319 protein-coding genes, 11 tRNA genes, 1 rRNA gene, 1 other RNA gene, 9 pseudogenes, 1 riboswitch and 1 other annotated feature are annotated in these 351,573 nt (G+C 42.6%); of the genes and pseudogenes, 65 read left to right on the top strand and 276 right to left on the bottom strand.

Annotated elements, in window-relative coordinates; translation table 11 throughout:
* Window positions 1-49 precede the first annotated feature (49 nt).
* From guaA to C0979_RS05385, 11 genes are all read right to left on the bottom strand, one after another.
* The gene (gene guaA, locus C0979_RS05340; RefSeq protein ID WP_101695032.1) at window positions 50-1,597 is read right to left on the bottom strand and encodes a glutamine-hydrolyzing GMP synthase; all 1,548 of its coding nucleotides are present in this window, start codon (window positions 1,595-1,597) and stop codon (window positions 50-52) included.
* A gap of 218 nt (window positions 1,598-1,815) precedes the next feature.
* Entirely contained in the window at window positions 1,816-2,046 is a 231-nt protein-coding gene (locus C0979_RS05345; protein WP_101695033.1) for an HPr family phosphocarrier protein, read from the bottom strand.
* A 90-nt stretch (window positions 2,047-2,136) separates the two neighbouring features.
* Window positions 2,137-3,318: a helix-turn-helix domain-containing protein gene (locus C0979_RS05350; RefSeq protein ID WP_159459853.1), complete on the bottom strand. Its 1,182-nt coding sequence runs from the start codon at window positions 3,316-3,318 to the stop codon at window positions 2,137-2,139.
* A 102-nt stretch (window positions 3,319-3,420) separates the two neighbouring features.
* A complete protein-coding gene (spoIIID, locus tag C0979_RS05355) occupies window positions 3,421-3,678 on the bottom strand; it encodes a sporulation transcriptional regulator SpoIIID (protein ID WP_101695035.1) in 258 nt (85 codons plus the stop codon).
* A gap of 165 nt (window positions 3,679-3,843) precedes the next feature.
* Window positions 3,844-5,823 (bottom strand): InlB B-repeat-containing protein, encoded by a 1,980-nt coding sequence (locus tag C0979_RS05360; RefSeq protein ID WP_101695036.1) that lies wholly within the window; start codon window positions 5,821-5,823, stop codon window positions 3,844-3,846.
* A 116-nt stretch (window positions 5,824-5,939) separates the two neighbouring features.
* Complete coding sequence (locus C0979_RS12425) at window positions 5,940-6,383, bottom strand: CPBP family glutamic-type intramembrane protease (protein WP_101695037.1); 444 nt, start codon at window positions 6,381-6,383, stop codon at window positions 5,940-5,942.
* A complete protein-coding gene (locus C0979_RS12205; RefSeq protein WP_278336532.1) occupies window positions 6,355-6,486 on the bottom strand; it encodes a hypothetical protein in 132 nt (43 codons plus the stop codon). Before C0979_RS12205 ends, C0979_RS12425 begins: the two co-directional genes overlap by 29 nt.
* 194 nt (window positions 6,487-6,680) lie before the next feature.
* The gene (locus C0979_RS05370; RefSeq protein WP_101695038.1) at window positions 6,681-8,711 is read right to left on the bottom strand and encodes an immunoglobulin-like domain-containing protein; all 2,031 of its coding nucleotides are present in this window, start codon (window positions 8,709-8,711) and stop codon (window positions 6,681-6,683) included.
* A 144-nt stretch (window positions 8,712-8,855) separates the two neighbouring features.
* Window positions 8,856-10,598, bottom strand: a complete 1,743-nt coding sequence (locus C0979_RS05375; RefSeq protein ID WP_101695039.1) for an ABC transporter ATP-binding protein — start codon at window positions 10,596-10,598, stop codon at window positions 8,856-8,858.
* A 1-nt stretch (window position 10,599) separates the two neighbouring features.
* Entirely contained in the window at window positions 10,600-12,324 is a 1,725-nt protein-coding gene (locus C0979_RS05380) for an ABC transporter ATP-binding protein (protein ID WP_101695040.1), read from the bottom strand.
* Between the two features lie 17 nt (window positions 12,325-12,341).
* Window positions 12,342-12,890, bottom strand: a complete 549-nt coding sequence (locus tag C0979_RS05385) for a GNAT family N-acetyltransferase (protein ID WP_101695041.1) — start codon at window positions 12,888-12,890, stop codon at window positions 12,342-12,344.
* 83 nt (window positions 12,891-12,973) lie between these two features.
* Here C0979_RS05385 and C0979_RS05390 point away from each other — a divergent pair, with 83 nt between their 5' ends.
* Window positions 12,974-13,786 (top strand): MerR family transcriptional regulator, encoded by an 813-nt coding sequence (locus tag C0979_RS05390; RefSeq protein WP_101695042.1) that lies wholly within the window; start codon window positions 12,974-12,976, stop codon window positions 13,784-13,786.
* On the opposite strand, the gene C0979_RS05395 is transcribed toward C0979_RS05390, so the two are convergent.
* The 3 genes from C0979_RS05395 to tig all read right to left on the bottom strand — a co-directional run bounded on the left by C0979_RS05395 (window position 13,770) and on the right by tig (window position 17,369).
* Window positions 13,770-14,813: an alcohol dehydrogenase gene (locus C0979_RS05395; RefSeq protein ID WP_101695043.1), complete on the bottom strand. Its 1,044-nt coding sequence runs from the start codon at window positions 14,811-14,813 to the stop codon at window positions 13,770-13,772. The genes C0979_RS05390 and C0979_RS05395 overlap by 17 nt on opposite strands.
* A gap of 127 nt (window positions 14,814-14,940) precedes the next feature.
* A complete protein-coding gene (locus tag C0979_RS05400; RefSeq protein WP_101695044.1) occupies window positions 14,941-16,281 on the bottom strand; it encodes a sodium-dependent transporter in 1,341 nt (446 codons plus the stop codon).
* Between the two features lie 29 nt (window positions 16,282-16,310).
* Window positions 16,311-17,369, bottom strand: coding sequence for a trigger factor (tig, locus tag C0979_RS05405; RefSeq protein WP_101695045.1), 1,059 nt, complete (start codon window positions 17,367-17,369; stop codon window positions 16,311-16,313).
* A 205-nt stretch (window positions 17,370-17,574) separates the two neighbouring features.
* Here tig and C0979_RS05410 point away from each other — a divergent pair, with 205 nt between their 5' ends.
* Window positions 17,575-18,015, top strand: coding sequence for a hypothetical protein (locus tag C0979_RS05410; protein ID WP_101695046.1), 441 nt, complete (start codon window positions 17,575-17,577; stop codon window positions 18,013-18,015).
* Window positions 18,016-18,074: 59 nt separating this feature from the next.
* Here the strand turns inward: C0979_RS05410 and C0979_RS05415 are convergent, their stop codons facing one another.
* Window positions 18,075-18,641 carry a glycerol-3-phosphate responsive antiterminator gene (locus tag C0979_RS05415; RefSeq protein WP_101695047.1) on the bottom strand — a complete coding sequence of 189 codons (567 nt, stop codon included), beginning with the start codon at window positions 18,639-18,641 and terminating at the stop codon, window positions 18,075-18,077.
* Between the two features lie 160 nt (window positions 18,642-18,801).
* On the opposite strand from C0979_RS05415, the gene C0979_RS05420 reads away from it, so the two are divergent.
* Window positions 18,802-19,587 carry a hypothetical protein gene (locus C0979_RS05420; protein WP_101695048.1) on the top strand — a complete coding sequence of 262 codons (786 nt, stop codon included), beginning with the start codon at window positions 18,802-18,804 and terminating at the stop codon, window positions 19,585-19,587.
* On the opposite strand, the gene C0979_RS05425 is transcribed toward C0979_RS05420, so the two are convergent.
* The 26 genes from C0979_RS05425 to murB all read right to left on the bottom strand — a co-directional run bounded on the left by C0979_RS05425 (window position 19,584) and on the right by murB (window position 37,304).
* The gene (locus tag C0979_RS05425; protein WP_101695049.1) at window positions 19,584-20,465 is read right to left on the bottom strand and encodes a DUF2238 domain-containing protein; all 882 of its coding nucleotides are present in this window, start codon (window positions 20,463-20,465) and stop codon (window positions 19,584-19,586) included. The genes C0979_RS05420 and C0979_RS05425 overlap by 4 nt on opposite strands.
* 73 nt (window positions 20,466-20,538) lie before the next feature.
* On the bottom strand, window positions 20,539-21,465 hold the full coding sequence (locus C0979_RS05430) for a SufB/SufD family protein (protein ID WP_101695322.1): 927 nt from the start codon (window positions 21,463-21,465) through the stop codon (window positions 20,539-20,541).
* Between the two features lie 32 nt (window positions 21,466-21,497).
* Entirely contained in the window at window positions 21,498-22,220 is a 723-nt protein-coding gene (locus C0979_RS05435) for an ABC transporter ATP-binding protein (RefSeq protein ID WP_101695050.1), read from the bottom strand.
* The gene (gene yfcE / locus C0979_RS05440) at window positions 22,192-22,749 is read right to left on the bottom strand and encodes a phosphodiesterase (RefSeq protein WP_101695051.1); all 558 of its coding nucleotides are present in this window, start codon (window positions 22,747-22,749) and stop codon (window positions 22,192-22,194) included. Before yfcE ends, C0979_RS05435 begins: the two co-directional genes overlap by 29 nt.
* 142 nt (window positions 22,750-22,891) lie before the next feature.
* On the bottom strand, window positions 22,892-23,752 hold the full coding sequence (locus tag C0979_RS05445; RefSeq protein WP_101695052.1) for a YitT family protein: 861 nt from the start codon (window positions 23,750-23,752) through the stop codon (window positions 22,892-22,894).
* Window positions 23,753-23,774: 22 nt separating this feature from the next.
* Complete coding sequence (gene malQ / locus C0979_RS05450; protein WP_101695053.1) at window positions 23,775-25,271, bottom strand: 4-alpha-glucanotransferase; 1,497 nt, start codon at window positions 25,269-25,271, stop codon at window positions 23,775-23,777.
* Between the two features lie 109 nt (window positions 25,272-25,380).
* Window positions 25,381-25,460 (bottom strand) — tRNA-Leu (locus tag C0979_RS05455).
* Between the two features lie 44 nt (window positions 25,461-25,504).
* Window positions 25,505-25,577: transfer RNA gene (locus C0979_RS05460), tRNA-Lys, on the bottom strand.
* A gap of 8 nt (window positions 25,578-25,585) precedes the next feature.
* Window positions 25,586-25,657, bottom strand: a tRNA-Gln gene (locus C0979_RS05465).
* Window positions 25,658-25,697: 40 nt separating this feature from the next.
* Window positions 25,698-25,771: transfer RNA gene (locus tag C0979_RS05470), tRNA-His, on the bottom strand.
* Window positions 25,772-25,839: 68 nt separating this feature from the next.
* Window positions 25,840-25,913 (bottom strand) — tRNA-Arg (locus tag C0979_RS05475).
* Between the two features lie 49 nt (window positions 25,914-25,962).
* Window positions 25,963-26,033, bottom strand: a tRNA-Gly gene (locus tag C0979_RS05480).
* A gap of 8 nt (window positions 26,034-26,041) precedes the next feature.
* Window positions 26,042-26,116, bottom strand: a tRNA-Pro gene (locus C0979_RS05485).
* Between the two features lie 133 nt (window positions 26,117-26,249).
* Window positions 26,250-26,729, bottom strand: a complete 480-nt coding sequence (locus tag C0979_RS05490) for a metallophosphoesterase family protein (protein ID WP_101695054.1) — start codon at window positions 26,727-26,729, stop codon at window positions 26,250-26,252.
* Window positions 26,710-27,345: an RdgB/HAM1 family non-canonical purine NTP pyrophosphatase gene (gene rdgB / locus C0979_RS05495; protein ID WP_101695055.1), complete on the bottom strand. Its 636-nt coding sequence runs from the start codon at window positions 27,343-27,345 to the stop codon at window positions 26,710-26,712. The genes C0979_RS05490 and rdgB overlap by 20 nt, the downstream gene beginning before the upstream one ends.
* Before the next feature lie 39 nt (window positions 27,346-27,384).
* Window positions 27,385-28,533: a THUMP domain-containing class I SAM-dependent RNA methyltransferase gene (locus C0979_RS05500; RefSeq protein WP_101695056.1), complete on the bottom strand. Its 1,149-nt coding sequence runs from the start codon at window positions 28,531-28,533 to the stop codon at window positions 27,385-27,387.
* A 150-nt stretch (window positions 28,534-28,683) separates the two neighbouring features.
* A complete protein-coding gene (locus C0979_RS11845; protein ID WP_159459855.1) occupies window positions 28,684-28,899 on the bottom strand; it encodes a hypothetical protein in 216 nt (71 codons plus the stop codon).
* Between the two features lie 292 nt (window positions 28,900-29,191).
* Entirely contained in the window at window positions 29,192-29,653 is a 462-nt protein-coding gene (locus C0979_RS05510; protein ID WP_101695058.1) for a DUF1700 domain-containing protein, read from the bottom strand.
* 116 nt (window positions 29,654-29,769) lie between these two features.
* The gene (locus C0979_RS05515) at window positions 29,770-31,881 is read right to left on the bottom strand and encodes a glutamine synthetase III family protein (protein ID WP_101695059.1); all 2,112 of its coding nucleotides are present in this window, start codon (window positions 31,879-31,881) and stop codon (window positions 29,770-29,772) included.
* A 132-nt stretch (window positions 31,882-32,013) separates the two neighbouring features.
* Entirely contained in the window at window positions 32,014-32,877 is an 864-nt protein-coding gene (gene fba, locus C0979_RS05520) for a class II fructose-1,6-bisphosphate aldolase (RefSeq protein WP_101695060.1), read from the bottom strand.
* 192 nt (window positions 32,878-33,069) lie between these two features.
* Window positions 33,070-33,141, bottom strand: a tRNA-Glu gene (locus C0979_RS05525).
* Window positions 33,142-33,314: 173 nt separating this feature from the next.
* A complete protein-coding gene (locus tag C0979_RS05530; protein WP_101695061.1) occupies window positions 33,315-34,247 on the bottom strand; it encodes a diacylglycerol/lipid kinase family protein in 933 nt (310 codons plus the stop codon).
* Between the two features lie 85 nt (window positions 34,248-34,332).
* Window positions 34,333-34,590, bottom strand: a complete 258-nt coding sequence (locus tag C0979_RS05535; RefSeq protein WP_101695062.1) for an HPr family phosphocarrier protein — start codon at window positions 34,588-34,590, stop codon at window positions 34,333-34,335.
* A 16-nt stretch (window positions 34,591-34,606) separates the two neighbouring features.
* Complete coding sequence (whiA, locus tag C0979_RS05540; protein ID WP_101695063.1) at window positions 34,607-35,488, bottom strand: DNA-binding protein WhiA; 882 nt, start codon at window positions 35,486-35,488, stop codon at window positions 34,607-34,609.
* 9 nt (window positions 35,489-35,497) lie between these two features.
* The gene (gene rapZ / locus C0979_RS05545; protein WP_101695064.1) at window positions 35,498-36,379 is read right to left on the bottom strand and encodes an RNase adapter RapZ; all 882 of its coding nucleotides are present in this window, start codon (window positions 36,377-36,379) and stop codon (window positions 35,498-35,500) included.
* A gap of 1 nt (window position 36,380) precedes the next feature.
* Window positions 36,381-37,304 carry a UDP-N-acetylmuramate dehydrogenase gene (murB, locus tag C0979_RS05550; protein WP_101695065.1) on the bottom strand — a complete coding sequence of 308 codons (924 nt, stop codon included), beginning with the start codon at window positions 37,302-37,304 and terminating at the stop codon, window positions 36,381-36,383.
* 187 nt (window positions 37,305-37,491) lie between these two features.
* On the opposite strand from murB, the gene C0979_RS05555 reads away from it, so the two are divergent.
* Entirely contained in the window at window positions 37,492-38,781 is a 1,290-nt protein-coding gene (locus tag C0979_RS05555) for an HlyC/CorC family transporter (protein ID WP_101695323.1), read from the top strand.
* Between the two features lie 60 nt (window positions 38,782-38,841).
* Here C0979_RS05555 and C0979_RS05560 read toward each other — a convergent pair whose 3' ends face one another.
* From C0979_RS05560 to rpiB, 3 genes are all read right to left on the bottom strand, one after another.
* Window positions 38,842-39,576, bottom strand: a complete 735-nt coding sequence (locus C0979_RS05560) for a sigma-70 domain-containing protein (RefSeq protein ID WP_101695066.1) — start codon at window positions 39,574-39,576, stop codon at window positions 38,842-38,844.
* A gap of 43 nt (window positions 39,577-39,619) precedes the next feature.
* Entirely contained in the window at window positions 39,620-40,381 is a 762-nt protein-coding gene (locus C0979_RS05565) for an N-acetylmuramoyl-L-alanine amidase (RefSeq protein ID WP_101695067.1), read from the bottom strand.
* 122 nt (window positions 40,382-40,503) lie between these two features.
* Entirely contained in the window at window positions 40,504-40,944 is a 441-nt protein-coding gene (rpiB, locus tag C0979_RS05570; protein WP_101695068.1) for a ribose 5-phosphate isomerase B, read from the bottom strand.
* A gap of 97 nt (window positions 40,945-41,041) precedes the next feature.
* Here rpiB and C0979_RS05575 point away from each other — a divergent pair, with 97 nt between their 5' ends.
* A complete protein-coding gene (locus tag C0979_RS05575; RefSeq protein ID WP_101695069.1) occupies window positions 41,042-41,821 on the top strand; it encodes an HAD family hydrolase in 780 nt (259 codons plus the stop codon).
* A 94-nt stretch (window positions 41,822-41,915) separates the two neighbouring features.
* On the opposite strand, the gene C0979_RS05580 is transcribed toward C0979_RS05575, so the two are convergent.
* From C0979_RS05580 to C0979_RS05620, 9 genes are all read right to left on the bottom strand, one after another.
* Window positions 41,916-42,533 (bottom strand): HAD family hydrolase, encoded by a 618-nt coding sequence (locus C0979_RS05580; RefSeq protein WP_242962652.1) that lies wholly within the window; start codon window positions 42,531-42,533, stop codon window positions 41,916-41,918.
* Window positions 42,534-42,548: 15 nt separating this feature from the next.
* Entirely contained in the window at window positions 42,549-43,811 is a 1,263-nt protein-coding gene (uraA, locus tag C0979_RS05585) for a uracil permease (protein ID WP_101695071.1), read from the bottom strand.
* A gap of 119 nt (window positions 43,812-43,930) precedes the next feature.
* Window positions 43,931-45,388 (bottom strand): xylulokinase, encoded by a 1,458-nt coding sequence (gene xylB / locus C0979_RS05590; RefSeq protein ID WP_101695072.1) that lies wholly within the window; start codon window positions 45,386-45,388, stop codon window positions 43,931-43,933.
* Window positions 45,389-45,584: 196 nt separating this feature from the next.
* Window positions 45,585-46,778 (bottom strand): elongation factor Tu, encoded by a 1,194-nt coding sequence (gene tuf, locus C0979_RS05595; RefSeq protein WP_101695073.1) that lies wholly within the window; start codon window positions 46,776-46,778, stop codon window positions 45,585-45,587.
* Window positions 46,779-46,897: 119 nt separating this feature from the next.
* Window positions 46,898-49,015 carry an elongation factor G gene (gene fusA, locus C0979_RS05600; protein ID WP_101695074.1) on the bottom strand — a complete coding sequence of 706 codons (2,118 nt, stop codon included), beginning with the start codon at window positions 49,013-49,015 and terminating at the stop codon, window positions 46,898-46,900.
* 14 nt (window positions 49,016-49,029) lie between these two features.
* Entirely contained in the window at window positions 49,030-49,500 is a 471-nt protein-coding gene (gene rpsG, locus C0979_RS05605; RefSeq protein WP_207653806.1) for a 30S ribosomal protein S7, read from the bottom strand.
* A 184-nt stretch (window positions 49,501-49,684) separates the two neighbouring features.
* A complete protein-coding gene (gene rpsL, locus C0979_RS05610) occupies window positions 49,685-50,107 on the bottom strand; it encodes a 30S ribosomal protein S12 (protein ID WP_101695076.1) in 423 nt (140 codons plus the stop codon).
* A 117-nt stretch (window positions 50,108-50,224) separates the two neighbouring features.
* Window positions 50,225-50,701 carry a VanZ family protein gene (locus tag C0979_RS05615; RefSeq protein ID WP_101695077.1) on the bottom strand — a complete coding sequence of 159 codons (477 nt, stop codon included), beginning with the start codon at window positions 50,699-50,701 and terminating at the stop codon, window positions 50,225-50,227.
* A gap of 9 nt (window positions 50,702-50,710) precedes the next feature.
* Window positions 50,711-51,274: an HD domain-containing protein gene (locus C0979_RS05620; RefSeq protein WP_101695078.1), complete on the bottom strand. Its 564-nt coding sequence runs from the start codon at window positions 51,272-51,274 to the stop codon at window positions 50,711-50,713.
* A 160-nt stretch (window positions 51,275-51,434) separates the two neighbouring features.
* Between C0979_RS05620 and C0979_RS05625 the strand changes: the two genes are divergently transcribed.
* On the top strand, window positions 51,435-52,196 hold the full coding sequence (locus C0979_RS05625; protein ID WP_101695079.1) for a sulfite exporter TauE/SafE family protein: 762 nt from the start codon (window positions 51,435-51,437) through the stop codon (window positions 52,194-52,196).
* Between the two features lie 13 nt (window positions 52,197-52,209).
* Here C0979_RS05625 and C0979_RS05630 read toward each other — a convergent pair whose 3' ends face one another.
* From C0979_RS05630 to C0979_RS05695, 14 genes are all read right to left on the bottom strand, one after another.
* Window positions 52,210-52,377 carry a FeoB-associated Cys-rich membrane protein gene (locus C0979_RS05630; protein WP_101695080.1) on the bottom strand — a complete coding sequence of 56 codons (168 nt, stop codon included), beginning with the start codon at window positions 52,375-52,377 and terminating at the stop codon, window positions 52,210-52,212.
* A gap of 49 nt (window positions 52,378-52,426) precedes the next feature.
* Entirely contained in the window at window positions 52,427-54,616 is a 2,190-nt protein-coding gene (gene feoB, locus C0979_RS05635; RefSeq protein WP_101695081.1) for a ferrous iron transport protein B, read from the bottom strand.
* A 19-nt stretch (window positions 54,617-54,635) separates the two neighbouring features.
* Window positions 54,636-54,854 carry a FeoA family protein gene (locus C0979_RS05640; protein ID WP_101695082.1) on the bottom strand — a complete coding sequence of 73 codons (219 nt, stop codon included), beginning with the start codon at window positions 54,852-54,854 and terminating at the stop codon, window positions 54,636-54,638.
* 51 nt (window positions 54,855-54,905) lie between these two features.
* Window positions 54,906-55,115 (bottom strand): FeoA family protein, encoded by a 210-nt coding sequence (locus tag C0979_RS05645; protein ID WP_101695083.1) that lies wholly within the window; start codon window positions 55,113-55,115, stop codon window positions 54,906-54,908.
* Window positions 55,116-55,300: 185 nt separating this feature from the next.
* The gene (gene rpoC, locus C0979_RS05650) at window positions 55,301-58,969 is read right to left on the bottom strand and encodes a DNA-directed RNA polymerase subunit beta' (RefSeq protein ID WP_101695084.1); all 3,669 of its coding nucleotides are present in this window, start codon (window positions 58,967-58,969) and stop codon (window positions 55,301-55,303) included.
* 14 nt (window positions 58,970-58,983) lie between these two features.
* Window positions 58,984-62,850, bottom strand: coding sequence for a DNA-directed RNA polymerase subunit beta (rpoB, locus tag C0979_RS05655; protein ID WP_101695085.1), 3,867 nt, complete (start codon window positions 62,848-62,850; stop codon window positions 58,984-58,986).
* 284 nt (window positions 62,851-63,134) lie between these two features.
* Entirely contained in the window at window positions 63,135-63,512 is a 378-nt protein-coding gene (rplL, locus tag C0979_RS05660; RefSeq protein ID WP_101695086.1) for a 50S ribosomal protein L7/L12, read from the bottom strand.
* A gap of 47 nt (window positions 63,513-63,559) precedes the next feature.
* Window positions 63,560-64,123, bottom strand: coding sequence for a 50S ribosomal protein L10 (gene rplJ / locus C0979_RS05665; protein ID WP_101695087.1), 564 nt, complete (start codon window positions 64,121-64,123; stop codon window positions 63,560-63,562).
* A gap of 33 nt (window positions 64,124-64,156) precedes the next feature.
* Window positions 64,157-64,294 (bottom strand) — a sequence feature (ribosomal protein L10 leader region).
* Between the two features lie 157 nt (window positions 64,295-64,451).
* The gene (gene rplA / locus C0979_RS05670) at window positions 64,452-65,144 is read right to left on the bottom strand and encodes a 50S ribosomal protein L1 (RefSeq protein ID WP_101695088.1); all 693 of its coding nucleotides are present in this window, start codon (window positions 65,142-65,144) and stop codon (window positions 64,452-64,454) included.
* A gap of 56 nt (window positions 65,145-65,200) precedes the next feature.
* A complete protein-coding gene (gene rplK, locus C0979_RS05675) occupies window positions 65,201-65,626 on the bottom strand; it encodes a 50S ribosomal protein L11 (protein WP_101695089.1) in 426 nt (141 codons plus the stop codon).
* A gap of 64 nt (window positions 65,627-65,690) precedes the next feature.
* On the bottom strand, window positions 65,691-66,206 hold the full coding sequence (gene nusG, locus C0979_RS05680) for a transcription termination/antitermination protein NusG (RefSeq protein WP_101695090.1): 516 nt from the start codon (window positions 66,204-66,206) through the stop codon (window positions 65,691-65,693).
* Between the two features lie 33 nt (window positions 66,207-66,239).
* Window positions 66,240-66,431: a preprotein translocase subunit SecE gene (gene secE / locus C0979_RS05685; RefSeq protein ID WP_101695091.1), complete on the bottom strand. Its 192-nt coding sequence runs from the start codon at window positions 66,429-66,431 to the stop codon at window positions 66,240-66,242.
* 24 nt (window positions 66,432-66,455) lie between these two features.
* Complete coding sequence (gene rpmG, locus C0979_RS05690; protein WP_076781083.1) at window positions 66,456-66,605, bottom strand: 50S ribosomal protein L33; 150 nt, start codon at window positions 66,603-66,605, stop codon at window positions 66,456-66,458.
* Window positions 66,606-66,755: 150 nt separating this feature from the next.
* The gene (locus tag C0979_RS05695; RefSeq protein ID WP_101695092.1) at window positions 66,756-67,991 is read right to left on the bottom strand and encodes a threonine/serine exporter family protein; all 1,236 of its coding nucleotides are present in this window, start codon (window positions 67,989-67,991) and stop codon (window positions 66,756-66,758) included.
* A 124-nt stretch (window positions 67,992-68,115) separates the two neighbouring features.
* Here C0979_RS05695 and C0979_RS05700 point away from each other — a divergent pair, with 124 nt between their 5' ends.
* Genes C0979_RS05700 through C0979_RS05710 form a run of 3 tightly spaced genes read left to right on the top strand, consistent with a single transcriptional unit; the run spans window position 68,116 to window position 71,926 of the window.
* On the top strand, window positions 68,116-69,255 hold the full coding sequence (locus C0979_RS05700; protein WP_101695093.1) for a glucose-1-phosphate adenylyltransferase: 1,140 nt from the start codon (window positions 68,116-68,118) through the stop codon (window positions 69,253-69,255).
* Between the two features lie 2 nt (window positions 69,256-69,257).
* Window positions 69,258-70,373 carry a glucose-1-phosphate adenylyltransferase subunit GlgD gene (gene glgD, locus C0979_RS05705; protein WP_101695094.1) on the top strand — a complete coding sequence of 372 codons (1,116 nt, stop codon included), beginning with the start codon at window positions 69,258-69,260 and terminating at the stop codon, window positions 70,371-70,373.
* Complete coding sequence (locus C0979_RS05710; RefSeq protein WP_101695095.1) at window positions 70,370-71,926, top strand: ABC-F family ATP-binding cassette domain-containing protein; 1,557 nt, start codon at window positions 70,370-70,372, stop codon at window positions 71,924-71,926. Before glgD ends, C0979_RS05710 begins: the two co-directional genes overlap by 4 nt.
* A 47-nt stretch (window positions 71,927-71,973) precedes the next feature.
* Here C0979_RS05710 and C0979_RS05715 read toward each other — a convergent pair whose 3' ends face one another.
* Window positions 71,974-73,395, bottom strand: coding sequence for an alanine/glycine:cation symporter family protein (locus C0979_RS05715; RefSeq protein WP_173814986.1), 1,422 nt, complete (start codon window positions 73,393-73,395; stop codon window positions 71,974-71,976).
* A 293-nt stretch (window positions 73,396-73,688) separates the two neighbouring features.
* Between C0979_RS05715 and C0979_RS05720 the strand changes: the two genes are divergently transcribed.
* Genes C0979_RS05720 through C0979_RS05735 form a run of 4 tightly spaced genes read left to right on the top strand, consistent with a single transcriptional unit; the run spans window position 73,689 to window position 77,712 of the window.
* Window positions 73,689-74,090 carry an RrF2 family transcriptional regulator gene (locus C0979_RS05720; protein WP_101695097.1) on the top strand — a complete coding sequence of 134 codons (402 nt, stop codon included), beginning with the start codon at window positions 73,689-73,691 and terminating at the stop codon, window positions 74,088-74,090.
* A 54-nt stretch (window positions 74,091-74,144) separates the two neighbouring features.
* Window positions 74,145-76,028: an anaerobic carbon-monoxide dehydrogenase catalytic subunit gene (gene cooS / locus C0979_RS05725; RefSeq protein ID WP_101695098.1), complete on the top strand. Its 1,884-nt coding sequence runs from the start codon at window positions 74,145-74,147 to the stop codon at window positions 76,026-76,028.
* A gap of 11 nt (window positions 76,029-76,039) precedes the next feature.
* Window positions 76,040-76,492 (top strand): 4Fe-4S dicluster domain-containing protein, encoded by a 453-nt coding sequence (locus C0979_RS05730; RefSeq protein ID WP_173814988.1) that lies wholly within the window; start codon window positions 76,040-76,042, stop codon window positions 76,490-76,492.
* The gene (locus tag C0979_RS05735) at window positions 76,489-77,712 is read left to right on the top strand and encodes an NAD(P)/FAD-dependent oxidoreductase (protein ID WP_101695099.1); all 1,224 of its coding nucleotides are present in this window, start codon (window positions 76,489-76,491) and stop codon (window positions 77,710-77,712) included. The genes C0979_RS05730 and C0979_RS05735 overlap by 4 nt, the downstream gene beginning before the upstream one ends.
* A 78-nt stretch (window positions 77,713-77,790) precedes the next feature.
* On the opposite strand, the gene C0979_RS05740 is transcribed toward C0979_RS05735, so the two are convergent.
* The 9 genes from C0979_RS05740 to C0979_RS05780 form a co-directional block, all read right to left on the bottom strand.
* A complete protein-coding gene (locus tag C0979_RS05740; protein WP_101695100.1) occupies window positions 77,791-78,702 on the bottom strand; it encodes an NAD(P)-dependent oxidoreductase in 912 nt (303 codons plus the stop codon).
* A gap of 18 nt (window positions 78,703-78,720) precedes the next feature.
* The gene (locus tag C0979_RS05745) at window positions 78,721-79,332 is read right to left on the bottom strand and encodes a M48 family metallopeptidase (protein WP_242962653.1); all 612 of its coding nucleotides are present in this window, start codon (window positions 79,330-79,332) and stop codon (window positions 78,721-78,723) included.
* 3 nt (window positions 79,333-79,335) lie between these two features.
* On the bottom strand, window positions 79,336-79,809 hold the full coding sequence (locus tag C0979_RS05750; protein WP_101695101.1) for a MazG family protein: 474 nt from the start codon (window positions 79,807-79,809) through the stop codon (window positions 79,336-79,338).
* Window positions 79,796-80,815 (bottom strand): helix-turn-helix transcriptional regulator, encoded by a 1,020-nt coding sequence (locus tag C0979_RS05755; RefSeq protein WP_101695102.1) that lies wholly within the window; start codon window positions 80,813-80,815, stop codon window positions 79,796-79,798. Before C0979_RS05755 ends, C0979_RS05750 begins: the two co-directional genes overlap by 14 nt.
* A gap of 283 nt (window positions 80,816-81,098) precedes the next feature.
* The gene (locus C0979_RS05760) at window positions 81,099-81,458 is read right to left on the bottom strand and encodes an arsenate reductase family protein (protein WP_101695103.1); all 360 of its coding nucleotides are present in this window, start codon (window positions 81,456-81,458) and stop codon (window positions 81,099-81,101) included.
* Window positions 81,459-81,576: 118 nt separating this feature from the next.
* Window positions 81,577-82,932, bottom strand: coding sequence for a GntP family permease (locus C0979_RS05765; protein WP_145995104.1), 1,356 nt, complete (start codon window positions 82,930-82,932; stop codon window positions 81,577-81,579).
* The gene (locus C0979_RS05770) at window positions 82,913-83,662 is read right to left on the bottom strand and encodes an SDR family NAD(P)-dependent oxidoreductase (RefSeq protein ID WP_101695105.1); all 750 of its coding nucleotides are present in this window, start codon (window positions 83,660-83,662) and stop codon (window positions 82,913-82,915) included. The genes C0979_RS05765 and C0979_RS05770 overlap by 20 nt, the downstream gene beginning before the upstream one ends.
* Before the next feature lie 20 nt (window positions 83,663-83,682).
* A complete protein-coding gene (locus C0979_RS05775; RefSeq protein WP_159459856.1) occupies window positions 83,683-85,155 on the bottom strand; it encodes an MFS transporter in 1,473 nt (490 codons plus the stop codon).
* Window positions 85,156-85,201: 46 nt separating this feature from the next.
* On the bottom strand, window positions 85,202-87,130 hold the full coding sequence (locus tag C0979_RS05780; RefSeq protein ID WP_101695107.1) for an NAD(P)/FAD-dependent oxidoreductase: 1,929 nt from the start codon (window positions 87,128-87,130) through the stop codon (window positions 85,202-85,204).
* A gap of 215 nt (window positions 87,131-87,345) precedes the next feature.
* On the opposite strand from C0979_RS05780, the gene C0979_RS05785 reads away from it, so the two are divergent.
* Complete coding sequence (locus C0979_RS05785) at window positions 87,346-87,945, top strand: TetR/AcrR family transcriptional regulator (protein WP_101695108.1); 600 nt, start codon at window positions 87,346-87,348, stop codon at window positions 87,943-87,945.
* 57 nt (window positions 87,946-88,002) lie between these two features.
* On the opposite strand, the gene C0979_RS05790 is transcribed toward C0979_RS05785, so the two are convergent.
* The 11 genes from C0979_RS05790 to C0979_RS05840 all read right to left on the bottom strand — a co-directional run bounded on the left by C0979_RS05790 (window position 88,003) and on the right by C0979_RS05840 (window position 102,100).
* Entirely contained in the window at window positions 88,003-90,291 is a 2,289-nt protein-coding gene (locus C0979_RS05790; RefSeq protein WP_101695109.1) for a leucine-rich repeat domain-containing protein, read from the bottom strand.
* A gap of 211 nt (window positions 90,292-90,502) precedes the next feature.
* Window positions 90,503-92,251, bottom strand: a complete 1,749-nt coding sequence (gene dhaL / locus C0979_RS05795) for a dihydroxyacetone kinase subunit DhaL (RefSeq protein WP_101695110.1) — start codon at window positions 92,249-92,251, stop codon at window positions 90,503-90,505.
* A 26-nt stretch (window positions 92,252-92,277) separates the two neighbouring features.
* Complete coding sequence (locus C0979_RS05800) at window positions 92,278-92,841, bottom strand: SIS domain-containing protein (RefSeq protein ID WP_101695111.1); 564 nt, start codon at window positions 92,839-92,841, stop codon at window positions 92,278-92,280.
* 11 nt (window positions 92,842-92,852) lie between these two features.
* Window positions 92,853-93,743, bottom strand: a complete 891-nt coding sequence (locus tag C0979_RS05805; RefSeq protein ID WP_101695112.1) for a sugar phosphate isomerase/epimerase family protein — start codon at window positions 93,741-93,743, stop codon at window positions 92,853-92,855.
* A 29-nt stretch (window positions 93,744-93,772) separates the two neighbouring features.
* Window positions 93,773-94,780: an ABC transporter permease gene (locus tag C0979_RS05810; RefSeq protein WP_101695113.1), complete on the bottom strand. Its 1,008-nt coding sequence runs from the start codon at window positions 94,778-94,780 to the stop codon at window positions 93,773-93,775.
* A 19-nt stretch (window positions 94,781-94,799) separates the two neighbouring features.
* Window positions 94,800-96,281, bottom strand: a complete 1,482-nt coding sequence (locus tag C0979_RS05815; RefSeq protein ID WP_101695114.1) for a sugar ABC transporter ATP-binding protein — start codon at window positions 96,279-96,281, stop codon at window positions 94,800-94,802.
* A gap of 93 nt (window positions 96,282-96,374) precedes the next feature.
* Window positions 96,375-97,367 carry a substrate-binding domain-containing protein gene (locus C0979_RS05820; RefSeq protein ID WP_101695115.1) on the bottom strand — a complete coding sequence of 331 codons (993 nt, stop codon included), beginning with the start codon at window positions 97,365-97,367 and terminating at the stop codon, window positions 96,375-96,377.
* 114 nt (window positions 97,368-97,481) lie between these two features.
* Entirely contained in the window at window positions 97,482-98,885 is a 1,404-nt protein-coding gene (locus tag C0979_RS05825) for a sugar ABC transporter ATP-binding protein (RefSeq protein WP_101695116.1), read from the bottom strand.
* Complete coding sequence (locus C0979_RS05830; protein ID WP_242962654.1) at window positions 98,860-99,897, bottom strand: sensor histidine kinase; 1,038 nt, start codon at window positions 99,895-99,897, stop codon at window positions 98,860-98,862. The genes C0979_RS05825 and C0979_RS05830 overlap by 26 nt, the downstream gene beginning before the upstream one ends.
* A 12-nt stretch (window positions 99,898-99,909) precedes the next feature.
* Window positions 99,910-101,511, bottom strand: coding sequence for a response regulator (locus C0979_RS05835; RefSeq protein WP_101695117.1), 1,602 nt, complete (start codon window positions 101,509-101,511; stop codon window positions 99,910-99,912).
* A gap of 145 nt (window positions 101,512-101,656) precedes the next feature.
* Window positions 101,657-102,100: an RpiB/LacA/LacB family sugar-phosphate isomerase gene (locus C0979_RS05840; protein ID WP_101695118.1), complete on the bottom strand. Its 444-nt coding sequence runs from the start codon at window positions 102,098-102,100 to the stop codon at window positions 101,657-101,659.
* Window positions 102,101-102,447: 347 nt separating this feature from the next.
* On the opposite strand from C0979_RS05840, the gene C0979_RS05845 reads away from it, so the two are divergent.
* Complete coding sequence (locus tag C0979_RS05845) at window positions 102,448-103,230, top strand: DeoR/GlpR family DNA-binding transcription regulator (protein ID WP_101695119.1); 783 nt, start codon at window positions 102,448-102,450, stop codon at window positions 103,228-103,230.
* Window positions 103,231-103,244: 14 nt separating this feature from the next.
* Here the strand turns inward: C0979_RS05845 and C0979_RS05850 are convergent, their stop codons facing one another.
* The 21 genes and pseudogenes from C0979_RS05850 to C0979_RS05945 form a co-directional block, all read right to left on the bottom strand.
* Window positions 103,245-103,853 (bottom strand): hypothetical protein, encoded by a 609-nt coding sequence (locus C0979_RS05850; RefSeq protein ID WP_101695120.1) that lies wholly within the window; start codon window positions 103,851-103,853, stop codon window positions 103,245-103,247.
* A gap of 740 nt (window positions 103,854-104,593) precedes the next feature.
* Window positions 104,594-108,109 (bottom strand): choice-of-anchor I family protein, encoded by a 3,516-nt coding sequence (locus C0979_RS05855; protein ID WP_101695121.1) that lies wholly within the window; start codon window positions 108,107-108,109, stop codon window positions 104,594-104,596.
* Window positions 108,110-108,232: 123 nt separating this feature from the next.
* Window positions 108,233-109,123 (bottom strand): YitT family protein, encoded by an 891-nt coding sequence (locus C0979_RS05860; protein ID WP_101695122.1) that lies wholly within the window; start codon window positions 109,121-109,123, stop codon window positions 108,233-108,235.
* Window positions 109,124-109,284: 161 nt separating this feature from the next.
* Complete coding sequence (locus C0979_RS05865; protein WP_101695123.1) at window positions 109,285-110,028, bottom strand: EFR1 family ferrodoxin; 744 nt, start codon at window positions 110,026-110,028, stop codon at window positions 109,285-109,287.
* Between the two features lie 44 nt (window positions 110,029-110,072).
* On the bottom strand, window positions 110,073-111,263 hold the full coding sequence (locus C0979_RS05870; RefSeq protein WP_101695124.1) for a cation:proton antiporter domain-containing protein: 1,191 nt from the start codon (window positions 111,261-111,263) through the stop codon (window positions 110,073-110,075).
* Between the two features lie 130 nt (window positions 111,264-111,393).
* A complete protein-coding gene (locus C0979_RS05875) occupies window positions 111,394-111,648 on the bottom strand; it encodes a hypothetical protein (RefSeq protein ID WP_101695125.1) in 255 nt (84 codons plus the stop codon).
* Between the two features lie 256 nt (window positions 111,649-111,904).
* Window positions 111,905-112,057, bottom strand: coding sequence for a hypothetical protein (locus tag C0979_RS11850; RefSeq protein ID WP_159459857.1), 153 nt, complete (start codon window positions 112,055-112,057; stop codon window positions 111,905-111,907).
* 283 nt (window positions 112,058-112,340) lie between these two features.
* Window positions 112,341-112,691 (bottom strand): HEPN domain-containing protein, encoded by a 351-nt coding sequence (locus tag C0979_RS05880; protein WP_101695327.1) that lies wholly within the window; start codon window positions 112,689-112,691, stop codon window positions 112,341-112,343.
* Between the two features lie 34 nt (window positions 112,692-112,725).
* Window positions 112,726-113,067: a nucleotidyltransferase family protein gene (locus C0979_RS05885; protein ID WP_101695126.1), complete on the bottom strand. Its 342-nt coding sequence runs from the start codon at window positions 113,065-113,067 to the stop codon at window positions 112,726-112,728.
* A 317-nt stretch (window positions 113,068-113,384) separates the two neighbouring features.
* Window positions 113,385-113,894, bottom strand: a pseudogene (locus tag C0979_RS05890) (lysine--tRNA ligase); the annotation flags it as partial.
* Window positions 113,895-114,101: 207 nt separating this feature from the next.
* Window positions 114,102-115,328, bottom strand: a complete 1,227-nt coding sequence (locus tag C0979_RS05895) for a site-specific integrase (protein ID WP_101695127.1) — start codon at window positions 115,326-115,328, stop codon at window positions 114,102-114,104.
* Between the two features lie 30 nt (window positions 115,329-115,358).
* The gene (locus tag C0979_RS11975; RefSeq protein WP_004843915.1) at window positions 115,359-115,535 is read right to left on the bottom strand and encodes a hypothetical protein; all 177 of its coding nucleotides are present in this window, start codon (window positions 115,533-115,535) and stop codon (window positions 115,359-115,361) included.
* Between the two features lie 89 nt (window positions 115,536-115,624).
* Window positions 115,625-115,849: a DUF6462 family protein gene (locus C0979_RS05900; RefSeq protein WP_009245419.1), complete on the bottom strand. Its 225-nt coding sequence runs from the start codon at window positions 115,847-115,849 to the stop codon at window positions 115,625-115,627.
* Window positions 115,850-115,958: 109 nt separating this feature from the next.
* A complete protein-coding gene (locus C0979_RS05905) occupies window positions 115,959-116,726 on the bottom strand; it encodes a hypothetical protein (RefSeq protein WP_101695128.1) in 768 nt (255 codons plus the stop codon).
* The gene (locus tag C0979_RS05910; protein ID WP_101695129.1) at window positions 116,726-117,658 is read right to left on the bottom strand and encodes a MarR family transcriptional regulator; all 933 of its coding nucleotides are present in this window, start codon (window positions 117,656-117,658) and stop codon (window positions 116,726-116,728) included. The genes C0979_RS05905 and C0979_RS05910 overlap by 1 nt, the downstream gene beginning before the upstream one ends.
* Before the next feature lie 582 nt (window positions 117,659-118,240).
* The gene (locus C0979_RS05920; protein WP_101695131.1) at window positions 118,241-119,254 is read right to left on the bottom strand and encodes a DHH family phosphoesterase; all 1,014 of its coding nucleotides are present in this window, start codon (window positions 119,252-119,254) and stop codon (window positions 118,241-118,243) included.
* A 33-nt stretch (window positions 119,255-119,287) separates the two neighbouring features.
* Window positions 119,288-119,545: pseudogene (locus C0979_RS05925) on the bottom strand (DUF1653 domain-containing protein); the annotation flags it as partial.
* Between the two features lie 70 nt (window positions 119,546-119,615).
* Window positions 119,616-119,931: pseudogene (locus C0979_RS05930) on the bottom strand (arsenate reductase family protein).
* A gap of 1 nt (window position 119,932) precedes the next feature.
* Entirely contained in the window at window positions 119,933-120,388 is a 456-nt protein-coding gene (locus C0979_RS05935) for a YaiI/YqxD family protein (RefSeq protein ID WP_101695133.1), read from the bottom strand.
* 10 nt (window positions 120,389-120,398) lie between these two features.
* Window positions 120,399-120,533 (bottom strand): annotated as a pseudogene (locus tag C0979_RS12380) (VOC family protein); the annotation flags it as partial.
* Between the two features lie 169 nt (window positions 120,534-120,702).
* The gene (locus C0979_RS05945) at window positions 120,703-122,271 is read right to left on the bottom strand and encodes a PucR family transcriptional regulator (RefSeq protein WP_159459858.1); all 1,569 of its coding nucleotides are present in this window, start codon (window positions 122,269-122,271) and stop codon (window positions 120,703-120,705) included.
* Between the two features lie 168 nt (window positions 122,272-122,439).
* Between C0979_RS05945 and C0979_RS05950 the strand changes: the two genes are divergently transcribed.
* The 3 genes from C0979_RS05950 to C0979_RS05960 all read left to right on the top strand — a co-directional run bounded on the left by C0979_RS05950 (window position 122,440) and on the right by C0979_RS05960 (window position 126,225).
* The gene (locus tag C0979_RS05950) at window positions 122,440-123,729 is read left to right on the top strand and encodes a cytosine permease (RefSeq protein WP_159459859.1); all 1,290 of its coding nucleotides are present in this window, start codon (window positions 122,440-122,442) and stop codon (window positions 123,727-123,729) included.
* A gap of 28 nt (window positions 123,730-123,757) precedes the next feature.
* The gene (locus C0979_RS05955; RefSeq protein WP_101695136.1) at window positions 123,758-124,846 is read left to right on the top strand and encodes an S-methyl thiohydantoin desulfurase family protein; all 1,089 of its coding nucleotides are present in this window, start codon (window positions 123,758-123,760) and stop codon (window positions 124,844-124,846) included.
* Window positions 124,847-124,947: 101 nt separating this feature from the next.
* Entirely contained in the window at window positions 124,948-126,225 is a 1,278-nt protein-coding gene (locus C0979_RS05960) for a Sapep family Mn(2+)-dependent dipeptidase (protein WP_159459860.1), read from the top strand.
* A 322-nt stretch (window positions 126,226-126,547) separates the two neighbouring features.
* Here the strand turns inward: C0979_RS05960 and C0979_RS05965 are convergent, their stop codons facing one another.
* From C0979_RS05965 to C0979_RS05975, 3 genes are all read right to left on the bottom strand, one after another.
* Window positions 126,548-126,811, bottom strand: a complete 264-nt coding sequence (locus C0979_RS05965; protein ID WP_242953077.1) for an ArsR/SmtB family transcription factor — start codon at window positions 126,809-126,811, stop codon at window positions 126,548-126,550.
* Window positions 126,812-126,858: 47 nt separating this feature from the next.
* On the bottom strand, window positions 126,859-128,745 hold the full coding sequence (locus tag C0979_RS05970; protein WP_101695139.1) for a heavy metal translocating P-type ATPase: 1,887 nt from the start codon (window positions 128,743-128,745) through the stop codon (window positions 126,859-126,861).
* Window positions 128,746-128,837: 92 nt separating this feature from the next.
* Window positions 128,838-129,056 carry a cation transporter gene (locus tag C0979_RS05975; protein ID WP_101695140.1) on the bottom strand — a complete coding sequence of 73 codons (219 nt, stop codon included), beginning with the start codon at window positions 129,054-129,056 and terminating at the stop codon, window positions 128,838-128,840.
* A 171-nt stretch (window positions 129,057-129,227) separates the two neighbouring features.
* Between C0979_RS05975 and C0979_RS05980 the strand changes: the two genes are divergently transcribed.
* Both C0979_RS05980 and C0979_RS05985 read left to right on the top strand, forming a co-directional pair.
* Window positions 129,228-129,602: an ArsR/SmtB family transcription factor gene (locus tag C0979_RS05980; RefSeq protein ID WP_173725174.1), complete on the top strand. Its 375-nt coding sequence runs from the start codon at window positions 129,228-129,230 to the stop codon at window positions 129,600-129,602.
* Between the two features lie 8 nt (window positions 129,603-129,610).
* Window positions 129,611-130,531 carry a helix-turn-helix transcriptional regulator gene (locus C0979_RS05985; protein ID WP_101695142.1) on the top strand — a complete coding sequence of 307 codons (921 nt, stop codon included), beginning with the start codon at window positions 129,611-129,613 and terminating at the stop codon, window positions 130,529-130,531.
* 418 nt (window positions 130,532-130,949) lie between these two features.
* Here C0979_RS05985 and C0979_RS05990 read toward each other — a convergent pair.
* From C0979_RS05990 to C0979_RS06065, 18 genes and pseudogenes are all read right to left on the bottom strand, one after another.
* A pseudogene (locus C0979_RS05990) lies at window positions 130,950-131,447 on the bottom strand (lysine--tRNA ligase); the annotation flags it as partial.
* Between the two features lie 158 nt (window positions 131,448-131,605).
* Window positions 131,606-132,835 carry a site-specific integrase gene (locus C0979_RS05995; protein WP_101695144.1) on the bottom strand — a complete coding sequence of 410 codons (1,230 nt, stop codon included), beginning with the start codon at window positions 132,833-132,835 and terminating at the stop codon, window positions 131,606-131,608.
* Between the two features lie 104 nt (window positions 132,836-132,939).
* Window positions 132,940-133,137: an excisionase gene (locus C0979_RS06000; RefSeq protein ID WP_009263219.1), complete on the bottom strand. Its 198-nt coding sequence runs from the start codon at window positions 133,135-133,137 to the stop codon at window positions 132,940-132,942.
* Entirely contained in the window at window positions 133,103-133,273 is a 171-nt protein-coding gene (locus C0979_RS11855) for a hypothetical protein (protein WP_155882750.1), read from the bottom strand. Before C0979_RS11855 ends, C0979_RS06000 begins: the two co-directional genes overlap by 35 nt.
* 184 nt (window positions 133,274-133,457) lie before the next feature.
* Window positions 133,458-134,801, bottom strand: a complete 1,344-nt coding sequence (locus tag C0979_RS06005; RefSeq protein WP_101695329.1) for a virulence-associated E family protein — start codon at window positions 134,799-134,801, stop codon at window positions 133,458-133,460.
* A 37-nt stretch (window positions 134,802-134,838) separates the two neighbouring features.
* Window positions 134,839-135,435, bottom strand: coding sequence for a CHC2 zinc finger domain-containing protein (locus tag C0979_RS06010; RefSeq protein ID WP_101695145.1), 597 nt, complete (start codon window positions 135,433-135,435; stop codon window positions 134,839-134,841).
* 58 nt (window positions 135,436-135,493) lie between these two features.
* A complete protein-coding gene (locus C0979_RS06015) occupies window positions 135,494-136,891 on the bottom strand; it encodes a serine/arginine repetitive matrix protein 2 (RefSeq protein WP_101695146.1) in 1,398 nt (465 codons plus the stop codon).
* Entirely contained in the window at window positions 136,878-137,183 is a 306-nt protein-coding gene (locus C0979_RS11980; protein ID WP_200816243.1) for a hypothetical protein, read from the bottom strand. The genes C0979_RS06015 and C0979_RS11980 overlap by 14 nt, the downstream gene beginning before the upstream one ends.
* An 89-nt stretch (window positions 137,184-137,272) precedes the next feature.
* Entirely contained in the window at window positions 137,273-137,842 is a 570-nt protein-coding gene (locus tag C0979_RS06025) for a DUF6560 family protein (RefSeq protein ID WP_101695147.1), read from the bottom strand.
* A 352-nt stretch (window positions 137,843-138,194) separates the two neighbouring features.
* Window positions 138,195-138,968: a DUF6560 family protein gene (locus tag C0979_RS12110; protein WP_242962655.1), complete on the bottom strand. Its 774-nt coding sequence runs from the start codon at window positions 138,966-138,968 to the stop codon at window positions 138,195-138,197.
* A 254-nt stretch (window positions 138,969-139,222) separates the two neighbouring features.
* Window positions 139,223-139,513 carry a molecular chaperone gene (locus C0979_RS06035; RefSeq protein ID WP_101695148.1) on the bottom strand — a complete coding sequence of 97 codons (291 nt, stop codon included), beginning with the start codon at window positions 139,511-139,513 and terminating at the stop codon, window positions 139,223-139,225.
* 605 nt (window positions 139,514-140,118) lie between these two features.
* A pseudogene (locus C0979_RS06040) lies at window positions 140,119-140,631 on the bottom strand (lysine--tRNA ligase); the annotation flags it as partial.
* A gap of 153 nt (window positions 140,632-140,784) precedes the next feature.
* Window positions 140,785-142,020, bottom strand: coding sequence for a site-specific integrase (locus C0979_RS06045; RefSeq protein WP_004606460.1), 1,236 nt, complete (start codon window positions 142,018-142,020; stop codon window positions 140,785-140,787).
* Window positions 142,021-142,053: 33 nt separating this feature from the next.
* A complete protein-coding gene (locus C0979_RS11985) occupies window positions 142,054-142,227 on the bottom strand; it encodes a hypothetical protein (RefSeq protein WP_004606461.1) in 174 nt (57 codons plus the stop codon).
* Window positions 142,228-142,338: 111 nt separating this feature from the next.
* Entirely contained in the window at window positions 142,339-142,548 is a 210-nt protein-coding gene (locus tag C0979_RS06050; protein WP_008976866.1) for a DUF6462 family protein, read from the bottom strand.
* Window positions 142,549-142,743: 195 nt separating this feature from the next.
* On the bottom strand, window positions 142,744-143,016 hold the full coding sequence (locus C0979_RS06055; RefSeq protein WP_008976867.1) for a hypothetical protein: 273 nt from the start codon (window positions 143,014-143,016) through the stop codon (window positions 142,744-142,746).
* Window positions 143,017-143,046: 30 nt separating this feature from the next.
* A complete protein-coding gene (locus C0979_RS06060) occupies window positions 143,047-143,151 on the bottom strand; it encodes a peptide deformylase (RefSeq protein ID WP_242962656.1) in 105 nt (34 codons plus the stop codon).
* Window positions 143,152-143,199: 48 nt separating this feature from the next.
* Window positions 143,200-144,078, bottom strand: a complete 879-nt coding sequence (locus C0979_RS06065; protein ID WP_101695149.1) for an SPL family radical SAM protein — start codon at window positions 144,076-144,078, stop codon at window positions 143,200-143,202.
* A gap of 475 nt (window positions 144,079-144,553) precedes the next feature.
* Between C0979_RS06065 and C0979_RS06075 the strand changes: the two genes are divergently transcribed.
* From C0979_RS06075 to C0979_RS06100, 6 genes are all read left to right on the top strand, one after another.
* The gene (locus C0979_RS06075; protein WP_016439442.1) at window positions 144,554-144,946 is read left to right on the top strand and encodes a plasmid mobilization protein; all 393 of its coding nucleotides are present in this window, start codon (window positions 144,554-144,556) and stop codon (window positions 144,944-144,946) included.
* Entirely contained in the window at window positions 144,918-146,465 is a 1,548-nt protein-coding gene (locus C0979_RS06080; RefSeq protein ID WP_016439441.1) for a relaxase/mobilization nuclease domain-containing protein, read from the top strand. Before C0979_RS06075 ends, C0979_RS06080 begins: the two co-directional genes overlap by 29 nt.
* Before the next feature lie 27 nt (window positions 146,466-146,492).
* On the top strand, window positions 146,493-146,819 hold the full coding sequence (locus C0979_RS06085) for a hypothetical protein (protein ID WP_004606466.1): 327 nt from the start codon (window positions 146,493-146,495) through the stop codon (window positions 146,817-146,819).
* A complete protein-coding gene (locus C0979_RS06090; RefSeq protein WP_009247023.1) occupies window positions 146,806-147,585 on the top strand; it encodes an FAD-dependent thymidylate synthase in 780 nt (259 codons plus the stop codon). The genes C0979_RS06085 and C0979_RS06090 overlap by 14 nt, the downstream gene beginning before the upstream one ends.
* A complete protein-coding gene (locus tag C0979_RS06095) occupies window positions 147,575-147,988 on the top strand; it encodes a dUTP diphosphatase (protein WP_009247024.1) in 414 nt (137 codons plus the stop codon). Before C0979_RS06090 ends, C0979_RS06095 begins: the two co-directional genes overlap by 11 nt.
* Before the next feature lie 83 nt (window positions 147,989-148,071).
* Window positions 148,072-148,281 carry a helix-turn-helix domain-containing protein gene (locus tag C0979_RS06100; RefSeq protein ID WP_009247025.1) on the top strand — a complete coding sequence of 70 codons (210 nt, stop codon included), beginning with the start codon at window positions 148,072-148,074 and terminating at the stop codon, window positions 148,279-148,281.
* Between the two features lie 104 nt (window positions 148,282-148,385).
* Here C0979_RS06100 and C0979_RS11990 read toward each other — a convergent pair whose 3' ends face one another.
* Complete coding sequence (locus tag C0979_RS11990) at window positions 148,386-148,562, bottom strand: glycine zipper domain-containing protein (RefSeq protein WP_008976817.1); 177 nt, start codon at window positions 148,560-148,562, stop codon at window positions 148,386-148,388.
* 182 nt (window positions 148,563-148,744) lie between these two features.
* Here C0979_RS11990 and C0979_RS06110 point away from each other — a divergent pair, with 182 nt between their 5' ends.
* The 5 genes from C0979_RS06110 to C0979_RS06140 all read left to right on the top strand — a co-directional run bounded on the left by C0979_RS06110 (window position 148,745) and on the right by C0979_RS06140 (window position 153,189).
* Window positions 148,745-149,095, top strand: a complete 351-nt coding sequence (locus tag C0979_RS06110; RefSeq protein ID WP_035102904.1) for a TnpV protein — start codon at window positions 148,745-148,747, stop codon at window positions 149,093-149,095.
* Between the two features lie 366 nt (window positions 149,096-149,461).
* Window positions 149,462-151,381, top strand: a complete 1,920-nt coding sequence (gene tet(O) / locus C0979_RS06115) for a tetracycline resistance ribosomal protection protein Tet(O) (protein ID WP_000691758.1) — start codon at window positions 149,462-149,464, stop codon at window positions 151,379-151,381.
* A gap of 54 nt (window positions 151,382-151,435) precedes the next feature.
* Window positions 151,436-151,606, top strand: coding sequence for a cysteine-rich KTR domain-containing protein (locus C0979_RS06120; RefSeq protein ID WP_004614788.1), 171 nt, complete (start codon window positions 151,436-151,438; stop codon window positions 151,604-151,606).
* A gap of 203 nt (window positions 151,607-151,809) precedes the next feature.
* Window positions 151,810-152,472: a relaxase family protein gene (locus C0979_RS06130; RefSeq protein WP_002909884.1), complete on the top strand. Its 663-nt coding sequence runs from the start codon at window positions 151,810-151,812 to the stop codon at window positions 152,470-152,472.
* 294 nt (window positions 152,473-152,766) lie between these two features.
* Complete coding sequence (locus tag C0979_RS06140; protein WP_002801797.1) at window positions 152,767-153,189, top strand: hypothetical protein; 423 nt, start codon at window positions 152,767-152,769, stop codon at window positions 153,187-153,189.
* Between the two features lie 32 nt (window positions 153,190-153,221).
* On the opposite strand, the gene C0979_RS06145 is transcribed toward C0979_RS06140, so the two are convergent.
* The 4 genes from C0979_RS06145 to C0979_RS06160 all read right to left on the bottom strand — a co-directional run bounded on the left by C0979_RS06145 (window position 153,222) and on the right by C0979_RS06160 (window position 154,977).
* A complete protein-coding gene (locus C0979_RS06145; RefSeq protein ID WP_009247027.1) occupies window positions 153,222-153,455 on the bottom strand; it encodes a PF20097 family protein in 234 nt (77 codons plus the stop codon).
* A 28-nt stretch (window positions 153,456-153,483) separates the two neighbouring features.
* Window positions 153,484-153,726 (bottom strand): hypothetical protein, encoded by a 243-nt coding sequence (locus tag C0979_RS06150; protein ID WP_009247028.1) that lies wholly within the window; start codon window positions 153,724-153,726, stop codon window positions 153,484-153,486.
* 21 nt (window positions 153,727-153,747) lie between these two features.
* Window positions 153,748-154,119 carry a DUF2500 domain-containing protein gene (locus C0979_RS06155; protein ID WP_009247029.1) on the bottom strand — a complete coding sequence of 124 codons (372 nt, stop codon included), beginning with the start codon at window positions 154,117-154,119 and terminating at the stop codon, window positions 153,748-153,750.
* Between the two features lie 204 nt (window positions 154,120-154,323).
* A complete protein-coding gene (locus tag C0979_RS06160; protein ID WP_009247030.1) occupies window positions 154,324-154,977 on the bottom strand; it encodes a streptococcal pilin isopeptide linkage domain-containing protein in 654 nt (217 codons plus the stop codon).
* Between the two features lie 1,206 nt (window positions 154,978-156,183).
* Between C0979_RS06160 and C0979_RS06175 the strand changes: the two genes are divergently transcribed.
* Window positions 156,184-157,404, top strand: a complete 1,221-nt coding sequence (locus C0979_RS06175) for a Mef(A)/Tet(V) family efflux MFS transporter (protein WP_002584949.1) — start codon at window positions 156,184-156,186, stop codon at window positions 157,402-157,404.
* An 80-nt stretch (window positions 157,405-157,484) separates the two neighbouring features.
* Here C0979_RS06175 and C0979_RS06180 read toward each other — a convergent pair.
* The 39 genes and pseudogenes from C0979_RS06180 to C0979_RS06370 form a co-directional block, all read right to left on the bottom strand.
* Window positions 157,485-157,811, bottom strand: a pseudogene (locus tag C0979_RS06180) (helix-turn-helix domain-containing protein); the annotation flags it as partial.
* Window positions 157,792-158,040 (bottom strand): hypothetical protein, encoded by a 249-nt coding sequence (locus C0979_RS12115; RefSeq protein ID WP_101695151.1) that lies wholly within the window; start codon window positions 158,038-158,040, stop codon window positions 157,792-157,794. The gene C0979_RS12115 and the pseudogene C0979_RS06180, both read right to left, overlap by 20 nt.
* A gap of 10 nt (window positions 158,041-158,050) precedes the next feature.
* A complete protein-coding gene (locus C0979_RS06190; protein WP_101695152.1) occupies window positions 158,051-159,049 on the bottom strand; it encodes a DUF6017 domain-containing protein in 999 nt (332 codons plus the stop codon).
* Window positions 159,050-159,139: 90 nt separating this feature from the next.
* A complete protein-coding gene (locus C0979_RS06195; protein ID WP_101695153.1) occupies window positions 159,140-160,045 on the bottom strand; it encodes a ParB/RepB/Spo0J family partition protein in 906 nt (301 codons plus the stop codon).
* Window positions 160,035-160,820 carry a ParA family protein gene (locus tag C0979_RS06200; RefSeq protein ID WP_101695154.1) on the bottom strand — a complete coding sequence of 262 codons (786 nt, stop codon included), beginning with the start codon at window positions 160,818-160,820 and terminating at the stop codon, window positions 160,035-160,037. Before C0979_RS06200 ends, C0979_RS06195 begins: the two co-directional genes overlap by 11 nt.
* Window positions 160,799-161,056, bottom strand: coding sequence for a DUF6462 family protein (locus C0979_RS06205; RefSeq protein ID WP_072447189.1), 258 nt, complete (start codon window positions 161,054-161,056; stop codon window positions 160,799-160,801). Before C0979_RS06205 ends, C0979_RS06200 begins: the two co-directional genes overlap by 22 nt.
* 32 nt (window positions 161,057-161,088) lie before the next feature.
* Window positions 161,089-161,325, bottom strand: coding sequence for a DUF6462 family protein (locus tag C0979_RS06210; RefSeq protein ID WP_072447191.1), 237 nt, complete (start codon window positions 161,323-161,325; stop codon window positions 161,089-161,091).
* Window positions 161,326-161,564: 239 nt separating this feature from the next.
* On the bottom strand, window positions 161,565-163,538 hold the full coding sequence (gene lysS, locus C0979_RS06215) for a lysine--tRNA ligase (RefSeq protein WP_101695332.1): 1,974 nt from the start codon (window positions 163,536-163,538) through the stop codon (window positions 161,565-161,567).
* 144 nt (window positions 163,539-163,682) lie between these two features.
* Complete coding sequence (gene greA / locus C0979_RS06220; RefSeq protein WP_101695155.1) at window positions 163,683-164,165, bottom strand: transcription elongation factor GreA; 483 nt, start codon at window positions 164,163-164,165, stop codon at window positions 163,683-163,685.
* A gap of 237 nt (window positions 164,166-164,402) precedes the next feature.
* Entirely contained in the window at window positions 164,403-165,359 is a 957-nt protein-coding gene (gene dusB / locus C0979_RS06225; protein WP_101695156.1) for a tRNA dihydrouridine synthase DusB, read from the bottom strand.
* 63 nt (window positions 165,360-165,422) lie between these two features.
* Window positions 165,423-166,193: a type III pantothenate kinase gene (locus C0979_RS06230; RefSeq protein WP_101695157.1), complete on the bottom strand. Its 771-nt coding sequence runs from the start codon at window positions 166,191-166,193 to the stop codon at window positions 165,423-165,425.
* Window positions 166,194-166,526: a DUF6145 family protein gene (locus C0979_RS06235; protein WP_101695158.1), complete on the bottom strand. Its 333-nt coding sequence runs from the start codon at window positions 166,524-166,526 to the stop codon at window positions 166,194-166,196.
* Window positions 166,519-167,499 (bottom strand): biotin--[acetyl-CoA-carboxylase] ligase, encoded by a 981-nt coding sequence (locus C0979_RS06240; RefSeq protein WP_101695159.1) that lies wholly within the window; start codon window positions 167,497-167,499, stop codon window positions 166,519-166,521. Before C0979_RS06240 ends, C0979_RS06235 begins: the two co-directional genes overlap by 8 nt.
* Before the next feature lie 16 nt (window positions 167,500-167,515).
* Complete coding sequence (gene argF, locus C0979_RS12385) at window positions 167,516-169,609, bottom strand: ornithine carbamoyltransferase (RefSeq protein ID WP_101695160.1); 2,094 nt, start codon at window positions 169,607-169,609, stop codon at window positions 167,516-167,518.
* A 1-nt stretch (window position 169,610) separates the two neighbouring features.
* Entirely contained in the window at window positions 169,611-170,555 is a 945-nt protein-coding gene (locus C0979_RS06250) for an SPFH domain-containing protein (protein WP_101695161.1), read from the bottom strand.
* Window positions 170,548-170,991, bottom strand: a complete 444-nt coding sequence (locus C0979_RS06255; protein ID WP_101695162.1) for an NfeD family protein — start codon at window positions 170,989-170,991, stop codon at window positions 170,548-170,550. Before C0979_RS06255 ends, C0979_RS06250 begins: the two co-directional genes overlap by 8 nt.
* A 128-nt stretch (window positions 170,992-171,119) precedes the next feature.
* Entirely contained in the window at window positions 171,120-171,914 is a 795-nt protein-coding gene (locus tag C0979_RS06260; protein WP_101695163.1) for a TrmH family RNA methyltransferase, read from the bottom strand.
* A gap of 74 nt (window positions 171,915-171,988) precedes the next feature.
* Entirely contained in the window at window positions 171,989-172,630 is a 642-nt protein-coding gene (locus C0979_RS06265) for a potassium channel family protein (RefSeq protein WP_101695164.1), read from the bottom strand.
* Between the two features lie 29 nt (window positions 172,631-172,659).
* Complete coding sequence (locus C0979_RS06270) at window positions 172,660-174,039, bottom strand: TrkH family potassium uptake protein (protein WP_101695165.1); 1,380 nt, start codon at window positions 174,037-174,039, stop codon at window positions 172,660-172,662.
* Between the two features lie 172 nt (window positions 174,040-174,211).
* Complete coding sequence (locus C0979_RS06275) at window positions 174,212-174,901, bottom strand: response regulator transcription factor (protein ID WP_101695166.1); 690 nt, start codon at window positions 174,899-174,901, stop codon at window positions 174,212-174,214.
* The gene (locus C0979_RS06280) at window positions 174,894-176,390 is read right to left on the bottom strand and encodes a sensor histidine kinase (RefSeq protein ID WP_101695167.1); all 1,497 of its coding nucleotides are present in this window, start codon (window positions 176,388-176,390) and stop codon (window positions 174,894-174,896) included. The genes C0979_RS06275 and C0979_RS06280 overlap by 8 nt, the downstream gene beginning before the upstream one ends.
* A 168-nt stretch (window positions 176,391-176,558) precedes the next feature.
* Entirely contained in the window at window positions 176,559-177,746 is a 1,188-nt protein-coding gene (metK, locus tag C0979_RS06285; RefSeq protein WP_101695168.1) for a methionine adenosyltransferase, read from the bottom strand.
* Window positions 177,747-177,866: 120 nt separating this feature from the next.
* Window positions 177,867-177,965, bottom strand: a riboswitch (SAM riboswitch).
* Between the two features lie 143 nt (window positions 177,966-178,108).
* On the bottom strand, window positions 178,109-179,401 hold the full coding sequence (locus C0979_RS06290) for a UDP-N-acetylglucosamine 1-carboxyvinyltransferase (RefSeq protein WP_101695169.1): 1,293 nt from the start codon (window positions 179,399-179,401) through the stop codon (window positions 178,109-178,111).
* A gap of 139 nt (window positions 179,402-179,540) precedes the next feature.
* Window positions 179,541-180,038, bottom strand: coding sequence for a shikimate kinase (locus C0979_RS06295; RefSeq protein ID WP_101695170.1), 498 nt, complete (start codon window positions 180,036-180,038; stop codon window positions 179,541-179,543).
* A gap of 202 nt (window positions 180,039-180,240) precedes the next feature.
* Window positions 180,241-180,609, bottom strand: a complete 369-nt coding sequence (locus tag C0979_RS06300) for a hypothetical protein (protein WP_101695171.1) — start codon at window positions 180,607-180,609, stop codon at window positions 180,241-180,243.
* A 48-nt stretch (window positions 180,610-180,657) separates the two neighbouring features.
* Entirely contained in the window at window positions 180,658-181,182 is a 525-nt protein-coding gene (locus tag C0979_RS06305) for a methylated-DNA--[protein]-cysteine S-methyltransferase (RefSeq protein ID WP_101695172.1), read from the bottom strand.
* A 98-nt stretch (window positions 181,183-181,280) separates the two neighbouring features.
* Window positions 181,281-181,940, bottom strand: a complete 660-nt coding sequence (locus C0979_RS06310) for a V-type ATP synthase subunit D (RefSeq protein WP_101695173.1) — start codon at window positions 181,938-181,940, stop codon at window positions 181,281-181,283.
* A gap of 174 nt (window positions 181,941-182,114) precedes the next feature.
* Window positions 182,115-183,488 (bottom strand): V-type ATP synthase subunit B, encoded by a 1,374-nt coding sequence (locus tag C0979_RS06315; RefSeq protein ID WP_101695174.1) that lies wholly within the window; start codon window positions 183,486-183,488, stop codon window positions 182,115-182,117.
* A 2-nt stretch (window positions 183,489-183,490) separates the two neighbouring features.
* Entirely contained in the window at window positions 183,491-185,260 is a 1,770-nt protein-coding gene (locus C0979_RS06320; RefSeq protein ID WP_101695175.1) for a V-type ATP synthase subunit A, read from the bottom strand.
* A 51-nt stretch (window positions 185,261-185,311) separates the two neighbouring features.
* Complete coding sequence (locus tag C0979_RS06325) at window positions 185,312-185,632, bottom strand: V-type ATP synthase subunit F (protein WP_101695176.1); 321 nt, start codon at window positions 185,630-185,632, stop codon at window positions 185,312-185,314.
* Window positions 185,625-186,593 (bottom strand): V0D/AC39 family V-type ATPase subunit, encoded by a 969-nt coding sequence (locus C0979_RS06330; protein WP_101695177.1) that lies wholly within the window; start codon window positions 186,591-186,593, stop codon window positions 185,625-185,627. Before C0979_RS06330 ends, C0979_RS06325 begins: the two co-directional genes overlap by 8 nt.
* A gap of 9 nt (window positions 186,594-186,602) precedes the next feature.
* Window positions 186,603-187,196 (bottom strand): V-type ATP synthase subunit E, encoded by a 594-nt coding sequence (locus C0979_RS06335; RefSeq protein WP_101695178.1) that lies wholly within the window; start codon window positions 187,194-187,196, stop codon window positions 186,603-186,605.
* A 31-nt stretch (window positions 187,197-187,227) separates the two neighbouring features.
* Window positions 187,228-187,713: a V-type ATP synthase subunit K gene (locus tag C0979_RS06340; RefSeq protein WP_101695179.1), complete on the bottom strand. Its 486-nt coding sequence runs from the start codon at window positions 187,711-187,713 to the stop codon at window positions 187,228-187,230.
* 38 nt (window positions 187,714-187,751) lie between these two features.
* Window positions 187,752-189,776 (bottom strand): V-type ATP synthase subunit I, encoded by a 2,025-nt coding sequence (locus tag C0979_RS06345; RefSeq protein WP_101695180.1) that lies wholly within the window; start codon window positions 189,774-189,776, stop codon window positions 187,752-187,754.
* Window positions 189,777-189,809: 33 nt separating this feature from the next.
* Window positions 189,810-190,118 (bottom strand): hypothetical protein, encoded by a 309-nt coding sequence (locus tag C0979_RS06350; protein ID WP_101695181.1) that lies wholly within the window; start codon window positions 190,116-190,118, stop codon window positions 189,810-189,812.
* Window positions 190,119-190,282: 164 nt separating this feature from the next.
* Window positions 190,283-190,777: a tRNA (cytidine(34)-2'-O)-methyltransferase gene (locus C0979_RS06355; protein ID WP_101695182.1), complete on the bottom strand. Its 495-nt coding sequence runs from the start codon at window positions 190,775-190,777 to the stop codon at window positions 190,283-190,285.
* Window positions 190,778-190,863: 86 nt separating this feature from the next.
* Entirely contained in the window at window positions 190,864-191,760 is an 897-nt protein-coding gene (locus tag C0979_RS06360; protein ID WP_101695183.1) for an AIR synthase-related protein, read from the bottom strand.
* A gap of 13 nt (window positions 191,761-191,773) precedes the next feature.
* Complete coding sequence (locus C0979_RS06365; RefSeq protein ID WP_242962657.1) at window positions 191,774-193,312, bottom strand: VanW family protein; 1,539 nt, start codon at window positions 193,310-193,312, stop codon at window positions 191,774-191,776.
* Between the two features lie 272 nt (window positions 193,313-193,584).
* Window positions 193,585-195,366 carry a B12-binding domain-containing radical SAM protein gene (locus C0979_RS06370; RefSeq protein WP_101695184.1) on the bottom strand — a complete coding sequence of 594 codons (1,782 nt, stop codon included), beginning with the start codon at window positions 195,364-195,366 and terminating at the stop codon, window positions 193,585-193,587.
* 113 nt (window positions 195,367-195,479) lie between these two features.
* On the opposite strand from C0979_RS06370, the gene ffs reads away from it, so the two are divergent.
* Window positions 195,480-195,742, top strand: an RNA gene (gene ffs, locus C0979_RS06375) — signal recognition particle sRNA large type.
* A gap of 16 nt (window positions 195,743-195,758) precedes the next feature.
* On the opposite strand, the gene tadA is transcribed toward ffs, so the two are convergent.
* From tadA to C0979_RS06405, 6 genes are all read right to left on the bottom strand, one after another.
* A complete protein-coding gene (gene tadA / locus C0979_RS06380; protein ID WP_101695185.1) occupies window positions 195,759-196,241 on the bottom strand; it encodes a tRNA adenosine(34) deaminase TadA in 483 nt (160 codons plus the stop codon).
* 5 nt (window positions 196,242-196,246) lie between these two features.
* The gene (locus C0979_RS06385; RefSeq protein WP_101695186.1) at window positions 196,247-197,179 is read right to left on the bottom strand and encodes a hypothetical protein; all 933 of its coding nucleotides are present in this window, start codon (window positions 197,177-197,179) and stop codon (window positions 196,247-196,249) included.
* Window positions 197,180-197,243: 64 nt separating this feature from the next.
* Window positions 197,244-198,671 carry a deoxyguanosinetriphosphate triphosphohydrolase gene (locus C0979_RS06390; protein ID WP_101695187.1) on the bottom strand — a complete coding sequence of 476 codons (1,428 nt, stop codon included), beginning with the start codon at window positions 198,669-198,671 and terminating at the stop codon, window positions 197,244-197,246.
* Between the two features lie 24 nt (window positions 198,672-198,695).
* Window positions 198,696-199,991, bottom strand: a complete 1,296-nt coding sequence (locus C0979_RS06395; protein WP_101695188.1) for a hypothetical protein — start codon at window positions 199,989-199,991, stop codon at window positions 198,696-198,698.
* 160 nt (window positions 199,992-200,151) lie between these two features.
* Entirely contained in the window at window positions 200,152-200,823 is a 672-nt protein-coding gene (locus C0979_RS06400) for a 4'-phosphopantetheinyl transferase family protein (RefSeq protein WP_101695189.1), read from the bottom strand.
* 164 nt (window positions 200,824-200,987) lie between these two features.
* On the bottom strand, window positions 200,988-202,019 hold the full coding sequence (locus C0979_RS06405) for a YeiH family protein (RefSeq protein WP_101695190.1): 1,032 nt from the start codon (window positions 202,017-202,019) through the stop codon (window positions 200,988-200,990).
* A 200-nt stretch (window positions 202,020-202,219) separates the two neighbouring features.
* Between C0979_RS06405 and C0979_RS06410 the strand changes: the two genes are divergently transcribed.
* Window positions 202,220-203,146: a LysR family transcriptional regulator gene (locus C0979_RS06410; RefSeq protein ID WP_101695191.1), complete on the top strand. Its 927-nt coding sequence runs from the start codon at window positions 202,220-202,222 to the stop codon at window positions 203,144-203,146.
* Window positions 203,147-203,451: 305 nt separating this feature from the next.
* Here C0979_RS06410 and C0979_RS06415 read toward each other — a convergent pair whose 3' ends face one another.
* The 3 genes from C0979_RS06415 to nrdD form a co-directional block, all read right to left on the bottom strand.
* Window positions 203,452-204,195: a NifB/NifX family molybdenum-iron cluster-binding protein gene (locus tag C0979_RS06415; protein WP_101695192.1), complete on the bottom strand. Its 744-nt coding sequence runs from the start codon at window positions 204,193-204,195 to the stop codon at window positions 203,452-203,454.
* A 110-nt stretch (window positions 204,196-204,305) separates the two neighbouring features.
* Window positions 204,306-204,833, bottom strand: coding sequence for an anaerobic ribonucleoside-triphosphate reductase activating protein (nrdG, locus tag C0979_RS06420; protein ID WP_101695193.1), 528 nt, complete (start codon window positions 204,831-204,833; stop codon window positions 204,306-204,308).
* Window positions 204,834-204,956: 123 nt separating this feature from the next.
* Complete coding sequence (gene nrdD / locus C0979_RS06425; RefSeq protein ID WP_101695194.1) at window positions 204,957-207,140, bottom strand: anaerobic ribonucleoside-triphosphate reductase; 2,184 nt, start codon at window positions 207,138-207,140, stop codon at window positions 204,957-204,959.
* Window positions 207,141-207,463: 323 nt separating this feature from the next.
* On the opposite strand from nrdD, the gene C0979_RS06430 reads away from it, so the two are divergent.
* Complete coding sequence (locus tag C0979_RS06430; RefSeq protein ID WP_101695195.1) at window positions 207,464-212,269, top strand: right-handed parallel beta-helix repeat-containing protein; 4,806 nt, start codon at window positions 207,464-207,466, stop codon at window positions 212,267-212,269.
* Window positions 212,270-212,394: 125 nt separating this feature from the next.
* Here the strand turns inward: C0979_RS06430 and C0979_RS06435 are convergent, their stop codons facing one another.
* Window positions 212,395-212,619 (bottom strand): hypothetical protein, encoded by a 225-nt coding sequence (locus C0979_RS06435; protein ID WP_101695196.1) that lies wholly within the window; start codon window positions 212,617-212,619, stop codon window positions 212,395-212,397.
* A gap of 83 nt (window positions 212,620-212,702) precedes the next feature.
* On the opposite strand from C0979_RS06435, the gene C0979_RS12430 reads away from it, so the two are divergent.
* Both C0979_RS12430 and C0979_RS06440 read left to right on the top strand, forming a co-directional pair.
* Entirely contained in the window at window positions 212,703-212,813 is a 111-nt protein-coding gene (locus C0979_RS12430) for an SDR family oxidoreductase (RefSeq protein WP_242962658.1), read from the top strand.
* A 46-nt stretch (window positions 212,814-212,859) separates the two neighbouring features.
* Window positions 212,860-213,615 carry a DUF169 domain-containing protein gene (locus C0979_RS06440; RefSeq protein WP_101695197.1) on the top strand — a complete coding sequence of 252 codons (756 nt, stop codon included), beginning with the start codon at window positions 212,860-212,862 and terminating at the stop codon, window positions 213,613-213,615.
* A 96-nt stretch (window positions 213,616-213,711) separates the two neighbouring features.
* Here C0979_RS06440 and C0979_RS12240 read toward each other — a convergent pair whose 3' ends face one another.
* From C0979_RS12240 to C0979_RS06510, 14 genes and pseudogenes are all read right to left on the bottom strand, one after another.
* Window positions 213,712-215,394 carry a PD-(D/E)XK nuclease family transposase gene (locus C0979_RS12240; protein ID WP_306346032.1) on the bottom strand — a complete coding sequence of 561 codons (1,683 nt, stop codon included), beginning with the start codon at window positions 215,392-215,394 and terminating at the stop codon, window positions 213,712-213,714.
* 402 nt (window positions 215,395-215,796) lie between these two features.
* Complete coding sequence (locus C0979_RS06450; RefSeq protein ID WP_408608326.1) at window positions 215,797-221,193, bottom strand: glycoside hydrolase family 2 TIM barrel-domain containing protein; 5,397 nt, start codon at window positions 221,191-221,193, stop codon at window positions 215,797-215,799.
* Between the two features lie 254 nt (window positions 221,194-221,447).
* Complete coding sequence (pnuC, locus tag C0979_RS06455; RefSeq protein ID WP_101695199.1) at window positions 221,448-222,146, bottom strand: nicotinamide riboside transporter PnuC; 699 nt, start codon at window positions 222,144-222,146, stop codon at window positions 221,448-221,450.
* 11 nt (window positions 222,147-222,157) lie between these two features.
* Window positions 222,158-224,779, bottom strand: coding sequence for an alpha-L-rhamnosidase (locus C0979_RS06460; RefSeq protein ID WP_101695200.1), 2,622 nt, complete (start codon window positions 224,777-224,779; stop codon window positions 222,158-222,160).
* A gap of 20 nt (window positions 224,780-224,799) precedes the next feature.
* Entirely contained in the window at window positions 224,800-225,420 is a 621-nt protein-coding gene (locus C0979_RS06465; protein ID WP_200816244.1) for a DUF4867 family protein, read from the bottom strand.
* Window positions 225,421-225,451: 31 nt separating this feature from the next.
* A complete protein-coding gene (gene rbsK / locus C0979_RS06470; protein WP_101695201.1) occupies window positions 225,452-226,357 on the bottom strand; it encodes a ribokinase in 906 nt (301 codons plus the stop codon).
* Window positions 226,358-226,360: 3 nt separating this feature from the next.
* A complete protein-coding gene (locus tag C0979_RS06475; protein ID WP_101695202.1) occupies window positions 226,361-228,277 on the bottom strand; it encodes a PfkB family carbohydrate kinase in 1,917 nt (638 codons plus the stop codon).
* Between the two features lie 304 nt (window positions 228,278-228,581).
* Window positions 228,582-230,750: an IdeS/Mac family cysteine endopeptidase gene (locus C0979_RS06480; RefSeq protein WP_101695203.1), complete on the bottom strand. Its 2,169-nt coding sequence runs from the start codon at window positions 230,748-230,750 to the stop codon at window positions 228,582-228,584.
* Window positions 230,751-230,925: 175 nt separating this feature from the next.
* Entirely contained in the window at window positions 230,926-231,633 is a 708-nt protein-coding gene (locus tag C0979_RS06485; RefSeq protein WP_101695204.1) for a hypothetical protein, read from the bottom strand.
* A gap of 13 nt (window positions 231,634-231,646) precedes the next feature.
* Window positions 231,647-232,192: a hypothetical protein gene (locus C0979_RS06490; RefSeq protein ID WP_101695335.1), complete on the bottom strand. Its 546-nt coding sequence runs from the start codon at window positions 232,190-232,192 to the stop codon at window positions 231,647-231,649.
* A 71-nt stretch (window positions 232,193-232,263) separates the two neighbouring features.
* Window positions 232,264-232,839 (bottom strand): hypothetical protein, encoded by a 576-nt coding sequence (locus C0979_RS06495; protein WP_242962659.1) that lies wholly within the window; start codon window positions 232,837-232,839, stop codon window positions 232,264-232,266.
* Window positions 232,839-238,403 (bottom strand): metallophosphoesterase, encoded by a 5,565-nt coding sequence (locus C0979_RS06500; RefSeq protein ID WP_101695205.1) that lies wholly within the window; start codon window positions 238,401-238,403, stop codon window positions 232,839-232,841. The genes C0979_RS06495 and C0979_RS06500 overlap by 1 nt, the downstream gene beginning before the upstream one ends.
* Before the next feature lie 235 nt (window positions 238,404-238,638).
* Window positions 238,639-239,139: pseudogene (locus tag C0979_RS06505) on the bottom strand (SPASM domain-containing protein); the annotation flags it as partial.
* 517 nt (window positions 239,140-239,656) lie between these two features.
* Window positions 239,657-239,729: transfer RNA gene (locus tag C0979_RS06510), tRNA-Lys, on the bottom strand.
* Window positions 239,730-239,866: 137 nt separating this feature from the next.
* On the opposite strand from C0979_RS06510, the gene C0979_RS06515 reads away from it, so the two are divergent.
* A complete protein-coding gene (locus C0979_RS06515) occupies window positions 239,867-240,385 on the top strand; it encodes a DUF6512 family protein (protein ID WP_101695206.1) in 519 nt (172 codons plus the stop codon).
* Window positions 240,386-240,433: 48 nt separating this feature from the next.
* Here the strand turns inward: C0979_RS06515 and C0979_RS06520 are convergent, their stop codons facing one another.
* Genes C0979_RS06520 through C0979_RS06560 form a run of 9 tightly spaced genes read right to left on the bottom strand, consistent with a single transcriptional unit; the run spans window position 240,434 to window position 248,952 of the window.
* A complete protein-coding gene (locus C0979_RS06520) occupies window positions 240,434-241,048 on the bottom strand; it encodes a V-type ATP synthase subunit D (RefSeq protein ID WP_101695207.1) in 615 nt (204 codons plus the stop codon).
* A gap of 21 nt (window positions 241,049-241,069) precedes the next feature.
* Complete coding sequence (locus C0979_RS06525) at window positions 241,070-242,461, bottom strand: V-type ATP synthase subunit B (protein WP_101695208.1); 1,392 nt, start codon at window positions 242,459-242,461, stop codon at window positions 241,070-241,072.
* A 15-nt stretch (window positions 242,462-242,476) separates the two neighbouring features.
* The gene (locus C0979_RS06530; protein WP_101695209.1) at window positions 242,477-244,249 is read right to left on the bottom strand and encodes a V-type ATP synthase subunit A; all 1,773 of its coding nucleotides are present in this window, start codon (window positions 244,247-244,249) and stop codon (window positions 242,477-242,479) included.
* A complete protein-coding gene (locus tag C0979_RS06535; protein ID WP_101695210.1) occupies window positions 244,242-244,829 on the bottom strand; it encodes a V-type ATP synthase subunit E in 588 nt (195 codons plus the stop codon). The genes C0979_RS06530 and C0979_RS06535 overlap by 8 nt, the downstream gene beginning before the upstream one ends.
* Window positions 244,830-244,865: 36 nt before the next feature.
* Window positions 244,866-245,174, bottom strand: a complete 309-nt coding sequence (locus tag C0979_RS06540) for a V-type ATP synthase subunit F (RefSeq protein WP_101695211.1) — start codon at window positions 245,172-245,174, stop codon at window positions 244,866-244,868.
* Window position 245,175: 1 nt separating this feature from the next.
* Window positions 245,176-245,607 carry an ATP synthase subunit C gene (locus tag C0979_RS06545; RefSeq protein WP_101695212.1) on the bottom strand — a complete coding sequence of 144 codons (432 nt, stop codon included), beginning with the start codon at window positions 245,605-245,607 and terminating at the stop codon, window positions 245,176-245,178.
* Window positions 245,608-245,653: 46 nt separating this feature from the next.
* Window positions 245,654-247,594 carry a V-type ATP synthase subunit I gene (locus C0979_RS06550; protein ID WP_159459861.1) on the bottom strand — a complete coding sequence of 647 codons (1,941 nt, stop codon included), beginning with the start codon at window positions 247,592-247,594 and terminating at the stop codon, window positions 245,654-245,656.
* Window positions 247,591-248,637 carry a V0D/AC39 family V-type ATPase subunit gene (locus tag C0979_RS06555; protein ID WP_101695214.1) on the bottom strand — a complete coding sequence of 349 codons (1,047 nt, stop codon included), beginning with the start codon at window positions 248,635-248,637 and terminating at the stop codon, window positions 247,591-247,593. The genes C0979_RS06550 and C0979_RS06555 overlap by 4 nt, the downstream gene beginning before the upstream one ends.
* Before the next feature lie 3 nt (window positions 248,638-248,640).
* On the bottom strand, window positions 248,641-248,952 hold the full coding sequence (locus C0979_RS06560; protein WP_101695215.1) for a hypothetical protein: 312 nt from the start codon (window positions 248,950-248,952) through the stop codon (window positions 248,641-248,643).
* A 192-nt stretch (window positions 248,953-249,144) separates the two neighbouring features.
* Between C0979_RS06560 and trmB the strand changes: the two genes are divergently transcribed.
* The 3 genes from trmB to C0979_RS06575 all read left to right on the top strand — a co-directional run bounded on the left by trmB (window position 249,145) and on the right by C0979_RS06575 (window position 251,844).
* Window positions 249,145-249,798, top strand: coding sequence for a tRNA (guanosine(46)-N7)-methyltransferase TrmB (gene trmB / locus C0979_RS06565; protein ID WP_101695216.1), 654 nt, complete (start codon window positions 249,145-249,147; stop codon window positions 249,796-249,798).
* Between the two features lie 234 nt (window positions 249,799-250,032).
* On the top strand, window positions 250,033-250,356 hold the full coding sequence (locus C0979_RS06570) for a thioredoxin family protein (RefSeq protein WP_101695217.1): 324 nt from the start codon (window positions 250,033-250,035) through the stop codon (window positions 250,354-250,356).
* Between the two features lie 231 nt (window positions 250,357-250,587).
* Window positions 250,588-251,844 carry a DUF1002 domain-containing protein gene (locus C0979_RS06575; protein ID WP_101695218.1) on the top strand — a complete coding sequence of 419 codons (1,257 nt, stop codon included), beginning with the start codon at window positions 250,588-250,590 and terminating at the stop codon, window positions 251,842-251,844.
* An 89-nt stretch (window positions 251,845-251,933) separates the two neighbouring features.
* Here the strand turns inward: C0979_RS06575 and glgB are convergent, their stop codons facing one another.
* Together glgB and C0979_RS06585 are read right to left on the bottom strand one after the other, a co-directional pair.
* Complete coding sequence (gene glgB / locus C0979_RS06580; RefSeq protein ID WP_101695219.1) at window positions 251,934-253,844, bottom strand: 1,4-alpha-glucan branching protein GlgB; 1,911 nt, start codon at window positions 253,842-253,844, stop codon at window positions 251,934-251,936.
* A gap of 231 nt (window positions 253,845-254,075) precedes the next feature.
* Complete coding sequence (locus C0979_RS06585; protein WP_242962667.1) at window positions 254,076-257,018, bottom strand: hypothetical protein; 2,943 nt, start codon at window positions 257,016-257,018, stop codon at window positions 254,076-254,078.
* A gap of 1,145 nt (window positions 257,019-258,163) precedes the next feature.
* Here C0979_RS06585 and C0979_RS06595 point away from each other — a divergent pair.
* Window positions 258,164-258,745: a biotin transporter BioY gene (locus C0979_RS06595; RefSeq protein WP_101695222.1), complete on the top strand. Its 582-nt coding sequence runs from the start codon at window positions 258,164-258,166 to the stop codon at window positions 258,743-258,745.
* A gap of 75 nt (window positions 258,746-258,820) precedes the next feature.
* On the opposite strand, the gene C0979_RS06600 is transcribed toward C0979_RS06595, so the two are convergent.
* From C0979_RS06600 to C0979_RS06630, 7 genes are all read right to left on the bottom strand, one after another.
* Complete coding sequence (locus tag C0979_RS06600; RefSeq protein ID WP_101695223.1) at window positions 258,821-262,939, bottom strand: immunoglobulin-like domain-containing protein; 4,119 nt, start codon at window positions 262,937-262,939, stop codon at window positions 258,821-258,823.
* A 200-nt stretch (window positions 262,940-263,139) separates the two neighbouring features.
* Window positions 263,140-265,419 (bottom strand): hydratase, encoded by a 2,280-nt coding sequence (locus C0979_RS06605; RefSeq protein WP_101695224.1) that lies wholly within the window; start codon window positions 265,417-265,419, stop codon window positions 263,140-263,142.
* A 12-nt stretch (window positions 265,420-265,431) separates the two neighbouring features.
* Window positions 265,432-266,514, bottom strand: coding sequence for a PucR family transcriptional regulator (locus C0979_RS06610; protein ID WP_101695225.1), 1,083 nt, complete (start codon window positions 266,512-266,514; stop codon window positions 265,432-265,434).
* A gap of 88 nt (window positions 266,515-266,602) precedes the next feature.
* Complete coding sequence (locus C0979_RS06615; RefSeq protein ID WP_101695226.1) at window positions 266,603-266,935, bottom strand: hypothetical protein; 333 nt, start codon at window positions 266,933-266,935, stop codon at window positions 266,603-266,605.
* A 383-nt stretch (window positions 266,936-267,318) separates the two neighbouring features.
* Window positions 267,319-268,011, bottom strand: a complete 693-nt coding sequence (gene pnuC / locus C0979_RS06620; protein WP_101695227.1) for a nicotinamide riboside transporter PnuC — start codon at window positions 268,009-268,011, stop codon at window positions 267,319-267,321.
* A complete protein-coding gene (locus C0979_RS06625; protein WP_101695228.1) occupies window positions 268,004-268,912 on the bottom strand; it encodes a PfkB family carbohydrate kinase in 909 nt (302 codons plus the stop codon). The genes pnuC (C0979_RS06620) and C0979_RS06625 overlap by 8 nt, the downstream gene beginning before the upstream one ends.
* Window positions 268,894-269,904, bottom strand: coding sequence for an ADP-ribosylglycohydrolase family protein (locus C0979_RS06630; RefSeq protein WP_101695229.1), 1,011 nt, complete (start codon window positions 269,902-269,904; stop codon window positions 268,894-268,896). The genes C0979_RS06625 and C0979_RS06630 overlap by 19 nt, the downstream gene beginning before the upstream one ends.
* A gap of 201 nt (window positions 269,905-270,105) precedes the next feature.
* Between C0979_RS06630 and C0979_RS06635 the strand changes: the two genes are divergently transcribed.
* Entirely contained in the window at window positions 270,106-270,828 is a 723-nt protein-coding gene (locus C0979_RS06635; RefSeq protein WP_101695230.1) for a GntR family transcriptional regulator, read from the top strand.
* Between the two features lie 53 nt (window positions 270,829-270,881).
* Here C0979_RS06635 and C0979_RS06640 read toward each other — a convergent pair whose 3' ends face one another.
* The 10 genes from C0979_RS06640 to C0979_RS06685 form a co-directional block, all read right to left on the bottom strand.
* Window positions 270,882-271,994 (bottom strand): ABC transporter ATP-binding protein, encoded by a 1,113-nt coding sequence (locus C0979_RS06640; RefSeq protein WP_101695337.1) that lies wholly within the window; start codon window positions 271,992-271,994, stop codon window positions 270,882-270,884.
* A 129-nt stretch (window positions 271,995-272,123) separates the two neighbouring features.
* Entirely contained in the window at window positions 272,124-272,960 is an 837-nt protein-coding gene (rsmI, locus tag C0979_RS06645; protein WP_101695231.1) for a 16S rRNA (cytidine(1402)-2'-O)-methyltransferase, read from the bottom strand.
* 13 nt (window positions 272,961-272,973) lie between these two features.
* On the bottom strand, window positions 272,974-273,738 hold the full coding sequence (locus tag C0979_RS06650) for a tRNA1(Val) (adenine(37)-N6)-methyltransferase (protein ID WP_330403460.1): 765 nt from the start codon (window positions 273,736-273,738) through the stop codon (window positions 272,974-272,976).
* Window positions 273,739-273,767: 29 nt separating this feature from the next.
* Window positions 273,768-274,679: a PSP1 domain-containing protein gene (locus C0979_RS06655; protein WP_101695232.1), complete on the bottom strand. Its 912-nt coding sequence runs from the start codon at window positions 274,677-274,679 to the stop codon at window positions 273,768-273,770.
* Window positions 274,680-274,683: 4 nt separating this feature from the next.
* Window positions 274,684-275,673 (bottom strand): DNA polymerase III subunit delta', encoded by a 990-nt coding sequence (gene holB / locus C0979_RS06660; RefSeq protein WP_101695233.1) that lies wholly within the window; start codon window positions 275,671-275,673, stop codon window positions 274,684-274,686.
* The gene (locus C0979_RS06665; RefSeq protein WP_101695234.1) at window positions 275,660-276,247 is read right to left on the bottom strand and encodes a nucleoside/nucleotide kinase family protein; all 588 of its coding nucleotides are present in this window, start codon (window positions 276,245-276,247) and stop codon (window positions 275,660-275,662) included. Before C0979_RS06665 ends, holB begins: the two co-directional genes overlap by 14 nt.
* Window positions 276,240-277,664 carry an aminotransferase class I/II-fold pyridoxal phosphate-dependent enzyme gene (locus C0979_RS06670; RefSeq protein ID WP_101695235.1) on the bottom strand — a complete coding sequence of 475 codons (1,425 nt, stop codon included), beginning with the start codon at window positions 277,662-277,664 and terminating at the stop codon, window positions 276,240-276,242. The genes C0979_RS06665 and C0979_RS06670 overlap by 8 nt, the downstream gene beginning before the upstream one ends.
* Entirely contained in the window at window positions 277,664-279,010 is a 1,347-nt protein-coding gene (locus tag C0979_RS06675; RefSeq protein ID WP_101695236.1) for a glucose-6-phosphate isomerase, read from the bottom strand. Before C0979_RS06675 ends, C0979_RS06670 begins: the two co-directional genes overlap by 1 nt.
* Before the next feature lie 94 nt (window positions 279,011-279,104).
* Window positions 279,105-280,061, bottom strand: a complete 957-nt coding sequence (locus C0979_RS06680) for a hypothetical protein (RefSeq protein ID WP_101695237.1) — start codon at window positions 280,059-280,061, stop codon at window positions 279,105-279,107.
* A gap of 140 nt (window positions 280,062-280,201) precedes the next feature.
* Window positions 280,202-280,894, bottom strand: a complete 693-nt coding sequence (locus tag C0979_RS06685; protein ID WP_101695238.1) for a 5'-methylthioadenosine/adenosylhomocysteine nucleosidase — start codon at window positions 280,892-280,894, stop codon at window positions 280,202-280,204.
* Window positions 280,895-281,352: 458 nt separating this feature from the next.
* On the opposite strand from C0979_RS06685, the gene C0979_RS06690 reads away from it, so the two are divergent.
* The gene (locus C0979_RS06690) at window positions 281,353-281,595 is read left to right on the top strand and encodes a TIGR03905 family TSCPD domain-containing protein (RefSeq protein WP_101695239.1); all 243 of its coding nucleotides are present in this window, start codon (window positions 281,353-281,355) and stop codon (window positions 281,593-281,595) included.
* 261 nt (window positions 281,596-281,856) lie between these two features.
* Here the strand turns inward: C0979_RS06690 and C0979_RS06695 are convergent, their stop codons facing one another.
* Window positions 281,857-282,318 carry a DUF6147 family protein gene (locus C0979_RS06695; protein ID WP_101695240.1) on the bottom strand — a complete coding sequence of 154 codons (462 nt, stop codon included), beginning with the start codon at window positions 282,316-282,318 and terminating at the stop codon, window positions 281,857-281,859.
* 73 nt (window positions 282,319-282,391) lie between these two features.
* Window positions 282,392-283,303 (bottom strand): DUF4367 domain-containing protein, encoded by a 912-nt coding sequence (locus tag C0979_RS06700; RefSeq protein ID WP_101695241.1) that lies wholly within the window; start codon window positions 283,301-283,303, stop codon window positions 282,392-282,394.
* A 132-nt stretch (window positions 283,304-283,435) separates the two neighbouring features.
* Here C0979_RS06700 and C0979_RS06705 point away from each other — a divergent pair, with 132 nt between their 5' ends.
* The gene (locus C0979_RS06705; RefSeq protein WP_101695242.1) at window positions 283,436-284,500 is read left to right on the top strand and encodes an undecaprenyldiphospho-muramoylpentapeptide beta-N-acetylglucosaminyltransferase; all 1,065 of its coding nucleotides are present in this window, start codon (window positions 283,436-283,438) and stop codon (window positions 284,498-284,500) included.
* A gap of 58 nt (window positions 284,501-284,558) precedes the next feature.
* Here C0979_RS06705 and C0979_RS06710 read toward each other — a convergent pair whose 3' ends face one another.
* Window positions 284,559-285,119: an RNA polymerase sigma factor gene (locus C0979_RS06710; protein WP_101695243.1), complete on the bottom strand. Its 561-nt coding sequence runs from the start codon at window positions 285,117-285,119 to the stop codon at window positions 284,559-284,561.
* Between the two features lie 51 nt (window positions 285,120-285,170).
* A pseudogene (locus C0979_RS06715) lies at window positions 285,171-285,584 on the bottom strand (HIT family protein); the annotation flags it as partial.
* A 95-nt stretch (window positions 285,585-285,679) separates the two neighbouring features.
* On the opposite strand from C0979_RS06715, the gene C0979_RS06720 reads away from it, so the two are divergent.
* Window positions 285,680-286,447: a sensor histidine kinase gene (locus tag C0979_RS06720; RefSeq protein WP_101695245.1), complete on the top strand. Its 768-nt coding sequence runs from the start codon at window positions 285,680-285,682 to the stop codon at window positions 286,445-286,447.
* Here the strand turns inward: C0979_RS06720 and C0979_RS06725 are convergent.
* The 12 genes from C0979_RS06725 to C0979_RS06780 form a co-directional block, all read right to left on the bottom strand.
* Entirely contained in the window at window positions 286,391-287,002 is a 612-nt protein-coding gene (locus C0979_RS06725) for a rhomboid family intramembrane serine protease (RefSeq protein ID WP_101695246.1), read from the bottom strand. The two genes, C0979_RS06720 and C0979_RS06725, sit on opposite strands and share 57 nt — an antisense overlap.
* Window positions 287,003-287,201: 199 nt before the next feature.
* Window positions 287,202-287,951, bottom strand: a complete 750-nt coding sequence (locus tag C0979_RS06730; protein ID WP_101695247.1) for a DUF6382 domain-containing protein — start codon at window positions 287,949-287,951, stop codon at window positions 287,202-287,204.
* 2 nt (window positions 287,952-287,953) lie between these two features.
* Window positions 287,954-288,373 (bottom strand): TadE family protein, encoded by a 420-nt coding sequence (locus C0979_RS06735; RefSeq protein WP_101695248.1) that lies wholly within the window; start codon window positions 288,371-288,373, stop codon window positions 287,954-287,956.
* A 36-nt stretch (window positions 288,374-288,409) separates the two neighbouring features.
* A complete protein-coding gene (locus tag C0979_RS06740; RefSeq protein ID WP_101695249.1) occupies window positions 288,410-288,841 on the bottom strand; it encodes a prepilin peptidase in 432 nt (143 codons plus the stop codon).
* Window positions 288,829-289,641 (bottom strand): hypothetical protein, encoded by an 813-nt coding sequence (locus tag C0979_RS06745; protein ID WP_101695250.1) that lies wholly within the window; start codon window positions 289,639-289,641, stop codon window positions 288,829-288,831. The genes C0979_RS06740 and C0979_RS06745 overlap by 13 nt, the downstream gene beginning before the upstream one ends.
* Window positions 289,642-289,724: 83 nt before the next feature.
* Window positions 289,725-290,969, bottom strand: coding sequence for a DUF5702 domain-containing protein (locus tag C0979_RS06750; protein ID WP_242962660.1), 1,245 nt, complete (start codon window positions 290,967-290,969; stop codon window positions 289,725-289,727).
* 133 nt (window positions 290,970-291,102) lie between these two features.
* Entirely contained in the window at window positions 291,103-291,297 is a 195-nt protein-coding gene (locus C0979_RS06755) for a Flp1 family type IVb pilin (protein ID WP_101695252.1), read from the bottom strand.
* A gap of 54 nt (window positions 291,298-291,351) precedes the next feature.
* Window positions 291,352-292,554 (bottom strand): type II secretion system F family protein, encoded by a 1,203-nt coding sequence (locus C0979_RS06760; RefSeq protein ID WP_242962661.1) that lies wholly within the window; start codon window positions 292,552-292,554, stop codon window positions 291,352-291,354.
* Window positions 292,555-292,559: 5 nt separating this feature from the next.
* Entirely contained in the window at window positions 292,560-293,315 is a 756-nt protein-coding gene (locus C0979_RS06765; protein ID WP_101695253.1) for a type II secretion system F family protein, read from the bottom strand.
* Window positions 293,242-294,474: a TadA family conjugal transfer-associated ATPase gene (locus C0979_RS06770; RefSeq protein WP_101695254.1), complete on the bottom strand. Its 1,233-nt coding sequence runs from the start codon at window positions 294,472-294,474 to the stop codon at window positions 293,242-293,244. The genes C0979_RS06765 and C0979_RS06770 overlap by 74 nt, the downstream gene beginning before the upstream one ends.
* Window positions 294,471-295,403: a P-loop NTPase family protein gene (locus tag C0979_RS06775; protein ID WP_101695255.1), complete on the bottom strand. Its 933-nt coding sequence runs from the start codon at window positions 295,401-295,403 to the stop codon at window positions 294,471-294,473. The genes C0979_RS06770 and C0979_RS06775 overlap by 4 nt, the downstream gene beginning before the upstream one ends.
* Window positions 295,404-295,624: 221 nt before the next feature.
* The gene (locus C0979_RS06780) at window positions 295,625-295,843 is read right to left on the bottom strand and encodes a pro-sigmaK processing inhibitor BofA family protein (RefSeq protein ID WP_101695256.1); all 219 of its coding nucleotides are present in this window, start codon (window positions 295,841-295,843) and stop codon (window positions 295,625-295,627) included.
* 144 nt (window positions 295,844-295,987) lie between these two features.
* Here C0979_RS06780 and C0979_RS06785 point away from each other — a divergent pair, with 144 nt between their 5' ends.
* On the top strand, window positions 295,988-296,224 hold the full coding sequence (locus C0979_RS06785; RefSeq protein WP_101695257.1) for a DUF2508 family protein: 237 nt from the start codon (window positions 295,988-295,990) through the stop codon (window positions 296,222-296,224).
* A gap of 77 nt (window positions 296,225-296,301) precedes the next feature.
* Here C0979_RS06785 and C0979_RS06790 read toward each other — a convergent pair whose 3' ends face one another.
* The 6 genes from C0979_RS06790 to C0979_RS06815 form a co-directional block, all read right to left on the bottom strand.
* The gene (locus C0979_RS06790) at window positions 296,302-296,790 is read right to left on the bottom strand and encodes a deaminase (RefSeq protein WP_101695258.1); all 489 of its coding nucleotides are present in this window, start codon (window positions 296,788-296,790) and stop codon (window positions 296,302-296,304) included.
* 31 nt (window positions 296,791-296,821) lie between these two features.
* The gene (gene upp / locus C0979_RS06795) at window positions 296,822-297,451 is read right to left on the bottom strand and encodes a uracil phosphoribosyltransferase (protein WP_101695259.1); all 630 of its coding nucleotides are present in this window, start codon (window positions 297,449-297,451) and stop codon (window positions 296,822-296,824) included.
* A 44-nt stretch (window positions 297,452-297,495) separates the two neighbouring features.
* The gene (locus C0979_RS06800; protein ID WP_101695260.1) at window positions 297,496-298,545 is read right to left on the bottom strand and encodes an L-threonylcarbamoyladenylate synthase; all 1,050 of its coding nucleotides are present in this window, start codon (window positions 298,543-298,545) and stop codon (window positions 297,496-297,498) included.
* Between the two features lie 20 nt (window positions 298,546-298,565).
* Complete coding sequence (locus tag C0979_RS06805) at window positions 298,566-299,291, bottom strand: N-acetylmuramoyl-L-alanine amidase family protein (protein WP_101695261.1); 726 nt, start codon at window positions 299,289-299,291, stop codon at window positions 298,566-298,568.
* Between the two features lie 151 nt (window positions 299,292-299,442).
* On the bottom strand, window positions 299,443-301,362 hold the full coding sequence (locus C0979_RS06810; protein ID WP_408608327.1) for a glycosyl hydrolase family 18 protein: 1,920 nt from the start codon (window positions 301,360-301,362) through the stop codon (window positions 299,443-299,445).
* Window positions 301,363-301,635: 273 nt separating this feature from the next.
* Window positions 301,636-301,857 carry a hypothetical protein gene (locus C0979_RS06815; protein WP_101695263.1) on the bottom strand — a complete coding sequence of 74 codons (222 nt, stop codon included), beginning with the start codon at window positions 301,855-301,857 and terminating at the stop codon, window positions 301,636-301,638.
* A 503-nt stretch (window positions 301,858-302,360) separates the two neighbouring features.
* Between C0979_RS06815 and C0979_RS06820 the strand changes: the two genes are divergently transcribed.
* Complete coding sequence (locus C0979_RS06820) at window positions 302,361-303,098, top strand: adaptor protein MecA (RefSeq protein ID WP_173814836.1); 738 nt, start codon at window positions 302,361-302,363, stop codon at window positions 303,096-303,098.
* A 125-nt stretch (window positions 303,099-303,223) separates the two neighbouring features.
* Here the strand turns inward: C0979_RS06820 and C0979_RS06825 are convergent, their stop codons facing one another.
* Both C0979_RS06825 and C0979_RS06830 read right to left on the bottom strand, forming a co-directional pair.
* Window positions 303,224-303,424, bottom strand: coding sequence for a hybrid cluster protein-associated redox disulfide (seleno)protein (locus tag C0979_RS06825; protein WP_101695265.1), 201 nt, complete (start codon window positions 303,422-303,424; stop codon window positions 303,224-303,226).
* A gap of 497 nt (window positions 303,425-303,921) precedes the next feature.
* A complete protein-coding gene (locus tag C0979_RS06830; RefSeq protein ID WP_101695266.1) occupies window positions 303,922-304,824 on the bottom strand; it encodes a C40 family peptidase in 903 nt (300 codons plus the stop codon).
* Window positions 304,825-305,096: 272 nt separating this feature from the next.
* On the opposite strand from C0979_RS06830, the gene C0979_RS06835 reads away from it, so the two are divergent.
* The 4 genes from C0979_RS06835 to trhA all read left to right on the top strand — a co-directional run bounded on the left by C0979_RS06835 (window position 305,097) and on the right by trhA (window position 307,809).
* Window positions 305,097-305,510, top strand: coding sequence for a Fur family transcriptional regulator (locus C0979_RS06835; RefSeq protein WP_101695267.1), 414 nt, complete (start codon window positions 305,097-305,099; stop codon window positions 305,508-305,510).
* 98 nt (window positions 305,511-305,608) lie between these two features.
* On the top strand, window positions 305,609-306,151 hold the full coding sequence (locus tag C0979_RS06840) for an NADH peroxidase (protein ID WP_101695268.1): 543 nt from the start codon (window positions 305,609-305,611) through the stop codon (window positions 306,149-306,151).
* Window positions 306,152-306,289: 138 nt separating this feature from the next.
* The gene (gene rbr / locus C0979_RS06845) at window positions 306,290-306,826 is read left to right on the top strand and encodes a rubrerythrin (RefSeq protein WP_101695269.1); all 537 of its coding nucleotides are present in this window, start codon (window positions 306,290-306,292) and stop codon (window positions 306,824-306,826) included.
* 293 nt (window positions 306,827-307,119) lie between these two features.
* A complete protein-coding gene (gene trhA, locus C0979_RS06850) occupies window positions 307,120-307,809 on the top strand; it encodes a PAQR family membrane homeostasis protein TrhA (RefSeq protein WP_101695340.1) in 690 nt (229 codons plus the stop codon).
* A gap of 22 nt (window positions 307,810-307,831) precedes the next feature.
* Here the strand turns inward: trhA and C0979_RS12390 are convergent, their stop codons facing one another.
* The 6 genes from C0979_RS12390 to C0979_RS06880 form a co-directional block, all read right to left on the bottom strand.
* Window positions 307,832-308,143 (bottom strand): GIY-YIG nuclease family protein, encoded by a 312-nt coding sequence (locus C0979_RS12390; protein ID WP_101695270.1) that lies wholly within the window; start codon window positions 308,141-308,143, stop codon window positions 307,832-307,834.
* Window positions 308,144-308,235: 92 nt separating this feature from the next.
* Window positions 308,236-309,003 carry a M23 family metallopeptidase gene (locus C0979_RS06860; protein WP_101695271.1) on the bottom strand — a complete coding sequence of 256 codons (768 nt, stop codon included), beginning with the start codon at window positions 309,001-309,003 and terminating at the stop codon, window positions 308,236-308,238.
* Window positions 309,004-309,047: 44 nt separating this feature from the next.
* A complete protein-coding gene (locus tag C0979_RS06865) occupies window positions 309,048-309,944 on the bottom strand; it encodes a SpoIID/LytB domain-containing protein (RefSeq protein ID WP_101695272.1) in 897 nt (298 codons plus the stop codon).
* 96 nt (window positions 309,945-310,040) lie between these two features.
* Window positions 310,041-312,485, bottom strand: a complete 2,445-nt coding sequence (locus C0979_RS06870; protein ID WP_101695273.1) for a glycogen/starch/alpha-glucan phosphorylase — start codon at window positions 312,483-312,485, stop codon at window positions 310,041-310,043.
* A 31-nt stretch (window positions 312,486-312,516) separates the two neighbouring features.
* Window positions 312,517-315,681 (bottom strand): isoleucine--tRNA ligase, encoded by a 3,165-nt coding sequence (gene ileS / locus C0979_RS06875; protein ID WP_101695274.1) that lies wholly within the window; start codon window positions 315,679-315,681, stop codon window positions 312,517-312,519.
* Window positions 315,682-316,107: 426 nt separating this feature from the next.
* Window positions 316,108-317,571: a D-alanyl-D-alanine carboxypeptidase family protein gene (locus C0979_RS06880; RefSeq protein ID WP_101695275.1), complete on the bottom strand. Its 1,464-nt coding sequence runs from the start codon at window positions 317,569-317,571 to the stop codon at window positions 316,108-316,110.
* Between the two features lie 199 nt (window positions 317,572-317,770).
* Between C0979_RS06880 and C0979_RS06885 the strand changes: the two genes are divergently transcribed.
* Entirely contained in the window at window positions 317,771-317,971 is a 201-nt protein-coding gene (locus C0979_RS06885) for a CsbD family protein (protein ID WP_101695276.1), read from the top strand.
* A 98-nt stretch (window positions 317,972-318,069) separates the two neighbouring features.
* Here the strand turns inward: C0979_RS06885 and C0979_RS06890 are convergent, their stop codons facing one another.
* Window positions 318,070-320,685, bottom strand: coding sequence for a LamG-like jellyroll fold domain-containing protein (locus C0979_RS06890; RefSeq protein ID WP_101695277.1), 2,616 nt, complete (start codon window positions 320,683-320,685; stop codon window positions 318,070-318,072).
* Between the two features lie 306 nt (window positions 320,686-320,991).
* On the opposite strand from C0979_RS06890, the gene C0979_RS06895 reads away from it, so the two are divergent.
* Window positions 320,992-323,388 (top strand): InlB B-repeat-containing protein, encoded by a 2,397-nt coding sequence (locus tag C0979_RS06895; RefSeq protein WP_200816245.1) that lies wholly within the window; start codon window positions 320,992-320,994, stop codon window positions 323,386-323,388.
* A gap of 92 nt (window positions 323,389-323,480) precedes the next feature.
* Here the strand turns inward: C0979_RS06895 and C0979_RS06900 are convergent, their stop codons facing one another.
* From C0979_RS06900 to rpmH, 17 genes are all read right to left on the bottom strand, one after another.
* A complete protein-coding gene (locus tag C0979_RS06900) occupies window positions 323,481-324,464 on the bottom strand; it encodes a helix-turn-helix transcriptional regulator (protein ID WP_101695278.1) in 984 nt (327 codons plus the stop codon).
* A gap of 165 nt (window positions 324,465-324,629) precedes the next feature.
* Window positions 324,630-325,139 carry an exonuclease domain-containing protein gene (locus tag C0979_RS06905; RefSeq protein WP_242962668.1) on the bottom strand — a complete coding sequence of 170 codons (510 nt, stop codon included), beginning with the start codon at window positions 325,137-325,139 and terminating at the stop codon, window positions 324,630-324,632.
* A gap of 242 nt (window positions 325,140-325,381) precedes the next feature.
* Window positions 325,382-325,657 carry an HIRAN domain-containing protein gene (locus C0979_RS06910; RefSeq protein ID WP_101695279.1) on the bottom strand — a complete coding sequence of 92 codons (276 nt, stop codon included), beginning with the start codon at window positions 325,655-325,657 and terminating at the stop codon, window positions 325,382-325,384.
* Between the two features lie 274 nt (window positions 325,658-325,931).
* Window positions 325,932-326,003 (bottom strand) — tRNA-Arg (locus C0979_RS06915).
* 133 nt (window positions 326,004-326,136) lie between these two features.
* Complete coding sequence (locus tag C0979_RS06920) at window positions 326,137-327,009, bottom strand: DUF3881 family protein (protein ID WP_101695280.1); 873 nt, start codon at window positions 327,007-327,009, stop codon at window positions 326,137-326,139.
* A 35-nt stretch (window positions 327,010-327,044) separates the two neighbouring features.
* Window positions 327,045-328,331 (bottom strand): serine--tRNA ligase, encoded by a 1,287-nt coding sequence (gene serS, locus C0979_RS06925; RefSeq protein WP_101695281.1) that lies wholly within the window; start codon window positions 328,329-328,331, stop codon window positions 327,045-327,047.
* 63 nt (window positions 328,332-328,394) lie between these two features.
* Window positions 328,395-328,946, bottom strand: coding sequence for a DUF4446 family protein (locus tag C0979_RS06930; protein ID WP_101695282.1), 552 nt, complete (start codon window positions 328,944-328,946; stop codon window positions 328,395-328,397).
* A gap of 6 nt (window positions 328,947-328,952) precedes the next feature.
* Window positions 328,953-329,867, bottom strand: coding sequence for a ParB/RepB/Spo0J family partition protein (locus C0979_RS06935; RefSeq protein ID WP_101695283.1), 915 nt, complete (start codon window positions 329,865-329,867; stop codon window positions 328,953-328,955).
* A 32-nt stretch (window positions 329,868-329,899) separates the two neighbouring features.
* Window positions 329,900-330,670, bottom strand: a complete 771-nt coding sequence (locus C0979_RS06940) for a ParA family protein (protein ID WP_101695284.1) — start codon at window positions 330,668-330,670, stop codon at window positions 329,900-329,902.
* A gap of 194 nt (window positions 330,671-330,864) precedes the next feature.
* Window positions 330,865-331,578: a 16S rRNA (guanine(527)-N(7))-methyltransferase RsmG gene (gene rsmG, locus C0979_RS06945; protein WP_101695285.1), complete on the bottom strand. Its 714-nt coding sequence runs from the start codon at window positions 331,576-331,578 to the stop codon at window positions 330,865-330,867.
* Window positions 331,579-331,645: 67 nt separating this feature from the next.
* Complete coding sequence (gene mnmG / locus C0979_RS06950; protein WP_101695286.1) at window positions 331,646-333,562, bottom strand: tRNA uridine-5-carboxymethylaminomethyl(34) synthesis enzyme MnmG; 1,917 nt, start codon at window positions 333,560-333,562, stop codon at window positions 331,646-331,648.
* Window positions 333,528-334,937, bottom strand: a complete 1,410-nt coding sequence (mnmE, locus tag C0979_RS06955) for a tRNA uridine-5-carboxymethylaminomethyl(34) synthesis GTPase MnmE (protein ID WP_101695287.1) — start codon at window positions 334,935-334,937, stop codon at window positions 333,528-333,530. Before mnmE ends, mnmG begins: the two co-directional genes overlap by 35 nt.
* 108 nt (window positions 334,938-335,045) lie before the next feature.
* Complete coding sequence (gene jag / locus C0979_RS06960) at window positions 335,046-335,873, bottom strand: RNA-binding cell elongation regulator Jag/EloR (protein ID WP_101695288.1); 828 nt, start codon at window positions 335,871-335,873, stop codon at window positions 335,046-335,048.
* Between the two features lie 11 nt (window positions 335,874-335,884).
* Window positions 335,885-336,952, bottom strand: coding sequence for a membrane protein insertase YidC (yidC, locus tag C0979_RS06965; protein ID WP_101695289.1), 1,068 nt, complete (start codon window positions 336,950-336,952; stop codon window positions 335,885-335,887).
* A 32-nt stretch (window positions 336,953-336,984) separates the two neighbouring features.
* On the bottom strand, window positions 336,985-337,197 hold the full coding sequence (yidD, locus tag C0979_RS06970) for a membrane protein insertion efficiency factor YidD (protein ID WP_101695290.1): 213 nt from the start codon (window positions 337,195-337,197) through the stop codon (window positions 336,985-336,987).
* A 12-nt stretch (window positions 337,198-337,209) separates the two neighbouring features.
* Complete coding sequence (gene rnpA, locus C0979_RS06975) at window positions 337,210-337,545, bottom strand: ribonuclease P protein component (protein ID WP_101695291.1); 336 nt, start codon at window positions 337,543-337,545, stop codon at window positions 337,210-337,212.
* A gap of 50 nt (window positions 337,546-337,595) precedes the next feature.
* Window positions 337,596-337,730 carry a 50S ribosomal protein L34 gene (rpmH, locus tag C0979_RS06980; RefSeq protein WP_101695292.1) on the bottom strand — a complete coding sequence of 45 codons (135 nt, stop codon included), beginning with the start codon at window positions 337,728-337,730 and terminating at the stop codon, window positions 337,596-337,598.
* A gap of 336 nt (window positions 337,731-338,066) precedes the next feature.
* On the opposite strand from rpmH, the gene dnaA reads away from it, so the two are divergent.
* From dnaA to gyrA, 6 genes are all read left to right on the top strand, one after another.
* Complete coding sequence (gene dnaA / locus C0979_RS06985; protein WP_101695293.1) at window positions 338,067-339,452, top strand: chromosomal replication initiator protein DnaA; 1,386 nt, start codon at window positions 338,067-338,069, stop codon at window positions 339,450-339,452.
* A gap of 291 nt (window positions 339,453-339,743) precedes the next feature.
* The gene (dnaN, locus tag C0979_RS06990; RefSeq protein ID WP_101695294.1) at window positions 339,744-340,853 is read left to right on the top strand and encodes a DNA polymerase III subunit beta; all 1,110 of its coding nucleotides are present in this window, start codon (window positions 339,744-339,746) and stop codon (window positions 340,851-340,853) included.
* A gap of 22 nt (window positions 340,854-340,875) precedes the next feature.
* Window positions 340,876-341,082 carry an RNA-binding S4 domain-containing protein gene (locus C0979_RS06995; protein ID WP_101695342.1) on the top strand — a complete coding sequence of 69 codons (207 nt, stop codon included), beginning with the start codon at window positions 340,876-340,878 and terminating at the stop codon, window positions 341,080-341,082.
* Window positions 341,072-342,163 (top strand): DNA replication/repair protein RecF, encoded by a 1,092-nt coding sequence (recF, locus tag C0979_RS07000; protein WP_101695295.1) that lies wholly within the window; start codon window positions 341,072-341,074, stop codon window positions 342,161-342,163. Before C0979_RS06995 ends, recF begins: the two co-directional genes overlap by 11 nt.
* Window positions 342,164-342,173: 10 nt before the next feature.
* Window positions 342,174-344,108 (top strand): DNA topoisomerase (ATP-hydrolyzing) subunit B, encoded by a 1,935-nt coding sequence (gyrB, locus tag C0979_RS07005; RefSeq protein WP_101695296.1) that lies wholly within the window; start codon window positions 342,174-342,176, stop codon window positions 344,106-344,108.
* 12 nt (window positions 344,109-344,120) lie between these two features.
* Window positions 344,121-346,616 (top strand): DNA gyrase subunit A, encoded by a 2,496-nt coding sequence (gene gyrA, locus C0979_RS07010; RefSeq protein WP_101695297.1) that lies wholly within the window; start codon window positions 344,121-344,123, stop codon window positions 346,614-346,616.
* 204 nt (window positions 346,617-346,820) lie between these two features.
* On the opposite strand, the gene C0979_RS07015 is transcribed toward gyrA, so the two are convergent.
* A complete protein-coding gene (locus C0979_RS07015) occupies window positions 346,821-348,095 on the bottom strand; it encodes a glycoside hydrolase family 3 protein (protein ID WP_242962662.1) in 1,275 nt (424 codons plus the stop codon).
* 24 nt (window positions 348,096-348,119) lie between these two features.
* Window positions 348,120-348,581 (bottom strand): C-GCAxxG-C-C family (seleno)protein, encoded by a 462-nt coding sequence (locus C0979_RS07020; protein ID WP_101695298.1) that lies wholly within the window; start codon window positions 348,579-348,581, stop codon window positions 348,120-348,122.
* Window positions 348,582-348,816: 235 nt separating this feature from the next.
* Between C0979_RS07020 and C0979_RS07025 the strand changes: the two genes are divergently transcribed.
* The 5 genes from C0979_RS07025 to C0979_RS07045 form a co-directional block, all read left to right on the top strand.
* Window positions 348,817-349,659, top strand: coding sequence for a fumarate hydratase (locus C0979_RS07025; RefSeq protein ID WP_101695299.1), 843 nt, complete (start codon window positions 348,817-348,819; stop codon window positions 349,657-349,659).
* Window positions 349,660-349,661: 2 nt separating this feature from the next.
* Window positions 349,662-350,213: a Fe-S-containing hydro-lyase gene (locus tag C0979_RS07030; RefSeq protein ID WP_101695300.1), complete on the top strand. Its 552-nt coding sequence runs from the start codon at window positions 349,662-349,664 to the stop codon at window positions 350,211-350,213.
* On the top strand, window positions 350,210-350,923 hold the full coding sequence (locus C0979_RS07035) for a lysophospholipid acyltransferase family protein (protein ID WP_101695301.1): 714 nt from the start codon (window positions 350,210-350,212) through the stop codon (window positions 350,921-350,923). Before C0979_RS07030 ends, C0979_RS07035 begins: the two co-directional genes overlap by 4 nt.
* Before the next feature lie 69 nt (window positions 350,924-350,992).
* Window positions 350,993-351,080: transfer RNA gene (locus C0979_RS07040), tRNA-Ser, on the top strand.
* Between the two features lie 376 nt (window positions 351,081-351,456).
* Window positions 351,457-351,573: ribosomal RNA gene (locus tag C0979_RS07045) — 16S ribosomal RNA — on the top strand; the annotation flags it as partial.

Genomic DNA, 351,573 nt, shown 5'->3' on the forward strand with positions numbered 1-351,573 from the left:
TCTACTTTGCCCTTGAGAGGATAGTGGAGTGTGCCTCGGAATAAATATATTATTCAAATTCAATCGTTCCCGGCGGCTTACTGGTCAAATCATAAAATACTCGATTGACCCCTTTCACCTCATTGATAATTCTACTCATTACCTTCTGAAGTACTTCAAATGGAATCTCCGCCGCCTCTGCAGTCATAAAGTCCACCGTATTCACAGCTCTTAATGCCACCGCATAATCATAAGTTCTCTCATCCCCCATAACACCGACACTTCTCATATTAGTAAGGCCGGCAAAATACTGACCGATGCTGCGGTCCATTTTCGCATTCGCAATCTCCTCACGGTAAATGGCATCTGCATCCTGGACGATACGTACTTTTTCCGCTGTCACTTCTCCCACAATGCGAACCCCAAGTCCCGGTCCTGGGAATGGCTGACGGAATACCAGATACTCCGGAATTCCCAGTTCCAGTCCGGCTTTTCTCACTTCATCTTTAAAGAGATCGCGGAGAGGCTCGATGATCTCTTTGAAATCAACATAGTCCGGGAGACCTCCTACATTATGATGGGATTTGATTACCGCAGATTCTCCACCCAGACCGCTTTCTACGACATCCGGGTAAATGGTTCCCTGTACAAGGAAATCCACAGCGCCGATTTTCTTCGCCTCTTCTTCAAATACACGAATAAATTCTTCTCCGATAATTTTTCTTTTCGCTTCCGGATCTTCCACTCCTGCCAGCTTATCGTAAAATCTCTGCTGTGCATTTACACGCACAAAATTCAGATCATAGTTTCCTTCAGACCCGAACACAGCTTCCACCTCATCGCCTTCATTTTTACGAAGAAGTCCGTGATCAACGAACACACAGGTCAGCTGATCTCCAACAGCCTGGGAAAGAAGCACTGCTGCCACAGATGAATCCACTCCGCCGGATAACGCACATAATACTTTTCCACTTCCAACTTTCTCTCTGATCTGTCGAATAGACTCTTCCACAAAGGAATCCATCCTCCAATCGCCTGCGCATCCGCAAACGTTCAACACAAAGTTGGACAACATATCCTTTCCCTGTTCGGTGTGAAGAACTTCCGGATGGAACTGAATTGCATACAGTTTGCGTGCTTCACATTCAGCTGCCGCTGTTGGACAGTCTGCCGTATGAGCTGTAATTTCAAACTCTGGTGCCACTTCGGAAATATAATCGAAATGACTCATCCAGCAAATCGCTTTTTCGGACACTCCTGTGAAAATCTTGGAACTTGTTTTGTCAATCAGGACTTCTGTTTTTCCATATTCTCTGACATCTGCCCTCTCTACTTTTCCACCTAGAACGTGCATCATCAACTGAGCGCCATAGCAGAGCCCCAGTACTGGAATTCCCAACTCAAAGAGCTCTTTCTGGTAGGTCGGGGAATCCGCCTCGTAGCAGCTATTTGGCCCACCGGTCAGAATAATTCCCTTCGGATTCATTTCCTTGATCTTCTCAAGATCTGTTTTGTAAGAGTAAATCTCACAGTATACATTGCATTCTCTGACGCGCCGTGCTACAAGCTGATTATATTGGCCACCAAAGTCAATAACAATCACTAATTCTCTTTTCACAAGATGATCCTCCTTTTATTTTACTACTTATGATTCTTCTATTTTATTACCATATAGGAATTTCCTGTAAAGTAAAAACAAATTTTATTATATGACAGATCCCCTCTATTTGCAAGAAAATCTGTTGTTTTCGCCCAGTTTATTCCCACATTCTTAAACACAAAAACTCCTCATCGTAACTATTGTACGCTGAGGAGCCTGATTTTTCGAGTTATATCTTATGCTGCCAAATATTCTTCAATTTCTTTCCACAGATCTTCGCATTCGTCTTCATATACTTTCAACTCAATTTCTCTATGAAAACCAAGATTCATAAGTCCTAACAGAGATTTTGCGTCTACAATACATTTTCCGCGTTTCATATCCATATTATAAGGATACTTTTCCACCTTTTTTACGAATGCCAGAACATCCTCAGGGTTTCTAAATACTACGTTCTTCTTGTTCATAAAAATCTCTCCTTTTCTACACTTTCCTATCTTAACACACTTGTTTCGACAAAAAAGTGGAAATTTCTTGGAAAAGTGGCAATATTTTAATCAATCTTTCTGTTTTCTATACTCTGTTGGTCGCATCCCAACCTCCGTTTTGAATACTTTACTCATATATTTCGGATCTGAATAACCTACCATCTTTGCAATTTGATTCAATTTCAAAGTGGACATTCGCAATAACTCCTTAATCTTTTCAATTCGAAATTTTCGTATTGTTTCCGTGAATGATTTTCCTGTCTCTTTCTTAAATTGCGTACTCAAATACTCCCCAGATACGTGAAGCCTAGAGGCAATCTCTTCCAGCGTAATACCCTGATTATAATATTCATGAATATATTGCTGCGTCTTTCTAACCAAGAGACTAACCTCGTCCTTTCCTTTTTGCATATCCGACAGCATTTGCTCAAAACATGCCCATGCCACGCGTTCAATTTCTTCCCAAGTAATTGCTTCTATAATTGCAAAAATTGCATCCTTGGCTTGATAAGCTTTATTCAAAGGCCCCAATTCTTTCGCCACACTGATTGCCGTCAAAAAATATCGAACGCACGCCTCTTTTATTTCTCCCGGACTACATGGAGTGTTAATACAATAATCCCGGAAAAGATCCAAATTATGTTGAAACTGCTCTCTATTCACCTCTACAAAGGCTTCTCTTATCTTCTTTTCCAAATCGATCGGATAACGGATCGGCAGCACTTTTGCCTCTTCAATCTTTGATTGACTAATCAGCACGCCTCGTCCAAATATGAGATTCCATTCTACATTTTTGCTCATTTCCAGCATTACATCTCGTATCCCCCAAATCCCCTCGCAAGTTCCCCATGTACAAATAAGTGTTTCTCTGATCTTCCCACACAACATCGGCACAACTTTCCGTTCAAAATAAGTACGCATTTCCTCCAAATCATCAATTTTATAGATGACCATCAAAAATGCCTGCTTATAAGGAAACGAAACAACAAACGAGCGAAATGTTTGATTCCGACTGCTGATATCTTCCAACATAATGTTTACCACTTCAGCCGCCTTACAATAGTCTTCCCGCAGACCGACTCCGAATACCGCAAGCTTTTCTTTCTTTTCCATCTCATATCTGCTTTTTAAAATATTTTCAATTTGTTCATTTTCTTCTAATTGCCCGGTAATTGCATTTAATAATAAATATTTCAACGAAAAAACAATTCCCAGTCCCTCTTCTTCATATTGACTTTTATGTTCTTCCATCTCTATCCTCTCCAACCTTTCCGGTTCTATCATCATCTATCTGCAATGATTATATCATATCATAAAAAAGGTTGGGAACCCTATGTTTTCCCAACCTTTTTCTTACCGTTGTCCTATATGAAGATATTTTTCCCGTGTCGCCATTCCTCCGCGAATGTGTCGCTCAGATTTGTTAAGATCCAATACTTTTCTGGCTTGATTCGCAAGCGCCGGATTAATCTGCAAGAGACGTTCTGTAACGTCTTTATGTATCGTACTTTTACTCACTCCAAACTGCTTCGCCGTCTGCCTCACCGTCGCTTTATGTTCAATGATATAATATGCGATCTCTACTGCCCTCTCCTCAATATAGTCCTTCATAGATAACCCCTGCGTAGTTCGTTTTTACAATGTATGCAGGGGAAATTGTGAGTATGTATGGATTGACGGATTGGGAGAAAAATCATCGAAACAGCTTTCCTCACGACCAATCCATTGTATAAAGCAAAAAAGGCCGCATTTCTGCGACCTTTCTCTTCTCTCATTTTATTGTACCCACGCTCCAGATGCGTTCACATAGCTTCCATCTATCCAGGTATCAGCTGCCATATGCCCATCTCCGTAAAAATAGTAACAGCTTCCGCCAATCCATTTCCACCCGGTCTGCATTGCTCCACTTGATGCCATATAGTACCACGTTCCGCCTAAATTCAACCAGCCGGTCTGCATTACTCCACTTGATGCCATGTAGTACCACGTTCCGCCTAAATTCAACCATCCGGTCTGCATTGCTCCACTTGATGCCATATAGTACCACGTTCCGCCTAGATTCAACCAGCCGGTCTGCATGTAACCATCTGCCGCAAAATAATACCATACTCCACCAATATACTGCCAACCTGTTACATAATTTCCACTTGCATTATTGTACCACCAACCTACACTATTAGACTGCCAGCCACTGGAAACCGGATTTGTCACCCATGCTCCAGATGCATTCACATAGCTTCCATTTATCCAAGTATTAGAGGCCATATGTCCATCCCCGTAGAAATAATAACAACTTCCGCCAATCCATTGCCAACCAGTCTGCATCGCTCCGTTTGCAGCCAAATAATACCACGTTCCGCCTAGATCGAGCCAGCCAGTTTGCATCACTCCATCAGCTGCCAAATAGTACCATGCACCGCCTAGGTTCTGCCAGCCAGTCTGCATATACCCATCTGTTGCGAAATAGTACCACACACCTTCAATCTTCTGCCAACCAGTTACATAATTCCCATTTTCATCGTTATACCAACGACCTCTATCATCCGATTGCCAACCGGTTTGCTTCTTCTCCTCAAAAGGTTTGTACGTCGCGCGAACGATCACCTCTTCCTCTGGCATCGTAAAGCTGCACTCTTTATCTTCCGGAGTATCCAACTGTACATTACCTTTAGCCACTTCCCATTTTGCAAACTCCATTCCTTCCGGAATCAACTCTTCCTCGCAACAAGCCCAAATTTGATCCCCCGGTGCAGCTATATCAATATACCAATCAAATTGATTATCCGGAAGTGTTTTACTTGTAACTCCTCCCTCTACACTGACTGCATGTCCGGGAACAAACTCTGCTGCAATTTCCAAATCTTCACTCGGCATGATAAATGGGCATTCATAGGACGAATATGGACTATCTAGTTTCACATTACCTTTTGTTACTACCCACTTGGAAAAAGCCATTCCTTCCGGTCTTGTATAGGGATTTACCTTCAAGTACATCTGTCTTCCCGGCACACCTCTGGACGTTAACCAAATATACTCTCCATTCGGCAGCTCATATTGTGCGTATCCATTCTCTACAGAAATATTATATGCATCCTCATAGATCACACCAATTTCCACGTTTTCACTTGGAACTATAAATTTACAGTTATCCATACTAGTTGGATCACTCAATTCTACCTTTCCAGATTTCACATACCACTCTTTAAACGCCTTTCTGCTTGGCGTCATAGAATCGCTATAATATAATGAAACTTCTTTTCCAGTTGCTACAGTAGATGATTCTAGTACCATAAAATCCGAACCATATTTAACCTTTAATCCGCCATTATCTACGGTAACTACAGAACTATTTTCCGTCAATTCAGCATGAATACTTACTTTACCGGCGGGCATCGTAAAACTACAATCATAATAACTATCTTCATTCGTCAAATCTGTCAGATTCCCATTATCGTCAACCCACTTAGAAAAAGCAAGCCCTGAAGACATATCTACATCCTCAAATCTTAAATATAGCTTCTCACCCGGCACTGCGTTCAATACCTGCTCCACATCTCCATTTTCTTTAAATCTGACAGCTGAAACCCTCCCATGAGACGAAGTCACTGAAATAGAATAAGTATTTTCGCTCACTTTCTCCATTTTACTCTCTGTAGATTGTGCATGCACTACACACCCATTGTTCAAAACACAAAAACAAGAGAGGCCCAATGCCAATGCCGCAACACCTACTTTTTTACATGTTGTTTTTCTCACAAAAATTCCCCCTTTTCTCCTATTTCCGGCCGATTTATTATATCTAATTTTATATTACTCTCATCTTTTTTGAAAGTCAAGCTTTCATATTTCCCTAAAACTCAAAACACTTCTCTTTAAATCGCTGCAAAACCAAATCCAATAAACATCTCCCCCAAAACCAAATGCAAAATAACACAGTTCCATATATTACGATTTTTTCGATAATAAAATTCTAACACGGTAAGGTAAAGGGAACATCCCACCATAAAGAGGAAGCCATAGTGCAAATGCAGCCCCCCAAACATAATGGAAGATATAAAAATGGCAATGATTGAGCCTCTCGAACCCACAAATATTTCTTCCATGGTCTCCTGTGCAACCTTTCTTGCCAGCACTTCCTGAAAAAATGTAAAACTAAACTTTTTGGATGTACTATAAGATAAAAAAACAGTTAAGACAAAAGAAATCAGCATAATGATCCAGTTATATAGGGCTTTCGGGAACAAATCTCCCCATACCATCTTGGTCATAGCATAAAAAAACACATAACTACACAACAAGCCTTTCTGCCACCTCATTGATATAAGTAACCATTCCCGTCTTATTTACAGATATCTCGCCATCTTGCATGGTGTTTAAAATATACTTTGTTTCTGGAGCAGTCAAATATTTCATTCCCATCTTCCTTCTCCCCTCTCCCATCTACTCTTTTTTTATTGTATCTTGTAAATTCCAAAAAAGTAAGCACCCTCTGATATCTGATCCATCTTCTCCTGTACTCACGATTTAAAACGCGAGGCTGTCGCACTTAGTACGACAGCCCCCCTTTTATCTCTTGTTTCAACTTCCTTGCTAAAACACCTACTTATGAATATTTATAAAGCACGTTTTTTCTTCCAGCTTGCTAAAACAACAATTCCTAAAACGCTCATCGCTAACAGTGATACATACAAGCCCACATCTGCATGATCACCTGTTGCCACAGCTCCTTTTCCAGTGTTTGCCTGATTCGCATTCGGCTTTCCTGAATTCGGACCTTGATTTGATGCGGCTCCCTTAAGCTTTACGGTAACTGTACGTGTCATCTTTGTAATATTTCCAGCCAAATCGCTTGCAGAATATTCTAATTTATAAACTCCAACAACGTTCGTATCAATGGATGGCGTCACTTGTATCTCTTTGATCTCACCACATTGATAGTCATAAGCATAGATTCCTTTCAACGGATCAAATTTCTCGCCCTGCACTAAAGTAATATCGCTTACCCCTCTGATTTCCGGCGCCTGTTTGTCGATATTCTTTACAGATACGATAACCTTAACCAAATTTCCTGTCCTGTCTTTTACTTCGACATCTTCATGCTCATTATCTGCATAAACTTTCGTAAAGGTCTGTTCATCAACCTTTGTCCATCCCTGGATATCTTCTATCGGCTCACTTGCTTTAATGGTTACCGTAACGTCAGCATTTGTCCAGTTTCCTTCATTGGAATATGTAACTTCAACCGTTGGGATTTCATCAATTGTAATACTTTCATTATCTTTGATAATCTCACCATTTACTGTGACATCATTTCCGGTTTTGTTTTCTACGGTTACACCATCAGGAAGCTGAACATCTGTAACATTCTGAAGAAGATCAACTTTATCCCCGTTTGTTACATTTCCCAAAGCCTCTTCCACTTTTTCTTTTCCAATATAATAGTCCGTCTTATCATCTTTTGTTACTGCAATGGCTTCTTTCCCTTCGCCAACCTTATTCATAACATCTAAATCAAAGACTCCGCCTTCGATTTGTACATTATTCTTGCTATCAAGTGTTGCTTCCGTTAAGCCATTAAAGCTTCCACCATTCACAGTAATATTTTCTATTCCCGTATTGGTTCCCGCTAATAAATCGCCATGAAATTCGCCATTATGAACGATAATATTTGCCGGATTATTGTAAGTTCCTTTGTCAACATCAGCTCTTAATGCCGCTTTGGTTCCTGCAAAGCTTCCACCTTCAATAGTTACGGTTCCTCCTGAAGTATAAATATAGACGCCATAACCTTCATTTGCTTTCATAAAGTCGGAGTCCGCATGATATTTACCACTCTGAATTGTTACGTTAGCCCCATATCCAACACCGACTGCCGCTCTTGCCCAGGAGTATCCTCCTTCATAATCGCCTGTTACGGTCCAATCGTTGTTTGATAAAACGGTATTCCCTCCGCTCACTTCAATAACCGGACCTCTTGCGGCAACTGCCTTGGTATTGTCAATTGTGATTGTACTTGCTTCCGTCGTATCAATGATGTCAAAATACAAAGCTCTTAAATCTGTATCGAACTGTGAATTTCTAATAGAACCGCTATAACTTGCAAAAGTTCCCTTATGCCCAATGATTTCATTATTGGTATTTACAACAATACCATCGACATTTATAGTCCCGGTTCTGCTCTCAGGCGCATTAATTCTAAATAATCTTCCATTATCTGTATTTCCTGTATAATTACCGCCTAGAATCGAAAAATTATTAACATATGCTTCAACGAAACCGTATGCCTGCTTATTTGATTCTGGTATTACCATACCGCCATTATTGGCTTTGATTGTAAAATTCTCTGCGCGGACTACAAAAGGTCTTGCTGCCGCATTATCCGTAATCGTAAAATCTCCCAAATCCAAAGTTGTATCGTTCGTGATTTCCATAATTTCATTCACAGATACATCTTTTAGTAATTGAACTTCCCCGCCAATCGTCAACGCTTCCCCTAAGGTTTCATAGAAGGTTTCTCCAATCTTAGCCTCATACGTCACCTCTTTTGCATTTGCAGCATCTGCATTTTCTTCTGCATACACCGTTGCTGTGAACATCGTCAGCATCAAGGAAAAACTTAAAAGCACTCCTAAAAATTTTTTCATCAAAAGCTCCCCTCTCTTTTTATTAATCAGCCTTACATTCTGTATTAGAATAACCACAGTAATCCTAATAGCAAAAATGTATACTACTTATAATTATACTCTTATTTCTCCCTCAATTTCAATAAGCTAATTTTAAATTTTTCACTATCCAAACTGACTCAGATAAAGTGCCGCATACTTCCCGTTCTTTCTCATCAATTCTTCATGGTTTCCAACCTCTTTAATATCTCCGTCTTCCATATAAAGAATCATGTCTGCATCCCGAATTGTGGAGAGACGATGCGCAATCACAAAGCTCGTACGACCTTTCATAAGCTCTGCCATGGCTTTTTGAATCAGTACCTCTGTATGCGTATCGACGTTACTGGTAGCCTCATCCAAAATCATAATTTCCGGATCGGATGCAATTGCCCGTGCAATCGTTAGAAGCTGACGTTCTCCCTGTGAAATATTCTCAGCGCCTTTACTAAGAACCATGTCGTAACTTCCCGGAAGCGTCTTGATAAAACTATGTGCACAAGCAGAGCGTGCCGCCTCTACAATTTCTTCTTTATTCATATGCTCCTTCGCATATCCGATATTTTCTCCTATGGTTCCCTCGAAAAGCCAGGTATCCTGTAAAACCATACCAAATCGATCCCGAAGCTCTTTTCGTGACATATCTGTAATTTTAACACCATCTACTTTAATCGCCCCTTCGTTCACCTCATAAAAACGCATTAATAGATTGATCAAAGTTGTTTTTCCTGCTCCCGTTGGCCCCACTACCGCAACCTTTTGTCCTGGCTGTACGGTCAGATTAATCCCATTCATCAAAAGGTGATCCTGCGTATATCCAAATTTTACATTTTCAAATGTTACTCGTCCGCTGTGATCACTTGGAGTCACGCACTGCTCACGATCTGGAATTTCTTCTTCTGCATCCAACAGGCCGAAAATACGATTTCCCGCAGCTGCCGCAGCTCCGAAGCTTCCTATCATTCCTGCAATTGCAGAAAATGGCTCTGCAAACCGCCAGGTATACTCCAGCATAGCCTGTACATTTCCAACCGCAATTTTCCCGGCGATTGCCCAAAGGCAGCCGATCGCAGCGCACAGAACGTATCCCAAATCATTCACAAGCGTAGTAATTGGACTAATTGCTCCCGCAGTGGTTTCCGCCTTTCTTGAGCTGGTTTTAAGGGCCTCATTCAACTGGGCAAATCTACTTTTGGCACGTTCTTGATAATTAAACGTCTGCACTACTGACTGTCCATTATACATTTCTTCTACATATCCGTTCAGTTTTCCCAACAAATCCTGCTGTTCCCCATAATATTTTTCACTCGCCCTCATGACTCCTGCTGCACTCAAAAGAGACAGCGGAACCATAATAATAGGAATGAAAGATAATTTCGGACTAATCATCAACATCATTACCAATACGCCAATAGCCGTTGTAACCTGCGTTACTACTGCAGTTAGATTCTGACTGATGGTATTGTTAATCGTATCCACATCATTTGTAATAACGCTCAAGATATCTCCATGCGTATGCGTATCATAATAATCTAATTTTAAATGATGCATTTTCTCATCAATTTCACGGCGCAGTGTCTGCATAACATTGGCCGTAATCTTCGCCATTCCAAACCCTTGCAAAAAAGAGAATAGCTGTGAAACCAGGTATAGAACAACCAGCCCCGCCAAAAGCCAAATCAGCGTTTCCCAATAAAATACCCCCTCCGCGATGCTCTCAAAAAGAGTTGTCGTTACTTTTCCAACGAGAAACGGCGCCAAAACCATAAAAGCTGTACTGATAACAGCGGACAATAATACCAAACACACTTTCATCCGATATGCTTTCAAATACCGAAGCAGCCTTTTAAATATTGTTGTATTCTTCATCCTAAACAGCCTCCTTTCCCAATTGAATCTCTGCAATTTCACGATAAAGCGGACAAGATTTCAGTAATTCCCCATGGGTTCCGTTTCCGACAATCTGACCGTCATCTACCACCAGAATCCGATCTGCATCCATAATTGTACTGACTCTCTGTGCCACCATAATAACCGTCGCATCTCCAATGTTTTCTTTTAAATTTTGTCTAAGCTGTCGGTCTGTCTTCATATCCAAAGCTGAAAAGCTGTCGTCAAACACATAGATTTCCGGCTTTTTCATCATTGCTCTGGCAATTGCCATACGCTGTCTTTGACCACCGGATAAATTGGTGCCGCCCTGCGCGACTGCATCGTGGTACCCTTGTTTTTTCTTAAGAATAAACTCTTCTGCACAGGCTGTCTTTGCCGCCTTTTGCCACTCTTCTTCCGTACCGTTTTCATTTCCAAAATTAAGATTATCCGCAATGTCTCCGGAAAAGAGCACATTTTTCTGTGGCACATAGCCAATCAAAGACCGAAGATCTTCCGTGCGATATTCTTTCGCATTGACTCCATCGATCAGCACCTCTCCAAACATCGGATCATAAAGTCTTGGAATGAGTTTCAGAATACTGGACTTTCCTCTTCCGGTTCCGCCTATAATGGCAGTGATCTCTCCGGGACGAGACACGAAGCTTACATCCTTCAAAATCGGCTCATCCGCTCCCGGATAAGCGAAATTCACATGTCGAAATTCTACCGTTGCATGAGTCTTCCGGTTTTCCAAGGAAAGACCTCCATCACGAATGGAGCTTTCCGTCTCTAACACTTCCGAAATACGTTTTGCGCAGGCATAACTTGTAGGGAACATCATAATTACCAGCGAAAGCATCATTACAGAAGTCAGCACCATACTGATATACTGACTGTTAGCCACCAAAGATCCGACTTCCATTGCACCCGTGTTGACATAATAGGCTCCCATCCCCAATACAGCCGCCGTAGTAACACCGAAGATCACGCTGATAACAGGCATCAAAAGACTGGTAATACGACCTGCCGTCATCGCTGTCATCGCATAGTCCATGTTCGCTTCCTCAAAGCGATCCGTCTCTACCTTCTGCTTATTAAACGCTCGAATCACACGAACGCCTTCCAGCGACTCCAAAAACAGGCGGTTGATCTGATCCAGTTTTTTTCTCAGGCGAATCGAATAACGAGATGCTAATACCATAATCATCGTCAGCGCTCCAAGGAGTACCGGAATCGCAACTAAAAGAACGGAACTGACTTCTCCCCCTGTCGCCGCCGAGAACACAAGGCCTGCCACCGCCATCATGGGAGCAAGCAGCCCGACTCTAAGAAGAAGCGTCAGAAAGTTCTGTACATTCGTAATATCCGAAGTGCTTCTCGTAACAAGACTGGCTGTGCCAAATCGATCCATTTCTGCCGCAGAAAAACTCTGCACCTTAGAAAACACCTGATTTCTAAGCTGCGCTGCAAAATCGGTAGAAATGTAAGACGCAATTTTAACGGATAAAAAACTAATGATACATGAAAACACAGTAACTCCTGCCATGATAAACGCATATGTCCAAATCACTCGTTCGTCCCCTGCCGCCACACCATGACTGATCATCTGTGCCAAAAAGGAGGGCAGAAGCATCTGGCCTACCGCAGACAATAGTACCAGTGCAAATAATTTTACAATCTGTCCCGGCTTTAATTTTACTTTTGAAAAAATAGTTTTCATTTCCTTTCCCTCTCTTTCTATCTTGCCGCACGCTCTGTTATTTTGATTTTCGACAATTTAAAAAACAATGTTCCCAAAGCATATTCCTGCAAACTAAGATACTCTTCTTTTGAAATCTTTTCTCCAAACTTCAGAATCTCCATCTCCCCACTTGCTCCTTCTATAAAAATTTCCGAAGATGTAAATCCATTTTTCATATAAAATTTTCGCCTTGCAATTCGCTGCTCCCGATTATCTGCCTGATCGTCCAGACACTCAATAAGGAGGACAATCTTTTTATCCGCATACTGTCTGCATACATTTTCCATAATATAACTACCGGTTCCTTTGCTTCGGATTTTAGACGACACTGCCAGGTAATCTACCATAACCATATTTTTATAGGGAATCAGAACCACGAATCCTAACAGCTTCTGCTCTTCTGTCGCCGTCATAAGTACAGCTTTTCCCGTTCTAACCGAATGACGAAGTGTAAGATATGGTTTTCTTTCCCGTTTCGGAAACGCCTCCATATAAATTTCTTTTATTTCCGGCCACTGATGCTTCTTTATCACTGTGAATTCCATATGAATCTCCTCTTCTAATTGATTTTTCCTTTTCCATGGCGTATCATATAATGTACAGTAACTGTACAGTCAAGAGGTGTTTTATGAATCGAAAAAATTATTTATATTCATCCGGAGAATTTGCCAAATTTACCGGTGTCAACAAGCGTACACTCCACTACTACAACGATATCGGTTTGTTCTGCCCGGAAGTTATCGGCGAAAATGGATATCACTACTATACCTGTTTTCAATTTGCGCAATTAGAGCTGATTCTGACCCTGCGAAAAATCGGTCTTTCCATTGAAGAGATCAAAGACTATGTAACCAAACCTTCTGATGAATCTTTTTCTCAGATGATGACAAAAAAGAAAAAGCTGATCGACGAATCCATCGAACAGCTTTTATCTGCGCAGGCTTTTTTAGAGCAAAAAGCAGAGCGCTTAAAACTTGGAATGCAGTCAAAGCACGGCTCCATTGAATTATGTACTCTTCCCGAAAGAAAAATTGTTCTCTCCTCTCCTATTTCCGGAAAATACGATGAGGAAGACTTTTCTGTTGCGGCCGAATTCTCGCTTCGCCTCAAAAAACACTTCCACCTTTATGACAATTTTGGAAGCCGCATCTTAGTTGATAATATCCAGAAAGATTATTTTAATCGTTATGATTCTTTCTTCGCCTATTGTCCACCTTCTTCCGACACTTATGACTTCATTCTGCCAGCCGGAAGATATCTGCGTGCCTTTTGTATCGGCAGCTGGAGACAGCTTCCTGACATCTATCAGTCAATTCTTTCCTACGCCGATCATCAGGGGCTCACCCTTGACGGTCACGCTTACGAGGAAGGCTTAAATGAAATGTCTATTGAAGACCAGAACGATTACATTACCATGATCACGATCAAATGCAGCGAATAGCCACCTTGATGACCTTCTCCTTGCGATTCTCAAAAATCTCATATGCCTTCTCAATCTCCTGCAGTGGAAATTCATGGGTAATTAGCGGCGTTGTATCAATCTTTTTCTCTTCGATCAACCGAAGGATCTCATCACAGTCACAGCCATCTACGCCTCCCGTCTTAAAGATCAGATTCTTCCCATACATCCTAGGAAGAGGAAGACTCTGTGCTTCCTCATAGAGTGCAACCACCGTCACAATCGCATTTTGGCGCGCCAGCTTCCAGGCCAGTTCAAAGGTCTGCGGACTCCCTGCTACTTCCAAAACGCGATCTGCCCATCCATGCTCACTATGCTCTCTCACAAAGTTCTCTACGTCCACTTCTTTGGGATTTACCACCAGCACATCCGGGTAATGCTCTTTTACAAACGCAATCCGATCTGGATCTACCTCGCATAAAATAATACTTTTTGGATTTTTCAACATCACACATAAAAGGGTACAGATTCCCGTTGGACCTCCGCCAAGAATCACAACGGTATCCTGATGTCCAATCTCAGAAATCTTTGCCGCCCAAAAGCCCGTTGCAAGAACATCCCCCACAAACAACGCTTCTTCATTCGTCACTGAATCTGCAATCCGATTCAATCCCTGATCTGCATAGGGCACTCGAACATATTCAGCCTGCCCTCCGTCGATCCGGCAGCCCAAAGCCCATCCGCCATTTTCATCCGTACAGTTATTCACATATCCATTCTCACAGAAGAAACATTCTCCACAAAATGTCTCTACATTCACCGTAACACGATCTCCCGGCTTTACACTCGTCACTTCACTTCCTACTTTTTCCACGATTCCCACCATCTCATGTCCAATGGTAATCCCCGGAACCGCTCTTGGAACAACTCCGTGTTTGATATGAATATCACTGGAGCAGATACTGGCCAGTGTTACCTTTACAATCGCATCCTGCAGATTTTGAAGTTCCGGCTTTTTCTTCTCCTCTAACACAAATTTCCCCGGTTCCCGATACGTATATGCCAACATATTGACTTCCTCCTTTTATAAGGCTTATACCCTTTAGAAATTCTAATTTCATTTGATTACAGTGCACCACACAAAAAAGATACCGGAAATGGTTTTCCATCCCCGATATCTTTTTCTCTCATATTCTCTATCCAATTCCTCCGAAGAAGATTCCCAGCACATACACCACCAGCGTAATGCCGACAAACACATACTTCGTCACTGGCTCAAACCATTTTCCAAGAGGCTTTTCCCGCCCCTCTTCTACCTGCCCTCTGGCATAACCCTTTGGGCACACCCAGAAGAACATAATTCCGGCAAGCAGGGCGCCAAGTGGAATAATGTAGATCGATACCGCATCCATCCACATGCCTACCGCGTCACCACTCTCAATAAAGATTCCCACTGCCGCGGAGATCACTGCGATAATACCAACCGCCATCCCGCGAGACAGATGAAACTGCTCCTGCAAAGCCTCTATCGGCGTCTCAAATAAGTTCATCAAGGACGTAATTGCCGCAAACAGTACTGCAATAAAGAAAATCACTGCAAACACGGCTCCAAACGGCATCTTCTGGAATACAACCGGAAGCGTAATAAACATCAGCGGCGGTCCGCTTGCAGCGTCCAGTCCGAAAGCAAACACAGCCGGGATCACTACCATTCCTGCTAGAAGTGCCGCGCAGGTGTCAAAAAACGCCACATTTTTCGCGCATCCCACAATGTCAATATCCTTCTTCAGATAGCTTCCATATACAATGGTTCCGGATCCTGCCAGAGACAGGGAGAAAAATGCCTGCCCAAGCGCATACACCCAGGTCTTGATATTTCCAAGCTGCTCCCACTGCGGCACAAACAGATAGCGATAACCATCTGCCGCTCCCGGAAGCGTCACCACGCGGATCATCAATACAATGAAGAAGACGAAGAACACAGGCATCATAACCTTATTCATCTTCTCAATTCCCTTCGTCACACCCAGGAGCATAATTAAAAATGTAATTCCCAGACCCAGCATCTGCCATCCGATACTTCCAAAATCAACGGCCAGTTCTCCAAAATAGCCGCCCATATCTTCTACTTTGGTAAGGCTTCCGGTTAGTGCGCTGCACAAATACTTCAGAAACCAGCCGACAACAACCGAATACCCAATCGCAATTCCCAGTGAACCCAGAACCGGAACCAGACCGATCAATCGTCCCGGAACCTTTCCTTTTGATCCAAACCGCATCTCCATTGCCTTGGAGAATGCTCCAAGCGGTCCTGTCTTCACACCACGGCCAAACGCCATTTCTCCGATCACACCGGAAAATCCCAATAGTATCACAAAGATAAAATACGGAATCAAAAATGCTGCTCCGCCAAACTTTCCAGTCCGGTATGGGAACATCCAGATATTTCCCATTCCTACAGCCGAACCAATACACGCTACAATGAATCCCATTCTAGTTCGGAATTCATCTCTTCCCTTTTCTTTTCTCTTTCCCATAACACTATAAACTCTCTATGTAACACTCTCTATTTCTCTGATTTTACCTGAACACAGTTATCTGTCAGCCATTCTTTTACCATATTATTCAGAATGATATCCTTCAGATCTTCCTCTGGTACAGCCTTCTTCAATTCGTCAACGTCTGCATATCCGTAATCCTTTGCCAGCTGCTTTGATTCGGATTTATATGTCTTATCGTCCAGTTTAATCTTTTCTTTCTCTGCGATTGCTTCCGTAACCATCGTCTGCTTCACGCTGGACTTTGCCGCCTCGTCTACCTGCTTCTCAAAGTCTTCTACCGTAGTATTCATCTGATCCTGGATAAACGTCTCATAATCGCTTCCGTAAAATTCTGCTGCAGATTTATACTGATCGATCAGATCACCGGAAATCTTCTCAATCTCCTTCTTCGGATACTTCGTTACTTCCGTATTGTCCAGAACCGTCTGCCATACTTCCTGGCTTAAAGAATCTTCGTACATAGCCTTAGCATCTTTTTCCAGAGATTTTTTCACTTCTTCTTTATATTCTTTTACCGTCTTCGATTCTTTGGATACCTTCTTTACAAATTCATCATTTAACTCAGGCAGAACCTGTTCCGTCACTGATTTTACTGTAATCGTAAATGTAACCGGCTTTCCTGCCACATCGGTATTCTGATAATCCTCTGGAAAGCTTCCTTCCCAGTCATAAGTATCACCGATGTTGTGACCAATCACACTGTCTTCAAATCCTTCGATAAACTGACCCGATCCGATTGTCAGCGGATAATCCGTACCAGATCCCCCTTCAAATTCTACGCCATCCATCTTTCCTACAAAATCGATGGTTGCCGTATCACCTTCCTGCACCGGGCGATCGGTTACATCCTTTACCTCTGCATTTGCCTGCAGATTCGCTGTAACTGCATTCTCCACATCTTCATCCGTGATCTCTTCCGGCTTTTCTACTTCATCTACTTCCACCCCTTTATACTGGGAAATCTTAAGTTCATCCGTCTCAAGTCCTTTGCTTGCCGCACATCCGGATAATAACATAGACACTGTCATTGCTCCTGTCAGCAGCACTACCATTCTCTTTTTCATATTGCACCTCTTCATAATAATATCATTTTAACACTATTATGTTATAGCACATTCCCCAGTCCTTTCATAGGGGTTTCACATATATTTCATTCTTTTATCGGAATATCTACACGAAAACCGATCTGAAAACCGCAAATTGCTTGCACTCATCCACAAACAATGGTACAATGTACTCTATGAAAAAGGATAAATTAGGAGGTTCACCGTGAGTAAAGTAACAATCGTATTGCTTGTAATCTTAGCAGTGCTAATTATTGCGAGTATCGCATTATATTTCTTTGGAAAGAAAGCCGAAAAGAAGCAGGCAGCACAGCAGGAGCAGTTAGACGCGGCAGCACAGACCGTATCCATGCTGATCATCGACAAAGGAAAGATGAGACTGCGCGATGCCGGTTTCCCACAGATCGTTATCGATAATACACCAAAGTATCTGCGCCGTTCCAAAGTACCGGTTGTCAAGGCAAAGGTTGGTCCAAGAGTGATGACCCTGATGTGCGATGCACAGATCTTCCCTTTGATTCCTGTAAAAAAGGAAGTAAAAGCCACCGTCAGCGGTATCTACATTATGAATGTCAAAGGATTACGTGGACATCTTGAAACACCACAGAAGAAAAAAGGGTTCTTTGCAAGATTACGAGGAAAATAAGCAGGACACAAAGGCTGTCGCTTTACGATTCATAAATCGTAAAGTGACAGCCTCTTTTCTTACACAAACCACAGCTCCTGCTGCGTCGTAGACACCGCTGCCGCTCCGGCTTTTAGCGCCATCATTACATCTTCTTTACTTTCAATCATTCCACCCGCAATCACAGGAAGCTTCTGCGCTTTCACCGCCCGCTCAATCACACGGGGTATCAGCCCCGGCAGAATCTCAATACAATCCGGTCCTCCTGGCATACTCTGCTTGTAGATATTCTCCAGTGACCGGGAATCCAATGCAAAAAATCGATGAATTGCATACAATCCCTTCTCCTTTGCATACCGGATCTGCGTTGTTTTCGTAGAGATAATGCCATCCGCCCCGGTTTTCTCTTTGATATAATCCACTGCAATCTCTCTGCCATCCAGACCCGTAATCAAATCCAGATGCACCATTGCCACTCTTCCTTCTTCCTTAATCCGTGATACGATCTGTCCTACATTGCAGATATCTCCATATAATACAAAGATAATCTGGCAAGGCGACCGAAAGCTTGCCTCCAAAGCCTGATCATCCTTCACTGCCGCAATCACCGGACAATCTTCCAAAATCCGATAAAAAGATGGTTTCATTTCCGCCACTCCCTTTTTTTCTATCTTATTTTATTATAACAGATTTTTCTTTCAATTCTAAAGAAAACCTTATGTCTTCGTGAACATTTCGTGATCCCTATTGAGTCCTTCCTGAAAAAGGACTAGAATAAAGAACGTTCATAAGGAGGGTATAAAGATTATGACTAAAAAACATATTAAAGACGCATATGATCATTCCGATGATTTTGATTTTTTCGATGGTAATTTTGAAGTAACCTACGACGAAGACCTCTTCGACATTCCGGACCGACAAGATTCCGACAACAGGAACTCTCGCAAAGGCAGCTACGAGGACGACTATGAAGATACGCTTTCCTGTCTGGACGAATTAGATCCTTACGATTCAGAAAGCTCCGAAGACTCTGAAGCTGGCAAACGCAAACGACGCAAGAAAAAGAAACGCAAGAAACTTCCCAATCTTCTCTCACCGGTCGCAAAGACTGCCAAAACAGGTGGGAAAATCATTTACAAGGTGGTAAATCTGCTTCTTCGATGCGCAACACTAATTCTGATGGCGCTGATTTTTTACAAATTAGCCCTCGCCTTTTGGCAGAACCACTCTGCTCTTGGCAACGCATTTACCATGATAAACGGCAAGAACTACACGCTTGCCGCCTACTTTGGCGTAGCTCTCTTTCTGCTTCTGTTCGAGCTGATTGCATTCCTCCTGGTTCTGACCGGCAGCAAAAAAGGCAGCCACAAGGGCCGCCCTGCTGATAAAGGCCGAGGCCTTTTCTCCTTTATTTTCATTGGAGGATGCTCTTATCTGGCGTGGATGCTGAACCCACTGGTGCCAACCTCCCCAGAGCCCCTTCAGGGTATGAAAGCTGCACTGATTGTGTACGGCTCCCTTCACACTGCACTGATCGGCCTTTGTATTGCCGGAGTGATCAGCTGCCTGATTCGGAAATTTTTCATCCGCTAATTTTGACTTGTTTCCTTCGCCTGAAGTTCTTCCTTGCGTTCTTCTTCCTCTGCTTTTTCAAGGAAGTCCGCATCTTTGGATTTCAGGCGTGGGATAAAGCGTTTTGCCAAAATTCCTTTCCCACGCTTTTTCACATAGAAATATCCCAGAATCGAAAATACAACGGCGCCGATAAAGTTGACGAACAAATCTTTCATCGTATCCAAAAGGCCAATATCTAGATATCCGCCCAATCCCAGATCCTGTCCATTTACCATAACAGACTGAATATCCCGGATTCCTACCGGACGATTACTCTTTGTCGGATCCAGCATAACAGACTTAATTGTATGTACAATCGTATCCTTCTGCATATCCAGCCCAAATAACTGATCCATCCCGCACTCAAAAAATTCCCATACGACACCGATCGTCATGGAAAAACAAAACGCCACAATCGCCACAAAGGCCGGTGATAATTGAATCGAAAACTTCTTACTTCGGTTCAAAATATCTACCAGCGCAAATCCAATTGCCGCCATCAAAAAGCCATTCACTGTGTGCAGCACCGTATCCCAAAACGGGAACTTCAGATAATATGCCTGAATTTCTCCTAAAATCTCCGCCGCAAAAATAAAAAGCAATATTGTAATCTCCAACGCGGTGGGCAGCTCAATTTTTAAATTAATCTGGATAAAACTCGGAATGATCAACAAAATCAATGTCAGAATACATAAAAATACATTTTCATAATTCCGGTTAAAGATCTGCAAGATCATCATCAGGATTACCAAAAGTCGCAGCACCACATAGACGATAAAAGAACTCTTGTGCTCTCTCAGCTCCATATGCAGCGCCTTTTTCATCACTTTCATTCGTTTTTTCAGCTTTAATTTCATGCAAAAATTCCTTTTCCTCTGTATGTTTTCTATTCGTTTCCCGATTGCAAAAAACGAGCAATAGTCACCATTTCTAATTTAAGAAATTATCGATAATAACAGCCTCTGCTTCCTCTTCTGTCAATCCAAGCGTTCTTAACTTCACCAGCTGCTCATCGTTAATTCTTCCAATGGCTGCTTCGTGAATAATTGCCGCATCTAGATGTTTGGCATTGATCTCCGGAATGGAGCTCACCTCTGCCTGATCCATAATAATAGAGTCGCACTGCACATGAGCGGAACATTTTGCGCTGCCGACTGCCTTCGGGTGAAATACCTGTCTGGACTCGCCCTTGGCAACAGATCTGGATATGATCTGCGCGGAACTTCCCGCACCATTCATCTGTACTTCCATGTTGGATTCCGCCACCTGCTTATCATGCGTCATCAGCTTCTCCATCACGTACAGTTTTGCGTTTTCTCCCATTTCTACATCCGTTTCACGAATCGTAGAATCCACGCCCTTAATCTGGACGGTATCCAGGGTAAAGACCGCGTCCTCCTCCAGATAAATCTTCGTTACCGGATTTAAGATTCTGGATCCGCTTCCTTCCCCTTCTCCATAATGCTTTTCCTCATAACGTACATTTGCCCCTTTTCCGACATGGAACGCATGGATTCCGTCATGGCGGCTGTCATTACATCCGCTGTTATGAATCCCGCATCCTGCCACAATCGTAACTTCCGCTCCGGGCGCAATAAAGAAGTCATTATAAACCACGTCCACGATTCCCGAAGTGCTGACTACTACCGGAATATGCACATATTCTCCTTTTGTATTCTCATCAATATAGACATCGATTCCCTGCTTGCCTTCTTTTCTCTTAATTTTAATATGCTCACTGTCTCCATGGCAGAGGGAAATCCCATTCTGCCGGAGATTGTAGGCTCCCTCCTGCCGGAAACCGTCTCCATCTATCTGCTTTAACACCTGCTCGGTGATATGATCTAACTCCGTCATCTTACCTTCTCCTTCTTTCTCCATCTTTGTTCTTACTTCCGGCCTGCGCACTTACAATCAGAACTCTCGCCAAAGAGCTTTGGCACCATTTCTTCTTTGGAGCCAATACTTCTGATCTTACCGTCTTCAATTACCATAATGCGATCTGCCATCTTAATAATCTTCTCCTGATGAGAAATCAGAATCAGTTTCTGGTCCTTCTTGCTGTGAATCTTCTCAAACTGATCCACCAGCATAGAAAAGCTCCACAGATCGATGCCCGCCTCCGGCTCATCGAACACGCACAGCTTATGCGGCTTTGCAAGTACCGTCGCAATCTCCAGACGCTTCATCTCGCCACCAGAAAGCGTTCCATCAATCTCACGTTTTAAATACTCGTTCGCGCAAAGTCCAACTCCGCTTAAAAGTTCACAGCAGTCACACTCTGCCAACGGCTTTCCTGCCGCCAAAGACAGAAGCCTCTCCACCGTCATTCCCTTGAAACGCGGCGGCTGCTGAAACGCAAATCCTACACCTGCATTTGCCCTGTGGTCAATATCATATTCTGTAATATCTTCCCCGTCCAGAACAATCTGCCCTGCATCGGCCTTCTCAATTCCAATCAGCACCTTAGCAAGCGAAGATTTTCCTCCTCCGTTCGGACCAGTAATCACCAACATTTCTCCATCTTCTACCGTAAAGCTGATATCCTGAACAATGCTTCTTTCCACACCGTTCTCATCAACCTTAAATGTCAAATTCTTTACTTCCAGCATAATTGTATTCCTTTCCTTCCAGCGTCTTCCACGTAAAATCTCCCTCTTCCAGCATTAGGTATCCATGCGGACTTTCTTCCTTCGGTATGGATACAGAACCTGGATTCAGATAATATTTCCCATCAAATTCCTGTTTTGCCGGCACATGGGTATGTCCGTGCAGCAGAATATCTCCCCGCTTCATCATCGGAGGATTCTCCATATGATACACATGTCCGTGCGTAGCGTAAATCATGCGTGTTCCGGTATACAGAATCGCATAATCCGCCAGAATCGGAAATTCCAGCACCATCTGATCCACCTCGGTATCACAGTTTCCTCTCACACACAGAATCTCTTCTTTGATCCCATTCAACATGGAAATCACCTGCTTGGGGTCATATTCTCTTGGCAGATCATTTCTTGGTCCATGATAAAGAATATCTCCTAACAGCAGAAGCTTGTCCGGTTTTTCTTTTCTATATTGTTCCAACAGCTGACGACAGTAATAAGCGCTGCCGTGAATGTCAGATGCAATCATAATCTTCATTCTCTTATGTTTCCTTTCCTCGCATGCCGTTTGGCACCACGCATGCATATCTTCCATTATATCGGCACTCGTTCGATTTTAAAAGGGGTTTTTCCAAGATTTCCCCAAACCTGCCCTCTGCCAACCATCTTATCTCTTTACACTATTCATTCGGCCGCTGATAAAAACGTCCTGATAGTTGCTCTGTCTTCAACACATTTACGAACGCTTCCGGATCTGCGTCTTTGATTTCCCGAATCACATCTTTACTCTCGGCACTCGATACAACAGAGTAGACCACCTTGCGCTCACAATGCTCATAGGATCCTTCTCCCTGAATAATCGTTGCGCCGTGATTGGTCGTCCTGGCAATAGCTTCATATACCCGTTTTGCATGATTGGTCACTACGAACAGCGTCTGTTGTTGATATTTCTTATACAAAATGTGCAGCACCTGTGTGGAAGTGTATTGAAAAATAATCGAATACAGAGCTTTGTCCCATCCAAACAGAATACCTGCCACTCCTAAAATCACCACGTTAAGCCCCAAAACCATATTCCAGGAATCAATTCCTTTGCGCTCCGACAGAAAAATAGCAATAAAATCCGTTCCGCCCGATGTCGCATTTACCATCAGACACAGACTGATCACGCATCCGTTAATCAATCCTCCAAAAATACTGATCAGCAAAGTATCATAAGTAATTGCATATCCCGGCAGCATATCCGTCAGCACGCTGGTCAGCACAATCATCAGACAAGAATACAGTGTGAATTTCTTCCCGATAAACCGAAAGCCAATCCAAATCGGAATCGCATTCAACAGTATGTTAATCAGCGTATAGGGAAGTGTCAAATCAAAAAACATCTCTACCGCGCGCTGAATTAAAAGCGACAGTCCCGTCGCTCCGCCCGGATATAATCCTCCTGTCCGTACAAATGATTTAATATTCAGCGCCATAATTACTGACGCAAGACATACCACAAGAATTCTCTTAATATTTTCTCTTGCATTGAATTTCACAACCTGTTCCCCCGTTACAATCCTATCTTCTTTTTGGTTCCTTACATGCTTTCCGGCTTAAACCGACGCGGTATTTAGAAAGCCCGGACTTCAACCTAGCCATATCAGGCATACGCCATTCCCAGTTGGGGGATCCAACCGTTCCCGGTGTATTCAGATGTCCTTCTTTTCCTAGTCCTAGAATGTCCGCCATTGGCACAATCACATATTCGGCACAGCTTTTCCAGATATAAGCCAGCAGGCGATCCTGCACAGACCCCTGACGAATTCCCTGACGCGCCAAAAAACGACGTACCTTACGCCTGCCCGGACATGTCAGCCCCTCATACCACTGACGCAGCGTATCATTATCGTGTGTTCCCGTATAGAAAATCATATTTTCCCGATCTTCTTCCCGATCATAAGCGTATTTTCCATCTGTATCAATCGAAAACACCAGAATTTTCATTCCTTTCAGATGATAGTGATCCCGAAGCGTTAAAACTTCCGGACGAAGCAGTCCCAAATCCTCTGCCACCAGCTGGATTCCCGGAATCTTCTCATACAATGTATCCATCACCTCATATCCCGGCGCTTCCACCCATTCTCCTTCAATCGCAGTCGGACAAGATGCCGGAATCTTCCAAAATGTATCAAACGCCCGGAAATGATCGATGCGAACCAGATCAAACATCTGGCTGCTGCATCCGATTCTCTCCACCCAGAATTTATAGTCATCCTTCTGAAGCTTCTCCCAATCGTAGATTGGATTTCCCCAGCGCTGCCCCGTTTTACTGAAATAATCCGGCGGAACTCCGGCAATAAAGACGGGTCTTCCGTCTGTATCAAGCAGAAAGTTATCCTTTCCCGCCCATACGTCTGCCGAATCCAATCCCACGTAAAATGGCACGTCACCCATAATACGAATCCCCAGATCATTTGCCGTACGCTTAATCTTCATCCACTGATGATGGAAAAGATACTGAACAAAGATCTGATACCTTGCTTCCTCTTCAAGTTCATCTGAAAGGGGATATTGATTTTCCGGCCAATTTCTCTCTTCTTCCGTCCATTCATTCCAGCAAAGACCGCCGTTCTTTTTCCGAAATGCCTGGAATACGCCATAGTTATGCACCCATTTCTGCTTCTCAAACTCCTGATATCCGGTATCTTTCTGCTCTGCATCCGCATTGGACGAGAACTTCAAAAAAGCGCTTCTTAGATATTCTTCCTTCCAGCTTCTTACTCCTTCATAATCTACCGTTTTGGCATTCTGTCTTAGCGCCGGCGGCCGTTCCAAAAGAAGTCCTTCTTCATACATATCATCCAGACTGATATAAACGGGGTCTCCTGCAAATGACGAATACGGCTGATAGGGGGAATTCCCATATCCCACCGGATTTAGCGGCAGAATCTGCCAAATCGTCACTTTATTTTCTCTTAACAATTTTAAAAATTCTCGTGTCTGTGCACCCAGCTCCCCGATTCCTGTCCGGGAGGGAAGTGCAGAGACTGGCATTAAAATTCCTGACTCTTTCATGTAACAACCTTCCTATGCAATATTATTAACCATTGTAGCACAGACTGCAAAAGTATTCTAGGAAAAGAAAAAAGCCGTAATCTTATTCAAAGATTACGACTTTTTTTACTGCGGATGACAGGAATCGAACCTGCACGGTCTCCCACTAGATCCTAAGTCTAGCGCGTCTGCCAGTTCCGCCACATCCGCAAGGAAAAAGAGTCAAAGAAAGCTTTTCTCTAACTCTTTTTCAGTGAGCGTGCGGGGATTCGAACCCCGGACAACTTGATTAAAAGTCAAGTGCTCTACCACCTGAGCTACACGCCCATAATAACCTGGGCTAGTTGGATTCGAACCAACGAATGCAGGAGTCAAAGTCCTGTGCCTTACCGCTTGGCGATAGCCCAATAATATTCTCTCCCCAATTCTTTATGAGAAAGAAAAAAAGGTGGGTAATGGGACTCGAACCCATGATATCCAGAACCACAATCTGGCGCGCTAACCAACTGCACCATACCCACCATATATATTACTTATCGAACTATGTTGTCCAACTAAGTACCACCATATTCAATTTTTGTGGTTCTAACGAGCCTGGGGGGATTCGAACCCTCGACCTACGGCTTAGAAGGCCGTTGCTCTATCCAGCTGAGCTACAGACTCACAAGACTAGCTCTTTAGAACTATTTCTCAAAGCCTCAGGCTTTAAGAAAGCGGGTGATGGGAATCGAACCCACGTATCCAGCTTGGAAGGCTGGTGTTCTACCATTGAACTACACCCGCATGGATTATCGGGGTGACAGGATTCGAACCTGCGACCTCCTGGTCCCAAACCAGGCGCTCTAGCCAAGCTGAGCCACACCCCGATGTTATGTTGTCCTGTCACTTTTTTGTCTATCTCGCCGTGACACAAGAGTTATTATATAGCAAGGTCTGCAGGTTGTCAACCACTTTTTTCATTTTTTTTAAAAACTTTCTACTCCCTGGTTTTTGTCGCCTTTATACGAACTTTTGTTCCACCTCAACTCCATCCTTTTCACTGGCATACATCACCATGTAACTTCCCCTTCGTCCCTCCTGTCTCGGATACGTAACACTTCCGGGATTCAGGGTAATCAAACCATCCTCTTTTATAAAACATGGTCTATGGGTGTGTCCATACATCACGATGTCCGCTCCTCGTCCACGTGCTTCCTGTTTCAGGCGTTCCTCATTCATGGACACATAATAATAGTGTCCATGGGTAATAAATACATGCTGTCCTTCAATAAAGAATTCCTCTTCTGCAGGAAGCTCCGAAAAGAAGTCATTATTTCCACGCACTATATGAACCGGACAATCTGCCACCGCCTCAATATAGTCCGCGCATCCTTCTACATCTCCCAAGTGGATCAGCATATCAATTGGCGCCTCTCGCTCAATGATCAGATCCAGATTTCGATGCGATTTATGCGTATCACTAACGATCAATACCTTCATTTTTCTCCCTCGCTTCCAGGCGTAACCTCATTTTGCGAAGCCCTTCTCCTCTGTGGCTTAACGCATTCTTTTTCTCCGGTGAAAGCTCGGCGCTGGTGCATCCATACTGTGGCAGCACGAAAATCGGATCATAGCCAAAGCCATTTTCACCGGCAATTTCATAACCAATCCGCCCTTCCATCGTTCCTCTTACTACCTCGCTGCTTCCATCCGGGTACGCAGCCGCAATCGCACACACAAATCGCGCAGTCCTTTCCTCATCCGGCACACCAGAAAGGCGATCAATCAACGCCTGATTTTTGATATCATAAGAAGTATCCTCTCCCATATATCTGGCAGAATAAATGCCCGGCTCTCCTCCAAGATAATCGATCTCCAAGCCCGAATCATCCGCAAGCACAACTGCGTCTTGGTACGCTTCATATTTAGCCGCTTCCTGTGCGATTTTCGTAGCCTTAATCAGCGCATTTTCTTCAAATGTCGTTCCATCCTCTACCACATCCACATCAATCCCCGCTTCTTTCTGCGAAAGAATCTCTGCTCCTAAATCCGAAAGAATCATCCGAATTTCTACCATCTTATGTTCATTTCCTGTTGCAAATATAATCGTTCTCATGTTCGTCCTTCTTTCTGTCTTATCCGTCTTTTAAGGCGCCTATTTCTTGATTCTCGGCGGTCTCGGTCCCTGATACTGATAAAAGTACGTCTTTAACATTCCATTGTAAATTTTTCGATTCTTGTCTGCCTTGCGTCCAAAGTAGCGCTCCGCCTCCTCATAAGAGGTAATCATATATGCCGACCAGCTGTCTAACCTTTGATAGCTTTCCCCAAACGCCCGATAAAGCGCCGGCAAATCCTTTTTCTCTTCCAATCGTTCTCCATAAGGTGGGTTCGTAATAATAAACCCATACTTTTTCGGATGATTTAACTTGCTTACATCTCGCTCCTGAAAATGAATCAGATGATCCACTCCGGCCTCTCTTGCATTTCTTCTTGCGATCTTAATGACAGAACCATCCACATCATAGCCTTGAATATCTGTCTCAATCTCATCGTCTATCAGGTCATTTGCTTCATTAATACCATCATACCAAAGCTTCTTCGGAATCAGGTTTGTCCATGCTTCTGCCGTAAAAGACCGATTCATTCCCGGCGCAATATTCGCCGCCATCATCGCCGCTTCAATCGGAAATGTCCCGCTTCCACAGAATGGATCCACCAAAATCCGATCTTTCTTCCACGGAGTCAGCATAATCAGAGCCGCAGCCAATGTCTCCGTAATCGGCGCCTTGCCGGACACCTCACGGTACCCTCTCTTGTGAAGAGAGATTCCCGAAGTATCAATACCAACCGTCACTACATCCTTCATTAAGAATACGCGAACCGGATAAGACGCCCCATCCTCCTGAAACCAGGAAATGCCATAATGCTGCTGCATCCGTTTGACCATTGCCTTCTTCATAATTGATTGAATATCCGACGGGCTGAATAACTTACTTTTTACAGAAGCGGCTTTCGCCACCCAAAACTTCCCGTCTTTGGGAATGTAATCTTCCCACGGAAGTTCTGCTGTCCGGTCAAACAGTTCCTCAAAACTCCTTGCCGTAAAACTTCCCACTTTCCATAGAATTCGCTCCGCCGTCCGAAGGAAGATATTGGCTCTGCATACCGCATCTGCATCTCCATAGAAAGTAACTCTTCCATCCTCTACCGATGAAATCTCATAACCAAGATCTATAATTTCTCTTTTTAATACCGCTTCCAGGCCAAAGTGACAGGGAGCGATCAACTCTGCTTTTTTCATATATTTCTCCATATGTATCCTATTTTTACAACTTTATCTTACTGGCAATACTTCCTCTTTGTCAATCAGAATTTACAGCTTCAAAAATCTCCACATACAATAACAGGAGGTATGCGAAATCCCGCACACCCCCTGCCACACCATTTTCAATTAGTAACGACTGCTCTCACTGCCAGCGGAAGCATTTTTGTTAGATGCATTTTTGTCAGACGCGTTTCTGTCAGATGCATTCTTATCGGAAGCATTTCTACCTGCTGCATTCTTATTAGACGCATTTCTGTCAGATGCATTTCTGCCCGCTGCATTCTTATTAGAAGTGTTCTGTGCAGACATTTTGTCGTTTGATGCATGATAATTCTTAGCCATGTCAATTCCTCCTAATCTTTTCTTGGTACACTGTTATTTTGATCCATCTTTCCACTTTTTATGTATCATATTCAGAAAATCTTAAGGAGAATTAGATTTTTTTAATTTTTAACTTGCTTTTTGACCTTTCCTATATTATACTAACACATGTAGAAAGGATGCTTTCTACAACCCCTTATTAATTATTTATACTCCCCTCAAAAGACCGATGGCTCCCCCATCGGTCTTTTACTTTATCTTTATTCTTTTACATCAAACTGTTCTCATCTTCTTCGTGCTTTTCGCGCAGTTCTCACCGCCGTCTTCCTCCAATGATACGAAGAATCAGCCAAATCAACAACAACGGCATTATAATCGGCGCTACCAGGCTAAAGATCCCGCCAATCACTGCCACAACAATTACGATTACACCTATAATTCCAAGTATCAGGAACAGCTTCTTCCACCAGGTGTCAAATCCAAACACATGCACTTTTCCCGCTGCCTGCTCCTTACCATTTCCTCCTGAACTTCTTTTAGGCTCATAAGAATATTCCTCGTAAGCCTGCCCTCTATTCTCCACAGAATCCACAATCGTCTTCGCAATCGCCCATGGATCCCCTAATTCCGCCGTCACTTCCTCCTCACTTCTACCTTTTCCAATCTCATCATCAATATAACTGCTGTAATATTCTACATTTTCCTGTACTACAGCGCCACTTAAATCATTGCCGAGTGCGCGTTTTAATCTGATTAAAAATTCCTTCTTTGTCATCAATCTCCTCCTGGTAAAACTAAAAACCCTGCATTTAGAATAGCATATCCAATTGCCCATTCCAAGTGCAAGGTTCTTAAAATTTTCTAATGTATTTCTAAAGTTCTTTTCTCTTTTTATACTTCAAAGATCAGATCTCCATAAGACGGCATCGGCCATGCCTCTTTATCAACGATCATTTCCAGCTTGTCAATTGGCGCACGAAGGGCTTCCATAGCAGTGCACACTTCAAAGTGATAGTATCTTGCCCGCTCTTCTCCGTCTTCCATTCCTGCTGCCGTCTCCGCCACCTGTTCCAAGTTCTGAAGCGCTCGTTTTGCTTCTATAAGAAGCCCCGATGTCTCTTCCAGAAGTTCTGCCTGTACTGTCGCTTTCACACCAGCTTCCCGAACAGCCAAAACCGTATCAGCCAGCGTCTTGGTATATCCGATCACAGCCGGAATGAACTGCTTGCCCGCCATATCAATCATCGTACGCGCCTCAATATTGATGGCCTTTGAATAATTTTCAAACTTAATCTCCGCGCGGGACTCAAGCTCTGCTCGTGTAAATACGTGGAACCGCTCAAACATTTCTACCGTTTTCTCCGTCGTCAGCGCCGGAATCGCCTCTACCATCGAGCCAAGGTTTGGAAGTCCACGGCGTTTTGCTTCAGCTACCCAATCCTCAGAATATCCGTCTCCGTTGAAAATAATCCGCTGATATTTGGATGCATATTCCTTAATCAGGTCATGGACCGCCATTTCAAAGTCCTCTGCCTTTTCCAGTACCTCACAGGCATCCGCAAATGCTTCCGCCACGATGGTGTTCAGCACCACATTCGGACCTGCCACAGAATCTCTGGAACCAACCATTCGGAACTCGAATTTATTTCCTGTAAATGCAAACGGAGACGTCCGGTTACGATCTGCCGTGTCCTTCGCAAAATCCGGAATAGCACGCACACCGGTTTTCATCTTTCCGCCCTTTAAGCTATGAGTTGCCTCTCCTGTATCTACTAGCTGCTGGATTACATCCTCCAGCTGTTCTCCTAAGAACACAGAAATAATTGCCGGCGGAGCCTCTGCCGCCCCAAGCCGGTGATCATTTCCCGGATTCGCTGCAGATTCCCGCAAAAGATCCGCATGTTCATCTACTGCTTTTAAGATACATGTCAAAACCAAAAGGAACTGAATATTTTCATGCGGTGTCTTCCCCGGATCCAGCAGATTCTTTCCATCGTCTGTTGTCAAAGACCAGTTGTCATGTTTTCCGGATCCATTGACTCCCGCAAATGGTTTTTCGTGGAGGATGCATTTCAGTCCATGTTTTCCTGCCACCCGTTTCAATGTCTGCATCACAATATGGTTGTGATCAACCGCCACATTTGCCGCTGCATATATCGGTGCAAGCTCATGCTGTGCCGGAGCAGCCTCATTATGTTGAGTTTTAGCAGAAACGCCCACTTTCCAGAGCTCTTCGTTGACATCTTTCATAAATCCCGCAATTCTCTGGCGAATGGTTCCAAAATAGTGATCATCCAACTCCTGCCCCTTTGGCGGCATCGCGCCAAACAGGGTACGCCCCGCATAAATCAGGTCCTTTCTCTCTTTAAACTTTTTCGCATCTACAAGAAAATACTCCTGCTCCGCACCTACGCACGGTGTTACTTTCTTAGATGTCGTATTTCCGAACAGACGGATCAGGCGAAGCGCCTGCTCATTGATGACTTCCATAGAACGAAGCAATGGTGTCTTCTGATCCAGTGCTTCTCCTGTATAAGAACAGAATGCCGTCGGAATACACAGAGTCGCACCTGCTGCATCATGGCGTACAAACGCCGGAGAAGTACAATCCCACGCCGTATATCCTCTTGCTTCAAATGTCGCCCGCAACCCTCCAGACGGGAAGGAAGAAGCATCTGGTTCTCCCTTGATCAGTTCTTTCCCCGAAAAACTCATCAGTACTTTACCGCTCGGAAGTGGAGCAGATATAAACGAATCGTGTTTCTCAGCCGTAAATCCCGTCAATGGCTGGAACCAATGCGTATAATGCGTCGCACCTTTCTCAATTGCCCACTCCTTCATCTCATGCGCAATGACATCGGCCGTCACAAGATCCAATTCCTTGCCTTCCTCAATCGTCTTCTTCAGATCTTTATAGACTTTTTTCGGCAGACGTTCCTGCATCACGGCATCATTAAAAACATCTTCCCCAAAAATATCTGCTACATTAAATGCTTCACCCATGTTTCCTTCGTTTCCTTTCCCGTTACTTTTCTCTCTTCTTTAGTATCTCATTCCTATCTCATGCCCCTCCCGGAGAGGGATTAGAAAAAGGCACTCCAACCCTCGTTGGAACACCTTTGTTCTCAAGAAGTCTTAAGCTTTTCCTACAGAACCGAATAACTCCATCTTCTCTTTTACAGTCGCCATAATTGCATCTGCACCTGGTTTTAATAACTTACGTGGGTCAAACCCCTTGCCTTCCAGGTCTTTTCCTGCTTCGATATATTTGCGTGTAGCATCTGCAAATGATAACTGACACTCTGTATTTACATTGATCTTAGCTACTCCAAGATCGATTGCTTTCTTGATCATATCTTCCGGAATACCTGTACCTCCGTGAAGAACTAATGGCATCTTTCCAGTCAGTTTCTGGATTGCATCCAATGTCTCAAAACTAAGTCCTGCCCAGTTAGCCGGATATTTTCCGTGAATATTTCCGATACCTGCTGCCAGCATATCTACACCGAGGTCAGCAATCATCTTACACTCCTGAGGATCTGCGCACTCGCCCTGTCCTACAACACCGTCTTCTTCTCCACCGATAGAACCAACTTCTGCTTCCAGAGACATCCCCTTCTCTCTGCAGATCTCAATCAGTTCTTTTGTCTTTGCAACGTTCTCTTCGATCGGATAGTGAGATCCATCAAACATGATAGAAGAAAATCCTGCTTCGATACATTTCTGACATCCTTCATAAGAGCCGTGATCCAAATGTAATGCTACCGGCACGGTAATTCCAAGCTCCTCGATCATAGCTTTTACCATAGCTGCTACTGTCTTAAAGCCTGTCATATACTTTCCTGCACCTTCAGACACACCTAAGATTACCGGTGATTTGCACTCTTCTGCTGTCAAAAGAATACTCTTTGTCCACTCCAGGTTATTGATATTGAACTGTCCTACTGCGTAGTGACCTTCGACTGCTTTTTCAAGCATCTCCTTTGCTGATACTAACATGATTAATTCCTCCAATCTTTTCTTGCCCAAAGGCGCGGCAGCTGTTTGTCTGCCGTGTATAATTTCGCTTGTTCTATTATATCTCATTCCCAGAGAAATGACAACTAAAAAACTTTCAGCAAGTGTTTTTGAAAGACAAAATCTCAGCCAAAGCAAAAAAAGATCTGTGAAAACTTCACAGATCTTTTCAAATGACTCCAAGGGGAATCGAACCCCTGATTCCAGCGTGAGAGGCTAGCGTCTTAACCGCTTGACCATGGAGCCTTGTCGTTTCGTACTTGCTCAGTATAGCAAACCCTTCCGGAAAATGCAAGCACTTTTTTTACTTTTTTTATATTTTCTACTTTTCCAGTCTTTTGAAGGCTTCCGGGAAGAGAGCCTTTTCTCTGTTTCGACTTCCTTCCCGGGATGATCCTGATTCGATTCTTTTGTTCTTTCTACTCTTCTTCGTCCTTCTTCTCCATCAGATCCTTCACATGTTCTTTGGGTACCATGATATGGAGCTGCTGCTTTAGATTTTCAATCTCTACCCGATCATGCTCCCCGCCAAATTCTCCATCCAGCGTCCAGGGAATCTCTTCTAGTGACTCAAACACAATCTTCCCTGTCTTGAACGTGTACATATGCTTCGTATCCACCTGCTCAATCAAAAGCGCTGCAATAATCTCCTGAAGTGCAATCGGATTCTTCGGTGTACGAATCAGCGTCACCTCAAAGACTCCATCATCGAATACAATCTGTTTTCCGACCATGCTTCGAAATCCTCCTACCGACCGGGAGTTCGTTACCATTCCAAAGATAAATTCATCCTCAATCACTTCCCCGTCATGGGTCACCTTAATTCGATAAGACGGTACATTGAACAGCCGCTTTGTTCCTTCCAATACATAGGCTAGATGACCTAACACATTCTTCATCCCCTGCTTCGTCTGGTAGGACACGTCCGTAAACAGTCCAAAAGCCGCAATATATACAAAAATATCATCATTAAATCTTCCCACGTCACAAGGGAATTCCACCCCATTCACAGCATTGTCCGCCGCTCCTAAAAGATTCTTTGGAATATGCAGACTATTTGCGAAGTCATTGGTTGTTCCGGTAGGAATATAGCCGATAGGATTACGATCTGTACGCTGCATCATCCCGGTCACCACCTCGTCAATGGTTCCGTCTCCGCCGCTGCACACAATCAAATCAAATTCCTGTGACTGGTAAGAACAGATCTTCTTATAAGCATCCTTATACGCCTGCGTTGGGTAGGCAACCACTTCATATCCTGCTTTCACAAAAATGTCGATCACATCCGACAGCTTCGGTTTTAGCAGTTCCTTCCCCGCATGCGGATTATAGATAAATAACAAGCGTTTCATTGCCCTTCCTCCTTCATGTATCTATTCTATATGAAAAAAGACTGCTGTAAATCACTTTACGGCAATCCTCTTACACCTCTATGTATTAGCCACGGGCAGCCAGAAATCTCTCAACGCCGGCCGCAGCCTCTGTCTCGTCTTTCCCGTCTGTGATCACAACAATATTTTCTCCCTGCTGTAGGCGCAGACTCATCATTCCCATGATACTCTTTGCGTTGATCTTCTTACTGCCAACTTCGAAGTACACAGTGCTGGAATACTGGCTTGCTTCCTGAACCAGATGCGCAATCGGCATATCTTCCTTTTCCATATCCTTCTCAATCGTAACAGGCTTCTTAATCATAATCTATTGCTCCTCCTTACTGATCCCTTAACTTTTCTGCTAACTCACTTAACTTCCTAAGACGATGATTCACTCCCGACTTTCCAACGGGATTCTCCATCAACCGTCCCAGTTCTTTCAATGTTGCTTCCGGATATGTCAGACGTGTAAGGGCAACGTCTTTCAGTCCTTCCGGCAACTTATCAAACCCAAGGGTATCTCTGATATATGCAATATCCTCCAGCTGTCTTACCGCAGCCGATACGGTTTTGTTGATATTGGCTGTCTCACAGTTTACCTTTCGGTTCACACTGTTGCGCATCTCCTTCATAATCCTGACATTCTCAAGCTCCATCAGAGAAACGTGCGCCTCCATAACGTTTAGAATATCTACAATCTGGGAACCTTCCTTCAAGTAGACAACATACATCTTCTTGCGCTTTACAATCTTTGCATCCATACCAAAGCTGTTGATCATATCTTTTAAGTGCTCCGCCTGTTCTTCTTTATCACAGACAATCTCAAAATGATAGGATTTGCTCGGATCACTTACCGACCCTGCCGCAAGGAACGCACCTCGTATATAGGCTCTCTTACAGCATACAGACTGCGTCATTGCATTACGCACCGCTAAAAGTTCTTCCCCTTTTGCATAGAGGAAATAACTGCAATTTCCGGTTGCCATATTTCGGCGAACCACAATATCATTTCCTATATTAAAGGTTTTTCTCAATAATGTAAAGCATTTTCTTGCCACCCCAAAATTTTCCATATGCACGCGAAGAGCGCATCCACCGTTTTTTTTGTCCGCAAAGATTCCCGACAGCCGCACAATCGCGGACAATTCTGCCAGATTACAGTGCCTTGCCGTTGCAAAATGCTCCGCCAACTCTTCTTTTATTTTACTCGAAAACGACATGTTACACCTCTATTTTTCCTTCGTAATCGCGTCTTTCCCAATGTCCCGGTGCTCCACGCGGATTCCGTAATCTTCATTTCCTTTGATCGCATCGTAAAGCTCATTGGCTAGTGTTACCGAACGGTGCTTGCCGCCCGTGCACCCAATTCCGATTACCAGCTGCGTTTTCCCTTCCTGCACATAATTAGGAATCAGGAACTCCACCATATCCACCAATTTCTCCAAAAAGCAAACCGCCTTTTCATTGTCCATCACATAGCGTCTGACCGGTTCATCATTGCCGCTCATCGGGCGTAGCTCGTCAATATAATACGGATTCGGAAGAAAACGCACGTCAAATACCAGATCTGCATCTGCCGGAATTCCATACTTAAACCCAAAAGACAACACAGAGATATATAAATTCTTGTACTCCTTATTCTGAACGAAAATTTTAGTCAACTCTGCCTTCAATTCCCGCGTCAGCATATGGCTGGTATCAATTAAGTAATCCGCCCGTTCCTTTAGAAAGGCAACTTTGCTTCGTTCTCTTTGAATCCCTTCATCTACCCGGCCGCCGTTTCCTGACAGCGGATGAAAACGCCTGGTCTCTTTATAACGTTTAACCAGCACATTGTCACTGGATTCCAAATAGAGGATCTCATACTTCATCCCCATATCATCCAGCTCTTCCAATACATGTTTCAGTTCTTTAAAAGTCTCTCCGCTTCGAATATCCACACCCAAAGCCGCCTTATTAATCTCCGTTCCTGATACCCTCCACAGATCCGCCATTTTGGGAATCAACGGCACCGGAAGATTATCCACACAGAAATACCCCATATCTTCCAGCATTTTAAGGGCTGTACTTTTTCCTGCTCCCGACATTCCTGTCACGATTACAAATCTCATCTTAGAATTCTCCTAATCTCTTTACTTCCGGTTCCAGCTTCACGCCAAACTGCGCTTCCACCTTCTCTGATACCTGGCGTATCAGTTCTGCAATCTCTGCTGCCGTTGCATGATCCTTATTGATTACAAATCCGCAATGCTTTTCAGAGACTTGAGCGCCGCCCACCTGAAAGCCGCGAAGCCCTGCATCCTGAATCAATTTCCCTGCAAAATATCCTTCCGGACGTTTAAAGGTACTTCCAGCGCTTGGATATTCCAATGGCTGTTTTGTAATCCGACGTTCCTTAAGATCGTCCATCACTGCCTGGATTTCTTCTTTCTTCCCTTCGGAAAGGGCAATCTCTGCCTCCAGCACAATATAATGCTTTCTTGCAATCACACTTGTCCGATAACCAAGCTCCAACTCCTCATTTGAAAGCGTCAGTACCTCTCCTTCCTGTGTCAGCACCGTCACTGCCTTCAGCACATCTTTCATCTCTCCGCCATACGCTCCTGCGTTCATCACGCAAGCGCCTCCAAGCGTTCCCGGAATGCCCGCTGCAAATTCAAATCCGGTAAGTGATTCCGAAAGCGCCCGATTAGCAACCGCTGATAAAAGTGCACCTGCCTGTGCACGAAGCAGTGTTCCCTCCACAGAGATATCATTCATTTCCTTATAAAATTGGATGATCACTCCGCGGTACCCCTGATCGGACACCAAGAGATTACTGCCATTTCCCATGATATAATATGGGACACCTTCCTCACGGCAAAGCGCTGTCACCTTGCACACTTCTTCCACGGAATTCGGGCTAACGAATAAATCTGCCGGTCCGCCCACACGGAACGTCGTATGCAGCCGCATCGGCTCCTCCTTTTTCACACGTTCTTCCGGCATCCATTCTGTTAATTTCTGATACAAATTTTTATATACATACTCACTCATAGATCCTTACTCCATCATTCTAATTCTATCTTATTTTCTACTAATCCTTTTGATTCACCGTTCATCATACACTATCTACCAGGTAAATTCAACGTGCACTTGCAAATTCACTCCAAATGCGGTATATTAAATCCGTATAACATTTTCAAATGATAAGATTATTATGAAAAAAGGAGTGGATTATTCATTGGACTCGAGTGACGTCACGCAACTAATTATACTGATTCTTTTATTGGGGCTGTCTGCATTCTTTTCATCTGCAGAAACAGCGCTTACAACTGCAAACCGGATTCGGATGCGCAGCATGGCAGAAGAGGGCAATAAACGTGCCCAGGCCGCAATGCAGGTAACCGACAATTCCGGGAAAATGTTAAGTGCGATATTAATCGGGAACAACATTGTTAACCTGTCAGCCGCATCATTGACCACAAGCTTAGCTTATAGCTTCGGTGGCTCCATGGTCGCGATTGCCAGTGGTATTCTGACAGTATTAATTCTTTTATTTGGTGAGATTACACCAAAAACCATGGCTACCATTCACGCTGAAAAGATGGCGCTTATCTATGCTCCTATCATACGCGTGTTTATGAAAATTATGACTCCGCTTATTTTTGTAATCAACGGATTATCCATGGGCATCTTATTCCTTCTTAGGGTCGACCCTTCTGCAAAGAATAAGGCCATGACCGAGACAGAGCTTCGTACTATCGTGGATGTCAGCCACGAAGACGGTGTCATTGAATCCGACGAGCGGGAAATGATATATAACGTGTTCGATCTGGGTGATGCCAAGGCAAAAGATGTTATGGTTCCCCGGGTTCACGTAACCTTCGCCGATGTTAACAGCAGCTACGATGAGCTGATCGACATCTTCCGCGAAGACAAATTCACAAGACTTCCGATTTTTGAAGATACCACGGACAATGTAATCGGAACCATTAACATGAAAGATCTTCTGTTGTACGATAGTTCCAAAGAATTTCATATCCGTGACATTTTAAGGGAAGCTTATTTCACTTACGAATATAAAAGCATTTCTGAACTTTTGGTTGAAATGCGTCAGGCCTCTCTTAATATCGCCATCGTTTTAGACGAATACGGCGAGACAGCCGGTCTTATTACACTGGAAGATATTCTGGAGGAGATCGTCGGAGAGATTCACGACGAATATGATGAAAACGAGGAAGAATATGTCAAAGAAGTAGGGGAGCGTGAATATCTGGTTGAAGGCTCTCTGAATCTGGATGACTTAAATGACCGTCTGGATCTTGACCTTTCTTCTGAAGAATATGATTCTCTGGGCGGATTCATTATCGAACGATTGGATCGTCTGCCAGAAGCCGGAGATGAAATCACAACTGACGAGGGCATCCGTATGGTGGTCGAGAAGTTAGATAAAAACCGAATCGAACGCGTTCATCTTTATCTACCGGAAAAAGAAGAGACCGAAGAGGAAGAAAGCGAAAAAGATTCCTAAATCATCGATTGCAATAAAAAAGCTGGAACAGATTTTTACTGCTCCAGCTTTTCTTTTGCCTTATTCATCTTCTGCGCTATCAATCTCTTCTCCCGCAAGCTTCAGGATATCTGCAATCTGAGCCTCTGAAATTCCAAGCTTTTCTGCCACCTCATCTACTGCTACTTTTCTTCCCATTTCTTCACTCATAGACTGAATGGTCTCATCCAGCTCCGATACCTGTTCCACCATCTTCTTATCCTGGCGTTTCACTTCTGTCTGTTCTTCCACCAGCGCAAGCATTCCGGCGCGAACCTGATCCATAATCTCTTGCTCCTCCAGCTCCCGGTCATTTCGGCTGTCATATTCCTTCAATGCAAGCATCAAGCTGACATTTCCTTCCTGAATTACATCTCCGATAAATACCTGTGATCTGTTAATCTTCACCGCCAGCTCTACTACCTTCGGAAAATAATAAAGCAGCCTTGCTTCCTCTTCGCTTCCCGCCTTCATTTCTCCTAGCTCTTCAAGATAACTCTCTACATATCTCTGCTCTTCTTCCGTAAGAATCGGACATGGTTCTTCCTGCGCCTCCACCTGCTTAGGTCCGCTAAGAATGCCGCCCATCTTCTCATAGCCACTCACAGCAACCTTTTGAGACAATAGATAATCGCAAACCAAATCTATCTGCTCTCGGCTTAACTGCTCATCTTCAAAGTAAGTTTCAACCTCTTCTAAGGTTATCTTCTTCTCCTGAGACTCTGCCAATTCCAGAATCCTCTGCAGCTTTCCTCTAAACTCTAATCTATCTGACACACTTTGTTCCTCCAATTTCTTTCGTGTGATTCCTTATCTTCCTCTACTTTACAATAACCGCCGGATAACCTGCACGCTTTATCTTACGCTCCATCTCTGCCGCTTCATTCAGATCCTGATACGAGCCTATCTGCACACGATAGTACGGCCCGTCATCATTGATATAAGCCGGATAATCCAACTCCATTAGTTCAGCAAGCAGACGTTCCGCATACACCCGGTTCCGGAATGCTCCCACCTGCACACGATAATCAGAATCTCTAATAACGCCTGCATTATCTAGAGAATCTAAGACTCCTTCCGCAATCGCCTGTGCAATCGAGTCCAAATTCTTATCAAACAGATTATTATCCACATCCGAATTGATAAACCCGGCTTCCACCAGTACCGCCGGCATCTTCGTCCTCTTCAGAACCACAAGATTCGGCCTTTCCTTCACGCCCAGATTCACAAATCCAATGGACTCTAGCTGTTCATTAATATCCTGCGCCATCTGATACTTCAAACCCGACAAATTGTAAACCAAAGATTCCACTCCCGACACCTGATTATCCGTCGGGAAAGAATTACGGTGAATAGACAAAAAGAAGTCCACTCCCGCATTGTTCGCTTCCATCGCCTTCTGAAAAGGTGTTTCATAGACATCTTCTGTACGGGTATACAACACATCAATTCCATGGTTCTGAAGGATCTCTCCAACCGCAAGTGTCAGACGCAGCGTATCTTCTGCTTCCTTTCGTCCTTCGTACACTGCTCCCGGATCACGCCCTCCGTGTCCGGCATCCAGCATCATTGAATATGGCATATTTTGACACCTCCTGTGTAATCAGCCTGATAGACCTTATCTGATATCAGCTTATGCCTTCTTCGCAAAATATGCCACACACAATCGGTAATCCTTTCAAGCAATCTCTTTTTCAGCTGTATCTATGCATTCTCAATCTCAGAGATCATATCCACGCGCGTCTGATGGCGTCCGCCAAGGAAACTTGCATCCAAATACTCTTTTACAATCGTTTTCGCCAGTTCCTCTCCAACAATTCTTGCGCCAAAAGCAAGAATATTTGCATTGTTATGTTCTCTTGCCAGCCTTGCAGAACATGGCTCCGAGCAAACAACCGCACGGATTCCTTTAACCTTATTCGCTGCAATAGAAATTCCCACGCCAGTTCCACAGATCAGAATTCCCAGATCCACTTCTTTTGCCACAACGGCACGCGCAACCTTCTCGCCATATTCCGGATAATTACAGCTGTCATTGGTATCCGTTCCAAAGTTTACTACTTCATGTCCCAATTCTTTTAAATAATCCCCAATCGCAAATTTCAGTTCTGTTGCTGCATGGTCATTTCCAATTCCAATTTTCATTCCTAAGATTCCTCTCTTCCATTCATTTTCTTTTTATATTATAATAGCTACAGATTGAATACGCAACCGTACAATCTTGAAACAAAGGAGAATTGCTATGATAAAACTAATTGCCAGCGATCTGGACGGTACACTTCTTAGAAACGGCGCTCAGGAAGTGGACCCGAAAGTCTATGATCTTATAAGAACTCTAAAGGAGAAAGGAGTTCATTTTGCCGCCGCAAGCGGACGCCAGCTCTACAGCCTGAGACATCTGTTTGAACCAGTCAAGGATGAGATTTCTTACATTGCCGAAAATGGTTCCCTTTGTATCTCAGGGAATCAGGTAATCTCTAAAGGCCTGATTTCGCGCGAGTTAAGCTTACGCATTTTTGAAGCCGCAAGGGAATATGGCTCCTGCCACATTCTTCTTTCCTGCGAATCGGCCTGTTATACAGACTCTCAAGACCCTGTTTTCAACCATCACATGCGTGACGTGGTGCATTACGATATCAAAACAGTAAATCGCCTGGAAGAAGTCAACGAACCGTTCTTAAAAATTGCACTGTGCGACTTTGACGGTACCAAAAAGCTGCTCCCTTATTTTCAGGAGCGTTTTGGCGATGAAATCAAAGTCGTTACTTCCGGTAATTTATGGGTAGACTTTATCGCTCCCGGTGCCAACAAAGGAACGGCGCTTCAGGCTCTTGCCAGCCATCTTGGCATCACGCCGGAAGAATGCGTTGCCTTTGGCGATCAGTATAACGATACGGAAATGCTTCAGTTTGCAGGCACCAGCTACGCCATGTCTACTGCAGCGCCAGGCATTGCCTATTATGCCACATATGTAACCAACTCTGTGGAAGAAGTCCTGGAGGATATTGTAGATACTTTATAATCCTGCCGGAACCCTCAAAATCAATCTATATGTTACCACAAAAATGCTCAGATCTTACGATCTGAGCATTTTTATAAACCTTGTACAGCCTTATTTAAAACATTTGCAGCAACTCCCGGAACTTATGAAGCGTCGGATATTCTCCTTCTACTTCTCCAAATCCATATGCCGCATAAATCATCGGAACGCCCGCTTTTTTACACGCATCTGCATCTCCTTGGGTATCCCCCACATACACAGCCTCCCGAATATGATTTCTCTCCATAATGATCCGGATGTTTTCCGCCTTCAGCTTCCCCGTATCTCCCGGACAGGTATGATCTGTAATCACATCTTGAAGTCCTGTATTCTTTAAAAAGGCTTCAATATATCCTTCCTGACAATTGCTTACAATGCAGAGTTTATACGTTTGCGCCAATTGTCTAAGCACTTCCGGAACGCCTTCATACACCTTACACGGCGCTGTCTCCATCCATTTATTCTGATGACGAAACAGCACTTTTGAAAGTTCCAGCTGCTCTTCTTTGGTCAGTTCCACAAACAAATCTGCCATAATTTCTTCTAATGGCTTACCGAACTCTTTCTTCAATTCTTCTTGTGTCACCCTGCGTTTCACTTTTGTCTCTTTCTCTAACGCATCATTCCAGGCAACCGCTACTTCTTTTGTCGAATCCCACAATGTACCATCCACATCAAAGATAATTGCTTCCATAATCCTTTATTTCCCCTATGCTTCTTCCCGGTCATTCGTTAATTTCAGCCGATCCAGAATATAGAATACCAGACTCAAAATCATTCCTACAATACATGCCAGTACCATTCCCGTTAGCTCAATATCTCCAAACTTCACCGCAATTCCTGACAATCCTGTTACAAATACCACGGATGTCAGAGTCAGATTTCTTGAAAGTCCATAATCCACCTGAGAATCCACCAGAATCCGGATACCGGACGCTCCGATCATTCCATATAACAAGAACGAAATTCCTCCGATTACAGGTCCTGGTATCGTCTGAATCAGCATAGAAAGTTTTCCTACAAAAGAACATATAATAGAAAGGAAGGCTGCTCCGGCAATCACCCGCACACTGTACACTCTTGTCACTGCCATCACGCCAATGTTCTCTCCATACGTCGTTGTTGGAACAGAACCGATCAATCCTGAAATCATAGTGGAGAAATTGTCTCCAAAAAGAGATCTATGAAGACCTGGTTTCTTCAGAAGATCCCGGCCGACAATTTTACTGGTTACGACCTGATGTCCGATATGTTCAGAGGTAATCACCAGAAGTACCGGCAAAATCATCATAATAGCTCCCATATCGAATTTAGGCATCTGGAAATTCGGCAGTGCAAACCAGGAAGCTGACGCCACCTGTGAAAAATCCAGAATTCCGCAGGCAAGAGCTGCAACATATCCTGCAATAACCGCAATTAAGATAGGAATTACCGATAAAAATCCCCGGAACAGAATATTTCCAAATATCGCAACACCAAGTGTCACTGCAAATACAATCACATTTCTAGGATCTACCTTATCCGCCAGAAGACCTGCGTTATCCGCTGCAGATCCGGATAATTCCAATCCAATCAATGCAACTACCGGTCCCATAGCCGCAGGCGGCAATACAACATCAATCCAATCTGTTCCACATTTATAAATAATAAAGGATAAAATACAGCCGAAAAATCCGACTGCCACAAAGCCACCCAACGCATATTCGTATCCTAATTTGCTGATTACAATTCCTGCCGGAGCAAGAAACGCAAAGCTAGAGCCCAAATAGGCCGGAGCCTGTCCTTTTGTTACTGCAATAAACAATAATGTTCCCACACCGTTCATAAACAACACGATTGCCGGGTTAATCCCAAACACGAACGGCACCAGTACCGATGCGCCAAACATCGCAAACATGTGCTGAATACTCAGCGGCAGAAGCAGTTTAAATGGAACCTTATCTTCTACCTGAATAATCTTACGACTTTCCATCTTTCATTTCCTCCTGTGTCTCTCCTGACATACCTTGCGCTGGTCTGTATCACAAAGGCCAGCGCGTTACATTCTTGTATATTCTATCACACCAGACCCCAAAAGGAAACGAAAAATCTTTAAAATAGTTCTTTCACCGCTGGATAAATTTTCCGGAATTCCTGATATCTTTCCTCGTATTTTTGAACCAGATCTGCCTCAGGTTCAATGGTATCGATTACCTTAACCACCTTCTCGGCAACGGTCTCTACATCTGGATACGCTCCACATCCGACTGCCGCAAGCATCGCTGCTCCCAGAGCCGGACCTTCCTCACTCTCAATTACATCCACCTTGAGATTCATAATATTTGCAATCATTTTCTTCCAGAGAGGGCTTTTGGCTCCGCCACCGCAAATCTTTGTCCGTTCAAGCTGAATTCCCAGACTTCTGGCAACTTCCAGAGAATCTCTAAGACCAAATGCTACACCTTCCAGCACAGCCTGCGTCATTTCCTCCCGCGTGGTATCCATAGACATTCCGATAAACATTGCCCTTGCATCCGGATTGTTATGCGGAGAACGTTCCCCCATTAGATACGGCAGATAAAAGACATGATTTTCTCCAAGGCGGCAAATGCCTTCCTGTTCTGCTTTGAAATCTTTTGTCTTCAAAATCTCTTCGCTCCACCACTTATTGCAGGAGGCTGCGCTAAGCATACATCCCATCAAATGATAATTTCCATCCGCATGAGCAAAGGAATGCAGTGCATTATGCTCATCCACTCCAAAATTCCTGCTGGAGATAAAAATCGTCCCGGAGGTTCCAAGCGAAATATTGCAGCGTCCATCTCCGACCGTCCCGGTTCCCACAGCTGCAGCTGCATTGTCCCCCGCACCCGCAATTACTTTCACATTTTCAGACAGACCAAGATCCTTTGTAATCTCTGCTTTCAGCGTACCTACTACCTCATAGCTTTCATAGAGTTTCGGAAGCATTTCCTCCGTGATTCCACAGATCTTTAGCATTTCTTCCGACCATCTTCGATTCTTCACATCCATCAAAAGCATTCCAGATGCATCCGATACATCCGTGCAAAAACTTCCAGACAAGCGATAGGCCAAATAATCCTTCGGCAGCATAATTTTTCTGATTTTCCCAAAATTCTCCGGCTCATGTTCTTTCATCCAGAGAATTTTCGGAGCTGTAAATCCTGCAAATGCAATATTTGCCGTGTATTCTGACAGCCGTTCTTTTCCAATCACCTGGTTGAGATATTCGGTCTCCTTACCGGTTCTTCCGTCATTCCACAAAATTGCCGGACGAATCACCTGATCTTGTTCATCTAATACTACCAGACCATGCATCTGCCCCCCGAAACTGATGCCTGCCACTTCTTCCTTCGGATATCCTGCCAATAATTCTTTGATTCCTTCCATAGACTGATCAAACCAGTCCTGCGGATTCTGTTCAGACCATCCTGGATTCGGGAAATAGAGCGGATACTCTCTTGAAGCGATATTCTCAATCTTTCCGTCCTCATTCATCAGCAAAAGTTTTACCGCCGATGTCCCAAGATCTACTCCAATGTACAGCATATTTATGTCCTCCTTCTTATCATGTCTCCATTATGATCTAATTCTAACACAGCCAGATCTAAAACTCTATCATATATATTTTTTCAGCACATAAAAACAATCCTGTCTTTTAGAATACAAAAACAGGGACCCTCAAATCAATGAGAGTCCCTGTGATAATCTTATCTATCGCTTAACACAAAGTTATTGCAAAAGATTACTCGATGATGTCTTTAACAACACCAGATCCTACTGTACGTCCACCTTCACGGATAGCGAAACGAAGTCCCTCTTCCATAGCTACTGGGTGAATCAGTTCAGCTGTCATCTCGATGTGGTCTCCAGGCATACACATTTCAACACCTTCTGGAAGGTTACATACACCTGTTACGTCTGTTGTTCTGAAGTAGAACTGTGGACGGTAGTTGTTGAAGAATGGAGTATGACGTCCACCTTCATCTTTTGTTAATACGTAAACCTGAGCTGTAAATTTCTTGTGGCATGTTACGCTGCCTGGTTTACACAGAACCTGTCCTCTTTCGATCTCTGTTCTCTGAATACCACGAAGAAGAGCACCGATGTTATCTCCAGCCTGAGCCTCATCAAGAAGCTTACGGAACATCTCAACACCTGTAACAACTGTCTTCTTAGTATCTTCGTGAATACCAACGATTTCAACTTCGTCAGATACATGAAGAACACCACGCTCTACTCTACCTGTAGCAACAGTTCCACGTCCTGTGATAGAGAATACGTCCTCTACTGGCATCAGGAATGGCTTATCTGTAGCACGCTCTGGATCTGGAATGTAGCTGTCAACAGCATCCATAAGTTCCATGATCTTGTCTCCCCATGGTCCGTTTGGATCTTCAAGAGCCATAAGAGCAGATCCCTGAACAACTGGTGTATCATCTCCTGGGAATTCGTACTCATCAAGAAGTTCACGAATTTCCATCTCTACTAATTCAAGAAGTTCTTCATCGTCAACCATATCACATTTGTTCATGAATACAACGATGTAAGGAACACCTACCTGACGAGAAAGCAGGATGTGCTCTCTTGTCTGAGCCATAACTCCGTCTGTAGCAGCAACTACAAGGATAGCTCCGTCCATCTGAGCTGCACCTGTGATCATGTTCTTAACGTAGTCAGCATGTCCTGGGCAGTCTACGTGAGCGTAGTGACGTTTCTCTGTCTCGTACTCAACGTGAGCTGTAGAAATAGTGATTCCACGCTCTCTCTCTTCTGGAGCCTTATCGATGTTCTCGAAGTCTACTTTAACGTTTCCTGCAACTCTTTCTGCCAATACTTTTGTAATAGCAGCTGTTGTAGTTGTTTTACCGTGGTCAACGTGACCGATTGTACCGATATTACAATGTGGTTTTGTTCTTTCAAATTTAGCTTTAGCCATTTTGAATATCCTCCTTATTATAGTGCCTTATAAGGCAAAATTTAATTGTTTACGTTTTGCTCGGCTATCTCTGATTATATTTCAAATCAAAGTGTTTTTCAAGCTTTTTTAGCATTTAATTAATCATTTTTACCGGATAAGATCTTTTCCTGTACAGATTTCGGTACTGGCTCATATTTCTCGAAGAACATTGAGTAGTTACCACGTCCCTGTGTTCTGGAACGAAGATCTGTAGAGTATCCGAACATTTCGGACAACGGAACATATCCACGTACGATCTTACCGCCGCCAAGGTCATCCATTCCTTCGATACGTCCACGGCGAGAGTTAATGTCTCCAATAACATCTCCCATGTACTCTTCCGGCATGGTTACTTCAACCTTCATAATAGGCTCAAGAAGAACCGGAGCTGCCTTCTTCATAGCATCCTTGAATGCTAAAGATCCGGCAATGTGGAATGCCATTTCACTTGAATCGACTTCATGGTAAGAACCATCGTATACGTTAGCTTTAATACCAACAACCGGGAATCCTCCAAGGATACCAGACTGCATAGCCTCTTCGATACCTTCACCGATCTTCGGAATATATTCCTTCGGAATTGCTCCTCCGACTACGGTAGACTCGAACTGGAATGTCTCCTCACCGTTAACATCCATTGGCTCAAATTTAACTTTACAGTGTCCGTACTGTCCACGTCCACCTGACTGTTTTGCATACTTGCTGTCAACATCAACCGCTTTTGTAAATGCCTCTTTGTATGCAACCTGAGGAGCACCTACATTAGCCTCTACCTTAAATTCGCGAAGCAGACGGTCAACGATGATTTCCAGATGAAGCTCACCCATTCCGGCGATGATTGTCTGACCGGTCTCGTGATCTGTATGAGCACGGAAGGTCGGGTCTTCTTCTGCCAGTTTTGCAAGAGACTCTCCAAGTTTACCCTGGGAAGCTTTTGTCTTAGGCTCGATAGCGAGCTCGATAACTGGCTCTGGGAATTCCATAGACTCCAGGATTACCGGATGCTGCTCATCACAGATGGTATCACCTGTAGAAGTGAACTTAAATCCGATCGCTGCTGCGATATCTCCTGAATAAACTTTGTCTAATTCTTCTCTCTTATTTGCGTGCATCTGAAGGATACGTCCCACACGCTCTTTTTTGCCTTTTGTAGCATTCAGTACATAAGAACCGGAGTTCATTGTACCAGAGTAAACTCTGAAGTATGCCAGCTTACCAACGAATGGGTCTGTCATAATCTTGAATGCAAGAGCTGCAAATGGCTCTTCGTCAGAAGAATGTCTTACTGTCTCATTTCCGTCCATATCAACACCCTGGATTGCAGGAACGTCTAATGGAGATGGCATGAATTCGATGATTGCATCAAGAAGCTTCTGAACACCTTTGTTTCTGTAAGCAGTACCACAGCAAACCGGTACAGCATCACATTCACAAGTAGCTTTTCTCAGCACAGCTTTCATCTCTTCAACAGTAGGCTCTTCTCCTTCCAGATACTGCATCATCAGATCGTCGTCTAACTCACAAACCTTCTCAACCAGCTCTGTGTGATAGAGTTCTGCATCTTCCTGCATATCTTCTGGAATATCAGTAATGGAGATATCATCTCCCTTATCATCATTATAGATGTAAGCTTTCATTTCAAACAGATCGATAATTCCCTTGAATTCATCTTCTTTTCCGATCGGGATCTGAAGACAGATTGCATTCTTACCTAATCTTGTTTTAATCTGCTCTACTGCATTGTAGAAATCAGCACCCAAAATGTCCATCTTGTTGATGAATGCCATTCTTGGTACGTTGTATGTGTCAGCCTGACGCCATACGTTTTCTGACTGCGGCTCAACACCACCCTTAGCACAGAACACACCAACAGCTCCGTCCAGTACACGAAGGGAACGCTCAACCTCTACGGTAAAGTCTACGTGTCCAGGGGTATCAATGATATTGATACGGTGCTCTAAAGCGCCAGCTTTTGGCTTGCAGTTTTCCTGCAGTGTCCAGTGGCATGTTGTAGCGGCAGAAGTGATCGTGATACCTCTTTCCTGCTCCTGAGCCATCCAGTCCATGGTAGCAGTACCTTCGTGGGTGTCACCGATCTTATGATTTACACCGGTATAGTAAAGAATACGCTCTGTTGTCGTAGTCTTACCAGCATCGATATGAGCCATAATACCAATGTTTCTTGTTCTATCTAATGGATATTCTCTTCCTGCCAAGATCTTTTCCTCCCTTAGAATCTGTAATGAGCAAATGCCTTATTAGCCTCTGCCATCTTATGCATGTCTTCTTTCTTCTTCACAGATGCACCAGTGTTGTTTGCTGCATCAAGAATCTCGTTTGCCAATCTTTCTTCCATTGTCTTTTCTCCTCTTTTACGAGAAAACAATGTTAACCAACGAAGCGCTAATGCCTGTCTTCTGTCAGCTCTTACTTCGATTGGAACCTGGTATGTTGCACCACCGATACGTCTTGCCTTTACCTCAAGTACTGGCATAATGTTGTTCATTGCCTCTTCAAACACTTCGATAGCTGGCTTGTCGGATTTCTCTGCAACTCTTTCAAATGCTCCATATACAATCTTCTGAGCTACACCCTTCTTACCATCAAGCATGATGTTGTTGATAAGCTTTGTAACCACTTTGTTGTTGTATAATGGATCCGCTAATACGTCTCTTTTTTGAGTATGTCCTTTACGTGGCACGGTTCTTCCCTCCTTAAACATTTTAATTTAATTCATCGGTACTCACATGTGTCCTCTAATGATACAGTGTAGTGCTGGGTATAGGCCATACCTCGCGGCATTGCCGCTGATATCTATATCCCTTGCAACTTACTTAATCATAGTTCTGTTTGTGACTACGGTTTTGTTTGGTAAATCCTAAGATTTACTTTTTAGCGTCTTTTGGTCTCTTAGCGCCGTATTTAGAACGAGCCTGTCTTCTCTTTGCAACACCTGCTGTATCAAGTGTTCCACGAACGATGTGGTAACGTGTACCTGGAAGGTCTTTTACTCTTCCTCCACGGATCAGAACAACGCTATGCTCCTGAAGGTTGTGTCCTTCTCCTGGAATGTAGCTTGTTACTTCGATACCGTTAGACAGACGAACTCTGGCGATCTTTCTAAGAGCTGAGTTAGGCTTCTTAGGTGTAGCTGTCTTAACTGCTGTACATACACCTCTCTTCTGCGGAGCAGATGCATCTGTACTTCTCTTTCTTAAAGAGTTGTACCCTTTCTGAAGCGCTGGAGCTGTAGACTTCTTTACAGCTGTCTGACGTCCCTTCTTTACTAACTGGTTAAATGTTGGCATTCTCTTTCACCTCCTACGATTATAATAAGCTGCATATTCATCTTCATGAATATCGGCACAAAAATATAATGCCCTTTTGTGCACGCTAAATTAGTGTATTACTATTTTTCACGGTTGTCAAGATGTTTTCCCGGATTTTCTGGAATCTTGGCATTTCAGCAGTATATATATAAGAAATATTCCTGCCAACAGCCCCGCCGAATCAATCAGAACGTCCGTCAGCCGTCCGCTTCTTCCCGGAACAAACAGCTGATGGAACTCATCACTGGCAGCATAAAATGCTCCCACTGCAAACATTATTAAGCTTCCCCGCTTCGCATCCGGTATATAGCTATTCCACGTAAGCATCAATAGAATCCCCAGAATCGCATATTCCGATGCATGTGCACATTTCCGAATAGGGTATTCTATCTTCTCGGTAAATTCCTGCTGGCGATCTTTCTCCCATTCTTCATAGCCCGGGACAAGTTTCTGCAAGATCAATGTGCCGGCAGACATGCTCATCTCTGAGGACTCTTTTGCAGGCGCCGCTGAAAACCAGAAAATAATGCACATCCAGGCAAGCGTTAATCCTGTATAAATGATCCGTTTCATAAATCTTCCTTACAAGCCCAGCACATCTGCGATTGCGCCCATCTCTTCCAATGCCACATCAATCAGATCATCTAAGCTAAGCCCTGTAAACTCAATGGATTCCATATAGTCTCGATTTGCTCCGGACGCAAAACGCAGCTCGTTAAAACGCTTCATAACCGATTTGTGCTTTACACTTGCAATCTTCTTATCCGGATAAATCTGCGCAACCGCCTTTACAAATCCACTCATCGGATCTGCCGCAAGCACCGCATACTGCAATTTCGTCTTTGCTTTCATTCCGCTCTTTGGATTGTGTGCACAAATCGCATCAAATAAAACCTTGTCCTCGATGCCTTCTTTTTTCAGAATCTCTACCGAAGTTGGGCCATGCACACTCATATCATTCTGCCAGTCGCACTGCTCCTCGTCTAAATCATGGAGAAGTCCTACAATCCCCCAGTATTCCACTTCATCCGGTGCAAGTCTCTTTGCAAGCCCTTTCATAATTGCTTCCACTGCGTAGGAATGTACAATATAATTTTCACCCTTCATATATTTCATAAGTATCTCATGTGCTTGTTCTCGATTCATTTTCTATTCCTCCTCTAATGTCTAATTGCTGTAGCCATTGTAGCACACCTCTCTATAAAAAGGAAGGTTTGAACCCTTCCCCATTCTCCTGTATAATAGAAAGAAATCAGCTTACGAATACATGATTTTAGAAAACAAACACATTTAGAAAGGACTCATCATGCATATTACAAGCCAAACATTTCTTATTATCTGTCCACTTCTATTCCTGGCTGGAATGATTGACGCCATCGGCGGAGGCGGCGGTCTCATTTCAATTCCCGCTTACCTGATTGCCGGGCTGCCGCCCCACACGGCCATCGCCACCAACAAACTGTCCTCCGCCTGCGGAACCACTCTTGCAACCATCCGCTTTGCCAGAAACGGACTCATTCACTTAAAACTTGCCATTCCCGCCGTTATTATGGCAATGATCGGCTCTTCCATCGGAGCTCACTTATCGATGCGGGTGCCAGAGCAGATTATGACTGGTCTGATGGTTGCCATTCTCCCAATTTCTGCTTGTCTGGTACTGAACAAAAAGCTCTTTCACGATCAGGGATCTGACGAAGTGATCTTAAATCGCCGCACCTATCTGACCGCCGCCATATCTGCATTCCTAATCGGCGGTTACGACGGATTCTACGGTCCCGGTACCGGAACATTTCTCATCATTGCATTCACCGTTTTTGCAAAAATGGGAATCAAGACGGCAAACGCGCAGGCAAAAGTAATCAACCTGACCACCAACATTACTTCTCTTCTCATTTTCCTTCTAAACGGACAGGTTCTACTTCCCGTTGGTCTTGCCGCAGCGGCATGCAACATGATCGGAGGTCACCTCGGCGCAGGACTCGTTATGAAAAATGGTGCCCGAATTATCAAGCCCAGCATCCTTCTTGTTCTCCTTTTGCTGGCATTAAAAGTGGCAGGCCCATTCTAGCCTGCCATCTTTCTTACTCTTTTGTTTTTATTTCCGGCATATGTCCACAGCTTCCACTGCAGCCGGCGCAGCCGCCGGAACATCCGCAGCCGGAACTGCCATTTTTCTTCTGCTGATGTCTCTTTAGCACAACATACGTACAATATCCCAAAATCAGCGCAACTATGAGTAAATCAATCATCTCATTTCTCCTTTCCCTAAGAAGCCGGACGCTCTTTTTTCTATTTTTCTTAAATATTTGCCGCCTGTACCGAACGCTTCGTATACATCTCGTTTTTCTTTCCCGGATCCGGGCGCAGCAACAGGAATAAAAACAGAATTGCCACTAAGATTCCCACCGCCGAACCAATTCCAAACGCACCGCCCATCATTAGCGATCCAATCTGGTAAACACTCAGACAAATCAAATACGCGAAAACATTCTGGAATAAAACCGCAAACCAAAACCATTTTCTGGACTGCATTTGCTGCGCCATGGTAGCAATCGCCGCCAGGCACGGGGAATCCAGAAGATTAAACAGCAGGAAGGAAAATGCTGCCAGCGCACTTGGAAACCAGACGCTAACTGCCTGCGCCACCGTCACTGCATCTTCAGTGTCACCACTTACATTTGCCAATACACCCATGGTAGATACAATCGCTTCTTTGGCTGTAAATCCAGACAAGGACGCCGCCACAGGCTGCCACTCTCCGAATCCAAGCGGTGCAAAAATCGGTGCAATCACTCCACCAATCATTGCCAACAGACTGTCTCCGCTTTCTTCTACCATTCCAAATCCCGCATCTGTAAATCCGAATCCACCCAGGAACCACATCACTACACACGCCAGGAACAAAATCGTTCCCGCCTTTATGATAAATCCTTTCAGCCTTTCCCATACATGGAGAAGTACCGTTTTGGCCTGAGGAATATGATACTGAGGAAGTTCCATAACGAACGGCGCCGGTTTTCCTGCAAAAGGTTTCGTCTTTTTTAAGATAATCGCAGATACCAAAACAGCTGCAATTCCAACAAAGTACATCAGTGGAGCCATCAGGCCTCCCACTTCATAACTTCCCGTCGCATAGCTGGTCATCACGCCTCCCATTAATGCAATCACCGGAAGCTTGGCTCCGCAAGGAATAAAGGTTGCAGTCATAATCGTCAGCCGTCTGTCATTGTCCTGCTCAATGGTTCGTGACGCCATAATTCCCGGTATTCCACATCCTGAAGAAATCAGCAGCGGAATAAAGCTTTTGCCGGAAAGTCCAAAATGGCGAAATACTCGGTCCATTACAAACGCAATCCGCACCATGTATCCACAGTCTTCCAAAATGGATAACAATAGAAACAGAATCGCCATCTGCGGAACAAACCCAAGCACTGCTCCTACGCCGCCGATAACGCCATCTACCACTAGACTTGACACCAGGTTTCCTACGCCCAGATTCTCCAGCAGGGCGCCCGCCGCATTCTGAATTGCCACCACAAAGGTATCATTGGTCCAGTCCGTCATAAAGGTTCCTACCGTTGTAACAGAAAGATAGTAAACCACAAACATAACTGCAATGAAGATCGGAATTCCGAATATTCTGCTTGTGACAACCCGGTCAATTCGGTCTGATACCGTCATCTTTTCTTTCGATTTCTTTACGGATGCCTCCACAACTTTCTGTACAAACTGATAACGCTGATCCGTTACAATACTCTCCATGTCATCATCGTACTTTTCTTCAAGCTTTTTCCGAATTTCATCCACACTCACATGAGAAGAAGCTCCTGTTTTCCACCGTCCCATTACTTTTTCATCCTGTTCCAGCAATTTTACCGCATACCATCTCTTCTGTTCTTCCTCGACTTCCGCAGGCAAAAGATCGCTCACCCGCTCTACTGCCTGTTCCAGATCTTCTGAGAAAATCCGCTTCGGAAGGTTTTCTCGATCCATCTTTGCTGTGCGGCGAATCTCCGAAAGAAGTTCCGAAAGTCCCATCCGCTTCAGCGCAGACGTCTCAATCACCGGGCACCCCAACAGATTGGACAGCTTCCTGATATCAATACGAATCCCTCTCTTTTGCAGAAGATCCGCCATATTCAGCGCGATCACAACCGGTATTCCCGTCTCAATCAGCTGTGTTGTCAGGTACAGATTCCGCTCAATATTCGTGGCATCCACCAGATCAATGATAACGTCCGGTCGTTCTTCCAGCAAATAGTTGCGGCTTACTACTTCTTCCAATGTATAAGGAGACAGAGAATAAATTCCCGGAAGGTCTGTAATCGTCATTCCTTCCTCATTGCCTTTTCCTTTCAGCTTTCCTTCCTTTTTCTCCACGGTAACTCCCGGCCAGTTCCCAACGTATTGATTCGCTCCCGTCAAAGCGTTAAACATCGTCGTTTTTCCACAGTTTGGGTTCCCGGCAAGCGCCACTCTCATTTCCATCTTGTCTTCCTCCTTTATTCTATCGCACCTGTACACATTCTGCATCATTTTTCCGAATAGAAAGTTCATAGCCTCTCACTGTAAGTTCCACCGGATCTCCCAGCGGCGCCACCTTACGAATGTAAAGTTCACTCCCTTTTGTAATCCCCATGTCCATAATCCGACGTTTATAAGCGCCGTCTCCTTCGATCTTTTCCACCACTACGGTGCTTCCTACTTTTGCTTCCCCTAATGTCATATTCTTCTCCTTTTGTCCTTAACTTCACTCAATCTTCATTTTAAAAAGCAGCTAAATCATAATGTGTTTTGCCATATCCCGGTTAATGGCTACCCTGGAATCCTTCACATTGACAATCACATTTCCTCCCAGCGAAGAGAGCACCTCTATCTTGGTTCCAACTACAAAACCAAGATTTTCCAAAAATCGTCTGGTTTCTTCATTTCCACTGACTCTGCGGATCACATTACTCTCGCCTGTTGTCATCATTGTAAGCGGCATCACATCACATCTCCTTTATGATATATTTCCTTGTTTGATATTGATTATCATTTGCTTTTATATTCTATACGCTTGTGCCCACTTTGTCAATAGTGATATTGATAATTTTTTTCATTTAAAATCAGGCAGTAAAAAAAGATACACCGAAGATTTTCTCTCCGATGTATCCTTCTTCTTTATAAGCTTTATTCTTCTACGATCTCTTCTTCAACCGCTTCAACTTCTTCACTTTCTGCGCTTTCTAATGTCTCGTCTTCCAGCGTCAGATCCAGTTCTTCCTCTTCCAGCAGTTCTTCTTCCAGCTCATCGGACTGAAGTCTGATATCACGATATTTTCTCATACCCGTACCTGCCGGAATATGTTTACCGATAATAACGTTCTCTTTCAGACCTACCAATGGGTCAATCTTACCTTTGATCGCTGCCTCTGTCAGAACTTTCGTCGTCTCCTGGAAAGATGCTGCTGACAAGAAGGAATTGGTTGCCAGAGATGCTTTGGTAATACCAAGCATGATCTGTTCTCCGGTAGCCGGTGTCTTGCCTTCTGCCTCTAATGCTTCATTCACATCTTCAAATTCCAGTCTGTCAACATTGGTTCCCGGAAGGAATTCTGTATCTCCAGCTTCTTCAATGCGAACTTTCTTCAGCATCTGACGAACAATCACTTCGATATGCTTATCGTTGATCTCAACACCCTGAAGACGATATACACGCTGTACTTCCTGGATCATGTAATCCTGCACAGCACGAAGTCCCTTAATCTTTAAGATGTCGTGTGGATTCACGCTACCTTCTGTCAGCTCGTCTCCGGCCTCTAACTGTACGCCATCCTGAATCTTAATTCTGGATCCGTAAGGAATCAAATATGCCTTAGACTCTCCGGTCTCATGGTTTGTTACAATGATTTCACGTTTCTTCTTCGTATCATTGATATTTGCAGTTCCTGCAAATTCTGTGATAATTGCAAGACCCTTCGGCTTTCTGGCTTCAAAAAGCTCCTCGACACGAGGAAGACCCTGTGTGATATCGTCACCGGCAACTCCTCCTGTATGGAAGGTACGCATGGTCAGCTGTGTACCCGGTTCTCCGATAGACTGAGCTGCAATAATACCTACTGCCTCTCCTACCTGTACCGGCTCTCCGGTCGCCATGTTGGCGCCGTAACACTTCGCACACACACCACTGTGAGAACGACAGGTCAGAATCGTACGAATCTTGATCTGTGTCAGAGTCTCGCCGTTCTCGTCTACACCCTTCTTCATAATCAGTTCTGCACGCTTTGGTGTTACCATATGGTTTGCTTTTACAAGAATGTTTCCATCCTTATCAACGATATTTTCGCACAGGTAACGTCCTGTAATACGCTCCTGCAAGCTTTCGATTTCTTCATTTCCATCCATGAATGCTTTTACATACATTCCTGGAATCTCGCCGTTCTTCGGAGCACAATCTACTTCGTGGATAATCAACTCCTGAGATACGTCTACCAGACGTCTGGTCAAATATCCTGAGTCGGCTGTACGAAGGGCTGTATCAGACAGACCTTTACGCGCTCCATGCGCAGACATAAAGTACTCCAATACGTCCAGACCTTCACGGAAGTTGGACTTGATTGGAAGCTCGATCGTACGACCTGTTGTATCTGCCATCAATCCACGCATACCTGCAAGCTGTTTGATCTGCTTGTCGGAACCACGGGCTCCGGAGTCAGCCATCATAAAGATGTTGTTGTACTTGTCAAGACCAGACAACAGTGCCTCTGTAAGGGCATCGTCAGTTGCCTTCCAGGTCTCTACAACCTCTTTATAACGCTCTTCCTCTGTGATCAGACCACGCTTAAAGTTCTTTGTGATCTTATCTACTGTATCCTGCGCCTGCTGAATCATCTCCGGCTTCTGCGGAGGCACGGTCATATCTGAAATAGATACCGTCATAGCAGCTCTTGTAGAATACTTGTATCCAATGGATTTTACCGCATCTAAAACTTCTGCTGTTGCGGTAGAACCATGGGTATTGATTACTTTTTCAAGAATCTGTTTTAACTGTTTCTTTCCTACGTGGAAATCCACTTCCAGAAGAAGTTCATTGCCTTCTACTTCACGGTCAACGAATCCTAAGTCCTGAGGAATAATTTCATTGAAAATGAATCTTCCCAGTGTAGACTCGATCGTTCCCGTCATCTCTTCTCCGTTTGGAAGAGTCTTTGTCACACGCACTTTGATGCGAGAGTGAAGTGTCACTGCATCATTTTCGTATGCAAGAATCGCCTCGTTAACGCTCTTGAAGAATTTGCCCTCTCCCTTAGCTCCCGGTCTTTCCTGTGTCAGATAATAGATACCAAGAACCATATCCTGAGAAGGAACGGCTACCGGACCACCATCAGAAGGCTTCAAAAGGTTGTTTGGTGACAACAGCAGGAATCGGCACTCTGCCTGTGCTTCTACAGATAACGGAAGGTGAACCGCCATCTGGTCACCGTCAAAGTCGGCGTTATATGCAGTACATACCAATGGGTGAAGTTTAATCGCCTTACCCTCTACCAGAATCGGCTCAAACGCCTGGATTCCCAATCTATGAAGCGTAGGGGCACGGTTCAACATAACTGGATGCTCTTTGATAACGTCTTCTAAGACATCCCATACTTCTGGCTGAACTCTCTCCACCATCTTCTTTGCATTCTTAATATTATGCGCAGTTCCATTCTGAACAAGTTCTTTCATAACGAATGGCTTGAACAGCTCAATTGCCATTTCTTTCGGCAGACCGCACTGGTAAATCTTAAGTTCCGGTCCTACGACGATAACGGAACGTCCAGAGTAGTCAACACGCTTACCTAACAGGTTCTGACGGAAACGTCCGGATTTACCTTTCAGCATATCAGACAGTGACTTAAGCGCTCTGTTTCCAGGTCCTGTTACCGGACGACCGCGGCGTCCATTGTCGATCAGGGCATCTACAGCTTCCTGCAGCATTCTCTTTTCGTTTCTTACGATAATATCTGGCGCGCCAAGCTCAAGCAGACGTTTCAGACGGTTATTTCTATTGATAATTCTTCTATACAGATCATTCAGGTCAGACGTAGCGAAACGCCCTCCATCCAGCTGTACCATCGGACGAAGATCCGGCGGAATCACCGGAATCGCTGTCATAACCATCCACTCCGGCTTGTTTCCAGACTCACGGAATGCTTCCACAACTTCCAGACGCTTCACAATTCTTGCTCGTTTCTGTCCGGTTGCTCCCTTTAAGCCTTCCTGCAGCTCTGTATATTCTTTTTCCAGGTCAATATTTCTAAGCAGTTCCTGGATGGATTCAGCTCCCATTCCTACACGGAACGTGCTGCCCCATTTTTCTCTTGCTTCCTGATATTCCTGCTCAGACAGCACCTGCTTATACTGAAGATCTGATTCTCCTTTGTCCAGTACAATGTAAGAGGCAAAGTACAGAACTTTCTCCAATGTTCTTGGAGACAGGTCAAGAATCAGTCCCATACGGCTTGGAATTCCTTTGAAGTACCAGATGTGAGACACCGGAGCGGCCAGGTCAATATGACCCATACGCTCACGACGCACACTTGCTTTGGTAACCTCTACGCCACAGCGGTCGCAGACCACGCCTTTATAGCGGATCTTCTTGTACTTTCCACAGTGACACTCCCAGTCCTTGCTTGGTCCGAAGATCTTCTCGCAGAACAGACCATCCTTCTCAGGTTTCAGGGTTCTATAGTTAATTGTCTCAGGTTTTGTAACTTCTCCTCTGGACCACTCCAGAATCTTCTCAGGTGATGCCAAACCGATTTTGATTGCATCAAAAGTCATTGGCTGATATGTTTGTTCCTTATTATTTTCTGGCATACTGGCACCCCTTCCTATTCATCATCTGACATATCATCATATCCATAGTCATCCGTTTCTTCAAATTCCATGCTGAATTCTTCGTCTTCAGGCTCTTCTACATCCACAAGTTCTTCTCCCTGGAATTCCTGCTCGGTGTATCCGTGTGCCCCAAGATCATCGTCCTGACGGTACTTTCTGTCTCCTTCAATTAATGAGCGGAAATCGGTCTCTCCCATATCGGCAGTCTCCATAATCTCCACTTCCGTATTGTCTTCACGCAGCACCCGTACGTCCAGTCCAAGAGACTGAAGCTCTTTTAAGAGTACCTTGAATGACTCCGGAATTCCTGGCTCCGGAATGTTCTCTCCTTTGATGATCGCTTCGTATGTCTTCACACGTCCGATCACATCATCAGACTTCACGGTCAGGATTTCCTGAAGGGTATAAGATGCACCATAAGCCTCCAGAGCCCAAACCTCCATCTCTCCGAAACGCTGTCCACCAAACTGCGCCTTACCTCCTAATGGCTGCTGTGTTACCAGTGAGTAAGGACCAGTTGAACGGGCATGGATCTTATCATCAACCAGATGATGCAGTTTCAGATAATGCATGTGTCCAATCGTTACCGGGCTGTCGAAGAACTCTCCGGTACGTCCATCGCGCAGACGAACCTTACCATCTCTGGAAAGCGGAACGCCCTTCCACAGTTTTCTGTGATCTCTGTTGTCATAGAGATATTTCAGAACTTCCGGAAGAAGCTCTTCTTTATGCTTCGCTTCAAATTCTTCCCAGCTTAAGTTGACATAGTCATTTGCCAGGTCAAGCGTATCCATAATATCATTCTCGTTCGCACCGTCAAAGACTGGTGTTGCGATGTTGAATCCAAGTGCTTTTGCAGCCAGGGAAAGGTGAATCTCCAATACCTGACCGATATTCATACGAGAAGGCACACCCAGCGGATTCAGCACGATATCCAGCGGACGTCCGTTTGGCAAAAACGGCATATCCTCTACCGGAAGTACACGGGAAACGACACCCTTGTTACCGTGACGTCCGGCCATCTTATCACCCACAGAGATCTTTCTCTTCTGTGCGATATAGATGCGCACTGCCTGTGTCACGCCAGGAGATAATTCGTCTCCATTCTCTCTTGTAAATACTTTCGCATCTACAACGATACCATATTCTCCATGAGGTACTTTCAGGGATGTATCTCTTACTTCGCGTGCCTTTTCTCCAAAGATCGCACGAAGCAGTCTTTCTTCTGCTGTCAGCTCTGTCTCACCCTTCGGCGTTACCTTACCAACCAAGATATCTCCTGCACGCACTTCGGCACCAATACGGATAATACCTCTTTCATCCAGGTCTTTGAGGGCTTCATCGCCGACACCCGGAATATCACGGGTAATCTCTTCTGGTCCTAACTTGGTATCACGAGCTTCTGCCTCATATTCTTCGATATGAACAGATGTATAAACATCATCCTGTACCAATCTCTCACTTAAGAGAACCGCATCCTCGTAGTTGTATCCTTCCCAAGTCATGAAACCGATCAGAGGGTTCTTACCAAGCGCCATCTCTCCGTTAGACGTAGACGGTCCGTCAGCAATCACATCTCCTGCTTCTACGCGGTCGCCCTTGAATACGATTGGTCTCTGGTTATAACAGTTACTCTGGTTACTACGAAGGAATTTGGTCAGTTTGTATTTCTTTAAATTGCCATCTGCCTGACGAATCACAATCTCTGTAGAAGTAGAACGCTCTACCACACCGGCTTCTTCTGCTACGATACATACACCGGAGTCAACCGCTGCTTTTTCTTCCATACCTGTTCCGACAACCGGAGCTTCAGTCATCAGAAGCGGCACTGCCTGACGCTGCATGTTAGATCCCATCAGCGCACGGTTCGCATCGTCGTTTTCCAAGAACGGAATCAGCGCTGTCGCAACAGAGAACACCATCTTAGGAGAAACGTCCATGTAATCGAACACTTTTCTCTCGTATTCCTGAGTCTCTTCGCGGTAACGACCAGATACGTTCTTGTGCATGAAGTGACCTTCCTCGTCCAAAGGCTCATTCGCCTGTGCCACATGGTAGTTATCCTCTTCATCTGCCGTCATGTAAACAACCTCTTCCGTTACCACCGGATTTGCCGGATCATCATGGTTGATCTTACGGTACGGAGCTTCGATAAATCCATACTGATTAATTCTTGCATAGGTTGCAAGAGAGTTGATAAGACCGATGTTCGGACCTTCAGGGGTCTCAATCGGACACATTCTTCCGTAGTGAGAGTAGTGTACGTCTCGGACCTCGAATCCGGCACGGTCTCTTGACAGACCACCTGGTCCAAGTGCAGACAGACGTCTCTTGTGAGTCAGCTCACCAAGCGGGTTATTCTGATCCATGAACTGTGACAGCTGAGAAGATCCGAAGAACTCCTTCACCGCTGCAGTTACCGGTTTGATATTGATCAGGGACTGAGGTGAAATTCCTTCCTGATCCTGCGTCGTCATTCTCTCACGAACAACTCTCTCTAATCTGGAAAGACCGATCCGATACTGGTTCTGAAGAAGTTCTCCTACAGAACGGATACGTCTGTTACCCAGGTGGTCGATGTCATCATCGTTTCCAAGGCCATATTCCAGATGCATATTATAGTTAATAGAAGCAAAAATATCTTCTTTTGTGATATGTTTTGGAATCAGATCGTGAATATCGCGTCTGATTGCGTCTTTCAATTCATCGATGTCGCCTGCTGTCTCTTCCAGGAGTCCTGCCAGAACCGGATAGTATACCAGCTCTGTCACGCCAACTTCCTGCGGATCAATATCTACAACACTTGCCAGGTCTACCATCATATTGGAAAGAACTTTAATGCTTCTTTCCTCGTCTGCTCTCTCGATCCATACATACGGAACAGCAGCATTCTGAATCTCTTCCGCCAGTTCTCTGGTGATCTTGGTTCCAGCTTCAGCAATTACTTCACCTGTCAGTACGCTTGCAACAGGCTCTGCCAGAATCTGACCTGTGATACGGTTCTTAAGCGCAAGCTTTTTATTGAATTTGTATCTTCCTACTTTTGCAAGGTCATAACGTCTCGGATCAAAGAACATGCTGGTAATCAAGCTCTCTGCACTGTCTACTGCCAGAGGCTCTCCCGGACGAATCTTCTTATATAATTCCAGAAGGCCTTCCTGATAATTGGTCGCAGCATCTTTCTCGAAACTTGCCAGAATCTTCGGCTCCTCACCGAACAATTCTACAATCTCTGGATTTGTACCAACGCCCAGCGCACGGATCAGCACGGTAATCGGCACCTTTCTTGTTCTATCTACACGTACATAGAAAACGTCATTGGAGTCCGTCTCATATTCCAGCCATGCACCACGGTTTGGAATTACAGTGGAGGAATACAGCTTCTTACCGATTTTATCATGTGCAATTGCATAGTAGATTCCCGGGGAACGAACCAGCTGACTGACGATAACACGCTCAGCTCCATTGATTACGAACGTACCGGTGCTTGTCATCAGCGGCAGATCTCCCATGAATATCTCATGTTCGTTGATCTCGTCTGTCTCTTTATTGTGAAGTCTCACTCTCACCTTCAACGGCGCAGCGTAAGTTGCATCACGTTCCTTACACTCCTCGATGGTGTACTTCACCTCATCCTCGCATAAGGTAAAATCTACAAATTCCAGACTCAAATGACCACTGTAATCTGCAATTGGGGAAATATCATCAAATACTTCTTTTAACCCCTCATCCAGAAACCACTGATAAGAATCCTTCTGCACTTCAATCAGGTTCGGCATCTGAAGAACTTCTTTTTGTCTGGAATAGCTCATACGAGAACTTTTTCCACTTTTGATGGGACGAATTCTGTTTTTCTCCATATTGACGTTTCACTCCTCTATCTTTTTTTTGTGGGCTGCGAGCTGCCCATACTACATTGCAATCCTTTAGAAACGGGATTTTCAAACCGTTTCTGCACGAAATCATGGCATAACTTTCCACAATAGTGCATTTTTTACTATAGCACAACATTCTAAGGCTTGTCAATGCACAATTTCATTTTTTCTGCCAGAGGAACCTTTTTAATAAAAAAAGGAAGCTCCGCTTACAGCGAAACTGCCTTCTTGCGAAACTTCCTGATTTTTTCTTACGATAAACGAGGTGATTATTTAAGGGCAACCTCTGCTCCTTCACCTTCAAGTTTTGTCTTGATCTCTTCAGCTTCTGCTTTAGAAACGCCCTCTTTGATTACCTTCGGAGCGCCATCTACTACTTCTTTAGCTTCTTTCAGTCCAAGACCTGTGATCTCACGAACAACCTTGATTACTTTAACCTTAGATGCTCCTGCAGATACTAACTCTACATCGAACTCATCTTTCTCTGCTTCTCCGCCTGCTGCTTCTCCGCCTGCTGCTGCAACTACTACACCTGCTGCTGCAGAAACACCAAATTCTTCTTCACAAGCTTTTACTAATTCATTTAATTCTAATACAGATAACTCTTTGATTGCTTCAATAAATTCAGCTGTTGTTAACTTTGCCATTATTATTTTCCTCCATTTTAAATTATTTTCATTTTATGAGCATCTAACTACTCTGCTGTAGTCTCTGCCGCTTCCTCTGCTGGAGCTTCCTCTGCAGCGTCTTCTTTTGCTGCTTCACAGTTCTCTGCTCCGCCCTGCTCTGCGATCTGATTAAGAACACGAGCAAGATTTGTAATTGGTGACTGTAAGCTTCCAAGTAACTTGGACAGTAACTCTTCTCTTGATGGGATCTTGGACAGTTCTGTCAGTCCATCTACATCGTATACTGTACCTTCAATCACACCTGCTTTTAACTCAAGAGCCTTAGCGTTCTTAGCGAACTTGCACAGGATTCTTGCTGGTGCTGTTGCATCATCTTTAGAAATTGCAATAGCACTCGGTCCTTCCAAGTGCTCGTCTAACTGAGCAAAGTCAGTTCCTTCAAAAGCTCTTTTCATCATTGTGTTTTTACAAACTTTGTAGATGATTCCTGCGTCTCTTAACTCTTTACGAAGAGCTGTGTCTTCTGCAACAGTTAATCCACGGTAGTCAACTAATACAACACTTGTTGCATCTTTGACATCTTCTGCAATAGCCTGTACGATTGGTTGTTTTAATTCAACTTTTGCCACGAATGGTGCACCTCCTTATATTATTTTGGGTATGCTGCCAAAAAAACACCTTCGCATCCAAAGACACAAAGGTGTTGTAAATTCGTCTCTAACAAATCTAACATTCCTCGGCAGGCGTCTCTCAACTTACGCTTACGCACCTGCTGTCTTCGGCAACTTTTATTAAAATACCACATTCCCTTTTATCTGTCAAGACTTTTTTCAAATTCCGCAAGCCTGCATTTTTCAACTTCCATAAACGCAAATTCATCCGATATTCCTGCAAACAAAAAAAGCCCCCGAACGATCCGAAACCAGATCATTCAGAGACTCTTTTATATCACGTCAATTATACAAGCTTCATTGGGTTGATCTTTACACCAGGTCCCATGGTAGAAGTAAGTGTCACGCTCTTTAAGAACTGACCCTTTACTGCTGCCGGTCTTGCTTTGTTAATTGCGTCAATCAGCGTCTGGAAGTTGTCCGTAAGTTGTTCTTCAGTGAAGGAAGCTTTTCCTACTGGTACATGGATAATGTTTGTTTTATCAAGTCTGTACTCAATCTTACCGGCTTTGATTTCCTGAACGGCTTTTGTAACATCCATTGTTACTGTACCAGCCTTCGGGTTCGGCATAAGTCCCTTAGGTCCAAGTACACGTCCAAGACGTCCAACAACACCCATCATGTCTGGTGTAGCTACGACTACGTCGAATTCAAACCAGTTCTCATTCTGGATCTTTGGAATCAGTTCTTCTCCTCCTACGAAATCTGCTCCAGCAGCCTTAGCTTCCTCAGCCTTAGCGTCTTTTGCAAATACCAGGATACGAACCTTCTTACCTGTTCCGTGTGGCAGTACAACTGCACCACGAATCTGCTGGTCAGCGTGACGTCCGTCACATCCGGTTCTGATATGAGCTTCGATTGTCTCGTCAAATTTTGCAACTGCAGTCTTCTTTACTAATGATACCGCATCAGCTACATCGTAGAGTGTTCCTCTGTCGATTGCTTTTGCAGCTTCAACATATTTCTTTCCTCTTTTCATCTAAATAACCTCCTTGTGGTAATGTCGGGATAACCCTCCCACGAATTGTTTACTGTCTACTCTTCTACTTTTACACCCATGCTTCGGCAAGTTCCTGCTACCATGCTCATAGCAGCCTCTACTGTTGCTGCATTTAAGTCTGGCATCTTCATCTCTGCGATTTCCTGAAGCTGTGCCTTTGTAATTGTAGCAACCTTTGTCTTGTTCGGAACACCAGAACCAGACTTGATGTTGCAGGCCTTCTTAATCAGAACTGCTGCCGGTGGTGTCTTTGTTACGAAGCTAAAGCTTCTGTCATTGTAAACAGTGATAACTACAGGAATGATCAGATCTCCCTGATCTGCTGTTCTAGCGTTGAACTGCTTTGTGAATTCAACGATATTTACACCGTGCTGACCAAGAGCAGGTCCAACCGGTGGTGCCGGAGTTGCTTTGCCAGCAGGAATCTGTAATTTGATATAACCTTCTACTTTTTTTGCCATTTTCATTACCTCCTTGTGGTGATGTCGGGACGAACCGCCCCTCCCACTTTTTTGTTTTCTGCGTTTACAGCATCTTCACTTCTGCGAAATTAATTTCAACCGGTGTCTCCCGGCCAAATAACTCAACATTGATTGTAAGACTTTGTTTCTGCACGTTGATCGCCTGTACCATACCGATGGTATCTGCCCACGCTCCGGCAATAACCTGAACCGTGTCGCCAATCTTATAGTCCACCGTAATATCTTCTCGCTGAATTCCAAGCGGCACCATCTCTGCATCCGTAAGCGGAACCGGTTTGGATCCCGGACCTACAAATCCAGTTACCCCTCTCGTGTTACGAACCACATACCAAGTATCATCATTCATAACCATGTGAATCAGCACATATCCCGGGAACATCTTTTTCTGAGCCGTCTTCTGAACGCCATTTTTCATCTCAACAACATCCTGCATTGGGACTCTGACTTCCAGAATCTGGTCTTCTAAATGTCTGTTCTCAATCGTCTTATCAATGTTGGCTTTTACCTTGTTCTCATACCCTGAATAGGTATGAACTACGTACCATTTTGCCTCTGACATAAACTCACCTTTCCTGCCTGCAGTTTATCAGTTCTATTTTACTAATAAATCTACTCCGTACTTGGCAACAAAATCGACAACCGCGATAATAATTCCCAAGACTACGGATACAGAAACAACTGCTGCCGTCTGTTTTGCAACTGTCATTTTATCTGGCCAAATGATTCTCTTAAACTCTTTACTAAGCCCTTTGAACCAGCTGTTCTTCTGAGTCTTCTCACTCATGACATTCACACTCCTTTACGGCGACTATTTTGTTTCTTTGTGCAATGTGTGTGACTTGCAGAATCTACAGTACTTCTTTGTCTCCATGCGCTCAGGATGTGTCTTCTTATCCTTTGTCATGTTGTAGTTACGCTGCTTGCATTCTGTACACTCCAATGTAATTCTTGTACGCACAACTTCCACCTCGCTTTGTAATTCTTAAGTTAACGTGTTGCTTGGACTTCTCTTCTTTATGCCATCCGTTTTTTAGGCATAAAAAAAAAGCCTGCTTCCATTCGCCATGATAGTGTATCATACAAGCTTATAAAAAGCAAGCCTTTTCCCTTAAGAATTCTTTCCAATATGATATTCCCGTTTCAATGCATGCATAATGCTTCTAGATGCCACATCGACAATGATGAATCCAAATCCAATCGCCAGACAGGTCGCAAACAGCACCACCGTCTCTCCAAACGCCATAGAAATATCCTGGCTGACGCAGCCGTACATCATATAGTAGAGATTCGGTCCCGGAATCAGCGGGAACACGGACGCCGTCAGGAAGATTGTCGACGGAGCCTTATTAATTCTTGACATCACAAATGCGTAAGCCGCCACAAACACTGCCGCCAGCATCGTTGCCAAAAAGTTGCTTGGCCGGATTTCATAGACGATCAAATAAATCGCCCAGGTAAAAAACGCGCCAATTCCGGAATACATGACCTGTCTTCCCCGGATTTTAAACCAGAATGCAAATCCTGTACAGGCAATCGTACAGGAGATCAGCTGAATCGGAACATCATGGTTTATGATAAATCCTTCTGCCATCACGCCGTCAAGCAGGAACATAGCAAGAGCCGTTCCGAACGCAATTCCCGCCGCACCAAGCAGCGAATTCATAATATTTAAGAACCCGGAGATGAAATCCCTCTGCAGAATATCCCGAATTCCATTGGTCGTACCAAGTCCACTGATCAACAGCATCACGATTCCGATCATAATCCGCTCCGGATGACTTCCAAGTCCCATCCGGACACAGAGAATAATGATCATTTCTGATAAGAAAGAAAGGATCAGATTATAGATCAGCACATTTCCCTCTCTCTTACCAAGCCAGCCTCCGACAACAACGATCATCAACGACACAATCACCGCCACCAGCGCATCCGCGAAATCACTTCCGAAGAACACAGCAAACCCGGTTCCTCCCATCACCGCCGCAAGATATGGCGTAAACCAACGCTGTCCCGGTCTTTCTCTTACCTCCTGAAGCTTCTGTTGAATCTCCTGTGCATCCGGTTTGTTCTTGCAGACATACCTGCACAAATTATTCAAATAATCCAGCCGGTCAAAATTCACGTCCGTCGACTCAATGTGACGAATCTGAGTAATAATCTCACCCTCCGGCGTCTCAATCGTAATCTGAAGGTTGCTCGGTATCACGAACACATCATACTGGACAAATCCATAGCTTTTGCACATTCTATATAAACTGTCCTCCAGACGGAAGTTTTCCGCACCGCAGACCAGCATTTCCTCTCCAATATCCAGAATCCCCTGGACGATCCTTTTGTAATCCATAGTTATGCCCTCCTGTCTCAATCAATCTATCATATTTCCTTTATTTAATCAATTGAATATTTCCCCAAAAAATCTTATAATAGAATCATACATCGAAGCACGAAAGGAAAGAGAGGAATTAGCTATGAAACACAGCAATATGTTAGCAATGATTCTGGCCGGCGGCCGCGGAAGCCGTCTCCACGAATTAACAAATAAGGTAGCCAAACCAGCGGTGTCCTACGGCGGCAAATACCGGATTGTAGATTTCCCGTTAAGTAACTGCGCTAACAGCGGCATCGACATCGTCGGTGTACTGACACAATACGAGTCCATTCTGCTCAACAGCTACGTTGCAGCCGGAAGACGCTGGGGTCTAGACGCCAAGAACAGTGGGGTCTATGTTCTTCCGCCACGCGAGAAAGCAGACAGTAATCTCGACGTCTACAGAGGAACTGCAGACGCCATCTCACAGAACATTGATTTTATCGACTCTTATGCACCAGAATACGTACTCATTCTCTCTGGTGATCACATTTATAAAATGGACTACGACAAGATGCTGGACGCTCACAAGGAGCACCAGGCAGATGCTACTATCGCCGTTATTCAGGTACCAATAAAAGAAGCTAGCCGCTTCGGAATTATGAACACGGACGAAACCGGCCGCATCGTAGAATTTGAAGAAAAACCAGAACATCCTAAGAGCAATCTTGCTTCTATGGGAATCTATATTTTCAATTGGAAGCTTCTGCGCCGGATGCTGACTGCAGACATGAAGAATCCGGATTCCAGCCATGATTTCGGAAAAGATATTATTCCACAGCTTCTTGCCGATGGCAAAACCCTGTTTGCTTACCATTTCAAGGGATATTGGAAAGATGTAGGAACCATTGATTCTCTGTGGGAAGCCAATATGGATCTTTTAGATAAGAACAACGAACTTGATTTAAACGACCATACCTGGAAAATCTACACCGAGGATGTGTCCATTCCACCTCAGTACATCGGTGAAACCGCCGATATCAAACGGGCATTTATTACCCAGGGCTGCATCATTGACGGAACCGTACACAATTCTGTACTTTTTACCGGAGCCAGAGTCAGCGAGACGGCCAAAGTCATTGACAGCGTTCTGATGCCGGGTGTAAAAATCGCAGAAGGCGCTACCGTAACCCGTGCATTGGTAGCTGCCAATACCAAGATCGGAAAAGGCGCCGTTGTGGGAAGCGCCGACAGTGAACATATTGAACTTGTATCCAAAGATATAAAGGGGGTTGAATAAATATGGCCAAAGCATTTGGAATCGTTAATTTTGCCGGAAATCATATCCGCGTAGAAGGAATGCAGGCATACCGCCCAATCGGAGCCTTTTCCTTCCTTGGAAGATATCGATTAATCGACTTCCCTATTTCCAACATGAGCAACAGTGGCATCGACCATATTCAGGTATATATCCGCCGCAAACCGCGCTCGCTCGTAGAGCACTTAGGAACCGGACGTCACTATAATATTAATTCTAAAAAAGGAAAACTCCACATGCTGTTTTCGGAAAACGGCGTAGAAAATGACATCTACAACAATGACATTGCCGCCTATCTGGAAAACATGGAGTGTATCGAAGACGTACATTATCCATACGTTGTCATTGCACCAAGCTACATGGTTTATTCTATGAACTACCAGAATCTTTTAAAAAACCATATTAAATCCGGTGCCGACATTACTTTGTTATATCATTCTGTGGATAATGCCAAAGAGTTTTTCTCCAACTGCAGCATTCTGAACCTAAACCGTCAGAATGGTGTGTTATCACTAGAACCTAATCGTGGAAATGTAGAAAACCGCAACATTTTCATGGACACCTATGTCATGAAGAAAGATCTTTTCATCGAATTGGTACATGAAGCAAAGAAGATTTCTTCCGTGTTTACACTGGCTGACATCGTAAACCAAAAATGTGCCGAACTCGATATCCGCGGAATGGCTCACAGTGGTTTTTTTGCTTCCATCACAGACTTTAAGAGCTATTACCATGCAAACATTGCACTGAACAACTATCAAACCGCACGAACTTTGTTTGATTTGAATTGGCCAATTTATACCAAAACCAATGATTCCTGTCCTACACAATATTTTGAAACCTCCAACGTTCACACCTCCGTTATCTCAGACGGCTGTCTAATTGAAGGTTCTATCGAAAACTCCATCATCGGACGCGGATGCATTATTAAAAAAGGTGCCGTAATCAAAAATAGCGTAATCCTTCCCGGATGCACCATCGATGAAGACGTATGGATTGAAAATCAAGTGATTGACAAACGCGCCCAAATCGTTCATGCAAAAGAACTGATTGCCGACGAAAATCATCCAGGCTATGTTCGCAGAGGCGACCGCATATGAGTATCCTGACAGTTGAGCACCTCTCCCACGGATTTGGCGACCGGGCTATCTTCCAGGATGTATCTTTCCGAATGCTAAAAGGAGAACACATCGGACTGGTAGGCGCCAATGGCGAAGGAAAATCCACCTTCTTCAGCATTATTACCGGAGCGCTGACTCCCGATGCCGGAAAAATTGAATGGGCCAAAAACATCCGCATCGGATATCTGGATCAGCACACCGTCTTAGAAAAAGGAAAGACCATCCGGGACGTGTTGAAATCCGCCTTCTCCTACCTCTTTGAACTGGAAGAGAAAATGAACCAAATCTGCGAGGAACTGGGAACTGCCGACGAAGAAACCATGAATACTCTGATGGAGGAATTAGGCGTCATCCAGGACACCTTGACAATGCACGACTTTTACGTAATCGACGCGAAAGTCGAAGAAGTAGCAAGAGCCTTAGGACTTCTTGATATTGGACTCGACACGGACGTCACCGACCTAAGCGGAGGACAAAGAACCCGGATCCTGCTTGGCAAACTGCTGCTGGAAAAACCGGATATTCTTCTCCTTGACGAGCCTACCAACTATTTAGATGAAGAACATATTAACTGGCTGAAACGTTATTTAACGGAATACGAGAACGCCTTCGTCCTGATTTCACACGATATCCCATTTTTAAATGACGTTATCAACATCATTTACCATATGGAAAATCAGGAATTGAACCGTTATGTGGGAAATTATGACGACTTTCAGAAGGTGTACGAAGTAAAGAAAGCGCAGCTGGAAGCTGCCTACAAGAAACAACAGCAGGAAATCAGTCAACTAAAAGACTTTGTCGCAAGAAATAAAGCACGGGTATCTACCCGTAACATGGCCATGTCCAGACAAAAGAAACTGGACAAGATGGATGTGATCGAACTTGCCGCAGAGCGTCCCAAGCCAGAATTCCACTTCCGTCTTGGGCGCACACCGGGCAAATATATCTTTGAAACAAAGGACTTTGTAATCGGTTATGACGTCCCCTTGTCCAAGCCACTGAACCTATCGGTAGAGCGCGGACAGAAAATCGCACTGACCGGAGCCAACGGAATCGGAAAAACCACACTGATTCGGAGTCTTCTCGGTCTGGTACCCGCCATTTCCGGATCCTGTGAGCTGGGGGAAAACGTTTTAGCCGGATACTTTGAGCAGGAGGGCGATTATCAGAATAAAACCACCTGCATCGAAGAAATCTGGCAGGAATTTCCATCCTTTACCCAGTACGAAGTTCGCTCCGCTCTTGCCAAATGCGGACTCACTACGAAGCATATCGAAAGTCAGGTGCGGGTTCTCTCCGGGGGCGAGCAGGCAAAAGTACGATTATGCAAACTCATTAACCGTGATACCAATGTTCTTCTTTTGGACGAGCCTACCAACCACTTGGATGTAGACGCAAAGGAGGCTTTAAAAACTGCTTTGTTAGAATATCGCGGAACCCTGCTTCTCATCTGCCACGAACCGGAATTTTACCAAGATGTGGTCAATGAAGTTTGGGACTGCTCAAAATGGACCACCAAGATCGTGTAACACGATCTTGGCGGCCCATTTTTTTATTCGTCTCTTAAATTTTCATTCTATCTCTTTTCTTTCTTCTTGGAAGCCTCATATCCCGCAAGCTCCTTAAGCGCCTCTCCGCCCATCAGGTATAAGATTCCAATATTAAATACCGTCATCAGTCCGATTCCCACATCACCGAGATCCCACACAAATGTGTAAGTCGCAATTCCTCCAACGAATAACATCACAAGCGCCAGCACCTTGTATGCTGTCTGCCATGCCCACTTATCCCCAAACAAATAGGATACGTTACTTCTTGCATAGAACAGAATTCCAAGAAATGTCGAAAAACTAAACATAAACAATGTCGCCGCAATGAAAATAATTCCAAATTTTCCTAAATGATATCCCATTGCCGTCTGCAGAAGATCCATTCCTTCTTTTCCGGCAATCAGATTCTCCGGAACCAGGAGCATAATCATCGCCGTGCAGCTGCAGATTACGATGGTGTCAATAAATACGCCTAACGCCTGAGCAAGTCCCGCCTGCACCGGAGCTTCGCACTCTGCCGCTGCTGCCGCACAAGGAGCTGAACCGGATCCCGCCTCATTAGAGAAAAGTCCTCGTTTCACTCCATTCATAACAACTGCACCGAATCCTCCGCCTACAACCTGGCGAATTCCAAATGCCTCCCGGAAAATTCTTCCAAACACCTCCGGCATATTTCCCAGATTCTTAACAATAATAAAAATCGTAATCACAAAATAGCAGACCGCCATAATCGGAACCATCACGTCCAGCACTTTTACCGTCGCATTTTTACGAAGTACGATAACTGCCGCACCAATCACCAGCACAATTGTTGTATAAATCGGTGGGATGTGGAATGCATTTTCAAAAGAAGATGCTACGGAATTGCTGATAACCTGACTGATTCCACACCAGCAGATAAGTCCGGAAATCGCAAATAACACTGCCAAAAGAACCTTCTTTTTCTTCTGCCCGCTCCTTTTTTCAAAAAAGTGGTGAATATAATACGCCGGGCCTCCCCGGTAACCGCCGTAAAGCGGATCCTTTTCCTTGTGAAGCTGTGCCAGTGTCGCTTCGATAAACGCGGTAGACGAACCGATAAGCGCCGTTACCCACATCCAGAATACAGCTCCTGCTCCACCTGCTGAAACCGCCGCTACTACACCAACCAGATTGCCCATTCCCACTCTCGTCGCCGTAGACACAACCAGCGTCTGCAAAGTAGAAAGACTGCTCTTTTGTCCTTTGTTTCCTTTCGGTTCTTTCTGTTCCTTCTTCGCCCGCAGCGCCCTTACCATGTCCGGGAACATTCGGATCGGCAGCACCCTCGTCCGAACAGTAAAGTAGATTCCGGTCGGAATCAAAAGGATCACTAGCAAAGATAATCCCAAGCTATTCCCGCCAGGGAGCGGTATCGTAATCAAATCCCCCCATAAAAATCGATATATCGCCTCAATGACTGCAACCATGTTTCCCATTTCCTTTCGTAGATTCTTTTATTTTTACATCTTAGCACTTTAACGCTTTGAATCATCATACTATAGAATCGCTGTTGTTGCAACCTTATTTCACCTTCCTTGTCACATTTGCACATATTTTCATTGTCACATTTGCACATATTTTCATTGTATTTTTCGTTAAAAAGATAACGATTCAGCTCCTATTTTCGTCATAATCCCGGTTTTTTTCATATTCCGCACGCATACTTGACTATATAAGTACAGTATTATATATTGAATCTATACAAGCAAGGAGGTCCGATATGTTATTTACAAGAGAATGTGATTATGGTGTTCGTGTAATGCGAGCACTTTCATCCGGGGAACTTGTAAGCGTTTCCAAAATCTGCGAAATGGAATATCTGTCTTCTGCCATCGCATATAAAGTTACCAGAAAGCTGGAAAAAGCCGGACTGGTCGAAAGCCACCGGGGCACGAACGGCGGCTACTGTCTAAAGCGCCCGCTCTCAGACATTTCCCTATATGATGTCTGTACGGCCATTGACCCCGACATTTTGCTGATGGAGTGTATGAAAGCCGGGCACTGCTGCCCCAAGAACACGGAAGATGCTCCCTGCATCGTACACCATGAATTCTGCCGGCTGCAGTCGTTACTTTTACAGGAAATGAAGGCGAAATTTTTATCTGAATTATTCTGTAAATAATTTTTTATCTAAATCTTTACTATTTTAGTCAAGTTTTAAAAGGAGGATTCACAAATGAACCAATGCTATGGATGCAACACCTGCAAAAGTGCAGATCAGCCGCTGGAAGGATTTATTCGTTCCCTTCCAATGGAAACTTCCCACCACCGCGTCGAAGGACAAAGTACCAAATGTGGATTCGGCTTACAGGGTGTCTGTTGCCGTCTCTGCTCCAACGGCCCATGCCGGATTACCCCAGAAGCTCCAAGAGGTATCTGCGGCGCAAGCGCAGATACGATCGTTGCCCGTAATTTTCTAAGAGCGGTTGCTTCCGGGAGCGGCTGTTATATACATATCGTAGAGAATACAGCGCTGAATCTTAAGAAGACTGCACAGGCAAAGGGAGAATTAAAAGGAATTGCTTCCTTAAACCATCTGGCAGACATTTTTGGAATCGAGGAAGAAGACAACTATAAAAAGGCTGAAAAAGTGGCTGACGCTGTTCTGGCCGACCTCTACAAACCAGAGTATGTCTCTGCGGAATTGATCGAAAAGATTGCTTATGCTCCCCGCGTAGCACGCTGGAAAGAACTTGGTATTATGCCGGGCGGCGCCAAAGCAGAAGTGTTCAAAGGAGTCGTAAAATGTTCCACCAACTTAAATTCCGATCCAGTCGATATGCTGACTGACTGCCTGAAGCTTGGAATCTCCACAGGTGTCTATGGGCTTACCCTGACCAACCTGTTAAACGACGTCCTCCTTGGACAGCCAGAACTTCGCATGGCTCCTGTAGGACTTCGCGTGATTGACCCGGACTATATCAATATTATGATCACCGGACACCAGCACACCATCTTTGTAGATCTTCAGGAACGTCTGATTTCCGAAGAAGCGAAGAAAAAGGCACAGGCCGCCGGCGCCAGAGGCTTCAAACTGGTAGGCTGTACCTGTGTCGGCCAGGATTTGCAACTTCGCGGTGCGCACTACACGGAGGTATTCGATGGACACGCCGGAAATAACTACACCAGTGAAGCAATTCTCGCAACCGGCGCCATTGACGCTGTCCTGTCAGAGTTCAACTGTACACTTCCGGGAATTGAACCAATCTGCGATGAATTAAAGATCAAACAGATCTGCCTGGACGATGTTGCCAAAAAGGCAAATGCAGAACTGATGCAGTTTGATTTCGCACATCGCGAAGAACAAAGCGATATCATTATCGACAAAATCATCGAATCTTACAAGGAACGAAGAGGTACAGTACCGCTTCACCTGATGGAAGACCACGGAAACGATCACACCCTAACCGGCGTCAGCGAAGGTTCTCTTAAAGACTTCCTGGGCGGAAAATGGACTCCGCTTATTGAACTTCTTGCTGCCGGAGAAATCAAAGGAATCGCCGGAGTCGTTGGATGCTCCAATTTAACGGCCGGAGGGCATGACGTCTTAAGCGTAGACCTTACCAAAGAACTCATCGCCCGCGATATTCTGGTTCTGACTGCCGGATGTTCCTCTGGTGGAATCGAAAACTGTGGTCTTATGACACCGGAAGCTGCAGAACTTGCCGGACCTAAACTGCGTGCAGTCTGTAAGAAACTTGGCATTCCACCGGTATTAAACTTTGGTCCTTGCCTGGCTATTGGCCGTCTGGAAATCGTTGCCACAGAGATTGCTTCTGAACTTGGCGTAGACCTTCCGAAACTTCCGTTGGTTCTCTCTGCCGCACAGTGGCTGGAAGAGCAGGCTCTCGCCGACGGATGCTTCGGACTTGCGCTTGGACTTCCACTGCATCTTGGACTTCCGCCATTTGTAACTGGCAGCAAGACGGCTGTTCAGGTACTGACAGAAGATATGAAAGAATTAACCGGAGGTCAGGTCATTATTAACGACAACGCCAAAGAATCTGCCAACATTCTGGAACAGATCATTCTGGAAAAACGGCAAGGCTTACACATATAGGAGGGAGCGCTATGAGACGAATTATGATTGATGCCTCCAAATGTGACGGCTGCAAAAACTGCACCGTCGCCTGTATGCAGGCACACCGGGAAACTCCCGGAACCATATATGATCTGGATCTGACCGATATCCGAAACGAATCCAGAAATCACATCGAGAAGATGCCGGACGGATCTTACCGTCCTATCTTCTGCCGCCACTGTGATCTCCCAGAATGCGTTATGTCCTGCATGAGCGGAGCGCTTACCAAAGATCCGCAGACCGGAATCGTCTCCTACGACGAGAAAAAGTGTGGCTCCTGCTTCATGTGTGTTATGAACTGCCCGTACGGAGTCTTAAAAGCCGACACCGCCACTCACACCAAGGTCATCAAATGCGATTTCTGCCTGCTGGATAACGCAGAGCCTAACTGCGTAAAATCCTGTCCGAAAAAGGCAATCTATGTAGAGGAGGTGTCTTTATGAAACATGTAATTATCGGAGTTGGCGCTGCCGGAATCACAGCCGCCAAAACGCTCCGCGAAAAGGATCCAAGCTGTTCCATTACCATGATTTCCACAGACACGCACGTGCACTCCCGCTGTATGCTCCACCGCTATCTAAGCCATGAAAGGAATGAGGATACCCTCTCCTTTGTAGAGCCGGACTTTTTTGAAACCAATCGCATTACATGGATCAAAGGCGCTCCTGTTCGTACCATTGATGTGGAACAGAAGCTTGTATGTCTGGAAAATGGAAGTTCACAGCCCTTTGACCAGCTTCTGATTGCAACCGGCGCCAATAGCTTCATTCCGCCGGTGGGACAGTTCCGCGAAGCAAACAACGTCTTTGGCCTTCGTAATCTGTCCGATGCTCAGGCAATCCGCCCATTGTCTGACCAGGCTGACAAAATTCTAATCGTCGGCTCTGGACTTGTGGGTATGGATGCAGCCTATGCATTTCTGGAACAGGGCAAGGACGTAACCGTCGTAGAGATGGCAGACAGAATCCTGCCGATCCAGTTAAATGAAACGGCCGGGCAGGCATACAAAGATTTATTTGAAGCGCACGGCTGCCGTTTCCTTCTTGGAAAAAAAGCTTCTGAAACTCACATGAACGATCAGGGGGCGATCGACTTTGTCTCTCTGGACGATGGAACCCGTATCGACTGCGATCTGGTCATCGTTGCCGCCGGGGTTCGTCCCGCACTGGAATGCGCTCAGGATACTCCGATCGACATCGATCGCTTTATCAAGGTATCAGATACCATGGAGACCAGCTGCCCGAATATCTATGCAGCAGGTGATGTTGCCGGACTATCCGGAATCTGGCCAAACGCTATGAAACAAGGTCAGACCGCCGCACTTAACATGTGTGGAATCCATACCGTGTACGAGGACCGATATGCCATGAAGAACACCATGAATTTCTACGGTCTGGTAACACTCTCTTTGGGTCGCGGAGTCGCCGAAGAAGGAGATCTTGTACTGGAAGAAGAGGATGCTCACAACTATCGCCGCGCAATTCTTAGGAACGGCAAATTAGACAGCATTCTTCTGCAGGGAAAAATTGACTATTCCGGAATCTATCAATATCTGATCAAAAATCAGATTGACCTTTCCGGACGGGAAACGGATATCTTTCACCTATCTTTTGCCGATTTCTACGGTGTCAAAGATAATGGCGGATATCAGTATCAGGTATAGTTCAGAATTTTCAAAGTCTTTCTGTAAATGTAATTTGGGACGGAGTAAAGTTGCATTTTACTCCGTCCCCAATTAACTCTATACCTCTTTGCAGTATCCATCCAGGTTATCAAGCACCTTAGAATTCAAGCGTTCCACCGCCTGCCTTGTCATACCTGAAGAACGTTTCTGACAATAGACATTCTTTCTCTCCAGCAGAGATTCTTCTCCCAATCCCATTAAAGTATCGCAGAAATACCAGGTATTCTCCAGATCCAGCCATTTTTCCAAAGCTTTCTGATCAAAACACGGGCTAAGCGCCGTATTGAATAAGAGTTTATTTGCTCCCATAATCGCAAACTCTTCTTCATACAGTAATGTCACATTTTTACTCAGGCAGCTACAGATCACATCACATTCCTCCAAGAGTCCATGAAGCTCCTGATAGCGATATCCTTCCGCCTCTTCTAGTTCTGGTTTTCTGGTTCGGCTGTAATAACGAACATCTGCGCCCATCATCTTAAGCGCTCTGGCCACTGCCTGCGCGCTGGCTCCCAGCCCCAGAAGTCCAACCTTTGCTCCTGATACCTCTGAGATCTCTCCTAAAAGCGGCTGATAACCATCTACGCCGTGAAGTCGTCTAATCAGATTCATCAGCACGTACTCTGCTACCCCTTCATCTCCATAATCCCGGATTCCGGTCACCGTAATTCCGTGCTCTCTCGCATACGCGATATCCACATTAGAACTTGCCTCGGAATACAAACTGCAGCACATCCCAATATATTTAACATTTGGACATTGGGACAGAATATCTGCTCCGATTGCATGAGTATAGCTTACGAAAATAGCATCTGCATCACCAATCCGGGAGACGATCTCCTGCGCATTCTCCGGCTGCGTATCATAAAAAATGGTTTCCTCACAGTATTGATCTAAAACCGCTTTACTTTCCTCCAAAAAAGATACTGGTTGAATTGCTACTAACTTCTTGATTTTTTTCTTGTTCATTCTATTTTGCTCCTTTTATTATATTTTTTCCTCTGCCATCCGCATCAGCCGCCCGCCATTTTCCTTCAGCCAGCGCTTCCACCGATCATAATTCGGATATACCTCCCCAACCAATTTCCAAAATCGGGGCGAATGGTTCATCTCAATTCGATGGCAAAGTTCATGTACTACCACATAATCAACGACTCCCGGCGGAGCCATCATCAGCAGACAATTAAAATTCAAGTTCCCTCTTTGGCTACAGCTCCCCCACCTGGTCTTCTGTCTGCGAATGGTAATTCGCCCGTATGATATTCCCATTTTCCCAGCATAAAAGGCTGCTCGCGCAGGGAACACTTCCTCCGCCTGCATTTTCAATACTTTAAGCTCCGCTTCCGTTAACTTCCCGTACTGCGCTTCCTCTTCTTTGAGCTGCTCTTGTCTTGCCCGCACTTTCGCAAGACTCTTCTGAATCCATGCAGATTTGCTTTCAAAGAACCTTAAGATCACATCCTCTGAAACTCCATATGGAGCCCGAATTCTGATCATTCCTTCTGGTGTCACTTCCAACCCCAAAGTTTTCCGGCTGCTTCTGATAATCTCTGGCTTTAACAAAGATTTGCGGGCTCTTATGCTTCGTTTTCCTGCCACTATTTAAACATATCCTTTCCGCCGCTTTGCAACATCAATCAATTCCTTCGCCTCATCAAAAGCCTCCGGAAGGTACGCCCTCGCCCACTCTTTTCCCTTTTTTTCTCTCTTCTTAATAGACTCCCAGTTCACCAATACTTCCTGAGAATTCTGGACTTCTGTCGTTCCAAATACATGGGGATGACGGCGGATCATCTTCTCAGAGATTCCGCGGATGACGTCATCCATGGTAAAGAGATTTTCTTCCTCGGCAATCTGCGCATGCATCACCACCTGAAGCAAAAGATCTCCTAGCTCTTCCTTCAGATTCTCTGCATCCCCAGTCTTCTCCAAAATATTAATCCCGCAAACCACCTCTGCCGCTTCTTCCACGCAGGCCGGCTTCAAACTTACATGCGTCTGTTCCCGATCCCAGGGACAGCCATTCTCTCCTCTAAGCTGAGCTATAATCTCCTGCAATCTTTCAAATTCTGTCATTCTCTTCCATCTCCTCCCCCTTGTATCGATCTGCCAGCCGTAAGATCTCCTGATTCATGCGCGCCCGGACGCTTGGCGGTCCCAGAATCTCCACACCATCACCCAAAGCGAAAATCCATCCCAGGAACTGACCGCTGACCTGCACGTCCACCTTCACAGTAAAACGTGCCTCGTCTGCCGGAACCATCATCACATCTTTCCCGAACCGGTCAATAATCACTCCCGCCAGATCATTTTTCACCAAAAGCTTTACCGCCTCTTCTTTTCCTCCATACATCCCAAAACTTTTCTTCGCATAAGCTGCCATGTCAAGCTTTTGGAAAAACTCTTTTCCTTCCCGCGCTTCTTCCGACAGCGTAATCTTCAGCATCTTATCTACACGGTAATGCTTAATTTGCTCTGCATCAGAATCATATCCCACCAGATAATAGTTCTCCGCATCCCAGGAAAGTCCCCAGGGACTGATATGGTAATATGCTCCGCCATGGCGAAGCTCCATCTCTTTCTTCACATTCCACTGATAATACTGGAAGTGGATCTTTCGATTCTTTGCAATTGCTCCATGAATAGTATCTACATTATAGTAAATCGTTTCGTTCATGGTCTTAATCCGTCCCGCAACGAAAACCTGACGCTGCAGTGCAGATGCTTCATATTTGCTCGCCAGTTTTTCCAGCTTTGCGATCAGCTGATTGGACTTTCTGGCAGTGATGAACTTGGAAGACTGAATCACATCCACCAAAAGCTTCAGTTCCGGGATCTCAAACGGACGCTCCACCACATGATAACGATATCCGCCTCCGCAAGGCTCTCCTGCCACCTCGATTCCAAGAACCTCCAGATCACGCAAATCATTGTAGAGACTCTTTCTCTCTGCCGTAATCTCATAACGCGCCAATTCTTCCTTGATCTCTGCCATGGTCAGAAAATGATCTTCATCCGTCTTTTCCAGCATGATCTGTGCCAGCCGGTACAATTTGAATTTCTGATTCTTTCCTTTCGCCATATTTCCTCCTCTTGCCACTTATATGTACCAGTATAGCATGGATGAGACTCTTATGGGACACTTAATCTTCAAGAAATTCATAGTAATCTGATTCACAGCTAAACAACATATATTCTCCGTCCACATATCCCATGTATCCTTTATCTGTATGGTAACCACGCATAATAACCGCTCCTTCCAAAACTCTTGCATCTGTTCTTCTTGTTACTGTTATTATGCAACGTGGGCTGTCCTATAAGAAGGACAGCCCACGCTTTCTTTTCGGCTTTTTTCACTTTTATTTCTATTTTTCTAATTTTTCAGTCCACTCTGCTTCTTTGAATCCCGTCAATACCACGTCATCCCCAATTGCGAGCGGTCTTTTTACCAGCATTCCATCCGTTGCCAGAAGCTCTAGAATCTCTTCATCCGTCATGGTCGGAAGCTTGTCCTTTAAATTCATTTCGCGATACAGCATTCCACTCGTGTTCACAAATCTCTTAATTGGAATCCCGCTCTTTTGATACCAGACCGCCAACTCTTCTGCCGTCGGATTCTGCTCTTTGATATGGCGGTCCTCATAAGCAATCCCGTGATCATCCAGCCATTTCTTAGCCTTCTTGCAAGTGGTGCACTTTGGATATTCTATAAATAATATGCTCATACTTTTCTTCTCCTTTTCCATGACTGATTGTCTATTTTTCTGTATTTTAGCACAGCTTATGATCCTTGACAATATCGCTTCAAAGATCTTTAACTGGCTTTTTGAAAACCAGAAAGGCTTAAGGAAGATATGGGAAGAAATACATCACCAGCGCACACACCAGTGTTCCACACGCCGTTGCAAGGGTAGTTGCCACAAACATCGGCGGATAACCTCCCTTCATATCCAGATCCGCTATACCAAGATTGATAATCACGGCAGTTCCATAAGGCAGTGTATCTACAATTGAGCACGCAAAACAGGACACCCGGTGTACGAACGCCAAGGAAAGTCCCGCCTCTGTACATCTTTCCGCAACGATCGGAACTGCAATCCGAATTGCCGCAGTAGACGAACTGGTCAGCGCAGCAATCATACAAACCGCAGCAATCAGAATAACAGCAGGCGAAAGATCTAAGCGAAATACCGCGTCGAGCATATTCTGAAATTCTGGAAGGCTTTGTACAATCGTAGTAAATCCTACGATGGACCCAACTGCACTGACCGGACCAAAAGCCTGTTCCCCAGCAGCCTGCATAATTTTTAAAATCTCCGCACGTTTTTTTCTTCCTCTGCCTGGCAGATATTTCCAGAACAACACCAAAGACAATAACCAGGCAATCATTGTTGCCGAAAAAATATTAACTTTAAAAAGATTAAACAGAACAACCAGCACCAAAAGCGGAATCAACGAAACCATTGCGTTTGGACATTTCGCATCACTTGTCGCAACGACATCTCTCGGTCCGTATGCAAAACGCTCCCCTCTGGCAACCGCCTTCTTTATCATAACTGTCGTTAGCACCGTCGTAACCAGGATTTCCACGATACATGCTGCAATTCCGCCTACGATACCTTCATAAGAAGAAGTGCCGAGCGCCTGCATTGCCAGAATATTCACCGTCTCGGCAGATCCAGGCGCCGACATCGCAAATGTATACACTCCACAGGATAAGATTCCCATTACGAACCGTTTGGGAACATTCGCTCTTTCCATCAGCCGCAGGGCAATCGGATACATGGCCATCAATGTGACAAGCGCATTCAGACCGCAAAAAGCGAGCGCTCCCGATGCCAAAGCCATCGCAAGAATGCAGGATACATATTTTCTCGTTGCGCCCGCGTCCTCTTTAAAAAGAGCATTTGCAATCATATCTCCCACAGCATTGACAGCTCCAGACCGATTGTACACCTGTGCCAGCAGACTTCCCGAAAAAATCAGTGGAAACAGAGACTGAAAGCTTGTACAAAAGCCGTCGAAAAAAGTTGTCATCATGGTTTCCCCATAGGGAAGTCCATTCATAAAAATCACAACTGCGGCAGCGGCAATCCCAACCATAAGAGGACTCCACCTGCGCATCATCAGGCAGATTACCGCTGCAAGCCCAAGAAAAATACTAACGTAGCCCATAACTCTAAACCATGGTCGTTCCACCGTTTGGTGACACAACCTGGCCAGTAATAAAATCAGAAGCCAGGAAATATCGCACAAGGTGGCACATCTCTGTCACTTCTCCTGCACGCTGAAGCGGACAGGATTTCGTACGAGTCTCCATCAGAACCGGATCTGTCTTCACCGCATCCCAGTACATATCTGTTTTGTGTGCCCCCGGCGCAATTGCATTCACCTGAATATTGTACTGGCCAAGATCAAGCGCCATCGCCTGCGTCATTCCTCGAACCGCAAACTTAGAACTTGCATACGCAATAGAACCAGGAGCCGCACGCAGACCAACCGCCGAACAAAGATTAATAATCTTCCCAAAATGATTTGCAATCATAAGGTCCACAAAATGACGATTCATAAAGAAAGTTCCTTTTACGTTAACGTCAATAATATCACAAAATACTTTTGATTCTATCTTATCACTGGGAACGTTTGCATAGATTCCCGCGTTATTGACAAGGACGTGAAGGTCTTTCCCCATCCGCTCTTCCGCCCATTTACGGAACACAATTATCTCCTCTTCGTTCTGCACCGCCAGCTTAAATGTTTCTACTCGAACTCCAAACGCCTTCTCAAGGCGGGCTTTTACCGCTTCGGCTTTCGCCGCGTTTCCATTATATGTAATGATTACATTGTAACCTTCTCTTGCAAGCTCTTCGGCAATCGCCTCTCCAAGCCCGCGAGAAGCTCCCGTTACAATTCCATACTTATCTGCCATGTTCTCTTTCCTCCATTTTGCTATTCTACCGATCCGTTTTCCTTGATTTTACGGCTAAGTAATGCAGATGCTGCCACACCAATCAAGCCTGCGATACCAGCTACAAACATCGCCGCTACATATCCTGCTCCACTTGCCGCTACCTGCTCTACACCAGCCGCTACCTTGCTTGCCGTCACGCCATTGGCAACAGCCTGCATCACTGCAAGTCCAACACTTCCTGCAATACAGATCGCAATGTATGCCACTGCATTTCCATCTGCCATACGGCTCTCTGGAAGATATTCTTCCGCCGCGTTGTAACAGAGCGTCACACAGGATGCATGTCCCAGACCTCCGATAACGGAGATAAAATAAATCATGCCAAGGCTTGTTGTCGGCGCAAGGAACAATCCATACATGAAGCAGTTTGCGCAAACCAAAAGCATCGTAATAACAAGAAGTGCTTTACACTTTCCAGTCTTTTTATAAATATATCCATACACGGTAGGCATTACCAGCGTTCCAACCGAAAAGATCGTAAACGGAATTGCAGAAATTGCCGCCGACAGTCCCATCACTACCTGCATATAGTAAATTACGAACACAAACTGTCCCATACATACCACGCAAGAGAAAAACGACTGCAGGAAAATCATGGTGCAGTTACGGTTGTCTTTAAATAGTTTAATCGGAAAGATTGCAGTGGACCCCAACCTATATTCAACAACAATAAACACTGCAAGGCTCACGAATCCAACCGCCAGAAGCGTCAGAATCGCCGGACTCGCCCATCCCCATGCGTTACCAAAGTTACATGCAAGTACGATACAGCACACCCATACAACGAAAAGAATCGTTCCCTTTACATCAAAAGATTTTTCAACGTAATTCCGCTGGGTCGTATCTTTCGGTGTGAAAATCATCATACTTATAAAGCCGACTGCCTGAATTGCAATCATTACGAAATATACAGATTCCCATCCCCACTTATCAATCAAAACTCCTGCAAGAGTAGGAACCACGATCGCTGCAATTCCCTGTGTAATTCCGATAGACGAAAGCCACATCGCACGTTTGGACGGCTGCCAGATCTTATTCATCATTGCGATCATATTAGCAACCATACCTGCGTTTCCAATTCCCTGAACCATAACACAGATCAGGAACGCCGCAAGGTTTGGCGCAAATAACGTACCGATGTCACAAAGGATTACGATCAGCAAGGATCCTCCCATAATCTTACGAATTCCAAGTTTCGGAATCAAAAACATGGACACAGAAGTTGCCACTACCATAATTGCAGTCTGAAGCGCTTTGCCCGCCGAATAGTACTGCCCTGCATCCCAGTCTGCCATAATATAGGATGTACACATAGAAAATGCACGCATATAAAAATGAATTCCAAAAAATCCGATTAATAATGCGATGGTTACAATTGCTCTTTTTGCTGGATCAATATATACGAGTACGTCATCCTCGTCATTGATCATGGTCTTTGCTTGTGTTGACATAATTTCCCTCATCTTTCTTTGTTCGTATATGATTCTTCTGTATTTCTTAGTCTTCTTCCAGGACGCGAATACAATGATACCCCTGGTGAATCGCATTGATAATCTTTCCTGGCTTTACATTGTCTCCAATTTGGACACATTCAAATCCCGCCTTTAAGATATCCATATAAAGATCCGAATTCGCTCTGTATCCTGTCGCGAACACCACGCTGTCACAATTAACCTTTTGGATCTCCCCATTCTTAGAAACGAGGACGCCGTCGTCTAAAATCTCGCTCACCTTTGCGCCGCACAGTAATGCTACACCCGAACGTTCTACCAGGTAACGGATATTCTGATGATTTGCCACAAAGCTTTCTCCCGCCATCAAGATATCATCCAGCATCTCAATAATGGTAACCTCTTTTCCCTGAAGCTTAAGTTCACATGCAAGTTCGCATCCTACATCTCCTCCGCCGATAACTACAACTCTCTGCCCGACCTGCTTCTTCTTCATGAGAACTGGAATCGCCGCACTTACATGCGGTTTATCATGCCCCGGAACCGGAATAATAAAGGGGCTGGCTCCCGTCGCTACAACCACATAATCCGGATTTTCTCTTTTGACATCCTCGATATCAACCGCCGTGTTCAGGTGAAGGTCTACCTGGAACTTCACAATCTGTCTCTTCAGATATTCCACCTGCTCCCTGACATCTGTTTTAAAGCTCGGAGCTCCCGCTGCCGCCATCGCTCCTCCAAGATAAGTATTCTTCTCGTACAGGGAAACTCTATATCCTCTCTCTGCTGCCGTTGCCGCCGCCTTTAATCCTCCCGGTCCCGCTCCAATCACCATGATCTTCTTATCCGTCTTCGCCGGTGTCAACTTAAATTCTCCTTCTCTCATTCCATGAACATTCACTGCGCACGGTCTTGAGTGGCCTTTCATCGCATTGAAATGGCATTCTGCACATCCAATACATGGATTAATATCATCCAGATTCCCATTCTTTACTTTATTCGCCCAGTGCGGATCTGCAATCAATCCATGTCCAATCGCAACTAGATCAATCTTGCCTTCTGCAACCGCAGCTTCTGCCACATCCGAATGGTTCAGTTTGCCATGTGCCATTACTGGTATCTTCCCTGCAATCTCCTTAACCATAGGCGCCGCTTCCAGGTCAAATCCTGCCGGCTGATAAACAGAACTTACCATTCTCCAACGACAGGAATAAGAGCCGCGTCCAAAATGAATCATATCTACCAACCCACTGTCAGCAAGATATTTTGCAATTGCGATTCCTTCCTCCAACGGTCTTTCATCATCCATACTGTCAATCGTCATCTTGATAGCAATCGGATAATCTTTTCCACAAGAACGGCGAACCTCCTCTACAATTTCTTTTAAAAACCGCTGACGGTTCTCAAAGCTCCCCCCATATTCATCGGTACGATGGTTCCATTTGGCAGAAGTAAACTGATCAATCAGATATCCGCCGTACGCATGAAGCTCTATGATATCTACCCCTGCATCCTTCGCAAGCTTTGCAGATTCTCCCATCGCCTTAACCAGACGCTTTACACCGTCCGTTGGAAGCGCTCGGCACTTCATCTCCGGAACATAATAATTCGGAATCTCACTAGATGAGTAGGGTGGCGTATGCGGATCTATCCAGTTCATGCGCCCGATTCCCGGCGAAAGCTGGATTCCAAACTTTGCCCCGTAAAAGTGCACTCGTTCCGCCACCATCTGAAGCATGTAGACATCTTTCGTATTCGTCAATTTCTGACAAGGCGCCGGCTCAAACTCTGTTGATGCCACCACAGCTCCAGTCAAAACCAGTCCACATCCTCCTTTTGCTCTCTCTCCATAGTATTTCACATCACGCATGTTAAACGCATTCGTGACGTCGGTTGTTGTTCCCATGGGCGCCATAACGATTCTGTTTTTCAGTGTCAGGCTTCCAATCTGAATGGGCTCAAATAATTTGTTCATTTCTACATTCCTCCGTCAAAACTGTCAAAACCATATAGAATATTAGGTTTTCAGATGATATAATGAAACAAAGTATACTTTCCGTATGCTTTGCCCAAATTATGTTACCTCGGTAACATAATTGGATTTTAGTCTTTTGTCAATCTTTTGTCAATCTTAAACATTCAATACTTTTGCAAAAACAGCATATTACACGAAATTATAGAGGTGAAATTATGGAAAAAGCACAAAAAAAGAAAAGAAAAGGAGAACTTACCAAAGAGCGTATTCATAAGTGTGCAATGGAACTTTTTACTAGTTTTGGCTTCGAAAATGTTACTATTGTGCAAATTTGTGAGGCGGCAGGTGTTACAAAACGTACCTTTTATTATCACTTTTCCTCAAAAGACGATATTCTATCCGATATAAACGAGTACGTCGGCATCCATTCCCAAGAGCTTCTGAACTCCTTCGCCGAACCCTCTTCCAATGTAGATATTCTTTGGAAACTTCTCGGCTCTTATAGCGAAAATGCCAAAGAACTCGGTCCTTCTATCATTAACCGTCTTTACACCACGACGCTTCAAGGAAAAGAAACCGCCGTTTTCCCTGAAGAAATGTACTTATACCAAACCGTTATCCGAGTAATCCGAAACGCCCAGTTTGAACACGAGATTCCTGTCACTTCTCCGGCCGAAAATCTTGCGTACGCCTTATACCATGCATTCCGAAGTGTTTCCTTTACCTGGGCAGCCGGCAACAGCCAGGGAGACTTAATGGACAACTACCGCGCGGTATTTGACACGATTCTCGGCCTTGATTCTGGCAAAGGATAAAAAAATCAGAAGGGTAAACTCTATCAAGGAGTTTCCCTTCTGATTTTAAGTTAACTTCTACAACCTTTTTCTTCCAAATCCCCACATAACGCCTGCAAGTGCTGTCACAGCCAGTATGCTCCATAAACCAACGAACGACTCATCTCCTGTCTTCGGGATTTTCGTCACCTCACCCTTTCCAGATGGTTTGCCAGTTGATCCCTCCGGCTTTGGAACAGATGAATTTGTTCCGCCTTCTCCGCCGCCTGTCGCGCGTGTCACAGTAACATTCTTTTGAACAGCATTTTCATATTCCACTTCACGGAACAGATTTTCCTTTATCTCATAAGGGAAGGAAAGTCCTGTCAGTTCCAGCACAGCCTTACCTTCTGCGACTGCTTCTATCTTGTTGCCTTCTGCCCGCAGCACATTCTCATCAGAAGAGATAACCGCATAATTTTCACATGGTTCCTCTCCATAAGAAACTGCTAATTCTAATTCACTTCCCGCTTCTATACTATCCTTTAGATTCATCTGGAAACCGTCTTCAATCTGTGCATCTTTTTTAGAATACACGAATCTCGTACCCATATTGAGAATTTCAATCTGAGAATCCCTCTTTAAAGAAGCAGGCTGTATTCTTACGTAAAATACATCGTTCATTTCTTCCGGTGCAAGCGTTAATGTAAATCCATTCTTTTCTCCTGCCTGCCACTGCGGATCGCGTGTAGATGTATACACCTGAGTTCCTTTACTGTTGTTTACCGTAATCCAACTGATTTCCCGGTCATTTGGAAGCTTCACTTCATATTTTCTAGACGTATACTTACCTTCTGCATTTGGCTCCTGCGCCAGATCAAATACAATATTATTTCCAAGATTCAAAGGATCTGTTGGTGATACATACAAGTTGTAAATCTTAAATTTCTCTGGAATCTGATATACCGTATCATCGCCTGCCACCTTAAATGCAATCGTCGGTTGCAAGGTATAATTACCCTCCGGTATTTCCGTTCCGGTCTTTCCTGCGATCTTAAATGACAATGTATTTCCTTCGGTCTTTAACTCATATGCCTCAAAGATTCCCTGATCGAATTTGTTGCTTCCCATTCCTACTGTTCCGGTAAACTCAACGGATACCTGCTCTAATTGAACCGGATTTCCATCTGCATCCACAACGGTTCCTACCATAGCCTCATCTGATACAAAGAGATCGTTTCTGGTATCCATATGCAGATTCACACGATTCTGATCGGCAATATTTAAAGTGAAGCTATACTGCGCATCCTGTGTAAGATGAATTGGCAGATAATATGTAAAATCCGTCATCTCATATGCAATCTGCAAATTTGCAAGAATGTCCTTCTTGTTTCCTACGATATTCTCATCCATCTCGATAACCGCCACATTTTTCTCTGCATCGTAGGTAACAGACGCGCCCTCAACTTCTTCTAAAAATGTCACCGTCTTGGTTGTCGGCGCCTCAAACATTTCTGCCCAAAATGCATCCACATCCTCAAACCCTTTAATTTCCGGCAGCAGAACCTCTACGGATCCGCCTTCTTTTGGTACACGCACTTCCTTCGGATCTCCGGAAGTCTTCTGATTTACAGTTCCTATCATCAGTTCGTCACTGGATCCAAAATTGTCAATGTACAATTCATTTAAGAGCGGCTTTAATACGGTAAAGTCCGTAATATCATTCACACGCACCAGAATGGTTCTTAAGTTCCCACTGTCCACAAGCGGCTTCAAACAACTGATGTCCTGAATCAAATTGCTCTCAAGGCTTAGATAATTCAAATTCGTCAACTCGGCAAGCGGTGTAATATCAATTTTTGCAGTCTGACGGTTCACATAATGCATATCTAAGAATGTCAGCTTTTTCAAACTGGTCAGCGGTGAAATATCTCGAATCTTGTTATTATAAATATCCAGATATTCCAAATTTTTCAAGCTTTTCAGCGGTGTGATGTCCGTCAACTCGTTTCTATGAACATCCAATTTTTTCAGTTTTTGTAAATTTGCAATTGGAGATAAATCTGTAATTTCATTCTCCTTCAGATGCAGTTCTTCCAGATTCACCGCGTACTCCAGGCCCGTCAAATCTGAGATTCCATGTGTATGAATCTGTGTATCACTGTCAACAGTCGGAATATTCGTTGTATCCAATGTTGTCAAAGATTCCATTTCCTGCCGGGTAATCGGTGCTGTCTCCTCCTTCTTTAATGTAACATTAATCAATTTCTTTAAATATTCGTTTGGAACATTTACCTCCACACTCCCATCTGCTGCCTGTACTTTCATTCCTCCCACAAAAATACTACAGATCAGCATTGCTATCACAATTGCAGCTTTTTTTCGCATTCCCTGCGCCCTCCTTTTCTTTTGTTCCTGCTTTATGGCAATCCTTTTCTCCTTGCTGTCGATTGTAGTATAGCATCCGATTATTGTTTCTACAATAAGTATGATTTTTTTGAATATGTTGTACTATTTATGCAATTTTTCTATATCCAAAAACTTTGCAAGCAGCCTTGAAGTACAGTAAGAATTATCTATATCCGTTCTTTTATTTTCTCTAGTATTTCAATGTGCCTTCCACAAATTCTCTCATTCCCTGGAAAATCAGATATACAGAGGTTGCACCTGCATCCTGATGTCCAATTGCCCTTTCCAAAAGAGATTTCGCACGTCCGAATTTTGCTACATATTTCTTGGTATCTTCCATACCGATCCTCGCCGCTTCTTCTGCTTGTTTCAGCATCTCCAGCAGTCCAAGATCTGCATTTTTCTTCAACGCCTCTACAGCCGGTGCCAAAGCGTCCACCATCGTTTTATCTCCAACTTTGGCGCCTCCGCGCTCCTGAATGGCTGCCAAGCTCTTCTCCTCCATCTCTGCAAGATCAAAAGCTGTCAGAACATTTTTCGATTCCATACCTTTGGCACCTGCCAGGTATAAACTTCCAAAAATCACTCCAGACGCGCCGCCCATGGACATCAACATTGCCTGCCCCGCTTCTTCAAAAATACGGTATACATTTTCCTGATCTTCCAACTTCAGAAGCTTTCTCTTCGCCTTCTGCATTCCACCTGCCATGCCAATGCCATGATCTCCGTCTCCAATCGCACTGTCAATTTCTGTCAAATATGGCTTGTTTGCAATGATTTTATCCGCAATGTAAAGAAGCATATTCCTTGCATCTTCTACATTCAGTTCTTCCAGAACGCCTTCTTTACTTCGTATAATTGGAGCCGCTTCTATATCAGACTCGTCAAATTCGATTTCCTCTTCTTCCTGCGCTTCCCAGGTCACCTGCTCTGCTGCTCCCTTTGCATAATATGGTGAATAACATGGTGCATCGTAGTAACTCTTAAGCTCTTCATCCAACTTTAAGAAAGTAATGGAAAATCCACCCATCTCCATACAAGTACAATAGGTTTTCACCTCTGCATCATAGACCTTCAAACCATCTTTGTGCATCCGTTTATATAATTCATAATAGACCAGATTTAATTCTAAAAGTGGGGTTGATCCAAGTCCATTGACTAAAACTGCTATTTCATCCCCTTCTTTCAGATTCATTTCTGCCTTCAGCTCGTGGTACATGCGGTCTACCATCTCGCTGCACGGCATCATCTTGGTACGCTCAATTCCCGGTTCCCCGTGAAGTCCCATACCAAATTCCATTTCATCATCCGCAATTTCAAATGTAGGTTTTTCATTTCCAGGTAAAGTTCCCGGAGACGTTGCTAAGCCGATCGTATTGGTATTGTCCCGCGCCTTCTCCGTGATTCGCACTACCTCTTCTAAACTAAGTCCTGCATCACACGCCGCACCAGCGATTTTAATCGTATATACATCACCAGCGATTCCTCTTCTATCCGTGATCCTTTCCTTTGGCGCTGATGCAAAATCATCCCACTCTCTGACATGCGCCGTCTGAATTCCCTCTTTTTGGCACATTTCCTCTGCCATATCAAAATTCAGATTGTCCCCGGCATAGTTTCCATATACGAACAAAACACCTTTTCCCTGATCAACTGCTTTTGCAGCTTCCATAATTAACTCTGGATTTGGAGATGCACACACGTTACCACATGCAACCGCATCTGCCAGTCCCGCTCCGCAATATCCGGTAAACAAAGGCTCATGTCCGCTTCCGCCGCCGATCACCAGCGCAACTTTGTCTTTTCTGTGCCCTTTATAAAAAAATGCATTATACTCTCCTATTTTTTTATAATATTTCTGATAGGCCAGCAAATAACCTGTAAGACTTTCTTCCACCACATTTGATACATCTTTATTTAAGATTTTTTTCGTTCCCATAAAAAACGCCTCCTTAAATGCATTCTCTATTCTATATTCCGATGGTTCTCTGCCATTCCTTCAAATGTAAGCCCTGGTGTCTCGTCTACAATCAGCATAACGATGATATCAAACATAAGTAACAGACACTGCTCAAAAAGATTTCCCATCGGCTGAAAAGAAGGAACCACCTCATCGGTTCCGCGGTACACAGACGCCGGCACAAAGAAGACTTTGTCTGCCACATTCTTGGCCGTCTCTCCACTTGGCGAACCGGTAACAACATAAATCATTGCCCCCGCCTCTTTGGCTCGCCTGCATACATAATCAATATGTCCGATTCTGCCGTCTCCAAGCGTTGCGACCAGCAGATCGCCCTCTTTAATAGCCGGAGTCGTATCATCCCAGATCCAGTGAATCTCTTTTCCCATATGCATCAGGCGCATGGCAAATGCTTTGGTTGCCATCCCTTCCCGACCAACTCCAATAAAGAAAATCCTAGGATGCTTTTTAATCTCATCCATAAATTCCCTCATATTTTCCTGATCCATCTTTTCAAATACCTGACGATGTTCTTCCTGTATTTTCCGATAAATTTCTTGATACTCCATATCTTCTCCTTTTAGCAACCCAGTTCTCTATGCAGATAATCCATTGTCTTTTTCATATTCTCATAGACACGATCATCATCGTCTTCAAATATCGTAACAACCTCCAAATACTGTATCCGATCATCAAGACCCGCCAGGCTGGTTGCCTCTTTGATCTTCTTGGGCGTTACAATTCCATCCTCGTGTGTAAAATCCCAATGCCGATCCCATTTTCCATCCGTCTGCTGTAAATGAATGGAGCCAATATACGGCGCACATTTTTGGAACCACAAATCAATATCCGCCTCTTCCTTCAAAAGGGGTTCATAAAGCGCATGCCCCCAGTCAATCAAAAGCTTCACCGGGATATCGGTATCCTTTAAATCCTCCATCATCTTCACAGACACCTCTGGGCTGTGCGGAAACTCTGTAATCAGCGGTGTTGCTTCAATATGAATCTCCTCCAATCCCTTCTCACGTCCATATGATGCCAATTTTCTTATGTACTGAAGCATATCCTGATACCGCTCCTTGCGCTTCACCGGATCTTTTGCATCTTCATAAGACATTCCTCCGACCGGAGTTCCCATCACTTTCGCTCCCATTTTCACCGTCAAATCAATCGCTCTTTGAAAGAACATAAAGGCACACTCACGCTGCTCCTTAGACGGTGCTAGCAGATGAGCATAAGTATAGGAAGCCAGTCCGCCAAAAGTTGCATCTATCTTGACCCCTACATTCTCAAATGCTTCCTTGTACTGAATTGCCAGTTGGTCTCTTAACTCTGTCGGCCACCAGGGATCAATCAAATCCCAGGTGAACTGCACATGCTCCACGTTGAAATCATTCTTTATCATGTCTGCCAGACGTACCGGATCCAGCCAGCGCTTTACTGCAAATGACAAATTCAATCCCAAGTTCATTTTCATTCCTCCTTTTCCTTCGGATACACTTAATTCAGTTTAATTCTCTTCTGTCTGTTTTCTCGTACAATATCAGAAATAGAGCTGAAGGAAATCGCAATTACTACCACGATTCCACTGACTGCTGACTGCCAATATGAATTGACACCAAACAGTACGATAATATTCTGAATAATCGTAATCACGGCCGCTCCAATCAGAGCCCCTACCGGATTACCTACTCCTCCAGTCAGTGATACACCACCGATAACGGACGCTGCAATGGAATTCATTGGCCAGTCTTCTCCAATCGCAGTCTGCGCAGATCCCAGACGGCATACATATAAAAGTCCTGCCAATGCGGAAATCAGTCCTACGATAGAATAGATCATAACACGGATGCGATCCACTTTAATTCCCAGGATTTTTGCCGCTTCTTTACTGTTTCCAATTGCATAAATATAACGTCCTGTCTTTGTCTTTTTCACCATGAACAAAATCAGAATCAAAACTGCAACACAGATAATAAATGGAATCGGGACAGGACCCAAAGACTGCTTTCCAAGTACCTGTGTATCCGCTGGAATACCTGTAACCGCTTTTCCCTTCGTGATCACCAGTGTAATTCCTCCATATACGCCCTGCATTCCAATTGTTGCAACCATGGAGTTCAGACGAAGGCGAGTAATGATCATTCCATTGATAAATCCAAAGATAAGACCGAGAACCAGTCCGATAACCAAGCATAACCATGGATTTAATCCTACATTTACCATAAGCATTCCTGTCAGGATTCCACACAAGCAGGCCATCTTTCCAACAGATAAATCCAACTCTCCTACTAGAAGAAGCAACGACTGCGCAATACCGATCATTCCGATAAACGCAAGATCTCTAAGCACTGACTGCAAATTATAAATATCCAAAAAATACGGCGAAATAATGCTGGCAATAATAATCATCACTACCAGGATTGCCAGCATCGCTGTCATATTACTCTTTTTCAATGCATTCAGGAACGTATTTCCTGATTTTCCCTGTGTCTTTTCTTTACTCATAATTCAAACTCCTCTTTTTCTAAGCACTTACTCCGATGATCGCTTTCAGAATTGACTGCTGATCTGCATACTCATCAAATTCTCCGGCAATTCTTCCATCATACATTGCAATAACTCTGTTGGAACATTTCTTAATCTCTTCCATCTCCGAAGAAATCATAATAATTCCAATTCCTTCCGTTTCCGCAAGCCTCTTCATTAAACGATAAATCTCCGTCTTGGTTCCGACGTCAATTCCTTTCGTCGGCTCATCGAATACCAAAAGCTTGGGCTTACATGCCATTGCACGCCCGATAATCACCTTCTGCTGATTACCACCTGATAAAAACTGAATTTCTTTATCCGCTCCAGGGGTTTTCACGTCGTAGGTATCAATAACCTCCCGTGCCAGTTCTTCTTCCTTTTTTCTGGAAATATTCAACCCACTTTTCAACTGATCCAATACGGAAATCGAGATATTGTCTCTGATAGAAAGATCCGGCAAAATTCCTTGTTTCTTCCGCTCTTCCGGAAGATAGATAAAACCATGATTTACCGAAAAATTGGTATCTCCAAGCTTCCAGTCCTTTCCATCCAGTTTAACACTTCCTTCATACACCGGAAGATATCCGAAAATCGCCTGCATCAGCTCACTTCTTCCAGCTCCAACCAGCCCAGAAAATCCCAGGATTTCTCCTTTTTTCAACTGAAAGCTTACGTCTCGGAACCGTTCGCCCGTCAAATGACTTACCTCTAACAACACCTCGTCCGTTACTGCCGTCAAATAGAATCTCTCATTTTGATCCAGTTCTCGTCCCGTCATCTGTCGAATGACCCATCCTGTGTCAATATCCTTGATTTCTGAATAGGCAACCTTCTTACCATTTCGAAATACTGTAATAACATCCGCCAGTTCAAAGATCTCTTCCAACTTATGTGAGATAAAAATCACCGCTTTATTCTCTTTCCGGATATTTTCTACAATATCAAACAAAATTCTTGTGTCTCGACTTGTCAAACTGGTAGTCGGCTCATCCAAAATCAATGTTTCATAATCTTCATGAACTGTAGCTCGCGCAATCTGGAGAAGCTGCTGTGAAGAAATGGAAATATCCTTTACCAATTCCCCCGGACGTACTGGAATGGAGAATTTTTCCAAAACAGGGATCGCTCTCTTTTCCAGTTCTTTTTGATTTACATTCCCTTTGATTCCTGATTTCTCGTATGGAATAAAAAGATTTTCTGCCACGGACATATATCCAAATAAGTCGATTTCCTGTGGAACATATGCCACCTTGTCAAAGAGTGCTTTGTTTTTTCTTGCATTCTTTCCTCCAACCAGCACTTCCCCTTCTTCCGGCTCATACACTCCTGTCAAACATTTAATCAACGTACTTTTCCCAGCACCGTTCTCTCCGATAATGGCATGAATCTCACCAGGCTCAAAAGCTACATCTACAGAATCCAGCGCAACAACCCCCGGAAACATCTTTGTAATGTTTTTCGCCTCTAATATTTTCATATCCTATGCTCCTTATTGAAAAATCGGGGACGAGCAACTTGAATGAATCGAGTTACAGGTCCCCGCTTAATAATCTTACCCTTTTAATTCTATTTATTTGCCGCTGACAATTTCAATCCATTCATCTACATTATCTGCTGTAATACGGCCAATACCTGTATCAACATTAGCTGGAAGTGCCATTCCCTGCGCTGCCTGATAAGCCATAAGTACTGCATACATTCCCTGTTCCTGAGGAAGTGTAGATGATGTTGCTGTAATTGTTCCTGACTTCACATAATCAAGAATCTCAATTAAGTTATCCATTGCTACAAATGTTACTTTATCCTGCATGCCCTTCTCTTCAATTGCCGCTGCAACTCCAGATCCACATGCATCACAGTTCAGATAACCGGTCAGGTCAGGATTTGCTGCAAGAACTGCTGCCGCCTGAGACTGTGCGGTCTCTACGTTATCGTTGTCAATTCCACCATCGATCACTTCGATGTCCGGATATTTTGCAAGTGCATCCAAATGTGCCTGATATCTCTCTGCATGGTTAGGCGCGGTTGGTGCTCCCTGCATAACTGCTACTTTTCCGGATGTACCCATTTCTTCTACTAACATTTCTACTGCAATCGTTGCCTGCTCGGAGAAATCGTTACCTACAGACGTAAGTCCGCTTCCCTCTGGAGACGGAGCATCAAATAAGATGACTGGGATATCTCTGTCCTGTATCTCTTTGATAATATCTGCACTTCCATCATAGTCAACCGGGTCCAGAAGAATTGCTGTTGGATTTGTTGCCGCTGCCTGCTCCAGTGTAGAATTCTGCTCGGATACCTCTGCAGATTCCGGTGCACGGTAATCAATCTTTACTTCTACCCCAAGCTGTTCGGAAAGCAGATCCGCTTCTTTCTGCGCTCCCTTATTAACCTCGTCGAACCAAGCATGAACACACTTTGGAACAACAACAAAGGTCATATCTTCGGCCTTTCCAGCCTTTCCTCCCTCAGCTTTTTCAGCCGGTTTTCCGGAACTACATCCGACTGCCATTGCCATTACCATCGCTGCTGATAACAGCACTGCTACAATTTTCTTTTTCATTTCTTTTACCCTCCTTTTTTTCGTTTCGTCTTTTGGAATGATTTCATTATAAAACTCACTGCTGCCTTTTCCAATGCGAGGAAATTTAGAATAGGTATGAACTTTTTAAGGAAATTACTCAATATTAATCGTTCGATCTGAAATATCTTCTATGTACTCATCTCTTGTATTTACGATAATAACCGTTGTCCCTTTTTCCTGAAATTTTTTTATATAGTTTTTTACCACTCCTACATCTTTCACATCACATAGTGCAAAAGGTTCCAGCAAAATCAAAACTTTCGGATTAAAAATCAGCCAACGTTCCAATGTCAATTGAATCAACTCATGGATTCTCAAACTTCCTGCCTTCATAGTTTCCAGACTTCCCAACATGTTAGCACGTGTCATCTTTCGGATCCCTTTCTGAGCCTTAATATAATCTAGCGAGGATATCTTCTCCAGGGACGGAATCATCAGATTCTCCTCTACCGACATCCCCTCAAAAATTTCTTCTTTACTTCCAAGTGCGCTGATTGACACTACGCGTTCCTTTACAAGTTCATAACAATCCATCGTCGCATAATAATTCCCATTCAAAATATAATACGCATCCTCATAGGATCTTCTGCCGGACAACGCCATAAAAACCTTCTCTTTTACCCTTCTGTCAAGCGCTATCAAAGTGACGACCTCACCTCTGATAAAAGCCAAATTTTCTTTCCTTCCGTTTTTAATCTCTAGATTGCTAACACAATAAATCACATTTCCTTTCCGGGTCTTTTCTCCATCATTCTCTGTCCGTCCTGACAGTGTATCCCCGCCCAAAAGATAAAGCTCTAGTTGTTCCTCACTTTTGATATAATCCCTCTGACACTTCTTTACGATTCGTCCTTTTCGAAAAATAATATATTTATCCGACAAAAGTGACAAAATCAGATTGGAATGACTGCTTACAATGACGCCCATGCGCCCCACAATGATTCGATGCATACTCCTTGCGAATATTTCAATATCTTTTCTGCTCATTCCATCAAACTCATCTTCGATTACTACTATCCTCGCTCCTCTTCTGTAAGCCTTCGCAAGATCCAGAATCCTCTTCTCCAGCTCGGTAAGATGCTTTATTTTACAAGACACATCAAAATCTAAGTCCAACTCCTGAAAGTCTCTTTGCGCCTCTTCTTCCAGTCTGCCACGCCGGAGAAGTCCACCCCAGCCACCAGACTCCACCAAACCAAGATATTCCGCTACCGTCCAATCATCAATCTGATAATTCTCCACATGAATCCGATAGATATACCCGTTCAGTTCCTTCCAGTCCTTTACCTGTATGCCACCCAGGTAAATGTCTTTTTTCCCATTCCCTTCCGCAATCTTTCCCGTAAGCAAATCTACCAAAAGATCTTTTCCAGAATATGTAAGCCCGAGAAAGCCCACGCATTCTCCTTCCAGAATACATAGCGATACATTCTCGAGCTTTCTGGTTCGATTATACCGATCACTTAAATGATTAATTCTCAATAACTCTCTTTTCATCTTCCAGTCCACGCTCCTGTTTGTAATTCGCCGGTATTGTAATCTCTACATCCGTTCCCTGTCCTTGTGTACTGTAAATATTCACCCCATATGTTTCTCCGAAAAGCAGACGAATTCTCTTATGAATGTTAGGAAGTGCGATTCCAGTATTTCTCTGTGTCTCCTTCGCTTCTTCGTCCAAAATCACCTCATCAGACTGAATTCTGGCATTTAATTCTTTCAGTTTCTCTCCATTCATTCCTTTTCCGTTATCTGAGATTGTCAAAATAAGATTCTGATCTGTCACAATTACCTCTATCGTAACCTTTCCGCCTTCTAGCTTTTCTTCCAACCCGTGAAAAATAGCATTCTCTACAACCGGCTGAATAATCAAACGTGGAATCAGGAAATCATAGGCAGCTTCATCCTCTTCATCCAAAATCACCTCTAACGAAAACCGATTATTAAAACGGTATCTCTGAATCATCATATAATTCTCAATATTCGCCAATTCATCCCTCAAAGTTACCAGATTCCCCTTGCGGCTGATGCTGTAGCGGAAAAATGATGATAATGCCTCTACCATCTGTGCAATTTCCAAATTATCGTCCACTAACGCCTGTCCGCGGATCGACTCTAGTGTATTATATAAAAAATGCGGATTAATCTGACTTTGAAGCGCAGTAAGTTCTGTCTGTTTATTCAGAATCTGAGCTGAATTCTTAACCGTTCTCGCTGCGGCATACTGATTCATTAACGAATAAATCTGCTTGATAAAAGGAAGTCTCTCCTCTTCTCCACGAATCCGTTCCTCACTACAGCCTGATTCTTCCAATTCCTCTAAGAGTTCAGCCATACGGCGAAGCGGACGAACGATGATAAATAAACCGTACAGTAGAATTCCTAACTGAAGCATTCCCCCACACAACACCAAAATCTCCAAATCGGCACCCAGCCTCCAAAATGTCCAGACAAGCACACATAAAGCTGCTTCTGCAAACAGAAGCTTCTCTGCCTTCTTCACAAAATTCATAGCCTTTTCCTCCTACGAATGCAGCTTCCGATACAACACCGGTTTAATTCCCACCTGTTTTGTAAATATCTGACTAAAATACCTGGAGTCCTTATAGCCTACCTTATCCCCAATTGCCGCGACAGTTTCATTCGTATTACACAATAGTTCTTTGGCTTTTTCCATTCGCACATTCACTAGATACATGCTGAAATTAATTCCTGTCTCCTTTTTAAACAGTACACTGAAGTAAACCGGATTCAGTCCCACTATTTCCGCAAGATCTTCCAACACAATCTTTTCTCCGTAATGCTCCTCTACGTACTTCTGTGCCTGGCGAATCGGCTTTACAGATTCTGCTTCCGCAGCCTCTTTACTTTCACGAACAAACCCACCAAGACTATTTTTTAAAAATTGCTTCAAATCACGAATTGTATAACAATGCTGACAATTGGAAAGAATCTGTTTTCTCTCTCGCTCTGTTTCTTCTTGATGAAGTTCCACAAATTCAAAAAAGCAATTTACCAGCTCTTCCGCTAAATCATAACATCCTGAGAAATCCCCCTCATCCGATGTCATATATGTTCCATAACTTTGGTTAATCAGCTGTTCTATTCTGTCTGGAGAATAACTTTCGACTGCACTTTTTAACTGCTCCTTCCAAGCTTCCTCCAGAAATCCTTCTTTTGCTCTGGCATCATAAGGAATCCCCTCGGCATAGATCAGGCGCCCCACTCCATTCTTAATCCGATTGCCTACCGCCCGGTGAGCCTCTTTAATCGAAAACCGAATCTCTCCGAATTCCGTTCTTTCTTTTCCCACGCCAATTGTCACTTCGTATTGTTCAAATCCTAACAAATAACCTTTAATTTCCGACAGAATATCATTAATACTATTTCTAATCTGCTTTGACTTGCTATAATCATAGTTAAACAGACAGTACAAATGAAGATTTTCCTTCTCACAGGTTAATACTTCTTTTGCATCTGCCTTTAAAATGCCCTCTACAATTTCCTCAATCCGGCTAATCGTAAGCCGATCCTGCTTCTTATCTCGCTTATTATAGTCTACATAATCCAGTTTAATATCGATTCCACGGTAAATCTCGCCTTCCAGCACAATACTGGAATCCTCTTCGTTCATCTCATCTTGCGTTTCAATAATATTTTTCAAAAAATCTCGTTTGATAATATGGCGGCTTTCCGACACCGTTCTCTGCATCTTTTCCGTTTCTATCACACCCCGCCAATAGGCTCCAAGCTCAGTCGCAATCTTTTTCATCACCCGATTCAATTCGACCTCACTAATCGGTTTAAGCAGATAATCCTCCACGCCATACTGCAACGCCTGATGTGCATATTCAAACTCTTTATACCCGCTTACCACAACAAACTTGATTTTCTTATTCTTTGCGCGAGTCATCTCAATTAGCTCAAGTCCGCTGACTTTAGGCATTCGAATATCGGTAATCACAATATCCGGACACTGATCACTTTGAATCACATCAAATGCCCGTTCCCCATTGTCAACAACATCCAGGCATTCCAATTGAAACTCTTCCCAGTGAATCATTTTTTTGATCAACATACCAATCCGAAACTCATCATCAACGATCAAAACCTTCCATTTTCGCATTTCTATCCCCTTTCACTTCCCTTTTCTGACAAACACTTTATTTTTCATTATAGAGGCTACAAATTCAAATAGCAATAAAAAAAGCCGGAGGCGCAACTCTCCCACGAAGAATCACGGCTCCGGCTTTTGGTTTTATCTTAGCCAGTTATTTCCGTTCCATATCATATTTTACGAATGCATCTACTTTTGGCTGTGAAGAGCATCCTTCTACAAACTCATTCGTAAGGAAAATCTTTGTCATCAACTCACGCTCTTTGCTTCCTGTTGTAAATGCTCCCATACATGCAACATTGGCATCATTGCTAAGGCGTGCACGCTCTGCTGAATATGCGTCAGTAAGAAGCGCTGCATAAGTTCCCTTTACTTTATTTGCTGCGATAGATACGCCGATTCCTGTTCCGCACAACAGAATTCCACGGTCAAATTCTTTTGCCGCTACCGCTTCTCCAACCCGAATTGCAACATTTGCGTAGATTGGATCCTCACTTCCAAAGTCTGTTACTTCTCCTAATTTCTGTTCTTCAATAAAGCGGATCAAGTCCTGTTTTTCTTTCTCTGCGTTTGGATCACATCCGATTACAATTTTCATCTCTATCTTCCTCCTTATGATACAATCCTCTACTTTGATTTTTATCATGTTTTCCTTCAAAAATCAAATCACATTTCTTTAGTTTTTGTATAATTTCAAACATTTTTTAGCTTTTTGTTCATATTTTTCATCCACTAAACAGTGCCCATTTATCAATAATTTTCTGGATTTTCTTGTAATCCCCTCCATTTCCATCTCTGTTTTACACAATTTTTCACTCTATCTTTTATCTATATTTCACAAAATGTTTGTTTTTATCATTTTTTGTGCCTCGCTTAGCTTATTATGTTATACTACTATCAATTGGAACATTTTGCCGATATCCCGGCGACGGAAGGGAGCTATCTATGAAAAAAAAGGAACAACGTGCGAATAATCTATTACTCCTTCTTCAGGAATCCCCTGATTTATCTGTGAAAAATCTTGCAGAAATTTTAGGGGTGTCAGAAATGACGATCCGAAGAGACTTGAAATACTTAAAAGAAAATCATTTGTTTATCCGAAGCCACGGGATTCAGATTCCTGTCCAGGAACGAGCCGATATCACAAATATAGAAACCGAATATACCCTTTCCTCTGAGCGTACAAAGTTCTATAAAGAAAAGCAAAAAATCGGACAATTTGCGACTACGCTCATTCACCCCAACGACACCTTAATTCTAGATTCCGGGACTACCCTCGCCGAAATGGCTCGTTTTATTCCGGAGCACCAGAACTTAAGCGTCACCTGTTATAATTACTGCACACTGACCCAGTTATTCCAAAAAGAAGGTGTGCAAATTACTTTGGCCGGAGGTTTTCTGCACAGATCCGATCAGATGTTTGAATCTCCTTATGCCAATGAATTGATCCGAAGCCAGCGCGCCAACACCTTCTTCCTGGGGGCCTCAGGAATCCATGAAGCCCTGGGGATTACCTGCGCTCATAACTATGAAGTTCTGACAAAAAAAGCGGCCATGAGTTCTTCTCTGACCACTGTTCTTCTGGCTGATTCCAGTAAATTCGGACTCGTTCGCTCTGCATTTGTAGCGCCCCTTGCAGGTGTCGACGCTATCGTTACAGACGAAGGAATCACTGATGAATGGAAACGTATTATTAAAAATGCCGGGATTAAGCTGTATGTGGTGTAGAAGGGTAAGTCATGTTAAAATTTCTTATTTTTTTCATGATATTCCTGGATTTCATCCATCCAGTCTTCATCAAAATAGTCTTCTGAATCATCACAAAGAACGGCTTTTCTTAATGCCCTTCCTATTACTTTAAAATTGATCGCAATTCCTTTTCGGTCATTTTCATAAGTCACAGAGCGATTTCTTTTGATTCCGATTTTCTCCGCCTGCTCCCCGGCATCAATATTGGCTCCCAAAAACAGGAACTCCCATCCGCATTCTTTTTTGGCCTCGATTTTCCTTCTAATCTGTTCATAACTATACTTTTCACTTGCATTTTCATATCCATCTGTTGTAATAACAAAAATCACTTTTTCTGCTCTGTGCTTCTTCATAAGGCGCTTCTGAATATTTTCCATCTTATCAATCGCAATACCTACCGCATCCAGCAAAGCGGTACACCCACGAACATAATATTCCTCCTTTGTTAGGGGAAATACCGTATCTACAGGAAACCTATCATGGATAATTTCCACTTCATCATCAAAAAGAACCGTTGTAACATTTACCGGATGCCCTTCCGACTTCTGTTTTTTAATCATCCCGTTAACCCCGCCAATTGTATCATCTTCTAACCCACTCATAGACCCGCTTCTGTCTAAAACAAAAAAACAACTCCGTTAATCCTGTACTCATGTATTACTCCTTTCCCGATCTGTTATGACCATCTCGCTCCCCTTCTCCAGGGGATCTTTTCAAATTTCATAATCACATTTTACATACAGTTTTGATCGTATTGGTCTCCCAACAGGCGACATTTATCTTCTGATTTCACGGGAACAGAAGAATCAGAAAACCGTCAGTCCGTACGCTTCTAATACATCATTGATTTTAAACATATCATAAATTCTATTCTGTAAAAAGTATGCTATTATAAGATCTGTCTTGGAACTTCTAGATAATGCAAAACCTGCGCTGGCTAATAAATCCTTCGCTTCATCTAAAGATAATTCTAATGCTATCGTAAAAGCTAATAAGGGCTTTAACAAGATACCTGACAACATACCATTGGGATATTGTTGGCAATTCTATTTATAATAAAACCCTCTTTAGTCTGAAATTACTATCTCAAGAAAACATAGTTTCGTCTGCACCGCAAGAACTATCTAACGAGGACTTAATGAAGGGAATGATCGATTTATTATATGATACACCTCAACCTCAAACTCTGATACTTTGTCTCGAAACAAGACCATACAAGAGATGAAACAATTAATTGCACCATATATTAAAGGATAAACAAAGAATAGGAATGCCAAAACATTCCTATTCTTTGTTTATCCTAATCATATTGAGGGGGGGGAGGCTATGATTTCTCCACTTTTTATTTATTCTTTTTTCTTAGCATACCCATCAGCAATACCGCTGCACTGCCGAACAGAAGTACAGTTGTAGCTACAAGCGGTGTTTGATCGCCCGTTTTAGGAGAAGTTGTCTTACTTCCTCTATTGGCAGAATTCCCGGTATGCGTTCCGCCGTTATCGCTTCCTCCCGGATTGCTGTCTGTATCCGCATTGTTATCTGTGTTGCTTCCTGTGTTATTCCCTGTGTTATTATCGGTATTGCCACCCGTGTTATCATTATCGGAAGCATCCACCTTTTGTGAAGTCAGTTTGTAAACGGCAACGGTTCCTGATACCTCACAGGCTGCAAGCAGATAAGCATTTCCATCTCCACTTTCAGATGCAGAAATCATGCATAATCCTTCCGGAGAAACATCGCCAGCGATATCAGCGCTAAAGTCTCTAGTGTTGATATAATTCGCGAAAAGAACCTTATCCGGGTTTGTGATATCATAAGCCATAACTCCTCCGATTCTCTCCAAACCGATAAATGCATACGTTTTCTCTCCTACCGTTCCGATGGTTACATTTTCTGCCTCGACTCCCTTCTTACCTGAACGGTCATCTATTTCTACAGAGTCATTGGAACAATTAAAATACTGCGGAAGATAGCCGGCTGTTTTTGCTTCTAATTCGTTTCCACTTGTATATACTTCTGTAAGTCCGGATTCATCTGCACAATAGACGGTAAAGGAGCGCCCTCCGAAGAGATAATCATATTCTGAACTTAATCCTTCATAGTCACTCTGATCAAAGAATACCACCTTCCCGGTAAGTCCACTGTTTTCAGCTGTGATTTTTCCGGTCGGAGATGCGGCTCCCTTTGAGAAATTACATTCATCTTCATTGAGATACTCTCCCCACTCTCTGGCATCTCCTTCATTGGCAGTTACAATATAGTTTTTCCCGTTTGCCTCAAATAAAGAGATTCCATCCGGCATACGGATCCCACGAAGCGATGGATAAGATACTGGATTGTATGCCTCATCTTTTTTGTTAATGTCTACTGGATATTTCCCATAGTCTTCGTATCCTGCTGAGCAGACATTTTCTATGGAAAGTGTTTCTAAATCGACAATGGCAATGGCATTCGCTTCCTGAAGTGTAACGTATGCTGTTTTATTATTTGCCGCAATGTACTCCGGTTCAAAGTCAACGGACGGGGCAGTTTCTTTTTTCAAAATCACTCCATTTTGTACAAGCTCCGCTCTTTTTGCTTCACAGTCAAAGGAAGTAAAGTCAAGATGTGAAACATTTTGTCCTGCCACATCAACTACAGTAACTGTTCCTTGCGGATCCGTATTTCCAGCTCCATAACCTTCCCTTGGCTCTCCTTCGTCTGCCGAAAGAATTTTTGTACTATCCGGTGTAAATGTAACCATATCCGGCTGCACCCCAGCCTCATAAGCCTGTTCAAATGTCAAAGTTCCGTCTGCGCCGCAAGTGAACACCGCAATACAGCCGGCTTTAGAATACTCGGATGCCTGTATTGCCAACGCCAGCTTTTCTCCATTAGGAGAAACTGCGACAGACGTCATATCCCCATATAAGAAACCTTCGTAATTCTTCTCTACCAGCTCTTTGATATTGATATTTTTTCCATCTAATAAAGCAATATTTTCAGAGGTGCTCCTATCCTTCATCGGAATCGCTGTTAAGTTTCCGGTCACACCGTTGACGGCATACGCCCACCCAGTAACTGTATTGTAGTCTATAATTTCCATAACACCGCCATCTGCGTTCTGCATACCGGAATGGTATTGAGCTGTCTGAGTCATGGCAACAGAGGACTTTTCATTTTCTATTCCGTTTTTCTGTTCTCCGCCATTTGTGTTTTTCGTAACACTGAAGGAGTCAATCAATTCGCTGTCCGGAGAATTGCTGTCACCGGAAAGATTATAAACCTTTACAGCTATTTTGTTATCTGTCACATCAAAGACGGCGTAACTTGGGCTGTACTCCTGATTCCATTCCTGATTGCCGAGAGGCAGATTGCCAGCCAGGTAGGCATCAGAACCGGTTTGTCCATTTGCCAAAACAGGGTAATCCGCATTATTGGCTTTGTCTACCTTTTCAAACGGCATATAATACTGCATATCGGAGCAGCAATTTCCAGTTAAATAAATGGTTCCGTCAGGATCGTGAAAATCATCCAGCCTTTCTGCATTTCTTTGCCCATCTTTCAGCACATAGCTTCTAGAATAAACATGATCGTGGCCGCCCAATACAAAGTCAACGTCAAATTCATCCATTACCTGTTCAAAACCTGCATCCACATAGTTCTCAATATCAGAATCAGCTGCATGTTTTGCCACGGTCTGTGTCGATTTATGATGCGTAACAACTAACCATTGATACTGTCCGGAATACTCTGCTGTTGCTGCATTTAATGTTGTTCTGAAGTTAGAAACGATGGCTTCTGCTTCAGAATTATCCTTAGCAGCACTTGGAACACTTGCATTTCCCGCATTTTCATCATCATTTCCACCTGGATAAGCGCCGGTATTTAATGTAACAAAGAGAACATTATTGTATAAATAGTAATAGTTTCCTTTTGTCTCCATTTCCCTTCGTTCCACAAAGTCATACTGCCCTTCTTCATTTGGTACAACACCGTTTGACTCAGAAGCATTTGCAATTTCATCCGCAGTGGCCTGAATGTAGTTGCCATGGCTTTGACTCGTTCCACTGTTCTGTCCCCGGAATGTTGTCTGCACCTGATTCAGTGAATTTGCGCTTCCATCCACACTCATTTCATTAGGGAGATTGAAGTGGTCATCAAACATGTAGTGACGATCATGGTTCCCCACGGCAGGCGCATACAGGAGCGACGTCATTTCCTCCGGCGAGAAAAACGCTGCATATTCGCTGGATTTCCCCCAACTTTGATCCTCTACCTGATCTCCCGCTGACACAACGAGGTTTACCTTCTCCTCCTTCAGTTTCTGAAGCATCACCGCCCAGCCAGTCTGATTGTTCCCATCAGAAGGGTTCCATCCGCCGTTATTTGTTTCTCCGTTTTCCTTAATCTGTGGATCACTGGTAAAACCAAATCTGAATTCTCCATCATTTGCAGTGGTATAAGAATACTGTTCTGACCAGGTATTTCCATTATCATAGGAAATCTGATACACATAGTCCGTCCCCTTTGCAAGGCCCGAAACCGTGGCTTGACATACCATCTTTCCCGTATCTGTATACTTCCCTTCGACTACTTTCGTTGGTGTATGAAGCGCTCTTACTGATGCTTCTACTGTAGTATCTCCCATACGAACAATTGCATTTTTTGTCCCTTCCGGCGCATACCAATTAAAATTGACCGAGTCATCCCTTTCCCCCGGCTGTAAGGTAAGATATTCGATTGAAACCGTATGATCTGTCTGCTGCATCGTTACATCATCTTCCCCCGCTGCAAACACATTGCTTATTGCACTTTGACTGCACACGATAGAAGTAGCTGCTACAAATACGATTGCTTTTCTCCATTTTTCTCTCATGTAATTTCCTCCATTAACCACTTTCATTCAAATAACGATAAGATTGTAATGGCTCTTTATTAAGTTCCTTTGAGACAAATGTAAAAAAGAAGTTAAAAAAGGTATGACAAGAAAATCATTTCTCTATTCGTTTGCCCCCTCCCCTATCTGTATCATTTTAAATCCTTCTCCATGAACCTCATTCGATTCAAGTACAATCAGAAAAGAAGCTGGATCTGCTTTTTTTACAGCTTGTTGTACATGGAACATTTCTTTGTTGCTACAGGCGCACATCACGACTTGTTTTTCTTCTTTATTATATCCTCCCTGTCCATTTAAAATGGTCGTTCCTCTTTGACAACACTCATCGATCAATTCACATATTAGGTCGCCATGCTCTGTAACGATCAATGCAAGCTTTCCAGCGTTGATTCCATACATCAACTTGTCTACTGCAACAGCAAAAATGAAATTTACTACCATTCCGTAAATGATGCCATCGATATCTCGAAACAAAATTCCACCAACCAGGATAATCCCAACATCAGACCAAAATGCAATTTTCCCAAGTGATAAATGCGGTTTGATTGCCTTCACCGCCATAATAATAAAGTCTGATCCACCGGTAGAAGAATTCTTAGAATAAATTAATGCATAACCAATCCCCCCAAATACTCCCGTGCAAAGAGCCGCTAATAAGCGATCCCCTTCATATACCGGAAACAACGGCGCTACATAGTCAATCATCAAAGAAGAAATCACCATACAGCGTAAAGAACTAATAAAGAATTTCCTTCCAAGAAGTCGATAGCAAATGATGGCCAGCGGAATATTTAAGAGAATGGTTGAAAAACCAATCGGAATATTCAGTAATCGATATAAAATAATAGAGATTCCCGAAAATCCTGTCATCGGAAACTTTGCCTGTACAGCGAAATTATAAATTCCCGCCGCAATAAATACGCTCCCTATAAATTCCCACGCTAACTGCGTTGCAAGTATCTTTGCTCTTTGCATAGAAAATTTCGTTTTCATATTTTTATCCCTCCATTTCAAACAAAAAAAGAGCGAAAGCGCATTATATAAAAAATATAATACGCTTTCGCTCTTCGGGCATTAGACTAACATTATTTTACCCATTTTGTCAAGTACTTCTTATTTTTTGCTTTTTCTTAACTACTCCTACATTCTATAAATCACTTACAATGATAACGTGGTTTTCCTTTGCTCTTCTTTCCATATTCAATCGCTTCCTTGGGGCAAGAACAAATACAAGCCATACAATGGGTACATTCACTTCCCCAAACAGGTTTCTCTTTTTCCAATCGGATATTGCTTAACGGGCATAACGACACGCATTTCCCACAGCCTACACAAGAATCCTTGACATAAAATGGTGTGGCTTTTACAAATAGTGGGTAAAACAGTCGGTTCACCAATCCACTTAATAGTCCATCCCAGAAATGTCCCTTCCGATCCGGAAATTTCTTCGTCATCTGAATACAGCTAATTGCCTGTTCGATTGCTGGCTCTGCCGCTTCTATAATTTTTCCCGCCTCTTTTTCATCCGGTACCGGGAACATGGCAATGTAATTCTCCGGCATGACAATCTGTGCCGTTCCCATATACGTCCAATTCTTTTTTTCGCAAAGTTCCTGGTTGTGTCGATCTGCTTTTCCAATCGAATCTCCACAATTCATTACAAACCACACATGTTCTACATCGACAAATGTAGTCTGTAAAAGCCATTCTTTGACCAGTGTCGGAATCTGCCATGCATAGGTAGGCGTCACGATAATCAAATCTCCCGATACCGCAATCGAACCGGTATCCTTTCTTTTTATTCGATCATTGATACATATCATGTCGTCAGAAGTTTTTTCCTTCATTCTTTTTGCAATATATCGACTGTTCCCAGTTCCTGTAAAATATAAGATCATAATTCCACCCCAGCTTTCCCCAAAATTAAAAATTCAACATTGCGCTATTCGCCCTTACCTATCTTACTCAATAGTTTTTTGTATGACAAGTCAATCGCAAACGCTCCGAGCGGCGCCGTAACTACTATTGCAAGCACTGCCGCTGTAAGTATGGTATCTCCGCAGGCAAATCCAAGCGCAAGCGGCATCCCGCCAATCGCAGCCTGAACCGTTGCCTTGGGCATATATGCCATCATAACAAATATTCTCTCTTTTCTTTTCAAGCTTGTACCAAGAAGACACACAAGGACACCTATCATTCTAAATGCAAGGGCTCCCGTGATCACTATCATTGCCCGCAATCCTACTTTTCCCAAATACTCAATATTTACGGTTGCGCCCACTAATACAAATAAAAATACTTCTGCTGCCACCCACAGCTTCCCATATTTTAGAGAAAGTCTTTTCGCTACAACTTCCCGTTTTTTCTGCAGTCCAATCCCAATAAACATAATTGCTATCAGCGCAGAAAATGTAATCTCTGTTGTCAGCCCATCTTCAACTACCACAAGCAAAAAGGACATGCTCAACATGATCAATACCTTGGAAGTATCTCGTATATGTACTCTTTCAAAAAAGTATGCCAGCACAACTCCAAGTAGGAATCCTATTATGATTCCCAGAATGATAGAGACCGGAATATTTACAAAACGAATCATGGACGGGCCTTCTCCTTGCATCATTCCGACAAACGTTGAAAACAAAACAACAACATAAACGTCGTCCACAGACGCCCCCGCAAGAATCAACTGCGGGATTCCCTCCTTCACTCCATATCCCTCTTCCATTAGCTTCACCATTCTAGGCACTACAACTGCTGGGGAAACTGCCGCAAGCACCGCCCCCATAAGCGCCGCTTCCAACATGGTCATTCCCATCAGTTTGGGCGCAAGGAATATAATTCCTAATATTTCAAATGAAGCCGGAAGAAAACACATGAGAATCGCAGGTCGTCCAATCTTTTTAAGCCCAGATAAATCTAAGCCAAGACCCGCTCTTGTGAGAATAATGACCAATGCCATTTTACGCAGTTCTGCTGATATTCCAAGTATGCTTTCATCCAGCAAATTTAAAGCGTATGGCCCCAGCAGCATTCCTGTAAGCAACATTCCAAGCAAACTCGGAAGCTTTATTTTTTTGCATATCCCCCCCATTGACATGCCTACTATCAGAATCAATGAAGTACTTAATAACATAACACGTCTCCTATTCTAATCCTCCTAAAACAAATCCCAAATGTACTTCTGATAAAAGATTACTCGTATCAAAGTCACGAATATTTTCGTCTTTGTTTTAGGTCTTTCGAATTGGATTATAGCATGTTTTTCAACATTCTTCTATCTCGCCTGTATTTTTATCTTTTAATCTTGCAAGATCCTCTTCAAATCGCTTCGCATCCCGTTTTAACACCTTGCAGAAAATAATACAATAATGGGAATCTTCACGTCTCATTTCTCCTTTAAATCTCACCCTCACCCTATTCTGCACAAATAATTGATCTGCAAGATAGGAACCATGGTCCACATAGGCATAATGTACCGAAAATACCGAAAAATCCATCATTCTCCAAAAATTCTTCATCGTCATCCACTCCACATATAAAGATAGCTGCGGAAGATCCGAAGATCTCCCACAGCCTGTGCTTAGAACTGAACCTCCACACGCAGTTTCCTGTAGGTTTTCTACAAGGCAGCTGTTAAAAAATATGCATCCGATTTCACATCTACTTTGACCATAAACTGATAACTAATAACTTATAACAGACATACCTTAATCCTGAACAAAAACTTCCCTGAATCATCACCAATCTCTTGAAGCCTTGTACGGAAAGTATTTTTTAAATATCTACTTCAAACTGTACCGTCTGGTTGTATTTATCTAGCGCCATCTGTATTTCCATAATAGACTTAGACACGCTTTCATACTCCTGCTTAATCAATTCCAAATCGTAGTTGATATATCTGTACTCCGGAACTGAATTTCTAGACACATAGGGGCGTTGTTCTTCTCTTGACTTAGGACGTTGATATTTTATTGATTTCTTCAGCTAATGCCACTTGATTTGCTGGAGAAAAAGATAACATCCCTTCTGACCAAACTCATCTTCACCCAGACTATAAGAACATTCCCTTTTTCTTTAATCAAGTGTATCAGATTTTTATTAAAAAGGGGCACTCTCTGAACGTTTTTTATTTCAAAAAGTGCCCTTAATAATCTGTATTTATAATTTCAAAAGTTTTTTGGAAATCGGCGTAAGTCTGGTGTAGTAATCTCTATTCTGTTTTCAAGAACTCTTCAATCACTTTTACAAATTCTTCAGCTCTATCATATTGTTCCTTTGCATCCTGTAAGGACACAATGAAAAAATCTGCGTAATCAGTATTATTCCGAATTTGAAATGCCTGACTGATATATTTTGAATATTTCTTATCAAACTTTCCTGTCTTCACATATTCTTTCTGAAAATATGCAATAACTCCAGCGTGCTTTGAAAAGTCTTGTCCTTCTACCGCAAGCAACGCTCGTACTGCTGTAAACATTGCATAATAAGAACGACCTATTGAATCTTTATAGCTTCCATTCTCTAAAAGTATTTTCGAAGAATGTAATCGCTCTTTTGCCATTTCCAACCGATATATTTTTAATTCTTCTCTATTATCAGGCAACAACTTCTACCCCCTCATTTTCGATATTTCTATAATAGGGTAAATCATTTTTATACTTCTCATATTCCGCAAAAGGAATAACTGTTGGTGATACTATCGTACCATACTCCAATTCTAAATCTGAAGAAATATCCCATACGCTTTTCAATCCTTGTTGGAGTTTTTCTCGCTCTCCCCGCACAATGGCAACTATATCTATATCTGAGTCCTTTTGATAATCACCTCTGGCATAAGAACCGTATAAAATAATTTTCTCAACATTTGCTCCATATACCGCTTGATACGCCTGAATCATCGCCTGCAATATTAAATTCAGTTCATTTCGTGTACACATTTCTTTCACACTCCTCTGATTATAACATATAGCAGCTTACTTTAATTTTATTATAACGTAATTTTTCTAAAAATAAAAGTAATCTCTCTATGTCTTTTATTACTCTTCATCGGCATCATCTTTTCTCTTCTTTTTTGAGTCATAAATGGTGCCAAGAAATAGTCCGGCACCTATCCCTATTGCCATTCCCGTGTCAGTGTTATCAAACGCAACACCCAAAGATGTACCAAGGGCACTCTTTGAAAATTTTTTCTTTCAAAAAGTGCCCTTAACAATCTGTATTTATATCGCTATCAAATTACGAAGTTCTTACTCTCCTAGTACAATTTTGCTCCTGCTGGAATCTTGTCATCAAGGATCAGAACATTGAGTCCTTCTCTTCCTTCTTCAAGGTGTGTAGCAGAGATGATCATACCACAAGAATCAATTCCCATCATCTTACGTGGTGGAAGGTTTGTGATTGCAAGCAATGTCTTTCCAACCAGTTCTTCTGGCTCATAATAATCGTGAATTCCGCTTAAAATCACACGATCTACGCCACTTCCGTCGTCTAATACGAACTTCAGAAGCTTCTTGGATTTTGGAACTGCTTCACATTCTTTAACCTTTACAGCACGGAAATCTGACTTGCTGAATGTCTCGAAGTCAACCATATCTTCAAACAATGGTTCTACTTCTACATTAGAGAAATCAATCTCAACCTTCGCTGGGGCAGCTGTTTCTTCTACTGGAACAACTACTTTTGCAGCTACTGGAGTTGACTGTGCAGCGTTGTTTGCTTCGTTCTTCGCAGCGCCCTGTGACTTCATTGTCGGGATTAATTGAACAATCTCTTCCACCCTTGTCCACTGAGCTCCGTCAGGCACCGCACACATCCAAAAACTGATTTTTTTGGTCTTCCATTGAGATCCATAGAGCCCCAAGTCGGCTGTGTCTTTTGTGTAGTATAAGTTTTTATTTAATAGATGAGGAAGATATATCTCCCTCTACTTTTATGGTGCGCACATGTCCTCAAAAACATGATACATCACTAATTATATTATAATCTTTCCCTGGAGATTTGCAACAATTTCCTGTTTTTTCTCCTGTGTCGCTTCCGCATAAATATCCATGGTTGTTGTAATATCTGAGTGGCCCATGATACTTTGGATCACCTTCAAATTCGACTCATTCTCACACAATCTTGTGCAAAATGTGTGTCTCAAATGATGGGCTGAAAAATGAGGAATAATGAGTGGTTCTCTATCCTCTTTCTCTGCTATTTCTATTTCATCTTTGTTATATGCAACTCTTGCCCTTTCAATCGCTCGATTAACTGCATTTGGTAAATATACCGTTCCGGTTGCTGTTACAAAAACGAAATTTGAATATCCATCAATCTCTTCTGAGGAAAAGCCAATGCACTTTTGGATCTCATACTCATCCAGAAAAGCATTGAACACTTCATCGATCATCGGAATGGTTCTCCGTCCTGAAATCGTCTTTGGTGTAGAAATATGCTTGACCGATTTTCTGTTTTCATCAGGTCTGTAGATAAAAGTATGATTTACACTGATAATACGCTTTTCAAAATCCAGGTCATCCCATCGAAGACCGATGCATTCACCAATTCGCATTCCTGTTCCAAGAAGGACCGTTATAATAGGTACCCATCCTTGATATTCCCGATGGGCTTTTAAGTAATCCATAAAAGCTTTCTGCTGTGGAATCGTAAGCGCATGTCTCGGATTATCTTCCCAGATATGGCTCTTTTTGATTTCTGCCATTAATCCGTCTGTCGGATTTTGTCTGAGCAGTCCATCCCTTACAGCCATCTGGAATGCCGGATGCAACTGTGTATGTATACTATCCAGCGTATTTGCTTTCATTTCTTCATCCAGGATAATACGATAATAGAATTTTTTCACATCAGAATATTTGATCTTACCAATCAGTCTTTTTCCAAATGTGGGTCTGACAAAGTGATTATACATATAGAGATAATTCACTTTTGTTGATGGTTTCAAATCATATTTCTGTTCGATAAACCGATCATACAGTTCATTCAGCGTCATCCTGTCAGCCAGCTGCGGATTCAGTCCATCTTCTTTGTCGCGGATGATTTTTCTTTCTTTTGCTCTGAGTTCAACCAATGTTTTTGCGTAAACAGTTCGTCTATTTTTATCTAAATCTGTATAAGAATAAGAATAGCGACCGTCTTTTCTCTGACTCTCACCGGTTCGCAACACATACCCCCGGCTGTCTTTTCTTGATTTTGCCATCCTCTCACCTCACTAATCGTGAGGAGCATCTTAGCTGTGCTTATCCTGTCGGTATAATAGTTCCAATCCTTTCTTAAGCACCTGCCCTTTTGTAAGATCGTACTTTTCAGCATAAGCTTCCAATTGCTTCTGCTCAGCATTGGAGAAACGGATGGTGAAACGATAATTCATGGGATCATCACTCTTTGGTCTTCCCATCTTTGCCATACTATTTCCTCCTTCCTTACAACACTATTATACTTTGTGTCCGACAACAAGTCAACGTGTTTTGCTCCTCATGTATTACATTGTATTTTTTATAATTCATCTCTGAAATTTTCAAGATATTCATCCACAATCTCTGTATTGACCAGAACAACTCTCTTCACATGATAGACTGCTTTCGCATCTTTCGCTAATTCCTGAAATGTATGCAACCCCATAGAATATAATTGTGCCCCTTCCTCATAACGGACAAATTTCTTTCTTCCGACCTGCACCAGCTTTTCCAATTCTGGAATTTCTTTTCTGACTTTAGGCATGAAAAAACCTCCTTCCTTCGTACATAAAAAAAATATCTTTCATATATACAAAAGAAGGAGGGTGAAAATACAGCCTCTAATGTGAAATTTTTTTGGCTTTAGAGAAAAATTATGTATTATCGTTCAAATTGTAGCACAGGTACAACATATCTATAATTTTTTGTTTATCCGTCCCTCTAATGCCTAATGATTTTAAATCTACTGTTTCATCAGCTATTTCAGATAAAAATTTTTTCATATCCTCCGCTATTTCCAGGCTGAGAACTTGCCTTGTATTGGCTGTGATTAACTGTGCTAATCGGAACACATCGTTTTTATGTTTCTTTATATTTTTGCTGTCAACCTGCTCTCCATTTAGCTTGCGTTCTTTTAAATCCAGCCACGCTTTTGCCTTAAATGGTATCAGGCAAGTCGGACTTAATACCGGAATGCCATCAACCATCATTTGTCCGGTTTTTAGCAATTCATAATACGCTTCGTTTAGAAGGATTGCCGACAAGCTGGAGATTTCATCGTCTATCGGAAGCGGTGTGAGAACTGCATCATCTTCCAATATAATAAAATCTGGATTTCTGGAAAATATTTCTATCATGTATGGATATTCTTTGCTTTTCGGAGATGTGAAACGATAAAACTGTGCATTTCCGGTACTTTTATTCAAATGCTCATATCCTGCTTCCTTGACATACTCCCAAAACTGCCTGCCAAACTCCGCTGTTATGGATTCAACAATCAGTACAATATCTACATCTTTTGTAGCCCGAAACGGTAATTCTTCGTTTTCCATAATCAAATCGCAAGCTGTCCCACCGATGATGACATATTGATTTTCAAATCCCTGAAATCTTTCCTTAAATTTTGTAAATCCGTTGACCATTACTCCTGCAACCTTCTTTCCTGCAATTCATCTACTGCTTCTTCAATTCTCTCATCATTTGTATCTCCAAAAGATAAAACAATGGAAATATCGTCAGCACTGTTATCCTCCGAAAATTGTTTCGGGTTGTATGCCCATAATTCAAGTCTGACCTGTTTATCCGGGTCTATCAGTTCATCTGTCAGCAAAGTTTTATCATAATCTTTCTCACTAATTGCATAGGTAAAAACTCGGCTGGGATTTAGCATTGTTTTTTCAGAAAGTGCCGTTTCCCCTGCAAAGACCATGTTTTCTGTAACTTGCGCCTTATCTATATATCCTGCTTTGCGGACAGGCGTCGTCAAATATACTTTTGCTTTTTCAAATAATTCATCTCGCTTATATTTTGACTCAATAAACTTGTTGACACCGTCTTTTGCTACAAGAAACAAATCCGTCGCTTCCAACTGCTTTACTGCTCTAGTCAAGGTCATTGCTGTAAATGGAAGCACTTTTCTGGCTTCTGAAATATACAAGCGTTTTTTCTTACTATACAGATAAAACAAAAGCAACTGCTGCGTTGAGTAAACAAACTTACCTGTCAGCTTTGGCGGTTCTTTCTCATCTGTAAGCATTGTTCCAATGAAAGGAAGAAAGATCTGCTTATCAGTAATAAACGGTATATTATTTTCTATAAGACTTTTTCTTCGATAATTAGATACTGTCGCAAGTTCAAAGACGACTGGCACATTATCAATTTGCTGTATTTTTGCAATTTGTTTTTTCAATGCCGGAAGTGTGGCAAGTTCTTCTATTGGAGCAAGCATTATACAACGTCTGTTTCCAATATATGCTGTTTGAAAATCATAACTTCCTGCGATGTAAACAGGCAAAGAATCCTGATGATTCCATGCTTCATATTTTATAGAAATCCCGAATACGCTGGTAAGCATATTTCTCATTCTCCTTTTAACTCTTTTTCTTTCATTTTAACTTTGACAATGTTAAAAGTCAAGTTTTTGAGTTATTTTGCTTTTTCTAAAATTCTTTTCTCTCACACCCTGTATTTTTCCCCTCCATCTTTTGTATATGTAAGAGGGTTCGTAGATTAGAGCAAGATCCACCCATATATTACCATATCGCCATTTTTATGGCTTCGGTATACTTCTGGGTCATCTTGATGGGAATTACGTTTTCCCATACCCTCGTGACGACATCAAAGATGTCTATTGGCTTTCTATCAAAGATAGACGCAGCACTTTTATGTAACCGGAAGGGACAGCCGGCTAAAAAATGGAAGATAACATAAGAGATGTCATGCATTATGAAAGGAGAAATATGGCACCACCCAAAAAAGAAAATAAACTCAAACGAAAAAATTCGTAACATTAAAACTTTCCGACATTGAGTATGACTTATTAAAAAATGAGGCGCATATTACAGGACTTTCCCGTTCCGAATATCGTAAGCGCATAGTTTCGGGGTGTCCCCAAAACTATGCGCTTACCATATAACAACTGGAAAGTAGGATCTTCTTATTTATCTTGCACAGAAAACTTTCTCATCATAATAATCCTCTCAAGTATTTCCTGCTTGAACTTTTCAACATCATTCGTTCGCTTGCGCACACCTGCTGCGGCAGCATGTCCACCTCCACCAAATGCCTGCAAGAGTTCATTCACATTGATCCACTTTCCATCAGAACGGAAAGAACATCTCCAACGATTTTCTTCCTCCTCGTACATAGTAAAGCCAAGCTTAATATCCTCGCAGTCTCTGAGAAATCCACTGATTGGATGGATATCTTCATAGCTGATTTCTTCTGTCTCACACTCTGCATGATTGATGCAAACACATGCAACCGCTCCATCCAGCAGACGCTCTGCACGTTTCAACAGTTCCAATCTCTTCTGCAGACTTTCCAATGTATCTTTGTACATCGTCTGCATGACATAACTATGATCCACTCCCATCTCAAGCAGTTTCATCGCGGCCTGCATAGTACTAACTTGCACTCTGTTAAAGCACCCTGTGTCATGCAAAATCCCCATATAAATATAATCTGCTGCAGTCGGACTTATTTCACAATCGATCGTATTCTTCAGCTTATTCTCATCCAGAATATAATAAACATTCTCTGCACAAGCTTCAGAGATTTTTGTATAGTTCACATCTCCGTAACCTTCATTAGAGGCATGGTGATCAATTACTATACTTGCTTCTGCACCCTCGTAATATTTCCTGCCTATCATCCTTGCTAAAACTGCAGTATCACATACAATAACACCATATTTTTCTTCTACATCTGGCTTCTCAAACGGATTGAAGACCTTATCCATGCTCACCTGTTTCTTCGGGCCTTTATCCAACGTATCTGCTAGATATGGCAGCACTTTGTACTGCGGATAGTTTACCTTTATATAATGTGCAAGTCCCATCACCGATCCGGCGGCATCGCCATCTGGATTCAAATGTCCTAGAAGAATCACTATAGTTAAATTGTGTTCCTGCATCATAGATTGAAATTCTCTGTCAAAATTGAATATCATTTAATTTCCTTTCAGTTGGATCGTTTACTTTATTTATCTAGGCCAAAAATCTACCGTTACCACCTCAAACCTATACTTCTGCTTTGCATCCGGATATTTCTTTCGATCCACTTCGCTGCAAAACATATCGTATGGTCTGGCACACGTTTTATAAGGTGGATACAATGCCTGATAGATCACCAACTTCTCACCATTTTCTGTATGCTGAGCAAAAGTCAGAATCCGATACAAATACTCTGCTGTCTCCGGATTTACATTTTCACGTTTGAAATGCTGAACGATATCACCAATATGAAATCTACATTCTTCCATACTCTGCATCTCCTCCGTTCTCTTATTTCCACACCTTCCAGATATCCGGCTAATATCCAAGAGTGAATTGTTTTCCATTACGGACCACCGGTGTTCTTAATCACCTGCGGGTTTTCCAGTACCTTCTCAAGTTTATCTTCCTCTGCAATGTACTTAGTGAGCGCAAGCAGATCCTTATTCTTGCCCTCCCAGTTTATCATATTTTCCAGTCCACCATTTGTCTGGGCGACAGAATTAAATTTCCCCTTGCTCATGCCTTTTTCTTTCATATCAATAAACTGAAACTTAATCCCACGTTCTTTAAAGAAACGTTCTGCTTTCTTTGTATCATTGCACTTCTTTGTTCCAAAAATCTGTATATTCAAATTAGTTTTCCTTGTCCATCGCCATATGTATCATTTTTTCAAAAGACTCTCTGAAATGTTCATCATCCTCTGCTGTTCGTTTTCTTGGCCCTTTCAAATGATTCTTTCCGGATGCCCTTCGTGCTTTCTTGTTCAAGTGACGCTCCATAAGCATCTGGTCAATATTTTCATTCGTATACCATTTCCCGGACTGATGAATCGCATATGCACCCTTTCCAAGAGCCATTGCCGCCACTCCATAATCCTGTGATACAACAATATCTCCTTTATGACAAATGCTGATCAATTTATAATCCACTGCATCTGCTCCGGCTCCAACTACGATCACTTTACTATAATCAGAAGCTAACACATGATTGGTATCACACAACAACGTTACCGGAACATTGTGCTCTTTTGCAACTTTTTCAACAATACCAACTACCGGACAGGCATCTGCATCAACAAAAATCTGCATATTTTCTCCTTTAATCACACCTGAATGGAGTGCGAACCTCAATAAGATTACCACTGGGATCATACAGTCTTACAAGCTTCTGGCCACCTGCAATTTCTGTCAGTTCAGTGGCATATCGGACGAAATACTTACCAGATTCATATTTCGCAAGCAATGCTGCTATCAAAAGCGCTGTCCATACAATGGTACATACAAAATGGAAGATTCTCCTAATTTTGTATGTAAGGGTGTGCTCACCGAGCGCACCACTGCAATAAAACCCTCGTCATATTTTGTCAATCACGAGTGATAGACTTTGATTTGAAATTCTCACATTAGGAATTTTCGTTTAACCGCCACAGCGCAGCTGCTAGATAAAAATCATAGGTGGCCGGCATAAGGGTGAAATCGGTGTTTGTTATCTGCTTTATCTTATTAAGCCTGTACGTCACAGTATTTCTATGCAAAAACAAGGTGGCTGCAGTGGTGCTCAACTGGGAGTCGCAGTCGATTAGGTACACTGCAAGGGTTTCCATCAGGTTATTACTGTCGTCCTTTAAGGCTTCTATTATGGATTTGATTTGATCGTTTCGATTGCCTCTATTTATAGCTAGATTTGTGATTTCCTGCGAAAATATAACATCATACATGTCGCGAAATTTTCGGTGGATGAAAATTTTGCTCATTGCTGCTGAATTTGCACAAAAGTCTGAGTATATTTTCCTCATTGAAGTTAGATTTTTGCTAGACTCCAAGAAAAACAAGGCTCCCTCATACTCGTTTATGCATTTCTCTATTTCCGTAGCTATAATGCCATCATCCTTTTGGGAAACCATTATAGAACTTAGAATTACAAGTCTGTCGTCAATAATATCCTTAACGTAGAATCTTTCACTTTCCTTCAATATGCCTTCAATCTGCCGAAGAATGTCTGTTAAATTGTCTTTTTCCGATTCTACTACAAGAATAGTTGAAAGCTTAGAAAAAGGCACACCACTAGCTTCAAGGAATTTTTCTCCTATTACGCGCGATGATTTCAAGATCAAAGTAATAACAGTATTATAATTCTGCATATCGAGGGTGTAGCCCCATAAGGTTGAGAAGAAATTTGTGCATGCACAAATTTCATCTAGCTTGTGTTCACTAATGCTGTTTTCGTTGCTTGAAGCATATAATGTAAGCCAGGTATTTCCTGCGTGGGGGAACTCTTTTCTATACAAATAAAATGACTTATCCTGCAACATTATGCTTTTACAGAAATGGTCCGTTGAGCCATCAGCGAAGGCATTAAAAAAGAATTCTGGACCAAATTGTCCAAAGGACGGCTTATATATAGATGTGAAATATAAACCGTTTTTGTTATAAAGCACAAGGTTACAGTTATAAGTTTCAGCTATTACATTTAGCAGGGTTTCCATGCTTCTTTTATTGTAAGGAATCTGCTTCAATCTATTCTCCACAGTGTCTGAAAAGGAATCCGTAGATGCCTGATCGTAGAAAACAGCCCCCATTACATCTTTAATTACATCACTATAACTAACACTATATTCTGCTTCGTCTTCAATAAGAATTAAAGGTATGTTCATAACGTCTGCAGTCTGCAACAACTCGTCAGACACCTGAGGGATGACGTCGCCCACGTAAAACAGCACTAGTGCAACGCCTCCAGCATCATATAAGTTTCTCATTTCCTCGCATTGTCTAGTAGGATCATCTTTAATTGAATAAAATGACGTGACTAACAACTCATTGGGATTGAATACACTAATTGCCTCTACAGACTTTGCAGGTATTTCTATTACAGATACTGATGATACTATTCTACCCAGTCCATTCTTGCCTGCAATCACTCTCGCAGAATGAAAAGAGGGTAGTCTTAAACAATCTTGAACAGTAACACTCATGGCTCCTCCTAGTATAATTTTTTCCTTTATGATATCAAAACTCACAGTCATAAACAAGGCTTTTGTGCAAAAGCACAATATGATTGATAAATAATTCTGTCATCTGCATAATTATCATTTATAATAATGTGTGCTATCATAGAGAAGATTCAAAAGGAGGTACCCATTATGAGTACAAATGAAAATAAAGGTAAGAAAGCAGAAGTCACAGCTCTGCAGGCAATTTCTGCTGAAGACAGAAAAGACTGGATTTCGTTAGCCTTCGTTCAGGCCGGCATATGTGTATGCGTTCCTGCATTCCTATTGGGAGCGTTATTAGCGGAAGCAATGCCTATATGGCCAGCAATTATTTCAGGGTCACTAGGCTACTTAATTGTAGTAGTAGGTATGGTTGCAACGGGAATGATAGGCTGTGACCTTGGACTAGCATCCTGCACATGCTGTCAGGCCGGCTTTGGAAAAAGCGGAGCTAGATTTATCGTAAGTACAGTCTTTGCTGTTAACATGATTGGCTGGTTTGGAATCCAGAATGGAGTATGTGGAGAAGCCTTCAGTAACGCAATGCTAGCTATGACCGGATGGGATATTCCAGTTGTAGTTTCAAACACAATTTGGGGAATCATAATGCTTCTGACTGCAGTATATGGAGTGCATGCGCTAGAAAAACTAGACAAGATTTCTATTCCATTACTAATGATCATTATGTGCTACGGAACATTCCTAGCATTTAAGGTTTACGGAACAGGAAACCTTAACGATGAAGGAACCGTACAATCTATGAGCTTCATGTCAGGTGTAGCACTATCATTTAACTTCACTGCTGTAGGTACAATCACTGGTCCTGACTATACTAGATTCCAGAAAAGCAGAAAAGACACTGTTAAATCTGTATTCTACGGTGTATTCCCAATGGGTGTAATAACTCTGATTATGGGAATCGTTCTTACAAAGCTATCAGGACAGTATGATATCAGTATGGTTCTAATTGAAGTAGGACTTCCACTCCTGGGCATCATTGCACTTGTTATTTCAACATGGACAACTAACTCAACAAATGCTTACAGCGCAGGTCTTAACATTGTTATGGCACTTAAGCTTAAAGATAACCGAAGAAGAGAAGCTACTTTAATTTCAGGAATTGTTGGTATTGTATTATGCGACCTGGGTATCTTGGGACACATTGAGGGAGTGTTAAGCTTACTATCATACGTTGTTTGTCCTGTTGGCGGAGTAATTCTTGCTGACTACTGGGTTGTAGGAAAAGGTAAAGCTAAGAACTTTAGACCACAGGACGGTGTAAACTGGGCTGGTGTAATTGCTTGGGCATTAGGTGCAATTATTTCTTATACACTAGTTAAAATTGAATTCGTTGGTATCATTATAGGTTTTGTTATCTATCTTATTGCAGAGCGCTTTATTCCATCTGCATCAAGAGATAACGCCGAAAATATAGCATAAATTATCACAAAAAAGAGGAGACAGAAAAATGAGAGAATTAAACAAACAGGACATGATTGATCTATTGTACGGATGTGCAGTGCTTGGTACCGGTGGTGGCGGTCCACTTGCTGACGGTTTGGCTCTTTTAGAAGAACATTTCGAAAAGGGAAAAACTCTAAAATTAATCACTTTAGATGAACTTCCAGATGACGAGTATGTTGTTACTCCTTATGGTTGCGGTGCTCCATCAGCTAAACCTGATCCTAGATTAGCTCATCTGAAGCATAGCGAAACAGCTTCCGCAGTTTTAGCTGTACAGGCTCTAGAGGAATCTTTAGGTAAGAAAATGTATGCAATTGGCTCAACTGAATTAGGTGGAGAAAATACAGCTGAGGCTCTTCACGTTGCACTGTTAATGGATTTACCTCTTATTGACGCTGACCCAGCCGGACGTTCAGTTCCTGAACTGCAGCATTCTACATACTATGTAAAGAACGTTCCTATTTTCCCTATGGGCGTAGCTACAAAATTTGGTGAAAAAATTGTAATTCAGAATGTAGCGGATGACCTAAGAGCTGAAGATATCGTTAGAGCTATTGCTGTTGTAAGTGACAACCTTGTAGGTGTAGCTGATCACGCAAACGTTGGTAAGGTTATCAAGAATTCTCTAATTCCTGGTGCAATTACTTACGCTCAGGAAATCGGTAGAGTTCTTAGAGAAACAAAGGAAGCTGGCGGAGATGTTGCTTCTGCTATCTGTGATGATAAAGAAGGTAAAGTATTATTCAGAGGACACATTTCAGATTACACTTGTGAAACAAGAGATGGCTTCAACTTTGGTGAAATTCATCTAAAGGGCGAAGGAGATTATACGGACGAAGCATATCGCATCTGGTTAAAGAACGAAAACATCATCTCATACCGCAATGGCGAAGTTGATGTAATTGCTCCAGACCTAATCTGCATGATTAACGGAGAAGGAAATCCAATGACTACACCTAATTTTGAAGTTGGTGATAAGATGACAGTAATTGCACTTCCATCCCCTGAAATCTGGACTACTCCAGAAGGTTTGGAATGCTTCGGACCTAAGCACTTTGGATTTGATGTTGAATACAAACCATTTGAAAAATAATTGAAGATGTACAAGGGCCGGTTGTATAATAATATATGATCGGCTTTTGTTTTAGAAATTATTGCGAGGAACTATCGCGAAGAAGTAAGGGAGTGATAAAAATGGAAAAGATGATTGATGATTTACGTTCTATAATTAATATCAACAGTGTGTGCGAAAAAGACTTGTCCAGCGCTTATCCTTTTGGAGAAGGTGTACACATGGCCCTAAATAAAGCTCTAGAAATATGCAAGAGCTACGGGTTTGAGACTAAAAATTGCGAGAATATGATTGGATATGCTGAAGTAGGAAGCGGAGAAACTCTAATGGGCATTCTGGTTCACCTAGATGTGGTACCTGCTGGTGATGGCTGGGACACGGATCCTTTTTCTCTTGAAATCAAGGATGGAAAGGTTTACGGTCGTGGTGTGACAGATGATAAAGGACCTGCAATAGCAGTAATCCATGCCATTAAAGAACTTCTTGACGAAGGTGTTACATTTAATAAGAGAGTCCGCATCATTTTCGGTCAGGCAGAGGAGACCGGTGCGTGGGAAGACATGGAATACTATAAAAAGAACGAAGAAGCCGTTGACTTTGGTTTTACCCCTGATGCTGATTTTCCTGCAATCTACGGAGAAAAAGGAATTGCACACTTAAAAATTGCTTTTAAGAAGTCCGATACTTGCTTCAACAATGTTTCTGGCGGAACAGCCATAAATATGGTTCCAGACAGCTGCACTGCGTCATACTCTGTTCATGGAGAAACAAAGACTCTCTCTGTAACAGGTAAGGCGGCCCATGGAAGTACTCCTGAGGACGGAGAAAACGCCATTTCAAAGTTGATGAATGAACTGAGTGGAGTTGTTACAGATTGCAAACTTGTTGAGTTCTTCCACGAATTTATTAAGCTAGAATATAACGGCGAAAGTCTTGGCGGACAGGTCTCAGATGAAGCAAGTGGTCCAGCAAGCTACAACATTGGTAAGATTGAAACTGTTGGCGATGATATTGTTCTATACATTGACTTACGTTATCCTGTAACCTTCAATCTCGAAGACATTGTAAATGCCATTAATAGTCATCTTTCAGAAAATGGTTTCAGTGATGTTAAGGTAGAGGTTATTACAAATAAACCTCATGTTTATATGGACAAGAACGGTGCTGTTATCCAAACTCTTCTTTCCGCTTATCGCGATGAAACCGGAGACATGAGCGAACCAACGGTCATCGGTGGCGGAACCTATGCAAGAGCAATGAATGGAATTGTTGCCTTCGGCCCTATGCTACCAGGTAGAGAATTGACAGAACATCAGGCAAATGAATATATCTATTTGTCTGATTTGATCCTTGCTAAAGAAATCTATAAGACTGCAATTAAAAGACTTGTTTCAGAATAATAATCAGGAAAAAAAGTGCTCATCATTCCTGTAACCATAATCTATTCTTTTAGCAGATTTGATTTTGTTGCTGAGGCTTTCAAACATAGAGCGTCGTAATGATCCCTTTTTAGAGTTTTTTCGATATTATCTATCAGGGGGTATACGCCGCTCTATTTTACTATGAAAAAACACTTGATGTTCTCTCGCAAGCTCGCTTAACTACCAAAGTAAGTCAGCCACTAAAAACGGTGAAAAAATCTAAGAGATTTTCCCACCGCCATGTCTGGATCACTCCGTCTTTCTATTCATTTCTTATATCCATCTTGTTTAATCTTAAATATTACAAACAATACTCCTTATCAAACATCATTTTGCATCTTTCAATAGCATTTTGTACATATTCATCTTGCACTATATAATAAATGTATTTTCCTTGTCTTTGACTTTTTACTATACCATTAGCTTTTAATATATTTAATTGGTGGGAGACTGCCGACTGAGACATCTCTAATTCTTCCGCTAATTCTCCAACACATCTTTTTGTCTTTAATTCAAGCACTATCCTTAGTCTTGTAGAATCTCCCAGCGTTTTGAAAAATTCCACCAATTGCAAGCAATCTTCTATAATAAGTTTTTGCATTTTCATCTAAATTATAAATTATGCACTCTTAATGCTCTAATAGCATTTAATATTGCAATAATCATGACACCAACATCTGCGAAAATAGCAAACCACATATTCGCAATACCTATTGCACCTAATCCAAGACATGCAAATTTGATAACCAATGCAAAAATGATATTCTGATATACAATTCTAAGACATTTTCTCGAAATCTTGATTGCTTTAGAAATTTTTAGTGGATCATCATCCATAAGGACTACATCTGCAGCTTCAATTGCCGCATCAGAACCCATTGCACCCATTGCAATTCCAATATCAGCACGAGTCAATACAGGTGCATCATTAATTCCATCTCCAACAAAGGCTAGTTTATCTTTCTCTGCTTTTGTGGAAAGTAGTTCTTCTACTTTTGACACTTTATCTGCTGGAAGTAATTCGCTATATACTTCATCAATTCCAAGTGATTGTGCCACTTGGTCTGCCACGCGTTTTGCGTCTCCTGTAAGCATTACTGTTTTTTCTACCCCAGCTTTTTTCAATTCCGCAATCACTTCTTTTGAATGAGGTTTTAATATATCAGAAATTACAATATGTCCCGCATATTTTCCGTTAATTGCCATGTGAATGATTGTTCCAACTCTATGACAATCATGATACTCTACACCTATTTTTTTCATAAGCTTGCTGTTTCCAGCAGCCACCTCATTGCCGTCTACTTTTGCGATAATTCCATGTCCACTGATTTCCTTTATATCAGAAACTCTGCTACGGTCTATTTCCTTCCCGTAAGCTTTTTGCAAACTTTTGCTGATTGGGTGAGAAGATGCACATTCTGCCAAAGCAGCATATTCCAAAAGTTTCTTTTCTTCCATCTTATTGTGATGAACAGCACTTACTTCAAATACACCTTGTGTCAAAGTTCCTGTTTTATCAAACACGACATACTTTGCTTTTGACAAAGTTTCCATATAATTAGAACCTTTAATCAACACACCTTCTTTACTAGCACCACCGATACCAGCAAAGAAACTAAGTGGGATACTGATAACCAATGCACATGGACAGCTAATTACAAGGAAAGTCAGAGCTCTGTAAATCCATACTCCCCATTGTGCTGTTTGGCCTAAAAACAACATTTGCACCAACGGTGGTAATAACGCCAATGCCAATGCTCCATAACATACTGCAGGAGTATATACCTTTGCAAATTTAGAGATAAAGTTTTCTGATTTGGATTTCCTTGAACTTGAATTTTCCACAAGCTCTAAAATTTTTGAAACTGTTGATTCACCAAACTCTTTTGTTGTTTGAATTTTTAAAACACCAGTCATATTGATACAGCCACTGATGATTTCATCGCCCTGTTTTACATCACGAGGTAAACTCTCACCTGTTAATGCACTTGTATTAAGGCTCGACGAACCCTCTATTACAATACCATCTAATGGAACTTTTTCTCCTGGTTGCACAACAATTGTACTATCAACACCAACTTCATCAGGATCTACTTTTTCTAATTTTCCATTAATTTCTATATTTGCATAATCTGGACGAATATCCATCAACGCGCTAATATTTTTTCGGCTTTTTCCAACTGCATAACTTTGGAATAATTCTCCAGTTTGATAAAACAACATAACAGCGATTGCTTCATTGTAATCCCCACTTCCTGAGTAAATTGCTAGTGCAAAAGCTCCCACTGTTGCCACCGCCATTAAAAAGTTTTCATCAAAAACTTGTCGGTTTATAATTCCTTTGCCTGCTTTCTTTAAAATATCATAGCCGATTATTAAATATGTTGCCAAGTAAAGTAATAGTTGCGCAATTCCTGTTATCTGTATCAAATTCAAAGCAATAATCATAACTGCTGCAATAATAATTCTTGTCAACATTTTTTTCTGCTTTTTATTCACAGTCCATTCCTCCTATTTATTTTATATATGTTTAATCATTCATATATTTGTTTTAAATTTGCACCCCTTCTATATTTAGGGGTGCGTTTTTTCTAAAGTTCAATCTCACAATCTGGCTCTACCTTTTTGCAAGCCTTTAAAACATCATTCATAACTGCTTTTGGTTCTGTTCCATCTTCGAACTCTACAATCATTTTTTGTGTCATAAAGTTTACAGTTGCATTTGCTACTCCAGCTGTCTTTTTTGCTGCATCCTCCATAAGATTTGCACAGTTTGCACAGTCAACTTCGATTTTGTAAGTTTTTTTCATTATAATATCTCCTTTCATAATTGTTATTTCCATTCAACAATTAAGTACTTGTTTAACTGTTATGACTGCAGTATAATTCTCTTATAACCTAAAGTCAACAGAGATATGTGATTACCTACTAAATGGGCGAAACACATTTCTAAACAGAGCAAAATGAAAGGAAGAGCGTATATGTCTTATATGAAATTACCACATAATCATCATAACGAAATAGATAATACTGAGTTATTAGAACAGCTTAATGATATTCAACACTTTCAAATAGTTTCAGAATTATTTAAACAATTAAGTGACCCTACACGTGTTCGTTTATTTTGGCTTTTATGTCATTGTGAGGAATGTGTTCTAAATCTATCTGCAATGATGAAAATGACAAGTCCTGCCATATCCCATCATCTTAGAGAGTTACGAAACAAAGATTTAGTATCTAGCAGACGTGTAGGAAAAGAAGTTTACTATAAATCAGCAAATACAGAGCAGAGTGTATTATTTCATAAAATGATTGAAAGGATTTTGATGATTACCTGCCCTGAACACAAGGAGTAAATATTATTATGAGCAAAAAAATCACATCATTAGAAAAATGTATTCAAGAACTTTCTCATAAATATCCTATAGTTAGTTATGATTTATACGAAGGTATAACGCTTGCTTTTATGTCATTAACTGGCAACAAACATACTGATACACATGAGCCATTAAGAAATATTTTAGAAATCAATTACTGTCATAAGGGACGAATTGGGTGGAAAATGTCTAATGGAAATAGCGTTTACTTAGGTGAACATGATTTTTCATTACATACAATGGAATATTGCTCTAACTCTACAATAACTTTACCTAATGAATACTATGAGGGGATTAGCATTTATATTGACTTAAATACCCTTTCTGAAGAACCGCCCGAATTATTAAAAAATACTGGGATTACAGGAAATAGTATACTTGATAAATTTTGTAAAGATGAAAATTTTTCAGCTTTTATTGGCAATGAAGAAACAGACGCTATCTTTTCATCATTCTATCATCAGCCAAAAGAATTTCAACTTGCATATTGGCGAATAAAAGTGATAGAACTCTTACTGTATCTAAGTAAATTATCCTTCGATACAGAAAACCGATTGTCTGAATATCAATCTGAACAAGTTGAACTTGTTCGTAGTATACACAAATACCTTTTGGATAATATAAGCCAACGGATAACAATAGATGAAATGGCACGCAAGTATCTTATCAATCCTACTACATTAAAGTCCGTCTTTAAAGCTGTATACGGTACTTCTATTGCCTCACATATAAAAGAACATCGAATGAAATTTGCAGCTCGTTTGCTAATGGAAACGCCAAAAAGTATAAAGGAAATTGCGAAAGAAGTAGGGTATGAAAGCCAAAGTAAATTTTCTAAAGCTTTTAAGGAATATTATGATGTTTTACCAACAGAGTATCGAATATTCCATTCAAACAAATTAAAATAATTTAATGCTCTATACAATAGCTTTAAATCAATATTTTATGTGTAATAGGGTTTTGCATCCAAAAAAGATACTATGATACTCTCGTAGTATCTCTCCCTAATTGGAATATTATATTTTTGCGAGCAAGTAATCATAGGTTATTTCTTAATATCCCTTTTTGGGGAAACTCCTCATTTTCTTACACCTATATATAAGGAAATATCTGTATTATTCTTCGAAAAGTGTCGCTATATATCAAGTCGCTATAAAACAAGAGAGAATGTCTTCGAACATTCTCTCTCATTTACATAATAAAATATCACCTTTTCTGTTTTCTTAAATGTAATACATATTTCCATACATCAATTGGCTTAAGTTTGGCTTAAAGGCTTACTTTTTAGCATTTTTACTTGCTATTTTTTCTGCTTAAAATCTTCTCTTAGTACAGCTTTGCTCCTGCTGGAATCTGATCATCAAGAATCAAAACATTGAGTCCTTCTCTTCCTTCTACAAGGTGTGTAGCAGAGATGATCATACCACAAGAATCAATTCCCATCATCTTACGTGGTGGAAGGTTTGTGATTGCAAGTAATGTCTTTCCTACTAAGAATTCTGGCTCATAGTAATCGTGAATTCCGCTTAAAATCACACGATCTACGCCACTTCCGTCGTCTAATACAAACTTCAGAAGCTTCTTAGATTTTGGAACTGCTTCACATTCTTTAACCTTTACAGCACGGAAATCTGACTTGCTGAATGTATCGAAATCAACCATATCTTCGAATAATGGTTCTACTTCTACGTTAGAGAAATCGATCTCAACCTTCGCTGGTGCAGCTGTTTCTTCTACTGGAACAACTACTTTTGCAGCTACTGGAGTTGTCTGTGCAGCATTGTTTGCTTCGTTCTTAGCAGCGCCCTGTGACTTCATTGTTGGGAGCTTGCAGCGAGATTTTATATATATCTATTTGCCTCTACGCTTCTCTATTCTTCAAGCTTCTAATAATCTACATTTTTATATAACTCTACAACTTTTATTACAAGTTACCACCAATTTGGTGTAAAAGTGGTGCAGTTGTTGGTGTGCGCCCCTTATTATGAAATTTTAATCTTACCGCATAAATCTTCAAATGATTTAACTTTCGCCTCTTTTGTTGCTTCCGCATAAATTTCCATCGTTGTTGCGATATCTTTATGTCCCATAATTTCCTGAATTACTTTAAGATTTGTTTCATTCTCACAATACCTTGTAGCAAATGTATGTCGCAAATTATGGCAAGAAAAGTTAGGCAGTAAAACTGGTGCTCTACGTTCTCTCTCTGCTCTTTCTATTTCTTCTTCATTATATGCCAGAGTTATACGTTTGATTGTTCTATTGATTGTCTGAGGATTATGTGCAAAACCATTTCTGTTCAAGAAAATAAAATCTGTATATCCATCAATTGATGCCTGACAAATTAATCCTACTTCCTCTTGATACTTTTTCTCATTCAAAAGTGCCTGTTTTACTTCTGGCAACATTGGAATAATTCGGTATCCTGCAGTAGTTTTTGGTGATGTTACTGAAAAATAGCACTTGCCTTTATCTCTCTGGTAGTACACCATATTGTGATTAATTTCAATATAATTCTCATCCATATGAACATCTTCCCAACGTAACCCAACCACCTCTGATACACGACATCCTGTTCCCAAGAAGAATGTAAACAATGGAAGCCAATGTTTATATTTTTCGCTTTTATTTATATAGGAAACAAAAGCTTCTTGCTGCGGAATTGTAAGAGCATGACGTTTAGGTGTTTCAAAGTTATGTGATCGCTTCACATCTCCTAAAACTAAGTCGCTAGGATTTATCCTAATATAACCATCTTCAACCGCTAATATAAATACTTGATGAAGCACCGTATGAATACTCTCCAATGTTGCAACTGACATTTTCTTAGAATCCACAATGCCATTATAGTATCTTCTCACATCTGATTTTCGGATTTCCTTTATCTTTCTGTTTCCAAAATCATTCATAACAAAATGCTCATACATATAAATATAATTATTGCGAGTAGTTTGCTTTAATCCCACCTTATCATTTTTCCACATTTTATAGACATCATTCAATGTAATGTTCGAGCTTCCTTGTTGGATCCCATCCCGCAGATCATTCTGAATTTCTTTTTCTTTTTCACGCAAGCCTTCTAATGTAGAACAATATACCGCATGTCTTTTTTTATCTCCACCAATCCAGCGATACATATAAAGTCCATCATTTTTTCGATAGGTTTCTCCGTCTTTCAACACTCTCCCTTTATGATCTTTTCTTTTTTGCATTCTTTTCTCCTTTTCTATACAAAGAAAAGGACTCTGCAAACTTATTATAACGCTTGCAAAGTCCCTTTTCTACGCCTAATTATTCATTTTTTTACACCAATAATTTATATAGAATATGCTGTTTCCGTATATTCATCTAATTTTTTACGTTTAATCAATCGCTTTGTTCCATTCCATAAAACAAACTGGCAATTCTTCTCATCCGTCATTTTGCGGAGCTTGTTAATTCCGATACCAGAATATGCAGCTGCTTCCTCAAGAGTTAAATTACTCTTTTCCCAAATAGGAACTTCTTTTACCATAGGCATCTCCTCCTTCCTTTTTTATAGACTTATTTTTCCTAATTTCCCCGACAGAGAGAGGAACTTGTTTTTCAGGTGCTTTTATCTCATCAAGCTCCTGGCAACAAACTATTTCAAAACTTTTTATTTCTTTCATACCGAAAATCAATACATTATCTTCTTTCTTATTTTATTTTTTAATGTTCTTTGTTGCCATCTTAAAAAACAGTATAAATAACCAGTAAAATCAACATTTTCATATGTCATCAAAACTGGCAACAAAGTTCGTTTTTTGAATAAAACAGCTGTATTATCAGGAAGATTTCCTCTCTCTTGTCGGGCTAATGGAACGGAAGTTCCATTTGTTCTGTTGCCGAAAGTTCTCTAAATCCATCTCCGCCAATTTCGTTGCCGCCCTCTATCTCTTCACTTTTTCGAGTCCAACAGCGTTGTCTTCCATACCCTTCTGAGGTAAATCTATGATAACCACCTCGCTTCCATCCAATAATCTGAGTATCCATGATTTGACAAATTTCATTCGTCTCATACTTCTTAGGCTCACGATCTCCGTGATTAAAAGCCTCACTCCAAATCTGAATAGAACATACATAATTTCCTTTATAATTATCAAGCCACCCCTGGATTGTTCCTGCCAAAGTATCCTCTTGCATAAACTGTTTCCGGTACTCATCAATTTCCTTTTGCATTTCTTTTGTGAATTTCAGAAGATTACCTTTGTTTTCTTCACTGTGATAAATAATCATTGCTTCTGCCCACAATTGATTAAAATATGCTCTAGCTTCTTCTTCATCATCTAAAATATGTTTCTCTGCTTTTGAAGCATCAATCATGATTGGAAGAAACCTTCTTGCACCAGTTCTATCAAACGGAATAAACTGATAGGTATTCGTAGATCCAGCGAATACGCATTGCCTTTTTCGATCTTTTTCAAAACGTGCATAAGCCGTTCTATATGTATCCTTTTGTCGGCTCAAAAATGATTTTATTTCTTCGTTACTTTTTGCACTGATAGCAGCAATCATTTCAGACATTTCTATGATCCAATGTCCTCTAATTGATTCAAATACCTTCTTATCACCCAAATCTCTTAAATCATCCGAAAACCAATTATCTTTCAAGGATAAAAAACGAAAGAACGTGGATTTTCCTGCGCCTTGTTGTCCCACAAGACAAAGCATTTCATCCGCTTTTATTCCCGGATAAAACACTCGCAATAAAGCCTCCATCATAAAGTGTTTTAATACTTCATATACATAGTCTGAATCATCTGCCCCCATATATTTTTTCAGCACATATCGTATTCGTTCTTCTCCATCCCATTTTAATGTTTCTAGGTATTCGCAAATCGGGTGATACGCTCTGTTTGCAGCTTCAATTTGCAATGCCTTATACAAATTTTTTTCATTTCCTAATCCATAGTACACTTCAAAATATAGATAAAACTGATCAATCGCATTGTCGGTCAGAATCTCCCAATCTTCATCCCACCAAAGTTTCCTCGATATATCGACTCTTTCAGACAACCGATTATATCGAAGACAACCTTTAATCAATGGATCATCTCGAAAAATCATCATATAATTTTGAACCGTTCCTTTGATATCTCCCTTTTCATTTTTCAGTAAACATTCCTTAATTTGTCTGATTGCATTTAGATCTGCCATCTCACCCATCCGTTTCAAAGTATCCTTCTTTTTATTTTCATCCATTTTTTCTGCATCTTCTCTCAATCTTTTCAACCTCCTTCTTAATCATTTCAACAACTTGCTCTTTTTCTTCCTCTTCTCCGAATAATAAAAGATCTAAGTAATATTCAACAATGGTCAGATATTTCAACGCCTCTACAAATTTTTCATCCCACTCTTCTTCCGGCGATTTAGGTGCAAATTCTTTTTTCCATTTTTGCAACAATATACGGTAATCCAACATCGCACGAACACATTCTATATACTCTTGTTCTTCTGATTTCACTAAATTTTTTTCTGGTTTGCTCTTCAAAATCTTCCTTGGTTTTTTTATTTTTCTTCTGTCTACTCTAGATATTTGAATTCCGAAATCATCTGCTAATTTTAATGCAGCCTCTTTTAAGGAAAGTCCAAAAAGCTGTGCTGTGAAATCTATCACATCACCAGTCACTCCACAACCAAAACAATAATATCTTCTATCTACTTTCATGCTTGGTGTTTTGTCATTATGAAAAATACAACTAATCAGCCCTGATTTTGTTATCTTAAATCCATATAACTCAGCCGCCTGCCGAACTGTTACATTTTCTTTCACTTCATCAAATAATCCCATAATCCCTCCAATCCAAAAAGAGCACTCTGTTTATTCCAACGGAATTCCCAAAATGCTCTTATCGCTCATTATCTAATGAGGACTCTTTATTCAATTTTCCAGTTTCTCCATTTCTTGTTATACTTGCTTTCTTCTCAGATAATTTTTTTAATATAGATGGTTTTACTTCTTTTTTTATTTCTTGAACCATGATATTTTTGTTTTCCGGTTTCAATAATCTGTTTTTCATTTTCGAAATCGTCTTCGTAATTGCATATTCAATCTTTTTAATTACTCCATCTAACCGCTCAAGAGCATACTGTTTTTCCCTTTTAGATGCCCTTCTCTCTGGATTTAAAACCCATTTCTTACTATCCTCCACTAATTTAATATCCTCTTTCCTAGTAGCAATCTCAATTTCATCTGCAATTCTTTCCACCGCCTTTTCATAAACCTCATCTGTAACATCATCTATCAGTTTTTCTACATCTTCAATTTTAAATTCAAGCTGTTTCAGTGTTTCGTCTTGCTGAAGAATTCGCTCCGCATTATCAAAAAATTCTTCTGACTGTGCTTTGAGCTTTTTCTCTTGATCAATAATCTTTATGCTGTTTTCTTTGTACTGAACCTCTTGTTCAAAGATCTCATATTTTTTCTGATTAACCACTTCTATCTGACTCTGAATTGATTCTTCCAAAGATGCAATATCCTTTTTCTGCTTCATTCGAATATAATCTTGCTTTTCAAGATATTCCCTTCCACCATAACTTGGTTCTTCTTCTAACTCTAATCCGTGCTTTTTACAAATATCAAAAAGGAGTATTCTGCAAGTAGCATCAAAAACCATTTTCCTATTGTTAAATCTACCAGCCTTCTTTTCCGGATTTGGCAAGTCAAAACCTAATGTTTCAAGTGCTTTTTCCTGTTGGGGAAATATTTCTCCATAAGCATTCTTACAATCAAAAACATGGCGTTCATGAATGTGTGGAGTGGACTCATCCAAATGCAAGGACCAGTTCAATAAATGAAAATGTTCTCCAAAACGATCACTAAGTTCTGTAATAAATTCTGTTACGATAGTCAACAACACATCCGGATCAACATAATCATCTTTTGTTCCAATCTGATAAATGGTTTCTTCCGGACACGTTTTCTTATGAGTCCTAATATCATCTGTTGTTCGGTTTCTTTCAGGATGATGATTTTTCCAATTTCTTGCATTCTGTCCTTCCACATAATCTTGATAATGAATCTTATAAAATAGTTGTTCCACTTCTTCAAAGGAATCGACAATCTCATCCTCTCTTCCTGTTACTGAAGCAGATCTGATACCATTATAACAATCCCAATAAACATTTCTCTTGGCTCGTTCCAAATCGATATGATCACTATTGTCAATATCGAACTGTCGATCATTGTGCTTGGGATTATAAACACCATTCTTTCCAGTTCTTCCATTATGTCTAGTTAGTTTCATCTTGTCGTCTCCTTCCTGTTCTCGCAAAAAATTGCAGCGAAGCTGCCATAAATCCTGCCTTTATCGTCAGGAAATACCCAGTACTAAGTGGCGAAACGCCACTTAACTGGGCAAGGCTGCCGCCCTTGACCTGCACAGGGGTATTGCATTCCCTGTACCCATGCACAAAGGGTTGCACCCTCTGTACTCCCGCCCGAACAAACTGACTTCGCCCCGTCCCAAGCTCTGTCAGTTCCTTCGGTTTTACAAAACAGTCCACCGGACTATTTTGCAAAAAGAAAAACCGACGCATGATCGCTTTACGCTCAATACATCGGTTTCTTCATCTGACCTTAACAGTCGTATTCAGTTATCTAATATTGTACTGTTATAAAATCTATGTCATTTACGATTCTTCTTATGCTGATTTGTCCAGTAAGATTTTACAGGGATTCTTCTTCTCTCTATATCTTCCATAAATTCTTCTTTATCGATATTACTATCAATGGTAAATAGCTTTTCCCCATTTACATATACACGCACAGAACCTTTTTTTCTCTCGCAGTAGGTAATATCCCCAAAACGAAAAGTTCTCTTTTTTCCAAAAGTTGACCGCCATGTGATTTCATCTCCGTTCACTTCCAGTTTCCACATTACCATATTGACTATTCCGCTTATGCCTACTAAAAAAAATATTCCAAATATACAAATGACAAACATATCTTCTTTTTCCCTAAGACTCATAGCCGTACAACAAGCAAAAAATATTGTACCTACGATAAATGCCACGACAAGGAATTTCTCTGTTTTTATTGTATAATGCGTTCTAATTATTCCCTTTTTCTGTTCTTCCTCTCGTTCTTTAGCTCTCTTTTGTTGAAGATTTACAAGATATTTCAAAAGAAGAAGTACAACTAAATAGGGACCTATTTGTGTAATTATATTCAAACACATTCGTAAAAAATTATTCATTTTTGCCCTCCATAGTTCCAGCTATATAAAATTGATTGTTTGAAATCGAGTATTAAAAACCCCAATTTTTCATATCTCATTATACTTCATCAACATAAAGAATGGAAGAAAAAATTTTGTGTACAGGGTTCCTGTTCAAACCTTGTAACGCACATTTTCGCAAAATCCATAGTCCCCGATACTTTCCTCACGGGTGATATACAGTCGGAATTCTGTCAGCTCATGAAATAAGAAAAACCGACGCATGATTGCTTTACGCTCAATACATCGGTTTCTTTATCTGACCTTAACGGTCATATTCAGTTGTGGCAGATTGCAGATAATCTGCAAATAGATGAACATAAATTCTAAATTACTTAGATTTATTTTTCATTTTTACGGAAAATTCATAGCTCCACACTGGAATGTGCAATCGATTCATTTGCTCTATGAACAACGAAAATTCCATATTATCATCAAATGTAAATATCCTTTTATCTCCTATATAGACACGAAATGCTCCACTTTTTTTATATACACCTTTTGTTATATCTTTGAAATTATATTTTCTTGTACGACCAAAAGTAGAGCGATAAGTAATTTCCATATCGTTTACTTCAATTTTCCATAAACCTATATTTAGGGCAGCTATTAACATAGACGCTGAAATTATTGACAAAAATATAATTACCCATAATTCTTCGTGTGTATAAATTGAATATATAAATAATCCAATGCTACATACACCGAAAAAAGAAAATAGCCAACATAGATATTTTTCTGACTCTATAAGATAACATTTTGATAAGAATTCTTTATTGCTTTTTTGTTTTTGATTCTTTTTATAAATAATATATCCTAAGACACCTATTACAGAAGCTATCGGAATAATAGAACCACCTATTTTAATAAATGTAGCTCTCGATTGAGTGTCAGCCATAAAAAGGATAAACAGCAAATAACCTAATACAAATACGCAAACAAAAACTACCTTAATCAACAGTTTACATTTTTCCAGAAAAACCATAGCATTCTTTCTATGCTTGATATGCTGATAAATTACCGAGATAATTTCAAATAACATAGGTATTCCTATGATGAAGAGATAAACTCCAAAAGAATCATATAAACTAATTAAGAATTGCATCTTCTCCCTCCTACACTTTACAAGGAAACTTTCTGAATTATTATTTTATCATATCTTCATGCCTTAAATCTACAAATAAGTGTTAATAATTCCGAAGTGGCATTAAATTTTCACAGCATTTTATCTTGCTACCCGTAACGCACATTTCCGCAAAATCCATAGTCCCCGATACTTTCCTCACAGGCGATAGGCAACGGTCAAAACATCAGGTCTGTACCTGACATTTTAACCGCATATCAGCCCTGATTATCACATTATCCCTGCTGACTGTTCAGCCCATGCTTTTTCGCATATTCACTGGCTTTCTGTCTGCGTTCCTCACTGTAAGGCGGCAGGAAGCGGATAGACAGACGGGACTTTGCCAGCACATAAGAAACACCGCCTTGAACATTGGATTTTTCCAGTCGGCAAAGGTCAGGGTACTTCTTAGAAAAAGCAGCTAACCTCTTTTTCAATCCGGCGTTGTGGGTGTAGATATTTGCCTTGTCCTCTCCCTCATTAAAGAGAATAATAGTTTCCTTCTCATACTTCGTTAATCTTGTCATAAATATCATTCCTTTCAATTCTGTATCAAAAAAATCAAGTGTAGATATAGTTTTTTGCACTTCATCACCTACACATATAGTTTTTATTAAGCTATCTCTTTCACAATTAATAAATCCTTTTATTGCGCTTTCAAATATTTCCGTTCCCTAACCCTCTTCTTTTTAGGATTGTATGCTCTGAAAAGATACGCCGCATGCATATTCAGTTCAGGTATCCTCATATTCAAAAGCTATTCAATTGTCAATGTACAAAGATTGATATTATTAAATATCCTTCTATATAACGAAATGCTGAGAGGCATTTTTACAGGGTCTTCTGGGAAATATATAAAAATTTTTGAATTGTTGATGTGTGATATAGAATAAAAAATAACCAACTACAACGCTGATTACTTCTATTTTTGATATTGAGATATTTTCAATAAAACAAAAAAACAGCTGGGTGTACCAACTTTTTTGGTACACTCAACTGTATCTTTTATTACTATTTTTCTTTTACACCATTCTTTTGCAGAGTCCTTCCCTTAGACTTTTAAAAAATTTGGTGTAAATGTGGTGTAGTAACCTGTTTTCCTGTTTAAAATATAGCTTAAAACTTCTTGCTCTTAGTACAATTTTGCTCCTGCCGGAATGTGATCATCAAGGATCAGAACGTTCAGTCCTTCTCTTCCTTCTACAAGGTGTGTAGCGGAGATGATCATACCACAAGAATCAATTCCCATCATCTTACGTGGTGGAAGGTTTGTGATTGCAAGCAATGTCTTTCCAACCAGTTCTTCTGGCTCATAATAATCGTGAATTCCGCTTAAAATCACACGATCTACGCCACTTCCGTCGTCTAATACGAACTTCAGAAGCTTCTTGGATTTCGGAACTGCTTCACATTCTTTAACCTTTACAGCACGGAAATCTGACTTGCTGAATGTCTCGAAGTCAACCATATCTTCAAACAATGGTTCTACTTCTACATTAGAGAAATCGATCTCAACCTTCGCTGGGGCAGCTGTTTCTTCTACTGGAACAACTACTTTTGCAGCTACCGGAGTTGACTGTGCAGCGTTGTTTGCTTCGTTCTTAGCAGCGCCCTGTGACTTCATTGTCGGGAAAGATTTCACGTTTTCTTCATGATTCTTCGGGATGCGTCACTGTACTATTTTTTCTAAATTTATAAACCTTATAATTACTTCATTATTCGTCATTATTAAATTTTCTTTGTTGTCAATTTGCTGTAAACCAAACAAATTGTTGTCATCCGTTATACTAAGCACTTCTCAAAAAATATCTAATTTTGCTGCTAAATTCTCGAATGATTCTTGTTTCTTTTCTTCTGTTGCTTCCGCATAAATATCCATCGTTGTTTCAATGTTTCTATGTCCCATAATGGATTGAATAACTTTTAAATTTGTTTCATTTTCGCAAAGTCGTGTACAAAAAGTATGTCTCAGATGATGGCAAGAAAAATTAGGTAGTATAATAGGATCTCTGCGTTCTTTTTTAGCTCGCACCACTTCGTCTGCATTATAACTATTTGCTATACGCTTAATCGTATGATTGACTGTTTGTGGATTTGGAACCATTCCAAAACGATTACAAAAAATAAATCCTGACATTCCATCAATTTCTGATTCATTAAAACCATTTTCAAGTTGTTCTTCATAAAGCATTTCAAAAGCATCTTTCACAATATCCAGCATTGGAATTGTACGAATTCCCGCTTCCGTTTTAGGTTTGGATATTCTCAATACACTTTTGTTGCTTTCTGGTTTTTGATAATAACTCAAACTGTGATTGATACTGATTGTTCTTTTGTCATAATCTAGGTCTTGCCATCGAAGCCCTAATGCCTCACCAATTCTACATCCTGTTCCAAGCAACACCGTAAACATAGGCCACCAATGATAATATATCGGATGGTTCGCAATATATTCCATAAATGCTCTTTGCTGCTCTACTGTCAATGCATGTCTGATTCCTCTGTTCTTCCCGGATTCTCTGCTGATTTCTTTCATTACTCCATCAGTAGGATTATTTCGTATAATCTCATCCCGCACTGCCAACTGAAATGTTGGATGAAGCAAACAATGAACCGTATCCAATGTTCCTAATGAAATTTTTACTTCATTAAGAAGATAATAATAAAACTGCAATACATCAGAATACTTTATATCAGCAATCCGCTTTTTTCCAAAGGTATCACGTACATAATGATCGTACGTATATAAATATGAACTTTTTGTAGATTCACGCAAATTATACTTCGTGGACATATACCGATCAAACGTATCATTCACACTTGCCTTACCAGCAACATAGAGGTCCAATCCGTCCAACTGATCCTTCATCAGTTTAGCTTCTTTCTCTCTTAGTTCTGCCAGATCGTTAGCATATATAAATTTACGTCTGCCCATCGGATCTGTATAGGTGTACATATATCTTTTATCTGATGATCTTTGTACTTCTCCTTTGCGTAAAGATCTTCCTCGCAAATCTTTTCTAACTTTCGCCATAATAGTTTCCTCCTCTTAAGAGAGAAGCACTCACTATTTTTTCTGCTCGGATAAAAGTATCTCTACCCCTTTTAGGACAATGTCCGTTGTAGTCATTTTATGTTGTTCGGCGTATGCAAGCATCTGGGAATATAGCTGATCAGGAACACGAATGCTTAATACTTTCTTCTTTGCATTGTCTGATTTTGGTCTTCCCATCTTTTTCATTTCAGCTCTTATACCTCCTATACCAACATTATACTTTCTGTATGACATAAAGTCAATTAAAAATGCAGAAAACTATAGAAGTTCTTCTCCCGTATTTTCTCTCCTAAAATTTTAATACTCTCGGAATGTTTCCAAATATTTTTCAAATATCTCGCAATTAACCAAAGCTACTTTATCAATTTTATAGACTGCTTTTGCCTCTTTTGCCAATGCCTGAAATTTTGTCAATCCTAAACTATATTTCTCCGCACCTTCTGGATATCTCACGAACTTCTTTTCCATTTTTTTAGTAGCTTCCACATCTTTTCTTGCAAAACCCATTTCACAAAACTCCTTTCCATTTATAAATAAGAAGAAAACAAATTTGTCTTCTCATATAACGAAAGGAAATCAATGGATTTTACAGGGTGATTATGATAAAAAGTTAAAAAAATAGTTGTCAAAGGCTTTTCTTCGACAACTATCGTTACAAATTACTAATATTCATATTGAATTATTTTATTTTCATATTTTATATCACAACCCATTTCTATAAATCTCGTTTATAACGGCCTGTGCCTGTTCCATTTCTTTTTTCTTTATGAATTCTTCCCGGTCACTTAAAATTGCTATCATCTCATCTATTACATCTTCTATTCTAGGTTCCGTGTAACGATACAGGTATCCTAACATTCTAGTCGCCGTATAATCAGTATTCAAAATATTGTAAGCTATTTCTGAACAAAGTTCTTTTGGATATCCTTTGGTAAGTAAAACCTTGTACAACTCATCTGTTCTCTCTGTTTTCATAAACCATCTCTCCTGTAAATTTTACGCTGCTTATATCAATATTCCTTCCCAATGATCCAACTCATGCTGACAGATCTGCGCGATCCATCCATCAAGTTTCAAATTCTGTTTTACATCATCAAAAGTCTGTTTCATAATAATTTCAACATTCGTCCAACAAATCAAGATGATTAAGAATTCCATCTATATAAAATCAAAAAGTGATAGTTGCTCACACTTATCTTTTTCTTCATAGGTACGCAGATATTCAAACACTTTATCATTATCATGAACAATATGGTATTTGTCACATGTTTGATTGAATATCTTCCGTAGATGGTTTTCATTTGGGCTTGGCAAAATATATTGATTACCATAATAGGCAATATATTTTCCTTTCAGTCCAGGAAACAAATGATCCAATTGTTTATAGAAATATTCACGATTCCCTTCTCGTAAAGTCAAACCCATACCAAAATTTATAATCCCATACACTTTTGCTTCAACGCAATAATTTAATATACCACGCAGATTTTCTTCAGTATCGTTAATAAACGGCAAGATTGGACATAACCATACAACCGTAGGAATGCCCTCTTGATGCAAAATCTTTAACGCTTCATACCGTTCTTTGGTTGTACTGACATTAGGCTCTAATTTCCGACACAACTGTTCATCGTAAGTAGTTAATGTCATCTGTACGACACATTTCGTTTTTTCATTGATTTTTTTTAAAATATCTAAGTCACGAAGCACTTGGGTTGATTTCGTAATCAGGGTAAACCCAAACCCATATTTTTCAGCAAGTGACAATGATTTTCTCACATACCGCAAGTCATTTTCCAATGGGATATATGGATCGGTCATTGCTCCGGTACCTATCATACATCGCTTCCGTTTTCTTTTCAGGGCATCCTCTAGCAACTCAAGTGCATTCTGTTTTACTTCAATATCTTCAAATGCATGATTCATATGATAGCAATCACTTCTTGAATCACAATAAATGCAACCATGCGTACATCCCCGGTATAGATTCATTCCATTGGATGCCGATAGAATGCCTTTTGATGTTACATAATGCATTTCCTTCCCCCTTTCATCTATCGCCTGATATCTTGTTGTCCTACGCACACCTGGAAGAGGTAAACATCTAGTTTCTGTCTCATAAGGAAAATTAGTTTTATCATTTTCTTCATACTTTTATTCTCAAAATCGTTTTTGATTGATTCTGAATTGTAGTATAACAGTTTTTTAACTTTTTTTCTATCTCGCCCTGTATTTTTCCCTCTGAGCATTTCGTTATATGAGAGGGTAAATTTTTCAAGAGCAAGATCCACCCGGGTAATACCGTATCCTCATTTTATGAGAACGGTCTTATCCCCGGGTTAGGTATCTTGATGGGGATTACGTTTCCCCATACCCTCGCTTTTGCATCAAAGATGCAGTCAGTATCCACAAAAATGGATACTGCACTAATTCTCTATCGGAAGGGACAGCCGATAAAAATTAGTGAACTGTAACACTATTCGATGTCACAGTTTAGAAAGGAAGGAGGAGTATGCCACCAAAAGAAAAATCAAAGGAATTGAAGCATCGAAACATAATCTGTCTGAAACTTACAGACATTGAATTGGAAATATTAAATCAGGCCGCAAGCTCTGTGGGAATCTCTCGTTCAGAATATCTACGAAGATTGTTCCTAAATAGACCAATTCAAATTCATTATGAAGTTGTCGCAGACATCAAAGTACTTCGGGAGCTGGTCGGGCAATACGGTAAAATCGGTTCCAATCTGAACCAGATCGCCAAGTATTTTAATACCGGTGGAACTCATTCCCAGGCTATGGAAAATGAAATCCATCAATGTATCTCCGACCTCTTCCTCTTGCGAAAAAAAGTGTTAGAAATGGCAGGTGATTTTCATGGCAATACTAAAACACATCAAAAGTAGAAATGCCAACTATTCAAATGCCATTGATTATCTGCTTTTCCAACATGATGAGAGCACTGGAAAAAAGATAAAAGATGAAATGGGGCGAAGTCTTTTAAGAGATGAGTTCTACATGGATGGTCTCAACTGTGATCCGATGTCTTTTGACAAGGAGTGTAGTCTGACAAATGCGAAATTTCATAAAAACAAAAAATCATCTGAAATCAAAAGTCATCACTATATCATCAGTTATGATCCTGCTGATGCTATTGAATGTGATCTGACGGGAGAAAAAGCACAGGCTCTATCTTTAGACCTTGCCAAAAAAATATTTCCGGGATATCAGGCTCTTATCGTGACACATACCGATGGTCACAATGGTTCCGGCAATATCCATACGCATATTGTGATCAACAGCGTCCGTAAGGAAGCTGTCAGAAGGCAACGTTACATGGATAAGCCCCATGAAGAAATTGCCGGATACAAACACCGATCCACAAATAAATTCCTGAATTATTTCAAAAAGGAAATTATGGATATGTGCATCCAGGAGGGACTTCATCAGGTTGATCTTCTCTCTCCGGCTGAAACAAAGATCACACAGGCTGAATATATGGCCCAAAAATCCGGGCAGAAAAAATTAGAAGAGACCAACAAAAAAATCATTGCAGATGGATTGAAACCAAATGCCACAATGTTTCAGACGCAGAAGCAGGAACTCCGAAATGCCATCGAAGAATGCAGCTCGCATTCTAAAAGCTTTCAAGAATTTCAATCTCTTCTTTTTGAAAAATATCAGATTTCCGTCATTGAAGAAAGAGGAAGATATCGTTATCTCCATCCGGATCGGAACAAACGGATTACAGAGAAGGCTTTGGGAACTCAATACGGCAAAGAACATTTAGAACAGCTCTTCTTACGAAAAGATCCGATAACCATTCTTTATGTCAGATCGCATTTACGGTTGGTAGTAGATCTTCAGAAAAATGTGAAAGCAATGCAAAGTCCCGGATATGCTCATCGGGTAAAAATATCCAATCTTCAAGAAATGGCAAATACCATTATCTATGTGCAAGAACATGGATACAATACCCAAATCGAATTAAAAAATGCCTTTTCCGAATCTCAAAAACAGTTAGATCAGGCAACAGATCAGCTAATGAAAATGAATGCAGATTTGAAAAACATCAACCGTCAGATCCATTACACCGGACAATATTTTTCACAGAAAGCAATCTATACCGAATTTTTAAAGGCGAAAAACAAAGGCAGATTCCGAAAGGAACACACCGCTGAAATTCAGGCATATGAAGAAGCCCGTGACTGGCTGAAATCTTTTTATCCCGATGGAAAGATGCTTCCTATCAAAACATTGAAGGAACAAAAAAACAGCTTGCAGGAACAGATCGACCAGCAAAAATCATCCATCCGATCTCTAAAGGATCTGACACAAGATTTAAGAACCGTAGACAAAAATGTGGAAGCAATTCTCCACAACCAGGTTCCGAAAAAGCAAAAGACACAGGAACCCGAATTATAAATCATTTTACGAAGGAGGAATTACAATATGACACAAAATGAATTTAATGTTGTCCTTGAACAACAATATCGAAAATGTGCCGATGTCCTGGCACACAAGAAGAAAGAATACACCGGAGACCGCATTGACCGCCTGAGTGCGTTTAAAATCGCTGCCTCATTACAGGGATGCACACCTAAGGCTGCTCTGGCCGGAATGATGTCGAAGCATGTCGTATCTCTCTATGACATGTGTTACTCTTCGCTGCTCCAATTTGACTTAGAACAATGGGATGAGAAGATCACAGACTGCATCAACTATCTCATTCTACTGAAAGCATTGATAAAGGAGGAACAAGCCTATGGATCACATTGAGACAAAGATTTTAAATAGTTATACCATTCAAGAAGCAGCTCAGAACATGGTATTCGCAGCAAGGCTTACCCAACAGGGGCATTCCATTCAAAACATGGATGATCTTATGGCTCTTTATCAGAAATCTTTTACAGATAAAACCGTAGATCGGATTGCCAGTCTTCCTCATCCAACCGTACAGAAATTTACGGTGATCACTGTTGCGATTGTGGGGGCAAGCAGACGTTTTCTTGCACAGATTACTCGTCATCAAAACGAAGTAAAATTCATGAGTGCATCTCTGCAATATAGCAACTATTCAGAAAAAGCTGCATTTACGATCCCATATGAAATCCTTTTTTCCGAACAGAGATACATTGATCTCTATCTGAAAAGCTGCTTATCGGATCTCAGATGTTATCAGGAATTGTGCTCTGTGGGATTTCATCATGATTCTGCAGGATATGCCCTCCCTCATGCTTTAAGAAATATTCTGATTATCTGCGCTACACCTTATGAGTGGAAACATATGATCAGTCAGCGAATCTGCAGGAGAAATACCGACGAAACAAGAATTGTAATGTTGGACATCTGGCAGAAATTATATGAATTTGATCCGGTGTTATTTTCACCGAAGCTGACCGGTCCTTTCTGCCAGAGGGGATGTTGTGAAGAAGGTGCTATGTCCTGTGGAATTCCTATCCCAAAAGAATGGTCTCCATTAGAAATAATGAGAGCAGATTATCCTCTGCTCGTAGAAGGGAGGGAAACTGTTTATGAAAATTAAATTGATCGACTTTGGGTTAGAGAAAGATCATTATCCTTTCCGACCTCATGAAAACGATGCCGGGGCCGATGTATATATGCCTTATGACTACACATTAAAACCAGGAGAGATTGCAAGAATCCCATTAGGATTTGGTCTCATGATTCCAGATGGATATGCCGGTTATGTTTTTCCAAGAAGCAGCATGGCAGCAAAAGGGTTGGTCTGCGAACTTCCGCCTATTGATTCCGGATATCGAGGAGAAATTCATGCCATCATCAGTAATGTTAGTTCAGAATCCCAAATACTCCGCAAAGATACCCGTGTAGGGCAACTGGTTATCACTCCGGTTCTAATCGCCGACTTTGTTCTGGATCTCGGAGAAGCAAGAGATATCGGGGCTTTTGGAAGTACCGGGGAATAAAGATCATAAAACCAGAGGTGCCGAATAATTTATGATTCGACACCTCACACACTCAAAATAACTTGCAGAAAGGAATAACTACTATGATTACATTTGGAAGAAAATTAAATCATTTGAGACAGAAAAATCATCTCACACAAAAAGAACTTGGTATCGCACTTGGCTTCCCCGAAGATTCTACTGATATCAGAATTACACAATATGAAGCAACTACAAGAAAGCCTCTCGATGAAATCCTTGTTAAATTGGATAAAATACTTGGAGTATTATCACTTTACGACAAAATTAACTAACCTTAACATTTGTTCCACTACCACTATAAATTTCTAATAATCCTAAGGTTAACTGCTTTGTGTGTAGATATAAAATTGTCAAACTGGAATTTTATTTTCGCTTACTACTCTATATCATCATCATGTTTATTAGTAAAAAGACTCCCAACAAACATTCCCACTCCCAGTCCTATAGCTAATCCTAATATAGTATGATTGAATACCACGCCTAATGCAGTTCCTACACCTACACCGATGCACATCCCATATATCATTCCATTATATTTATTAGTTTTTTTCATAACTGGTCTCCTTTGCAAATTCAAGATTTATTATTCTTTCCCATTCAATAGTTTATTTACTCTTTCAACCGGAAATCGGTCTTCAATGTCAATTATTTCAAAAAAATTTAGGGGCAATTCTTTTTCTCCAATCAGAGTAAGATATTCATTAACAGCTCTGCGATCAATCATTATTTGAGGAACTGGGCGGCAAATACGAAAGGCAAGGGGATTATTTGATACCGTGCTTAACTGTACCCGCCGAAGAAGAACAGGCAATAGGCATCTGGGGGCAACGGCATTTAGATTATCTAAAACAGTACCGTAAAGTTACATACACCAATCTTCTTACAAGCGGCAGGCTAAACGCCTACCTTGCCGACATCAACAGACAGGCACAGGAACGCTTTGAAAGGCTCATAGAGGGTATGAAACAGGCACAGGGCATAACGGAACAGCTAAAGGCAGAAAACGCCTTAGAATGGACAGGATGCCTCAATAACATAAGGGCTTGTGCGAGGGAGATTGTGGAAAAGGAAATTATTTTTGCATAAACAGATGATTAGTGGCAGGGGGAAATCCTGCCGCTTTTTCTGCTTTAGTTTGTCAGCTTGACAAATAAAGGGTTAAGGAATATAATTAGATTCAGTATTATACAAGGAGTTAATAAATATGCGGCAAGGTATTCTTAAATAAACTGTCAATTTGATAGTGGGAACAAAAAGTAGCAGTCCTGTTTCACTTTTAATATGGGGCTTAGTTTTTTGTACCCAGTTTAAGAATACTTTTATCATGTAATTTTATATGCCCGAAAACATATAAGTGTTTTGGGGCTATTGGAGTTATTTACCCAGTGATAGGAGTATTTATCACTGGGTATTTTTATGCCCTTTTTTGGGTGTTGATAGGAGGAAAATCACATGAAAATAATTAACTTAGGCATTCTGGCTCACGTTGACGCAGGAAAGACAACATTAACGGAAAGTTTATTGTATACCAGTGGTGCAATTGCAGAACTAGGGAGCGTAGATGAAGGCACAACAAGGACAGATACAATGAATTTGGAGCGTCAAAGGGGAATCACTATCCAGACAGCAGTGACATCTTTTCAGTGGGAGGATGTAAAAGTCAACATTATAGATACGCCAGGCCATATGGATTTTTTGGCGGAAGTATACCGTTCTTTATCCGTATTAGACGGAGCAGTATTATTAGTTTCTGCAAAGGATGGCATACAGGCACAGACCCGTATACTGTTTCATGCACTACAGATAATGAAGATTCCGACAATTTTTTTCATCAATAAAATTGACCAAGAGGGGATTGATTTGCCAATGGTATATCGGGAAATGAAAGCAAAGCTTTCTTCGGAAATTATAGTGAAGCAAAAGGTTGGGCAGCATCCCCATATAAATGTAACGGACAATGACGATATGGAACAGTGGGATGCGGTAATTATGGGAAACGATGAACTATTAGAGAAATATATGTCAGGGAAACCGTTTAAAATGTCAGAACTGGAACAGGAAGAAAACAGGAGATTCCAAAACGGAACGTTATTTCCCGTTTATCACGGAAGCGCTAAAAACAATCTGGGGATTCGGCAGCTTATAGAAGTAATTGCCAGTAAATTTTATTCATCAACGCCTGAAGGTCAATCTGAACTATGCGGGCAGGTTTTTAAGATTGAATATTCAGAGAAAAGGCGGCGTTTTGTTTATGTGCGTATATATAGCGGAACATTGCATTTGAGGGATGTTATTAGAATATCTGAAAAAGAGAAAATAAAAATCACAGAGATGTGTGTTCCGACAAACGGTGAATTATATTCATCCGATACAGCCTGCTCTGGTGATATTGTAATTTTACCAAATGATGTTTTGCAGCTAAACAGTATTTTGGGGAACGAAATACTGTTGCCGCAGAGAAAATTTATTGAAAATCCTCTCCCTATGCTCCAAACAACGATTGCAGTAAAGAAATCTGAACAGCGGGAAATATTGCTTGGGGCACTTACAGAAATTTCAGATGGCGACCCTCTTTTAAAATATTATGTGGATACTACAACGCATGAGATTATACTTTCTTTTTTGGGGAATGTGCAGATGGAAGTCATTTGTGCCATCCTTGAGGAAAAATATCATGTGGAGGCAGAAATAAAAGAGCCTACTGTTATATATATGGAAAGACCGCTTAGAAAAGCAGAATATACCATCCACATAGAAGTCCCGCCAAATCCTTTCTGGGCTTCTGTCGGGTTGTCCATAGAGCCGCTCCCTATTGGAAGCGGAGTGCAGTATGAAAGCAGAGTTTCACTTGGATATTTAAATCAATCGTTCCAAAATGCGGTTATGGAGGGGGTTCTTTATGGCTGCGAGCAGGGGCTGTATGGATGGAAAGTGACAGACTGTAAAATCTGTTTTGAATATGGATTGTATTATAGTCCTGTAAGTACCCCCGCAGACTTTCGGCTGCTTTCCCCTATCGTATTGGAGCAGGCTTTAAAAAAAGCAGGGACAGAACTATTAGAGCCATATCTCCACTTTGAAATTTATGCACCGCAGGAATATCTCTCACGGGCGTATCATGATGCTCCAAGGTATTGTGCAGATATTGTAAGTACTCAGATAAAGAATGACGAGGTCATTCTGAAAGGAGAAATCCCTGCTAGATGTATTCAAGAATACAGGAACGATTTAACTTATTTCACAAATGGGCAGGGAGTCTGCTTGACAGAGTTAAAAGGATACCAGCCAGCTATTGGTAAATTTATTTGCCAACCCCGCCGCCCGAATAGCCGTATAGATAAGGTTCGGCATATGTTCCACAAGTTAGCTTAACAGCTTGCAAAAGTCATATAAAATGAGATTTGAAAGGATTAGAGACTAATTATGATGAAATGCGAATGGATATTGTGTCCTGTTTGTGGGAGCAAAACCCGTAATAAAATTAGGAAGGACACTGTTTTGGAGAATTATCCCCTTTATTGTCCAAAATGCAGACAAGAAAGATTGATTAAAGTTGACAACTTGAAGATAACTGTCATCAAAGAGCCAGACGCTTAAGACGCAGAGCCGATGAAATTGTGGAACAATTCACGAATCATCGGCTCTTTTTGTTTCGTATTTGAAAGAACAAACTCACCAAATAAAAAAAACGATATTCGGGTGGGTTATTTTGTTATACCCTAAATTACCCTCTGAGTAAGCACGACCTTAAAGACTTAAAGGAACGGTGCAACGAGCAGAGCTGGGAACAGGGCTTGCATGTGCCGGAGAAAGGAAAGACATTTGCTGGAGAAGTCCGGGAAGAAACGGTGGCATGGAGCAAAGACACCTACCAGCTTTTGAAACAGGCAGAGCAGGGAAAGGTCAAAAGCTATGTGCAGGATATTGCCCTTGCGGTGCTGGATTGTAAGGAAACAGCGACCAGCCGGGAAACCTTTATCCGGCTGATGAATGAAAGAGGGTACGGGGTGGACTGGCAGGACAGCCACAAGTACATCACATATACCGACTTAGCCAGGGAACAGGCAGGAGAAAAGGCTTGTAAAATCAGGGATAACAAGCTGGAAAAATACTACAATATGGATTTTGGAAAGGAGAGTATGGAGCATGAGTTTGAGAGAAATGCACGAACAGCAGAAGCAGAGCAGTCCAAGAGAGCAGCTTCAAGAGTTAAACCGACAGAGCCGGACAGAGCTGGAAAACAGTCTGCTCAAAGAAGCGTTGGCGATGTCGAGCGAGAACTGCGAGGAATTGATGAAGCAGTCAAATCAAGAACAAGTGAGGGCAGAGCAGAACAGGCAGAGAGACGCAGAGCAGAACAGGAAGCTCATCAGCGAGCTGAAGCAGAGCGTAGAGCTGCTGAAGAACAGCAACGAATTGCTTCAAGACGCTATATCGGGCGAGATTGGGAGCCTGAAAGATGAGGTTAAGGAAAACACCGTCCAAGAGGTTAGAAAGGCGTTACAGGCGAATATAGAGGCTATACAGAGGGCTACAAAGCTTCTTGAGAAGCAGTCTGATACACTTACGAGCGTGATGAAGCAGAAGATCCGGGAGCTTGAGGAAAGTAAGAACAGTTTTTTTAGATATGAGGGCTTGAAGTTGTACCTGTTTTGGGGCGGTATGGTCTGCAATATTTTAGTGTTTCTTATGCTGTTGTATGGTATGATTAGTAAGTAAAAAGAAATCGATAAATTAGAATTTGACGGGGAGGTCTCATGAGGACAGAATATAAACACAATCCGCCCATTCCATATAGTCTGCATGATATGCGGGTCAAAAAGATTATAATTCAAGATAAAACAATAGTCCTTGAATTCGAGGACGGATATGAAAAACTTACAGAACCTTTTGAACAGGTCGAGGGAAACATCACAATCGAAGGTGTGGATTTTGATTGTACCTGCGTTATGTTGCAGAGCAAATGGGGAAACTATGGAAAATTCAACGGTGAGAAATTAGAACTGGAACGCTTTATAAAGAGATACAAAAACTATAGCTTTGAAATTGTAGATGAATTATACGGGTATAATCAAGTATTGTATTCTGGTTATTTATCTATCTTAGAAACAGAAGATTTAGTTCAAATGGACATTTCAATTTACTTTACGGGCAAAATTATTTACGATACAAAAGAGTAACAAATTCTAATTTTCAATTTTACAAGTTGGAATTATTCTTTACTATCCATCCACATTAAAACCTTCTTACAATTAGGACAATGCCATGCAGGACTTTCTATAACTGATGTTTTTAGGCTAATGCTTTTTTGCGTAAAAAAGCCTTTTATTCCAGTTTTCCAGTTTTTTTCTTCATCAGAAGTAAATTCGTACCAATGCCCACCACCTTGTCCTATACCTTGAACAGTTCCCTGTTCCATTTCCATTCCACAATCTAAACATTTCATATGCTACTTTCACCTCCACGTAAATTCTTTACATAAGTCTGCTTATCAGGTTATATGCTGTGACTACATAGACGAAAATTGCGATGCCTACAAATATCATAGCATCTTTCTTCGCACCCTTATCATAACACTCCTTTGCATTTGTCAAAAAAGTTAATCCCATAAATACAAACATAATCGGTAGTGTTATATTAGTAGAAACTATGTTCATCAGTCCCAGCGAGCCAAAAATGATAGTTAATACGCTAAATATTGCTTTCCATATACGCATACATAGTCCTCCTTTACAAATTCATATTCGTTCAAACGACAAATATCTCGTTCCTTGAAAAGTCAGCCTGCCAGTATCACCTTCTACAAGCATTCCATATTCTGTTCCAGAAACGCAAAGCTCTATTCTGTCTCCACTTTCCACCAAAAACGTCACATAATACGAAGTGCTGGTTGTAGTATGGAATCCGTGTGCACTGCTCAAATCACCTACATTTGCATGTTGATGATGCGTAATGTTTTCTCGCTTTGCAGCAACGACAACTGACACTGTTAATCTAGGTGACTGATTATTCTTATTCCATGTGATAATTCCTCTCACCAAAGAGAAAATAATGATACCAACCACAATAATAAACATGATTGGAAACATAACGTTTATCAATTCAAGCATCTCAAACGCCCTCCTCGTGTCACCAGATTTTTTGTTTTGGAAACTTCTAATTTTCAATTTTACAAGCTGGGATTTTATTATCGCTTACTACTCTATATCGTCATCATGTTTATTAGTAAAAAGACTCCCAACAAACATTCTCACTCCCAGTCTTACGTTTTACATAAGAAAGGTAGTCATACACCTATATGACTACCCTGACTACTAAGCTCTATTGTTCTCTTTCTGATTATTTCTCTTAAAATAACCTAACATTACGATCAGCATTAATGCAACTGAGGCAATCATTACATGCAATTTTATATCTGTGCTGTCCCCTGTTTGTACCTGTTCTGCCGGTTTTGATGGTTTTGAAGGTTTTGAAGGATTGTCAACCTTCTTATTATATGAATTGTAAAACATTAATTCTCCATACTTCTTACCATCATTTTTTTCTGCAATTACTTGTGGAACCAATTTCCCATTTTCTCCGTTTTTGATATAAACAGCTATAATATAAGAACTTCTATCATATGTATAATTTTCTTTATCCTTACTTGTTTGAACCAAATGATAACGGTATACTCCGCCATGCTGGAACTGCAATGAAATCATCTTTTCCGCATTATTACCATCAAGTACAAAAACATGTCTGTCGTTATCAGAATCTCCCGGCATAGGAATGCCTATGTCTAATGCACGAAATTCATAAGTTCCAGTAAGATCAATTCCTTTTTCATTGCTATTTTCTTCAAAATTTTGCTTAACTGTTAACGGAACCTCTACTACATTTGACGCAGCTAAAACTTTATCAGCAGGAAAACACAAGAAACCAAACAATAGAGCAGCTAACACAAGTATCTGTCTATTTTTCTTCATATTGCGGTTCTCCTTTTTCATCAGCAGTATTTTCTAAAATTCTTCCAATTAGAAGATGTCTGCCGTTTGTACTCTCTGAAGTACAAGTAGATAGCGTTACATATCTTTCATTATCATCAAAAGATGTTTTCTTCAAATATTTTGCGTGTTCTTTAGGTCAGTTTACAAGGAACTACACGCAGACCGTGAAACGGGCTGCTGACAACAAACGGCGCTATGCTCCCGGCTGGGTGCATAGCACCTGTTTGTTGCGGGGGTTTCCAAAGGGGGCAGCGCCCCATTTGGCACACGACTTTGCGGAGCAAAGTGTAGTGTGTTATACGCTCTGTCGGCGTTGCCCTGAAAATACCGTTGCCGCCGGGGAGGGCAAGGGCATTTGACGCGGCAGGAAAGCAGGGCTTTGTTTGGGGCTGGTAAGCCGGAAACAAAGGGCTGATTTCAGCAGCAGACAGGGCGTATTATGAAAGCCCCCGTCCCTCGTCCTCCGCCCCCGGCCTATGGGACAAAAAGTCCCAAAGCTCTGGACACCGTGACCAGATGTGTGGCCACACTCCGGGAAAAGTAGCAGGACGGCAGGAAACCGTCAAGGCTGAAATGAATGGGCTGACGCCCGGCCTTGACCGTTCCCCGCCGCCCCGCTGGATGGGTGGACAAGGTGGCCAATCCCTAAAAGTGTTTGGCCGCACTCGTTCATTTTGGGGCCTTTCTTCTCCCAAAATTGAAATGGGCGGGAAAGCCCTAAAATGGCTTTCCCGCCTTGATTACCCATTAGCAAAGACGGGCGAGACTGTCAACGGCGGCGCTGAAAGCGCCGTTCATCTTGACCGTTGACTGGCTCGCCTGGCTTTGCTACTGCCCGTAAGAGATGGAAAAACAAGATGGAAAACAAGGTTAAAAATGGTTGACAAGTCTATCGGATGTGTGTTATACTGTGCGACAGTTTGAGATTGGAAGGAGGCTTACGTGTGTTAATTTGTGTACGCTAATAAGCAATAAAAAGTAGAAGTACCTTTCCACATGATGGTGGGCTTTTTTTGCGTGCGTATGCAAAGGAACACGTAGGTTTGACACGAGCAGTCTTTGAACTGTATCGTGGTGTTTTTTCGTGCTTTGTTGTTATGCAGGCGTCTGCCCTCTCTGTGGGACAACGCCTGCTTTTTATTGCAGAAACAAAGGAACAATGCAATAAAAAAGGAGGTTCGCATTATGACCCAAAACAACAATTCATGGAGAAAAACTTATTTTACACTTCTTGCCGGACAAGCAATATCCTTTATTAGCAGCGGTATTTTGCAAATGGCCATTATCTTTTATTTGGTTGCGAAAACTAATTCTGCAATCATATTGACGGCGGCAACACTGATTGGATTTTTGCCGCAAGCCTGTTTAGGCCCGTTTGCAGGTGCTTTTGTTGACCGGCACAGCCGTAAAAGCGTAATGATTGGTGCGGATTTGATAATTGCCGCCGCTGGCGGTATTCTGGCGCTGGTGGCGTTTTACATGGAATTGCCCGTATGGTCTATTATGGTTGTCCTGTTAATCCGAAGTGCGGGAACTGCTTTTCATTCTCCAGCATTCAGCGCAGCAACACCTATGATTGTGCCAAAAGAGGAACTTACAAAATGCGCTGGTTACACGCAGACCATGCAAGCAGTAAGTGCGATTATCAGTCCAGCTGCCGCAGCGTTTTTATATGCTGTTTGGCCTCTTAATGCAATTATATTGTTAGATATTGTGGGTGCAATCCTTGCCTGTGTGACTGTTGCGATTTCGTCCATACCAACGCCTGAACTATGTCCAGAAACGAAAAGACAACAGTTTTTACAGGATATGAAAGAGGGGTATGTGGTATTAAAGCAAAACAGGGGCCTCTTTGCTCTGCTCTGGATTGGTGTAATTTATATGTTCTTTTATATGCCAATCAGTACGCTTTTTCCTCTCATCTGTATGTCATACTTCAAAGGAACACCGGCCCATGCCTCTGCCGCTGAAATTGCTTTTGCGGTTGGTATGCTGCTTGGCGGAGTCATTCTGAGCATTTGGGGCGGTTTTAAGAAACGGCGGTACACCATCGGTCTTTCCGTTCTCCTGATGGGCGTTAGCAATATGCTCTCCGGGCTTTTGCCGCCAGACGCATTTCTTGTCTTTGTTGTGTGCTGTACTGTTATGGGAATTTCCGCTCCATTTTACGGTGTGCAAAATGCGATTTTTCAAGAAACGGTCAAACCAGAATATCTGGGGAGAGTTTTTTCTCTACTGACAAGCGCCGCTTCCCTCGCCATGCCGTTTGGCCTTGTCATTTCCGGGCCTCTGGCGGAGCGGCTGGGAGTTGAGAAATGGTTTGTCATTTGCGGAATTGGCATTATCATCGTTGCGCTTGCCGTATTTTTACTACCCGGTTTGAGAGAGATTGACAATACGCAATAATCAACTGCACCTTTTTCTATTACTAAACAAAATGCCTGGATGGTGGTTCTGAAAAACCAGAACCGCCGTTCAGGCATTTTTTATCTTCGTCCTCTCTGCGGTTTTGGATTCTTCAGCAAGTCGGATTTTTCCGCAATCTTTTTCAGCCACTTCCGTTCTTCTACTGACAGCTTCCTAAAATTCAGCTTGAGCCGTTTGCAGATAAACGCCAAGTACGCTTGTTCCGTGTCGCTGTCCTGGCTGACGATTTCACCAGCAGTTTCCAGCATTTCTTTTAGCGGGTTATCCTCTGGGACGCTGAAAAAATCGTCCTTGTGTGTTTCCCGCAGAGCAAGGGCAATCCCGTTTATGTCCCGTTGTATCACATAGCGGCAAAACTCGTCCTCATCAATATGGGCGGTGATAAGCAAATAAAATAACGATTAGAACACCTCCCATACAAGCCAGAAAAGCTGCCTGTAGCCAGTCTTGATAACAGATCACTGTTCCTATGAACAACGCCATAATTCCCAATCCCAATATCTTTTTTGCGATTGCCACCATATGTACTAGCAGCTTCACTCCAGCACCTATAATCGAAATGATAAACCACAATGGAATCAACAACACTTTTCCTGCCACTTTTAAAATACCCATATATGTCCTCCTATCTTGCCAGCCACGGCATATCATGATTTACTTCTGCCCGGTAATATCCACTGATTGTTGAAGGTGCATTGAACAATGCCGCAAGTAAATATTTCTTGATATTCTTGATTTTACTCGTATTTCCTTCCAGACAATGCAGCACATACTCTACATGGGAATAATCCAGCTTCATGAATTTTCCTCTTACCAAGGCTCCTGAATACCAGTTGCTTGCAATCAGTACTTTATCACTCTTACACATAACAGTCTCTACGATCAGATCCACGATTTCATCAATCTGATTTTTGTCATGAGGATGACTCACTAACAAAGAATCATAATCCAGATTGTCTTTGATCAGAGATTGATACGCATGTAACGTTTCCATCTCATCCTCTTCGGATCCTATCCCATCTGCAGATACGATATGATTAGATTTATTCTCACTAAGATTAGTATTGTTAATATTAGTATTATTAGAGTTTGAAATGTAAACTTCTTGAAGTTTATTTTCGGGACTTCTTGAAGTTTGTTTTTGGGACTTCTTGAAGTTTGAAATGTAAACTTCTTCTGTCTCTTCTTCCTCTACAGAAGTTTGATTTATAAACTTCACCATCTTTGATTTTTCTTTTTTCTGTTCCTCACATTTCTCCTGAATAAATGATTTTACATAGATGATCGTAACCTTTCCAAAGCCCTGTCTGCGCTTTTCGATCAAACCTATCCCTTTTTCATCATCCAGCTCCTGAAGAGATTTCACCGCTTTATTTCTGCCACAATTCAATAATTCCATGATATCTTCAATGGAAAAATAGATATATGCCCGATTTTCTTCATCAAACCACTGATTCTTAATGGATAAAGACATTCTGTCCAGCATCAAACCGTATAAGATCTTCGCATCACTGGAAAGATCCTTAAAACACTCATTGGTAAATAACGCTTTTGGTATTCTGTAAAAACTAAACTGGTCTGCTTCTGTTCCATAAAAATATTTAAAATTCATTTTTTTGTCCATGTATCTTCCTCCCTTCCTTTCTCTCATAGAAGTCCTTTTTTTAAACTTCTGTATCTCTTTTTTCTTTGAGGTATCTTATTTTGACAACCCTTATTCCTGTTCTCTTTTCCATTGTTCCAGTAATGCCTCAATCACCTTTTCCATATCCGTTTCCGAATAATCTTCCGGAAAATACTTTGTGAGCTTCTTTCCTGATAACACCACTTTTCGTTCCGGTGCTTTTACTGCTATGCAGCTATTGAAAATCGAAATCATAAATCCCTGGTTCACCGGTCCTTCTTCCAACTGCTTTCTCAAAGCTGTAATCTGCTTTGGTTTAACAAATCCTGTATCACGGATATACTCGTAGATCCATTTCTGTATTTCCTTTTCAATGTAGGAAATATCAACGGCAATGGTAAAATTCAATTTTTTTGCATCTACCATATCTAATAATTCTGGAATCAATTCTGTAAGGCGAATGTATCTCTGAACATTACGGGCACTCTCCCCTACCTGTTCCCCTAGCTCTTCTCTTGATTTCTTACCCAACTTGTGGCCATTATGACCACAAGTTAAATCAACTCTTTTTCCCTGTCTCTTTATCGCATCCAGTTTCATCTTATAAGCAAATCCCTTTTCACTCGGAAGTAACTCTTCTCGCTGAATATTCGCATCTACCATAGCAATCACTGCATCATCATCTGACAGTTCTCTCACGATTGCAGGAATAGTTTCCAATCCAGCTATAGCTGCCGCATGCATCCTTCGATGACCGGATATCATTTCATATCCATCTTCACCATCAGATCTTAATAAAACTGGTGTCAGTACCCCGTTGCCCTTTACACTCTCTATCAAATCTGCCATCTTTTCATCATCCAATACTTTGAAAGGATGATCTTTAAATGCATGGATTCTATTTATTTCTATTTCCATTGCAGATTCTTCATTGACTACTCCCAGCAATTCATCAATGCTTGTCAATTTGATTTTTTCTCCGCTTCTATTTTTCATTTTCCAAAACCTCCTGCGTCAAATTTTCATAAGCCATAGATACTTTTCCATTTGGACAATGACAATAAATACTTTTTCCTTCCGCACTTGCTTCAGCTACCTTAACTGACAGTGGAATGACATTTTCAAAGATAGAAATCTTAGATCCATAAGTTTCTCTCACTCTGGAAGCAATATCTTTGGCGTAATTAGTGCGAAAATCCACCATTGTCAAAAGAATTCCATGTATCGTTAGCTTCCGGTTCAATCTCTTCTTTACCATAGAAATAGTCCTGATCAACTGTTGAAGTCCTTTAACCGGCAGATATGCAGCTTGTACAGGTATCAGAACCGTATCAGAAGCTACTAAGGCATTGATGGTCATCATGCCTAAACTCGGCATACAATCAATCAAAATATAATCGTATCGTGATCGCATCGTATCAATATATTCCTTCATGATCAGTTCTCTGCTCATTACATTACTCATGGTTACTTCCAGAGCAGATAACTCAATATTGGCCGGTAGGAGATCCACTTGTTCCTCATGATGTAAAATGCCTTCGTCCTCAGCAATTTCCTCGTCATTGATAATATTCATCATAATAGTTGCAAGTGTAGTTCCAATATCATCCGGTTCTACATACCCAAGACTAGCAGTCAAACTTCCCTGTGGATCCGCATCGATCAATAACACTTTTTTTCCTTGTCTTGCCAATCCTACCCCAAGATTTAAAGTCGTTGTACTTTTTGCAACTCCGCCTTTCTGGTTTGCTACTGAAATAACCTTTCCCATTCTTCTTTCTCCCTTCTGATATTTTCTCTCAGATATTTTTCAAATGTGCTTCGCTTAATTAGAACTTTTTTTCCAACCTTATAAACTGCTCCTGCCTTGTGAGATAATCTTACGATTGGCTTATATCCAAGCTCGTAATAATCCATAGCTTGTTTATAACTTATAAATTCATGTTGCATAAATTCTATATCTTCATCATCAATAAGATTAGAAAACATCCATACCTTTCCATGCATCTCAACTAAATTCCTTTCTCCGATTTGTCATCTTATTTTTCATGAAATTGTTCAAGATATTCATCAAAGATTTCTCTGTTTATCAAAACGATTCCTTCCATTCTGTAAATCGCACCCGCATCATTTGCAAGTTCCATCAACTTTTTATGTGACAGGCTATATACGATTTCTGCTTGTTGATAACGAAGAAATTTTCTTCTAAGTCGACGGGCTTCTTCTTTTACCTCTGAACGCTTCTGTTGGTTATAGTACATATTTTCTGTTTTCAAATCTGTTTCTCCTTTCAGCTTTTACTCAACCACAACGGACATTGTTAATGAATAAAAAAAGGGCACTCTCTGAAAGATTTTTCTTTCAAAAAGTGCCCTCAACAATCTATATTGTTGGAGTAGTATTACTGACAACTAATCACCATTCTTCATGATGATTCATGTTGGAATACAAATTTGTTGTCAAATTGTTGTCAAAGAAAATTTTTGTTGTCAAATTGTGAAGTATTTTTACTCACTTAGTACAATTTTGCTCCTGCCGGAATGTGATCATCCAGGATCAGAACATTCAATCCTTCTCTTCCTTCTACAAGGTGTGTAGCGGAGATGATCATACCGCAAGAATCAATTCCCATCATCTTACGTGGTGGAAGGTTTGTGATTGCAAGCAATGTCTTTCCAACCAGTTCTTCCGGCTCATAATAATCGTGAATTCCGCTTAAAATCACACGTTCTACGCCACTTCCATCGTCTAATACGAACTTCAAAAGCTTCTTAGATTTTGGAACTGCTTCACATTCTTTTACCTTTACAGCACGGAAATCTGACTTGCTAAATGTATCGAAATCAACCATGTCTTCGAATAATGGTTCTACTTCTACATTAGAGAAATCAATCTTTTCTGCCATGTCAGATGTAGCGGTAAATGTTGCAACAGATTTTGCCGGAGCAGACTGTGCAGCATTGTTAGCTTCATTCTTTGCGGCTCCCATGCTCTTCATTGTCGGGAATAACAGTACGTCACGAATCGCTGCGCTGTCTGTCAGCAGCATACACATTCTATCAATACCGAATCCGATACCACCTGTTGGCGGCATACCGATCTCCAGTGCATTCAGGAAATCTTCGTCGGTTGTATTTGCTTCGTCATCGCCCTGTGCAAGCAATTCTTCCTGAGCTTTGAAACGTTCTCTCTGATCAATTGGATCATTCAGCTCAGAGTAAGCATTTGCCATCTCCCAGCCATTCATAAAGAACTCAAAACGCTCTACGTATTCTGGATTCTCCGGTTTCTTCTTAGTCAGCGGAGAGATCTCAATTGGGTGGTCTGTTACAAAGGTCGGCTGAATCAGGTGCTCTTCTGCAAATTCCTCAAAGAAGAGAGCCAGGATATCACCCTTTTTATGACGCTCTTCAAATTCTACGTGATGTTCTTTTGCAAGTTCTCTTGCCTGCTTCAGTGTCGTTACCTCATTCCAGTCAACACCAGCGTATTTCTTGACAGCATCTACCATCGTAATTCTCTCAAACGGCTTTCCAAGATCCATTTCCACACCGTTATAAGTAATGGTTGTCGTTCCCAATACATCCTGTGCCACATAACGGTACAGATTCTCAGTCAAATCCATCATTCCGTTATAATCGGTGTATGCCTGGTATAATTCCATCAATGTAAACTCTGGGTTATGTCTGGTATCCAGACCTTCGTTACGGAATACACGACCGATTTCATAAACCTTTTCCAAACCGCCGACAATCAGACGTTTCAGGTAAAGTTCCAAAGAAATTCTAAGCTTCAGATCTTCATTTAACGCATTAAAATGAGTTTCAAACGGTCTTGCAGCAGCTCCGCCGGCGTTCTGTACCAGCATCGGAGTCTCTACTTCCATAAATCCCTCGTTGTCAAGATATCTTCTGATAGAGCTTAAGATCTTAGAACGTTTGATAAAGGTATCTCTTGCGTCCATATTCATAATCAGATCTACGTATCTCTGGCGGTAACGCATATCTGTGTTGGTCAATCCATGATATTTCTCCGGCAGAATCTGCAGACTCTTGGACAAGAGCTTCACAGCAGATGCGTGAATAGAGATTTCACCTGTTTTGGTGGTAAATACCTCTCCTTCGATTCCCACGATATCTCCGATATCCAGCTTCTTGAAGTCCTTGTAAGCTTCTTCGCCAATGCTGTCTCTTGCCACATAAGACTGAATATTTCCGCTCTGGTCAAGAATATTACAGAAAGATGCCTTTCCCATTACACGCTTCTGCATAACACGACCTGCTACGGACACCATTTTCCCTTCTAATTCTGCGTAACGATCTTTCACCTCCTGCGCATGGGCGGTTACATCGTACTTCGTAATCACATAAGGATCTTTTCCATTTGCCTGAAGGTCTGCCAGTTTCTCTCGACGAACCTTTCTCAACTGATTGATATCTTGTTCCTGTGCTTTGTTCTGCTGCTCAGCCACGACTCTTTCTCCTCTCATCTTAAAAATCTGTTTTCTCATCTGTTTGGCCGCAAACATTTGCGGACCCGTATTGTGAAGTTCAGACCCCTCATAGCAACATAAGGGGTCTGAACTCTTTTGCATCTCTACGCTATATCATACTTTGGGATATGCAACAGCTTCTTATAAAGAACGGCTGATATGAAGAACTTCATACTCCATAATTCCTGCCTGTGTCTCTACCTCTACCTGGTCACCCACTTTGCATCCCATTAAAGCCTGTCCAACAGGAGACTCATTGGAAATCTTTCCTTCCAGACTGTTCGCCTCAGTTGATCCAACAATCTTGAATTCCATCTCTTCCTCAAATGTCTTATCGTATACTTTTACAGTACATCCTACGTTGATTTTGTCGTAGTCTACTTCATCCTCTACAACAACTTCTGCATTTTTCAGAATTCCTTCCAGCTCTTCAATACGCGCTTCGATATCTCTCTGCTCGTCTTTTGCTGCATCATATTCTGCGTTCTCAGACAAGTCACCTTGCTCTCTGGCCTCTTTGATCTTTCCGGCAACCTCTTTACGCTTTACCACTTTTAAGTTCTCCAACTCGTCTTCCAAAGCCTTCAGTCCTGCATAAGTAAGTAATCTTTTCTTTGCTTCCATGTGTCCTAACCTTTCCTTCCTGTTCTTCTATCTATCCGTCAATTTTAACGTTCTCTTCGTCTAAAATGCTCTTCTAAAATACTGCCAAAAAGAAACTTTCACAATTTCATTATTATACATAAACAGGTCTGGCATGTCAATGTTTTTCCGCCATTATTCACTGTTTTGCACCATTACACAAGGATTCATCGGATACACAATAGAGTATATGCAGAACTTCGCTTTCCCATGAACATTTTAACGAATTCTTTCGTTTAGAAGTTCCTGAAGTTCTTCGTAGGATTCCACCTGATTGATCGCATCCCGAAGCTTTGCAGATCCTTCCATTCCTTTGGTATACCACGCCACATGTTTTCGCATTTCCCGGATCCCCAAATAATCACCTTTGAATTCAATCTGCAGTCGGGCATGGCGAAGCATCGTTTCTTTAATTTCCTCTTTGGACGGCCGCCCCGGAAGGATGCCAGTCCTATCGTACTCCACCAGCTCTTGGAAGATCCAGGGATTCCCCTGCGCGCCCCGGCCAATCATCACACCGTCACAGCCAGTTTCCTGTCGCATCGCCACCGCTTTTTCTCCTGAAGTCACATCTCCATTTCCAATAACCGGAATCGAAACCGCTTCCTTCACCTGCCGGATAATATCCCAGTCCGCCTTTCCGGAATAATATTGCTCTCTTGTCCTTCCATGCACTGCCACAGCAGCCCCGCCGGCCTCTTCAATCACCTTTGCGATTTCTACTGCATTGACTTGATCATCATCAAATCCTTTCCGAATTTTCACCGTTACAGGCTTCTGAATCGCTCGCGCCGTCTGATAGACAATATCATACACCAGCTTTGGATTCTTCATCAGCGCAGAACCCTCTCCGTTTTTTACAATCTTCGGCACCGGACACCCCATATTAATGTCCAAAATTTGAAACGGCAGCTCCTCAATCCGTTTCGCCTGCTCACTGATAATCACCGGATCTGAGCCAAACAGCTGCAAAGATACCGGATATTCCTTCGGATGAATCGCCAGCAGTGATTTGGTATTCTTGTTCTTATACTGCAGCGCCTTCGCGCTGATCATCTCCATACATAACAGGCCTGCCCCCTGCTCCTTACATAATAGGCGGAACGGCAGATCTGTCACCCCTGCCATCGGCGCCAGAATGTATGGATTTTCCAATTTTACATTGCCAATATTCAATTGGGGACACCCCTTTCTTCATTTGGGACGGAGTTTTTTGCAAAAAACTCCGTCCCAAATGAACTATTTCTTATTCTTTTCATAAATAATCTGCAGTCCTTTCAACGTCAACTGCGAATCATACACATCAATAATGTTCGTCTCTGTCGCCACCATTTTGCCAAGGCCTCCACTGGCAATCACCTTCGCATTGAGATAACCGGACTCTTTACGAATCTTGTTAACAATGTATTCTGTCTGTCCGATCTGACCGTACACCAACCCAGCCTGCATCCCGGACACCGTCTCTTTTGCCAAAATGGAATCCGGCTTCTTAATCTCAATAGCCGGAAGCATCGCTGCCTGTCCCCACATCGCCTGTGCAGATGTACGGATTCCTGGTGCAATAATTGCCGCTTCAAACGTTCCGTCCGGTCCCACCAGATCATACGTCGTAGCAGTACCATAGTCGATTACAATGACCGGACCGCCGTGAATGGTGTAAGCCGCAACCGCATCCACAATCCGGTCGGAACCAATCTGACGTGGATTTTCCATATTAATACGGATTCCGGTTTTAATTCCCGCTGATACCACAATCGGCTTCACGTGAAAATATTTGATAATTGCACTTCCCAAAGAATGCATAATATCCGGCACAACAGACGCTATAATAACTGCATCCACTCCAGAGCTGTCAATTCCCTGACACTCTATTAATTCCTTCAATGTGATTCCATATTCATCAGAGGTTCTCGGAAGTTTCGTCGTCATCCGAAATGTACGAAGCAATTCCTTTCCGCGGAATACTCCCAGTGTAATATTGGTATTTCCTACATCAATCACTAATAACATCTATTCTATCTCCTCTCCCAGGAAGAACACTCTGTAATATAACTGTAATGCTTCCATCAACTCTTCTTTCTCTCTTTGTAACTGCTTAATCTTAAGCTGACTTCCAATATCGTCAAACATCGGATCGCCCTCTTTTGAAGTTACCTCAAAACACAATTCGCCATCTTCTTCATACACCAGCGTGAGGATTCCACCAACATCATGTACGTACAATACACACATAATTTTCAATTCATCCTTCACATGGTCCGGAAGTTGTTCAAAATCTGGATTCAGATAATATTTTTCTTCATAAGAATTCGCACCGCATAGTACGACTTTTCCATCATACATAACCATATACTCCTCTCACCGATACTTCTCCCGCGAAGATCTCCCGCTTCTGTCCATCTGCGGTTTTCACAATCAGCTCTCCACTGCTGTTAATCCCCAGTGCATATGCTTCATACTCCTGCCCCGGCTCCAACACCAGAACTTCCCGCTCCCGGTTCACCAGCAATTCGTTATATTCATCCAAAAAACCTGACAAGTCCTCGGTCTTTTCAAAAATCTGATAGTATTTCTCAAAGCTCTCCATGACTGCGGCAATCACTGTCGCACGCTGTATCTCTTGACCGGATTCCAACTTCAAAGACGTCGCCTTTTCCCGAAGTTCTTCCGGAAACGTCTCCTGATTGCAGTTGATTCCTACACCGACTACTACATAATTAATATAGTCAATCTCCGCGCTCATCTCCGTCAGAATACCACAGATTTTCTTTCCATTCAATATAATATCGTTCGGCCACTTGATCTGGGTGGAAAGTCCTGTCACCTCCCGAATCCCATCTGCCACCGCCAGCGCCATCAAAAGCGTCATCTGAGGAGCCTTCCCAGGAAGGATCTTCGGCCGCAGAAGAAGTGTCATGTAAATACTGGTTCCAGACGGCGACTCCCAGCTTCTTCCTCTCCTGCCTTTTCCTGAAATCTGGCAGTCTGCCACATACAGACTCCCGTGAGCTTCTCCCTTTTCCCCTGCCTCCTTGGCTCGGAGATTGGTCGAATCCGTCTCTTCAAAATATACCACGCGCCGCCCGGCCCATTCGCTCTTTATGGAGCTTTCAATCTCGGTCCCGGACAAAGATGCGCAGCTTCCAATAAGGCGGTATCCCTTATTGCGTACCGCCTCAATCTCATATCCTTCTTTTTTCAGTTGTTCCATAACCTTCCACACTGCTGTACGGGACACCTGAAACCGATCGCATAACTGCTGCCCGGAAAGATAGCCGTCACTGTCCTTTAACAGTTTCAATATCTCTGCTTTCATCGCGTTTTGCCCTGCCTTACCACTCGCCCAGTGTCGCTACCATAATCGCTTTAATCGTATGCATTCGATTTTCCGCTTCATCAAATACTTTTGACTGCGCAGATTCAAACACTTCATCCGTCACTTCCATATCATTCAGACCGTATTTTTCTTTGATCTCTTTCCCAATCTTTGTCTCCAGATCATGGAACGCCGGCAGACAATGTAAGAAGATCGCTTCTTCTCCTGCATTTTTCATCACTTCGCTTGTCACCTTGTAAGGAGACAATTCGCGGATCCGCTCTTCCCAAACTTCATCCGGCTCTCCCATGGACACCCATACATCTGTATATACTACGTCCGCATCCTTCGTGCCTTCCTTCACGTCTTCGGTCAACGTAATGGTCGCACCGCTTTCCTTGGCATATTCCCGGCACAGGTCTACCAATTCCTGATTTGGAAAATAATTCTTACTGGTGCATGCCACAAAATGCATTCCCATCTTCGCACAGGCAATCATCAGCGAATTTCCCATATTATAGCGGGCATCTCCCATATAAACGAGACGAATTCCCGCCAGTTTTCCGAAATGCTCCCGAATTGTCAGAAGATCCGCCAACATTTGTGTCGGATGAAATTCATTGGTTAATCCATTCCAAACCGGAACGCCGGCATAGTGGGCAAGCTCTTCTACGATTTCCTGTCCATAGCCACGGTACTCGATTCCGTCAAACATTCTTCCCAACACTCTTGCGGTATCTGCAATACTTTCCTTCTTCCCGATCTGAGATGCACTCGGCGCAAGATAAGTGGTTCCCATTCCCATATCATGGGCAGCAATCTCAAAGGAACATCTGGTTCTGGTACTGGTCTTTTCAAAAATCAGTGCCACATTCTTCCCTCTGTAATAATCAATCGGAACTCCGTTTTTCTTTTTCTCCTTCAAATCTGCCGCCAGATCAAGCAGGTATGTGATCTCTTCTGCTGTATAATCTTTCAGTGTCAAAAAATTTCGTCCTTTTAAATTCATCTTTCGTCCCTCTTTCAATCTCATCAATACGTGTACGAACCTTGGAAGGTCCCATTGGTTGCATAAAAATTCATGTTTCTTACATATTATACCATATAATTCATCCACTGTGTATATCTGATACTTTGAAATCCGAAGTAATTTCGCCGCCGCTTCCAGCATTCCCAGATATAATTCCTTTTCACTGCTTGCAAATGACAGCTTCAGCTGGAAGGCAATTTCTGCTTTTTCCATGTCCCGAAGCCCCGACAATAACTCTTCATAATAAGCATCTTCATGTGTCTGCTCCAAATAATAAATGGTTCCTTCCAGCCCATACAGCATTCTCTTCGCATCAAAATATCCTATCTTTAGATTCTGCCTGCTTCTCTTTTTCGAAAACTCAATAATACTGCCCAGCTTTACGCGCGGCGCAATCACATATTTCTCCCCGCTCTGCGGCATCCGAACCTTCGGCTCCCGCCCCGGCCCATAGATTCTGACTTCAATCACATTCTCATATCCGCGTTTCACTAAAGAACCCAGCGGAACATTATTCACCACGCCGCCGTCCAAATAAGTTTTACCATGGAGCGGTTCATTCTTAAATCCCAAAAGGTAAGCACTTGCCAGTAAGAAATCTTCTAACAATCCCTCGGGAATATCCTCAAGCGCAAGATCCAGCTCCTTCATCTCTGTTACAGAAAATGTAAGCAGGAAGAACTTCATTTCCGATGTCCGAATCGCCTCTTCATCGATCATCTCATGGATGAGTTTTTTAAGCGGTGTGATATCCACACCGCCTTCTTTGAGCTTTCCCCATAATTCATTTAGTATTTCCCGTACCGGCGTCTCCCGGCGAAACAGACGTTCCATCCACTCATCTTCCACGTCCATCACTTTGGAAAATGTTATTTCACTCCAGATCTCCTCTGCTTTTTCCACGTCTCCCATGCAAACGAGGGCGCCATTTAATGCGCCCACGGATGTACCCGCCACTGCACTGATTTTGACGCCGGCTTCCCGAAGTGCCTTCCACGCTCCGATCTGGTATGCCCCTCTTGCACCGCCTCCATCAAATACAAGGCCATATTCTTTTGTCATATCAAGGACTGGTTTCATATTACTCCTCTTTTTCCCCAATCTCTACCAACGATTTTACGAGTCCTGCAATTCCCTGAATTTCTGACGGAATGATAATCTTTGTTGCCTTTCCGTCTGCCGCTTTCTCAAATGCTTCCAAGCTCTTCATAGTAAGTACTGCCTCATCTGCTCCGGCTTCCTTCAGATAACGGATACCGTCTGCATTTGCCTGCTGCACCTTAAGAATGGCCTCTGCTTCACCTTCTGCCTCACGAATCATCGCTTCCTTCTGAGCCTCCGCATGAAGAATTGCCGCCTGCTTATCCGCCTCCGCATTTAAAATAGCAGATTCTTTGTGACCTTCTGCCACCAGGATGGTAGACTTCTTCTCACCTTCCGCGCGAAGAATTGCTTCTCGTCTTTCACGCTCTGCCTTCATCTGCTTCTCCATCGCATCCTGAATCGCTGCCGGAGGAATAATGTTCTTAAGCTCTACACGATTCACCTTAATTCCCCAAGGATCCGTTGCCACATCAAGAGATGCCCGCATCTTGGTATTAATCGTCTCTCTGGACGTTAATGTCTGGTCAAGCTCCAGATCTCCGATAATATTTCTAAGAGTCGTTGCCGTCAGATTTTCAATCGCCATAATCGGGCTGGCAACACCATAACAGAACATCTTTGGATCTGTAATCTGATAGAACACAACAGTGTCAATCCGCATCGTTACATTATCCTTTGTAATCACTGGCTGCGGCGCAAAGTCTACAACCTGTTCCTTCAAATCTACCTTTCTTGCCACGCGATCAATAATCGGGATTTTAAAATGAAGCCCGGTTCCCCATGTCGCCTGATAAGCTCCCAGTCGTTCAATTACCAGCGCCTGTGCCTGTTTTACAACTCTGACACAAGAAATCAGAACCAACACAACTACAATCAACAAAACGAACAACAACATAATTCCTACTACGCCAAAACTACTCATGTCTTTCCTCCTTCTCCCTCACAATCAGTTTTACACCCTGGATTCCTTCGATCACAACCACCTTATTTTTTGCGATCTTTCCATTTGGTTCATCCGTTTTTGCGGACCATTCCTGCCCCCGGACTTCTACCAGCCCCGCAGCCTGCAAGGTATCAATATCTTCCAATACCAGCGCCTGCTGCCCGATCAGGCTCTCCGCATTCGTCTTCTGCCTCTCCTGATTAAAGTATTTCACTGCAATCGGCCTTGTCAACACCAGAAGCAGAACCGAAACCACAAGGAACACCAGAATCTGAATTCCCGTTCCGAAGCCAATCAGCCCGGCAGCCATAGCCGCCAGCGCTCCGCCTGCAAACCAGATTGTCGTCAAACCCATCGTTACAATCTCAATAATCAGCAAAATCACAAAAATCGCAAGCCAATATATTGTCTGCATAAACGCCTCCCCTTCCCATACTGCTTAGTATATCTTTTTTCCATATTACTATACTTCGGAATGAATTACTATACTTTTTTTCATCTTGCCTTTCGGATTCTGACATCTTCTTTTTATATTTTCAAAATTCAGACGTTTTTTCTTCTCTGTCTTGCTGCTTCAAACATCAGCACCGAAGCTGCAATCGCTGCATTCAGAGATTCTACCTGCCCTTCCATTGGGATCTTTACATAGGTATCCGCAAGACCTGCAATCTCATCGGATAGTCCATTTCCTTCATTTCCAATCAAAAACGCACACGGCTCTACATAATCTTCCTCGTCATAATCGCGAACTCCACCAAGATGTGCTGCATAGCTTTTAATGCCCATCTCCTTTAAGTTTTCCAGTGCATCTGCCAGATCCGGGACATAGACAAAAGGCATCCGATAGACGGAACCCATGGTAGAACGAATCGTCTTGGGATTATAAAGATCGACACAATCCTCACTCAGAATAATTCCGGTCACCCCTGCGCCCTCTGCCGTCCGAAGAATGGTTCCAAGATTCCCCGGATCCTGAAGACGCTCTAGCACCATCAAAAGCGGGGAGTCTCCCTGCGCCACTTCTGACAACGTATAATGCTTTTGCTTCACTACGCACAGAATCCCCTGCGGCGTTTTCGTATCTGACGCATACTGAAATACGGAATCCGACAATTCTTCCAGCTTAGCCTGGCTCTTCTTCATCACCTGCCGGATGACCTCGCCTTCCTTCTTATAAAAAGATTCCGATACATACACTTCCTTAAGAAGCTCCGGCGGCACTTCCCGGAACATTCGGATCCCCTCGGTCAGAAATACGTCCTCCTCTTCTCTTACTTTCCTCTTCTTTTTCAGGTTTACCAACCTCTTCACTCTGGCGTTTGACGTACTTGTTATCATATGTTTCAACCTTTCTCTTTTCGCTTCCTTCTATTAATCTTACGATGTTCCACAGCCCTCACACTTTACAGCGTCTATATTTTTTCCAGTGCATAGTTGGAACCTATAATGATGAGTGTCATATCTTCCTGCAGAGCCCTTTCCGGATCTGGGTTCACTTCTACCTCTTCTCCTATTTTGATACCGACTACATTGACGTCATGGGATCGCCGCACATCTAGCTGCTGCAACGACTTACCTACCCATTCCTTCGGAATGGCAATTTCAATAATACTGTAATCCGGCGACAATGCAATCCAATCTGCGAAATTAGAAGACATCAATGTTTTCGCAACTCTAACCCCCATCTCCATCTCTGGGAAAATCACCGCATCTGCCCCGATCTTCTTAAGAATGGTTGCATGAAGCTCATTTTTTGCCTTGGCAATTACATAGGGTACTCCAATTTCTTTTGAAACCAACGTCGCCATAACACTGGCCTCCATATCATCTGCAACGGCAACCACTACGCCGTCCAGGTTCCGGGTTCCAAGAGATTTGATAACCTCCGGATCTCCTGCATTTGCCTTGATTGCATAGGAGACCTGTTCCGATATCTCCTGCACATGTTCCATATGATTATCCACCGCAACCACTTCACAGCCAAGCTGCTGCAGTGTTACCGCTACACTCGCTCCAAAACTTCCCAGTCCAAATACCGCAAACTGCTTTTTCATCTTGATACCTCCATATGTTTCCCTGTTCTCTATCCAACCATAATCCGTTCCTGTGGCAATTCTCGCAGCTTATCTTGCGGATTTTGTTTTCCCGCAAAAGAAAGCGCCAGTGTCATCGGTCCAATTCTTCCTACATACATTAAAAACATAATAATCACCTGACTGACCCGTTTCAGCTGCGGTGTCAGATCCGCTGTCAAGCCCACCGTTCCAATTGCAGAACTCGTTTCAAACAAAACATCCGTCATCGCAACACTGTCCTTTTCAATCATAAGTATCGCCAAGGTTCCTCCAATCAAAATCAAAAAAGCAAGTGTTACTACTGCAAAACCTGTACGAAAATTTGAAACCGTAATTTTTCTTCCAAAACACTCTGCGTCTTTTCCTCCCCGGATCAAAGTAATACACCACAGCACCAGCATTGCAATCGTTGTCGTCTTCACACCGCCGGCAGTTCCTCCTGGCGAACCACCGATGAACATCAGGATACTGCTGACCAGTTTGGTCTCCTCGTGCAATGCCCCCTGCGAAATCGTGTAAAATCCTGCTGTCCTTGTCGTCACCGACTGGAACATGGATGCCATTACCTTATCGCCCAATGGCATACCGCCCAAGGTATCCGGATTACTGTATTCCATCAGAAAGACGGCAAGAGCTCCAACAAGAAGCAGTACCAGTGTCGTCACAATCGCAAGCTTAGAATGAAGTTTCAGCCTGGTAAACCACCATTTTTTCGGCACTTCTTTTTTATAAATGCGGCGTACATTTCCAATCACGTCATACCATACAACGAAGCCGATACCGCTGAGAACAACTAGCATCATCGTCGTAAAATTAACGAGTGGATTGCCCGCATAGCCTGCTAGGCTGTCTGCGCCCAAGATATCGATTCCCGCATTACAAAATGCAGACACTGCGTGAAATACCGCATAGGCAGCTCCGCGAAGCAGTCCGTATTCCGGCACAAACTGAAATGCATACAAAAGGGCTCCCACACCTTCCACCACGAAAGTACCGAGAATGACTTTGCGCACCATGCCAACCACGCCTCCGAGTCCATCCATACTGTAACTTTCCTGCATAACCACACGTTCTCTTAGCGTAATTCGCTTTTTTAAAAGCAGGAAAAAGGCCGTCGCACAGCCTATGACGCCTAGACCGCCAATTTGTATCAAAATCAACAGAACCACCTTTCCCACAACGGTAAACTGCGCTGCCGGCACGATGGTCACAAGTCCTGTCACACACACTGCTGATGTAGACGTAAACAACGCGTCCATAAACGCAATCGGCTCCTGATTACAGATGGGAAGCCACAACAAAAAGGCTCCTGCCAAAATCACACCGAAAAATCCCACCGTCAGGATACGCATCGTATTCCAACGGATATTTTTCTTTTTTTGTCGCATGTTACTCTCCTTTATCTATCTCTATGAATCCTGTTTTAAGATTTTGAATCTATCATAGCACATCTGACAGACAGAAAAAAGAGGCAAGGACAATCCTATCAAATTCCATTGCCCTTGCCTTTTATAACATTCACTCTCCAATATTTTCCTGCGACACTGCTTTAGGAGCTTCTTACACTTTAAAGCGGTAACCCACGCCCCAGATGGTCTCAATATACTGTGGATTTGAAGTATCCATTTCTACCTTTTCACGAATCTTTTTAATATGAACGGTTACCGTTGCAATATCCCCGATGGATTCCATATCCCAGATTTCCCGGAAGAGTTCCTCCTTCGTATATACATGGTTCGGATGACTTGCCAAAAATGAAAGCAGATCAAATTCTTTCGTTGTAAACGTCCTCTCTTCTCCATTGACCCACACACGCCTTGCGGTTGTATCGATCTTCAATCCGCGAATCTCAATTACCTTATTGGCCTCCATCATGCTTCCTGTTAAGCGGTCATATCTTGCAAGATGCGCCTTAACCCGCGCCACTAATTCGCTTGGGCTGAATGGCTTGGTCATATAATCGTCTGCTCCAAGTCCCAGTCCCCGAATCTTATCAATATCATCCTTCTTCGCCGATACCATAATAATCGGTGTATTCTTTACGTCCCGGATCTGACGGCAGATATCAAATCCATCAATTCCCGGAAGCATCAAATCCAGAATATAGAGATCATAATCTTCGTTCAGTGCCTTTTCCAGCCCTTTTTCTCCATCATTGGCAACCTGAACCTCAAATCCGCTAAGCTCCAGATAATCTTTCTCCAGTTCTGCAATCGCTTCTTCATCTTCTACGATCAATATTTTACTCATGAATTGGTACCTCCTGATATTTTCTTATAACAAAGTACATTGTCGTTCCCGTCTCTTCCCGACTCGTTGCCCAAATCTTTCCACCGTGATCCTCAATGATCTTCTTCACAATGGAAAGTCCAATTCCGCTTCCGCCCTTGGACGAATTTCTAGACGCATCCGTCCTGTAAAAACGGTCAAATATATTAGGCAGATCTTTTGCTGCAATTCCTTTTCCGTTATCTTCCAGTTCGACCTGTACAAAATCGCCTACATCTTTGACTCTCAGATTAATCTTCCCTTTTGGTTTATCCATATATTTCAGCGAATTATTCACAATATTATGAACGACTCGCTTAATCTGTTCTGCGTCCGCAATGATTTTTACATTGTCTGCAACATAGTTGAAATATCCAAATTCTACATTCCGCGATTCCATTTCCACCGCCAGATCTTCCGCGCAGTCATCAAAGTACGCATTTACTGACAACGTATTGAAATTATACGGGATACGATTTGTATCAATCTTCGTATAGAGCGTCAGCTCATTGATCAGCGTATTCATTTCTGTCGCCTTATTATAAATCGTCCGAATATAACGCTCCATCTTCTCCGGTGTATCCGCCACTCCGTCCATAATGCCTTCTGCATATCCCTTAATTGTCGTCACCGGAGTTTTCAGATCGTGGGAAATATTACTGATCAGCTCTTTATTTTCTTTATCATATTTGATTTTTTCTTCCACGTTATCTTTCAGGCGCTTTCGCATATCTTCCAGATCTCGGCAAAGCTGACCTAATTCATCATCCGACGTCGGATTCAATTCAAAATCCAGATTTCCTTCTTTGATATTCTTTGCGGCCAGCTGCATCTTTCCAAGCGGCTGCATCACACCGCGATAAATCCAGAAAATCAAGAGAGCCGCGGTAAATACCAGTACCAAAATCACACAAAATACCATACTTACCAGAAATTCTTCTACTTCCGGAATCATATTACCGACATCTGATACGATATAGGCGCTACCTTCATCGCCATCTCTATAAAGAAAGTCCACCTGCTTTACCAACGCCTGAACTTCACCGCCAAGATAGACGCCATTCTTAGATGTCGATTCAGACTCTCCATACTCCGGAAGCTGCAAAATCACATGATCCGCCTCTTCCATTTCCGTTCCCACATAGATAATCGTATCTTCTTTCCGCACCAAAAGATACGATTTCTTACCTCTTAACTTCTTGTTGAACTCTTCCAGAGATGTCGCATCCTCCATTTTTTGCGGACTCTTTCTAGCCATCTCACTTAATTCCTTGTAGGGTTTCTCCGTCACCTGTGAAATCACCGTCATAGAATTAGAAAAACTTTCCACAGTGGTCCCAGATATCTCGTAGGCCTTATCAATGGCGCTCATCTGATACCGTCCCATCACACACAGGATCGTAACGCTTAATAACACCGGAATGGTAATTACCGTAATAAAAGCTATAATCAATCGGGTTTTCAATTTCATAATCTTCGCCCTCGTCATTCATCATAATACATGTGTAATTATACCACGCATGTCGAAAAGGCACACGAAAACCCATATAAATATTTCTTAAATTTCTGTAAAAGTAAATTCGGGACGGAGTTTTTTGCAAAAAACTCCGTCCCGAATGAAAATTACCCTGTCCCTTTTTTAAAGATATTTTCTTAAATTATCCACTTTATCCACTTTTTCCCATGGAAGATCCAGGTCATTTCTTCCGAAATGTCCATACGCTGCTGTCTGTTTATAAATCGGTCTTCTCAAATCCAACATCTTAATGATACCTGCCGGTCTCAAGTCAAAGTTCTCTCTTACGATGTCTACCAGCTTCTCTTCGGAAATCTTACCTGTGCCAAAGGTGTCAATCATAATAGAGGTCGGATGTGCCACGCCGATTGCATAAGACAACTGGATCTCGCATTTCTTTGCAATTCCTGCCGCAACAATATTCTTTGCAACATAACGCGCTGCATACGCCGCAGATCGATCCACCTTCGTGCAATCCTTTCCAGAAAATGCTCCTCCGCCATGACGCGCCATTCCACCGTAGGTATCTACGATAATCTTACGTCCTGTCAATCCGCTGTCGCCGTGAGGACCACCGATCACAAATCTTCCTGTCGGATTAATGAAAAACTTGGTCTGATCATCCACCATTCCTGCCGGAATAGTCACATCAAATACATGTTTCTTAATATCTTCGTGAATCTGCTCCTGCGTAACCTCTGGATCATGCTGGGTAGAGAGTACGACAGCATCTAATCTTGTCGGAACCCCTTCCTCATCATACTCTACCGTTACCTGTGTCTTACCATCCGGACGAAGATATGGCAAGGTTCCATCTTTTCTGACTTCTGTCAATCTTCTTGCCAGCTTCTGTGCAAGTGCACTTGGATAAGGCATCAGCTCTGGCGTCTCATCAGTCGCATAACCGAACATCATTCCCTGATCGCCAGCTCCGATCGCTTCCAGTTCCTCATCGGACATCGTGCGCTCTTTTGCTTCCAATGCTTTATCTACTCCCATAGCAATATCGGAAGACTGTTCATCGATTGCTGTAATCACACCACAGGTATGTGCATCGAATCCATATTTTCCACGGTTATATCCAATCTCATCTACCGTATCTCTTACAATTTTCTGAATATCCACATATGCATTCGTGGTAATCTCTCCCATAACCAACACGAGTCCTGTTGTAATTGCAGTCTCACATGCCACACGGCTCATTGGGTCTTGCTCCATAAGCGCATCCAGAACTGCGTCCGAAATCTGATCACAGATCTTATCCGGATGACCTTCGGTTACTGATTCGGATGTAAATAATCTTTTTTCCATCTTTCGTTCTCCTTTCACACCAGTTTGGGTGTCTTTTTGTGCTTTCTCTTTGGACAGATCCTTGCAGCGAAAAAAACAGTCCGCTTAAGCGGACTGCTTTATATTCTCTATAAATCAATCCTCTTATTGTTCGATTACTCGCTCAGGTTGGCACCTTCCACAACATGGGGTTGCCGCAGTTTCTCAGATCCTTTGTATCTCCACTGCTCTGAATAAGAGAAAGTCTTATTTATGATTCGTCTCCCGTACATCTTGTATATGTACGCCTAAGACTCTACACGCTTTTATTCGTATTGTCAATACCTATTTCCCTAATCAATCGGAAAATCTAACTAACCTTCCGCAACCAACCGGAAAGTCTACTAACTAACCTTCAGTTTGAACTTCTGAATATCCCGTTCTGTCTCAACCTTTTCGATCACGCCGCCAAGACCGCGAAGCTTCTCTTCAAACCGCTCATATCCTCTCTGAATATACACGATGTCATCTACGATTGTAATTCCATCCGTTGCAAGTCCGGCAATGCAAAGCGCTGCTCCCGCACGCAGATCCGGCGCGCTCACTCTTGCTCCTGAGAACTTCTCCACGCCTTCAATGGTAGCAGAATTGCTCTCAACCTTCACATTTGCTCCCATCCGAGCAAGCTCATCCAGATATTTGAAACGATTTTCAAAAATACTCTCGGTAATCGTGCTGGTTCCCTTACAAAGTGCCAGCGTCACACCAATCTGAGGCTGCATATCCGTTGGGAAGCCAGGATATGGCAATGTCTTTACATGGGTACTGGTCAGATCCCCTTTAGAAACCACGCGTACTGCGTCGTCAAATTCTTCTACTTCACAGCCAATCTCTACCAATTTGGCAATCGTTGCTTCCAAATGCTTTGGAATCACATTTAATACGGTTACGTCACCCTTCGTTGCCGCAGCCGCAAACATAAATGTTCCCGCCTCGATCTGGTCCGGAATCACAGAATACTCCGTTCCATGAAGGCGCTGTACTCCACGGATCTTAATTACGTCCGTTCCTGCTCCTCTGATGTTGGCTCCCATACTGTTCAGGAAGTTTGCCACGTCAACAACATGAGGCTCTTTCGCAACGTTCTCCAGAATTGTAATCCCTTCTGCCATCGTTGCAGCCATCATCACATTGATCGTTGCTCCAACACTTACCACGTCAAAGTAGATATGCTTTCCAGTCAGGCGCTCTGCCTCTGCCATAATCTTTCCATGCTCAATATCCACTTCCGCGCCGAGCGCCCGAAATCCCTTCAAATGCTGGTCAATCGGTCTGCTTCCAATATTGCATCCTCCCGGAAGCGCTACCTCTGCACGTTTATATTTTCCAAGAAGCGCTCCCAAAAGATAATAGGACGCCCGAATTTTCTTTATATAATCATACTCGATGTCAACATCAGTAATGCTTTTTCCATTAATTTTGACAGTATGTCTGTCAACCCGATAGACGTTTGCTCCGATTCCGGCAATGGCATCCAAAAGCACATTGATATCATTTACATCCGGAAGATTGTCAATGGTTACTGTCTCATCTGTCATAATTGCTGCTGCAAGAATTGCAAGTGCCGCATTCTTTGCACCGCCGATCTCCACTTCTCCTACCAGCGGATGACCGCCTTTTATAATATATTGTTCCATATTGCACCTCAATATTTGCTCTAATTTCCAATCATATTCTAGATTATTATATCATAGAATCCATATTTGTAAAATATTTTTTACATTTATGTAACTAATCCGTAATATTTTACCAGTTCCAATACCAATCCAATATTCTTTATGTATGCAATACGTCCAGCACTTTCTGAATCGTATCTTCCAATCGCAAGCCATCTTCACAGATCGTAATATCTGCATATTTTTCAAACAACTGCACTCTCTCATCGTACAGATCTTTCAAGGTCTGTCCGTCTCTAAGCACAACTCCCCGGTTCTTCGCGTTTTGTATTCTTCTATTTATTGTATCATAAGATGCCTGAAGATATACAATCGTTCCGATTTCTTTGTAATGTCTCATTGCATTCTCACAATATACCACACTGCCTCCGGGCGAAATTACTGCATGATGCACGTCAAGTTCTGCATTCACCCGATCCTCTACTTCGAGAAATCCTTCAATTCCCCGCTCGGCGATAATATCTTTCAACAGCATTTTTTCTTCTTCCTGAATCAGAATATCGGTATCGACAAAATGATACCCCAGCCGTTTTGCAACGATTACTCCCACTGTACTTTTACCAACTGCCGGCATTCCGATAAATACAATATTATCCATATAGATGCCTCCCCTTTTGTAAAATTACAGCCCAGCCAGCCTGATATTCCCCGCTGAACCGTCTATATATTCTATCATATGCCGCAAGACACCGCAAGGAAACATTTACAATTAAATAGCGGTAATCGTTGTTCATAATCACGAAAAAGGCAACGAAAAAAATAATCGCTCACAAAACAGCGATTATTTTTCCCTTCTTTTGTCAGAAATATTTCTTTCTTCGTGCGCGTTCTTCCTGCCTTCTCCTGCACAATTCCTGATAGGTCATTACCTGAATCAGATCTTCAAGCTGTTCCTCCTCCCAGATTTCATCCAGTTCTTCCTCTTCCTGCACCCGCTTCCCAATCCGCCTGCACAAAAGACGAAGCTGCAGAAGATCCGGGCATTCATCATACATCATACTCGCCGTATATTCCAGGCGGTCACACTCCTCTTCCACGTATGGAAGCAGACGCTTTGCAGTCTTAGGATACAAGCTCTTCATATACTCATAATCCCTGCGGTTCTTTTTCTCATCGTCATACATAAGCGGCATAGGATACACCATATAATAAGGCAACCGTTCTTCCATTTATAGCCACACTCCCGACAATACTGCTCAATGTTAGTATATGCATCTCTATCCTCTTCGGTCACTTTGCACTGCTTCGCTTAATACGCCTTCTAACTCCAACAGCTTCCGTTTTCTTTCAACGCCTCCGACATAACCGGTCAAGCTTCCCCCAGCTCCCAAGACTCTGTGACACGGAACAATCACAGGGATCGGATTATGCCCAACTGCACCGCCTACCGCCTGCGCCGACATGCTGACAATCCCTCGTCTTTTCGCGAGCTTTGCCGCTATTTCTCCATATGTCCTCGTTTCTCCATAAGGAATTTCGCAAAGGAGCTCCCACACTTCCTGCTGAAAACTTGTTCCAATCAGATGAATTGGAATTTGAAACTTCGGCTCCTGACCGGAAAAATAAAGATCCAGCCAGCATTTCACATCTTTAAAAAGAGGAAGCTTACACTCCTCATATTCGCTGCCTAAACCACGGGCAAAATACTTCTGCCCCTCAAACCATGCGCCAGTCAGCCCTTTATCATCTGCTGCCAGCAGCATCTTGCCAAGGGGTGATATATAATTGCTAACGTACTCCATAGTCTTCGCCCTTTCATCCATTCATTTTAACAAGAGCCTTGCACCATTTAGGCGCAAAGCTCTCCCTTTATCTTTTCTCTTCTTTTTCTATTCGCTTATCAGGCTCTTTCGCTATAATGATGCGCTTCTTCCAACATCATATCTTTTACCTTCATCAGTCGAATCTGAGAACTTCTTTCGTTCTCATCCAGCTTCATGGTAATATATTTGATCGTTTCCTGAGCCTCCGGAATCGTCACATGTTCCAACGCATTCACACGGCGTCTGGTCTTTTCAATTTCCGCCGCCATCAGCTGACATGCTTTTTCCGTCTCTGCAAGCTTCAACATATCCGGCAAAATATCTGCCAAAGACTTCACTGCACCATCCAAATCACTTGATGTAAATGCAAATCCATAGGAATAGATATCATTTGCGTCTGCAGTTCTTGTCTTTGTCTCAAAGACTGGAATATCAACACTCATAACATTTTTTTGTCCCACAGAAAGACTGACCTCCTGCTTCGGCGCCATCAATGCCGTATTCAATGTCGCTTCATCCATACCAGCTTTTGCAATGACAAAATTCTTGTTTGCAGAAAGGATTCCGGCCTCTACTTTTTTGCGAAGTGCCATATTCTCCTTCACCAGATCCAAAAACTGACGCATCAACTCATCTCGCTTATCCTTCAGGAGTTTATGTCCCCTTCTGGCGGTGACGAGTTTTTTCTTGGTTCTAGTCAATTCCATTCTGGTAGGAGTAATCTGCTTTTTAGCCATCTTTACCCTCCTTCTTCGAGCTTGGAGCTTACGCCCCTATGCAATTCTTACGCCATGCTCAGCTCGAAGCCGCTTCGCGTCTTCTCGCTGCGGGCGATCGCCCTATGCAACTGTACAGAAACATCCATTTACATGCAAGCATGCAACGGCTGTTTCTGTACATCTGCGCATGGCTTATTGCTTTCCATAATATTGATCTAAGAATTTATCGTCGATACGTTTCAGCTCTGCTCTAGGAAGCATTGACAGGAGTCTCCAGCCAATTTCTAGTGTCTCTTCAATAGAACGGTCTGTGTTGTATCCCTGGGATACATATTCCTTCTCGAATGCTTCTGCAAACTCAGCGTATTTCAAATCAATTTCGGTTAACGCCGCCTCGCCGAGGATGGTCATTAATTCTTTGGCGTCCTTACCACGGGAGTAAGCTGCAAACAGCTGGTTCATGGTATTGGAATGGTCAGCTCTGGTCTTTCCTTCGCCGATTCCCTTATCTTTTAGACGTGACAAGGATGGCAGTACATCGATCGGCGGCTGTAAACCTTTCCGGTATAACTCACGGCTTAAGATTACCTGTCCCTCTGTAATGTATCCTGTAAGGTCCGGGATTGGATGAGTCTTATCATCTTCCGGCATGGTCAGAATTGGAATCATGGTAATACTTCCGTTCTTTCCTTTCTGGCGTCCGGCTCTCTCATACATGGTTGCAAGGTCTGTATACATATATCCTGGATATCCACGACGTCCAGGCACTTCTTTTTTCGCCGCTGAAATCTCACGGAGCGCATCTGCATAGTTGGTAATATCCGTCAGAATAACCAATACGTGCATATCTTTTTCAAACGCCAGATATTCTGCTGCGGTCAGCGCCATACGAGGTGTGGAAATACGCTCTACAGCCGGATCATTTGCCAGGTTGATAAAGAGAACGGTTCGATCAATTGCTCCGGTCTCTTTAAAGGATTCAATAAAGTAGTTGGACTCTTCAAACGTAATACCCATGGCCGCAAATACAACCGCGAATTTCTCATCTGTTCCACGCACCTTTGCCTGCCTTGCGATCTGCGCAGCAAGCTGTGAATGCGGCAGACCAGAACAAGAGAAAATCGGCAATTTTTGTCCACGTACCAGTGTATTCAGTCCATCAATCGCAGATACACCTGTCTGGATAAACTCCTCTGGATATACACGTGCCGCCGGATTCATAGGAAGTCCGTTGATATCTCTTCTTTCCTCTGGTAAGATCTCCGGACCATCGTCAATCGGACGTCCCAATCCGTCAAAGACACGCCCCAGCATATCGCCGGATACGCCAAGCTCCATGGTTCTTCCAAGAAAACGCACCTTACTGTTACTTAAGTTGATACCAGCCGCATTTTCATAAAGCTGTACTACGACACTGTCGCCATCCACTTCCAGCACCTTACAGCGGCGTTTTTCGCCGCTTGCAAGTTCAATCTCTCCCAGTTCGTCAAAGGTAACGCCTTCGACACCTTTTACCATCATCAGCGGTCCGGCAACTTCCTGTATAGTTCTATATTCTTTTGGCATGATTAGAAGTCCTCCTTCCCGATCGTTCCTGCGATTTCTTCTTTTAACTCACTCATAATCTTCTCGTATTCGGTCTCGATATTCTCAACTGCCGTATACTTGTAACGGCCGATTCTCTCTCTAACGTCCATCACCAGAAGCTTTTTCATGGATGCACCTTTCGCAAGCGCTTCATTTGCCTGATCGTAGAATGCAAGCACCAGTTTCATCATCAGATACTGTTTCCGAAGCGGGGTGTAAGTATCCACTTCATGGAAGGAGTTCTGATGCAGAAAGTCCTCACGAATCGATCTTGCAGCTTCCATTTTCAGACGGTCAGACGGTGATAATGCATCCATACCTACCATCTGAACGATTTCTTCCAAAGCCGCCTCTTCGGTCAAAAGGCTCATCATTCTCTGTCGGTCGCTCATCCAGTCTTCTGCAACCACACTATTAAACCAGCCCTGCATATTGTCAAGATACAAAGAGTAACTGGTCAGCCAGTTAATTGCCGGGAAATGTCTCTTATAAGCCAACGCAGAATCCAGTCCCCAGAATACTTTTACGATTCGAAGCGTTGCCTGAGATACCGGTTCTGAAGTATCACCACCCGGAGGAGATACCGCTCCGATAACGGATAAGGAACCTTCTCTTGCATCTTTTCCAAGAGACTGCACACGTCCGGCTCTCTCGTAAAATTCTGCCAGACGAGAGCCTAAGTATGCCGGATAACCTTCCTCACCAGGCATTTCTTCCAAACGACCGGACATCTCTCTAAGCGCCTCTGCCCATCGAGAGGTGGAATCTGCCATAAGCGCTACGGAATATCCCATATCACGGAAATATTCTGCAATCGTAATACCTGTATAAATAGACGCCTCACGTGCTGCGAACGGCATATCTGAAGTATTGGCAATCAACACCGTTCTTTCCATCAAAGAACGGCCTGTTTTTGGATCCTTCAATTCCGGAAATTCATTTAGAACGTCCGTCATCTCATTTCCACGTTCTCCGCATCCAATATAAACCACGATGTCTGCTTCTGCCCATTTTGCAAGCTGATGCTGAATCACCGTCTTACCACTTCCGAACGGTCCCGGAACAGCTGCCACTCCGCCCTTTGCAATCGGGAAGAAGGTATCAACGACACGCTGTCCCGTTACAAGAGGCGCATCAAGCGGCAACTTCTTCACATATGGACGGCCTTTACGAACCGGCCATTTCTGCATCATCGTCAATTCTTTGTCCCCATCTTTTGTGGAAACGACTGCCACCACTTCTTCTACCGTAAATTCACCGGCTTTGAGTTCCTTCACCGTACCAGCCACACCGTACGGTACCATAATTTTCTGTTCCACAACAGCGGTTTCCTGAACGGTACCAAGCACATCTCCTGCTTCTACTTCATCTCCAACCTTTGCCACCGGAACAAATTCCCATTTTTTATCTCGCTTCAGAGATGCAACCTCAACTCCACGCTGCAGGTTATTTCCTGAAATCTTCATAATATCGTCAAGCGGACGCTGAATTCCATCATAAATGCTTGTGATAAGGCCTGGTCCCAGCTCTACGGACATTGGCGCCCCAGTGGATTCCACCGGTTCTCCCGGTCCCAGTCCTGATGTCTCTTCATATACCTGAATAGACGCCTCGTCACCGTGCATCTCAATGATCTCTCCGATCAGACGTTTGTCGCTGACACGTACAACGTCGGACATGTTCGCGTCGCGCATTCCGGACGCAATTACCAGCGGTCCTGCTACTTTTTTAATTGTACCTGTACTACTCATAACGGACAAATCACACTCCTTACTTTTTATTTTCTTATGCCATCTTTCGGCTTAGTCATCACCAAACAGAATATCAGAGCCGACTGCCACTTCTACAGACTTCTTAACGCCTGCAATTCCTGCGCCGGTATTTCCTGCGATTCCCGGTATCTGAATGATTGCCGGTATCACCTGATCCTGATACTTTGCTGCTTCTTGTTTCAATTCCGCCATCCAGGCTTCTGTAATATAAATAATTCCATATCCTTCCGCCGCAAGCCTATGAAGCAATTCTGCGGCTTCTTCATGGGCAGTTACCGGAAACGTATCAAGCCCCAGAGCAGCGAAGCCGTAGATGCTGTCATAATCCCCAATGACTGCTATCCTATACATACATCTCCCTTACCCTTTCCCGGATGGACTCTTCCGGTAAATCGTTTTGTTTACCAGAAAGGATGATCCGTACCGTTTTAATCTCGTTCTGTCTTGCAATTACATAGGCAATGACCGGCCCTATCGTAAATGCATTGTATTTCTGCGGACTAATCGTCTCAATAATACGGTTGTCACACCAGCGCTCAAATGCAGATGCTGATTCCGCCAACGCTTCCGCTCCTTCTACATAGGCTGTTCCGCGCAGGTAGTCACAGATTGCATCCATCCCGCTAAGAGCGGCTTTTGAAAGCTGATCTACGCTGATGCTGTCACATTCCGCCATCGCCCGCTGCATAAATTCTATTGATTTTGCGGTCTTCTGTGATCGCACGGCAATCTTGATATCCGCCACCGCTACCGTAGACTCTGCATAGTCTCGGATAATCGGCTCCCCGGATACTTTCCCGGCTTCATACACCGCTTCAAGCGCCGCTTTGTCGATAATCACATCGCACAACTGACCGTCTCCGGTCTGAAGCAGTTTCTCATAAGCTTCTTCCGCTGCATGCTGCATCTGCGCCGGAAGCTTGCCGAAGTTCTTCTCCTGTATAATTTCCAGCATCTCTTTTCCGGGGATCTTGACATCCTCATAGAAAATATGCCGGTTCTTCTCCTGCGTACACACCGCCTTAATTGCCGCCTTCAGATTGTGAAACAGTTTCGGATAGGACAATACATCAAAGTTTTCCATTCCAATGGACAACTCCTGTACCACTTCCCAGATTTTCTCTTCTTCTCTGGTCAGTATAGCTTCCGCATTTCCGGCTGTCTCACTGTCTCCCCAGCCCTTTTCTTCCAGAAACTGGAGACACTGCCTGTAATCCTGGCAGGCAATCAGCTGATCGATGGTACTATTGGAGAACAGAGAAACTTCCAGAGCCCTGATTCGTGCGACCGCATAGGTATATTCTTCACTCATGGGCGCCTCCTACAAAAATAATAATCGATGTACCATATCGGACAGTTCGTCTTTCTTCGCATCGAGCATTGCTCTTAGCGTACAGTTCTCTTCAATTCCGCCATAGGCAAGAACGAAGCCATTTTCAATCGACCTTCCCACTTTGGACAGTGTCAGCGTGCCGCCGTTTTCACGTGCCGCCTTCTGTATCTGTTCTTCATACCCGGAAGGCATTCTCTGCAGATCCTTTGCAGAAAAGAAAATTTCCCCATCCTCCGGCAGCATGTACCTTACAAGAATTTTCAGCAGCATGGCAAAATATTCTTCCTCTTCCATGCCGGAAAGTTTCTCATATGCCTTGTCAAGAACTTCTGCAATCACTTCCTGCTTTGCCGCAAGAAGTTTCGTCCGTCTCTGTAAATCAATGGACGATGCCGTCCGTTCCTGATAACGCTGCACATCTGCTTCCGATTTTCTGGAAATGCTTTCGCGCTTCTTTTCGGCCTCTTCCTTGGCGAGGTTTATCATTTCTTCCGCCTGCCTTTTAGCTTCCGCAACCTTTCCATCCGCCGCGGCCTTCGCTTCATTCAGGATCTGACTTTTCATCTTATCTAATCCAGTCATAGCCCTCGCACTCCTTTTCTTTTCCTGATTTTTAAACCTGAATTGCTGTTACAGACAGAATAGAAATCAGGAGCGCCAGGATTGCATATGTCTCAACCATTGCAGGGAACAGCATTGCTTTACCGAACTGATCCGGTTTCTTAGCAACGATGCCGATTGCCGCTGCGGAAGTCTTTCCCTGATGCTTTCCGGAAATAAGACCCACAATACCAATCGGAAGACATGCAGCTAAAATCAGAAGTCCTGTCTGCGGATCAATCTGTGCTGCGCCGCCGCCAAGAAGACCAATTTTAGAAAGTGTCAAGAATCCAACCAGCAGACCGTAGATCCCCTGTGTACCAGGCAGAAGCTGCATAATCAAAACCTTTGCGAACTTACTTGGATCCTCTGTTACAACGCCTGCTGCCGCCTGACCTGCGATTCCTACACCGATTGCAGATCCTGCTCCTGCAAGAAATACTGCTATTGCTGCACCTAATAATGCATATACAAGACCTAAATTATCCCAAATACTCATAATATGTTTTCCTCCTTAAACATGTTGTTTCTAAAGCTTTATTCTGCATTTTCGCTTTCCTGAATGGTTACGTATTTTGTATCAGATTCAAATGGCTCGAATGGTTTTCCACCGCCTTCGTAGAATTTTCCAAAGAATTCCACAAACTGAAGACGGTTGGTGTGGACATATGCGCCCAGCAGGTTAATTGCCAGATTCATTGCATGACCGATAATAAATACCACGATGAACAAGATCACGCCTGCCACACTCTTTCCAAGCATACTTCCCATCTGATTAACAACGGATGCAATAACTCCGGTTGCCAGCCCCAGCGCCAGCAAACGAGAATAAGACAGCACATCACTTAACCATCCCGTAATGTTATAAATATCATACGCTCCTAACGCAAGTCTTAACGCCGGATTCTTGTTCGCCCTTCCTGACATCAACAAAAGTCCAACCGCTCCGCCGATTGCCAGTACCTTTGCCGCCACATTGACCGCTGGTGGGAATGTAATCTGCGCCTGCGCGATGGATGCAAAAATCTCTGACGGAATCAGCATTAACAAAAGTCCGATCAGAAATGCATACCAAAGAACTACATCGCAGAAGAAATCCAGAATCTTTCCTGCCTTAATTTCCATATATCCTTTGATTCCCAGACCTACAAACAAGTGAATCACACCGAATGCCATTGAATAAATCAAAAGCTTCATTGGATCATTAAGCGGTGCAAACCACAACGGCTTGATTGTTACCGGATGTCCGAAAAATGTCTTAGACACAACATCCACCACATCGCCGAAATATCCGCCGAACAGAATGCCCCACACCATGGTGGAGACTCCGCAAAACATGAACATTTTCAAAGATTCATGCATCCCCTTGCTCATCCGCGGGAATTTCTTTAATGCAATCAGACAGCCGATTGCAATAATCGCGCCATAAGCCGCATCAGACAACATCATTCCAAAGAAAAACACATAAAAGAATGACATAATCGTCGTCGGGTCAAATTCACCTTTGTGCGGCAGACCATAGGAAGCAACCACACTTTCCACACTTGATGAAAAACTATTGTTCTTTAATAACGTTGGCGGTTCTTCATCTTCCTTTAAATCTTCTACATCTACTGCGCAGTCATACCGATCTCCAATCGCTTTCTGAATCGCCGGTACGGCCTTTGCCGGCACATAACCACTGATCACAAACGTTCGCTGCGACTGTGGAAGCGTACCAAGCACCTCATACTTTTCTGCCCGGATGCGATAGTAATCGCTGATCACTTTCAGCTTCTCCCGGTCCTCTTTATAGCCCCGGATCGCATCTTCCGTATCTGCAATCTCCGACTTTAGCTTTTGAATCTCTTCCTCAAGACTTTCTTTCGCCTCTTCCGGAATCATTCCGACACTCTGAGCTGGTCTGGAAAATCCACCGCTTCGTAAGACTTCCTCAACCTGTGCTTCTTCCTGCCTTAAACAAAAAACAGCCAGATAGGCCGCATCTCTGTCACTGCTGATGATCTGCACATCCACAGCTTCTATCTCCGGAGCTTTCGCTGCAATCTGCTCATATACAGATTCCAGGGTTGTTCCGCCCGGCATAGTTCCCAAAAGCATTGCCACTTTCTTCGTACCTTTCGCATCCATCGGTACATCAAGTGCAAGCCACGGACTAAGCGACTCGATCTGGTTCTCCAGTTTCAAAATACCAGCTTTTTTCTCTGCTATCTCTTTACTATATGTCACCAGCAAATCTGCCGTTTCAATCACAGTGTCCCGTTCGGAAACCACCTGATTAAACGCATCTTTTTCGACAAGTTTTTTGCCTTCCAGCGAGGACAACATCGACTTCTTTTCCGGTTCATACGTTTCCAAAACCGTCAATGCCGATTCTGCCAACTGCGCTTTTCTTTCAAAGCTTACTTTGGCTTCCATAGTGTCCATCTTCTCAAAGCCGTCGTCCACATCGGCGATCTGGTTCATCTCCATGATTCCCAGAGCCTGTATCTTTTCCAAGATAGCCTTACGGTCTTTTTTCAGCGCGCAGATACTTATTCGTTGCATCTGCAATACTGCCATAGCCACATCCCTCCTTTACCTGTTCAGCCTTCTTCAGACGAGAGCCTGCATTACCGCCTGGACTGCTTCTTTTTCTTTCCCAAGCGCTGCGTCCCGCATTGCTGCAATCTCTTGCTCCACTTCCACCGCTTTTTGCTTCGCCAGGTGGTCTGCAGCTTCTTTTGCCGCCGCAAGCGCCTCTTCCGCCTTTGCTTTTGCATCCATTTCCGCCTGTTCTTTCAATCCCATGGCTTCCACAGATGCCTGTTCAAGGATATCGGTACACTGTGCATCCGCTTTTTTTATCATTTCTTCAGCTTCATTTTCCGTCTCCTTGATGGTTTTAATGGTTTCTTCTACCATTTGTTCACCACCTCTCTTGTTGTTGAAAGTATCTGTAGTTAGAATTATAATATGCTTTTTCCAAAAAGTCTAGAAATTTATTGTTTCTTTATAGTTTCAGCCGCGTGTTGCACATATAATTAATTGAATAATCTCACAATTTCTTCTTATTATAAATAGGGGTTCTATTCCCAATTCAGTTCATGGAGATGCCCCTCCAAATTCATCCCTGCAAATTCATTCTGCCGAAGAGCTTCATAGAGAACAACCGCAACGGAATTTCCAAGATTCAGAGAACGGATCTCCCCCATCATCGGAATCCGCACACACGTATCCTTGTGATGAACCAGAATCTCTTCCGGAATACCGGCACTCTCTTTTCCAAACATAATATAGCAGTCCGGCTCATACTCCACTTCCGTATACACCTTCTGCGCCTTTGTCGTCGCCATATAAATCTTCGCACCCGGATTTCGTTCCAAAAAATCGTTATAATCAATATACGTCTGTACATTCAGATCTTTCCAGTAATCCATGCCTGCCCGTTTCAGGCTTTTTTCATCCAGCCGAAATCCCAGAGGCTCGATCAGATGAAGACGGGTATTGGTCGCCACGCAGGTGCGCCCGATATTTCCAGTATTTGCCGGAATCTCCGGCTCGTATAACACAATGTTCAGCATATTAATTCCTCCTCTTTTTATCTTTTGTGAATCCCTAACAGTTATACACTCTTTTTATATTCTTATACTCTTTTTCCTATACTCTTTTACACCAGATCTGTCTGATAAATCTTCCAAAGCTCATCAGGGGCCGGACGATCCAGATATCGAATCTCTTCTCCATTATGAATCAGCTTATCATGGCTGTCCGTAAGCGATCCAATGACGTTTGCTTTTCCTCCCGCCGCAAGAATCTGCTCCGCCAGTCCTTCTGCGTCTTCAGAAACTATCAAAAAACTTCCCACAGACGATAACTGATACGGATTCAGGCGAAAATACTCACACACTTCCACCGTCTCCTGCAAAATAGAAAACGCTTTCATATTCATATCGAGTCCTAATTTTGTTTCTTTAGAAAGATTCCAAAGTGCTGCAAGGATCCCGCCTGATCCAATCTGTCTAACGAAAGATACCTTTTCCCCTTCTTTCGTCTTCAATAATCCCGCCGCTTCCAACACGCTCTTTGCAAAGAGTTCCTTCTGATAGGACAAAATTTGTTTCATAAAAGACGGTGAAAACCAGCCGCTAAGCTCCTGCTTCCGTTCTTCTGCTGCCTGAAGCATCCCACTCATCCCAAGCCATCCAGTCTGCACAATTCCCCATCCTGGCAAAATCTCCGGTCTGCTTCCTTCATCTGTAATTCCGGTTCCCGTCACAATCACTTCCGGTACGGTTACCACCGCTGCCGTTATGCCTTCTTCCTCTTCTAAGCAAATCCCATACTCCTGACACGTCTCCTGCAAAAGCTTCATCATCCCATTTCGCCGGGACTTGTACACATAGGGCGGCACACATACTGACGCTTTCACGCTGATGTCCGTCACCCCTTCTGCCCATAATGTATTGACGGCGGCAGCCAGGGCATACAGTCCAGTATTCTTGGACTGCCCATATGCTACCGCCGTGTCAGTTACAATTTTTCTTCCTTGTATCTCTTTTTTCATCCTCTTCCTCCTGTCACTGCGCAGATCCTGTCGCTGCTGCGCCACTTGCGTCTTCCTGGTTCTGGTTCGATGCTCCGCCCGCACTTTGGCTTCCCATAGCCTGTGCCTGAGTGATCGCCGCTGCAATCTTCGCCTGATCCTGTGTTACAAGAGCTTCCCTTACCAGTGCAGATGCCGCTGCATTTTCGGACGCTGTTCCCACTTCGACCACCTGATCACTTCTTGCGTATGTACTCTGATTGATCACCTCACGGCTGACTTCCTGTCCATCCTTATAGATCACCTTCCACAGCTGTGCCGTTTTACCTGTATGAGGACTTCCACTGTATTTCATGCTTCCAAGCGGCGCCTGCGGATTTTCCTGATAGACACTTCCCGCCTCCGCCGTTGTCAGCGTCTCGCTTTCAAACTTGATTGTTCTTCCTTTTTCTCTGGTATCCTTTCCGTAAATAACAAATTTCATCTGATTTGCCGCGTCAATCTCCGCCAGAATGCAAACTGGCGCATCGTAATTATTCTTAAACCGAAAGTCCAAAAGCCCGGTCGCAATCGCCGCATCTCTGGACGGTTCTACATAATTAACCAGCATAGAATGCGGGTGGCGTTCTACCACTTCCAGCTCTGCAAGAAGCACTGCATTATAAAGGGTAGTCGATACCTGACAGATTCCTCCGCCAAAAGAATCTACCACCTGTCCGTTCTCATAGGAACCCGCTTCTACATAGCCATGCTCCGCATCATAAGGTCCGGTCTCCTGATATACGGAAATCTCTTCTCCCGGCATCAAAACCGTTCCATTTAAACGGTCTACACCATTTTTAAGATTCTGCCAGCGCTGCCCGCCTCCGGCATCGGTAGAAAAGCTGCCCAGTTCATCTTTGACGTCTTTCAAATCTTTTGCCATTACCTTCGGAAATTCTTCTTTCAGCACCAGTTCAACCGAGGTTTTTTTATGTATCCACTCGTTGTTTAAATAAGACTCCATCTGAGCGATGGACTTCTTAATGTCTATCGTCCTGCCTGTTTTCTCCGGCTGAATTTCCAGCGTCTCTCCCTTTTTCGTAAGCGCCGCATCCACCGCATGCGTACTAAGAGGGATTGCCTGTTCCTTGATCACTGCTTTAGCCATCTTATCATCCAACTCCAGGACTTCTTCTAATACCTTCTTTTCTTTCTCCAGCCTTCGAATGTTCCAGAACCTGCTCCACAAGCTTCCTTTGCTGCCATACTCCACCGCATGCTGGACCTGCTTGTCGAGATCTTTATACTTAAGACCCAATTCTCCCCAGGAAGTTTCCACGGATTGATCTTCGACTTTCAGCGTCACCTTCTCCTGCTGATCCTCCGCCAAATGCTTCTTCAGCGCCTCTTTCACTTCCTTTTGATTCATTCCGGAAACATTCACACTGCCGATATAAATATTCGATCCCACTTCCTTTTCCGAATACCTTGACACATAGCGATACATGGCAGCCATTATAACAATCGCCGCCACTGCAGCCCCTAACGCTGTCAGCTTCAGAACAAGCAGCCGCCGTTTACGCCGTTTCATCTCTAGCTTCCGGCTCGTACTCTTGTGCTTTATCTTTCTTTTCCTGGCTTCCTTTCCTCTCTCTTTTCCCATCGGCTTTCCCTTTAAATAATTTCTTTTTGCTGCATCGGCTTCATCCGTCAACCTTATACCAGATACGGAATCACCATCGTCGCGATCATTGCTGCAATAACTAAAAGAATGATAATCGCCACGATCCTCTTCGTCTTCTTATTGTTAAAATTCATTTGTTTTCCTTCCTTGCATCCTGCCTTTTTGTATTTTCCTACATTTTATACTCTTTGCGTTTTTTTTGCAAGAAACAATCCCGATACTTCACAGGTCCTTGCCCGGTGATCAAGAGGGCTTCTTTCCAGATAATCAAACAGAATGTATCTGTCCTCTTCCGCAAAATATTCTATATGTGTCATCTTGCGCATTTGATTGCGGTCATAAGACGTGTAAGCCGGCAGATACCGGTGCTCCTTTTCTTCGCTTTCATAAAAGGCTCGAAGCGCCTCTTTCTCCACCGGGTACTCTCCTGCAAAGGAAGGTCTCGTCTTTGCATTTTCACGCAGGTAATAATCATACGTAAGCCGCTCCCGGTAAATCTCCACCTTCTCTAGAAGAACTTTCCGAATAAAGGACAGCAAAATCTCATATCGGCTGCTCCGCTTGTGCTGTACGCCCAAAAGGCCGTTCATTTCATAGAAATGCCACAGATCTTCATACATCGCAAATGCCGATGGGAATTCTTCTGCCAACGCTTCTAACGTGTCTGTAAACTGTCCACTGTTATAGTATACTTCCACCATCTCTTCCACGCCTTTCAAAAGAATCACATCCTCATAGGACAGCCACTTTGTATAAAGTACCTCATAGGGTGGATCTGATTTGTGTACCAATCCATAATCCGACTGCTTTTCCTCCATATAGGAACCTTTGAGCACCTTCAAAAATCCAAGCTGCAGCTGCTCTGGGCGAAGTCTGTACACCTCGTCAAAAGAACGGGAAAAACTTTCTATATCTTCATAAGGAAGTCCCGCAATCAGATCCAAATGCTGGTGGATATTTCCGCCGGATTTGATCCTCTCAACCACTCCCTTAACCTTCTCAAAATCCATCGTCCGTCGGATAGCGCAAATTGTATCAGGATTGGTGGACTGAATTCCGATCTCCAGCTGTACCAGCCCCGGCCGCATATTTCCAAGCAATTCCAATTCTTCTTCATTTAATAAATCTGCTGCTATCTCAAAATGGAAATTCGTAATCCCCCGGTCATGTTCCTTTATATACTGCCAAATTGCCAATGCATGTTCATGGCGGCAGTTGAACGTACGATCCACAAATTTCACCTGTGGAACCTCCTGATCAATAAAAAACTGAAGTTCCCTCTTTACCAGTTCCAAATCCCGGAACCGAAGCCGCTTGTCCACCGATGAAAGACAGTAACTGCAGGAAAACGGACACCCCCTGCTGCTCTCATAATAAATAATCTTATTCCGAAATTTTTCCATGTCTTTATAAACAAAAGGAATGCAACTCAAATCCATCACTGGCCGCCATGGATTTTCTATAATCTTCTCCGTTGCCTCTTCTGCGCCGTCAAGATCTCCCTGTGTAGGCTCCCGTCGGAACGTAATTCCATCTATCTTCAAAAGCTTACAATCTGCTTCTTCCCAATCATTCCAATCCTTTTGATAAATCCGGCAAAGCTGTGCGAACGTTTCTTCTCCTTCTCCCTTCATCACACCTTTTACCGCCGGAAGTCTCTCAAGAACTGCCGCCGCATCATAGGACACTTCCGGCCCTCCCAGCCAGATAGGAAGATGGGGACAAAGTTTTGCTATTTCCCGAACTAAAGTCTCAACATATTCCATATTCCATATATAGCAGGAAAAGCACAATACATCCGGCTTCCTAAGATAAAGATCCCGAAGGATCTCATCTTTTTGCTGATTAATCGTATACTCTGCCAATTCCACTTCTTCCACATCCGCATATGCCTTTAAACTGTAGATGGCAAGGTTGGAATGGATATATTTTGCATTCACTGCCGCCAGTAATATCTTCATAATTCTTAATCCTCTTTTTTCCGTTGTATTTACTTCTTATTTTCCGACCGTGTTTCCGCCAAACTTTCCCGCTGCCGGTTGACATTTCTGCGAAAATACAGTAAAATAAAGTCTCGTGCAGCCGGGGTGTTAGCGGTACCTTGAACCTGCAATCCGCTATAGCAGGGGTGATATTGCGCAGAGGGCATGGCTTTGCAGAGCTGCCCTTGAAAAGTGGCGTTGAGGCCTGGGTCTTACGCGACGGAAATCTGTGAACCGTGTCAGGTCGGGAACGAAGCAGCACTAAGCAGAATCTTCCGGGTGCCGTAAGGGTGCCTGGACTGAGTTAACTGTCAAGGTAACGTCTGGGTGGTCATGTTCGAAGCGCAATGCACGTTTTAAATTGCTTTCATTTAAGAAACCGTCTTCGGTTTCTTTTTCTTTTCCCGCAATTCTTTGAAAAACTGCTTCATCATATGACTGCATTCCTCTTCTAAAACACCCGTCTCTAATTCCACTTGATGATTGAACTCCGACATCTGAAGAAGATTCAATATCGAACCTGCACATCCTGCCTTAGGGCTCATACAGCCTACGACCACGCGGGTCATACGAGACTGTACAATCGCACCGGAACACATCTGACAAGGTTCTAACGTCACATACATGGTGCACTCTTCCAGCCGCCAATCATCCATCTTTTTACTCGCCTTCTTAATCGCAATCAGCTCCGCATGGGCAAGTGTATTCTTGTCGATCGTCCGACGATTGTACCCGCGCCCGATAATTTTATCCTGATATACAATCACGCACCCAATCGGGACCTCGCCCAGGGCATATGCCTTCTTCGCCTGCCGAATGGCTTCTTTCATGTATTTTTCATCTTTTTTATCCATCCGTCTTATTCTCCATCCCTCTTATTTCCCATACTCTGTTCCATCAGCGTATCTGGTCTTCTCTTTACTCTGCGGCACCAATAGCCAAATTCTTCCTCTTCTTCGGATGAGGCGTCCGTATCCTTCCTATAAATAAATTCCGGAAATCCCATTGCTTCTGCCGCCCTTGCTTCCTGTGGATGATAAACTCCGGGAACACCAAGCCACAGCTGATCCTTGTATTCCAAGAATGCTAAATGGCGGTAATTATAACAGCCATGAAGAAGGAAACTATTGTTGGCCAGTTTCCATTCACATCTGGGAAGCCTTGCCAAATCTCTGCGCTGAATTTTGACACAATGAATCCTGCTCAGATTCTCTTCCTGCTCTGGTTCTATCTCTCGTTCGACAACATCCTCCTGCTCAGGCTCTATCTCCCGTTCGCCAATTTCTTCCTGCTCTGGTTCCATCTCCTGCCTAGCAGATTCTTCCGGCTCTGGTTCTGTCTCCTGCCTGGCAGGTTCCGCCTGCTCTGGCTCTTCCTCCTGTACGACGGCTTCCGTCTGCTGCGGCTCTTCCTGACAAATTCTCATCGTTTCCACATGCGCCGGCTGATCGTCCCATACCGCAGCATATCTGCGCCCCGCTTCACTTAACAGAACAATGCCTCGGATTTTTTCAAAATTTTCCGTTTTCCCGGTATCTTCTTTCGTATAGTAAAGGCGGTAATTAATGGCAGGGTCTACATTTTCTGCTGTCCCCTGCCATATTCCTATGCATTCTTCATTTTCTTCATAGAAAAGGTAAAGGTTCAGGCGATTTTCTCCCTGCATGTGCAGTCCTTTTCCATGAATATGCACCGAACACTCGCCTTCTCCTTGTTCCACCTTTACAAATCCTACATTTCTAAGCTTTTTCCCTTGATCATATTCGTATAAATAGCGGATCCATCGTTTCAATTTTCCACACTCGATTCTGGATTATTTACCATCATCTTATTCTTCCAATGCAGAAAATATACCACTATACAATTGCTTTCAGTTCCTGGTAGAGGCGTTTTGCAAAACCGTCCGTCATACCGCAGATATAATCTGTCACCAGCAAAATTCGCAGATACAACCTTTCTGCCTCAGACTTTCCTTCTGCATGGTAATGATATGCCTTCTTATAATTGCTGGAAATAAACAGAATCATCCGTTCGTCAATAGAATTAAGATGCGCTTCCCGATCATCGTATTTGATTGCCGCTGTTACGAAACGCTCCAACAAATGATCCAGCATCACTGCCTCCTGCACTTCCATTCGGTAAATGGTCTCGGATGTAAACACCTCGCGATACGCCAAATCCCCCAGTAAATCCATTAATTGCTCTGCGAATGTCTGGTGAAACAAATCATGCCTGTATGTTCCTTCCATAATCGCACTATAATTGGAAGTAAACCCATATGTTGCGCAGTTGATCAGGAATCCCTGCACTCGGACAATCCAGTTCTTCACTGCATACTCTTCCGGATGCCCAAGATGACGCTCTTTCGCCACCTGATACAACTCTTTCAGCTTATCTGCCGGCAGAAATGTATTCTTCTCTCCGGTGAGATACCGTTCTTGCAATTCCTGCAATTCTTCCAAAAGTTGGTGAAAGCTAAGAAAGCCTTTTATAAATGCATCTTCAATATCCGCAGTCTTATAAGCGATATCATCCGCTGCCTCTAGGATATATGTCAAAGGATGTCTGGATCCGCAAGTCCCAGTCTCCTTACTGATCTCTTCATAAAGCTCTGCATCCGCCAGATAATATCCCAGCTTCTTATCCTTAATATTTCCAGATTTTGTATTGATTTCTAAAGATGAAACCGGATATTTCACGATCGTACTGAGTAATGCATACGTCAGATTCATACCATTTTCATCGACCAGATAATGAAGCTTGCTTACCAACCGAAGCGCCTGAGCGTTGCCTTCAAAATGGTACAGATCTTCCCGCATTTGCGGCGTCAAAATCTGATCCACCGGCTGTCCGTGATAAGTCAGACGAGACAGATTCCGCTCAAACCATTCTCGAATTGCACATTCTCCAAAATGTCCAAACGGCGGATTTCCAATATCATGGATCAATCCCGCACATTGAAGAATGCTACAAATATCTTCCTTCATCTGAGGCGTGAAACTCAAATCTTTCTTATAAACCAATATATTTTCACCAATATTCTGCCCCAAAGACTTTGCAAACGAAGACACTTCCAACGAATGGGTCAGCCTGGTTCTAATAAAATCGCTCTTATCTAAAGGAAATACCTGTGTCTTATCCTGAAGACGCCGAAACGATGCGCTTCCTATAATACGATGGTAGTCCTTCTCAAACTCACTTCTTAAATCGGAATTCTTTCCATACCGACCTTTTCCGGAACTGCTCCTTTGTCTCTTCGTCGATAACAATTGTTCCCAATACACTTGCTTCTCACCCGTTCTTCCACTCTAATCCAGATAAATCGGCGGCTCATAATCCTTGCCAAGAAGAGCCTTCTTGCGCTCTTGGTAACCCAGGAATGCCCACTCTGTCATATCGGTCCACGCATGTTCTGCACGGTCATATACCTGTACATATCCTATTCTTGTCGGATGCATCCGCACGCTGTTCGATTCATATTCTCTTCCGGTATACGGATTCACATCGCCGCGCTCTAAGTCTTCTTCTCCATCTGACACCAGGAATTCTTCAGCTTCTGCCTCACCACCAAAGGTTTCCTCATACTCTTCTCCATAAACACCGTACTCACCTTCTGGATAGAGTTCTTCTTCCCGCATCTCATCAAGATCCGCCTTATACCCTTCATCCAGCTCTGACTGTGGTCTTACCCGAAGTTCTTCCGGTTCTTCCTCCTGCGCATCTGCTGTTGTCGCAGAATCTACTTCTTCCTGTACCGGCTCTTTTACTTCCTCTGCTTCCTTCGCCGGCTTAGATACTTTTTTCTTTCTTCTGCGCAAATAGGACATCAGACCATGCAGTTTTTCCTCCGCCTTTTCTTCCTTCACCGGCTGCTCCGTCTCTTCTTCTGGCTTTTCTTCTGACTTCTCTTCCTGACCTGTCTCTTCTGCTTCTACTGGTTCCGCTTCCAGCTTTTCTTCCACTTCTACTGCCATTTCTGCTTCCGATTCTAGGTCTTCTGCCGATTCTTCTATCAGCTCCTCCTCGTAAACTGGCTCTTCCTCGTAAACTACCTCTTCTTCGTAAACCGGCTCTTCCTCGTAAACTACCTCTTCCTCATAAACTGGTTCTTCTTCGTAAACCGGCTCTTCCTCGTAAACCGGCTCTTCCTCGCAAACTACCTCTTCTTCGCAAACCGGCTCTTCCTCGCAAACTACCTCTTCTTCGTAAAAGACTTTCTCGCCCTCTTTTTCCAGTTCATCCAATTCCTCATGGATATCCACCAACTCTCCAATTGTAATCTCTCTCTCCGGAACGTAGACTTCCTCCTTTTTAGCTGCCTTTGCAGGTGCCGCCTGCTTTGCTTCCGCCTTTTCTTCTATATGATTATTCTCTGCCTGGGTTCCATCTTCCAGAATGGTTAAATGAAATGGACAACCAAGGATTTCCGCGATCATTCGCATATCCTGCTCCTGGAAGTTATCTCTTCCAAGTCTCTGCGTCAGGTTCTGCCGGGACATCTTCTTTCCCGTACTCGCCTCTATCTTCTCCGCCAACTCCTTAATTGTCATGCCTCTTCGGCTTAAGATAATTTTGACTTGCTCTCCAAATGTTAAATCCAGCATTGTATTTCCTCCTTATTCAATTAAATATACTCACCATTTAGGATTTATCTTGCTTTTTGTAAATCTTTTTGTTTCTTGATAAACCTAAGTTTTTCCCTTTCATTATTCTAACAAATACTTAAAAACACGTCAACCAGGTGCCTGAATTCTTAATATTTTTCTAAAATGTTCGGATATGCAGCTTTTCATCTATCTCCAAATCCGTTGTACACACAGCAATTTTCACTTCCTTTGGCCGAAATTCATACTCCTTGTAAACATAATTCTCCCCATATTCTTCTGGTTTTCGCAAGAGTACCGGCTGCATTTTTTCATTCCACCCAATCTCAAATGAGCGTGTATCTAATCCCATACCTCTTCTGGTCGCCTTCATAAAACTTTCTTTTAATACCCAATAACGGAAAAACCATTCTGCCTGCTCCGTCTTATGCCCGGCAATCCATTCATACTCCGCGGGACAAAAAAATCTTTTTGCCATGGGAAGCCGGATTTTACGAACCATTTCCAAATCACAGCCAATCTTGCAACCTCCATTCACCTGAACGATCTTATTACTCTCCCCCACCTGGTCACTTGAAACTTCCCGCTCACTGCATGCACACAACACATATTTCCCCGAATGGGACAGATTAAAAGCCGACGTTTCCTCCAACCCACGCTCTTTTTGCACCTTCTGCCAAAGCGCCCATGCGCCAACACTTCTTGCACGTCCTTTTGCATCTCGTATTCTCAGAGCCTTCTCCTGACGCCACAAAGGCAGTTCCCGAAAATATTTCTGATACGTTTCTTCTATTAATAAGGGGGCAATTTCCGCCAAATACACACGAACCATTCTCTTCCTCCTTCTTTCTTTTAATGCCCGTTACCACTGCATCTATCCCCTGTAAGTCTCACTTATTGTAATGCTTATTATTATAGAAGGAACGCCTTCCATTTACAAGTTTCCCATAAAAAAACGCCCGCCTCTTCACAAAAGAGACGAGCATGTTAAACCCTTTACCAGATTCCCAGCATATGCTGCATACTGAGACTGACCAGGGTAATTCCAACCCAGCAGGCCAATCCCATCAGAATTGGCTTTCCTCCGGTTTTTACTAATTTCACAATATTTGTATTCAGACCGATCGCCGCCATCGCCATCACAATGAAGAATTTTGACAGTTCTTTCAACGGCGCAAAAAATCCAATCGGAACTCCCGCTGTAACTGCAACTGTTGTAATCACAGACGCCCCCACGAAAAACAGAATAAAGAATGGAAACACCTGTTTCAAAGAAACTTTTCCCTGCTCATTTCCTTCCTCTTTCTTCGCTCTCATAAATGCAAGCACCAGTGTAATCGGAATAATCGCCAGTGTTCGGGTCAGTTTCACCGTAACCGCTTTATCAAGGGTAGCGCTTCCCAATCCGTACATACTATCCCAGGTAGATGCTGCCGCCGTAACAGAAGAAGTATCATTTACTGCTGTTCCTGCAAAAATACCAAACGCCTCTCCGGAAGTCTGAGAAAATCCAATCGCCGTTCCCAGCATCGGGAACACAATTGCCGCCAGTACATTAAAGAAAAAAATCACAGAAATCGCCTGCGCCACTTCTTCATCATCCGCATCAATAACCGGCGCTGTCGCAGCAATCGCAGATCCTCCACAGATAGAAGAACCAACGCCCACCAATGTGGATATCTTTCCCGGAATGTGCATAACTCTGTGTAAAACATATGCAATAATCAATGACGTAGCAATTGTAGATACAATAATAGGCAACGATTGTTTACCCGTCTGTAGAATCACCTGAAGATTCAATCCAAATCCAAGAAGCACCACCGCATATTGCAGAATTTTCTTAGATGTAAACTTAATTCCACTTTCAAGATTCGTCTTGTCTTTTATCAGCAATGTGATAACCATACCAACAATAATTGCAATTACCGGCCCGCCAATAATCGGAAATTTCTTTCCCAGCAAACTAGATGGCACCGCAATACACAAACACACTAAAATTCCCTTCCAATTCTTTTTCAAAAAATCCATATCTTCCTCCGTAAATACACTCCATTTGTCTCCTTATGCATCATAACACATCTCAATCATTAAGTAAAATTATTATAATTTATTTTTTGATAAGTTTATGTTATAATTCGTTTTATCGGGGACGGAGTTTTTTTCATTTGTACACGTCCCCAATTAAGAATCACCCTGTCCCTATTTGCTTATTTTTCCAAGGAGGTCTTATGTTAGATAATCGAACAATTACCTTTTTAACAGTTTGCGAGGAAATGAACTTTACTCGCGCCGCCGAGAAACTTCATATTTCACAGCCCGCGGTAACACAGCATATCCAATATATCGAAAGCTATTATCACGTAAAGCTTTTTCGTTTTATTGGGAAAAAGCTTTTACTAACCGATGCCGGCAAACTACTTCGAGATACTTTGACATCCATTCACAATAACGAAATCTATCTGAAAGAACAGCTTACTTATCTAACCGACCAAAGAAAGCCGCTGCACTTCGGAGCCACTTTAACCGTCGGTGAGTTTATGATTGCACAACCGCTTTCTCAATTCTTGCACAATTACGAAGCCGCCTCCATTACTGTAACTGTCGCTAACACAAACGAATTACTTCAAAAGCTGGATAATGGATCCATCGACTTTGCAATTTTAGAGGGGGATTATCCACATCATCTTTATCGCCATCTCCCCTATACTGTGGAAAACTTTATCCCTGTCTGCAGCCCCAATTACCAATTTACAACGTGCCCTCAGCGCTATCCCCTTACTCTGCATGACTTAATCGAAGAACGTCTTCTTCTTCGCGAAGAAGGTTCTGGCACAAGGATGATTCTTGAACAATCTCTGGCCTGCCACGAATTAAACCTTATTGATTTCCATAATATCATCACAATTGGAAACATGAACACTATCAAAGAGCTGGTACTTTCCGCCTGCGGCATCACCTTTTTATATGAAACTGCCGTAGAAAAGGAACTGCTCACAGGCCAGATCCAAAAAATAGAATTACAAGATTTTGATGTTCAGCACGAAATTTCTATTGTATGGAAAAAAGATAATCTTTTTGAAAAATCATTGTTTGAATTGTTTGCTCAACTCTTCGGAGACAGGGTCATTTCCAATTCGGGACAGGGTAAATTGTAGTTGGGGACGGAGTTTTTTTCATTTGTACACGTCCCCGACTACAATTGTTAACAATTAGTTCTCATTTTACTCACATTTTTATCACAGTTTTTGCATATACTATAATTGTTCAAACGAACAACACTTATAAATCTTTTTCATAACTTTTTCCTCAGGACTGCACTCCTCCCAAAACGCAGTCCTTTTTATGTCTATAATTATTAAAATTGTTAATTCGTTTAATTTTCAGCCAAAACAAATGCAGGATTACTGATGAAACTTGTAATCCTGCATTCTTCTTACAATTTGTTCTATATCCTTACAGTCTAACCGCAGTGATGTCCGCCACATTCATGATTTCCATGTCCGCCACAGTCGTGATCTCCGTGTCCATGTCCCTCTCCATGATGGCTGCACATCGTATCCGGATCATAATTCAACGTACCTGCCAGATAAGACTCTACCTGAGCATCCGCATCACCCTGAGCTCCTGGGAACAGCTTAATCCCAGCTTCTGCCAATGCATTTCTTGCGCCTCCGCCGATACCACCGCAGATCAGCACATCAACATTTCCCTCTGACAAAAATCCCGCCAACGCACCGTGTCCCTGTCCATTGGTGTCTACAACTTCACTTCCTACGATTTTCCCATCCTCTACCTCATACACTTTAAACTGTTCCGTATGTCCGAAATGCTGAAAAATCTGTCCATTTTCATAGGTTACTGCAATTTTCATATTCATTCTCTCCTTCTTTTTGCCGCCTTCTGCTGACGAATCTATTGCCACATACTCGCCGCCTTCAATCCGAAGTTCCAGCCCTTCCACCAGGAAACGCGCCAGTTTCTTCCTCGCCTCAGCATACAGCATCTGAACCGTACCGCGGCTGACCTCCATGGCTTTTGCGCATTCTTCCTGCGTATACGCCATATAGTCAATCAGGCGAATACATTCATATTCTTCCACCTTCATCACAATACTATGTCCCACCATCTTCCTTTGGTTTTCTGCTGCAAACCGGCAATATCCCGGCATTTTTAAGACTTTTTTCTTCTTTCCTGTTCTTGGCATCGTCAGCCTCCATTTATTGGCATATGTCAATTTATTTATATCTTACTCTTTTTATTTGCATATGTCAATATCGATTCCGCTTTTCTAAATATTCTACTTTTTCTGCCCTTTTAATTATTCAGTGGCGACAGCACAACCTCATTTGCCTCACGGCTCTTCTTCACGTCGATGATCCGTTGGTTCCTGCTTCCGCGGAAATGAAGGGTCACATCCTTCTGCGCCTCTACAAACCTTCCGTCCACTAAAACATCCAGATAGGACAGCATTTCCTCTGTTACATCCGTATACACCCTTCCTCCCGAAACCATATCTACATCATAAAGATAACCGGAATAGCACCAAATATCCTTCTCCGGATAGGTCTCCCTCACCCGGCGCAAGAGTTTTACCAACTCATGCTGATTCTCTGGCTCGAACGGTTCTCCTCCAAGCAGTGACAATCCCTGGATATATCCCGCTTTCAAAAGATTGATTATTGTTTCTTCTGTTTCTTCTGTATAGGGATTCCCATATTGAAAATCCCACGTCTCCTCATTAAAGCATCCTTTGCAATGATGTCTGCACCCGGATACGAATAGGCTCACTCTCACGCCTGGTCCGTTTGCAATATCACACTCTTTTATATTTCCGTAATTCATGGCATGTGCCTCCTTCCCCTAACAGGCCTCACGATATGGATTCAGGGTCTGCCTTCACCGGCAGACCCTGTTCCTCTTAGCTCTTACATTCTATCTCTTACAGTTTTCTTTATTTTGCTCTCTCTACAGATGCAGTACGCGATCCTTGATCTCCTGCGTACGTCCCTGATTCCAGAACTGTGTTCCGATGTAACCGCAAGTTCTGCGGGCTACAAACATCTTGTTCTGATCACGGTTTCCACAATTTGGGCACTCCCATACTAGCTTTCCAGACTCTTCTTCCTGAATCAGAATCTCTCCATCGTAACCACAGCATTCACAGTAGTCACTCTTCGTATTCAGCTCTGCATACATAATATTATCGTAAATGAACTTCATAACAGACAATACCGCCGGAATATTCTCCTGCATATTCGGAACCTCGATATAACTGATCGCTCCTCCCGGTGACAACTTCTGGAAATCTGCCTCAAACTTCAATTTCTTAAATGCATCGATTTCCTCTGCCACATGTACATGATAGCTGTTCGTAATATAATTTTTATCGGTAACCCCTTCAATCACGCCAAAACGCTTTTGGAGACATTTTGCAAACTTGTAAGTCGTAGACTCCATCGGTGTTCCATATACAGAATAGCTGATATTTTCTGCCGCCTTCCACTCTGCACACTTATCATTCAGACGCTGCATTACCTTCATCGCAAACGGACTTGCTTCTGGATCCGTATGGGATTTTCCAAGCATCCGCATACACATCTCATATAGGCCTGCATATCCAAGGGAAATCGTAGAATATCCTCCAAACAACAGCGGATCAATCTTCTCCCCTTTCTTCAGTCTTGCCAACGCTCCATACTGCCACAAAATCGGCGCCACATCAGAAATCGTTCCCAGAAGACGTTCATGGCGGCAGCGCAGTGCACGGTGGCAAAGCTCCAAACGCTCATCCAGAATCTCCCAGAACTTATCCATATCGCCTTCAGAAGAACAAGCAACATCCACCAAGTTAATCGTCACTACGCCCTGATTAAATCTTCCGTAGAACTTATGGCTTCCATCGGCATTTCTCTGAGAATCTTCTACCGTCAGGAAGGAACGGCATCCCATACACGGATATACTTCACCCTTCTTCAGTTCTTTCATAATCTTCGCAGAAATATAGTCCGGTACCAGTCTCTTTGCTGTACACTTTGCAGCTAATTCTGTCAGATACCAATACTTAGAACCTTCTGTAATATTATCTTCATCCAATACATAGATCAGCTTCGGGAACGCCGGAGTAATCCATACTCCCTTCTCATTCTTCACACCCTGCATTCTCTGTACCAGAACTTCCTCAATGATCAGTGCAAGGTCGTCTCTCGTCTGTCCTTCTTCCACTTCGTCCAGATACATGAACACCGTAACGAACGGTGCCTGACCGTTACAGGTCATCAACGTAATCAGCTGATATTGAATCGTCTGAATTCCACTTCTTACCTCTTCCCGAAGTCTGCGCTCTGTCACCTTATCGATGATAACCTCATCCATACTTTCACCGCATTCCTGTCTCTCTGCGATAACATTTCTTCTGATCTTCTTTCTGCTGATATCCACAAACGGCGCCAAATGTGCCAGTGTAAAGGACTGTCCTCCATACTGATTGCTTGCCACCTGTGCCACGATCTGAGTTGTGACATTACATGCAGTAAAGAAACTATGTGGTTTCTCGATCAAAGTCTCGCTGATAACGGTTCCATTCTGAAGCATATCTTCCAGGTTAATCAGATCACAGTTATGCTCTTTCTGTGCAAAATAATCAGAATCGTGGAAATGAATAATTCCTTCCTCATGCGCTTTCACAATCTCATCCGGAAGCAAAATACGTCTAGAAAGATCCTTGCTGACTTCTCCCGCCATATAATCTCGCTGCGTAGAGTTAATCACCGGATTCTTATTGGAGTTTTCCTGATTCACTTCCTCATTAATGTGTTCAATCAAAGACAAAATTCCGTTGTCCGTTGTATTGGATTTTCGATTCAATTCTCTTTTATAGCGATAGCGAACATACTTCTGCGCCACCTCATAGCCGCGCATCTCCATAATTCCGGTCTCTACCATGTCCTGAATGTCTTCTACATTCACTGCATGCATGATCTCGTTCACCTGATTCGCAATATTATCCGCAATTGCCATAATCTGATAATCGTTCATTCGGTGAAGCTTGTCTACTTCCTCATTTGCCTTTCTGATCGCGTTTATAATCTTACTCAGGTCAAACTCTACTTCTTCCCCGTTCCGCTTGATTACGCTTGTTTTCACTTCCATATCTGCACCATTCCCTCTCTTATTAGTTCTCTATACACACCATCTATACTAAATATAGGAGAAACTCATCCGTTTCCACACTACATCTTGGGCCAGTTACTATCATACAACAAAACATTCGATTTGGGAAGAGGGAATTTTCTCTTTTCCTGTTTTGATATTTATTTGACATTTATTCACAAAAACATAAAAAACAATCATCGAATCATCATAGAAAAACATAAAAAGTTCTTTCTTTTATCTATGTCTTTTCCCCATAATAAACAAGATAATTGACGTATACATATGCCCATATGTAAATAAATACTAAAAAGGAGAAAGACATGAAAAGAAACCCAAAGAAATTGCTGACCTGGCTTCTTCTTTGCAGTTTGCTCTTGGGCAACCTCTCTTTTCTGCCTGCTCAGGCAAAAGAAAAAGAGGACAAAGCTGTTCATCTTGACGCTTCCGAATACGGCGTCGATCCAACTGGAGAAAAAGATAGTACAGAAGCCGTCCAAAAGGCACTGGCAGCTGCCAAAAAGGAAGAAGGAAAGGGCCAGAAGGTAGTACTGGAATTCCCGCGGGGCGAATACCAGATTTACAAGGACAAAGCAGAAGTCCGCAACTACCACACCTCCAACACCAACAGTTTGGAGCACCCGCAAAAGACGATCGGAATTCTGATTGAAGAGCATAAGAACCTGACCATTGACGGAAATGGTTCCCTCTTCATGATGCACGGCAACATGATGGCACTTGCCGTTGTCAAATCCGAGAATATTAAGTTGAAAAATTTTTCCTGGGACTTTGAAGTACCAACCGTTTCCGAGATGACCATTACCAATATGGGATCCGAAAATGGTTCGGACTACACCGATTTCTACATCCCAGACTGTTTCCCGTATATCATTGAGGGAAATTCTATTAAATGGACCAGTGAAAAGAGTCCTTACACCGACCAGTATTACTGGACAGAGTCTAACATTCACCGTTCCTATGCCGTTGTTGCACATTCTCCAGGGGAAGAGATGACACGCAACTACTGGACCGACGGCAGGGGAAATCCATTTAGCAATGTTCGTTCTATTACCCAGCTTCCAGACGGCGTTGTCCGCATCAGTTACGCTGGAGCAAGACCGGACATGCAGACACTTGGTATGGTCTTTGAACTTGCCAGCAGTGCAGTACGTGAAACGGCAGGCGCATTTACCTGGGAGAGTAAAAATGTCGATGCCGAAGGGCTGAACGTACACTTTATGCACGGTTTCGGATGGCTGATTCAGATGAGTACCGATGTCTCTTATCGAAACTGTAACTTTATGCCAAGGAAAAACTCCGGCCACATCACCGTAAGCTACGCTGATATCATCCATGCTTCCGGAGCTGCCGGAAAGATCACTATCGAGGGATGTAATTTCTCTAATTCCCACGATGACCCGATCAACCTGCACGGAACGTTCACCAGAGTCGAACGACGCAAAGATGACCATACACTGGTACTGAAATACATCCACCAGCAGCAAGGCGGATTCCCGCAATATCACGAAGGTGACAAGGTAGCATTCTTCACCCGTGATTTCCTGCAGCCGCCAACCGGACAGTCCGACGAGGAAAACCTCTATACCGTAGAAAAAGTTCTCTCCGAACCTACGGATACAGACGGACGAACCATGGAAATCAAATTCAAAGAGGCTCTGCCGGAAGACTTGGCAGACCAGATTGGATGGGAACCAAAATACGTTGCCGAAAACGTTACCTATGCCCCATCTGTATACATCAAAAATAATACATTCAAAAATGTTCCAACTCGTGGAATCTTATGTACTACAAGAAATAAAGTTGTAATCGAAGGAAACAAATTCCTTAACATGTCCATGGCAACCATTTTCTTATCCAACGACTCCAATGAGTGGTATGAATCCGGTCCAATCCGCGACATGACGATTCGGAACAACGAGTTCTATATTAAGAGTATTGGAAGAACAGCCTGGGACTATGCGCCGGCAGTCTATGTACACCCGGTTACCAAAGGCGGACGACTTCCAGGTGAAGACACTCCAATCCACAAGAATATTACCATTGACGGAAATACCTTCCATATGGATGTGGATACGGTTGTTTACGCAGAAAGCGTAGAAAATCTCACCTTTACCAACAACAAAATCCTGCGTACCAACCCGGATATTTCCATCGAACTTTCATCCGGTTCCGACTCCGGGCAGATGAAAGTCGGCGAAACACTTGCACTTACGACCACGAAAGACGGTGATAAGCACGAACGTGAGCAGGACAATGCCTTTGAATTTACAAGCTGCAAGAATGTTACCTTAAAAGGCAACACCTACGATGATGGATTGAAAAAATATGCCGTACTTCACAACATGAGTACCGATAACATTCATAATGAAGATACCGATATCCAAGTGATTGAAAATGACCGCAGACAACCGGTAAGCGATCCTGTATCCACAGTATATTATGCAAGCAGCGCACCGGAGATTATTTCTGTTGATCACTCCGGAGTCCTGACCGCTAACAAGAGCGGAACGGCAGACATTTATGCATACTACATCTGGGATGGCACCATCGTCAAATCCAATGTTCTGACACTGACTGCCGACGGAGAAGGTTCCGTACCAGACAGTATCAAGATTCAGGAGCCACAGACTAACGTATTGAACAGACTGACGGAAACTTTGGATCTGAACACAGATGCCGATTCTTCCGGAAGTGTTCGCTGGTCTGTCCTTGATTTCCAAAGTGGAAACCCAAGTGATATTGCAACAATCGACGAAAACGGTGTTATGACACCAAAACAAAACGGAATCGTATGGGTTCGTGCATCTGCCGGAACCAAATATGATCAGATTCCGATCATTGTATCTCTGCCTGAGGTTGCAGGTATTGCTCCTGGATTTACCATGTACAATCCAGACCCATCACACTACACACTTGGCAAGGATTCTCTGAATATCACCATGCAGAAAGGTGACTTATACCAAAGCGACAACAGCGTAAAGAACCTACTGTTGTACAGAGGCTCTTTCGACCGCAACAATGTCTGCACAACCGTGAAGGTTGACAACCTTCCAATCAATGAAGGCGGCCAGTGGGATACCGCAAGCTTCTTATTATTTAACAACGCGGACAACTACATTTCCGTAGGTAAAAAATCCCACAAAGCAGGGATTGCTTCCGTAGAAGAACGAAACGGAACTGCTTCCGAATACGATGGAGACGCCGCACAAAACGCAGTTTCCAGCGCATACCTCGGATTTATGAAACAAAACGATACCTTAACACTCGCTTACAAGACCGACGGTGAGTGGCAGACAGTAAAAACCTTCGATGACGCTTCCTTCCTCGGATCATGGTTCAGCATTGGATTTGCCGCATGGCACACCAACGACCGTGGCAAAGATGTGACCTTCTCCGACTTTAAGATCGGAACCTCTGACCAGGGATTCGACGCTGTCTCTGCCGGAACCGCGCTTTCCATCGGCGAATTTACCAATACGGCTCCGACTGTTTCTGACTTGAAATTTGATGGAAACGATCATAAAGTGGGCGAAGAGGTATCCGTAGACTATACATTTGCGGATGCTGACTATAACAGAGAGGGAGCAACACTCTATCAGTGGTCTTACGAAGAAGACAAAGCTACCAAAGAGATCGTCACTACCCAAAAGAAATTCCGTCCTACCACGGCAGGAACACTCACCTGTACCGTTTATCCGGTTGATGAACATGGTACTCCAGGAAAAGAGCCAAAAAGTGTCTCAACCGAAATCGGAAAAGGTACTTTGGACTTAAGTCTCGATCTCCTTCAGGCGAACGGGGTCAACCTTCTCAAAGACGGCAAACAGGATTATGAACTTCTGATCCCTGCCGATCTTGCCAAAGTAACCCTTGACTATCGCGCACTGATGTCTGGCGAAGGAAAGACAAAAGTTTCTCTGAACAAAGATGAGGTATCCAAAGCTAACGCAGATTCCCTCATTCTGGATGTTGCAGATAAGGATGTCATTACCCTCACAAGAAGCGGCGATTCCGCAGAGGATATCACCTATACCATCACGGTAAAAACAGTAGAAAGCAACCTTACGCAGATCCAGAAAATCGAAATGCCAGAAGCTGGTCTTTCCGTTGACACCTTCGATCAGAACGGTTACACGACAGCAACCAAAGCTGCAGGTTCGTCCTTACTGATCACAGCGGACAAGAACCTGATCGGTCACGTCGAAGTAAAATGCGGCGCTTATAGAAAAGATGTCCCGCTAACCGAAACGGAAACCGGATATCAGGCTTCTGTCTCCTTTGAAGACGGACTGAACAATTACTATGTACAGGTATATGGAAAAGACGGCATTACTATGACACAGCACATTTTAAATGTCATCTACTTGTCAGACTTTGTGCCGGACAAACCAGAAGTCTTCTTTACCCAGACAATCAAGGAAACCGAACACGGAACGATTACCTCCAGCATTGACGGTGAAGAAATTCCATATGGCGCTTCTGTTACTTACACATTTGCAGCGGACGAGGGCTATCACCTGGAAAAAGCTATGGTAAACGGCAGAGAGGTGACCGTAAAAGAGGATGGCACTTATACTATCGACTCCGTATTAAAGGATCTTACCATCGAGGCTGTATTCGCTAAAGATAAGACGCCTGAACCTGAATCTTTCACTCAGACGATCAAGAAGAGCGAACACGGAACGATTACTTCCAGCATTGACGGTGACAAAATCCCAGCTGGTTCTTCTGTCACCTATACATTCACACCGGATAAAGGCTATCATGTAGAAAAAGCTATGGTAAACGGCAAAGATGCGACCTTAAAAGAAGATGGTACTTATACCATTGAATCCGTATCAAAAGATCTTACTATCGAAGCCGTATTCGCCAAAGATAAGACGCCTGAGCCTGAGAAACCAGGAAAGCCAAAACCGGAGCAGCCAGGAACTCCGAACAAGCCTGGCAAACCTAATAAACCAGCCGGCCAGAGCAAACCAGGTTCTTCCAGCTCTGAGAATACTGCAGCAAAAACCGGAGATCCTTCTCCTGTTGTACCGTTCATATGTCTTTTGGGACTGAGCGCAGCTGCAGCTGGCATGGCTTACTACCGGAAAAAGCAAAAATAGATTTTTTCAAAAACAAACGTATAATGAAAAAAACCGGCGGGGCGCTCTTTATAAGAAGCGCCCCGCCGAAGTTCTTCATACGGATACAAATATATTCATCTTCTATGCTTTTTTATTTGTTCTGTCTAGATACGATTTCCCGCGTCGTATCCTTCGCGCATATTGCGATAGCCATTCTTCGTTCTGTTGGCATCTCCAACCACAACCACTTCACAATCGCAATCTGCAAGTTCGGCTTCCAAAGGATTATAACTTCTTACACCCATAGCATTTACTACCATGTCTACGTGTTTAAATTCCACTGCTTCTCCGTCTTTCTCCGCATAAACAGCTCCCTCTTCCACCTTCATCAGCTTGGTTCCGCTAACGATGCCCGTGCCATCGCAACATAATCTGCTTTTCCATCACGCAGCAACGCTTCTGACATATGGATATGGCCAAACCAGAAGAGCAGGCAGCTGTTGCATGTTTCCTCGCCTCCGATGACGCATCCTACATGAGCGGTGAAACCATTTTCAATGTTGGTGGATGGGGAATCTTCTAAAAATTAATATACTGCAAACAATTGTAAACAAAGGAAGGTATTAGCTATGAAGCGCACAAAACAAGAATGGAAAGAAATTAATGACCGCATCATGTATGGGCTTCGCCCAACACAGTTCCCTGTAGCGATAAAATTTATTAAAACTCAGGAAGAATTTGATGCGATCCCAGACATCTGCTACTGTGAGAACAAAGCTTCTGTATGTAAGTTAATCAGTATGGCTGCCTATTTCCAGGAAACTTTCGGTCTTACAAGAGATCATTTTTCAGGCCCATACTGTGCTATCAACAACGGGTGTATGGCAATTGATCAGGATTACCTTGACGGAAGTATCCTCTACCGCAAACCACCCCCATGGCACCATGAGCAGGAAGACGCAAAGAAACACATTGCCGAAAATGTAAAACTCCTTCCAGAGACCCCTTACGAAGGTATTGTATGTTCTTCTCTGTCCAACTGTGATATCGAAGAGGCCGATGTAATCTCTCTGCAGCTTCCTACTCAGGCAGCATTCCATCTGCTCGCTGGATACGTAGAAAATGATTACGAAAAACTCTATTTCCCATTCAGTGGTGAATCCAACTGTGCAGACACCTGGATGTACACCATGAAAACAGGAAAACCGGGTGTCTCTTTAGGCTGTCGCGGCGATCGTGCAACCGGAGCCCTTCAGTTCGGAGAAGTTCGCGTAACGATGACAATCGATGCATTATTGAAAGCATTAGACGGTATGGAAACTGTGGAGAAAAACGGCATCGGATATCCGTATAATCCAGTTTGTTTATACAAAAACCAGTTCTAATGCACAAAACTATTAACACTCCTTCTATATTAATATAGGAAGAAAGGCGATGACCGCAGAAATCCATTCTGCCAGTCATCGCCTTTTTGAATATTACTAAAGTCCCAGACACACCTTTACCTGTTCGATTTCCATTCCGAGGATCTCCGCAACCTCGGCCACACTCTGCAATTTGTCATACAGCCTTCGCACAGAGGCTTTCTCCTTCTCTGCCCATCTTGTTTTCTGATCTTCTAACTGCTGAGTCTTCTCCTCTAGCTCTGTTTTCTGATCTTCTAACCGCTGTGTTATCACCTCCAGCTCCGCCTTTTTCTCATTCAGCTGTTGCGTCTTTTCGCCTAGCTCCGCCTTTTTCGCCTCCAACTCTGCCTTTTTCTCATTCAGCTGTTGGTTTCTCTCGCCCAGCTCCACCTTTTTCGCCTCCAACTCCGCCTTCTTCTCGTTCAGCTGTTGCGTCTTTTCTCCCAGTTCAGCTTTCCTCTCACTCAATTGCTGCTTCTTCTCTTCCAATTCCTCCTTCTTCTTGCTCAGCTCCACCTTCTTCTCTTCCAACTCCGCCTTCTTCTCATTCAGCTGTTGGTTTCTCTCTCCTAGCTCCGCCTTCTTCGCCTCCAACTCTTCCTTCTTCTCACTTAGCTCCGCTTTCTTCTTCCCCAGCTCTGTCTTCTTCTCTTCCAACTCCGCCTTTTTCTCGTTCAGCTGTTGGTTTCTCTCTCCTAGCTCTGCCTTCTTCTCTTCCAACTCTGTCTTCTTCTTTTCCAATTCCTCCTTCTTCTTGCTCAGCTCCACCTTTTTCGCCTCCAGCTCAGTCTTCTTTTCTTCCAGCTCTTCCTTTTTCTCCCCTAGCTCCGCTCTCTTTTGTTCAATTTCTTCCTGCATCTCGTCAATCATCAACTGTGTCGTATTCCGATCCAACTCCAACAATTCTTCTGAAAACATCCGCATCACCTCTTCTACATTACAGCATTGTTGATACGCAGTTTCATACATCGGTCTGAATTGCGGAAATTCCTTAATCAACTCTAGAATCTTTTCCGGATCATCCACACTCAAAAATGTTAACCACGCATCTTGTTCCGCTTTTATTTTACTTGTATTTTGTGGGAATTTTGACCGATTGTCAAGCGCTTTGCGAAAGATGTCCAAAGGAATAAAAAGATATTTCTGAAGAAGATCAAGCTCTAGGTCTGTATTGGATTTCTGCTCGAAATAATGAAGATAATCATTGGGAAAACGATGAAAAATTCTGGGACTTTTCTCAAATAGCACAAGCGTATAGACGCCTTTGATATCTTTATACGTGAAGTTCTTTCTCCTGCTGCTTCGGACACGCTTATATTGACGAAGCAGCAGATCTGCGGAGTAACAAGCGCTTCGTTCTCCGGGAAACAGATAACCGATTTTCTGAATTTCTAAATTCACAATCCCGCCGTCCTCCAGCTGCACCACCATATCCATCGTAAGCAGCGAACTTTCATCTGCAATTCGGGATCCGTCCAGCGGAAGCACCTCTAATATCTTCACCCTCGTCCCAAGAAATAATGACAAAAATGCTTCTAGACGCTCCGGCGTCGCATCCGGATCAAAAATCTCTTTGAAAAATCCATCATACAGGAACTTGATTCCCCTAACTCCGGTACAAAAGTCCAGAAATTCCTCTCTTTGTTCCTCCGTCCAGGATTGAAATTCCTCATCCATCGTCCGATTTTCCCTAATCTTCAAAAGAATCGCCTCCCGATCCTGAATCATGGGAAAATGCTGCTGTAGTTTTGTTTGCATAAACGCACCCTCCTTATCTGCTTACTTAAAATTGTCTTTTCATTACGGGATAATTTTCGATTCTGAATTTCCGAAATGAGATGCCTTACGGCCTGTAGAATAACTGCAGAATGAGATTTCTGCTGAATGTGAAATAAAGTATAGCAAAAAAGTACCTTAAATGCAATCCTGAACTTCCCGAAAGAAGAAAAACAGAATTTTCTGAAAGGAGAAAGCACCGCCCAAGCGGCTAGACCAACTAAAAAGAGACCGGAACTCCCTTGCAGATGATTCCCATCCCTAAGGTTTTCCCGGTCTCTTCTTACTTTTTCATCCTGCCAAGCCTCTTATGAAGCCCAGCAGCCTATTGTGCTCGCTTTCGCTTTCTCGCACACTTCATGCCTTTTGGCACGTTTTATACGCTTACGCGTTTTTCTTGCGGCGGATCATCACTGCGATGACACCTGCTGCTCCGAATGCTAACAATACCAGCGGAACGATTGGAGATACGTCTCCCGTCTTTGCTACGCCTGGTTTGCCAGCCTGGCCGCTCTGTCCACTCTGGCTTCCAGCCTGTCCGCCCTGTCCGGATCCTGTACTTCCTCCTGGTCCCGGAGTCGGTGTTACCGGCTTCAGAGCAGTCATTGCTGCATTCAATTCATCTAAGGCCTTCTGAATCTCGTCTTCTGTTGCCTTGTCATTTCCATAAACCGCTTTTGCACTATTCAATGCATTCTGAAGTTTCTCATAGCTGTCCTTGGTGTAACCATTTGGACCAATGTTCTCCGCCTTTGCAATTGCCTCACCCAGCTCATCGCGAAGTGATGGTGCATTCTGTACGCTGATTGCAATCTCTGCAGATTTTCCGCCATAGGTTACGGTTACCTTGCTCATATCCTCGGTAAGCTTGGTGTCAAGAGACGGCTCAAATGTAAAGTCGTTCTTGGTATCCTCACCGTATGCTACTTCAACAGTTGACAAATCGCTGTTTGCAAGCATCAGTACCAGACCTGTCGGATCAAAGGTCTCGCCTACTTTGTAGGTTGTCTTTGCCGGTCCTGTCTTAACGGAAATAGTCTCCAATACAACAGGTGCTTTCTCGATCTCGAAGTTCAGTCTTAACTCTCCAGAATAGTTGGAAATACCAGTTACAACAGCTGTTGCTGTTCCAAAGTCAGTATTGTTCTCATAAGCTACCTTGTAGTCAACACCATAACGAAGCTTCTCGCCTGTCTCCTTGTTGGTCAGAACAAGCTGTTCTGGCTTCAGGATAACCGGGTTCTCAGCATTCACATATGGAACTACCTGCTTCTCAATCGGAGCTGCTTCTATCTTCGCGCCATCTGCGATATCTGTTGTCTGTTTTACCGTTCTAAGACGAAGCTCAGCAACCGCCATGTGCTCATCCGCTCCACTATCTGCAACGGTATGAACTCCTGTCAGACGCACATATTTCGCATGGATTGGTTCATTAAATTCTGCCAGCATCCAGCCTACTTCATCAGTATTCCAGTTGCCTTTGGAAATCTCTGTCCAATCGGTTCCATTGGTACTATACTCTACCAGATATTCAGATACACGTCCATTTCCTCCATTTTTTACTCTTGGATAGTAACGAAGTGCATCTAAGGTTACCGCTTCTACATCCTCGTCTGCCACGGACAGTGTAATCCGACGATGCTCAAGCTTTGCCCCTTCTTTCTTGTCATAGTTTGTATGCCAATGGGTATTCGCTTCTTTATCTTTTACAAGTTCTGCCGGTCCTTCCGTTCCCTGGCCTGCTAAAGCATTTGCACTTGCTGCTTCTACTCCCATCTTATCGATCGGATAATCTCTGGCATCATCAGCCGGTGCTAATTCTCCATCCTGATCCAGATTGATCACGAATTTATTTCTCGTCATATGATCTTCGGACTCGATAATCAGCACTTTCCGGTTATCTACCACCGGAAGCTCTGTAACTGCCGCATTTTCAAATGTCTCGTAGGTTACATCTGCAATAATTGCCGGTGTATTGTAAGTTCCAGCTTCCAAAGCGGATTCTGGTACTTCTTCTCCATTGACACTTAACTTCGCAAGCTTCGCGCTCTTGTATACCGGGTAATCACCCTGAGCCAGTTTCAATTCAATCTCGGTAATTCCGGTACATGGCTTCTTACCGCCACCAAGCTGAACGTCTTTATTCTGAATCTTAAACTTAATTGCAGTTACCTCAATCGGCTGATCCAGCTTGTATGTATATGGTGTTACATAATCTTTCTCGGTACCGATAACCTCTTTTGCCTCTACCTTCCTCCAGCCTGGATCTTCAAATCCTGCTGCACTGTTATCGGCAATATAGATCTCTGTCGTACCGGCATCCGGGAATACGATATCGGTATTATTTCTTGCGAAATGAATGGTAATCTCACCGATTCTCTGAGCGGTATCATAGCCCATAACAATCTGTGCATCTTTGTCACCATTCTTGGACGCTGTCCAGTTAGTCCATGCAGTCGGATTGGCTCCTCCGCTACCGTTTTCTCCCATCGCTGTCTGACCATCGTTCACCGCTTTTAATGTATCAGACTGCTGCTCTTTTGGAATATCCTGTTCCAGCCTTGCAGCCTTGTCAGAAACACTTGCTCCTATGGTAACCTTTTCTTTCTGTGCACGAACAGAAGCTGTCACCTGAATCTCCTGCCCCAATACGTTAGCCTTTCCATTTACAGCAACGATTCCTTCTTTTGCAAAGGCATCTTTCTCTGGAGCTTCCCATTCTACCGGGAAGGCTGCGTCAAGCACTTCTCCATTTGCCAGTACCGCCGGACGTGTCTCCGGAAGATCCGGTTTCGTTCCCGTTGGAATCGTTACGGAGTAGTTGAGAAGACCGCCGATCTGATCGATCATGGTTACATTGACGGATACTTTATGCTTTCCGTCTACCACACCATTGACAACGAAGGATCCGGCTGCTCCGATCTGCTCCTGGCTGATCGCATTCCATACAACCTCCTTATTCTCTGCACTTCCATCTACATAACGAACTTCGATCTGTTTTGGAAGTTCCGGCACATTACCAACCTTTACATAATAGTGCTTGGACATGAACAGACTATCTGCCTGCTTCTGCACCTCTCCGCCTTCACCAGCTGGAGTCGTCGTAATATTCACCGTTGAACTTTCCAGGCCTTTGGCTGTTGCTGTTACCTTAATATTTCCTGCCTGCTTGGTAGACTGTACGATTGCCAGCACCTTGCCGCTAAATGCAGTCTTGTTATCTGCTTTATAAGGATCGTGGTCTGGAGAATTTCCATTGTCCACACCTACTAACACACCGTCTCCTTCTACCTTGAAGGTTACGCGGTCCTTTGCATCCGGCACGATGTTACCTTCTGCATCTGTCACATCTACGGTAATGTAGGACAGATCTTTGCCATCCGCTTTGATTTCCTGACGATCTGCTACTGCCGCAAGCTTTGCTTCCCCGCCTGTTGTCTTCACGGAAGAACGTCCGCAGGTATCGCTAATCACCTGACCGCCTTCATCGTAGGCTACCGCCTCGATGGTTCCATCTGCATATGGAACGTTCCAGGTCAGATACAGGTTCTTATGTTCTGTCCGATCCTTGTCTGCTCCTTCATAAATCTGATAGGTATATCCAAGATCTGTCGTCTTTTTAGTAAACTCTTTTCTTTCTCCAATTTTCTGACGTTCCCCGCCATCTGCCGGTGTAAAGTAGAGCTCTACTGCCGCCGCATCGGAATATACCACTACCGGTACCTTTCCATTTCTATCTTTTGCTACCACGTCTTCGTTCCATGCCGGAAGTACGTGTAAGGTGTGTTTGGAATCGTTCCACTGACTCTGATACAGATAGTAGGAATCCTTCGGGAATCCCGCCGTATCGATAATACCAAAGTAACTGTTCTTCGGTGACGGCCAGTTTCCTACAGCCCCTGATCCAGTTCCATTCCAGTGAGTCGGCTCTCCGATATAGTCAAAGCCTGTCCATACATACTCACCTGCTACGAAGTCATTGATAATGGTAGTATACCATGCATCGCTGGCAAGCTTGCCCCAGCCAACTGCTGATCCATCATACGAAGTCAACTGTTTATCAGCAGTCTGCCCTGTATCGGTGGTTCGATTGTAGATCCCACGGCTGTTAACAGAAGAGGCCGTCTCAGATCCATAGATCTTCCAATCTGGGTGTGCCCTATGACCATTCTTAAGCTGATCATCATCGGCATAGTTATATCCAACCACACCGCCTGCTGCATTTAACTGAGTTGCAATATCAATCTCTGTTGAATTATTGCCTTTCAACTTGTTCCCGCCAAAGGTTAACAGCTTGCTGGTTCCAGTTCCATTTGCCCACTTAATCAGATCAGAAGCCGCTTTAGAATATCCTTCTGCTCCTCCGCTGATTCCTTCAATTACCTCGTTTCCAAGGGACCACATAATGATGGACGGTGCATTCTCGCCACGTTTAATCATTGCTTCCAGATCAAACTGTGCCCATGTCATGCCGTCTTTCTTTCCAAGGATCTTGTTGCCCTCTTCAATGCCAGTCCTGAACCACTTCGCATAATCCTGACTATTGCTATTCTTTTGCTTGATCCATCCGTCAAAGGCTTCCTCGATCAGGATCATACCCTTCTCGTTACATACCTCGATCAGCGCAGAAGCTGCCGGATTGTGAGTCACTCGAATGGAGTTACATCCCATCTCCTGAAGGATCTCTACCTGACGCTCGATGGCGCGGCGGTTTGCAACCGCTCCAAGCGCTCCCTGATCATGGTGCATACATACACCCTTCAGCTTCATGTTCTGTCCATTCAAAGAGAATCCATTGTTTGCATCAAAGTTAAAGTAACGGAATCCATACTCGGTATCGTAGGTATCTACTACCTGCTCTCCGGATTTCACTTCCGTTCTTACGATGTACAGTGCCGGATTGGTGTTGCTCCATAATTCCGGATTCTGTGCTGTTAACTCTGCATTCACCTCAGCTGTCTTTCCTGCCTCTACAGATACTGGATCTGTGGTAACCGTTCCGATAGCTGTCTCAGACGCATCGCCTTTTTTGAATACCTTGTGTGTCAGCGTAACTTCTGCTGCTTTATCGCCTGCATTGGCTACGCTTGTTTTAATGTTGGTCTTAACCGCTGCCTGGTTTGTTGCCAGTTCCGGTGTCTCGATCTTCGTTCCATAAAGATCTACATGAACCTTGTCAGTCACGGTAAGGTTTACACTTCTGTAAATACCACTTCCAGAGTACCAACGGCTGGAAGGTGTCTTGTGATCCACCTTGACTGCGATCACATTTTCCTCGCCAAACTTTAACGCCTCTGTGATGTCATAAGAAAATGGGGTATATCCATAAGGATGCGTTCCCATCTGCTTGCCGTTCACCCATACGGTGGAGTTCATATAGACTCCATCAAAGTCAATCCGGACCACTTTGTCTTTCGCGTCCTCCGGAAGAGTGAACTTCTTACGGTACCATCCAGTTCCTCCCGGAAGATATCCGCTCTCCGCCTCACCCTGTGTAGTAAAGGCCTGCTCAATGCTGTAATCGTGCGGAAGGTTTACATTTCTCCATTTGGAGTCATCAAAGGATGCTCCCTCTGCATTTCCCGCATCTCCGTAGTAGAACTTCCAGTTTGCATCGAAGTTCTGCGTGCGCTCGCCAGTGTCCCCATAGGTATTCAGATAGACAGCTTCCTTATCAGAAACCATCTGCGTCTGCGTCTGAGTCCGAACCCCAATCTGGTCTCCCGCTGCCTGGACATCAACCATAGTGCCGACTCCAGACATTAACAATGCTGCTGTCATTACGGCCGCACCCACACGAGAACGGTTCTTGTTGTGTAACTTAATCACATCTTTTCCTCCTTTTCCCCATTGGTATGCACGTATTGTCACATTCCCCAACGTATTTTTACTATTGCATCATACAAATTCCGCCTTCATAAAGACATAGAATATCCTACCTACTTTGGTAAAAATTCTATTCATTAAAAAAACGGGCATACAGAACCGAATTTCCGCACGCCCGTTTTCTCCCCTATTTACATAAGAAGGAAGGTTTATTTTGCCTCTAACTTTTTCCAGTTGATATATCCATATGTAGAATTTACAAGGTATGCGCTCCACATCAGCAGCATCGTAATGTTGTTGCTGTCCTGTGTAAGCATCGCTGTTAACCACAATACAATCGAAATCAAGTTGGTAAAGATCCACATAATCCAGCTTTCCGTGTATCTCATAACCTGAAGATACATTGCGATAATGGATACGATGGTAGAGCAGGAATCGATAAGCGCAAGATTTCCACCCATGAATTTTAACAGCTGCCAATATACCAGAATTACTACAACTGCAACCACGAAAGTCATCACTCTTTGTTTGGAAGACATGTGTCTTGTCTCTACATCTTTACTTACGTCTCCAGTCTGTGCACTTTCTGCTTTCTTCTTCGCCAGCTTTGTCCAGGTAATAAAACCAATCACGTTCATCGGCACATAGTAGAGAAGGTTCATCATAACCTCGCCATACAGCTTATTCTGGAACGCAACATATGCATATGCTGTTACATACACCATTCCGAATACATAGTTGGATACTCTTCCTTTTGCACAGAGCACGACGGAGATCACGCCCGTCACTGCTGAAAGCGTTCCGATCGGCGTATCCTTCCAGATAAAACTCAGCACGATCATCAATGCCGTTGCAACAATCATTAATCCTTTCTCAAATTTTGTCCAGTCTGCAAAAAATTTTTTCATCCTCTTTCTCCTTATCCTTTATATTTGAAATTATAATTTCCTGTTTTTAGTAACTTTATTGTTTCTTTTCCTTCTTCCGGTACAATCAACGTTGCCGTACTTGCGAACGGCACTCTTACCTCTATCGCATAGCCGTCCGTCTCTTTTTCCCATTTCACATAGATTTCTCCACGCACCGTTTCCAAAGAACACTCCGCAAATCCCAGACGATCGGTAAAAATCGGCCGCAGATAAAAATGCTGATAGCCAGGCTTTTGTTCATCCGGCACAATTCCCGCAACAGCCGAATACAGGAAATCTCCTACACAGCCATATGCATAATGGTTAAAGGAATTCATCCACGGCTCCCAAAAGCTTCCGTCCGGCTTATAGCCGTCCCAGTGTTCCCATACCGTTGTTGCCCCACAGTTCACCTGATAAAGCCAGGACGGACAATCTTCATTAAACAGAAGCTGATAAGCCATCTCCGGGTGCCCATATTTTGCCAGCACATGAAGAATATATCCGGTTCCGACAAATCCGGTAGAAATGTGACCATTTCTTGCTTTTAAGTATTCCATCAATTGTTCTGCAACCACAGGTATCTGTGCTTCTTTGATCAGCCCAAACTGAAGCGCCAGCACACAGGCTGTCTGCGTCTCTACCGTCATTCTGCCACTTTGATCACAATACTTCTTGATAAAGGCAGCTTTGATTTTCTCTCTTAATTCCTGATATTCTTTCTGCTCCGCTTCCTTTCCAAGAACGCCTGCCGCCTTGGAAAGAATTTCTGTCGAGTATGCATAAAAGGCGGTTGCAATCAATGCTTTCGGCGTCGCGCCCACGAAGCTTCCTTCATACGCGTCTAATGCGAACCAATCTCCATAATGGAAGCCTTCTTCAAATACTGCCTCGCCACCGGATGTATTGCGCATATACTCAACGTAGCGTTTCATGCTTTCGTACTGATTCTCCAGCACTCCTTTGTCGCCATACTGTTGGTATAATTCCCAGGGAATAATCAGAGCTGCATCTCCCCAGGCAGCAGAGGTCGGATCTTTCTGCACCGGTGTGAAGAAGTCCAGGCATTCATATTCTTCGTCCCCTAATACATTGGGCACCACCCACGGAACTGCACCCGTTGAAAATTGCTCTGTCCGCAAATCATTCAGCCATTTCTTGTAAAACCTTCTTACGTCCATATGATAGCAAGCTGTCTTGGCAAAGATCTGCGCATCACCAGTCCACCCCAGTCTCTCTGTTCTCTGCGGTCCGGCTATTGGCACATCGATAAAGTTGCCCCTCTGTGACCACTTGGTATTGCGATATAATTGGTTGATTTTCTCATCCGAGCAACGAAACATTCCCGTTTCTTCATCAAAAGACGACCAGACTTCCGCTTCAAAGCAATCAGCCGTCGGCTCTCCGGGGAATTCCAGGATCTTAATATAGCGGAAATCCTGAAACGTAAATCGCGGCAGATAAGTCTCTGTTCCCTCACCGCTTAAGATGTATTCCACTTCCTGTTTTGACGGGGCAATATTTTCGCAATAAAAGTTGCCTTCTTTATCCAGCATTTCTCCATGCTTAATGTGAACCTTCTGTCCTCTTTCTCCCGATACCGTAATACGGACGTTTCCCACAAGAATCTGTCCGAAATCGACCAGTGTTTCTCCCTTCGGCGTCCGAATCATCCGAAGCGGCTTTAAGGTTCTTACACATCTTACCGGTGTATTTTCCGTCGGAATCAAGGTGTCCGTGCCATCCCGATCAAGAAGGACTGGCCGAAATAGCTGCTGTGCGTCAAATTCCGGCGTATCCCAGCCTTTGATTTCACGTCTCGCATCATAGACTTCCCCATGATAGATTTCTGAGACAAGAATCGGAGAGACTGCCCACGTAAATGTTTCGTCCGTTCTAAGAACTTCGACATCTCCATCTTCCTTTTCTATCCGAAGATACATAAAAGCTGCTTTGTGATCTCCATACCAATTCCGTTTTTCATTCCAGTTAATATAGCCCTTATACCAACCGTCTCCCAGAATGAAACCAACCGTATTTTTCCCTTCTTTTAACTGGTTTGTCACATCATACGCCTGATATTGTGTTCTACATTTATAATTCGTAAAGCCCGGCGTCAGATAATCCTTTCCAATCTTTTCTCCATTCATCCGGAATTCATAAAGGCCTTTTGCCGTCACATATACCTTCGCCCTTTTTATTTTCCCGGACACTTCAAAGTCTCTTCTCATCAGCAGACACTCGGACTCTTCTTTCCGCTCTTTCTCATAGTCCGCCCGTATGAAAGAAGTCTGTTTCTCTTCATCCAAAAATCCCGTTTCAAACCAGGACCAGTCACTCCACCCGATTTCTACAGAGTCCTGATTCCATACATTGATTCGATAATAGTATCTCGTATGCGCTTTCAGCTCTTTCACATCGCAGGTCAAAGAAACCATCCCCTCGCCAGACTTTTCTGCCTGATATATGAGATTCTTTTCGGTTTCTTTACTATCGGCAATTTGCACCGCCACTTTTGATGTATCTAAAGAAACTCCTTCATTTACAACCTTAAAAGACAGAACGATGTTTGAGTCTTCTACGGAAAGTGGATGCTCTTCTCCATTACACCTAAGCTGCTCAATCTTTTCCATTCCTTCTCCCTCCTTCTCTTTTATAAAAATGTAATATTCTCTCCTTGCAATCTGCAGAAGGCACCTTCGATCCCGGCTTCCTCGTGGGCAATCAGCCACTTATTTTGTGCCATAAGTAATTGATTTTCCCCTTCCCTCTCCACCTCAAACGTAAGGGTCTGATTCGTATCTTTCGGTAAAACAACGATACTTCTGAAGGTATCCCCCTTCGCCGCACATGGTACATAATGAAGCGTTGTTGCATAGAGTTCCACCGCCGTGCCAGCCGGAACGTAAAACGCTTCCAGCCTGGAAGTATCATAGGAAAAATCCATTTCCACATCCTGCAGTCTTCCCAGCAAAAGAATCATGTCATCTACCGCTATATTTATTTCCGGAGAACGATGATACTCCAATGCATTCAAACTTTTATTCTTTCCTATACAATATCCTATCTGCACCGGCATTCCGCCATAAATTGTTTCTTCCACCTTCTGCTTTATAGTTTCTTCCTCTAAGGCCTTCGATGACATCACATATTCAATACCTTCCGCCGGATATTCTATACACTGCATCTTCTCGAATAACGGTCCAAAACAATCCTCTTGAATGATTCTCCCATATTCCCTTATGGATTCTTTTGTCAATTTTTTTATTTCCACTTTATCACCTCCTTGTATACTTCGCCACTCCTTACTTATCTAAATCTTCCAACGTCGGGATCGATGTCTGTGCACCTTTCCTTGTCACCACATAGGACGATACCTTTTGGCCAAACCGAATTGCTTCTTCACAGCTTTTCCCATCACTTAGCGCCAATGCAAACGCAGCTGTAAAACTGTCTCCTGCTGCCGTGGTATCAACCACTTGTACCCGATTTGCGGCAAAGTATTCTGCCCTTTCCTTTGTAACATAGAAGCATCCATCTCCACCCAATGTCACGATCACTGCCTGTACACCACGCGCCAACATTTCCCTTGCACCGCTTTCGATATCCTCCATCGTCGTCAGCTTTCTCCCTACCAAAGTCTCTAACTCCGTTTCATTTGGCTTTATATAATGAATCCCTTTCCAAAAACCATCCGGCAAATCGTTTCTGGCAGGAGCTGGATCCACAATGACTGTTTTCCCCATCTTGACCGCCATGTCTTTGACGTATTCCACAACCTCCAACGGTATCTCGAACTGCAAAATTACAATATCACTGTCTTCGATCAGTTTGCGATGTTCCCAAACCAGTTCCACATCTACCAGTCCATTGGTTCCCGCAATGATAATAATCGAATTTTCTCCACTGTCATCCACCGTAATATAGGCCTGCCCCGTAGTTTCCCCTTCCAGCACCGCAATACCGGATACGTCTACGCCCACACTTTCCAGATTGGATTTCAGGCTTTTTCCAAAGGAATCATTACCGACTGCTCCGATCATCCGAACGTTTCCGCCAAGCTTACCAGCTGCATATGCCTGATTTGCACCCTTTCCGCCCGGGATCATCGACACCTTATATCCAGAAATCGTTTCCCCTTTCTTCGGCATATCGGCTACCTCTATCACCGAATCCATATTCAGGCTGCCAACTACTACTATCTTTTTCATGTTCTATTTCTCCTCTTCCACAAGCTTATATTTTTCAATAATTTCATCCTCAAATATGTCCACTGATTTTCGTTCCGGCAATGCTGGCTGAACCCCATATCTTGTAACAGTAATACCGGAAGCATATATTGCAAATCCAATTGCATAAACCAGGCTTTTCCCCTCACTTAAAAGTACCGCCAATGCACTGATGAAGGAATCTGCTCCTCCCGTGGTGTCGATTGCTTCAAACCCAGACCCAGAGAAATACCTTGACATCTCATCATTTTCCAGATAGCATCCTCGCTCGCCCATGGTCACAATAACATTCTTCACACCGCTGTTTCGCAAACGCTTCACTTTTTCTTCCATGGTTCCTTCTTCCGGCACCAGCAAACCCAATTCCTTTTCATTAGGAACAAAATAGGTAATACCCGATAATAATTCTTTTTTAATCTTTTTCACTCCTGAAGGTTTTAAAATGACCTGAACCTGATTGCGTTCACAGGTCTTAATCGTATACTCGACAACCTCCTCCGGGATTTCCAGTGATATCAGACAATACTTTGCCTTTTGAAATAAATACCGGCATCTCTTGATCTGCTCAATGTTCAGATTCTTATTAGCTCCCTGATAAACCACGATGGTGCTCTCACCAGCTTCATCGACATTGATATACGCTTTCCCACTTACACTTGTCTTGTCAAACAACACTCCGTCCATATGAACATGATTCTCGAACAGGCTTGTATAGAGTTGCTTTCCGTCCATATCCTGCCCAAGGCACCCAATCATATGTACCTGTCCGCCAAGCTTTCCTGCACCAACGGCCTGATTGCCTCCCTTTCCTCCGGGGAACACAAATAGCCGTTCCGCGATCTGGGTCTCTCCCCCAATGGGCAGCCTGGTCACCTCTGTGGTGATGTCCATGTTCATACTTCCAACTACAATAATCATGTCCCCCTGCTTTTCACGCGCCGGAGAAACAATACTATTTCTTTCTATGGTTCTTGGTGGAAACTTTTCTGTTACTCGCATTTTTTCATCCTGGTCAATCATTCGACATAATAGTTTTACCATGCGAGAACTCATATCCTTTACCGGGAACTCCACTCCCGTAATTCCATCTCCCAAAATGTTTAATAATTCTCCGTCGCCTACAGAAATCACCGAAAATTCATCTGGAATTACCATCTTCATCCGTTCCAGCATCTTCCACACACAGCACGTCACTTCCGGCGAGCCACAAATAATAGCTGTCACATTCTGACTGATACATTGATTCAATCCATATTTCTCAATATCTTCCAATGTCTCTCCACTGTACATACACAATGACTGAACTCTTATATTCTGATTTTGCAAAGCCTGCTTATAGCCCTCTATCACGGCTTCGTCTGCCATCTTGGTAATGCAGGCAATTTTTTTATGGCCTTCTTCAATCAAGCGATCTGCTGCTAATCTCCCCGCTTCTGTCAGAGAATAATAGAAGGTGCATCCCTGATTGATCTCAAACTTCTTCGTCTGGGTAAAGTAGACGGCCGCCTTGTCCAACTTCCCACAGTGGATCTTTTGCACCGAATCAATCATCAGCCCCGACACCCGTTTCTTGATCAATTCGTTTACACATGTCTGAATATCGTCGATGTCATCCACATAGCTCACGAGTACACCATAGCCCCGCGCTCTCGCCGCCTGCTCAACATGTAAAACGATATTTTCCCGCTCTCTGTGATTCTTTCTTATAATCAGTCCGATCACATGCGGCCTTAATCCTTCTTTATCCATATATTTGAAATATGGAACATACTGCTCTTCCTCTATGATCTTTAGGACTTTCGTCCGTGTCGCCTCACTGATATCATTGTCTTTCCCATTCATCACCTTCGACACCGTCGATGCAGATACTCCTGCCAATCTTGCAATATCATTGATATTCAAACGTAAGCCCCCCTTCCGGAAATCATTTCGGAAATTGTTTAAGAAATTATTTTAGTAAACTAATTTTGCATTTATCTTATCATCCTGGTTCCCCTTTAGCAATATCCACGAAACACGAAAGTATTTTCCGACAAATTGTCTATTTTAATGATTTCACTAAACAACTTTCGTTTCTTTTTTTACTTATTTTCCACAAAGCAGGAAAAAACCTACGCCACAAAAAAAGAAGCGCCCGTTGTTTAGACGCTTCCTTAATATGGGAGGCAGATGCCCTCCTCCTTTATTCTACTTATATAAGTATTTTTTATTTTCTCTTAGAATGTACAACATTCATTGTAAAACCTGCACCAAGCAATAACAGCAGCCACATTAGACTTGCAGCAGCATCTCCTGTTTTGGCTGCTTTTGCTACACCTTTTCCTTGCTCCTGTTTTACCGGAATCGATTCTTCTGAAGGAATCTCCGGATTTACTTCCGGCACTTCTGGCTTTTCCGGTTTTTCCGGCGCTTCTAGTAATTCCCCATAAGGATTTCCGCAGACTGCACAAATTGCTCGTTCTGTCGTTGTAGCAGTTCCTCCACTACAATCCGCCTCATTGAAATGTTTCCCACAACCATTGAGACACTCCTGATAATGTCTGCCATCTATTTGTATCCATGCTTCCTTCAGAGAATGGCCCAATGCCGGAATTACAAGCTGCTCTTCTGTAACTTCCTTTTTCTGACCATTTTCTTCTATGTAAAGTTTTCCGGCACGGTCAACAAAATGCGCCTTTTTCCCCTGCGTTTCACAGGATGCTGGTATTTCTTCCACCGGCAAATAGGCATCCCCTGTCACACGAATCATAACAGTTTGCTCATAATCCGCTAAATTGTCATCTCCGTAAAATTTCACCGTCACCTGGTTTTCTTCTTCCTGAAAATTTTCCTTCAGGATTTGGCAAGTAAGCTGATAACCTCCGTTTCCATCTATGGAAACAGGTTCCGAAACCATCCGATCCCCACAATACAACACTACCTTTCCATTGGTTGGAAGCACTGCTTCTAATGGTGCCTGCATCTGTTCTGATGGGCTTTCCCCCGTTGCTCTCGGCAAAACATTCACGGTCATCTCATCATTAAAATCAAAGAATAACGTTTCTTTTGACCCGTTATATACTTTTATTCCCTGATCAAACACTGTCCCTGATTTTGCAATTACAAATTCTTTTGTATTCTTTTCCGGCAATTTATACTTATCCGCATCTTTACCAATCAGTTTTGCTGACGCGGTATACGTACCCACAATGCTTTCTGCTCCTTCTACCTGCAACTGTGCATCATCGCCTTTACGAATATCCTCTGTCGTAACATTTGGTTTTTGCAAACTTCCATTATATACAAGCTCTGTATTTTCCCATGCCAGTTTTACTTCAATTTGAGATTGCCCCGTTATTTGTTTCCATGTGCTCTCTCCTGTAGAAAGTGCTGTAAGACAGGAAACTTTACTTCCACTTCCGTCATCTCGCACATCCGTTGTCACATAGGCATCCCCATTTCTATTTACTACACGATAACGGCGCATTCCCTCCGTACTTTTATCCGAATCATCCGAATCCGAGAAATAAACAGCGCATACATTCCCATTTGGATCAAGTTCAACACCCCAAAGAGTAACAACGTGGGCGCTTGCTTTCGTATCATAAGTTAATGAAACACTCTCTCCCTGTCGGATAAACTCTTTCAAATCTCTGGAAAAATCCGCATAAGTCCCCGTATAATCATAAAAGCGCCGCTGTGTTAAGATATCCACACCAAACACATTGTAAAAGAATCCTCCACGCGCAACAGGTCCATTTTGAATCAAATTTTGTCCATCCCATCCCGGATCATTCGTTCCCCCATTCTCTTTGGGTTTATATCCATTAATAAATTGATCCTGAAGAATATCCGGCCAATACCCTTCACGCCGGTTCGAAAATTGATCTACAAATCTATTATAGATATTACTATCATGCTGACCTTTTGGTGAATTCTGCAATTCTTTGATTTCTTCCCGCTTTGGCAAATCCGGATACATCATCAGGTACTTGTCAATATAATCTGAATTCTGATCCATCCACCAATGAAGCATATTCGATGCAGTTGCCGAAAAGCAAAGATAGGTATCCTGGCTAAAGGTTTTATTTATATCATACCAACCATGATTTTTCTCATATGGAGCCACATATTCAACATATTTTCGCCCTCCTTGCTCCGTCTCCCTTTTCTTAAAATCCGCATTTGCATCATCAGATCCCTTCATCACCGGCGGAGTAATATGATCCACCCACAAGATCGTCTTTTTTACACCATCGTCGTCTGTGTACTCTGTAACTGTCACCTCTTGCGCATCTTTCTTCCCCTCTGCGTCTGCCGCTTCGCTATAGAATGAGCTTCCAAGCAGCAAGGCCACTCCAAAAACACAGGCTGTAAGAAATTTCCTTTTTTTCATAACGACCCCTTTCTTTTGTTTGAAGATAATTTAACAATTAATCTTATCATATCCTTCTGATAACGTAAACTATTACCCACATTTTTGTAACAACTTTTTTATAGAAAAAAATTCTCTACACAGCTATATTTCATAAGCTATGTAGAGAGTTTTTCATTTACATTGCTGCTGCCAATTATCTTCTTTTCAGTACCAGCACACATCCAACCATACTTAGAACACCCAGACTTCCCCATAAAAGGATTTCATTGAAATCCCCAGTCTTGACTTTCCCAGGCTTTCCACTATGTGTCCCATTCCCTGACATCTGCTCTCCAACGACACCGCCCTCTGGTTTACTTCCACTGGATTTTTCTGCTTCTACTACCGCATAATAATCGGTCCTTCTTCCACTAACAATTAACCCCTCTTTGCCTGCCGATGGAAGAACCGTCTTCTCTCCATTCGGATCTACATGCCATACCTCTAAGTTTTCTTCGTCTGTTGTCACCTGCATCTTCACAGTAAACTCTTTATCAGGCGTAACATACTCTCCGTTTGCATTCATAAAAAGCACCGCATAGGCTCCATGCATTTTCCCTTCACGATCCAGCTCTTTCTCAAGCCACTGATAGGCATCCTCGCCTTTCTTTATTTCAATGACACACAGGTACAGACCATCCAAGCCTTCCCCTTCTAGCTCGAACCGCGCGGCATCTCCCGCAACAGCTACTGCATGTCCATCCACAATCTCACTGATATATGTATGCGCGCCCAAAGAAAAGACTTTCTGCCCTTCTACAGCCTTGCTTCCGCCAACATTTTCCATCGCAGAAACATCTGACATACCAAAGATAAATAGAAGAAACATCAAACAGATCGTTGTAATCGTCTTTCTCTTCATCTGCTTGCTTCCCTTACTGCGCTGCATTTAACGTAACAGTCGCGGTACCAATCTTTGTCGGTTGTTCTACATTCTTATCTAATGTTCCATTCAATGTAAGCTGTACTTCATCTGCAGGTGCTTCTCCAACCTCTGTTCCTTCTGCTGTTTTAAGATTCACTTCATTCTTGTTAAAATTACCATTGATTGTTTTATATGCATCCTCTGCCGCATAACTGAATGCCACTTTAACTGCTGCGTTGGAGTGATTCGTTACTTTTACCTTGTCGGCGCCTTCATTACAAGACCACTGTCCTGCTTCGGATGCTCCTTCAAACTTGTGATTCTCTGGATTCCAGGTTCCTTCAGAATCGATCGTATACTTATACTGCATATCGCCCCACACAATATCCACACTATATACAGTCTCAGCTTCGTGATTTGTTTCATAACTTGCTTTTACTTCTTTGGAATCGGTTCCTTGTAGTTCTTCAATCGGAGATGCTGCACATACATTTGTCCCCATTGCCAATACCATCATGCTTGTCATTGCTACTGCTGCTAATTTTTTGTTTTTCATTTTCTTTTTCTCCTTTACTACCTCATAGTTTTCCTTTTGATTAGTTTCTATATTGAAAACGGAAACCATTTCTAATTTCCGTTATTCACGGTTAATGTAACGGGAATTTTCGTGTCTACCACTTCTTTTTCCCCGTTCTCACTGTCATAATACAACACCTTCAAATTGCCCTCATATTTCCCCGGGTCCAAATCTATCTTATCTTTTAAATTCATCTGAGTAAGCTTGTACCCTGCCGGTATTAGTTCTGATTCTGCAAGCAATAATTCCTCTCCTTCATTTTGTCCTTTTACGGTTAACTGAAGCGAGGTATCTTTGGTTGACTTCGATGGATTTTCAAATAGAAGCTGAGCTGTTCGATCCTCCATAGACACTGTCACCACCGTAGAGTATGTCAAACTCACTGCACCACCGCCGTTAGGCGCATCCATCTTATCTTCTGCACCTTCCATTTGTTCTGCCGATTGATCCACCTTCGGGGCAAAATCTTCCGAATTGCTTCTTTTCACATATAAAGCCACCATAATTCCTATGCCTAACAATAATATGATAAAAAGAATCCTTATCCACATCTTATGTTTCTTCTGTGTGCTCTTGGCGCTTTTTGCGCCTAAGCACTCTTGTTCATTCGTTTCTCCGTTCTTCATTACCTTCTATTCTCCTGATTAATTGTAAGCGTAACTCTTCCCACCGCTTCTTTGGTTAGATGACGATCCGGCTTATTTTTAAGAAGGAGCTGCACATTAGTCTCTTCTTCCGGTTGAAGCGTAGCTGCCGTAATCGGACTCTTGTCTTTCAAAAACTCTCCATTGATCGATTGAAATCCTTCCCCGGCCTCATATCCAAATCCTGCTTTGATGGCTGCTTTTCCTGTATTTCTAATATGAATCTGATCTCCATTACTTACATCAGCCGTCCAGCCTTGTCCATCATATTGATGTGTATCCTTGTTCCAGTTGCCTTCATGGTAGGTGTATTCCATATCCCCCCACGTAATTTCTACTGACACAATATCTCTTACTAACACTTCTTTGCTAACTTTCACGTCTGTTGCCACACCATCTAACAGAAGCTGTGCCGTTACACGAACTACTCCCTGTCCAACTTTAGTAAGAACACCTGTATCCGGATCTATGGTCGCAATTGATAAATCATCGACGGACCATTTGTAACTAATCCGTTTACGATCCTCTTCTCCAATTCCTTCCGCCTTCAAATCTAACGTATATGTTTTTGGAGAATCATCTCCTTCCAAGACATCATCCCCTTGAATCTTCGGATCTACTGCAAGTATTTTTACCGTATCAAAATAACTCGGGTTAGACTGAGACGTCATCGTTATGTTTGCCGTTCCCGTCTTCTTCAATGTAACTTTTCCACGATCTACGCTTGCCACCTCTTCCGGATCCGATGTCCATTTCACCGCATTATCAAACGCATTGGCAGGAAGTGTATAACCATTCAATCTAATTTCAGCACCTTCTCGGTATTGTACCAATCTAGTATCTTCTCCTTCAATCACTGCTCCGGTCACCGGATGATTCTCTATAAACCTTGTATGCCCATACACAATTGCTTCTCCACCATCGTCTACACTAAATCCAGTTGCCGGAGTCTTGCCTCCGCCGGCAAGATAATATTTTCCGTATACATGATGGTTTCCTTCTCCTAACACACCTGTCATCAAGCCATCTTTTGCACTACTTCCTTCCAACTTCGTGCCGCCTGCATTTGCCAAGCTCTCAACCGTACTAGCAGCTGCCGCAGTTTCATAGATTCCATCCATATCTCCCGAACCATTGATATTGTGATAGCGAACTTCAATATCTTTGTAATTTGAAGTTGTCACCACTCCCACATGGGGCTGTGCATTTCCAATCTCTACATTTCCAACTGTCCCTGTCAGAATATGCAATTTCCCGCTAGATCTAAGCTTCACTCCATTTCCGTCGTGCGGTATAATTGTTCCTCCTGTCATGTAGGCATTTCCTTCGATATCCACTGGAATCTGAGGATTCAAAACGCTTCCATTATCAAAGGTTCCTCCATTGATGTATAGATTTCCTTTACACCAAAGATTTCGAACGGTACCTCCGTTAACCTCTATCCTTCCCTGAGAATCTACTGCGCGATGGTTTTCATTTTTCCGTTCGTAGGTTCCGTCATTTATGATCACTTCCGTATTGCCGATGGAGGAATACACAGCCGACTCTGCTGCCCAATAACTTCCATCACTTCCTAAAATTGCCTTACTTCCTTCTTCTGTCAGCTTTACACAGATACCGGATTCACCGCCTCCCGTTCCGTACTCAGTCCGCATTGCCACGTGCCCGCTTGTAATCAACGTAGAGTTTCCATAGACCTCGACCGGATTCAAGGATTCGTATACGGAGCCCTGTGCTCTCGTATCATCAATGGCAACATCTCCATCTAAGATCAGTGTCGCTCCATTCTTCACCAAAAAGCTAACAAAGGTCAACTTTGAGCTTCCCATGATCCGAAGATCTCTTGTGATATCATACTTGTTTTCTTTTGCCTGGAACCATTTAATAACTTCAAACTCAATCTCAGCACCACCGGTTATGATTGTTCCTACGTTAGGGTTATTCAATGCATTCACAAAATCAGACTTATTATTCACGCTCATGGTCTGTTTGCCATTAATGTTCTGCAATGCATGAAGGATTTTCTCTGCCTGCAGTAATCGATTTACATTCGGCACCTGCGCTTTCTCTTCTTCTCCTAACGCATCATATGCTGCCCTCGCAGATTCAATATCAGATGCATCCTTTAACGTAGGCATATCCGGAAGCGCTGTAATCATATCTTTGACCTTCTCCCATTCCGGAATTTCTGTCTCTTTTGATTTATCAATAGCAAAAGAGTCTACCAACTCAGACACTCCATCCTTCACTTGATATGCTCTGTAATATAACTTTCCACCATCAATTGTAACTCCTGCATATACCGGGCATGTCTGTTGGAATGTCTTCTCACTTGGCACGGTAGATACCGGCGTCTGTACATAATTTTTTACTCCTGCAGTTCCGGCAATGACAAATACTGTTCCTGACGGATTTACCGCAGCCGTATAATTATGTCCCTGGTAAGCCGTTTCTCTTGTCTTCACCTGCTGTGTTTTTCCCTGTGAAAGATATGGCGTCCGGTTATATACATGGTCATGACCAGACAAAACCAGATCCACATCACAATCTGCCGCAAGATTGTTCAACTGCTTACGAATCGCTATCACATCTTTATCTTCCGCATGTGGTCCATTGGAATACGGAGACTTGTGCATCAGAATAATCTTCCAATCCGTCTTTGCATTTTCCGCCTTTTCATAAGCCCATTGGTACTGAGCATCCGACAAATATCCCTCTTTTGTCACGTCATTGGTATTCAACACAATGAAGGTCGCATTTTGATACTCATAGGAATAATAGATTCCCGTACTTCTATCTTGCTCTGGGATATCCTGATTCTGAATTTCAAAATGTGAAGTAATCGCATTAGGGTCTGTAATTCCTTCTACGCTGGACTTCGCTTCATGATTTCCGGCCGCCGGCATATAAGATACCGATTCTGATACCCCGTCCAACGCCCAGGTCCAGTAATCTTCATTGCTTCCATCGTCCACAAAATCTCCCGAGTGCAATGTAAATGCCGCCCCATCAAATTGACGCTTTGCTTCTGCCAATGTATTCAAATAGGTTTCATAATCCGAGGCAATCATTCCCTGAGAATCATTCACATTAATAAACGTAAAACCGGATGTTTCCTCATTCTTTACGGTAAATGCCACCGGTGTACTATAGTTTTCCGTCTCACTGATACCAACTCTATAGTAATATGTTTTTCCCGTCTCAAGCCCTGTGAGCTTTGCCGTATACTTTTGCGCCTTCTGTGTCGTATAAGTTGCCATCAACCCTAGATTTAACAGTGTTTTTGGCTTTACTACCTTCTCAACACTTGCCGTAAATGTGGAAGCATTTGCAAAATCTTCACTTTCCGCTATTTGTGCCACCGCTGTTCCCGACACTCCAGCTCCCGTATACCACCGAAGATATCTGGAATCCGGCTCTTCGCCCTGCGTCATCGTAATCTGAGTCGGCGCTAATCCGTTTGCCACCGATGGCTTCTGCGGTTCCACCGGCGTCGATGTCGAGTAAGTAATTGTCCTTCCGTTCTCATCATTCAGAATATCATCCTGACTATCTGTGTCATAAAGGAAGGACGCTGCATATTCATCTAACAAGCCTCCCATTCCCGTCAAAAAGCTATCACTCATATATTCGGAGATTAAACCATTGATAACTTCTTTTAAATCCAGATTAAATAATCCCACTATTGTCGCCAGGTTACCATTATTTGTCTGAGAATCAATTGCCGTTTTCCAAAGGCCACTGAACACAATGCCTGTATTTATGTTTAAATTAGAAGCCAGATCATTAATAATTACAACAACATCTCCAACCAGCATCTCGATCAGATCTTTGATCACTTCGCCTTTTCTAAGATATGGAAGTACCTGTTCTACCACCCATTCCGGCGGATTCTCCCCACCTGCATAATGACTGGTCAGAAGCAGCACGATGAAATCATATAATGTCTTTTCCTGACCTTCCAAAGAACCCACACCAAATTTTGACACTTTCGTGACAATCTCATCCACTTTCCCAAGCAGGTATTTCGGATCTTTCAAATATTGATTTTCCACCTTAGCAAGAAGGTCATCAACCACGCGAATAAGCTGTGCATCACTGATGGTTGTTGTTCCGATCAGTCCCGCGGTTCCCGTAGGCTTAAGCTCAATCCCTCCATTACGGTAGCTGATCATAACACGCCCGATACCAGATCCAAGCTCCAGTGTCATTCCTCCTGCCAGTGCTTCCCGCACCGTATCTAATACAATCGAATCAATATCTACCTCCGGAAGATTTTCTGCCAGATACTTCCGAATCCCCACATTTGCAACATCCTGAATCATTGGCTTTAACATTCCGCCTGCCATATTGTTAAATAGGGTTTCCGGATACAGCTTCTTCATCGTATAGTCCTGAAGATCCGCTATCGTCTCTCCATTATATTGAATCGACTTCACGCTTTCACTTTTTACGTGAAATTTCTCATCTAATTGAAGCGTTGAGCGATCCGTCATCATCTGATCCCTTTGAATGGTTACGGTACGTACCGGAGAACCATAAGCTGCCAAAGACCCTGTCTCAAGATCATAAATCTTATTACCGCTGACGGTTGTATACTCCGCAATATCATTTGCATGCATATGTCCTGTGAAGATGTAACGCATTCCTGCATCAGCCAGTGTCGTTGCCATTTCCTGCCAATCATCTACCACATACTCACTTAATAGTTCCGCTTCTTTTGAAAAGTGCGGTAACAATCCGTGATGCATCAATCCGATCGCTGTCTTACCCTTTTCCTTTGCATCTTTTACCTGCTTTTCTACCCACGGGAGTAACGATGCATCAATTCTTCCTGCCGTAATATGTTCATTTGTGTCCATTCCCGTATCTGCATCCGGACTATATCTTCCCGAGTCAATTCCAATAATCACGTAATCCCCAAATGTTACGGAATAGGAAAGACCTCCTGCCTCTTTTCCAACCGGCGGCGTATAATACTGCGCATCGTACTCTCCGTTATAACCAAATTGACTGTAAATCTCTTTAAATTCTGCCGGAGTTGTAGTCTCTGCTTTTTCTTTCTTTCCATTTTCAAACGTACAAGAATCCTGATAATTATAAATATCATGATTTCCATTGATAACAAATACTTCTGCATCCGTTTCATCTTCAATCGTCTGCAATTTCTCTGCCATATTTTGATGTCCCAATTTCTCACCGTCTTTTGTAAGGTCTCCTGATATAAGAACCAAATCCGGCTTATCTTTCTTAATCATATTTAAGGCAGAATCTATAATAGAACCCGATTCTGCCAGCATCTTAGGATCCCCGCCTACGTAAGTCTTATAATCCTCACAATCCGTCACATAATTAAGAGGATAATAATGCGTATCTGAAATCACACATATTTTCTTTGACTCTGCTTCCAAAGGCTCTTGTTCCGCCTCTAAATGCGTTGCACTCGTTGCGTGAGTCTCTACTCCCGGCATCAGTGTAGCTCCAACAATGACCACTGCCATTGCCCCTGCACAGATCCTTTTCCATAATTTGAACTGTTTCCTCATCTTCTAATTCCTTTCATTTCCAAGTTTCTGATAACTTTGTCACCCTGAAACCGTATTGTAAGCGGTGTATATTAAATCCAAAAGCTTTTTGGTGTTAAATGAACGTTAAATAAAGGGAAACCACCTCAAACAAAAAAAGGAGCATTTCTATAAAGCTGACTTTTCTATCACACTTTACAGAACTGCTTCCTTTTTTCAAAGAAACATATTGCCAAGTACTACAACCCCTTTGAGCTTACCCTTCTTGATTGCAATCTTTGCATCTCGCACAGTTTCTCCATAAACGATCTGCCGTTTCTTTCCAATTCTCTGCATATTCTATCTTTTTATCACAAAGATGTTCCACACTTTCCGGACTTTCATAGTCTGTATTTACCGCATCCGTCTCTCTTACCATCCGTCTAAGTACCTCTGGGTTCTCCAACATCGGACACGGCCGCAACATGTTCTCGTGAAATGGCTGATTATCGTGGTATGCCATAAAAATCGGACTTTTCAGCACATCCAGCAAGCTAGTATTATGGATATTACACTTAGAATAATGAATAAATACACAAGGCTCTACATCCCCCTTTGCATTAATATGAAGATAGTTTCTTCCTCCGGCAATACATCCGCCAACATATTCCGCATCATTTTGAAAGTCCATTGTAAAAATCGGTTTGCTGCCACGAAACTCACGTATTCGATGATAAACTGCCTCCCTTTGCTCCGGTGAAGGAAGCAGATGCCCTGCAAATGCGGTATCTACCACCGATGCCATAATTTCTACAAGCAAAGAAAAAATAGCCGGTATTGAAAAATACAAGATTAGAGAGTTTACAGTTTTATTCTCATATATGTCTTGTTCCACCAAAACCACCTCCATATTTTTTATCATACAAAAAGGAAGGTGACTTCTTGTGTCACCTTCCTTTCAAGAATATAAAAAATATGAATAGTCTTCCCGATTAAATTCTTCTTTTGTAACTTCACACTGAACGATATCCGATAGTGGAAACGTCATTTTTCGGCTCCCGTTAGTTGCATATAGATACAGACCTGTTGGTCGAAGCGCATAACTTAATGGAGCAACATAAAACTCCTGCTTATTTATTTCTATTCGTAGACAGCGTTCCTCATCTAACGCGGTATTAATCTTTTGAGAAACCGGGTTGTTTTTTAAAAAAGGCTCTTCCAATAGTTCTACTTTTAGATACTCAAAAAATCACCGTCCCCGCGGCTCTAAAGTCCGCAAAAACAGTGATCTGAACTGCGCGATCAGGGGTTCGAACCCTGGACACCCTGATTAAGAGTCAGGTGCTCTACCAACTGAGCTAATCGCGCTTATTTATTTTGTTTACGCCTTTCCCGTGACGCAAGAATTATTATATAGCAGACCTCAATAAAATGCAAGCCTTTTTTTAATTATTTTCATATTTTTTTCATTTCCCTCATATATTAGTTACAAGGAGGGGTTTTCTATGCGATTTTTATTTCATACTATATTCAAAAAAGACAAGCATTCCATTCTGGCCGTGATCCTTTTAGGCAGTCTATCACACTTCTTATACGAGCTTTCCGGTGGCGCCGCCATCTTTGCATTATTCTGCCCAATCAATGAATCTGTCTGGGAACATTTAAAACTATTATTCTTCCCATTTCTCTTCATCACAGTTATTCAATGGTGCCGGCAGAAACCATCTCTGCTCCCTTTCTTCTACCACCGCTTTCTCGGTATCTTATGCGGACTTCTTACAACGGTTGTACTGTTTTATACTTACACAGGCGTAATCGGAAGGCACTTTTTAATTATCGATCTTCTGATCTTTACATTCAGCGTCACCGATTCCTTTTGCACCAGCCAGTACTTTTCTCGCAAATGCACCGTTGTCCCTTCGCAGTCTATTGTATTTTCTCTCTGGATTATCACCGCTTTATTCTTTTTCGTTTTCAGCTGCTGCCCGCCGAATATTCCATTATTTTTCCCGCCTCAGGCATAAGCTGCTTTCCAAACAGAAAAGGATGGACTTATGATCCATCCCTCCTGTCTATCCCTTCATTCGCTTAATCACCTTTAATCTGGTAAACTCTTCTCGCTCTTTCTCCTCCAGCGCATTATTGATACTATATACCAGATTTGAATACATTGGAATTGTAATATTTTTAAGCGCATTGGCGCGTTTCTGCGTCTTCTTAATATTCCCTGCCAGCCGGTATGCCGCATTCTCTACTTCCGCAAGCTTTATCGTCAACTCTTTCACTTCACGAAACGCTTCTCTTGCTGTATCAATGGACTCGTGTGTCGTCCCAAAAGAATAGGTCAGCTCATTTTGCCTGCCATCATATTTAATATGTGGAATCTCTGTTCCCATAATACTTCTGGTCTGAATACGAATAGAACTCTCGATCGGAACCGTATATGCCAGTTCCTGAACCTTGCTGATTCCATTCTCAATATTGGCTCTTTGCAGGCACGCATAGGCTCTGCTAAATGTAGAATCAATCTCTTCCTGAATGTCCTTCGCCTCGTCAATCAGATTCATTAATTCTTTCAGCAAAATATTTCTCTTCTTATCCATCAGGTCATATCCCTGATGAGCAAGCGCCAGTGAATTCTGGGCAAGCATCAGATTACCCTTTGTCGGGAACTCTCTTGGATCCATATGCGCCCTCCTTTCTGCTCGCTAACTTTGAACGCCGTCTTTTTGTGGATAATATTTCTCAATCAACTTCGTATCAATTCGATCCAGTTCCTCCTTAGGAAGCAGCCCAAGAAGCTCCCATCCCAGATCCAAGGTCTCCTGAATCGTTCGATTTTCTCCGGCACCCTGTCCGATATAACGTTCTTCAAACGCCCGGCCGAACTTTAGATATTTCTTATCAATTGGTGATAACTCATCCTCGCCGATTACGGACGCAAGATTTCTGGCCTCTCCTACCTTTGCATAGGCCGAGAACAGCTGATTTGCAAGATCCTGATGATCCTCCCTTGTATAACCGGCGCCGATTCCATCCTTCATAAGACGAGACAAGGATGGAAGAATACTGATCGGCGGATACACCGCCTGACCATGGAGATTTCGATCAAGCACAATCTGCCCTTCTGTGATATATCCCGTCAGATCGGGAATCGGATGGGTAATATCATCATTTGGCATGGTCAGAATCGGAAGCTGTGTCACAGAACCGGAAGCTCCCTCTATAATCCCCGCTCTCTCATAAAGCGTCGCAAGTTCACTGTACAGATATCCCGGATATCCTTTTCTTGAAGGAATCTCTCCTCTGGAAGAAGATACTTCACGCATCGCTTCTGCAAAAGAAGTCATGTCTGTCAAGATTACTAAAATATGCATATTGCATTCAAACGCCAGGTATTCTGCTACCGTCAGCGCCACCTTTGGCGTAATGAGTCGTTCTACTACTGGATCATTCGCCAAATTCAAAAACATACAAACGTGATCCGACACACCGCTTTCCTCAAATGTCTTCTGGAAAAATTCTGCCACATCATGCTTCACACCCATAGCTCCAAAGACTACCGCAAATTCTCCTTCTGCGCCGTCCCCAAGAGACGCCTGCTTTACAATCTGTGCCGCCAGTCGATCATGGGGCAGACCATTTCCCGAAAAAATCGGCAGCTTTTGTCCTCGAATCAATGTTGTCAGACCATCGATTGCAGAAATTCCCGTCCGGATATAATTTCTCGGATATTCTCGCTGTACCGGATTCAGAGGCAGGCCGTTGACATCACGCTTGTCAGAAGAAATAATCGGTCCCAGACCATCAATCGGCTCACCGATTCCATTAAAGGTTCTTCCCAGCATGTCCGGAGACACTGCTACCTCCATTGTGTGACCACTGAGTCTCGTATGGGTATTCGTAAGCGACATATTTTCAGTTCCTTCAAACACCTGAATCACTGCCTTGTCTTCATTCAGCTCCACAATACGGCCAAGTTTCTGCTCTTTTCCGCCAACAGTAAACTCTACAATTTCGTCAAAGAACGCATTCTGTACTCCCTCCAGCACTACGAGAGGTCCATTTACGTTGCTAAGCCCCAGATATTCTATTGCCATAATCCGTTCCTCCCTCTACGCATTCTTTTCTATTACTCGGTTATAAAATGCATCAATATCGTTTTTGTAAAGATCTAATAGCTGCAAGTTGTCATTTGGCACATCATATTTAATCGCAATGACTTTCTCAAAAATACCTTCTGCCTTCAATACAGACATCGGCATTCCCATAGCTACCAGCTCTCTGGACTTCTTATAGAGATACAAGATCACATCCATCATCTTAAACTGCTTCTCCATAGAGACGCAGGTGTCATCCTTATGAAATGCGTTCTGCTGTAAGAATCCCAGACGAATGACTCTGGCGATCTCCAGAATCAGTTTCTGATCATCCGGCAGCACATCCCCTCCAATCAGCTTTACAATCTCCATCAGACTGCTTTCCTGATTAAGAAGCGCCATCAGTCGATTTCGATAATCTACGAATTTCGGCGACACATGATCACTGTACCAGCCGCTTAAGTCATTCAAATATTCGCTGTAGCTGCTCAGCCAATGAATCGCCGGGAAATGTCGTGCATACGCCAGCGATTTATCAAGCCCCCAGAAACACCGCACAAAACGCTTGGTATTCTGCGTAACAGGTTCTGAAAAATCTCCTCCCTGTGGAGACACCGCTCCAATAATAGAGACAGACCCTGTCGCCCCATTCAAAGTCTGCATCATTCCTGCCCGCTCATAAAACGCGGACAGTCTCGATGCCAGATATGCCGGGAATCCTTCCTCCGCCGGCATTTCTTCCAGACGTCCCGATAATTCTCTAAGAGCTTCCGCCCAACGGGATGTCGAATCCGCCATAATCGCCACGTCATATCCCATATCCCTATAATATTCTGCCAGTGTAAGTCCTGTGTAAATCGATGCCTCACGGGCCGCCACCGGCATATTCGATGTGTTGGCAATCAAAGTCGTTCGATCCATCAACGGATTCCCGGATTTTGGATCCACCAGTTCCGAGAACTCCTCTAATACCTGCGTCATCTCATTTCCACGCTCTCCGCATCCGATATAGATAATAATATCTGCATCCGACCATTTGGCGATCTGATGCTGTGTCATTGTTTTTCCTGTTCCAAAACCTCCCGGAATCGCCGCGGTTCCACCTTTCGCAATGGGGAACATAGTATCGAGAATTCTCTGCCCTGTCACCAGCGGCACGCTTGCCGGATACCGATGATGTACAGGTCTTGGCACACGGATCGGCCAGCGCTGAGTCATAGTCAGATCCTTTCGGGTTCCATCCATCAACTCCACCGTCACAATCACGTCCTGAATCGTATACTGCCCGTCTGGCTTCACTGACACTACCGTCCCTTCCAGATCTGGCGGCACCATACATTTATGCACAATTGCCCTTGTTTCCTGAACTTCTGCAATCACCGTTCCTCCATGCACCAGTTCTCCTTCTTGAACAGTAATATGTGTCTCCCACCGTTTTTCTGTATCCAAAGAATCCACATTCACACCGCGAACCACAAAAGCTCCGCCTTCTTCTGCAATTTTTTCCAGAGGCCGTTCAATTCCGTCAAAAATATTATCCAAAATTCCCGGGGCAAGCGTTACAGATACCGCTGCATCCGTTCCCACAACCTCTTCTCCCGGCTGAAGTCCGGACGTTTCCTCATAGACCTGAATCGTGGTCAGATCTTTGTCAAGCCCGATTACTTCTCCTACCAGCTTCTGGCTTCCTACATACACCATCTCTGACATTTTAAATTCGCTTCTGCCTTTCAGGTAGATTACCGGACCATTGATCCCATAAATCTTTCCTGTCTTCACACTATTCAACTCCGGCACCTCCCTTAAATACAAACGAACGCTGTTCTTCTTCCAATGCGCCTTTAAACGCACGGTCAATTAAAATGTTTCTTTCCTGAATTACCGCACGCACCCCTCCTATAAAATCTTCTTTACTGACGGTCAGCTGCATCCCTGTATGTTCCTCTAAATATTCCTTCTTCTCTTCATCCGTCGGATTGATATAAATCGTCATGGCCTCTCCATCCGCATATCTGGCGGCCTGTTCAATGTATTCTACTAACAAATGGGTATAGGCTTCTGTCTTCATATATTCCTCCAAAAGCTTTCCCACCTCTTCAAACAATTGTGTTTTCAGCTTCTGCTGTGTACGTCCAAGCTCTCTTTTCAGTTCCAGCTGAGCCTTGGACATCGCCATGTTCAGCTGCTGCCTGGCATTTACTTCCTCTGCATGCACTCTTGTCTGCACCTGGCGAACAACCTCCTTACGATGCTGTTCAAACACCCCTTCCAGCGCTTCTTCATGCTGTCTGATAATCGCATTTCCTTCCGCGCGCGCCTCTTCCATCGCCGCCGCCTGAAGGCGCGAGATTTTCTCCTCTATCGTCAAGAATCTCACCTCTTCTTTCTTCTGCACTAACTGGATCTACAGTTTCAGTCCAATCGCTTCATTTACATAAGATGTGATAAAATCTTTCTTGCGTCCGGTTCCGTGCCTGTCAGGGATTTCAATCAACAGCGGCATCGTCCGTTCCAGCTTGATCTCATCAATCAGATCCGGGAACTCCCGCCCGAATTTCTCCGTCAGCAGGATGATTCCTACTGTCTTATCATTCATTGCGTCTTCAATCGCCGTCCGCAGCTCCTCCCGTTCGTGAACCACAATTCCATCCACTCCGGCAAGACGCATCCCTGTCAGTGTATCGATATTATCACTGATCAAATACATCTTCATCTTACAATTTACCCAGGATCATGAAGGAGATGATCAGTCCATACAGACACACACCTTCTGCAAGTCCTACAAAGATCAAGGATTTACCAAGCGCGCTTGAATCTTCACTGATTGCACCAAGGGCTGCGCTTGCCGCGCTTGCTACTGCAATTCCTCCGCCCACACAGGATAAACCGGTTGCCAATGCGGCGGCGAGATATCCAAGACCTGCAGCATTTCCGGCAGCGGCAGCTGCATCGGCAGCCTGTACCGGTTCTGCACCAAACAACATAATTCCGGCAATTACGAATGCACCAAAGTAAAAGAATACATTTGCCCCTAGCATTCTTTTATACCGACGCTTCGTATGCTCTCCCAGCAAAAAGTAACCAAACGGAATGATAATGCCAAGCACCAACGCTGCAATAAGTAATAATTTTACTGATAATGTCATAATTCAAATCCTCCTTAGATAAAACTTTCCATAAAAATATTCTTTTCTATACTTCTGTATGATGATTCTGGAATGGATGAAACTCTCTTCCGCTTCCTTTATAAAATCTGCTGAACATCTCGTAATACTCCAGACGCAGTACCTGAATTCCAACGATCAGACCTTCCAGCAGACATACGATTGCATTTCCCACTACAACACCAAGCCAGTTCGGATCTCCCAAATGCGCTCCGGACAGCATCAGCACCACCTCCATAATGGCTGCATGGCTGACCGCAAACGCTCCAATTCGCACATAAGACAGTGTATTAGAGAAATAACTCAGCATGGTTTCAAACAATTCAAAAAATCCCTGTACCAGGAACATTCCTTTTCCTTCCTGAATCTTTCGATGATTACGATCCACCAGATTGGTCAGCGGCTCTTTAAATAAGAACAAAAGAATCGGAATACCAAGAAATATCGCCATCATAATATTTCCCGGCACCTTATGTCCCGTCATATATAACACCACTGTCAGCACCAGGAAGCCATAGAACACAAGTCCTGCCACTCCATTATTTGAAAACCAGACGTTTTCGGTATCGTGATTTCGCACGGCATTCACAATCTGGAAAATTATTACCAGAATATTCAGTCCCATTCCAAATGCAACGGCTACGATGAACACAGTATTTAACTGTCCGATAAACGGAAGATTCGTCATTGCCTCCACCGGTCTTAGCCAAAGAGCCGGAAGTACATCCTCGAATCCAAATACACTTCCGAACAAAAATCCAAAAATAGTGGAGAAAATTCCAGCCACCGAGATAATTCCAGCCAGATTAATCTTCTTGATCAAATACAACAGGCCGCCTCCGATGAACAGACACAACCCTTGTCCCACGTCGCCGAACATGGCTCCAAAAATAAACGTATAGGTCAGCGCCACAAACATCGTCGGATCCATCTCGTTATGAGCAGGAAGTCCATACATTCTGATAAACATCTCAAAAGGTTTAAAGAATTTGGGATTCTTCAGCTTCGTCGGAGGGTCTCCAAAGAATTTTTCTCGATCTTCCTCTACCACAACAAACACTCTCGGATCGTTTTTAATCTCTTCCAAAAATGACGCCACGTCATCCTCACCCATCCAGCCACACAGAATATAATAATCCTCTTTCGCGTCGCCTTCTTTCACTCTCGCAGCCATTTTTCGAACATCAAAGTTATTAGACAACTCCTCCAGGCGTTTTCTCGCTCCTAAAAGTCTGGAGCCCTGGCGCATCATCAACTCTTCAATCCGTTCATCAATCTTCGCGATCTCTCCTTCTGTCTCTTCCATATCACTTCGAAGCGACTCACACGCCTGCGCTGGTGTTCCCATGTAGTCTGATGACAGCGCAATCCGTTCAAAATGGAGCGAATTGAATACAGAATCTACTTTACTTGCATCTATATTTGACACAAAATAGCATCCATAGACATAATTTTCATTCCTAATTCCTTCTTGAAATACTGCATCCAAGTCTTCAAACAAATATTTTTCCAATCGCTTATAGTAATCTACACTAATTCTTCCAAAGCGCACCTTCATATATTTGTAACGCATCGCCTTGTACAGATCCAGTTCCAAAGGAAGAAATGGCTCTAGGATATTTAGTTTCTCCCGCAGAATCTCCTGCTTCTTCTTCTGTAACTCCCGCTGTTCCTGAAGCTGAATATAATCACGATTCACATCTCGAATCAAATCCAGAATCTCCTGCTCTGTCATAGACACATCCATTCTGGCTGAACCTTCTGGCAAAAGCGCCGTAAACTGTTCTGCTTTTGTAAGCGGCTCCTTATAAGGATTCATTTCCGCAAACGGGAGCAGATTATTCGTCGTCTTTAACTCTGTCAGCGCATTCTCAAGCTGCATCTCATACTTTGACAGGTAGACGTCGCACACTCTGTCAATATCGATTCTTGGCCCGCTGATGCTTAAAAACTTCATCTTTACAATCATTGTGTCACACCTCCTAAGTATCCTAACGTCTCTCCCTTTGATAGACCGTAACGAATACATTCCAGGGCGGTAGTTAGTTTATAAATCTCTTCTTCCTTTAAAAATAAATACGTATTAATCGTCGCTATTGAGTAAGGATTGCGTCTTCGGTCTGCCCGGTACAGACTTTCCAAAATCTCTTTGTACATCCTCTCCATCGTGGAAGCTTCCATATACTGATATCGTTTCCCATAATAAGTCTCTTCCATCTGATTCCGGAATTCTTCCACTGTCGGCGCCTCTACCAGCCGTTTAAAATCATCGACATTCAAGCGGTAATGAATCGGTATCGTCATAGAATAAATATCCGGCGGCAGTAAATGATAATATTTCTTCGCCCGGTAAATCCACTGAATATTTAACAAATCAACCTTTGTACCACAATCTCTTGTAAACAAATCTCTTTCTTTCTGATTCATTACTCTCTTATTCCTTCTCCACATGGTGGAAAAATAGTATAAGTCCAGAGCCAAATCATAATCGAACAGCGTCGCACTTTCTGAATCTTTAAACTTTTCCAGCGGCGCATAATATTCCGTATCTCTAAGATTATCAATCAATTCATCTACGGTTTTGGATGTCATTAATTTGTCGATGGAGATCTGTGAATATTTATCAAAAAACTCTTTCTTATATTCCAGATCAAACGGTTTATCATAATGGTTAAAGACAATCCGAAGACAATAATTAATCAGATCAATCTCATAACGCTTCCAGTAAATTTTCAGAAATCTTTTCTGTTCCATTCCTGCAAACCGGAAGATTCTTGTATAGTCATCATATAAAGACTGATACAGCACTTTTTCCACATGACGTCTGTGATACAAGGATAAATCCATCTGATTCATATAGGAAGCATACGCCGGCTTCCCTTTCAGATATTCAATTGCCTCCGGCACACTTTGAAGCCCCGCAATATAATCAAAATCCTTCTCCGTGAGCATCCTGGCCTGCATCGCCCGAATTTTCGTGACGATTCCACTATATGACATTACATTTCCCATAATCTACACCTCAACCATATGCTTAAGGATCTCACGGGCATACACATTGTGATGCTCTTCAAAATCTCTCTTCATAGCTTCAATCGTGGCTGCATTCTTCTGCCTCTGCTCCTCTAAAATCTGCTCCATCTTGGAATTCGCTTCTGCTCGAATCCGCTCCACCTTATCTCTGGCTTCAATTTCCAGATCTCTGTCAAATGCATCTCTTTTTGCCTGAATCTTCTTTTCAATCTCATGCTTCTCTTCTTCTGCATGTTCCACAATCGCTTCCGCTGTCTCTTCAATTTCCGACAGCCTTTCTATCATTGAGCTCATAGCACACCCCCCTCTCTGACTGTTTATTTTTTGTCATGCTATAATCATACTCTTATTCTCCACAATTGCTATAGTAATATTGCACAAAATACATCCCGTTTCTGCATTGACATTTTCTCCTTCAACAGATAAACTGAAAAAAGTGCACAAATGTACCATAAAAACATACTGATTTTATAAGGAGGAACGCTTATGCGTCTTAGAAATATTCCCCGCGCGGAAGGGGTTTTGCAGGAATGCCATCAAGTTATCAAAAACGAAACCGCCTGCCGCGGATCCTGGAACCAGGTATTTGGCAATCAACAGCCCATCTATATTGAGATCGGAATGGGCAAAGGCAAATTCCTGCTGGAACACGCTCTTCGCAACCCTCAGATCAACTACATTGGTGTAGAACGTTATTCCAGCGTTCTTCTTCGGGCCGTAGAAAAATTCCAGGAACTTAAAGAAGCTCCGGAAAATCTCCGCTTTATCTGCATGGATGCCGCCGACATCGCCGATGTCTTCGCTCCAGGAGAAGTCTCCCGCATCTATCTGAACTTCTCCGATCCCTGGCCAAAGGCAAGGCATGCCAGAAGAAGACTGACTTCCCTCGACTTTTTTGCCCGATATGACAAGATTTTAACCTCCGATGGGACGGTCGAATTCAAAACCGATAACCAAGGGCTCTTTGATTTTTCACTGGAGCAGCTGGAAGAATGTCCTTCCTTCACGACCCAGAAATATACCTTCGATCTTCACCACGAACCGGATATGAACGAAGGAAACATTCTGACTGAATATGAAGAGAAATTTTCCTCTTTGGGGAATCCCATTTGTAAACTGATCGCCGTACGAAGAGCTTAACTGCACTCTTCTCTTTCCCATGCATATAATATAGGGAAGAATCACAGTCTGGATCGAAAGCATATGGGACGAAGAGCAAGAAAATCTATGAAACAGAAGCTTTGTGAGTTCACCTACCGAAGAAAAGGACTCCACCACAAACTTCACTGCCTGCGTCATTCCATGACAGAGGTATACCATATCCTGAATCCCAATCGCTGATCTGTCAGACGAATCCAAGAAGGGGTAACGGCTATGCAGCATTTAACAAGAGACAATTTTTACCACGAGACAGCCGGAAGCACGCTTCCGGTTGTTGTTATGTTCTACGCATCCTGGTGCCCCAAATGCGCCATGGTGAAACCCATTTTAAGGAACATAGAAAAAGGCCAAAAGAAACGGATCCGTTTCTTTGAAGTGGATGTCGATGAATCACCGGAACTTTCGGCCAAATATGACACTTCCACCGTTCCTGCCTTTTGGTTTTTTCAAAACGGCGAACCCGTTGGAGTCATGCAGGGCGTCATAAGCGAAGCCACATTTTTATACCGTCTAAAGAAAATCTTTAGAAATAGTTAACTCTTATTTCCTATGCAAACACGCTTTGATATGTTATATTAGGTAAGAATACAAGGCACCGGCGAATGAAAACCTTACACAGCTTCATTCGTCGGTGTTAAACCAACCGCAGCAGACGGAGATACCGTAAGTTTCCAGCATTCGTAAATTTCCACATTCGTAATTGCGGTATCCGGGAGTACCCTGCAGCGAGAATCAAGAAAAGGGGGCATGGTGAACACGCCACGCAATATGAAAAAGTTTAAAAAAGTATTACCGATTATGATGGCAGCTGCCATCACCTGCACAGGCATCCCAATGGTTGCACAGGCAGACAGCTCCAAGGTCGTAACTCTTGGCGCCAATCTTTCAGAAGAGCAGAAGACTTCGATGTATGACTACTTCGGAACCTCTGCCGACAAAGTTGAGACCATCGAAGTCACTAACGCAGATGAAAGAAAATACATGGAAGGAATCGCATCCGAGGCACAGATCGGAACACGTACATACAGCTGTTCCTATGTAGAGCCAACAGCCAGCGGCGGCATCCAGGTAAAAGTTGCTAACCTTACCTTCGTGACCAGCTCTATGATCGCCAGCACACTGACCACTTCCGGTGTTGAAAACTGCAACGTCGTTGCCGCTTCTCCTATCGAGGTATCCGGTACCGGAGCATTAACCGGTATTATGATGGCATACGAAACAGCCAGCGGCGAAACATTAAACGAAGATCAGAAGGCAACCGCCACAGAAGAGCTGATTACAACTGGTGAACTTGCTGACGCTGTGGGACAGCAGGAAGCAACGGACCTGATGAATGAAGTCAAAGGAGAAGTCATTGAAGAAGGACTGACAGATCCATCCGAGATTCAGGATGCTGTAAACGATGCAGCAGAAAAGTACAATATTACACTGACCCAGGAACAGATGGACAAGATCACCGCATTAATGGAGAGCATCTCCCAGTACGATTATGATGTAAAGGCCTTCAAGGAAACACTGGATAACCTGGCCGGAAAAGAAGAAGGCTTCTTCGCAAAAATCTGGGAATCCATCAAAGGCGTATTCACTGGCGGTTCTGATGACGGCGGTATTATCAACGGCACCAACGATGATGCCCTTGGCGCAGATGCCATTATCGACAGTACCTTAGACAGTGTCAAAGATGCAGCAAACGAAGCGAAAGAGGAAGGCTTCTGGGACAAAGTTGTCAACTTCTTTAAAAACCTCTTCGGCGGAGACGATGCAGACAAAGAGGAAGATGCAGAATCTGAGGATGTAGACAAAGATCAGGACGCAGACAGTGAACAGAATTCTGATACCGAAGATCCTGACGCTTCTACATTAGACGACGCCGATACAGATGATGGAAGTGTTGATGACGGAACCACCGACATGGACGATACAGATTCTAATACGGCCGACACCCCTTCCAGTGATGCTTCCGGAACTCCTTCCGATGAACCATCCTTTGGGGATCCTGCACAGAATAGTGAAGCAGCTCAATAGCTTAAACTTCTTACATTTATGTAAAGACACCAAAACGGAGCAGATTGCAATGCAATCTGCTCCGTTTTATTCTCTGGCTAATCTTATCTCTAAAATTCAAACACTGCTACTCCATACGGTGGAAGCTTATATGCGAAGGAATATGGTCTTCCATCACACTCTTTCTTGACCGCCTTATAAACGACCGGTCTTTCTTCTCCGGTTCCTCCGTATTTCTCATCATCGCTGTTCAGCACCAGCTTATACTGCTTTCTCTTCGGCACACCGACACGGTAATCCGCCCGCTCCATCGGCGTAAAATTACATACAAACAAGAGATTCTTCTTTCCATCTTCAGAGTGTCTCACAAAGCTGAAAATACTTCGATATCCATCATCCGCATTGATCCACTCAAAGCCTCGCCAGTCCTGATCCATCTCATATAATGCCTTATTCTGCTTGTACAAATGCAGCAGATCCCGCACCCAGTTCTGAATTGCCAGATGCTCCTTCTCCGCAAGCAGATACCAGTCAAGCTCCCGTTCTTCGCTCCATTCCCGAAGCTGAGCAAATTCCTGTCCCATGAACAAAAGCTTCTTACCTGCATGTCCCATCATAAAGGCATAGCCCGCCTTCAAGTTCGCATACTTATCGAATCCAAGACCTGGCATCTTATTAATCATCGAACATTTCAGGTGTACCACCTCATCATGGGAAAGAACCAAAATATAATTCTCACTGTACGCATAACTCATTGCAAACGTCATCAAGTTATGATTATCCTTTCTAAAATAAGGATCCAGTTTCATATACTCGGTAAAATCATGCATCCATCCCATGTTCCATTTCAGGCTGAATCCAAGACCATCATGTTCTACATCACCCGTCACCATCGGCCACGCTGTTGATTCCTCAGCAATCATCAGCGCCCCCGGATTTCTGCCAAGCACAACCGAATTCAAATGTTTGAAGAAATCGATTGCTTCCAGGTTCTTATTCTCTCCATATTTGTTGGCGATCCACTGACCATCCTGTTTTCCATAATCGAGATACAACATCGATGCCACCGCATCCACCCTAAGTCCATCCACATGGAACTTTTCAATCCAGAACAGGGCATTAGAAATCAGGAAGTTCCGCACTTCATTTTTCCCATAATCAAAAATCTTTGTTCCCCAATCCGGATGTTCTCCCTGTCTTGGATCTGCGTATTCATAAGTCGCAGTCCCATCGAAATCCGCCAGTCCATGAGCATCCCGCGGGAAATGTGCCGGAACCCAATCTAAAATTACGCCGATCTTATTCTTATGAAAATGATTGATCATCCATGCAAAGTCTTCTGGAGTTCCATATCTGGATGTCGGTGCATAATATCCCGTCACCTGATAGCCCCAGGATCCATCAAATGGATGCTCTGCAATTCCAATCAATTCAATATGCGTATACCCCATATCCTTCAAATACGCTGCCGCTTCCTTTGCGAACTCACGATAAGAATAGAAGCCCTCATCCTCTCTTCCGGGATGCCGCTTCCAGGAACCAATATGTGCCTCGTAAACTGACATCGGAGCTTTCTTATGATCCCACTTTTTCCGATTCTCCATCCAGGTCTGATCCGTCCATTTTAATCGGCTAAGATCTGTCACCTTTGATGCAGTTCCCGGTCTTAATTCCGCATAATTCGCATAGGGATCCGCCTTAAATATGTATTCCCCACTACATGTCTCAATACAATATTTATAGAGTTCATTCTCTTTCACGCCCGGAACAAAGCACGTATATATCCCCAGCGGCTCTCCGCGCTCCATCGGATTGGCCTCCATATCCCAGTCATTAAAATCTCCCACTACCGATACGGACTTCGCATGCGGCGCCCATACTGCAAAATATACACCCTTCTTCTTTCCCTTCTGAACAAGGTGTGCCCCAAGCTTTTTATAAATCTCGTAGTGATTACCCTGGCCGTACAGATAATGGTCGAGTTCCCCAATTTCATATGGTTCCATTGCTTTTTCTGCCATAGATTCATCCCTCACATTCCTGTTGCAATTATAGTAATATTATACTTTAGACCGCCGTAAAATTCAAGCTTCGCTATACAATATGACCATTCCTTTCCCGCAAAATCCGACACAGACATACCCTAATCCATATCAGAGCGCTTTCTCAAAAACCAGCCTCTTACCACTCTATACTAGAAAATGCCCCCAGCGACATTTTCTGTCGCCAGGGGCATCTTATTACTTTTCATCTTAAATTTTAAAATCTTCTTCTTTCAGAATAATGCGGTCGGAATCATCGGTACTCTTGCCAAAGACACGTCTTGCCAAATGCTTAACATTCGCTTTCTGAGAATGTGCAATTGCCTCGTCCATAATCTCCTTTACCTCAGCAACCGTCACTGCATGATCTTCTCGCTGCATAACATCGATTCGGCTGTACAGCGCCAAAATTCCCATTTCATCCAGTTTATATCCGTTTTCTTTCGCATAAGTCTGACCAAAAGTAACCAGCTCATCATTAATAAATACTGGCAATTCCAATTTAGAAGTAAATTTCTTTCTAAAGTCCGGATTTGCTGTCAGCAAACGTTCCAGCGGCTTTCTCTGATCTTCCAGTACGAAGAGCAGTTCCCCGGTCTTCTTTTCCATCAGATAATTCAATTCTTTGATTGTCCTGGAGTTCAGTTTTCCGGCCTTCTCAATAATAATTGCTCCACCACGAAGCTTCTGAATAATATTCGTAAGCTCCTTCTTGTTCAGAGATTCTCCGGTTACAATTGCTACCTTACCCTGCTTTAAGTTTCTCTGTTTCTGGATTGCCTTAACAATATCTACTGCCAAAACTGTCTTTCCGGAACCTTTTCGTCCGATTACCATAAGGTTGCCTGTCTTGGAAGTTCCTTCACGCTGTGCTCTCCGGTCGTTATCAAGCACTTCCACAATCTGCTCACTCATACCTCTGACTGGCACGAAATAGGAGAATAGTTTCTTCTGCTCTTCCGTCAGCCCTGCTTTCAGACCAATCTCACTGGTTGCACTCAGATCATAGCGTCCGGTCACAACGAAGCCTGTATCAAATGGAACTCCGCTTCCTTTTGATTTCTTAATCCGAGCCTGAATCTCCTCTTCAGAAGGTTCTTCAATCTCTAATTCCTCTTCCTCAAAGTCAGTTTCTTCATCCTCTTCTTCGGCTTCTTCATCGAAGAAATCATCTTCTTCATAGTCCGCTTCTTCAAACTCTTCTTCAAAGTCGTCTTCAAAATCCGCTTCAAAATCATCCTCAAAGTCAGCTTCCAGATCGTCCTCGAAATCAGCTTCTATATCTTCTCCAAAGTCCGCTTCAAAATCATCCTCATAATCAGCTTCTTCGTAATCGGTCTCCTCAAAGTCTTCTTCCTCGAAGTCAGCTTCTTCGTAATCTGCCTCTTCAAAGTCTTCTTCCTCGAAGTCGGCCTCTTCTGCAGCTGCTTCTTCAAACTCTTCTTCCTCGAAGTCAGCCTCTTCATAATCCGCTTCTTCAAAGTCTTCTTCCTCGAAGTCAGCCTCTTCATAATCGCCTTCTTCGTAATCTGCTTCCTCAAATGCTTCTTCGTCCATCTCGCCGATGATTTCTTCGGCTCCATGAGCTGCCAGTGCATCTTCCAAGCTCAATTCTTCTGGCTCGTCCTCAGCTTCTTCCTTTTCCTGAAGCCCCATTTCTTCCATCAGCTTTACAATATCATCTGGAATTCTTCTGGTCTCTCCAAGCCCTGCCGCTGCAACATCCTCTTCTCCGGCCAGCTTTGCTGCCTCCTCGATAGCTGCTTTTCTTGCTGCTTCTGCTTCCTCGGCCGCCTTTCTTGCCGCCTCTTCTTCCGCCGCTTTTCTTGCCACTTCTTCCTCAGCCGCTTTTCTTGCCGCCTCTTCTTCCGCCGCTTTTCTTGCCGCTTCTTCCTCAGCTGCCTTTCTTGCTGCCTCTGCTTCCGCTGCCTTTCTCTCTATCTCCAGACGTTCCTCTTCTCTTCTTCTCTCAGCTTCTTCTCTTTCCTTCTGGATTCGTTCAACATCTTTCTGTTTCTGCTGCTCGATTGCTTCCGCATTCTGCTTCTGCTTTGCTTCCCACTCCTGAAGGATATCTTCAATTCGCATTTGTCCGGTTACCCGAAGTGCTTCATCCTTTTCTTTCATCGCCTTCTCTTCAATATTCAGGCTTCGTCCGCTTGCAAGCGCCACGCCATTTGCCAGAGCCTCCTGAAGTGTCGCGCCTTTTACAACCTTTGTAATAGAGGACTGTTTCATCGTATCTTCCTCTTTCGGCTCTTCTTCGTCCACCTCTTCTGACTCTTCCGGCAGCATCTCGCCTTCTTCAAAAGAATCTTCGTCCATCTCTTCCGAAATAGTCTCCGCCACCTCTTCAATAACGTTATTAGGCACTTCCATTTCTTCCGATACGTCTCCAGACTCTTCCAGATCATCTTCTGCTTCTTCTGGCTCTTCCTCTTCCGCTGCCTGCGCTGCCATACGAGCTGCACGCGCAGCTTCTGCTGCTGCTTTAGCCTTCAGCGCTTTCTGCTGGTAAGCTGCCTTCTCTTCTTCCTTCTCTTTTTGAAGCTGCATGGCACGCGCTTTCTGCTTACCTGCAGGGCTATTATTATATTTTTCCTGCTGCATTGGCGTCAATGGCTTATATTTCATCTTCAATTCCATGGCCTGGTATACATATTTACCCTCACTGAACCATAGAATCAGGTCATCACACTCTTCTAAGCACTCTGCCGTCATTCCAGCTTCATGGTACAGCTTTGCCAGTTCATACGCCCACTTCTCAACGTATTCCCCTTTCTTAAAGTCCTCTAATGCTGCAATCTGATCCTCCAACGGTGCACCCTGTGCCTTTAATATCTTATATTTCAAAATATACTGATTTGGATCCTTCGGCGCCAGTTTTACAAATTCTTCATAACAGTCAGATGCCTCATCCGTATCATCAATTTTAAGAGCAAGTGTTCCCAGTCGATATACGATCTTTCTGCTTCCCGGCGAACGGTCAAATGCAACAAACAGGATATCCCGGCTCTTCTGAAATTCCCCATTCAATTCGTAAATCTCACTGACTGTGTTCAGCATGGACACACTTTTTACCCTTCTCCAGTCAATGGTATCCGCAATCTCCATCGCTTTTTTATATTGCTTTTTTTCCATATATTCGAGCATCTGCTCTGTTTTTACCCGATATTCATATTTATCCAACACACTCACCTCAAATTTTTATTTAAGTCTCTAATTTCTTACAATTATACATATATAAGTCTATCACAAGGCATGCACATTGTCAAAAAATATGCGGATAAAGTTCTCAAAATACATCAAAATAGCCACCATATTCTCTTCAGATTATGATGGCTATTTTGTATTAAATTTTATCATATTCTTCTTTCAACAAATCGGAGGGTTCGTTGATTTTAACATTCCCATTCGCCTATCTTCTTTTATCTTTCGATATATAACTCAAAGTCTCTGATTATCTTCCGAAAATGATCGTTTTTAATCTTCGATATCACTATTTATATCTCCCGATTGATCTATATAGCTTCTTCTCTCGACTTGAATATCTATAACCATTCCCATTATAGCCAGTGCCCTTATCATTTGTCTATAATCGTATTAAGTTATTCTTCCTATAGCCGCTACACTACATAGCGTCGTATAAATCTGATATATTAGGTAATGTTTCTTTACACATCTTCTAATACCTTTGAACTATGTGTGGTAACTTTACTCAATATGTCTGCAAATGCAATCTATCTATCCGGTTTTACAACTCCGATTACTTTTCTTTATCTATTGATACCGGCTTATTATCCTCTATTTTTAAGGCTTACTTTACGGGAATCTTCATCTGCCGTACCACTGACATATTGATTATGAAATTCTACTGCATTGTCCAATGGATTAAGCCTCCTTCTTTCATATTTCCAATCGATCTGTTCTCACCAACATATGAAATTCAGATCTTTTATCCACTTCTTCCATATCTCCATATAATAAATTGTTATATATGTGATATTTCAAAATTTCCTTTCTCGTCAGAAACTTTTTTGTGGATCTCTTTTGGATTGACTTTATAATACCATCTCCGTTCTTATTTGTCAATACTATTTTTCATTTTTATTATTTTTATTGGATAATTTTGTTTTTATTTTTTGTTTTTTCAGTTTTTTATCACAAAATTATACAATTATTAAATGTTAACCCGTGTGTGTTTTAGGTTGACATTCTTGTTCTCATTGATTATAATCATATCAAATATGTTTCAAAACAATATTAAAATCGTATTTAGAAAGGAATGGTATCACTCCATGAATCAAACAACATCAGCTTCCGTAAATTCCAACCGTCCCTTAACAACCTCGCGCCTGGTTCGCATCGCTCTGGTAACGGCAGTTACCTGTATCCTGGCGCCAATGTCCATCCCGATTCCATTAAGTCCCGTGCCAATTACGCTGACCAACCTGGTTCTGCTGACCGGGCTTTATGTATTAGACTGGAAGGATTCATTAATCAGTTACGTAATCTATCTGCTGATCGGACTTGCCGGACTCCCCGTATTTTCCGGATTTTCCGGCGGCCCCGGCAAAATTGCCGGACCAACCGGCGGATATCTTGCCGGCTTTCTGATCATGCTCCTAATCGCCGGTCTGATTGTTCACGCCTCCCACGGAAAGCGGATCCCTTCCATCTTCGGAATGATCCTGGGCTCTGCCGCCACCTACCTTTTTGGCACCTTATGGCTTGCCTTCCAGATGGATCTTGGCTTTATGGCCGCTTTGTCTATTGGTGTACTCCCTTATCTGGCAGGCGATCTGATCAAAATACTCATTGCCGCCGGTATCGGTCCGGTTATTGGAGGAAGGATCAAATCCATCGAACCAACAAGATAGCATCTATTTTATACAAAGTCGCTAAGAAAAGGAATCAGGCAGCCCGAATGATAAAGCTGCCTGATTTTTATCTTTTTATTCTATTGTTTTCTTGCGCGCAGTAATGATAGCCCCTCCTATGAACAGAGATACGATCACTGCTGCCAATAGCAATTCCACACGGGCCGTATCTCCTGTCTTCACGCCTTGTTGTGGTATGTCTTTTCGTCCCACATCTGGATTATGCCCATCGGGATTGTCCTGATTTACACCACTTCCCGAATTTCCCACGTCTGCTTTTGTAACAATGACAGTCCTCGTCGCCTTTTCCTGATTTCCGGCAGTATCTGCTACCTCATAGGTTAATTCATAGGTTCCTGCAAGGCTGGTGTTCACCTTTCCGGTAACAACGATGCTTTCTGTAATATTGCCATCTACATTGTCTACAGCCGTAACACCCTCCATTACATCAAATGGATCTCCTTCTTTTAGCACCGTCTCCTTCGGAACTGTCAAAACAGGCTTTTCAACATCATACTGCACATTAACATAATAGACATTTGTTCTGGAAATCCCGCCATTTTCATCGGTCACTTCTGCATACCAGCCATTCGTACCATTAGGGGCATCCTTCCACTCATAGGCAGCCGTCTCCTGACTCTTCACAGGTTCCACACTTCCAATAACATCTTCTTTGTAGACATTAACCTGAAAATCCTGCGTTTCCAAGCTCTTAATCCTTGGACTAATTCCAAGATCCGCAAATGAAATCTCAAATGTCTCTGCATCATTTAAATTCGCATCCTCAATACAAAATTCATTTCCCGGATTCGGATTCTCAGAAGGTTTTGCATCGTAATCTCCATAATTGCTATAATCCGATCCACCATAAGATGGTGTAAAGGTTCGGACTATCATCCGCTGCCCTTCTACGTCAAAATGAAGAAGTCTCATATATCCAGCTCCGCCTTCCATCAATCCCTGATAATCAAATAACATATTGTACACATTTCTAGTACTTCCATCCTCATTGGTAAATGTATCAATTCTCGTCTTCGCATTATGATAGTGCCCGGACAGAACCATACATACATTTTCATTCTTCGCAACCACTTCATCGTGAATTCTCTGTGGCTCCTCTCCAAGCCCTCCGCTGGCAAGGAGATATTCATGGAAATTGAGAATCGCCTTTCTCTCCGGATACTGCTCCAGCACATCATTCATCCACTGGATTTCATCATCGCCGATTCCCCAGCCCATATAAATCATAATAAAATCGATTCCGTCCACAGAAATCAGATCATAGTGACCGCGATTGTTCTGATAACTCCCGCCATACCACGGATTAGATGCATAGCGCTCCTCTCCGAAAAACTTTCCGAAATTCGAGTAATCTCCGTTCAAATGTCCCACATCATGGTTGCCTGCCAGCACTCCGTACGGAAACCGGGACTGATCAAGTTTCTGATAAGCCGCATCTGCCTGCTGCCATTCCTGAAGATTTGGTTCATCATCAATAATATCGCCATCGTGGAATAGATACTGAAGATTCATCCGCTGCCTGTTTCCTAAAAGCCAATTGTGGATGTTCATCTGATGCTGATACTGCCCATTATTGGACTGATCCTGATTCCCTTCATAATCCTCATTATAATACTGAGTATCGCTCTCCACCGCAAAGGTAAAGTCATACTCTTCCCGCGGCGTATCATTTTCGTTGGATGTCTCCACGTTATCCGGTGTCTCATTCATGGAATAAGTACCGATCTGCGGAAGTGATCCGTATTGAGGCGGTGTATATCCCTCCCCATTCTGAACGATAAATCGAACGCTTCCATCAACCATATGATCTTTCAGCACAACTTCTCCTGTCAATGTCATACCTTCTTCGGAAATACTCTGCTTTGCATCTACCTTTTCCCAATTTTGGGAAGCTGTATTATAAACATACAGAAATGTTTTTGCATTGCTGCTTTGGCCCATCCACTCTGCCCGGATCACCGTATTTTCATTTACATTCTCACCAAGTTGAATTTGGAAACTGTCGTAAGGAAATCCATTTCCGTTATTCTCTTCAAAGGCCTTCTCAATGCTTCCACTTTCTGCGCTGATTCCACTGTCCTTGACAATATTGGCATCCCCTAGCTCATATTTTTCTCCCTTTTTAAAGGTTACCTTCATCTCATCTCCCGCTTCATCTGTCGGTGTCACCGCCAGCACAGGGGCTTTATTGACCGTCGTTCCATTTTCCGGAGAGACATTTTCTTCAATATCTGCTGATTCTTTTGGTGTCGTAAAGCGAATTTCCTTCTGCGCTGTATTTCCCACATGATCTCTTGCCATAATTACAATGGTATGTTCGCCCGCCTCCATCGTAAGCGCCCGAAATTCATACGGTACCGTAATGGTCTTTCCATCCAGTGTCACAACCGTGTGAACCTCTTCACTGACAGCGTCGGCAGCGGTTACTTCAATCGTTCCACTGTGATACTGATGCCCCTCTTCTATATTGGTTGTAATTTGCGGCGCCGTATTGTCAACCGTCACATGAACTTCTTCTGCTCCATTTGATACGGCGTGGGCTCCGTCAGCTCCTGCCGTCGTATCCCACAGATACCGAATTGCTTCAAAATCACTGTCCTCCAGCTGAAATGTCGCGTAAAGGATCTCATACTTGGAAGTTCCATCACCCATAGAAATATTCGTCTCCTGGGAAGGTATACTCACATCCTGTTTTGGTACCTCGTCAAGGTTCGTGTGTTCTACTGTTCCCAGCCCCTTCTTTGCCTGATAGGAAACCGGAAGCAGCGTTCTACCATTTGGAAGCACCATCCGGATATTCCGCAAAATAAAGTCATCATTATTTTCAATATTGTGTTCCAGAACATTCGCTTTATTTCCTGCGTGGAACTCTACTGTAATCGTCTTCATCTCCGAATCAAACTGACTGGCATCAATGTCATAGACATAGGTTTTCACATCGCTATATGTTCCTTCATTGAAGATTCCTACTACTTCCCCGTCTACCGCCACTGCATTTTTAAAGAATACATCTGTATCGGTTGCCTCAAACGCGATCTTTCCCGGTCCGTTAATGGAACGCTGGGACTCCTTTGCAACATCAACACCATCCAGGAAAAGCTGCGATCCATCTGCAATGATCTGCCGTGTTCCAGTCACCACTTCTCCGTCTTGAAGATTCAGTCCCTGTGACACTTCTCCGTCTTCATTAGCAACACTCTTCTGCGGAGTTGTCACGGATGTGTATCCGTCGCTCACCTCAAAATAATAGGTAAATCCCTTCTTATTCAGAATATCAACCTGCCCGAGAACCCTTTCAAACCGATCTTCGTTCTCTTTACTTCGCATCAAATTGTACGCATCAAATGCTTCCTGGCTGCTCTCCTTCATATATAAAGTTACCGTTTTAATTGTCGTCTCTTCTGATCTTGCCTCCACCGCAAATGCAAAGGATTCCGTCGCATTATTAAAAGAAGTTTCCGTACAGTCCGTCACCTCTGGTTCCTTCTGAGGCGTCACCGGATTTGCCTGCTGCATCGCCTTTTCACTCTCCGTAATAGTTCCCGGCGTCGGCTCTGCCTGGTCAGACGTCATCACAGTCTCAAAAGATCCCTTTTTCAACTGATTCTGAAATGTAATTGATTTATCCTTGGTCGTATTGTCTGCACCATTTTCATTATAAACAACACAATCCACAACATCTCCTACATTAGAGGATAAGCTAACTGCTCTCGTCCCGGAATTTGCCATTCCGCCATTGGAAATTGAAATCACCTGGTTTTCTGCCAGATCTTTTCCGAACTTCTCGTTGAAATCAGAGAGTGTCAGGCTATCATTTGCTCCATTCTTAATCCAGAATACCAGACTTTCTTCTGCCAAAAGAACCTGATCCTCTTTCGTTTCCCACCACACTGTCTGTACGCCCGTATCAGGATAAAGATACGACAGACGATAATCTTTCAAATTAACTGCTTCCTTCGTATTATTGCAGATCTCTATAAATTCATAGGCATCTGAACCGCCCACATTTGCACTGTCCGGAAGAATTTCCGTAATCGTCAGTGCTGGCGGTGCACTGCTTTCTTTCGCTTCTGCTGCCAAAACACCTTCTGCACCACTGCCGATAACGCCTCCCACAAACAGCATGCCTCCTGCCAGTCCTGATAATACCAGCCTCCAGCTTTGTTTCTTCATGTCTTTTCCTCCATACCCTATCAAGTCATATTTCTTGCCCTATTGAGCGTATCACGAAAAGAAAGCTTCTCTCTATCATTCTTTTGTAAACTTTTCTTTAAATGCATATAAAAGATACCCCTCTTAAACAATGGGGATCTGCATCCTTCCCATTATTCCAGAGGGGCATCTTTTATTTCATTCTTTAAAATATTCTATTTCTATCCGCGGTAGTAGTTGATCAGACAACCTTTCAGAATAATCTCGCGTTCCGCATCGGTCATATCCCCAAGCTTCAGCTCGATCTCTTTCAATTCATCGCCTACCACATACGCTTTTACAACGGAGGCTTTCTCTTCAATTGCCTTTCTAATCTCCGGAACAAAAATGTAATCTCCGTTCTGGAAGCTTAAGTTCTCATGGTCTTCCTCCGTGATAAACGGAAGCATTCCCCAGTTGATCAGGTTGGAACGATAACGCTTCGTTGCATACTCGTTGGCAATATTTGCCCAGCCTCCGAGCACCTTCTGACAGGACGCTGCCTGCTCTCTGGCGGAACCATCTCCTGGTTTTACTGCAAAAATGGTGCTTCCGATTCCCAGGTTGCCTTCTCCTACTTCCGGATAAGCTTTTCGAACCACTTCCATCACCGGTCTTAACTCTTCTAATACCTCCAGAGGACACTGTCCTGCTTCGATCGCTTTCTCTGCTTTCTGAACCTCTTTTGCTCGTCCCACATATGCCGGGTCTTTTCTTGACAGCGCAAATTCTGCCAGTCCCAGCGGATTAGAACGATAAGAAGACGTCTCTCCTGACGGAATCAGTTCATCCGTTGTGGTTACCGGATCGTGAATCTCAGATACCACTTTCAACAGAAGATTTTCTGATAATGCCGGCATAGACGGCCAGTCTTTAATATTTGGACCAAACTTGATTTCCACAGACGGATCTGCCTCACCCTTACTGTCAAATACACGGTTTGCATAGATATTCTGATCAAAATGATATTTCCGTCCAGTATATTCTACATCCATTGCCGTTGCCGGTGTCAGGAAGCCCTTGTTTGCTGCTGTTGCCGCAATGGAACGTGCATCCATAAGTGCAACTGATGCAATCTGACCACTCTGAAGCTTGGAGCCTTCACGGTTCGGGAAGTTACGTGTAGAGTGACGGATGGAGAACGCACCGTTCGCCGGAGTATCTCCTGCTCCAAAGCACGGTCCGCAGAACGCAGTCTTCACAATCGTTCCTGCCTGCATCAAATCTGCAACGGCTCCATTTTTCACCAATTCCATATAAATTGGGGTACTTGCCGGATATACACTGAAAGTAAATTCATCTGCTCCGATGTAACGTCCCCGGATAATATCTGCTGCCGCACAAATATTTTCAAATCCACCTCCGGCACAGCCCGCGATGATTCCCTGTTCTACATAAAGCTTTCCATCCACAATCTTATCCTGCAGACTATAGTCTACCGCTCCATCCAAGCTTACCAGCGCTTTCTGCTCTACATCATGGAGAATGTCTTTTAAATTTGCATTCACTTCATCGATCGTATAGACATTCGATGGGTGGAACGGCATTGCAATCATTGGCTTAATCTCGCTTAAGTTAACATAAACCATACCGTCATAATATGCCACAGCTCCCGGATTCAGTTCCTTGTAGTCTCCTTCTCTTCCGTGAATTTCATAGAATTCTCGAATCTTCTCATCCGTTTTCCAGATGGAGGATAAGCAGGTTGTCTCCGTTGTCATTACGTCGATACCGATACGGAAATCTGCACTTAGCTTGTCAATTCCAGGTCCTACAAATTCCATTACTTTATTATTTACATATCCATTTCCGAATACTGCACCGATAATTGCCAGTGCTACGTCCTGAGGACCAACTCCCTTCATTGGCTCTCCATCAAGATAAATTCCAACCACTTCCGGCATCTTGATGTCATATGTCTTATTCAAAAGCTGTTTTACCAGCTCTGGTCCGCCTTCTCCCATCGCCATGGTTCCAAGAGCCCCGTAGCGTGTATGGCTGTCAGATCCAAGAATCATCTTGCCGCCGCCTGCAAGCATTTCCCGCGCATACTGGTGGATAACTGCCTGATGAGGCGGAACATAGACACCGCCATACTTTTTCGCACAGGTCAGTCCAAACATGTGGTCATCTTCATTGATCGTTCCTCCTACTGCACACAGAGAGTTATGGCAGTTTGTCAGGACATACGGAATCGGGAATTTCTCCAGCCCTGACGCCCTTGCTGTCTGAATGATTCCCACAAATGTAATGTCGTGAGAAGTCAGTTTATCGAATTTAATCTGCAGACGTTCCATATTGCCAGATGTATTGTGATCCGCCAGAATATGGTACGCCATCGTTGCCTTCGCTGCTTCCTGCTGCGATACTTCCGTTCCTGTCTTAGCCTTTACTTCTGCCACGTCTTCTGCAATCTCTGTTCCATTCAACAGATAGACTCCTTTGTCGTATAATTTCACCATGTCCTGTTCCTCCTATTTTTTCATATGTTTCATATGGTCTGATACCATCATTGCAATTTTAAATGTCAATGCATCGTCGAATACGCGGACATCCAGTCCCGTTTTCTTCTGAATCTTCTCCAGACGATACACCAGTGTATTCCGGTGCAGATAAAGCTTTCTTGCCGTCTCGGAAATGTTCAGGTTATTATCAAAAAGTGTATATACTGTGGTCAGCTCTTCTTCAAAACAGTCTGCTGCCCCGCCACGGAACACTTCCTTGAGAAACATTTCGCAAAGAGACTTTGGAAGCTGATGGATCAGTCTTCCAATTCCCAACTCACCGTATGCCAGAATTCCGCGTTCTGCATAAAAGACTCGTCCAATCTCCAGAGCCACCTGTGCCTCCTGATAGGAACGCGGCACTGCCTTTATCTCCTGTACGATGGTTCCATATGCCACACGCACGCTGGCCATAGCCTCCATATTCAAAGTGTCCGTAATCTCTCTTGCACGCTGTTGTGCTTCTTCATAACCTTCTGATTGTTCCAAGGCTTTTACAAGTATTACATGCTGTTCATCTACCGATGTGACAAAATCTTTTCTTCCGGATGCATATAATTCACGCAGTGTCTCAAGAATCAGTTCCTCTTTCTCATTCTTTTTTTCGATTACATACACGATCCTCTTTTGATCTGCTGCAATTCCCATTTTCCCCGCCTGATTATAAATATCTACCGGCAAAAGATTTCCTAGAAGAAGATTTTGAACAAAACGATTCTTATCCAGCTTATCCTTATACGCAGTCAAAAGACTGGTCAGCTGGCTGACTCCCATTCTTCCTGCCATTTCCATATTCGCGCACTCGCCCTCAAGCCCTAACAAATATATCGGCTTTCCCTCATCAAACACGAAGAAAAAGCCTTGGCAGCCCTGCAAAATTTCGGCTTCTTCATCAGCCTTCGCCCAAAACTTCTGCACCTGTTTTTCATACTTCTGCATCTTCTCATGGGTCATTACAAGGCAGATGCCTTTTCTATCCCAGACAGCACAATCAAAACTGGTAATGCGCTTGATATCCTGCACCGTTTTATGCAACACTTTATTTGATAACATACATATATGCCTCCCAAATATTCACACACGCTTATTCTAGCACATGTAAATAAAGCTGTCTAACCTTTTAACGCACGGAAGCAAACAATTATTCGATATTATATTCTTTATAAAGCGTCTCACAAAATTCAAAATTCTGCGCTGCTTTTATAATATCTTCATTTCTTCCTGCCTCGATTAATTTTGCTGCTAAAGCTGCAAAGCGTTTTTGTTCCTTCTCTCTCCCTGCCCTTTCACCTTCTTCTCTTCCTAATCTCTCACCTTCTTCAAATTCTACCGTTGTCCCCGGCGGGAGCGGTTCATCATGCAGCGCATTGTATAATGCAATGTCATTTTCCGCTGCTGACTCGTTTTCATAGAACAAATCCACAAATACACTGTTCTTGCATTCTCGGTTTTCTTTTTTCCTGTTTTCTGACACTCAAGATTCCTCCTTTGTTTCTTTCATATCTGCAATAAAAGGAGTCCTCTTATAAGAATAAGTATAATGAATCCTCCCCTGACTATCAAGGTTTTCGCACATATGAAATTGCATGGTTCGGTTGAAAATCGCGGGGGATTTCCCATAGATGTTCCTAAGACTAAATTGAAAAACTGCTTATTACTTGCTGATTTCAAGTAGATAAAAATAGCGTAACACAAAAGTTCACCAAAGACAATCATGTATTTTCGAGCGGAATCACTTTCTCTACCATCCTCCGCCCGGCTTTTGGACATGTGCGGTACAATTTTAGCCCCGACTTTTTCACATAGAAAAGGCGGGCATACCCGTCAAGATATACCCGCTTCTTTCTATCGTTCTTTTTATTTGTTTTCTTTGTTTTTAGCCGCCAGTTTCTTCCAGTTGTAATATCCGTATACAGAGTTAAACAGATAAGCAACCCACATCACAACCATTGTGATCGCAGAAGAGTCTTTTCCGATCAGTAATACCCACATTACTACAGATACCACATTGACAATGATCCACAAAAGCCACTGTTCTGCGTAACGAGCCACCTGCATGATCAAAGCAATAACTGAGAATACAGTTGACATCGCGTCAATAAGAGCAAGCTGCCCGCCAATGCGTGTCAGAATCTGCCAGTAGATTAAGACAATCACTGCTGTTGTAACCAAAAGAATCACGATCTGCTTTGGTGTCAGTGCCTTTCCTTCTACTTCACCGCTCTCTTCGTCTTTATGTCTGGACCAGAGGTAGAAACCAACGAAGTTCATTGGAATATAATAAAACGCATTCAACATAAATTCACCGTACAGATGATTGTTAAATGTAAGGTATGCGTAGATTGCCACGTTAATCGTTGCAAACACATAGGTACTTACTTTTCCTTTTGCCGCCAATACAACGCCAAGAATTCCTGTGATTCCACTAATTAAAGCCAGGGTATTATCCCCCCATATAATACTCAGCACGATCATAATTACCGTAGATAATACAAGCCAGCACTTTTCAAATGTCGTCCATCCCTTAAAAAACTCTTTTACTTTACTCATTGTTCTTTCTTCCTTCCTCAAATTCTTCTGTTGTCAATACAGGTCCTTTTACGCTTACTACCTTTGCTGAAATGCAGTTTGCCATCCGCACAGCTTCTACAAATTCATATCCTGCTGTCCGCATTGCAATCACCGTTCCAATATGAGAATCACCTGCTCCGATCGTATCCACGACTTCTGCCTTTTTAGACGAAACCATACGATACTCTCCATCCTCCAGAAGATGTACGCCTTCTTTTCCCAATGTGATCAGAACGGTATTTCCTGTCCATCCGTATAGTTTTTCTGAAGCCTTTGCAATCTCTTCTTCTCCGGTAGAGGTAACTGCTTCTAACTCATTCAAATGCAGTACCGGATGAAGCGCATACATACGCTTTGCCTTTTCCTCAGAAATATAGGTGATTCGCGGTCCCGGAGCATAGTATACGGTCAATTCCCGGTGCGCCTCTAGGAAATCAAGAATGGCTTCTCCGCCATCTCCTTCCAACTCATATCCGCTGACATACACGGAATCATAATTCTCCACATCCAGTTCCTCAAACCACTCACGCTTAAAATGGCATTCAATTCCCGGTACCGTTAAAAATGTCCGTTCTCCATCCTCTTCTACCATGCAGAGGCAGTAACCATTATCAGAATCCGCAGAACAGATAGGACTCTTATGCCCTGCTCTTTCTAATTCTTTTCGGATAAAATCTGCATACATTCCAGTTCCAACCGGAGCAAACAACGTATAGTTTGTTCCGAAATGTTTTAGGATATCTGCGACATTGTACGCACATCCGCCAACCATCATCGTCTGTCCTTTGGCATACACATCTGTTCCGGACTTGGGAATCTTGTCAATCTCCATCACAATATCCAGCATTGCCGCACCAATGACTATACATCCTTTTCCCATGAAATTCGCCCCCTCTTCTCTTCGATTGCATCTGCATAATGTTCAAAATCTACTTGGTTCGCTTTCTGGATCAAAGAAACATATTCCTCAGGAATTTTCTTCATCCCCTGTGCCGCCCCACAAATGGCAGTCGCCATAGCTCCGATGGTATCGGTATCGCCGCCAAGATTTGCACAAAGGAGCGCACATTTTTTCACATCGAAACCATAATACGCAATGGCAAGCGCCGCCGGAACGGATTCTGAAGTATTTACTCCTGCTCCTACCAGATTATAAAGATTTTCCAAAAATGCAGTTTCATCATCCTTATATTTTTCTGCCAGCTTCACTCCGAGCATCGTTCTGGCACTCAGTGACGGGCTTGGAGTAGATGCCCCTAATTCCATCGCATATTCTGTGACAGAAAGCGCGTCTTCAATCATTTTCTCCCGATCCTGGAATTCCATTGCAGATGCCACTGCCATGGCAATCATAGACGCTCCGGCAATGGTAATGTCACTGGTATGTGTTACACAGGAAACTGCCGCTACATATCGGCACAGTTCTTCTTTCTGCTCGGTTGTAAATAAAGTTCCGATCGGTGCGATTCTCATTGCCGCTCCATTGGACACCGCTTCATCTGAAAATTCTTTTGCACTTTTCCCTTCCTGAAAAAGCTTTAAAGCAACTTTAGAGGTTGGCCCAAGAATATTATTTTCAAAGGCATTTTCTTTTTCCGCCCACTCTAAAATATGCGTTGCAATACTCTGACTGTCCGGCACAAAATCAGTTTCTATCAAACTATCTAAAATGGTCAGTGCCTGACTGGTATCGTCCGTAAATTGTCCCGCCTTATACTGATACGAAATGATATTTTCCGGACATCCGTCTAAAAAGTCTGTGATTACACCATAATGTTCCATGCACCGTTTGCGGCTCCACAGTTCCGGAGGCATACCCATGGCATCTCCGATTGCCATTCCGTACAGTGCTCCCAGTATTTTATCTTTCATATTACAATATCTCCTCTCTGCTTATTATAATAAGTTATATTTCTCTGTTCGTCTATCCGTAAATTAGACAAATTATTGGTACATTTTTTGTTGACTTGTTATAACAAGATCGAGAATCTATTTGAATTTTGTCATTTGCTAAAGTATAATATGAATATAAATAACAAAGGAATTATCGTCCTATGAAACGGGGAAATCAATATGAAACAAACGCCTAAATATGCTCTGATTGAGCAGGATTTTATCAAAAAAATTCAATCCGGCGAACTGGAAGCCGGCGCAGAACTTCCAAGCGAATCTGATCTAATTCAATTATATCAAGTCAGTAGAGTAACTGTCCGCCGTGCGATTGATGAATTATATCATCAAGGATATATTGAAAAAATGCAGGGAAAACGCACCTGCGTAAAGGGAAAAGTCAAATTACAGGAACTGACTTCCATTTCCAGTTACACCGAAGAAATCATCCGACAAGGCATGACGCCTTCACGCAAACTTCTCACCGACAATCTTAGAGTTTGCACTGACGAAGAAGCTGCGCTTCTCAATCTTCAAAAGGCCGATCCTGTGTTTCATATGAAGCGAATCTATTTTGCAGATGGTACTCCGCTGTGTCTTACGAGCACCGTGCTTCCTTATCACTTATTCCGCGATATAGAAACCTATGATTTTGAACAACATTCTCTCTACAAAATCATAGAAGAGAATTATCACACACCTATCACAACTTCATCACTGAAGTTAAAAGCAGTTGCTGCTTATGGCGATATTTCCAAATATCTGAACATCAGTGACGACACTCCTCTTCTATATTCCACAGGACTGACTTATGGAATTAAAAACGAGGAGGAAATTCCCATTGAGCTCTTCTATAACTATTATTTAACAACACGGTTTGAATATTCCCTGATACAGAGAAGATAAGGGGGAGGTGCTTACGCACCTCCCCTGTAGCATCTCTTATTCTAACAGCAATCCTAGTTTGTGATTGTCTCTTCTGTCTCTTTATCAAATACATGAATCTTATCTGCATCCAGCGCAAACTTCACGGTATCTCCTGTTCTTGCCGTTGTTCTTGGATCTACTCTTGCCGTCATATTTGCACCTTCATAATCAAAGTACAAGTATACCTCTGCTCCAAGCATCTCGTATACACGGATGGTTGCCTCAATCACAGTGTTTGGAGATTTTGCGAGGAATTCCGGCTCATCGTGTACATCCTCCGGACGAATTCCAAGAACCACCGTCTTTCCATCGTAACCGCCGTCGATCAACTTCTTGCCCTTTGCCGCCGGAAGCTCGATCTCGGAAGGTCCTGCCACCAGATATACCTTCTCACCAACCACTTTACAGGTCGCATCTACGAAGTTCATCTGTGGAGATCCGATAAATCCTGCCACGAACAAGTTGCATGGTGAATCGTATAAGGTCTGTGGTGTATCTACCTGCTGAACCACACCGGCATTCATAACAACGATTCTGGTTCCCAGTGTCATCGCCTCTGTCTGATCATGGGTTACATAAATGATGGTCGTTCCCAGTCTCTGATGCAGCTTGGAAATCTCAATACGCATCTGTCCACGAAGCTTGGCATCCAGGTTAGAAAGAGGCTCATCCATCAGGAATACCTTAGGATTCCGAACGATTGCACGTCCCATGGCAACACGCTGTCTCTGTCCTCCTGAAAGAGCCTTCGGCTTACGATCAAGCAATGCTTCCAGATCCAGAATCTTTGCGGCCTCGCGCACCATCTTATCAATCTCATCCTTTGGAACTTTTCTTAACTTCAGTCCAAATGCCATATTGTCATATACCGTCATATGTGGATACAGAGCATAGTTCTGGAATACCATCGCGATATCTCTGTCCTTTGGCTCCACATCATTCACAATCTTGTCTCCGATCTTCAATTCACCGGAAGTAATTTCTTCCAGACCTGCGATCATACGAAGTGTCGTAGATTTTCCACATCCAGATGGTCCTACAAAGATGATAAATTCTTTGTCCTCAATCTCCAAATTGAAGTCTTTTACCGCCTCAAACCCATTTGGATATGTTTTATTAATATGCTTTAATGATAAACTTGCCATTGTAATGATTCCTCCCTGATTCATTTTCATTTCACTCTATATAAAAGTATAAAAAAAAAGTTCATCCTGGTCTATGACCAGGTTGAACAATTTTTTCTTCCATGTCCCGTCAAGTTGACGAACCCTCATCTAAAGCAGCGCTTGATACACATCTCTTTTACTGACGCCCCGGTCTTTCGCCACCTTCTTCATCGCATCTTTCCGGTCAATTCCCTGTGTCAGGTAGTATTCCATATGCTCCTCTATGCTCATCTCTTCCCATTTTGCAATAGCCGCTTCTTTTAGTTCCTGTCGGCTCTTTCCTTCCAGCACCATTACACATTCTCCCCGTGGCTCTTTCGCTTCATAATAGGAAACAGCATCAGAAAGCGTTGTTGCAAATGCCGTCTCATGCCGCTTGGTAAGCTCCCGACAAATCGTAACCTTTCGATCCCCCAGTCGCTCCAACAGCTCCTTTAACGTACGCAGCAACCGGTGAGGCGCCTCATAAATGATCATGGTTCGCGTCTCATTCTCTAATTCTGCCAGTACTTCCTGCCGTTCCTTTTTATCCGCCGGGAGGAAGGCCTCAAATGCAAATCTCCTTGTGGACAGTCCCGACAGTGTCAATGCTGTAATACATGCAGCTGCTCCCGGAAGCGACGTCACTGACACCCCCGCTTCATAACACATTTTTACCAGTTCTTCTCCAGGATCGGAGATTCCCGGTGTCCCTGCATCTGTAATCAACGCAATATTCTGACCATCCAAAAGCTTCTCTACAAGCTTTCTTCCTTTTTCTATTTTATTATATTCATGGTAACTGGTCATGGGCGTGTGAATCTCAAAATGATTCAAAAGCTTGATACTGTTCCTGGTATCTTCCGCAGCAATCAGGTCTACTTCCTTCAATGTTCGGATCACCCGGAATGTCATATCCTCCAAATTACCGATGGGGGTCGCACACAAATATAAAGTTCCTGCCATCTCTTTCTCCTCCCTATGCGCCGGACAATCCGTACAGCTTTAGAAGTTCTTCTGTATAACTTCCATCTTTGTGATATACAATCAGCGGCGGTTCCACCGTCATCCGGGGGTTCCCGTTTTTCAATCCCTCTACCAGAACCATGTTCGGTTCCTTATCAACATAAGGATAAACCAGACGCATCCGCTTTGGCTCAATCCCTGCCGCCGACATCTTGGCCAGAATCTCCGGCAAACGAAACGGTCGGTGCACCATATAGAATCTTCCCTTGGGCGCCAGGATTTTTCTACTTTCCCGCAGAATATCATCCAGTGTACACAAGGCTTCATGGCGCGCAATATAAAGGGCGTCGTTTTCATTTTTTAATCCATGATCCCCTATCATATACGGCGGATTTGTGGTAATAACCTGAAAAGAGGCTGCTCCAAATTGGGAAGCCGCCTCCTTGATATCTCCCGTCACAATCTCAATCTTTTCTTCCAGTCCATTTAGCTTTACACTCCGGCGTGCCATATCGGCGCTTTTCTCCTGAATCTCTAGCCCCGCATAGTAACGCCCTTCTGTTTTTGCCGCCAGAAGAATCGGAAGAATTCCGGTTCCGGTTCCCAGGTCCAGGCATCGTTCCCCTTTCTTGACCCTGGCAAAGCCGGACAGTAACACCGCATCCATCCCGAAGCAGAACCGTCCCGGATTCTGAATGATATGATAGCCGCCAATCTGCAGATCATCTAACCGCTCGCCGTCTCGCAGCAGTTCTTCTTCCTGTTTCATCTGCATCATTCCCTGCATCCTTCCTCTTTTGCATCTTCCTATTCATCATCCAGCTTTGATATGCCGTTCTTTTCTTCTAAATTCTTAAGCTGTGCCAGCTCTTCCTTGGACAGCTTTACGTCTTTCTTCCGGCGTCTCGGCTTGAATTTCAATTCAGATGCCTTGTACTCACGGATTTCTTTTTCATCATTATCTAACGTCACAATGACCTTAACCAGCTGACGAAGCACGTTAACCGACTGTACGTCCCCGCGAAGACCTTCCGGTGTTGTGACATGATCGCCATTCGATGGAAGGTGACTATTCAATTCCTCGTATGTCTCCTCTTCATTCGTCAGACAACACATCAGTCTTCCACAGACTCCGGAAATCTTAGATGGATTCAGCGACAGATTCTGCTCCTTGGCCATCTTAATAGAAACCGGTGCAAATTCTGACAAATACGTGTGACAGCACAACGGTCTTCCGCAGATTCCGATTCCTCCGCGGATCTTCGTCTCATCGCGTACACCGATCTGTCTCAGTTCAATTCTGGTGCGGAATACACTTGCCAAGTCTTTTACCAGCTCCCGGAAATCGATTCTACCATCCGCCGTAAAATAGAACAGCACTTTATTGTTGTCAAACGTATACTCTGCGTCAATCAGCTTCATTTCCAGCCCATGCTTGCGGATCTTCTCCAGACAGATGGAAAATGCTTCTTTTTCCTTTTCTCTGTTCTTCTCTTCCTTTCGGATATCATCCGGTGTCGCAACACGTATCACAGATTTCAAAGGCTGTGTAATCTTTTCTTCGTCCACATCCTTTGGTCCGGTGACAACCGAACCAAATTCCACTCCTCTTGCCGTCTCTACGATAACTTTATCTCCCGGACTCACCTGATATTTCCCCGGAGCGAAAAAATAAATCTTGCCCGCCGGACGAAACCTTACTCCTATTACTTTTATCATACCGTTAATTCTCCTTTATTGTCAGAAACAAAAGCTCCATTACCAGCTCAAAATTGACATTTGCTTTCAATCTGGATTTTGCCTTCTCCAGACTTTCCAAAATCGTCTCAATTCCTTCATATGAGCTCTTCTTTGCCTGTTCTCTGATCGATTTCATCTGATCTTTAAATACCACTTTGTCTACATCTTTTGTTGCCTTATAAAGCAGAACATCCCGGTACCAGATCATAATAATATCCAAATAATCTGTAATTTCTAATTTATATGCTGTAATCTGCGTAACCGCTTTTAAGATCTCGCTTAATTCCATCTCGTGAATATATTTCAAAAGCTGAACCGCTTCTTCACGGATTTCATTAAAATGCTCAGAATTCGCAAGCATAATGGCACGTCCTAAGTTGCCCTGCGCAAACGCGGTACACATATCGGCCTTGTAATCCGGCACTTCCATCTTTTCCATCAGATATTTCCGAATCAATGTATCCCGAATGTTCCGAAGCTTCAGCATCACACATCTGGAATTAATCGTCGGAAGCAGAATATCCGCATTCTCAGTAAGCAACAGTATCACTGCATATGCCGGCGGCTCTTCGATGGTTTTCAGCAATGCATTCTGTGCCTGCACAGTCATCAAATCGGCATGATCAATAATATAGATTTTATACGGTCCCTGATATGGCTTAATCATAATGGTATTATTCACCTGCTCGCGAATATCGTCCACACTGATCGTATTCGGTTTTTCATGGGTCACACGGATAATATCCGGGTGATTGCCGCTGTCCGCCTGACGACAGGAATGGCATTCATTACACGGATCCGGTCCTCCCTTCTCACACAGAAGGGTCATGGCAAAGAGACTGGCCAGTAATTTCTTCCCCGATCCTCTCTGTCCATTTAAAATATAAGCGTGTGATACTTGATCCTCGTTTACCGCATTTCTGATATATTTGATAATATCTTTGTGTCCTACCACATCTTTAAAGCTTCCCATATCGTATATCCTCTATTATTTCTTTCCTGCATTGCTGCTTATCCTGATTCACATAACGCCTGGTAATTCCAAGCCGCTGTAGGTTCTGTTCGGAGAAATCCTGCGTATCCGCCAGAAATCTTCTGCACATCTCCGCATACCTGGGCGTCTCCTGCTGCCGTTCCCGCTTAAGCGCCCGCATCAGTCGTTCCCCATCTTCTACCTCAATATAAATGGGAACGATTCGTTCTTCTCCGTAGTAACTTCGCATCTTCTCGTAAGACTCCAGCGTCCCAATCATCAGATAATCCTTATGTTTAAGATCTGCCTGTCCATCATCCACCGTTGCATAACGCCAGATTCCATGTACCGTCTCATAAGCACGCTGCTCAATTACCTTTCCCTGCTTTTCATATGATTGTAATGTGTCCTCCGCAACAAAAAAGTATTCCACTCCATCCTGCTCGCCCTCCCGCATGGGGCGGGTTGTATAAAGTGTAACTGTCTTTAACTGCGGCATCTCCTCCAGGATTTCCCGAAACAGTGTATCCTTGCCGGAAGAACTTTTGCCCATCATATAATATATCTTACCCATCAATAAAGACCTCTATCTGCCCTTCTTCTTTCGGACCTTCCAGGGAAAATCCCAAGTCCTGATACCATTGTAACACATCCGCCGCGTCCTGTGAAATTCTTTCTCCCGGCACCAACACCGGAATTCCCGGCGGGTACAGATAAGCATATTCCAAAGCCACCGCTCCAACACTGTCTTTCCAGCTTTGGCGCTTTCGCCTCTCGATTGGAATATCCGTCAACTCCCAGCTTCTTAGAACTACTTCCGGTTTCGGAACTTCCACCTTCTGCCCGCTCTCTATCAGCGTATACTTATCCTGCGTACACATTTCAAAAAGCTCTTCATCAATCTCTTTCACTGCCCGTACCAGACGAGAATAACCTTCTTCCGAATCAAAAATAGATGTCATCGCAAGCGCATAAGTCCCCGCCGCCATCTCAAGCTGTAAATGGTATTGCTTTAACAATTTAAAATAAAGTTCCCTTCCACTCATTCCTGTTCCACAAACAGAAAGTACCAGCTTAGAGGGATCAAACTGCCGCGTCTTTGCCAACTGAATATAGCGGCACTGCTCCAGTTCTCTTCGCAAAATCTTAAGTCGTTCTGCGTAGCTGTCAAAAAGGCCTGCTCCCTTCTCCCGAAGAAGCTCTACACAACCGTCAATTCCAGCCATTAGAAGATACGATGGGCTGCTTGTCTGCAGCATATGAATGTAATTCTTTACTCTTGTACGATCCACCAATGATCCATTCAGATGGATCAGCGCCGTCTGTGTCGGCGCCGGCAGTGTCTTATGCAGGCTGTGAATCACAATGTCCGCCCCTTTTGCATTGGCATTTTCCGGAAAATAGGGATGAAAACCAAAATGCGCCCCATGAGCTTCATCCACAATCAATGGAATCCCCCTTTCATGAGCCGCCTCTGCCACTGCTTCTACGTCGGACACTACCCCGTCATATGTCGGTGAAACGATGACCACCGCACAAATTGTCGGATGTTCTTCCAATGCCCGTCTCACATCTTCCGCAGAAATCGTCGTATTCAACTGAAGATCTGAATCAAAGCCGGGATACAAATACACCGGATTTAATTCATTCATATATATTGCATGATACACAGACTTGTGGCAATTTCTTGCCACAAGTATGGTATCTCCTTTTCTGGTTACGCCTGCTATGGCGCTTAAAATGCCTGCCGTACTTCCGTTAATCAGATAATGGGTTTCCTCTGCTCCATAAAGATCCGCCGCCCGTTCTTGTGCTTCCAGCAGAAGATCCTGCGCATGATGCAGATCATCAAACCCTTCAATTTCTGTAATATCCAGATGATACGGAAGATCCGGCATCTCTTCTACGAGATGCCGTTTATGCCCCGGCATATGAAATCCATAATAATCTGACTGACTATAGGCGCTTAACTTTTCATATATCGTGCCCATTATAATCTCTTCAACAATTCTTCTCTTTCTTTTTCAAAGCCCGGTTTTCCAAGGAGTGCGAACATGTTTTTCTTATAGCTCTCCACACCCGGCTGATTGAATGGGTTTACTCCGGAAATATATCCGCTGACACCCGTTGCAAACTCGAAGAAGTAGAACAGTTCTCCCAAAGAAAATTCATCCTGTCTTGGAATATTTACCATTAAGTTCGGAACATTTCCATCGGTATGCGCAAGCATCGTTCCATTCATAGCGCTCTTGTTAACGAAATCAACCGTCTTTCCTGCAAGGTAATTCAGTCCGTCCAGATCAACTTCCTCTTCCTGAATCACAATTTCTTCTGAAGATTCTTCTACATTCATAACCGTCTCAAACATGATACGGCTTCCGTCCTGAATAAACTGACCCATAGAATGTAAGTCTGTCGTAAGGTCTACAGATGCCGGGAAGATTCCCTTCTGATCTTTTCCTTCGCTCTCTCCGTATAACTGTTTCCACCACTCGGATACATAGTGAAGGCTTGGCTCATAATTGGCCAGAATCTCCACGCTCTTTCCTTTTCTGTGAAGAATGTTGCGCACTGCCGCATATAAAACAGCATCATTCTGTTCAAATGGATCGTTCAGCGCACGTTCTCTTGCTGCTGCCGCTCCGTCCATCAGTTTCTGAATATCTGCCCCACTGACTGCGATTGGCAGAAGTCCTACAGCTGTCAATACGGAGAAACGTCCTCCTACATCATCCGGAACAACAAAAGTCTCATATCCTTCTTCTGTTGCAAGATTCTTCAGTGCACCTCTTTCTTTGTCCGTTGTTGCATAAATTCTCTTCGCTGCTTCTTCTTTTCCATATTTTTTCTCCAGCATTTCCTTAAAGATACGGAATGCAATTGCCGGCTCTGTTGTAGTACCGGACTTGGAAATAATATTTACTGAGAAATCACGATCCCCAATCACATCCATCAGATGTTTTAAATAGGTGCTGCTGATACTATTCCCCACATAGTAGATCTCAGGAGTCTTTCGAACCTCTCTTGGAACCATATTATAAAAATTATGACGCAGGAACTCGATTGCTGCTCTCGCTCCCAGATAAGAACCACCAATGCCAATCACTAACAGCACCTCTGAATCTTCCTGAATCTTTGCAGCAGATTTCTGAATACGAGCAAACTCCTCTTTATCATAATCAACCGGCAGATCAATCCATCCAAGGAAATCATTTCCTGCCCCTTCTCTTCCAAGCAGTTCTGCCTTTGCCTGCTCTGCAATCTTCTTCATGGATACCATTTCATGATCTGAAATAAAAGCTTTTGCCTTTGAATAGTCAAATGTCACTTTGTTCATAGTGCTTCTTTCCCTCCATCTTTATCTGTCAATATGTACGTTTCCATTCTAACAAATCAGAACTACAGAATCAAGCCCATAACGCGGATGCTTCCTATGCCATAAATTCTTCCAGAATCTGACGGATCAGTACCTCTCGAGGCATCGGTTCCGGCGTCCGGATCAATTGTTTGCCTTCCGTAACTTCATCCTCTTTCGCTGTCCGCAATGTCTCTGACTCCTTCACAACTTCTGTTTTTATCTGTGGCGCCTCCGGCTCCTTCATGGTCTCTTCCGTCACCTTCAGCGCCTCTGGCTGCTTCACGGTCTCTTTCGTCACCTGCAGTGCCTCCGACTCCTTCACAACTTCTGCTTTTATCTGTGGAGTCTCTGACTTCTTCACCGCTTCTGACTCCTTGACAGCCTCTGCCGCCATCTGCAGCATCTCTGACTGATGCATAGCCTCTTCCGTCATCTGTGGCGCCTCCGGCTCCTTCACCGCCTCTACGCTTTCTACATTCTGCAAAACCCTTGGCTGCTCTGCTCGCTGCCGATTCTTCTCATATTTATGCAGACACACATTTTCCAAATAGTCCACCATATAATTGTGAATCGCCTCAAGACGGTATTCCTCATCGGTGGTCAAATGAAACAGATACACAAAGATTCCAAGCGCCGCACCTACTCCAGCCAGCTTCAGAACCGCTTCCCCCATGCCAAAGGTGCTATACCAGAGAACGGATCCCAGAATACCGACAACGATACAGGCTCCCGCCGCTGCCTTTTCCATTCTGCGCAGACTGTGAAGCCGCACTCCTGCGACCTTGTATTCAAACAAATACTTGTCCACAAACACATCCACATTTCCCACCGTGTCACTGATCATACAAGCATGTTCAAACTTCGCGCGAACCAAACGCATCAGCGGGTGGTTACTCTTGCTCATACTGCCCGATGCACGCACCAGTCGTTTCAGGGTAACATTCACCATACACTTACTCAGAATTCCTACCGCCGCCAAAATCCCCATTGCCACGTATAACGCGTGGCTTTCCAACATCATTTCCAACATCTTAAAAGCCCTCCTTTTGCCTAATATTATACTGAAAATACAAAAGGAGTGTTCAAAAAGCGTTCTACAGATTCCGACGTCTCCACAGAAAATCCTGTCAAATCGGGGCGTCTTTTCCTCCCCGGTCAGTCACTTGCGCACTACAATAATTTCATTAATTCTTTGACAAGCCTTACACTATGGCTGATTGCCTTCTTTTCAAAGGCTGGATAATCCATAACTGCACTGTTGTCGGCTTTGTCCGATATGGCACGAATAATGACATACGAAATTTTATTAAGGTATGCTGCCTGAGCAATTCCTGCTCCTTCCATTTCTACACACAGCGGGTGGAAGTTCTCCACAATCTGCTGTTTTACCTCTGCCGATGCCACAAACTGATCCCCACTTGCCACTCGTCCTGTAAAGGTATGAATATCTGGATTCGCCGTCTCATTTGCCTGCACTGCCTTCTGTACCAGTTCCATATCCGCCGGAAAGGACAGCACATCCATTCGCGGAACCTGTCCTCTTGGATCGCCAAATTCTGTTGCGTCCATATCATGGTGCAGTGCATCTGTCGAAATCACTATATCCCCGATATCAATTCTCGCATCCAAAGAGCCTGCAATTCCTGTATTGATCAGTCGATCCACATGGAAACAATCGACCAAAATCTGCGCGCAGATCCCCGCATTAACCTTTCCAATTCCACTCCTTACAATGACAACCTCCTGACCTTCCAGGCGGCCCTTGCAAAAAGTCATAGAAGCTTTCGTAATCACTTCCTCAATCTCCATATCCGCTTTGAGTGTCTCCACTTCGTCTTCCATTGCTCCAATAATTCCTATCATCGGTTTCTCCTCCTCGTTTAATCTATTCTCTGATTTACAAATCAACTTCTACAAGCAGTTTCTTCTATACTCGAAAACTCCTGTCTGGTATTTGGATAAAGCATACATTTTTGAAAAAATAGATTGAAATTTAGATCTGCATGATACCAAAAATATGTTGCAGCCAGAGATATCTAAGAAAATACTGCTAATGCAACCATTATACCACGTGCGCAGAAAAGGAAGCACCCGTAAGGGTATTTTCTTTTCAAGCCGTGGATCGCCTGGGATAATCTGGCACGAATGTGGCAACAAGCCGACAAGTCGGCTTGGATTGCATGTAATGCAATCATTATACCACGGGCATCTTCAAAAATAAAAGATAGAATTTCAAGAAAACCTTTGCTATAATCAAAACTGGAATTGCCACCGGCAGCCTTTACTTATTAAGATAATTTCCCAAAGGAGGAAGAAACATTATGGATTACAAACCACATGGCGTCTGTTCTCAGTTAATTAAACTGGAACTGGAAAACGATATTATTAAACACGTTGAATTTATCGGCGGATGTAATGGAAATTTAAAAGGAATTGCAAGTCTTGTGACTGGTATGAAAGCTCAGGATGCTATTGAGCGAATCGAAGGAATTACCTGCGGGAATAAACCTACGTCCTGTCCAGACCAGCTGGCTCATGCATTAAAACAGGCGCTTGCTCAATAAAACAACCCGTGAAAAATAACGAATAAAATAATAAACGGACCCCCATAAATCAGACTGCTAATCTGATGGATGAGGGCCCATTTATTTTCATGGGCATATCTATACTTCTCCGAAAGGGCTATGGAAGCCCCTGTTCAGGTTTTTCACCCGTATCGTGGGTGCTACGGTTATCAAATATGTAAGGTCGCAATTTTTAGTTGCATTTTATTAAGAACAAGGGGCTTCCATAGCCCTTCCGAATATAAAAGATCTTTTCAAAAATTATTCGATGTAGATTCCGTCGGTATATGAACTGCTTGCATCACTGTTAGCTGCATGGTAACTGCGCACTCGATAATAGTATCCACCTTCCACTGTCAATGCACGATTCGATCCCACTCGGTCCATGTTATGATTGATTTTTTCCCAGCTTTCATAATACGTCCAAGAATCATCGCCCTTTTTCGCCCGTTCAATCATTACAGCTACCTGAATACTTTCGACTTCTTTTACAGCTATCGTCGTTCCTCCGGCATAGAGTTTTCCATCACCTCTTTTTACACACTTAGAATATCCGGTCAACAAATACTCTCCCCGTGTTTTTTGTTCTGTATAACCAACAGATTCATCTTGATGTGTGAGCTTTGATCCGTCAATCATCTCGTTATCCATTGCATTTACCTGGATTCCTAGTGTCAGACAAATCGCTAAGATACATCCTGCTGATAATATTCTTTTCTTCATTTTTTCCTCCTCATGCATCTTATAAAATTACCTTTTCATATATATAAACACATAACTTTGGAAAAACTGACGCTTATTTCCACAAAAATTTCAAATTATTTAAAGTTTTTTCAAAATCTGCTTTTTCCATCGTTCCAAGCATATAGTATTCCAATCCCATATAGTAAAAACTTGCTAAATATCTTTTATTATTTTTAGGCGTAGTATATTCTTTTATCACGATATCTTCATTATTTATCCTTTTCTTATAGGTATCTGTCAAAGAATCTTCCACATCAATCCCAAAGGATGATATTCCATAAGACGCGTTGACAAAAAAAATCATCGTGTCTTCGTTCCCAAAATTATAATAAAGTTCTGCTACTTGAAGTTCTTTGTCATACTCCATTCTATCAAATTTCAATTGTTCACTTCCGCCAAACACTCTCACTGGTTCCGTCCCTAACTCATCACTCAACAGCTGATATGCCTCTTCTTCATTTTCTTCTGTAATTGTCAAATTACTCTCATCTGAATTTATCTTCTCTACGACACGATTTCCAACCTTCTGCTGAACATACTGTACCACCCTCTCAGGCCCGCCGATACCTGTAATTCCAATTGTCAATGCAAGAGCTGCTGCCACTGTTCCCATTGCCGCAATCCGTCTGCGCCGCTTTCTGCCAAATTTCTTCTTTGCCTTCTCTTTTTCCTTTTCCGCCTCTGCACTTTCTTTCTCCTTTATTAACTTCCGACCAAGCTCCAGTGCATAACGGTCTTCTTCTGACAGATGGGTATATGCTTCTTCTCTGCGGATTTTTTCTATCTGCTCTTCCATTTTCAAACGTACTCTTTCCTTTGCGCCTTCCGGAACTTCCAGCGTTTTATCCTGCCGTACAGATTTTTCTTCTATATCAGAAAGTTCCAAATATGCATTTCTTAAATCTTGTTCCAAGCGATCTTTCTTCATTTTGTCTTGTCCCTGTTTATCTATATTTTTGTCCATCCATTTACCTCTCTATTTCCCCAAATCCTATTTCCTTTGAACCTCTTGACCTATTCTCCGGTAAACGTATAATATAATTATAACATATATTCTTATATCACATTTACACATTACAGAATTCGGAGGTTCTATATGAAACGCATTATCTTAACTGGCGGCGGTACTGCCGGCCATGTTACACCTAATATCGCCTTGTTGCCACGACTGAAAGAATTACAGTATGACATCCACTATATCGGATCATATAACGGCATCGAAAAGGAATTAATCGAACAGTTTGGGATTCCATACCACGGCATCTCTTCCGGAAAGCTCCGTCGGTACTTCAGTCTCCAGAATTTCACCGATCCGTTCCGTGTTATAAAAGGCGTTGGCGAAGCCCGGAAGCTGGTTAAAATCCTGGATCCTGATGTTATTTTTTCCAAGGGTGGTTTTGTCTCCGTTCCTGTTGTTCTTGCCGGAAAAAGCCGCAAAGTACCAACGATTATTCACGAGTCTGATATGACTCCTGGGCTTGCCAATAAACTGTCCATGTCATCTGCTACCAAAGTTTGCTGTAATTTCCCGGAAACACTGGATCATTTACCGGAAGGAAAAGCCGTTCTCACAGGCTCTCCGATCCGCCAGGAACTCCTGTCCGGCGACCGTTATAAAGCAAAAGAATTTCTTGGATTTACTTCTGACAAACCGGTAATCATGGTCGTTGGCGGAAGTCTTGGATCCGTTGCCGTAAATGATGCTGTGCGCGGCATTTTACCAGAACTTTTGAAGAATTTCCAGGTAGTTCATCTCTGCGGTAAAGGTAAGATTGATGAATCCTTGAAGGGGCTTAATGGATACGCACAATTTGAATATATTAAGAGTGAACTTAAAGATTTGTTTGCACTGACTGATATCGTAATTTCCCGTGCTGGTGCAAATGCCATCTGCGAGTTGCTTGCGCTTCACAAGCCAAACCTTCTGATTCCATTATCTGCCAATGCAAGCCGAGGCGACCAGATTTTAAATGCCAGATCTTTTGAACGTCAGGGTTACAGCGTCGTATTGGAAGAAGAAGAGCTCAGCAAAGAAGTCCTTCTAAATGCGATTACTAAACTGTATGATCAGCGCGAAACTTACATTGCCGCTATGAAATCATCTCCTCAGCAGAATTCTATCGATACTATTATAGACTTGATCGAATCTGTGGTAAAATAACATTTTGTTGCAAATTGCAACACGATATAAAAGGCAGGTGTCACTCCGACACCTGCCTTTATGCATCAATTAAACGGTCGTATTCTTCCCGGTAATTTTTACGTATCCAGTTCTTTGCCCGGTACAGCATACTGTGAAGCACCTCCAGAGTAATTCCCATCGCTTCTGCCACCTCTTTCTGTGGCTTGCCTAACACATATGTAATCGTAACTGCCTCATACCATCTTGGACTTTTCCGATATAACGCAGCGAAGATATCGTCTACCAGTTTTCCAAACTGCCTTTCACGCATCTTTTTCAGAAACATTTCCTGCGGATCTTGCTCCTCTGCTTCTTCAAACAGATCTGCGGAAGACTCCATATCTTCAGTCAGATATTCTCTTGCTCTATCCCTTCCTTGATTCAATGCCATATATTTTACTGTCAGCAGAAGCCATGGCTTCACCGCATCCACTTTGGCATGTTCCATATGTACATACAATTTCAAAAATACACTCTGTGTCAATTCTTCTGCAGCATGATGATTTCCGGAGTAACGAAGTGCCGTCTTATATGTCAGCTTAAAATATTTCTCATAAATTGAGGCAAACGCGCTTCTTCCTGTTCCCTCTACTCTCACTTGTCCATCCTTCAATCTATAACCTGTTTTATTTGTGCATTCTACTTTCTGTTAACTGTGCATAGCAGCTACCAGTTCTTCTTTATCGGCATCCGTAAGTTCTCCCATCTTCCATTCAATTCCTACGCCGTCTTCCTTCCATCTCGGAATCATATGTAAATGGAAATGAAATACCGTCTGTCCTGCCGCTTCTCCATTGTTCTGCACGATATTATAGCCGTCACATCCCAAAATATCTGTAAGCTTCGTAATCATTTTCTTCGCAAGAACCAGAACTTTTGCCGCTACCTCATCATCTAGTTCATAAAGATTTGCATAATGTTCCTTCGGCAAAATCAATGCATGTCCCTTTGATGCCGGACTTGCATCCAAAATCACTCGAAAATCATCATCCTCATACAGTGTTGCAGTTGGGATATCCCCATTTGCCAGTTTGCAAAAAATACAATTTTCTTCTCTCATTTTTCTCTCCTTCTTTCCAAAAAATTTATAACAAAATTATGATTGATTATTTCCACCGCCAATGCTAAACTGTTACTCCTAGAAAGGCGGTAATAACTATGTTAACTTCGACAGACTACGACAAATTACAACAAATTATGACAGAAAGTCCTGAGAAAAAAGAACTTCTTTCTCGGCTTTTGGAAACCCATCGAATGGATATCAGCACGATCAGTCACGAAATCCGTAATCCTCTGACACTCGTTTACAGTACGCTTCAGCTGATAGAATCCCAGCATCCGGAAGTGTGTACGTTTTCACACTGGGATCATCTGCGTCAGGATATTGAATATATGAAACTTCTGTTAGAAGAACTTTCCAGCTATAATAACGGCGAACGATTAGAGCTCTCTCTTCTTTCACCGGAAACCATGCTGAAAACGCTGGCACTGTCTTTTGCATCTTCTCTGATCGAAACAGACATCCAATTTACTTCATATATAGAGCCAAATCTTCCCAAACTAAATCTTGATGTTCTCAAGATTCGGCAGGCATTATTAAATATCTTAGGAAACGCAAAAGATGCTGTCTTATCTGCCTCTTCCCTCCGGCATGAAATTGCTTTGAACGCACACATGGAGCATGGCCAGCTTCTCATCTCCATATCCAATACCGGCGATAGAATTGCTTCTGAAGATCTTGACAAAATCTTTGAACCTTTTATCACCAGAAAATCTTCTGGAACCGGTCTTGGTCTTGCCATTACCAGACGGATTATAGAAGCGCATGGCGGAATGATCCGTGTCAGTTCCACCGACCAGTCCTCTTTATCAGACACGCATGGAACCATCTTTACGATCACGCTTCCAATACAGCAGAACACCTAGGAAAAATCCACTTACCAGTCCACCAATATGTGCCATATTGTCCACTCCACTGCTTGCATAACCGAAATACAGGCTGAGCACAATCAGAACAATGATTCCTCGGCCTGTAATATTTCCAATTCTGCCGCGATTACGAAGCGCCACATAGAAAAGAGCGCCGATCAATCCAAAAATAGCTCCGGATGCTCCGGCAGAGATGGCATATTCACCAATCTTCAAAGACCAACACGCCGACATTAGATTTCCTCCGAGTCCGCTGAGCAAATATATGATCAAAAAACGAATCGTTCCGATTTCCATCTCTAAATTCCAGCCGATCACCATCAGCATCACCATATTATTCATCAAATGCTCAAACCCAAAATGCAGAAACATACTGGTGAAAACCCTGTAATATTGTTGTTCTTCTATCACATAAGGCAGATACATCGCCCCATGCTCCAGAAGAAAGCCACCATTCTCTGTCATCCCCTGCATTGTAAGAGCCAGGAAAACCACTACGTTCGCCAGCATAATTAAAATTGCGCAAGGAGCCTGAATCTTTTGTCTCTTCATAATAGTCTGTCTTTCCCTTCCCTTTGGCAATCATTATACCACGAGCGCAGAAAAGGAAGCACCCGCAAGGGTATTTACTTTTCAAGCCGTGGGTTGCCGGGTATTATCTGTCACGGATGTGACAGCAAGCCGAGTGATCGGCTTGGATTGCATGTAATGTAATCATTATACCATATTTCTGCAACAAAATACACTTTTTTCAAAGTTCTTCCTCTTCAATATAAAGCCCGTCCCAATCTCCCCACTTCGATTTTTTATGTCTATTCAAAAAGCGCTTTACAGGGGTCCACAAATTCTCCGTCTCCTTCAAAATGGAACTCCCCATTTCCTGCTCCGTAATCCAGTCATGTTCTCTGGTATCATATGCCGTCCTTTGTTCCATCGGCTCATTCATCACTTCTTCCAACGTCTCCTTTCGCAAATTTCTACCCGGCTCTTCTTCTATATTTTTCAAACATTCATTAACGATTTTATCTAGACTGTAATTCTCCTCCATAGTTTCCTTATGAAGTAAAAACACAATTCTAACACATTCCGAATCCTGGTAATCTGCCTGGCGAACCAGGTACTCTGTTAATTCATGGAAAGCTTCCCATATATCCTGCCTGGCCGGCGGATAATAGCAAAAATAAAAATGGTCTTCTTCATAAAAGATATATTCTGGATCCAGCAAGATACAATGAATATTCAAAAGATACTTCTCCACCGTTCTCAAAACACTTCTAAATTGCACAAGAAACTCTTTTATATCTCCATTTTCAATCTTCCCTCTCTCATACATCGCCTTAACAGAAATCTTTCCACTGACATTGTAATCATAATAGCTTTTTCCATTCATTCCTCGCCCGCCAATCTCCAACAATCCTTCCGGATGATTGATCTTCAACATCCGAATTTGATAATCCTCCTGATAGAGCTCTTCTTCCTCTATGGTAATTTTTCGCTCCATTCCTATCCTCCCATTCGTCTTTTTTTCCGAATCTGTTTTTCCGGTTCTGTAACAGCTGCCGCTTTCACAACCTCTATACGCATCTTTCCATGAGAAACAGATGCCTTTATCCTGATTTCCTTCTTCGATATATCCACAGATGTTTTTACTTCCGTCATCAAGATACACTTTCCTCTGATGCGCTCTTTTAGAAGTGCTTCCAACTCTTCTTCCTTTATTCCATTCTTTTCTCTCATCTTCGTACTTCCGACCACAGCCGTCTCATATGCCGCCCCAGACAAAATACTTTTGTCATGGTAATAAAATGCAGCCAGTATACACCCCATAACCAAGAACAGAATCATGGGCATAAGAACCGACATTTCCACTGTAAAGCTGGCAGATACTCTCCGTCGCTTTCCACTTCCTTTTTTACTCCGCATTCTTCTTTTCCCTTCTTTTCTATCTTTTGCAGGCTTTTATAACTTTTCTGCACAGACGCAGACTATATATCCACACATTAAAAACGGATAAAATGGAAGTGTCTTTTTTCTTGACAGCTTTCCCCAAATAAGACACCCCATCGCCGTAATCCCTAATATAAGAAAAGTAACTGTCAGAACCGCCAAGAGTTTCCATAGTCCTAGGCAAATTCCCAGTATCAAAATTGCCAGACTGTCTCCATATCCTACGCCTTCTCTGGTAAGTCTGCTAATCCCTAGACAAGCGATTCCCACACCTACGCCTCCCAAAATCAGAAGAGGATCTCCTTTTTCAATAAAAATCTGGTTGATCAATGCCGCCACCGCAGCTAACACCAAAATATCCAGCGGAATTTTTCGATAATGAACATCCACAATTGCAAGGCTTGCCAATATTGCTGCTATTAACAGCTCGCTTACTGTCCACATTTAGAACATGCCCCCTTTCCTGCTGCCTCCGACAGCGGAACTGCGTACACCGTTCTTTTCAAAGCGCTGCATGACAGCGAACCGTGATATCGATCTCCACTGTCTGTAATATACACGCCTCCCCATCCACCTCCGCAGTATTCACAAGGATAATATTTTCCTCCAGAATCATTGCGAAGTCCTTCCAATTCTTCTTTTGAAACCATATGAATTGACAAATTTAGATAGGTACAATGATAATCTCTGTGATATACCATTCCTGTTGCTGTTACATATACAGTTTCATCTTCGCTCGTTCCAAATCCTGATTTCTCATATCCTGTCCATGTTTTAATTTTCATCTTCACACGATATTTAACTGGTTTGATCCCAAATATCGGAATAGGGAGTCTTACCTGATACGATGCAGACAGTTCACCAATCCCGGTTCTCACAGACAGACGGGATTCACTGCAGTCCACTCCCGCGTCTCCACCTTCCACAACACTTCTTGCTAAGCGCTCCGCTCCAATTGCATGAACCACATTCTTTTCTATCTCCGAAGGTCTAATTCCCGTTACCCTCCCCACATCTTCCATGGCACACTTACCTGCATACTGAAGTCCCGATCGCACGGCGCACTCAATTGCCATCATTTCCATTAGGTACAAGAGGCTAACCACCGCTAAAAAGAATAGCGGAACCGCAGCTGCTGCCTCAATAGTAATGCTCCCGGAAAGAACCGGAGTAGAGGCGGACGCAGATGCCCTCCCGGCATAGATGAGGTTTCTTATTTTTGAGGGGAGTATTTTTTTATTCATCGTACGAATCCTTCTCCTTTCTTCGTATATTTTTCATAATCTGGATGTCTATTGATGCCCGAAGGGCATCTGCATCCGCCTCTTTACTGATATCCATAATAGGTAGGAAACCGATACTGAATTTCTCTTCTCAGTCTGCATTCCGTCCACAGTTCCATACGCCCAACACACAGATCCACCTTAAACCAAGTCAACCCACTTTTCTTTCTTAAATTCTGTTCTATCATGCCAAGAGCCCGAAGCCCTCTTGCTTCTTTTCCTTCCAGAAACAACAGCATACGCAGATAATCCCGATAATCCATTCCACCTGTCGTGTCCTTTCCTTCGTTTATATCCTCTTCTGTTCCCAGACTCATCAGCGATGACAGCGATAATTGCCAACTCATATCATCCTTCACCAAGGGTACCCGGCTGCCGCCAAGCAATGATCTTAGATCCATCACAGTCTCTCCATACGCCCAGGACAGCAGAATTACCTGAGCCGCAGCCTCTGTAATTGCCGGAACCGCAAGAAGGGAACACAGAGTAAGTGCAAGTGCCTTTGCCTCTGCTTTCTTTTCTGCGTTCGTCTGAAGATACGCGTAATTAGGCACATAGCGAATCAACATCAGCTTGTTTACAACATGTTCCAGATTCTCCTGATCACTTTCCCTGCCAGCAAGGATATATTCCAATTCATACTCCAATGCACCAGACCTCTCTTCATCCGTATATGCCGTGAAATGTTCCAATAAGTACTCTCCAAACAACAATGTAGACAACGTTCCCGTTTCTTCTGCAACATCTGAGAACTCTCCATACCCTTGATTCAAGGTACGAAACTCTGGCGTTTCTTGCAACGCGATCGCTTTTTCTGATACTTGCCGCTCCTTTGGCATCACCAGATTCAACACCTGCGACTGTTTAAGGTTCCCCACGTGTTCAATCGGATTATTCTCACTTGGGAGTTCCCCCTGCTGTTCTCCGAGAAGAGTCTCTAGCTCTTCATTTTGTTTTCTCTCTTCTTCAAGATACCCTTCTCCTTTTTCTTCCTGATGTCCCCACTGCGGCGTCTGCCCCACCAACTCTTCCATCGCATCAATCCCATACCAGTCTTCCATGTATGCTGCAACCTGATCATAAAAAAGGCTGCAGCCATGGTCTGTGAGAAACTGGATTCTTTCTATTTTATGTTTCATATTTCCCGCCCCATAAAATTCCAGGCGATCTGTAAGATTTTCTTCAGAATACTGGCCTGTCTCATAGCTTCCATCAATCGCAAATATTTCATATTCTTCCAAAAGTTCTTTCTGATATTCAGCAAACATACATTCCATCGCACGATTCATATCTGCTCTCCTGTAATTCTTTGCCATCTGGATGGAAGCACTCTCCATCACCCCAGCAACGAATGTGATTAACAAAAGAAAAATAAGGCTTAAATATGCCGTTACTTCCCCTCTGCACTGACACCTCTTCATATTAGATGCCCGCACTTTCACTCGTAATTTTCTCAAAAATATTCTGAACTAGACTTGTAAGCTGCGACTTAAAAATAATAACCAGCCCGATTAAAACCACCAGAATCAAAATCACTTCCACAACACCGATTCCCTTGTCATCTTTTAACTCTTCTATCAGACTTTCCAATCTCCATTTCAACTTCCATTTCCACATATGACTTCTCCTTTCATTAAAGTTCTTGAAATTCTTTTATTTCCTTCCTCTTTGCTACATCTGCATGGACAGAAATGCCGGTACAATCACTATAACCAACACCACACTCAGCATGAGAAACATCGGCAAAAGTAGTTTCGTTCCCGCTTCTTCTCCGCGCTTTCTGGCATTTGCTTTCCGATCTTCAAACGCCTGCAAAGCTTCCGCTTTCAATAACTGTGTTAACCCTTTCGTTCCCTTCCTAAGATTTTGAGACAACAATGCCCCTAATCTTACATATGCCTGCACATCACACCGTCTCCCGTAATTTTCATAACAGGACGATTCTGCCACACCACTATCCATCTCATGGCAACTGCTGCACATTTCTTCATACGCGTATCTAATTCCCGTAATGTCCCGCAGCCTCTTGTAATCCTCTGCAATCTTTTTCCATGCTCTCTTCACCGTCATTCCCGCTCCCATATACAAGGTCAATTTATTTACAATATCTGGATAATCCAGAATCATCTGATTCTTACGCTCTGCCATCTTCTTCTCCTGATTCTGCTTATCCAGTGCTTTTAAAAGAATTCCGACCAGCACACCCATAATAATCAGAACTAACCCTCGATCCTGCATTTTTCGGTAATAAGTCAATGTCTGATCCCCCACCTTTTCCGGCAAGTAGAAAAAGGGATGTTCCCGCTCCTCTTTTTCCTTTCGCTGAATTTCACGGACGATACTCTGATTTTCCATTTCTTCTTTCGTCAGCTTCTGAGGATATACACAAACCGCACACTGGTATCTCGCCTGCTTCGTCTCATCTTCTGTATACGTCAGCACTGCACTGATATTCACAACTGTTCCTGTTTCTCGTAGTTTTGGCTTCTGAATCTCTCCTTTGATATTCATCACATCATACCGATCCAGCTCCCAGGTCACTTCTACCGGTTCATCCGGCACCTTTGCCAAAAGATTCAGGTTCTGTTCCACACGATCAAAACTTTTATTTTCTCCCAAAATCAAGGTATCCATCCGACGGATGACCCGCTCAAACATCTCTTTAACCTCCGCTTTGGAATACTGCTGCTCTGCAATCTGAATCTTCACAGGAATTCTCTGTTTCTCACCTTCTTTCTGCACCATGACCTGCTCTGTCTTTTCTCCACTTCCGTATGCATTTCGGACAATCTTTCCATCCTCCGCTGATCTCGAAGCAAGATAATCCCAAGCTAACAGAAGTGTTCCTCCCATAATAAGAAGCCCTACAGCCATTGCCCTTAAACTTCTATTTCGATCATTTTGAAACCCAGATAATATGCGCCTAAATAGATTGCCAGACATCCTGACATCACCCCGATTCCCAATGCATTTCCATATAACCCGTCCATAAATTCCGAAAAGCTGAGATTCATATAGCCGATCATGCCATATGGAATCACGGACATTACCCGGAATTCATATTTCTTTGCCGCCAGCAAAGTATCAATCTCCCGCTTTACGTCGATCTTATCTCCTATCTGCTGTACGGTACTTCGGATAATAGCAATCATATCCCCACCGCTTTTTTTCGCCGCGGCAAATACCGTTACAAAGCTCCTGACATCCTCTGTCTGTACCTGGTCCGCCAATTCCTGAAATACCTGCTCGATTGGAATCTGCAGTCTGATTTTCCGAACCATCACCGCCAATTCTTTGGAAATCCGATCTTCTTCCGTATAGATCAGCTGCAGCTCCTTTTTTGCTTCACGCACAGCATTTTCTACAGAGTATCCGGTGTTAAGCGCAGAAGAGATTGCCTGAATCGCCTCCTTAAACTGAAGGAGGAATTGTGTTTCCTTCTTCTTCTCCAGTTCTTTTGCAAGCATCTTCATATGCCAGACGAACATCGGGATCAACGGCAGAATCATAAAAACGGATCGGTAATACAGCCACGCCGTCACTCCCGTAATGCCAAGCGATCTAATTATTATGAGCCCCAATTCCTTCCGGGTAATATCCTGCTGCCAACAGCTTGCCTTTTTGCTCCATTTCATAACACTTCCTCCATTCTCCCTCAATTCTATTTCCGTTCTCGCCCCTCTCTTCAAAGCGATAAAGCGGATGCAGGATGATCTCCCCATCCCGGTATTCCAGCACTTCCGTTACTTCCAGAACCTTTCTGCTCTTATCACGCAGTCTCCCTAAATGAACAATGATGTCCACTCCAGACGCAATCTGTCTCTGAATCGCTGCAAGTGGAAGGTCCATACCCATCAGTACCATCGTCTCCAGTCTGCTCAGCATATCTTCCGGACTGTTGGCATGTCCCGTGCTCAAGCTTCCATCATGCCCTGTATTCAACGCCTGCAGCATGTCGATTGCCTCTGCCGATCTTACTTCTCCGACGATAATCCGATCTGGCCGCATCCGAAGAGCTGATTTAATAAGATCACGGATGGTGACCGCTCCGCCTCCTTCTACATTAGCATTTCTTGCCTCTAGACGTACCAGATTCGGAACATCCCGAATCTGCAGTTCTGCATTGTCTTCAATTGTAATAATTCGTTCATCCTTGGGTATATATTGCGATAGTGCATTGAGAAAAGTGGTTTTACCAGAACCGGTTCCCCCACTGATAAAGATGTTGTATCCGGCTGCCACGAGTATGGCTAGAAAATCGGACACCTCTTCACTGATAGACTTCCAAGCAATCAACTGCTGCATGGTAATCCCTTCTTTTGAAAATTTTCGAATCGTAACAATCGGACCATTAATGGCAATCGGATCCAGCACCACATTCACTCGTGATCCATCCGGAAGCCTTGCATCCACGATAGGGGATGCCTCATTCACCAGACGATTGGAGCCTGCCACAATCTGCTGAACTACATCCTCTAACTTTTCCCTAGATAAAAACCGCTTTTCTGACTGATAAAGTCTGCCTCCTCGTTCATAAAAAATCGCCTCTGTTCCATTGATCATTACCTCTGTAATTTCATCATCTTCCAAAAACTCTTCCAAAAGATCCAGCTTTCGAAAGGCATTAAATAATTCCTTCCCAAGCGCCGTCTTCTGTGCCAACGGAAGATACTCCTGCTGCGATGCCTCGTTTAGCACTCGATAAATCAGCTGTGTCAACTCCTCATCTTCGATTTCTCTGGTCAAATCCAGTTCCTCCAGGATTCTGGCATGCAGCTGCTCCGCCAAAATCATGCGTGTCCCTCCTGTCTGGTCAGCTTCCTTCTGACATCCTCGTATCCCAGCAGATGAAGCTCCCGATCAAACTGAAGCAATTTTGCCTGAGACACAGGATCCGAAAGCTCTATCACCTGTACCTGTGTGCAGAAACTTAAGATCTGATACACCTCCTGAAGCCCTTCATCTAGATCTAGAATCAACACATCATAAAGTCCGCACTGCGCAATCTGACGCAGCAAATCAATCCAGTCCTCCCCAGTAACTCCCTTCAGATCTTCCGATACTTTTACAGGAAGAAGATAATCCATCTCTCCCATATGCGTCACAAGCGTTGTCAGAATCACCCCAAGATCCTGTTTTTCCTGCCGTGCGTAATACAAGGCGTCTGCAATAGTCGGTCCTTCTTCTGAAAAATAACCTCCTATCCCTCCGTAAACCTCCATATTCAGATACAACACATTGGCCTCTGACGCCAGTTTCTTCCCCAGTTCCAATGCATATCTTGTCTTTCCACATCGATGACAAGGCGAAAACACTCCTATAATTTCCATTTTTTGCGTCCGCACCTTCGTGAAAAACAATCCGTCAAATGCCTCTCTTTCACTGCATTTCCCAAAAATCTCCGCCAAAATCATCTCTGCAGATTGATAGCGGTAAATTTCCAAAGCGGAATCTGCTCCCTCTCGGCTTATCTGCCTTCCCCCAGCTCTCTCCGTCAGGATAAAGACCTGTTCCGCATCGATAGAGTTCCTCTCTTCTTCCGAATAATCCTCGCTAAGAAGCAATACCTGAATTTCACTTTTCTCCCGAATACGCTTTACTTGCTCCAGGCTCTGGCACACCTGTACCTGTAATGCAAGCTCCTGTTTTTTTAACAAATAAGCGGCAAAGGCAGCCGCATATTCCTGTTCCCTGTCACAGATTACAAGATTCCTGCTTCCCACATAGACTCCCTCCTGTTCCATCTTTTGTTCTTTTAACTGTTGCTCTTTCTTTACTCATTCATACATTGTGATTATTTGTCGATCTGACTTTGAAAAATTGAATTATCACGAAATTAGAGTTTCAGATACAAGATGCCATCTGCAACTTGTAGGACGATTATACCCTCCACCTTCTCCTTTGTCCAGCCCATTTTTAGAATCTCCCAAACTTTGTGCAACCTTTACAGAATTTTAAAAAAACAAATCCCATATAGCAGGGCAACCCCAGGAATTCCGAAGATTCCAGATGTCAATAACGTAAGAACATTCATCCCAACTCGCACGGAAATTCCCTGACTTTTTAGCAATTCATTTACGAAAAAGATCAATGCCATTCCCAAAACTGCCCGCACAAAAAAGTTTACCAAGATCTGCCCAAGTCTTCTTCCTTCTGATTCCATTCCCCCTAATCCCCCTCTTTTTCCTCGATTCCCAGCCGTTATATTCCTGACTTTTCTTTATCATATATATCATAAATACGAGTATTTTATTCCTGACATCTGCTTATACTAGGAAAAAGATAACAATGAAAACGGAGGAGCCCCATGAGATTATTTGAACGAAATGCCACTGCAGAAGCCGATATTTACAAACGCCTGTCGTTTGACCCTGAACAAAACACCTTGTCCGAAGAGATTATACGGGCAAGACAGGACTTTGAAAATGCCTGGCAAAATTTCCAAAACGCTTCCGACCCTGATCTGATCGACTGCTATATTTATCTCGGAAACGCTGCATGGAAACGTTATCGTTTCCTTCTGCGCCAGGCAAAACTGATATGAAATAGAAAAAAGACAGCAGCACCTGTAACTTCTTTGGTACTGCTGTCCTTTTTCTATCTGTACTACAATGCCTTTTTCTATAAGCGTATCGTAATCTCCCGATCTGTCCGGTGATACTGATGATAACGCACCCCTGCAGCATCGAACATCCGCATAGACGCCTTCACTGCTGTAGAATCTTCGTACTTATTGCTGTCATAAATCACTTCTTTAATTCCGCTTTGAATAATCGCTTTCGCACACTCATTACACGGGAACAGCGACACATACAATTTAGCGCCTTCAAGACTGCCCCCTCGGTAATTCAAAATCGCATTCAGCTCACTATGCACCGTATAGACATATTTGGTCTCCAGCGGGTCTTCCCCATCCCGCCGCCACGGAAATTCATCGTCTGAACAGCCCTTCGGAAGACCATTATATCCCATTGATAAAATTTTATTATCCTGGCTGACAATACAACAACCCACCTGTGTATTCGGATCCTTAGACCGAAGTCCTGACAGAATCGCAACCCCCATAAAATATTCATCCCAGCTTATATAATCTTCTCTTTTATTCCCCATATGACAGTCCTTTCCACCGCTTAAGCTCTCGCTATTTGGTTCCGAAAATTCGGTCTCCTGCATCTCCAAGCCCCGGAACGATATACTTGTGTTCATCCAAATGATCATCCAGAGCTCCGATATAAAGATCTACATCCGGGTGCTCTTCCTGCATTCTTGCCACTCCCTCCGGAGCTGCAATAATACACATAAAACGGATATTTTTCACCCCTTTATCCTTCAGCATCTGAATCGCTGCAGAGCAGGAACCTCCTGTTGCCAGCATTGGGTCTACCACAAATACTTCTCTTTCCCCGCAGTCTGCCGGAAGCTTGCAGAAATATTCTACTGGCTCAAATGTCTCAGGGTCTCGATACAGTCCAATGTGTCCCACCTTTGCTGCCGGAATCATATTTAAAATTCCATCCACCATTCCAATTCCTGCTCGCAGAATCGGAACAATTGCCATCTTCTTGCCGCTAAGTTCTTTCACAACCGTCTTACAGATCGGCGTCTCAATCTCCACATCCTGAAGCTTCAGATCTCTGGTCGCTTCATAGCACATAAATGCGGCAATTTCGCCGATCATGGCACGAAAATCTCTAGAGCCGATATCCTTTCTTCTAATTACCCCAATTTTGTGCTGAATCAATGGATGATCCATAACGTGTACTTCTGACATCTTTTTTCCTCCTTGTTGGTTATGTCTTTCGTTGTTTTTTTATATCATACCCGGATTACCCGGTGTCCTGCCGCCTTCAAAAGTCGGTTCATAATTGCGCTTCCAATTCCTTCTCCTGCAAACGCCTCGCTGAAAATATAATTGACCTCATCGTCATCAAATTCTCTTAAAATTCCATATAAATGACTAGCGATCGTCCGCTCATCCTCACGGGTTCCGATACTTTTAATATCTCCTGCCTGATACCTGTCAACCGTCTCTTTGGTTCCAATAATTCCAACCTGAAATCCTTCCCGGATCTTCTCAGCAGCCATTCTGTTAATCTCCGCAACTACAGCTTCCGTACTGCCTTCCACCACAGTCAGATCCGCCTTAGGTGCATAATGACGGTACTTCATTCCCGGCGCTTTCGGAGCCAGCTTACTGTCGGAAGAGATCAAAGTCTTGTCCACGTCCACATCTCCGATCAGCTCTTCTAACATTTCCCTTGTCACTGCTCCCGGACGCAGAATCATCGGAGGAAACACGGTCATATCCAAAATCGTAGACTCCACTCCGATTTTGGAATCTCCGCCATCAATAATCATCTCAATTCTTCCATCCAAATCTTCTTTCACATGGCTTGCTTTCGTCGGACTTGGACGCCCGGATGTGTTTGCACTCGGCGCTGCAATATAACCTCCGCCGGCACGAATCAGAGCCCTTGCCACGTCGTGATCCGGCATTCGCACAGCAACCGTTTCAAGTCCTCCTGTCGTTCCGTAAGGCACCCTGTCATTCTTTTCGAAAATCATAGTCAGGGGCCCCGGCCAATAAGCTTCTGCAATCTTCTTTGTACAAGACGGAATTGATGCTGTAATCCCATCTAACGCTTCCAAGTCTGCGACATGAACAATCAGCGGATTGTCAGACGGCCGTCCTTTTGCTTCATAAATCTTCTTTGCTGCCTCCTCATTCAGCGCATCTGCACCCAGTCCATACACCGTCTCTGTCGGAAATGCCACCAAACCGCCTTCTTTCAGAATTTTACCTGCTTCCTCAATAATATCTGTATTTATCTGGTTTTTATTTATTTTTTCTACTTTTGTTTTCATGCGTTATATTATACTACACTCTATTCATTCAGACAAGTTAGGATTCCTTTCGCCACTGCTTTTGCTAGTTCTTTCTGATAAGCAGAATCCGTAAGCCTTTTTGCTTCCTCAGGATTACTTAAAAATCCACATTCTACAATGACAACCGGAACTTCCGTCTTTTTTAACAGATAATAAGAATCTGCTGCTTTCTTTTCCCTGGTTCCACTCTCCTCTACCGTTAATAATGCCTGCTTTAGGATTTCTGCTGCCCGCTCCGCTTCTTTAGAATGCGAATAGTAAAACACCTGCGCTCCCTTTACCGCCGGATCCTGATAACTATTTTGATGAATGCTGACCGTAAGAGCCGGCATTGCGTCATTAATCAGTTTCACCCGCGCTTTCATATCCTGTACTTTTCTATTGTGATCCGAGTCCCCTGCGAGATCCTGATCCTTATCCCGTGTCATAATCACACGAACCCCTTCGTTTTCCAGCAACTTTTTCGTTTTCATTGCAATCTGTAAATTAACATCCTTCTCCTTAACAGAATTAGCGCCAACCTTTCCCGGATCATTTCCTCCATGCCCCGGATCCAGTACCACCGTCTTTCCTTCTCCCCGACGTGTCATCTTCTTCTCTGCCTTTTGTCCATCCGTCTGCTCCGCAATAACCGCTGATGAAGAGACCTGCTTTTCAAGATTTTTCCCAAAAACTAACAGGCCTGCAAGGAGCAGGAGCAAAATAAGAAGCTCTGCCTTTTTCATGGAACAACACCCCTTCCTAATTTTTGTTTTGTCTCCACTTCCCCTATCCACATACTCCGATTAACACCAGTAAAAGAAAGATATGAAAAGCTCCGGACAGTCTAATATATGACTGTCCGGAGCCTTTTATGGACGTTATTTTGTTCATTCCCTAATTTACATATTTTTGGATCAGGTTCCAAATATCACTGCTCTCCTGCCCCAGCGCCCACGCTGCTGTTCCGGCAAGCTGGTGATCTTTCATAAGCTGAAGCTTCGGTTCAATCGACTGTGCATCCTCTAGCCAAATCTTATAAGTCTCGTTCTCAACCGTCCAAACCGCGTAATTCTGCTGCGCTTCTTCATCCCAGGTTGTCTCTACACCCGCCTGAGCAATTCGTTCGCTTGCACTTGTCATTCCAAGCGCTTCACTCTCCACTTTCATTGGATACTCTGCATCTTCTGTTCCTGCCTGATTGTTCAGTTCCTCCTGTGTCTTAGGAATCTCCTTCCACAATCTGGTAAAGAATGGAATACCGCTGATCACCTTTTCAGCCGGGACCTCTTTTAATGTTTCTTCAATTCCTTCTTTTACAAAGTTGTAAGAAGATACCGGTCCTGCTTCTTTCGAGCCTGCAAAATGCTCATCATATCCCATAATAATTACATAATCTGCAACAATTCCCTGCTCCTTACGGTCATACTGCATGTTATATCCCTTCGGAACATAGTTGTCTACAGAAAGGATAATTCCATTCTGTCTGCATCTGACAGACAATTCTCGGATAAACTCGATATAATGCTCTCCGCATTCTTCTGAAATCTTCTCAAAATCGACATTAATTCCAGCAATGCCTACTCGGAGCGCTTCTGCAATCAACTGATTAATCAAATTCTCCCGGCTCGATGTGTGACTCAAAAGCTCATAAGATTCCTCATAAGAGTTAATTCCTCCGTCAAAATCTCGAATCGCTGCCCACACTTCAATTCCAGCCTGTTTTGCATAATTTACATAATCTGCTGAAGCAATGGATTCCAGACCGCCTTTTACATCCGCTACATGGAACCATGTCGGCACAATGGTCGTCAGACCTTTACTCTGTGCGATCATCTGCAGCACGCCTGCATTTGCATCCTCATTCGTCACATTATGCCATGCCATATTAATGGTATAATCCTTCGATATATTGGTATATTCCGGCTCCTTGAACTCCCGCTGAATCATCTTTTTCTCTTCTTTTTTCAGAGTGCTGTTTTTGACATACCCGATAAATCCATCTTTGGTTCGTACCTTTTTCCAGTTTTGTTCGCTCTCAACGATTGTAACTTCGTCCTTTTTCTTCAGTTCCGTTAAAATCGGGCTCTTAACTCCACCCTGGTAACGAACCTGCGTGTCTTTCTTTATCTCTGCAGTGGTAATATCATCCCAATCCGTGACTATCGCCACACGACTTGGATTTTCGTATACTTCATATTCAATATCCGTATACTGCTGAATAAAATCAAGTGCAATATATGCTGTACTTCCTTCGGTTTTTAAAATGACGTAGTCTTCCGACTTTTTCTCTTTTGAAATATTGTAATCTTTGCTGCCCACTTCCACAGACACCATATCCTTCGGAAGCATGTACAACAATACGTTCTCGTTAGGATCCCAATAGAATCGGCTGTTGATATACTTGCGTACAACGTCATACTGGACATAAGCCTTTCCATCTGAAATCATACCATGCGGCTCTACCACCTGATTGTCTACTGTTAACGCCAATTGGTTTTCATTTTCTATTCCATAATATTTGTTCAAATCATATTTTTCTTTTGACGGACTATATCTTTTCCACAAAAATGCTCCTATGACTGCAGCGATAATCAATAGAATCAAGAGGGCGATCTTAAGTCCCAGATTTCTCTTTCTTTTTCGTTTGGACTGCGGCTTTCTTCCAGCCTTTTTCTGTCGCACTACAGGGGAAGTGGTTTCTTCCGGCATACGACGCTTTGTCTCTGCCCCGCTCATCCTTCCATCTGAAATTTTGCGGCGTCTTTCCGGAACATTCTGCCTATTCTGCACAGTTTCACGCTCACGGCTTCCCATTTTTCTGCCGCTTCTTACACCTGCGCCCTGATCAGAAATCCGCCTTCTAGCTCCTGGCTGCGGCGCCTGGTTGCGTCCCTCTGCCGATCCTCTATTCTTAATCCCCGGTCGGTTTTCGCTTCTCGATCGATCCGAAGTTGTGCGGCGTCTTAAATCTTTTTCTTCCATGCTGCACCTCCTGTCAGATCATATTATATCAAATGCTTCTGCACACGTCATTATATATTTCGACATTTTCTTGATTTTACAGGGTGTTTGTATTCCTTATTATTTTTAAGTTTTACTTACTTTTACACCGTCGAACCACAGCTCCATAATATCCCCATTTTCATTCAGCACATAATCCCTCATATAAGCAGTATCCTCGCTCATTATATGAGCCTGAACAATCTGCATTGGGCTTGCAGGCAACCGGTCAATACCAAGATTCACCTTTTTCCTTTCGTATCCCGCCAGCTCCTGAAACATCCGTTCCATATCCGACGTATTGCCCATTTTTCTCCTCCCTCCCAACCGACAGATAACTACGGCTGCACTCTTGCAGATACAGGAAGGAAATGTGCTGTGATACGATAAAATCTGTACCTGCTTACAGCTTTTTGGTATAGAAGATAGTCCCGGTATATACACATATTACAAGGTTTCCAGTTACATATTTAACAGCTTATGACTGTCTCGTTACTCTTTTTTCATCTCAGTGTTTGTTGATAATTTCGCCAGAATCGGCGATTTTTGATTAGCAGTTCTGATTTGTACTGATAGATTATAGATTTAGATTCTATTTTGAGAAACGTATTTTTAGAAAAAATTTTTTATTCTTCCCTCCTTTATTTTAAGAACGTAGTTATCAGGGAAGACTATCTTCTAGTAACGTTAATTATAGCCAATCATATATTGGGATGCAAGCACTTTTTTATTTTAGCTTTTTTATTTTATCATAATTTTACTACCCATCATGTAATTGCTGTGATATACTGAGTTGGAAGGAAGTGATGTATATGAAGATTGAAAAACTCAATGACAATCAGATCCGCTGTACTTTGACACACGCCGATCTTGCTGAACGCCAGCTGAAATTGAGCGAACTTGCTTATGGAACCGAGAAAGCAAAGTCACTTTTCCACGATATGATGCAACAGGCAGCTTTTGAATTTGGATTTGAAGCAGAGGATATTCCTCTGATGATCGAAGCGATTCCTGCTTCCTCCGATTCAATTGTACTGATAATTACTAAAGTCGAGGATCCTGAGGAACTCGATACCAGATTTTCCAAGTTCGCCCCGTCACCGGGCAACGAACCGGATTTTCTAAAAAAAGATATTCCGGTAAAACTGGATGGAGCAGACGGCCTAATGGAACTGCTCGACAAAGTAAAGGAAAAATTTGACGCACCGAATCAGGAACAGGAGCCAAAGAAAAAACTTTCTCCAAAAGCTCCGGCACCTTCTCTTCGGTTGTTTTCATTTACCACTATGGATCATGTCCTTTTGGCAGCGCGTCTGCTTAACGGCATGTATTCCGGTTCCAACACACTGTACAAAGATCCCGCCGAAGATATGTATCTTCTGGCACTGACACAGTCAGACCTCTCCACCGGAGAATTTAATCGGATCTGCAATATGTTGTCGGAATATGGCGCATTGGAAAAGTCTTCTGGCTCTGTTCTTGCCTTTTTGGAAGAACACTGCGAGAAACTCGTTGCCGCGGATGCAGTAAAACAGCTTGCTGCTATCTAAGAATAGTGAAGCTTCAGCAAAACAAAATTCAAAACCCAAAACGGCTGTAACCTTTGGATAAATCTCCATGGTTACAGCCGTTTTTAGTTATGCGGACTATTCCCGCATATAATATTCTCTAATAATTAAGCATTCAAAGCTGCGTTGATCTTCTCAACTAACAGATCTGCATCTATCGCATGTACCATTGCTGCCTCTTCCAATGTTTCCATCTGTGCGGAAGGGCATCCCAGACAGTGCATTCCGATCTCCATAAGAATTGGAGCTACTTCCGGATGTGTATTTACTAACTCACCGATTGTTGTATTTTTGGTAATCTGTGCCATCATGACACCTCCTTCTTTTCTTCAGTATTTCCATTATAATCGCTTTTTATCATTGTGTAAACATTTTCACACAATTTATTCAATAAATTTGACTTCTCAAATGTCAATGTATTTTTCGCTTTTTTTCGACAAAACTATATTTTTATTATAACTTCACAAAACGTTCGTTCTTTTTTTACCCTTGAATAATCCCCCGATTTCCACCTCTTTTATGTGGATAATGTGGATAAATTTTGAAAAGTAACGTTTTTTCCACCTTTTTCCGCCTTTTCAATGTGGAAAACTTGGATAAGTTCTAATTTTACTTTTTTACATTTTTTTACAAATTTGTACATTTTGTACACCCATCCGACAAACTTTTTTCACCTGGCAAAAAGGTTCATCAGATATTTTCCCTTATGGTATGACATTAGAAAAGGACTATTATAAAATGAGATTCCGAAAATCTTTGAATTTCTCATTCTATAAAAGTCCTTTTATCTGCAAATCGTACTTTCTTAAATCAATCTTCTTATCGTAATAATGTTCGTGTAAGTGGCAGGAAGAATTCCGATTCCACGCGCGCTGTTAATTGCATTTACAATCTGTCCGTTCCCCATATAGATTCCAACATGTCCATCATAGAGAATCAGATCTCCGGCAATCGCCTGCTCATAGCTTACAGGTGTCCCCACCTGCTCCATATCCCATGTAGTACGGGGCAGACTGATGCCAAACTGTGCAAATACTGATTGGACAAATCCCGAACAATCCGCTCCGTTCGTTAAGCTTGTCCCTCCCCACACATAGGGATTCCCGATAAACTGACACGCATAATCTACAATTGCCTGTCCTGTTGCTGCTTTCGCCTGTGCCTCTTCCTGCAATTTTCTGGCAGCTTCTTCTGCCTCTGCCTGAAGGCGAGCTGCTTCCTCCTCTTTGGATTCCGCATACACAAAGGCTTCTTCCGGCGCCGCGGACTCAGAATTCTGAACCATTTCCCGGGCTTTCTGCTCTGCGTTATTTCCTATTATTATATAATCAGAATACACATAACCGCTTACGGATCCCGACTGAACTTTCGTCCACTCTCCCACGGGACCGAGAATATTAGCTGCATTATCCGGGTATAATTTTCCTACCCACTCACTATCCGTCGTTGGTTCACTTCTTATATATAGAAACGACTGGACATTGGCAAACGCCATATCTAAATACTCACCCTTTTCTGACGGCACCAGGTAATTCTCAACTTGAATCTCTTTTTCAGACAAGTAGCAATCACTTAGCACCTCTTCAATTCCAACCCGCGGCATCATATAGTCTTCCGCGGGATCGGAAGCCTCTGCTACAGCTGGAAATGCTACAATAGATCCTGTAAGTGTAACCAGGAACAATCCTTTTTTAAGAATAGAATCCATAAACTCCCTCCTTTATGTTTTCTTATCTTTTGTAAATATTACAGAATTGTTACACGCGTTACGTTAACCATTATACCACCTATTCTCTCTATGTCAACTGTATTTTCAATGCTTTTCATCGTCATTTCCGTCTATATTCCAACAGGAAAATACATATTTTTCCAATCTAATTGTTACAAATTGTTACATTTTAAAATTAATCATTGACAAATGTCTTCTTCTGCCGTAAACTGATTTCAATAACAATTATTGTTATTGAAAGGAGGCTTGCGGTGGCAACTTTAAAATATAGCAGACAGCGAGAATCTATCAAAGAATATCTGTCAAAAACACGTTCACATCCAACGGCCGACAGCGTATATCTTCATGTAAAGGAAGAATTTCCAAATATCAGTCTTGGCACTGTATACCGTAACTTAAATCTTTTAGCAGATATCGGCGAGGCTGTCAAAATAGCAACCCCTGATGGCGGGGATCGTTTCGACGGCAGGACAGAACCTCACTACCATGTGGTATGCACTTCCTGCGGAAATGTATTTGATCTTGAACTGGATCCTCAATATATGGAAGCTGTTAATCAGACAGCTAATCAATACTTTGATGGAACCATTGACAATCACACAAGTTTATTCTACGGAACCTGCAGTGAATGTCTGAAGAAAAATTCTTCAAAAGATTTAAAATAACAATTGACAGTTAGCGGAAAATATGTTAACTTAATATTAGTAACAATTACTAGTATTAAAAATAAGAAAAATTTAAATAAGAAAAGGAGACAATTATTATGAAAAAATTTGTATGTACAGTATGTGGTTATGTTCACGAGGGAGATGCAGCACCAGAGAAATGTCCAACATGTGGAGTTGGCGCTGACAAGTTCAAAGAGATGACAGGTGAAAGAGAATGGGCTGCTGAGCACGTTGTAGGTGTTGCACAGGGCGTTAGCGAGGACATCTTAGCTGACTTAAGAGCTAACTTTGAAGGAGAATGTTCTGAAGTAGGTATGTACCTGGCTATGGCAAGAGTTGCTCATAGAGAAGGATATCCAGAAATCGGTCTGTACTGGGAGAAAGCTGCTTGGGAAGAAGCTGAGCACGCTGCTAAATTTGCAGAGCTTCTTGGTGAAGTTGTAACAGACAGCACAAAGAAGAACCTGGAAATGAGAGTAGAAGCTGAGAACGGCGCTACAGCAGGTAAGTTTGATCTTGCTAAGAGAGCAAAAGCTGCAAACCTTGATGCAATCCACGATACAGTTCACGAGATGGCTAGAGATGAAGCTCGTCACGGAAAAGCATTTGAGGGACTTCTTAACAGATACTTTGGATAAGAAAACGTTTCGTTTAATCAAAAGAGAATGGATTTTAAAATCCGTTCTCTTTTTTATCATCTGATTGAGCTGTCTTTTCAAGAATGATATAATATAAGTATTAAGACTCAATCAGTAAATAAAAGGAGGTATTTTACAATGTCCAAATACGCAGGAACAAAAACAGAAAAGAATCTGATGGAAGCGTTTGCCGGAGAATCTCAGGCACGCAACAAATACACTTATTATGCATCCGCTGCCAAGAAAGCCGGATTTGTCCAGATGGCAAATATTTTTGAAGAAACTGCCAGCCAGGAAAAGGAACACGCAAAAATGTGGTTCAAGGAATTTCATGGAATTGGTGATACTGCTGAGAATTTGAAAGATGCTGCCGAAGGTGAAAATTACGAATGGACAGACATGTATAAACGCATGGCCAAAGAAGCAAGGGAAGAAGGATTTGAAGAACTTGCCGAAAAATTTGAAGGCGTTGCAGAAGTAGAAGCTGCTCACGAAAGACGCTACCGTAAACTGCTTGAAAGTTTTGAATCTGGAACAACATTCAAAGGAAATGCCCCTCTTGGCTGGAAATGTAACAATTGTGGATATATTTATATTGGAGAAGAAGCTCCTGAGATATGCCCGGTATGCACACACCCAAGAGCATATTTTGAAAGAAAGGTAGAAAACTATTAATACCGTTAACACTGATTCGCATTAACCATAATTCGTTTGTTACAAGAAAGTTCTGACATAAAAAGTCAGGACTTTCTTTTTATTTTAAATAAAATCCTGTTTATTCCTCTTGATTTTCTTACCATTTGGTTGTAATATACATATATGCTTTATACAGTTTTTAAAACTACATATAAGATTGTTGATATTTGTTTATGCAAAATGAAAAATCTACATATCCTAAAATATGAGACAAAATAAGAATTGGAGGTTTTCACATGAAAGATATTGCTGTATTACCAAACAAACAGCCTATGAAAAATTTATTGGACTACTCTAATCGGGGAATTAACCTGACAATCCATATCAAGGATCCTGGCAGCGCAATTACCCATTTCATAGGAATGATAATGGCCGTTCTGGCAGCCTGGCCTCTTCTTCTAAAAGCTGCTCAAAATCCAGATCGCCTTTATCTGATTGCAATGAGTATTTATGCCGCCAGCCTGATTCTTTTATATGCTGCAAGCACAACATATCATACCTTTGATAAATCACCGAAAGTCAATACGCTTCTTAAAAAAATCGATCACATGATGATCAGCGTATTAATTGCCGGAAGTTATACACCCGTTTGCCTATTGGTCTTACGAGGGAAAATTGGAATCATCCTTCTGACAATTGTATGGAGCATCGCTATTACTGGTATCCTGATCAAGGCATTTTGGGTCTATTGCCCAAAATGGGTGTCTTCCATTCTTTATATCGGTATGGGATGGACCTGTATTCTTGCTCTTCCTCAAATTCTCGAAGCCTTATCCCCTGCGGCATTCGGATGGCTCTTGGCTGGAGGAATCATATATACCGTAGGCGGAGTGATTTATGCATTAAAGCTTTCTATCTTTAATAATCGGCATAAATATTTCGGAAGCCATGAAATATTCCATTTATTCGTAATGGCTGGAAGCGCGTGCCACTTTATTGTAATGTACCGGTTTATTCTTTAACCAATCGGGGACGGAGGTTTTTTCAAAAAACTCCGTCCCCGATTGGTTTTTCCCTTGTCCCCAATAAACTTTCTTTCTCTCTTTTCGTCATTCTTTTAATTTCATACTCTCGTTTCATTGCTTCCTGTTTTGTCAAAAATGTCTCATAATACACCAATTTTACTGGCCTTCTAGCTTTTGTATACTTTGCTCCACGCCCAGAATTGTGTGCTTCTATTCGATGCTCTATGTCATTTGTCCATCCAGTGTACAAGCTCCCATCCTGACACCTTACCATATATGTATAATTCCGTTTTTCCACTCTTTTGAACCACCTTATCCACCTTTTCCACATTCTATTATAAAATTCTCTATCTAAATGTCAATTAGGGACAGGGCAATATGTAAATGGGGACGGAGATTTTTAAAAAAAACCTCCGTCCCCATTTACATATATTCCACCGGATTCACCGGCTGGCCATCTTTACGCATTTCAAAATACACGTTACATCCTTCCACACTATAGTACTTTGTCGGCTGACTTACATAGCCAAGTACTGTCTTTGCTTCTACCGGATCACCAACCTTTACGGGAACTTCCTTCAACTGCCCGTAGAACAGTTCATATCCATTTCCAATATCCACATTAACGGTTGTCCCTGTTTCTGCCGTAATATCAATAGATTTTATAATTCCAGATGTTGCAGAAATCACTTGATCTCCCTCTGCCCCTGCAATAATAACAGCCGGATTATATTTGTACTGATCCAATGTGGAAAAATAAACTGTTTTATCCATGCTAAAGCTCATCAATACATTTCCATCTACCGGCCATAAAAGTTTACTGTCCTCCGTAAATTTTGCTGCAGATGCACCTCCGGAAACTGGTTTAGGCTGCGGTGCCTGTACCTCTCCTGCATCGCTTAAATCAGATGTTCCTTGCTGTTCAGGAGTATTTTTTTCTGCCTGCTGAGACTCTCCAGAAACACTGCCTGGATCAGTATCTTCATTACTAATCACTAAATTATTCGCCTCTTCTGTTTTCTCGTTTGTATGATCCTTTTCCTCCATCCGCGCCAATTGCTCGTTTTTCCGAGTCTGTTTGTACCCGTTAAATGTATATGTTCCTACAATAGCGATCGCTGCCACGAAGCACAACACTGCCGCGACGGTTGCCCCCTTCTTAGTCTGTGAAGGTCTTTGATCTTTTTTCATCTTATCACCACCTCTGACTATATTTTTGCCAGATAGTGACTTGCTTATTCTGAATTCAATAATATTTCCGCAACTTCTTTCATTTGCGTTCCTTCAAAAAAATATTGCAAAATTTCTTCATAGGTCTGATCCTTTTCCGCCATTTTATTTGCCGTATGCTGACTCATTCCCAGTCCATGTCCAATGCCTCTGGTCGTAATTCTCATTTTCCCATTATAACGCTGAAGTGTAAAACAACTAGACGCCAGATTATATGTATTTCGAAATTCTTCTCCGCTCCAATTTTCCTCTCCTACCCGTACATTCATCACATATCCAGCTGTATCAAGAGCTGTAATTTCTGCATCCAAATCCTCTGTTGTAATCGTCTGAATCTGTTTTTTTGCCTCTATATCCAATGGACATTCTACAATCTTAAGATATGGATACTCTTCACTCCCCAACACTTCCTTTCCATCTCTGGTACACCCCGTACTCAGACGGAAAAATGGCGTTAATGCCAATTCATTTTCATAGAAAAGTACCTTCCCTTCCGTATCTTCCCACGCATTTTGAAATTTTTTGTAATATTTTCCATACTTGTCTCCCCACACCTTTTTCATTTGTGCTTGATTCCATCCTTTATTCTCCAGGACCGTATCATTTCCATTCTCTCGAATTTTCCGATACACCTCCGTACGTACCAGAACAGCCTGCGCTTTCACCGCTTCTTCCCGATATGATCCCGGAATTTCTTGTGCCATCACACCAATGCAATATTCCCGAATCGGAACTTCTTGCTCCTTCGTCTTTTTGTTATCCACATTTTCCACCTTCACTGTTGTATTATCCACATCCGAGTCCGGTAATATGCTTGGCCCATTTAAAAATACGGTGACAACATAGGGCAATAATATAATAATTATTATATAACATCCTAGATTTTTCAGCTTTCGATACATCCTTTTTCCCTCCATACACTATCAAAGTATGAAAAGGGACAGGGTAAAATGCATTCGGGACGGAGTTTTTTGCAAAAAACTCCGTCCCGAATGTAATTATAATTTCCAAATATCATCCACATATTCCTGAATCGTTCTGTCTGACGAGAATTTCCCGCAGCATGCAGTATTCAGTAATGCCATTTTAGCCCATCCGTCTTTATTACGGTAAGCCTTCTCCACCTGCTCCTGTGCATCTGCATAAGAGCGGAAATCTTTCAAAATAAAGTACATATCTGCCTTATCATATGACGTACTCTTCAGCAGACAATTGTAAAGATCGCGATAGCGCTCCGTATCTCCATCTGCATAGGTTCCATCCACCAACTGATCTACAACCCGACGAACATCCGGGTCATTATTATAAATTTCGTATGGATCATACCCGCCGTGCTTCTCATAGTTCATAACCTCATCAGAGCTTAATCCAAAGATAAACGCGTTTTCTCTTCCTACTTCTTCCACAATTTCTACATTGGCTCCGTCCATAGTTCCAAGTGTCGGTGCACCATTTAGCATAAACTTCATATTACCTGTTCCGGATGCTTCCTTAGATGCTGTAGAAATCTGTTCGCTGACATCTGCAGCTGCAAAGATCATTTCTGCATTGGATACGCGGTAGTCCTCAATAAATACTACCTTCAGCTTTCCATTAATGCTGCGATCATTATTAACCACCTCTGCAACAGAGTTAATCAGTTTAATAATTTCCTTTGCACGCACATATCCGGCAGACGCCTTGGCTCCAAAAATAAAGGTTCTTGGATAAAAGCTCTTCTCTGGATGCTGCTTGATCTGATTATAAAGATACATCACGTGCAGGATGTTAAGAAGCTGACGCTTATACTCGTGCAAACGTTTTACCTGTACATCAAAAATAGATCTTGGATCTACTTCGATACCATTGTGCTCCAGGATATATTTTGCCAGGCGCTCTTTATTCTTGAATTTAATTTCCATAAATTCTGCTCTGGCAACATCATCTTCTGCATATTTTTTAAGTCCGGACATCAAAGACAGATCTGTAATCCAGTCTTTTGTTCCCAGTTTTTCAGTTACCCAATCTGCAAGCAGCGGATTTCCATGCATCAGGAATCGTCTCTGTGTGATACCATTTGTTTTGTTATTGAACTTCTCCGGCATCATTTCATAGAAATCACGAAGTTCTCGTTTCTTCAGAATCTCTGTATGAAGTCTGGCAACACCATTTACGGAATATCCGGCTACAATCGCAAGATGTGCCATCTTAACCTGACCATCTCTTAAAATTGCCATCTTCTTGACTTTCTCTTCATTTCCAGGATACATTTCCCGAACCTTAATAAGAAATCTTCTGTCAATTTCCTGGATAATCTGGTACACACGCGGAAGTAATCTTGAAAACAGATCAATCGGCCATTTCTCAAGTGCTTCTGCCATAATCGTATGATTCGTATATGCACAGGCTTTTGTTGTGATCTCCCATGCTTCATTCCATTCAAGCTGATAATCATCTAATAAAATTCTCATAAGCTCTGCAACAGCTACCGTCGGATGCGTATCGTTCATCTGGAATGTTGCTTTCTCATACAATTTATGAATATCATCATGGCTCTTCATATACTTATCTACTGCAAGCTGAAGACTCGCAGATACGAAGAAATACTGCTGTTTCAGACGAAGTTCTTTTCCTGCATAATGATTGTCATTTGGATACAGAACTTCAACAATCGTTTTTGCCAAATTCTGCTGTTCTACTGCTTTATGATAATCGCCTCGTTCAAAAGATTCCAGCTGGAAGTCTACAATTGGCTCTGCATCCCAGATACGCAGTGTGTTCACCTGTCCATTTCCATATCCAACAATCGGATAATCGTATGGAACCGCTAATACGGATTCATAATTTTCCTGTTTAAACAAAGTCTTTCCTGTGGTATCATCATATTCCACCCGGATATTTCCGCCAAACCGAATTTCTTTTGCATATTCCGGTCTTCTAAGTTCAAATGGATTGCCGTATTTCAACCAGTTATCTGGCTTCTCTACCTGATATCCATCTTTAATCTTCTGTTTAAACATTCCGTAACGATACCGAATTCCGCATCCGTAAGCTGCATAACCAAGCGTTGCCAGAGAATCTAAGAAACATGCTGCCAAACGGCCAAGTCCTCCGTTTCCAAGAGCCGGATCCGGCTCTTGGTCTTCTACCATGTTTAAATCAATTCCCAGTTCATCAAGTGCTTCTTTTACTTCCTTATATGCCGTCATATTAATCAAGTTGTTTCCAAGCGCACGCCCCATCAGGAACTCCATGGACATATAATACACTATCTTCGGATCTTCCTTATCGATCTTCTTCTGTGTCTCAATCCAGTCATCAATGATCGCCTCTTTTACAGCATAAGATACAGCCTGATACAATTCCTGCAGATTTGCTTCATGCAGTTCTTTACGAAACAACGTCTTAATATTATTCGTAACATCCTTTTTAAATGCTTCTTTTTCAAATCTTGGATTATACATATAAACTCTATCCCTTCCCCATATTTCCAAATTATTGCTTTTCAACACCAAGTGTTACGTTTTCTCCGTTAATTTTCCACTCTTTTACATATCCAATTGGTGATTTCTTCTCAACAGATACTGCCAAAGTCTCCTCCCCAATCTCAGAGACATGATCAGCAAAAACAGCTTCTGCTTTCTCTGTTCCTTCATATGTAATTGCAATCTTATCCATTACTTCAAAATCTGCTTCCTTACGCATGGTCTGTACTTTACTGATAATCTCACGTACAAAGCCTTCCTCCAGGAGTTCTTCCGATAAGTTGGTATCTAAAACGACTGTAATACCATTGTCATTTTCAGATACATAACCTTCCATCTGTGCAGATTCAATCAGAAGGTCTTCGCGGAACAAGGTTACTTCCTGACCATTGATATCAAGCTTCAATGCCTCTTTCTCATTCAGTTCATCCATTGCTGCATTTCCATCCAGTGAAGAGAGCGTCGCTTTGATTCCGCCAAGCAGCTTGCCATATTTAGGTCCAACTGTCTTTAACTGTGGCTTAAATGTATAAGAAGTAAATTCACGTACGTCCTGTGTAAATTTCACATTCTTTACATTCAATTCTTCCTTCACAATATCCCGATAAAATTCAGGAAGATCAAATTCTGCCTTTACATACATCTGACCGATCGGCTGACGGTTCTTAATGTTTGCAGTATTTCGACATGCACGTCCCATAACAACCAGTTTCAGCACTTCATCCATATGCGCTTCCAGTTCCTGATCAATGTGTGCTTCATCCGCTACTGGGAAGTCACACAAATGGATACTTTCCGGCGCATCCTTATCAATGCTTCTTACCAGATTCTGATAAATATCTTCTGTCATAAACGGAATCATCGGAGCTGCAACCTTACATACTTCTACAAGCGCTGTATAAAGAGTCATATAAGCATTGATCTTATCCTGTTCCATTCCCTTTGCCCAGAAGCGTTCACGGCTTCTTCTTACATACCAGTTACTCATATCATCTACGAAATCCTGCAATGCTCTTGCTGCTTCCGGAATCCGATAGTTTCCAAGATGATCATCCACCGTCTTAATCAGCGTATTTAATTTGGACAGAAGCCATTTATCCATAACAGATAATTTTTCATAATCCAACGTATATTTTGTTGCGTCAAACTCATCAATATTCGCATACAGTACGAAGAATGCATAAGTATTCCACAAAGTACCCATGAATTTACGCTGTCCCTCTACAACCGCTTTTCCATGGAAACGATTTGGCAGCCATGGAGCGCTGTTAACATAGAAATACCAGCGGATTGCATCAGCTCCATATTTTTCCAGAGCATCAAATGGATCGACCGCATTTCCTTTTGATTTACTCATCTTCTGACCATTCTCATCCTGCACATGTCCAAGAACGATAACATTCTTATATGGCGCTTTATTGAAGATCAGCGTAGAGATTGCCAGCAGGGAGTAGAACCATCCACGAGTCTGGTCCACAGCCTCGGAAATGAAATCTGCCGGGAACTGTTTTTCAAACAATTCTTTATTCTCAAATGGATAGTGGTGCTGAGCAAATGGCATGGAACCACTGTCAAACCAACAGTCAATTACTTCCGGTACACGATGCATCGGCTTACCACATTTCGGACAACGAATCGTTACGTCATCGATATATGGACGGTGAAGTTCAATATCATCTGGACAGTTATCGGACATTTCTTTTAATTCTGCAATACTTCCGATAGAATGCTGATGTCCGCACTCACATTCCCAGATGTTCAGTGGGGTTCCCCAGTAACGGTTTCGGCTGATTCCCCAATCCTGAACGTTCTCCAGCCAGTCACCAAAACGTCCTTTACCGATACTTTCCGGAATCCAGTTGATCGTATTATTATTCGCAATCAGGTCATCCTTTACTGCCGTCATATTGATAAACCAAGATTCACGTGCATAGTAGATAAGTGGCGTATCACATCTCCAGCAGTGCGGATAGCTATGCTCAAAATTCGGAGCTTCAAAAAGAAGTCCTCTTTCTTCCAGATCTTTCAACACTTCCGGATCCGCCTTCTTTACGAATAAGCCCGCAAATGGAGTGGTCTCTCCCATATTTCCCTTCTCATCAACCAGCTGTACAAATGGCATATCATACTTACGGCCAACCTTCGCATCATCTTCACCAAATGCAGGTGCAATATGAACCACACCAGTACCATCTGTCAATGTTACATAGGTATCACAAGTAATGAAAAATGCCTTCTTATTCTGCTTTGTGGCACAGTCTGCCGCACACTGATAAAGCGGCTCATATTCCTTGTATTCCAGATCTTTTCCTTTGTATGTTTCCAGCACTTCATATGCCGGTACAGCCTCTCCATCTTCCGTTTCCTTTGCAAGCTTGCCAAGAACCGTATCAAGAAGCGCACACGCCATATAATAAACGTATCCGTCTGCTGCCTTTACTTTGGCATAATCTTCCTCTGGATTTACACAGAGACCGATGTTGGACGGCAATGTCCATGGTGTCGTAGTCCATGCCAGAAAATATGCATCTTCTCCAACCACTTTAAATCTTACGATAGCAGAGCGTTCCTTTACATCCTTGTACCCCTGTGCAACTTCCTGTGCAGAAAGAGGGGTTCCACATCTTGGGCAATAAGGTACGATCTTAAATCCTTTATACAGAAGCCCTTTATCCCAAATCTGCTTTAATGCCCACCACTCTGATTCAATAAAATCATTGTGATAGGTTACATATGGATTCTCCATGTCCGCCCAGAAACCAACGGTTCCGGAGAAGTCTTCCCACATTCCTTTGTATTTCCACACACTTTCCTTACATTTATCAATAAATGGCTCCAGACCGTATTCCTCGATCTGCTCTTTGCCGTCAAGTCCAAGAAGTTTCTCCACTTCCAATTCTACCGGTAAACCGTGAGTATCCCATCCGGCCTTTCTCGGTACCTCATACCCTTTCATGGTGCGGTATCTTGGAATCATATCCTTGATGACACGCGTCAGCACATGTCCGATATGCGGTTTACCGTTCGCTGTCGGCGGTCCATCATAGAACATATACATCTCGTTGCCTTCACGTTCCTTCATACTCTTCTCAAAGATCTGATTTTCTTCCCAGAACTTCTCGGTCGCTTTTTCTCTGTCTACAAAATTCAAGTCCGTTGAAACCTTTTTATACATTGAAATCCTCCTTCGGGGACGTGTACAAATGAAAAAAACTCCGTCCCAAATTAAAAATACCCTGTCCCTTGTGGAATTCACATACTTATCTATACTTTTATCCACACTGGAACAAAAAAACTTCCGTCCTGAATAGGACGGAAGTTCTACTACCGTTTATAAACCACCTAAACATACTAACATATGCCTTCCCTATAACGGGGGAATTCCGACAGGGCCTACTTAGAAATAAGTCGATATCCTCTGCAATTCTTTTCGGCGACTGCAACTCGGGAGTGATATTCAGATATCTCTTACTTGCACCGGGCTTTCACCATCTCCGGTTCGCTATGCCGTTCTGATATACCTTACTGTCTCCGTCATCATTATTATCTGTATACACGCTATATTATAGTAAGAAAACACTAAACCCGTCAAGGCTTTTTTCTACCTTCTGGAATTTCTCCTAGGATTTCTTTCCCGCTGTTCCATGGCTTGTCTGCGCCTTCTTCTCTGTGCAATTCTGCGTGCGCGTCTCCGGCGACGATTTCTTCGAATCAACATCCAGATAAAAAGAAGAATAAGAAGAATACTCACCACAATGCAAACCGCCAAAATCTTCTCTTTCAGCGTCCATCCCTTTTCATTTTTCTCTTCTTCTTTTTTGGTTGAAATCTTTTTTAACTTCGCTCCATGCTCGTCAAGATATTCATCACTTAATTTCGCTCTTACGGATCCTACGACATTTCCCTCATAGGTATAAGTCAAAGTTGCCTTATCGCTGGTTCCTCCATCCGGCTCAAGTTCCATCTTCAAATCTTGAAATTCGATTCCCTGTGGAAGTACCACATAGCCAGTCTCTTCTTCATCCAAAATCTTTTTCACATCTTTAGATTCTTCCAGTCCTGCAACCTTAACTTTCTGGAAATTACTGTAAACATACTCACATAGATTCCGGGTATCCGAATATGTATTTCCGGTCTGGGTCCGAAGCACCACACAGATAAGCTTCATATCCCCATTATCTGTCATCGTCACCAACGTGGACAATGCATCTGAAGTAAATCCGGTCTTTCCGCCAATCACATATTCATAATAATTCTTGTTTCCTGGCATCATCATCTTATGATGCTGCTGAAAAATATGCTCTTCTGTCGTCTCCGATGCCAGAATCGTATAATTTAATGTCTGAGCCATAGCAAAAAATTCCGGATATTTGAATAATTCTCGCCCAATTAATGCCATATCTCTAGCGCAAGTATAATGATTTGGGTCATGCAATCCACTGGTATTCACAAAGTTAGAATTCTCACCGCCAAGCTCTCGACATTTTGCATTCATCTGCTCCAAAAACCAAGAATAATCATGTCCCGCATTAACTCCCACACTTTCTCCTACCGCATAAGCTACCTCATTTGCGGATGCAAGAAGGGTTGCATATAATCCCTGTTCCAGTGTAAGCTGATTACCTTCTTTCATTCCAATTGCCGAATCTCCCGGCTGAATACATGCAATACTATCATGGGAAAATGTTACCGTATCGTCCATTTCCCCGTTCTCTAACGCAATCAACGTTGTCAAAAGCTTCGTAATACTGGCCGGATATTCCTGCGCGTCTATATTCTTTGCATAAAGAATTGCACCGGTTCCCGCCTCCATCACAATTGCTGCATCTCCATAGGTTCCCGGTCCCTGCGGCCAATTTTTAATCCCATTTGACTCCACCGGAATTGCATATGCATCTTCCAACGCCTTCCGCGCCTGTTCTTCTGGCGTTAATTCCTCTTCCGGCATCTGCGCCTCTTCAGCGTTCTCTGTCCCATTCTCTCTGGTCGCATGCGCTGTCATTCCCATGGATAAAGAAAAAATAAGCATCAGACTTGCCGACAGCAGTCTTACACCTCTCCTCATACATTCCTTCCTCCGATTTCAAACTCTTCTATCCCCTATGCGATTTATTCTACCATAAAGCCTCCTTCTTTTCCATCCTTTGTTCATTTACCTGTATATTTATCCACTTCTAAGGTCATAATTATATTGACTGACAGTCGTCGCCATACATGATTTTTTGCAAAATTAAATTTCAAAAAACAGATAGAGGAGGATTCAAATGAAAGACAGAGGTTTTACAGATCAGATCAAAGGCAAAGTAAAGAAGACGTTCGGCGATCTTACGGACAATGAAAAAATGCAGGCAGAAGGAATTCTCGACCAGACAATTGGCAAAACTAAGGAAATGGCGGCTGATATTCAAGATGCAGCCGAAGAAGTCATTGAAAAAGCAAAAGAGAAATTTCACAAGGAGGGTTAAGGCTTACGCCTTCTCTCCTTCTTTTTTGCTCAGAAAAATGAGGTCCTTTCGCCTATGCGAAACGACCTCATCCCTCTCAAAATTATCTCTATTTCATTTTAACTACGTTTCCGTCTGGTAATTACTGCTGCGCCGCTTGCCGCACACACACCCAACAATACCATCCAAATAACCATATCAGTGGTATCCCCAGTCTTTACTTTTCCAGCAGTTGGCTTTTTCGCCGGCTGACCTGTGCTCTGGCTTCCATTGCCCGGTTTTCCAGTATTCTGACTGTCATCAGGCTTTCCATCATTGGAACCGCCCTGGTTATCTCCACCTTGGTTGTCGCCACCCTGGTCGCCGCCGTCCGGATCTACACCCGGATCTTCTTTCTCCTTGACTTGAACCTTCATTGTCACCTGGATAGGCGCAGAACTGTAAAGCTCCTTATCTTCTGCAAGATAGCTTGTGGAACCATCTTTTCCAACCCACTGATCTTTGTTCGCGCTAATAGACTGTACCGTTCCGATAATATCATAAGTTCCTACTTTCTCTGTATCAACACCAGCTGTATCCCATACTACCGGAAGGTTTGAGGTTCCCATATTGTACGCAAGATTCACTTCCGCTGTCTTCGGAAGAACTTCTTTCATTCCCGCTTCGTCGGTACCTTCCTCAACCTCAGCTACTCCAAGATCTTCCTGTACTGCCGACACCGCATCTGCATTTCTGATCGCATCATACTGAGCTTTAGTCAAAGAAATAACTCCACCATGTTTGGTATGTGTTGTCAGGAAATAATCTGGGCTGTCAAGATACTCAAATCCCTTAGACAAATCTGTCGAGATCATCGGCTGATATCCCGGTGTCGGAAGATCATCAACAAAGAGATACCATCTGTTTTCCTGAGAATGATCCTTAAATGATGCCGGACCTTCTACAGCTCCAAATCTGCTCTGACCGATATGACTCTGCACTCTCGTCCATTCTGTCGTCTCATAATTCCACCAGTCTTTTGCCGTAGTCACTTCCATAATAATCTCTTCTGCATTACTCTTGGTAATGTGATACGTCTTTTCTCCATCACGGATAATATTTGTATCAATCCATCCTGCGTTTCCACCCTCCAGGAACATTCCTCCAAACTCCCAGGTTTCCTGGGTGAAATCAGTGGTTACTCCCCACATAATGTCAGCTCCAAGAGACTGCGTCTGCGCTTCGTCTGCATACCGATGAGAAGTCCAATATACAACAAATGCACCTTTTCCTTCTCCATAATAGTCCTCTACCCAAGTAGTCTCCGGCGCCCACATCATACCGAGATTAGCCAGCTTTTCTCCGTCCATATTCTGAACAACATCAAACTGACGCACATCGGACCATGTAATTAAGTCTTTCGACTCCCATACATTCATTTTCGTACTGTAATTTTTCTGCCATTCTCCCCAGCCTGCGTTGTCTCCGCCAAATACACGAAGATCTGTCGCAATAATATAATAAGTCTGAGTCTCCGGATTATAAGTAATAAATGGATCTCTTACTCCTGTTGTTCCAAGGTTGGAAGTAAGAATCGGTTTTCTTCCATTTAACGGGTCCCACTGTTCCGGATTATCTCCTCTGGAAATATCCAGATAAATTTTCTCTGCATACCCCTGACTATCTTCTACAAAATGCACCATCAGATATCCATACTGATCGGTTGGCGCATACTGTGGTTTGATCGTCACCGGAACCTCTATCTCTTCTGTTCTTCCTAATACATGAAGTACTGCTGTCAGCATGCCCTTAAGCGCTTCTTCTCCATTTACCGGCTGCTGAACTTTTACGGTACATCCATCTTCCTGCACTACGATCTGCGGCATAGAGGATTTCCACGTTACCATTCCTTCATAACTGGAAAGAGTTGCTGTCTCATTATCTAATACAACTTCTTTCAGGCTATTCTTTAATCTTTCCAATTCCTGATTTACAAAATAGTCTGGTACCTGCTTCTCAATCTGGTCTTTGGAAAGAGCCTGTCCATAAATCTTTAGATTATCCATGGACGCCTTGGTATATTCTCCACTACCCCAGTCTGCCTTTCCAATCTGTAAAATGCTGTTCTCTCCCAAAAGCTCCGGAATCGTGTAAGCACTTTCTACACTTGACTTTTCTACACCATTTACATAAATAGTCGTATTGGTCTTACTTAACACAGCATCTACGTGTGTCCACTCTTCTCCAACTTTTGCAGATGGACTGGACGGCCGGCTTCCGTTTGTATTATTGTAACGCTCCACCGTCAGATTTCCACCATTATGAAGAAATCCAATATAATGCTCCTGACCATACTCCCAGCTGCCTGCGCGCTGCGCCGCATACACAGCCCAGTTGGTCTGCGTCCTCTCATTCTTAATATCATAAGAAATCGTCAGTTCCTCCACTCCGGTCAGAAGACTTTCTCCTTCGTTATTCGTTACGGCCAGCCACTGATTCGCTGTCCCGTCAAGATGCAGCGCCTTTCCTGCATTTTCCTCATAACTGTCCGTCAGAGTATGCCCACCGGATGCTTTTGCCTGACCGCCGGAAAATCCTGTTTCTTCATCATCAAACGTAAACTCTGCTAATAATGAAGGTTCTTCCTCTGCGGCGTTTGCCCTGTCCATGCCAGGGGTAATTCCTGCACCCAAATATCCCGAACCACCGATCATGGCAGCGGCCAGAATGAGTGCAAGACATTTTCTTTTTCTCATACATTGCCCTCCTCTATAAAATATAATTTCCTATTACATATCATACGACATTCGGTTTTCCACATAAATGCAATAATTTGTGGGAAATGTTGAAAATTTTTAAATTCCTCGGAGCAATCGGGGACGTGTACAAATGAAAAAAACTCCGTCCCGAATGTAACTCCAGCCCCTTATTATTTATTAAAATTGCACAAAAAAAAAGATGATAAATCCATCGTTTGTACATATTGTACATTTCATCAATAGATGATACTATCTTCATATAGACCGTGCCGTCTAAATTTTTTTTGCAAGGGAGGTTATTTTATGAAACACGTGAAAAGAAGACTGTTGGCAATCATCCTCTCAGCGATGATGATTCTCACAACGGCAATGCCAGCCTTGGCAGCGGAACCAGGGGTAACAGCTCCGGAAAGTACAGAACAGATTCAAGTACCGACACCGAGCCAAACAGAAACCAATCAGCCAGCAGCTTCTACAGAAAATCTAACAAAACCTGGAGCAGCTACAGATGCAAACACCGAAAGCACTCCTGCACCAGACAGCGGCAGTACTCCTGCTTCTCCTAATAATATAGAAGCAGCGCCTTCCGCTCCAGCAGCAACGCCGGAGGCTAACGCAGAAATCGGTACAAATACACCGGCAGGGGAACCGGGGAATGCTGTACCTGCTGCAGATCCGCAGAAACAGACTGCAACCATCACATTTAAGTCCGCAGGAAACGGCTACCTAAATGGAACCAGCAGCGTCTATCCGCCAATCGTTTACGAAAATGTGGAAGTTGGAACCACCGTTCCTGTACCTAGCACCAATCCAATCACAGCTTACGAATTTACTTATTGGAAAAACAGTGCCGGACAAAAAGTGGAATTAGGCAATACCGTAACCGTAGGCGAGGCAGACGAAACCTATACCGCATACTTTGCATTAGGCAACTATACCATCACATTCCGATCTGAAAATGAAAAGTACGGAACATTAGCAAAAGACGGACAGCCTGTTTCCGAAATTCAGATTCAAGCACAGGGAAAAAAGAACGTTCGCTTCCCTAGTGGCTCTCAGTTGCAGCCGGTCAAAAATTGCGAATTTGATACCTGGAAAGACCCTGAGGGAAAAGAAATTGGTTATACTAATATTACAGCAAAAGAAAATGCTACTTACACAGCTGTATTTAAACCAAAAAACGCTCTCCAATTTAAATACAAAGTATATGACCGTGCAACCGGTGAAGTTCTTCAGTATGAAAATTCTTCCGGTAATACCGTAGATGTCGGCGGTTCTTTTAAAGGTCTTCTTAATACACCTTATGAGATCGTATATGATTCCTTATTAACGAAATTAGAAGGAATCGGATACCATTTAGAGAGTCCGCAGTACTCCTTCCTGTACAATGATCTTAATACCTACACACTGAACGGAGAAGCAATTGAGCTTAACAACATTGAAACAGATTATGTAAAACTTTATGCTACAAAAGACGTAAAAACTTCAACCGTTACCTTCAAATCAGCAGGAAACGGTTTCCTAAATGGAGCCAGCAACATCAATCCACCAATCATTCACGAAAATGTGGAAGTCGGAACCACCGTTCCGGTACCTACCACCAATCCAATCACATATTATGAATTCGATTGCTGGAAAAACAGCGCCGGACAAAAAGTAGAATTAGGTGAGGCCGTAGAGGTTGGTGAAACCGATGAAACCTATACAGCCTACTTTAAAAGAGCAACATATACCACAACCTTCCGGGTAGAAGATCCACGGTATGGTAAACTTTTAGACAAAAAGAATCCGGTAGATGAGATCCAGGTTACTGTAACCGGAGGTAACACTGTTAGATTCCCGAAATACCAGGCTACCAAGAATTGCCAATTCCTGACTTGGAAAGATGGAACTGGAAAACCGATCAGTTATCTCTCTTTCAAACCAGAAAAAGATGAGACCTATACCATCTCATTTGAACCGGTAGCTCGTCTGGATATTCGTTACAAAGTTCTCGATCGTGAGACTGGCAAAATCCTGCAGTATGTAAGTTCTTCAGGAAAACTGACCGACATCGGTGGCCTGTTCTACGCTTTCCTGAATAAAGAATACACGCTTGGGGATGAAAGAATCGAAAAACTTCTGGCTGATCAGGGATACGAACTGGAAAAACCAGAATACACCTTCCTTTATAGCGATCTTGATACCTATACACTGGATGGCGAACCAATCGAACTTAACAACATTGCAACAGACTATGTAAAGCTTTATGCAACCAAGAAAACCGTAAACTATACCGTTACAACAGATGTAGATGGTAAAACCAGTCAGATCATCGTCAGCAGCAAAGAAGGTAAACTCGGCGCTAAGATGCCGAAAGCCCCTGTAAAAGACGGCTACGTATTCAAAGGATGGAATACAAAGAAAGACGGAAGCGGAGAAGCATTCACAGCTGAAACTGCAATTACAGGCGACATTACCATTTACGCAATCTTTGAGAAGAAGGCAGAAATTACACCACCTACCTCACCAGACGATGACAATAAGAAGCCAGGAAACACCGACAAAGACAATAAAAAGCCGACAAAAACCGATAAAGCCGGTACAGTTAAAACAGCTGATCAGAATGCCGTTGCTTCCTTATCTGTACTTATGAGTCTCTCTTTGATGGTAATCTTAGCATTTGCCATTATGACATTTAGAAAAAAATATAAAAGATAATATGTATTCTTTTCCTGCCAGTAGTTAATTCTACTGGCAGTTTTTTATTTTCAAAGTAGCCCATCAGCTATTGCCAGAATGATTAAAGCAGATTAATAATTTTCCAGCACATCGAGCAAATATTCTTTATACTGCTGTTTCACATGTTCCGGTCCGATAATCTTCATCCCGGCTCCAATTCCTGTGATCCAGCCAAAGAATTGTGGGCTTACCGATACAAGTACTTTGATTTTAAAATGATCTTCGCCCTGGGGAATCATCCACACATCATGGCCAAAACGATCAAGCATAACACCGGCTAATTCGTTCCTGCATTCCAGCGTAACCTCCGCATCTACACCGCCATACATTCCAAAGGTTTTCTTTACAAATGCAGCCAGATCAAAATTTTTGAAGGATTCTTCCCCTTTTCGGTCCGTTTCCAGAATCTTTGTATGCTGCATCTTATCCACACGATAATGTTTAATAATTCCGACTGTTGCATCATAAGCTACCAGATAATAATTTTCGTCATCCCAGGTCAGTGCCCATGGACTGACAACATAGAAAGCGCCATTCTTTTTTAATTTGAATTCCTTTTTAATCGTCCACTCTGTGTACTGGAACGTAATTTCTTTATTCTCGTAAATGGCATTATGGATATAATCCACGTTGTAATAAACCGTCTCATTTTCCGTTTTCGGACGGTTCACAATAAAAACGTATTTGGAAAGCATTTCCACATCTGTCTTACAACAAAGCTTCTCCAATTTTTGTATCAATTCTTTTGATTTCTTCTCTGTAATAAATTTGGAAGACTGCACCGCATCTACTAGAAGCTTTAACTCCGGCAGTTCAAAATCTCTGGCACCAATATAGTACCCTGGATTCTTTCCTTTCTTCTGTTGGATATCCAGTCCAAATTTATCAAGGATCTCCATCTCTGTATAAATTGTTCTTCGATCCGTACTGATACCGTATTCCTGTTTCAGAATCGTACATAACTCTGATGCATTGAGCATATGTTCGTCATCCGTACGTTCCAGAAGGATTTCCATTAAATATAAAGTACGGAGCTTCTGATCAAAAGAAGCCATAGGAATCACCTCATCTTAATCTTTTCTCCTGGACAAAACCTAACACTTCTTATTTCCATCCTTTTTTTCAGTATACCATAGATAAAACAAATATATGGTATCTTCCCGCACAAAATGTAGTGAAAATACCATATTACTATTTAAAATATATTCGATGTTGTATTATCATGCAAATTGTAAATCCAACCCTGAAAACAGTTCTCCTAATGTACTAGAAAGTGGTTTTGATTCCTCTTCTGGAAGTTCATACTGACTTAATTGATATTCTGGATTTAGTGTCAACTTTTTAATCAAATTTCCCGTATTAACTGCATCATCCAATCCGTCATGAAATTCCCCTTCTGGTTCTATCTCTGCTCGCTCTAATGCTTCTGCCAAGCTGATCTGTCGATTCAAACCAAAGCGTTTCATAAATACAGACTGATAATCGATCCATTTTTCTTTCTCAACAAAAGATGTAATTCTTGTGTCGTCAATTTTCTTTGCTTTTATTTCATGCAAGATCTGATCTCTATCCGATTCACTCCATGCATATATTTTATACTCGCGGTCTCCAATCCAATTCAACATATGTAATAAAGCTTCTTGTAGCTTCGGAACATTTTTTAGCTGGCTATTTCTGATACCTGTCAATCTTTCAATAAAATGATCAATTACTCCAAATTCAGGGTGCACGTATTGGGGTAAGTGTTCCAAGCCTTTTAAAATCTTCGTCTAGAAGAACAGCTCCGATCTGTATTGTTTCATTTGCATATTTGTAAGTTCTTTCCCCATAGTATCTTGGCACTTTACACATTTCCAAATCAATAACTAAGTAAAACATATTTTCTCCGTCTTCTTGCACGTTACATTTTAATTTTACTTAAAAATCAAACTCTTACGGATTCAATCCTGCATCTTCTAATAAAAGAGTTTCTTTATTCATCGATTTCCGTTTCTGATTTTTCAAGTTTCTTTTTGTTTTCCAGAAGGCACTTCTTACCTAAGCGACAAATAATTCCGTAATCAGTGCCCAGCACTACTTTTGCTTTTGCAGTATCTCCAATTTTGTCGTAGATTCTTCCAGCACTCATAGAATCACCGATTACCGTATAAGAACTGTTTGCCACATATCCTATTTTCCCAAGTCCTTCAAATAATTCTTTTCCAAAATAGTGTTTTGTTCCTGTCAATGTAAAATAAATCTTACTCATTGCCCTGCCTCCTTTTGCTCTTTCATTCTAATTCCAAAATAATGATGTTCCTTATTCATTTCTTATTAATTTCAAAACATAACTTCCGACAAAAAGCAAAGTAATTCCTGGTAAAAACATACTCTTTCCTCCTACATATTTCCTCTTTTGATGTTATCATTTTACAATAGATAGCTGTGCAAAAATCCCGACATCCAAAGAATTTGGCTTCAAAAAAAAGAAGTAGATATCAAATCTACTTCTTCCACATTCTGAAAACCGTCTTTTTTTCGAACGTTTCCTGCGGGAATCGAACCCACAACTAGCGCTTAGGAGGCGCTTGTTATATCCATTTAACTAAGGAAACAAATATCAATTTTTAAAGCATGGTTATTTTATCATAAAATCACCTTATTGTAAAGGAGGGGATCAATTACTGATCTCCTCCTTCTATTGAACTTTTATTGAAACATTTACGGAACCTTTTCCATTAAATCTAATTAAAAATTAATTCTTCCCTGCATCCAGACAACACCTTTAAACCTTCTTCCTTCCTTTGGCTCACCAGTCAATCCCGCCGCTGGCACGCAGACATCAAACTGCAGTCCATTGACCTCTAATTTCATAATATAAAGAGATTCTGTGGTCAGTTCATTCTCCACTTCATACAATTCCAGGATTTCTCCCAGTACCGAATAGCAATCGCATTCCACTCCATAAGGCATTAAATAGCTTTCCACAATACTGAATACATCTTCTGATGCAAGGCGTCTGGATACTTTGGAATACGTATCGATATCTTCCAGGGTCAAGCTTTCCATCGCCTGCGGATCTCCATTTTTTGCTGCACTCATCAACATCATGCGGTTATGAACATCTTCCTGCTGCTTCTTCTGCTGTTCCTCATTCTTTTTGATAGGAAGCAGTATTGTTCCTTTGTTCCCAAGCCCTGATAATGTCACAGATTTATAACGAATAGACGCACCCTTTCGCTGTACTTCCTTCTTATACTCCATGATATTCTGCAATGTGAAAATCAAATTAATTCCCACTTTTGGCTCTTCACAGATTCCCACATAAGAATCCTTATCGATACGTTGTTCAACAAAAATATCTGCATAGGATGTCACCCCAGTACCAATCAAATATGGACAATAATAGTCTGGTGAAAAGATCTCATCCTTCTCCAAAGTCCCATACAGAGATATTCCAATTCCTGGTGCGTATTCTTTTCGGTATTCACAGAAATCTTCCTCTCCCTGTGAAACCAGATCGTACTGGGTAAAGGAATCTCTGGTATCTCTGATCACTTCTTTTTGCGCTTTTTTCCCTTTTACTAGTCCAAATCCTATGGATTTCAGGTATTGATGCATATTTGTTTTCCTATAATTTTTATTCTAAATTCAATCTATTTCTTTGGTGTCAATTTTGTCATTCCGCCCATATATGGCTGTAATACTTCCGGAATCTTCACAGATCCATCTTCCTGCAGATTATTCTCAAGGAATGCAATTAACATTCTCGGCGGAGCTGCTACTGTATTGTTTAATGTGTGAGCAAAGTATTTTCCGTCTTCTCCCTTTACGCGAATTCCAAGACGTCTTGCCTGAGCATCTCCAAGATTAGAACAGCTTCCTACCTCAAAATACTTCTTCTGTCTCGGAGACCACGCCTCAACATCACAGGATTTCACTTTCAAATCTGCCAAGTCGCCAGAGCAGCACTCCAATGTACGAACCGGGATATCCATAGAACGGAATAAATCAACCGTATTCTGCCACAGCACATCATACCATTTCTTGCTTTCTTCTGGCTTACATACTACAATCATTTCCTGCTTTTCAAACTGATGGATTCTGTAAACTCCACGCTCTTCAATTCCATGTGCTCCCTTTTCCTTACGGAAACATGGAGAATAGCTGGTCAGTGTCTGTGGAAGCTGATCTTCTGTCAGCATTGTATCAATGAATTTTCCAATCATAGAATGCTCACTCGTACCGATCAGATACAGATCCTCTCCTTCGATCTTATACATCATTGCATCCATCTCTGCAAAGCTCATAACTCCCGTTACCACATTGCTTCTGATCATAAATGGAGGAATACAATAAGTAAATCCTCTTCCAATCATAAAGTCTCTTGCATAAGAAAGGACTGCAGAGTGTAATCTTGCGATGTCTCCCATCAAATAATAAAATCCATTTCCCGCAACTTTTCCTGCACTTTCCAAATCAATACCGTTAAAGCTTTCCATAATCTCTGTGTGATATGGAATCTCATAATCCGGAACTACCGGTTCTCCATACTTCTGAATTTCCACATTTTCACTGTCATCTTTTCCAATCGGTACGCTTGGATCAATGATATTTGGAATTGTCATCATAATCTTTTTGATCTTTGCTTCTACTTCTTTCTCTTCTGCAGATAACTTTTCCACACGATCCGCATTTTCAGCTACTTTTTTCTTCAGCTCTTCTGCATCTTCTTTTCTTCCCTGTGCCATACAAGCGCCGATTTCTTTGGAAATTTTATTTCTGTCAGCTCGAAGTGCTTCTACTTCCTGCTTGATCTCACGGTTTTTCTGATCCAATTCCAGAACCTCATCTACCAATGGAAGCTTTTCATCCTGGAATTTTTTCTTGATGTTTTCCTTTACAACCTCTGGATTCATTCTCACAAATTTCATGTCTAACATAACTATATCCTCCTCATCTTGTCTAAATCATTCTTTTCTTACTATTTTTCTATTTTTTCTTTTTTAATTCTTTTCCTTAGACTTCTTCTTTTCTTTTACGTCTGTTTCATACGGATCAGAAAAAATCGCCTTATCCAGTGCTTCAATTTCTTCCTCTGATAACTCTACATAGCTTTCACCGTTCACAATTTCTTTTGCATACGTGTAACAACCTTCCCGGCTATGCATTGCATTTAAAATCCATCCGCTGTTCTTACCATTTAACATTGCCAACACGAAACTAAGCTTTCCGCCCATTTCATTAAACGCATCATATTTGACAATCCCGATCTTCTGATAATCGCTTTCCATCCGCTTATTAATTTCTTTAATATCCATGCGGTTTTGCTTTGTGATTTTCAGAATTGCTTCCGCTTCCGCAAATTTATCTGCCAGACTCTCTTCCAAAGTCTTCCCATCTTTTCCCTTCATAAACGTTGCATAACTGCTCTTTAACCGATTATACTTCATCGTTACATTTACATACAACACAAAAAGTACAATAATTAAAATCAGCAAAAACAGGAATATAAATGCAGGATCAATTCCTAACGCTTTCAATATTTTACTTTCCATAAATCTTTATTCTTCCCTTCTTAAGCTCATCAGAAGCTCGAACACTCGTTCTAATTCTTCATCTGAATAATATTCGATCTCTATTTTTCCTTTTCCCTTCCCTTTAGAAGCGATATGAACCTTTGTCCCTATAACTTCTTTCATTTTTTCCTCTAAACTGGTATAAATAAATTGATTTTCTTCTGTTTTCTTCTCTTTTTGCTTCTTTGGATTTTTAATTTCTTTGATCATTCGTTCAATATCTCGAACACTCAATTTTTCATCAAAAATCAGATTTGCCAATGCATACTGCTGCTCTTTATCATCAATTGCCAGAAGAGCTCTCGCATGTCCTGTTGAGATCATGTCATCAATAATCATTTGCTGTACTCTTTCATCCAGTTTCAGCAAACGCATAGAATTCGTAACCGCTGTACGACTCTTTGACACTCGTTCTGCCACTTCATCCTGTTTAAGATTAAACTCTTCCAGTAATCTCTTAAAGGCCATTGCCTCTTCAATTGGATTCAAATTTTCTCTTTGGATATTCTCAATCAATCCAATTTCAACAATTTCCTGTTCTGTATAATCCTTTACAATCACAGGAACTTCTTTTAATTTTGCCCGTTTTGCAGCTCTCCAGCGTCTTTCTCCTGCAATAATCTCATAATAATCTTTATTTTTTCTTACAAGAAGCGGTTGAAGAATACCATGCTGCTTAATAGATTCTGCAAGTTCATCTAAAGCATCTTCTTCAAAATTTTTTCGTGGCTGCTTTCTATTTGGTTCTACCATATTGATATTCAATAGGGTTTCCCCTGTTTTTAGATCATCTTCCTTCTTTTCTGTCGATGAAGCCGATGATGAACTTGATTTCACACTCCTATTTGCCGGAATTAGACTATCCAGCCCTTTTCCAAGACCATTTTTCTTTACTGCCATCTTTTTTCCTCCCCTATCATTACCTATAACGCCTACTCTTCTTCTCCTTTATGAATCACTTCATCAGCAAGTCTCATATAACTCTCTGCTCCTGCCGATTTTGGATCATATTTATTAATAGGCATCCCATAACTTGGAGCTTCTGCAAGACGTATATTTCTTGGAATAATCGTTTTATAGATATTCTGTTCCAGATTATCTTTGACATTTTCCACTACCTGCAATGACAGATTGGTTCTGGCATCATACATCGTAAACACCACACCTTCTATCTCAATCACTGGATTTAAACGTTCTTTTACCAGTTCTACTGTATGTATCAGCTGACTTAAGCCTTCCAACGCATAATACTCACACTGAATTGGAACTAACACAGAATCAGCCGTTGTCATAGCATTAATAGTAAGCATGCTTAACGACGGCGGACAATCGATAACAACAAAGTCATATCTATCTCTTATCTTGTGAACTTCTTTCTGAACTATAAATTCTTTATTTTCCACTCCTATTAGTTCAATTTCAGCCGCTGACAAATCTATATTAGTAGGAAGAATATCCAGATTTTCCATTACATCTTTCTGTATTACTTCTTCGATACCGGCTTGTCCAATAATCATATCATAGATTGTCTTTTCTGCTTCGTCTTTATCCACTCCTAATCCACTGGTCATATTTCCCTGTGGATCCATATCGATTGCTAAGACTTTTTGTCCTTTTTCGGCAAGACAGGCAGATAAGTTAATAGCAGTAGTTGTCTTTCCTACCCCACCCTTTTGATTGGCGATAGCTATAATTCTTCCCATTGTTAATCACCTTTCTTTTTGACATAGATCTAGTATACCACTTTTTCATACACTTATCCACCCAATGTTTCACGTGAAACATTAATTTTTTCATAACTTTTTAATCTTTCAATTGGGGACGGAGTTTTTTCATTTGTACACGTCCCAAATTTAAAAAGTAGTAATGTTTCACGTGAAACATTACTACTCTCTTTTCACTTAATCGGTTCCTTTGCTGGCAATCCGGCTTTTCTTGGATATTTTTTCCCTGTTTCCTTTACTTTTTCTATTTTTACAAAGGATCTTGAAATATCTGTACCTGATAATTCAAACTTTTCTATTCTTTCTACTTTTCCACCAAGAATGCTAATTGCCTTTCCTGATTCTTTTACTTCCTGATCTATTTCGCCCGACTTATAAGAAACAAAGTTTCCTCCTACCTTTACATATGGAAGACAATATTCTGATAATGTTGAAAGATTGGCAACTGCACGTGATACACAGAGATCATACTGTTCTCGATATTCTTCTTTTTTCGCATAATCTTCTGCTCTTCCATGCATAGTGTAGATATTTGCTAATCCTAATTCTGCAATCACAGTATCTAAAAATTTAATTCTTTTATTTAAGGAATCCAATAAGGTAACCTTTAAGTGTGGATAAACAATTTTTAATGGAATTCCTGGAAATCCTGCTCCGGTTCCTATATCAATAACCCACTCCACATTGTTAAGATCCATTACCTTTACAATAGAAATACTGTCTACAAAATGTTTCGTCAGCACTTCTTCATATTCTGTGATTCCGGTAAGATTCATCATCTTATTCCATTCCACTAATAGTTCATAGTATAAATCAAACTGTTCTAGCATTCGGTCTGTAAGATTTATTTCTAAATCTCCAAGTTTTTCTTTCAATAAATGTGTCATACTCTTATACACTCCCAGTATCAACAAATTCTTGCTTTATATATTACTTGTCTTTATCTATTTCTTTTTAAATATTTCTTCCTTGACTACTTAAATAAACAAGCAGGACTGAAATATCTGCCGGAGATACACCGGAAATTCTTGACGCCTGTCCAATAGAAACCGGACGATACTCTTTTAATTTCTGAACAGCTTCAATTCTAAGACTTTTTACATTATCATAATCTATCGATTCTGGTATTCTCTTATTTTCCAGCTTTTTGAACTGCTCTACCTGTTTTTTCTGCCTGTTAATATAGCCTTCATACTTAATAAAGATATCAACTTGATCGATAATCTCTTGTTCCAAAGTTTCTGGAAGTTCTGGTCTGCTTGTATCAATACTTTCCAGGATACGATAGGAAAGTTCTGGTCGACGAATCAGATCTTTCAAAGTTGTCCCAGATACTAATGGTGTACTTTGATTCTCCTCAAGAAGCTTCTGTATCTTCTCACTGGTTCCTACATGAACAGTTCCCAGACGATTTACTTCTTTCTCAATCCATTCTTCTTTTTCCAAAAGTCTCTGGTAACGTTCTTCGGAAATCAAACCTATCTCATATCCCTTTCGTGTCAATCTTTGATCTGCATTATCTTGCCTGAGAAGAAGACGATATTCTGCTCTGGAAGTCATCATACGATATGGCTCATGGCTCTCCTTTGTTACCAGATCGTCAATTAACACTCCTATATATGCTTCGGATCGATCTAATACAATACTTTCCTTTCCAGAAAGTTTTCTTGCCGCATTAATTCCTGCAATCAGTCCTTGAGCTGCAGCCTCTTCATAGCCTGAACTTCCATTAAACTGACCGCCACTGAATAATCCTTCTATCTCCCGGAATTCCAAAGATGGCTTTAATTGTCTAGCATCAATACAATCATATTCAATTGCATACGCATTTCTTACAATTTTAACATTTTCTAATCCCGGAACACTTCTATACATCGCATACTGAACATCCTCTGGAAGTGAACTGGACATTCCGCCAATATACATTTCATTCGTCTCTAATCCTTCTGGCTCAATAAACACCTGATGTCTTTCTTTATCTGCAAATTTAACAACCTTATCTTCAATAGACGGGCAATACCTCGGCCCTGTTCCTTCAATCATACCCGAAAACAAAGGTGATCGATCAAGATTTGCTCGAATAATCTCATGCGTTCTTTGATTTGTATAAGTAAGCCAACAAGATACCTGGTCAATTTGAACCGTATCCGGATCTGTTGTGAAAGAAAATGGAACTACTCTCTCATCACCGAACTGTTCTTCCATTTTAGAAAAATCAACAGATCTCCTGTCAATCCTTGCCGGTGTCCCCGTCTTAAAGCGATTCATTTTCACTCCAAGTTCTTTTAAACTGTCTGTTAAATAATTTGCTGCCTTTAATCCATTCGGTCCTGTATTTTCACTGACCTCTCCATATACACAGCGAGCTTTTAAGTATGTTCCAGTGCACAGTATCACCGCGTTACAGTAATAAATTCCTCCAGATAATGTCTGAACTCCTACTACTTTTCCATCTTCCACAAGAATTTTAACAATTTCTGCCTGCTTAATCTCAAGCCGGTCCTGAGACTCTAAAACTTGTCTCATCGTACTGCTATAACGATTTTTATCAGCCTGTGCACGAAGCGAATGAACAGCCGGTCCTTTGGACTGATTCAACATTTTCGACTGAATAAACGTCTGGTCAATCACCTTTCCCATCTCACCGCCAAGAGCATCAATTTCCCTCACAAGGTGTCCCTTGGAACTTCCCCCGATATTAGGATTACAAGGCATTAATGCAATACTTTCCACACTGACTGTAAAAATCACCGTCTGAAATCCCAATCTCGCAGCCGCCAATGCCGCTTCACAGCCTGCATGGCCTGCTCCAATTACTGCTACATCATATCTATCATTATTTTCCCATACAGAATTTACTGAATATTTCATTAACCAAATCTTCTCCTATCGTCTCTCCAGTAATACTTCCTAATGCTTCATATGCATCCATCAGATCAATCGAATAGAAATCCTCCGGCATTTTGCCATGAATGCTGTCTCTCACACGATTCAACGCATCACATGCATCCCGAAGTGCCGTCTTATGGCGCACATTTGTAATATAAATTTCGTCATTAAATGCAAGATTTCCTTCAAAAAACATATCCTTTAATGTCTGTTCCACCAAATCAATTCCCTGTTGATGTTTTGCTGAAACTTCAATAATTGGAATATTCTCAGAATTTTCACCATTGCTTTGATAATATGCTTCCTGAACCTCCGACTTGCCAACAACCATATTAAGATCAGACTTATTCAACAAAATAATTGCTGGCTTTCCTTTCATTAATTGAAGGATTTCATTGTCATTTTCATCAAGGGGCGCTGATGCATCAATCACATAGATCAATAAATCAGCTTGATCTGCATGGCTTTTGGCTTTATCTACTCCAATCTTTTCCACCAAATCTTCTGTGTCTCGGATTCCTGCTGTATCCATAATATTCAAAGAAACTCCCTGCAAATTAATATGTTCTTCTAACACATCTCTGGTCGTTCCCGCAATATCCGTAACAATTGCCCGATCTTCTCCAATTAATACATTTAATAAAGAAGATTTTCCTGCATTTGGTTTTCCCAAAATGACAGTATTGATTCCTTCTTTAATAATTCTTCCATTATCGCATGTTTTCAATAAACCTTCTATTTCCTGAATCAGCATGTCCATAATTTCGAGAAGTTCTTCCCCATATCCATCCACGCTGATATGCTCCGGATCATCCAGCGCTGTTTCAATAAATGCTGTGTGATACAGAATCTTTTCCCGCATCTTTGTAATTTTTTCTTTAATATTACCTTTCAGCTGGCTGATGGAACTCTTCAAAGCATACTCATTTTGAGAGGTAATCAAATCTCCCACAGCTTCTGCCTGAGAAAGATCCATTCTTCCATTCAAAAATGCTCGCTTTGTAAATTCTCCCGGTTCTGCCGGCCTTGCTCCATGGAAGATAAGAATTTCCAAAATTCTTTTCACCACATAAACACCGCCGTGACAGTTAATTTCTACCGTGTCCTCCCCCGTATAACTATGAGGGCCGCGCATCAGCATTACCAACACTTCATCAACCGTCTCCCCATTCTCCACGATATAACCGTAGTGAATCGTATGGGATTTTTGACTGGACAGCTTCTTATTATTCTTCCCTCTATAAATCTGATCCGCAATTTCAAACGCCTCCGGACCTGACATCCTGACAATTCCGATTCCGGAATTGCTCATAGCTGTAGAAATTGCGGCAATCGTTTTCTGATATTCTATTTCCATGGATTTCCTTTCTCAACTAATTTTCTCACTAATCTTCCTCATATAATATATCATAGAACCAAACTAAAAAAAACAGGAAGTTTTTCAACTTCCTGTTCCTATGTAACATTACCGACGGTTCAGTGTTACCACAACTCTTCTGTATGGTTCTTCACCTTCACTGTGTGTAGACACAGCCGGATCTGACTGCAATGCAGAGTGGATGATTCTTCTCTCATATGGATTCATCGGCTCTAAAGATACTGCATGTCTAGTTCTTTTAACCTTGCTTGCAATGTTCTTTGCAAGGTTTTCAAGCGTTTCTTTTCTTCTTCTACGGTAATCTTCTGTATCAAGTTTTACTCTTACATATCCGCTCTGTGCTTTGTTAGCAACACGGTTCGTCAGATACTGAAGAGAATCGAGGGTCTGTCCACGTTTTCCAATCAGAATTCCCATGTTCTTTCCATCCATATTAATGGAAAGTGCGCCTTCTTCATCAATCTGAGATGTAACTTTTACATCTTCCATATTCATGGTCTTTAATACATCGTAGATAAATTTCTCACACATCTGAATCGTATTTTCCTCTACGACTGCAAGCTCAACTTCTTTCCTCTCCTTGACTACTTCCGGCTGTTTATTCTTCTTTGGTTTATGCTCAGATTTTTTTTCAAATCTTTCTTCTTTTTTCTCTTCTTTTACTTCGGCTTTGAAAGTCTCTTTCACTTCTTCTTTCGCCGTTTCCTTCACCGTTTCTTCTACCGTTACTTCCGGCTTTTCTTCTACTTTTTTGCGCGCCTTAATAACTGCCTGCTTCACACCGATTCCAAGAAATCCGGCACTTCCTTTTTCCACTACAATGTAATCTAACTGATCACTTGTAACACCTAACTGAATCAATGCTTCTGTAATTGCATCATCCAGTGTTTTTGCTGATACAGTAATGTATTCCATGAAAACGCCCCCTAATTATTCTCATTAAACTTCTTAACCATATTTGCTTTTGCTGCAAGGCTTCCTGCCTCCGCTCCAGCTGCGTTTTTCTTAGCCTTCTCGATCTTTGCTTCTCTTTCCTTTTCACTCATGCCGGATACGCTCTGTGTTGCAGCTTCTTTGATGCTCTTGGTATTCGTCTGAGCCATAGCACCGATCTTTTCTGCTTTTTCTCCGCGCTTCTTAGCTTTTTCTTCTGCCTTTTCTCGATTCTGTTCCAGAATATCTTCTACAGACATCTTAGATAAATGTTTGTTAATCATAATCTGCTGAATACAACGTACAACCGCACTTACAATCCAGTACAAACCGATACCGGTAGGCAGTGTAAATACAATGTATACAGAGAACAGCGGCATCATAATATTCATGGATTTCATAGTTCCCGCCATCGGGTTATCCTGATCCATCTGCTGTCCTGAGATCGCCTGAGAAAGACGGATACTTAAGTACTGAGAAAGACCTGATAATACCGGCAGCGCAATCGCTGTTATAATAATAAGAAGAGCCGGTGTTCCAAAGTCACCACTGTTCTTTAACATCGTCCATGGTGAAACGGTCAAATCAGGAATCGATAAGAAACGATTTACACTCTCCGGATCGTGTGCCATTGCCGGTACAAAATGTTCAATATCGTAGATGACCGGATACAATGCAAACAGAAGAGGCATCTGAATCAGCATCGGCAGACATCCTCCCATCATGGAGACGCCATACTTATCATATACACACTGCATCTCTTCCTGCATCTTAAGCTGTGAAGCCTGATCTTTCTTATTTCTATACTTCTTCTGAATTTTCTGAAGCTCAGGATTCATAACAGAAGTCATCTTAGATGCTCTCTGCTGCTTAATCGTCAGAGGCATCATCAACGTATATACTACAATCGTATATACAACAATAGACAGACCTACAATTCCTGCATCTGTCCCTAACATACCTTTTAATAAGGTATAGATAAAGTTCATAACTTTACCCAATAACCAGCAAATCTGTCCGACAATCGGCCAGTCTGCCGCACCAGCTAAACTAAATATCATACTGCTTTCCTCCAATATTGTTGTAATTCTCCCTAAGGAACGGGGTCATATCCACCCTTTGAAAATGGATTACAACGTAAGATTCGCCACGCAGCCAGCAATCCGCCCTTCAGCGCACCATACTTTTCAATCGCTTCTACCGCATACTGTGAACAGGTCGGAAAATACTTACAAGTAGCTCCGCCCTTCATGGCAGAAATATAGTTCTGATAGAACCTGATGAATCCTAACAGAATCTTCTTCATAATACGCTACCCCTAATCTATAATTTCATGAAGCCGTCCCAGATGAAGCAGTGCGCTTTCGATCTCATGGTACGATCTTTCCTTTGCACCTGCTCTTGCTATGACTACCATATCAAGGCCACATCTGAACCGCTCTTCGTTCAACCTATAGCTTTCTCTGATTAACCTCGTCAATCTGTGTCGTACGATACTGTTTCCTACTTTTTTACTTACTGATATTCCCAATCGGTTTCGGCCACATTCATTCTCTTTGATATACATTACCAGATACTTGTTTGCACAGGATCTGCCTTTCCGGTAAACGGCCTGAAAATCCTTATTTTTCTTTAATGACTCGGAATATTTCATTCTTTCAATTCTCCTAATTTTCAGAGAAGAAAAGGCCACATATCTGCGGCCTAAGCTGACAATCTCTTTCTTCCTTTTGCTCTTCTTGCAGCAAGTACTTTTCTTCCACCTGCTGTGCTCATTCTTGATCTGAAACCATGAACTTTTGCTCTCTGTCTTTTCTTTGGCTGGAATGTCATTTTCATAGATATCCACCTCCTTATATATGACGGGACCATCCCGATTTTTCCTATAGACATCAGCTTTGATTATATTAAAAAAAAGCCCGTCAGTCAAGCTATTCCTACATTTTTATAAATTTATTTATCCACAAAATGTGGAAAACTTGTGGATAAAGTGTGGAAAACCTGTGGATACAAAAAAAATTCCTCATTTTTTTCCCATATCTCTGCCTTTTTGCTTTGTGATAAAGTTATCCACATTGATTAAAGATTGCCTTCATAGACATTTTGTTGTAAACTATAGAAGAGTGGGTCTCTATCTTTAAATCCACGAAACAGATAGATTAGGAGTTAAATTGAATGAATATTGTAAAGGAAAAATGGCCGGAAATTATTGAACATCTAAGAGTGGAACACGAATTATCCAATGTATCTTTTCATACCTGGATTCAGCCACTGAAAGTTTATGATGTGATCGACAACACTGTTTTCATCCTTGTAAATATGAATGCAAGTGTTGAATATATCGAAAAGAAATATCTGCTTCCTCTGAAGGTATGTATTGCAGAGATTACCGGAACTGAATTTGAGGTAGCTTTTCTGTCTGAAGATGATGACAGAATCGATGAGCTTCAGAACATGGCAATTGAAGCAAATCAGAAGAAAAAAACAAAATCTGCTGCTGAAAAAGCCGGGCTCAATCCAAAATATACATTTGATACGTTCGTAGTCGGCGGGAACAATAACTTTGCTCATGCTGCATCTCTTGCAGTTGCAGAATCTCCGGGTGAAGTTTACAATCCACTGTTCCTCTACGGAGGCGTCGGACTTGGTAAAACGCATCTGATGCATTCAATTGCTCATTTTATATTAGAACAAAATCCAAAGAAAAAGGTTCTTTATGTTACCAGCGAAACCTTCACCAATGAGATGATTGAAGCCCTCCGTATGGGTAAAACCCCGGGCAATGAATCTTCCATTGAAAAGTTCCGCGACAAGTATCGTAATAATGATGTACTGTTAATCGATGATATTCAGTTCATTATCGGAAAAGAAAGTACGCAGGAAGAGTTCTTCCATACCTTCAACCACCTACATACTTCCGGAAAACAGATCATCATCTCCAGTGATAAGCCTCCGAAGGACATTGAGACACTGGAATCCAGACTCCGTACACGTTTTGAATGGGGTCTGATTGCTGATATTTCTGCTCCAAACTACGAAACGCGTATGGCGATTCTGCAGAAAAAAATCGAACTTGATCATCTGGAAAAATATAAGATTCCAAATGACGTACTGGAATATATTGCAACAAATGTAAAGACGAATATCCGTGAATTAGAAGGTTCTTTAAATAAATTAATCTTCTTATATAAATTAGATAAAAATGCCCCTATTGATATCGCACTTGCCGCAGAGGCATTAAAAGATATTATTTCTTCTGAAAATAACAGAGAAGTTACTCCTGAATTGATCCTCGACATTGTATCTGAACATTTTGGAATCTCTGTAAAAGACATTAAAAGCAATAAGCGAAATGCAGAAATTGCAGTTCCAAGACAGATCGCAATGTATCTGATCCGCTCCATGACCGAGACTTCTCTGAAAGCCATCGGTGTGATTTTAGGCGGAAAGGATCATTCTACGATCAAATACGGAGTCGAAAAGATCGCTTCTGAGATAGAAGAAGATGAAGTACTGTCTAACACTATCAATATTATAAAGAAGAAAATCAATCCGGCTTAAGGAAAATAGCATTGGGATAAGATTGTGGACAATCTGTGGAAAGGCTGTGGATAAGTATGGGATAAAATTGGGATAATTCCACCAGGAAATTTTTTTCTGTGGAAAGCAAGAAGTTATCACCAACAAATCCACACCTAATTCTTCCGAAATCCACGAAGTTTTCAAAGCTTAGAAACCTTGAAAATAGGGCGTTTGAAGCACTTATCCCCTTTTCCACAGCCCCTATTAAGAAGAAGACGGAAATTATTTATATATAAATTTATAAACCGCACCGTGAAAGGAGTTTTACACATGAAAATAATTTGTAACAAATCCAATCTCGTAAAAGGCGTCAGCATTGTATCAAAGGCAGTGCCTTCCAAAACGACAATGCCGATTCTGGAATGTATCTTGATTGATGCAACTAATGATATTATAAAATTAACAGCAAATGATATGGAGCTTGGTATCCAGACAGAGATTGAAGGAGAAATTCTTGATCGAGGTATGATTGCTATTGATGCAAAAATTTTCTCAGAGATCGTAAGAAAGCTGCCAGACAATGAAGTGACAATTGAAACAGATTCCAATCTTCAGACTGTTATTACCTGCGAAAAAGCGAAATTTGATATTGCAGGTAAACCTGGAGAAGAATTTTCTTACCTGCCGATTATTGAGAAGGACGAGTCCATAGAAATTTCCCAGTTTACTTTGAAAGAAGTGATTCGTCAGACGATTTTCTCAATTGCAGATACCGAAAGCAATAAATTAATGACAGGTGAACTTTTTGAGATTAAAAATAATATCTTAAGAGTGGTATCTCTTGACGGACACCGTATTTCCATTCGACGAATTGAGCTGAAGGATCAGGTGACGGATAACAAACTTGTGGTTCCAGGAAAAACACTGATTGAAATCAGCAAGATTTTGTCCGGTGAAGCAGAGAGTATGGTTCATATCTCTTATACCAGCAATCATATTGTGTTTGAGTTTGATAATACCATTGTTGTATCCAGGCTGATCGAGGGAGAATATTTCAAGATTGATCAGATGTTATCGAACGATTATGAGACAAAAGTAAGAATCAATAAAAAAGAATTATTAAGCTGTATTGACCGTGCGACACTTCTTGTCAAAGAAGGAGACAAGAAGCCGATCATTATCAATATCGGCGATGAACTCATGGAGTTAAAGATCAAATCACAGATTGGTTCCATGAATGAAGAGATTTATATCACCAAAGAAGGCAAAGATCTTTTGATCGGATTTAATCCAAAGTTTTTGATTGATGCACTTCGAGTAATTGAGGACGAAGAGGTGACCTTGTATTTGATGAATGCAAAAGCGCCGTGTTTCATCAAGGATGATGAAGAAAGTTATATTTATCTGATTCTGCCTGTAAATTTTAATGCAGCAGTATAGAAACAGAAGAGAGGAAAGAGACATGAATATCAAGTTGAGAGAAGAATACATCAAGCTTGGACAGGCGATTAAGGCTGCGGGTCTTGTAGAGTCCGGAGTGGAAGCGAAAGAAGTGATCCAGGATGGATTGGTAGAAGTAAATGGTGAGGTTGATACCCGCCGCGGAAGAAAACTATACGGCGGAGATGTCGTTATATTTGACGGGGAAGAGATAACCATTGAAGATTAAATCTTTGAAACTGAAAAATTTTAGAAATTATGATCTTCTGGATTTGACATTTGATGACTCTGCAAATATTTTTTACGGAGACAATGCTCAGGGTAAGACCAATATTCTGGAAGCAGTGTATCTGTCCGGGACTACAAAGTCGCACCGTGGGAGTAAGGATCGTGATTTGATCGAATTCGGCAAAGAAGAATCTCACATTGAGACGATTGTAGAGAAGAATGGGATCGATTACCAGATTGATATGCATCTGAAAAAGAACAGTCCGAAAGGGATTGCAATTAACCGGATGCCGATCAGGAAAGCAAGTGAATTATTTGGAATTGTGAATCTGGTGTTCTTTTCACCGGAAGATCTGAATATTATCAAGAACGGTCCGGCGGAAAGAAGAAGATTTATTGATCTGGAATTGTCTCAGCTTGACCGCGTTTACTTGAGTAATCTTGCCAATTACAACCGGGTGGTCAATCAACGAAATCATCTTCTGAAAGAGATCGGTTTTTCAGGATATGAAAAACATGCCGGAACACTGGAAATTTGGGAGATGCAGTTAATACAGTATGGCAATAAGATTATTGAGAGAAGAAAGGCGTTTATCGAGGAGATGAATGAAATCATTTCTTCTATCCATAAAAAATTGACAGGGGGAAGAGAAGAAATTCAGATTCTCTATGAACCAAGCAACAAAGAATTGACTTTTGAGCAGGCACTTAGAAAGTACAAAGACAGAGATTTAAAGCTTAAGAGTACTTCGGTAGGCCCCCATAGAGACGACATATGCTTTATGGAGGGGGATCTGGATATTCGGAGATTTGGTTCGCAGGGACAGCAGAGGACAGCGGCATTGTCTTTGAAACTGTCAGAGATTGAGCTGGTGAGACAGTCCATTCATGATACGCCTGTGTTGTTGCTTGATGATGTATTGTCTGAACTGGATAAACATAGGCAAAACTATTTACTGGATAGTATACATGATATACAGACTCTGATTACCTGTACAGGGGTGGAGGATTTTGTAAATCATCGTTTTTCTATAAACAAAGTGTTTCATGTCCAAAATGGACAAGTAGCGAAGGAAAACTAGGAGGATTAGCATGAGTACAGAAAAGGTACAGCACGAATATGGCGCGGATGAGATTCAGATACTGGAAGGTCTGGAAGCCGTTAGAAAACGTCCCGGTATGTACATCGGGAGCACATCATCCAGAGGTCTGCATCATCTTGTGTATGAGATTGTAGACAATGCCGTGGATGAGGCACTGGCGGGATTCTGTGATACAATCTATGTAAGTATCAATAAAGACAATTCCGTTACAGTTATTGATAATGGACGAGGAATACCGATCGGTATCAATCATAAGGCAGGTATCCCTGCGGTAGAAGTTGTATTTACTGTGCTTCATGCCGGCGGAAAATTTGGAGGCGGAGGATACAAGGTATCCGGAGGTCTTCACGGAGTAGGTGCGTCCGTAGTAAATGCGCTGTCTAACTGGCTGGAGGTTGAAATCTTTAATGGCGGAAAGATTTATAAACAGAGATATGAACGCGGCAAAGTGGTTCAGAAGCTGTCTGTGATTGGAGAATGTGATCCGGATCAGACTGGAACCAAGGTTACGTTCCTGCCGGATGATACGATTTTTGAAGAAACAATTTTTGAATACGATGTATTAAAGCAGCGTTTCCGGGAGATGGCATTCTTGACCCGTGGTCTTAAAATTGTGCTGACAGATGAGCGTCCGGAAGAAGGACCGGTTGAGAAGACCTTTCACTACGAAGGCGGAATCAAGGAGTTTGTAGAATACCTGAACCGAAGCAAAACGCCTCTCTATGAGGATATTATTTACTGCGAGGGAAATGTCAACAATGTGGCAGTAGAAGTGGCAATGCAGCACAACGATTCCTACAGTGACAATACGTATGGATTTGTCAATAACATTACGACGCCGGAAGGCGGAACCCATGTGGTTGGATTTAGAAATGCGCTGACGAAGACATTTAATGATTATGCAAGAAAGAATAAACTCTTAAAAGACAATGAACCAAATCTTTCAGGAGAAGATATAAGGGAAGGTCTGACGGCGATTATCAGCGTTAAGATCGAGGATCCTCAGTTTGAGGGACAGACAAAGCAGAAGCTTGGAAACAGTGAGGCCAGAGGTGCGGTGGACAGTGTGGTCAGCAAGCAGCTGGAAATTTACCTGGAGCAGAATCCGGCCGTTGCTAAAATGGTCATTGAGAAATCTGTAATGGCTCAGCGTGCAAGAGAGGCAGCAAGAAAGGCAAGAGATTTGACGAGAAGAAAATCAGCCCTTGACGGAATGTCTCTTCCAGGAAAGCTTGCGGATTGTTCTGACAAGAATCCGGAAAACTGTGAAATCTACATCGTAGAGGGAGATTCTGCGGGCGGGTCAGCGAAGACGGCGCGTGACCGTTCTACGCAGGCAATCCTGCCTCTTCGTGGTAAGATTCTGAATGTAGAAAAAGCAAGACTGGATAAGATTTATGGAAATGCAGAAATCAAAGCTATGATTACGGCATTTGGAACAGGTATCCATGATGATTTTGATATTTCAAAGCTTCGGTATCATAAGATTATTATTATGACCGATGCCGACGTGGACGGCGCACATATCAGTACGCTGCTTCTGACATTTTTGTATCGGTTCATGCCGGAACTGATCAAAGAAGGATACGTGTATCTGGCGCAGCCGCCGCTTTATAAACTGGAGAAGAACAAGAAGGTATGGTATGCATACAGTGATGAGGAACTGGATGGTATTCTTCAGGAAGTAGGACGTGATACCAACAATAAGATTCAGCGTTATAAAGGTCTTGGAGAGATGGATGCAGAGCAGTTATGGGAGACGACTATGGATCCGGAACACCGGGTACTTCTTCGAGTAACGATGGATGAAGAAAGTACGTCAGAATTGGATCTTACGTTTACGACACTGATGGGAGATAAGGTAGAGCCAAGACGTGAATTTATAGAAGAAAATGCAAAATACGTGAAGAACTTAGACGTGTAGGAGGGAGACAAAATGGAAGAAAATATTTTTGATAAAGTCCACGAAGTGGATCTGAAGAAAACAATGGAGACCTCCTATATCGACTATGCCATGAGCGTTATTGCATCCAGAGCGCTTCCAGATGTAAGAGACGGTTTAAAGCCGGTTCAAAGAAGAATTCTCTATTCTATGATTGAACTTAACAATGGACCGGATAAGCCGCATAGAAAATGTGCCCGTATTGTCGGTGATACCATGGGTAAATATCACCCGCATGGTGATAGTTCTATCTACGGTGCATTGGTTAATATGGCGCAGGAATGGTCTACAAGATATCCACTTGTTGATGGACATGGAAACTTTGGATCTGTGGATGGCGACGGCGCTGCAGCTATGCGATACACAGAGGCAAGACTGAGTAAGATTTCTATGGAACTGACTGCGGATATCAATAAAAATACCGTAGATTTCGCACCAAACTTTGATGAGACAGAAAAAGAACCTACCGTACTTCCGGCAAGATTTCCGAACCTTCTTGTGAATGGAACTTCTGGAATCGCCGTTGGTATGGCAACCAATATTCCGCCTCATAACTTAAGAGAAATTATCAATGCAGTCGTAAAGATCATTGATGATCAGGTGGAAGAGACGGGAGAAACCACAATTGAAGATATTTTAAATATCGTGAAGGGGCCGGATTTCCCGACAGGTGGTATGATTCTCGGAACCAGAGGAATTGAAGAAGCTTATCGTACAGGACGAGGAAAGATTCGCGTGCGTGCGATTACAGATATTGAATCCATGCCGAATGGAAAGAGCCGTATTATCGTAACGGAACTTCCGTATATGGTAAATAAAGCCCGTCTTATTGAGAAGATTGCCGAGATGGTAAGGGATAAAAAGATCGATGGAATTACAGATCTTAGCGATCAGTCCAGCCGTGAAGGAATGAGAATTGTCATTGAACTTCGTAGGGATGTAAATGCAAATGTACTCTTAAATCAGCTGTACAAACATACACAGCTTCAGGATACCTTTGGTGTGATTATGCTGGCATTGGTCAACAATGAGCCAAAAGTCATGAATCTTCTGGAGATGCTGAATCATTATCTGAAGCATCAGGAAGAAGTGGTGACTCGCCGTACGCAGTATGAATTAAATAAGGCGGAAGAGCGTGCACATATTTTACAGGGATTGCTGATTGCACTTGATAATATCGATGAAGTAATTAAGATTATCAGAGGTTCTCAGACGGTTCAGATTGCAAAATCAGAATTGATGGAGCGATTTGGATTAACGGAAGTACAGGCGCAGGCAATTGTTGACATGCGTCTGAGAGCGCTGACCGGTCTGGAACGAGAAAAACTGGAGAAAGAATACGAAGAGCTGATGACTTTGATCGGCAAATTAAAAGCAATTCTTGCTGATCGTAAGCTTCTTCTTGGCGTGATCAAAGAAGAAATTCTTGTGATTCGTGATAAATATGGAGATGAGAGAAGAACATCAATTGGATTTGATGAATTTGACATTTCTATGGAAGATCTGATTCCAAGAGAAGATGTAGTGATCACAATGACCAAACTTGGATATATTAAGAGGATGTCCCACGATACCTTTAAAGCACAAAATCGAGGCGGAAAAGGAATCAAAGGAATGCAGACTTTAGAGGAAGACTATGTAGAAGAACTATTTATGACGCATACGCATCACTATATTATGTTCTTTACGAATACCGGTCGTGTCTACAGACTGAAGGGATATGAGATTCCGGAGGCAAGTCGGACATCGAGAGGAACAGCAATTATCAATCTCCTGCAGCTGATGCCTGGAGAGAAGATCAGTGCTGTGATTCCGATTGAAGAGTATAGGGATGGAGAATACCTCTTCATGGCAACCAAGAAAGGTCTTGTGAAAAAAACTCCGATTAAAGAGTATGCGAATGTCCGTAAGACAGGTCTTGCCGCTATTACACTAAGAGAAGAAGATGAGCTGATCGAAGTGAAATATACAGACAACAATCAGGATATTTTCCTGGTAACCAAGTATGGACAGTGTATTCGCTTTGATGAGAAAGACGTTCGTGCAACGGGAAGAACATCCATGGGAGTACGAGGAATGAATCTGACTGATCGGGATGAAGTGATTGGAATGCAGCTAGATTCTCAGGGCAAGGATCTTCTGATCGTGTCTGAGAAGGGAATGGGAAAAAGAACTTCAAAAGATGAATTTACAAGTCAGAATCGTGGCGGAAAAGGCGTGAAATGCTACAAGATTATGGAGAAAACCGGAAATGTAGTGGGCGTGAAAGCCGTTAATGAAGATGATGAAGTAATGATAATTAATAAAGAAGGAATCATCATTCGTATGAAATGTGAAGGAATCTCTGTGCTTGGAAGAGTAACCTCAGGTGTGAAGCTGATTAACCTTGCAGAAGGAGATTGCGTTGCCAGCATTGCGAAGGTGCGAAAAGGCGATGAAGATGAGGCGGAAGAAGTGACAAAGCCAGTGGAGACGACAGAGGAAAACTAAAAAGGGATAAAAAGTCAGAAAAAGACCGGGAACAAAGGTAGAAAGTGTTCCCGGTTTTTTGTTGGGGACGTGTACAAATGAAAAAAACTCCGTCCCAAATGAAAATCAAGGTGTCCCAAATGAAAATCAAGGTGTCCCAAATGAAAATCAAGGTGTCCCAAATGATTTTTTCCCTGTCCCTATATGAAGGGACTTCTATCTTACCTATTCAATAATTCCCCGATTATATTTTACGGTTAAAATTCGTTTTACAGATTCATCGATTCGTTCTTCTGAAAGTGTTCCAGAGGAAACAGCATTTAATACTCCCTGATAAGCTAATGGAAAATCTTCCGGAATCAGAAGAATATCGGTGCCTGCCTGAAGTGCTAGAACAGCCGCTTCATCAGAAGAATAATATTGAGTAATTGCTCCCATGGATAGGGAATCTGTAATTACAAGTCCTTGAAAACCAAGTTCATTTCTTAGGATGTCCGTAATAATGATAGGTGAAAGAGTGGCAGGAGTATCAGTTCCAGTGACCTGTGGAACCTGCAGATGCCCTACCATGACGCCGTCTACACCAGCTTCGATTCCAGATTGAAAAGGAATAAATTCGGTCATTCTAAGTTCGTCAAGAGTCTTAGTTACAATAGCAGCTCCTGTATGACTGTCTTCTTTTGTATCTCCATGTCCGGGAAAATGCTTGATTACAGCGCTTACATTTTCATGCTGAAATCCTTTTACTGCCTGAGCGGTCATTGTGCCAACAAGTGTAGGATCACTTCCGAAAGAACGCTCTCCGATTACAGAATTATTCGGATTGGTTAATAGATCTGCATCAGGGGCAAAATCTATATTAAATCCATAGCTATGTAAATAGGAACCAATCGTTGAGCCGACATAAAAGGCCTGATTAGGATCACCGGTTGCACCTATTTCTTTCATATTAGGAAATTTTTCTACGTTAAAATTAGGATTATTTGCAATTCTTGCTACCAGTGTTCCGCCTTCTTCATCGATCCCAATAAATAGTGGAATCCGGCTGTATGATTGGCTGTTTTCGATCATCGAAGTAATCTGATCTGGAGTTTCAATATTTTGAGAAAAATAAATCAATCCTCCAACTGGATATTGCTCAAGCATTTGTTTCGTTGTGTCGCCTGCTTGGATTGCAACGCCAATTCCGGTTAATTTTTCTGGAGTAATGAAAAAAAGCTGGCCGATTTTTTCTTCCAGTGTCATTTCATTTAGAAGCTTCAGAACCTTTTTTTCTGTTTTCTCTGCTTCAGAAAGTTCGGAATGTTCAATTTCAGAAGTTTCCTTTTGGATTTCCTCTACCAGTGAATTGGAAATTTCTTTTTGCTTCTGTTCTTGATAAAAAAATATGATCAATGCAAGAAAGAGAAGCAGGAATAAGGCTAAGATAAGAAACATAATAGCTTTTTTTCTTTTACCACTCATCTTTTTGACCTGTTTTAAATGATTCTTTTCTTTCATAAATAATAGATCCGTCCTGTATTTTTATACTTCTTTCAGATCTTTTTTTGTTTCTCGAATAATGATTTCTGCAACTTTTGTAACGGTATCACTTACGAATTGAGTACACTGAGCTTTCCGTTCAGGAGAATTGCGTTCCATGCCTCTGGTCAAGACGCGGCAGCAGGTACCTCCACAAGCTTCTCTAAAATAATCATGTAGTTCTTTCGTTAATTCAAAGCATCGATTTATTTTCGGATCGCCCGGTACTCTTCTTCCATATAAAAAGCCAATACACATGGTTCCGCCGGCAAGAGCTCCGCAGATACATCCGCCTCCGCCAAGGCCCCATGGAAAACCAGAGCTCATAGCAATGGCATCGTCGGGAATATCCAATTCAAAATGTTTGCGGATAGCGTAAATTACAGATTCTGAACAGGCAAATCCCTGATGAAAAATATCCACGGCGTCTTTTCGTAAGTTTTCAATATTGATGTTTGTGTTCATAAAAACCTCCTTGGGGACGTGTACAAATGAAAAAAACTCCGTCCCAAATTAAAATCAGGGTGTCCCAAAGTGGTCATAACCCTGTCATATATTAATATTTTAGCTTAAAACATATCATTTTTAAAGGTGAAATTGTGGATAACTTCCTTTGGGACAGGGTTATTTTTATCCGGGACGGGGTTTTTCTAGAAAAACTCCGTCCCGGATGGTATACTTATCCAGAGGAGGATGAGGTATGCGAACAATAAATGTGGATAAGATTACAAAAAATATCAAAGAAATGTGTATAGAAGCCAATCATTATCTTTCAAAAGATATGAAATGCGCAATGGATCAAGCTATAAGTTCAGAGGAGTCGCCTCTTGGAAAGCAGATTTTAAATCAATTAAAAGAGAATCTTAGAATCGCTGAAGAAGACATGATTCCAATTTGTCAGGATACAGGAATGGCTGTGGTATTTTTAGACATTGGTCAAGATGTTCATTTTGAAGGCGGGGATTTGGAAGATTCCATTCATGAAGGGGTACGCCAGGGATATCAGGAAGGTTTCTTAAGAAAATCAGTGGTAGGAGATCCAATCATTCGTGAAAATACAAAGGACAATACCCCTGCCGTGATTCATTATCGTATAGTACCAGGCGACGGAGTGAGAATAACGGTAGCTCCCAAAGGATTCGGCAGTGAAAATATGAGTCGTGTTTTTATGTTGAAACCAGCAGAAGGAATAGAGGGAGTCAAAGATGCCATTTTAACAGCGGTCAAAGATGCAGGACCAAATGCGTGTCCACCGATGGTGGTAGGTGTCGGAATTGGAGGAACTTTTGAAAAATGTGCACTTATGGCAAAGGAAGCGCTGACTCGTGAAATAGGAGTGCATTCCCCAATTGCATGGGTACATGATTTAGAAGAAGAAATGTTAAGAAAAATCAATCTTCTTGGAATTGGACCAGGTGGCCTTGGAGGGACGGAAACGGCTTTGGCGGTAAATGTAAATACATATCCCACACATATCGCTGGTCTTCCGGTGGCAATTAATATTTGCTGTCATGTCAATCGTCATGTGGTGAGGGAGGTATAAGAATGGAGAGATATATATCAGCACCAATTACAAAAGAAGATGCATCAAGTTTACGAGCTGGGGATTATGTATATATAACAGGAACCATTTATACAGCAAGAGATGCTGCACATAAGAGAATGGAGGAGACATTGGAAAAAAATGAATCTATTCCTATAGATATAAAAAATCAGGTCATTTATTATATGGGACCTTCACCGGCAAGAGATGGCCGTCCGATTGGATCCGCAGGACCAACTACGGCAAGTCGTATGGACAAGTACACTCCCAAGCTTCTAGATCTAGGATTATCTGCAATGATAGGGAAGGGAAAAAGAAGTGAAGAGGTATTAAATGCGATCGTGAGGAACAAAAGTGTTTATATGGCAGCAGTGGGCGGAGCAGGAGCATTGCTTTCAAAATGCATTCTTTCTTCAGAAGTAGTTGCCTATGAGGATCTTGGAACGGAGGCAATCCGAAAATTAGAAGTTAAGGATTTTCCTGTTATTGTTGTAGCAGACTGTGAGGGAAATTATCTTTATGAATCAGCAATAAAGGAGTATAAGAAAATATGAAACGAATATTAATGATGGTATTTCGCAATATCATACTCGTTCCTTTTATGTGGATAAAATTATGTTATCATGCCAGCCATGTGGATAAATATTCCGAAGCTGAACATTATAAGATGCTTCAATTTATTACTCGTCGGGCAAATAAAGGTGGAAATGTAAAGATTGATGTTCATGGAATTGAAAATATTCCAAAAGAAAATGGATTTATGTTTTTTCCAAATCATCAGGGAATGTATGATGTGCTGGCAATTGTAGATGCTTGTCCAACTCCTTTTTCTGTTGTGGCAAAAAAAGAAGTTGCAAATATACAGTTCCTAAAGCAGGTTTTCGCGTGTATGAAAGCTTACATGTTGGATAGAGATGATATTAGGCAGGGGATGCAGGTGATTTTATCCGTTGCAAATGAAGTGAAAAATGGACGGAATTATCTGATTTTCCCTGAAGGAACCCGTTCCAGAAATGGAAATGAAGTACAGGAATTTAAAGGTGGAAGCTTTAAAGCAGCAACACGTGCAAAATGTCCGATAGTTCCTGTAGCTTTAATTGATTCTTTTAAACCGTTTGATACCAATACGATTAGTCAGGTAACCGTACAGGTTCATTTTCTGGAGCCGATTTTATATGAAGAATATCAGAATATGAAGACAACAGAAATCGCAGAAATAGTGAAGAAAAGAATAGAAAAAGTGATACATGAATGTACCGTTTAAATATTTCTTATAACTTTCTTAAAAAAAGAATTGACAAGGGAAGGAAACTCTAGTACAATATCCCTTGCTGGAGAAATACTCAAGAGGCTGAAGAGGCGCCCCTGCTAAGGGTGTAGGTCGGGTAACCGGCGCGAGGGTTCAAATCCCTCTTTCTCCGTTAGTCAGTAATGACGTCTGGAAGAAGTTGTTCCAGACATTTTTTCTGACAAAGAGTGATGAAAAATCATTCGCAAGTACGTGTACAGTATTGAAAAAGAAATATCAAAAACAAAGTTAAAAAAACTTTAAAAAAGGTATTGACAATATGAAATGTACATGATATTATATCTAAGCTGACTCGCGAGAGACAGCGACGAAACAAGAACCTTGATAATTAAACAATAGACAACAACCCTGAAAATTCTTTCAGAGAATTATTCAGAACAGACATTTTAAAATGTCAACCTTAAAACAGTAAAAGGGATAAGAAAGCTAGTAGTTTTCTTGGACCTGGAACGAACTTGAACTTAACCTGCTTGAAGCGGGAAGAGATTTTTAACGAGAGTTTGATCCTGGCTCAGGATGAACGCTGGCGGCGTGCTTAACACATGCAAGTCGAGCGAAGCGCTTAAGTTTGATTCTTCGGATGAAGACTTTTGTGACTGAGCGGC

This window comes from Dorea phocaeensis, assembly GCF_900240315.1.
Lineage (GTDB): Bacteria > Bacillota > Clostridia > Lachnospirales > Lachnospiraceae > Dorea_B > Dorea_B phocaeensis.

Excerpts from the sequence above, each read along its gene's own strand:
- C0979_RS06840 (WP_101695268.1), top strand. The coding sequence starts at position 305,609 with ATGAAAAAATTTGTATGTACAGTATGTGGTTATGTTCACGAGGGAGAT.
- C0979_RS06695 (WP_101695240.1), bottom strand. The coding sequence starts at position 282,318 with ATGAAGAAAAGAATATTATCAGCAGGATGTATCTTAGCGATTTGTCTG.
- C0979_RS11980 (WP_200816243.1), bottom strand. The coding sequence starts at position 137,183 with ATGCGTCGGTTTTTCTTTTTGCAAAATAGTCCGGTGGACTGTTTTGTA.
- C0979_RS06815 (WP_101695263.1), bottom strand. The coding sequence starts at position 301,857 with ATGGGCAATACGTCGGATATGGAACGGATGTTTCAGGAGCTGGCGGGA.
- C0979_RS06345 (WP_101695180.1), bottom strand. The coding sequence starts at position 189,776 with ATGGCAGTATTGCAGATGCAACGAATAAGTATCTGCGCGCTGAAAAAA.
- C0979_RS05345 (WP_101695033.1), bottom strand. The coding sequence starts at position 2,046 with ATGAACAAGAAGAACGTAGTATTTAGAAACCCTGAGGATGTTCTGGCA.
- rplL (WP_101695086.1), bottom strand. The coding sequence starts at position 63,512 with ATGGCAAAGTTAACAACAGCTGAATTTATTGAAGCAATCAAAGAGTTA.
- C0979_RS05845 (WP_101695119.1), top strand. The coding sequence starts at position 102,448 with ATGAAAAAAAAGGAACAACGTGCGAATAATCTATTACTCCTTCTTCAG.
- C0979_RS11990 (WP_008976817.1), bottom strand. The coding sequence starts at position 148,562 with ATGAAAAAAACTAATAAATATAATGGAATGATATATGGGATGTGCATC.
- C0979_RS06910 (WP_101695279.1), bottom strand. The coding sequence starts at position 325,657 with ATGAGTAAGATTTATTTTACATTGACAGGAACAAAACACTATTTTGGA.
- C0979_RS06435 (WP_101695196.1), bottom strand. The coding sequence starts at position 212,619 with ATGAAGGTGGAAGAGGGAGCTGTTTATGCGGAGAAAGACGGAGAAGCA.
- C0979_RS06090 (WP_009247023.1), top strand. The coding sequence starts at position 146,806 with ATGGATCACATTGAGACAAAGATTTTAAATAGTTATACCATTCAAGAA.
- C0979_RS05760 (WP_101695103.1), bottom strand. The coding sequence starts at position 81,458 with ATGAGCATATTATTTATAGAATATCCAAAGTGCACCACTTGCAAGAAG.
- C0979_RS05870 (WP_101695124.1), bottom strand. The coding sequence starts at position 111,263 with ATGTTATTAAGTACTTCATTGATTCTGATAGTAGGCATGTCAATGGGG.
- C0979_RS05755 (WP_101695102.1), bottom strand. The coding sequence starts at position 80,815 with ATGGCGAAAGGAAAGAATCAGAAATTCAAATTGTACCGGCTGGCACAG.
- C0979_RS05420 (WP_101695048.1), top strand. The coding sequence starts at position 18,802 with ATGACTAAAAAACATATTAAAGACGCATATGATCATTCCGATGATTTT.
- C0979_RS06935 (WP_101695283.1), bottom strand. The coding sequence starts at position 329,867 with ATGGCAGTAAAGAAAAATGGTCTTGGAAAAGGGCTGGATAGTCTAATT.
- C0979_RS06440 (WP_101695197.1), top strand. The coding sequence starts at position 212,860 with ATGAAGCGCACAAAACAAGAATGGAAAGAAATTAATGACCGCATCATG.
- C0979_RS06045 (WP_004606460.1), bottom strand. The coding sequence starts at position 142,020 with ATGGCGAAAGTTAGAAAAGATTTGCGAGGAAGATCTTTACGCAAAGGA.
- C0979_RS06085 (WP_004606466.1), top strand. The coding sequence starts at position 146,493 with ATGACACAAAATGAATTTAATGTTGTCCTTGAACAACAATATCGAAAA.
- C0979_RS06595 (WP_101695222.1), top strand. The coding sequence starts at position 258,164 with ATGAATCAAACAACATCAGCTTCCGTAAATTCCAACCGTCCCTTAACA.
- C0979_RS05615 (WP_101695077.1), bottom strand. The coding sequence starts at position 50,701 with ATGAAACGGATCATTTATACAGGATTAACGCTTGCCTGGATGTGCATT.
- C0979_RS05630 (WP_101695080.1), bottom strand. The coding sequence starts at position 52,377 with ATGATTGATTTACTCATAGTTGCGCTGATTTTGGGATATTGTACGTAT.
- C0979_RS05575 (WP_101695069.1), top strand. The coding sequence starts at position 41,042 with ATGATAAAACTAATTGCCAGCGATCTGGACGGTACACTTCTTAGAAAC.
- rnpA (WP_101695291.1), bottom strand. The coding sequence starts at position 337,545 with ATGAAATATTCCGAGTCATTAAAGAAAAATAAGGATTTTCAGGCCGTT.
- serS (WP_101695281.1), bottom strand. The coding sequence starts at position 328,331 with ATGTTAGACATGAAATTTGTGAGAATGAATCCAGAGGTTGTAAAGGAA.
- C0979_RS06410 (WP_101695191.1), top strand. The coding sequence starts at position 202,220 with ATGTTAGATAATCGAACAATTACCTTTTTAACAGTTTGCGAGGAAATG.
- C0979_RS12205 (WP_278336532.1), bottom strand. The coding sequence starts at position 6,486 with ATGGGAATGAAATATTTGACTGCTCCAGAAACAAAGTATATTTTAAAC.
- C0979_RS06195 (WP_101695153.1), bottom strand. The coding sequence starts at position 160,045 with ATGAAAAATAGAAGCGGAGAAAAAATCAAATTGACAAGCATTGATGAA.
- C0979_RS06310 (WP_101695173.1), bottom strand. The coding sequence starts at position 181,940 with ATGGCTAAAAAGCAGATTACTCCTACCAGAATGGAATTGACTAGAACC.
- C0979_RS12240 (WP_306346032.1), bottom strand. The coding sequence starts at position 215,394 with ATGCAAACAAAACTACAGCAGCATTTTCCCATGATTCAGGATCGGGAG.
- C0979_RS05935 (WP_101695133.1), bottom strand. The coding sequence starts at position 120,388 with ATGCAGATTTTTGTTGATGCAGATGCCTGTCCGGTAGTTGGTATTGTT.
- C0979_RS06255 (WP_101695162.1), bottom strand. The coding sequence starts at position 170,991 with ATGCAGACAATATATTGGCTTGCGATTTTTGTGATTTTGCTGATTATT.
- pnuC (WP_101695199.1), bottom strand. The coding sequence starts at position 222,146 with ATGAAAAAATTTTTTGCAGACTGGACAAAATTTGAGAAAGGATTAATG.
- spoIIID (WP_101695035.1), bottom strand. The coding sequence starts at position 3,678 with ATGAAGGACTATATTGAGGAGAGGGCAGTAGAGATCGCATATTATATC.
- dnaN (WP_101695294.1), top strand. The coding sequence starts at position 339,744 with ATGAAAATAATTTGTAACAAATCCAATCTCGTAAAAGGCGTCAGCATT.
- C0979_RS06055 (WP_008976867.1), bottom strand. The coding sequence starts at position 143,016 with ATGAAAACAGAGAGAACAGATGAGTTGTACAAGGTTTTACTTACCAAA.
- C0979_RS06495 (WP_242962659.1), bottom strand. The coding sequence starts at position 232,839 with ATGAAGAACGGAGAAACGAATGAACAAGAGTGCTTAGGCGCAAAAAGC.
- tadA (WP_101695185.1), bottom strand. The coding sequence starts at position 196,241 with ATGGATAAAAAAGATGAAAAATACATGAAAGAAGCCATTCGGCAGGCG.
- C0979_RS06290 (WP_101695169.1), bottom strand. The coding sequence starts at position 179,401 with ATGGAACAATATATTATAAAAGGCGGTCATCCGCTGGTAGGAGAAGTG.
- C0979_RS06725 (WP_101695246.1), bottom strand. The coding sequence starts at position 287,002 with ATGAAGAGACAAAAGATTCAGGCTCCTTGCGCAATTTTAATTATGCTG.
- C0979_RS06940 (WP_101695284.1), bottom strand. The coding sequence starts at position 330,670 with ATGGGAAGAATTATAGCTATCGCCAATCAAAAGGGTGGGGTAGGAAAG.
- C0979_RS05720 (WP_101695097.1), top strand. The coding sequence starts at position 73,689 with ATGTTATTTACAAGAGAATGTGATTATGGTGTTCGTGTAATGCGAGCA.
- ileS (WP_101695274.1), bottom strand. The coding sequence starts at position 315,681 with ATGTATAAAAAGGTTTCAACGGACTTGAATTTTGTAGACAGAGAAAAA.
- C0979_RS05430 (WP_101695322.1), bottom strand. The coding sequence starts at position 21,465 with ATGACGGAGTTAGATCATATCACCGAGCAGGTGTTAAAGCAGATAGAT.
- C0979_RS06120 (WP_004614788.1), top strand. The coding sequence starts at position 151,436 with ATGAAATGCGAATGGATATTGTGTCCTGTTTGTGGGAGCAAAACCCGT.
- C0979_RS07035 (WP_101695301.1), top strand. The coding sequence starts at position 350,210 with ATGAAACGAATATTAATGATGGTATTTCGCAATATCATACTCGTTCCT.
- C0979_RS06340 (WP_101695179.1), bottom strand. The coding sequence starts at position 187,713 with ATGAGTATTTGGGATAATTTAGGTCTTGTATATGCATTATTAGGTGCA.
- C0979_RS05395 (WP_101695043.1), bottom strand. The coding sequence starts at position 14,813 with ATGTTGGCATATACGTATCGGGAACCGGGGAAATTTGTGTTAGAGGAG.
- C0979_RS05415 (WP_101695047.1), bottom strand. The coding sequence starts at position 18,641 with ATGAAACCATCTTTTTATCGGATTTTGGAAGATTGTCCGGTGATTGCG.
- rbr (WP_101695269.1), top strand. The coding sequence starts at position 306,290 with ATGTCCAAATACGCAGGAACAAAAACAGAAAAGAATCTGATGGAAGCG.
- C0979_RS06700 (WP_101695241.1), bottom strand. The coding sequence starts at position 283,303 with ATGGACAAAAATATAGATAAACAGGGACAAGACAAAATGAAGAAAGAT.
- C0979_RS06730 (WP_101695247.1), bottom strand. The coding sequence starts at position 287,951 with ATGGAGCGAAAAATTACCATAGAGGAAGAAGAGCTCTATCAGGAGGAT.
- C0979_RS06995 (WP_101695342.1), top strand. The coding sequence starts at position 340,876 with ATGAATATCAAGTTGAGAGAAGAATACATCAAGCTTGGACAGGCGATT.
- C0979_RS05900 (WP_009245419.1), bottom strand. The coding sequence starts at position 115,849 with ATGCCTAAAGTCAGAAAAGAAATTCCAGAATTGGAAAAGCTGGTGCAG.
- C0979_RS06665 (WP_101695234.1), bottom strand. The coding sequence starts at position 276,247 with ATGGGTAAGATATATTATATGATGGGCAAAAGTTCTTCCGGCAAGGAT.
- C0979_RS05905 (WP_101695128.1), bottom strand. The coding sequence starts at position 116,726 with ATGGTCAACGGATTTACAAAATTTAAGGAAAGATTTCAGGGATTTGAA.
- C0979_RS06415 (WP_101695192.1), bottom strand. The coding sequence starts at position 204,195 with ATGCCAAGAACAGGAAAGAAGAAAAAAGTCTTAAAAATGCCGGGATAT.
- C0979_RS05640 (WP_101695082.1), bottom strand. The coding sequence starts at position 54,854 with ATGACATTAGGGGAAGCAAAAGTAGGAAGCACCGTAGTGGTGGAAAAG.
- trhA (WP_101695340.1), top strand. The coding sequence starts at position 307,120 with ATGAAAAATTTATTGGACTACTCTAATCGGGGAATTAACCTGACAATC.
- C0979_RS06005 (WP_101695329.1), bottom strand. The coding sequence starts at position 134,801 with ATGGCAGATCTAAATGCAATCAGACAAATTAAGGAATGTTTACTGAAA.
- cooS (WP_101695098.1), top strand. The coding sequence starts at position 74,145 with ATGAACCAATGCTATGGATGCAACACCTGCAAAAGTGCAGATCAGCCG.
- C0979_RS05370 (WP_101695038.1), bottom strand. The coding sequence starts at position 8,711 with ATGAAAAAATTTTTAGGAGTGCTTTTAAGTTTTTCCTTGATGCTGACG.
- C0979_RS05975 (WP_101695140.1), bottom strand. The coding sequence starts at position 129,056 with ATGAAAAAAACTTACAAAATCGAAGTTGACTGTGCAAACTGTGCAAAT.
- holB (WP_101695233.1), bottom strand. The coding sequence starts at position 275,673 with ATGGGAAGCTTTAAAGATGTGGTAGGACACAAAGATATTATCAAATAT.
- dhaL (WP_101695110.1), bottom strand. The coding sequence starts at position 92,251 with ATGGGAACGAAAAAAATCTTAAATAAAGATGTATCAAATGTGGTGGAA.
- C0979_RS06490 (WP_101695335.1), bottom strand. The coding sequence starts at position 232,192 with ATGAAAAACAAAAAATTAGCAGCAGTAGCAATGACAAGCATGATGGTA.
- C0979_RS06920 (WP_101695280.1), bottom strand. The coding sequence starts at position 327,009 with ATGCATCAATACCTGAAATCCATAGGATTTGGACTAGTAAAAGGGAAA.
- C0979_RS06080 (WP_016439441.1), top strand. The coding sequence starts at position 144,918 with ATGGCAATACTAAAACACATCAAAAGTAGAAATGCCAACTATTCAAAT.
- tuf (WP_101695073.1), bottom strand. The coding sequence starts at position 46,778 with ATGGCTAAAGCTAAATTTGAAAGAACAAAACCACATTGTAATATCGGT.
- C0979_RS06860 (WP_101695271.1), bottom strand. The coding sequence starts at position 309,003 with ATGAAAAAAGATCAAAGACCTTCACAGACTAAGAAGGGGGCAACCGTC.
- C0979_RS06520 (WP_101695207.1), bottom strand. The coding sequence starts at position 241,048 with ATGGATCCAAGAGAGTTCCCGACAAAGGGTAATCTGATGCTTGCCCAG.
- uraA (WP_101695071.1), bottom strand. The coding sequence starts at position 43,811 with ATGGAAAGTCGTAAGATTATTCAGGTAGAAGATAAGGTTCCATTTAAA.
- C0979_RS06830 (WP_101695266.1), bottom strand. The coding sequence starts at position 304,824 with ATGGATTCTATTCTTAAAAAAGGATTGTTCCTGGTTACACTTACAGGA.
- C0979_RS06150 (WP_009247028.1), bottom strand. The coding sequence starts at position 153,726 with ATGCGTATATGGAAAGCAATATTTAGCGTATTAACTATCATTTTTGGC.
- C0979_RS05645 (WP_101695083.1), bottom strand. The coding sequence starts at position 55,115 with ATGCCGCTTACAATGATGACAACAGGCGAGAGTAATGTGATCCGCAGA.
- C0979_RS05780 (WP_101695107.1), bottom strand. The coding sequence starts at position 87,130 with ATGAACAAATTATTTGAGCCCATTCAGATTGGAAGCCTGACACTGAAA.
- C0979_RS06450 (WP_408608326.1), bottom strand. The coding sequence starts at position 221,193 with ATGACAGCAGCATTGTTAATGTCTGGAGTCGGCACTATGGTTGATGTC.
- C0979_RS11845 (WP_159459855.1), bottom strand. The coding sequence starts at position 28,899 with ATGGCTAAGAATTATCATGCATCAAACGACAAAATGTCTGCACAGAAC.
- C0979_RS06585 (WP_242962667.1), bottom strand. The coding sequence starts at position 257,018 with ATGCTCGAATATATGGAAAAAAAGCAATATAAAAAAGCGATGGAGATT.
- C0979_RS05380 (WP_101695040.1), bottom strand. The coding sequence starts at position 12,324 with ATGAAAACTATTTTTTCAAAAGTAAAATTAAAGCCGGGACAGATTGTA.
- C0979_RS06430 (WP_101695195.1), top strand. The coding sequence starts at position 207,464 with ATGAAAAGAAACCCAAAGAAATTGCTGACCTGGCTTCTTCTTTGCAGT.
- C0979_RS05805 (WP_101695112.1), bottom strand. The coding sequence starts at position 93,743 with ATGAACTTGGGATTGAATTTGTCATTTGCAGTAAAGCGCTGGCTGGAT.
- C0979_RS06405 (WP_101695190.1), bottom strand. The coding sequence starts at position 202,019 with ATGGATTTTTTGAAAAAGAATTGGAAGGGAATTTTAGTGTGTTTGTGT.
- mnmE (WP_101695287.1), bottom strand. The coding sequence starts at position 334,937 with ATGGAAATAGAATATCAGAAAACGATTGCCGCAATTTCTACAGCTATG.
- C0979_RS05835 (WP_101695117.1), bottom strand. The coding sequence starts at position 101,511 with ATGCGAAAATGGAAGGTTTTGATCGTTGATGATGAGTTTCGGATTGGT.
- C0979_RS12390 (WP_101695270.1), bottom strand. The coding sequence starts at position 308,143 with ATGTGGAAAAGGTGGATAAGGTGGTTCAAAAGAGTGGAAAAACGGAAT.
- C0979_RS06890 (WP_101695277.1), bottom strand. The coding sequence starts at position 320,685 with ATGAGAAAAAGAAAATGTCTTGCACTCATTCTGGCCGCTGCCATGATC.
- C0979_RS05920 (WP_101695131.1), bottom strand. The coding sequence starts at position 119,254 with ATGATATTCAATTTTGACAGAGAATTTCAATCTATGATGCAGGAACAC.
- C0979_RS06265 (WP_101695164.1), bottom strand. The coding sequence starts at position 172,630 with ATGAAAAAGCAGTTTGCGGTATTTGGACTGGGAAGTTTTGGAGCGAGT.
- C0979_RS06010 (WP_101695145.1), bottom strand. The coding sequence starts at position 135,435 with ATGGGATTATTTGATGAAGTGAAAGAAAATGTAACAGTTCGGCAGGCG.
- C0979_RS05535 (WP_101695062.1), bottom strand. The coding sequence starts at position 34,590 with ATGATTAAGAAGCCTGTTACGATTGAGAAGGATATGGAAAAGGAAGAT.
- C0979_RS06670 (WP_101695235.1), bottom strand. The coding sequence starts at position 277,664 with ATGGGCACGATATATGAAAAGTTAAGCGCCTATAGTCAGTCAGATTAT.
- C0979_RS06540 (WP_101695211.1), bottom strand. The coding sequence starts at position 245,174 with ATGAAGATGTATTTGATCAGTGATAATATCGATACACTGACAGGGATG.
- C0979_RS05435 (WP_101695050.1), bottom strand. The coding sequence starts at position 22,220 with ATGCTGGAAGTAAAGAATTTGACATTTAAGGTTGATGAGAACGGTGTG.
- rpsL (WP_101695076.1), bottom strand. The coding sequence starts at position 50,107 with ATGCCAACATTTAACCAGTTAGTAAAGAAGGGACGTCAGACAGCTGTA.
- C0979_RS05785 (WP_101695108.1), top strand. The coding sequence starts at position 87,346 with ATGGAAAAAGCACAAAAAAAGAAAAGAAAAGGAGAACTTACCAAAGAG.
- C0979_RS06485 (WP_101695204.1), bottom strand. The coding sequence starts at position 231,633 with ATGAAGAGAAAGACGATTACAACGATCTGTTTGATGTTTCTTCTATTT.
- C0979_RS06605 (WP_101695224.1), bottom strand. The coding sequence starts at position 265,419 with ATGGTGAAATTATACGACAAAGGAGTCTATCTGTTGAATGGAACAGAG.
- C0979_RS06330 (WP_101695177.1), bottom strand. The coding sequence starts at position 186,593 with ATGAGTGAAGAATATACCTATGCGGTCGCACGAATCAGGGCTCTGGAA.
- C0979_RS06550 (WP_159459861.1), bottom strand. The coding sequence starts at position 247,594 with ATGATTGTAAAGATGAAGTTTTTAAGCATCAGCGGGCCAAGAATCGAT.
- C0979_RS06610 (WP_101695225.1), bottom strand. The coding sequence starts at position 266,514 with ATGTTATCAAATAAAGTGTTGCATAAAACGGTGCAGGATATCAAGCGC.
- C0979_RS06325 (WP_101695176.1), bottom strand. The coding sequence starts at position 185,632 with ATGTATAGGATAGCAGTCATTGGGGATTATGACAGCATCTACGGCTTC.
- C0979_RS06355 (WP_101695182.1), bottom strand. The coding sequence starts at position 190,777 with ATGCTGAACATTGTGTTATACGAGCCGGAGATTCCGGCAAATACTGGA.
- feoB (WP_101695081.1), bottom strand. The coding sequence starts at position 54,616 with ATGGAAATGAGAGTGGCGCTTGCCGGGAACCCAAACTGTGGAAAAACG.
- fba (WP_101695060.1), bottom strand. The coding sequence starts at position 32,877 with ATGTTAGTATCAGCAAAGGAGATGCTTGAAAAAGCAGTCGAAGGTCAC.
- C0979_RS06800 (WP_101695260.1), bottom strand. The coding sequence starts at position 298,545 with ATGAAAACAAAAGTAGAAAAAATAAATAAAAACCAGATAAATACAGAT.
- C0979_RS05820 (WP_101695115.1), bottom strand. The coding sequence starts at position 97,367 with ATGAAAAAGAAAATTGTAGCAGTGCTGTTATCAGCAGCGATGGTAATG.
- C0979_RS06880 (WP_101695275.1), bottom strand. The coding sequence starts at position 317,571 with ATGAGGAGAGGTGTAAGACTGCTGTCGGCAAGTCTGATGCTTATTTTT.
- C0979_RS06250 (WP_101695161.1), bottom strand. The coding sequence starts at position 170,555 with ATGAGTAGTTTTGGCGTAGTAGGAATTATGTTGTTGTTCGTTTTGTTG.
- gyrA (WP_101695297.1), top strand. The coding sequence starts at position 344,121 with ATGGAAGAAAATATTTTTGATAAAGTCCACGAAGTGGATCTGAAGAAA.
- murB (WP_101695065.1), bottom strand. The coding sequence starts at position 37,304 with ATGAGTGAGTATGTATATAAAAATTTGTATCAGAAATTAACAGAATGG.
- C0979_RS05750 (WP_101695101.1), bottom strand. The coding sequence starts at position 79,809 with ATGACAGAATTTGAAAGATTGCAGGAGATTATAGCTCAGCTTAGAGGA.
- C0979_RS06560 (WP_101695215.1), bottom strand. The coding sequence starts at position 248,952 with ATGAGCTCAATGATAGAAAGGCTGTCGGAAATTGAAGAGACAGCGGAA.
- C0979_RS06545 (WP_101695212.1), bottom strand. The coding sequence starts at position 245,607 with ATGACATTATCAGTAAAATTATTACTTATTGCAGCGTTGGTGCTTGGC.
- C0979_RS05825 (WP_101695116.1), bottom strand. The coding sequence starts at position 98,885 with ATGAAAAGAGAGTTATTGAGAATTAATCATTTAAGTGATCGGTATAAT.
- C0979_RS05425 (WP_101695049.1), bottom strand. The coding sequence starts at position 20,465 with ATGAAATTAAAGCTGAAAAAACGAATGAAAGTGATGAAAAAGGCGCTG.
- rpoC (WP_101695084.1), bottom strand. The coding sequence starts at position 58,969 with ATGCCAGAAAATAATAAGGAACAAACATATCAGCCAATGACTTTTGAT.
- C0979_RS06395 (WP_101695188.1), bottom strand. The coding sequence starts at position 199,991 with ATGCTGGATTTAACATTTGGAGAGCAAGTCAAAATTATCTTAAGCCGA.
- C0979_RS06895 (WP_200816245.1), top strand. The coding sequence starts at position 320,992 with ATGAAACACGTGAAAAGAAGACTGTTGGCAATCATCCTCTCAGCGATG.
- C0979_RS06015 (WP_101695146.1), bottom strand. The coding sequence starts at position 136,891 with ATGAAACTAACTAGACATAATGGAAGAACTGGAAAGAATGGTGTTTAT.
- C0979_RS05730 (WP_173814988.1), top strand. The coding sequence starts at position 76,040 with ATGAGACGAATTATGATTGATGCCTCCAAATGTGACGGCTGCAAAAAC.
- C0979_RS06680 (WP_101695237.1), bottom strand. The coding sequence starts at position 280,061 with ATGTTGGAAATGATGTTGGAAAGCCACGCGTTATACGTGGCAATGGGG.
- C0979_RS12425 (WP_101695037.1), bottom strand. The coding sequence starts at position 6,383 with ATGAGGTGGCAGAAAGGCTTGTTGTGTAGTTATGTGTTTTTTTATGCT.
- C0979_RS07025 (WP_101695299.1), top strand. The coding sequence starts at position 348,817 with ATGCGAACAATAAATGTGGATAAGATTACAAAAAATATCAAAGAAATG.
- C0979_RS05375 (WP_101695039.1), bottom strand. The coding sequence starts at position 10,598 with ATGAAGAATACAACAATATTTAAAAGGCTGCTTCGGTATTTGAAAGCA.
- upp (WP_101695259.1), bottom strand. The coding sequence starts at position 297,451 with ATGTCAGAAGTACACGTTATGGATCATCCATTGATTCAGCACAAAATT.
- C0979_RS06885 (WP_101695276.1), top strand. The coding sequence starts at position 317,771 with ATGAAAGACAGAGGTTTTACAGATCAGATCAAAGGCAAAGTAAAGAAG.
- C0979_RS06870 (WP_101695273.1), bottom strand. The coding sequence starts at position 312,485 with ATGTATAATCCAAGATTTGAAAAAGAAGCATTTAAAAAGGATGTTACG.
- C0979_RS05980 (WP_173725174.1), top strand. The coding sequence starts at position 129,228 with ATGTCTTATATGAAATTACCACATAATCATCATAACGAAATAGATAAT.
- C0979_RS06280 (WP_101695167.1), bottom strand. The coding sequence starts at position 176,390 with ATGAAATTGAAAACCCGATTGATTATAGCTTTTATTACGGTAATTACC.
- nusG (WP_101695090.1), bottom strand. The coding sequence starts at position 66,206 with ATGTCAGAGGCAAAATGGTACGTAGTTCATACCTATTCAGGGTATGAG.
- C0979_RS06760 (WP_242962661.1), bottom strand. The coding sequence starts at position 292,554 with ATGGCTGTAGGGCTTCTTATTATGGGAGGAACACTTCTGTTAGCTTGG.
- C0979_RS06000 (WP_009263219.1), bottom strand. The coding sequence starts at position 133,137 with ATGGTAAAAGAAGTTCCTATTTGGGAAAAGAGTAATTTAACTCTTGAG.
- greA (WP_101695155.1), bottom strand. The coding sequence starts at position 164,165 with ATGGAAGCAAAGAAAAGATTACTTACTTATGCAGGACTGAAGGCTTTG.
- C0979_RS06155 (WP_009247029.1), bottom strand. The coding sequence starts at position 154,119 with ATGCTTGAATTGATAAACGTTATGTTTCCAATCATGTTTATTATTGTG.
- C0979_RS05500 (WP_101695056.1), bottom strand. The coding sequence starts at position 28,533 with ATGAAAAAAGCAGAGTTGATCGCTCCCTGTCACTTTGGCCTGGAAGCG.
- C0979_RS05895 (WP_101695127.1), bottom strand. The coding sequence starts at position 115,328 with ATGGCAAAATCAAGAAAAGACAGCCGGGGGTATGTGTTGCGAACCGGT.
- C0979_RS05830 (WP_242962654.1), bottom strand. The coding sequence starts at position 99,897 with ATGAATTTTGTGAAGAAGGCAGAGAAGCTTCTGTTTGCAGAAGCAGCT.
- C0979_RS05390 (WP_101695042.1), top strand. The coding sequence starts at position 12,974 with ATGAATCGAAAAAATTATTTATATTCATCCGGAGAATTTGCCAAATTT.
- C0979_RS06360 (WP_101695183.1), bottom strand. The coding sequence starts at position 191,760 with ATGAAAAAAGAGATACAAGGAAGAAAAATTGTAACTGACACGGCGGTA.
- C0979_RS05875 (WP_101695125.1), bottom strand. The coding sequence starts at position 111,648 with ATGAAGAATTTTTGGAGAATGATGGATTTTTCGGTATTTTCGGTACAT.
- C0979_RS05995 (WP_101695144.1), bottom strand. The coding sequence starts at position 132,835 with ATGCAAAAAAGAAAAGATCATAAAGGGAGAGTGTTGAAAGACGGAGAA.
- glgB (WP_101695219.1), bottom strand. The coding sequence starts at position 253,844 with ATGGCAGAAAAAGCAATGGAACCATATGAAATTGGGGAACTCGACCAT.
- yfcE (WP_101695051.1), bottom strand. The coding sequence starts at position 22,749 with ATGAAGATTATGATTGCATCTGACATTCACGGCAGCGCTTATTACTGT.
- C0979_RS06820 (WP_173814836.1), top strand. The coding sequence starts at position 302,361 with ATGAAGATTGAAAAACTCAATGACAATCAGATCCGCTGTACTTTGACA.
- C0979_RS06555 (WP_101695214.1), bottom strand. The coding sequence starts at position 248,637 with ATGGGAAATGTAATGTCATATAGTGGAATCGTCACGAAAATTCGGGCG.
- C0979_RS06320 (WP_101695175.1), bottom strand. The coding sequence starts at position 185,260 with ATGAGTAGTACAGGTACAATTAAAAAAGTAGCAGGACCGCTGGTAATT.
- C0979_RS05620 (WP_101695078.1), bottom strand. The coding sequence starts at position 51,274 with ATGAATCGAGAACAAGCACATGAGATACTTATGAAATATATGAAGGGT.
- C0979_RS06770 (WP_101695254.1), bottom strand. The coding sequence starts at position 294,474 with ATGATTTTGGCGGAGCAGCTGCATGCCAGAATCCTGGAGGAACTGGAT.
- rpoB (WP_101695085.1), bottom strand. The coding sequence starts at position 62,850 with ATGGAGAAAAACAGAATTCGTCCCATCAAAAGTGGAAAAAGTTCTCGT.
- C0979_RS06205 (WP_072447189.1), bottom strand. The coding sequence starts at position 161,056 with ATGCATGGAAAGGTATGGATGTTTTCTAATCTTATTGATGATGAAGAT.
- C0979_RS06230 (WP_101695157.1), bottom strand. The coding sequence starts at position 166,193 with ATGTTATTAGTGATTGATGTAGGAAATACCAATATTACACTGGGAGTA.
- C0979_RS06350 (WP_101695181.1), bottom strand. The coding sequence starts at position 190,118 with ATGGTAGAAGAAACCATTAAAACCATCAAGGAGACGGAAAATGAAGCT.
- C0979_RS12115 (WP_101695151.1), bottom strand. The coding sequence starts at position 158,040 with ATGGGTATTTTAAAAGTGGCAGGAAAAGTGTTGTTGATTCCATTGTGG.
- C0979_RS07030 (WP_101695300.1), top strand. The coding sequence starts at position 349,662 with ATGGAGAGATATATATCAGCACCAATTACAAAAGAAGATGCATCAAGT.
- whiA (WP_101695063.1), bottom strand. The coding sequence starts at position 35,488 with ATGTCGTTTTCGAGTAAAATAAAAGAAGAGTTGGCGGAGCATTTTGCA.
- rapZ (WP_101695064.1), bottom strand. The coding sequence starts at position 36,379 with ATGAGATTTGTAATCGTGACAGGAATGTCGGGAGCAGGAAAAAGTACA.
- C0979_RS05800 (WP_101695111.1), bottom strand. The coding sequence starts at position 92,841 with ATGGAGTATCAAGAAATTTATCGGAAAATACAGGAAGAACATCGTCAG.
- C0979_RS06755 (WP_101695252.1), bottom strand. The coding sequence starts at position 291,297 with ATGTGGAAATGGAAGTTGAAATGGAGATTGGAAAGTCTGATAGAAGAG.
- yidC (WP_101695289.1), bottom strand. The coding sequence starts at position 336,952 with ATGATATTTAGTTTAGCTGGTGCGGCAGACTGGCCGATTGTCGGACAG.
- C0979_RS06365 (WP_242962657.1), bottom strand. The coding sequence starts at position 193,312 with ATGAAACGGCGTAAACGGCGGCTGCTTGTTCTGAAGCTGACAGCGTTA.
- rpiB (WP_101695068.1), bottom strand. The coding sequence starts at position 40,944 with ATGAAAATTGGAATTGGAAATGACCATGCAGCAACAGAACTGAAATTT.
- rplK (WP_101695089.1), bottom strand. The coding sequence starts at position 65,626 with ATGGCAAAAAAAGTAGAAGGTTATATCAAATTACAGATTCCTGCTGGC.
- C0979_RS05790 (WP_101695109.1), bottom strand. The coding sequence starts at position 90,291 with ATGCGAAAAAAAGCTGCAATTGTGATAGCAATGCTGATCTGTAGTATT.
- C0979_RS06315 (WP_101695174.1), bottom strand. The coding sequence starts at position 183,488 with ATGCCAAAAGAATATAGAACTATACAGGAAGTTGCCGGACCGCTGATG.
- C0979_RS06480 (WP_101695203.1), bottom strand. The coding sequence starts at position 230,750 with ATGAAAAAAAGGAAATTTCTTACAGCCTGTGTTTTTGGAGTGGCCTTG.
- rpmH (WP_101695292.1), bottom strand. The coding sequence starts at position 337,730 with ATGAAAATGACATTCCAGCCAAAGAAAAGACAGAGAGCAAAAGTTCAT.
- rbsK (WP_101695201.1), bottom strand. The coding sequence starts at position 226,357 with ATGAAAAAGATAGTAGTAGTTGGCAGCCTGAATATGGATTCGGTGATA.
- C0979_RS12110 (WP_242962655.1), bottom strand. The coding sequence starts at position 138,968 with ATGCAATTCTTAATTAGTTTATATGATTCTTTTGGAGTTTATCTCTTC.
- C0979_RS12430 (WP_242962658.1), top strand. The coding sequence starts at position 212,703 with ATGGCCAAACCAGAAGAGCAGGCAGCTGTTGCATGTTTCCTCGCCTCC.
- C0979_RS06145 (WP_009247027.1), bottom strand. The coding sequence starts at position 153,455 with ATGAAATGTTTAGATTGTGGAATGGAAATGGAACAGGGAACTGTTCAA.
- C0979_RS06785 (WP_101695257.1), top strand. The coding sequence starts at position 295,988 with ATGAGATTATTTGAACGAAATGCCACTGCAGAAGCCGATATTTACAAA.
- C0979_RS06690 (WP_101695239.1), top strand. The coding sequence starts at position 281,353 with ATGGATTACAAACCACATGGCGTCTGTTCTCAGTTAATTAAACTGGAA.
- C0979_RS06175 (WP_002584949.1), top strand. The coding sequence starts at position 156,184 with ATGACCCAAAACAACAATTCATGGAGAAAAACTTATTTTACACTTCTT.
- C0979_RS05880 (WP_101695327.1), bottom strand. The coding sequence starts at position 112,691 with ATGGCAAAAGAGCGATTACATTCTTCGAAAATACTTTTAGAGAATGGA.
- C0979_RS06260 (WP_101695163.1), bottom strand. The coding sequence starts at position 171,914 with ATGATAACAAGTACGTCAAACGCCAGAGTGAAGAGGTTGGTAAACCTG.
- C0979_RS06745 (WP_101695250.1), bottom strand. The coding sequence starts at position 289,641 with ATGAATAAAAAAATACTCCCCTCAAAAATAAGAAACCTCATCTATGCC.
- C0979_RS06740 (WP_101695249.1), bottom strand. The coding sequence starts at position 288,841 with ATGTGGACAGTAAGCGAGCTGTTAATAGCAGCAATATTGGCAAGCCTT.
- C0979_RS06305 (WP_101695172.1), bottom strand. The coding sequence starts at position 181,182 with ATGGAGTACGTTAGCAATTATATATCACCCCTTGGCAAGATGCTGCTG.
- C0979_RS06160 (WP_009247030.1), bottom strand. The coding sequence starts at position 154,977 with ATGAAGAAAAATAGACAGATACTTGTGTTAGCTGCTCTATTGTTTGGT.
- C0979_RS05740 (WP_101695100.1), bottom strand. The coding sequence starts at position 78,702 with ATGAACAAGAAAAAAATCAAGAAGTTAGTAGCAATTCAACCAGTATCT.
- C0979_RS06600 (WP_101695223.1), bottom strand. The coding sequence starts at position 262,939 with ATGAAGAAACAAAGCTGGAGGCTGGTATTATCAGGACTGGCAGGAGGC.
- C0979_RS05530 (WP_101695061.1), bottom strand. The coding sequence starts at position 34,247 with ATGAAACGCTTGTTATTTATCTATAATCCGCATGCGGGGAAGGAACTG.
- C0979_RS06570 (WP_101695217.1), top strand. The coding sequence starts at position 250,033 with ATGCAGCATTTAACAAGAGACAATTTTTACCACGAGACAGCCGGAAGC.
- C0979_RS05350 (WP_159459853.1), bottom strand. The coding sequence starts at position 3,318 with ATGGAAGAACATAAAAGTCAATATGAAGAAGAGGGACTGGGAATTGTT.
- C0979_RS06650 (WP_330403460.1), bottom strand. The coding sequence starts at position 273,738 with ATGATGCAGATGAAACAGGAAGAAGAACTGCTGCGAGACGGCGAGCGG.
- C0979_RS06190 (WP_101695152.1), bottom strand. The coding sequence starts at position 159,049 with ATGGACAAAAAAATGAATTTTAAATATTTTTATGGAACAGAAGCAGAC.
- xylB (WP_101695072.1), bottom strand. The coding sequence starts at position 45,388 with ATGCTGTACATTGGAGTAGATCTTGGGACATCGGCGGTAAAACTTTTG.
- C0979_RS06640 (WP_101695337.1), bottom strand. The coding sequence starts at position 271,994 with ATGGCAAGTTTATCATTAAAGCATATTAATAAAACATATCCAAATGGG.
- C0979_RS06805 (WP_101695261.1), bottom strand. The coding sequence starts at position 299,291 with ATGAAAAAGGCAGAGCTTCTTATTTTGCTCCTGCTCCTTGCAGGCCTG.
- C0979_RS06460 (WP_101695200.1), bottom strand. The coding sequence starts at position 224,779 with ATGGAAAAGATTGAGCAGCTTAGGTGTAATGGAGAAGAGCATCCACTT.
- C0979_RS06825 (WP_101695265.1), bottom strand. The coding sequence starts at position 303,424 with ATGGCACAGATTACCAAAAATACAACAATCGGTGAGTTAGTAAATACA.
- C0979_RS06295 (WP_101695170.1), bottom strand. The coding sequence starts at position 180,038 with ATGGATAATATTGTATTTATCGGAATGCCGGCAGTTGGTAAAAGTACA.
- C0979_RS06100 (WP_009247025.1), top strand. The coding sequence starts at position 148,072 with ATGATTACATTTGGAAGAAAATTAAATCATTTGAGACAGAAAAATCAT.
- C0979_RS07015 (WP_242962662.1), bottom strand. The coding sequence starts at position 348,095 with ATGAAAGAAAAGAATCATTTAAAACAGGTCAAAAAGATGAGTGGTAAA.
- C0979_RS05960 (WP_159459860.1), top strand. The coding sequence starts at position 124,948 with ATGGAAAAGATGATTGATGATTTACGTTCTATAATTAATATCAACAGT.
- C0979_RS05565 (WP_101695067.1), bottom strand. The coding sequence starts at position 40,381 with ATGCCATATTCAATGATGCTGGATGCCGGACACGGAGGGCGTGATCCG.
- rdgB (WP_101695055.1), bottom strand. The coding sequence starts at position 27,345 with ATGAGAACGATTATATTTGCAACAGGAAATGAACATAAGATGGTAGAA.
- C0979_RS06500 (WP_101695205.1), bottom strand. The coding sequence starts at position 238,403 with ATGAGGAAACAGTTCAAATTATGGAAAAGGATCTGTGCAGGGGCAATG.
- C0979_RS05700 (WP_101695093.1), top strand. The coding sequence starts at position 68,116 with ATGAAACACAGCAATATGTTAGCAATGATTCTGGCCGGCGGCCGCGGA.
- C0979_RS06300 (WP_101695171.1), bottom strand. The coding sequence starts at position 180,609 with ATGGAAGAACGGTTGCCTTATTATATGGTGTATCCTATGCCGCTTATG.
- C0979_RS11855 (WP_155882750.1), bottom strand. The coding sequence starts at position 133,273 with ATGAAAGAAATAAAAAGTTTTGAAATAGTTTGTTGCCAGGAGCTTGAT.
- C0979_RS05815 (WP_101695114.1), bottom strand. The coding sequence starts at position 96,281 with ATGAAAATATTAGAGGCGAAAAACATTACAAAGATGTTTCCGGGGGTT.
- C0979_RS06630 (WP_101695229.1), bottom strand. The coding sequence starts at position 269,904 with ATGAAAGATAAAATACTGGGAGCACTGTACGGAATGGCAATCGGAGAT.
- C0979_RS06075 (WP_016439442.1), top strand. The coding sequence starts at position 144,554 with ATGCCACCAAAAGAAAAATCAAAGGAATTGAAGCATCGAAACATAATC.
- C0979_RS06625 (WP_101695228.1), bottom strand. The coding sequence starts at position 268,912 with ATGGGAAAAGGATGTATAGTCATTGGTGCGGCAATGCTGGATATTGTG.
- C0979_RS06235 (WP_101695158.1), bottom strand. The coding sequence starts at position 166,526 with ATGTATGATGGAAAAGTCGTACTATGCGGTGCGAATTCTTATGAAGAA.
- mnmG (WP_101695286.1), bottom strand. The coding sequence starts at position 333,562 with ATGAAATATTCAGTAAATTCTGTATGGGAAAATAATGATAGATATGAT.
- C0979_RS06685 (WP_101695238.1), bottom strand. The coding sequence starts at position 280,894 with ATGATAGGAATTATTGGAGCAATGGAAGACGAAGTGGAGACACTCAAA.
- C0979_RS05775 (WP_159459856.1), bottom strand. The coding sequence starts at position 85,155 with ATGTCAACACAAGCAAAGACCATGATCAATGACGAGGATGACGTACTC.
- C0979_RS06780 (WP_101695256.1), bottom strand. The coding sequence starts at position 295,843 with ATGGAATCAGAAGGAAGAAGACTTGGGCAGATCTTGGTAAACTTTTTT.
- C0979_RS05810 (WP_101695113.1), bottom strand. The coding sequence starts at position 94,780 with ATGAGTAAAGAAAAGACACAGGGAAAATCAGGAAATACGTTCCTGAAT.
- C0979_RS05885 (WP_101695126.1), bottom strand. The coding sequence starts at position 113,067 with ATGTGTACACGAAATGAACTGAATTTAATATTGCAGGCGATGATTCAG.
- C0979_RS05950 (WP_159459859.1), top strand. The coding sequence starts at position 122,440 with ATGAGTACAAATGAAAATAAAGGTAAGAAAGCAGAAGTCACAGCTCTG.
- C0979_RS05490 (WP_101695054.1), bottom strand. The coding sequence starts at position 26,729 with ATGAAGGTATTGATCGTTAGTGATACGCATAAATCGCATCGAAATCTG.
- C0979_RS06750 (WP_242962660.1), bottom strand. The coding sequence starts at position 290,969 with ATGAATCGTGCGATGGAATGTATGTTTGCTGAATATCAGAAAGAACTT.
- C0979_RS06140 (WP_002801797.1), top strand. The coding sequence starts at position 152,767 with ATGAGGACAGAATATAAACACAATCCGCCCATTCCATATAGTCTGCAT.
- rsmG (WP_101695285.1), bottom strand. The coding sequence starts at position 331,578 with ATGACACATTTATTGAAAGAAAAACTTGGAGATTTAGAAATAAATCTT.
- C0979_RS05510 (WP_101695058.1), bottom strand. The coding sequence starts at position 29,653 with ATGACAAAGAAGGAATTTTTAATCAGATTAAAACGCGCACTCGGCAAT.
- C0979_RS06735 (WP_101695248.1), bottom strand. The coding sequence starts at position 288,373 with ATGCGGAGTAAAAAAGGAAGTGGAAAGCGACGGAGAGTATCTGCCAGC.
- C0979_RS06575 (WP_101695218.1), top strand. The coding sequence starts at position 250,588 with ATGAAAAAGTTTAAAAAAGTATTACCGATTATGATGGCAGCTGCCATC.
- C0979_RS05715 (WP_173814986.1), bottom strand. The coding sequence starts at position 73,395 with ATGGTTGCAGTCATTGAGGCGATATATCGATTTTTATGGGGGGATTTG.
- C0979_RS06810 (WP_408608327.1), bottom strand. The coding sequence starts at position 301,362 with ATGGGAAGCCGTGAGCGTGAAACTGTGCAGAATAGGCAGAATGTTCCG.
- C0979_RS05515 (WP_101695059.1), bottom strand. The coding sequence starts at position 31,881 with ATGGGTGAAGCATTTAATGTAGCAGATATTTTTGGGGAAGATGTTTTT.
- C0979_RS06400 (WP_101695189.1), bottom strand. The coding sequence starts at position 200,823 with ATGGTTCGTGTGTATTTGGCGGAAATTGCCCCCTTATTAATAGAAGAA.
- C0979_RS05985 (WP_101695142.1), top strand. The coding sequence starts at position 129,611 with ATGAGCAAAAAAATCACATCATTAGAAAAATGTATTCAAGAACTTTCT.
- C0979_RS07020 (WP_101695298.1), bottom strand. The coding sequence starts at position 348,581 with ATGAACACAAACATCAATATTGAAAACTTACGAAAAGACGCCGTGGAT.
- C0979_RS06050 (WP_008976866.1), bottom strand. The coding sequence starts at position 142,548 with ATGGGTTTTGCAAGAAAAGATGTGGAAGCTACTAAAAAAATGGAAAAG.
- metK (WP_101695168.1), bottom strand. The coding sequence starts at position 177,746 with ATGGAAAAAAGATTATTTACATCCGAATCAGTAACCGAAGGTCATCCG.
- C0979_RS06335 (WP_101695178.1), bottom strand. The coding sequence starts at position 187,196 with ATGACTGGATTAGATAAGATGAAAAGTCAGATCCTGAATGAAGCGAAG.
- C0979_RS11975 (WP_004843915.1), bottom strand. The coding sequence starts at position 115,535 with ATGGCAAAGATGGGAAGACCAAAGAGTGATGATCCCATGAATTATCGT.
- C0979_RS06655 (WP_101695232.1), bottom strand. The coding sequence starts at position 274,679 with ATGATAAAAGTAATAGGAGTAAGGTTTCGTCCGGCGGGCAAGATTTAT.
- C0979_RS05385 (WP_101695041.1), bottom strand. The coding sequence starts at position 12,890 with ATGGAATTCACAGTGATAAAGAAGCATCAGTGGCCGGAAATAAAAGAA.
- pnuC (WP_101695227.1), bottom strand. The coding sequence starts at position 268,011 with ATGAGTAAAGTAAAAGAGTTTTTTAAGGGATGGACGACATTTGAAAAG.
- C0979_RS06095 (WP_009247024.1), top strand. The coding sequence starts at position 147,575 with ATGAAAATTAAATTGATCGACTTTGGGTTAGAGAAAGATCATTATCCT.
- C0979_RS06790 (WP_101695258.1), bottom strand. The coding sequence starts at position 296,790 with ATGGGGAATAAAAGAGAAGATTATATAAGCTGGGATGAATATTTTATG.
- glgD (WP_101695094.1), top strand. The coding sequence starts at position 69,258 with ATGGCCAAAGCATTTGGAATCGTTAATTTTGCCGGAAATCATATCCGC.
- C0979_RS06370 (WP_101695184.1), bottom strand. The coding sequence starts at position 195,366 with ATGAAGATATTACTGGCGGCAGTGAATGCAAAATATATCCATTCCAAC.
- C0979_RS05910 (WP_101695129.1), bottom strand. The coding sequence starts at position 117,658 with ATGCTTACCAGCGTATTCGGGATTTCTATAAAATATGAAGCATGGAAT.
- rplA (WP_101695088.1), bottom strand. The coding sequence starts at position 65,144 with ATGAAAAGAGGAAAGAAATATGTTGAAGCTGCAAAAGCAATCGACAGA.
- C0979_RS05710 (WP_101695095.1), top strand. The coding sequence starts at position 70,370 with ATGAGTATCCTGACAGTTGAGCACCTCTCCCACGGATTTGGCGACCGG.
- C0979_RS06865 (WP_101695272.1), bottom strand. The coding sequence starts at position 309,944 with ATGTATCGAAAGCTGAAAAATCTAGGATGTTATATAATAATTATTATA.
- C0979_RS05865 (WP_101695123.1), bottom strand. The coding sequence starts at position 110,028 with ATGATCTTATATTTTACAGGAACTGGGAACAGTCGATATATTGCAAAA.
- C0979_RS06035 (WP_101695148.1), bottom strand. The coding sequence starts at position 139,513 with ATGACAAGATTAACGAAGTATGAGAAGGAAACTATTATTCTCTTTAAT.
- C0979_RS05955 (WP_101695136.1), top strand. The coding sequence starts at position 123,758 with ATGAGAGAATTAAACAAACAGGACATGATTGATCTATTGTACGGATGT.
- C0979_RS05735 (WP_101695099.1), top strand. The coding sequence starts at position 76,489 with ATGAAACATGTAATTATCGGAGTTGGCGCTGCCGGAATCACAGCCGCC.
- gyrB (WP_101695296.1), top strand. The coding sequence starts at position 342,174 with ATGAGTACAGAAAAGGTACAGCACGAATATGGCGCGGATGAGATTCAG.
- yidD (WP_101695290.1), bottom strand. The coding sequence starts at position 337,197 with ATGAAGAAGATTCTGTTAGGATTCATCAGGTTCTATCAGAACTATATT.
- C0979_RS05770 (WP_101695105.1), bottom strand. The coding sequence starts at position 83,662 with ATGGCAGATAAGTATGGAATTGTAACGGGAGCTTCTCGCGGGCTTGGA.
- C0979_RS06270 (WP_101695165.1), bottom strand. The coding sequence starts at position 174,039 with ATGCGACAAAAAAAGAAAAATATCCGTTGGAATACGATGCGTATCCTG.
- C0979_RS06515 (WP_101695206.1), top strand. The coding sequence starts at position 239,867 with ATGCGATTTTTATTTCATACTATATTCAAAAAAGACAAGCATTCCATT.
- C0979_RS06635 (WP_101695230.1), top strand. The coding sequence starts at position 270,106 with ATGAAACAAACGCCTAAATATGCTCTGATTGAGCAGGATTTTATCAAA.
- C0979_RS05400 (WP_101695044.1), bottom strand. The coding sequence starts at position 16,281 with ATGGGAAAGAGAAAAGAAAAGGGAAGAGATGAATTCCGAACTAGAATG.
- C0979_RS06930 (WP_101695282.1), bottom strand. The coding sequence starts at position 328,946 with ATGGAAAGTAAAATATTGAAAGCGTTAGGAATTGATCCTGCATTTATA.
- rsmI (WP_101695231.1), bottom strand. The coding sequence starts at position 272,960 with ATGGCAGGAACTTTATATTTGTGTGCGACCCCCATCGGTAATTTGGAG.
- malQ (WP_101695053.1), bottom strand. The coding sequence starts at position 25,271 with ATGAAAGAGTCAGGAATTTTAATGCCAGTCTCTGCACTTCCCTCCCGG.
- trmB (WP_101695216.1), top strand. The coding sequence starts at position 249,145 with ATGCGTCTTAGAAATATTCCCCGCGCGGAAGGGGTTTTGCAGGAATGC.
- C0979_RS06675 (WP_101695236.1), bottom strand. The coding sequence starts at position 279,010 with ATGAACAAAGTGACATTTGACTATTCAAAGGCAAAAGCTTTTATTTCA.
- C0979_RS06200 (WP_101695154.1), bottom strand. The coding sequence starts at position 160,820 with ATGGGAAAGGTTATTTCAGTAGCAAACCAGAAAGGCGGAGTTGCAAAA.
- C0979_RS06900 (WP_101695278.1), bottom strand. The coding sequence starts at position 324,464 with ATGGCTTCTTTTGATCAGAAGCTCCGTACTTTATATTTAATGGAAATC.
- nrdG (WP_101695193.1), bottom strand. The coding sequence starts at position 204,833 with ATGAATTACGGAAATATAAAAGAGTGTGATATTGCAAACGGACCAGGC.
- C0979_RS05695 (WP_101695092.1), bottom strand. The coding sequence starts at position 67,991 with ATGGATTACAAAAGGATCGTCCAGGGGATTCTGGATATTGGAGAGGAA.
- C0979_RS06525 (WP_101695208.1), bottom strand. The coding sequence starts at position 242,461 with ATGGCAATAGAATATCTGGGGCTTAGCAACGTAAATGGACCTCTCGTA.
- C0979_RS06720 (WP_101695245.1), top strand. The coding sequence starts at position 285,680 with ATGTTAACTTCGACAGACTACGACAAATTACAACAAATTATGACAGAA.
- tig (WP_101695045.1), bottom strand. The coding sequence starts at position 17,369 with ATGAAAAAGAGAATGGTAGTGCTGCTGACAGGAGCAATGACAGTGTCT.
- dnaA (WP_101695293.1), top strand. The coding sequence starts at position 338,067 with ATGAATATTGTAAAGGAAAAATGGCCGGAAATTATTGAACATCTAAGA.
- argF (WP_101695160.1), bottom strand. The coding sequence starts at position 169,609 with ATGAAACCAGTCCTTGATATGACAAAAGAATATGGCCTTGTATTTGAT.
- C0979_RS05945 (WP_159459858.1), bottom strand. The coding sequence starts at position 122,271 with ATGAGTGTTACTGTTCAAGATTGTTTAAGACTACCCTCTTTTCATTCT.
- C0979_RS06240 (WP_101695159.1), bottom strand. The coding sequence starts at position 167,499 with ATGAAAGCAGAGATATTGAAACTGTTAAAGGACAGTGACGGCTATCTT.
- C0979_RS06765 (WP_101695253.1), bottom strand. The coding sequence starts at position 293,315 with ATGAAATGGAGCAAAAAGGCAAGCTGTTGGCAGCAGGATATTACCCGG.
- C0979_RS11985 (WP_004606461.1), bottom strand. The coding sequence starts at position 142,227 with ATGAAAAAGATGGGAAGACCAAAATCAGACAATGCAAAGAAGAAAGTA.
- C0979_RS05855 (WP_101695121.1), bottom strand. The coding sequence starts at position 108,109 with ATGAGAGAAAAATGGAGAAAAGCAATCGTATTTGTAGCAGCTACTTCT.
- jag (WP_101695288.1), bottom strand. The coding sequence starts at position 335,873 with ATGGAATACATTACTGTATCAGCAAAAACACTGGATGATGCAATTACA.
- C0979_RS05580 (WP_242962652.1), bottom strand. The coding sequence starts at position 42,533 with ATGGAAGCAATTATCTTTGATGTGGATGGTACATTGTGGGATTCGACA.
- C0979_RS05625 (WP_101695079.1), top strand. The coding sequence starts at position 51,435 with ATGCATATTACAAGCCAAACATTTCTTATTATCTGTCCACTTCTATTC.
- C0979_RS05840 (WP_101695118.1), bottom strand. The coding sequence starts at position 102,100 with ATGAAAATTGTAATCGGATGTGATCCAAACGCAGAGAAAGAAAAACAG.
- nrdD (WP_101695194.1), bottom strand. The coding sequence starts at position 207,140 with ATGGAAGTGAAAACAAGCGTAATCAAGCGGAACGGGGAAGAAGTAGAG.
- C0979_RS06065 (WP_101695149.1), bottom strand. The coding sequence starts at position 144,078 with ATGCATTATGTAACATCAAAAGGCATTCTATCGGCATCCAATGGAATG.
- lysS (WP_101695332.1), bottom strand. The coding sequence starts at position 163,538 with ATGAGAGGAGAAAGAGTCGTGGCTGAGCAGCAGAACAAAGCACAGGAA.
- C0979_RS06025 (WP_101695147.1), bottom strand. The coding sequence starts at position 137,842 with ATGAATAATTTTTTACGAATGTGTTTGAATATAATTACACAAATAGGT.
- C0979_RS06705 (WP_101695242.1), top strand. The coding sequence starts at position 283,436 with ATGAAACGCATTATCTTAACTGGCGGCGGTACTGCCGGCCATGTTACA.
- secE (WP_101695091.1), bottom strand. The coding sequence starts at position 66,431 with ATGAGTGAGAAGACTCAGAAGAACAGCTGGTTCAAAGGGCTTAGTAAA.
- C0979_RS06060 (WP_242962656.1), bottom strand. The coding sequence starts at position 143,151 with ATGAAACAGACTTTTGATGATGTAAAACAGAATTTGAAACTTGATGGA.
- C0979_RS05850 (WP_101695120.1), bottom strand. The coding sequence starts at position 103,853 with ATGAGTGGGTTAGAAGATGATACAATTGGCGGGGTTAACGGGATGATT.
- C0979_RS05860 (WP_101695122.1), bottom strand. The coding sequence starts at position 109,123 with ATGAAAACGAAATTTTCTATGCAAAGAGCAAAGATACTTGCAACGCAG.
- C0979_RS06275 (WP_101695166.1), bottom strand. The coding sequence starts at position 174,901 with ATGAGTAAAATATTGATCGTAGAAGATGAAGAAGCGATTGCAGAACTG.